We start from the raw sequence: 461373 nt of genomic DNA on the forward strand, positions 1-461373 counted from the left end.
GCGACGCTGCGGGCCAGGATCGACTCCCTGGGCCTGTCCGGGCACGTCGCGCTGCTGGGACAGATGGACAACCCGTTCCCGGTCCTGGGCGGAGCCGACCTTTTCGTCCTGCCCTCCCTGCACGAGGGGCAGCCGGTCACCCTGCTGGAGGCGATGACACTGGGAACCGGGGTCGTGGCCTCAGACCTTCCGGGCAACCGGGAGCTGGTCGACCTCGGATACGGGGTTCTGAGCGGCACCTCTCCCCAGGACATCGCCCAGGCGATCCGCTCGGCACTGGCCGAGCCCCGCCTCGCCCACGGAGACTTCGACGTCACCGAGCACAACGCGCGCTCACTGCGGGACACCCTGGCGGCAGTGCTCGGCCCCGAGGCACTCCACCAGCAGCCCCAGGGGAAGACGGCTTCCAAGAGGCGGCGGCGCAAGCGGGCGGCCTCGCGAGGGAAGCTCGCATGACGCACCGACCCGCCCCCGAGCTGCGGCGAGCCCTGTGGCACCTGCGCCACTCGGGGCTGACGGGGCTGCGTGAGCACCTGCGCCGTCGTCGGGCCACCGCCTGGGCCCGCCCCCGCCAGTGGGCCTCCAGGCGGCGGGACCGGACGCTCCTACCGGACTGGCCGCTGCCCTCACCGCAGGAGACCGGGCCCCGTCACGACGTGACCGTCGGGGTGATCGCCGACGAGTTCACGGCGCTCGCCCTGGGCTACGAGTGGCGCTCGGTGCCCCTGACCCCCACCGGCTGGCGCGAGCAGGTCGAGCAGACCCCCATCGACCTGCTCTTCGTGGAGTCCGCCTGGCACGGCAACGACGACGCCTGGCGCTTCCAGGTCATCGGCTCCCAGGGACCCTCGGGCCACCTGAGGGACATGGTCACCGCACTGCGGGACCGAGGAGTGCCGACGGTCTTCTGGAACAAGGAGGATCCCGCCCACTACGACGAGGCCATCGAGACCGCCCGCCTCTTCGACTGGGTCTTCACCACCGATGAGGCGATGGTGGAGCACTACCGGCGTGACCTGGGACATGACCGCATCGGGATCCTGCCCTTCGCCGCCCAGCCCGCGATCCACAACCCGATCCGCCTGCTGGACGAGGAGGGTCGCCCCGCGCCCCTGAGGGATGTCGCCTTCGCCGGCACCTACTTCGCTCACAAGTACCCCGAGCGGCGCGAGCAGATGGAGATCGTTCTGGGCGGCGCCCACGACGTCTCGGCACGCCTGCCCCGCGGGCTGGACATCTTCTCCCGGTACCTCGGCGGCGACGACACCTACCAGTTCCCGCCTCCGTGGGACTCGCACGTGCGTGGCAGCCTCACCTACACCCAGATGCTCAGCGCCTACCGCGCCTACGCCGTCTTCCTCAACGTCAGCTCCGTGGTGGACAGCCCCTCCATGCTTCCGCGTCGCATCATCGAGGTCCTGGCCTGCGGCACTCCCGTAGTGAGCACCCCGACGCCGGCCACCGACCGCCTGCTGCCCGCAGGCGCCCTGGCCAAGGTCACCGACCGCGCTCAGGCCGGGCACACCGTGCGCGCGCTCGTGACCAACCCGGCCCTCGGGGAGTACATGACGCATCTGGCACAACGGGAGATCTGGAGCCGGCACACCTACAGCCACCGCGTGGAGACCGTGCTGCGAGTCGTCGGCTTGGGGGAGCGGGCCACGCGCCGCCCCACCATCGCACCGCTGGTGTCCACCATCCGGCCAGAGCAGATCGACCACGTCCTTGAGACCCTGGCCGGTCAGAAGCAGGTGACGATGACGCCGGTCATCCTCACCCACGGCTTCACCGCCCCGGCCCGCAGCAGGGCCCGGGCCCGCGATCTGGACCTTGAGATCGACTGGGTCAGCGCCGAGACCAGCACTCCCTTGGGTGGCTGCTACAACCTCATGCTCTCGCGGGTCGAGGCCGACTACATCGCCAAGATGGACGACGACGACCTCTACGGCGATCACTACCTCTTCGAGTCGCTCGCGGCGGCCGACTACGCCCGTGCCGAGGTCGTGGGCAAGCACGCCCACTACCTGCACCTGACGGGCCCGGACCTGACGGTGCTGCGCTTCGCCGACTGGGAGCACCGCTATACGACTTTCGTCTCCGGGCCGACCCTGGTGGCTCGGGCGGACCTGGCGCGCGAGGTCACTTTTCCCGAGACGACCACCGGCGAGGACACCGGTTTCCTCAATGACTGCACACGTGCCGGGGCCCGTATCTATTCGGCCTCCCGATTCGGGTTCGTCCAACGGCGAGGGACGACTTTCGGACACACCTGGGACATCTCCAACGCGGAGGTGCTGGCTACGTCCACCATTAGTCATTGGGGACCGCCCCACGAAACGGAGATGCCCACCTCATGAATGCCCGCAGCACCGAGACCTTGCACGTCATCATCATCGGTTCCGCAGATGGGCAGGCCACACTCGACTCTCTTGGCCAGGACTCGCCCGAAGGCGGGATCGTCCCCATCGGCTGCCCCGATCCGGCGGGACTGGGCCAGGTCCTGCGCCCCCTGGCCGCAGGGACCCGGGTCCTGCTCCTCCAGGCGGGAGACCGGGTCGAGCCGGGCTATCTCACCTCAGTGGCCCAGCACGGCACCGGCGAGGCGGTCGTCCTCACCCCAACCGTGACCATCCGCCCCGACGGCGCCCGCGACGAGCGGCTGCAGTGGCGCTTCAAGCACGGCAGCCGCACCGCTGACCTGACCGTCGAGCCCCACATCTTCCCCGATACCGTCAGCGGAGCGGTGCTCACCATCCCCCGTCACGGCCTGCAGGACTGGGGCGGACCAGGGGCCCTCCACACCGGGGACGGCGCCGTCGGCGCTCAGACCGCGGCCGATGACGACAACACCGCCCTGAGCGGGCTCATTGCTCACATCATGGCCACCGGCAACCGGGTGGGCCTCCACGACGGCCCGGCCGTCATCCGCCACGCCCCCCAGCCCCCCGGCCGCTGGGGAAGGATCGACCACTACCGCCACCTGCTGGGCACGGTGCTGCCGGCGTGGCTGCAGGCCGGAAGCCCCCCACCGGCCTGGGTCCAGCAGCTCATCATCCACCGCCTCATCCAGGTCACCGACGCCGACCGTGGACTGCGCTTCCCCTCGGCCGGGCTCACAGCCGCCGAGCGCGCCGAGGTGGCCCAGCTTCTGCGCGCCGTCACCCGGCGCGTCCCCGCCTCCCAGATCGAGGCGTACTGCTCCACTCCGCTGGCTGTGGGCCGTCGCACCGCACTGGTCGCCATGGCCGCCGGGCCCATGCCCGCCCCGATCCTGCCCTCGGCGCGCAGGTTCCGCAACGACCAGAAGGCCACCTACTTCTACGTCGGCGACATGCCTCAGGAGCAGTGGAAGGTGGATGGTGCCTGGGCCCGACCGACCAGCGCCAAGACGGTCGATCACCGCTACTTCGACGACGTGGTGCTCCACGAGCGCATCGTCTGGCTGCCCAAGGGGCAGATCACCGCCGTCATCGACGGCCAAGAGCTCCCGGTGGCCCCCTACCGGGGCAACCCCAGGCCACCTGAGACGCCTCCGGGGCGAGGCCGCCCGGGAGGGGCCTCATCCGGGCTGCGCCGGCGCCTGGCCCGGCTCCTGAGTCCCACCGGCACGCAGGAGACCCAACAGTCCGGCGGCACGTCACCGGCCGAGGAGGCCTCCTCCGCGGCGTCCTCCACGACTTCCGTGGCCTCCTCCTCAGCGCCCACGCCGTACACCGCCTCATCCCCCTCCGACTGGCCCCGCACCTGGCTCTACATGGACCGCCACGACAGCGCCGGCGACAACGCCGAGCCGCTGTACCGCTACGCCCGCACCCACGCACCCAGCGTCCGGCACATCTTCGTCATCGAGCGCAGCAGCCCGGACTGGGAGCGCCTCGCGCAGGACGGCTTCGTCCTGCTGGACCCGACCGGCCCCGGATTCGACGCCGCCTGGAGCGGCGCCGAGACCATCCTCCTGTCCGACATCGGCGACCCGCTCATCGCGGGCCGCCTCACCGGCACGGGAGTCGGCCCCGACCAGCGCCTCGTCTTCCTCCAGCACGGCGTGACCATGCGCGACATGTGGCGCTGGTTCAACGGCGCCCGCATGGACGTCGTCGTGTGCGCCACCGCCGCCGAGCAGGCCGGGCTGACCGCCGACCACACCTCCTACACCCTCACCGACCGAGAGGTCTGGCGCACCGGCTTCCCCCGCCACGACCACCTCCACAGCCTCCTGGGACGCGAGCGCGACAGCATCCTGCTGGCCCCCACCTGGGACCCCGAGGTCTCACGCGCCCTGGAGAGCGACCCCGACGCCGTCGGACTCCTCAGCGCGCTCTACCGGCCCTGGCTCGAGCTGGCCGCCGGCCTGACCCAGGCCGGCCACCGCACCGTCCTGTTCGCCCACCCCAAGCTGGTACTGCACGCACCCGAGTGGTTCCGGGCTCTGGGCGTGCCCGCCGTCACCGGCCGCGAGCTGCCCGAGACCCTGGCCCGCTCCTGGGCGGTGGTCTCGGACCGCTCATCCGTCCTCGACGAGGGCATGATCGCCGGCTGCGTCGGCATCGTCTGGGACCCCCGCGCACGGCCGGACACGGACCGCTACCGCGCCCGTCACGAGGCCATCGGAGCCATCGGCGCCGACACCAGCGCGCAGGTGCATCAGGCGGTCGAGGACGTCGTCGCCGGACGAGTCACCGCCCCCGAGGACCTCCTCCTGCTCGACGCCGGAGCCTGCGCCCGCCTGACCGCCCTGCTCCGACGCGACGTGATCTGATGCTGGCCCCGCTGGCGGGGGCCCCGCGGATGCGCCGCCGCCCGCCACTGGTCAGCCTCGTCATCCCCGTCTACGGGGTGGCCCCATACCTGCCCCGCTTCCTGAGCTCGCTCGACGCCCAGGACCACCCCCACGACCGTCTCCAGGTCGTGCTCGTCCTGGACGGGGCCTGCGACGACTCACCGCGGGCCTGTCGGAGCTGGGCACGGCGAACCGACCTCGACGTCGAGATCATCGAGACGGACAACGGCGGACAGGGCCGCGCCCGCAACCTCGGGATGGAGCGGGCCCGGGGCCAGTGGATCGGCTTCCCCGATCCCGATGACTGGCTCGCCCCCGACTTCCTCACCCGACTCCTGGCAGCCAGGCGCCGCGGCGATGTCCTCCTGGCCGGCCGCACCCTCATCCACCAGGACGGCGAGCAGATCCCCCACCCCCTCGACTTCCGCTTCCAGGGCGGGACGGCCCGGGTCGACGCCGCCCGGCAGCCGCAGGCCATCCAGCTCTCCGTCCACGAGTGTCTCATCCGGGCCGACCGGGCGCTCGCGGCCCGGTTCCCCGAGGACCGTGAGGCCCCCACCTTCGAGGACGCCCTCTACCTGGGGCGCATCCGCAGCCGCTGGGGCCGGATCGTCTACGTGCCCGAGGCCGTCTACCACTATGACAAGCGGGTCTCAGGAGACTCCGCGGTGCAGACCGCCTGGTCGCGGCCGGGCCGCTACGTCGCTCAGATGCGCACGCGCTACCACGCCCTTCTCGATGCCGCAGGTGGGGCGCCCTGGGCCCAGCAGACGATCCTGTACGACCTGGGCTGGTACTTCGGGGTCGTCGACGCCGGCCGGATGCCCACCGAGCCACCCGGATTGGGCCAGGCGCACGCGGCCGAGATGCGTGTGTTGGCGCAGCGTCTCGACACCGAGCAGGTCCTCCGCAGCCCCTGGGGCAACCTCGGTGCCCGGGACCGGGCCCGCCTCCTGCTGTGGAAAGGCCGGCCCGAGGTGGCGGTGGTGCGTGACGGCGAGGTTATCGAGCTGTGCACCGTCGAGCCTTCCCGCCGGCAGGCGGAGCCCCTGGGCTACGCCGGGATCGACGTCGGCTGGGTCCTCACCGGGGCCGAGGCGGCGCAGCGCCACTCCGGTGCAGGCATCCCCCGCATCCCCCTGTGGCCCCGCCGGCCACGGCTGGTTGAGCCGCGCCCGACTGGGACAGGGCGCCTTCGCAGACTGCTGCGGCGTCGTCGCTGAAGCGGGTCGATCCCTCCCGGTCCGACGCCGTCCTGCCTCACGGGGCTGGGCTCACAGCGCCGGGGCGAGGCGGCGCGGTGCCAGGGCGACCTCCAGCTCGTCGGCGACCCACGAGTACAGGGAGGGGGCGTAGTGGAAGGGAGCGGCCCCCCAGCGGTGCGCGTCGTCGGCCACCACGAGCTCGTCGGGCACCTGCAGAATCCGCAGGTCGGTCTCCTGGTAGACGAGCTCGGTGTAGCGGGTCATGACCCAGTTGGCCTCCATGGCGGTCTGTCCCCAGCTCGGGACGGTGGACATCCCCGAGGTGGTCCGCGTCGCCCAGGGAACGTTGATGAGGATCGTTCGCCTCGCCAGGTCGAGCCGCTCCAGGAGGGCGTGGAAACGCAGCAGTGCGGGTCGCCACAGGTGCAGGTGCTCGGCGGTCCCCAGCTCGAGGAACCTGGCGGGAAGCCCCTCGTAGAGGCCGGCCGTCAACGCCTCGGTCGAACGCGTCAGGAAGGTCCCGGGGGAGGTCTCCAGGACGCCGAGGCGCTCGTCGGTCAGATCCCACAGCAGGAGGTCGGTGTAGGAGGCGACGGCCGTGAGCTGTGCCTCCAGGTTGCCCACCATGTCGGACAGGAAGGACCGACGGGCGAAGGACGAGCTGAGCAGGGACAGATCGACGTCGCCGACGTCGGCCGGGCACCCCGCACTGATGAGGGACTGGCGGGCGATGTAACGCTCCACGCTCCAGCCCCGCCGCTCCATCTCGCCGGCCACGTCCCTGGCCACGCAAGAGCCGTAGACCGTGATTCGTCCTGCTGTCATCGTGCTTTCCTCACTGCGCATGGTCATACTCCTCGAGCGTGTCGGTAGGGCAGGGTGCGGCTCTCCGAGCGTTGGATCCGCACCCCCGCCGGTTTCCACTTCTCCCGGCACTCGGCCAGGATCGTGGCGGCCTTGTCCGGCTTGTTCTTGGCGATGTTCCAGGACCACCACCGGTAGTCGTGGGCGATCTGGGGGCCCGGGCCGTCACCGATGAGCTCGCCATCCATGAGCCACAGCGCCCGGGTGCACATCTCCTCGATGACCTGTGCGGCATGGTTGACGATGAACACCGTCCCGGCGGCGCGCCGCAGCTCGGTCATCTTGATCTCGCTGCGCTCCTTGAACGCGGCGTCACCGGTGGACAGGGCCTCGTCGATCAGGAGGATGTCCGGGTTCGCCGCGGCGGCGATCGCGAACCGCAGACGTGAGGCCATCCCCGAGGAGTAGGTCTTCATCGGGCGGTAGATGGCCTTCCCGATCCCGGCCAGCTCGATGATCTCCGGAATGATCGCCTCGATCTGCTGGGGAGTCAGCCCCATGGCCAGGCAGCCCAGGCGCACATTGCGCTCGCCGGACAGGTCCGGGACGAGGGCCGCGTTGACGCCCAGGAGCACCGGGGTGGAACGGGCGCTCACCGTTCCCGAGGTCGGCGTCTCCAAGCCGCCCATGACGCGCAGCAGCGTGGACTTCCCCGCGCCGTTGCGCCCCAGGATCCCGATCGACTCCCCGGCGCGCGCCACGAAGGAGATGTTCTTGAGGGCCTCGACCCTCACTTTCGGCCTGTGCCCAGTCAGCCCCATGACGATCTTCTGCGCCACGGAAGCGGCGCGCAGATCCTCAGCATCCGTGGAGGGCGCCCGGTAGCTCACCCCGATCTCGTCGACGACGACGGTGGCCGTGCCGATGCCGGCCTCGTGACCGTCGGCCGCGGTCATGACGGCGGAAGAGGAGTCACCGTCCGATGTCATCGTGACGATGGGGGAGGGGGATGCCGCCTCCCCCGGCCCGTCCGCCTGGAGGGATGCAGACTCGTTCTTCGGCCCGGTCTCAGCGCTCGACACCGTAGGCCTCCTCCTTCTCCCAGAAGAACACGAAGGACACGGCGGTCAGACCCAGCGACCAGGCACTGAGGATGAGCCACATGCGCGGCTGCGGAACGCGCTGGTACAGGATCACGTCCCGGTACATCGTGATGATGAGGTAACCGGGATTGAGGTCCATGGCCCGCAGCATCACCGGGTGATGGATGAACCGTTCGTAGGAGAAGAAGACTCCCGAGGCGTAGAACCAGAACTGAGTCAGGAAGGGCCAGATGTTGCGCATGTCCGGGATCGTCGTCGTGATGCGGGAGGCCGCCAGCGTCAGCCCCAGGCTAAGGAGCACCTGAAGAGCCAGGACCGGGACGATGAGGACCCAGTGCCAGCTCGGCCAGGCGTGAGGGGGAAGGACCACCACGAGGACGAGGAGCGCGATCATCGGCGGGACCAGGTCGATCGCGCTGCGAATCGTGTACGACGCGGGCAGGGCGGCCCGAGGGAAGGAGAAGCCTCGAATGAGGTTCCTGCCGGTGACGATCACCTGGCTGCCACCGGTGACCGCCCGCTGCAGCGGCGGGAAGAACGTGACGCCGATGATGAGGTAGCCGATGAAGTTGTCGATACCGCGGCTCGTCTGCAGAAGCAGACCGAAGACCAGGAAATAGACGATCGCGTCGAGCATCGGCTTGGCGATGAGCCAGGCGTTGCCCAGGAAGGTGCCCCGTTGAGAGCCCAGGGCCTTGGCCCGGGCATCGGCCCAGATGAAGTGCCGGCGCTGCCAGAGCTGGCGGATGTAGGCCACCAGCGGCGGGCGCCGGCCCACCGGGTAGAGCTCGCTGAGCTCGACGACGCTGACACTGACCTCCGAGCTGCCGCCCCAGAACGGCTGCCCATCGGGCCACGGGGCCCAGGACGCCCTACTCATACCAGCTCCTTGTAGATCTCGGCCTGACGGACTGCGTTGCCGCTCCAGGTGGGCAGCATCTGATGCGTTGAGGGCGTCGAGGGCAGGGGCTCTCCAGCCGCCATATCAGTCAGCACTCGGCTGAGCGCCTCGACGTCGCCGGCCGGGAAGGACCGATTCGTCGCTGCGGCGGTGAGCTCGCTGAGCGCGGGGAGGTCGGAGACCACCACCGGCCGACCCAGCGCCATCGCCGTCATCGGCTTGAGCGGCGTCACCAGCCGGCACACCGGCGTATCCAGCCTCGGCACACAGAAGACGTCCAGGGCCTGGTACCAGTCCAGGGCCCTTGTGCGCTCCACCCGTCCGGGAAGGACGCACACCGAGGCCTCCAGCCCCAGCTCTCCAGCCAGGGCCACCAGCCCGGGACGGCTGACCCCGTCACCCACGACGGCGCACCGCACGTCGTCCCCCCGGGCGCGGCAGAGTGCCACGGCCCGAAAGAGCACGTCGAAGCCCTCATAGCCCACCAGGGAGGAGACGCTGCCCACCCACAGGCCCTCGGGGGGCAGTCCCAGCCGTTGGCGGGCATCCACTGGCGAGTACCTGGTGGCCTCCAGGACATCCTGCTCCACGGCGTTGGGGACGACCGTGATCCGGCCGGGCTCGACACCCCGGGCCGCGAGGTCCTCGGCCTGGACCTGAGAGAGGACGACGACGGCGTCGGCCCGCCGGGCCATCTCGGCCTCCTTGGCCCGCAGCAGCGCGAAGCGCTCGGAGCCCAGCGCCTCGGCCTGCTGACTCACCGGCCTGGAGGCCACCCAGGTGCACTCCAGCACCCCTCGCATCTCGTAGACCCAGGGCAGGCTGAAGGAGCGCGCCACCGCCTGGGCGACCAGGGCGTTGACGTAGTTGGTGGTCGTGTGCAGCAGGTGGGGGCGGAACGCCTCCACCTCCCGCGCCAGCAGGCGGCTCATCTGAGCCAGCCGGGCTATCGGGGCGGCCTGCGTGCGCGCGGGCAGAAGCCTCCGGTAGGTGACTGCGTCGACGACGTCGGTGGCCTGAGCCGAGGCCCTGCCGATGATGACGGGGTAGCCGATGCGGGTCACCGCCCGCACGTCGATGCCGGCGTCGGACTGCGCCTGCAGGAGCGCGTGCGAGCGCACGGTGTAGCCGGACTGGGTGTGGGGCAGTGAGCTGGTCAGTAGGTGAAGGACTCGCAGCGGCTCGCCGGGGTCAGGAGTGGTCCAACCCGGTGAGGGGGACAAGCGGGGCAGGTGGAAGCCCGGGCTCATCATGGCGAGCTGGGAACGCAGGCGGGCCCGCAGCGCCCCGGAGCCGGGCAGTGCCTCCAGCGTGCTGAGCGCGGCGCTCAGGTGTCCCCGGGACCACAGGTCCCGCGCGCGCACCGTGGGGCTCAGGCCATCGGCGTCAAGATGCCTGTGCTCGGCGGAACCGAGGTGGATCGCCATCTCGGCGGCGAGCCTGCGGCCGAGGGCCGATCGCGGCACCGCCCGGCTCAGCGCCTCACTAGCCGAGTCCGGTCGGTCGGCGATGAACGCCGACAGTGCCCGGCGCAGCTCGTGCTCGCCTGCGCCGATGCCGAGAGCCCGAGCGCTGCGGCTGCGCCAGGGCTCAGACAGCCGACGTGCCCCCTGCAGGGCCAGGAGCACCGGGTCCTCGACCATCTGCCGGGCGGCGGAGGTGCTCAGCAGCGCGAGGTTGTTCAGGATCTGGAGGTCAGCCACCGGCCACCTGCCTCAGGAGGGACTCGTAGCGGTCGGTCATGGCCTCGGCGTCGGCGTGGTCCGCCAGCCAGCGCCGTCCGCCCGTCACGTCCAGACGGCTGCGGTCGGCAGCCAGGGCGCTCCACAGGGAGGCCAGGGCCTGCGAGTCCTGCGGGGCGGTGACGTCACCGCAGCCGGCGTCCTCCACGATGCGCCGGGCCTCTCCGTCCACCGAGGCGCACACGTGAACTCCGGCGGACATGATCTCGTAGAGCTTGGAGGGGACCGTCACGGACATGGCCGGCCAGTCCTGGAGGCTCACCAGCGCCGTATCGGCCCAGGCGTAGTGCTCAGCCACCTCGCTCCAGGGCACAGGGGGGAGGATCTCCACAGGGGCGGCGAGCCTGTGGGCCAGGGCCGCCACCTCCTGGAGCTGTGCGCCGTCGCCGACGATCCGCAGTACCACCGGGGTGCCGTTGCGCTGAGCGATGTGCGCGGCCCTCACCGCAAAACTCAGGCCCTGAGCGCGCCCCACGGTTCCCAGGTACAGCACGTGCAGGATGTCGTCCGATCGGCGTCGGTCGGCATCCGTGCGGCCTGTCTGCACCGCGGCGCCGGTGTTGCGCACCGTCACCACGCGGCGTACCCCGCGCGAGCGCAGGACCTGGGCGAAGGAGTCCGTCGTCGTCACCACGGCCGCGGCCTCCCGCTCCAGGCGGGTGATGAGGGGTGGCAGGAGGCTGCGCGTGCCGTGGTCGACGATGTGGAGCCGGCGGGCCCGGTGGGCCCATGCCAGTGCCGATGGGCAGGCGGCCGGCTCGGACCACTGCGCGGCTGACAGGAGCAGATCCGGCCAGGCGTCGCGCAGCTCCACCACGACCGGACGGTGCAGGACCCTGCCGACGGCGAGCGCCGCCGGGAGGGTGGGGAGCCCGGGAACTGAGCCGAGGATGACGTCTGGACGGTTACCTCCCCGAAAGCGCGCCACCCCCAGGCGCACGGAGTCGGCCGCCGCGACCATCTGATCGGTCCCTCGTCCGCACACTCCGCTGCTGTAGGGGCGGAAGATCGTGCGGTGCACCATCGCTCCGGTGACGTCCCGCCTGATCGAACCGGCCACGTGGGCCGCGCCGCCTGGCAGGAGACGACCCCCCGGGTAGTGGGGGGCCGGAGCCAGCACCGCCAGCTCGTGGCCCCGTGAGATCAGCGCTTCGGCCAGCCGGTTCCAGCGGCGTTGGGGGGCGCCGACCTCCGGTGCCCAGTAGTGGGTGAGCAGAAGGATGCGCATGTCCTCACCTCGCCCTTCGAAGGGTGGGGAAGGGGTTGGGGGCTCCGATGATGGAGGGCATCTTCAGGTAGAGGATCAGGACTGCTGCCATGGCGAGCTGGGGCATCCAGAGCCGGTTGCTGGTCAGGAGGCTGCCGGCCGCCAGGGCGGAGCACGACGCTGCCGCCAGGGTCACCAGGAGGGCCGAGGCCCAGTGCGGCCATCCGGCGCAGACCAGGCGCTGGTAGACGTGCAGCCGGTGCGGCTCGTACCAGCACTGGCCCGCTCTCAGCCGCATCCACAGGGTGTAGCCGGTATCGGCCAGGAGCACGAGGACGGGGGCGAGAGCCGCCTCCACGGCCACGCCCCGGGACAGGCAGGCCGTCACGGCGAAGGCCCAGGCGCCGCCCAGGGCGTAGGAGCCGGAGTCACCCAGGAACACCTTGGCGCGAGGGGTGTTGAATGGCAGGAAGCCGAGGCAGGCTCCGGCCACCGAGACCATGACGAGCCCCAGCCCGGCGACCGGGGCGACGGCCGCCACCTGGACATACCACAGGGAGGTCAGCAGGGCGTGGCCGCAGGCCAGACCATTGGCGCCGTCCATGAAGTTCGTGGCGTTGACCAGCGCGGCGGTGCCCACGCAGATCGCCGGGGTCCACCACAGTGAGACCTCGAAGGCGCTGTGCGCCATCAGACCGAGCCCTGCGCCCAGGACGAGCTGGAGAACCAGACGGGTCCTGACGGACACCGAGAACAGGTCCTCGATCAGTCCGAGCAGCGCGAAGGCGAGTACGGTCGCCAGCCCCATGAGCGCGACGTCGACCCCGGTCATCGCGTGAACAGCACCTTGCAGGTGCACCGCAGCGAGGACCGCTGTCCAGGTGGCCAGTGAGGCGGCCAGGACGATGGCGAGTCCACCACCGCGGGGGACAGGCATCCGGTGCAGGGATCTGTCCCCGGGGACGTCAACGACGCGGGCTCTCCTCAGAAGCGGGATCACGGCCGCGGTCAAGGAGGCGCAGACGGCTGCCGTCAGGGCGAGCCCGCTCAGGAGCAGGGTGGTCATGAGGCTGTCTCCAGGGTCCGCCGGGCGTGAGCCCGCCATCTCAGGCGGCGCCGCCACTGATCCGCCACCGCGATGGCGGACCCTGCCAGGCCTGCGGTCCACGGAAGGAGATGGACCTGCGTGGCGAGGTCGAGGAAGCAGGAACCGACTGCGAACCCGGCCCCGGCCACGATGATGAAGGGCATGACCCGCGTCGAGGCCCACGGCCAGTAATGCCATGTCACGCACCAGGCGGTCACCTGAATGAGAACCGCGGCCGCGACCCCTATCAGGAGCAGACGCGGATAAAGAATTCGATGCGTTGATAAGAGCGTCCTGATAAGGGTCGCCAGGAAGAGCCATAGCGCCCAGGAGGCGATGTCTCGGCTCACTGCCGAGAAATCGGACGGGAGGCCGGGCACTGAAGCGGCCACAGAGGGGACAGTGGAGGAGGTGCGGGAGGGGGCGGCAAGGGGTCGGGCAGGAACTACTGCGACCACTGGTGACCTCCGGTCTTCTGGGACGGGAAAGGCCTGGGTTGCGGCCTTCTTTACTCGCTTTCTTATAACGGTAGTTGGGTCGACCAGTAGGAAAAGCGGTAGTCGTCATGATTGGCTCGTCTGCAATCAGACTGTGATGTTCAGGGCTTATCGTGACGGCGCCGAAACCGCTCGTAATCGTTGCTATATCGCGGAATACTGGGGTTCTGTCACATGATGGCCTCAGCTTGTGGCGCCCCGAGCCGAGGGGTGGTGCGGCGGTTTCGCGCATTCATTGGGTTACGCGATAGTGGGTGACGGCCGACATAGTTGAAAGCCTGCTTCAGAGGGGTAACAAAGGATTCTTGGGGGGTGTCTCGTGCCTAGACTTAGTGGCGAGCGCGTTCAACCGCCATACGCGCAACCAACGACAACACCATCGATTCTTGTGTGATTCATACAAAGATCGATGGGTTCAACCCGCGAGGACAATCCCTATGAAACGCATCATCACCTACGGCTCCTTCGACCTGCTCCACTACGGGCACATCGAGCTGCTGCGCCGGGCCAAGGCCATGGGTGACTATCTCATTGTTGCGCTGTCGACCGATGAGTTCAGCGCCTCCAAGGGGAAGCGCGCCTACTTCACCTATGAGCAGCGCAAGGCGATGCTTGAGGCCGTCCGCTATGTCGACATGGTCGTTCCCGAGCAGACCTGGGGGCAGAAGAGTCGGGACGTCGACGAGTACGGAATCGATGTCTTCGTCATCGGCGATGACTGGATCGGCACCTTCGACGAGCAGCTCGAAGGCCGCTGCGAGATCGCCTACCTCCCGCGGACCCCGGAGATCGGCTCCTTCGATCGGGCGCGACCGTGCGGCGAGGGGCAGGAGGAGGCCCGGGAGACTCTCGCGCGGTGAGCGCCCTCAGGCGTGGCGATTATGACCGGGGCCGAAGTAGACGTCGTCGAGCGTGGCCGTCTGTAGAGAGCGCTGACGCAGAATGTCGATGATCTGACCGTAGACGGAAGTGACGGTGGGGAAGTTCGCGTGACCGATGACGATGTGCTGGGCGAGCAGCCACTTCTGCGCCTCACCGAGAAGGACCTCCGGCGTGAGCTGTCCTGAGTCTCCGAAGGAGCCGTACCACATGGTCGTGGTCGTGTAGCCGATCTTGGCGCAGACCGAGTCGGTGTAGGAGCTGCGGCCGCCGTAGGGGGGTCGGATGAAGGGCGCGCCTGTGACACCGTAGGTGTTGCGCAGCAGGTTCTCGCACTGGGTGAGCTCGTCAATGATCCCGCCCTCCGACAGCGTTGTCAGGTCAGGGTGAGTCCAGGTGTGGTTCGCCAGCTGAATCTGCCCGGATTCCACCAGGGGCCTCATCTTGTCCCGGTTGTCGGTCCAGCTCGGATAGCAGCCGGTGACGAAGAAGGTCAGGCGGACTCCGGAGTCCTTGGCGAAGTCCAGGTAGGCGTCCACGACAGAGGAGTCGACGCCGTCGTCGATGGTGATGGCCACGACGTTGCCGACGTTCTCCGGCAGGCCGGTGATGAGCGAGTCCGCAGGCGTGGGTGCGGGAAGTGGCGGTGGGCCGTCCTGAAGGTGGAGCGGGCTGAGGGAGGGGGTCGGTGAGGGCGTGGGGGAGGGGGATGTGGAGGCCCGGGGTGAGCCCTGCGTCGGAGGTGAGGCCGGTGAGGCTGAATGTGCCGCCGGCCGTGCGGTGTTGCAAGCACTGAGGCAGCCTGCGGTTCCGGCGGCCAGGGCGAGTAGGAAGTCGCGGCGTTGCATGGGAGGGACTTTCTCGAAGGGTGGTTGTCGAGGCATCGAGCACCTGCTCCGCCGGCAGGGGCGTCGCAGTGAGCGCGCTGCTTACTTGTCGGGGCGCAGGGGAGAGGCTGAAGCCATCACTGTCCGCAGCAAGCCTGCGCCGCTAGGGTGGCAGCGTCGTTTGCTGCCTTGGGAGGGGGGATGGGGCGGATGATCCGCCATCAGTGGGGTGGCTGACGGGGTTTGAACCCGCGACCTCCTGGACCACAACCAGGCGCTCTGCCGACTGAGCTACAGCCACCATGTACGGTATCACCGCAACGAATCGGTACTGTATCCGCTCCTATCCCCGCACACCAAACTGGAGTCGGTGCACTACGTCACGTTCGAGGGGTGCGCCGAGGACACCGTCGTCCCGCTCACCTGGTAGGCGTGTTGAGGATCCGCTCAGCCGCGTCCTTGCACTCCTGAGAGCTCGGGCCCTCCCCGGCGGGGAACAGGACCTCGCGGTAGTAGCGCAGCTCGTCGATGGACTCCAGGATGTCCGCCAGCGCGCGGTGGCCGCCGGCCTTCTTCGGTGCGTGGAAGAAGGTCCTGGGGTACCAGCGCTTGGCCAGCTCCTTGAGGGAGGAGACGTCCACGATCCGGTAGTGGAGGTGCTCGATGAGCTCGGGCATGTCGCGGGCCAGGAACGCCTTGTCCGTGCCCACGGAGTTGCCCGCGAGCTGGGCGGTGCGGGGCTCGGGAACCAGGGAGGTCACGTAGTCCAGGACCTTGGTGCGGGCGGTCTCCATGGTCACCCCGTCCTCCAGGGCGGCCAGGAGGCCCGAGGAGGTGTGCATGGTGCGCACGTAGTCGTCCATCTGCTCCAGCGCGGCGGCGGGGGGCTTGATGAGCACATCGATTCCCTCCGCCAGGGGCTTGAGCTCATAGTCGGTGACGACGACGGCGACCTCGATGAGCGCGTCGGCGCTCTGGTCCAGCCCCGTCATCTCACAGTCGATCCACACCAGCGGGTCAGAGGTAGTCATCTGTTTGCTCACGGGAACCACTGTAGTCACCTCGGCGAGCTTCAGAACCGAGGACCCTCCCATGGGGTGGTGAGATTCGAGGCGTGATGGGTGACCGTGTCCTGGCGTAGCGGTCCGGCGGCGTAAAGATCGCGATAAGGTCTCTATGAAGTCTGACCGCCCTTGAGCAACACGGAGCACTCATGTCCCAAAGCCCCGCCCCCCGTCACCTCGGAAGCTCCTACATCATGGAGACCCGGATCGGTGCGGGTGCCCAGGGAGAGGTCTGGCGCGGTCGGCGCACGGACGCCCGGGAGACCTTGGCCTTCAAGGTTCTGCGTGCGGAGCTGGTGGAGAACCCCGACGTCGTGGAGCGCTTCATCAAGGAGCGCTCCACTCTGCTGCGGGTGCGCAGCCCCTATGTCGTCGCCATTCGTGACGTCGTCATCGAGGGCTCCACCTTCGCGATCGTCATGGACTACGTCAACGGCGGCGACCTGCGAGATCTTCTGAGGTCTCACGGCAGTCTGCCACCTGCGCAGGTGGCGTCCCTGGGGACACGTATCGCTCAGGGACTGTTCGCGGTTCATCGCGCCGGCGTGATCCACCGGGACATCAAACCCGCCAATGTCCTGCTCAGCTCCCGTCCCAGCCGGGGCGGCGACCCGGCTGAGACGGTCGTCGTTGGTGTCGCCCCGGGAGGGGAGGTGCCCGAGACCGTTGTGCCCCGACTGGCGGACTTCGGGGTGGCGCGCATCTGCGACACCTTCTCCGCCTCCCACCTCACCGGGGCCATCGGTACACCGCTGTACATGGCGCCGGAGATCCTGTCGCTACAGGCCCCGACCTCCGCCGCCGACATCTACTCACTGGGCATCATGCTCTACGAGATGGCGTGCGGGACGACGCCGTTCGTGGGGGAGCCCGCCCAGCTGCTGAGCCAGCACGCCCGACGTGATGCGGGCCGGCCCCTGGGAGTGCCCGACCCGCTGTGGGAGCTCATCGCCGCGATGATCTCCAAGCAGCCCGACATGCGTCCTTCCATTGAGGAGGTCGCCCAGCGCCTGGACGTCATGCAGTCCGCTCTGGCCGGTCTGCCCGCAGCGCCGCGACTGGCCTCGCCCCCGCAGTCGACGGCCTCGCTCGTTCCCTACGACTGGGACGCCGTTCCTGCTGCCGAGCCCGCGGCGCCGCCGGCGACGCTGCCGAGTCCCTCGGCGACCTCGGCCACGATGGCCTTCGCCCCGGATGCGCCGACCCTGGTGGGCGGGCAGCAGTACGTCCCCGGCCCCGGACAGGTTCCGCTCAGCCCGGGAACGGCAGGGACCGCGGGCTTCGCCGGTCCTGCGATGCCGGCCAGCCCCGGTATCTCCAGTCCCTCCGCCCCCGCTTTCTACAGTCAGCCGGGCTCGCAGCACCCGCAGGCTGCAACGGGGGGACCGCAGGCCGGCGCGCGTCGGCGGTGGTGGCGCCGTCGATGGGTGGCTGTGGCCGCCGTGGTCACCGTCCTGGCAGTGGTGGGGGCGAGCGCGACCTGGTGGTACTTCTTCTCCGGAGCGCAGATCGACAACCGGTGGGCGGCGGCGCTGCCCGCCGGCAACAGTGTCCGGGAGGAGCTGCGCTACGCGGAGACCTCCGAGCCCGTCCCGTCCGCAGACGGAACCACGATCGCCTTCCAACGCGATGGCAAGAAGCACCTCGTGGATCTCACGAAGAGCACGACGACGCCGGTGTGGAGCGGTGAGTGCTTCAAGGTCCGCCCCTGGGTCGGTGGCTCGATGCTCTGCACCCAGGCCAGTGACGAGTCCACGGTGATCGGGGCCGCGGGCAAGACCTCCAAGGTGCCTTTCTCCAAGGGGTCCTTCTATATCGGCGCGACATCTGACCTCGGCATCGTGTCCGACAAGGGGGAGTCCTCCGACGGCGGCTCCATGAAGGCCTACGACGCATCCGGCAAGGAGAAGTGGACCGCTTCGGGTCAGTACGAGGCAGGCCGGGTCGACAACGGTTTCATCCTCACCTACGAGAACAAGTCGCGACAGTTCCAGGTGCTGTCCGCCAAGAACGGCGAGGTGCTCGTCTCCGAGCCCGGCAAGCAGCAGGGCTCGGACTTCGATGAGGACACTCGATTTCCCGGTGGATTCAATATCGCGTCCGGGTCGGAGGCCTTCTCGAGAGTGACGTCCTCGGGCGCCACGATCTACAAGGCCAACGGCAGCGAGGCGGCAACCGTCTCAGGCAAGTTCTCGGAGAAGCACTGGTGGGCTGCGTCAGCGCCCCTGGATGCCTCGTCCCTGAAGGATGCGTACTCCTCCTTGGCCAAGGCATCGTCCTCGACCACCCCGGTCATCGGCCCCAGCGGCACGGTCGACGTCGTCATCGATACGAGCGCCTGCACGGCCAAGGTCGGCAGTAAGAAGCTCGCGCTGCCTGAGTTCTCGCAGCGCGAGGGCTGCCACATCAGGCCCATCGGGCTACTCAGTGACGGGCAGGTGCTGGTCGAGGTCGGAAGGCAGAGCATATGGGACAGTGAACCGGGCAACCTCGTCGTCGCCGTATCGCCCGATACGGGCAAGGTCGGTTGGAAGACCCCCGGCGCCTATGGCGGTACGGTCCCTCCCGCCAAGGGCCAGAGCGACGCCCGTCTTCTGGTCGCCCAAGGCGCCTCCTACTACTTCGATCTGGTGGTCTGCCGCATCACCAGCAAGTAGGAGCACCCGCGACACACGGCCGATACGTGACGCCGGGGTGCCGACCAGCTCTGTGGTCGGCACCCCGGCGCCCATGTCGGGAGAGCTTGAGAAGAGGATCAGCGACGCCCGCGGCGGGCCAGGGCAACGTAGCACACCACCATGCACGCCAGGCCGATGGCTGAGAGTATGCCGTAGTCCGTCAGCCACTGCCCGGTCTCGTGCTTCCACAGCGCGTCGTCACGGTTGGGCAGGATGGCGAGCATCTCCAACGTGGAGGAGGCCATGGCGTAACCCCATCGCGACGGCATGAACCAGGCGAGCTGCTCGAAGACCGCCCGTCCCGCGATCGGGATGATGCCGCCGGACAGGACCAGCTGGGCCATGATGGAGACCACCAGGACCGGCATGACCTGTTCGGAGGAGGAGACCATCGCGGAGACGGCCAGCCCCAGGAGCCCGGAGACGAAGGCGACGGCCCAGCAGCAGAAGGCCAGCTCCAGCCCCGGCCACCCCTCCAGGATGACGGCATCTGAGGGGCCCTTGTTGAGGGCCAGGGCGATGCCCAGCATCAGTGCGGTCTGAATGGTGGTGATGAGCGCCAGGATGGTCGCCTTGGAGAACAGGTAGGCGCCGGATCTCAGGCCGACGGCCTTCTCCCGCAGGAAGACGTCCCGCTCCCCAATGAGGTCACGGATGGTCGCTGACATCCCGGAGAAGGCTGCCCCGGTGATGAGAATGACCAACAGCTGCAGGGCCTGGCTGGAGTACTTGATGATCGGGGGAGTGGGGTTCTCCGGCGTCGGGGGAGTGGGCTCCGGGTAGTGGGGGACCGCGAAGCCGTCGCTGCCCTCAATCGCCTTGGTCAGCAGTCCCATGATGATGGGGAGCAGCAGCATGAAGGCGAGGTAGGACGGGTCGGCCGCCACGATCCGCAGCTGGCGCCGCACGAGGGTCGAGACCTGCCTGAGCACGGACTGCTGCTTGGGCGGCTTCTCCTGCGTCGCCGGTCCCGCGGCCGCTGCGGGAGCCCCTCCGCGCCGAGTCGAGGGCACCGTGGCCTCCATGTACTGACGCAGCTCTGCGGTGTGGTTGCGGATGAGGGCGTAGACATCGGCGTAGCCGTCCACGGCGGGCGGGTCGGGCAGGGTTCCCTTCGGCGTGTTGAGCAGCAGGCGGCCCTGAGAGGCGATCTCGTTGAGCCTCTGGCGGAAGTAGGGGAGTACCTCGCGGGGGGAGCCGTAGTAGACGGGCTTGCCTCCCGCAGCCAGGATGAGGACCTTGTCCGCGCGGTCGATGTGGTTCTCGTTGTGGGTGACGACGACGACCGTGCGGCCGCTGTCACCGGGACGTGTCCCGTGAGCCAGGGACGCCAGCAGGTCCATGACGTCACGGTCCAGCTGGGGGTCCAGGCCGGAGGTGGGCTCGTCGAGGAACAGGAGGCTGGGGCGTGTCAGCAGCTCGATGGCGGTGGAGACCCGCTTGCGCTGGCCTCCGGAGAGCTTCTTGACCCGCTTGTCCACGTGCGCGGTCAAGTCAAGATCCTCCAGGACCTCGGCGATGCGTTGGCGCCGCTCGGCCTTGGACACGTCCTTGGCGAAGCGCAGCTCAGCGGCGTACTCGAGGGTCTTGCGGACAGTGAGGGCCGAGTGGATGACGTCGCTCTGGGGGACCACACCGATCTTGTTGCGCATGACCGGGTAGTGCTCGTACACGTCCAGCCCGTTGAAGAGCACCTGGCCCTCCTGGGCCTTCTGCTCGCCGGTGAGGGCCTTGAGCAGCGTCGACTTCCCAGCTCCCGACGGGCCGACGACGGCCAGCAACTCGTTGCCCGGCAGGGAGAAGGAGATGCCGTCGAGCAGCGTCATGCTGCCGTTGTTGACCCGGAAGGTCAGGTCCTTACCCACCAGCTCGCCGCCGGCTCCGCCGGCAACCTGGACCTCGCACAGACCGTCCGGGCTCAGGGCGATGAAGGTCGATCCCAGACCTATCAGCACGGGCTGGGTGACTTGGACCTGTGACACGCGCTGCCCGGCGACGTAGAGGCCGTTGGTGGATCCCAGGTCGGTGACGACCATGCCGTTGGGGGAGACGTCGATACGGGCGTGGTGCTTGGAGATGAGCGGGTCATCCAGGACCAGGGTGTTGTCGGGCGCGCGCCCGATGGTGCCCGAGGAGGTGATGCGGAAGGACTTGAGCGTGTGGCGTGAGGTGGGGAAGGCTCCCGAACCCGCTGAGCTCGATGAGGGAGGCGCCTGGCGGCCCGGGGGTGCCACGTAGGTGGCCGCAGAGGATGCCGATGCCATGGCCTGGGGCATGGGCGCGGACTGCGCCGACAGGGCCGCGGCCGGGGGCGGACCCGCCGGGCGCTGGAGGGGGGCGGCTTGCGGTGCGGAGGCCGCGCTCGGCTGTGATGGGATGAAGGGGGCGCTTGGCGCGGATGGCGCGGGCCGGCCCATCTGCTGGGGCTGGTTGGGGGCACCGGCCTGAGGCAGGCTACCGGAGACGACCGGAGTGAGCCCCAGCGCCGGTCCGGAGGCGTCGCCCAGCTGGATTCGAGTGCCCTGAGTCACGAGCGCCTCGTGCGTCACGGCCCCGTTGACGAGCATGCCGTTACGGCCCTGGCACCTCACCGCCCACCCGGTCGGGGTGGGGGTCACCTGGAGGTGGGTGCGGGAGACGAGGGGGTGGACGATCTGAACGTCGCTGTCCGGTGAGCGTCCCACGGTGAAAGGAGTGGTGAAGGTGTGGGGCTCCAGTGATGACTGGGCGGAGAGGGAGCGCACGATGAGTGCGGGAGTGGGCAAGGCGCAGTCCTTCCGGAGGGGTGGGATGGGGCTGCGGCCACGATACTGTTGTTTCGTCGTCGTCGCTAAGAGTGAGGACTCCCCGGCGTGAGGTTGGATACACGCGGATGACGCCGTCGGGGCAGGTGCGGGCCCTCCCTGGTGTTGATCGAATCGGTCACAGGGTTGTTGCAGTGCAATCACGGTCGTATTGCGGCGAGGGTGCTCAGCAGCGTGAGATGTCAACGTCGCGGCTGCGCAGAACCGTTCGCTCGTTCAGATCGATGCGTTCTCGTCATGGCGACGTGATCTTCTCGAGATCGCCTTCTGGTGCTGACGACCGCCTCGGGGCGTCCCCCTCGTCGGGGCGGGGCCGCCGGGTTGATGGCGTAGGCTGGTGAGGCGCTTCGCGCACGCCTCCGTAGCTCAATGGATAGAGCATCGGCCTTCTAATCCGCAGGTTGCCGGTTCGAGTCCGGCCGGGGGCACTGGCGGTCGAGACCGAGAAGGTTGATATTCCGCGGACTATCGACCGTTCGGGTCGCCGACTCGCCGGGGCTGTGACGATGGTGTCGCCTCATCGCCCCGTTAACGCACCGCTGTGGAGGACGCGGTCGACGGCTGCGTTCCCGGCCCGTCTGAGAGTGTCATCCCCCTTCTCGAGGGGGACTCGGCGCGCGCTCGCGGTGGTCACAGCGGAGTGACAGGAGATTCTCACTGAGCTTGCGACACATGTGGTGTGAACTGTCGAGATCAATCGTCGACTCTGCTGCGCTGTGCTCATAGTGTTGGCACATGCCCGCTCCTGTCCCCTCGCGCCACTCCAAGGACGACACCCCCGTCTCCGCCCTGAGTCGCGCTCAGCTCCTCGATGTCCTGTCCGACCTGGTCCGGGACCTCGAGCGCCTCGACCTGGCCCTGAGTGCCGACGGCATCGAGGCTGCGCGCACGTTGCGCGACGGTCTCATCGGACAGGTCCGTGACCAGGTCATTCCCCGCCTCCAGGATGCTGATGTTCCCTCCATCGTGGTGGTTGGGGGATCCACGGGGGCCGGGAAGTCCACACTCGTCAACTCCGTGCTCGGCCAGGAGGTCTCAGTTGCCGGAGTACTCCGGCCCACCACTCGGACCCCTGTCCTGGTGGCCAATCCTGAGGATATGGACTCGCTGTCCGAGCACCCTCTGACCCAGGTCTGCCGCCAGGAGGTCTCCGCTGCCATTCCGGCCGGCCTGGCCCTGATCGATGCCTCGGACCTGGACTCCGTGCACGAGGCCAACCGGGCTCTGGCCGGCAGGCTGCTGGAGGCCGCCGACCTGTGGCTCTTCGTCACCACCGCGGCGCGTTACGGCGACCAGACGCCGTGGACGACGCTGGAGGAGGCCGCGCGCCGCGAGACCCCCATCGGCGTGGTTCTCAACCGGGTACCGGCGAAGATCCTGCCCGAGGTGCGTCGGGATCTCATCACCCGTTTGCAGGGGCTGGGGCTGTCGGAGGCGCCCTTCTTCGTCGTCCCGGACGCCGGGCCGCACGAGGGGCTCCTGTCGGGTGACGGCGTCAGCGAGCTGCGTGACTGGCTGCAGCTCCTCGCCGGGCGTCACCGTGCAGCCGGTCTCGTGCGGCGTACCGGCAGAGGGGTGTGGAGCACTCTGCGCGTCGACCTGGAGCGCCTGGCCGACGACGTCGACGCCCAGGACGCGGTGGCCCGGGAGCTGGAGAGGACGTGCCAGGAGCTGAGGGAGACCGCCATTGAGGCGTTGAGCGCCGACATCAGGGCCGGTTCAGCAGGCCAGGGCGCCACCGCCACCCGGTGGATCACCCTGGCCTCGTCCGGAGGCCCCCTGGCCTCGCTGGCCCAGGGGGGCAGGCTGCGCAGAGGATTCCTGGGGCGGGCGGACAAGGCCCGGGCCGAGGGGCTCTCCCAGCTGGCCAACGATGCCCGCGAGGCCCTGGCCAACCAGCTCCAGGCCGCCATGATCGCCTTGAGCGCCGAGGCTCGTAGGGCCTGGGCCGAGGCGGGGGCCGAGGAGCATGCCCGCAGGCTCCTGGGGCAGGGTGATGACGCAGCCGCGACCATTGAGGCCTGGGTCGGCTACCTGGAGGCCAATATCGAGAGCCCGCAGGACATCCGTAGACTGAGCCCCGGTAGTGTCATCGACCTCCTCATCTCCGCGGCAGCCGGTGTTGACGGGGCTGTTGCATCCGCCAGACGCCTGGGACTGGAGGAGCAGACCGCTCAGGCCAGTGCTCTTCTGGTGGAAGCGGTCACCGAGGCGCTGACTGCCACAGTCCCCAAGGGGGCGGCCACCTCGCTCGCCCCCGCCCCTGGGTTCGCCGCTGCGCTGCGTCTGCGCTCGGGCGAGCTAAAGCCCTTCACCCGTCCCGGAGCCATAGCATGAGCCATTCCGAATCCGTCCCCTCCACCTCCTCGGCGCACACAGGGTTCGAGGTGCTCGACGCCGAGCACCTCGATGCCCGTCTCAGCGCGGTTCGGGAGGCGCTGCGCCTGTGCCCCACGGAGGTCCCGGCCTCCCTGTCTATCCCTGCTCACAAGGCGCTCGATGCCGTGGCCCAGCGTCTGGCGCTGGGAGTGGATCACACCGTCGTAGCGCTTTTCGGGGGCACCGGTTCGGGCAAGTCGTCGCTGTTCAACGCCTTGACCCAGCTGAACTTCGCAGATGTCGGCGCGCGTCGCCCCACGACCTCGCGGGCCGCCGCCTGCTCCTGGGGTGACGACGCCGGCCCGCTCCTGGACTTCCTCGGGGTCTCCTCGGAACGGCGAATCCGGAGGGACTCGATCCTTGACGGCGAGGACCAGGGCTCCATGGCCGGCCTGGTCCTGCTCGACGTCCCCGACTACGACTCGGTGACGACGGAGCATTCCCTACAGGTGGATCGCCTCGTTCCGCTGGCAGACATCCTCGTGTGGGTGGTCGATCCTCAGAAGTACGCCGACGCGGCCCTGCACGACGGCTACCTGCGCGGACTGGGCGCCCGCCAGGAGGACATGCTCGTCCTGGTCAACCAGGTGGACACCCTCCCGGAGAGCGGCTTGGCGAGTCTGCTCGACGACGTCGGCTCTCTTCTCAAGGACGACGGGCTCAGTCAGGTTCAGGTGCTCCCGGTCTCGGCCGTGCGCGGCGATAACCTCGATGTCGTGCGCAGCATGCTGCGTCAGCGCGTCGCCCGGGAGTCCAACGCGGCACGCACGGCCTCGGCCGAGCTCGACGCGATCACCCGTCGCCTGCGTCCCACGGTGGCTCGCAACAAGGTGGAGCTTGATGCCGAGCTCACCGAGGAGACCACCAAGGTGCTGCTGCAGGCTTCCGGCGCCCAGGCGGTGGAGGACTCGGTGAGGGCAGGGCTGTCCAGGGTGCTTCCCAGGGCCCTGGCCCGTCCCGAACCACCCTCGCGCACCGCAGTGTCCTCGGCCCACTCCACCTGGGTCCACCGCACCTCGCAGGGGCTGCCGCCCACGTGGGCCCGGAGTCTGGAGGCCTCCGTCGTTACCCCGGAGACCTTGGCGGGGCAGACCGCCGAGGCGGTCGGGTCAGTGGCGCTGCCGGGGCACCGCCAGCCGCTGATCGACCTGCTGTGGTGGGGAGGCCTGCTCATGGTGCTCGGCGGGGTGTCATGGCTGACCGCCTCCGTGGTGCGAGAGGGGCTCGAGGTCCTGCACCGCAGCATCGAGATCGCCCCGGTCTGCCTCATCGCCGTCGGTCTCATGGCGCTGCTGGTCGCCACGGTGCGCCGGCGCAGCAGAGCGCGCCGTGAGGCGCAGCGCTATGGACAACGGGTGCGTGACCGCCTGGAGTCCGTGGTTGAGCGGGGACTGAGCCAGCCGGCCGGCAAGATCCTGGACAAGCACCGGGTGCTGCAATCGGCTCTGGGGCTCTAACCCCGTCTGTGCAAGGCCGCCGTGTGGCCACAGCCCTGAGCCTGCCCTTCGGTGAGACAGAGGTGGGGACTGAGCACGGGGCCGGCTGGGCACCTGAGGGACGGGCCGAGCACCGTTGTGGTGAAGAGGCGGCAGAGGGCCGCCCGCCCACAACCAAGGAGCCCCTCATGACTCGTCAGCTCGACCTCACCGTCCAGGGCGTCGTCGGAACCAATCCGGTCCTGTCCCGTGTCGGGGACAATGCCCGTCCCTACTGCCGTTTCCGCGTCGCCGTCACCCCCACCTACCGCACTGAGCAGGGCTGGAACAATGCCGAGACGATCTGGTTCACCGCCAAGGCGTGGGGCCAGCTCGCCGCCAATCTGAGCCATTCCCTGCGCAAAGGGGACGCAGTCCTGCTCACCGGACGGTTCTCCCAGGAGTCCTGGGAGAACAACGGCAGGAAGCACGAGACCAACGTCATCACGCTTCAGTCCGCCGGTCACGACCTGACCAGAGGGGAGTCCCGCTTTGCGCGCGTCAGAGCCGCGGAGTCGGCGCCGTCGGCCTCCTCGGGGGCGGGAACCGGTGATGCCGAGCTCGAGCCCGGTAGCGAGGAGCGCGTCCCGTCGGATCACTGGGAGGTTGAGGCGGCGGCCTCGGACGCATCGGCTTCACCGGCCCCGGGGTCCGCAGTTGCCCAGGAGTCCGCAGAGTCCACCGAGCTCACTGAGTCCACCGGGCTTGGTCAGTCCAGCCCGACGCACGCGCAGAGCCCTGAGTCCTTCGTCATCGATCCGGCCTGTGCGCACACTGAAGATCAGTCCGGGGAGTCGTGGCCCGTCTATGAGCTCGCCGATGATCTCGTCGAGCAGGCCCTCGGGGTCAGTTGATGTCGGAGTGCGCGCGCAGAAGGTAGTCCAGGTCTGCGGGATGGGCGACCTCGAGGACCTCGATGAGGATGCGGGTCACCAGGTCGGCGGTCTCGTCTGCGTCTGACAGCAGCCTGGCGAAGACGTGATGGCTCTCCTGCCAACCGATCGCACCCAGGATTCTGCGCTCGGTGGGGCCCAGCAGCACCCGTCCCTGCGCATCGAGCTCGGGTAGCGAGACCTCGATGCCGTCGGAGCGTCCGACGAGGACCACGCCCGGCAGGTCCGGGGAGGGGACCGGGGGAGTGATGAGGGACAGTCTCGCCAGCAGCTGCGACCAGCGCCCCTGGGGAACCAGCTCCTCGGGCTTGACCATGGGGAGCGGGGCAGTCAGCAGCAGGGTGCCGCCGGAGGGGTCAATGGCGGCCTCGACGGATTCTCCCCGCTGCGCGGGCGGCCTGCACACCTCGTCGAGGAATCGGGCCAGCGACGAGGTGAAGCCCGCCCAGGAACCCAGGTCGACGCGATCCTCGAAGGCGCGTGTCAGCGCGGGCGATAGGGAGGTCTCACTCATGCTGCCAAGCCTAGGGTGCGTTGCCGGTCAGTGGTTGGAGCTTGGGGTTGTCGAGGTCTGGGATCACAGGAGGATCACGCCGCGTCCCGGCCATCACAAGCCACATCGACGCTGGGCGTGTCACGGCGGAAAAATGGCGTGTCGGCGCATACGGTGGCCACAACGCCATGAACCCGAGTGCCGTGCTCGGGGCGCAGCAGGGGAGCAACGAGCAGATGATCCGCTTCAACCACGTCTCGAAGGTCTATGACCGGGGGATGCGTCCGGCGCTCGACGACGTCGACATCAAGATCAATCGTGACGAGTTCGTGTTCCTTGTCGGCGCCTCGGGATCGGGCAAGTCGACCTTCCTGAGGCTGGTCATCCGGGAGGAGCGCCCCACCAAGGGACGCATCCACGTCCTGGGACGTGACCTGTCGAAGATCTCCTCGTGGAAGGTGCCCCAGCTGCGGCAGGAGATCGGCTTCGTCTTCCAGGACTTCCGGCTCCTGGAGAACAAGACCGTCCTGGAGAACGTGGCGCTGGCCTCCCAGGTCATCGGTAAGCCGCGCCACTACATCCTCTCTGCTGTGCCCGAGGCCCTCGATCTGGTGGGGCTGGCCGGCAAGGAGAGGCGACTGCCGCACGAGCTCTCCGGGGGTGAGCAGCAGCGCGTGGCGATCGCCCGGGCCATGGTCAACCGGCCCAAGCTCCTCCTGGCCGATGAGCCCACCGGGAACCTGGACCCCTCGACGTCGGTCGGGATCATGCGTCTGCTCGACCGCATCAACCGGCAGGGGACCACGGTCGTCATGGCGACTCACGACGACGAGATCGTCGACCAGATGCGTAAACGCGTCATCGAGCTCAAGGGCGGCGAGGTCGTGCGCGACCAGGACCGCGGCGTCTACGGCTCGGACCGCTGAAGGAGAAGAACTGTGAGACTGCGTTTCGTCCTGTCGGAGACCGCCAAGGGCATGTACCGGAACCTGGCGATGACGGTGTCCGTGATTCTCGTTGCCTTCGTGTCGCTGCTCTTCGTCGGGGCCTCGTCGCTGCTACAGAGCCAGATCTCGACCATGAAGGGCGACTGGTACGACAAGGTCGAGGTCTCGGTCTACATGTGCCCCAAGTCCTCGGCCTCCTCCAGCTGCGCCAACGGCGAGGCCACCGCCGCTCAGATCAGCGAGGTCGAGAACCTCATCACCAGCGGCGCCCCCTCCGGCTACGTCAAGTCCTACCAGATGGAGACCAAGGCCCAGGCCTATCAGAACTTCATGAAGGCCTACGCCAAGTCCGCCGTCGGGAGGAACGCGACGGAGGACATGATGCCTGTGTCCTTCCGCATCAAGCTCAAGGACGCCGAGAACTACAAGCTGGTGGCTGAGCAGTTCGAGGGGCACAGCGGCGTGGAGCGGGTGGTCGACCAGCGTTCCACCCTCGAGCCGCTCTTCCTCGTGATGAACCGGGCCTCCTGGATCACGGGAGGGCTGGCGACCATCATGGCGGTGGCCGCGGTGCTGCTCATCTCGACGACCATCAGGCTGTCGGCCATGTCCCGCTCCCGACAGACCGGGATCATGCGTCTGGTGGGGGCCTCGAACCTCTTCATCCAGCTGCCCTTCATCCTCGAAGGGGTCATCGCCGCCCTCACCGGGGCGATTCTCGCCGTGGCCACGCTGTGGCTGGGAGTCCGCTACGTCGTGGAGGGGTGGCTCGCCTCATCCATCTCCTTCACGAGCGCCTTCATCAGCACCAGGGATGTCCTCTTCCTGTCGCCCTGGCTGATCCTGGCCGCCATCGCGCTGGCCGCGGTCTCCTCCGCCCTATCGCTGTCCAAGTACACGAGGATCTGATCTCACATGCTGTCTCGTCTGTTCCTGCGCCGCTCACGCCGGCGTGCCGCAGTCTGCGCCCTGGCGGCCGCCAGCCTCGTCTTCTTCTACTCCGGGGACATCTCCCTGGCTGATGAGCGAGACGACGCCGTTGCCAAGCAGAACGAGGCGCAGCGCAAGCAGCAGCAGGTGATGTCCTCGCTGGAGGGGGTTAGTGCCGATCTGGGGCAGGCATACATCTCGCTTCAGAACGCCCAGGCCTCCTTGAGCACCGCGGAGACCCAGCTGACCACCGCTGAGACGAATCTGGCCGCCAAGGAGAGGGAGCAGCAGATCGCCAGTGACCGCCTGACCACGGCGCAGAACAGCCTGGAGACGGTCAAGAAGGAGTCCGAGGCGTCCAAGAAGACGGCCGAGGAGACCTCCGACTCTGTGGCGGAGATCGTGGTGTCCACCTATCAGGGGGACAACTCGGTGACCTCATGGAGCTATGTCCTCGCCTCTCAGGACGTCGAGGAGCTCAGCCAGCGCGCCTCCGCGGTTGAGATCGGCTCGGGGGTCCAGGAAGCAGTACTGTCCGCCGCCGAGGTCGAGCGTGCTCAGAACGCCAACCGTGAGGCCAGGCAGAATGCTGCCACCACGCGAGTCAGCACGCTCAAGACCGAGGCCGATACCGCCGAGGCGAACGCCAAGGCCGCCCGGGACGCGGCCAAGACCAAGCGGGACGAGGTCGCCAAGCTGGCTGCCCAGAAGAAGTCGGCCGCCGAGGCGCTGGAGAGCCGTAAGAGCGATCTGCAGTCCCAGCTCAACCAGGCCAACGCCGATGCTGCGGCAGCGGCCGCACGAGTCGCCCAGATCGACGCCGCCAACCGGGCCGCGGCGAGCGCCGGAACGATGCCCTCTGTCCCCGCCAGCTCGATCGGCGCCGACTCCCTGGGAAGCGGGTACATCGGACACCCGATCACCGGCCCGCTCGAGGTGACCTCGCCCTTCGGGTACCGCGTCCACCCGGTCACCGGTGTTGCCACAGGGCACCAGGGGGTTGACTTCGCCGCGAGTGAGGGAACTCCCCAGTACGCGGCGGTCTCCGGGGTGGCCACCTACTGGGACTCCGAGTCCTGTGGCATCGGCATTGACATCAACGGCGGCATCATTGACGGGCACTCCTACGTCATCACCCTGTGCCACCTCTCCTCGCGCAGCATCGCCGACGGCCAGCAGGTCAAGCGCGGCGACGTCGTCGGCGCGACCGGCTCAACCGGCTATGCCACCGGGGCGCACGTCCACTTCCAGGTGGCCCAGGACGGGGCGTACATCGACCCGATGTCCCTGCCCGGCTTCTAGTCGGGTCGTTCTTGACGGGGCCCGTAGACTCCTGTCCCTGCGCGTCGTCGTGTCGCGCCACGATGCCCCGGTCGGGCTCGGCCCGCTCGGAGGGGACTCCGGGCCGTGCTGACATGGGAGCGCCAGCCATCCCGTACTCGTGAAAGGACAGGCCGATGACCCCTGCCTCCAAGTCCACTCGGGCGCCCAAGCCAACGGCCGGGCAGAAGGCGAAGGCCGCCTCCGACGCCCACAAGACGGTGGCCCGGAATCGCAAGGCGACCCACGACTACTTCATCGAGGACCGCTACGAGGCGGGGCTGGTCCTCACGGGTACCGAGGTCAAGGCGCTGCGCATGGGGCGGGCCTCGCTGACCGAGGCGTGGATCGAGATCGACCGCCATGGCGAGGCCTGGCTCCAGGGGGCGCATATCCCCGAGTACCTGCAGGGGACGTGGAACAACCACTCCCCGCGTCGCAAGCGCAAGCTGCTCCTGCACCGCAGCGAGCTGGAGCGCCTTGCGACCAGGGTTCAGGCCAAGGGCTACACGGTGGTCCCGCTGGAGCTGTACTTCATCGGGGGACGCGCCAAGCTGGAGATCGCCCTGGCTCGGGGTAAGCAGGACTGGGACAAGCGTCAGGCGCTGCGTGAGGCGCAGGACAAGCGGGAGGCGGCCCGGGCCATGGCAGCCGCCAACCGGCGTCGGGGCTGAGGCAGGAGGGAGCAGGGCTCCTTGAGCGTTTCTATCTGCTGACCGGCCGCGTGAGGAACGGAGCAGTAGCCCTCAGTGCTCTCGTCTCCTGGTTCTGCTAGAGTGGTCTGGCTCTGTTGAGAGCGCGTTCCTGGTCTCCTGCGGGAGCCCGGTGACACTTCCATAGGGGATGATCGGTTTCGACGACGGTCGTAGGTTCAGGAGAAGCGGGTCGAGGATGCGCAGTCATCTCGTCAACGCTCTGCGCGAACCAATAGGTGCCGATAACACTCGCACCGACTTCGCCCTCGCCGCCTGAGCGAGCCTCGAAGTCCGTCAGCCCGGGGAGCGCTTCCGCCCCGGTTCCTGGCGTCATCTAGGAAGCCACTGCTGAGAGCCCGTGTCGGTAGGGCTCTCGGGACTTTTCATCGACTGAGCCCGTCGGCGTCCTTGCTCGCGTGAGACGCCGGGGCTGAGAAAAACGCTAGCGAGCTGCACCCGGAGAAGTCCTGTTGTGCGGCCGTCGGACGGGGGTTCGATTCCCCCCATCTCCACTTGAGGGGGAAGTGTCGAACTCGTGCTTTCGGGCATACATTCGCACTTCCTCCGCTCTGTCACCGCTGAGAAGGGCCTCTTCCAGGTCCTCGAACTCGATGGGCTTCTCGCTGTCGTAGTAGTAGGACACGATGACGATCTGGTTCGGCCCGACGAAGACCTTGTCGACGAAGTAGTCGAACAGCTGATCGCGTGTGTCGACGGTGTCGATCGTAGCTTCGGCGAACCTCTTGTAGAACGATCCGATTGAGACCTCGTCCTCGAAGAGGGTTGCCTTGACACGCTCGGTCTGGATCGCGGCGTCGAGTTCTTGTTTCTGGGCCTCCAGGGCGTTCATGGCCTCAGCGGTCGACGCGTTGAAGATCCCCTGGGCGATCGCCTTGACGAAGTTGGCGAGCTTGGCCTCGATGTCCCTCCTGCGGGCCTCCAGCGCATTGAGGACCTCATCGCCGCGCTCGTGGGTCTTGCGGTAGTGGTCGGCTAGGTCGACAGCCAGCGAGGCCAGCATTTCAGGCTGATGGAGGAAGGACTCGATGATCTCTATGACGCGGGTCTCGATCTCGTCCTTGCGCAACGTCTTGGCTGAGCACTTCTTCTTGCGCTGATTGAGGCAGTAGTAGTAGCGGTAGGTTCGGCCTGTCTTGGATGTGCCGCTCACGCCCTCCATCGATTCGCCGCACGTCAGACAGTACATGCGCCCCGTGAGCCAGTAGACGGGCGCTTCCTCGCCCTGGGCGGCCAGTTCGGCCTTTGTCTTGGCCCCGCAACGCTTGTTGATTGCGAACCTGCGTTGGACCTGCTCGAAGACGTCGTCGGCGACGAGGCGGGGCATGCCGTCCTCGATGACGTGCTCCCCGAAGGAGTACTCGCCGATGTAGGCGCGGTTCTTCAGAAGCTTGTTCAGGTTCTTGGGTGTGAACTGGTATCCACGGATCGTGCGGATGCCCTGGGCGTTCAGACGATCCGCGATCTTCTGCATTGAGACGCCGTGGGCGTAGTCGTCGAAGATCTGGGTGACAATGGGCGCGGTCTCCGGGTCCGCTACGTACCGTTTGTCGGAGCCCACGGAGAAGCCGAAGATCTTGTGGCCGTTGCTCAGCGCCCGCTCGGCGTTATACCGCTGGCCTCGTCGGATGTTGGCTGAGAGCTGGAGCGAGTAGTACTCGGCGAAGGCGTCCGCTACTCCCTCCATGAGAACCGAGTCGGGTGAGTCGGTGGGGGAGATTCCCTCGATGTAGTGCACACGGGCACCGGCCTTGCGGATTGTCTGCTTGACCAGGATCAGCTCGGTGCGTTTGCGTGCCAGACGGTCGTTCTTCCACACCGCGACGTAGGCGGGCTTGATCTTCGGGAGCTCGCGCAGCATGAGCTGGTAGCCGGGCCGGTCGGCGTTGGTGCCGGTCTTGGCTGCGTCTTCGTACTCGTTCACGACGACGAGACTCTGTGACTTCGCCCACTTGTGGACCATCTCGCGCTGCTGCTCGATAGAGGCCTCGTTCTGGGAAGAGGAGGAGTACCGGTAGTACGCAACGACCATCTGATTGTCGTTGTACGGGGGCATAGGCCTCACGATTTTCCTCCTCGTCCAGTCTCATCAACAATCCTACGGCGTGATCGTCACACTGAAGGTCAGGCCGGCCATGGGGTGGGAGCAGGGGGCCGTCGCCGACGGCCCGAGGTTGGCAATAGAGGTGGTCGGGCTGTTCCCGTGAGTGTCCTTACCGAGACTGGAGTATCGCAGCCCGACCTCTCCTTACTTGGGAGGTTCCAATGTCAATGAAAACCGATGCTCAGCCCGCTGTGTGGCTCGGATGCTTGAGCTGCAACAACAGCGGCCACCTGGTCGGCCGCTGGTTCCCCTGCGACATGATCGAAGAGGTTACCCTCGCCGAGGTCCACGGAGGCCAGGAGTATGTATACCCAGGCTGCGAAGAGGTGCTCGCGCTCGACTCTGAGTACCTCCCACGTGGCGTCAGTAAGATCTCGCAGCCGCGGGCGGCTGCCTGGGGTGAGATCTTCGTCGACGTCGGAAGTGACCGCTGGGAGGAGCTTCTCGCCTGGTACGAGAACTGCTCACCTTCCCTGGACGTTAACGGCGTGCCGTCGGCCAGCGAGTTCGAGGAGGCCGATCAGGGCTGCTGGGACTCATTCCGTGAGTTCGTGGAGTCCTGGGCCGACGACTGCGGCGTGTTCTACCAGTGGCCGGAGGACGCTGTCCGGCACTTCGACTGGGACAAGTACGAGCGCGACTGCCGGCACGACTTCACCGTTGTCGATGCCCCTTGCGGCGGTGTCTTCGTCTTCCACAACCTGTAGAGGAGGGGTGTCGTTGTGAGTGTGGAGTCGAATGCGTGCGACCATGTCGCACGGTTCAGATGGCACGTGGGTGACCCCAGCATGTCGCTTGGGGAGGCGGAGCTGCGCGACTTGGCGGCACTGCGTGACGCTGTGGATGTGGCGATCGCTGTCCGCGTGCGTGAGCTTGTCCAGTTCGGGGCAATGAGCTGGAGCGCCGTGGCCTCATCACTGAGTCCGGGTCCAGCAGTCCTTCAGCGTCTCTACGGGCGCTGAGCCAGCCCTTCGGAGGGTGTGCTGGCCAGCAGGTCCAGGGCGTCGATCCCAAGTTCCTGGGCCAAGGCGTCAACAGAGTCGAGCGTCATGTTGCGCTCCGCCCGCTCGATGCCGCCCAGGTATCGGGCTGTCACCCCAAGCTGCTCAGCCAGGTCCTCCTGCGTGAGCCGACGGCGACGACGCTCGGCGCGCAGATTTGCACCAAGCCGTTGCCTCAACGATGTCGCCACGTCCCCATCGTGAGAGGCGGAATCCATCGATTCCAGGAACTCATCGCTTCCACTGGAAGCGATGAGTTCCGTATGATCGTGCTGAACCACCAACCGAATCGAGGTATCCCTGTGTCCTGCCCCTCCAGAACCGTCCTGGCGTTTGCCCTGCTTGCAGGCGCTGTGTCACTCACCGGGTGCTCAGCCGCCACCGCCCCGTCCGGCAGCGCCTCAGGCGGTGCGAGTAGTCCGTCAGCCCAGATTTACGAGTTCGCCTCGTTGAGCAACTTCGTCTCCAAGGGCGCAGCGACCGCCCAGGTGCCTCAGGGACTTATCGACGTCGTCACCAAGGACGGCAATCAGGTCCCAGTCACCGGCGTCACCTTCACCGCACACAAGCTCGACTCATCGAGTATGTGCGCTGTCGATGGCGCGGTTACCTACGCGAGCGGCGGTGAGGCCGTCGCATCAGCGCCCGAGCAGACCAAGGAGCAGCAGGCGACGAAGAGGGCCAAGAACGTCGATGAACAGCTGCGCGAGGAGTTCGGAGGCGCCACCGAGGACGAGATCCGCAAGGATGTCAAAAAGGAACTCGGCGATACTGCCAGTGAGGCAGATATCGAGCGAGAGACCAAGGACCGCGCCTCTGATCTCAGCACCCGTCGGGCCGAGCTCGAGCAGGAAGGCACTGGAAGCAGCGAGGAGAAGACGCCCGCCCAGAACGTGGCCGCCTTCCTGTTCCCAGGGAAGACAGACTCCTTTGACAACAAAGAGCTCAACGAATCCAATCCCGAGAAGGGCCTGTACATGACTTCCACGAGCAGCTTCACCATCGTGAAGTCCTGCGCTTCGAGCTTCGATGACACATCGGCCTCCACCGACATGACCTTCCAGATGTACGACGGCAAGCACCGCGACGGTATCGCCGAGGTCGGTATTACCGTGATGCAGGACGGCTCTATCGGATTCGTCAACAACAAGACCAAGAAGTACGAGCGAGACACCTCAGGAAACTGGCTCAAGAAGAAGTAGGCTCAACTGGCTCTCGAGGCGCCCGCGAGGAGAGACATAGATGAGAGGTGCACAATCCCGCTCATGGACGCTCGGCCGCGTGCTACGTAAGCGGTGGTGGGCTCTGTTGCTCGTGTGGATCGCACTGATCACCGTGGCGTTCAGGGCGATAGACGTGATCTCCACGAATATCGTCGCCACAGGCAAGCCCGTGATGGGGGTCGCCCCTGATCGCGACGTCATCTTCCCAGTCGCTTTCGCGGTGATAGTCATGTTGGCGGTGGCTTTCGTTCCCGTGTCGCTGGTCATCACCAAGGCTGCTTGCAACAGCCGGTTCTGGGGGTGGCTACGCTTTCAATGGGACAGCCCAACGGGACGACATGCTAGAGAACTCGCGCCCGGTCTAGTGGCTGTAGGTGCCTTCTGCCTGACCCTAGCCACAGTGGCCGACGTGCTTGGGCTCGACATGATGATCGAAGTTCTCAAGGGTGCCACTACCGAAGAAGTACTCGAGGACAACCCCCTGTACCTCGCGGGCTTCCTCTTCCCCTTCATCAACCCCACCCTGGTATGGGCCATTCCCGCTGTACTGCTTGGCTTCATCGCCACGAAGCTCGACCTGCCGCTACGAACCCTGGCGAAAAGAAGCGCCATCACAGCAGGCATCATGATCGTCATCTCGTTTACACCTCTAGGAGGATTCCTTCCCCTGATCTCCCTGGCCGCCGGCCAGACAATCCACCTGCTCACAACAATGTGACCTGGTTCCGCGGAGGTGCCAGTGGGGCCCTGAGGCCGTCGCAACGGTCTCAGGGCCCCACTGTTTCGGTACGTCGTGATTGCTACCAGCGCGCGTACTCATCGGCGAGCCGGTGCGAGATCCACCAGACGAGCCAGGCGAAGGCCGCAACGCAGCTGAGCGTCCCCAGTGCGATCAGTGCCTTGGCCCACCATGCCTGAGCCGCTGCGAACGATGCCCACGCCCACCCCAGAAGGGGGCCCATGCCGAGCGCGTGGAAGGCCCCCATGGTCAGGCCTCCAACCACCAGAAGCACTACAGCAAGTGGAAGTAGCGCAAGGCACATGCGTCCTGCGCTCACCCAAGTCACTCGGGCTGAGAGTCTGCCAATACGAAGCTCGGCGTCTCGCATCGCTTCCGTCAGTTCGTCGGTTTTGGTGGTTACCCGCTCAACCTCGCCGACGGCACGAGAGATCTCCTTGGCGCCCAGAGATGACACACGTCCCTCAAGGCCGTCCAATCTGTGCTCGACACTCTGTAAAGGGCCCTCGACGGCCACAGCTAGTCGTCTATCGAGGACGTCAAGGCAATGCTGGGTGAGTTTGTCGGTATTGATGCGAACAGTGCCGCGTTGACGGACTTCCTTAGCGAGATGGTCACAGCTCGAAACCATCGTCTTGAGCTGGTTGTTGATCCTCTGTGTCAAGTTGTAGGCCTGAAAGTCTGCTGATCGTACGGTCGTACCGTCGGGGAGTGTCACGTGTCGTGATGCGGTGAGCGTTTCGGCGACGGCGGCGATCGTCTTCTCGATCTCGCTCAGCCTGTTCCGCATCTCGACGAACTCGGTCGAGTGCTGCTCGCCTGGATGCGAGATCAACAGGCTCTCCAACTGTGCTGTCGTATTCTCGTCGATGCTCTTTATGTAGGCTGTCTGATCCGAGATGTGCTTTGTGAGCTTGGACAGATGCTGCTCTACGCTGTCGAGCCTCGAGATCAAGTCGGGCAAGATCTCCGTAGTTGCGTTCCGTTCGTCTTGCTCCTGTATCTGCTTGAGAATCCCCATCACTGTTTCCTTTCGTGTGAGGGTTGTGTTTCATCTTCTTGGCGTGGTACTCGAAGATCTCCTGAGCACCTTCAGAGGTGAATTCTGGGGTAAGGGAGGAGGCCTTGCGTCTGCCTAACTTTCCGCTGTCTTTTCTGCGCATCTTGTAGCTCCAGCCGTCTCGTTTGGTCACCGCAAGGCGGATGCCGTTATTTGCAAGAATGCTTTCGAAAGCTGCCTGGTCAACGCATCTAGGATCGGAGAGGGCGTCAGCGACGATGTCGCCTAGCACCTGCTCGAACCCGCCCGCCTCAAAGTCCTCGCGACGCTGGTCCCAGTCGGGCTTAGGCCTTCCTGGATCCGGCAACACCTGGAGGCCAAGCTCCTGCATGAGCTCATCGTTGAGTTGGCGCACCCCGTGTGCCCAGCTCGTGTTGCGATTTAGGCACTTTCCCGTCAGATTGTCGTGGTTAGCGACGACAATGTGAGCGTGAAGATGATGCCCCTTAGCGTCGCTATGCACCGCGATGAGATAGTCAGCACTGTGCATCCGGTTCGTGAGCATCTCAGCGATGTCGCAGACCCGCTGGGCGTCTTCGGAACTGCGCACATCGAACTCGTCAGGGCTGAAGGCAAGAATGTAGGTATAGGCCTCCACCTTTCGACTGCAAGCGTCGTTGTGAGCCTGAGTCATTCGTACGAACTCACTCGGGTCAGTACTCCCGTTTGCCACGGACACGGAAAGCGCCGCTGCTCGGTGCTGCTTGGCAGCAGCACGCTGCCTGCCCTGCTTGCCTGATCCGTAGAGCACGTAATGAACCGTGCTCGCGACACACCTCGAGCTCTTGACATTCACTATCGACATCTCACACCACCGTCCTGTCACCCAGTGACCCACGCAGGGTGCAGACCGCATCCCGCAACTCACACAACAGATCTGCATCAACAACATCCCCTCGACGGAGCACCTGATTGAGGTTCACACCTACTCGCCGTAACTGCTCAACAGCTTCGGATACCTCGGGAGCGGGCCGAGGCGCCACAGCGTGAGCCGCAAGATCCCTGGCCTCATGGCGTCGGGTATCCAGCGCATCACGCAGTACCGCCCGTGCCCATGCACTGGGCTTGACGCCCAGCCCACGAGCTCGACGCCTGACGGCGTCGAGCTCAGCGAGGGAGACACGCACAGCGATGCGAGCATCGAGCGTCTCCCTGCCCTCCACCACGCGCAGTGCTTCCCGATGCCGCCGCGTGGTGGAGACAGAACCGGCACGGTGATCTTCCTTCTGAGCCGGTTCTGAAGAGAGGCCAGCAGGGGATTTGTCGAACAATCGGGCTCCGCCCTCGTTCCCCAAACCCCGCTGGCCTCCGTCCTCACTCGCTACGCTCGCTGCGGGCGGAGGGGAAACGGGACTCGCGAGCGAGTCCCACTCAGCCACACATCGCTCAGCCATGGTGACCACCACCGGCAACGCCCTGGTGGCGCTCGCTCTCCGTGCCCTGCTTGGGGGCATCACTATTTCGTTCAAACCCGGACCTAATGCGAGCAATCAACTCAGCATGCCTCTCATCTCGAGAGCGCATAACCTCACCAACCAAACGCTCGCAGATTTCCGCATACTCCCGGCGCAACGACTCAAGGCACCCCAAATCAACTTCCTGGCAGTCCTTGACGGACTGAGTTCCTGACCTGCGTAAACGCCCACCACCGTTCTGCTCAGCAGGGACCAACTCATCAAAAGAGTTCGTCTCCGACATTTAAAGCTCCTTTCGATTGACATCAGATATCCGCATCTACTCAAGTATCTTGATAACATTGAACAAGCGTTCTAGTTTGAAGTCATGCCTCCCAAGGACTGGTCCACTGTAGGGTTCTCAAGGAAACGTCCTGATCCTGCGCGCCCATTTCCGTTAGAAATTGGAAGTAGATCTCGCTAGTTCGACTACTGATGAACTTCTCGTCAGGACCTGGAAACTCTCCCTTCATTGCGAGCGCAACGCGCCGCTCCTTGTCTTCCTCTTCCGCCTGTTTTCGAGCCTGGGTGCGGAAGTTTGCTTCACGCGAACGTCGCGCTTCCTCCTCAAGAGTTGCTGTCTCAAGGCCAGCGTCCTCAATCGATTCAGACGTCGCAGGCGTGGAAGGAGTTGATGAGATAGGTGTGAACGACTTCCCTGAATCCGCAAACTCCGCTAACACGTCCTCCATTGAAGCTGTGTCGGATGAGTTAACGAGTCGGTCAGCTTGTTCAACTATTGGAGCAACCGTTTGCCGCTCGATTTCCTCAATGGTACGAATACGGTCAGCCACATCCTGAATGCCTCGGCAACGTCGCCGCAGAGTCTCCAAGTCCTGACGCATATGCTCAAATTTTTCATATGCTTGGTATTCTCGGGTGCCATTAAGGACGCCAAGGTTAATATAAATAGAGAACTCGCGCTCATCAACTGGGATGATGATCGGGAACCGCCGAAATCCTTGAGACAAGTTCTCTGCTTCATGCCTAACGGCAATTCCGCCTCGCATCGACGTGTACTCACCCGCGAGTCCTCGCAGGAAAACATCGTATTCTTGTGGTCCCGTAACGATATTGATTCGATTAACGAGCTGAGTCTTAGACATCTTGATGTTGACAACCGGCGCTTCTTCCGCCTCGCGCCATGGACCAAGAATGCGAAATAAAGTGCCCCGCCCTCTGGTTGCTCGAATCATGTCAGCGACCCGGAAATCTTCCCAGACTACAACAGGCTGGCCATCATAGCCTTCAAAAGAAACATTCTCACCACCAATTTTAAAGTAAGGTAGCTTAGTTTCCGGCGCTAGTGAACGAGCGAGCGCCTTAGCAAGGAGATCCTTTCCGGTACCGCCAGGGCCGCAAATGTAGAAGTTAATTACCTGTTCTGGAGCGGGTAAGTGCGAAAGATAGTCTCCGCGCAGCTTCTCGAAGTGTGCTTTCGCACCTGGATTAGTCCAAAGTTCTGGAGCTTTCGTACGAACTTCCGAAAGAGTCATTCCGTCGAAAGTTACCGCAAGCTCCAGTATTTTCTTCAGCTTTTTCGACTTTCCGGAAGTGGAGCCGCTACCCCCAGGAAGGCCAGCATCAAGAAAATCGGAATAGTTAAAGTTAGACCTAACCTCCGCCCTAGGGTAAATGAACTTGTGTGTTTTTCCGCAATCGCGAGCTTTTAGGTTTTTAAAGTGTTCGTGCGTCAGGTAGGTGCACAGGTGCCAAAAAGCTTTCTGCGCTGCACTATTTTTACCTGCAATTGACTCGCCATGGATTGCAACCGCTGTGCCACCAAGTTCAATCCTAGACGCAGGAATGTGAAAGAGATCAGAAACTGAACGAATAGATTTACGTACATTCAGAATGAGGGCGAGGTGCAGATGAACTGGCTTAAGATCAACAGTTGATGAAGGATAGTCCTCTGGATACTCTGACCGCTCCTCCACTGGGCAGCGATCTTGCCAAATCATCGCATATCTATCAAGAACTCCCTGATTTTCTAGCTCCTTAATCGCGGCGTCGATACCCTCTTGCGTAAGAAGGATCTGACCTGTATCGGGATGGCGTCGGTACTGCATGATGCTGAAGACTGTGCTTTGCTGTCGAGCTCTTTTCTTTTGATCACTACTTTCCTTCTTTTTCCATCCGACAAAGAACGCAGTCGACGCATCCTGATCATCTTGGGTTGAATTTACGACTTTGAACCCCGGTTCGTAACAACTAGAGGTGATCTCCATGTTGCTAAAGCTGGCGACTGAATGTGTCTTTACCGATGGATCTACTGACGCAGTCCCCTCGTGCGCGGGCGAATCCAAGGGATCGCCCGCGCACGTGTAGGGATGCCCTTGAGATTCGAACTGGAGTTCGTCCGTGATGGGATCGACGGCGATCCTTGCTGGAGTGTCGTTGCAGCACTGCGTCAGTGCAGATACAGAGCCGTCGTCCAACAGCGCGGTTCCAAGATCCGCCTCCGCTATTTCTCCTACAGAGTTGCAGACAGTGTTTGACATGTGACGCTCGACCGCTTCAGCCTGTCCAGCATCACCAAACGAATCGACGCTATCGAGGTTCTCGGCACCACTTAATTGCCGTTCGATATGTATGTTCATCGTGCACCGCCAGCGGTAGCAACGCGATGGGCTTCCATGAAAGCAATAAGGTCATCATGCCGATAGGCGATGCGGCCTGCTCGGCCGTGCGAGTATCGTATATATGACGGGCCTACTCCTTGTGCTCGCCAGTTTGCGAGAGTTTTAGGTGATAGTCCAAGGAAATCGCCTGCCTGAACCGATGTCAGAGCGTGGACATCATCGTCTGCGACACCCTTGTGCTGCGTTTTAGCCACAGTTTCCTCCCAGAGACGAGCACACATGATGTGTGCTGCGATCTCTGGTCGACATTCCCGTAGCTGGCGTTGTCTTTCACGCCAATGTCACCAGATGGAGGCCCCTGGCTGACTCTTGGTCAGCTGGTACCTCGCCCGTTTACAGGTTGACTCTCGTCTTCCCCCATGCTGTCTGGAAACCATGGGCTTCGACGGTGAGGTGGACGTTCCTCGAGCAATCTCTTAAGGGGCTTACGAGACCCCACACGCTACCGGTCCAGTCCGGCTTTGGCCTACTTCAATTCCTAAGGGGCGCAGCCATCGTCCCCACCCGTACCCGCTCGAGCCTAACGGCTGCTCAGTGAGAGGAGCGGGTGCCCGATCCGTCGGGCGCGATTTGATTAAGTTGTCGCGACCTATCCTAGCACGTCCCGTCAAGTCCATCAACCCACCGCCGAGACTCATCAAGGATGCCCGCGAAGTCCGTGGACCGTGGCATGAGGTTGCCTGATGCAGGCTAGGGCAGGGGTCCGCAGGTATTCCTGACGGGCACCTTGGAGGTGTGGGCTGCCAGTGGCGGGCAGTGCGGCAAGATTCTCAAGGAGTCCATGCCGCTGCTGCCAGGCCTGCTGGAGGTGGGTCGTGAGCTCGACGACGAGCTCCGCTGCAAGCCCACAGCCAGAAGTGAGCCGAGTGGCCACGAGCGCAACAGGCCATCGGTCACTAACTTGCCCCGGTGCGAGCCACCGACCAGCTGCGGGGCAAGTCAACGACCATGGCCGGTCCGTTGCTGCGCGACTCCATTAAGATCCGTAAGGCCGGCTGGCGAGGCTCGTGGCCGAGCCTGGGTTCTTCGAAGCCTGTCACCGTCGCCCACTGCGGGCCGACCCTCAAAGGAGAAGTTCACCCGGACCGTGAATATGACTGACGTGCTCACGGGATGGACTTTCACCCGCTCGATCCGCAGGCGTCGCCGACAAGACTCATCATCTTCGCCCTGAAAGCTGCTGTGGACTTCCTGCCGTTGCCCGTCCTGGGCATGAACTTCGTAGGCTGCTCGGAGTTCATCAACCACGGCGTGGTGAATTGAGCCGGGAACCGGGGCATCTACTCCCGCCCGCTCGCGCCCCTACAGGAAGAACGACCAGGCCATCATCGAGCCCCGGGCAACCACCTGGTACGCCGCTACGCCGACTTACTAACCACTACGACACCAGCGAGGAGCGCGAGGTCCTGCCCTTCTGGGAGCAGGTCAACGTGAAGTTGTACTCCCCTAGACTCCCACTCGCAAGGCCCGTTGGGTGGGGCGCTGACAAGGCCGGCAGGCGCAAGCGCCTCTACGACGCTCCCCGCACTCCGCCAGGCCGGCTCCTGGATACCGACGCCCTGACCAAGGCTCAGAAGACTGACCTGATCTCCTACCGCAACCAGCTCAATCCCGCTGCCATCACCCGCCGCATCATCGAGTTCTAGGACGTCCTCATCCGCCTGGCCAAGGACAAGACCGACGAGCACCTGCCTCGCCCAGCTCCCCAGCATCCTGCCCGACGTCCACAAGGTGTACGACTCAGGAAAGCCTCCTGACCACCACCGGGCTACGCGGGCATTCCTACATGAGGTACCGAAGACACTTCGCGGCCATCATGACACGAGGCACCCAGCTGAGTGGTGCTCCAGTCTGTTTCTGCCGCATCGCCGCCTTACGCAGACAGCGCCACCAGCAGTAGGTGGTCTTGCGCCGGGATGAGTTCGACACGTGCTCCCTGAGCCCCACCAGCACATGAGTTTCCAGCGAAGAATGCCTGTCAGTGCCCGGTAGCGATACCAGGCGAATACAGCGTTCAGGAATGTAGCACGGAGCCCCCACGACCCATTGCGGGTGGTGGGGGCTCCGTTGTGTTGCGTCGGGAAAGCGCCGCCAGGGGTTCTTCGCTGGGTTGTCTTAGGTGAGGACGGCGAGGAGTGGGGCGTAGTGGTCGGTGATGGCTTTGCGGTAGGCGGGGGTGTCTCCGGCGTGGGCGGCTTGGAGCATGGCTCGGTGGGCTTTGGCGGTGCTGGTGAGGTCTTCGAGCTTGGGGGCGTCCAGGAGGGGGACGGTGAGGGTGTGGATGGCCCAGAAGGCTTCGGTGAGGTGGAGGTAGAGGTGGTTGTCGAGGGGTTGGAGTAGGCGGGTGTGGAAGCAGCGGTCCTGGTCGGTGAAGAGCTTGCCTTGTGAGGCGAGGTGCTCGATGTTGTCGACGAGGGTGTCGAGTTCGGGGTCGTGGCGGTTGTGCCAGGCGTGGGTGACGGGTTCGGCCAGGGCGTTGTCGAGGGTGATGCGTACTTCGACGATGTCGCGTAGTCCGCGGTGGTCGTCTCCGGGGTTGAGGAGGCCTTTGAAGATGAGGGACTCGACCATGGGTCGCATGGAGACCTGGCCGACGAACATTCCGTGTCCGTGGCGTACTTCGACGATGTCCAGGGCGACGAGGGTGCGGACGGCCTCGCGCACGGAGGAGCGGGATACTCCCAGGTCGGTGCACAGCTGGGACTCCGTGGGCAACGCGTCACCAGGATGCAGGCCCTTGGTGAGAATGTAGTTCTTGATCTCGGCCATCGCCGTGGATGACTGAGTCATCGGGGTGGTGGTGAGGCCGGACATGACACCGCGGGATATCTGCATGACCCCATTGTCCGACTTTTGGTTCATTTACGCTGGTGAATGTCGAATCGGCCTCACCCGTACGATCTCGAGGCTCCGGGCGGATGCCGCACTGAGGGCGGGCGTCATCGAGGGACCCATCGTTGGCCGGATGGCGGCGGGTACCGGTAACGTAGGCAAGTGACTGATTGTGAGTGAGTTGCCGCCACAGCGCTCACAGTGCAACAGTTACGGCATGTCCCGCACGCATGAGGAGCTCCCCGCCCGTCCTGCCTACGACAGTGCCACCGCCGCTCTGCTCGAGCGCATCGAGCCGCTCGGCGTCTTCGGGACCATGACGGTGCAGAAGATCCCGAGCTGGCGCCTACCGGCTGACGAGGTCCGGGCGAGTTTCCTGCTCAAGCACCCCGACATCGACCTGGAGGACGTTGACGTCCTTCGCCAGGACGGGACGACGCTTCCCGCCGCGGTTGCACGAAGCGCCCAGGGTGCCTGCGTGGGCCGCCCCGGCCCCCTGTTCCTCTCCCTGCACGGGGGAGGGCTGGTGATGGGGTGCCGTTTCAACGGTCTGTCGACCGTTGTCCCGTGGCTGCGGCGGTACGGGGGCGTTATCGTCAGCCCCGAGTACCGTCTGGCACCCGAGGATCCGGCACCGGCCGGCGTCGAGGACTGCTACACCACGCTGTGCTGGGCGGTCGAGCACGCTGAGGAGCTCGGTGCCGATCCGGAGCGCGTCATCGTCGTCGGGCCGAGTGCCGGGGGCGGGCTGAGCGCCGGCACGCTTCTCATGGCGCGAGACAGGCGAGGGCCGGCCGTTCTCGGCGGGCTGCTGGACTACCCCATGCTGGATGACCGTACTGGCATGCCGCACTGGCAGGGCTCGGTCTCGGCGCGTCAGTACCCGGACGACGGCACCTGGCCGACGGCGTACAACAACGTCGCCTGGGACGCGGCGCTGGGGGAGCGGCGTGGCACGGACTCGGTCACCCCCTACGAGGCCCCCGCCCGTGCCGCGTGGTTGGGCGGGCTGCCGCCGCTGTTCATCTCGGTGGCCTCCGCCGAGGTCTTCCGGGACGAGGACGTCGCCTTCGCCTCCAGGGTGTGGCGCGATGGCGGAGACGCCGAGCTGCACGTCTACCCCGGGGGCACTCACGCCATGGAGTTCGTCAACGCGCGATGGCTCGCGCAGGGGCTGACGGCGGCACGCGACCTGTGGATGGACAGGCTGCTTCGTCCGGAGGACCCGCGCCTCAATGTCGTGGCCGTGGCACAGGCCGGCACCTATCCGGCTCTGACGGAGGGGTTCTTCGCTGGTTTGTCTTAGGTGAGGACGGCGAGGAGTGGGGCGTAGTGGTCGGTGATGGCTTTGCGGTAGGCGGGGGTGTCTCCGGCGTGGGCGGCTTGGAGCATGGCTCGGTGGGCTTTGGCGGTGCTGGTGAGGTCTTCGAGCTTGGGGGCGTCCAGGAGGGGGACGGTGAGGGTGTGGATGGCCCAGAAGGCTTCGGTGAGGTGGAGGTAGAGGTGGTTGTCGAGGGGTTGGAGTAGGCGGGTGTGGAAGCAGCGGTCCTGGTCGGTGAAGAGCTTGCCTTGTGAGGCGAGGTGCTCGATGTTGTCGACGAGGGTGTCGAGTTCGGGGTCGTGGCGGTTGTGCCAGGCGTGGGTGACGGGTTCGGCCAGGGCGTTGTCGAGGGTGATGCGTACTTCGACGATGTCGCGTAGTCCGCGGTGGTCGTCTCCGGGGTTGAGGAGGCCTTTGAAGATGAGGGACTCGACCATGGGTCGCATGGAGACCTGGCCGACGAACATTCCGTGTCCGTGGCGTACTTCGACGATGTCCAGGGCGACGAGGGTGCGGACGGCCTCGCGCACGGAGGAGCGGGATACTCCCAGGTCGGTGCACAGCTGGGACTCCGTGGGCAACGCGTCACCCATCTGCAGACCGGAGCGCAGGATGTAGTTCTTGATCTCCGCCATCGTGGCCTCCGCCTGGGTGGTGGGCGACGCCATCAGCGTGGAGTAGGGGCCGTGAGGGATGATCGGCTCATCAACTGCGGACGTGAGGTTCATCTCTTTTCCTGCGGTGGTGCTTGCTTGCGGTGCGGAGGCTCTGTTCATGGTGCTGCTCTTCTTGGTGTCGGCCACGGTTCTTGCTCTGTCAATCATTGTTGGTCACTACGATGTGATTCCGCTCGTCGAACGACTCGCCCCAGCGGTGGGACGGCAGTTCGCGAACGCCTTGCCTGCGAGGTCGCGAGTGGTCTGGACGCCCTGACTTCTGCTACAGTCATCCTACCAACGTCAGACATAAGACGTCAGACATCAGGAGAGAATCAATGGCGATCACGACTCCGGCCGGCTCCAGCCGCCGGGACTTCATCAGGCTGACCGGCACCCTCGGAATGGCTGCTGGCCTGGCTGTCAGCCTTGCGGCCTGCGGCGGTAAGGGCAAGACCGCGGGTGGCGCAAAGGCCAGTGGTATGGCGACCGATCAGGAAGTCACTCACAAGGACGGTGTCATCACCGCCGGTATTTCCTACGAGCTGGGCACCAACGGCTACGACCCGATGACGACGTCGTCGGCTCTGACGGTCGCTGCCAACTGGCACACCCTGGAGGGGCTCACCGAGCTCCACCCGGCCACCCGCGAGGTGTACGCGGCTCTGGCTGCGGAGATGCCCAAGAAGGTGGACGACACCACCTATGAGGTCGCGCTGCGTAAGGACGCGAAGTTCTCCGACGGCTCGGCCGTGACTGCCGACGACGTCGTCTTCTCCTTCACGCGCGTGCTCGACCCGGCCAACAAGTCGCTGTACTCGCAGTTCCTTCCCTTCATCGACAAGGTGGAGGCCAAGGATGCGGGCACGGTGACCATCAAACTCAAGTACGCCTTCTCCCTGGTGGCCGAGCGTCTGAGCGTCGTCAAGATCGTCCCCAAGGCGGTTGTTGAGGCGGACGCCAAGAAGTTCGACATGAACCCCGTCGGAAGCGGTCCGTACAAGATGACCGACAACGGTGCCGCCAGCCAGAAGCTCGTCTTCGAGCGCAACGACAAGTACAACGGTCCTCGCCCGGCGCTGGCCAAGTCCATGACCTGGCAGGTCCTGCCTGACGACACCACTCGCACCAACGCGATGACCTCTGGCTCCGTGCAGGCCATCGACGCCGTCCCGGCGGCCAACCTCAAGACGCTCAAGGACCCGGTCAAGGTGGCGGCGCAGCAGGGCTTCGGACTGGTCTTCGCCATGTTCAACAACACCACCTTCTCCAACGTCAAGGCGCGTCAGGCGGTGCTCTACGCGCTGGACTACGCCAAGATCTGCGACACCGGCATGGCCGGCCTGGCAACGCCGGCTACCTGCTTCGTCCAGGACGGGCACCCGGCGTACAAGAAGGCCAAGACGGTCTACTCCAAGGACGCGGCCAAGGCCAAGTCGCTCCTGTCGGAGGCCGGCATCACGACCATCAACCTGCTGTGCACGGACCACGGCTGGTTCTCCGCCGTCAGGCCCATCATCCGCGAGAACCTCGAGGCCCTGGGGGTGACGGTCAAGTACGACGAGAAGAAGTCCGCGGACACCTACTCCTTCATCGACTCCGGGCAGGGGGCGTGGGACGTGCTCATCGCTCCTGGAGACCCCTCGGTCTTCGGCAATGACGCGGACCTGCTCATGCGCTGGTGGTACAGCGGTGACGTGTGGACCGAGAGTCGTATGCACTGGAAGGGTTCGGAGAGCCAGGTCGCGGTCCAGAAGCTGCTCGATGAGGCGGTCAAGCTGGAGGGTGACAAGCAGGTCGCCAAGTGGCAGGAGATCTTCGACAAGCTCTCTGAGGACGTTCCGCTCTACCCGATCTTCCACCGCAAGGCTCCAACGGCCTACGACTCGACGACGTTGGAGAACTTCAAGCCGATCGCACTGACCGGCCTGTCCTTCGTGGGGACGGGTTCGACCAAGTCCTGAGACTCACGTGCGGGCGGTGCGGCAGTCGCTGGAGGTTGCTGCACCGCCCGTGTCGTGCTCGGGGTGTCAGTGTGTCCAAGGCGAAAGCAACGGACTTGCAATCTGACATCAGACGTCAGACAATCGGAGTGGCGGCTGGCTCTGCGGCTGCCACGTGACCCGGCCGCCCTCAAAAGGCGGCAGGACGCTAACGCAAAGGAGCATTTCAGTGTCCAACCTCATCCGCCTGATCGGACGGCGCCTGGTCGCGCTGCCGGTCATGGTGCTGGGCGTGACGCTGCTCGTCTTCATCGTCATGTCGTTCTCCTCGGCAGACCCGGCGCGTCTTGCGCTGGGTGAGTCGGCCACGCCAGACGCCCTCGAGCAGTACCGAGCCGCCCACCATCTCAACGACCCTCTTCTCAAGCGGTTCTGGGAGTACCTCCTGGGCCTCATCCACGGTGACCTCGGCACCTCCTTCACCGGAGCCAAGATCTCCGACATGGTGGCTGCGGCCTTCCCGATCACGCTCCAGCTGACCTTCATTGGAATCTTTGTGGCCGTCATCCTGGCCACGATCCTGGGAATCATCGCGGCCCTCTACCGCGACAAGTGGCAGGACCAGGTCATCCGCGTCATCTCCATCGCCTGCCTGGCAACCCCGTCCTTCTGGCTCGCCCTGCTGCTCATCCAGTGGTTCTCCGACATTCCGGGCGGAACGGGGGCCTTCCCCGCGCTGGTGTCCGAGTGGGTTCCCTTCAGCGAGGATCCCGGAACGTACCTCAACCAGATCTTCCTGCCGGCACTGGCCATCGCGGTTCCCAACACCGGCTCGCTCACCCGCGTGGTGCGTACTGCCATGGTCGAGGAGCTCGACCGCGACTACGTGCGCACCGCCATCGGCGGCGGTGTTCCCAAGAACGTCGTCGTGGCCCGCAACGTGCTGCGCAACGCGCTCATCACTCCGCTGACCGTGCTGGGCCTGCGTATTGGCTACGCCATGGGAGGCGCCGTCGTCATCGAGATGATCTTCAACATCAAGGGGATGGGACAGCTCATCTTCCAGGGCATCACCCGTAACGACGTGAACATCGTCCAGGGCGTCTCCATCACGGTGGCACTGGCCTTCATCATCATCAACATCGTCGTTGACATGCTCTACGTCCTCGTCAACCCACGAATCAGGAGCATCTGATGCTGCACCGCTCCACACTGGATAAGGCCTCGCGGCCCGGGCTGCGCTTCCAGGGCTGGAAGGCGCTGCCTGTCGGCTCCAAGATCGCCATCATCGTGCTGGGCCTCATCGCCCTGATCGCCATCCTGGCTCCCGTCGTCGCCCCCTACTCTCCCGGTGCCACCGGGCTGGCGGAGACCAAGACGACCTCCTACATCGAGGGCGTCGGTGAGGTGACCTCCTCCGATCCGGTCGTCGCCCCCTCCGCGTCCCACCTGTTCGGGACGGACGGCACCGGTCGTGACATCTTCTCCCGTGCCGTCTACGGCGCCAGGGTCTCACTGGTCGTGGGCCTGACGGCCACCGGCCTGGCCCTCGTGGTGGCCTCGGTCCTCGGGGCCGTCGCCGCCACCTCGCGCAAGTGGATCGCTGAGACGCTTATGCGAGTGCTCGACGTCGTCATGTCCTTCCCGGGCATCGCTCTGGCGGCCGTTCTCGTCTCGGCGATGTCGACCCGCCTGCCGATGCTGCCGGTCATCATCGTCTCCATCGGCATCCTCTACATCCCCCAGCTCACCCGCGTGGTGCGCGCCAACATCATCTCCCAGTTCGGGGAGGACTATGTGGCCGCCTCCAAGGTGATGGGGGCGCCGGTGCCGTGGATCCTGCTCAAGCACGTGGCCCGCAACTGCATCGCCCCGATCATGGTCTTCGCAACCGTCCTGGTGGCCGACGCGATCGTCTTCGAGGCTTCGCTGTCCTTCATCGGTGCGGGCATCAAGTCCGTCAACACTCCGACCTGGGGCAACATGCTCTCCGAGGGCAAGGAGCTGCTCCTGTCGGGCCACTGGTGGCCGACCTTCTTCCCCGGCCTGCTCATCCTCATCACCACCCTGTGCCTCAACGTCCTGTCCGAGGGGCTGACCGATGCGATGGCCTCGCCGCGCATCAAGGCCAAGCCCGATGTTCAGGCCGATGAGGAGGCCATGGAGGCTCAGGAGACCCTGAACGCCTGGGACGACGCCGCTGAGGCGGTGGTCGCCAACGCCTCCGTCGCCGACGGGGATGACGCCACGAATGGGCTCAGCTCCCTGACCGGCGTCGCCGCCCCGGCAACCGAGGATGTTCCTCTGTCCGAGCGGCTCAGCTCCCTGCGGGTGGCCGAGCTCGCCCGGCGAGACCGCCTGGTCTACGAGGACACCGGCGAGGACCCGGTTCTGGAGGTCAAGAACCTCTCGATCGCCTTCCCCGAGCAGCACGGTGAGGTCAATATCGTCGATGGCGTGTCCTTCTCCGTGCGTCCGGGCGAGACCATGGGCCTGGTGGGGGAGTCCGGCTGCGGTAAGTCCATCAGCTCGATGGCCGTCATGGGGCTGCTGCCTCCCTCGGCCCGGATCTCCGGAGAGATCCTCTTCAAGGGACGCAACATCCTTGAGATGACGCCGGCCGAGCACAACGCGCTGCGTGGTCATGAGATGAGCATGGTCTACCAGGACGCTCTGTCCTCACTGAACCCCTCCATGCTCATCCGCACCCAGATGGCACAGCTCAGCGCGCGCGGAGGCACCCGCAGTGCCGAGGAGCTGCTCGAGCTGGTGGGACTCGACCCCAAGCGCACGCTGCGCAGCTACCCGCACGAGCTCTCCGGCGGCCAGCGTCAGCGCGTCCTCATCGCCATGGCGCTGACCCGAGACCCCTCCCTGGTCCTGGCCGACGAGCCGACGACCGCGCTGGACGTGACCGTTCAGAAGCAGGTCATCGACCTGCTCAACGAGCTGCGTGAGAAGCTCGGCTTCGCGATGGTCTTCGTCTCGCACGACCTGGCCCTCGTGGCCAAGCTGGCACATCGGATCACCGTGATGTACGCGGGCCAGGTGGTTGAGCAGGCGCCCACCAGCGAGCTGCTGGCCAACCCGGTTCACGAGTACACCCGGGGCCTCCTCGGCGCGGTGCTCTCCATCGAGTCCGGCTCCAAGCGACTCCACCAGGTGCGAGGGGTCGTCCCCTCACCCAGCGAGTTCGTCAAGGGCGACCGGTTCGCTCCGCGATCGTCCCACCCGACGGTTGGACTTGAGACCCGTCCGGTGCTCAAGCCCGTGCCGGGCACGACGGAGCACAGCTACGCCATCACCCCCGAGCTCGAGGCTCTGCTCGCGAAGGAGAAGCACTGATGTCCCCCAACACGTCTGCATCGTCCTCATGGAGCGAGGACCAGCCGGTCGTCGAGCTCAGGAACGTCAATGTCATCCACAAGTCCCGCACCGGTGGCCTGTTCCACCCGGACACGGTTCACGCGGTCAACGACGTCTCGCTGAGCGTCAAGCGCGGAGAGACGCTGGGACTCGTGGGGGAGTCGGGTTGCGGCAAGTCCACCACGGCCCGAGTCATGGTGGGGCTGCAGCCGGTCACCTCCGGTGAGGTCATCTTCAAGGGTCGTCCCTTGGGGCGCTCGGCCTCGGACCGTCGCGACCTGGGCCGCAGCATCTCGGTGGTCTTCCAGGACCCGGCCACGGCCCTCAACCCACGCATGATCGTGCACGACGCGCTCATCGACCCGCTCAACGTCCACGGAATCGGATCCCCCAAGGAGCGTGAGGCCAAGGTGCGCGATCTGCTCCACCTGGTCGGGCTGCCCCCCAGCGCACTCAACGTGCTGCCTCGGCAGATCTCCGGTGGTCAGCGCCAGCGCGTTGCCATCGCCCGAGCGCTCGCCCTGGACCCCGACATCATCGTGGCCGACGAGCCCACCTCCGCCCTGGACGTCTCGGTGCGCGCCCAGGTGCTCAACCTCCTCCAGGACCTCAAGGCCTCCTTGGGACTGGGGCTGGTGTTCATCAGTCACGACATCAACACGGTGCGCTACGTCTCGGACCGGATCGCCGTCATGTACTTCGGCAAGATCCTCGAGCTCAACACCACTGAGGAGATCTTCAACAACCCTCAGGAGGACTACACGCGCACTCTGCTGTCGGCAGTGCCCTCGCTGCTCGATGTCTGAGTAGCCGGCTCCGGCCGCTGCCGGCGTCAGCACCTCCAGGTGAGGGGCGGACCCACTCGGGTCCGCCCCTCACCTGTCTATCGGTTCCGTTTAAGAGGGGGATTGTTATCTATACCGATGCTGCTAGAGGTGGGGAGCTGGTGTGGTGATTGCGAGAGATTGCTCTTCCGATCTCGTATGAAATCTGAGTGTGTGAGCATTGACTTCCGGGTCACATGTCGTGTAGATTACTTTTATCAGTTCAGAGAGGAGCTGATAGCGGCACGCACAGCCGTCAACAAAGGTGTTGAATGTAAAGGGGGGTCTCCTATGTATGTCACAGCGCCATGGCGTGTGACCACGACGGCACGTCGCCAGTCCGTCGTGCGTGAGGGTCGGGGCCCGTCCTTGATTCGCCTCTGACCAGCTGGTGAGAAGCCAGGGGTCGCGTCAGGGGTGAGTGAGGCGCAGTAAGCGCTCCTCCGGTGCCGCCTTATCGCTGCAAAGCATGAGGTGATGAGAAAGTCGAGACGCGCGTGAGTCGCTGAAGCCGAGCGCGTCCGCGATCAGACGCATTCTTGATGAGGCCGGCCCATGATGTTGGGTGCGGAATTCCAGGGATTGCGATCCATATAGTGACTGATGGGTAGTTCTATGCCCATTTTACGAAACAGGTGACAAGTGACTGAGTCAGTCCGTGCCGCATTGCGGCTTGATGAAGAAATCCTCGACTCTGAGACAGGAAGCATCTCCTGTGAGTTCCGGTCGAGGTCCGACGGTAACCTCTTCGCGCTGCGAGGTGCCGACGGGGCCGGTCTTGAACTGCGCATTGTCGGATCGTCACTCGTGTACGAGGCGACAGTTCCAGGCAGGTGGAGCAAGCTGGAGGCCGAGGACGTGCGCTCGCTCGACGACGGGCGCTGGCACAGCGCCGTCGTCACCGTCAGCGCTGCCGGTACCCGCCTCTACCTCGACGGATATCAGGTCTTCTGCGGTACCACCACGGCCTTCCTCAAGGACCTGACCGGTCTGAGTCAGGCCGTCGTGGGGCAGGGGGACAGTCCTGAGGTCACAGCCTTCACGGTGCACCCCCGGGTCCTGACAGCCAGAGAGGTCCTCGCCCTGTCCAAGCGAGCCGAGCCCCTGGTCGAGGTCGCCGCCAACCGTCTGAGCCCTCACGACGTCGCCCGCTTCGCCGACGTGCAGCACGGCTCCTTCTGGCTGCGCTTCCGGGTGCGGGGACGGATGCAGCAAGGAGCCCTCCTCGCCGCCGGCGGACACGGGCGCGAGCAGCTCACCGTGTCCGTGGGGCCCGAGGGGATCAGCTACACGGCCGTGAGCACCACGGGGGAGTCCAGGGAGGTCAAGGCCACAGGCGCCTGGAGCGATGGTGGCTGGCACGAGGTCGTGGTCGCTGTGGGGCACGGCGCGGTCGACCTCTACGTCGACGGCTTCCGTGAGACGCACGCTCCTGGCGAGTTCTTCCTCGCAGGTGTCGAGGGGCTCGATGAGATCGTCGTCGGCCAGGACTGCGAGGGGGTGCGTCTGTCCGGAGAGGTCCAGCGAGCGGGGCTCTACGACTACGCGCTCAGCGACGCGCAGATCAAGCGCTTGTCCGAGGTGGAGCCGATCGAGACCGACGCCCTGTTCGACCGCGGCTACTGCGGCTCGGCCTCCTACCGGATCCCCTCCCTGCTGACACTGTCCTCCGGCACCATCCTGGCCGGGGCCGACCAGCGGGTCTCCAACGCCAACGACTCTCCCAACGACATCAACTTCGTCGTGCGCCGCTCCCTGGATGAGGGACGGAGCTGGGAACCGGCAAGCACCGTCATCGACTGCCCGGGAAGCGGGGAGGACGCCTCGTCAGTCATCGACTCCTGCATGGTCCAGGATCCGGGTACCGGGCGGGTCTACGTCCTCATCGACCACTTCCCGGGAGGGATCGGACAGCCCAACTGCTGGGCCTCCACCGGATTCGACGAGCACGGCAGGCGGCTGCTCAGAGACCTCGACGACGGACGCTACGTCGTCGAGCCCGATGGCGCGGTCACAACGATCGAGGGCCAGGCCACCGAGTTCCGAGTGTTGGATGACGGCACGGTGCTGTGTGACGGCAACCCGGCGGGCAACATCGAGCTGGCGCCCGGAGCGGACCCGGCCGAGACCCTCCTGGCCATCCCCACCAGCTACCTGCAGATCGCCTACTCCGACGACGACGGCCTCACCTGGAGCCGGCCTCGGGACCTCAACCCTGAGCTGAAGCAGCCGTGGATGAGGTTCCTGGGAACCTGCCCGGGTAACGGCATCGCCCTGAGGAACGGCCCTCACGCCGGACGCCTCATCGTTCCCCTCTACTTCAACAACGACCAGAACTGGCTGGCGATGTGCGCGACGGTCGCCTACTCCGACGACCACGGCGAGACCTGGCAGCTCGGTCACGGCCCCAACGAAGGGCGGCAGACCCCCCAGGGGGAGCTCGACCCGCAGACCTTCGTTGACGAGACCTGGTCACTGCACGAGGCCGCTGTGGTTGAACGGCAAGACGGCGTGCTCGTGCTGTTCATGCGCAACCAGCACCCCCGTGGGCGTGTCGCCGTCAGCGAGTCCCACGACGCGGGGCAGACCTGGGGGCCGATCCGCTTCGATGAGGCGCTTCCCGAGATCTGGTGCCAGCCCAATGCGATCACTCTGCCCTCGCCCGAGGGGGAGGACCGCATCGTCTTCGCCAACGCCTCGCTCATGCTCCCGTTTCGAGGCTGCGGAGTCATTCGGCTCAGCCTCGACGGCGGACACAGCTGGAAGCACTCGCGGACCTTCAACCCCGGGCACTACGTCTACCAGTGCATGTGCGTCCTGCCCGACGGCAGGATCGGGATCCTCTGGGAGAACGAGTGCCAGGGCCTGTACTTCTCACGCCTGCCCCTGAGCTGGTTCTCCGACGGCCTTGAGACCGTCGATCCTCGTCAGGCCGAGTCGCAGGACGTGCGGTCATGACGATGAATCACCCGTCATCCACACCTCACTTCACCACCCATCCGTCATCCCCCGTTCAAAGGAGAACTGTCATGACTCCCTCCACCCCCGTCTCGTCCCACCCGGCCTCCGCACTCAGCCGTCGCGGCTTCATGGTCCTGGGCGGCATCGGCATGTGCGGCGCGCTGGCCGCATGCGGCGGCAAGGACTCCGCCGAGGACGAGGGGACCGGGCCCCTGCGCGGCACGGTCACCATGTGGTCCTCCTTCACCCAGGGGCCCCGTGCGGACTGGATGAAGAAGATGGCCGAGGAGTTCCACACGAAGAACCCCGACGTCACCGTCAAGATCGAGCAGTTCTCCTGGTCCGAGTTCAAGACGAAGTGGACCACTGGACTGACAGCGGGCCAGGTGCCGGATATCTCCACCGCACTGCCCAACGACGTCGTGGAGATGATTAACTCCGAGGCCCTGGTGCCGCTGGACAAGGTCATCGACTCCATTGGCCGGGACCGCTTCCCCAAGCAGGCGCTGGCCGAGGGGCAGTCGGACGGAAAGTCCTACTCGGTGCCCATCTACTCCCATGCCCAGGTGATGTGGTACCGCAAGGACGTGCTGAGCTCCAAGGGGCTGTCCGTTCCCACGACCTGGGAGGAGCTGGCCAAGGCCGCCAAGGCCATCGGAAAGTCCGACAGCCTCTACGGACTCTCCGTGCCTCTGGGAACGGGGGACATGCTGGGGGCCCGCTACCTCAACTTCTATGTGCGTTCCGCCGGCCAGAGGCTGCTCAAGGACGACGGGACGGCCAACCTCACCTCCGAGGCCGCCTTGGGCGGCATCAAGTACTGGACCGACCTGTACAAGTCAGTCTCCCCGGAGGGATCGCTGGACTATGCGGTCCTCGACCAGGCAACGCTCTTCTACCAGGGCAAGACCGCCTTCGACTTCAACTCCGGCTTCCACATCTCCGGAGTGGCCAAGGACAGCCCCAACCTGGTCGACTCCATTGCTGCGGCGCCGCTTCCCCGTATGAAGGCCTCCGACCCGGCGAACTACCCGGCCGAGGTGTCCAACGTGCCCCTGGTGGTGTGGGAGGCCTCCAAGGTCAAGCGGGAGGCTAAGGCCTTCCTGGAGTTCCTGTTCACCAAGGACAAGTACATCGAGTTCCTGCACTCGGTCCCCGGCGGCATGCTGCCGGTCCTCAACGACATCGCCAAGGACCCGAGCTACACGAACAACGAGACGATCACGAAGTACTCCGACTCCATCAAGGTGATTCAGGACCAGGTGGGTGTCGGTACCGCTATCGGCATGGAGAAGGGCCCGCTCGTCCAGGCAGGAGTCCTCACCAGCCAGGGGCTGATCGAGAAGATGTACCACTCGATCATCATCGACAAGACCGATGTCGAGGCCGCCGCCAAGGACTGCGAGAAGAAGCTCAACGAGGCCTTCAAGGCCGCCGGAGCCAGCATCAGGTGACTCGGCGACGCGGTGGGGAGAGGAATCTCCCCACCGCCCAGTCCGAAAGGTGAGCTCATGACTCGAATGAAGCGAATGAACTGGACGGGCGTCGTCTTCGTGGCGCCATCCATACTCATTGTTCTTGCCCTGCTGATCTACCCGGTGTTCTCAAGCATCTGGTACTCCTTCACCGACAAGCACCTCTTGCGCCACAGCTATCACGTGGTGGGTCTGTCCAACTACACCGACCTCCTGGCATCCTCCAGCTTCTGGAACGCGTTCGGGGTGTCGATCAAGTGGACCGCGGCGTCGATTATCGGCCAGCTCGCTGTGGGCCTGGTTCTGGCCCTGGCGCTGGACCGGGTGCCCCGGGGCTCTGGGGTGTTCCGGACACTCCTCATCGTGCCCTGGGCCTTCCCGGCGATCATCACCGCGTTCGCCTGGAAGTGGATCCTCAATGACGTCTACGGGTTCCTGCCCAATCTTGCGACCACTCTCGGTCTCACTGATAAGAACATGGCGTTGCTGGGCAATCCCTCGACGACCTTCTGGGTGGCGTTGCTCATCAACATCTGGTTCGGCGCCCCGATGTTCATGGTGAATATCCTCTCCGCCCTCAAGACCATCCCTCAGGAGCAGTACGAGGCGGCCATGGTGGATGGTGCCTCTGGGCTGCAGAGGTTCAGGTTCATCACGCTGACCCATATTCGAGAGGTCATCGGCCTGCTGGTCATCCTGCGCACCATCTGGGTCTTCAACAACTTCGACATGCTCTTCCTCCTGACGGGCGGAGGTCCGGGGGAGAGGACGACGACGCTACCGATCTTCGCCTACCAGGAGGGCTGGAATCTGCGGCAGCTCGGGGTCGCCTCCACCGTGACGATCCTGCTGCTTCTCTTCCTGCTGGCGCTGGCCTTCGGCGCCTTCAAGATGCTCAACCGCTGGGAAAAGGAAAGGGGCTGAATCATGCGACGTGCTGGTCGTGGTCCGTGGGGTACCGTGTGCGTGTATCTCATTCTCATTGTGGCTGCTTTCGTTGCGGTCTTCCCGCTCGTATGGGTGGTCTCCTCATCGTTCAAGACCTCTCACGAGCTGGCGCAGAATCCGTTGCAGCTGTTCTCGAGCTCGCCGACCCTCGAGCACTACCGCAAGGTGGTCGAGGAGATCGGGTTCCTGACGAACCTGAAGAACTCACTGCTGATCGCGGGCTGCTCGACGGTTATCGCGGTCCTGGTCTCGTTGCTGGGCGCCTACGGGATCGTGAGATTCTTCCCCCGTGTCGGCAAGCAGCTGACCAAGCTCCTCATCGGCACCTACATGTTCCCGCCGATTCTGCTCGCCATCCCGTACACCATCACGATGGTGAAGCTCGGTCTCATGAACAGCTATTTCGGGCTCATCATCGCCTACCTGTCGTTCTCGATCCCCTACGCGATCTGGATGCTCATCGGTTTCTTCCAGACGGTCCCCATCGGGGTGGAGGAGGCGGCAGCCGTGGATGGGGCCAGTCGGTTCCGGGTGTTCTGGCAGATCTCGGTCCCGATCATCCTTCCGGGGATCGTGGCCACCGCCGTCTACACCTTCATCAACACCTTCAACGAGTTCCTCTACGCGCTCCTGTTCATCACCGAGTCGGACAGGATGCCCGTCGCAGTCGGCCTCTACTCTCTCCAGGGGTCGGAGGTTCTTGACTGGGGAGCCATGATGGCTGCTTCCGTGATCGTGATCGTCCCGTCGGTCGTCTTCTTCATGGTCATTCAGAAGCACATCTCCGGAGGGCTCTCGGAGGGCTCCGTCAAGTAGTGCCTCCGGGGCGGTCCCCGGTCCGCCTCCTGCCGCTCCGGTGCCTGTGACGTGAGTGATCGCATGCTCACAGGCACCGGGGTGGCGCCAACCGGGAGCATCTGCAACAATACCTCGTGACGTCAGATGTCAGACGTCCGATATCCTTTCAATGAAGAGAGTCACCACAATGGACAACCGTTTCACCGGCGTCATCCCGCCGGTCGTCACCCCTTTCACCGCTGCGGGCGAGGTTGACTTCGACAGCCTGGACAAGGTCGTCGAGCACCTCATCGCCGGTGGTGTCAACGGCCTGTTCGCCCTGGGGTCTTCCGGAGAGGTCGCTTACCTCACTGACGCCCAGCGCGACGCCGTCATCGAGCGGGTCGTCAAGGCTGCGGCAGGACGCGTCCCGGTGCTCGCCGGTGCCATCGACACCACCGCCCACCGGGTCATCGACCAGGCTCGTCGGGCAGCCGCCCTGGGCGCCGAGGCGATCGTGGCCACCTGCCCGTTCTACGCGCTCAACGACGCCGAGGAGATCAAGGCTCACTTCCGCGCCATCGCCGCGGCCATCGACGTCCCCGTCTTCGCCTACGACGTCCCCGTGCGCCTCGGCGGCGCGAAGCTCGGTTGCGACTTGCTCGTCGAGCTGGGCAAGGAGGGCGTCCTGGTCGGTGTCAAGGACTCCTCCGGCAACGACGTCGCCTTCCGCAGGCTGGTGGCCGCCAACGAGGCCGCGGGCCATCCCCTGGCCCTTCTGACCGGCCACGAGTGCGTCGTCGACGGCATGCTGCTGCTGGGTGCCGACGGCCTCGTCCCCGGGTACGGCAACGTGGACCCGGTCCGCTACGCCGAGATGTGGAAGGCCTCCCGCGAGGGGGCGTGGGACGAGGTGCGCCGCCTCCAGGACGAGGTCTGCGCCGGCTTCGAGATCGTCTTCGTACCCCAGGGCCGCTCGGCCGACGCGACCGGCATCGGCGCCTTCAAGACCGCCATGGAGGCGATCGGGATCATCGCCACCAACGAGATGGCCTTCCCCGTCAAGGCGCTCGAGGGCGAGACCAAGGAGCGGGTCCTGGAGATCGTCAAGGCCCAGGGCCTCATCTGACGTCCCGGCGGCTGCATGGCCGGTGGTCGCGGCACCGACCGATCCGGACATGCAGCCGCCGTGGCAGCAGCGAGGCCTAGAGCCTCGCATCAGGCGGCCTCCTGCGGCCGCCCCTCATTCATTCTTCACCCCGGTGCGCCAGCGCCCAGTATCCCGTCGGAGAGCGTCATGAGTCAGGATGTCCTCCCATCCACCCCCCTTGCCCCATCATCATCGTCGTCCGGTCAGGCCCCGCTCGTCGTCGGACTCGACCTGGGCGGCACCAAGATGGCCGCCGCACTGGTCGACTCCGGCGGGACCCTGCAAGGACCGGTGAGCTCCTGCCCGACCCCGGCTCACGAGGGTCCCTCCGCCATGCTCAATGCCATCAGCGGCCTGATCGCGACGGTCGTCGAGACCGGAACGCACCAGGAACCCGGCAAGGCCGCGGCGATCACGGCGGTTGGAATCGGTACCGCCGGCGTCGTCGACGTCGAGCGGGGGACCATCCTGTCGGCCACTGACGCCATCACCGGATGGGCCGGCACGCAGGTAGCGGCCGGCGTTCGCGAGCGGCTCGCCGCCCAGGGGCTGGGTGAGCTGCCGATCCACGTCGAGAACGACGTCGACGCCTACGCCGCCGGAGAGGCCTGGCTCGGTGCCGGTACCGGGGCCGAGGTCGTCCTCATGGTGGCGGTGGGCACAGGGGTCGGCGGCGCCCTCGTCCTCGATGGGCGAACCCGCAGGGGCGCCCATCACGTGGCCGGCGAGATCGCCCACGTCCCCGTCCCCGGGGCCCAGGGCGAACCCTGTACCTGCGGCAGGACGGGGCACCTGGAGGGCGTCACCGCCGGACCTCAGATCCACCGCCGCTACCTGGCCAAGGGCGGAGACCCCGACGTTCCCGACGCCCGCGGGGTCGAGGAGCGTGCCGCTGCTGGGGACGACATCGCTACGGAGGTCTACCGTGACTCGGCCACCTGCCTGGGCAGGGCACTGGCAGGACTGGTCACCGTGATCGACCCCGACGTCGTCGTCGTCTCCGGTGGCCTGGCCCGCGCCGGTGACTTGTGGTGGGAGCCCCTGCGGCAGACCTTCGCCGCAGAGATCATCGACCCCCTGGCTCCCATCAAGATCCTTCCCGCCACCCTGGGGACCACTGCGCCGATCGTCGGCGCGGCTCGCGGTGCCCTCGCCCTGGCTTCCAGCAACGACAACCACCGCCCCTAGCCGCCGGGCTTGGGCGCCATCAGACAGGACACACCTATGACCGAGCAGTCGTCTTCACAGCCGTCAACGCAGGCGCAGAGCGCCACGGCGGGGGGCCACCCCGTCCTGGAACGCCTCAGGGGAGGGCTCATCGCCTCCGCCCAGGCCTACCCGGGCGAGCCCATGCGCGACCCCCGCACCATGGACCAGGTGGCCCAGGCCTGCGTCGCCGGCGGCGCCGTCGGCATCCGTGCACAAGGACTGGCGGACCTGGCCCTCATCTGCCAGCACGTCGACGTCCCCGTCATCGGCCTGTGGAAGGACGGGCACGACGGCGTCTTCATCACCCCGACCCTCACCCACGCCATCGCCGTGGCCGCCACCGGAAGCCAGATCGTGGCACTGGACGGCACCCGGCGCCCCCGCCCCGACGGGCTGAGCCTGGCCCAGACCGTCGAGGGGCTGCGAGCGGCCCGCCCCGAGGTCCTCATCATGGCCGACTGCGGCTCCCTGGATGACGCCAAGGCCGCACAGGACGCGGGAGTGGACATCCTGGGGACCACCCTGGCCGGCTACACCGGGGAGCGTCCCAAGACCGACGGGCCCGACCTCGAGCTCGTCGACCAGATCGCCGGCATCGCGGAGGTCCCGCTGGTGGTGGAGGGCAGGGTCCACACGCCCGCGCAGGCGGCCGCCGCCATGGAGCACGGCGCCTTCGCCGTCGTCGTCGGAACCGCCATCACCCACCCGACGACCATCACCTCGTGGTTCGCCAACGCGCTGCCCGGCGCCCTGTGGAAGGAATGAACGGAAGGGCGCAAGGAAACGGCGCCGTTCCGCGACTCGCTCCGCGTGTGACGGATGTGACTGCTGTGGTGTAAATGTGCGAATTGTTACTCGCTACCCAGCGCGACACTCCGGTCTGACCTGACAAACCCAAGGTTTTATGCGTAGCGTTGCCAGAAGTGGCACCACACAAGGGTGTCCGTCCACGATCGAGAGGGAAGACATGTCCGTCAACCGCACCGAGCTCATCGCCGCCATCGCCGAGAAGGCCGGCCTGACCAAGACCGACGCCGACGCCTTCCTGGGAGCCTTCCAGGATGTCCTCGTTGAGAACGTCGCCAAGGGTGAGGCCGTGAAGATCACCGGCCTCATGGGTATCGAGCGCGTCGAGCGTGCCGCACGCACTGGCCGCAACCCCCGCACCGGTGAGGAGATTCAGATCCCCGCCGGCTACGGTGTCAAGGTCACCGTCGGCTCCTCGCTGAAGAAGGCTGTCACCGAGTGATACGTGGGGCCGCGCCCCTGATGTCCTGATTCCGGCCCGTTGCCGCCCAGCCGAGGCGTGGCAACGGGCCGAATCGTGTTCTCCTGCGGTGCCCTCCTCATCGGGCTGATGATGCTCAGGGCGGTTCTCCGGGAGGATGTCGGGATCAGTGATCTCCTCCCTGCGGCCGAGGGCTGAATAGGATAAGGCTTTTACAGTGGAAACATGTCTGCTTCCACATTCGCGGTGAGCTCGCCCGACGGCACAGACGCGGTTGGCGCACTGGCCGGGGCCTCGCCCGCTCCTGCCTCCGTTCCAGCACTTCAGATGAGGGGGCTGGTCAAGGCCTTCGATCGCAAAGTCGCGGTGGATCGGTTGAGCCTCGACATTCCCGTATCGAGCTTCTACGGCATCGTCGGCCCCAACGGAGCGGGCAAGACGACCAGCCTGTCGATGGCCACCGGCCTGCTACGACCCGACGCCGGTCAGGTACTCGTTCATGGCGTCGACGTGTGGACGCAGCCTCAGCGGGCCAAGACCCTCCTGGGGGTCCTGCCCGACGGGCTGCGCACCTTCGACCGACTCAACGGTCTTGAGCTCGTCACCTACTCCGGACTCCTGCGCGGGCTCGAGCGCGACGTCGTCGTGCCCCGGGCGACCGAGCTGGTCAAGGTACTGGGGCTGTGGGATGCCGGAACCACCCTGGTCGCCGACTACTCGGCGGGTATGCGCAAGAAGATCCACCTGGCCTGCGCCATGGTTCACTCGCCCTCCATCCTGGTCCTGGATGAGCCCTTCGAGGCCGTCGACCCGATCTCCGCCCAGACGATCCAGGCGATCTTGCGGGACTACGCCGCCGCCGGCGGCACCGTGGTCATCTCCAGCCACGTCATGGCCACGGTGCAGCGCCTGTGCGACCACGTGGCCATCATCAATGCCGGCCGGGTTGTCGCCGCAGGCACGACGGAGCAGGTCGCCGCCGGTGCGGACCTCGAGCAGCGCTTCACCGAGCTGGTGGGGGGCCATGTGCGAACGGAGGGGCTGTCATGGTTGCGACCCTCGTCAAGCTGAAGTGGCGCCTGACCCTCAACGCGCTGACCAAGAACGTCTGGGCCGTCATCGGGACCGTGTTCGGGGCCCTCTACGGTATCGGGGCGCTCGTCATGGTACTGGCCGGCGCCGTCGGACTGGGGCTCAAGGCCGCCCCTGACGTCATCGGGCTGGTTCTCGGGGCTCTCGGGGCGCTACTGGTGGCCGGTTGGGCCGTGGTGCCACTACTCGTCACCGGGGTCGACTCCACCCTGGATCCCCGCGCCATGGCGGCCTGGGCCGCTCCGTCCAGAGGGCTGGCGCTCGGCCTGGTGGCTGCCGGCGCCCTGGGGATCCCCGGTTGCATCACGGCTGCCGTCTGCCTCATCCCGGTTCTCACCTGGCTGCTGGCGGGCCAGCTCGCGGCGGCGCTCCTGGCGCTGCTGTGCGCTCCGGCCGCCCTGGCCGCCTGTGTCCTGCTGTCCCGGATCCTCGTGACGGCCGCAGGCATCTCCTCCTCGCGCCGGGGGCGTGAGACGACGGCGATCATCGCCTTTGTCGTCTTCTTGGTGGTGACGCAGGCACCGAATCTCATCGCCCGGATCCTCGGGGACGATCTCACCGGTTTTCTTCAGCAGCTCCGGACCCTGGCCAAGGTCATGGGGCTGAGCCCCTTCGGGTGGGCCTTCGCGGCTCCTGGCTTCATGTCCGCCGGTTCCGTGCCGGCGGCCCTGGCGCTGGCGGTCGGAGCGTGGATCCTCCCCGTGATCCTGCTGCCCCTGTGGCAGCGCGTGGTGGGCAAGGTGATGACCTCTCCGGGGGCGTCGCACACCCGGACGCGGGCCTACGCCGCCGATAGCGCGGGCTCCGACGCACGGAATCAGGGCCTGCCCGACGTGCTGCCGTGGGCCCGCAGGCTCAGCGCCGCTCTGCCTGCGCCCGCCGCCGTGGCGGCCCGCAGCCTGCGCTACTGGCGCACCGATCCCAGGTACCTGGTTCAGTTCCTGTCCGCCCTGCTCCTTCCCGTTGTGTTCGTTCTGGGTCCTTCTCTCAACTCCAGTCGGTTCTCCGCCAGCGCCAACGGCCAGCCGGTGGACACCAGCTTCGCCCTCGGGCACGCGCCGGCCCCGCTGCTGTTCATGGCACCCGGCCTGGCCGTCTTCATGGGATGGGTGATCCACGATGACCTCGGCCTGGACTCCACCGCCCTGTGGAGTCATATCAGCGCCGGGATCCGCGGGGCCCACGACCGTCTGGGGCGGGTGGTCGGGGCCGCCGTGTGGCAGGTTCCCGCGCTGGTCGTCATCGACCTGCTCATGGTCGCGTGGACGGGACGATGGGAGGCGCTGCCCGCCGTCACCGGCGCCTGCCTGGCTCTCTACGGCTGTGCGCTGGCCTGGTCCTGCCTTGCCAGCGTCCTGCTGCCCTACGAGACACTCGCCCCCGGGGACAGCCCCATGCGCTCGCGGACCTCGGGGACGGCCTTCCTGGCCGCGCTCATTCAGATGGCGGCGATCCTGCTTCTCCTGGCTGTGTGCTCCCCGGTCCTGGGGGTGGCGGTCTACGGCGTCGTCCAGGGGGCGCCGGTGTGGGGCTGGGTGGCGCTCGTCGCGGGGGGCGTGTGGTGCGGTCTGCTGCTGTGGGGCGGAGTCGTCTTCGGAGGGCGGGTGCTGGATCGGCGAGGACCTCAGGTTCTCGCCACGATCCGCACCTGGCCGGGACACTCCCAGCCGGTGTGATCGCCCTGGTCACACCGCAACGGAGTGATTGATTCTGATGACTCGGGGTAGGATTGCTTTAAAGTCGCTCACTCAGTGAGCGGCTCTCAGAGATCCGTACACCCCAAACCACCAGTTGTTATGTCAGAGAGGACATCACCGTGCAGCTTGTCATTCTGGATTCCGCGCAGGCGATCGCGCAGCGAGCGGCCGACGAGATCGAGGCATTGCTCAAGGACAAACCGGCCGCCGTGCTGGGGACCGCCACAGGCTCCTCACCCCTGCCCCTGTACGACGAGCTCACTGCTCGCTGCGCCGCCGGACGCCTCAGCTTCGCCGAGGTCACTGGATTCATGCTTGACGAGTACGTCGGCCTGCCCGCAGGCCACCCGGAGCGTTACGCCACCTTCATGGAGACCAACCTGCGCTCCCGCGTCGACATGCGTCCCGGCGCCCTCCACGGCCCGGACGCGCTGAGCGAGGACCTCGAGGCCGCCTGCCGGGACTACGAGGCGCAGATGGCTGCGGCCGGATACTGCGACCTGCAGATCCTCGGCATCGGCTCCGACGGGCACATCGGGTTCAACGAGCCCGGCGGCGCCCTCGACTCGCGCACGCACCTGGGCGAGCTCCACGAGCAGACCCGCCGGGACAACGCCCGCTTCTTCGGCGGCGACGTCGAGGCCGTGCCCACCCAGTGCATCACCCAGGGGCTGGCCACCATCATGGAGGCCCGCAAACTGGTCCTCATCGCCACCGGCGAGGGCAAGGCCGAGGCCATCGCCCAGCTCGTCGAAGGGGAGGTCAGCGCCCAGTGGCCGGCGACCGTCATGCAGCGTCACGACGACGCCCTCGTGCTGGTCGATCCCGCCGCCGCCAGCCGGCTCACCTCGACGCACTGACGACGGCGCAGGCTCTCCTCAAGGGAGAGCCTGCCCACAGGGGCGGGGCGGGCGACTGCCGGTGCGCGCTGTCCGACCTACACTGGGCGGCATGACAGACGTCCTCGCCAGTGCCGATCCCGGATCGCCCGGAGCCCCGACAGACCCGGCCGCCGAGCCCACCCAGGGCGTCGGTACGGCTGTCCTGGAGCGCGAGGAGCTCCAGTCGACCGATGACGGCGACGCCGACCGCTTCGCCCACTACGTCCGCAAGGACAAGATTGCCGCGGCCGCTGTCACCGGGCGTCCCGTTGTCGCCCTGTGCGGCAAGGTGTGGACGCCCGGGCGCGACCCGTCGAAGTACCCGGTGTGCCCCACCTGCAAGTCCATCTACGAGGAGATGCGCAACGGGGAGGGCTCCGGCGACGGCAAGGGGCCTCGCTTCCCCCGCTTCCCGTTCGGGCGAGGCGGTCGGTGAACGCCGCCCGCGGCGGCCAGGCGACCCATCCCACCCCGACACGAGCCTCGACGTCGGCGGCCCAGAACCTCTCCCCGGCCTACCCGCGCCGCGCCGCCTGGGGGACAGCAGGTTCACTGCGCGCCTGGCAGGCCGCTGCGCTCGGGCAGTACCTGGAGACGATGCCCCAGGACTTCCTGGCGGTGGCCACCCCCGGGGCGGGTAAGACGACCTTCGCGCTGCGAGTGGCCACCGAGCTGCTCAGCTCCGGAGACGTCCACAAGGTGACGATCGTCTGCCCCACTGAGCACCTCAAGTACCAGTGGGCCGAGGCCGCCGCCCGTGTCGGCATCCATATCGACCCCTCCTACTCCAACTCCCAAGGGGCACTCGGCTCGCGCTTCGACGGCGTCGCCCTGACCTACGCCCAGGTGGCAGCCAACGCCAACCTGCACCGCGCCCGCACCGACCAGGCCCGCACCCTGGTCATCCTCGACGAGATCCACCACGGGGGAGACGCCCTGAGCTGGGGAGACGCGATCCGGGAGGCCTTCACCCCGGCACGGAGGCGACTGGCCCTGACCGGGACCCCCTTCCGCTCCGACACCTCCCCGATCCCCTTCGTGCGCTACAAGGAGGACGCCTCCGGGGCGAAGCGCTCCCAGGCGGACTACTCCTACGGCTACTCCGACGCCCTGCGCGACGGAGTCGTGCGCCCGGTGATGTTCATGTCCTACTCGGGGCAGATGCGGTGGCGCACCAAGGCCGGCGACGAGGTTGCGGCGCGCCTGGGCGAGCCCCTCACCAAGGACCTGGAGTCCCAGGCCTGGCGCACCGCGCTCGACCCGGCGGGGGAGTGGATCCCCGCGGTCCTGGCCGCCGCCGACCAGCGCCTGACCGAGGTGCGCCGCCAGGTCCCCGACGCCGGAGCCCTCGTCATCGCCTCCGACCAGGCCAAGGCCCGCGCCTACGCCAAGCAGCTGCGCGCTATCACCGGTGAGGCCCCCACCGTGGTCCTCTCCGACGACAACGGCGCCTCCAGCCGCATCGAGGCCTTCTCCGCCTCGACCGACCGCTGGCTGGTGGCCGTGCGCATGGTCTCCGAGGGAGTGGACGTGCCCCGCCTGGCCGTGGGCGTCTACGCCACCTCCACCTCCACGCCGCTCTTCTTCGCCCAGGCCGTGGGGCGCTTCGTGCGCTCGCGGGCTAGGGGGGAGACCGCCTCGGTGTTCCTCCCCTCGGTCACGCCGCTGCTGGCCCTGGCCGGGGAGATGGAGGTGGCCCGTGACCACGTCCTGAGCCGCCCCGACTCGGCGGCGCAGGAGGACGCCCTGTTCAGTCCCGAGGACCGGCTCCTCGCCGAGGCCAACAAGACTGAGAACGCCTCGGCCGAGCTGCTGCCGGGCTTCGAGGCCATGGACAGCCAGGCCGAGTTCGATCGGGTGCTCTTCGACGGCGGCGAGTTCGGCACCGGCGCCATGGTGGGCAGCATCGAGGAGCAGGAGTACCTGGGGCTGCCCGGTCTGCTGGAGCCCGAGCAGGTGACCGCCCTGCTGCGCCAGCGCCAGGACAAGCAGATCGCCTCTCAGAAGAAGCAGGCCGCCGCTGAGGCGCAGAGGCGCAAGAACTCAGGCGTCGACGACGCCCGGCGCCGAGCAGCGGCCCGTAAGGAGCTCTCCCAGCTGGTGGCCGCCTGGGCCCGCCGCTCGAGCCAGCCCCACGGCGTCGTCCACAACGAGCTCAGGCGCGTGTGCGGGGGGCCGGAGGTCGCGGCCGCCTCCACCGAGGAGATCGAGAAGCGCATCCAGACCCTGCGGCGCTGGTTCGTCGGCAAGCGCTGACAGCGCTGATAAGGCTGACGACACAACGCCGACAACTCTGACAACGCTGACAAGGAGCGCCGGCCAGGGGCGGGATGCGCCCCTGGCCGCCGGTCAGCGTCGGGTGGCGCCTCGCCCGTCGAGGTCGATGTGACGGGTCGGCAGCGCCGACTCGCCGTCGCTCAGACGCCAGGCGTCGTAGGGGAGCTCGGCGCGCGACGCCCGGTGCCGCTCCGCTGCGGCGCTCAAGGCCTCCTTGCCGCGGTGCTCCTCGATGATCCGGCCCTCATCGACCAGGAGCACCTGAAGCGGCCGGGCACCGGCCTGGCTCAACGCCGACATCCCCTCGTCCTGCGAGCTGGAGGCGACCACCAGCTCCTCGGCGGCCGTGCCCTCGGAGCTGAGGATGCGGCCGGCCCACTTGCGGCCGCCCACGGTGGACTTGCCGCCCGAGGAGAACTTGGCGACCTCCTCCATGGTGCCGTCGGCGCCCTCGCGCTCCACCAGCTTGTAGACGAGCGCCGCAGTCGGGCGCCCTGAGCCCGTGACGAGCTTGGTGCCCACACCGTAGGAGTCCACGGGGGCCGCCCCCAGTGCTGCGATGGCGTGCTCGTCGAGGTCGTTGGTGACGGTGATCCTCGTCGAGGTCGCCCCCAGGGCGTCGAGCTGGGCACGCACCTTGAAGGCCTCGGCCACCAGGTCGCCGGAGTCCAGGCGCACCGCCCCGAGCTCACCGCCGGCGGCGCGGGCCGCCTTGACCGCCCGCTCCACGCCGGTGGCGATGTCATAGGTGTCCACCAGGATCGTGGTGCTCGGTCCGAGGCTGGCCACCTGCGCCGCGAAGGCCTCCTCCTCGGTGTCGTGCAGGAGGGTGAAGGAGTGAGCTGAGGTCCCCACGGTGGAAATGCCGTAGAGGAGCCCCGCCTCCAGGTTGCTCGTCCCCACGAAACCGCCGACGACCGAGGCCCTGGCCGCGGCGACGGCCGCCTGCTCGTGAGCCCGGCGCGCCCCGAAGTCCACGCAGGGACGCCCGTGGGCGGCGATGGTCATGCGGGAGGCGGCTGCGGCGACGGCGCAGTCGTAGTTGTAGATCGACAGGGCCAGGGTCTCCAGGATGCAGGCCTCGGCGAAGGTGCCCTCCACGGTCAGCAGCGGAGAACCGGCGAAGTAGCACTCGCCCTCGGCGTAGCCGCGGATCGTCCCGGAGAAGCGGTAGTCGCGCAGGAAGTCCAGGGTCTCGTCGTTGACGACCCCGGTGCGGTGCAGGAAGTCGATCTGCGCGGGGGTGAACGTGAAGGCCTCGATGGCGTCCAGCAGCCGACCGGTGCCCGCCACCACACCGAAGCGGCGTGACCCGGGGAGTCTGCGGCCGAAGAGCTCGAAGACGCTGCGCCGTGAGGCGGCCCCCGATGCCAGTGCACCTTGCAGCATCGTGAGCTCGTACATGTCGGTCAGCAAGGAGGTTGAGGCCGTGGACACGTCCACGGAGGCGGCGGTGGAATCGGCAGAGGGCGCGTAGCTGTTCACGGGAACAACCTATCGCGGCTCACCGCTACCCTGGTGGTATGAGCACCTCGTTGCCCGTTGCGGAACCGGAGATCCTGGAGGAGTCGCGCGTCCGTGCCCAGCACCTGTGGTGCACCGTGGTTCACGATGACCCGGTCAACACGATGAGCTATGTGACCTGGGTGTTCCACTCCTACTTCGGTTTCTCGCTGCCTGTGGCCGAGGCGCGGATGATGCAGGTGCACACCACCGGCCGTGCCGTGGTCTCCCGGGGAGCCCGCGAGCGCATGGAGGTCGATGTCACGGCGATGCACGGATACGGCCTGCACGCCACCATCGAGCCCATGGGTGACGACGCTGGTGCGGACGACTCTCCAGGAGGTCGCTGATGCGAGCCTTTCGCCGCGTCCCCGAGGGGCTGGCCTGCGGCCTTGAAGACTGGGAGCGCGAGCTTCTGGCCAGGCTGGCCCTGGAGGTGAGGGCCCTTCTCCAAGCGGATGCTCCCGAGGGGGCCGGCCAGTCCGAGACCTCCTTGCCGTCGCGCCCCGACCCGGTGCGCCCGGGGGAGAGCGAGCGGGATCGTGAGGTCCTGGAGGCCCTGGACTTCGATCTCGATCCGCCGACCAACCACGTTCACCCCGGCCGCCCGAGCACGGACCCCGTTATCGCCGTCCTGCTCCCGCAGGCCTCGGAGGATCCCATCACCTCGATGGAGGTCAGCAGTCTGACTCGTGCGCGCCTGCGGGGTGACAAGGTCGACCGCCTGGCGCACATGGCCGCCGAGCTGCGTGCGCCGTCGGGCCCTGAGGGAACGGTGCTCGTGGCCCCGGGCCAGGAGTCCGACTGGCTGGGGGCGAGCAATGACATCCGGCTCGTGCTGGCCCAGCGCCTGGGCATCGAGTCGGCTCAGGACGCCGAGTCCGTTCACGCAGCCGCCTTCCAGGAGGCCCCTGAGGAGGAGACGTCTCGCGAGCAGTGGTACCGGGGGACGGCGCTCGTCTACGACATGATCACCTGGTGGCAGGAATCACTGATATGCGCGCTGTTCGGGGGCACAGGGCCCGCATAGTCTCGCGGTGTGAATGATGCTCCGATCGGGATGTTCGACTCTGGGGTCGGTGGCCTCACCGTCGCCCGTTCTGTCCTCGACCAGCTGCCCCAAGAGCAGGTGCTGTACATCGGGGACACCGCCAACAGTCCCTACGGTCCCAGGGACATCGCCGAGGTCCGGTCCCTGGCTCTGGGCATCATGGACGAGCTCGTGGACCGCGGGGTCAAGCTGCTCGTCATCGCCTGCAACACCGCCTCGGCGGCCGTCCTGCACGATGCGCGCGAGCGCTACACCCTGGGGCGGGGAGTCCCGGTCATCGAGGTCATCCACCCGGCGGCACGTACCGCGGCCCGAGTGACCCGCAACGGCAAGGTGGGGCTGATCGCCACCCGCGGGACGGTCGACTCGCGCGCCTACGACGACGCCCTCCAGGCCGTTCCCGGCGTCGAGCTCGTCTCACAGGCGTGCCCGCGTTTCGTCGAGCTGGCCGAGCGGGGGGTGACCACCGGCCCTGAGGTGCTCGACGTCGCCGAGGAGTACCTGGCCCCCATCAAGGCCGCCGGCGTGGACACCCTCATCCTCGGCTGCACCCACTACCCGTTGCTGGTGGGGCCGATCTCCTACGTCATGGGGCGGGACGTGACCCTGGTGACCTCCTCGGACGAGACCGCCAAGGACGTCTACCGGGCACTGGCCGGCAAGAACCTTCTGCGCGGACCGGAGGCCCCCGAACCGCGCCACGACTTCGCCTCCACCGGCGACCCGGAGGCCTTTTCTGTCCTGGCCCGGCGCTTCCTGGGCCCCGAGGTCACCGCCGTTGAGCATGTCGCCTTCGCCCCTGGGGCAGCCGGCGCCCCTGCCGGGCCGCCCCACCCTCCCTCACCTCCCACCTCCCACCAAGGATCCGCATGAGACTCACGATTATCGGCTGCTCCGGCTCCATGTCGGGCCCCCAATCCTCGGCCTCCTCCTACCTGGTGCAGGCCGAAGGAGTCGACGCTGACGGCGCGGTGCGCACCTACTCGATCGTGCTGGACCTCGGGCCCGGGTCGATGGGGCAGCTGCTGCGCCACCTCGATCCCGCCGAGCTCGACGCCATTGCGATCTCTCACTGCCACGCAGATCACATGGTGGACCTGGTGGGCATGCACGTCTACCGGCGCTGGCTACCCACCGGGGCGCTCGGGCCGGTGGCCTGCCTGGGGCCCTCGGAGCTGCTGGAGCGCCTCCAGGGGGTCGACGGCGTCCCGCCCAGTGAGCGCTACGCCACGGAGTTCGGCTTCGTCACCGCCGTGCCCGGCAGGTCCTACAGCGTGGGCCCCTTGGTGATCTCCCCCTTCGAGGCGCTCCACCCTGTGGAGGCCTACGGCTACCGGATCGAGGGCCCCAGCGAGGAGGATCCCTCCCGTCGGGTCAGCCTGGCCTTCACCGGGGACACGGACACCTGCCAGACGATGAGCGACATGGCTCAGGGAGTAGACCTCCTCCTGGCCGAGGCGGCCTTCGTCGAGGGCCGCGACACCGTGGGCGGCATGCACATGACGGGGCGTCGCGCCGGCGAGCTCGCCGCCCAGGCCGGCGCGGGGCACCTGGTCCTCACCCACATCCAGCCCTGGACGGATCCGGCCGTGCCCCTCAAGGAGGCCGCAACCGTCTACTCCGGCCCATTGGAGGCGGCGACGGCGGACGCCGTCTGGGAGCTGTGAGCGCTGACGGGCACGATCGCCCCGCCCCGCGCAGAACCGTCTCCTTCACCCCGGCTCTTCCCGACGGGGAGGACTGCCCCTGGACCCGGGGAAGACGGACTCGCTGGTGGCTGGTGGTTCCCGCCGACCTGGCGGCGGTGGCCCTCGTGGCCCTGTTCGGTGCCGCCTCCACCCGCAGCCTCGGGCAGGTTCCCGCCTCCCTGTGGCAGGCGGGTGCGGCCCTCCTCGTCGCCTGGGGCGTGACCTGGCTCGTGCGACGCTCCCGCCCCGATCACCTGGAGATGGCGCTGCCCGAGGGGCTCATCGTCGTGGGGGTCAGCTGGGTGGTCTGGACCGCGTTGCGCCAGGCGGCATCCGCATTCGACAACGTGTCCGCCATGGCCTCCTGGGCGGTGATGACCGGGGCCTTCCTCCTGGTGTTCCTGGGCGGATGGAGATGGCTCTACGGCTATGTGCGGGCCCACGACTCCCTGACCCCCAAGCCCGTGGCGCGGCGCCTCGCCGAGCAGGAGAGGGAGGGCACCTAGCCCCGCCGGAGGCGGCCCGACTCGTTCCGGTAACAGGGCGCTGTCTTTAGCTGTCTTTATGGCGTGACAACCTGGTCATTCGTACTTTGGCGCCATGCAGCACTGCGCCAACCGACGTCGACCGCATCGGTGGGTCGGCGTCCTGATCGCCGTCTGCCTCATCCTGGGAGGAACGGTGGGCGGATCGGTCGTCTACCTCCACAGGCGCGAGGGGCGGGCTCCGCGCGGAACCATCCTCATGGGCCAGGACGTGACCGGTATCGACCGGTCGACCCTGACCGCGCTCGTGCTTCAGCGGGCCGCGTCGGCGTCACTGACGCTGACAGTCGACGGAACCCCCACCACGGTTCCGCTGGCCCAGATCGCCCAGGTCGATGCCCGGGCCACCGTGGAGGCCGCCGTGTCCGGGGCGGGGTCACTGGTGACCCACCTGCACGGCGTCATGGGGACACGGCAGGTGGCGGTGCGGTACGTGGTCGACAAGGAGGCCCGCGCCGCACTGGTGTCGCAGCTCAGCAGCACGCTGCGCAACCACGTCGTCGAGCCGGCAGTGACCTGGAACGAGGGCAGCGGCGGCTTCACCGCCTCAGCGGGACGAGCCGGCAACGCCATCGACCCCGTTGATCTCGACTCGGCGCTCGACGTCGCCGCACGCGAGCTGGCGAAGAACCACACCGCGCCGGTGTCGATCCGCCGGACCGATCCCACGGTGAGCGCCCAGGAGGCGAGCTCGGTCGCACAATCGGCAACCGCGCTGCTGGACGCCGAGCTCCAGCTGACGGTTGACGGCGTAGCGCACGCCGCCTCCAAGGCTCAGAAGGCCTCATGGATCGACTTCCCCGTCAAGGAGGGCCGCATCGTGCCGACGGTCTCCCAGGAGAGGATCAGGACCTGGGTGACCTCACTGAGCACGCCGGAGGAGCGCACACCGGTCAACGCCATCAACGACGTCGACTCAGCCGGCACGGTGCTCCAGCTCGCCCGCCCGGGCAAGGCCGGAAGGAAGGCCGGCAACATCGAGCCGGTGACGGCGGCGCTGGTCAAGGGACTCGGCCAGGGCAGGAGCGTCAGCCAGCAGATCAGCTGGGACGAGGTGCCCCACTCCACCGAGAACCGAGTGGTGCCCAACGGGCCGGAGCGCTTCGCCTACCAGGCCAAGGCGGGGGAGAAGTGGGTCGATGTCAACCTCACCGACTCAACACTGACCGCCTACGAGGGGCAGAAGGTCGTCTACGGGCCGATCCTCATCAACCACGGCGGTGTCGGGCACGAGACCGTCACCGGCACCTACAAGATCTACCTGCGCTACCAGGCGCAGGACATGGGCTGCACCCCCGAGTGGCCCTACTGCGAACGAGGGGTCCCGTGGGTGAGCTACTGGCACGACAGCTACGCCCTCCACGGCGCCCCCTGGGTCAAGGAGTTCGGTATCGGGACGGATGAGTCCTCGCACGGCTGCATCAACATCCCGGTGCCGGACGCTCAGGCGATCTGGCAGTGGTCCGAGATCGGTACCACCGTGGTGACACACTACTGACGGCACTTCACTGATGGCGCCCTCGCGGGCTCAGCCGGCCAGGACCTCGGCCAAGACCGGCGCCAGGGCGCGGAAGGCCTGTCCCCGGTGGGAGATGGCGTGCTTCTCCTCAGGCGTCATCTGGGCGGTGGTGCGGCCCCGACCGCCCGGCTCATCCTCCTGGACGGGCACGAAGATCGGGTCGTAGCCGAAGCCCCCCTCACCCTGAGGAGCGTGGACCAGGCGCCCCTCCATGGAGCGCTCGATGGTCGTGACCTGCTCCGCCTGCCCGCCGGAGGCCGGCTGGACCAGGACCGCCGCGCAGGTGAAGCGGGCGCCGCGGTGCGGGTCGGCGACGTCGCCCAGCTGGTCCAGGAGCAGCTGAAGGTTCGCGGTGTCGTCCCCGTGCCGGCCGCTCCAGCGCGCCGAGAAGATCCCCGGAGCCCCGCCCAGGACGTCGACGCACAGGCCCGAGTCATCGGCGACCGCGGGCAGGCCCGTGGCCCGGGCCAGGGCACGGGCCTTGAGCAGGGCGTTGTCGGCGAAGGACAGACCGTCCTCCACCGGCTCAGGCGCCTGGAGGGAGGCAGCCGAGATGACGGATTCGGGCACCAGTCCGGGCACGAGCGGCGTCAGGATCTGCCGCAGCTCGGCCAGCTTGCCGGCGTTGTGGGTGGCCAGGACGAGGCGGGCTCCGGCGGGCACCTGGACCCGGTTCGTGAGCGGGGCGCCGTCGGCGCCTGATGAGGCACTCACGGCTCAGGCCTGCGTGGACTGGGGCGAGGAGTCCGCCGAGGACACGGTGAAGGGCTCACCGCTGGGGCCGGCCAGGGCCTGGCGCTGGAGCGCCGCCAGGCGGCTGTTGCCGGTGGCGGCCAGGTCGAGCAGCTCTCCGAGCTCGGAGCGGTCGAAGGGGGCGTGCTCGGCGGTGCCCTGAACCTCGATGAAGCGTCCGTCCCCGGTCTGGACGACGTTCATGTCGGTCTGGGCGCGCACGTCCTCCTCATAGGGCAGGTCGAGGCAGGGGACGCCGTCGATGATCCCCACCGAGATGGCCGACAGGGAGTCGGAGAGTACCGGCTTGCCGGGGCGGGCCTTGATGAGGCCGCGCTGCGTGCCCCAGGCGACGGCGTCGGCCAGGGCCACGTAGGCGCCGGTGATCGCCGCGGTGCGGGTGCCGCCGTCGGCCTGCAGCACGTCGCAGTCCAGGGCGATCGTGTTCTCACCCAGTGCGGCGACGTCGATGATGCCGCGCAGGCTACGGCCGATGAGGCGGGAGATCTCGTGGGTGCGGCCACCGACCTTGCCCCGTACGGACTCCCGGCTGGAGCGCTCCGAGCCGGCCCGGGGGAGCATGGCGTACTCGGCGGTCACCCAGCCCTCGCCACTGCCCTTGCGCCAGCGCGGGACGCCCTCGGTGAAGGAGGCGGCGCACAGGACCCGGGTGCGCCCGAAGGTCACCAGGACTGATCCCTCGGCGTGGTCGAGCCAGTGGCGGGTCATGGTCACGGGGCGCAGCTCGTCGACGGCGCGGCCGTCCTTGCGGGTGAAGGGGGCAGTTGTCATGGGCTCAGGCTACCCGGCGGCCATCCGGTATCGGGGCGGCTCAGCACCGCGGGATGCTTCATGTCTGTAGTCCGCACCGGTGGTCAGGCGGTAGCGTTCGTTGAGATATCTGCTTGCGGCCGTGAGCCGACGGAGACAACAGAGGAGAACACCTATGACCTATGTCAACATCACCGCACTGACCTTCCCCGAGGGCGCCCAGGCCGAGATCGAGAAGCGCTTCGCCGCCCGGAAGCGAGGCGTTGACACCTCGCAGGGCTTTCAGGGCTTCGAGCTGCTGCGCCCGCTGGTCGGAGAGGACCGCTACTTCGTGGTGACCCGGTGGGACAGGCGCGAGGACTACGAGCGCTGGAGCGCGGCGCGGCCCGCCGGCGGGCACGAGGACGACAAGCGCCGGGGCATGAGCGTGGAGGTCCTCGGCTTCGAGGTCGTCCAGCACGAGGAGTGACTCAGGACGTCGCCGGGCGTAAGTGCGGTGATGGGGAGGGAAGCGACACTGCGTCATAGCCCGGCGCCTCCGCCTCCCGGGACTGGAGGCGGGAATCAACTCTTCGGGCGAATTCCTGGTCGGATATGGCCCCTCACCATCTTGAGGTCACTAGGGTGGGGGTGCGTATCCGTCGTACCGATGAGGAGTAAGGAGACGAGTCACGTGGGAGTCGATACCGGACGAGTTCGCCAGATGAGCGAGCAGCTGCGCAGCACCGGGATGCTCGTTATTCCGGAGTCCCCGACGCGTCTCTGGGGAAGCCTTCTGGGCTGCATCGGCTTCACCGCGCTGGGGGTTGGGATCATTCTGATCGCGAATCAGTCGAGCTCCCCGCTCCTCTACATGCTGGCTGGTATCGCCTGTATCGGTTTCTTCGGCATCATCGGTATCCCCGGCATGATGAGGAAGATTATCCTTCGCAGTCGACTGGTGGTGACGCCTGAAGGGCTGCGCCTGGAACGGCGCAACATCGTCAATGAGTCCGCACGTTGGACAGATATCGCTGAGTTCTTCGGGCAGGAAGTCACTCCCGACAGTGGCACACAAGCACAGCTGGTGATCGGCTACATCCTGACGCCGTTGGGACAGCAGATGCGCCGCCAGGACGCGACCACAGCCCAGCTGAGCCAGCAGATCAATGAGGCTGCCGACCGTGGGATGGGCAAGGAGGAGCGCGTCTACCTTCCTAGCACCTTGGAGGGAAGTAAGGAGGACCTGCTGGCCCTGCTTCAACAGACGCACCAGTTCTATCGCGCACCGGGTCGCGTCTAGTTCCCTCGGCTGCTGGGAGACCGCTCCCGTCTTCGTCCACTACGCACTGCGCCTGCGGCCCGGCGGGTGAAGGGCGGCTCAGGGAACCGGGGAGGGGGCCGTGACGAAGACCGACGCCGGCACCCCGCACCGGGAGTAGACGAGCTGGCAGGAGTGGCAGGGGCCGAAGGCCTTGGTCGGGGTCTGGATCTTTACCCGGGTGACGGTCTCGGGCAGGCGCTCGACGCCGAACTCGGTGGCGCTCTGCTCAAGCATCTTGTAGGCGGCATCGACCTGGTAGGACCACCGCCCGAAGGAGCCGCCGCCGCGGATGGCGTGGTCGAGCCAGGCCTCGTACCAGGAGATGAAATTCGGGGCCACGCGGGTGAAGCCGTCGTCGCAGGCCCGTGAGTCCAGCCAGACGCTGCCGTCGTAGGGACTCATGCGCCACTCGGCGCCGCAACCGGCGTCGGCCAGGTGGATGCCTCCGTCATCGGCCGGGTAGACGTCCAGCCCGTAGCCGGGGCCGGCGCCCGAGCCCGCGATGGTGCTGAGGAACCAGCACAGGTCCTCCGGCAGGGAGAGTCCCGCAGGAAGGCTCGGTGGCCCCAGCCTCATGCCGTGGTGGCGGCTGCCGAGCCAGCCGGCTTCGCTGCCGGGATCGTAGGAGGTCGCGGCGATGAGGTTCAGGGTGTGCTGGAGCCCGTCCCTGGTCAGGGGTGGTGCGGGCTCCAAGGGCATGAGTATCGACCACTCCCGGAGCATGCGATGGCCACCGGGCTCGGGCGGGATCGCGTCCAGGACGCTGCGTCCCGCGGGCCAGTCGGCGCCGGCGAGCTTGAGCTCGGTGATCGAGTGGGGGCCAATGCCCGCATAGCAGCCCAGTGCCACCGGCTCATTGGAGCGAGTGGCGGGAATCAAGGGACTGGCGAGTACCCGGTCGGTCAGGGCGCGGGGGCCACCCAGCCGCCGGCGGTAGGCCTCCACCTCCTCGATCGGCATGTTCATGCTGCGGTCGAGATGCCCGGTGGTCACCCGGTAGCGTCTGCCTCCCACCGTAGCTTCGAATAGCTCGACGTCGGGATTGTCAGAATCAATGAGGTCCGGGCGGCCGACTCCGGTCAGCAGGACAGGGCCGAAGGCACAGGCCCAGTTGCAGCCGGCAGTGACCACCGACGCCAGCTGGCTGGAGCCGTAGCCGCTGGCCGTGACCAGGACCGGTCTGCCCCCGAAGGCGCCTCCACTGATCTGAAGGAAGAGGAACGCGCCGTATGGCTCGTGGTCCTGAATCTCGTCAATGAAGCACTCGATGGTGGGCAGGCCCTCGCCCAACCGGACCGTCTGGGCATCGTCGATGGTCTCGGTCGTGGCGCCGCGGAAGTGTCTGGCGATCGTCTGCGCCAGCACGACGTCGAATGCGGGGGTGCCCGAATCGAAGGAGTTCTCTTTCATCGATGCCTCGGAACAAGTCAGTGGAAGCGGCAGGTGTCGGAGCATGCGAAGAAAACGATCCCGCTCGTCAGAGCACGCAGGCTCTGGCGTCCTCGGAATCTGAAATCTGTACACCTGGGCAGCATTAAACCAAAGAGCGGCTGCTTCCGCTCGCCTTCCGCAAGCGTCTCATCGTGGGCGAGGTGGCTCCGGAGTCGAGCACGCCTAGCGTAGCGTCTACTGCGGGGGTGTGCGAGACCTCGACGGCCCGCGGCATTCGAAACGCGGTCTGTCGTCCGACCGGTGCGACGAACAAGCAACAGATTCTCGACCTGGTCTGCGCGGGCCTAACTGTCAGCCAGATCTCTGCGCAGATCGACGTCGTAGCGACCACCGTCCATACTAACTGTGCCGCAGCGACGACAGGTTCGGATGCAGCGGTCGTCTGCTCCAAGCGGCGATACCTCAAGCTACATGGAGGCGGTTTTCAGGGCGTGCCTGATGGCAAGTGATGCTGTTGCAGGCAGAAGGAAAAGTGAGATGTAGCATCATCGGCCTGATGAGGGCTCACATGATCTGCTAATGAGGGTGTGGTCGAATAGATATCGACATTTGTCTATTGTGGTCGGTTTTTGGTGAGAGGCTGGGAATTATCGGTGCATTCCTTGGCGCGTGCATGCCGTCTTGTCAATCGAATAGGTTTATCCTCCATTTCCTCTAGCCTAGATCTCGGGTAGCCGAAATCTATGGTTTATTGTGTCGTCTTACCAAAGTAGTTAAAATGACGTGAAAAACATCTTTGATGTACTGTAGGTTCAATGACATGTTTTGCGGGCATAATCTATGTTGTGGCCCCAATCTTTCGTTTAATTGTGCCCTGAACATTACGTCGTGCTTTAGATAGTATCTTGCTCGCGTCACCACCAAGAATTTCTTCTATCTCCCAGGTTCTAACCGTTGCCTGTCGTGGTAACCAGATGCCGACGCGCTGGGCTTGGTAGTCGTTGTCGAGATCGAGGATGAGGTAGCCCAGGAGCTGCATGAGGACTTTCCGCACCCATGGTGCGCTGATCTTGTCCACGACCTTGAAGTCGAAGAGGGTGTCGTCGATGAACCAGTCGCCGTCGGCGCCGCCGACTAAGAAATCGCCGGAGAAGGATGGGTTCGAGATGAAGAAGGCCCCATGCTTCATGCGCAGGCGCCAGTGCTTGATCTGGCGCTGGTTGACGATGCGCAGACGGGCGATGTCTTCGAGCATGAGTGGTGGGATTGAGTCGTACACCTCGTCAACGTTCCGTGCCGCTGACAGGCGTTCGCCCAGCGAGCTGCGTATCGCCCGCCCGCCGGCGCGGTAGATCGACTCGCACCAGGCAAAGACGATGCTGGCATAGTCCTGGTCAACGTCGTCGCCGTCCCTGGTGAGTCGCTCGGCTTCGAGGAAGGCATCGCCAAGCACGTCCGATATATGCTGGCCGTTCGGCAACAGCGGAGCGAGGAGATGGTTGAACACGTCCATCCCCATCGCCGAGGCGCTCCGGCGTGGTTCGAACTCGCCCAGCATCATCCTGGTGCGGATGTCGAAGGCCATGCCGACAGTTGGTGAGTGCCGCCGTGCGTCAGTCACTCCATCCGGCAGTGGTGCCAGGGAGCGTGCCTTGACGAGATCATAGAAACCAAGCCGTTCAGCGATCCTTTTGCCTTCCGGGGACCTGCCACCCGCTATGGCTAGAGCAGGGGCGCACCCTTCCACCAGCTGCCGAAACGGAGACTGTTTCTTATTCAGTTCGCGCGTCAGGCTCATGGGAGGCTCCACCGCAGGATTGAGAGGGATATACGGCAGTGCAGAGCCGAGCGACGCCGGTGTCGCCACAGGGGACAGGGTGCTAGGAAAACTCCAACAGGGACGGGGCTGCGTTGCCACAATCGATAGTAGATCGCCGCACGACCAGCCTGCAGCGGTCTCCCGCCCCAACGGGGTGTTTTGCGGCCGAATCGTGATCTGATGTGGGTGAGAGCGGGGCAGTTAGCTATGAGGGCCCGCATCCTGCTATCAGGGATGACCAGAGCGTCTTTGTGAATCACCCGCGCCTGTGTCTGAGTGTGGGGGAGGACTCTTCGCGTTGGCGCTCGAGGGCGTCATTTCCGCAGTACGGAAGAGCGGCGGACGCTGGTGAGCAGGCGTCCAACGGAGCGATCGAGGTGCCTGCGCCGGTACGCCTCCTACGACTTGCTCGCGTATCCCGCCGACCAACCTCTCTGCCCGCATGTCCAGCGTGTCGCTAGGGCGATGTGGGCGCACACGATGAGCAGGATAGCGCTGGAGAAGAAGAAGGAACTGGCGATGCCAGTGGGGGAGAAGGTGCCAATGCTGACACGTCAACCCTGACGCCTCACTCCATCCATCTCGCCGATACCGGCTTCGGCACTCGCCTCAGCGCCCTGCTCACCCCTCCCTTCAACCAGCTAACCAGCCCCAGCCTGCACGCCGCCGCCCATGCGCACCACCTGCAGCATGCAGCTCAGCCTGACAAGCCAACCACACCGCCCGCCGCCGACGACACGCCGATGAGCCCCGCAACACGAACAACGCCCACCCTGGTGGGTGAGCGTTGTTCATCATCTGGAACCGCATCCCAGCCTGTTTCGACTGGGGTGGGTTCGGGTAAGAGCTTGTTGGTACGCGAGAAGGGACTCGAACCCTCACGCCCGAAGGCACCAGGACCTAAACCTGGGGCGTCTACCAATTCCGCCACTCGCGCTGTGCGGTGCCCACTCTACCGACCTGAGTCCCGGATAGCAGAATGCGGCGACCGCTGCCGTGCTCGTATCAGTCCACGCCCAGTGCGGCGCGCAGCCGCTTGACGTGACCGGTGGCTCGCACGTTGTACTGGGCCAGCGCCACGGTTCCGTCCGGGGCCACCACCACGGTCGAGCGGATGACGCCGGTATAGACCTTGCCGTAGTTCTTCTTCTCGCCCCACACTCCCCAGGCCTTCATGACGGCGTGGTCGGCGTCCGACAACAGGGGGAAGGGCAGGTCGTGACGGTCGGAGAACTTGGCCTGCGCGCTCTGCGGGTCGGGGGAGATGCCGACGACGGCATAGCCGGCCGCCTCGAGTGCTTCCAAGGAGTCCCTGAAGTCGCACGCCTCCTTGGTGCATCCCGGAGTGCAGGCCTTGGGGTAGAAGTAGACGATGACGCCCTTGTCCGTGCTGGCGCAAAGGTCGCCAAGGGTCACGGTACGGCCATTCTGATCGGGCAGGGCGAACTCCGGGGCTCGGTCACCGGCGGCGAGCTGGGTCATGGGTCCTCCTCGGGCTCCTGGGCGGATGCGTTTATCCTCGCATCGCCTCCGGTGCCTGCGGCAGTGAATTCGAGGACTTACTTTCGTGATCTGGCAGACGTTCAGGACGTCAGCCGCACGGGACCTCTGACCCGGCTCCGTGTGGGACCTTGGAGTCAGGCGGCCTGGGCGAGCACTCGCCGTGAGGCCTGCTGCGCCGCCTCCAGGCGCTCCAGCGCCCGCTCGAGGCGGGAGGGGGAGGCGGTTGCCCCCAGAGAGGCGAGCTCGGCGCGGGCGGCGAAGAGCTCCCTGATGGCGGCCTCGTCGGCCAGAGTGTCGGTGGCTGCCGGCCCGGTGGCCGGAGTCGTCATGGTGGTCATGGTGTGAATGTTGCGTGTCATACGTATCTCCTCATCTTCCTTCAACATCGTCGGTCCGAAAGGGCCTGGGGTAGCAGCGCATGCTGGGGTAGATGCCTACCTGCTAACTGCTAAACCGGCGCGCTTGCGGAGCAAGACTCCTGGCACGGCGGCTGGTTGCGCCGCTGCAGACAGTGGTCACGAGGGCGTGGGAACCGATGAGACGGTGGCGTCCTGAGAGCTTCTCAGTGCGGAGGAGGTTGTCTTCAACCTCCGTGACGCGCCTGCTGATGTGCCTTCGGGATTATCCCGGGCGAAGCGCGTGCCCTTCGTGGTACACCGCCAGGGACTTGAACCCTGAACCCGCTGATTAAGAGTCAGCTGCTCTGCCAATTGAGCTAGCGGTGCTCGGTCAGTTGTGACCGGCTCTTCCGGCCTCGAGGGCTGGAAGATTCGTACACCGCCAGGGACTTGAACCCTGAACCCGCTGATTAAGAGTCAGCTGCTCTGCCAATTGAGCTAGCGGTGCCTTCACCACAGCGATGTCATTTGACGTGCCTCGCTGGGCGACGGAGGAATACTTTACGGATGGAGGAGGGCTTCGTCCAGTCAGGATTCGTGAAACCAGGCGATTGTGCGGCAAGTCTCAAGGGTGCGGTGAGGGTGGGTGGGTAGACGAAGTTGCCACTGCGTGCTGCCCGGTGTCCCCATTCAGTGCGACGAACGGCCCTCGCGGCCTTGCCTGCGACGGCGCACGTCGGCGGCACGGGCGCGGTCACGCTTCGACATCGCTCCGGTCGAGGAGGACCCCCTCGACGGCGCTGCCTTCGACGTGCCAGCGCCGGTCCGCCCGCTGCGGTGATGGCCGCTCCGTCCGGCGGAGGTGTGCTTGGCGTCGTCGTCCTGCTCGATGCGGCCGGTGCGAGACCACTGGTGGTACTGCTTCAGCGTGGCCGCCTGCTCCTCGGTGAGGCGGTGCCACAGGGGAAGGTCGAGCTTCTTGCGGTCGCGCACCCGGGTGCCGAGGGTCCAGCCCGCCAGCATGACCAGCGCGACCACCATGCCGCCCCACATGCTGCTGCGGCCCGCGCGGGCGCCGGTGAGTATCGAGACGGTTCCTCCGAGCAGGCCGGCGGCGAGAATGGTCACGACGACGATGGCGGCCATGGATGCCCAGTAGCTCTGCGCGGCGGTGATGCGCGGCCTGCGGGTTTGAGAAGTCACCTCGGCATTGTGGCACCCTCGCACGCGCGGGCTGGGCAGCGTGTGGGTGTCGAAAGGTTGCGGAACGGAGACCCGCTGGTCGCCCCAACCGGTAGGTAGTCATGTTCGCTGGTGTGGGCGCGGTTCAGCGTCACATGTCGGTGGCTCTCGCCGCGGTGCTGCGCGCGGTAGCGTGGGCCGCATGAGCGACCCGATCGTGACGCTGGCGACCTGCGCCGACTTCCCTGACCTTGATGACGATGACCGTGGCCTGCCCGATGCCCTACGTGCGCGCGGCATTGAGCCGCGGGTTGCCGTATGGGACGACCCCGACGTCGACTGGAGCCAGTCCGGCACGGTCGTGCTGCGCAGCGTGCGCGACTACGCCACCAAGGGCAACTACTCCCGGTTCCTTCAGTGGGCCAGGTCGGTGCCCAGGCTCGCCAACCACCCCGACGTCGTCACCTGGAACTCGGACAAGCACTACCTCACCCGGCTCAGCGAGTGGGGAGTCCCCATGATCCCGACGATGTGGCTGGAGCCCGAGGCCGGATACTCCAAGCACCAGGTTCACACCCGCTTCCCGGCCCATGGCGACTTCGTCGTCAAGCCGGCCGTCTCCTCGGGCGGGCGCGGCACCGGGCGATACACCGCCACCGACGCAGCCTCCCGGTCCGCGGCGATCAATGACGCCATGCACCACCTGCGCCGCGGGCGCACCGTCATGGTCCAGCGCTACCTCGAGGAGGTCGACCGCAAGGGTGAGGTCTCCCTGGTCTACTTCAACGGCGTGCTGTCCCACGCGGTGGAGAAGGCCCCGATGCTCCACCCCTCCTTCAAGTCCACCGACGAGATCCACGAGGAGATCGTCACGGCGCGCGAACCCAGCGAGCAGGAGTGGCTCTGGGGTGAGCGGGTGCGCAAGGCCATCCACACGCTGATTAAGGAGGTCTCCGGCCGGGACATGCAGCTCCTGTTCAACCGTGTCGACGTCGTCGGGGACGGTCAGGGAGGTTTCTACCTCATGGAGGTCTCGCTGATCGATGCGGGCCTCTACCTCGGGGCGGCACCGGAGGCGCTGGACAACTTCGCCGACGCCATCGCTCAGCGCATCTTCTGGTGACCGTGCGGGAACGGGGCTCTCGAGGTGCCCGGGTGTGGTAGATAGGTGCCATGCGCACGCTGCTCAACATCATCTGGGTCGTCTTCGGCGGGTTCTGGCTCTTTCTCAGCTACCTCTTCTTCGGACTGATCGCCTGCCTGCTCATCGTCACGATTCCCGCGGGCGTTGCCTCCTTCCGTATCGCCGCCTACGTCCTGTGGCCCTTCGGACGTGAGGTGGTTCCGGCCCCCGGGGCCGGTGCCATGAGCGGGATCAGCAACATCATCTGGTTCCTCGTCGCCGGGCTCTGGCTGGCCATCGGCCACCTCACCACCGCCGTAGCGCAGGCCATCACCATCATCGGGATCCCGCTGGCCGTGGCCAACATCAAGCTCATCCCCGTCACCTGCTTCCCCTTCGGCAAGCAGATCATCGAGACCCGCTAAGGCCCCTCGGGCGCCGGACCGCCAGCGGGACTCACAGGCTGACGCGGCGGTTGACTCCCCAGTAGCCCACGTAGCAGACCACGAGGAAGACGGCGGTGATCGCCAGGCCGGCGCGCTGCTCGGGATCGAAGACGATGAGCAGGCACGAGGCCATAGACAGCCCCAGCGCCGCGATCGAGACCCACGGATACCCGGGAGCCCGGTAGGCCAGGTCCCCAAGGCTGCGGCCCTCAGCGAGCCAGCGCCGTCGGAAGGACAGGTGGCACGCGGCGATCACCACCCACACCAGGACGACGGCGAGACCGGAGACTGACACAAGGACCAGGTAGACCGTGGAGGCCGCATAGGTCGAGGTCAGCAGCGAGGCCAGCCCGCCGACCATGGACAGGCCCATCGCCAGGGCAGGCACCCCGAAGCGATTAGTGCGCGCCAGGACCTTGGGCAGCGTGCCCTCGTTGGCCAGCGACCACAGCATGCGGGTCGAGGCGTAGAGCCCCGAGTTCGCCGCCGACAGGATCGCGGCCAGAATGACGATGTTCATGAGGGTCCCGGCGTAGGGCACACCGATTCTGGACAGGACCGTCACGAAGGGGCTCTCCTCGACTCCGGCCTTCTCCCACGGGATCAGCGCTGCGATGACGACGATCGAGCCGATGAAGAAGATGACCAGGCGGGCCAGGGTCGCCCGGATCGCGCGCGGAACAGTGGTGCCCGGGTCCTCGACCTCCCCAGCGGTGATGCCGATGAGCTCAGTGCCGGAGAAAGCGAAGTTGACGGCCAGGATCGTGGTGAACACTGCGCCGAAGCCGTTGGGGAAGAGGCCGTCCCGGTACAGGTTCGTCAGCCCCAGGAACGAGCGGTGCCCCTCGTAGGGCAACAGCCCGACGATTGCGGCCGTGCCCAGAGCGATGAACACGATGATGGCCACCACCTTGATCCCTGACAGCACGGTCTCCGCCTCGGCGAAGACCCGGACCGAAACCATGTTGAGCACGAGAACCAGGATGATGAAGGCGGCCGCCCACACCCATACCGGAACGCCCGGGAACCACCCGTACATGATGATCGCCGCGCCGGTGAACTCACTTCCCAGAGCGACCGTCCACGTGAGCCAGTACAGGATGGCAGTAACGAAACCCGTGGCGGGCCCCAGGTACTGGCGGGCGTAGACATGGAAGGCGCCGGTGAAGGGCATCGCAACGCTCAGCTCTCCCAGGCACAGCATGACCAGGTAGACGATGACTGCGCCGATGGAGTAGGCCAGCACGGTTCCCAAGGGGCCGGCCTGGTGGATCGTGTTGCCGGTCGAGAGGAACAGCCCCGTGCCGATGACCCCGCCGAAGCTAATCATCATGAGGTGACGTCGGTTCATGCGGCGTTCCAGCGCGGTGACACGCCCCTGGTTGTCGGGGCGTCCCGGATCCTCGGGACCATCGTTCCGGGGCTGAGGGGGAGCGGTGGGTGAGGTATCCGATGCGGCGGCGGGCTCGCGGTGATGTGCAACCGGGTCCATGCCTGAGACGCTACCGGTGCCGTCTCGAGCCATTCGATACCGTGTTGCAATGCGAACGCTCTCGGTATCCGCCACGTTCTTCGGGCGAGAGTCGGTCCGGTTGTCTGATCTACTGGCCCGAGGTCCGGTCGTCCTCGACGGGGCGATGGGGACCGAGCTTGACGCCCGCGGGGTCGACACCCGCAACGCGCTGTGGTCGGCGCGTGCGCTCGCCATGGCGCCTGACGTCGTGCGCGAGGTGCACTCCGACTACCTGGATGCGGGGGCTCGTGTCATCACCACCAACACCTACCAGGCCACGCTCCCGGCGCTGATCCGCTCCGGGGAGGATGCTGTCGGCGCGAGGCGGGTCATCGCAGCCGGTGCCCGCCTGGCCAAGGAGGCGGCCCAACAGTTCGGCAAGGAGCACCCCGAGGAGCCGGTGCTCGTCGCCGGAGGGCTCGGACCTTATGGAGCCTATCTGGCTGATGGCAGCGAGTACACCGGCGCCTACGGCATCGACATCTCCGAGGCCCCCGGTTTCCAGGAGGTTCACCTGCCTCGCATCGAGGTGCTGGTGGGGGAAGGGATCGACCTGTTCGCCCTGGAGACGCTTCCGCGACTGGATGAGGCGCAGGTGCTCGCCTCCATGGTCAAGGACCTCGCCCCTCAGGCCCAGTGCTGGGCCTCCTTCCAGGTGCGCCCCGACGGAGTCACTCTTGCTGACGGCACGCCCCTGGCTGAGGCGGCAGCCTGGGTAGCGCAGGAGGAGACGGTCGTCGCGGTCGGCGTCAACTGTGTGGCCCCGGGCGTCGTTGCCCGCGCGCTCCCGGTACTGCGTGCGGCGACCAACAAGCCGCTGGTGGCCTACCCCAATGCGGGCGATCTCTACGACCCGGCGACCAAGACCTGGCAGTCCACAGGTGATGGGGCTGGAATCCCGGAGCTGGCGCCGTCGTGGATCGACGCCGGGGTCCGGCTCGTCGGCGGCTGCTGCCGTACCCGGCCGGCCCAGATCCGCCAGCTCGCTTGCGCGGTCTGCCTGTAGCCACGCAGCCTCCGACGTCGCAGGCCCGGTGAAGCAGCTCATGGCTGCTTTGCCCATCATTACTCTAGTGCTAGAGTAATGGTATGTCCTCCGACGCCGACATCGTTGTCCTCTCACTCCTTGCCGAACAGCCGCGCCATGGTTACGACCTTGATCGGGTCATCGAGCAGCGTGGCTACCGCCAGTGGACCTCCTTGGCCTTCTCCTCCGTCTACTACCTCCTCAAGCGCCTGTGGGAGCGAGGGCTCCTCGAGCCCGACGAGGGATCTCAGGGACGGCGCACCGTCTTTCGCGTCACCGAGGCTGGGCGCCGTGAGCTGAGACAGGCCGCCGGTGAACGTGTCCTCGCCCCGGCTCCGCCTTCCGCCGGAGTGCTTCCGGCGCTCAACGCCTATAGCCGGCTCGATGATCCTGAGCTCGTGACCCTCCTCGTGCGTCGTGCCGAGGCCCTCCTCGGCAGGCTCGATGAGCTGCGCGCCCTGCGTGCCCAGGTCGATGAGGAGCACGCCCTGGCCATCTTCGACTACGAGATCCTGCGCCAGGAAGCGGATCTCGCCTGGACCCGATCCCTTCTGAAGAAAGCAGGCAGTGATGAGGACTGACATCAAGAAGGACCGCAAGGACCTGTACCTGCCGGGGCGAGCCGACTTCACCGAGGTGGACGTACCGGCCATGACCTACCTGGCCATTGACGGCCACGGCGACCCCAACACCTCACCGGCCTACGCCACCGCGATCCATGCGCTCTACGCGGGCGCGTACGCGATCCGCGCCGTGCTAAAGAAACGAACCGGCGACGACTTCGTCGTCGGCCCCCTGGAGGGTCTGTGGACGAGCGCCGACAACGCGGCCTTCGTCGCCGGTGACAAGGGGGAGTGGGACTGGACCATGATGATCCCCCTGCCCGAGGCGGTCTCCTCGCAGGACATCGCCGAGGGGCTGGCGCAGGCGGCGCGTAAGAAGCCGGAGCTGCCCGTCTCCGCTCTCAAGGAGCTCTCCCTGAGCGAGGGCAGGTCGCTGCAGATCCTCCACGTGGGTACCTACGACGACGAGGCCCCCACCCTGGCGCGCCTGCACGACGAGATCATGCCGGGCCTCGGCCTCACCTGGAACGGACCCCACCACGAGATCTACCTCAGCGACCCCAGGAGCGTGGCACCCGAGAGGATGAAAACCGTCCTGCGCCAGCCGGTCAGACCCGTCGCGGACGCCAGCGAAGCGGGCTAACCCTGCTGCGGGCCCACGGACAGCAGGTGGACGACAGCGCGTCCCTCCCGGTCGCACTCAGCCAGATCCACCAGGGCCGTCAGCCGCCAGTCGTGATCGCCGTCGGGGTCCTCCAGGACCTGCGTGGCCAGCCACACCTGCCTGCCAGACGCCTCCAGGGCCTCGCGCAGGCGCTCACTGACCCCGGCGGCCGCCAGGGCCGTCTCATCGGGGGCCTCGTCGAGCGGCGCCAGCGAGATCGCCCGAGCCGAGGTGTCGGTGCCGATCCAGTCGTACTCGTCCCAGTAGCGGCCCAGCACCTCATCCCAGCGGTCCTCACCCCAGCCGGAGGAGGCGTCCAGGCGCCCCAGGGCCTCGACGTCGTCGCGTGCCATGAGCTCCACGCGCCGGAACATCTCCCGGCGCACCGCCACCCGGAAGGCGTGACGGTTGCGAGTGAAGGCCACCGTCCCATCCTCGTCCGCGCCGAAGGCCCGCTCCACCCCGGATGAGTCGTCCGCGCCGGGACGGTCGCCCTCCAGCAGGCCGGCGGCCTCGCCGGCCTTGCCCGCCTGCGCCTGACCGAGCGCCTCCCACTCATCGAGCAGGGAGGAGTCGACGGCGCGCACGAGCGCCCCCAGCCAGTCGATGAGCTCGACCACCTCAGGAGTGCGGTGCTCCTCGGGCACGACCTGGCGCAGCGCCCGGTAGGCGTCGGTCAGGTAGCGCAGCACCACGCCCTCGCTGCGGCCCAGCTCGTAGCGGGAGATGAGGTCGGAGAAGGTCATCGCGTTCTCCACCATCTCGCGCACCACCGACTTGGGCGCCAGCTCGTGCTCGGCGATCCACGGGTTGGCCTGCTTGTACATCTCCAGGGCGGGGGAGAGCATTTCGGCCTGCGGCTGGGGCCAGGTGACCTCCTCTAGGGCGGCCATGCGCTCCTCGTAGTCCATGCCCTCGGCCTTCATCGCGGCGATCGCCTCACCGCGGGCGGCGCGCTGCTGGGCATAGAGCAGCGGACGCGGATCGTCCAGGGTGGCCTCGACGACGCTGACGACATCGACCGTGTGCTCCGGGGCCTCCACGTTGAGCAGGTCCATGGCCGCCAGGGCGAAGGGCGCCAGGGGCTGGTTGAGGGCGAAATCGGCAGGCAGGTCCACCGCCAGGCGGAGCCGTGGGCGCCCATCGGCGGCTGCCTGGGCGCTGGAGACATGCGTGAGGACCCCCGCCGTGCGCAGGGACAGGTAGATCTCCAGGGCGCGGCGAACGTGCCGGCGCCGCTGGGCCTCGGGCTCGTGGGCGCGCTCCAGCAGTTCCGCCATCGCCGCCACCGGGTCGCCGGCACGCTCCATGAGGTTGAGCACCATGGTGGTGGTGACCTGGAACTGGCTGGTCAGTGTCTCCGGGGCCGCGTCGCGCAGCCGCTCGAAGGTCTTGTCCGTCCAGTTGACGCGCCCCTCAGGGGCCTTCTTGCGCACGATCTTGCGGCGCTTGCGCTCGTCGTCGCCGGCCTTGGCCAGCGCCTTGGCATTCTCGATGACGTGCTCGGGGGCCTGGACGGAGACGTAGCCGCGGGTATCGAAGCCTGCGCGCCCCGCCCGTCCGGCGATCTGGTGGAACTCGCGAGCGGTGAGGTGACGCTCCTTGGAGCCGTCGAACTTCACCAGGGAGGTCATGACCACCGAGCGGATCGGCACGTTGATCCCCACCCCGAGCGTGTCCGTTCCGCAGATGACGGACAGCAGGCCCTCGCGGGCCAGGCGCTCCACCAGCCGCCGGTAGCGCGGCAGCATGCCCGCATGGTGCACGCCGATCCCGGCGCGCAGCAGCCGCGAGAGCGTCGCCCCGAAACCGCCCCCGAAGCGGAAATCGCCGAGCGCCTTCACGATCTCGGCCTTACGCGACTTGGACGCCAGATCCACGCTCAGCAGGGAGGTCGCCCGCTCCACCGCCTCCTTCTGGGAGAAGTGGACGACATAGACCGGCGCCTTGTCCTGCCCCACGAGGCGCTGAAGCAGCTCACCGATCGGCTCGACGACGTACTCCATCTCCAACGGAACCGGCCGCACGGCGTCGTCGACGACGGCGACCTCGCGGCCCGTGCGCTCGCGCAGGTCCCGCACGAAGAAGGAGACGTCGCCCAGCGTGGCCGACAGCAGCACCATCTGCGCCTGGGGCAGCTCCAGGAGGGGCACCTGCCAGGCCCAGCCGCGCTGCGGGTCGGCGTAGTAGTGGAACTCGTCCATGATGACGCAGTCCACGTCCATGTCCTCGCCCTCGCGCAGGGACTGGTTGGCCAGGATCTCCGCGGTGCAGCAGATGATCGGGGCGGCGGCGTTGATGGAGGTGTCCCCGGTGACCATGCCGACGTTGTCCGCCCCGAACAGGCGCACCAGCTCGAAGAACTTCTCACTGACCAGGGCCTTGAGGGGGGCCGTGTAGTAGGAGCGGCCCCCGCGGGCCAGGGAGGCGGTGTGGGCTGCCAGCGCGATCATCGACTTGCCCGAACCCGTCGGGGTGGCGGCGATGACGTGGCGGCCCTCAAGGATCTCCGACAGCGCCTCATCCTGGTGCGGGTAGAGAGGCCGGCCGGTCGTCTCCGCCCAGCTCGAGAAGGCCAGGTAGATCTCCTCAGGCTCGGGGACGCGCTCGGGATCGTCAGCCGGAATGAGGGCGTCGAGCATCGCGTTGAGGGCCGGAGCAGTCTGGGAGGTCACGGCGTTATCGTCTCATGGGGCTGGATTACGAACGATCCGGGGAGGAGGGCGGGAATCCGATGCTGGGGAGCCGCGCCCGCATCCTGAGGAACGACCGCACTATGTTCCGGGCGGCGATTCATGAGAGCATGCGGGCCGTCCCCACCTGTCGCGACACCGTGAAAGGCTGAATCTCCCATGGATGCCCTCGCCGCTCAGCTCGAGGCCGTCTCGGACTGGATCACGCTCCACATCACCATGTGGGTGCTCGTCGGTACCGGGATCCTGCTGACCGTCCGCACCGGCTTCGTGCAGCTCCGCCGCCTGCCGGACATGTTCCGCCAGGTGGCCGGGTCGCGTTCCGGGGCTCAAGGAGGCATCTCCTCCTTCCAGGCCTTCACGATCTCCCTGGCCGCCCGCGTGGGCATCGGCAATGTCTTCGGCGTGGCCGCCGCCCTCATTCTGGGCGGCCCCGGTGCGATCTTCTGGATGTGGGTGGTCGCCCTGGTCGGGATGGCCACCGCCTTCTTCGAGGCGACCCTGGCCCAGATGTTCAAGGTCCGCCACACCGACGGCTCCTTCCGCGGCGGGCCCGCCTACTACATGGCGCGCGGGATGCGCAGCCGCCCCCTGGGTGTCGCCTTCGCGGGACTGACGATCTTCACCTGCGGCTTCTCCATCATCATGGTCCAGTCCAACGCCGTCGCCGGGGTCATCGGCCCTGACTCCCCGCTGCACCTGCCCCCGAGCGCCGCCGCCGCGGTGCTGGTGGGACTCTCCGCCCTGGTCATCCTGGGCGGAGTGCGCCGGGTCGCCCGCGTCACCGAGTGGATGGCGCCCATCATGGCCCTGGTCTACGTCGTCATGGCCGTTGTCATCGTCGCCCTCCACATCACCCAGCTCCCGGGACTTGTGGTCACGATCATCTCCTCGGCCTTCGGTCCGGTGCCCTTCGCCGGAGGGGTGACCGGCGGCATCATCGCCGCCCTGACCAACGGGACCCGCCGCGGCCTGTTCTCCAATGAGGCCGGACAGGGCACCGCCCCCTTCGCCGCCGCTACCGCCACCGTGGCCCACCCCGTCCAGCAGGGGCTCATTCAGTCCCTCGGCGTGTTCGTCGACACCATCATCGTGTGCACCGCGACCGCGTTCATCATCCTGGTCTCCGGCGTCTACAGCCCCGCCCTCGTCCAGAACGGCACGCTGACCCCCAAGGCCGCGGGCACTTTGACCTCCGACGCCGTCGCCGCCGCCCTCGGCAGCTGGACGGCCGTCCCCATGGCCATCGTCATCTTCGTCCTGGCCTTCTCCTCCATCATCGCCGCGGCCACCTACTCCGAGGTCTCCATGACCTTCATCTCCGAGCGGCCCGAGTGGCGCTGGCTGCCCCGGCTCGTCTCGGTGGTCTCCACCGGGCTGGGGGCGCTCGCCTCTCTGACCGTCGTGTGGAACACCGTCGACATCACCATGGCCATCATGACCCTGACCAACCTGGTCGCCCTCATCTGGCTCGCCCGCTGGGGAGTGGGGGCACTCAGGGACTGGGACGCCCAGCGCTCGGCGGGACGAGTCACGCCCCTGTTCAGCGGTGTGGGTAACCCTTACCTGCCCGGCGACCTCCCCGGTGACGTCTGGACCGGCGAGAGGACCCACCTGGACGAGGCGGGCGGCACCGCCGACGACGGCGTTCCCGCAGCCACCCCGGCCAGCAGCCAGCCCGCCGCCTCGACAGGAGCCGACGCATGAACCTCACCAGTATCGAGAACCTGCTCAACTCCGTCGACGACTTCTTCTACACCTATCTTCTTACCGCCCTGCTCATCCTGGCCGGCATCTACCTGACAGCACGTAGCCGTCTGGTCCAGCTGCGCCACTTCGGCACCATGGTCAACTCGCTGTCCGGGTCCCGATCCGGTGCGCAGGGCGGCATCTCCTCCTTCCAGGCCTTCGCCGTGGGGCTGGCCGCGCGCGTCGGCATCGGCAACATCGCCGGAGTCGCTCTGGCCATCGTGGCAGGCGGCCCCGGTGCCTTGCTCTGGATGTGGGTCGTCGCCCTCATCGGCATGGCCACCAGCTTCGTGGAGTCCACGCTCGCCCAGATCTTCAAGGAGCGCGGCCGGGACTTCACCTTCCGCGGGGGCCCGGCCTACTACATCAAGAACGGGCTGGGATCGGCCCTGTGGGGCAAGATCTTCGCCGCCATCTGCATCGTCTCAGTCGGCGTGACGGTGGTCATGGTGCAGACGAACTCACTGGCCCAGGTCATTACCGCCACCGTCCCCAGCGTCTCGGCCTGGATGGTGGGGGTCTTTCTCGTCCTGCTCACCGCTCCCGTGGTCCTGGGAGGGGTCCGGCTCGTGGCCCGAGTCGCGGAGTGGCTGGCCCCCATCATGGCGCTCGCCTACGTGCTCATGGCCGTGGTGGTCATCATCCTCAATATCGGCAGGCTCCCGGAGGTCCTGGGGAGTGTCCTCGAAGGGGCATTCGGTCTCAACCAGGCCCTGTTCGGCACCGCCGGAGGCATCCTCGCGGCGCTGCTCAACGGCGTGCGCCGCGGGCTGTTCTCCAACGAGGCCGGTCTCGGAACCGTCCCCAATGCCGCCGGCACCGCGACCGTCGCCCACCCCGTGCGCCAGGGCCTCATCCAGTCCTTCGGCGTCTTCGTCGACACCATCCTCGTGTGCACGGCCACCGGCCTGCTCATCCTGCTGACCACCAAGACCTACCACCCCGGCGACGACTCCCTGGTCGGAGCGATCCTCACCCAGCAGGCCGTTGCCGAGCACCTGGGTGCCTGGACCACCTGGCCCATGGTGGTGCTCATCTTCGTCCTGGTCTTCTCCACGGTGCTGGGCTGCTACTCCTACGCGCAGGTCAACGTCAACTTCCTGGGCGGAGAGCGCCGGTCCGAGCAGATCTTCGGGATCGTCCTGACCGCTGCGGCCTTCGGCGGCACCGTCCTGACCCTGCCCGTCGTCTGGGCCCTGTCCGACATCGCCCTGGGGCTCCTGGGCGTGCTCAACCTCGTCGTCATCATCCGGCTGGCCCCCTGGGTCATCGGAGCCCTGCGGGACTTCGAGTCCCAGCGCGCCCGGGGCATCACCGAGCCCGCTTTCGTGGGCCACGGCAACTCCCTCCTGCCCGGTGATGTGGTCCCCGGCATCTGGGAGCCCGACGACGTGGCGAAGCGGGGCTGATTCTCATGGCACCTCTGGGGCGCATCTCATGGATGGGCCAGGTCGACGCCGTCCTGGCCTCCGTCTCCGACATGCTCTACTCCTGGGGCCTCATGTGGCTCCTCATCGGGGCGGGCATCTTCTTCACCGTCAGGACCCGGGGCGTCCAGGTGCGGCACACCGACGCGATCGCCGCCTCAGTGATCGGCTCCCGCGACGGCAGCCACGGCGGCATCACCTCCTTCCAGGCCTTCGCCGTCGGACTGGCCTGCCGGGTGGGGACCGGCAATATCGTCGGGGTCGCACTGGCACTCATCCTGGGCGGGCCCGGAGCCGTGCTGTGGATGTGGCTCGTGGCGATCCTGGGTACCGCCACCGCATTCAGCGAGGCCACGCTCGCCCAGTTGTTCAAGGTGCGTCGCCCCGACGGCACCTTCCGCGGCGGTCCTGCCTACTACATCTCGCGAGGACTGGGGCTGCCGATCCTGGGCGGGGTGTTCGCCGTCGTCTTCCTCATCGCCAACGGCCTGGTCATGCCCATGGTGCAGGCCAACGCCATCACCGCCTCCCTGCAGGGGGCCGGAGGGCTCTCACCGAGCCTGGGAGCCGTCCTCGTCGTGGCCCTGACCGCGCCGGTCCTCCTGGGGGGCCTGCGCGCCATGGCCCGCGTGGCGGAGTACCTGGCCCCGCTCATGGCGCTGGCCTACCTGGTGCTGGTTCTCGCCATCCTCCTGACCCACCCCGTCCAGGCCTTCGAGGCGGTGCGCTCCATCATCGAGGGCGCCTTCGGCCTGCGCCAGGGGCTGGGCGGCCTGGCCGGCGGAGTGACCGCCGCGCTGCTCAACGGTGTGCGCCGCGGCCTGTTCTCCAATGAGGCGGGACTCGGAGGGGCAGCCTGCGCCGCGGGCTCGGCCACCGTGAGCCACCCCGTCCAGCAGGGATTCATCCAGGCCTTCGGGGTCGTGGTGGACACCCTGTTCGTCTGCACGGCGACGGCGCTGGCGATCCTGGTCGCCGGTGCGGACGTCCTCCAGCCCGGGGCGAGCGCCAAGGAGAGTGCGGGAACCCTGACCCAGGACGCCATCGCCCACCTCGTGGGGGAGTGGAGCCGCTGGCCCATGGCGCTGCTCGTCGTCGTCCTGGCCTACACCACCATCATCGGGGCCTTCTCCTACGCCCAGGTCTGCCTCGACTACCTCACCGACCGTCCCTGGGTCGCGCGTGCGCTGCAGATCGGCGCCGTCATCTGCACCGGCATCGGCAGCGTGCAGCAGCTGACCACCGTGTGGACCCTGGCGGACGTGCTCCTGGGGCTGGGCGCCATCATCAACCTTGTGGCGCTGGTGCTCCTGAGCCGATGGGTCGTCGGCGCACTCAGGGACTGGGAGGCCAGGCGGGGCAGGTCGACGGCGGAGGGCGACCAGTCGGTCTTCCGCAGGGACTCCGAGTACCTTCCGGCGCCTCTGCCGGAAGGCGCCTGGGAAGGGGCAGGCGACCGGTAGATGGGCGGTGTCGCGCACAACGCACCACGTCGCCTCGCACACGTGCGGCAGCGACGCCGCAGGGCCGTCACCGAATCGAAACACTGTATCCGTAGCCTTCGCGAATACGGTGCCCTCCCTCCCGAAGGAGGGTGACGTGGGCAGGACATGTATCCCGGTACGGACCGCTCCCGTGCTGGGTCGCGCGCCCGACGCCCACCGCGCCCGCGCCGTCGTCCCACCCCTACGGAGGATCTCACGTGCAACCGGTTCTGGCTTCTCTGACCAGTGCGGCATCCAGCGCAGACAACAGCTGGACCGCATCCTTGGAGCGCTTCTTCAACGATGGCGCCAAGATCCTCGATGATGCCGCCGGGTACCTGTTCCTCTACCTGCTCGCCTGGCTGCTCGTGCTGGGGGGCCTGTACTTCACAGTGCGGACCGGATTCGTGCAGCTGCGGCTCTTCCCCTACATGGTCCGGGCCATCACCTCCTCCCGTGACAGCAAGGAGGGCGGGATCTCCTCCTTCCAGGCCTTCGCCGTCGGGCTGGCCTCCCGCGTGGGCACCGGCAACATCGTGGGTGTGGCCATCGCCATCACCATGGGCGGCCCCGGCGCCGTGTTCTGGATGTGGATCGTGGCGCTGGTGGGCATGGCCACCGGATTCATCGAGGCCACCCTCGCCCAGCTCTACAAGGTCACCCACCCCGACGGCACCTTCCGCGGCGGCCCGGCCTACTACATCCAGCGCGGCCTGGGGTCCAAGCCCGCCGCCAAGCTCTTCGCCGTCGTCATCACCTTCGTCTTCGGCTTCGCCTACGAGGCCACCCAGGCCAACACGATCGCCGCCACGTTGGAGAGCACTTTCCACGTCGAGCCGTGGATGACCGCCGTTGCTCTGGTCGTCATCACCACGCCGATCATCTTCAAGGGCATCAAGTCGGTCGCCGCCGTCTCGGAGTGGCTCGTGCCGATCATGACGGTGGTCTACGCCCTCATCGCCGTGGCCATCCTGGTGCTGCACGCCAGCGCGATCCCGGGAGCGATCCTCTCCATCTTCGAGGGCGCCTTCGGAGTCGACCAGGCCTTCGCCGGGACCGCCGGGGGATTCACCGCCGCACTTCTCAACGGCACCCGCCGAGGCCTGTTCTCCAACGAGGCCGGTGAGGGATCGGTCCCCAACATCGCGGCCACCGCCACCGTCCCCCACCCTGTCCAGCAGGGATTCGTGCAGTCCCTGGGCGTCTTCGTCGACACGATCGTGGTCTGCACCGTCACCGCCCTCATCGTCCTGCTCTCCGGGGTCTACGACCCGGTGGCCGCCCAATCCGCCCCAGAGGTTGCCAATGGCGCCGCCAACACCCTGACCTCGGCATCGGTCACCAACGTCCTCGGTGGCTGGGCGCAGTACCTCATGGCCGTCATCATCTTCGTCTTCGCCTACTCCTCGCTCCTGGGCAACTACACCTACGCCCAGGTCAACATGGACTACCTCCAGGGCAAGCAGCACAAGCACTACGCCCTGCGGGCCATGATTATCGTGGCCACCGCCGTCGGCTCCCTGTCCACCCTCACCTTCGTGTGGAGCCTGTCCGACCTTGTCATGGGGGCCATGACCGTCATCAACATGGTCTCCATCCTCGCCCTGGGAGGCTGGGCCTTCGGGGCCCTGCGCGACTGGGAGGCCCAGCGTCGCGCCGTCGAGGCCGGTGAGAAGGAGGAGATCCGCTTCATCGCTACCGACAACCCCTACCTGCCCGGCAAGCTCCCCGGAGACATCTGGGCCGTTGACGGCGCCGCCCACGCCGCCATCACGGAGCGTCGCGCCGCGCTCGAGGAGGCTTCGGGCAGCTGATCCCAACAGCGCTAGGCTGAGGCCCATGAAGATCGCGCGCTTCTCCACCGGCGACGAGCCCCGCTACGGCATCGTCCAGGGCCTGCCCGAGCACGAGACCGTCTCGGGCGAGTCCGAGGGGCACCTCCTGGTCCTCAAGGGAGACCCCCTCTACTCCCTGCCCGAGGCCACCGGGGAGGTCGTCGAGCTGCGTGAGGCCCGGCTCCTGTCACCGGTCATCCCGCGCTCCAAGGTCGTGGGGATCGGGAAGAACTACGGGGGCCACATCGCCGAGATGGGGGAGGACGAGCCGCCGCGTGATCCGGTGGTCTTCCTCAAGCCCAACACCTCCGTCATCGGACCGGACGCTCCCATCGTCCTGCCCGCCTGGAGCGAGGAGGTCCACTACGAGGCTGAGCTCGCCGTCGTCATCAAGACCCTCGCCAAGGACGTCCCCGTGGAGCACGCCGACGACGTCATCCTGGGGTACACGGTCGCCAACGACGTCTCGGCCCGCGACCGCCAGCGCGCCGAGCCGCAGTGGGTGCGGGCCAAGGCCTTCGACACCTCCTGCCCCCTGGGGCCGTGGATCGAGGTTCCCGAGCCCGGCCGCGAGCCGCTCTTCTCACCCGGAGACGCGGTGGTGCGCGCCCGGGTCGACGGCCGCCTCGTCCAGGAGGGGCGCACCGCTGACATGATCCGCTCGATTCCCGAGCTGGTCGCCTACGTATCGACGATCTTCACTCTTCTTCCCGGCGACGTCATTCTCACCGGCACACCGGCGGGAGTCGGCGAGATCCGAGCCGGTCAGCGCGTCGAGGTCGAGGTCGAGGGCATCGGCTCCTTCTCCAACCCGGTGGTTCGTCGCTGAGGCGACGCGGCCAGCCCCGCGGAGCTTAACTCCTCGTCCCGACGACGATGGGCGGGGACTCCCGGGGCGTGCCCTGAGAATCCCGCCCATTGGCGAGTGCTGGTGTTGCCCCTCGGCTGTTGCTTCTCGGCCATGGGGCGCCGAGGCAGGCGATCAGGTGTCCTTGGGTGAGCTGCCTGAGCTCTTCTGGTCACTCTTCTTGTCGTCGCTCTTGGAGTCCTTGCCCGTGCCATCGCCGGATGCGCCCTCATCCATGTCGGCCGGGCCCGGGTCGGTGACGGTCGTGTCCTTCATGAGATCGTCAAGAACGGCGGTGGAGTACTTGTCCTTGGGGCAGATGAGAGTTGCGGTGAGCATAGTCGGCCTCTTGATGGTCGAGAATGCTCTGATGAACTCAGTGGCTTGGTATTCCTTGCCGTCCTTGCCGGTGTAGGTCCAGTCCAGCCTCTTGGTCTCAATGGCGTTTCCAGAGGCGTCTTTGACGGAGGTCGAATCATCCTGTGCGGGTTTGAAGCTCACATGGGTGACACCCTGAGAGAACTTCTGCTGCTCGCTCGCCGCGTGGGTTTCTGTGTCCTCGCGGTCAGTGGAGAGCTGTCCGTTGAGGAGGTTCTGCATCGTCACGAACTGGCAGCCGTCGTCGCTGACCAGTTCATTGACTCCTCCGGTATCGCGCTTCGTGTTGGTCCAGCCCGGTGCTGACACGATGATGTGCCAGCCGGCTGCTCCTCCATTGACCTCCGTGCCCTCTGTGCTGGAGGAGTCGGAGGGCTTGTCCGAGGACTGCGACGAGCTCTTGCCTGATGAGGTGCTGGAGCGCGCTGGGCCGGACTCGTCCTGACACGCAGCGAGAACCGGGACCGCCAGGGCGAGGCTGAGGCCGGCGACAAGGGGGAACCTGAGAGCCGATCGGCGGCGGCTGGTGGAATGTGCCGCGGGATGTGGGGACGGGGACATGAGGCCTCCAAGGAACGATGAGTCGGGAGCCTTCCCGAACGGACTGGGGATGTCATCACCTCTGCTGGGAGCCGCGAGAACTTCCTGGCGGCGACATCATGATCTCACGGGTGCCACGTTAATTCGTCTGAGTGCGCAGAGCGATGGGGTAAGTTCCCCATCCCTCAGAGTCGAGGTCGAGTACTCCAGATGAGGGACTTCCTCATAGCGTCCCCGTGTCCGATGATGAATTCGGGCAACACATGATCCTCAGACCATGTTGACGCACGAAAAGGAAGTCGTGGCTATGAGGACAGTGCCTGCTCGGCATATTGCCGCAGGGGCCTCAGTGCTGGTCATGGCCGCTGGAGCGTTCACGGTGCCGGCCACGGTGGCCGGTGTGGCCGGGCCCCGCCCGAGGGGGTTCCCGACCTGTTCCCTAGGTGTACTGATCGGGGAGGTTGGTTAGGCGGGTGATGGGTGGGTGGCCTTGGGTGGCGGTGTGGGGTCGGTGGTGATTGTAGAGGTGCAGCCATGCGGGTAGGGCCTGGCGGCGTTGGGTCTCGGAGGTGTAGTGGCGGGCGTAGGCCCAGCCGTCGGCCAGGGTGCGGTGGAAGCGTTCGATCTTGCCGTTGGTCTGGGGGCGGTAGGGGCGGGTGTGCTTGGCCTTGATGCTCAGCTGCTGACAGGCGGCTTGCCAGGCGTGGGAACGGTAGGCAGAACCGTTGTCGGACAGGACTCGCTCCACCTTGACTCCTCGGGCGCTGAACCATGACACCGCGCGCTGGAGCACTCCGACGGCGGTATCGGCCTTCTCATCGTCGTGGATCTCGCTGTAGACCACGCGGGAGTAGTCATCAATCACCGAGTGCACGCAGGCGTAGCCCATCACCGGTCTGCGGCTGGCCTGGCTACGGGCCTTGCCGGGGGTGGAGGCGCGGTTGCGCGCGCCCTGGCGCGCACCGACGTAGCGCCATCCACCACCGTCGGGGATGTTGCCGATCTTCTTGACGTCGACGTGGACAAGAGATCCGGGGTAGGGGTGCTCGTAGCGGCGCACGACCTGACCGGTGGCCCGGTCGGTGTACGACAGGCGGTTGAGGTGGGCGGCTCGCAGGATGCGGTGGACGGTCGAGGCCGCGACCCCGGTGCGGGCAGCGAGCTGGACGGGGCCCTCACGCAGGCGCATGCGCAGCGAGACGATCCGTTTGACCACTGCCTTGGGTGTGCGGTGAGGGCACGAGCGTGGGCGGCTGGAGCGGTCGGTCATGGGCTGGCCGGCCCTGTACCTGTCGGCCCAGCGCTTGACGGTGGGCCATGAGCACTGGAACCGGGCAGCAACCTCGCTGACGGGCCAGCCCTCCTCAACCACCAGACGGGCGACCCTCAAACGAGCACGCGGGGTCAGGGCTGCGTTAGCGTGGGACATGAGGAGAGCACCTTTCGTGTCTGGCTGATGGGGAACTGCAACACCTCCACTCAACCAGCCCAAGGCGCTCTCCTCACCTCAAAGACTCAGATCACACCCCCTCAACCAACCCTCCCGATCAGTACACCTAGGTGGCGTCAGAGGGGACTATCCTGGCCCCATCATGCCTGAACTCAGTGATCACTCATCCGCTGTCCGTCCTGAGCCCCCCACCGTCTCCGGTATCCCGGAGCAGGGCTCATCGTCCGTGCGCGTACGTTTCTGCCCCTCACCCACGGGAACCCCTCACGTGGGCATGGTGCGCACCTGCCTGTTCAACTGGGCTTACGCCCGCCACACCGGCGGCACCTTCGTCTTCAGGATCGAGGACACCGACGCTGCCCGTGACTCCGAGGAGTCCTTCGACGCCATCCTGGACTCCCTGACCTGGTTGGGCCTGGACTGGGATGAGGGAGTGGGTAAGGGGGGCCCTCATGAGCCCTACCGTCAGTCCCAGCGTATGGACCTGTACAAGGAGGTGGCCGCCGAGCTGCTGGCGGCGGGCTACCTGTACGAGTCCTTCTCCACCCCTGAGGAGATCGAGGCGCGTCACCGTGAGCGTGGTAAGGACCCCAAGCTCGGTTACGACGGCTTCGACCGCGATCTGACCCAGGATCAGAAGGACGCCTTCCGCGCTGAGGGGCGCCTGCCCGTCTTGCGGATGCGGATGCCGGATGAGGACATCACCTTCACCGACCTGGTCCGCGGCCCCATCACCTTCAAGGCCGGCAGCGTGCCGGACTACGTCGTCGTGCGCGCGGGCGGTGAGCCCCTCTACACGCTGGTCAATCCTGTTGACGACGCCGCGATGGGCATCACCCACGTTCTGCGCGGTGAGGACCTGCTGTCCTCCACCCCGCGGCAGGTGGTCCTCTACCGGGCCCTCATGGACATCGGTCGGGCTCAGGTCATTCCCAAGTTCGGGCACCTGCCCTACGTCATGGGGGAGGGCAACCGGAAGCTGTCCAAGCGGGACCCCCAGTCCAATCTCCTCATCCATCGCTACCGCGGCATGATCCCCGAGGGCCTCCTCAACTACCTGGCCCTCCTGGGGTGGTCACTGAGCGCGGACCGCGACGTCTTCTCGGCCGCAGAGATGATTGAGGCCTTCGACGTCCATGACGTCAACCCCAACCCGGCCCGCTTCGACCCCAAGAAGTGCGAGGCCATCAACGCCGAGCAGGTGCGTGCACTGGCAGAGACCGACTTCCGGGACCGGCTGGTGCCCTACCTCGCCGACGCCTACCCCGACCCGACCGGTGAGGCCGCTCAGGTGCCACTGGTCTCAGCGGAGGTTTTTGACAAGCTCACGGCGCGCGAGCAGGAGATCCTCAACGCGGCGGCCCCCCTCATTCAGACGCGGATCCAGCTGCTGCGCGAGAGCCGCGACATGCTCGGCTTCCTCTTCGTGTCCGACGACGATCTCGTCGTCGACGACAAGGCCCTGGCCAAGCTCAAGGCGTCGGCCGGAGACGTGCTGGATGCGGGCATCAGCGCCCTGGAGGGGCTCAGCCCTGAGCAGTGGGACAAGGACCATCTGGAGGAGGCCCTCAAGACCGCCATCGTCGAGGGGCGGGGCATGCCCGACGGCGAGGGGATCAAACCGCGTCTGGCCTACGGCCCGTTGCGTGTCGCGGTGACCGGACGACAGGTCTCTCCGCCCCTGTTCGAGTCCATGGAGATCCTTGGAAGCAGCTCCACTCTGGCCAGGCTGAAGGCTCTTCGGGCCCGGCTCGGGTGAGGTGACTGCACGATGAACTGAGCCGGTGGGGCCGGGACGCGGCGTTGAGTGCGCGCGTCCCGGCCCCACCGTCCAGTGAGTGCAGAGCTGAGTACAGGACCGCACCAGCCGTCCCGCTCTTCTGCGGGCCGTGCTGGCCGATTACATGGCTCCGGCGTCGATGCCCTGGAGCCGGATGCCTCCCAGAATCGTGTGCCACTGATCCAGCCCGATGAGGGAGCCCTGGGGGCACAGCAGCATGACCTCGAGCGCAAACCCCTTCTCTCCCACTCGCCTGTCGAAGCGATATCCATCCATGGGCGTATTGGGTGCGTCCGAGAAGTTGACGGTCACGGAGAAGGTCTCCTCATAGCCCGGCAAGGTCCCGCTGTCGTCCCGGACGGCGTCCACCTGGTTTGGACCCTGTGTCGTCTGATATCCGGAAAAGATCGTCTGCTGACTCTTGAGAGCCGCCTTGGACTGAATGTCGTCCCCGACTCCTCGGAGGCTGTAGTACCTCTCCTCGGCGGTTGTAGAAATATAGCCGAAGCAGGCGGGGTTGGCGTTAACCGTGTATCCGTCAATAGTTCCGTTAGGGCCGGCCGAGTCCTTCTTGATGCGTTCGTCGTCATGCGTCCAGACCGACGAGTCCTCACTGGAGACCGTGACACTCGGTGCCGTCCATGTCGTTGCTGAAGGGGAGGGCGTCGACGCTGAGGCGGTCGGGCTCGGTGACTTGGACGGTGCGGGCGAGCTGGATTCGCTGGCCTCGGCACTGGCCTCGGCGGAGGCGTCGGCTGGCTCGACCTTCAGCTGTCCCTTGTGGGCGGGGCCGCAGGCGCTCAGCGCCAGACTGGCTGCGAGGCACATCCCCAGGGCGAGGCGACGAGCTCTGGTGGGGGTGCGGGCGAGGAACATCTGGCGATGGTGCGGTGCTGGATGAGGCAATGCGGCTCTCCTGGTGGTGAGGAAGGAGGAAGGGAGGTGCTGTGGATCGGTGCTGGAACTCATCTAATCCATGGCCCCAGCATCGAGTCCCGCCACTCGTGTCGAGGACAGGAACTGATGCCATGCATCGGTGGAGGCGAGCGCGTCCGGTATGGCTTCGACGGGAGTCGACCCTGAGGTCACCACGAAAGAAGTGTGGTTGGGCATCGTCTGCCGTACCTTGACGGAGGAGATTGTGTTGTCTCCACCCCTTTTTCTTTTGCTGTTGATCGACTGATCTGTGTTGGAGAAAATGATGGCTGGATATCCTCCTGTGTGGAAGTTGTAGGCCTGGCTGATTTTTGTCGACGTCGCGACCGGTTCTTTGAGTATGTCGTACTGCCGGTGCCACGTGCCGGTCTTGTTGTTGGAGATCGTGACGTTCAGGACCGTCCGGGTTGTCGCGGAAGGTGTTGCCGACGGTATCGGGGGCGGTGTTGTGGACAGCGCTGGTGAGCCTGAGGGATCGGTCCTGGTGGAGACGCCGGTGGGCTCGGCGCCCAGCTGTCCTTCGTGTGCGGGGTCGCAGGCGCCCAGTGGGAGGGCTGCGATCGGGGTCAGTCCAAGGGTGAGGAGGTGAGTGCTGCAGGGGCCGTTACCTAGGCGGTGACGGTGCCGCAGGCGGGTGGGCATATTGCCTCCCAGGAGGGTGGGGTGAGCAGGAACTAGACGGGAGTGTAGGGGATGCCTCTGGAGCTCCGCTTGGTTGTGAGCGCTCAGGAGGGGCTGCGGTGCCGGTTGCAAAAGTCCTGTGAGGCCGCGAGTGCGAGGATGGAGAGGGAAGACCTCGAGACGTCCGTTGTGTGTCGGTCTTCACCCCCTGGCGATTTGATGGGGTGGGGGTGGGCGTGTAGATTACTGCCCGCTGCCTCGGACGTGATCCGTTCCGAGGTCAAGCCCTTTGGGGTATGGTGTAATTGGCAACACGACTGATTCTGGTTCAGTTATTCTAGGTTCGAGTCCTGGTACCCCAGCGGATCTGATGATCTGTGGCCCCCATCGTTTAGTGGCCTAGGACACCGCCCTCTCACGGCGGCGGCGCCGGTTCGAATCCGGCTGGGGGTACGAGGGTCCGGTTGCCGATTTCGGTGCTCGGACTGTCATATGCCCCCATCGTTTAGTGGCCTAGGACACCGCCCTCTCACGGCGGCGGCGCCGGTTCGAATCCGGCTGGGGGTACGGATCAAGCAGTCTGATGAGGTCTGCTGGTTCACAACTCCATAGCATGCCCCCATCGTTTAGTGGCCTAGGACACCGCCCTCTCACGGCGGCGGCGCCGGTTCGAATCCGGCTGGGGGTACGAGGAACAGGCGCCCGCTCCACCACATGGTGAAGCGGGTGCCTCGTGTATTCCCCATCTGTTCGCCCCATGCTGCCGCGGTGAACCGCGCTCATGCGGGTGAGGGTTCCTCAGTCGTCCATTAGGCGGAGGCCAGCAGGTCGCTGCCCGTCGTGACGGTGAGCCCTCGCTCCAGCAGCGAGTGCAGGCCTCCTTCCAGGGCGGAAAACAGGTCCTCGGAGGGCTGCGTGCGCCCGTCGTGGCACAGCACCACCGATCCGGCGCCGGCAACGTCCTTGACAGCGGCGGCCGCCGCCGCCGTTGGCGTGTGAACGCTCCACAGCAGCAGGTCCATCCTCTTGAGCGAAGCAACCATCATGGCAGGTGCGTCAACCCGGCCGTAGGGAGGCCGCCACAGGTGCGGAGACGGGGCGCCTGCCGCCACGATCGCCTCGCACGTGCGGTCCACCGAGTCGCTCAGCTCGGAGAAGCTCACGCCGTAGACATCCGTGTGCACCCAGTTATGGACCCCGACCTCGTGTCCTTCGGCGACCTGTCGTGCGATCAGCTCAGGGTGGGCCTGCACCGCGGAGCCCAGCACGAAGAAGGTGGCCCGCACGCGCAACCTCGCCAGCATGTCGAGCACCCGTGGAGTCCAACGGGGATCCGGCCCGTCGTCGAAGGTCAACGCCAGCTTTCCGGACTTCCCGTCGGTCTGGAAGACCACTCGCGTACCGAGCGCGCTGCCGGGGCCCGCCGGGCGAGGGGCGGTTCTGGCCGTGGGGGAGAGGTGGGTCTCCCGCCAGTGAGTGGCTCCTGCGCCGCCGCCCGCGCCGAGCACGCCCGCCGTCGTCGCCAGGGCGGCTCTTCCCAGGAGGCCTCGCCGGCTCTCACGAGGAGCGGGACTTAGCTGTGACTCGGTTGACGAAGAGGGCTCGGTGTCCTTGGCTCCGTCATCCGGCAGGCTCGTGGTCGTCACCGGCATATCGTAGAGCGAACCCGGCAAGCCCCTGAACTCGCCGTCGGAACGTTGCAGAACCACGACGGCGTCGAACTGGCTCGCGCCGTATCAATCGATATCCGAGACATCCTCGGTAGGATGCCCGCGTGACGAACTTTCCCGCGCTGAAGACCCCCGGCCCCCTCGCTGATGGCGCCATGCGCATCACTCCCCTGGGAGGCCTGGGCGAGGTCGGCCGCAACATGACCGTCTTCGAGCTGGACGGCAAGCTGCTCATCGTTGACTGCGGTGTGCTCTTCCCCGAGGAGGACCAGCCGGGCGTCGACCTCATCCTTCCTGACTTCTCCTCCATCGAGCACCGCATCGACGACGTCGTCGCCCTGGTCCTGACTCACGGGCACGAGGACCACATCGGGGGCGTGCCCTACCTGCTGCGCCTGCGTGACGACATCCCCCTGGTAGGAAGCGAGCTCACGCTGGCCTTCGTGGAGGCCAAGCTCAAGGAGCACCGTATCCGCCCGGTGCTGCGCCAGGTCATCGAGCACGAGGAAGTCTCCTACGGCCCCTTCGACCTGGAGTTCGTGGCCGTCAACCACTCCATCCCCGACGCCATGGCCGTCATGATCCGTACCGATGCCGGCAACGTGCTGGCCACCGGCGACTTCAAGATGGACTCCCTGCCCATCGACGGGCGCATCACGGACCTGCGTTCCTTCGCCCGTTTCGGTGAGGAGGGCGTGGACCTGTTCTGCGTGGACTCCACCAACGCCGAGGTCCCGGGCATGGTGGGCCATGAGGGCGAGATCGGCCAGGTCCTGGACAACGTCTTCGCCGACTCCGACGGGCAGATCGTCGTGGCCTCCTTCGCCAGCCACGTTCACCGCGTCCAGCAGGTCCTCGACGCCGCCGCCCTGCACGACAGACGGGTCGCCCTCGTGGGGCGCTCCATGGTGCGCAACATGGGGATCGCCGCCGAGCGCGGCTACCTCAAGGTCCCCGCCGGCGTCCTCATCGATGCCCGGGACATCACCTCGCTGCCCCCGCACGAGAGAGTCCTCATGGTCACCGGCTCTCAGGGAGAGCCCATGGCGGCCCTGTCCCGGATGGCCCACTCCGAGCACCGCAGCGTCACCATCGAGCCCGGCGACACCGTCATCTTCGCCTCCTCCCTCATCCCCGGCAACGAGAACTCCGTCTTCCGGGTCATCAACCAGCTCATGAGGCTGGGGGCACGCGTGGTCCACCAGGGCAACGCCAAGGTCCACGTCTCCGGGCACGCCTCCTCCGAGGAGCTGCTCCACGTCTACAACATTGTCCAGCCCCGCAACGTCATGCCCATTCACGGTGAGATTCGTCACCTGGTGGCCAATGGTGGGCTCGCCGTCAAGACGGGAATCGCCCCGGAACGGGTCATGCTGTGCGAGGACGGTGTGGCCGTCGACCTGGAGGGGGGAGTGGCCCGTATCGCCGGCCAGGTGCCCTGCGGCTACATCTACGTCGACGGCTCCTCGGTGGGGGAGATCGACGAGGCCGAGCTCAAGGACCGACGCATCCTTGCGGAGGAGGGCTTCGTCTCGGTCTACGCCGTGGTGGAGACCACGACCGGCACGATCCTGGCCGGCCCCCACATCCAGGCGCGGGGCGTGGCGGAGGACGACTCGGTCTTCGAGGAGATCCTTCCCGATGTGACTGAGGCCCTGTCGGCTGCGCTGGAGACCGGGAAGGCGGACGCCTACTCCCTCCAGCAGGTCATGCGCCGCACCCTGGGGCGCTGGATCGGGCGCCGCCTCAGGCGCCGTCCCATGATCGTCCCGGTCGTCATCGAGGCATAGCGGGAGGGCGCTTACTGCATGACTCTCTTCCGGCCCGCGTGCTTCATATCTACCGGATCCATCCTCATTGACATCCCCCTCCACGTCAGCAGCGTGCCGACGCCGGGAGGGGCGATCACCGGGGCGTCGTCGGGTCCGGTCGTCGGTGGCGGGTACACCGTGGTCTCGGCCGCAGCCCGGCAGGGCGTTCCCACGGCCCTGGCCGCCACCCTGGGAACCGGCCCCAACTCCGCGCGGGTGCGTGAGTCGATGCGGCTGGACCGGGTGGAGCTACTCGTCGAGGAGCTCGTCGGGGACATTGGCACCTGCACCACGCTCATCGAGCCCTCCGGCCGACGCACCTTCATCACCACCGCGGGCGTTGAGGGCGAGCCTCAGCGTGAGGATCTCGAAAGCATCGACCTGAGGGCCGGGGACTGGGTCTACGCCACGGGTTACGACCTGGCCCACTACACGAGCCGCGGCATCCTGACCGACTGGCTCCTGTCGATCCCCGACGGCGTCGGGCTGGTGATCGACCTCGGCCCGGTCCAGCCCGACATCCCCGACCAGGTGCTCCTTCCGCTGCTGAGAAGGGCAACGATACTGACCGGGAACGACCTGGAGATGGGGCGCCTCGAGGAGCGACTGGGCGGCACCGGTGCCATCCGGCAGGCCTGCCCTGAAGCACTGATCGTCCACCGTACCGGCGTGAACGGCTGTGTTCTCCACCCGGTGGGCGGCGAGCCGATCGAGGTACCCGGTTTCGTGCGTGAGGTCGTGGACACGACGGGAGCGGGAGACACGCATACCGGCGTCCTGGTCGCCGGCCTCCTGGGCGGGCTCGACGTCGTCGAGGCGGCCAGGCGAGCCAACGCGGCCGCCGCCCACGCCGTCGCCCGCAGTGGCCCGGCCCAGGCACCGCTGTGCGAGGAGATCGATGAGTTCCTCCGCGCCGACGACGAGAGGCCCTGACGGGGGTCCGGGGCGCGCCTGCCTCTGCCCTCAGGGGGACGAGCCCCCGCACCGGGCCGCGGCACCGAGAAGGTGACGTGTCTCCGGCCGGGGCGGGCGGCGTGGCAAGGTCAATGACACCGAGAATCCGATAGTTTCTAGGGCATCATGGCCAATCGTCGCACCACGAGAACAGCTGCGCCTTCACCGGGAACCGGCAGAGGACGTAATCGAGGCGGTTCCGCCCCAGGAACCGCTCCCTTCTCCGCGCCCGGAACCGGGCCCTCGGGCGGACGCTACCGCCGTACCGGCTGGGCCTTCCTCATCCTGGCCCTCGCAGCGGTGCTGGCACTGCGCGAGTGGTTCGGGATCTCCGGTGCCGCAGGCGATCTCCTGCACCACATCGCCGCGGGCCCCGTCGGCGTCCTGGGTGTCTTCGTGCCCCCGCTCCTGGCGGCGCTGGGCATTGCCATGCTGCGGGTCCACAGCCTGGGGGCGGTGCACGCACGGGTCTCCGTGGGCTGCCTGGGGCTGCTGACCGCTCTGACCGGAATGATCCAGGTCGGCAGCGGCAACCCGGTCCTCAAGAACAACCTCGGCGGGCTGGAAGCAGCTGGGGGGCTGCTGGGATGGCTGGTGGGCTACCCGTTGGCGGCACTGTTCTCCTCCGTGGGGGCCTTCATCCTGTTCCTCCTCCTGACCGCGTTCTCCGCCCTGGTCATGTCCGGCAAGACCGTTGCCGAGATCCGCGAGCTTCTGGAGCAGTACCGGGCGGCGGACGGTGACGGCGCCGCCCAGGGCGCCGATGGATCGGGTGACTCCCTGGCCCGGCGCCTGCTGGGGCGGGTCCGCGGAGGCTCTGAGCGGGCCGGCGCCTCGGGCGCGGACCCGGATCAGACAGCGCTCCTGGACTCCTACGACGGCGACGAGCCCTTCCGCTCCGCCCTGGAGGTTGAGGAGTCGACCTCACGTAAACGGGGCAGTGGCCGGCGTAAGCGCTCGGCCGACCGGCAGGCCCAGCAGACGACGATCACCGAGCTCTTCGAGCCGGGCGGCGATCACGGCGCTCACTCCGGGAGCGAGGACTTCGTCATCCCGGACGTGGGCGAGGAAACCGACGTCATCGCCTCCCCGGCGTCCTCGGCCGCCTCCGCCACCAGAAGCAGGCCCGCTGGCCCGGCAGGTGGCTCCGTGGCCTCCGGGCCGGCCGCAGGGGGGCAGCGCAAGCCCTCATCGGCCAAGCGCAGCACACCGCAGCCGCCCCCGCAGTCGCCCTCCGGTTTCGACGCCGTCACCGAGGAGACCCCCGAGGTTCCGCTCGAGGAGCCCGACCTCGCCGACCAGATCGCCATGAGCGACATGGCTCTGCCCGACGGCTCGACCTACACCCTGCCCGATGACGCGCTGCTCGGTCCTGGGCCGGGTCACTCCACCCGCACCCCCGCCAACGACGCCATCGTGGAGTCCCTGCAGAACGTCTTCGCCGAGTTCAACGTGGACGCCACGGTCACCGGCTACACGCGCGGCCCCCAGGTCACCCGCTACGAGGTCCACCGGGGCCGGGGGGTCAACGTCTCCCGGATCACGGGGCTGGAGAAGAACATCGCCTACGCGGTGGCCTCCGACGAGCTCCGCCTGCTCACCCCCATTCCGGGTAAGAGCGCCATCGGCATCGAGATCCCCAACAGCGACCGGGAGATGGTCAAGCTCGGCGACGTCCTGCGCTCCCAGGCCGCGCGCAAGCAGGCGCACCCGCTGGTGGTCGGGCTGGGCAAGAACGTCGAGGGCGACTACGTCGTCACCAACCTGGCCAAGACCCCGCACCTGCTGGTGGCCGGGCAGACCGGTTCGGGTAAGTCCTCCTTCGTCAACTCGATGATTACCTCGATCATGATGCGCGCCACGCCTGAGGAGGTGCGCATGGTGCTGGTGGACCCCAAGCGGGTGGAGCTGACCATCTACGAGGGCATCCCCCACCTCATCACCCCGATCATCACCTCCCCGAAGAAGGCGGCCGAGGCCCTGGAGTGGGTGGTGCGCGAGATGGACGCCCGCTACGACGACCTGGCCTCCTTCGGCTTCAAGCACATTGACGACTTCAACAAGGCGGTGCGCGCAGGCGAGGTCCAGCCCCTGCCGGGATCCCAGCGAGAGCTGAGCCCCTACCCCTACCTCCTGGTCGTCGTCGACGAGCTCGCCGACCTCATGATGACCGCCCCCAAGGACGTGGAGGCCTCCATCCAGCGCATCACCCAGCTGGCCCGCGCTGCCGGGATCCACCTGGTGCTGGCCACCCAGCGTCCCGTCGCCCAGGTGGTCACCGGCCTCATCAAGTCCAACGTCCCCTCGCGCCTGGCCTTCGCCACGGCCTCCCAGCTGGACTCCCGGGTCATCCTCGACCAGAACGGGGCCGAGACGCTTACCGGCCAGGGTGACGCCCTCTACCTGGGCCCGGGCGCCTCCACGCCAGTGCGCATCCAGGGCTCGTGGGTCACCGAGTCCGAGATCCGCTCCGTCGTCGAGCACGTCAAGTCCCAGCTGACGCCCGAGTACCGCGAGGACGTCGTCGTCCCGGAGGTCAAGAAGCAGATCGACGAGGAGATCGGTGATGACATGGACCTGCTCCTGCAGGCCGCCGAGCTCATCATCTCCAGTCAGTTCGGCTCCACCTCCATGCTCCAGCGCAAGCTGCGCGTCGGCTTCGCCAAGGCCGGACGCCTCATGGACCTGCTCGAGTCCCGTGAGGTCGTCGGCCCCTCGGAGGGATCCAAGGCCCGCGACGTCCTCGTCCAGCCCGAGCAGCTCGAGGAGACCCTGGCCTGGATCAAGGGCGAGGGCGGTGCGCCGGGAAGCGCGGAGAGTCCCGAGGCCCCTGACGCGTCTCAAGGCGAGCCCGATTCCGAGGCCCCGTCGGCTCCGGCCGCGAATGAGCCCCGTACTGCGGTCATGCCGTCGAACCGCTACAGCACGGACCCCTTGGAGGTCGCCTCCAGCCTGCCGGAGTCGGAGTCCTGGGACGACACCTCCGCCGATGAGGACTCCGAGGACGCCTGGTCGCTCACAGGCCGCGGCTCATCGTGGTGAGGCGGAGGCCGACGCCGCGCCCTGCGGGGCCGGGTGTGCCCCTGCCCGTGTGATGACCTCTTCCCGACTGGGAATCGTCGGAGCCGGTCCGGTGGGCTTGGGCGGTGTGGTGGCCATGGTCGAGGCGTCCTTGACCTGAGAGGTGAGCAGGCTCCAGCGCCGGTCGATCTGCTCTTTGCTCAGCCCCAGGCCGGCAGGCTGCTCGCCGTTGTGAAGCGCCGCCAGGTCCCTGATTTTGTGGCCGCCGGCGAGATCCATGGTGAACGGGTGCCAGTTCAGCTTGTCCACGCTCACCGAGCCGTCGGCGTGGGAGGTGACGTCGGCCCAGACGAGCTGACCGACGTCGGACAGCGGGGCGCAGCACTCCTCATCCTGGTTCGAGATGTAGTTGCCTGCCGAGTACGACACCCACATCCCCTTGCCCCCGACTCCTCCGGAGAGCTTCTCGGCGGGCTGAGGCACATGGGGATGAGCGCCGAAGAAGATGTCGACCTGCCCGGTGTCGGCCAGGGACTGGGCGTAGGAGACCTGCTTGTCGTTGGGCGTGGTCTCGTACTCCTCACCGAGCTGGGAATGGACGACGACGAGATCGGCACCCGCCGCACGGGCCGACTTCGCCGCCTTCGTGATGGCGCCGATGTCGTTGAGCGACACGGAGTATCCGGTGGGATCCTCCAGGCCGTTGAGGTCCATGGTCGTGGAGATCTGGGCGACGGTCACGGTGCGCCCGCCCCGCTCCAGCTCGTAGAGCGCGAAGGGCACCGAGGCGTCCTGCTGGCTCCGGTAGGTGCCCGCGTGGCCCAACCCGTGAGCGTCCAGGGCGTCCAAGGTGGCCACGACGCCGGCCTCCCCCCGGTCCGCGGCGTGGTTGGAGGCGGTCGCGCAGCCGTCCCAGCCGGATCTCGCCAAGGCGGCCACGACCTCGGTAGAGGTGCCGAAGGCGGGGTAGCCCGAGTAGACCCCGTCCGGAGCGACAGGCACCTCCATCCCGCACAGGGCCAGATCCAGGCCCTCGACCCAGGGGGTCTCAGCGGCGATGTTGGCGGTGATATCCCCTGAGCCTGCCGGAGTGGACTCCATCACCGGCATATGCATGAGGACGTCGCCGGCGTAACCCACGGTGAAGTGGACGTCCTGCGAGCCGCCGACGCTGGCGGAGGCGGACGGAGTCGGCGATTGAGCCGGCACAGCCTGATCGGAACTCGTCGAGCAACCGTTCATGGCGACGGATGCGGTGAGAACGACGGCGGTCAGCAGGCCAGGACCCCGTGACCTGCGGCTGAGGCCGGCGGAGTCCGGTGACGATGATGGTGGAGGAGTGGAGGGGTACATGATGATGAACGTATGAAGTGAACCTTAAGAGTGTGTGCGCGGTTCGTGCTCGTTCCAGTGGTGCGGGGGAGGCTCCCGGATGTCGGTGTGAACCGCGGGCGAGAACGGATCTTATGCCGCGTGTCGTCTGCGATGGAGCATGACGCGTACGGTGCAGCCGCTCGGATGCGAGGCCGTTGAGAAGATGGATCGAGGTTTCTGTGTCGGTGGGAGGTCGTCCGCGACTAGGCTGGACCTGATGAACGCCCCGACCGCCCCGGATGGCGCCGCGCCGTCAGAGCAGGCGCCGCTGCTCAACATCGCCAATGTTCTGACGGTGCTGCGCCTGCTGCTCGTGCCCGTCTTCATCTGGCTCGCCCTGCTGCCCGGGGACCGGGCCAGGCTCGCCGCAGTCGTGGTCTTCGTCGTCGCGGCCTTCACGGACCGCCTGGACGGCCAGCTGGCGCGCTCATGGGGTCTGGTGACCTCCTTCGGCAAGATCGCCGACCCGATCGCGGACAAGGCTCTGACCCTGTCCGCCTTCGTCCTGCTGAGCGTCAACCAACGACTGTGGTGGTGGGTCACCATCCTCATCGTCGTGCGCGAGCTCGGCATCACGGTCATGCGCTTCTTCATGCTGCGCCGCGCCGTCATGGCGGCCTCACGCGGCGGCAAGATCAAGACGACGCTGCAGATGGTGGGACTGGTCGGGCTGCTCACGCCGTGGTCCATGCTCATGCTGCCCGCGGGGCCGGCCGTGTTCCTGACCAAGGCGGCCTATGTCATTGTGGCTGCGGCGCTTGTTGTCACGGTGGTGACCGGCCTGGACTACGTCCGCCAGGCGATGCTGCTGAGCCGTGAGAACGGAGGGAACGGCCAGTGACCGCCCCGGGGTGGAAGCCGTGGTGATCGAGGATGCGGCCGGCACTGAGGACCGCATCCGCGCGGCGAGGGCTCTCCTGCGGGCCGCCGCGCATCGCGGAGTGACCCTGGCGATCGCCGAGTCCTTGACGGGTGGGCAGGTCGCCTCCAGCCTGGTGGAGGTTCCCGGCGCCTCCCGTGTGCTCGTGGGGGCGGTCGTGGCCTACGCCACCCGGATCAAGGCGCAGGTCCTCGGGGTCGATGCTGCGCACCTAAAGCTAACCGGGCCGGTGGACCGCGATGTCGCCCTGCAGATGGCGCACGGAGTGCGCCGGCTCCTCGGGGCCGATCTGGGACTGGCGACCACCGGGGTGGCCGGGCCGGGGCCGGCTGACGGCCATCCGGCCGGAACGGTCCATGTCGCCGTCGCCGCTCCATGGGGGCAGAGGCACCGCGAACTGCACCTGAGCGGTGATCGCCCGCAGATCCGGCACGCCACCGTGATGGAGGTGTGTGAGCTGGCCATCGGTTTCCTGCGGAAAGACGAGTGTGGGCTGCAGCCCTGATTGCCTCACATCGACGACTGACCAACTACAGACCGCAGACTAAGACGTATTTCAGATTTCTCTCAGGAATGCCGGTAGAGTGGTTGTCAACGTCACCGGAGCCGGAGAACTGGCCCCAGGTGGCGGGAATGAATCCACGACGTGAATGGTTGTGCTAGACGATGAACAACACGACTCACCCCCGCACCACTCGCCCGATCAACAACCGGATGCCGATGCGCCAGGGACCCGGGGCAGGGTACGGTGTGTCCGTGGACACCCCGAAGCACGAGAATGTCGTCCTGCGCCGCGAGATCGGAGAAGTCCTGCGCGGCGTCCGACAGCACCAGGGACGCACGCTGCGCGAGGTCTCCTCGCAGGCCCGTGTCTCCCTGGGGTACCTCTCCGAGGTCGAGCGTGGCCAGAAGGAGGCCTCCTCCGAGCTGCTCGCCTCCATCTGCCAGGCGCTTGACGCCCCTCTGTCCATGGTGCTGCGTGAGGTCTCCGACCGCATCGCCCTGACCGAAGGTGTCATGATTCCGGACACGGTTCCCGATGAGCTCGTACGTCAGCAGGGAGTCGCCCTGCGGTGACCATCCGCTGACGCTCTGCGTGCGCTGTTCCTGCGGCGCGCAGGTCGTTACCAGTGAGCCGACCTTCCCGGCGGTGGGGCCACCATGAGTGGACTCGCCGCCGGGTTGCCTGTTGACAAAGGGGGAGTGGTGAAGCACTCGGAGTTCTGGAGCGCCGTCGAAGCGGTCTTCGGTCCGGCCTACGGTCGCTCCCTGGCCCAGGATCTGGTTCTTCCGGGGCTGGGGGTGACCTGCGTGCAGGCGCTCGACGACGGGGTGGCGCCGGAGCGGGTCTGGGGTCTTCTGTGCGAGGAGACCGAGCGCTCGGATGCCGAGCGGTGGATCTTCCGCTCGGATCCGCGTCGCTGAGCCCAGATGACGAGAGCGGGTGCTGGGGGCAGGTTTGGAGCCGCCGACACGCGCATGACGATGATGTCATGATCGAACAGGTGTTCGGGTACTGTTCTCCACGAACGACGACGATGCCCCCTGAGTCCACAGGGCTGATGTGGGGCGGAGATAGATGTCAGTGGTCAGGCATACCGTCGTTGGTGAGCCCCGGAGAGGGGACCTCGCCGAAGTTGACCAGCCATGCCCGCCGCGGCTGCGCGCCGCCCTGAGAACCGAGGTAGAACAATGCCTGCTGCCAGCCAGACCCAGGACCGCTCCAAGGCCCTGGCCACAGCCCTCGCCCAGATCGACAAGAGCTTCGGTAAGGGATCCGTCATGCGCCTGGGGGACGAGTCCCGTCCTCCGGTCTCCGTCATCCCGACGGGGTCGGTCGCCCTTGACGTGGCTCTGGGAGTCGGAGGGCTCCCGAGGGGACGCATCGTCGAGGTCTACGGGCCGGAGTCCTCCGGAAAGACCACCGTCGCCCTGCACGCCGTGGCCAGCGCGCAGAGGGCCGGCGGGAACGCGGCCTTCATCGACGCCGAGCACGCCCTCGACCCGGTCTATGCCAAGGCCCTGGGCGTCGACATCGACAACCTCCTGGTCTCACAGCCGGACACCGGGGAGCAGGCCCTGGAGATCACCGACATGCTGGTGCGCTCAGGCGGCCTGGACATCATCGTCATCGACTCCGTGGCGGCCCTGGTCCCCAAGGCCGAGATCGAGGGGGAGATGGGGGACTCCCACGTCGGCCTCCAGGCCCGCCTCATGAGCCAGGCGCTGCGCAAGATCACCGGTGCGCTGTCCTCCACCGGCACTACAGCCATCTTCATCAACCAGCTGCGTGAGAAGATCGGTGTGTTCTTCGGCAACCCGGAGACCACCACCGGTGGGAAGGCCCTGAAGTTCTACGCCTCCGTGCGCCTGGACGTGCGCCGCATCGGCGGCCTCAAGGACGGGGACCAGCCCGTGGGTAACCGTACCCGGGTCAAGGTCGTCAAGAACAAGATGGCGCCGCCCTTCAAGCAGGCCGAGTTCGACATCCTCTACGGCCAGGGCATCTCCCGCGAGGGCAGCCTGCTGGACCTGGGCGTGGACAACGGCGTGGTGCGCAAGTCCGGGGCCTGGTTCACCTACGGGGAGGACCAGCTCGGTCAGGGCAAGGAGAATGCCCGCAACTTCCTTAAGGACAACCCGCAGCTGGCCGCCGAGATCGAGGAGAAGATCCTCGCCGCCCTGGGCATCGGTGAGCCCGGCCGCAAGGCCCGGGAGGCTGAGGAGCTCGCTGCTGCCGAGGCCGCCGTGGCTGCGGCCGCCGTCCCGGCGGAGAGCGCTGACACCGCCGCCACGAGCGCGGTCAAGAGTGCCCGAGGGCGTGGGAAGAAGACCGCCGCCACTGCTAAGACCTCCAAGAGCGTGAAGGCTCCCAAGGAGGCGTCGGCGGATGAGGCGGACACCATCTTCGGTGAGGAGGCCGGCGGGTTCTGATGCCCTGGCTCATCCCTGACGCCCATACGCAGGCGGTCGAGGCAGCGCGGGAGATCGTCCTGCGCCGCCTGGACCGCAGCGCGGCTCCTCGCGCCGCCCTGGCCGAGCTCCTCGAGCGCAAGGAGGTGGACCCCCGTGTAGCCTCCGAGGTCCTCGACCGCCTGGAGGCCGCCGGAGTCATTGACGACACCGCCTACGCAGCCCGCCTGGCGCGCACCCGCTTCGCTGAGAAGGGGGCGGCCAGGAGAGCCATCGCTGAGGAGCTGCGACGCAAGGGGCTGGGTGAGTCGGACGTCACCGAGGCCCTCGAGCAGATCAGCTCCGAGGACGAGGACTCAGCGGCGCTGGCGCTGGCCCGCAAGAAGCTCTCCGCCACCGGTCACCTGCCCTGGGAGGTGCGCCGGCGTCGCACCGCAGCCGTGCTGGGGCGCAAGGGCTACAGCCGGGACGTGACCATGCGGGCCATCGCCAAGGCCCTCGCCGAGGAGTAGTCCCGAGGGGAGCCCATGGCTCAGGAGCCCGACGGCTTGAGGTCCTTCTCGCTGAAAGCGGTCACGGTTGAGATGCCGTCGGCAGAGGTGGAGTACACGAGGTGGTTGTCGTGGGCGCTGGGGACCGGCTTCTTCGGCAGATCGACTTTCGTGGAGCCGTCGGCGCTGATGTAGCGGAAGGAGAAGGTCTTTCCCTCATCGGCGGTGGAACGAACGATGATGCTGCCATCGCTCAGGGTGGTGCTGATGGTGTCGGCGGGGTTTCCAATGGTCTTGGAGAGGCACTCAGTGGTCCCGTTCTGAGCGATCCGCAGCTGCCCGAGGTGGTCATAGGTGTCGCCGCTGCCGACCGTGAGGTTGCTCTTGGGCGGAATGGGGCATCCCTTGAGATCCAGGACCTGCGCCCCACTGTCGGTGACAGACTGCAAACGGCTGTCCGACTGGTCCAGAACCAGGATTCTGCTGGGCGTGGTCCAGATTCGGGCGTCGGCGCTGAGGTCGGGGATGGGTTTGGAGGTGTTGAGGCGGAGGAGATCTCCGGGGTCGGCGGGCTCAGTGCCTCTGAAACGCACCTGCCCCTTCCATGAGTAGAACTCGCCCCGACTGCCGCCGCTTAGTCCCAGCTCTTGCGCGGAGTGACTCACAAGGGCCTGTGAGGAGTCCACGATCTTCACCGCGCTCATTCCGCCGTCGTTGCTCAGCTGAAGCCCTCCGACCAGCTGGCTGTGCGACGAGTAGGTGTTGCCGTCCTCGGCGAAGGGGTCAGAGCCCTGTTGTCCAGTGCTGGTGTTGAACCAGTGAAGCTTGCCGACGACCGGGTGGAGGCGGAGGGTGGAGTCCTTCGGGTCGACCTGGTCGGTGGTGAACCAGTAGGAGACGACGCCGAGCGCATCATCGAAGCTCATCACAGGACTCAGCGAGGCGGGATCGGCGCCGCTGGGGACCGGCACGCTCGCCTTCCAGGTCTCCTTACCGTCCCAGGTCACGTGATGGACCGAGAGATTGGCCGCCGGATCCGTGATCGGGTCGACGTAGGTGAGGCCCTTCTCGTCGAAGTTGCTCAGTCCGGGAGCGGTCTTGATACTCATTGTGGCCTTCGACAGGCCGAGCTTGTCGAGGCCCTCGATCTCCGACGGCGGATCGACGGTGCCGACAGGGCCCGCGGGCGTCGCATTCGCAGAACCGCTGGCACCGGCCTGCGATGTCCCCGATGTGCCGGAGCACCCCGTCACGGCAAGGCACAGTGAGGCCGATGCGGCGAGGGCGGAGACGACGATCCGACGGTTCACAGCAACCTCCATGGTCGACCGATGGGTAACCGACACACTAGTCGAATAAGACTCAGTGTGCTGAAGATACGACTTTTTGCCAGGAGGAACCCTTGCTCCACTGACTGGCGGCTCCGTGGCGAAAGACAGAAGCCAGGAGCCGGTTCCGACTAGGCTTCATCCATGACCCAGGTGATTGCGGCCACTGGCGGCTCCGACGCTCCGATCGATCTCCACGCGCTGGCGGCGTCAGCGGGAATAGCTGCCGAGCACGTCATTCCCTATGGCCGTGATGTGGCCAAGATCGACCTGCGGGCACTGGAATCCAGCCAGCACGTGAGCGGCGGTGGTGCGAGTAGCCCTCACTACGTCGTCGTCACTGCGATCACACCGACGCCTTTCGGGGAGGGCAAGACCACCACGGCCATCGGACTGGCCCAGGGGCTCACCCGCCTGGGCCAGCAGGCCGTCCTGACTCTGCGCCAGTCGGCCATGGGCCCCACCTTCGGCATCAAGGGCGGAGCCGGAGGCTCCGGAGGCGCCCGCATCCTGCCTGCCGACCGGATGAACCTGCACCTGACCGGCGACTTCCACGCCATCACCGCCGCCCACAACCTCCTGTCGGCGATGATCGACAACCACCTGCACCACGGCAATGAGCTCGACATTGACGAGCGCACCATCACCTGGCCCCGGGTGCTGGACGTCAACGACCGCGCCCTGCGCCATATCGTCACCGGCCTGGGGGCCAAGATCGACGGCGTCACCCGGCAGGCATCCTTCGACATCACCCCGGCCAGCGAGCTCATGGTCATCATGTCGCTGGCCATGGACCTGGCCGACCTGCGCAGGCGCCTGGGGCGCATCGTCATCGGCCGAAGCCGCAACGGGGAGTGGATCAGTGCCGAGGACCTCAAGGCAGCCGGGGCCATGTGCGCCGTCCTGCGCGACGCGCTCGAGCCCAATCTCCTGCGCACCGGCGAGGGCACCCCCGTCCTGGTCCACACCGGGCCCTTCGGCAACATCGCCACCGGATGCTCCTCGGTCATCGCCGACCGCGTCGCCGCGGCAGGAGCCCGCGACGGCGGCTACATCCTCACCGAGGCCGGCTTCGGATCCGACATGGGCCTGGAACGCTTCGTGGACCTCAAGTGCGCCGTCTCCGGGATGCGTCCGAGCGTCGCCGTCGTCGTGGTCACCATCAGGGCGCTCAAGGCCCACAGCGGACGCCACCGCCTCGTCAGCGGCAAGGACCTGCCCGAGGACATGCTCCAGGAGAACATCGATGACGTGCGCGACGGCGCCGCCAACCTGCTCAAGCACCTGCAGATCGTGCGGGGCTTCGGCATCACCCCGGTCGTGGCCATCAACGTCTTCCCCACCGACCACGACGCCGAGATCGAGGAGGTGACGCGTATCGCCGGCGACGCCGGAGCCCGAGTCGCGGTCTGCCACCCCGTCACCAGGGGAGGCGAGGGCTGCCTCGACCTGGCCGGAGCCGTCGTCGAGGCCTGCCAGGAGGCAGGAGAGCCGGCCTGCAGCCGACCCGCCTACGAGCCGCAGGACGACCTGCGCACCAAGATCTCCAAGCTCGCCGACCTCTACGGCGCCGACGGCGTGGACTACACCCCCGCCGCGAGCAGACTGCTGGAGTCCTACGAGCAGGCAGGCTTCGGCCACCTGCCCGTCATCGTCGCCAAGACCCCGCTGTCCCTGTCGGCCGAGCCTGGCCGCAAGGGCGTACCCACCGGGTGGCGCCTGCCGGTGCGCGAGGTGCGCCTGGCCGCGGGGGCCGGCTACGTCTACGCGATCTGCGGCAGCCTGTCGACCATGCCGGGGCTGCCGAGCCGGCCCGCAGCCGAGCGCATCGACGTCGACCTCGACACCGGGCAGATCGTGGGGCTGCGCTGACAACCACGGGCCGGGTCCGGCGCACGGCCGGACCCGGCCCGTGGCTGGTCACGAGCAACCAGTCCGTCAGCTCTTCTGGTGCTTGGACGTCTTGAACAGGAGGTTGACCTGCTCGTTGTATGTCGTCAGCGTTGAGGCCGGCACCCGGTTGGCCCACAGGTCGTCCGTCGCCGGCTTCATGATGGCGCCCACGTCCGCCCCGAAGTAGGTCAGTGGGAAGAAGAACGTGGACTTGTCCTCCAGGTGCTGGGTGAAGGGCTTGGTGGGAAGCCCCGTTGCCTCGAAGACCTTGACGGCCTTCTTCGTGGAGGAGGCGATCGCCGGGAAGACGATTCCGTGAGAGGCCACGATGTCCTGCGCCTCGGCGGTTCCCAGGAAGGCCACCCACTTGGAGGCGTTGTCGATATTGGCCGACTGCTTGGAGATCGAGTCGCCCAGCCCGTTGAACAGGGAGACCGACTTGCCGTTGGGGCCCACGGGGTTCGCCGCGATCCCGACCTTGACGTCGAGCTTGGCGTAGGTGCCGAACATCCACGAGCCGTTGAAGCACATGGCGATCTTGCCGCTGCCCAGCTGGACATCGGTGCTGGTCGTGGAGGAGAAGGCGCCGCGCGGAGGCATGTATCCCTTGTCCACCAGGCCGAAGTACCAGTCCATCGTGTCCTGGAAGACCTTCTCGTCGTAGCGGTAGTGGTCGCCCCAGGTCTCCTTATTCGTGTAGAACCAGTCGCCGGCCGAGCCGGTGAAGGGGCTCCACTGAGTCTGGCCATCCCCGGTACCGGCGTCCTGGATACCCAGGCCGTAGACGGCCACGCGGTTCTTATCGAAACCGGGCTCGTCTCCGCGCACGCCGTTCTTGTCCACGGTCAGGTGGGCGATGACCTTCTCGAAGGTTCCGCCGTCTTCGGGATTCCAGGACCAGTCGGCCAGGTCTGCCTCGGACAGGCCGGCCTGGGCGAGCATGTCCCGATTGTAGAAGACCGCCACGGTGTCCCAGTCCTTGGGGCAGCCGTACTGATGGCCGTCCTCACCCTTCCACAGGTCGATGAGGCCCTCCTGGAAGGCGGACTCATCGACGCCCGCCCAGGCGGCCTGCTTCTCCAGTGGAACCAGGACCTCCAGGTCCACGAACTGGGCGAACTTGGAGATGTGGTCGGTGAAGGCGTCCGGACCTGTCCCGGCGATGAAGCCGGCCGTCAGCTTGGTCCAGTAGTCGCCCCAGGCGATCTGGGTGATGTTGACCTTGATGCCGGTCTTGGCCTCGAAGGCCTTGGCGCATGCCTCATAGGCGGGCAGCTGGCTGGCGTCCCACATCCAGTACTCGACGGCGCCGGGTCCCGACTTCCTGGAACCGCCGGAGCAGGCGGCCAGGGTCAGTGCGGCCGCTCCCGAGGCCAAGCCGCACAGGAGGCCTCGGCGCGACAGTGAGGAGCGAAGAGGGCTGATCGGTTGAGTCGTCATCTGGTGCCTCACTTGATTCCGGTAAAGCCGATGGAGTTGACGATGCGCCGGGCGAAGGCCATGAACAGCAGGAGCATCGGGAGGGCGGCCACGAGCGTGGCGGCCATGAGCCCGGCCCAGTCGGGACCGGTCTGAGGGGCCTGTGAGCGGAAGACGGCCAGAGCCACCGTGAGTACCCGCGAGGAGTCCGTGTAGGAGACCAGCAGGGGCCAGAAGTAGTCGTTCCAGGCCGTGATGTAGGTCAGGATCGCCAGCGTCGAGATCGGGGCCTTGGCCATGGGCAGGATGAGGGTGAAGAACACCCGGACCTTGGAGGCTCCGTCGAGCAGTGCGGCCTCCTCCAGCTCACGTGGGATGTTCATGAAGAACTGCTTGAGGAAGAACACCGCGAAGGGCGTCATGAACATGGTCGGCAGCGCCACCCCGAGGAAGGTGTCGATGAGGTGGAGCTGCTTGACCAGCACGAAGTTGGGCAGGAGCGTGAAGATCGAGGGGACCATGAGGGCGCCCAGGAACACGGCGAAGACCGTGTCGCGTCCCCTCCAGCGCAGGCGGGAGAAGGAGTAGGCGGCCATCGCGGAGAAGAACACCTGCCCCACGGTGACCAGTGTGGAGATGATGACCGAGTTGCGCAGGTAGAGCCAGAAGTTGATGGCTGCGCCGCTGCCGCCGTCGGCCAGCGCCTCCTCGGTGGACTGCATGCCGAAGACGCGGGCGAAGCCGCGCAGGTTGATGTCCACCGGCAGCAGGCTGGTGGGGTGGGCGGTGATGCCTGCGTTGGAGGACAGCGCCGTGCGCAGGACCCAGTAGAAGGGCAGAAGCGTGAACAGCATGATGAGGATCATCGCCGCCCAGGCCAGTGCCTTGCCGACGGTGAGCCGGCGACCCGGGGCCTTGGAGGACGCCGCAGCGGCCGCCTTGGGGGACTGCGCGGAGGAAACGGATGCGGGTGTCGTGGTCATGGTTGGTCCTCCTTCAGTCCAGGTCCGTCTCGCCGGCACGGGTCATGCGGTACTGCAGGATCGTGATCGCCGCCAGGACGAGCAACAGCCCCACCGCCATGGCGGAGGCGTATCCGAACTGGAAGCGTCCGAAGGCCATGTCGTAGATGTAGTACTGCAGCACGCGGGTTGCGTTGACCGGGCCGCCCTGGGTGGCCACCGAGACGGTGTCGAAGACCTGGAAGGAACCGATCATCGTCATGATGAGCACCAGTGCCAGGATGGGACGCAACAGCGGGACGGTGATCCGCCAGAACATCCGCCACTCGCTGGCGCCGTCCATCTTGCCCGCCTCATAGACCGTGTTCGGGATCGACTGCAGACCCGCGAAGATGAGCAGGGCCGTGTAGCCCACGTGCCGCCACACGTTGATGATGGCGATGGTGGGGATGGCCATCGACGAGGAGAAGAAGTCGACGGCTGAGCCCGTCAGGGACTCCAGGAGCTGGTTGGTGATGCCCAGCGTGTTGTCCAGGATCCACAGCCACAGCATGGCGGCGACCACGTTGGAGACGAGGTAGGGCGTCAGCACGATGGATCGCACGAAGGTGGACTGGGTCAGGCGCTGCATGAGGACGGCGATGAGGAGTGCCAGGATCGTCTGCAGACCGATGTTGATGACAACGTACTCCACGGTGACGACGACGGCGTTCCAGAAGGTGTCGTCCTGGACCATGCGCTTGTAGTTGTCCAGGCCGGTGAACTCCTCGGGGGTCAGGAGGTTGTACTCGGTGAAGGACAGCCAGATGCCTCGGATGAGGGGCCAGATGTAGAAGGCGACGAGGCCGATCGTCGCCGGGAGGATGAAGGCGAGGCCGAGCTTGAGGTCGGAGCGTGGCTTGCGTTGCCGACGCGATGGTCGTGCGACCGGGGTCGAGGTTGACATCGGGTCTCCAAATCGACGGTGATGAGGGAAAACGGGTCGAAGACGGATGGGTGGGGTAGGGACGGGTGGAGGAAGACAGGACGGACCGGCGACTCGGAGGGGCGCCGAGTCCTCAGTCGACGGCGCTCACGTGCAGCAGGACGAGGTGGTCGGGGTGCAGCACCGGCAGCGCCAGCCCCGTGGTGGTCAGGTAGGAGCCCGGCAGGGTGACGCCCTGGGCCATCCAGCCCGCCGCCAGACGCAGCTCGGGGTAGACCGGCGCCGCCAGGCGCACGTGGTAGCGGCGTGAGGGGTCCAGGCCGGGCAGAGGGCGCGGCGCCGTGGGCCAGGCCAGGAGCTGGCCCAGCGAGGCGATCTCGAACAGGGCGTCGGAGCCATCGGGGGCGACGACCCCCTCAATGCGCAGCACGTCGTCGTCGGGCAGGTCCGCATGGACCGTCACCCCCGAGTGCAGCAGGCCGCGCAGCTCCTTGTGCAGCGCGATGATGGAGGCCAGGCGCTCGCGGGTGGCGTCGTCGGCCTCGGTGAGGTCCCACTCCACACCCATATGGCCCCACAGGGCGGTACCGGCCCTGAAGTCGAGATCGAGGTCGCGCAAGGTGGTGTGGGCCCGTCCCGAGCCGACGTGGGTGCCCACCATCTCGGGAGGAAGCAGCAGCGTGGTGCCGCGCTGGATGTTCTGGCGGTCATGGGCATCGATGCAGTCCGAGGCCCACACCCGCTGAGTGCGCTCCATGATCCCCAGATCGATGCGGCCGCCGCCGCCGGCGCAGGACTCGATCTCCAGGGAGGGGAAGCGCTCATGGAGCGCGTCCAGGAGGCGGTAGACGGCCAGGGTCTGGTCGTGGACGGCGGCCGCCCCCTGGCGCCCCGCGGTGGGGTCGGAGACCTCATGCCCCGTGGCCAGCAGAGGGGAGTTGTGGTCCCACTTGAGGTAGGCGATGCCAAGGCGCTCCACGAGGGTGGAGATGGCGTCGAACAGGTAGTCCCAGGCGCCGGGGGCGGACAGGTCCAGGACCCGCTGGTGGCGGTGCTCGGGCGCTCCACCGGCGCCGTCGGACAGGATCCACTCAGGGTGGGTGCGGGCCAGCTCGGAGTCGACGTTGACCATCTCCGGCTCGAACCACAGGCCGAACTCCATGCCCAGGGCGTGGACGTGCTCCACGAGTGGCTCCAGGCCGTTCGGCCAGGCCTCGGGGGAGACCTGCCAGTCGCCCAGTCCTGAGGTGTCGTCGCGGCGGGATCCGAACCAGCCGTCGTCCAGGACGTAGCGTTCGATACCGACCTGGGCGGCGGCGTCGGCCAGGGCCTTGAGCTTGTCCAGGTCGTGGTCGAAGTAGACAGCCTCCCAGGTGTTGAGCAGCACCGGGCGGGGGCGGGTGGGGTGGGACGGGCGTGAGCGCAGCCAGGCGTGGCTGCGGTGGGCCAGGGCGTCCAGGCCCTCGCCCCAGGAGAAGACCGTCCACGGAGAGGTGTAGGTCTGCCCCGGGGCCAGCGAGACCTCGCCCGGCAGGAGCAGCTCTCCGGCTCCCAGGAGCTTGCGGCCCGAGGCCGGGTTCATCGCCAGGTGGCGGACGTTGCCGGACCATGCCGCGTGAACGCCGTGGACGCGCCCGCTGCGCCATCCGAAGCCGGTGGGGCCGGCTGCCAGCCAGGTGACGGCGTCGTGCCCCGGGCGTCCCTCCCAGGACTCGCGAAGGCGAGTACCCGGGGTGAAGGGGGTGCGCACGAGCCGACGCTCCTGGACATGGTGTCCGGTGGTGTCCAGCAGCTCGTCGGCGCTGTCGGGCAGCGGCAGTACCGGCGTGAGCTCGCCGACGACGAGGTCGGCTCCCTGCTCACCGTCGGACTCGGGGCGGTCATTGCGTACCCAGGCGCGTAGACGTACCAGGCCGCAGGCCTCCAGGCGCAGCTCAGTGCCCAGGGTCAGCGCGTGGACGGTGTCGGTTCCGCTGGAGCGCACAACGAGGGCGGTCCCGGCCGGGGTGTCCTCGGAGCTCTCCTCGTGGGTGAAGGCGGTGGGGTGGGGCGAGAAGGCCGAGCCGTCGGTGCGTGAGAGCGCCACAGCGGGACGTGAGTTCCAGCCCAGGTGGGCCAGGGGCAGGATCGGCAGGTCGTTGGTGATCCAGGCGGTGTTGGTGCCCAAGGACGTTTGCGCGGCCAGGGCCACGTCGGACAGGTCGTCACCGCTGACGTCACCCAGGTCAGGGCCCCAGTGGCGCACCACTGGGAAACGGTCGTCGGGCAGGTCGAGGACCACGGAGGTGTCGGCGCATCGCAGATGGAGGGTCATCATCGTCCTTCCAGGGGAGGGGGGAGGAACCGGGAGCGATTCCTTGTAAGGTGAAAATAATTGACGATGCTAGATTTTGCAAGGGTTTGCTCTACAGTGTCGGTACGACGTGGATGGCGGTGAACGTCGTCCCAGGTCACAGGCCGTGCGGCCCCAGTGGTAGCTGACGACGATGGGAGTGGGAGTCGACGATGGGTGGTGGACGCAGCCTCGGCGCCAGGGCGCTGCTCGCCCTGATCTCCGCCGGCCCCATGAGTCGCGGCGACCTCGCCGAGCGCCTAGGGCTGTCCGCGGCGACGACGACACGCACGGTGCGTCCCCTCATCGAGGCGGGGCTCATCGAGGAGCAGCCGCCGGTGGAGGTGGCCGGGCCGGGACGACCCACCCGCCTGCTGGCCGTCGTCCCGAGCAGTGTCACCGTTGCGGGCATCAAGCTCACAGATGACCGCCTCTACGCCGTCCTGACCGACCCGCTGGGCGAGGTCCTCATCAGTGACGCACGGCCGTTGACCGACACCGATGCCGGCTCCGTGACCGCCCTCATCGCCTCGGTGGTGGCGCAGCTGGCCGAGCGCGGCGGGCGACGGCCCGACGCCATCGGAATCTCCCTGGGGGCGGCCGTCGTCGAGAGACGGACTGTGGTGGTGGCCAGCTTCCTGGGATGGCGCAACGTACCTCTGGCCGCCATGGTCACCGAGGCCACCGGGCTGCCCTGCGTCGCGGCCAATGACGTGCGCGCCTTCGCCTATGCCGAGGCATGGTTCGGGGCCGGCCGCGGGAAGGACCCCTTCGCCATGGTCACTCTCGGCGCCGGGATCGGCTGCGGGGTCGTGGTGGACGGTGAGGTCGTCTCCGGTGCGCAGGGGGCGGCCGGCAGCGTCGGGCACCTGCCGGTGGATCCCTCGGGGCCCAGCTGCGAGATCGGGCACCCCGGGTGCGCTCGGGCCCTCGCCGCGACCCCCGGGATCCTGCGGGCGGCCGCCGAGCGCCTGGGGTGTGAGGTCGGCGAACTGAGCCTCGATCTGCTCCTGAGTCCCGACATGCGTCGCCGCAACAACGGCGTTGACGACGTGCTACGGCGCGCGGTGCTGGCGATCGGAAGGGTCGTGGGGACTCTCATCGCCTACGTCGACCCCGAGCTCGTCGTCGTCTCCGGGGAGGGGGTCGCCGTGGTGGAGACCTACCGCGAGATCTTTGATGAGGAGGTGGGCGGCCTGCGGCACTGGGCGGCGGCGCCCGTGCCCGTCCTGCTGCGTCCCTTCGAGTTCGACGAGTGGGCGCGAGGGGCGGCTGCTCTGGCCCTGGATCAGTGGACGGTGGTCGCAGGTGGCCGGTGAAAGGCGGCTCTTGGCCGGGCGTGCGCACTGTGACAGGAACCATGTCAAGGAACAAGGTCCCAACGTGGTGTCGAACTAAGGGCCCCCTTAGATTGTGCGCATGATCCGCCGCACCACCATCGCGCTGTCCACCGCAGGTCTTCTCGCCGCCGGGGCCGCGCTCGCCCTGGCCGCCCGTCCGACCCGCCCCAGCGTCTCCGCCGCCTCCGCCTCCGAGGGTAGGACCCGTCCGCCCCGCGTCGTCATTGCCGGCGGAGGGTACGTCGGCTTCTGCACCGCCCGTGCCCTGCGGGCCCGCCTGGGCACCGACCAGGTCGAGATCGCCATCATCGACCCGCGCCCCTACATGACCTACCAGCCCTTCCTGCCCGAGGTCGCCGCCGGATCCATTCAGCCGCGCCACGTTATCGCCTCCCACCGGCGCTCACTGGCCGGGTGCACCATCCTCACCGGCTCCGTCGCCGGCATCGACCACGCCTCGCGCACCGTGACCATCGCGCCGCCGGTCCCGGGCTCCACCCACGAGGAGGGCACCCCCTACCAGATCGGCTATGACCATCTGGTCCTGGCCCTGGGGGCCGAGGCCCGCACCCTGCCGATCCCGGGCCTGGCCGAGCAGGCCCTCGGCTTCAAGCAGGTCGAGGAGGCTCTGGCCCTGCGCAACCGCGTCCTGTCGCGCATTGAGGACGCCGCCTCCACCTGGGACGCCGAGCGTCGACGCCGGCTGCTCACCTTCGTCTTCGTCGGCGGGGGCTTCGCCGGGGTCGAGGCCATCGCCGAGCTGGAGGACATGGCCCGAGCCCTGGTGTCCACCGTCGACTCCGTGGAGCAGGAGGACGTGCGCTTCATCCTCGTGGAGGGATCGCGCCGCATCCTGCCCGAGCTGACCGAGGAGCTCTCCGGCTACGGCCTGGAGCAGCTGCGCGAGCGCGGCATCGACGTGCGCCTCAACACCTTCCTGAGCTCCTGCGTCGACGGGCACGTCGTCCTGTCCGATGGCACCGAGTTCGACGCCGACACCATCGTGTGGACCGCCGGCGTCAAGGCCGCTCCCGTCCTGGGTGAGTCCGACCTGCCCGTCGAGGCGCGCGGCCGCGTCACCACGCTGCCCACGCTCCAGGTGGCGCGTGACGGCGTCGTCGTCCCCGGTGCCTGGGCGGCCGGCGACTGCGCCGCGGTTCCCGACCTCACCAGTGAGGACCCGCAGGCCACCTGCGCCCCCACCGCGCAGCACGCCGTGCGTCAGGCCGCGATCCTGGCTGACAACCTCGTGGCGACCCTGACCGGTCAGGGGGAGCAGTCGCTGGCGGTCTACGCCCACGAGAACCTCGGCACCGTGGCCTCCCTGGGGATCGGCAAGGGCGTGGCCCGCATCATGGGTCAGAACCTGCGCGGCTTCACCGCCTGGACCGCTCACCGCGGCTACCACGTCTACGCCATGCCGACCTTCAACCGGAAGGTGCGCATCATGATGGACTGGCTGGCCGCCGTCGTCTTCCGCCGAGACCTGGCCTCCTTCGGCTCCGTGGCGGCTCCCGGGGCGGCCTTCGCCCAGGCCGCACGCAACGACGCCAAGATGGCTTCGCGCAAGAAGTCCTGAGACTGGTTCTGCCCGTCACTGGGAGAGCCGAGGGCCCGCCCCGGCGTGCATCTGGTCACGACGCCGCGCCAGGGCTGGGGCGGGGCCCCGCCGCCACCTACACTGCTCGGCGATGACCACGCTGACCACCTCCGCCCCCGTTCTCGACGCCCGAGGCGGCCTGCCGCGCACCTACCATGTGCGCACGCTCGGCTGCCAGATGAACGTCCACGACTCCGAGCACATGGCGGGACTGCTGGAGAGAGCCGGCTACCTGCGCGTCGAGGACGTGCCCGAGGCCGCCGCCCGCGCCACCGACGCCGGTGACGGCGGGGCCGATGTCGTCATCATCAACACCTGCTCGGTGCGTGAGAACGCCGCCACCCGGCTCTTCGGCAACCTGGGCCAGCTCGCCGCCGTCAAGCGCGAGCGCCCCGGCATGCAGATCGCCGTGGCCGGCTGCCTGGCCCAGCAGATGGGGGAGGGGATCGTCGAGCGGGCCCCCTGGGTCGACGTCGTCTTCGGCACCCACAACCTCGACGTCCTGCCCGCCCTGCTCGAGCGCGCCCGGCACAACTCCGCGGCCGCCGTCGAGCTCGAGGAGTCCCTCAAGGTCTTCCCCTCCACCCTGCCCACCCGCCGCGAGTCCTCCTATGCCGCCTGGGTCTCCATCGCCGTGGGCTGCAACAACACCTGCACCTTCTGCATCGTGCCCTCCCTGCGCGGCAAGCAGCGCGACCGCCGCCCCGGCGACGTCCTGGCCGAGGTCGAGGCCGTCGCCGCGCAGGGCGCCATCGAGGTGACCCTCCTGGGGCAGAACGTCAACTCCTACGGGGTCGGCTTCGGGGACCGCGGCGCCTTCGCCAAGCTGCTGCGAGCGACCGGCGCAGTCGAGGGCATCGAGCGCGTGCGCTTCACCAGCCCCCACCCCGCCGCCTTCACCGACGACGTTATCGAGGCCATGGCCACCACCGAGGCCATCATGCCCAGCCTGCACATGCCCCTGCAGTCCGGATCGGACCGGGTGCTGCGCGCCATGCGCCGCTCCTACCGCACCCAGCGCTTCCTGGGCATCCTGGATAAGGTCCGCGCCGTCATGCCCCAGGCCGCCATCACCACCGACATCATCGTCGGCTTCCCCGGCGAGACCGAGGAGGACTTCCAGGCCACCCTCGACGTCGTCGAGCAGGCCCGCTTCGCCTCGGCCTACACCTTCGAGTACTCCCCACGCCCGGGAACCCCCGCCGCCGACCGCGACGACCAGGTTCCCACCGAGGTCGTCAAGGACCGCTACCGGCGGCTCGACGCGCTCGTGCGCCGCATCGCCCACGAGGAGAACGAGCGCCAGGAGGGACGCGTCGTGGAGGTGCTTGTCGCCGAGGGCGAGGGGCGCCGCGACTCGGTCACCGCCCGCATCTCCGGGCGCGCCGCCGACAACCGCCTCGTCCACGTCGCCCTGCCCGAGGGCCTGGCCGAAGACGACTACGCCGGCGGGGCTCCGCGCCCCGGCGACATGGTTACCGTGCGCGTTACCCACGGCGCCCCCCACAACCTCATCGCCGACTCTGCCCGCTGCGGACGCGAGCTGGACCCGCTCGCCTCGGCCGCCAACGAGGCCCTCAAGCCCGGCGACCGCCTCTGGCTCGACGGCGGCCCCGCCCTGTTCCAGGTGCGACGCACCCGCGCCGGAGACGCCTGGGAGCGCCGCCAGGCCGAGGCCTGCGCCACTCCCGAGCCCGACACCGCCCCGGTGAGCCTGGGTCTGCCCACCCTGCGCGTGGGCGCGCCGGTCTGACTGAATCCCACGTGAGGCTCTCTTCAGTGAATGAGTGCCCTTGTGTTCTGTACCTAGAGGTATGTACAGTTCTGGTGTCAGTTTCAGGAGGGAGCAGACTCGGGCGGCCGCCGTGCCTCCCGGGGGTATGTCATGGTGAGGTATGTACAGTTCTGGCGTGGACTCGAGAGAGAAGCTGGTTGAGGCGATGGCAGAGCTGATGTGGGAGCGTGGTTACAGCGCCACGAGCCCGCGAGCGGTTCGCGAGCTCTCCGGCGTCGGTCAGGGGAGCATGTATCACTACTTCCCGACCAAGCGGGATCTCGGGCTGGCAGCCCTGAATCACAACTGCCAGGTCCAGCTGGATTCCTGGAAGGCCGTGCTCCAGGACCTTGAGGACCCGCTCGAGATCCTCACCGCCTACCTCACCCTCCCGCGTGATCCACTCAAAGGCTGCCGAGTCGGTCGGATGGCCCAGGACAAGGCGGTAGTGGCTGATGACGGTCTTCGTCAGCCGGTCGCCGAGGCCTTCGCCCGGCTTCGCGAGATGCTGGCCGCTGTCATTGGCATGGCCAGGTCGCAGGGGCATCTGCCGGCAGACCTTGAGCCGGACCACCTGGCTCGCACGATGGTTGCCGTTGTTCAGGGCGGTTACGTCCTGGCCATGGCCGAGCAGGACAGGGCCCCGTATGACGCGGCCTGTCAAGGTGCTCTCGAGCTGCTCCGCGTAGCGGCCGGGACCGCCGGCGCGGCCCCTGGCGGCGACGGGTCCGCCTCCTCCTGATCCTGACAAGTCGGCGTCGGTGTCCGCCGGCGCCACCATTCACCGAAGGAGAAGGATCATGACTATTCGTATCGGTATCAACGGCTTCGGACGTATCGGACGCACCTACCTGCGTGCTGCGCTGGCCGGCGCAGCGGACGTCGAGGTCGTTGCCGTCAACGACCTGACCGACGCAGGCACGCTGGCCACGCTCTTGGAGTGGGACTCAGTGGCCGGGCACCTCGACGGCGTTGCCACCGACGGCGAGGATCTTGAAGTCGCAGGGCGGACCATCAAGGTCTTCTCCGAGCCGGACCCGGCCAAGATCCCCTGGGGTGAGGTCGGGGTCGACGTCGTCATCGAGTCCACCGGATTCTTCGTTGACCGGGATAAGGCCGCCCAGCACCTCAAGGGAGGCGCCAAGAAGGTCATCGTCTCCGCACCCGCCAAGGGCGACGTCCCCACCTTCGTCCTGGGGGTCAACGACGGCCAGCTGGATGTTTCCGCCGCCGACGTGTTCTCCAACGGATCGTGCACCACCAACTCCCTGGCCCCGCTTGCCAGGGTCCTCCACGACGCCTTCGGGATCGAGAGCGGTCTCATGACGACGATCCACGCCTACACCGGGGACCAGCGGCTTCACGACGCGCCTCACAAGGACCTGCGTCGGGCGCGCGCTGCCGCCGCCTCCATCGTTCCCACCTCCTCAGGGGCCGCCCGGGCCATCGGTCTGGTCATCCCCGAGCTCGACGGGCGTCTGACCGGTGCTTCCTTGAGGGTTCCGGTCCCGGTCGGCTCGATCACCGACCTCACCGTGGTCACCTCCCGCCCGGTAACGGTCGAGGACGTCAACGCGGCCTTCCGTGAGGCTGCCGATCACGGACCGCTGGCCGGATACCTGCAGTACTCCCAGGCGCCGATCGTCTCCCACGACATCGTTGGCAACCCGCACTCCTCGATCTTCGATGCGCCTCTTACCGAGGTGATCGACGGTCAGGTCAAGGTCTTCGGGTGGTACGACAACGAGTGGGGCTTCTCCAACCGCCTCGTGGAGTTCTCCCAGAGGATTGGTGAACAGCTCTGACTCGTGCTGCGCCTTGGATGCGGTGCGGTGCGGGCTCAGTGCCGATTCCGGTCGCACAGCCCGCATCCTCCGCATCCGACGGCGAACGATGGGAAAAGGGACGGGGGCCGTCTGAGAATCCTGTCTGTTTTGCGCTGACGGTGGAGCGGGCCGGGCTGCGCTGGGGAGCAGCCCGCAGGCCCCGCTAGGCTGGGAAGCATGCCCAGCTTCGACGCCAGCTCTGCTGCCGCCGCCACGGTCCCCAGGCCCGTGGACGTCGACCGTATCCACGAGTGCGTCAAACGACTGGGACTGCGCTACTTCATCGACGACGAGGGCGACATCGGCATCCCCTGGCGCTATGTCACCGTCCACGCCATCTTTCAGGACACCAGGGCCGTCCAGATGCGCGGGATCTGGCACCGCATCGCCGACACCGAGCACCTGACCCAGCTGCGCGCCCTGGTCGAGGACTGGAACACCACCCGCATCGGCCCCAAGGCCTACCTCACCGTCGCCGACGGCGGAGTCGTGCGTCTTCACGGCGAGTACACCTACCCCCTCGAGGCGGGAATGACGGACCGACAGCTCGAGGACTTCGTCTTCGGCGGCTGCCGGCTCATCGTCGCCCTCATGCACGAGGCCGAGGAGCAGTTCCCCGACGAGCTGCGCGGAAGCCTGGAGCCGTGATGCCCAGACTGCAACGCCTCACCGACTTCATCGCACGCCTCCTGGGCAAGGAGTGGGATGTGCGGGCGCTGGACCGCCGGCGCAGCAGCGGGCCGGTCGAGCCCCAGAGCCGACCCGACGAGCCCCCGACCATGTCGCCGTACGTCACAGGTCACGTGGAACCTTCAGCCTCAGGGGAATCAGCCGACTCAACCACTCCGGCCGACTCCAGCGGTCCATCGGAGCCGGCCAGGACAACCGCCTCGGCGCAGACCCTTGACGCCTCACGCAGCTGGTCGAGTACATCAGGCCGGTCGGAGGAGGAACCTGCAGCGGAAGGACCGGGCGCCGACCGCTCCTCGGACCTGGAGCCGGCCGACGAGGAGCCCCAGGCACTGACCCTGGCCCGGATCGAGTCCATGCTCACCGGCCCCATGGAGTACAACGTCCAGCTGACCGAGGACCGCGAGCACCCCTGCCTCCTGGGCACCTGGGACTCCTTCCCCTTCGTCATCGAGATTCCCGAGGGGCACGAGGGCTGGCTCCTGGTCTCCGGGGACTGGGAGGAGGCCGCCCCCGCCTCCCAGAGGGACGAGATCGCCGCCAGCGTCAACGACTGGAACCGGGACAAGTTCTTCCCCACCGTCGGCGTCATCGACACCCCCATCGGTCCGCTGGTGCGCGCCACCTATCTCACCGACCTGTCCGCCGGGGCCACCGACGCCCAGCTGCGCCTCCACCTGGACACGGCGCTGTCCGCATGCACCCAGGCCCTCAGCCTCGTGGGCCCCCTCCTGCCGGAGATCTGAGCCCTATGAGCCCAGCGTCCCCGAGCGCCCCCCGTCTGCCCAGACTCGTCATCGTAGGCCCCACGGCCACCGGCAAGTCGGCCCTGGCCCTCGACCTCGCCGAGAAGATACAGACCGACGAGCCGGAAACCCGCGCCGAGATCATCAACGCCGACGCCTCCCTGCTCTACCGCGGCATGGACATCGGCACCGCCAAACCCAGCCCCGCCGAGCGGGCCCGCGTCCCCCACCACCAGATCGACATCCTCACCGTCAGGGACCGGGCGTCCGTCGCGGCCTTCCAGCGCAATGCCCGCGGAGACATCGACGCCGTCGAGTCACGGGGCCACCTGCCGATCATCGCCGGAGGCTCCGGCCTGTACGTGCGGGCCCTGACCGACGACCTCGACTTCCCCGGCACCGACCCGGCCGTGCGCACCCGCCTGAGCGAGCGCGCCGAGCAGGAGGGAACCGCCGCCCTCCACGCCGAGCTGGCCCGCCTCGACCCGGCCGCCGCCGAGCGCGTCGAGACCTCCAACACCCGCAGGATCGTGCGAGCCCTGGAGGTCATCGAGATCACAGGCCGTCCCTTCTCCGCTTCCCTGCCCCGCTACGAGGACATCGCCCCCACCGTCCACATCGCCCTGCGCTGCGAGCGCCGGCTCCTGGATAAGCGCATCAACGAGCGGGCCCGCGCCATGTTCGACGGCGGCCTGGTCGAGGAAGTGGAAGCCCTCATCGACCAGGGCATCCGGGAGGGGGAGACCGCCCCGCGCGCCATCGGCTACGCCCAGGCGCTCGCGGTCATCGACGGGACCATGAGCGTGCCCGAGGCGGTCGACTCCACCGCCCTGGCCACCCGCCAGCTCGCCTCCCGCCAGATCAAGTGGTTCCGGCGTGACCCACGGCTGCACTGGATCGACGTTGCCCTCACCGAGGCCGGGCAGTGCACTGACTCCGAGCGCTCCCGGCTTACCCGGCAGGCATGGGAGCTCGTCTGCGCGCGTCGCGGCGTCGCTTAGGCTAGGGGCCATGCCGCACTCGACAGGTCTTCGCGGTCGTGAGCTCATCAAGGGCCACGCGACCCTCAACGACTTCCTCATGCTGGTCGACCCCGGCTGCGAGGTCGCCATCAGCGGCGCCGACATCGCCGCGGTCTGCGACCGCCACAGCGGCATCGGCGCCGATGGCTTCGTACGCGTCGTGCGGACCACCGCCTTGCCCGGAGCCGGGGCCTTCGCCGCCTCCGTGCCCGAGGCCGAGTGGTTCATGGACTACTACCGCGCCGACGGATCCGTGGCCGAGATGTGCGGCAACGCCGCACGCCTGTTCGCCCACGTCCTGGACCGTGAGGGGCTGTGCCCCATCGCCGACGGCGAGTCGGTCACCATCGGCACGCGCGGCGGGGCCCGCACCATCACCCGCCTGGGCGAGCTGTGGACCGTGGACATGGGGCCGGCCCGCCTGGCCAGCCCCGAGGAGGCCGACGACGAGGGCTGGGACACGGCCGTCGACGTCCCCGGCCTGGCCGGACAGCGGGCCGCCCTGAGCGTGGAGATCTCCGGCCCCCACACCGTCGTCGCCCTGGGGGAGGAGGGCGAGCTCGAGGCGGCCGCCTTCGCTGGGCTCACCGACTCCGCGGCCCCGGTCGCCTACGACCCCGCCCCCGAGGTCGGTACCAATCTCGAACTCGTGGTGCCGCTGGGGGAGGAGACCGACCCCGACACCCAGTCATCGGTGGGTATTGCCCGCGTGCGCGTCCTGGAGCGCGGCGTGGGGGAGTCCCTCTCCTACGGAGCGGGGTGCTGCGCCGTCGCCGTCGCCCTGCACGCCTGGACCGGTCCGGACGCTCCCGAGGACTACCGGCTGCTCGTCCCCGGCGGAGAGATCGGGGTCCACGTGGGCGCCGACCCCCTGGGCGAGGACGGCAGCGTGCTGCTGACCGGCCCGGCCACGATCACCGGGCGGGTCACCGTCGTCTGAGGTGCCTCAGACCCACCGCCACCCGCACTGCTCCCGGACGTCGCACCGACGCCACATCCGAGAAGAGAAACCGACCACCACTATGAGCCAGCCATCCACACGCTCTGCCGTCAGCACCATCCTGCCGACCGGCCTGATGCTCTTCGCCCTGTTCTTCGGGGCGGGCAACCTCATCTTCCCGCCCCTGCTGGGCGCCGCCTCGGGCAGATCCTTCATTCCGGTCATGGTGGGTTTCCTCGCCACCGGGGTGCTCATGCCACTCATCACCGTGGTCGCCGTCTCCACCTCCGGTGAGGGAATCCTGGGCCTGGCCCGCAGAGTAGGACCCCGATTCGGTGCCGTCATGCCTCTGGCGGTCTATCTGGCGATCGGCCCGCTCTACGCCATCGCCCGGGTCACCACGGTCGCCTACGAGCTGGCGACCCGCCCGGTGCTCGAGCTGCTGGGGATTCAGGACTCCCGTCTGGCCCTGCTGGTGCACGTGACGGTGTTCATGGGGGTGTCCTTCAGCATCGCCCGCAGCCCGAGCCGCCTGGCCGACCGCGTCGGGCGCTGGCTCACTCCTGCCCTGCTGGCCCTGCTGGCCCTGCTGTGCGGGGTCACCATCGTGATGTCGCCCAGGGTGGAGCGCGAGGCCATCGAGCCCTACGCGAGCGCTCCCCTGACCAACGGGCTGACTCAGGGCTACCTCACCATGGACGTCCTGGCGGCCACCGTCTTCGGCATCGTCGTCATCACCTCCCTGCGCGAACGCGGCCTGACCTCCCCTCGCGCCCTGGTGCGCGGCACGGTCCTGTCCGGTGGTATCGCCGCCGTGCTCCTGGGGCTGGTGTACGTCGGCCTGGCCGTCCTGGGGACGCGTACCCGCGGGCAGATCACCGTCGACACCAAGGACGGCACCGCGCTGCTGCGCAACGCGGCCTCCTCCACGCTGGGGACCTCGGGCGTCGTCATCTTCGCCGCCATCGTCATCCTGGCCTGCCTGACCACCGCCGTGGGCCTGATGGCCTCCTGGGCCGGCTACGCCTACACCGCCTGGCCGGCCGTCTCCTTCAACCGACAGCTCGCCGCCTGCGCGATCGTCTCCTTCACCCTGGCCAACCTGGGCCTGAGCGCCATCCTCAAGATCGCGGGACCGTTGCTGTTTCTGCTCTACCCCCTGGCCATCGCCCTGGTCGCCGTGACCCTGGTCGACGCCGTGGCACCCGGACGGCTCAAGGCCGCCTACCGGTGGTGCGTGACCACAGCCGGGATCCTCGGATCCGTGCCCGCCATCACCGCCGCCGGCTGGGATGGCCCCAGCAGGCTGCTGGCGAGAACCGGGCTGTGGAGCGACTCCACCGGATGGATCCCTCCGGCACTCCTCGCCCTGGGGATCGGCATCGTCCTGGACATCCGTTCCGGAGCCTGGTTCACGCCCGCCCCCGGGGAGCCTCCCAGCCGTGCTCAGCAGGACGTCGAGCACGCCGCGGCCTCGCAGCTGTGAGCGGTCCGGCACGCGGTAGCCTCTCGACGTGCCCACGCCTCACCCCCGCGACCCAGCCCAGACGCCGCGTACGAACCATGAGCGGCTTCTGCCGACGCTTCTCATCCCCGCCTTCGTCACGCTGCTGGCCGTCTCCTCGGTCAATGTCATCCTGCCGGCGGTCTCCCACAGCCTGAGCGCCGGCACCGCCGGGCTCCAGCTCGTCGTCTCCGGTTACGCCCTCGTCTTCGGGGTCGTCCTCGTCCCGGCCGGCCGCGCCGGTGACGTCATGGGACGAGGGCGGCTCTTCGTCATCGGCATGCTCCTGTTCGGCGCCGGTTCGCTCGCCTCGGGGCTGGCTCCCGACGTCGTCACCCTCAACCTGGCCCGTGTCGTCATGGGAGTCGGCTCAGGGCTGCTCAACCCGCAGGTGACCGGCATGATCCAGCAGTACTACTCCGGTGAGGCCCGAGGACGCGCCTTCGGGCTCTTCGGCGCCGTCATCGGGGTCTCGGTGGCGCTGGGGCCCGTACTCAGCGGCGGGTTCATCGGCTGGCTCGGGGACGACTGGGGCTGGCGCGCCTCCTTCCTCGTCAACGTCCCTCTCACTCTGGCCGGCGTGTGGGCCGCGCGCCGCTACCTGCCGGCCTCCGCCTGGTGCAGGGGAAGCGACACAGGCCAGACGGAACAGGCGGACAGCCCCGACGGTGATGCTGCCGGGGCCGCCCACCGCGGCGGAGTCGATCTCGACCCGGTGGGGATGGGGCTGCTCGCCGTCGGCACGCTGCTCATCATGATCCCCTTCATGGAGGCCTCGGCCGGCACCTGGATCTGGGGCCTGGAGGCCGCCGGCATCGGCGTCATCGGCGCCTGGGTGGCCTGGGAGAAGCGCTACCGGTCTAGGGGCGGCGCCCCCATGGTCGACCTCAGCCTGCTGGCCATCCCCTCCTTCGCCTACGGCAGCCTGGCCATCGCCGTGTACTTCCTGGGCTACACCAGCGTGTGGATCATCGTGGCCCAGTACGTCCAGGCCGGCCTGGGATCCACCGCGCTGGCCAGCGGCCTCATCGGAGTCCCGGCCGCCCTGGCGGGATCGGTCGCCGCCGCCGTCGCCGGCCGCCGGGTGATCCGGGTGGGGCGGGCCATGGTGCTCGGTGGCATGGTGCTGGGCATAGCGGGGCTGCTGGCGAGCATCGGCATCATGCACATGCACGCGCGCGCGGGGTGGAGCCCCTGGTGGCTGACCCTCACGCTGCTGGTGCTCGGAGTGGGGCAGGGCCTCGTGGTCTCCCCGAACCAGACCCTCTCCCTGGCCGACGTCCCCCTGGAGTACGCCGGGGCCGCGGGAGGCATCCTCCAGACCGGTGAGCGCATCGGCACATCCATCGGCATCGCCGTCATCACGGGCCTGACCTTCCGCGTCTCGCACTCCTCGGGCTGGGAGGCCGCCGCCCAAGCCGGCCTGCTGGCCGTCGTGGCCACCATCGCCGTCGCCGCCGGGGTCGCCGTCATCGACCTGCGCCTGGCGAGGCGACGACGCCGGTAGTCGGGCGGGCCCCGTCCGGACACGGCCCGGCGGTGTGTTAGTCGTGCCGGCGGCGCACTCGCAGGACCCTGAAGCCCTTCGAGGAGGCCATTCGATTCACGTCCCAGCCCTGGTTACTCAACCAGGTCGCCAGGGAGTCGGCTCCCAGGTTCTTGAGCACCACCAGCCAGGCCTCGCCGTCGTCGGACAGCAGCGCCAGCCAGTCCAGCAGCAGGGCGTGCAGGGCCTCCTTGCCGATGCGCACCGGAGGGTTGGACCAGATGAGATCCACCGGCGTCGAGCTCTGGCGCAGCTCGGCCAGCAGCGCGTCGGCCGGGGCGGTCCGCACGTTGTCCAGGCCTGCGGCAGCGGCGTTGCGTGCGGTCAGGGCCAGGGAGCGCTCGTTGACATCGGTGGCCAGGACCTGTGCCTGCGGAGCGGCCCCGGCCAGGGCCAGCGTGATCGGCCCCCATCCGCAGCCCAGGTCAAGGAATGTGCCGGTCTGGGCCGGATCGGGGACGTGATCGAGGAGGACCTGGGTGCCCTTGTCGAGGCGGTCGGCGCTGAAGACGCCTGAGGCCGTGACCACCGTGTGCTCGACGCCGCGGATCGAGAAGCGGTGGCTGCGCTCCTCGGCATCGACGGCGGGGGAGGTGGTGAAGTAGTGCTCGCTCACGCCCACCAGGCTACCCGGGCTCTGCTCGTCGACAGAGGGAGGAAAGCAAGGCGGTCATCAGTCCGCTGCCCCCTTGCCAGGCGAGGAGTGCCGAACTTGCGAGACGCGGCATTATGATAATACGGTCCATGTCTCCATGGGGTGCGGACGGTAGGAGAGGGATGTTGTCATGAGCCGATACATGGCTCTTGCAAAGGCGCTCAGCGGCTGGGCAATCTTGACGTTGGGGGTGACTCTTTCGATAGCGATCGCACAGGCTGTCGGATCCAGGACTGAGACCGGACCTGCATTCATTCGCGTGTCTCAGGCAGTTCTGGTCACATTGTTCGTTGTTCCCGCGATCGTGGCTTGTCGTCGTCTCCTTGACCGCAGGACTCTCGCCGGGATGGGCCTATCACGTCACTGGCCCGCCGCGGCCGCGACCGGGGTGGCCGTCGGTGTCGTGACCGGGGCTGTTGTGTGGACACCCGTGTTCTTGATCGGCTGGGCCCGGTTCGATCACCTCGAACCGGCGGCGCTCGCAATCTTCCTCGCAGTCAACGCGGTCGTCCTGCTACTGTACGAGGCATTGCCGGAGGAGATCGCGCTGCGCGGCTACGGGTGGTCGACTCTACGGGAAAGTTGGGGCCCGCTCGCGGCCACCATGACGATCACGGTTCTCTTCTGCCTCAGTACGGCGTTGAGCAATCTGATTCGAATGACGTCAACGCTCGTTCTAGGGGGCGGAACGACGGGCTTCTCTCTGGCGCCGAGCGGTAACGACCCCTTTTTCTACATAGTTTTGCTGTTCGTCTTCGGCCTCACACTGGTTGCGGCCCGACGGATCCCACTACCGGGTGCGCTCACCTCTGCGATCGCCTTCCATCACACGTTTCTCACCATCAACCGCGTGCTTCTGGGCGGTCTTGGCTGGATCGACTCCGGGGTCGGGATCGAGTTCGCCACGCCCGAGGTGGCCGGGATCAGCCTTGTGCACGCTGCGCTTGCCGGAGCTGTCTTCATGGTGGTGCGGCGGTGGCTGGAACGCCGCACAGCGGTTGTATCGAGGCGGGTAGCCTGATGTGATGACGATGTGCTACCGGACCTTCCGACACGGGGTCGGAAGGTCCGGTAGCACATCGGAGAAGCCAACGGGAGGTGCCTCCGGCGCCGTCGTCGGAGCCCTCACCCCGAACATCGAGGTCTACGTCCTCGGGGAGATTCTGCGGGGCCTGGCCGCCGGGGCCATGGCCACAGGTGTGGCGATCATCGGGGCGCTGCGCGTTTCCAGCCCCTGGTTCTGGCCCGGAGTCGCCGGCGGGACCGCACTGGTGCTCTGGTCCTGCTCCCGCGTCCTGCCTGCAGGGACCCTGTGCCTGGCGGTCGGCCGGCGCGCGGCATCGCCACCCTGATGTGGGTGTGCGCCTTTTTCCTGACCCTGGACTACCTGGTTGCTCCCAGCGCCCACGATGTCCTGGACATGACCCCGACCCAGGTCGGCTGGGCGCTCACCGCAGGCGGTATCGGCTGGTCGGTCGTCGCGCTTGTCTGCGGGGCCCATCCGGCGCGGGAACCGAAGGCCTACCGCCGCCGCACCACGCTGGCCGCGGCCTTCGTCGCCCCCACGGCATCCGGTGTCGAGACGGACCGGCTGTGGCCGACACTCATCTTGCTCGCCGTGGGGCTCCTCCTCACCCCGCTGCTGGCCCGACGCGCCGCCCGAGTCGGTGGGTGGCCCCACGCGCCCGCGGGCAGTACCATCGCCCCCATGTGGATCCTTCGTATGCGCTGAAACGGCGGCCGGCGCCGCTCCCCGCCAGAACATCGCGCCCCATCGGAGGGGCGCAGGCATACGACGAAGGACATTTTGTGACCCATCACCACTCCACTACCCCCACCACCCCCTCTACCGCTGAGGACACAGCAGACCTCCACGACACCCGTGACGACCATGAGGGCCGTGACGTTCATGACGTTGTGGCCCGGGTCCTCTCCCGGACCGGAACCGCCCTGGCCTCCACCGCCGCCCAGCACGAGCACGCCGATGGCTACGCGGACGGCCTCGACGACGGCGCCCTGGAGCGCGAGGCCCGCGCCGCCCGCCGCCGTGTGGCCGGACTGTCCACCGAGCTGGAGGACGTCAGCGAGGTCGAGTACCGCCAGATCCGCTTGGAGAAGGTCGTCCTGGTCGGCCTGGAGGTGCCGCGGCCCCACGGCCCGGCCACCGGCGCCCCGGGCGGCAGCGGCCAGGTGCGCGACACCCAGGACGCAGACACCTCCCTGCGCGAGCTGGCCGCCCTGGCCCAGACCGCCGGCAGCGAGGTCCTCGACGCCCTCATCCAGAAGCGCGACCACCCCGATCCCGCCACCTACCTGGGCAGCGGCAAGGCGCGCGAGCTGGCCGACGTCGTGGCCGCGGCCGGCGCCGACACGGTGATCGTCGACGGCGAGCTCGCCCCCTCCCAGCGCCGCGCCCTGGAGGACGTCGTCGGCGTCAAGGTCGTTGACCGCACCGCCCTCATCCTGGACATCTTCGCCCAGCACGCCACGTCCCGCGAGGGCAAGGCCCAGGTTGAGCTCGCCCAGCTCGAGTACCTCCTGCCGCGCCTGCGCGGATGGGGCGAGTCCATGTCCCGACAGGCCGGAGGCCGCGTGGCCGCCGGTCAAGGCATCGGCTCGCGCGGCCCCGGAGAGACCAAGATCGAGCTCGACCGGCGCCGCATCCGTCAGCGCATGGCCCGCCTGCGCCGCGAGATCCAGGCCATGGCGCCCTCGCGGGAGACCAAACGCGGCTCGCGCCGGCGCGGGGCCATTCCGTCGGTGGCCATCGCCGGCTACACCAACGCCGGCAAGTCCTCCCTCATGAACCGCCTCACCGAGGCCGGCATCATGGTTGAGGACGCCCTGTTCGCCACCCTCGACCCCACCGTCCGGCGGGCCGAGACCTCTGAAGGGCGCACCTACACCCTCACCGACACCGTCGGTTTCGTGCGCAACCTGCCTCACGAGCTCATCGAGGCCTTCCGCTCCACCCTGGAGGAGGTCGCCGGGGCCGACCTCGTGCTGCACGTCGTCGACGCCGCCCACCCCGACCCCCTCAGCCAGGTGGCCGCCGTACGCACCGTCCTGTCCGAGATCCCCGTAGCCCTGGACGTACCCGAGCTCATCGTCCTGAACAAGACCGACCTCGCCGACGCCGTCACCCTGGCCGCGCTGCGCACCGGCCTGCCCGGAGCAGTCGCGGTCTCGGCCCGCACCGGGGAGGGGATCGAGGAGCTGCGCGCCCGCATCGAGCAGATGCTGCCCCACCCGCAGGTGAGCATCGACGTCGTCGTGCCCTACTCCCGTGGGGACCTCGTCTCCCGGGTCCACGCTGAGGGGGAGATCGACACGGTCGACTACGTCGAGGCGGGCACTCACGTCGTCGCGCGCGTCGGCGCCGCCCTGGCGGCCGAGATCGAGGGCGCCGCCGCAGGCGTCACCGTCGACTGAGAGGCGCCGTGACCCCGAACGAGCCGAGCCGCACGGACCGGCCTGACACTGACGGTGCCGGCGACCGCAGGGTCCTGGACGTCCTGGACGCCGCGGTGCGCTCCATGGGCGGCAGCCCCCGCCAAGGGCAGACCACCATGGTCCGGGAGGTCGCACAGACCCTGGCCGACGGAACCCACCTCCTGGTGCAGGCCGGCACCGGGACGGGAAAGTCGCTGGGCTACCTGGTGCCCGCCATGGTCCACGCCGTGCAGGCCGGTGCCCGGGTCGTGGTCTCCACCGCCACCCTGGCCCTGCAACGGCAGATCCTCACCAAGGACGCGCCCCTGGCCGCCGACGCCGTCGAGCAGGTCACCGGAGCCCGCCCCGAGGTGGCCCTGCTCAAGGGCTGGCAGAACTACCTGTGCCGCCACCGCCTCGACGGCGGCTACCCGCAGGAGGAGGACGAGGCCGCCCTCTTCGGCGTCGGGGACGCCATCTCCCAGCCGGCTGCCGGGCACGGGAGCGACGCGAGCCTGGGCGAGCAGGTGGTCCGCCTGCGCGAGTGGGCGGCCAGAACGGACACCGGTGACCGCGACGATCTCGTCCCCGGCGTCTCCCAGCGCGCCTGGGCACAGGTCTCCGTCTCCCGGGCCGAGTGCCTGGGACAGTCCTGCCCCCTGAAGTCCGAGTGCTTCCCCGAGCTGGCGCGCGCCGCCGCCTCCCGAGCCGATCTCGTGGTGACCAACCACGCCATGCTCGGCGTGGTCGTGGCTGGCAACCCCGGGGTCCTGCCCGACCACCAGGTCCTCATCGTCGACGAGGCCCACGAGCTGGCCGACCGCATCCGCTCCCAGGGGACCATCGCCCTGTCGGCGGCCGCCGTGGCGCGCACCGCCGCCACCGCCCGTAAGCACGCCTCCGTGCTGGTCAGCGAGCTGGAGTCCGCGGGCCAGACCCTCCAGCTCGCGCTGGCCGAGCTGCCCGACGGCCGCCTGGAGGCGCCCCTGCCCACTGCTCTGCACGACGCGCTCGTGCTCCTGGACGGTGCCGCCCGCCAGGTCGCCTCCGACGTGCGCGACCAGGCCCGCGCCCTGGGCCGCGACCGCTCCAGCGAGGCCGCCGGGGGCCTGGCGGTCGCCCGCACCGCCGTCGCGGACCTGGTCGACGCCCTGGACCGCATGACCTCGGACTCGGTGGCCCAGGGGCGCGACGTGGCCTGGATCGAGCGTCCCCGCATGGGCGCCGAGCCCCCGCGCCTCCTCCTGGCCCCCATCGAGGTCGCCGGATCGGTGGCGAGCCATCTGCTGAACGGCCGCGCCAGCGTCATGACGTCGGCGACCCTCGCCCTGGGGGACAGCTTCGATCCCATGGCCCGCTCCCTGGGACTGACCCTGGCCGAGCAGCCCTGGAGAGGCCTCGACGTCGGTTCCCCCTTCGACTACCCCCGCCAGGGCATCCTCTACGTGGCCGCCCACCTGCCTCGCCCCGGCGCCGGCATCTCCGAGGCCGCCCTGGATGAGATGCTCGCCCTGGTCGAGGCCTCCGAGGGCGGCATGCTGGGCCTGTTCTCCTCCCGGCGCGCCGCCCAGGAGGCCGCCGAGGTGCTGCGTGGAGCCACCGGCCTACCCGTCTACGCCCAGGGCGACGACCAGCTGCCCACCCTGGTGCGGGCCTTCGCCGAGGACGAGGCGGCCTGCCTGGTGGGCACCCTCTCGCTGTGGCAGGGCGTGGACGTGCCCGGACGCACCTGCCGCCTCGTCGTCATCGACCGCATCCCCTTCCCACGCCCCGACGACCCGGTCGCCCAGGCCCGCACCGACGTCGTCGTGGCCGCCGGCGGCAACGGCTTCATGAGCGTATCGGCCACCCACGCGGCCCTGCTCCTGGCCCAGGGAGCGGGGCGCCTCATCCGTCGCAGCCAGGACCGCGGCGTCGTCGCCGTGCTGGACTCGCGCCTGCGCACGGCGCGCTACGGGGGATTTCTCACCCGCTCCATGCCCGCCCTGTGGCCGACGACGAAGCCCGACGTGGTCCGTGCCGCTCTGAGGCGCCTGGCTGTGCGGACCGATGCCCCGGGGGAGGAGTGAACCCGTCGGCTGGGCCTTTGGGTATGTGCCCCCCGGGAGGATATGCACGTAGGCTTGAGGCGAGCGGGTGCTCGCGCCCCTGCGGTCCTGCCCAGCAGATCCCATCGAGGAGAAGAACGTGTCAGACCACATCACCACTACCGCTGAAGGCTCCTACCCCACCAACCGTTCCGGCCGCCCCTCCAAAGTCGCTGTCATCGGTGCCGGGGCCGTCGGCTCCACCCTCGCCTACGCCTGCGTGACCAAGGGCGTTGCCCGCGAGGTTGTGCTGCAGGACATCGTCAAGGAGAAGGTCGAGGCTGAGGCCCTCGACATCGCTCAGGGAATCCAGTTCACCTCCGCCGGCTCCGTCTCGGGCTCCGACGACCCCGAGATTTGCCGCGACGCGGACGTCATCGCCATCACCGCCGGCGCCAAGCAGAAGCCCGGCCAGTCCCGCCTCGAGCTGGCCGGCGCCACCGTCGGCATCATGGAGAAGATCCTCCCCAAGTTGGTCGAGGTCGCTCCCAACGCCATCTTCGTCCTCGTGGCCAACCCGGTGGACGTGGTGACCTACTGCGCCAAGAAGATCACCGGTCTGCCCGAGAACCAGGTCTTCGGCTCCGGAACGGTGCTGGACACCGCCCGGATGCGGTACCTCATCTCCCTGGAGACCGGCACGGCCGTCCAGAACATCCACGGCTACATCGCCGGTGAGCACGGCGACTCCGAGGTGCCCCTGTGGTCCTCCACCGAGATCGGCGGTGTGCCGATCACCCAGTGGGGCACCACCCTTGACGGCGGCGTGTTCGACGAGACCAAGCGTGAGCGCATCGCCCACGATGTGGTTCGCTCCGCCTACCGCATCATCGAGGGCAAGGGCGCCACCAACTACGCCGTCGGCCTGGCCGTGCAGCGCATCATCGGCGCCGTCCTCAACGACGAGCAGCGGGTGCTGACCATCTCCCCGCTGCTGGACGACTGGCACGGCATCTCCGACGTGTGCATGGCCGTCCCCACGATCGTGGGACGTGAGGGCGCCGGGCGTCGCCTCGAGCTGCCCCTGACCTCCGAGGAGAAGGAGCGTCTGACCGCCTCGGCCGACCACCTGCGCGAGGTCGCACGTGGCCTGGGCTACTGAGCCACCGGTCTGAAACGCGGAAGGACCGCCCCGATCAATGGGGCGGTCCTTCTGTCATGCGGTCCTGGCGTGGCTATAGGGCGCGCAGCACCGTGACCACCTTGCCCATGATCGTGGCCTGGTCTCCGTCGATCGGGGCGTAGCTGGAGTTGCGGGGGAGCAGCCACTGGTGGCCGTCGCGCCGCGAGAGCACCTTGACCGTGGCCGAGGCGCCGTCGACGTCCTCGATCATGGCCGCCACGATCTCGCCGTTGGCCGCGTCGGGCTGGGAGCGCACCACCACCCAGTCGCCGTCACAGATGGCGGCCTCGATCATCGAGTCCCCGTGCACCTCCAGCATGAAGAGCTCGCCCTCGCCAGTCAGGCGGCGGGGCAGGGCCATGACATCGGCGACCTCCTGCTCCGCCAGGATCGGGGCCCCGGCAGCGATCCTCCCCACCAGCGGAACGGCGACCGCCTCCCCGTCCTCGACGCCGGGGACGCTGGGGGAGTCAAGAGAGCTGACGTGAGCGCCGCCGGGGGTGGCCGCGCGGCCGCTCGGGGCGCTGTCGGCGGAGACCACCTCCATCGCCCGAGGCCGATTGGGGTCTCGGCGCACCAGGCCCAGGCGCTCGAGCTTGTCCAGCTGGTGCTTGACGGAGGAGGGGCTGGTCAGGCCCACCTGCTCGCCGATCTCACGCAGTGAGGGCGGGTAGCCATGGGCGGCGATGGCCGCGCGGACGGCCTCATAGACCGCGCGGGCGCGCTTGTCGAGGTCGTTGACGGCCTCCATGGCCGCTTCTGCACTGATCTGCTCAGCACCGCCGGCTCCGGCGTGCGGCATCGGGGTCGATGAGTCGCCCTGGCGTGCTGTGGTGCTCATAGTCCTGGCCCTCCCTGCCGGACAACCCTCAGGCCCGGGGGCGTCAAGGGCGCGGAATAGATGTCGGTGGTCCGTGATCGTCTTGGACACGACCAGCCTACCGGCGACGCGACCACGATTCAAACACATGTTCGAAGACGTGCTGGACGTGTTGCTCCTCAGGCGCTAATGTATCGAACAAACGTTCGTCGAACACGTGTTCAGGAGGTTGCCGTGAGTGCCATCGCCATCCCGCTCCCGTCCCGTCAGGCTTCTCGGACTCGGAGTGTTGAGCCCGTCGCCGTGTCGGCCAGCGGCCGGGCTGGCGGGCAGCTCTCCCGTCGGCCCCGGCTGCGGCTGGTCACTGACGACTTTGTCCCCGAGGCTCCTGTGCGGCGTAGCGTCGAGGGCGCGCAGCGCCCCGTGTCCGCATCCGCTCGTGTCCCAGTGCTGCCGGCGGTGCCGCCAATGCGTCGCCCCGCGGCGCCCGCTGCCCTGCGAGGCCGTCGCTTAGAGCTGGAGAGGCTGGCCCCGCAGCATCCGGCGGTGCGGGCCGCCGGGCTGCGACGTAGCGCCCTGCAGGAGGAGGACCGGACAGGCGGCGCCGCTCGGCGTCCTAGCAAGAGCGAGTCCGTCCCATCCCGCCCGCGGGAGGTGGCGGAGACGGAGGTGCGCTCCCCAGTGGGGCTGCGGCTTCTTCGTGGCGGTCTTGCGGTCGTTGCCGCGGCCCTCGTGCTCGCCTGCTGCGGACTGGCCATCGGGGCCCTGGCGGGCATGGCCTGGGCGGGCCCCGCCACGGCGGTTGCGCAGGTGCCTGCGGATACCACAACGACGGTGGTTCGTCCCGGTCAGTCCCTGTGGGACATCGCCGAGGCGAGCGGGACCGCGGACGTCCCGGGGATGGTGGCCCGGATCGCCGAGCTCAATGACCTGAAGGGAACCACCATCCGTGCCGGGCAGACGCTTGAGATTCCTACGGCGTGAGAACCGGTGCGGGGGTCGCCCCTGGAGGTGGGCTTGCGGGGCGGCCCGCCGGGCGTTTACTCTCCGATGGACTGACACGTAGTCCAGTGAGTTCGGAGGTTGTAGGCGTGCATTGCCCCTTCTGTCGTCATGACGGCTCGCGCGTTGTCGACTCCCGGACCGCTGAGGACGGCACCTCCATCCGTCGTCGTCGTGAGTGTCAGCAGTGCGGGCGTCGATTCACCACATTGGAGACCGCCAGCCTGTCGGTCCGCAAGCGCTCCGGCGTCGTCGAGCCCTTCAGTCGGGACAAGGTCGTGGTCGGGGTCAGGCGAGCCTGCCAGGGACGCCCCGTCTCCGACGATCAGCTCGCGCTTCTGGCGCACCAGGTTGAGGAGGCCATCCGCGCCGGAGGCCAGGCGATCGTCGACTCCCACAACGTCGGGCTGGCGATCCTGGGCCCTCTGCGTGAGCTGGATCAGATCGCCTACCTGCGCTTCGCCTCGGTCTACTCCTCCTTCGACTCCCTGGAGGACTTCGAGAAGGCCATCGCCGCGCTGCGCAGTGCCGAGGCGACCAGCTGACGTCACCGGCCGACGAGGGCCCACGCGGTGTGAGGGTTCCGTCAGGGACATGCGCCCAAGCAGGACGTGGCAGACTGAGGCAATGCGCGTCCTCATCGTCTCCGACTGTTATGCGCCCAGGCTGGGCGGCATCGAGACTCAGGTGCGGGATCTCGCCCGCAACCTGAGGCTGGCCGGCCACGAGCCCGCCGTCGTCACCGCCACGCCAGTCGGTGACGGTCGTGGCCGCAGCGTCGAAAGGGTCGATGGTTTCCCCGTCTACCGCACCACCGCGCACCTGCCCAGTGAGCTGCCCGTTCATCCTCGAGCCGGCCGTGAGCTCGACGACCTCCTGTCCCGCCTGCGCCCCGACGTCGTTCACGCCCACGTCGGCGTCGTCTCGCCCTTCGCCTGGTCCGGAATCGCGGCGGCCCAGCGAGCGCGGCTCCCACTGGCCGTCACCTTCCACTGCGTCCTGGGGTCCTGGGCGCGCGTGGCCGGAGCGCTGGGATCTGTCAGCCCCGTGCGGCTGTGGCAGCGCAGTTGCGCCGACCTGACGGCCGTGTCCTCCATGCTCGCCGCCCAGGTTCGCCGCGCCGGCGCTCACGATCCCGTCACCGTTCTGCCCAACGGCATCACTGTCGAGGACTGGCGCCTGGAGCGCCCCGGTCCCCAGGAACGACGACCTCACCGGCCGGTCACGGTCGTGGCCTCCCTGCGGTGGGTGGAGCGCAAGCGCCCCCTGCAGGTCGTGCGCGCCTTCGCTCAGGCCGTCAGGAGCACCCCCGGCACCGATGCGATCCTCAAGATCTACGGGGACGGCCCGCTGCGTGAGCGACTCACCCATGAGGTCGCCGAGTCCGGCCTGGCCGACCGCATCGAGCTCGTGGGGCGCGTCGAGCGCACTGAGCTCGCCCAGGCCTTCACGCGCGCAGACATCTACCTGCAGACATCGCCCGCCGAGTCCTTCGGTATCTCCACCCTGGAGGCTCGCAGTGCGGGGCTGGCCGTCGTCGCTCGGCGCTCCAGCGGAGTGCGCGACTTCATCACCGACGGAGTCGATGGCCTCCTCGCTGACGACGACGCCGGTCTGGGCCGCGAGCTCGCCACTCTCCTGGGGGACGACGAGCTGCTCGAACGTATCAAGACCCACAACTACGAGGTCGCCCCCTTGGCCGAGTGGGGCGCTGTGGTGCAGATGCACGTCGATGCCTACCGGCGCGCCATCGCCCTGGCCGGCGCCTGAGGGGCAGCGGGTGCCGCAGTTGGCGCGGAGATGGGGATGAGGTGCGACTCCCGTCAGACGGCACTGGCGTCGGTGAGCACCTCGGAGAGCCTGCGCGCCGCGGCCATGACCACGTGTCCGTGAACCCTGCCGGGCTGACGCCCCATGCGCTCAATAGGGCCGGAGATCGAGATCGCGGCCACCACCTTGCCCCCGGGGCCGCGTACCGGCGCCGAGACGGAGGCGACCCCGGGCTCGCGCTCCCCAACTGACTGAGCCCACCCTCGACGTCGGACCGCCGAGAGCATGGTGGCGGTAAAGCGGGCCCCCACCAGGCCGCGGTGTAGGCGGTCGGGCTCCTCCCAGGCGAGAAGCACCTGGGCCGCCGAGCCGCCCTGCATGGACATGGTGGCGCCCACGGGAATGGAGTCGCGCAGCCCGATCGGGCGCTCGGCATTGGCCACGCAGATGCGTACGTCTCCCTGGCGGCGGTAGAGCTGCGCCGACTCGTGGGTCTTGTCGCGCAGGGCCGCCAGGACTGGTCCGGCGGCGGACAGGAGGTGGTCCTCTCCTGCGGCGCTGGCCAGCTCGGTGAGCCTGGGGCCCAGGATGAAGCGTCCCTGGGAGTCGCGAGTGACCAGGCGGTGGAACTCCAGGGCGACCGCGATGCGGTGAGCCGTGGGCCGGGCCAGGTGAGTGGTGGACACGAGCTGGGCCAGGGTCGCCGGCCCCGACTCCAGTGCACTCATCACCAGGGCCGCCTTGTCGATGACGCCGACGCCGCTGCTGTCGTTCTCCGGGGAGTTCTCTGAGGGGCTGTCCATAATCTGATACTGGCATTTCAAGGTATGAGATTTCAAGTTAGGGTCCGCCAGGGAAGCGGCGCAGTGTCAGCATCCTTCAGGCCAAGGCTATGGCCTTGGGTGCGGCGCGGCCGCCTCGTGCGGTCTGCGCGAGTCAGTGGCGTCGTCGGGCGCTGCTGAGTGCGGGCGGATCGGGAACACTGTTGCTGAGAGGATGAAGTCGATGGGAATGACTCTCGCCGAGAAGGTCTGGCGCGATCATGTGGTGTCCAAGGGTAGCGACGGCGCCCCCGACCTGCTGTACATCGACCTTCACCTGGTCCACGAGGTCACCAGCCCCCAGGCTTTCGAGGGGCTGCGTCTGGCCGGACGCCCGGTGCGTCGCCCCGACCTGACGATCGCCACCGAGGACCACAACACCCCCACTGTGGACATCGACCTGCCGATCGCCGATGTCACCAGCCGTGCTCAGATCGAGACCCTGCGCGCCAACTGCGCCGAGTTCGGGGTGCGGCTGCACTCCCTGGGGGACGCCGACCAGGGAATCGTCCACGCCGTCGGCCCGCAGCTGGGCCTGACCCAGCCCGGCATGACCGTGGTCTGCGGCGACTCCCACACCTCCACTCACGGCGCCTTCGGGGCCCTCGCCTTCGGCATCGGCACCTCCCAGGTCGAGCACGTCCTGGCCACCCAGACCCTGCCCATCGCCCCCTTCAAGACGATGAGCGTCACCATTGACGGGGACCTGCCCTCGGGCAGCGGGGCCAAGGACATCATCCTGGCCATCATCGCCAAGATCGGTACCAACGGGGCCCAGGGGCACGTCATCGAGTACCGCGGGCGGGCCATCGAGCAGCTCTCGATGGAGGCCCGGATGACGATCTGCAACATGAGCATCGAAGGCGGGGCCCGGGCCGGCATGATCGCCCCGGATCAGACCACCTTCGACTACCTCAAGGGCCGTCCTCACGCCCCCGTCGGCGAGGACTGGGACGCCGCCGTGGAGTACTGGTCCAGCCTGCGCACCGATCCCGACGCAGTCTTCGACACCGAGGTGGTGCTGCAGGCCGAGGACATCGAGCCCTTCGTCACCTGGGGGACCAATCCCGGACAGGGTCTGCCACTGTCCGCGCGGGTCCCCGACCCCGAGGACATCGCCGACGCCACCGAGCGGCTGGCCGCCGAACGGGCCCTGGAGTACATGGACCTCGTTCCGGGAACGCCTCTGCGCGACATCAAGGTTGACACCGTCTTCATCGGCTCGTGCACCAACGGCCGCATCGAGGACCTGCGGGCCGCCGCCGAGGTGGTGCGCGGGCGCAAGAAGGCCGAGGGGCTGCGCATGCTCGTGGTGCCGGCCTCGGCCCGGGTGCGTCTGCAGGCCGAGGCAGAGGGCCTGGACCAGATCTTCACGAGCTTCGGCGCCGAGTGGCGCAACGCCGGCTGCTCCATGTGCCTGGCTATGAACCCCGACAAGCTCTCCTCCGGGGAGCGTGCGGCCTCCACCTCCAACCGCAACTTCGAGGGGCGTCAAGGAAAGGGCGGACGGACCCACCTCGTCTCGCCCGTCGTCGCCGCGGCCACCGCCGTGCGCGGGGCGCTGTCGGCCCCGGGGGACCTGCCGCCGCGTCCCGAGGTCGCGCAGGACTCGGGTGATATCCCGACGGTCTCGGCGATTGCGCCGGTCTCCGCCGCGCCTGAGGCAACCGTCCAGTAGGGGCTGGCGCGCAGGAGATGAAGGCATACAGGCGAGGACAGGCCCGGTAGGGGCCGAGTAGAGGCAAGGAGCTCAAAGACCGTGGACAAGTTCATCCGACACACCGGCATCGGCGCCCCGTTGCGGCGCAGCGCCGTCGACACCGACCAGATCATCCCGGCGGTGTATCTCAAGCGCATCACCCGCACGGGCTTCGACGACGCCCTGTTCGCCTCCTGGCGGGCCGGTGAGCCCGACTTCATCCTCAACCAGGAGGCCTACAAGCGGGCCTCGGTGCTCGTCGCCGGTCCCGACTTCGGCACGGGCTCCTCGCGGGAGCATGCCGTGTGGGCGCTCAAGGACTACGGCTTCAAGGTCGTCCTGGCACCGCGCTTCGCCGACATCTTCCGCGGCAACGCCGGCAAGCAGGGACTGGTGGCCGGCGTGGTCTCCCAGGAGGACTGCGAGCAGCTGTGGAAGATCCTTGAGACCGAGCCGGGCACCGAGGTGACGGTGGACCTGGAGAACCGCACGGTCGAGGCCGGTTCCTTCCGCTGCGCCTTCTCCATCGACGACTACGTGCGCTGGATTCTCATGGAGGGGCTCGACGACATCTCCCTGACCCTCACCCAGGAGGACGCCATCCGCGCCTACGAGGAGGCCCGCCCGGCCTTCAAGCCGCGCACCCTGCCGGCCAGGCACCTGCCGGCCCAGGAGGTCGTCTCGGCCCGGGCCGCGGATATGCCCCGGTCCTGAGTGGGGCCGGGAGAGCTGGTAACGGGGGCGCGGACGAGCCCATCCTGCGAGTTTCATCGGTATTGGCACGGTGTCGAGTGGGATTAATCGGGACTTTCTGTGAGTCGAAGGCCACCTGATACGGCCCTGAAAAAGGTCCTGGGAGCCCCTTCGGTGCGCTTATGCTGGGACGGCCTCGCGCGCCTGCGCGGGGATGGGTGAGCGGCTCACGCGCGCGGCACGCCCAGATGACGCATGGAGGTGTGCATGGTCGACGGTCTGCTCCAGGTCGAGGGTGGTCGCCCGCTGACTGGTGAGATCACCGTCCGCGGAGCCAAGAACCTGGTTCCCAAGGCGATGGTGGCAGCGCTGCTGGGGTCGACTCCCTCAGTGCTGCGCAACGTCCCGCTCATTCGTGACGTCGACGTGGTCTCGGGGCTGCTGAGCCTGCACGGCGTGAGCATCGACTATGACCAGCGCGAGGGCATCCTCCAGCTGGACCCGTCCAAGGTCGAGTCGGCCCACATGGCCGACATTGACGCGCACGCCGGCTCCTCGCGTATTCCGATCCTCTTCTGCGGTCCGCTCCTGCACCGCCTGGGGGAGGCCTTCATCCCCGACCTGGGTGGGTGCCGTATCGGTGACCGCCCCATCGACTTCCACCTGGAGATCCTGCGCCAGTTCGGCGCCGCGGTCGACAAGCAGGCCCAGGGCATCCGGCTCACCGCGCCGAACGGTCTCAAGGGCACCGTCATCGAGCTTCCCTACCCCTCGGTCGGAGCCACCGAGCAGACCCTGCTCACCGCTGTGCGCGCGCACGGACTGACCGAGCTGCGCAACGCCGCCGTCGAGCCCGAGATCATGGACCTGGTCGACGTCCTGCAGAAGATGGGCGCCATCATCTCGGTGGACACCGACCGCACCATCCACGTCGAGGGCGTCGACGAGCTGTGCGGCTACACCCACTCGGCCCTGCCGGACCGCATCGAGGCCGCCTCCTGGGCCTCGGCCGCCCTGGCCACTCGCGGGGACGTGTTCGTGCGTGGAGCCCACCAGAGTCACATGACCACCTTCCTCAACACCTTCCGCAAGGTGGGGGGCGCCTTCGACGTCACCGATGAGGGCATCCGCTTCTACCACCCCGGCGGTGACCTGAAGTCGATCGTGGTGGAGACCAACGTCCACCCCGGCTTCATGACCGACTGGCAGCAGCCCCTCGTCGTGGCGCTCACCCAGGCCCAGGGCCTGTCCATCGTCCACGAGACCGTCTACGAGAACCGATTCGGCTTCACCGGCGCCCTGTGCAAGATGGGGGCCACCATCCAGGTCTACCGCGAGTGCCTGGGTGGCACCGAGTGCCGCTTCGGCCAGCGCAACTTCTACCACTCCGCGGTCATCTCCGGGCCCACGCCGCTGACCGGTGCCGACATCGTCGTGCCCGACCTGCGCGGCGGCTTCTCCCACCTCATCGCGGCCCTGACCGCCGAGGGCACCAGCCGGGTCGAGGGCGTCAACCTCATCGACCGCGGCTACGAGCACTTCATGTCCAAGCTGGAGTCCCTCAACGCCGCCGTCACCCGCCTGGCCTGAGGCGGGCCGGCCCCTGCCCGTGGATTCGCGAGGCGGGGGCCCGTGCGGGCGGCGGGCCCGGCTCGGACAGCCGCGTTCAGAGCGCTGAAGCGGATAGAGTTCACCCGTGCCTGCAACACGTCCCATGACCCCGTTCTACCGCTTCGCCGCGCGCGGGGCGATCATCCCGTTCCTCAAGATGGTCTCCCGGCAGTCGGTGAGCGGCCTGGAGAACATCCCCCGCGAGGGCGGCTTCATCGCCGTGGCCAACCACCTGACCGACCTCGACTCGCTCACGGCCATGCGAGCCCTGGTCGATGCCGATGTCCCCGTCTACTCGCTGGCCAAGTCCACCCTGTTCAAGGTACCGGTGCTCGGCTCCATCCTGCGGGCCGGCGGCCAGATCCCGGTCCAACGGGGCACCCAGAACGCGGCCACGGCCCTCAAGGCCGCCAGTGAGGTCCTGGCCGACGGCGGCGCCATCATGATCTTCCCCGAGGGCACGCTCTCCCGCGACCCCCTCAAGTGGCCGATGGTGGCCAAGACCGGGGCGGCCCGGCTGGCCATGACCAGTGGCGCCCCCGTCCTGCCCATGGGGCAGTGGGGGGCCCACGAGATCCTGGACACCTACGGGCGTTCCTTCCACCCCTTCCCCCGTAAGGACGTGCGCGTCACCATCGGTGAGCTCATGGACCTGTCCCGCTTCGGGCAGGACACCCAGGACCGCGAGGCCGTGCGCGCCTGCACCGCCGAGATCATGCGGGCCATCACTGCCCTGGTTGAGGAGCTCCGCGGGGAGAAGGCCCCCCGCCCCTTCGACATGCACTACGACGGCGACCCCGGCAAGGGGAAGATCGGTGTGCGCCGCCCCGACCCGCTGCCCGAGGCGGACACTCAGGAGGAGGGCCAGTGAACGGCGTCGACCCCGCAACGAGTGCGCCGCTGCGCCCGGCCGCTGCCGTCATCGGCTCAGGAGCCTGGGGCACCACCTTCGCCAGCCTCCTGGCCCAGACCGGCACCCCCACGACGATCTGGGCCCGGCGCCGGGAGGTGGCCGAGGAGATCAACGCCGGCACCAACGAGCGCTACGTCCCCGGTCACCGCCTGCCCCAGGGCCTGAAGGCGACCACCGACCTGGCCCAGGCCGTCACGGGGGCGAGCATCGTCGTCGTGGCCGTGCCCTCCCAGGAGGCCCGGAGGGTCCTGGAGCCCCTCAGGGGCGCCCTGGCCGACGACGCCGTGGCCGTCTCCCTCATGAAGGGCATCGAGCTGGGTACCGGGCTGCGCATGAGCGAGGTCCTGGCTGAGGCCCTGGGCATCGACTCCTCCCGCGTCGTGGTCGTCTCCGGCCCCAACCTCGCCGACGAGATCGCTGCGGGCCAGCCCACCGCCACCGTCGTGGCCGCCGACGACGAGCAGGTCGCCGCCCGGATCGCCTCCCTGTGCGCCACCGGCACCTTCCGTCCCTACACCAACACCGACGTCCTGGGCGTCGAGCTGTGCGGGGCGGTCAAGAACGTCATCGCCCTGGCCGTCGGCGCGGCCGCAGGCCGGGGCCTGGGGGACAACTCCAAGGCCACGATCATCACCCGGGGCCTGGTGGAGATCACCCGGCTGGGCCTCAAGCTCGGGGCTCGCCCGGAGACCTTCTCCGGGCTGGCCGGCATGGGGGACCTGGTGGCCACCTGCTCCTCGCCCCTGAGCCGCAACCAGACCTTCGGCCGCCACCTCGGCGAGGGGATGAGCGTGGCCGAGGCCGCTGCGGCCTCCCGGGGCGTGGCCGAGGGCGCCAAGTCGGCCCGCGCCGTCCTGGACCTGGCCCGGGCCCACGGCGTGGACATGCCCATCACCACCGGGGTCGTCACCGTCGTCGAGGGCGCCGCCAGCGTTGCACAGGTCACTGACGCGCTGCTGGCTCGTCCCCGCAAGGCCGAGGGCGTGCATGCGGCACCGTCGCAGGCCTAGCCTTCCAGGGGTGTGGAGGCCCGCTTTATCCCGGGTTCGTTGTGCATTATCAGCATGTGGGGCGCAGCGCGGTAGCGTGGGACCTATGACAGCCCTCCAGGAAACCGGCTCCTCCGTGCCCAGTTCTCACAAGTCCACCGTGCGTGTTGCCGTCGTCTTCGGCGGACGCAGCGGTGAGCACACGATCTCCTGCGCCACCGCCGCCGGTGTCCTGTCAGCCATCGACCGCGACCGCTACGAGGTCCTTCCGGTGGGCATCACCCCCGAGGGCCAGTGGCTGCTCGTCGAGGACGATCCCGCCGCCCTCGAGCTCAGCGACAACCGGCCGCCGGTGACCATCACCGCCGAGGGCCTGGGGCAGGGGAGACTCACCGCACCCCTGGGAGGCGGCGAGCTCACGGTCCTCGGCCCCACGGGGCCTGAGGCCCTGGGACATGTTGACGTCGTCCTGCCGCTGCTGCACGGGCCCTACGGCGAGGACGGAACCATCCAGGGCATGCTGGAGATGATGGGCATTCCCTACGTCGGCTGCGGGGTGCTGGCCAGTGCCGCGGGCATGGACAAGCAGGTCACCAAGGTGCTCCTGGGGGCCGCGGGCATCGCCACAGCGCCGCACGTCGTCGTCGGCCCCCATGCCTGGAAGCGCGACCCCGAGGCGATCCTGGAGGCCTGCCGGTCCCTGACCTACCCACTGTTCGTCAAACCCGCCCGCGCCGGCTCCTCCCTGGGCATCAGCAAGGTCGACCGCCCCGAGGACCTGGCCGGGGCCATCGAGGCGGCCCGCGCGGTCGACCCCAAGGTCCTCGTGGAGAGCGGCATCGTGGGACGCGAGGTCGAGGTCGCCGTCCTTCAGGGCCGCGGCGACGACGCCCCCCGGGTGGCCGAGCCCGGCGAGATCGCCATGGACGCCTCCCAGGGCGCCGGCGAGTTCTACGACTACGAGACCAAGTACCTGGCCCACGACGCCGTGGCCATGGTGTGCCCGGCGCGCATCAGCCCCGAGGCGCGCGATCTCCTCATGGACACCGCGGCTCGGGCCTTCGAGGCGCTTGGCTGCGAGGGACTGGCCCGCGTGGACTTCTTCCTCACCGATGCCGGTGAGGCGGTGGTCAACGAGATCAACACGATGCCCGGATTCACCCCCTTCTCCATGTACCCCTACATGTGGCAGGTCTCCGGCCTGGGCTACACCGAGCTGGTCTCCGAGCTCATTGAGCTGGCTGTGGCCCGCTCCACCGATGTCAACCGCTGAGCCGGCTCCGGCCGGCGCAGAGGCGGCGGAGCAGGGCGCGCGGGTCGGTGACCTCAGCGAGGAGGAGCTCCTCGCCGTCATCACCCCCCTTCTGCCGCGCGGCCCGCAGACCCCCGTCGGCACGGGGGACGACTGCGCGGTCCTGTCCTTCCCCGACTCGCGCACGGCCGTGAGCACCGACGTCCTGGTCGAGGGACGCCACTTCCGCACAGACTGGTCCACGGGCCGCGACGTCGGCGCCAGGGCCGCGGCCCAGAATCTGGCCGACGCCGCCGCCATGGGGGCCAGGCCCGTCGCGCTCGTCGTCGGCCTGGTCATGCCTGCGTCCACCCCGGTTGGCTGGGTACGGGACTTCGCCCAAGGACTGGCCCAGGGCTGCGAGCCCTGCGGGGCGGGCGTCGTGGGCGGTGACCTCAGCGCCGGCGACTCGCTGATCGTGTCCGTCACGGTCCTGGGCGACCTCGAGGGCAGGGCCCCGGTTCTGCGAAGCGGAGCCCGGCCCGGCGATGCCGTTGTGCACGTTGGAACCCTGGGGCGCAGCGCGGCGGGGCTCGCCCTGCTCAGCGCGGGCTCTGACTGCGCATCAGGTTGGGGAGCCGTTATTCCCTCGGGTCAGGAGCACCCGCAGGCGTGGGCCTGCATCGAGGCCTTCCGCGCCCCCGCCCCGCCCCTGGCCGCGGGCCGAGAGCTGGCGCTGGCCGGCGCCACCTCCATGCTGGACGTCTCCGACGGGCTGCTGCGGGATGCCGGTCGGATCGCCCGCGCCAGCGGCGTCGTCATCGACCTCGATGATCCCGGCGACCTGCCGGACGCGTCCTTCCTCGAGCCGGTGGCCGCGCTCGTGAGCGGCGGTGACGGATCGGCCGCTCACGCCCTGGCCCGCAGCTGGCTGCTCACCGGGGGAGAGGACCACGGACTGCTCGCCACCGTCCCGGCACACGCCCTTGATCGGCTGCCCACCGGCGCCCGTGTGATCGGCCGGGTCCTGAGCCTGCAGTCCTCACCGGGCCGGGTGCTGGGGCACCGACCGGGTGTCCTGCTGGCGGGAGAACCCGCGCAGGAGCACACCGGGTGGGACCACTTCTCCCACACATGACGGGTCGTCACCCGTTGAGGGACACGGGGTACGACAAAGGCCGCCGACTGCTTGCGCAGCGGCGGCCTCGTGCTCGAAGGACTCGAGATGATGCGCTCAGATGTTGCGCGTCACCTTCCCGGCCTTGAGGCAGGACGTGCACACGTTGAGGCGCTTGGGGGCGCCGCCCACGAGAGCACGCACACGCTGGATGTTGGGGTTCCACCGGCGGTTGGTCCGCACGTGGGAGTGCGAGACGCTCTTGCCGAAGATGGGGCCCTTGCCGCAAACGTCGCACACAGCAGCCACGGTCTCACTCCTGATCTTCAATGCTTCAACGCTCAGGCTGATGCCTGGCGCCAGGTCTTACCGCCCAGGCGCGGGGCGCCGGGCAACCCGAACACAATAGCGGACCCGTGTGCGGCGCCCCAAGCTGCCTTGGCGTGCGTTCGGGCACATGCTGCTCGGTGTGGTGCTTGGTGAGTAAGGGCGGACTAGGTCTGCAATGTGTTGTATTTCACTGCTTGTGGGTCGTGTGTCCCAGGTGGGTGCGGTGGTAGCGGCCTGACCAGCGCGCCGGTGGCCCGAGTACCCCTTCGGTTCCGTGTCGCCCAGAGCGTGGTCCTTGCGCCGGCACCTCGCTCCGGTGGGAGGAATGTGCCTGGGACGGTACTCTAAAACCACATATCAAACCGAAGGCTCGGCCCAGCCATGAACCAGGCTCGCTGAACGCCTGCACATATGCAGATCATGCAATGGAACAGAGGGTGTTCGCAGCGTGACACACATGGTGTGCTGGTCGTAGCCAGGACCCAGGGGAGGCGAAGATGGCGCAGTCTCAAGGACACCGCCCCGTTACCCCTGTCTCAGGGACCCATGTGCTGCAGGGGGCCGCAGTGCGGCGCTGGATCGCGCTGGCCGAGATCGTTGCCGATCAGACCCGGGATCTGGTCGATGTCCTCAATGTCTTCCCCGTACCGGACGCGGATACCGGAACCAACGTCCTGCTCACCCTGCGCTCGGCCTCCGACGCCCTCCATCGCCTGGGCCGGGCCGCGGATGCCGCCCAGGTGGCCCGGGCCGCAGCCGACGGCGCCGTCCGGGGAGCCCGAGGGAACTCGGGTCTTCTGATCTCCCAGGCCCTGGCCGCCTTCGCAGACGTCTGCGCCGAGGCCCCCGATCCCACCGGCCTGCGTCCCGTCGAGCTCGTCCACGTCTACGAGGCCATGGCAGACACCACCTGGGCCGCGGTCTCCCGCCCGGTCTCTGGGACCCTGCTGTCAGTCGCCCGGGACGCGGCCACGGCGGCCCGCTCCGCCCTGGAGGAGGCGACGGCGAGCTCGCCCGCGACCCTGAGCCTCATCGCCGCCGCGGCCGCCTTCGGCGCCCAGGAGTCCGTTGTGGAGACCTCCGGCCTCGGACACGGCCCGGTGGATGCGGGGGGAGCGGCCTTCATGCTGCTGTTGACCTGCCTGTCGGACACCATTGACGCGATGCAGGACGACGGCCGTGGGGCGACCGAGGCCCCAGAGCTGCGCCAGGGCCACGAGGACGCCGACGAGCACGCCCCCTACACCGCCGTCGCCCGCCAGATGCTCACCGACCTGGCCGCCGGCGGGGTGCCGCACAGCGTCGGTCCCGACCCCCTGGGCATGTCCACCGGCGAGTTCGAGGTGATGTACCTGCTGGAGGCGACCGCGGTCCAGGCCGGTCAGCTGCGTCGGGACCTGGAGCGCATCGGCGACTCGGTGGGCGTCGTCGGCACCCCGGACGCCCTGGGGGTAGGCCTCTACCAGGTCCACGTCCACACCGACACGCCGCGTGCCGCACTGCCGCATGCGGGCCGCGCCCGGCAGATCTGCATCCACCACCTCCATCCCACAGCCCTGGTGAACCCCACGGACGAGCCGCCCTCCCCGTGGGAGGCGTTCGACTCCGACCCCACGGGGCACGTGGTCTCCTTCGAGCGACTGGCCGCGCGCCGGGCCGAGCGCAAGGCGCAGTCGGTGCGCATGCACCCCTCTCAGGCGGCCGCCCCCCGTCCCGCACCGGCGCAGGCCCCGCATCTAGCTGTGCGCTCACGGCAGTCCGGCGTCGGTGTCATCGCCTGTACCCGGGCTCCCGGGCTCATCGAGCAGCTCGCCCGCTCCGGCGCCGCCGTCGTCCTCAACCCGGATCGGGAGGGGATCGCCCGCGCTGCCGCGGACCTGGGGTCCTCCCAGGTCATCGTGCTGCCCTGTGACGCCGCCTGCACCGAGGCGGCCCACGACGCCGCCCGCTTCCTGGCGGCCCGCTCCGCCGTCTCCACCGTCCGCCCTCCGGTGGGTGCCACCCGCAAGACGGACGCCGCTCGAGAGACCGCCCGCGCCGGGGTGTCCTCGGAGCGCTATGAGGCCGAGGGCATTCAGCTCCTCGTGTGCGACACCGACGACGAGGCCCGGGTCCTGGCCGCCGCGGTGGCCCTTGCCGGCAGGGGCGAGGAGGCAGAGCTGGCCGAGCTGGCCCGCCGCGCCTGGAGCGCCGCCGCGGGGCTGCGCACCATCGCCCTCAACGGGGCCCAGGCCGACGGTGAGGCCGTGGCTCGCGCCGTGGCCTCGGCGCTGCGGCCCTCCGATGAGCTGCTCACCGTCATCACCGGCCGCAATGCCGGCCGCGACGTCGGTGCCCTGGCCGCCAGCGCGGCGGTGGGGGCCCGGGGGCACGTGGTCGGTGAGGACGTGGAGGTCGCAGTCCATGCCGGCGGCCAGGAGCACCCAGACGTCCTCATCGCCATCGAGTAACCCTCCCTGCGTGCTGCCATGCTTCGAGGTCGCCCGTATATGCAAGCGCCTCGGGTCATGAAGGGCTCCCAGGCTCCTTCGTCATAGGGTGGGGCCGTGTCCGGATCGTCTGATCGCTCAACCCGCACGCCCCGTCCCGGCAGCGTCGGCCTGCTCGAGCGTCCCGTGACCCGGCTCGTGGGCAAGCGCACGGCCGCACAGCTCGCCAAGCAGGGGGTGGAGACTGGGGCGGATCTGCTGCGCCTGCTGCCCCGGCGCTACGACACCTGGGGAGAGCTGACCGACATGCGCACCCTCGTCGAGGGCGAGCAGGCCACCATCCAGGCCCAGGTCGTGCGCGCCTCCTCCCGGCGCACCCGCTCCGGACGGGTCCCGGCCCTCATGGAGGCCACCGTCACCGACGGCGCCTCCACCATGGACCTCGTCCAGTTCGGTGCGGCCGGCCAGATGCGCGCCCGAGCCGCCCAGCTGGCCCCCGGAACCACCGTCCTGCTCAGCGGCAAGGTGGGACTCCACCGCGGACGCAAGCAGCTGTCCAACCCACGCCTGTACGTCCTCGACGAGCTCGATGAGGACGAGCGCGAGGCCCTGCTGGCCCGCCCCATGCCCATCTACCCCGGCACGGAGGCCCTCCCCTCCTGGCTGGTGGCCAAGGCGGTGCGCAGCGTCCTGGACCAGCTGGAGCCGGGCGATGTCGCCGACCCCCTCCCTGAGGATTTGCTGCGCGAGGCGGAGCTGGTCGACGCCTACACCGCCTACCGTTGGGTGCACCGGCCCGAGGACTCCGGGCAGTGGAAGGCCGCCCGGAAACGGCTGCGCCACGAGGAGGCCCTCATCCTGCAGGTCGCCCTGGCCCAGCGCCGAGCCCATCACGAGGCGACCCGCACCGCGGTCGCCTGGCCCGTGCCGGAGGAGGAGGGCTCCCTGAGAGCGGACCTCGACGCCCGCCTGCCCTATGACCTGACCGCCGGGCAGGAGCGGGTCGGTGAGGAGATCAGCGCCGACCTGGCCCGCACCGTTCCCATGCAGCGCCTTCTTCAGGGCGACGTGGGGAGCGGCAAGACCCTCGTGGCCCTGCGCGCCATGCTCCAGGTGGTCGGAGGTGGCGGGCAGGCCGCCCTCCTGGCCCCCACCGAGGTCCTCGCCGCCCAGCATCACTCCTCACTGGAGGCGGTCCTGGGGCCCATGGCCCGCCTCGGGATGCTTGGCGGCGCCGAACGCGCCACCCGCGTCCACCTGCTGACCGGCTCCACCCCCGCCGCTCAGCGCCGTCGGATCCTCGCTGAGCTGGCCGCCGGTGAGCCGGCGATCGTCGTGGGGACCCACGCCCTGCTGTCCGACACGGTGCAGATCCCCTTCCTCGGCCTGGTCGTCGTCGACGAGCAGCACCGCTTCGGCGTTGCCCAGCGTGACGCCCTGCGCGAGCGCGGCGGTCTGACCGACCCGGCCACCGGACAGACCCACACGCCCCACCTCCTGGTCATGACCGCCACCCCGATCCCGCGCACCATCGCCATGACGGTCTTCGGAGACCTGGCCACCTCCGTCCTGGACGAGCTGCCCGCCGGGCGCAGCGCCGTACCCACCCACCTCGTCCCGTGGTCGCGCACCTCCTGGGTGGGGGGCATCTGGCGCCGCGCCGCCGAGGAGGTCGCCTCCGGGGGGCGGGTCTACGTCGTGTGCCCACGGATCGAGGTCGACGACGAGCCCCGGCAGACGCCGATTGACGGCGCAGCGGCTGTCGATACCGACGACGGGCCGGGGCGGGAGGCGCTCGTGGAGGAGGATCCCGACCGCCCGCTGGCCGCCGTCGAGGACTGGAAGCAGCGACTGGAGGGTGAACCCGCTCTGGGGGGCATCGGCGTCGGGAGCCTCACCGGACGCATGAGCGGTGAGGACAAGGCGGCCGCCATGGCCGACTTCGCCTCGGGCACCACCCCGGTCCTGGTGTCCACCACCGTCATCGAGGTGGGGGTGGACGTGCCCGAGGCCTCCATGATGGTCATCCTGGACGCCGAGCGCTTCGGACTGTCCCAGCTCCACCAGCTGCGCGGGCGGGTCGGACGTGGCAGCAGGACGTCCCTGTGCGTGGCGGTCACCGGTGCACAGGTCGGCTCCACCGCCTTCCACCGGCTCAAGGCCTTCGCCTCCACCACGGACGGATTCGCGCTGGCCGAGGCCGACCTCGAGCTGCGCAGCGAGGGTGACGTCCTGGGGGCCTCGCAGTCGGGGCGCACCTCCGGGCTGGACCTTCTGCGCGTGACCCGCGATGCCCGCCTCATCGCCACCGCGAGGCGTCAGGCCGAGCGGATCGTGGCCGCCGATCCTCAGCTGAGCGACCACCGGGCCCTGGCCGCAGCGATCGTCGAGCGCCTCGATGAGGAGTCTCAGGCCTTCCTCGAAAGAGCCTGAAGCACCGGGGCACGGGCCGAGGAGCGTCCCCGGCTCAGGCCGGCTCGGCGAACCAGATCGTGGTCTCGCCGTACCGCTTGTCCGCGAAGCGCTCCAGCCCCGCCGGCCAGGTGGGTTCCGGTGAGCGCGTCGAGCGCTCGACGACGACGATGGTGCGCGGCGCCAGCCACGGGTCCTCACTGCGGACCAAGGGGGTGAGGATCGCCGTGAGCTCCTCCTCACTCAGCTCGTAGGGAGGGTCGATCAGCACCAGGTCCGCCGGGGTACCTGCCGGGCCGGCCAGGAAGGTGGCCGCCTTCGCGGTCACCGCCGATACCCCACTCAGGCCCAGTGAGCGGATGTTGCGTTGGCAGGTCTGCGACGCACCGCGCGAGGAGTCCACGAGCGTGACCTCGCCGGCTCCCCGGCTCGCGGCCTCCAGGCCCAGGGCGCCGGAGCCTGCGCACAGGTCCAGCACCCGGGCGCCGTCGAGCACCCCGTAGTGGTCCAGGCGGGCGAAAAGAGCCTCGCGGACGCGCTCGGAGGTGGGGCGTGTCCCGGAGCGGGGCACCTCGATCCTGCGTCCGCCCACGGTTCCGGCCACGATCCTCGTCATGGGGAAGACCCTACCCGGCTGGCAGGCCGCGGTCCCCTGTGGCCGCGGCGCTCAGCCCTCCTCGGCCGGGGCGTGCTGACCGTAGCCGGTGTCCCGGATCTTGCACGCGACCGCCTCGATCTGCTCGTCGGTGAGGATCTTGGGGCTGCCGACGGCGAGCGTGCGCAGGTAGAGCTCGCAGACCCACTCCAGCTCCTGGGCCAGGACATAGGTGGAGGGTAGATCCGGGCCGGTGACCACGGAGCCGTGGTTGCTCATGAGGGCCGCGGTGCGTCCCTCAAGGGCCTTGGCGACATTGGCAGCCAGCTCGGGGGAGCCGTAGATGGCGTAGTCGGCCACCCGCACGTCGCTGCCACCGAACATGCAGATGTAGTAGTGCACGGCCGGGAGTGCGCTCACGCCCTCGAGGCTGGCCACGGTGGTGGCCGCATAGGAGTGGGTGTGCACGACCGACATCTGTCCGGTCGCCCGCAGCGCGGTCAGGTGCAGGTCCAGCTCGCTGGCGGGCTTGAGCGGCCCCTCGACCTGCTTGCCGGTGGCGTACTCGACCACGGCGACCAGGTCGGGGCGCATCTCCTGATAGGGCAGCCCCGAGGGGGTGATGGCGACCAGGTCCCCCTCCCTGACGGACAGGTTGCCCGCGGTGCCGACGACCAGGCCGTCGTCGGACAGGTGGGAGCAGGCGTCGGCGATCTGCTGTCGAGCGTCGTTGAGAAGCATGATGGGCTCTTTCCCCGGGGCGTACCGCTGCGCGCCCCGTTGCGTCAGAAGTGGTACCGAGGCATCGTCTCATGTTGGCGCTCTCATGTCCATGATTTCGCGATTTTGTTTTCATGCTTGACATGACCGCTCGGTCGGGGCCATCCTATGTTTGCGCTCACATTGATGTGGGTCCTGGTCATCGTCGCCCAGTGAAAGGAAACTTGCCATGTCCGCTGCGTCCTACCCCGCCATCGGAATCCGTCCCCTCATTGACGGACGTCGTCGTGGCGTGAGGGAGTCCCTTGAGGACAAGACCGCTCAGCTGGCCAAGGATGTCGGCGAGCTCATCTCCTCGCGCCTGACTTACCCCGACGGCAGCCCGGTGCGCTGCGTCGTCTCCGAGACCGCGATCGGGGGCGTGGCTGAGGCCAACCGCTGCAAGGAGCAGTTCCGCACCGAGAACGTGTGCGCCGACCTGACCGTCACCGCCTCCTGGAACTACATCACCGAGGTCCTCGACCTCGACCCCTCCATCCCGCATGCCATCTGGGGCTTCAATGGCACCGAGCGTCCCGGGGCCGTGACCCTGGCCGCCGCGGCCGCCGCCTACAACATGCTGGGCATCCCCTGCTTCGGCATCTACGGCCACGACGTGCAGGACGCCGACGACTCGGGCCTGACCGACGACGTCGTCGAGAACATTCTGCGCTACGTACGAGCCGCCCTGGGGGTCGGCCTCATGAAGGGGCGCAGCTATCTCTCGATCGGGACCGTCTCCATGGGGATCGCCGGCTGTCGCGTCCCGGAGCAGTTCTTCGTCGACTACCTGGGGATGCGGGCCGAGTACATCGACATGATTGAGATCGACCGCCGTATCGCGCACGGCATCTACGACCACCAGGAGTACGAGACCGCCCTGGCCTGGGCCCGGGAGCACCTCACCATCGGGGAGAACCGCAACCCCGAGGCCAACCGCTTCACCCAGGAGGAGTACGACGAGCAGTTCGACTACTGCATCAAGATGCTCCTCATCGGCCGCGACCTCATGGAGGGCAACCCCGCCCTGGCCGAGCTGGGCTTCGTCGAGGAGGCCGAGGGCCACGACGCCATCGCGGCGGGCTTCCAGGGGCAGCGTCAGTGGACCGACTACAAGCCCAACGGCGACATCCTCGAGACCTTCCTCAACACCACCTTCGACTGGAACGGCAAGCGGCCCGAGAAGGTCTTCGCCACGGAGGGCGACGCCGGCAACGCCGTGGCCATGCTCTTCAACTCCGTCCTGACTCACCGTCCCCAGCTCTTCAGCGACGTGCGCACCTACTGGAGCCCCGAGGCCGTTGAGCGGGTCACCGGTTACAAGCTCGAGGGGCGCGCCGAGAACGGCTTCATCGACCTGCGCAACTCCGGGGCCACCACCCTCAACGCCACCGGCGAGGAGAAGGATGCCGAGGGCAACCCCATCATCAAGCACTGGTGGGAGATCACCGAGGCGGACATCGAGGCGGATCTGAAGGCCTCTACCTTCCATGCCGCCACCCGCGAGTACTTCCCCGGAGGCGGCTTCTCCACGCACTTCACCACCGCCGGCGGCATGCCCGTCACCGCGACCCGCCTGAACTTTGTGGCCGGCCAGGGACCGGTCCTCCAGATCTCCGAGGGCTGGACCGTGGAGCTGCCCGACGACGTGCGCGACCAGATCGTCAACCGTACCGACCCGACCTGGCCGACGACCTTCTTCGTCCCGCGCCTGACCGGCCAGGGCGCCTTCACCTCCGTCTACGACTGGATGGCCAACTGGGGTGCCAACCACACGGCCACCGGCTACGGGCACTTCGGCGCCGACCTCATCACCCTGGCCTCGATGCTGCGCATTCCTGTCTACATGCACAATGTCGAGCCCGAGAGGATCCTGCGCCCCAAGGCGTGGGTGCCCTTCGGCACCGCCGAGCCCGAGAGCGCCGACTTCCGGGCCTGCGCCACCTTCGGTCCTCTCTACCGCTGAAGGATCGCCGTCATGACGAGCACCGACGAGCACCACGCCCTTGCCCTCGACCTCGGCTCCAGCTCCGTGCGAGCGGTCCTGGGGACCTACCGGCAGGGGACCATCAGCACCGAGGAGGTCTTCCGCCTCCACCACCAGGTGGTGGACGACCGCGGCACCCTCACCTGGGATCTCGAGCGCATCATGGATGGTGTTCGTCGGAGCATCGCCATGGCGACGCAGCGCCTGGGGCGGGTCCCCGACTCCATCGGCATCGACACCTGGGGAGTGGACTACGGCCTGCTCGACGGACGCGGAGAGCTGCTGCGTGCCCCGCGCGCCTACCGGGACCGGCGCATGGCCCGCTGGGCCGCGGATTTGGACCGCGCCCTGCCTGCGGAGACGGCTTGGAAAGAGACCGGCATCCTGCCCCAGCAGATCAACACGGTCTACCAGCTCTACGCGGACCTGAGGCAGGAGCCCGACCTCATCGGTCGCGTGGATCGCTTCCTGCCCCTGCCCGACCTCGTGGCCCACCTGCTCGGGGCCCCTGTGCAGGCGGGGCGGGCGATCGCCTCGACCACTGGGCTCGCCTCACCCGGGGCGCGCGAGTGGTCGGCTCGCGTGCTCCAGGCCGCCGGGATCCCCGAGGAGTGGATGCCCCCGCTCGTCGACGACGCCACGGTGGCCGGCGCGACCCCGGAGGGGATCACCATCGTGCGTCCTGGCGGGCATGACACCGCCTGTGCCGTTCACGCGCTCGGTCTGGCCGGCGACGAGGTGCGTCTGTTCATCTCCTCAGGATCCTGGAGCCTCATCGGGGCCGCCGTTCCCAGTCCCGTCCTGGATGAAGCGGCGCTGCGGGCCGGACTGACCAACGAGGTCCGCACCGACGGAGGTATCCGGCTGCTGCGCAACCTCACCGGCTTTTGGCTGCTCCAGGAGTGCCAGCGCTCCTGGAACGAGCCCGATACCGGTGCGCTGGTCGAGGCGGCAGGGGAGTGCCCCTCCCTCGGGGTCGTCATCGACCCCGATGACGAGCTCTTCGCCAGTCCCGGCGACATGCCGGACAAGATCGCCCAGTGGTGCCGCAGTCACTACAAGGTGGCTCCCGAGGGGCCGGCACAGATGGTCCGGCTCATCCTCGAGTCGCTCGCCTGCGCCCACGCCGCCTACGCCCAGGGGCTGCAGGACGTCGTCGGCGACCAGCTGGATCCGGCGGCACCGATCCACCTGGTGGGAGGCGGGGCTCGCAACAGCCTCCTGCCGGCCATGACGGCGGCGGCCTGCCACCGTCGGGTCATCGTGGGCACGCCGGAGGCCAGTGCCCTGGGCAATATTCTCGCCCAGCTCGAGGCCACCGAGGTCCTCGACCCCAGCGCGCGCGGTGAGGTGCTGCGCCGCAGCGTCGGCTCCGTGGAGGTCGAGGCCTCCGGGACCATCGCCGATCCCGGCGCCTTCGACGCCATGCGGGAACGGCTGGGCAACGCCACCGCCGACTGACCGCCTGGCACGTCGAGCGCAACCACACATTGAACTGAACACCCACCACACGAAAGGAGCAACGATGCTCCGCAACATTCCCGCCAACCTGTCACCCGAACTCGTCAAGATCCTGCTCGAGATGGGCCATGGAGATGAGATTCTCCTGGCCGATGCGAACTTCCCCGGGCACCACCTCCACCCCACTACGGTGCGGGCCGACGGCTTGGGGATCCCCGACCTGCTGAGGTCCATCCTCACGCTCATGCCCCTGGACCGCTACAGCAGCTACCAGGTGGCCCTCATGGAGACGGTGGGCGACGACCCTCGGCCTCCGGTGTGGGACGTCTATGAGCAGATCTGGAACGAGGCCGAGAAGGATGCCGGACCGGTGAGCGTCAGGACGATTGAGCGCATGGCCTTCTACGACTACACCCCCAGCGTCTACGCCGTCGTCCTCACCGGGGAGACCGCCCTGTACGGCAACCTCATTCTCAAGAAGGGCGTGCTGTGATGACTGCGATCCGTGAGTCCGTGGCTGAGGAGGCCCCCGTCCGGGAGGGGACGGCCAAGCGGGGGTTCCTGTATCCCGGCATGGTGCTGCCCTTCTGTCTGCTGGTCTCCTGCTTCGCGGCGTGGGGAATGGCTGGAGACATGACCGCACCGCTCGTCAAGGTCTTCCGTTCGGTCTTCTCCATGAACAATGCCCAGTCCTCCTTGGTGCAGTCGGCCTACTATGGGGCTTACTTCTGCCTGGCGATCCCGGCGGCCTTCATCAACAGTCGTCTGGGATACAAGGGAGGGGTCCTCATCGGACTCGGCCTGGCCGCTGCGGGGGGACTTTTGTTCATTCCTGCGTCCCACGTCATGACCTACTCGATGTTCCTGGCCGCGTTATTCACCCTGGCCTCAGGGCTGTCCATTCTGGAGACGAGTGCCAACCCCTTCGTGATGTCGATGGGGCCGGAGCACAATGCCACGCGGCGCCTCAACTTCGCGCAGGCCTTCAACCCTATTGGATCCAACCTTGGGGTGCTGATTGCGACGACACTCATCCTCCCCTACGTCAATCCCGCGACGGCGGAGCAGCGAGCGTCCATGAGTGAGGCCGAGCTGCTGTCCACCCGCTCCTCCGAGCTGCAGGCCGTCATGGGACCCTTCGTGGCACTCAGCCTGTTCTACATCGCTCTGGCGGTATCGATCGCCTTCGTCAAGGTGACCGAAGCGCCTGTGGCCACCTCGGGGCAAACGGCTTCATCGGGTGGGCGGCTCACGCGACTGCTGGGCAATAAGCGCTACAGCTTCGGGGTCGTTGCCCAGTTCTTCAACATTGCGGCTCAGACTTGCATCTGGACCTTCACCCTTCACTACGTCACAGATGCTCTGGGGGTGTCGGACAAGGTCGCCGGATACTGGTTGCAGGCGAGTCTCATTGTCTTCCTGGTCTTCCGTTTTCTCATGGTGGGGCTCATGGGACGATTCGATGCCCGCAAGCTCATGATCGTCATGTGCCTGTTCGGTGTCGGGCTGTCACTGTTCGCGATGGTGAGTGTTAATATTGCCGGAGCCGTCGCAGTGGCGATGATGTCAGCCAGCATCTCGCTGCTGTTCCCCACCATCTACGGTGAGGCCCTCAAGGGGTTGGGAGAGGACACTAAGTTCGGGGCCGCCGGCCTGGTCATGGCCATTATTGGTGGCGCTACGATGCCTCTGGTTCAAGGGTGGATCATGGACCGCACCTCAGCGTCATTCTCCTATGTGACGGTGGGTGTCTGCCTGAGTATCGTCGCCGCCTACGGGTTCTACACGCTGCGCGTGGACTGCGAGGACACCGCGACGGCCACCGTGTCTGGAACCTGAGCGTTCGGTCTCTGCAGGGTGGTGCCGAAGACAACCGCGCCGTAAGAACCTGCCCATGCGGATGGGGGCTGCCTGGAGCACAGGGAGCCCCCACCCGCACTTATGACGATGTCACCCGGACGACTGACCGGGCGAGGAGTCTCGAATCACCAGCTGTGGGGTCAGGGTGACCTTGCGAGGGGCGCCTCCCTCCATGAGCTCATCGGACAGGCTCAGTGCGGCCCTTCCCAGGGCGTCGAAGTCCTGCGTGACGCTGGACAGGGATGGGGTCGCCCAACGTGCCAGGGGGATGTCATCGAAGCCGACGACGGCGACGTCATCGGGAATCCTCACGCCGGCGGCGAGCAGCTCATGGCACAGCCCCAGGGCGATGTCATCGTTGGCGGCGAAGACGGCGTCGGGCAGACCGCTGTCGAGCAGGCGCTGAGCAACTCTGGCCCCGGCCTCTCCCGTCCAGGCGTCCGTACCCACCCAGCGGCCGGGAACCCTGGCCTGCGCGCACACCGACTGGTAGGCGGCCAGGCGCTCCGAGGCGTCCTGCCAGGACAGGTCCCCGGTGACGTGCAGCAGGCGGCTGCGACCCTGATCCAGAAGATGCTCCGTGGCCAGCCTGGCGCCCCGGGCCTGGTCGATGGAGACGGTGGCCAGCTCGGAGAACTCGTGCTGACCCGAGATGATGGCCACGACCGGACCGCGGTGGCGCTGGGACGAGAGGATGGTCAGGACGTCGGCGCGCTGGGCCAGGACCACGATGGTCGCCACGCGGTGACCGTGCAGGTGGGCCAGTGCCTGTCGCACGGACTCCGGGTCGCTTCCCTCGGCGGTGGCCAGGACGAAGGTGTCCCCCCGCTCGCGCACCGCCCTGGCGATCGCGGAGAAGGTGGAGGCCATCCCGTGTGCCAGCCCGGCCGTCAGCAGGATGCCCACGGCCCCGGAGGAGCCCGAGGCCAGTGACCGGGCGGCGAGGTTCGGCTCGTAACCCAGCGCTTGAACGGCCGCCAGAACCTTCTGACGTGTCTCGGGGCGGACCGACGGGTGGTTGTTGAGTACGCGGGAGACGGTCTGCGCTGAGACTCCGACGGCCTCGGCCACGTCACTGAGGGTCACGCGTGTGGACACAAGGGAAATATAGCAGCGCCGCCCCAGGATCCCGGGGTGGCGCGTTGGCGTGCTGGCGCGGGTGGTGCGGCGCGCGTCCCGCACCGCGGCGGGCCCAGCCAGTAGCGTGACCGTATGAGCCTGGCCGTCTACCCCGGAAGCTTCGATCCCCTCACCCTGGGGCACGTCGACATCGCCGCCCGCGCGACCACGCTCTTCGACGTCGTCGTCATCGGAATCGCCCACAACGCCGCCAAGGCCGGACGCCACCTGCTCGACGTCCACGAACGCCTCCGCCTGGCCAAGGAGGCCACCTCCCACCTGCCCGGCGTCGAGGTGGACATCATCCCCGGGCTCCTGGCCGACTACTGCAGCCGGCGCGGCGCCAGCGCCATCATCAAGGGCCTGCGCAGCGGCAGTGACCTGGACGCCGAGCTGCCCATGGCCCTGCTCAACCGCGACCTGGGGGCACCCGAGACGGTCTTCCTGCCCGCGTCCGCCGCCTACGCGCACATCTCCTCCTCCCTCGTCAAGGACGTCGCCGGCTATGGGCGGGACGTCTCCGCCCTCGTCCCGCCCGCTGTGGCCCACGCCCTGGCGGTCAGGCTGGCTCAGGCCTCCGGGGCCGCAGCCCACGACGGCGTCGAATCAGGACTCGTCCCGCCCGGGACCCCGCCAAGCCGCTTCGTCGGCGCCGACCACACTCGAGAGGACCTACCGTGACGACCAGCCGCGATGCCGGAGAAGACCTGCTGCGCATCCTCGATGAGCTCGACGAGCTCATCAGCAACGCCCGATCCATGCCGATGAGCGCCTCGGCGATCGTCAACCGGGAGAACGCCCTGCACCTCATCGACAGGGCTCGTGACGCGGTCCCGAGTGCCGTTCGTCGCGCCGAGAAGATCGTCGCCGATGCCGACGCCGTCCTGGCTGAGGGACGGGCCGAGTCCGAACGGCTCGTCCAGTACGCCCAGGAGGAGTCCGAGCGGCTCGTGGCCGGGGAGAACATCGTGCGCATGGCCAATGACCGGGCCGACAGCATCGTGGCCGCGGCGGAGGACAAGGCCGCCTCCCTGCGTCACGGGGCCGATGAGTACTCCGACCGCACCCTGGCCTCCCTGGAGGCCGAGGTCGCCAAGGTTGCCGAGCAGATCCGCGCCGGCCGCGAGGTCCTGGCCGGCCGCCTGGGGGACGGCGCGGGCCAGCCGGTGGAGATCCAGGAGCCCGTGCGCCGTCGCTCGGGCTGGTCCGTGGACCCCTCCGCCCACTGAACCAGAGGCGCCGCAGCCCCACCGGGTACGCTCGCACCAGAAACCTCGTCCATCACCCCGCCCACCAGCCGCCCAGCACCTGGTGCATCACCTGGGCATCACGCGGACATCATGCCGTTGGGCCCCTCGGTCATCGCTGGATGCGGCGCGGTCAACCCGCTGTGGAGGAACCCCATGTCAGGACTCGTCGTCGATATCGTCGATCTGCCCCGTGCCACCGGCTCGGTCAAGAACCTGCAGATCCGCACCCCCGCTCCCGCCGACCTGGGCACCGAGGTCATCGGCGTGCCCGAGGGCAGCGACCTCGCCCTCGACGTCACCCTGACCTCCATGGACGACGGCGTCCTGGCGCAGGCCGACGCCGACCTGCACGTCCACGGCGAGTGCGTGCGCTGCCTGCGCGACCTCGATGAGGACCGCAGCGTGAGGATCGACGAGCTCTACCTCTTCCCCCAGGTCATCGAGGCCCAGCGGGCCGAAGGAGATGAGGAGGCAGAGGACCTCCTGGCGGTGGGGGAGACCACCCTGGACCTCGAACCGGCACTGCGCGACGCCCTGGTGCCCACGCTGCCCTTCCAGCCCCTGTGCCGCCCCGACTGCCCCGGACTGTGCGCTGACTGCGGCAAGCGGCTCGAGGACCTGCCCGCCGACCACCACCACGAGGTCCTCGACCCGCGCTGGTCCGCCCTGGCCGGCCTGCTGGAGACCGAGACCGGTCAGGAGGGCGAGCAGGACGCGGCCACGAGCGGGGAGGAACAGGCCTGATGGCCAAGCGCCGCAGCGCCCCGCCCGCGCGCACCGACACCGAGGCCCTCGTCTACCGCTGGGGGCCGAGCATTGACACCCAGCTGCTCGACCTGGCCCTGACCCACCGCTCCTACGCCCACGAGAACGGCGGCCTGCCCACCAATGAGCGTCTGGAGTTCCTGGGCGACTCCGTCCTGGGCATCATCGTCACCGAGTACCTCTACCGCACCCACCCGGAGGTCCCCGAGGGCCAGCTCGCCAAGATGCGCGCAGCCACCGTCTCCGAGCCGGCCCTGGCCGCCGTCGCCCGCGACCTGGGACTGGGGGAGTTCATCAAGCTCGGCAAGGGCGAGGCGCTCTCGGGCGGGCGGGACAAAGACTCCATCCTGTCCGACACGGTCGAGGCCCTCATTGGCGCCACCTACCTCACCCACGGTCTGGAGGAGACCCGCACGGTCGTCACCCGGCTCGTCTCCCGCTTCCTGGACTCGGCCCGCACCCGCGGCGCGGGCCTGGACTGGAAGACGAGCCTCCAGGAGCTCACTGCTGTCCACCAGCTCGGCAACCCCGCCTACGAGGTCACCGGAACCGGTCCCGATCACCAGCGGGTCTTCACCGCCAGCGCCATCGTTGACGGCCGGGTTCTGGGACAGGGCACCGGCAGCTCGAAGAAGGTCGCCGAGCACGACGCCGCTGAGGCCGCCTACGCCGCCATCCTGGCCGCCCGGGGCGATGGCGGTCTCAACCTCCCCGGTGTCAACGAGGCCCTGCGCGCCGACCTGCTCACCGGGCAGACCCTCCAGACGAGCTGATGCCAGAGCTGCCCGAGGTCGAGGTGGTGCGTGCCGGTCTCGCCCGGCATGTGGCCGGACGCACCGTCACCCGCGTCGAGATCCTCGACCCGCGTCCGCTGCGCCGCCAGGACGGGGGAGCGCAGGCCTTCGTCGACCAGCTCACCGGGCGCACCCTGACCGCGGCCGTCCGCCGCGGGAAGTTCCTGTGGCTGACCCTGGACGACGGACGTGCCCTGTCGGCCCACCTGGGCATGAGCGGCCAGCTGCTCGTGCGCGGCACCACCGCCGCGACCGCTCCTGACGTTGCCCCGGAGTCCAACCGTGCCGCGGCCTTCCTGGCCGACCCGGACACCCTGCCCGGCGGGCGCCCCGTGGACCTGAGCGCCACTGAGCAGCCCCGCTACGTGCGGGACATCTCCACCTCCGCCCGTCACCTGCGAGTGCGCCTCCACCTCAGTACCGACCGCGATGACGACAGCGGCAACGGCGACGACGACAGGGCCGGCGGGGCGGTGCTCGACCTGGTCGACCAGCGCATGCTCGGTGGCCTGCACGTCGTCGACCTGACTCCCACGGTCGACGGCGCTCCCGGCGGGATGGGTGACCCGCGGCCGCTGCTGCCCGCCGACGCCACCCATATCGCCCGTGACCTGCTCGACCCCGCCCTGGAACTGACCGGCCCCACCGGCGTCGTCGCCCAGGTGCGCGCCTCGAGGCGCGCGATCAAGACCCAGCTGCTCGACCAGGGACTCGTCTCGGGCATCGGCAACATCTACGCCGACGAGGGCCTGTGGGAGGCCGGGGTGCACGGCCTGCGCCCGGGAACCGGTCTTGGCCCACGGGTGGTGGCCCGGATCCTTGAGTCCACCGCTGAGGTGATGCGCCGGGCCCTTGAGGTAGGCGGCACGAGCTTCGATGCCCTCTACGTCGATGTCGAGGGCGCCGCCGGGTTCTTCGCCCGTGAGCTGGGCGCCTACGGGCGCCAGGGACTGGAGTGCCGCCGCTGCAAGACCACCATGGTGCGCGAGGCCCTGGGAGGGCGTTCTCACACCTACTGTCCCCGTTGCCAGACCCGTCCGCGCCGGCACCGGTAGGCGCCGCCAGTGCTCGCAGGGAGCCTCCGCAACAGCATCGCCACAGCGCTGCCAGGGTTGTGACGTAGGTTTCCATACCCTGGTAATGTCACGAGTATGGCACACACCCCATCGTCGGAGATCGTCCGCGTCATGATCGTGGACGACCACGAGATCGTCCGTCGCGGCATCGCCGAGATCATTGACCGCGCCGATGGGCTCGACGTCGTCGCCGAGGCGGGATCTCGGGCCGAGGCGGTGCGTCGGGCCGAGCTGGTTCGCCCCGATGTCATCCTCGTGGACCTCCAGCTGCCCGACGGCACTGGCATCGAGCTCATGCAGGAGCTGAGGGACTCCGTGCCCCAGGCCCTGCCGATCGTGCTGACCTCCTTCGACGACGACGAGGCCCTGGCCGAGGCCCTGGCGGCAGGTGCCCGGGCCTACCTGCTCAAGACGGTCCACGGCGCTGAGATCAGCGACGTCGTGCGGGCCGTCGCCTCCGGGCGCGTCCTGCTCGACGAGCGCACCGTGACGCGCCGCCGGGCGGACCACGACGACCCCACCGCCGACCTGACCAACGCCGAGCGCAAGGTCCTCGACCTCATCGGTGACGGCCTGTCCAACCGGGAGATCGGTGAGCGGCTCGGAGTCGCCGAGAAGACGGTCAAGAACCACATCACCTCCCTACTGGCCAAGATGGGTCTGCAGCGACGCACCCAGGTCGCGGCCTGGGTCGCCGGCCAGCGGGCCTCGGGCTGGCGCAACAGCTGACGGTTCCTCCGACGCGCTGAGCCCGCCACCGAGGGACGCACGTGGACTCAGCGCACCCGGCCGCCCCCGTCCAGGGGCACTCGCCAGGTGAAGCAGGTGCCGCGCCGCTCGCCGTCGGAGCGGGCCCGCGGACCGATGACGAAGCTGCCGCCGTGGCGGCGGGCCCGCTCGGCCATGTTGGCCGTCCCCGAACGGCGCGTCACTGAGGGATTCACCCCGACGCCGTCGTCACGGCAGACGATCTCCACCACCGGGCTGCCCCGGAAGGGCTCGGCGTCTCCCGAGGCGTGACCCTCGTCGTCGCCGGGGCCGCAGCACTGCTCCGAGCCCGGCTGCACCCCTTCGATCTTGACGTCCACCGTCACCGAGGAGGCGTGGGCGTGACGGGCCACGTTGCTCAGTCCCTCGCGCACGACGGCGACCATGTCGTCGGCGATGTCCGGTGGCACGGCGGCGTCGACCGAGGCGATGAGCCGGTCCTCCTCGTCGCGGTCCACCTGGGCCAGACCCCGGCCGTCGACGCTCAGCAGCAGCGAGGGGGCGTAGCCCAGGGCGTTTCGGGCCAGGGATGCCTCGCGCCGCAGCCGCTCGATCACCCCGACCTCCTCATCGCGGTCGCGCAGGGAACGCACGATGGAGCGGATCTGGCCCACGGAGTCGTCCACCGCCTCCAGGGCGGTGCTCAGCACGGAGCACACAGCGTCCAGGTCCGCATGCTCGCTGGAGGCCAGCCGTTCCCGGGCCGCCGAGATTTGCATGCCGGTGGCGAAGAGCTGCTGGATGGCCAGGTCGTGCAGATCCCGGCCGATCCGGGCCCGCTCATCGAGCAGCGTGGCCATCTCCTCAGCGTGCTGGGCGTCGGCCAGCTCGAAGGCCATGGTGGCCTGCCCCGCCACGAGCTCGGCGATCTCCAGGTCCTGGGCGGTGAAGGGTGCCGCGCCGGGGGAGCGCAGCAGCAGCATTACCCCCACGCCCCGCCCCCGGTGGATCATGGGGGCGTAGAGGGCCGGCCCGAACTGGGCCAGCTGGGGGACCATCAGGTCGCCGTCGCCCCAGGCGTTCTCCAGGGAGTCCACGACCAGGCCGGTCTGATGGGCCAGGGTGGTCAGGGCCCGACCCTCGGGCGGGAAGAAGGTGCCGATCAGCTCCCGGGCGTGCTCGCCGTCGGCGATCTCGCAGATCCAGCGCTCCCCGATACTGGGCAGGATGAGGGCGGCCGTGTCGGCGTGAGCGACCTGGCGGACGCGGTGGGCGATGAGTGTCAGCGCGTCATCCTCCTCGGCGCCCGAGAGCAGTAGCGTCGTCAGCTCCTGGGAGACGACCATCCACTGCTCGCGGTCACGGGCCTCGCGGTACAGGCGGGCGTTGTCCACGGCGACGGCTGCGGCCTGGGCCAGGGTCAGGACGGCGTCGGCGTCCGAGCGGGTGAAGCCCCCCGGCTTGTCGCACAGGTAGAGGTGTCCGTAGACCTGGTCGTGAAGGCGCAGCGGGGCTGAGAGCAGGCTGCCGGTCTCCTCACCCTCGATGGCTCCGGTGAAGGCCGATGTCCTGCCCAGGTCGTTGTCGATGACCATCCCGGTGTTCTCGAGTCCGCTGAGCAGGGACTCAGAGGAGGTGCGCGAAGCGCCGGTGGTATCGGGGGCGCCGGCCATCTGGGCGAGCTCATCGAGGGTCGCCGTGGGCACCCCGCTGCACAGACCGGTGCCCGAGCTCGCGTCGGAGGGATCGGGCGAGAGTATGCCGGCCGGGTCAACATCCATGTCCGCGTGGTTGAGCACGGCGATGGTTCCCCACGAGGCACCCGTGATGGAGCAGGCCGACTCCACCAGACGGCGCAGCGCGTCGGGGACCCGCAGAGAGCTGGTCAGGCTCAGGGCCGCCTGAATGAGGGCGACAGTCGCCTCGTCCAGGCTCGGCTGAAGGGCCGACGCCCGGCGGCCACGGGTGGAGACCAGCTGGTCGGCGTGGACGGCGTAGGCCAGACGCCCCGCCGCGGCGTTGTCCTCCGAAGAGGTCGCCAGCGCCTCCTCACGTGGCGCCGGGGGGCCGTCGAGCTCCTCCGGGACGTCCTCAGGCACACCGGGGAAGCCAAGACCGTCGCCGAGAGTGTCTGCTGCGTGCTGCGGGTGGGGTGTCGTCATCGTGCTCAGCTCATTCAGCTCGTACCGAATACGTGGTCCTGCTGTCTGTCCTGATCCTCCTGGGAGAGCGACCACCGGTAGGTCTCGGAGACGTCCTGGAGCTCGCGGTGGCTGCCTCGGTGCAGGATAGTCGCTGGGGCCTGCTCGCCGGCGGCCTGCGGCCGGTGTCCCATGACGAGGACCTCGTCGGCGTGCTCCAGGGCGCTGAGGCGATGGGTGACCAGGAGAGTGCCGCGGCCCTGGTCGCCCGCTGTCAGCAGGTCGGTCACGAGCCGGTCCGCGGTGACGGCATCGAGATGCTCACCGGGCTCGTCCAGCAGCATCAGGGGAGCTGGAGCCGCCAGGGCCCGGGCCAGCAGGAGCCGACGCCGCTCCCCACCTGACAGCGTGGTGGCATCGGTGCCGATGATGGTCTCAACTCCCTCGGGAAGAGCCTCGAGCCACCTCCCCAGGCCGGCCCGCCTCAGTAGCTCGCCGGCCTCGGTGGGGGTGACGTCCCCGCGTGCCACGCGCAGGTTCTCCAGGACGCTGGTGTGGAAGACGTGTGCGTCCTCCGCGGTCAGGCACTCCCTGGCCGCCACCTCTGAGCGGGCCGCCTGCCACGGGGGGACGCCGTCGAGCGTCAGCGTGCCGCCCCGAGGCTCCAGCAGTCCCGCCAGCGTGGCCAGCAGTGTTGACTTGCCGATCCCCGACGGCCCCACGATGGCCACTCGGCGACCGACCCGCAGATCCAGGTCGATGCCCTCGGCCACCACCGGGCCGCCCGGCCAGCCCACCGCCAGGCCCCGTGCCTTGAGGTACGGGCCCTGGGCGGAGGGCTTGGGCAGCTGCAGAGGCGCGCAGGACGTCGCGCCGCCGCTGGCGGCACTGGCCTCAGCGGCCTCGATGAGCTCCACAATGCGGCAGGCGGCGCCGGCCGACCTCACCAGCTGCACGCTGGCCGGGCCGAGCGCGGAGGTGGCCTCGAAGGCCGCCAGCGGAACCAGGACGATCACTGCCAGCCAGACCGGGGCCAGCTGCCCGGCGGACACGGCGCTCACCCCCACCACCAGGTTGCCCAGGACCGCCAGGCCCATGGCGGCCATGTCCACGGCCGCAGCGATCGCGGCCGGTACCGCGGCCCGGTCCCGTAGACGGGTCAGGCTCTCCTCCCGGGAGGCGACCTGGCGCATCGCGCCGGCCAGACGCCCGGAGACGGACAGCTCGGGCGCCCCCTCCAGGACCGCCAACACCTCCGCGGACAACTCAGTGGCCTGCCTCTGACGGGCCTGCTCGGCGATTCTCGCCGAACGGATGGTGGCCAACGGGCCCACCAGTCCCGACAGCAGCAGACAGGCCAGCAGGATGAGGCCCGCCGGCCAGTAGACCGCGCCGACGCCGAGACATGTGGCCGCGCCCAGGACAGCGGCGACAGCCGCCGGCAGATAGGCGCGCACCACGAGATCCCCGACCGCGTCGATGTCGGCGCCCACTCGCGCCAGGACGTCGCCGCGGCGCAGGCCCGCCACCGTGTCCGTGCGGGCTGAGGCCAGGGACTCATAGAGGCGGGTGCGCAGCGCGCCCATGCCTCTCAGGGCGGTGTCATGGGAGACGAGGCGCTCGCAGTAGCGCAGCACGGAGCGTGAGATGCCGAAGAGCCGCACCGCTACCGGCGCCACCCCCAGCGCGACGACGTCGGGCATCTGGGAGGCCCGCGCAATGAGCCAGGCCGCCACCCCGGACAGGGCTACCGCCGAGGCCATACCCGATGTCCCGGCGACTACGGCCAGGATGAAGCGTGAGCGGTCCAGGTTCAGCAGGCCCATCGCCCGGCGCAGGGAGCGTCGCTCATCGGCGGACAGCGCGGGGGAGAGGGCGGAGGCAGTCGGATGTGCGGGGTTCACGGGGTTCTCTGGGGTCTCAGGGGGCTCAGGGGTCAATGTGCGTGCCGTGCTCACCGGGCCTCCTCCTGCGCCGTCGCCGCCTCATGGGCAGATGCCCGGTCAGGTGCGATGTCCTCTGGCGGTACTGGTTGGCTCGTCACGGCGATGGTCTGCTCGGCCAGGGCCATGAGCGCGGGACGGTGCGCAATGACCACCACCGTGCGCCCCGAGGCGTGCAGCGCACGGACTGCGTCCAGGACGTGGGCCTCACTGGCAGCGTCCAGGTGCGCGGTCGGCTCGTCCATGACCACCAGGGGCGCCGTCGAGCACAGGGCCCGGGTCAGGGCCAGACGCTGGCGCTGCCCCACGGACAGTCCCACACCTGCAGTGCCCACCGGGGTCCGCCACCCCTGCGGCAGGCCGTCCACGACCTCATCGAAGCCCGTGGCCCGGGCCGCCTCAATCAGTACCTCGGGGACCCGCTCCGCCGTGGAGGCTCCCGGCTCGGCATGATTCAGGACGTTGTCCAGCACCGTGCCCGGGGTGATGGTGGGGCGCTGGGGCACCCAGGCGATCTGCTCCCACCAGGTGGCCGGATCGATCTGGGAGAGGTCGACGGCGCTGCCGGGATCACCGCCGTCGGGCACGATCCTCACCCGCCCCCGGTCAGGGGGCAGCAGGCCAAGGAGGACCTGCGTCGTCGTCGTCTTACCCGCACCTGACGGGCCGGTCAGCGCCACCAGGCTGCCCGGTCGGATCGAGGCGCTGAGCCCGGCGGGGGCCCACGCGCCCCGGGAGGCGACGGACACCGCATCGATCTCAATCGTCGATGAGCGCAGGTCGGGGGCCGGCAGGTCGCCATGCTCGGGCACCGGGGTCTGAAGAACCTCGAAGACCGCGTTCGCCGCCGCCACCCCGTTGGCCGAGGCGTGGAACTGGAAGCCCACCTGCCGCAGCGGCTGATAGACCTCAGGGGCCACCATGAGGACGAGCAGGCCGGTGAACAGATCCATGCGTCCGGCCACGAGCCGGAACCCGATCTGGACGGCGATGATCGCCACCGACAGCGTCGTGATGAACTCCAGGACCGCCCCCGACAGGAAGGCGACCCGCAATGTGGACATGGTGGTGCGCCGGTAGGAGCGGCTCAAGGAGCGCACCTGCTCAACCGGTCCCTGTTCGCGCCCGAGGGCCTTGAGCGTGGGCAGGCCCGAGATGAGATCGAGCACCTGATCGCCCAGGACCTGCATGGTCTTGAGACGCTCCTGGGAGACGGACTGGGTCATCCTGCCGATGAGGATCATGAAGATCGGAATGAGGGGCAAGGTGCACACCACGGCCACCGCGGCCGACCAGTCCTGGGTGAGGAGCACCAGCACCGTGGCCGGTGTCACCGTCGAGGCCAGCACCAGCTGGGGAAGGTAGCGGGTGAAGTAGGGCTCGAGGTCGTCCAGCGCGCGAGTCAGAAGAGTGGTCGTCTGCGTCCCGTGAATCGCCTGCCAGCGGGGGCCCAGTTGGGCCGCGTGCTCCAGAACCAGCCGGCGCAGCTCAACGATGGTCTCCGTGGCGGACCGGTGGGCGTGAACCTCCTGGAGCAGGACCACCAGGGCCCTGGCCGCTAGGACCCCGCCCAGAGCCACCGCCAGTGCCCTGACGGCAGACGGTGCGGCCCCCTCGGAGATGACCGAGGAGACCGCACCGGAGATGAGGAAGGCCTGAACCACCACCAGCACGGCGGTCACCATTCCGGTGACGGCGGTGGCGGCGATGTATCGGCGGGCGGAGCGTGCGTAACGCATCAGCCGGGGATCGAGGGGCTTCACCTGCTCAAGGATAGGGGAGTAGGTCCAAGGGCCCGGAGACCCCCGGCCGATGCGTCGCGCTGTCCGTCAGTACCCGAAGTGCGCCTCGGGCTGGGTCGAGTCGCGCACCAGCGTGGGGTGCAGCCCGCCCTGGTCGGGGTTGATGCTCTCAACGCTGATGCGCGAGGCGAAGACCTTGTAGCTCCAGATCGTGTAGGCCAGGACCCCGGGGACGAACACCGCCGCGGCGACGCTCATGATGAGCAGTGTCGTGTCGGCGCTCGCGGCCTGCTGGATCGTCAGCGAGTAGGCCGGGTCCACCGAGGAGCGCATGACGTTGGGGGCCATCGCGGCGAAGATGAAGACGACGGCGAAGGCGATCCCCACGAAGTGCAGGGCGAAGGCCCGCCCCTCGTTCCCGGAGCGTCCCATGAGCAGGGAGCCGATGAGTCCGGCCGCGGCGATGACCAGCGGAATCCAGGACAGAGCGTTACCCGAGTAGGCCAGCTGCGCCCACAGCGCCCAGGCGGCGGTGACCGCGGTGGCCGCCGGGGCGAGCCGGCGTGACATCCGCAGCGCGCGCTGCGACAGGTCACCAGTGGTCTTGAGGGCCACGAAGAGGGCACCGTGGTTGAGGAAGAGCAGGCAGGTGACGGCCCCGCCCAGCAGGGTGAAGGGTGTCACCATGGTGAGCAGGCCCCCGGTGATCTGGTGGGCGGCACCGGGTACCAGGGAGTCGGCCGGCACCTGGGCGGCTGGGACGACGGCGCCGTTGGAGGTCTGGACGACCTCGATGTGCATGCCCTGAACCAGGTTGGCGAAGGCCACACCCCACAGGATGGAGGGTAGCCAGGCGCTGATCGTGTGGACCCAGTCCCAGCGGTCGCGCCAGGTCTGGGAGTTGACCTTGGGGCGCCACTCGATGGCGCACACGCGCACGATGAGGCACAGCAGAATGATGAACAGGACGATGTAGGCCCCGGAGAACAGGGTGGAGTACCACTCGGGGAAGGCGGCGAAGGTCGCCCCGCCGGCAGTCAGCAGCCACACCTCGTTGCCGTCCCAGTGGGGGCCGATGGTGGACAGCGTCGCGCGCCGTTCGCGCTCGTCGCGGCCCAGGATCTTCAGAATCATGCCGACGCCGAAGTCGAAGCCCTCCAAAGTGAGGTAGCCGATCCACAGGACGGCGATGAGGATGAACCAGAGGATGCTCAGTGTCATGGGTTTTCTACCTTCCTCGGCTCAGTAGGCGAAGGACAGGGCCGGGGCGGCCTCGGAGGAGTCATGGGAGTCATCGCTGGGGTCCGTGTCCTTGCCGTCCTGGTCGGTTTGCTCGGACGTGCCGGTCTTGTCCGGCACCGGGGTGCGCACCCCTTCACGGATGTAGCGGCGCAGCAGCACGAACCAGACCACTCCGAGAGCGGCGTACAGCAGGGTGAAGATGACCATGGAGGCCAGTACCGTGCCTGAGGAGACCACGGAGGAGACGCCGTCGGCGGTGAGCATGTAGACCTGGGAGACCGGGTCGGACAGGTTGGGGACGATGACCCAGGGCTGGCGGCCCATCTCACGGAAGATCCACCCGAAGGAGCAGGCGATGAAGGGCAGCCACATGGTCGCCAGCGCCGCCTTGCCCAGAACCGGACGGGAGATGAGCCTGTCGGAGCGGGTCAGCCACAGGGCCAGGGCCCCCAGGGCCATCGAGGCCATGCCCAGTCCGATCATGAGGCGGAAGGACCAGAAGTTGACCATGATGTTGGGGCTGTAGTCGACGGCGTTGCCGCGTGCATCGGTGGTGCCGTACTGCTTGGCGTAGGTGTCACCGGCCTCCTTGAGCCCGGTGATCTTGGCGTTGAAGTCGTTGGTGGCCATGAAGGAGTAGACACCGGGAACCGAGATGAACCGGACCATGCCGTCCTCGTTCTTGCAGTCCCCGAAGGCGGCCACGGTGAAGGGGGCTCCGGCCTCGGTGTGGCACAGGCCCTCGGCGGCGGCCATCTTGGCCGGCTGGTACTCGGCGACCAGCTGACCCTGCATATGGCCTGTGCCGACGGTGACCAGACCTGCGGCAACCATGGTGACGGCCCCGAAACGAGCGACCCGCCGCCACAGCTCACGCGCCTCGAAGTCCTGCTTGGCCTGGGCGGCCTTGACCATCCACCACACGGACACGCCCATGACGACGGCCGCGGCCACCAGCAGGGCCGAGGAGATGACGTGCAGCACGGTGGTCCACACGAGCTCGTTGGACAGGAGCTTGAGGAAGCCGCTCACCCCATCGAGCTCGGCGCGCCCCGTCCTGGGGTTGACGACGGCGCCCACCGGGTGCTGCATCCAGGAGTTGGCGGTGAGGATGAAGAAGGCGGAGAAGTTCGTTCCGGCGGCCACGGCCCACATGCACAGGTTGTGCAGCCTGGGGGACAGGCGGTCCCATCCGAAGATCCACAGGCCCAGGAAGACGGACTCCATGAAGAAGGCCAGCAGGGCCTCGAAGGCGAGGGGGGCGCCGAAGATGTTGCCGACGAACCTGGAGTACTCCGACCAGTTCATGCCGAACTGGAACTCCTGAACGATGCCGGTGGCCACGCCGAGCGCGAAGTTGATGAGCAGGATCTTGCCGAAGAACTTGGTGGCCACCAGCCACTGCTTGTTGCCGGTCCTGCGCCACAGCGTCTCCATGAGAGCCACCAGCGGGGACAGCCCGATGGTCAGCGGAACCAGGATGAAGTGGTAGACGGTGGTGATACCGAACTGCCAGCGCGCTAGATCCAGAGAGTCCAGCGCCATGGGAGAGATGGCCATCCTTGCCACCTTTCGGAGATGACGATGAGATCGATAGGTTGTCCTGTAGAGTTTCCTGCAGGTCAATAGGAGTATTGTACGGCAACTATGACGTCGTGTCGCGAAACGCAGGGCGGGTGAAGGTGCTGCGGGATGTGGTCCGACCGGTTCTTTTCCTGTCGATGCCTCGCTGACGAGGTGATGTTCGGGGTGCTTGTCAGGCAAGCGGTACGGTGTGGTTGTCGCAGAATGGGGATGAAAGTCCGTGGCACGTTGTGGGGCTTGCTGTGTGTCTGACCGAGGGGTGAGTGCCTGCTGGGGGCGTGATGAGGGCAACGTGAACGCAGATCGAGGACGCCATGAGTCGCACAAGCGCATCTCGGCGTTTGTGTGGGATACTTCGAGGCGGCATCGGGTGCCTCGTACCAGTACCTGACGCCGCGCCTTACGGCCGACCCTGTCCGAGGACCTTGCGCCGCCTGAGATGCGCCGCTGCGAGCCCGGTCTGAGTGGACGCCAGGTAAGGCGTGCGCCCTCGCGGCGCGCTCAAGACTTTTCGCTGCTCCCGCTAGGGAGCACAACCGCGCTGACGCGTCGAGGGTACGGCGACGGCGTCGGCCCCGGAGAGTGCAAGCCCCATGGCACGTCGCACCACATCAGAATCAACAGAATCATTCGAGCACGGCGACGGTGAGGCCGTGAGCTCCCCGACTCCGCGCCGCCGCCGCAGGGTCACCGCGGCCGCTGCCGCCCCCGCCCAGGCCCCCGTTGCCGAGCAGCCCGGCTCGGTGGAGGGCTCGGAGACCGTCACCACGTCCGGCTCCGAGGTGCCCGGCGTTCAGCAGGCCCCAGCGGCCCCGGCGGCTGAGCCGGTCCCGCCTCGTCGGCGCCGGAAGGTCGTCGCGGCCTCCGCCGCTCCCGAGAAGGCTCCCGCCGCCGAGTCCCACGTCGCCGTCGAGGCCGACGAGCCTGACGAGCCGGGCATGACCGAGGACGCATCGAGCAGCGAGGCCGCGCAGGAGGAACTCGAGGACCAGGTCGAGGAGTCGGCCGAGACCGACGAGACCGACGACGAGGAGGCCGAGCAGCCCCACGAGAACGACGAGCCCGTCGGCGCGGACATCGATGAGGAGGAGGACCTCCAGGTCCCCCGGCTGCCTGCCGCCTCGCTCCTGTTCCAGGCCCCCGACCCCAGTCGGGCCCGTCGGCGCCGTCGGGTCACCGCGGCGAGCGCCGCTCCCCAGGAGGCGCCGACCGCCTCGCGTCACCAGGGCGCCAAGGACGGGGCGGATGAGGAGGACACCGACGCGCGGACCGGTTCCCGGGGACATGACGAGGATGCTGAGGCCGAGTCCTCCCGAGCCGACCGCAGTGGCGGTCGCGGCCGTCGGCGTCGGCGGGCCGCCGCCGGTACCGGGGCCCCGCAGGAGCGCCGCGAGGACTCCTCCCGCGACGAGGCCGACGCCGAGTCCGCCCAGGTCTCGGAGGCTGATGGCTCTGACGGTGCCGATGGGGCCGATGAGGCCCGGGCTGATTCTTCGGAGGACGTCCGCGAGGGCGGGGCCCGCCGCAAGCGGCGCCGTGGCGGGCGCGGTCGGCGCTCGCGCTCGCGTGGCGAGGACCCGGCACGCACCGACGCCGATGATGAGTCGCAGGCGGCGGAGGATGACAGCGCCGATGAGGCTCCCTCGCGCGAGACCTCCTCCGATGCCGCCGCGGAGACCACCACGAGCACCGTGTCCGGATCGCGCCGCCGGCGACGTCGCTCCCGTACCCGCTCGGAGGGTGGCGACCCGCGTGACGAGGTGACCGCCCTCAAGGGGTCCACCCGTCTGGAGGCCAAGCGCCAGCGCCGTCGCGAGGGCAGGGCGGCCGGGCGCCGTCGTCCCATCGTCACCGAGGCGGAGTTCCTGGCCCGTCGTGAGTCCGTGGACCGGCAGATGATCGTGCGCGAGTCCGACGGCCTCAACCAGATCGCCGTCCTGGAGGACGGGCTCCTCGTGGAGCACTACGTCTCCCGGCACACCCAGACCTCCATGGTCGGCAACGTCTATGTCGGCCGGGTTCAGAACGTCCTTCCCTCCATGGAGGCTGCCTTCGTGGACCTGGGCAAGGGGCGCAACGCTGTCCTCTATGCCGGCGAGGTCAACTGGGACGCCGCCGGCCTGGAGGGCAGGCCCCGCCGCATCGAGGACGCCCTCTCCAGCGGCGACACCGTCCTGGTCCAGGTCACCAAGGACCCCATCGGCCACAAGGGCGCCCGCCTCACCAGCCAGATCACCCTGGCGGGCCGATACCTGGTCCTGGTCCCCGGCGGCACCATGACGGGCATCTCGCGCAAGCTGCCGGATACCGAGCGCAGCCGCCTGAAGAAGATCCTCAAGCGGATCGTGCCCGACTCGGCCGGAGTCATCGTGCGCACCGCCGCAGAGGGGGCCACCCAGGAGCAGCTGACCGCCGACGTCGAGCGCCTCGTGGCCCAGTGGGAGGCCATTGACAAGAAGGCGTCCTCCGTCATGAAGGGCAGCGGCAAGGCCCCCGTCCTGCTCAAGGGCGAGCCCGAGCTCGCCGTGAGGGTCATCCGCGACGTCTTCAACGAGGACTTCCGCAAGCTCATCGTCTCCGGGGACAACACCTGGTCCACGATCTCGCAGTACATCGACGAGGTCAGCCCGGATCTGTCCGAGCGCCTCGAGCACTGGGTCGGGCCCGAGGACGTCTTCGCCGCCCACCGCGTCGACGAGCAGCTCGCCAAGGGCTTCGACCGCAAGGTCTGGCTTCCCAGCGGCGGCACCCTGGTCATCGACCGCACCGAGGCGATGACCGTCATCGACGTCAACACCGGGCGCTTCACCGGCGCGGGGGGCACGCTGGAGGAGACCGTCACCCGCAACAACCTGGAGGCCGCCGAGGAGATCGTCCGCCAGCTGCGCCTGCGCGATATCGGCGGCATGGTTGTCATCGACTTCGTCGACATGGTCCTGGAGTCCAACCGGGACCTCGTGCTGCGCCGGCTCGTGGAGTGCCTGGGTCGCGACCGTACACGCCACCAGGTCACCGAGGTCACCTCACTGGGTCTGGTCCAGATGACCCGCAAGCGGGTGGGCCAGGGCCTGGTCGAGGCCTTCTCCACCACCTGCGAGCACTGCAAGGGACGGGGGTTCATCGTCCACGACGAGCCCGTGGAGAACCAGCAGGTCGACATGTCGGCCTCCGCCTCACGCGGTGGCGGGCGTTCGCGCGGACGCAAGAATCGTGAGGAGCAGGCCGCCGGCGGGGGTAAGAAGGAGGCCAAGCAGGACTCTCAGGAGACCAAGGGCTCCAAGAGTTCCAAGGGCTCCGGTCGTGGCAAGGCATCGGCAGGGCGCGACGTCGCCGCATCGCCGGAGCCCGGAGTCGACGACGAGGCCCGGGCGGCAGTGCGCGGGGCCCTGGCCCAGATCGCGGCCGCCGCCGAGCAGGCTCACAAGGACAGCCAGCAGGAGGGGCTGGAGTCTCATGAGGATCAGGGGGCCGTCGAGGCCCCGGAGGCCGGCGTGAGCGACAGTGCCCATGGTGCGGTGCAGCCCGCCGACGGCCAGGACGCTTCGGACTCCCCGGTCGAGGACAAGCCGGTCAAGAGCCGGTCGAGGAAGGCGGCTGACAAGAAGTCGGCGAAGAAGTCCAGTGAGAAGAAGGGCGACAAGGCGGACAAGAAGTCGGGGAAAAAGACCGGCAAGAAGGCCGAGAAGAAGGTCGCCGCGACGTCCGAGGACCCCGCTGAGCCGCAGTCCGGCGAGGCGCCGTCTGAGTCGGCCGAGGACAAGCCGGCGAGGAGAACGCGACGGCGGGTCACGGCCAAGAGCGCCGCGCCCTCGCCGGAGAATTCTTCAGACACCCCGGAGGTGTCGGCCTGACGACGCCTCCGTGCCCAAGAACACAGGGAGTGGGGCGGATCGGAGGTTGGTGCTGGCGACATGATCGCCTAGAGTTATCTGCCGGTGCTTCTTGCGCCATTGCCCAGACAGGGCCCTCCCGGTGAGGCCGATCCCGGTCTTGCAGCGAGTGAGAGCCTTTCGAAGAATCTACAGAGATGAGCATTCAAGTGGTCTACGCGATCGTCAAGGCCGGCGGCCGTCAGGAGAAGGTCTCCGTCGGCGACGTCGTGGTTGTCGACAAGCTTGCTGGTGAGATCGGCGATGAGGTCACCCTCGCCCCCGTCATGCTGGTGGACGGCGACAAGGTGACCACCTCTGCCGCCGATCTGGCCAAGTCCTCCGTCACCGCCGAGATCATCGGCGACGAGAAGGGCCCCAAGATCAACATCCTCAAGTTCAAGAACAAGACCGGCTTCCGCAAGCGCCAGGGCCACCGCGCTCAGCTGACGGCCGTCAAGGTCACCGCCATCAAGTGACCGCCCTGGCGTCAGCCAGTACGCGGGCATCCTGAACGCACACGCTCGAGAAGAAAGAAGCCTTCAACCATGGCACACAAGAAGGGTCTTGGTTCCTCCCGTAACGGCCGCGACTCCAACGCGCAGCGCCTCGGCGTCAAGCGCTTCGGCGGCCAGTTCGTCAAGGCCGGCGAGATCATCGTCCGCCAGCGCGGCACCCACTTCCACCCGGGCCGTAACGTCGGCCGCGGCAACGACGACACCCTGTTCGCCACCGCCGCCGGTAACGTCGAGTTCGGCACCTTCCGCGGTCGCCGAGTCGTCAACGTCGTGCTCCCCGAGGCCTGAGCCCCGAGCACATCACCACGTCGCGAGAGGGCGGACGGCACCTGCCGTCCGCCCTCTCGCGCTATCCCGGACTCACAGGAGACCCCATGCCCAGCTTCATTGACCGAGTGGTCCTCCACGTGGCCGGCGGCGACGGCGGCAACGGCTGCACCTCCGTGCACCGTGAGAAGTTCAAGCCCCTGGCCGGGCCCGACGGCGGCGACGGTGGTCATGGCGGCGACGTCGTCCTGACTGTCGACCCTCGGGTGACGACCCTGCTGAGCTATCACCGATCCCCGCACCAGCGGGCCGGCAACGGCACCCCCGGCATGGGGGACTGGCGCCGCGGTACCGACGGCAAGAACCTCGTGCTGCCCGTTCCCGAGGGCACCGTCGTCAAGGACTCGCGAGGCCAGGTCATCGCCGACCTCGTGGGGGAGGGCGCCAGCGTCGTCGTCGCCCAGGGCGGTACCGGCGGACGCGGCAACTTCTCCTTGGCCTCCTCCAAGCGCAAGGCCCCCGGCTTCCACCTCCTGGGAGAGCCCGGTCAGGCCCAGGACATCACCTTGGAGCTCAAGACCATCGCCGACGTCGCCCTGGTGGGCTACCCCAGCGCCGGCAAGTCCTCCCTCATCGCCGCCATGAGCGCCGCCCGCCCCAAGATCGCCGACTACCCCTTCACGACCCTCGTACCCAACCTCGGGGTCGTCGAGGCCGGCGACGTGCGCTACACCATCGCCGACGTCCCCGGCCTCATCCCCGGAGCCTCCCAGGGCAAAGGTCTGGGACTGGACTTCCTGCGGCACATCGAGCGCTGCGCCGTCATCGTCCACGTCCTGGACTGTGCCACCCTCGAGCCGGGGCGTGACCCCCTGTCCGACCTGGACACCATTGAGGCCGAGCTCGCCGCCTACTCCGAGCGCCTCGGCGAGCAGGAGGACGACCCCTCCCTCACCGGCCGGGTCCCCCTCATGGAGCGCCCCCGCATCGTGGTGCTCAACAAGGTCGATGTCCCCGATGCGGCCGAGCTCGCCGAGTTCGTGCGCGCCGACATCGAGGCCCGGGGGCTACCCGTTCACATCGTCTCCGCAGTCGCGCACACGGGGCTGCGCCCCCTGTCCTTCGCCCTGGCCGGGGAGGTCGAGCAGGCCCGGAAGGCCGCTCCGGCCACCTCCCGGCGCGACGGAGAGGCCGGTGGGACTGACGGTTCGGGTGAGCCGCGCCCGATCATCCGGCCCGCGGCGGTCGGGCGCCGGGAGAAGGAGAGCGTCGCCCAGGTGCGTCTGCTGGCCCATCCCAGCGAGGGGCAGGTCTACCAGGTTCGCGGGCAGCGCCCCGAACGCTGGGTGCGTCAGACCGACTTCACCAATGACGAGGCCGTCGGCTACCTCGCCGACCGCCTGGCCGCGGCCGGGGTCGAGGACGAGCTCGTCAAGGCCGGCGCCCACGCCGGCGACACCGTCCTCATCGGCGAGGTCGACGGGGGAGTGCTCTTCACCTGGGAGCCCACGATGACCACCGGCCCCGAGCTGCTGGGCGCCCGAGGCACCGACCTGCGCCTGGAGACCAGTCGGCGGCGGACCAACGTGGAGCGGCGCAGCCAGTACCACGAGATGATGGATGCCAAGGAGGCCGCGCGCCAGCAGCTGCGCGACGAGGCCGCCGAGGGCCTGTGGACCGATGCCGCCTCCTGGCACGGGGACGACGAGGACTGAGGCGCGAACCCATGACTCCAGCAGCAACCGGTGCCGGCTCCGACCACGGACAGGAGCGCCCAGGACGGCTGCCTGCCGGCGCCCGCGTCGTGGTCAAGGTCGGCTCCTCCTCCCTGACGCGCGCCGATGGCGGGCTCGATCTCAACCGCATCGACATCCTCGCCGGCCTCATCGCCGGTATGCGCAGTCGCGGCCACGACGTCGTCCTGGTCTCCTCCGGGGCCGTCGCCTCAGGGCTGGTGCCCCTGGGGCTGAGCCGGCGCCCCGACGAACTCAGCCTCCTGCAGGCAGCCGCCTCCGTGGGACAGGGGCGGCTCGCCGCCCGCTGGGAGACCGCGATGAGCGCCTACGGACTGGTGACCGCCCAGGTCCTCCTGACCGCCCACGACGTCGCCATCCGCAGCCACTACCGCACGGTGCGCGCCACCTTCGACTCCCTGCTCTCGCTGGGAGCCGTCCCCATCATCAACGAGAACGACGCGGTGGCCACCAGCGAGTTCAGCCTCGGTGACAACGACCGCCTGGCCGCCCTCGTGGCCCACCTGGTGACCGCCGACGTCCTCGTGCTGCTCACCGACGTCGACGGCCTGTGGACCGCGCGCCCCGGAACCCCCGGCGCCACTCCCATCCGCCACGTGCGTTCCTCAGCGGATCTGGAGGGGGTCAGTGTCTCCGGGCGCGGCTCCTTCGTGGGAACCGGCGGCATGACCACCAAGCTCCAGGCCGCCACCATCGCCTGCGCTTCGGGAACCACCACCCTCATCGCCCGGGCCGATGACGCCGCAGCGCTCTTGGGCCAGGAACAGGTTCCCGCAGACCTGGGCACCTGGTTCGAGCCCACCGGGCCCCACCGCCCCAGCCGACGGCTGTGGATGGCCCACGCCTCCCAGCCCGAAGGGCGTGTTCTCATCGACGCTGGGGCGGCCCGGGCCCTGACCGTGGGGAAGAAGTCGCTCCTGCTGCCGGGCCTGACCGGCCTCGACGGTGACTTCGAGTCGGGCTCCGTTGTTGACGTCGTCGGCCCCGGGGGCGTCCTGGCCCGGGGGATATGCCGCTACGCCGCCGCCGAGCTGCGCGAGGTCCTGGCGGCCCAGGCCGAGGGCGCCCCGGCCCCCGATCACGTGGCCCCCGTGATCCACCGCGACGATCTGGCCGAGCTGCCCCGCATCGCCGGAGTCTGAGGACACCATCGGCCTCGTCTTCTAAAGTGTCCCCATGAACGACGTTGAGGCCCACGAGCTCGTCACCGCAACCGCCCGCTCCGCCCGCGTGGCGCAACGGAGCCTGGCCAGGGCCCCGCGCGCCGTCAAGGACGCCGCCCTGGAGGCCATGGCCCACAGCCTGACCGAGCACGGCGAATCGATCCTCGCGGCGAACGCCGCCGACCTGGAGCGCGGACGCCAAGGCGGGATGAAGGCCGGCCTTCTCGACCGTCTGGCCCTGGACCGTGGGCGGCTGTCGGCCATCGCCGACTCCCTGCGCGAGGTGGCCGCCCTGCCCGACCCCGTGGGCCAGGTCGTGGACGGCTCGGTCATGCCCAACGGGTTGCGTGTGCGTCGGGTTCGGGTGCCACTGGGAGTCGTCGGCATGATCTACGAGGCCCGCCCCAACGTCACCGTCGACACGGCCGCCCTGGCCGTCAAGTCCGGCAACGCCATCATCCTGCGCGGGGGCAGCGCCGCCCAGGACTCCAACGCCGCCATCGTCGCGGCCCTGCGCAGTGCCCTGGAGGTGCAGGGCCTGCCCGCAGACCTCGTCACCAGCGTCGATGCCGCCGGTCGGGACGGGGCACGCGCCCTCATGCGCGCCCACGGCCTGGTCGACGCCCTGGTGCCGCGGGGAGGGGCCGGGCTCATCCGCACCGTCGTCGAGCAGTCCACCGTCCCCGTCATCGAGACCGGATCGGGCAACTGCCACGTCTACGTCGACGCCAGCGCCGACCTGGAGACCGCGGTGGACATCATCGTCAACGCCAAGACCCAGCGCGTCGGCGTGTGCAACGCCGCCGAGACGCTCCTGGTCCACGTCGACGTCGCCGCCACCTACCTGCCGGCCGCCGCCTGCGCCCTGTGGGACAAGGACACCGTTCTGCACGCCGACCCCACCGCCCACCGGATCCTGACCGAGGCTGCGACGACCGCTGGACGTGACGACCTCCTGACCCAGGCCACTGAGGCCGACTGGGACACCGAGTACGGCTCGCTGGACCTGGCCGTGCGCGTCGTGAAGAGCCTGGAGGAGGCCATCGACCACATCCGCGCCCACACCACCGGGCACACCGAGGCGGTCCTCGCCCAGGACGTCAGCGTCATCAACGACTTCATCGCCGGCATGGACTCGGCGGCCGTCATGGTCAATGCCTCGACCCGCTTCACCGACGGCGGACAGCTGGGGCTGGGGGCCGAGCTGGGCATCTCCACCCAGAAGCTCCACGCCCGCGGCCCCATGGGATTGAGCGAGCTGACGACGACGACCTGGATCGTCGAGGGAGACGGCCACATCCGCCCCTGAGCTCGCACGTCTGCGAGTGATGCTGGGCGCCGCAGAGTTGTGCCGACTGCAAGAAGCCTGCGGATCAGTTCTGTCACTCCCCGGCGCCGTGCTCCGGTGCTTTGTCCTCTTATTCATGTTACGGTCGACAAAAGTCGGGCAGGTCCCGTCAAGCCAGAGCCGGGGAGAAGGGGGACGCTGGAATGGCGAGTCTGCTGCATCGTTTCGGACGTGGCCGCGTCGTGGCCGCCACCGTCGTCATCGTGACCGCGGGTCTCCTGCTCGCGGTCACCCGCATGGTCTTCTCCCACCCCGCCGAGTCCGCGAAGGAACCGGGAATCGTCCTGACAGCAACCCCACGGGTCACCTCGTCCCAGTCCTCTGTGACGGCCACGCCGAGCCGGAGTGCCGGCGGTGCCAGCTCCACCCAGCACGAGCCCAGCGGCTCCGAGGCGGACTCCTGGACCTCATCGGACTCCTCGACGCAGGGCCACGCGCCTCAGGCGGTGGAGCCCGACCCGCCTGTCGCCGTCGACCACGGCCATCGCCAGCCGGCCCCCGCCGAACCGGCTGCCCCGGCCGGGACCGCCGCACCGGCCGCCCCCGGACGCACCGAGGTGGACGATGATGACGACGACAAGAAGCCGGCCAGGAACGGTGTGAAGGAACCCGATGACGACGACCGCGACATCGATGACTGAGCGGACGGCTGACGAGACGGCCGGAGCCGCGGATCAGATGAGCCGGTAGCCCATGCCGCGCACGGTCTCCACCCGCTGCCTTCCCAGCTTGTTGCGCAGGTAGGAGACATAGACCTCCACCACGTTGGAGCCGGGGTCGAAGTCCAGCCCCCACACGGCGCTCAGCAGCTGCTCGCGGCTGAGAACCTGACCGGGGTGGCGCATGAAGGTCTCGGCCAGGGCGAACTCCCTGGCGGAGAGCTCCACGGTCCTCCCCTCCAGCGTCAGGGTGCGGGTGCGCAGGTCCAGAACCATGTCCCGGTGAGTCAGGCGCATCTGGTCGGGGCCGGTGGCATCCGGGCGCAGCCGTACCCGAATGCGGGCCAGGAGCTCTTCGAAGGAGAAGGGCTTGGGCATGTAGTCGTCCGCGCCGCCCTCCAGACCGGCGACGCGATCGGCCACCGAGGAGCGCGCCGTAAGCATGATGACCGGCGTTCCCACTCCTTGGCCGCGCAGCTGCTGGAGCACCTCGAAGCCGTCGATGTCGGGCAGGCCCACATCCAGGATGATGAGGTCGAAGTCCTCCTGGACCGCCAGGGCCACGGCCTGCTCGCCCTCGGCAGTGGTGTGCGTGGTGAACCCGGCCGCCTTGAGGCCCTTGGTGAGGAAGGCGACGATGCGGGGCTCGTCCTCAACGATGAGGATGCGGCTCATGGTGAGTGACTCCTTCGGGAGGCTGTCGGGGGCTGATCGGGGAGCGAGTCCCCGGCAGGTGCGAGGGCGTCACCTCGAGAGGAGGCCACGGCGACGGGGGGCCTGAGGGGGATCACCATGGTGAACACCGATCCTCTGCCCACCTCAGAGAGTATGTCCAGCCTCCCGCCGTGCGCTGCGACGATCGTCTCGACGATACTGAGCCCCAGTCCCGTTCCGGAGGCGAGCTTCTGAGCGCCGGCGGTGCGCTTGAACCGCTGGCGCACCAGGTCGATGTCCTCAGGGGCGATCCCGATGCCCTCGTCCCTGACCCACATCTGCAGGTGGCCGTCGCGAACGGCCGAGCCCAGGGACACGGTGGAGCAGTGCTCGGAGTACCTCACCGCGTTGGCCACCAGCTGGAGCCAGGCCTGGGTGATCCGGGTGGGGTCGACCATGGCCCGGGTGAAGGCCGCCGACTCCATCTTCCAGCGGCGCTCACCCAAGGCGAGGGACTTGTCGAAGACCAGCTCGGTCAGCTCGGCGACATCCGTGTCCACCGGGGTGACGAAGTCGCTCTGGACGCTCTTGGCCAGCAGGATCAGGTCGCCCACGAGCATTCCCATCCGGTCGAGCTCGTCAAGGGCCAACAGCTGGGTCTGGCGCACGTCCTCGGGGTCCGCAGGGTCGGTGAGCTCGAGGTGACCGCGGACCACGGCGATCGGGGTGCGCAGCTCGTGGCCGACGTCGTCGAGCAGGTTGCGCTGGGCCTCCACCGAGGTCTGGACCCGGTCGAGCATCCGGTTGACGGCCTCGGCCAGGGCCGTCAGGTCGTCCCGGCCCTTGACTGGTACCCGGGTGGTCAGATCCTCCTCGCCGATGGACTCGGTGGCTCGGCGCAGCTGCTCAATGGGGCGTAGGAGCCGCTCGACGGCGAACCAGGCCAGACCCGTTACCAGGGCGACGGTGAACACGGCTGCCGCCGCGTAGAAGGCCATGGTGCGCCGGAGCTGGGACTCGGCGACCTTGAGATCGATGACGTGCACGAGCGCGCCGCGCTGGGCGCCGCCCTGCAGCGGGACAACGAGGACCCGGTAGCTCGAGGTGGGGGTGCGCACCGTCTCGATGACGGACTCCGAGGCGGCGGCCTGGGAGGAGACCCGAGTGAGCAGCTCCTTGTCCTGCTCGGGGCGGAAGGAGACGTTGTCCGCGGAGACCCAGGTCAGCTTCGTACTGGCATCGGTGCCGACGAAGCCGAGCTCGGCCTCTCCGCGCCCCTCGGCAGTGCGCTGGATGTGGGTGCGCAGAACCGCGGAGACGTCCTCCAGGGGCTGACCGCTGGAGGGGTCCTGCCTGTCGGCGGCCAGCTGGCGGATCCGGTCGCGGCTGTGCTCGAGCCGGTTGGTGGCGTCGGCCGACACGCTGGAGAGCCCCAGCGCCCACACGATCGCCCCGCACATGACCAGCGCGATGCTCGACACCAGCACGATTGCCCACATGACGCGGGTTCCGATGGTGACGGTACGAGTGGGCAGCAGTGAGGTCACCTCGCCATTGTGCCCGGATCCACTGGGCTCCGCCCCATGGATCCGGGCACGGGTGGAGCCGGGAGCTGCCCGATTCAGCGTCCCACTCCCGCGTAGGTCCACCCGGCCTCACGCCAGGCCACCGGGTCCAGGGCGTTGCGTCCGTCGATGATGACACGCTCGGCGACGCCGGTGGCGGCCTCAGCGGGGTCGAGGGCCACGAACTGGTCCCACTCGGTCAGCAGCAGGACGAGCTCGGCTCCCTTGAGCGCGGCGCGGGGGTCGTCCTCCAGGGTGAGGTGGGGGTGGGAGCGAGCTACTACGGGCAGGGCCTGCGGGTCGCAGACCGTGACCTCGGCCCCGAGGTCGGCCAGACGGGAGGCGACGTCCAGGGCGGGGGAGTCGCGCACGTCGTCGCTCAAGGGCTTGAAGGCCGCCCCCAGGATGGTGATGGCCCGGCCGGACAGGTCGCCGCCCACGTGGGTGCGGGCCAGCTCGACGATCCGGTCGCGCTGCTCGCGGTTGATGGAGTCGACCCGGCCCAGCAGGTCCGCCAGGTGCACGGCGCCGTGAAGGTCGGCGCTGGCCCGCAGCGCCCGGATGTCCTTGGGCAGGCAGCCTCCGCCGAAGCCGACGCCGGCCTGGAGGAAGCGCCTGCCGATGCGCGGGTCGTGGCCGATGGCGTCGGCCAGGACGGTGACGTCGGCCCCGGCGGTGTCGCACAGATGGGCCATGGCGTTGATGAAGCTGATCTTGGTGGCCAGGAAGGAGTTCGCCGCCGTCTTGACCAGCTCGGCAGTGGGGTAGTCGGTGACGATCCGGGGGATGCCCTCCTCCAACAGGTCCTGGTAGACGGCGTCGAGCACGGCCTGGGCCTCCTGGGCGTCGGCGGGGTCGGTGGGGACCCCGTAGACGATGCGGTCGGGGTGGAGGGTGTCGGCCACGGCGAAGCCCTCGCGCAGGAACTCGGGGTTCCACAGCACCAGGGCGCGTCCGGCCAGGCGCTCGGCCACCTGCTGGGCGGTACCCACCGGGACAGTGGACTTGCCCACCACCAGGCTGCGCCCACCCTCGGGCAGGGCGTCGTGAAGCATGTCGACCACGGTCCACAGCTGGCTCAGGTCGGCCTCCCCGCCGGTGGCGGACTGCGGGGTCCCCACAGCGATGAAGTGGACGTCGGCCTCAGCCAGCTCGGCCGGCGTCGGTGTTGAGGTGAAGCGCAGGTCTCCCTGCCGAGCCCCGGTGACCAGCAGCTCGGGCAGTCCGGGCTCATAGAAGGGGGCGCGGCCCTGGGAGAGGGCCTCGACCTGCTCGGGTCGGGTATCGATTCCCAGGACGTGGTGTCCCAGGTGGGCCATGGCGGCGGCGTGGACGGCACCGAGGTATCCGCAGCCGATGACGGTGAGCTTAAGCGGGGTCATGAGTCGTTCCAATCGTTGGTGAGGTCCAGGGGCATGAAGGGGGAGGCGTCTGCCAGGCAGTGGCGCACCCAGATCGGCAGCCACTGGTGGGCGGCGGGCCGGAAGGCGTGGACGAAGACGAGCCGCAGCGCTGAGGAGCGGTAGTAGGTCTCCAGGCGCTGCTCCGTCACGGGAAGCGTGCGGGCCAGGTCGTCGAGCAGTCCGCGGACCCGGGCGTGGGCCTCGGGGCCGATCCGGCCGCGAACCGCCATGAGGTCCGCGTGGGCCCAGAGGTTGCCCAGGTCGAGAGCCGCCTCGGCCATGGCCGCGGTGTCCAGGTCGAGCAGAGACAGGTCGGTTCCGTCCCACAGGAGCTGGCCGTCGTGGAGGTCGCGGTGGGTGAGGACGCGCACCCCGCTCGCCTCTGTCAGGCTCAGGCAGGTGTCCACCACCTGCTCGTGCAGAAGATCCTGCTGGTCGATGAGGCCGTAGCGGCGGGCGGAGGCCAGCCAGCGCTGCAGCACCTGGGCCTCCTGACGCGGCCCGTGGACGGGCAGGTCCGCCTCACGATCGCCCAGGAGTGACCATGCCTCCGTGAACCGTTGCCACCCGGGCAGGCCGGCGTCACCGAGCTCGTCGAGACTGCGGCCCGGCAGCAGCTCGAGATCAACGACGTCGTCCCCGTTGCCGAGGATCCTGGGGGTGCGCAGACCGGTGACCTGCAGCACCGAGGCGGCGGTCGTGTGGGCCCGCACCAGGGAGGCGGCCTTGTGGGGCCGCACGATCTTGCGGACCCGGGAGGCCTCCATGACGACGGCGCGGCGACCGGCGCGGTGGACGACGAGTCTCCCGGTCAGCTGCCTGGACAGTGCCGGCAGGGCCGGGTCACTGGCGTAGGGCAGCAGGTCGGGGACGCCCCCCACGGTGACGTGCCCGGCGCGCAGGCGGCCCCGGCCGTCGACGCACTCGATGCTCGCGCTCACCGGCTCCGAGTCCCGGCCGGCGGGCCAGGCTCGCCGCAGTCCAGGAATGGCCCGCAGCGTGCTGAGCATTTCGGCCGCCTCCGTCGTCTGTGTCATCTCAGTCATTGGTGTTGTCCTCGTCGTGTCCGTCATGCCCAGCCGGCCTCCTTCTCCGGAGACCGGACGATGCGCTCGATGGCGGCTAGGTTCGCGCTGATGCGCTCACGCCAGGACGGGTGGGCCCGTCGCAGGGGGTCGGCCAGTCGCGCCAGCCGGGACAGTGCGATCGCCCACCCCAGCTCCGCGTCGCCCGGTACGGGCCGGTGCGCGGCGTAACCCTCCAGCAGCGCATGTCGCTGACAGGACGGTGCCTCCGCCAGGTAGGAGCCCAGGTCCATGGCCGCCGGTGCTAGGCGCACCCGGTCGAAGTCGGTCAGCCAGATCCGCCCGGTCGAGTACTCGTAGAGCACCTGGTCGGGGGAGGCATCACCGTGGGTGAGAACCGGTGTCCCGGACAAGTGGGAGGGCAGCATGTCGCCCACCGCCCGCACCCTGCGTGCCAGCTCAGGGGCCAGGACATCGAGCTGCCGAGCGTGGACCTCGGCCAGCTCCCGGGAGCCGGCAGGCTGATGCGGCAGGCGGCCGACGAGGTCCGCCGGCAGCTGCTCGGCGCAGGAGTGCAGCGCGGCCAGCAGAGCCCCCACGCGCCTGGTGGCCTCCTTCAGGCGCTGAGCGGAGGCCGCCCCGTCGGCATCGTCCGCGTAGAAGTCGGCCAGGTTCGTGTCTCCGCACCACTGCTGCACGCTGAGACGGCCCTCGCACTGGGTCACGGCCTGCGAGTCGAGCAGACCGGGGATCGGGAGGCGCCCGGACAGGGCGCGGTGGACCTCGTCAGCAGGTCCCCCGGCTCCAGCTCGCAACCGCAGGACCGTGGCGCCGTCACGCAGGACCAGGCGCCGTGAGGGGTTGTAGCGCAGCACGTCCCGGGCCTCCCAGGTACCCAGCACCCCCAGATCCGTCGCCTGTGCGAGAGGCTGGGCCAGCTTGGGGTCGGTGAGGACCTCACCGCTCTGCAGCAGCAGGCCCTCGTCCAGGGGCAGGGTGACGGGGGACTGCGCCAGGCCCAGGCGGGCGGCCAGACGCTCGGCCTGAGCGGCCTTGGAGTGCGAGACCGGCCAGAGCAGACGGGCCCAGCCAGTGGTGAGTCCGGTGCTCCGATCCTCCAGAGAGACCAGGACGGAGACCTCAGGCTTGATGCGCAGCCTGGCGGCCCGCACCGGGCGCCCGAGGAGCTCACTGAGCCGATCGGCGTCGAGGACCGCGGCGACGGCGTCGGCCGTGGTCATCGTTTTGATGAGCGAAGGAGTCATGATCCGCTCCCCACCAGGGCGAAGGACTCGGCCAGATGACTGTTCGCCCACCGACGGAACTCGGTCGAGGACTCCATGAGGTGCTGAGGGCTGCCCTCCAGGCGGATCCGCCCGTCCTGGATCCACACCACCCGGTCGGCGCGCATGGCGGCCTGCGGGTCGTGAGTGACGGTCAAGGTCGTGCGTCCGGCCACCAGCTCATCGATCGCCTCCAGCACCGCCGACGTCGAGGCCGGGTCCAGCCCGGTGGTCGCCTCATCCAGGATGACGATCGGCGAGTCACGCAGCAGCGCCCGAGCGATGGCGATGCGCTGGCGCTGGCCGCCGGAGAGGGTGCCTCCCCGCTCGCCCACGGTCGTATCGTAGCCGCCGGGCATCTGGGTGATGAACTCGTGGGCGTGGGCCGCGCGCGCGGCCGCCTCCACCTCCTCGTCGGAGGCATCGGGCCGGCCCAGACGGATGTTCTCCCGGATCGTGCCGGTCAGCAACACCGCCTCCTGGTGCAGGACCGAGGCCTGCGAGCGCAGGAACCGCAGATCGAGCTCATCCAGGCTGTGCCCGTCCAGGCTCACCGTGCCCGACGTCGGATCCAGGGCCCGCACCACCAGGGACACCAGGGTGGACTTGCCTGAGCCCGACGGCCCCACGAGGGCCACGTGCTCACCGGGAACCACCGTCAGGTTCACCCCGTGCAGCACCGGGCGACCCTCGTAGGCGGCGTGCACGTGGTCGAAGTGGATCATGCCGTGGACCCGGTCCAGCACGATGGCGTCAGCAGGGGAGACGATGTCGGGCTTGACCGCCATGAGGTCGGCCACCCGCTCACCCGAGGCCGTTGCCCGGGCGATGCGGCCGGTGTACTTGGCCATGTCCCGAAGCGGCTTCATGGTGGTGCGCAGGTAGGTCGTGAAGAGCACCAGATCCCCCGGGGACATGGCGCCGTTCAGGACCCGGATGCCTCCACCGACCATGACCACGGCGGTCGCCACGCCGACGATGACGTCCGTGGAGCGCTCCAGGCGCGCGGCGATACGGCGCGAGCGCACCCCCTCACTGAGGGACACCGTGTTGGCGCCCGTGAAACGCTCATGCAGCAGCGGCTCCAGGCCGTAGGCCTGGACCACCTTGATGGCGCCGAGCGCCTCCTGGGCGGTGTTGGCCAGGTTCCCCTCCGACTTGCGGCTGCGCAGGGAGGCCGCGGAGATCCGCCGCGAGTTGCCCGAGGAGGCGAGCATGAAAGCCACCACCGCCAGGAGCACGATCATGGCCAGCAGCGGGTCCAGGAACACCATGACCACGACCATGACCAGCAGGGTCAAGGTGTTGGCGGCCATCGGCAGGCCGGCGGTGACAGCCACCTCCTGCATGCGGTTGACGTCGGCGATGAGCCGCTGAACCGTGTCCGCGCTGCGGTTGCGGGCGTGGAACTGCTGGGACAGTCCCTGGACGTGGTGGAAGGCCCGGCTGCGCAGGGAGGCCGCTGTGCGCGAGCCCACCAGGGCGAAGGCCACGGTGGCCAGGTAGTTGCACACCGCTCGCCCGGCCACGATCACCAACAGGGCGATACCGAGCCCCACCAAGGAGGAGACCGTGGCGGGGGCGCTGCCCGTGTGGCGGCCCAGCGCCGCCACCAGGGAGTCGATGGTGACCTTCAGCGGCCAGGGCTCCAGCACCCGGAAGACCACCTCTGCCAGAAGCACCGCGGTGCCCCCGGCCATGAGGCGCCACTGGGGCGCGGCGTCAGGGCCCACCAGCCGCAGAGTCTGCCGCATGGGGGACTGACGCACACGGCTGCGCCCGTGACGACGAGGAAGCGGAGCCATTACCGCCCACCACCCTCAGCGACGCCGGCCAGCCCCAGGATCCGGGTGACGACCCGATTCCAGGAGTGGCGCTCCTCGGCCAGAAGACGACCGTCTCGCCCCATCCGGGCCCGCCGCTGGGGGGAGGCCGCCAGATCATCCAGGGCCGCGGCCAGCGCCGTGGGGTCCGAGGGCGCCACGAGCACGCCGTGGCGCTGCGATCCCTCCCCAAGCAGCTGGGGGATCTGACCGACGTCGGAGGCCACGACCGCCAGCCCGGCGGCCAGGTACTCCAGGACCTTCATGGGGGAGAAGTACTGCTGCTCCAGGCCCCCGAGATCCGGATAAGGGGCCACCCCGATCGCCGAACCCGCCATGTGAGTGGGGATCTCCTCCGGGGCGACCGCCCCACGGAAGTCCGCCTCCACCCCCAGGCGCTCGGCCTGCGCCCGGAGCGTCTCCATCTCAGGGCCGTCGCCAATGATCCGCAGGCTCCACCGCTGACGCGCCAGGGCCGCCGCCGTGATGAGGTCGGCCACCCCGTGCCAGGGCTTGAGCGTCCCCACGAAAGTGACGACCACCCGCTCGGGGTCCGCCGGCTGAGGCTGGATACGGCGCACGCTCACGCCGTTGGGAACCGTGTGGATCCGGTCCACGACGTCGTTCGCATCCGGCAGATCGGCGGTGCGACGACGCACCCAGTCGGCCACCGGGTCCGAGACGCACACCGTGACCCGGGCCGCCCCGACCTGACGGCGCAGCGCCTGCTCGGCGCCGGAGGCGTCCACCAGCGAGCGGTGACGACGCTGCTCGTCAATCAGCGGAGCGTTGACCTCCAGGATCCCCGGCACCCCAGTGGCCGCAGTGATGTCGGCCAGAGCCGTGGAGAACAGGGAGTAGCGCTCGTAAACCAGGTCAGCGCCGTCGGCGATCACCCGCGAGGCGATCCTCTGGGCGGCACGCACCTGCTCCTGCTCCCGCTCAGCGGGGGGGACGTCGGCGACCGTCTCCAGGTGCAGCTCGAGATCGGCCAGGTCGGCGGGCACGTGCTCGCCTGAGCGCAGGGCGTAAAGCACCACCTCGTGGCCGGCGGCCCGCAGCTCGCGAACGACCTCCTGAATGTGCACCGAGGCGCCCTTGGTCCCGAACACCGGAATGCCCGGGTCGCAGCAGATGTAGGCGATGCGCATCAGGCGGCTCCTTCCTGATCGGCCAGGTGCATGCCGGCAGCGGGGACGGGACCCGACTGCCAGGCGGCCAGCACCGCGGCCTGGGCCCGGGAGTCGAACTGCTCCTCAATCAGTGCCCGCGCACCGCGCGACAGCGCGATGGTGTCCACCTCACCCTGTGCGATCCCACGCAGGGCCGCGGCCAGCGAGGCCGGGTCACCCGGGGGAAGAAGAATCCCGGTGACGCCGTCATGAACCACCTCCGGAAGTCCCGACACCGCCGTGGCCACCACCGGCGTCCCGCAGGCCATCGCCTCCAGGACCACCGTGGGCAGACCATCGATATTGCCGTCGGCCGCCTCGATGCAGGGCGCCGCGAACACGTCCGAGCGCGCCAGCAGATCGCGCACCTCCGCCTGCGTGAGCGGACCCAGCAGATGGATCCTGTCGGCCAGTCCCAGGCGCTCAATCTGCTCGGTCAGGCGCTCACGCTCATCGCCGTCACCGGCCAGCTCCACCTCGATATCGATACCCGAGCTCACCAGGATCCTCACCGCCTCGACCAGGTCGGCGAAGCCCTTCTTGGGCACCAGGCGACCCACGGCGCACACCCGCAGCGGCTCTGCCCTCGTGGCGGACACCGGCTGTGGGGCACGGTAGGAGAAGCGATCCAGCTCCAGGGCGTTGTAGCGCAGCGACACCGTGGCCCCCGTGCCAGCCAGCACGGTTCCCAGGTAGTCCTCGTTGTAACGACTGATGGCGATGACCCGCTGGGCGTCGGAGCAGATCCGGCGCAGCCACACCGGGTTCACCGACTCGTGGAAGATGTCCTTGGCGTGGGTGGTCACGGTGTAGGGGATGCCGGTGAGGGCCGAGGCGATCCACGCCACTCGCCCCGCCAGGGACGCGAAGTGCGCGTGCAGGTGGGTGATGGAGTCCCGGCGCGCCTGGCGCGCCAGCTCCACACCCTGGGCCACCACGTCACCGGGCAGCTCGGCCAGGACCGGCATGATGGCGGCGAAGCGCTCGCGGTCCTCCTGGCGGGTCAGGCCCTCGGTGAGCTGGCTCCATAGGTCAATGGCCCGGTTCGGTCGGCCCACCCAGTTGACGCGAGCGGCGACCCGGGCGATCTCGGGGTGGAAGCGCGCGTCCGTTGTGGGACGCAGCGCATAGATGCTCAGGTCCTCGCCCTGGGCCTCGCGGGCCAGGATCTCGGTGACGATGAAGGTCTCCGAGAAGCGGGGGTAGACCTTGAGGACGTATCCGATACGGGGGGCGCCCTGGTGGGGCTGGTGGGTGTCGAGTGGGGGATTCATGCGGGGATCTCCATCCTGGTGAGGCTGGTGGCGTGGCTGGTGAGGTAGGTCGGGCTCGTGGTAGGAGCGTCATGTCGTTGGTCCATGAGCTCGGCGGCCAGCAGGGGGACCGTGGCCAGGCCGTCCAGACGCAGACGACGTCGCCCCATCAGCTGGCGATGGGCGGCCTCCTGGTCGCCCAGCAGCTCGGAGAGCCGGTCCTCCAGCGCTGCGGCACTCAGATCCGTGACTCTCAGGAGGTCGACGGCGCCCACCTTCTTCAGGCCGGAGGCCCGGATGAACTGCTCCAGACGAGGCGTCTCGCGCGGGACGAGGAGGGCCGGGGTCTCGGAGGCGAGGATCTCGGTGACCGTGTTGTAGCCGGCCATCGCGATGACCGCTGCGGCCTGCTGGATGTGGCGACTCATGCCGGGCCAGGACCGGCGCACCACGGTGCGGGGACCGGCCGCCTGAGCGACCTGGTGGAACAGGGCGGCGTCGAGCTGGGGGCCGGTGACCACGACATGCCGGTAGCCGTCAGGGACGCGTACCTGCGCGGCGGCACGCAGCAGGTTGATGCCGTCGGAGCCGCCACCGGCGGTCGTCAGGATGAAGGGCTCGGGGTCCAGGGCGTTACCGGCCAACGCGGATGAGGCCTCGGAGCCGTCCCTGGGCTCGGCGATGTCGCGACCGTGGGCGAGGTAACCGGTGTAGTGCATCCGCTCCTCCAGCGCAGGCGGGGCCTCGCCGGTGGCGCTCAGGTCGTGGACAGCGACGTCCCCGTAGACCCAGACCTCGTCGATGAGCCGGCGCAGCGTGTCGGCCTCGCCGAGCTCATCCCATTCGCGCCGCACGGTTGCGGGGGTGTCCAGGACCTCGCGCAGACCGAGCACCACGCGCGCGAAGGGGTGAGTGCGACGCAGGTGAGTCAGGGGCTCGCGCAGCTCCTGGTGCACCCCGTAGGCGTGTCGGTCGATGATGAGCAGATCCGGGGCGAAGGTGCTCAGGACGCCGTTCAGCAGGGCGCTACGGACCTCGCCCAGGTCCTCGTGGGTGATGCGCAGGCGCTGGGGCTGGTAGATGCCCTTAGACTTCTTGATCCCCGGCAGCACCAGCCAGTCGAAGCCGTCGGGGAGGCGGTACTCCTGGCCCGGGGCCAGACCGGTGATGACCAGGCCGGTGACGTCACGGCCGGTGAGCCCCGGCAGTGCCCGGGCCAGGTGGTGGGCCAGAGCGAGGTTGCGGCGAAGGTGTCCCAACCCCTTGGCATCGTGGCTGTAGAGGGCCACGCGTAGGGGAGCGCTCGTCATGATCGTCTCTCTTCTCCCGGTGTCGGTTCTGGATCGTTCTGAAACGATCCTGACCGGCCAGAAGAAGATGACGATTAGGGGTGGATGAGAAAGCTCTCAGGTTTGTCGGATGCTAGACCAGCTGCACCTGGACTCCGGCTTGCCGCAGGGCCTCGACCTGGTCGGCGCAGGCGCCGTCGTCGGTGATGACCGTGTCGATCCTGGAGGTGGGGCAGATGAGGGCGAAGGCCGTGCTGCCGAGCTTGGAGCTGTCACACACGATGACGACGTGCTCGGCGGCCTCAACCAGTGCGGCGTTGATGGCCGCCTCCCCGTCGTGCTGCGCGTAGGCGCCCCTCTCATCAAGTCCCTCGACTCCCAGGAAGAGCGTGCCCACACTGATCGAGGGAAGGATGAGAGAGGCCAGAGGGCCGGTGAGCTCGAAGGACCGGGCTCGCGCGATCCCCCCGGTGACGACGACGCGCACGCACTGGCGCACGGCCATCTCGTTGGCGATGTTGACGGCGTTGGTGACCAGGGTGACCGGCACCTCCGGATCGGTCAGCGCCGGCAGGAGCGCGATCTCGCGAGCCACCTCGGTGGTCGTGGTGCCGCCGTTGAGACCGACGGAGTCGCCAGGGTGCACCAGAGCGGCCGCCGCCTTGGCGATACGGGTCTTCTCGTCGGCCATCTTGGAGGTGCGGTAGCGCAGAGGCGGCTCGGTGGAGGTGGGGTTGGCGATGGCTCCGCCACGGGTGCGGCTGACCAGCTGCTGGTCCGCCAGATGGTCGAGGTCGCGTCGCGCGGTCGCCGCCGAGACCCCCAGCCGCGTGATGATGTCGTCGATATGGACGCTGCCCTCGTCCATGATGATGTCGAGGATGGCCGAATGGCGATCATGCCGAGACATCTCGATCCTCCTGGGGGTCAAGGGGGTGGTGCGGGACGGAGAGGGGATGGGGTGGGAGGGGATGTACGGTTGATTTGTGCATCAACCACTTGCCGTATTCTAGTGACCGTGCGGCAGGTAGTCGGTGTACCGACGTCAGCATAGTTCAGGGATGTCCCCGGTTGCCTCCTGAGAGCGACACATCGCGATATAAACCTTGCTACTGTCGTCGACATCAATCACGTCATTGTGTGGAGTGGTGGCCCCGTGGGCTCGCCATCCCGCCTCCGAGAACAGAGAAGATATGGGTTGTCCCGCTGACCTTGCCGCGCCCCTCCGCCGTGGGGAGGGCGCCGTCGCCATAGGGGTCGATGTCAGTGCCGACGCCGTCACCGCGGTTGTCACTGATGGCCGGGGGAGTGTCATCTCCTCCGTGGAGCGGCCGGTTCCCAGGCAGTGCCGCGCAGACGCCGACCGGCTGGCCCAGGAGATCGGGAGCGCGATCCAGTCCTTGTGCGCGGGCCTCGCCGGCGACCTCGGTACTGAGGCGTCCGAGGCGGCGGCTCTCGTCGTCGGGGTCAGTGTGCCCGGTGTCGTCGACGAGGACGAGGGGCGCGTGCGCCGCAGCGAGACTCTTGGGTTGCAGGACGCCCCGTTGGTGAGTCTGGTGAGACGGTCGCTGTCGTTTCAGGCCTCCGGGTCACCCGGACTCTCCGGAAGTCTTGAGGTGAGGCTCTATCAGGATGCCGGTTGCGGCGCCTGGGCCGAGAGCCAGTGGGGCGCGGCCGGGAGGAACTGCCTCTATCTGGCGGTCGGCGAGCGGATCTCCTCCGCCGTCCTGCTGGGCGGCGCCCCCGTGCTCGGTGAGGGCTGGGCCGGTCAGGTTGGTCGGATCCTGGTTCCCGATCCGGACTGGAGCGGGGAGCGGGCCCGCCTGGAGGACGTCGCCTCCGTGTGCGCAATGGTCAGGCGGCACACCGCCGGCATGCTCGATGACTCCGCCGCGCCGGAGCCGGGTGGCTGCGACGACGCTTCCGAAGAGTCAATCACCCAGTGCGCCTCGGGTCTGGAGTCCCTCCTGGGCGCGATCGCCTCGGGGGACCGGGAGGCGCGCCGCGTCTGGGACACCGGCCTGGACTGCCTGGCTGAGCTCATCGCTCAGGGTGTGGGTCTGCTCGGCCCCCTCGACGTCGTCGTCAACTCCGAGCTGATGCGGGCGGACGAGGCTGCATTCCTGGAGCCTCTGCGAGGCCGGGTGACGGATCTCGTGGGCGACCTGCCGGCGCCGCGGCTGGTGGCGGCCCGGCTCGGGGCGACCGCCCCGGCGCTGGGGGCGGCGGGGCGCGCCCTGGCCGACTGGAAGTAGCCTGACAGCAGCCCGAATGCCACCGCGCGTCTCTGCGCCCTTGGCTGATAACTCGCTTATGGCGTTGCGGAGACCCACAATGGGGGCAGGCCGTGGCAGTATGTTCGCCAACTGTAGTTGTCCAAGCCGGTTGAGGAGAACCAAACGTGTCCCCCAGGAGAGAAGCGAGGCGCAGCGCGTGACCCTGTCTGCTCGTCCGCTTCGCATCGGCATCATGGGTGGAACCTTTGATCCGATCCACCATGGGCACCTGGTCGCAGCCAGTGAGGTGCAGAACGTCTTCGCTCTCGACGAGGTCATCTTCGTGCCCACCTGGGCCCAGCCCTTCAAGAAGGAGCGCAAGGTCTCCCCGGCTGAGCACCGGTACCTCATGACGGTGATCGCCACCGCCTCCAACCCGCGGTTCACGGTCTCCCGGGTCGATATCGACCGGGGCGGGACGACCTACACGATCGACACCCTTCATGACATCGCGGCCGAGTACCCGGGCGCGGAGCTGTACTTCATCACTGGAGCCGACGCGCTGGCGCAGATCCTCACCTGGAAGGACAGTGAGGAGATCTTCGACCTGGCTCATCTGGTGGGGGTGACGCGTCCCGGGCACGTCCTCAGTGACTCCGGGGTTCCCCGTGACCGGATCTCGCTGGTCGAGGTGCCGGCCATGGCGATCTCGTCGACTGACTGCCGCCAGCGGGTCGGGGAGGGGGCTCCGGTGTGGTACCTGGTCCCTGACGGTGTCGTGCAGTACATACGCAAGTACGGGCTCTATCGTATGGCCTTGCGGCCGGCGTCGGCGACGTCGATGACGGCGAGAGTGGCCCGCGAGCAGTCCCTGAGGAAGGAGAACGACGGTGAGCACTGAGCAGACCGGCGTCAATGCCCCCACGTCCGAGGAGCCGACGCAGGATGAGCACGCTCCACGCGGTAGTCGTCGTGCGATCCGACAGGCGGAGCGCGCCGCGGAGCGCGAGGCGATCCTGACCGGTCAGCAGCCGCTCCTGACCCGGCGTGAGATGCGGCGTCTGCGCGAGGAGGCCAAGGCGCTCAGGGCTGCCGTCGAGGCGGGCGAGATCACCCCTGAGCAGGCTCAGGCGCTCCAGGACCCTCTTGCCGATCCTGCGTCGGTCACCTCCCGTTCCTCCGCCACCTCCGGTGACGAGGTCGAGTCCGGGCCGGGGGAGCCGGCCGAGCCCACCGCCCTGGACGGGGGTGACTATCTCGAGCAGGGCGGGCAGAACCCGCCCCTGAGCATGTCCGTCTCCGAGGGGCCGGCCGCCTCTGCTCCGAGCTGGCGCTCGCTGTCGGCGGCCGAGGCCGTGGCGATCTCCGAGATCGAGACGGGCCTGATGGAGGCCGTCGACCTGCCGGTGGCCACCCTTGACTACGACGCTCACTGGGCCGCGAACGCCAGCTCCGAGCCGGCGCCGGTCCCCACCCGCTTCTCACTCAAGGACCGTCTTGAAGGAGGCTCCGTCTCCGAGGCGGAGGAGCCGGAGAGCCCACAGGATAATGAGCCTCAGGGCGCCGTCGAGGTGAGTGGCGGCGCTGAGACCGAGGAGCCCGCCACCAGCCCCTACGACTACCGGGAGGGTCTCGAGCCGGTGGCTCAGGACGACGCGGACGCCTCCTCGCAGTCCTCCTCGGCGGTCGAGGCCGTGAGCGCCGCCTCCGCTGTTCCCGCCATCTCCGCAACCGCCCCCGGTGCTGCCGACGTCGCCGCCTACGGGCAGGCCGGGGCCATGCGGAGCGCCGAGACCTCCCGCAGTGGGGTCAGTGCCGGATCGGCGTCCTCCGCAGGCTCGGTGCGCCGACCCATCGTGCGGATTCCGGCCGCTGCGCAGGGGGTGCGCACCGTGAACGCCTCCACGGGAGAGCTCAGCTCGGTCCAGCCCGTTGACAGCTCGCCGTCGGCCCAGGAGGCCGCCGACGTGCAGGACGTCTACGGCACCCCCTCCATCGAGGAACCGATGGTGCAGGACGACGCCGAGGTCGAGGTCGACATCGAGGCGCAGACCATGGTGGTGTCGACGTCGGCGCCCTCGACTCAGGGGGCACAGGACTCCGAGTTCGGTGCGCCCGGGGCCCCGCAGTGGAGGTCGCTGCATCAGCCCCCGCAGGCGGGTAGCTTCCAGGAGGCGATCGTCGACGGAACGGCCGAGACCGCAGCCGTCTCCGGCGATGCCGTCGGCCCCTACGCCTTCTACAGCGACGAGGCCGAGAACGGCAACGGTCCGATGGGGGCCTCCGAGTGGGACTCCGTGGCGGCCCCGGCTGCCGAGGTCCCTGAGGAGCCCTACCTGGCTCCCGTCAACGAGGTGACCGGAAGGGTTCCCACCCCGGATCACGTCCTGCCGATGGAGCAGCCCGGCTCCTCGCGTACCGGCAAGATCCTCATGGCCGCACTCATCATCGTCCTGTTGCTGATTATCATCGCTGTTGTCTTGGCGCTGCTGATCTCCAACGGCAAGCTCGGTGGTGGCACGAGCGCCATGGCGGCCAGCATCGGTGCGGGGGAGTGGATCCGTCAGCTCGTCTGACGGAGGCGGGCACGGTACAGTCGCCGCTGCCGCATGATGTCCGACTGACCGTCCCGAAGGAGATCCGTGTCCGCCACTGAACACGCCACCTGCCTGGCGATCGCTGCCGCTCGCGCGGCGGCCGATAAGAAGGCTGAGCACCTTGCCGCCATCGACGTCTCCGAGCGACTGGGGCTCACCGACGTCTTCCTGCTGGCCTCCGGGGCGAACGACCGCCACGTCCACGCCATCGTCGATGCGGTCGATGAGGCCATGCACCGAGCCGGGGCCAAGCGCCGTACCCGGGAGGGCTTCGCCGACGCCCACTGGGTCCTGGTGGACTACGGCGACGTCGTCGTTCACGTCCTGCAGAATGAGGACCGGGAGTTCTACTCGCTCGAACGCCTGTGGAAGGACTGCCCCGCCATCGAGCTGCCGGCGGACCTGGCGCATGGGGGCAGCCGGGACGGTGATTCCCTCGGCGGTCGGGAGACCACTGCGTCATGACGGATCTCATTCTGTGGCGCCACGGCCAGACCGACTACAACAGTCAAGGGCGCATTCAGGGCCGGGTCGACGTCCCTCTCAATGAGACCGGTCGTGACCAGGCCCGGCGCGCCGCCGAGGACATCTCGGCCCTGGGGCCCACTCGCATCGTCTCCTCCCCGCTGACTCGGGCTCGGGACACGGCCGAGGCGCTGGCGTCGCTGACCGGACTGAGCGTCGAGATCGATGAGGGGCTGGCGGAGAAGTCCTTCGGGGACTGGGAGGGCCTCAAGGCCGCTGACATCAAAAAGCAGTGGCCGGAGCACTACGCCACCTGGCGGGCCGGGGGAGACCTCCCTCAGTTCCGGATCGAGGGGCGCCGTCATACCGCCGAGAGAGTGGGGGAGGCGCTCAAGGCCATCGTCGCAGGTTCTCAGAAGGACGACGTCATCGTGGCCGTCTCCCACGGAGCGGCCACCAACCTGGGGGCCACCTACCTGTTGGGGATGGACGCCCAGCACTGGTTCGGCCTGCGTGGCATGAGCAACTGCTGCTATGCACTTCTGCGGACCAACAAACGGCCTCCGGGCTGGGCGGTGGTGACGTGGAACGCCGGACCACCGGTGGACTCCAGTCCGCTGGGCAGGATCCTGGGCTGAGCAGGTGAGGTAGCGCACGTGGTGCGGATTTGCTCTGACGGGTCCGAACTTCATACAGTTATCCGCGTCGCCGCACGCGAGCGACGCCCGAACGGGGCTATGGCGCAGTTGGTAGCGCGCTTCCATGGCATGGAAGAGGTCGGGGGTTCGAATCCCCCTAGCTCCACGATCCCCTCGGAGTGAACGCCGAGTGGGACACCCTTCACGGGGCTATGGCGCAGTTGGTAGCGCGCTTCCATGGCATGGAAGAGGTCGGGGGTTCGAATCCCCCTAGCTCCACCACACCACCAATATGGAGGCCCCGCCATGAGGCGAGGGCCATTTTATTTTTCCGCCCGCCGTTGCCGCGTGCGGCACAATGTGGGGATGGCTACTGCTGTGCTCATCAAGGCGCTAGGCGCCTTCTTCGCGATCATGAACCCCTTTGTCAACCTGCCCCTGTTCCTGAGCCTCACCCAGGAACAGGATGCTGCGACCCAGCGGCGCACAGCGGTTCGTACCACGATCTCCTCCACCGTCATGTGCACCGTCGTCCTGCTCCTGGGTGCGACGATCCTGAGATTCTTCGGCATTGGCGTCGACGATTTCCGGATTGCAGGCGGAATCGTCCTGCTCATCATCTCCTTGTCCATGCTCAACGGCAGCGGCTCCAGCGCTCACGAGGGCAGTACGCAGGAGAAGACGCAGCACAACGTCGTTGCCGGTGGTGGAAGTGACGTCTCCTTCTACCCCATGACCTTCCCCATCCTCGTGGGGCCGGGAACGATCGCAACCATCATCGTCATCCAGTCCCAGGCCCAGGGACTGGGCGGGCATGCGGCGGTTGCAGCTGCCCTGGCGGCCGTCCTGACGGCGCTCGGGATCGTTCTCTACTTCTCAGCCAGTATTGGTGCTCGCCTGTCCATGACGATGCGCACCATCATGACCCGCCTCATGGGCATGATCCTGGCCTCGATCGCGGTGCAGATGATCGTCGTCGGGATCCAGCACCTCTTCCCCGGGCTGGCTCGCTGAGACACGCTCCACGTGCGGGTTTCAGCAAGGAACTGGCCCCTCGACCACTCTGAGGGTAGCCTCACCTTCAGATGTTGCCCGGAGCACCCGCCCCCACGTGCGGCAACACGGTAGGAAGGTAAGCGTGTGACGTCCGTTCAGGTTCCCGACATCATGCAGCGTGCCCGGCGCATGGCCCGGCGTCTTCTGGCCGGCAGCGGGAGCGCCGCGGTAACGGCCTACCGCATCGACCCCTCCGCGCCGGCCGCCTTCGTCGCTCATGCCCTGCGAGCCGATGGCCGGATCCTCGTTGCCGCATGTCCTCCCCAGGGCACCCCGTTGGCCATCGCGCCGGACGACGTCGCCGTCGACATCCGACTCGATATCACTCTCGACGCCGCCGAGCCCGGCGTGCGCATCACGGCTGCCACCGCTCACCTGCTGGGGAGCCTGACGTGGGTCGAGGGCGAGGACCGCGCCCTGCTCCTGGCCTCCTCTCGGGCTTCTGCCTGCCACTGCGCCATCGTCGGGGAGGATCCGCTCGAGCGGGTCCGGGAGATCGCCGCGGGTCCCGGCGGCCGGCTGGGCGTCATCACCTGTGAACGGGTCATGCTTCACTGCGTCTCCGGGGTCTCCAGCCACGACATTGAGGAGATCCTCGACATCGACACGGCAGATGCCGCTGCGGCGCCCTCAGCGTCCTGGAGCCCTCAGGCGATCATGGACGCCCACGAGGCGGTCAGCGCCGTCGGCCAGCTCGGTCTGCGGGCTGTGTGCGAGGCCGTGCGCGAGGGACAGATGCCCGGATGGATCTGCTCCTCCCGGCCCGCCGTCGGGGTGTGCCCGACGCTGTGGGACAGGACCCTGTGCGTCGACGTCGATGCTCACGGGGTGACCCTCATGTCCATCACCGGTGAGGAGGTCACCACACTGGTGGTCTCCTTCGGGCAGGCACTGGCCGACGCTTGCGAGGTGGGGCCGGCCCTGGAGCAGCTGGCCTCTCACGCTCTGCCGCAGCGCCTGACTCGGCCCTGAGGCCGTCAGCTCAGCCGCGGCTGCGACCAGCTGGCCGCGAAAGCCGAAACGGGGGATACCACCATGCGGTGGCATCCCCCGTTGGCCCCCAGCCGCTCGAGCTGGAGAGCCTTCCGGTCAGCGAACCTCGTAGGTCGTGCAGGCGGCGGTGTCGCCCCCGACGGTCACGGCCTCGGCCGTGCACATGAGGTCCTTGTTGTGGACGCACTCGAGGCGCTGGCAGGCACCCACGTGGCCCTCGGCCACCGGCAGGCCGCCGCGGGCGTCGAGGCTGATGAAGGTGTCGCAGGCCGGTGCGCCGTTGTCGCCACCGACGGTGATGGCGAAGGCGGTGCAGCCGCCGTTGTTGAAGGCGCAGGAGGTGGTGGCGCAGGTGGAGATCTTGGTGACGGACATGGTGCTTTTCCTTTCGAGCGGATGTGCGCTGCGGACATGAATAACGTAAATCCGCATCCGCTCCCCGGCAACGAAGGGCAGCCTGCCCTGCCTCGCAGCGCACCGAAGAACGTTGAAATGACGCCGTTTTAACGGCCAAGGAGGAGGTGTTCCGGTCTGTTTGCGGCCCTCGGGGAAAGTCTGGGTTGTGTGCCGTCGGTTTTCGTTATTCCTCCCAGGTAAGGCAGTCCTGCGCGAGTGCGGTCGAGGACTTTCCGCTGCGCGGAGGGCGTTGACGTCAAGGGCGGGGCGAGCTGTGCCCGCCCCGCCTTGGGAGAGTCGCTGTTGCCTGGGCCGCCCGGACAGACCGGTGAGCCCGAAGGTCATGCGCCGATCAGCTGTGCGCGGCGGCCACGGCCAGGCGCAGAGAGTCCGTGAAACGTGTCTCGCGCTCGGCGGCGCTCATGTCGCTGGAGTGGTCCAGCAGGTGGTCGGAGACGGTCAGGATCGCCAATGCCTGCTTGTCGTACTCGGCGGCGACTCCGTAGAGGGCGGCGGCCTCCATCTCCACTCCCAGGACCCCGTACCTCGCCAGTGCCTCCGTCTGCCCCTGGGGGGTGAAGTAGAAGTGGTCCCGCGATATGACGGTGCCCAGGTGGACTGCTCCGCCGGCCTGAGCCCCCTCGAGCTGCGAGGCCTGGTACGCGGCCGCTGCCAGCCGGAAGTCCGCCACGGCGCTGAAGTTGACGCCCGGGATGCGCAGCTGGTTCATGGAGGAGTCCGTGTGGGCTCCGGTGGCCACGATGACGTCGCCGACCTTGACCTTCGGGGACAGGGCGCCGGCAGTGCCCACCCGAATGATCCGCTCCACCCCGAACTGGCTGAACAGCTCGGTGGCATAGATCGTGAAGGAGGGCTGCCCCATTCCTGAGCCCATGACGCTCAGCGGCCTGCCGTTCACGGTCCCGGTGAAGCCCAGCATCCCGCGCACGTCAGTGACCAGGCGGGCATCGTCCATGAGGAGCTCAGCAATGCGCTGGGCCCGTTTGGGGTCGCCGGGCATAAGGACGGCGGGGGCGAAGTCTCCGGGCTCTGCAGCGATGTGAGGGGTGGCCATGGGGGTCCTCTCGGGGTGGTGGATCAGGTGTGAACAGTAGTGTTCAGTGTGGCATGGATCGCGTGAGAAAAGACAGGTGACCACCCTGACGACTGTCCGTATCGTGGACGTCAGACGACACATCGTGGTCGCTCGACTAGCGTCCAACGACAAAAGGGCCTGCGACCAGTCCGCAGGAAAAGGTGGCCCCTGGGCCGCCTCCATTCGTCATATCACGGAAGGTACTCATGTCCTCCAAGACAGGGGAGAGCGAGTCTCTTCAGGCTCCTCCGCGCGAGCAGTGGAGCGGGCAGCTCGGCTTCCTCATCGCCGCCATCGGCTCGGCGATCGGCCTGGGCAACATCTGGCGCTTCCCAGGCGTGGCCTACACCAACGGCGGCGGCGCCTTCATCGTCCCCTACGTCATCGCGCTGCTGGCGGCCGGGCTGCCGATCCTCTTCCTCGACTACGCCCTGGGGCACCGCTTCCGCGGCTCGCCACCGGCGGTCTTCCGGCGTCTGTCCACCGGGCTCGAGTGGCTGGGGTGGCTCCAGGTCTTCATCTGCTTCGTCATCATGACTTACTACGCGGTGGTCGTGGCCTGGTCCCTGCGCTACATGTTCTTTTCCGTCAACATCGCCTGGGGCGACGACGCGGCGGGCTTCTTCCAGCACTACATCGGGATGGACCGGCTCGGCTCCGATGTCGCCTACTCACCGGCAGTCGTCATGGGCGTGGCCCTGCCGCTGCTGTTCGTGTGGGGCTTCGGTCTGGTGGTGACCGCCCTGGGCGTGAGTGGAGGCGTGGAGAAGGCCAACAAGATCTTCCTGCCGCTGCTGGTCATCATGTTCGCCGGCCTCGTGGTGCGCGCCCTCCTGCTCCCGGGAGCAGGGGAGGGGCTCAATGCCCTGTTCACGCCCAAGTGGTCCGCCCTGCTGGACTACCAGGTGTGGATGGCGGCCTTCGGGCAGATCTTCTTCTCCCTGTCCGTGGGCTTCGGCATCATGCTCACCTACGCCTCCTACCTCCAGCGACGTCGCTCCAACCTGGTGGGAACCGGCCTCGTGGCGGGCTTCGCCAACTCCTCCTTCGAGCTGTTCGCAGGGATCGGCGTCTTCGCGACCCTCGGCTTCATGGCGCACACGCAGCACGTCGGGATCAGCGAGATGAAGATCACTGGGCCCTCCCTGTCCTTCATCACCTTCCCCACCGTCATCTCCCAGATGCCCGGAGGTGCGCTCTTCGGGGTGCTCTTCTTCGCCTCCTTCTCCATGGCGGGGCTGACCTCCTTCATCTCCATCATCCAGGTGGTCGCCGCCGGCGTGGGGGAGAAACTCGACCTGACGCCGAAGAAGGCCTCCCTCGTCGTCGGCGTCCCGGCCGCCGTCCTGTCCTTCATCCTGTTCGCCACCAGCTCGGGCCTGCCGGACCTCGACGTCGTGGACGCCTTCATCAACAACATCGGCGTGGTCGCCTCGGCCATCATCATGTGCGTGGTGGTCGCCTGGCTGCTGCGGCGCACCAAGCTGCTTCAGGACCACCTCAACGCCGTCTCCGAGTCCCGGATGATCGGCCTGTGGTGGAGGGTCCTCGTCGGTGCCGTCGTCCCCGTCCTGCTGGGGTACATGTTCATCCAGACCCTGTGGACGTACCTGTCCGAAGGATATGAGTCGGAGTCCTACTCCAGCGGCTTCGTCATGGTCTTCGGATGGGGGATGCTGCTGGTGGTCGCCCTGGGCACCGCCATCATGAGCCTCATCCCCTGGAGGACCCCGGTGGACGAGTTCGAGGCCCTCACGCTGGAGGCCGCTTCCCAGGAGGAGGACTGAGATGACCGGAATCGCCGTGCTCATCATGCTGCTCGCCATCGTCATCATCTGGGGCGGTCTGGCGGTATCCATCACCGCGCTCATCTCGCGCGGACGCCGCGAGGACCGCGACGCCCGGGCCGAGGCCTCGGCGCGGGCCCGCGAGCACATGCTCCATCCCGAGCAGGCCGACTGACCGGTGCGGTCCGCTGAGAGACGCTGACGCGACCGCCTGAGAAGAGAGACTGACTCCACCACCCGTCTGGGGCCCGGTTCGGCCGGTTTCCAGGCGGGTGGGACACAATACGCCTATGACTCAGACTGATGTGAGCCCCCGGGCACTGCCTCGCCTGGTGGCCTTCGACCTCGACGACACGCTGGCGCCCTCCAAGTCGGCCATGCCACCGGCCATGGCCACTGCGCTCAGGCGGCTGCTCGACGTCGTCCCCGTCTGCATCATCTCCGGTGGGCAGGTGGGGCAGTTCCGCGACCAGGTTCTGGCTCACCTCGACGCCGACGCCGATGAGCTCTCCCGGCTTCACCTCATGCCCACCTGCGGAACGCGCTACTACACCTACGACCCCTCCCGTGCCCAGAGCGATGAGGACGCCTGGACGCTGGTCTATGCCAACGACCTCACCCCTGAGCAGATCCGCGCCGGTTTTGAGATCGTCGAGGCCCAGGCTCGACGCCTCGGTCTGTGGGAGGATCAGACCTGGGGAGCGATCCTGGAGGACCGCGGCAGCCAGATCACCTTCTCCGCACTGGGGCAGGAGGCCCCTCTGGACGCCAAACGTGCCTGGGATCCCACGGGTGAGAAGAAGGCCGCCCTGCGTGACGCCGTCGCCCCGCTCCTTCCGGACCTGGAGGTCCGCTCAGGCGGCTCCACAAGCGTCGACATCACCCTCAAGGGGGTGGACAAGGCCTACGGCATGAAGCGCTTGGCGGAGATGACCGGTATCGCGTTGGAGGAGATGATCTTCGTCGGCGACCGCCTGGACCCGGAGGGCAACGACTATCCCGTCAAGGCCCTGGGCGTTCCCTGCCAGGCGGTGAGCGGCTGGCAGGACACCGTTGCCTACGTCACCTCCCTGGCGAGTCTGATCGCCTCTGACGTGCACGGCGGTGAGGACCCGGCAGCCCAGGTCTCGCTGGGCGCTCGGCTCTGAGGCGAGCGGTGGTACGGACATCTTCAGGCCCTGACACCGAAGCCGACGCCGATACCGGCACCACCGAGCGAGCAGGGGACCTGTGGGACGGTCTGCTGACGGCCGTGCGACGCTGCTGCGCCCTGGTCGCCACAGTGCTGCTGTCGCCGCGCCTGTGGTGGCGTCGTCGTCGCCCCGGCACCCGCACGGTGATCGGAACGGCGGCCATGATCCTGGCCTCCAGCCTCGTCTCCCTCCTGCTGGGGCTGTCCACGGCGACGGCCTCGTCACCGGTCGGCCCGCATGAGGCGACCTGGTCGACGACCCTGGACTCCACCGTCACCCTGGACCTCGGGCCGCTGGGAACGGCCTCGCTGGAGTCCCCGGCAGGGATGCTCGGCGTCAAGGTGGTCCTGGGAGAGATCCCGGGCGACCCGACACCCGATACGGCCAATGCCGCCAGCGTGGGCCAGTCCCTGTCCTCCGACGCGACCTCCTACCTCTCACTGGTCTCCCACCCCGACCTGACGATCCGGCAGGGCCTCTACGCACTGGCCGGCGACGCCCTGCGCCGGGCCGGGGTCGTTGAGGCGATCTTCCTGTGCTGTGTGGCCGCTTGGCGCCTGGCGCCGACCAAGCCCTGGCGCGAGACCGTCCGAGCCGGCGCCTCGCACCGCTGGGCCACCACCGTGGCGGCCTGTGCGACCGTGGCCACCGCGACCTCCCTCCTGGTACCGGCCATGCGCACGGCCACCTCGCCCGGCTCCACCCTGTCCGTCCTGGAGGGGACCCCGCTGGCCCAGGCCCGTTTCTCGGGACGTATCGCCGACGTCGTCACCGCCTACGGGCCCAAGGCGCGCACCTTCGTGGAGACGAACAAGGGCTTCTACGCCAAGGCGGACACCAACCTGCGGGCCGCCTGGAAGGCCGCCGAGCAGACTGAGGGTCTGGTGGACGTCACCGCCGTCGACGGCAAGGTGGACACCGAGAGCCTTCAGAGCCGGGTCAAGGCATCCTCCGCGAAGACCCTGGTGAATGCCGGTCCCGACCCGGAGCCCGGCACCGCCCCACAGCCCTCTGAGAGTCCGACGGCCACAGCGACGCCCTCGATCTCGGTGACCGGGGCCCGATCGGTGCCCGAGCGCGGACGCAAGACCGCCGTGTTCACCACGGACCTGCACTGCAACCTCGACGTCATCGCCTTCTCCGGGGTCCTCGACCAGCTCTCCGGTGCCGACATCCACATGGACGACGGCGACCTGACTATGACCGGCTCGGATCCGGAGCGGGTGTGCGTCGACGCGCTGACCCAGGCGGTCCCGAGCTCGACGAAGAAGGTCGCCACGATCGGCAACCACGACTCCGACGCCACGGCCGCCCGCCTGCGCGCCCAGGGGTGGACCGTCACCAACGGTTCGGTCCAGACAGTCGCCGGGATCACCTTCCTGGGGCACGACGACGCCGAGCGCACGACGGCCGCGGGCACCAAGCCCCGCAACGGGGAGACCACCGAGAAGATCGCCTCCCGCCTGGCCACGGCCAGCTGCGGGAGCACGCCGGTCGACGTCGTCCTCATTCATCAGCCCGCCACCTTCGACACGCTCACGAAGGAGGGCTGCGCGCCGCTGCTCTTGGCCGGGCACGTCCACGCCGAGCGGGGGATGACCACGACGATCAGCCCCCGAACCGGCCTGCCCGTCACCGGGATCATCTCGGGCGCAGGCAAGGGTGGCACGTCCCTGGGGTCGGTCACCGAGGACGCCTTCCTCCACGTCATGTCCTTCGACTCCGCCGGCGCGCTGGTGGCCTGGCGCGCCGTCATCCTCCACTCCGACGCCTCGGTGACGGTGGGGGCCTGGCGGTCCGTTCCCGGTATCGTCCCGGGACAGACCACGGCCACGATGGCCTCGACCCCCAGCCCGACGGCGTCGGCCACCCCGGTGCCGACACCGACCGGAGCCCCGCAGAGCACGAGGCCCGAGGATGCCTCTGCGCCACAGGAGGGGGCAGAGCCCCAGGCGGAGAGCGAATTCTCGGGCGGGTAGGGCACAGGCGACCGTATGTGGCATACGCTCTCGTCCTGATAACCCTACGAGGTCCAGAAGAACTGCTGACGCACCACCGGTGAGGAGACTGACGATGTCGCGCATGCCCACAGATGCCGAGATCGATGAGATGAGCGAGGAAGAGCTCGAGGCCTACCTGGGCTCCGGTCCCGCTCAAGAGCTCGACCGACGCGCCCGTCGTGATACCGGCGAGGGCTCCTCCGCGCGCCCGGCCTGGCTGCGGCGCTCCGGGGCCGAGCGGGGATTCGGCTGGCTGCTCACCGCGTGCGCACTCATCGGGATCCTCGCCTGCTGGGAGCTCATCACCGCCCAGCTCGACCTGCTGCGCAACCCGGACGCGGAGCTCGTCTGCGACGTCAGCCCCCTGGTGTCATGCGGGGACTCCCTCAATGTGTGGCAGGGAAACCTGCTGGGGGTGCCCAACTCCTTCGTCGGGGCCATCGCCTTCGGGGCGCTGGCCGCGATCGGCATGGTCCTGCTCAGCGGCGCGCGCCTGCCGCGCTGGATGTGGTGGGGGCTCAGCGCCGGCAGCCTTGGTGGGATCGCCTTCGTCATCTGGTTCCTGTCCGTCTCCATCATGACCTTCGGCAAGCTCTGCCCCTTCTGCATGGTCATCTGGTCCGTCACCATCCCGGTGGCCGCCCACTCCTGGGCCTGGGCCGCGGCCGGCGGGCACCTGGGGCTGCGTGACAACCTGGCGCTGGACGTGCTCAAGGCCCGTTGGTGGATCATGGCGGCGATGTACCTGGCGGTGGTTCTCACCATCGTCATCGCCTTCGGCGGCCAGCTGGCGAGGCTGTTCGGGTGACTGCGCCCAAGGAGCGGCGGGCTCCGAGCGGGGCCGGTGGGAGGTCCTCGGTGGAGGGAGACTCGACCGTCACGCAGGACTACCTCAAGGTCGTCTGGGCCGCCTGCGAGTGGGGCGGCGCGGGCGCCTCCGTCACCGGCCTGGCCAAACGCATGGAGGTGGCCCCCTCGACCGCCTCGGAGAACGTGGCCCGCCTCGTGGAGGAGGGACTGCTCGTCCACGAGCCCTACAAGGCCGTCACTCTCTCCGAGGAGGGGCGACGACGGGCCATGGGCATGATCCGCCGTCACCGCATCCTGGAGACCTACCTGGTCACCCGGCTCGGCTTCGGCTGGGATGAGGTGCACGCCGAGGCCGAGGAGCTCGAGCACGCCGTCTCCGAGCGGTTACTGGAGAGGCTCGACGCGGTCCTGGGGCACCCCACCCGTGATCCGCACGGGGACCCGATCCCCACGGCCGACGGCCGCCTCATCGTGCCCGACCTGGTGGGCCTGGAGACGCTGCCGGTGGGCTCTGACGGCGTGGTCGGACGGATCCAGGACGACACCGAGACACTGCGCCGCCTGGAACGGGCCGGCATCGGGCTGGACAGCCGGGTGCGGATCCGCGATCGGGGCACCGTGGCGCCGGCCGTGGAGGGCGGTGGCCGCCGGCGGGCGACCGTCATCGCCCTGCTGGATGACGACGCCTCACGCGGCGCAGCGCCCAAGGATGCTCCGGAGGCCATCATCCCCGACGGCTCCCTGTGGCTGCTGGCCTGACCTGAAGCTGTCACTACCCTATTCTGTGCAAGATTATGACTTAAGTCACGTTCCATTAAGTTGGATGTCGGGTATTTCGTCGATTATATTTCTAGCCATCACGACCGGTTCCGCTTCCGTCAAGGAAGTCCAGGGCCGGTCTTCGTTTATCTCGATGACGAGTCAAGGTGACAGTGGTGGTTGAGCAGCCCAAGAACTTTAAAACTTATGAGGAGCAGGTGGATCTCCTTATAGGGCGGGGAATGTGTGTTGCAGATCGTGAGCGAGCCATCGAGAAATTGCGTCGGGTCAACTACTATCGCCTATCGGGGTACTGGTATCCGTTCCGTATGCGTAAGCCGGATGGGGATGGTCGATCTGATCGTTTTCTTCCTGGGTCTGCTTTTGATGATGTGGTTGCTCTCTATGATTTTGATGCGCGACTTAGGGTAGCGGTCCTCGCTGCGCTGGCGCCAGTTGAACTGTCTATGCGCGCCTTGGTTGGGCATGCGTTGGGTGAGATAGACCCGTGCATTCATCTTAGTGCAGATTTGTTGGGCCCAGTCGCAAGAGGGGAGTGATCGTCAGAATACAAAGAGTGACTGAATAGGTATGAAGATAAGTTGAAGGGTTCACGTGAAGATTTTGTAGTTCACCACAAGGATAAGTATGGTGGGAATCTCCCTGTGTGGGCTGCGGTTGAAGTGCTGGACTGGGGGATGCTGACGCATCTTTATTCAATGTCGCCTCGCGTTGCCCAGGTGGAGGTTGCTGATGTTGTCAATCTCACTTCTCCGCAGTTGGAATCTTGGTTAAAAACCCTGAATATTGTGAGAAATATCGCGGCACATCATGGGCGTATGTATAATCGAGTTTATGGCAAAACGCCTAGGTTGCCGAGAAGGAAAACGCATCCCGAGGTGCTTTTCTGTGTCGACGCGATGAATCGAATTTTTGGTCAGGCTACTTTGATTCAATATCTACTGAGGGTTCTTAAGGTGGGTAATCTTAAGATACTACCTTCGGTGTTCAGGACGTTTCCAGAAAATGAGATTGTTCCTTTTGGGAGCACGGGTGCCCCTGATGGTTGGGTTCAGGGTGAACTATGGAAATTGTAGGTCATCTAGTGTGTCGTGAGGTATGGTTGGTGGTGTGGACTTGAATTGTCGGACTATTGCTATCGAAGGTACTCAAAGTCAGCCTGTTGCGTACTTGCCGGCTTGATAGGCTCCTGTGCGTTCATCGTGGCTCGAGCGAGAGAATGGCTCATGGGGCAGCAATAGGCAGTTCCTGGCGACACCGTTTCTTCCAAAGCGAGGCAGACACTTCCGCCTAGGCTTTCAGAGAGCAGGTTCTCATTCATGATGAGGAGTGGACAGTACGGATGGTGGCTCAGCGACTCCCGGCCTGCGCCTTGAGGTGGCGGGGTCTCGGCCCTGGTTCGCGGCCAGGAGGCCATCTTCTTCACGGCCATCGAGCACGTTGAACGGCTCGATCCCGTTCAGGTCCAGTTCGTTCCGGATCAGTTGGCGCGGTATCTGTGGCTCGACGTCGCGCCGACTCGTGCCCGTGAGCGACTGCTCGTCTGTTGCCAAACCTGGACGGTTTCGGGCCCGGCTGGGGGACAATGGGGCCATGAGCACGATTTTCACCAAGATCATTGCCGGCGAGATCCCCGGCCGGTTCGTGTGGGCGGACGAGGTCTGCGTCGCCTTCGCCACCATTGAGCCGCACACCGACGGGCACGTCCTCGTGGTCCCACGGCTCGAGGTCGACTCCTACGTGGACGCGCCCGATGACGTGGTGGCGCACCTGGCTGTGGTCGCCAAGCGCATTGGAGCTGCGCAGGTGCGCGTCTTCGAGGCGCCCCGCGCCGGGCTCGTCGTGGCCGGTTACGGCGTCGACCACCTGCACCTGCACGTGCTGCCGATCCGCTGCGAGGAGGACCTGTCCTTCTCCTCGGCCCGCCACCCCGAGGCCCCCGAGCTCGACGCCGCCATGGAGCGTCTGCGGGCCGGCCTCGTCGAGGACGGCTGGGGCGAGTTCGTGCCTGTGCAGATGGACAGCCCTGTGGTGTGATGACGCTCTGAATCGACGTCTTCTTTGAAAAGAGGACGTCGGTGTCGAGAGTCCGATGCGACTGCGTATCCCAGGACCTGTGTCGGTCAGTCAATCTCCGTTGATGAATCACGTGAGAGGAACTGGAGGTCGGGCTGCCCCGACATCGTGTGTCGGGGCAGCCCGACAGTGCTGCTGAGGTTATCTGGACAGATCTATTAAATCTGTACTGAAGGGCAGAAATTTGTTGCCTTCCACTGTTTCCGCGGCTAGTGTCGCAGGCGTTGGATATGCATCCCAGCTGGAAGGCGGAAAATGTGTGCTCGTGGCGTCCTGGAGAGGATGAGGCATCGTGGTGAGGGTGGAGACAGACCTGTCTCTCTGACGGTTCTTTGGATCGTTATCATGGCTCCGGCTTCTCGAGTGATGGCAGGGCTTCAGGAAGGTCACACAATATTCAGGCATATTCCGTATGAGGTGTTCCCTCTTGTGATGACTGGGCCGTTGATCGCGACGGTGGTGTGCAGGCTCATGGTTCCTGGGTGGTTTCCGGGGGATACTCCTCAAGTCTCTGTCAAGATGCTGCGCAGAGGGTGGATTGCGGTCGGGTTCACTGCCTCTGTGTACGGAGCTCTTATGGTCCTGCTCATCGAGCCCGGAGGGCTGTCATTCGTCCCGCCGGGCTGGGCGGGTCCTGGCGTGGTGCTGCTGGTCGTTGTTGGTTTGTTCGTTGGTAGTTGGTGTGAGGAGATCGGGTACAGAGGGGTGATGTACCGAGCAATGGCCGAGAGATGTCACCCCTGGCTGCGTGTCATCGTTAACGGCGCCTTCTTCGGTGCCTGTCATTTGCAGTATTTTGATCTTGGTCTCCTGTATGTCACTCTATTCATGGGGTGTGCCATTGGTTTGGATGTGATCATGGCGTCCGTCTGGGTGGGATCTTGGCGGAATCGTGTTCTCGCGGCCTCTGTGGTTCATGGTGTCGCTAATGTTGTGCTTCAGGCTGTGGGCGTGGAGTACACGGTGGGGACATGCTTGATGTGGTTCCTGGCGACGGCCCTGAGTGCAGTGATGGCGTACATTATTGGTGTGAAGATGGGTGTTGGAGATTTTGCTGCTGCGCGTCAAGCCAAGATGGGGGTGAGGAGCGAATAGGGGTGACTTCTGGTGTTGCTTGATTTCTGAGGGTCGTTCCGATCTGCGGAAGCGATGTGACGCCGTCGGAGGCCAGGAAATGGCCTGCACCCGGAACGGTGACGACGTCGGCGTCAAGCGCGGTGGCGACATCCAGCGAGGCCTCTTGGGGGACGAGTGGGTCGTTGTCGGAGTGGATGACCGTGGTGGCGCCCAGAAATGGACGCAGCTCACGGGGGTCCGCGCCCTTGAGGAAGTCGCTCAGTCCGGTGATGAGGAAATGGTCGAGCTCCGCCTCGCCCGTTGGAGGGAGATGCTGTGCGAAGGGGGCGACGGCGATGAAGGCCGCCAGGTGCTGTTCGTCACGGTGGTCCGGTGAGCTCGAGATGACCCGCTCGATCGCTCGAAGCGCGGCGATCCCACCAAGACTGTGCGTCACAATTGCCAGTCCTGCCAAGCTGTCCAGTGATGATCCGATTCTCTCGGCTATCATCGGAACCCAGATCGAGGCTCGAGGGGCCTGAGGGGAAGGTAGTTCCAGTGCCTCGAGGTGGGGCACACTCCGCGCGAGCCAGGGAAACCAGTGCTCGTCAGGCCCCGCTCCGAAGCCGTGGACGAGAATGACCCTGTCGAACCCGTCGAGTCCGTAAGAGGGGTGATGTTCTGTCACGTGATCCATGCCCCTGGACGGTAGACGTTGACGCCAGTGGCAAGGTCAAGCAGAAGCTGCTCAACGGAAAGGAGCGTTCCTCGTGCGTATCGGAGAGTTCGCCCGGCAGGCGGGCGTCAGTCCCCGTTCCCTGAGGCACTACGAGGAGGCCGGTCTGCTCGTGCCCACGAGGACCTCGGCCGGATATCGGAACTACAGCCTGAAGGACCTCGACACCGTCGCACGCATCCGGCCGATCCTGGCCACCGGTCTCGGCGTTGCCGCCGCCCGGCGCTACCTGGACTGCGTCAAGGTTGCCGGTGATGACCGAGTCGTCTCCATCACCATGTGCTCCAACCTGCGCCGCGAGCTCGAGGCGGTCGAGGAGCGGATCGCCCGGCACCGCAGTCGCCTGGCGCGTGAGCAGGATGCCCTCAACCGCTTCAGGGCCGAGGCTGGGGAAGAAGAGTGAGGACGGCCCTGCTCAGGCCCTCCCCGCTGACGTGACCGGTCTCGCCCGCCCGTGGGACGGACGCCGCCGGGCCCTACTGCTGGCGGGCGATAGGCTGTGCCCCAGCACCAGGAAGCACGAGTAGGAAAAGAGCGCTGCCGCGATGTCAGAGAGAACCGCACCGGTCGAGTCCGACACCCCCTTCCGCTACACGGCGGAGCTGGCGGACTCCATCGAGACCGCCTGGCAGGACCGCTGGGAGGTCGAGGGCACCTTCAACGCCGACAACCCCGTCGGCGCTCTGGCCGGCCCCAGGGCGGACAAGGAGAAGTTCTTCCTGCTGGACATGTTCCCCTACCCCTCCGGCAAGGGCCTGCACGTGGGCCACCCGCTGGGCTATATCGCCACCGACGTCGTCGCCCGCTTCACCCGGATGACCGGCAAGAACGTCCTGTACACGATGGGCTACGACGCCTTCGGCCTGCCCGCCGAGCAGTACGCCGTCACCACCGGTCAGCACCCGCGCATCTCCACCGAGGCCAACATCGCCAACATGCGCCGCCAGCTGCGCCGCCTGGGCCTGTCCCACGACCAGCGCCGCTCCCTGGCCACCATCGACGTCGACTACGTGCGCTGGACCCAGTGGATCTTCCTGCAGGTCTTCAGCTCCTGGTTCGATCCCGAGGCCCCTCGCCGCGACGGCCGCGGCAAGGGCGCGGCCCGGCCGGTGACCGAGCTGCGCGACAAGCTCGCCTCCGGCCAGGTCCCCGTTCCCGACGGCCGCGACTGGGACGTCCTGAGCGCCGCCGAGCAGGCCGAGGTCATTGACTCCTTCCGCCTGGCCTACGTCTCCAGCGCCCCCGTCAACTGGTGCCCCGGCCTGGGCACGGTGCTGGCCAACGAGGAGGTCACCTCCGAGGGCCGCTCCGAGCGGGGCAACTACCCGGTCTTCAAGCGCAACCTGCGCCAGTGGATGATGCGCATCACCGCCTACGGCGACCGCCTCGCCGAGGACCTGGACACCGTGGACTGGCCCGAGAAGGTCAAGCTCATGCAGCGCAACTGGATCGGCCGCTCCGAGGGCGCCGAGGTGACCTTCGCCGTGCCCGGGGCCGGCCAGGGCGACCAGCAGGACGCGTCGCTGAGCGTCTACACCACCCGCCCCGACACCCTCTTCGGCGCCACCTTCATGGTGGTGGCCCCCGAGCACCCCATGCTGGGTGGCCTGCAGGCCTCCGGCTCGGTGCGCACCGAGGCCCAGATCGCCGACGACGCCGCGGCCCTGACCGTCCCGGCCGCATGGCCCGAGGGCACCAAGGAGGCCTGGACCGGCGGCTACGCGACCCCCGCCGAGGCCGTGGCCGCCTACCGCGCCCAGGCCGCGGCGACGTCGGACGCCGACCGCACCGACGAGGGCCGGGTCAAGACCGGCGTCTTCACCGGCTTCTTCGGCATCAACCCCGTCAACGGGGCGAAGGTACCGGTCTTCGTGGCCGACTACGTCCTCATGGGTTACGGGACCGGCGCCATCATGGCCGTGCCCGCCCATGACGAGCGTGACTACGCCTTCGCCACCAAGTACGACATCGACATCATCCAGACCATCGGCCCGGCCGATGACCCGCACGGCGTCGACCTGAGCTCCCAGGCCTACACCGGTGACGGTGTGGTCGTGAACTCCGCCCAGGGCGACCTGGATATCAACGGCATGGGCAAGGACGAGGCCAAGGCCACCATGATCGGCTGGCTGGAGGCCAAGGGCGTCGGCCGCGGCGCGGTCACCTACCGCCTGCGCGACTGGCTCTTCTCCCGCCAGCGCTACTGGGGCGAGCCCTTCCCGATCGTGTGGGACGAGGACGGCGGCGTCCACGCCCTGCCCGAGTCGATGCTGCCGGTCGAGCTGCCCGAGGTCACCGACTACTCGCCGCGCTCCTACGACCCCGACGACGCCGACTCCTCCCCGGAGCCGCCGCTGGGCAAGGCCACCGAGTGGGTCGAGGTCGAACTCGACCTGGGCGATGGCCCCCGGACCTACTACCGCGAGACCAATACGATGCCGCAGTGGGCCGGCTCGTGCTGGTACGAGATGCGCTACATCGACCCCACCGACGACAAGGCGCTCGTCGACCCGGCCAACGAGGCCTACTGGATGGGGCCGCGCCCTCAGGCCGGCAACATCTCCGGGGGCACCGACCTGTACGTCGGCGGCGTCGAGCACGCCGTCCTGCACCTGCTTTACGCGCGCTTCTGGCACAAGGTCCTGTTCGACCTGGGCCACGTCTCCTCGTCCGAGCCCTACCACCGCCTCTTCAACCAGGGTTACGTCCAGGCCTACGCCTACACCGATGCTCGCGGCCAGTACGTGCCCGCCGACGAGGTCGAGGAGGTCACCGCCGAGGACGGCACCACCAGCTACCTGTGGCAGGGGCAGCCGGTGCGCCGCGAGTACGGCAAGATGGGCAAGTCCCTGAAGAACATCGTCACCCCCGACGACATGTACGAGGCCTACGGTGCCGATACCTTCCGCGTCTACGAGATGAGCATGGGCCCGCTGGACGCCGACCGCCCGTGGGACACCCGCGCCGTCGCCGGCAGCCAGCGCTTCCTGCAGCGCCTGTGGCGCAACGTCATCGACGAGACCACCGGCGAGCTGACGGTGACCGAGGAGAGCGCCGACGAGGAGACCCGCCGGCTCGTGGCCAAGACGATCGTGGGCGTGCGCGAGGACTACGAGGGCATGCGCCTGAACACGGCCATCGCCAAGCTCATCGTCCTCAACAACCACCTCACCGGGCTCGGGGCGGTCCCGCGCGAGGCCGTCGAGGCCCTCGTCCTCATGACGGCGCCCGTGGCCCCGCACATCGCCGAGGAGATCTGGAAGCGCCTGGGCCACGAGCAATCCCTGGCCCACGAGGACTTCCCGGTCGTGACCGATGAGGCGCTGCTGGCAGCCGAGAAGGTCACCTGCGTCATCCAGGTCAAGGGCAAGGTCCGCGACCGCCTCGAAGTCGACCCCGACATCTCCGAGGCCGAGCTCGAGAAGCTGGCCCTGGAGGCCCCCGGCGTCATCCGCACCCTGGACGGGCGCGGGGTGCGCAAGGTGATCGTGCGTGCCCCCAAGCTGGTGAGCATCGTCCCCGAGTGACCGCGGCGGGCTCCCCGACGGCGCCGCTCGCGGTCGCGCCGCGCTAGCCCTGGAACAGCATGAGGGGCTGCACCAACCGAGATTGTTGGTGCAGCCCCTTCGTCTTGCTTGAGCCGGTTCTCAGCGGCGCCTGAGGGTGCCGAAGATGGAGCGCGTGATCTCGCGGGTGATCTGGCGGCCCACCGAGCCGATGGTCTTCTCGACCTCCCGCTGGCGCCGCTCGGCGGCCTTCTCCGCCTCGCGCTGGCGACGCTGGGCCTCCTTGACGGCCTCGCGCTCCAGGCGCTCGGCCTCCTTCTGACGCTGAGCCGCCTGGCGGGCGGCCTCCTTCTCCAGGGCCTTCTGCGCGGCGGCGTCGGCCTTGGCCTGCTCCTTGGCGGCCTGCTCGGCGGCGCGAGCGGCCTCGGCGGCCTCGGCGTCGGCCTGGACCCGCTGGGCCAGCAGCTCGTAGGCGGACTCGTTGTCCACACTCGTGGCGTACTTGGGTTTCAGCGGTGAGGAGGACAGCTCCTGGTTGACGGTGCCATCCTGGGCCGGCCCCATGACGGCGGCGGGCACGTTGATGACCACCGGGGCCACCGGCGCCGGGCGCCCCTTCTCGTCCAGCACGCTGACGACGGCCTGGCCGGTGCCCAGCGACGTGAGCACCCGGCTGAGGTCCACCGGGCTGACCGGGAAGGTGGAGACCGCCTTCTTGAGGTTGGCGGCGTCGGCCGGGGTGTGGGCGCGCAGCGCGTGCTGCACCCGGCTGCCGAGCTGAGCCAGGACCTCGTCGGGGACGTCCGTGGGCGACTGGGTGATGAAGACGATGCCCACGCCCTTGGAGCGGATGAGCCGCACCGTGCGCACCACGGCCTCCAGGAAGGCCTTCGAGGCGCCGGAGAACAGCAGGTGCGCCTCATCGAAGAAGAACACCATGGTGGGCTTGTCCGGGTCGCCGACCTCCGGCAGGGTCTCGAAGAGCTCGGCGAGCAGCCACATAAGGAAGGTGGAGAACAGCGTGCCCTGGGACTGGATGTCGGCCAGCTCCAGGGCGGAGATGATGCCGCGCCCATCGGGGGAGACCCGCATGAGGTCACGCACGTCGAGCGCCGGCTCACCGAAGAAGGCCTCGCCGCCGGCCGCCTCCAGGGCGGCGATCTCCCGCAGGATGACTCCGGCCGTGGCCGCGGAGACCCCGCCGATGGTCTTGAGCTCCTCCTTACCGGCCTCCGTGTTTGTCAGGTAGTCAACGACGGCGCGCAGGTCCTTCAGGTCCAGCAGGGCCAGCCCCTGGCTGTCGGCCCAGTGGAACACCAGCTGGAGGGCGGAGGCCTGCGTGTCATTCAGGCCCAGGACCCGCGAGAGCAGGATCGGCCCGAACTCGGTGACCGTCGTGCGGATCGGGGTGCCGCTGATCCCGGCGCCGGAGTCCGACCCGCCGAGGTTGAACAGCTCGATGGGGAAGGACTGGCCCGTCCAGTCCTGGCCGGTGGAGGCGATGCGGGAGGCGATCTTGTCGTTGGAGGCTCCGGCCTCGGCCAGTCCGGTCAGGTCCCCCTTGACGTCGGCCAGGAACACCGGGACGCCGGCGGCGGACAGCCCCTCGGCCAGGAGCTGGAGCGTGCGGGTCTTACCGGTTCCGGTCGCCCCGGCCACCAGCGCGTGCCGGTTGAGCAGTCCCAGCGGGATGCCCACCGACAGGTCCTTGACCGCCGCGGGCTCGCCGCCCGAGAGCGTGTCGAGGTAGGTGCCCACCGGCAGGGTGGGGGAGGAGAAGCTGTAGCCGGAACGCACCTGGGCGGTGTAGCCGGTCTCCTCGGCCTCCTGACTGCCCGATGCCTGGTCGGCTGCAGCGGCGGTCTCGGCCTGCGCGGGTGCCGGCTCCTGAACTGGCTCCTGCACTGGTTGCTGGGGCTGCTCGGCGGCCGCAGCCGGTTCGTCGGAGGGGGCGGCGTGGGCCGCCTGAGCGGGGGGCTCGCCGGCCTGCTCCACGGCCGAGGCCGGGGTGGAGGCGATGGCGGCGTCAAGGGCCGCCTGGGCGGCGGCTGCCTTGGCTGCGGCGGCTTCGGCGGCGGCCTGGGCGGCCTCGGCCTTGAGGCGTGCGATCTCAGCGGAATCGGTCATGGAGCCATCGTAAACGCCGAACCTGCCAGTGCGCTGACCTAGGCGTGCCAGTGGAGCCGGCGCCGTTTCTGACCGCGAGAGAGGCAGGAGCCCGGCGAACAAGGTACCCTCGGGCCTCAACGGCGTTGAGATAGTACGTCTGATCCCGCACATGCCCGCCCCAGTGCCGCGAGGTTTACACGCCCCATGCTGCCCCCTGCGTCGTCGTTTCCGAAAGAACCGCCCCTGACGGGCCTGCTGCTGGTGCACCCGGACCACAGGAACAGGTGAACGCTGTGCGGATCGCCTTCTTCATTGACGACTACCTGCCCTCCGTCCACGGCGTGGCCACCTCCACAGCCACCTTCCGTGCCGCCCTGGAGCGCATGGGACACGAGGTCTACGTGGTGGCCCCCAAGGCCGAGGGCTATGAGGAGACCGACGACCACGTCATCCGCCTGTCCTCCTCGCGCTACTACGTCTTCGACAGCCGCGAGGTCGCCACCATCTATCCGGGCCTGGCCCGGCGCTTCGACGCCTACGACTTCGACATCGTCCACAGCCAGACCCAGTTCAGTCTGGGGGTCCTGGCGCACTGGGTGGCCAAGCGCCAGAACATCCCCCACGTCACCACCATCCACACCCTCTACACCGAGCTCATCGACGACTACCCGCTGGCCGTGGTCTCGGGCCTGCTGGCCCTGTCCGTCGCCTTCCCCGTGGCGCTCAAGTCGCAGCCTGTCCTGCCGCGCGTTCACCGGGAGACCATCAAGCACCTCAACAAGCGCGACATGAAGACGGCCCTGTCGCGTCAGGGGTGGCGCCTGACGGCGGCCTTCGCCAACAAGTGCGACGCCTGCCTGTCGCCCTCCCAGCACCTGGCCCGGATCCTCATTGACGACGGCGGACTGACCACCCCCTGCATGGTGCTGCCCAACGGGCTGGACTCCACCCGCTACCGCAGTGCCCGCGCCGCCGACTCACCGATCCCCAAGGCCCCCGGCGAGAAGATCATCATCTGTGTGGCCCGCCTCAGCCCGGAGAAGCGGCAGATGACGCTCGTTGAGGCCATGCCCCACCTGTCCGGCCTGCCGGTCAAGCTGGTGCTCGTGGGCCCGGGCCCATCCCAGGAGGAGCTGGGGCGGCGCGCCGAGGGGCTCGGGGTGGCGGACCGGGTGATCCTGACCGGCACGTGCTCGCCGGAGGAGGTCGCCGTCCTGCTCAAGCAGGCCGACGTCTTCTCCCTGGCCTCCTACCACTTCGACAACCAGCCCATGGTGTTCCTGGAGGCCGTCGCCTGCGGGCTGCCGATCGTCTACTGCGATGAGCGGATGACCGAGTGCCTCACCGAGCGCAACGCCATCCTCACCGACGGCATCGAGGGGGAGGACTTCGCCCGGGTCTTCGCCTCCCTGCTGTCCGACGACGCCCGGCTCGCCGAGCTGTCCGAGGGGGCCCTGGAGGTGGCTCAGCAGTTCGACTCCGAGACGATGACCAGACGGCTCATCAACCTCTACGAGGACCTCCTGGTCTCCTATCGCTGACGGCCGGGCCTACGGAGCAGTAGTGGCGTCTTGCCGGTCAGTGCGCGGCTTGCCGATAAGGTAGGCGGCATGTCGCTCGCCGTCGTCACCGACTCCGCCGCCTGCCTGACGGAGCCCCTGCTGCATGAGCGCGCGATCGAGGTGGTGCCGCTGCACGCCATCGCCGCTGACAACGGTGAGCCCGCCACCACCTCACGGCCCAGTGTCCAGGAGCTGGTGGACGCCTACCGGCGCGCGGCCGGCAGGGCCGAAGAGGTCCTGGCCATCCACATCTCCTCGGCCCTGTCCGGCACCATGGACAACGCCCGCATCGCCTCCGCCCAGCTCGAGGCCGAGTACCGGACCCAGCTCAACGGCCCGGGCCCGAATGTGGGGCGCCGACGCCCGCAGTGGCTGCGCGTCGTCGACTCCGGCACCAGCTCCGGCGCCCTGGGGCTCGCGGTGCTGGCAGCCTCCGGTGCCCACGACGCCCGTCGCGGTGCGGCCCTGGCTCAGGCCAGCACCGCCCGATCCTGCCAGCTCTTCGTCGTCGACGACCTGGGGCGCCTGGCCCGCTCGGGAAGGATCGACCGCACCACGGCCCGCCTGGACGGTGTCCTGGGAATCCGCCCGGTCCTGGCCCTGACCCGCGACGGAATCCGGACGCTGGAGACCGTGCGCGGGGCGGCCCGCGCCAGGCGCCACCTCATCGCGCAGGCCGTCCGCGTCGCCGGCGGCACCGCCCTGTCCGGCCCCAGGCACCCCGCCGACCCAGTACGCCTGGTCATTCAAGGTGACGACACCGACAAGCTGGCGCTGCTCGAGACCGATCTGCGCCAGGCGATGGAGGAGGCAGGAGCCAAGGTCTCCGAGGTCCTCACCCTCCCGGTCGACGAGGCGACGAGCACCCACGTGGGCCCTGGCGCCCTCGGCATCGCCGTCGCCCCGGACCTGAAGACCCACTGAGCCAGGCCTGACGACGCGGCCCGGTTGCCACAGGCCGCCAGATGCCAGTTCTCTCCACAGGGCAGACGGCCTCACCGTGCGCCCCATGGGCCCGGTCCCTACCGTCGAGGACATGGGAGCCAGACGGAGCGACGCGCACAGGTCCCTGGACGACCTTGTGCGTCTGGCCTGCTCAACCGACCCCGAGGAGCCGGTGCGCCGGCCACAGCGCCTCGCGATCGCGCCCCGGGCGGCTATCATCGCCGGCTCCGCCCTCCTCGTCCTGGCTCTCGCCCTGGCACTGAGAGCCGTGCTGGTCTCCACCGGCGCCGGCGGCCAAGCGGCTCCGGCCGCAGCGGCAGGGGCGTCGGCTCCAATGCGGCCCCCACCCACGGGGTCGGCCGCGAGTCCAGGCATGAAACCGGCCCCGGTGCCGACCACGGGACCGGCAGCGGGACCAGGTGGCTTGAGCACGACATCGGGCAGCGTCGTCGTCCACGTCACCGGGGCGGTGAGCAGGCCGGGGGTGGTGACCCTGCCCCCGGGAAGCCGCGTCACCGACGCCATCAACGCCGTCGGAGGAGCCAGCGCGGAGGCAGATACCCAGCAGCTCAACCTCGCCCGGGTCCTGACAGACGGCGAGCAGATCCGGGTCCCGCGCATCGGCGAGGTCCTGCCCGACCCCGCACCCCAACCCGGTGGGGACGCCGCCTCCGGTGCGCGAACCGCCCCGGGGAAGTCCGGGGGTGGCGGCGCATCCGGGACGATCAACATCAACACGGCCTCGGCCTCCGAGCTGGAGAAGCTGCCCGGCATCGGCCCGGCCCTGGCCGAACGGATCGTCGAGTACCGCGACTCCCACGGGCCATTCGCCAACGTTGACGCCCTCACCGACGTCCCCGGCATCGGCAAGGCCAAGCTCGAGGGGCTGCGAGAACAGGCCACCGTATGAATGAGGACCACGAAGGCAGTGGTGGGGGCAGTCCCAGTGCCCCGTGGGACGACCCCGCGCTGTATGCGCGCCTGCGCCAGGAGCAGAAGCGCAACCGATACCGAGACGGAGGTCAGCACGCCACCTCTTCCAAGGCCCCCGAGGCCCTCGACCTGCGCCTGCTCGCCCCGGCGCTGGCCTGCTGGGCCGGTGCCGGGTGGGCCGTCGGCCTCCAGGCAGCTGACGCCTGGAGGCATGCCCTGCTCCTGGCCTCCGGGTGCACCGCCCTGGCTGCGCCGCTCCTGGTGACTGTCCTGCGCTTCCGGCCACCGCGACACCGGTCCGACCCGCGTCCCGGCGCCCCCGAGCACGACCCCAGGGCCATGGGGACCCTCAGCGCCAGCCTGCTCGTGTGCGCCCTGTGCGCCGCGACGGTCCTGACCATCAGCGCCGCCCACCTGTGGGCCCGCCAGCGCGACCCGCTGACCGCGGCAGTGGCCTCCGGGCAGCCGGTCACCCTCATCGGCACCGTCTCCCAGCAGCCGCGAGTCTCAGCCACCAGCCGCTCCACCCTGGTCATCACCACTCTCGATGTCGAGCAGGTGGACACGCGGGCCTCCACCCTGAGCGCCACCGTCCTGGGCGACACGCAGTGGCTGAGCCTGCCCATGGGGACCCGTGTCCGCGTGCGCACGCGCCTGCGACCCACAGAAGCGGGACGTGCCGAGGCGGCCATCATCCCCAAGCGCGCCGGTCTGACCGTTCTTGGCCCACCGAGCGGGATACTCGGGGCCGTCACCTCCGTCCGCGCCGGTCTCGCCCAGGCCGTCAGCGCACCGGGTATCGGGGCACCGGGTACTGGGGCCCCGGGCGCCGCAGGAGTGGGGGAGGAGACAGGTCTGTGGCCGCCGGGAGCCCGCAGCCTCGTACCCGGGGTCGCCCTGGGCGACGACCACGCCCTGCCGGCCCCGCTGCGCGAGGACATGAGCACCGTCTCCATGACGCACCTGACCGCCGTCTCCGGGCAGCACGTCGCCATCATCCTGGGACTGGGCCTGGAAGCCCTCGGGGCGCTGCCTCGGCGGTGGCGGGCACTGCTCGGCGCAGTCATGCTCACCCTCCTCGTCATCCTGGTGCGCCCCTCAGGCTCTGTGCTGCGCGCCGCCACCATGGGGGCCGTCATGCTGCTGGGCGTTGTCGCCGGCAGACGTGCCGCCTCCGTGCCGGCCCTGTGCGCCGGAGCCATCGTCCTGCTGCTCATCGACCCCTGGCAGTCCCACGACTACGGCTTCGCACTGTCCGTGGTGGCCACCGCCGGGATCGTCATCGGCTCCAAGCCGGTCGCCGCCCACCTCTCACGCCGCCTGCCCAGGTGGCTGGCCGCCGCCGCGGCCCTGCCGCTGGTGGCCCAGGCCGCTTGCGGGCCGATCCTCATCCTCCTTCAACCCTCGGTGGGGGCCTGGTCGGTGCCCGCCAACCTGCTCAGCGAACCGGCCGCCGTCATCGCCACCATCAGCGGGCTCCTGGCGGCACTGGTTGCTCCGGCCTGGCCCGCAGCCGCCGCCGTCATCGCCTGGCCGGCGCTCGCGGCCTGCTCCTGGATGGTGCTCGTCGCCGGCTTCTTCGCCCACCTGCCCGGCGCCACCCTGCCCTGGCCGGAGGGACTGACAGGTGCCCTGGCACTGGGGGCCTGCGAGATCGGGGTCCTGCTCGTGGCGGCTCCTCGCGCCCGCCGCGCCCTACTGGAGGGAGCCGGGCGGTTGAGGCGGCCCGCTCGTGGCAGGCTTGCCCCATGGCAGCGACCCGCACCCCCCGCTCCCGGGGCCCGCGCAAGGCACCGGCTGGACTGCGCTGGGACCAGGCCCAGCTGGCGCCGATCGTCCTCATCCGCGCCGGCGAGGAGGTCCTCGCCGACCGGGCAGTGAGGAGCCTTCTCGCGCAGGCCAAGGCCAAGGACCCCACCACCGAGATCACGCGCCTGGAGGCCGCCACCTACGAGCCCCACCAGCTCGACACCCTGGTGTCCCCCTCCCTGTTCGGTGAGCCCCGACTCGTCTACGTTCCCGCCCTGGAGCAGATGACTGACGCCCTGCTGAGCGACCTCATCGCCTACGTGGGCGCCGCCGCCGACCCCGAGGTCAGCGTCATCCTGCGCCACAACGGGGGTCAGCGGGGCAAGCGCCTGCTGGACGCCATCAAGGCGTCGCCCTACCCGACCATCCAGTGCGAGGCCGTCAAGAGCGCCAAGGACAAGTCCTCCCTGGTCGTGGCCGACGTGCGCCGCGCCGGACGAAGCATCGCCCCCGAGGCCGTCGGCGCCCTCGTCGACGCCCTGGGCAGCGACCTGCGCGAGCTGTGCTCCGCCGTCGACCAGCTCCTCGCGGACACCCAGGGCACCATCAGCGTCGACCACGTGCGCACCTACTACGCCGGGCGCATCGAGGCCACCGGCTTCACCGTCGCCGACGCCGCCGCAGCCGGTAACACCCCGGCCGCCATCACGGCCCTGCGCCACGCTGTGGCCACCGGCACCGACCCGGTGGCCATCGTCGCGGCCCTGGCCATGAAGGTGCGCCAGCTCGCCCGGGTCGCGGCCGCCGGGGGCAGGCGCATGAGCCCCGCCGAGTTGGGCATGGCCCCCTGGCAGGTGGACCGGGCCCGCCGCGAGCTCCAGGGCTGGTCCGACGACGCCCTGGCCACCTCGATCCTGGCCGTGGCCCGGGCCGATGCCGAGGCCAAGGGGGCCAGCCGCGACCCCGTCTACGCCGTCGAGCGGGCGGTCTTGACGATCTGCAACGCCCGCCGAGCCGGCAGTCGCCGGCGCTGAGCAGTTCTCAGCCCCGCATTGCGGCCAGCGTGAGCGCCGTGGACATCGCCGCGCACGCCGCCTCGTAGCCCTTGTCCTCGTCCGATCCCGGTCCGCCGCAGCGGGCCAGCGCCTGGGCCTCGTCGTCGCAGGTGAGCACGCCGAAGCCCACCGGCACCCCGGTGTCGAGCGCCACCCGGCTCAGCCCGTCGGTCGCGGCCCGGCACACGTAGTCGAAGTGCGGGGTGCCGCCGCGGATGACGACGCCCAGCGCGACAACCGCCTCGGCACCGCCCCTCGCGGCGGCCGCGGCGAGGACCGGCAGCTCGAAGGAACCCACCGCCCGCACGACGCTCGCCTGGGCTCCGGCCTCCTCGACGGCGCGCAGCGCCCCGGCGACCAGGCCCCCCATGATGCGCTCGTGCCACTGGGCGGCTACGACTGTCACCCTCATGCCCCGTGCGTGAGGTGCGCTCTGCTCAGGTGCCCCGGATCCGCTCATCGTTCCTCTCCTTCGTTGTGGTCGCTCGTGTGCCAGGTCGAGTTATTGGCCGTCGCCTCACCGGGCGGTGAGCCCGTGTCGGACCCGATGGGTTCGAGCCCGGTGAGCAGATGGCCCATGCGGTCGCGCTTGGTGCGCAGGTAGTCGAGGTTCTCCCCGTTGGCGAAGGTCGGTGTCGGCGTCATGGAGCGGACACTGACGCCGTAGCGCTCCAGGCCGGCCACCTTGTCCGGGTTGTTCGTCATGAGCTCGACCGAGTGCACGCCCAGGTGGCGCAGCACCTGGGCGGCGGTGGCGTAGCTGCGGGCGTCGGCCGGCAGCCCCAGCGCGACGTTGGCGTCGAGGGTGTCCATACCCTTCTCCTGCAGTGCGTAGGCACGGAGCTTGTCGATGAGCCCGATGCCGCGCCCCTCATGGTCGGAGGCGTAGACGAGGACTCCGCGGCCGCGGGCGCTGATCGCCTCCATGGCGGCGCGCAGCTGCGGCCCGCAGTCGCAGCGCAGGGAGGACAGGACGTCGCCGGTCAGGCAGGCGGAGTGGACTCGGGTGAGGACCTCCTCACCGTCCGCGATGCGGCCGCACACGAGTGCGAGGTACTCGGTGCCGTCGACTCTGCTGCGCAGGGCGTGGGCGGTGAACTCCCCGTGCGCGGTGGGCAGGTGCGCCGAGACAACCTCCTCGACGAGCTCCTCGTGCAGCCACCGGTAGCGCTCCAGGTCACTGATCGAGATCATGGGCATGGCGTGGGCGTCGGCGAGCTCACGCAGCTGGTGCCGGCGCGCCATGGTGCCGTCGTCGTTGATGACCTCCACCAGGACCCCCACGGGCCGGTTGCCCGACAGGCGCATGAGGTCGACGGCGGCCTCCGTGTGACCGCGGCGCGTGAGGATCCCGCCTTCGCGCGCCCGCAGGGGGAAGACGTGGCCGGGGCGGGCGAGGTCGCTGGGAGCTGAGCCCGGGTCCGCCAGGACGTGGACGGTGCGTGCCCGGTCGGCGGCGCTCACACCCGTGGTGATGCCGGTGCGGGCGTCGGCGCTCAGCGTGAAGGCAGTCCTCTTGGGATCGGTGTTGTGCTCGGTCATCATGGGGATGCCCAGGCGGTCAAGCTCCTGGCCCGCCATGGGGGCGCAGATGATGCCGGTCGAGTGCCGGACCGCGAAGGCCAGCTGCTCGGTCGTGGCGCTCTGCGCGGGCAGGATGAGGTCCCCCTCGTTCTCCCGGCTCTCATCGTCGACGACGATGACCGTCCGGCCCTCGCGCAGGGCGGCGAGAGCAGCCTCGACGCTGTCCATGCGCGTGCCCGGGGATGCGCTCCTGGTGCTCAGCATGCCCGCTGCCCCTCCTGGCTCATCCGGGCGCCCAGAAGACGCTCGGCGTACTTGGCCAGGACGTCGACCTCGAGGTTGACCCGTTCTCCGGGCCGCCTCGTGCCCAGGGTCGTGCGTCGCAGCGTCTCGGGAATGAGCCCGACGCTGAGCGACGCCCCCGCCCCCGGCGCGGGGGAAGCGTTGGGGGCGTCGACGACGTCGACGACCGTCAGCGACACCCCGTCGAGGGCGACCGATCCCTTGACGGCGACGTAGCGGGCGATCTCCTGCGGCAGGCCGATGCGTAGGAGGTCCCAGTGCTCACCGCGGTGGTGGTCGAGGACCTCGGCGGTGGCATCGACGTGCCCCTGGACGATGTGCCCGCCGAGCCGGTCGCTGGCGCGCAGGGCGCGCTCGAGGTTGACCGGGTCTCCCGGCGCCTGGGAGCCCAGGGTGGTGCGCGTGAGAGTCTCGGCCATGAGGTCGGCGGTGAAGGTGCTCCCGTGCACGGCGGCGACCGTCAGACAGCACCCGTTGACGCTGACGGAGTCGCCCAGGCTCACGTCCTGGGTGACGGTGGGTGCCTCGACCGTCAGCCGGGCGCTGTCCTCGACGGTCTCGAGCCGGACGACGCGTCCGAGCTCCTCGACGATTCCGGTGAACATCAGTGACTCTCCTCGGTGTGGGTGTGGGCGGTGGGAACGTCGTCGGCCTCCAGATCGCCGCAGAGGCGGACGGCGAGCTCGTCACCCGCGCCGAGGACCTCGACGCGGGGGTGACTCAGCCTCAGGGCATCGGTGATCGTCGCGGCCCCGAAGTCGGCGAGAGCGGCCGCTCCCGCGCCCAGAAGGGCGGGGGCCGTGTAGGCGACGACCCGGTCGACGAGGCCGGCGCGCAGGAAGGCGGTCGCGAGGGTCGGGCCTCCTTCGAGCAGGACATGGCGGATCTCGCGCTCGGCGAGTGCGGCCAGGACGGCGCGCGGGTCGTGGTCGGGCAGGAGGAGGCAGTGGTCGTCGGCGAGCACCCTGGCGGTGGGAGGCAGGCTCCTGGCGCCGACGACGACGCGCAGCGGCTGGAGGTGGGCCGGTGCGGGCTGGCCTGCCTCGTCGCGGACGGTGAGGGCCGGGTCGTCGGCGAGGACGGTGCCGGTGCCCACCATGATGGCGTCGCACTGGCGGCGCAGGCGGTGGGCGTCGTGGCGGGCCGCCACCGGGGTGATCCACTGGCTGGTGCCGTCAGCGGCGGCGATACGGCCGTCGAGGGTGGTGGCGAGCTTCCACGTCACCATGGGGCGTCCGCGGGTCACGGCCAGGAGCCACGGGCGGTTGAGACGCGCGGCCTCCTGGGCGCACAGCCCGCGCCGTACCCGCACGCCGGCGGCCTCCAGCGCCGCCGCGCCGCCTCCGGCCTGATCAGTCGGGTCGTCCTGGGCGTAGATGACCTCGGCCACGCCGGCGTCGAGGAGCGCCTGGACGCATGGGCCGGTGCGGCCCTGGTGGTTGCACGGCTCGAGGGTGACCAGGACGCTCGCTCCTCGGGCGGAGGTGCCCGTGGCGGCGAGGTTCGCCAGTGCGTCGACCTCGGCGTGGGCGGTGCCGGCGCCACGGTGGTGGCCCTCGGCGAGGATGTCGCCGTCGGGGGAGAGGATGACGCAGCCGACCCGGGGGTTGGGGCCGGGCGGGGCGTCGGGGGAGGCCGCGGCCCGTAGGGCGCGCTGCATCGCGGCCGTCTGCACGGTGGTGAACGAGGTCATCCGGTCCTCTCCCTCGGGTGCGCTGGGGAGAGACACCGCCATGACGGAGTGCCGGGTGCACGGCACCGGGCGAGGCATGGTGTGTCCCGTGTGCGCTTCCCATCCGGACTCTCACCGTCGGTCCAGGAATTCCACCTGGTCAGCCGGTCGCTGGATGCGACCGGGTCGCGGACTGTCACCGCCGGTTCGGACTTTCACCGACCCCAGAGCACACGAGCTCATCTCGTTGGGGAGAATGTACCGCGCGCGAGTGCGTTCAGTCACCTCTGCGCGCCTATGTGACCATCCACACCTCGGCAGGGTGTCCGGGTGCGGGCGCACCGCAGGAGGGTGGCCCGCACCGGGCCTCACTTCTTGCGGTACAGGGACTTGGTGGCGTAGACGGGCTCGTTGGTGACCTGGACTCCCAGGGCGCGGAAGATGCCCTCGTCCACCGAGCCCAGGATCGTGGAGGTGTGGACCTCGCAGCCCCGCAGCGTCTCGAGCTGGTCGAGGGCCTTGCGGGCGTTGTCGTCCCCGTTGGCGGACACGGCCAGGGCGATGAGCACCTCGTCGGTGTGCAGGCGCGGGTTGCGGCTTCCCAGCCTCTGGGTCTTGAGCTTCTGGATGGGTTCGATGGAGGCCGGGGCCAGCAGGTTGACGTCATCATCGATCCCGGCCAGGAGCTTGAGGGCGTTGAGCAGCATCGCTGAGGAGCACCCCAGCAGGGCGGAGGTCTTGCCCGTCACGATGCGCCCGTCGGGCAGCTCGATCGCCGAGGCCGGCTCGCCGGTGGCCTCAGCCACCTCCAGCGTGGGCGGCACGACGGGGCGGTCCTCCTTGCTCACCCCCACCTTGGCCATGAGCAGCGCGATCCGCTGGGACTGGACGGGGGCGATCACCTCGCGCTTCTCGGTCACCAGGGCCCGGTAGTAGCGGCGGATGATCTCCTGGCAGGCGGCCTGCCGGCAGACCTCGTCGTCGCTGATGCAGTTGCCGGCCATGTTGACGCCCATGTCCGTGGGGGAGGCGTAGGGCGAGGAGCCCAGGATCTCCTCGAACAGGCGGCTCAGGACCGGGAAGACCTCGACGTCGCGGTTGTAGTTGACGGTCTGGACGCCGTGGGCGGCCAGGTGGAAGGGGTCGATCATGTTGACGTCGTCGAGGTCGGCGGTGGCGGCCTCGTAGGCGATGTTGACCGGGTGGTCCAGAGGCAGGTTCCAGATCGGGAAGGTCTCGAACTTCGCGTAGCCCGAGGAGATGCCCCGCTGGTGGTCGTGGTAGATCTGGGACAGGCAGGTGGCCATCTTGCCGCTGCCCGGGCCGGGGGCGGTGACGACCACCAGGTCCCGCCTGGTCTCGATGTACTCGTTGCGCCCGTAACCCTCCGCCGAGACGATGCGGGCGACGTCACCGGGGTAGCCGGGGATGGGGAAGTGACGGTAGACCGTGATGCCCAGCGCCTCGAGCTTGCGCTTGAAGTCCTGGGCCTGGCGGTTGTCATCAGTCCACTGGGTCACGACGACGCTGCCCACGTAGAGCCCGTAGCTGCGGAAGGCGTCGATGTGGCGCAGCAGGTCGTCCTCGTAGGGGATGCCCAGGTCCGCGCGGACCTTGTTGCGGGCGAGGTGCTTGGCGTTGACCGCCATGACGATCTCGACCTCGTCGGCCAGCTCGGCGAGCATGACGATCTTGTTGTCCGGGGTGAAGCCCGGCAGCACGCGCGAGGCGTGCATGTCGTCAATGAGCTTGCCGCCGAACTCCAGATAGAGCTTGCCGCCGAACTGGGCGCGGCGCTCCGCAATGTGGCTGGACTGCATCCGCAGGTACTTGTCGCGGTCGAATCCGATGCGCAATGGGCTCTCCTTGAAGCGGTCTGATGAACGGGTGACGGTGATGGGAAAAAAGGGGAGGGCGCCTCCCCGGTGGGAGGCGCCCTTCAGATGCTCACTGCTGCAATGGCCTCAGAGGGAGGCGACGCGCTTGGCGAGCTTGGACTTGCGGTTGGCGGCCTGGTTCTTGTGGATGACGCCCTTGGAGACGGCCTTGTCCAGCTTGCGGGAGGCTGCCTTGAGGTGCTCGAGCGCGGCGTCCTTGTCACCGGCCTCGACGGCCTCGCGCACGCGGCGCACGTAGGTCTTGAGCTCGGACTTGACGGACTTGTTGCGCAGGCGGGCCTTCTCGTTGGTCTTGATGCGCTTGATCTGGGACTTGATGTTCGCCACGGTGAAACTTTCTCGCGTCTGATTGGTCGATGGCCGGAGAGAGGGTTCGCGCCACGGGTTGACATGAGGTGGTGGGGCACCTGGCTGACCCGGTCGCCGGACCCCGCAGCCGGCCAGGCCAGAGGTCCAGTAGGCGACTGTATCATTCAGGATCCCCATGCCCCCAGGCGCGAAGCCGGGTCCAGGCGTGAGGTGCATCGCCCCATGAGCCTGCGCGTCCAGGCGGTGCTGCGGAGGCGATCAGGAGTGGTGGCGGCGCAGGGCGGCCACGACGCCGTCGAAGACCTCACGCTTCATCGTGGCCCCCTCGCGGCGCACCGAGGCCGCCTCCACCAGGAGCAGACGGTCCAGGCGCACCTCACTGGGGCGACCCTGACGGTCCCAGTCACCGGTGCCGACGTCGTGCCAGAAGCGACCCCAGCGCGCCTCCTGGGCGGCGTCGCGGTCATGATCCTTGCTCGTCATCTGGGCCACGACCAGACGGGTCTCATGGCGAGCCAGGACCAGGACGGGCCGGTCCTTGCCCTGGGCGGGATCCTCCTCGAAGGGAACCCAGGCCCACACCACCTCGCCGGGGTCGGCCTCGCCATCGGGGTCGGGGGAGTAGGCGAAGTCGGGCAGCCCCAGGGCGGAGACGTCGTAGACGCTGACGCCTCGCGCCGACGGGGCCGTCGCGCCCGCCGCGGCGCCGCTGTCGTGGGAGCGGGGCCGGGTCGGTGACGGCTTCGCCGCCGACGACTTGGGGGCGCGGGCCTGCGTGGTCTGAGCTGAACCGGATGGCCTGCGCTCCGACGTGCCCGACGGCGTCGAGGACTTCTGGGAAAGGGCGTCGCTGACGGCGTCGGAGGCAGCGCGTCCGAGCAGGGTGAGGATCCGGTTGAGAAGGCTGGACATGGGCGCCACCCTACCGCCGGGCGGGATAGGGGGCTGCTGCAGGCTCACGACGGCGACCAGCGCCACCGGTGGTCCTGCCTCGAAGCAGGGGGACCACCGGTGGTGCTGGCGAATGGGGTGACGGTGCGGCGCGCCCGCAGACTCGCGCCGGTAGGGTACTAGTTCCCGGTGCGCGTCACAGGGATGCAGATCGTCTGGGTCCCGGCCTCGGTGCCGCCTTCACTGCCGGCGACGTCGATCTGCATGGTCAGCCCCTTGGAGGGGTCCTTGGGGTCGCAGGTGCCCAGGGCCTTCCAGGTCTCCTGGGTGACCGCCTCGGCGTTGACCTGGTAGGTGCTGGTGAAGGTCATCGTGGTTGACGAGTGGGCGTCCAAGGAGTCACCGGTGCGCAAGTACAAGGAGCCGTCGTCCTGAAGGGCATAGCTGTCCGGGCCGACCCACCACGGGGTGCCGGTACCTGTCACGCTCTTGAGGGAGAAGCCGGCCGGAACCCCGGGCCGCAGGACGATATCGGAGCTGGATCCGTTGGCGTCGGTGGTGTTGGTGAAGGTGACGGTGTAGCCGACCTCGACCTCGTAGGTGCCGGTGGGCTCGGCCTCGACCAGGAAATCCGTGGGATGAGTCTCCACCTCAATCACCGGCCGGTGGTTGACGTAGTCGCTGGAGAAGGACTGGTTGCCGGTGGTCAGTGCGGCCTTGACCCGGTTGCGTCCCGTGACGCCGGTCAGGTCGACCTGGCAGGTGATGTCCTTGCCCTGGGGGACCTTGGCCGTTCCGCTGGAGACGCTGAGACTCTCGGCCGGTCCCGTGGCGGAGACGACCTTGCCTCCGAAGGAGGTCAGGTCGCAGGTCAGGGAGCCCACCTGGGCCTGCCCCTTGGTCCGGCCGGCGGAGATGGTGAAGCCGGACAGCGGGGTGGTGGAGTCGTTCCTCGCCGTCATGGTGAAGCGGGACGTGTCCTTGGCTGCGCCGTCGACCCTGACGTCCTGGGTGGACACGGTGGCGTGAGCCTCGCTGGCAGCGGGCTTGTTCGCCGTGACGGTGGGCTGAAGAATCGCGTTGCGCGTGGAGACCTCGACGGTGGGGGTGAAACGGTAGCTGCGCGCGTCCGCGCCGGGAGCCGCCACCGTGGTCCCCAGATCCAGGTCGAGGTAGCTGCTCTTGTCCCATTGGGTGTAGAAGTTGATCTCATAGGTCAGCTTCAGGTGCTCAGGAGTGCAGGATACGGCTTTGACCGAGCCGATGGGTTCACCCAGCAGGGGGTTGTACAGCTCAGAGATGGAGCTCAGCTCGGAGTCCACGATCAAGGCCGGGGGCTCGCCGCCGCCGTTGTCGATGTAGAAGGAGCTCGTCCCGGCCACCTCGTCACCGTTCTGGGAGGGGCAGGTCCAGGTCCATTGGCCCGGCACGGAGTCGGCCTCAATGGTGACGTCCGTGGCACTCTTCGGGGCAATGGCTGATGGGATGCGGACCTTCCAGCTCAGGCAGCCCTGGGCATTGCCGGAGCCATGGCAGCCGTCACCGGCCGTGTGATACAGCCCCTCCACGGTGATGTCGGTATCAGCGGAGGCCGGGGCTGCGACGGCTGCGGCGGCGAGCAGGGGAAGAGCCAGGGCTATGCGCAGGAGGCGCCGCCAGGGAAGAGCGGGTGGGGAGAATGGGAAGTGCATGAGCACGCCTTTCGGTGAGGTGAATGGAGTAAGGAACGAATTGCGTCTTCAACGGACTGCTTCTTACTGAAATGGGATTCCCGTTGTGGGAGACAGCCATATGAAGGTCGGATAGGTGAAGTACTCACCTATCCGACCTTCAACCAGCCGGATTGATCGACCTGAGCTCGTGCTCAGTTCTTCGTGCGCGTCACGACGGTGCAGGCCGAGTAGGTGCCGGGCTCAACCCCGTCGCTGCCGACGACGTCGATCTGGGTGGTCAGTCCCTTGGATGCGTCCTTGGGGTCGCAGGTGCCCAGGGACTTCCACGTGTCCTCGGTGACCGCCGCGGCATTGACCTCGTAGAAGGCGGTGAAGGTCATCATGGTCGAGGAGTGGGCGTACAGGGTGTCGTTCGTGGACAGGGGCATGGAGCCGTCGTTCTGGAGCGCGTAGTCGTCCATGCTGATCCACCACGGCGTGCCACTGCCCCACACGTACTTGAGGGTGAAGCCGGCCGGGACCGGGGGGTGCAGGACGATATTGGAGGTCTGTCCCATGGCGTCGGTGTTGTTGGTGAAGGTGACGGAGTAGCCCACCTTGACCTCGTAGGTGCCGGTGGGGGCGGCCTCAACTCCGCGATCAGTGGGCTGGACCTTCACCTCGCTGATGGGGCGGTCCTTGGTGTAGTCACTGGAGAAGGTCTGCTTGCCGGTGGTGAGTGCGGCCTTGACCCGGTTGCGTCCCGTGACGCCGGTCAGGTCGACCTGGCAGGTGATGTCCTTGCCCTGGGGGACCTTGGCCGTTCCGCTGGAGACGGTGAGGTTCTCGGCCGGTCCCGTGGCGGAGACGACCTTGCCTCCGAAGGAGGTCAGGTCGCAGGTCAGGGAGCCCACCTGGGCCTGTCCTCTGGTCCGGCCGGCGGAGATGGTGAAGTTGGACAGTGGGGTGGTGGAGTCGTTCCTGGCCGTCATGGTGAAGCGGGAAGTGTCCTTGACGGCGCCGTCGACCGCGACCTCCTGAGTGGACACGGTGGCGTGAGCCTCGCTGGCAGCGGGCTTGTGGGCCGTCGCGGTGGGCGTGAGAACCAGGCTGCCCGTGGAGGTCGTGATCTTCGGGTTGAAGGTGTAGTTGCGTGCATCCGCACCGGGAGCCGCCACCGTGGTCCCCAGGTCCAGGTCGACATAGGAGGTCTGGTCCCAGGCGGAGTCGAAGTTGACCTCATAGGTCAGGCTCAGGTGCTCAGGAGTGCAGGAAACGGCTGTGACCGAGCCGGCGCTGTCCCCGTGCTGGTTGTAGTACAGGTGGTCGAAGAAACCCAGGCCGGAGTCGGCCAGCTTCGATACGGGCTCGTCCTTGCCCCTGTCGATGTAGAAGGTACTGGTTCCCGCCACTCTGTCGCCGTCCGGGGAGGGGCAGGTCCAGGTCCACTGACCGGGCACGGAGTCGGCCTCAATGGTGACGGTGGTCGATGAGTTCGGGGCGACGGTCGAGGGGACTCGGACACCCCAGCTCAGGCAGCCCTCGGCACTGTCGGAGCCGTGGCAGCCGGCGCCGGCGGGATGGTAGCGCCCCTCCACGGTGATTCCTGTGTTCGGGGTGGCGGTTGGGGCGGCTGCGCTCACCGGAGCGGCGACGGCGCCGACGGTGAGCAGGGGAAGAGTGATGGCGACACCCAGGAGGCGCCGCCACGGATGAGCGGATGGGAGAGATGGGACGTGCATGAGCATGCCTTTCACTGAAATGATCGGAAGGGACGCCGACCGGTCCTTTAATATATCTCTGAATACAGTGTTATGGAAATGGCGAAGTGCTTCTTCTGCCGCGCTTTCCCTGCCTTCATGAAAGGAATAGACAAAGGTCGGTCGCGCCCAGTTTTCGGCGCAACCGACCTGTGTCGTTGTTCTTTGCAGCTCGTCTGCCAGACCTCGGCTATCAGTGCGGGCGCGTGGCCTCCTTCATCGTGGCGGTGAAGGTGACCAGGTCACTGCGCAACGCTCCGAGCGCGTAGTGACGACGCTCCTCGTTACCGCCTGCGCCGTTGTTGCCGCTGGCGGCCGCCACAATCTCGGGGGCGTAGCGCTCCACGATCTTGACCGTGGCCGATCCACTGATGGCGCCGTCAGCGCCGGCTGCGATGGCCTCGGCGACCTGCTCGGGCGTGGAGATCCCGAAGCCCAGCATCACCGGTGCGGCGGCGTCGGCGCGCAGGCGCTCCACCGACTCGGCGAGCCCCACGGTGGAGGAGGCCCGCTCGGTGCCGGTCACCCCCACCCGGGAGACGGCGTAGACGTAGCCGCGTGAGGCCGCCGCCACCGCGTCCAAGGTTTCGGCCGCGGCCGACGGCGGGGCGATGTAGACGGCGTCGACACCGGCCTCCTCGGCGGCCCGGCTGAAGGGGGCCGACTCGCGGATCGGGACGTCGGGAAGCAGCACCGAGTCGATGCCGGCCTGCGCGCACTCGGAGTAGAAGTGCTCCAGGCCCATGGCGAAGGGCACGTTGCCGTAGATGAGCATGCCGATGGGCAGCCACGGGTGGCGCCGGCGCACCCGCCGAACCACTTCGAGGCAGTCCTGGAAACCCACACCCGTGGCCAGGGCCCGCACATGCGCCTTCTGGATCGTGGGGCCGTCGGCGACCGGGTCGGTGAAGGGCACGCCGAGCTCGAGGGCGTCGGCCCCACCGGCGATGAGCGCCTCGATGACGGCCTCGCTGGTGTCCGGGTCGGGGTCACCGACCATGACGAAGGGGACGAAGGCGCCCTCACCGCGCTCCTTGAGGGCGGCGAACATCGCGGGATAACGACTCATCTCAGAACTCCTCATCCGGGCCGGCATCCGGGCTGGTGCCCCTGGCGGCGTTCAGACCCGCGTACTCGGTGCGTTTGCCCATCTGCTCCACCATGCGCGAGGCCCTGGCAACGGCGCCGTCAGTGGAGAAGGAGCCGCCCAGCCTCGCCTGCACCTGGTCGAGGTCCTTGTCCCCACGGCCGGACAGGCACACCAGCAGGATCGGGGGCTCGGCGCCGTCGGGCACCTGGCGGGCCATGGCCAGGGCCTGAGCCAGGGCGTGGGCCGACTCCACCGCGGGGATGATCCCCTCGTGGCGCGACAGCAGCCGGAAGGCCTCGATCGCCTCGTCGTCACTGATGCCCACGTAGCGGGCCCGGCCGGTGTCCGACAGCCAGGCGTGCTCGGGCCCCACGCCTGGGTAGTCCAGGCCTGCCGAGACTGAGAAGGACTCCTCGACCTGCCCCTCCGAGGTGCGCATGAGGTAGCTGCGCGCCCCGTGGAGGATCCCCACCAGCCCCTTGTTGATGGGGGCGCCGTGGCGGGAGGTGTCCAGGCCCTCACCGGCCGGCTCAACCCCGATGAGCTCGACCCCGGGGTCGTCGATGAACTCGGCGAACATGCCGATCGCGTTGGAGCCGCCGCCCACGCAGGCGATGACCGAGTCCGGCAGCCGCCCCGTCAGGCCCAGGACCTGGGCGCGGGCCTCCCGGGAGATGACCCGGTGGTACTCGCGCACGATCGTGGGGAAGGGGTGAGGGCCGGCCGCCGTGCCCAGCAGGTAGTGGGTGTCGGCGAAGGAGGCCGTCCAGTCGCGCAGCGCCTCGTTGACGGCGTCCTTGAGCGTGCCTGCACCACTGTCCACCGGTACCACCGTGGCGCCCATGAGCTCCATGCGCTCGACATTGGGTGCCTGACGCACGACGTCGGTGGCCCCCATGTAGATGGTGCAGTCCAGGCCCAGCAGGGCGCAGACCATGGCGGTGGCCGTTCCATGCTGGCCGGCGCCGGTCTCAGCGATGATGCGCCGCTTACCCATCCGCTTGGCCAGGAGGGCCTGCCCCAGAACCTGGTTGCCCTTGTGGGCGCCGCCATGGACCAGGTCCTCGCGCTTGAGCAGGATGCGGGCGTTGCCCTCCAGCGGCAGGTTGCGCAGCTCGGTGACCGCCGTGGGACGCCCCAGGTAGCGGGTCATGAGCGTCTCCAGCTCGGCGGCGAAAGACGGATCGGCCTGGGCGTCGATGAAGGCGTCCTCGAGCTGGTCCAGCGCCGGGATGAGCAGCTCGGGCACGAACTGGCCCCCGTAGGGACCGAAGAAGGCCGGCAGGCGCGGGTGGTGCCCCGTCTCCTGGCCGTCCCGGTCCAGGGCCGACGACGACGCCCCCTCACCCTGAGGCAGCGGTACCGCGGTGGCCAGCTCCCGAGCGGCCTCGGCCGGATCCGGGGCCCCGGACAGGGACGAGCCCACCAGGAGGGCGTCCACCAGGCCCGACAGGCGCCGCACGTCCTCGGCAGCGCCGACCCCCGACTCACCTACAAGCACCACCCCGGCCGGGGCCAGGGGAGCCATCTCCTCGGTGCGCGCCAGATCCGTCTCCAGGGTGCGCAGGTCGCGGTTGTTGATGCCGATGACCTCCGCCCCCAGGGCAGAGGCACGATGCATCTCCTGAGGCGTGGAGACCTCCGTGAGCACCTCCATGTCCAGGCTGTGGGCCAGCTCGGCCAGCTCGCGGTAGACGTCGTCGGGCACCACCGAGAGCATGAGCAGGACCGCGTCCGCCCCCAGGCTGCGAGCCGCCAGCACCTGGACCTCATCGACGATGAAGTCCTTGCACAGGACGGGCACGGCCACCACCTCGCGCACAGCCGCCAGGTCGTCGAAGGAGCCGTTGAAACGATCGGGCTCGGTGAGCACCGAGACCGCGGCCGCGTAGGGCGCGTACTGGGCGGCCAGCGAGGCCGGGTCGTAGTCGGAGCGTATGGTGCCGCGTGAGGGCGAGGCCGCCTTGCACTCCATGATGAGAGCAGGCTGCGGGCTGCGGCCCTGGCCGCTACGGGTGCGCAGGGCGGCCGCGAAGGAGCGCTGCGAGCGCTCCAGATCCTCGGCTCTCAGGTGCCCGAAACGGGCGCGCAGCTCATCGACGCGCTCGCGGCGCGCCTGGACGATCGAGTCCAGGACGGTGCCCGTGGCGATGAGACGCGCCTCGACCGGCTCACGGTGGGTGCGCTCGCCAGGACCTGCGCCATCGGGTGACGCGGCGGGGACGGGGGCGGTGTCGGGGGTGGTCACGGCTTCTCCTCAGGCCGTCTCAGTGGCGAGGTCACTGGCTTTGGTCATGGACTCCAGGTGGCGGGCCACGCCACCGGAAAGGATCTGCTCCAGGGCCGCCGCAGTGCCGTCGGCGAGGCTGTCGGCCCGGCCGGTGAGGTACAGCAGGGCACCGGCATTGACGGCGATCGCGTCGCGGTGGGTGGGCCGTCCCTCACCCGAGACGGCCTCGCGCAGCAGGCGGGCGTTGTCGGCCGGCTCCCCGCCCAGCAGGTCGGCCAGCTCGTAGACGGGCACCCCCAGATCCGCAGGCGTGACCTCATAGGCCCGCACCCCGTCGGGCGTCGCCTCACGCACAAGAGTGGGGCCGTGGACGGCGATCTCGTCCAGGCCCGAGCCGTGGACCACGAGCGCGCGCTCACGCCCCAGCTGGACCATGGCCTCAGCGATCATGTCCAGCATGCCCGGGTCCCACACGCCCATGAGCTGGAAGGTCAGGTGAGCCGGGTTCACCAGCGGCCCCAGGACATTGAAGATCGTGGGCGTGGCCAACGCCTTGCGCACCGGGGCCACGTGCCGCATCGCCGGGTGGTAGGCCTGGGCGAACAGGAAGGTGAAGTGGTCACGGGCCAACAGCTCGACCGCCGTGGCCGGCTCCACGTCCAGCGGCAGCCCCAGCTCGGCGATGACATCGGCCGCCCCCGTCTTGGAGGACACCGCCCGGTTGCCGTGTTTGGCCACCGCGACCCCCAACGAGGCGGCCACCAGGCCCGCCCCCGTGGAGATGTTGATCGTGCCCACGCCGTCGCCCCCGGTGCCCACGACGTCCACCAGCGGGAAGGACACCGACGGGAAGTCCCGGGCCACCTGACGGAAGGCGCTCGCGGCTCCGGCGACCTCCTGGGGCTCCTCACCGCGGGCGTGCAGCGCCGCCAGCAACGCCGCCGTCTCCACCTCGGACAGCTCGCCGGCGCCCAGGGCCGCGAAGACCGCGGAGGCCTGCTCGCGGCTCAGGCGCCGTCCCTGCACCACCTCTCGCAGCAGCTCGTGCGCCTCCTGCGCCGTGGCGGCAGGCGCGGCCTGCGCAGCGGCCGGGGCCGCGCTGTTGGTCTGACTCATCGGTCTGTAGCTCCTTCGCAGGTGGTTGAGGCTGGTCGAGCGCCCGGGGGTGATTCTGCCCGAACGGCGGCTCCGACGTCGGTATGTGCGGGCCGACGGGGCGCAGGTGTGGCTCAGGGGGTCCGGGCCAGGCCGGCGGTGACGGCCTTGAGCAGGGCCGGGCCCTGCGGGGTGAGGATCGACTCGGGGTGGAACTGCAGCCCGACCGCGGGCAGCGACCGGTGCCGGGCCGCCATGACGATGCCTCCGCTTGGGTCCACATCTGTCGGGGTAGTCCGGGCAAGGCTGACAAGTGCCTCAGGAAGTGTCCGCGTGCCCAGGGAATGGTAGCGGGCCACGTCCAGCGGACCGCCGTCGAGCACCGCGAAGGCCTCGTCCGCGCGTCCCGCCTCAGTGACCTCGACGCGGTCGGAACGGCCGTGGACCGGGCCGACCGGGGCGACCCGCCCGCCACAGGCCTCGACCAGGGCCTGGAACCCCAGGCAGATGCCCAGCGTGGGAATCGCCTCATCCAGGGCGGTGGTGACGAGCTCCATGAGGCAGCCCGACGTCGCCGGGTAGCCCGGCCCGGGGGACAGGCACAGGACCGGGCGCCGCCCTGCCTGGCGCTCGGCCTCGGTGGGCTCCAGGGCGGCGAGCACCCGGGAGGCCGGCACGTTGTTGCGGTAGACCTCGATCTGGGAGCCGAGGGTCGCGAACTGGTCGACGAGGTTGTAGACGAAGGAGTCGCGGTTGTCGAGCAGAACCACTCGAGCCGGTGCCGATGCCTCGGTACGACTCCTGGTGGCCTGCGCAGTGCTCTGGCTGCTGGTGAAGGGCATGGCTCAGGCCTCCTTCTCGGTGTGGCTGCCGGTCCGGCTGCCAGTCTGATCGATGACGAGGGCGGCGCCCTGCGCGGCGGCGACCGCCTCCAGGACGGCGCGGGCCTTGTGGACGGTCTCGGCGGCCTCGGCGGCCGGGGAGGAGGCCGCCACGACACCGGCCCCGGCCTGGACCAGGGCAGTGCCGGCAGAGACGAAGCCCGAGCGGATGACGATGCAGGTGTCCAGCTCGCCGTCACCGCGGATGTACCCCACCGAGCCGCCGTAGGAGCCGCGACGCACGCCCTCGGCCTGACGGATGAGCTCGGCGGCCCGCAGCTTGGGGGCCCCGGTGAGGGTACCCATCGTCATGGAGGCGCGGAAGGCATCCAGGGCGTCGAGGTCCTCAGCCAGCTCGCCGGAGACCTCGGAGACCAGGTGCATCACCCGGCTGTAGCGGTCCACGCGCAGCAGGTCCTGCACACTGCGGGTGCCCGGACGGCTGACCCGGGCGACGTCGTTACGGGCCAGGTCCACGAGCATGACGTGCTCGGCGACCTCCTTGGCATCGGTGCGCAGCTCCAGCTCCAGGCGGGTGTCACGCTCGTGGTCCACCGAGCCGTCGGGGTGCAGACCGCGCGGCCGGGTCCCAGCGATGGGGCGGATGGCGACCCGGCCGCTGCGCACCGAGTACAGCAGCGCCGACTCCGGGGAAGCGCCGAAGAGCTCGAAGTCCGGGGCGGCCAGGTAGAACATGTAGGGGCTGGGATTGGCGTGGCGCAGCACATGGTAGGCGGCCAGCGCATCGGGGCAGTCAATGGTGAAGCCGCGCGAGGGCACCACCTGGTAGACGTCGCCGTCGGAGATGTAGCCGCGCATCTCCTCCACGACCGCCTCGAAGTCGGCGTCGGAGACGGTGGGAACCGCGTGCAGGACGGGGGAGTCGGAGGAGACGACGCCACCGGCCGGTGCAGGTGCCTCAACGGCTGTGTCGGTGGCTGTTTCTGCGCTGTCGGCTGGGTCCTCGATCCCGTCGATGGCGGCGGCCAACGCCTCCATGCGCCGCTCCAGGTCGGTGGCGTCAACCGAGGCCCCCACCAGGGTCGCCTCCTGCGTGGGGTGGTCGACGACCAGGATGATGCGGGCGTCGTAGAAGAGGTAGTCGGGGCAGGTGTTGGCGCCCTGGGCCACCTCAGGCAGGGACTCGAAGGTGGACAGGTAGTCGAAGGCAAAGGCCCCCGCCTCCAGCGGCAGGTGGGGGTGGTCGACCTCGGCCCGGGCCAGGAGGCGCAGCGGCTCGATCGTGGACAGGGCGGTGAGCCGCTCGCGCTCCTCAATGGACGGGTCATCGTCGCAGATCGTGGGCAGGCTCAGAGTCAGCCGGCCGGGGCGGCGGTCGGTGACGTGCTCGGCCAGCCCCGCCTCAAGACGCGCCAGAGCCGCGAGCCCATCGGCTCCGGGGCCCGACCCGTCGACGGCATCCAGCGCCTCAGCCATCACGGTCCCGCCCCAGCACGTCAGCCTGGCCGAGGCCTCCAGGACGGCGACCGTGGTACGCGAGGCCTTGGTGGTGATGTCGGCGCTCTCCAGCAGGACGCAGTCCACCGGCCGTACGGAGCCGCCCTGCGCGGCCGGGCCCGCAGTGGTGCGCAGCAGACCGGAGTGCGTCAGCTGCTCCAGCAGTGCACCGCCGTCGGCGTGGTAGCGCACTGAGCGCGTCAGCACAGTGGGTGAGACAGTGGGCGAGGCGGCCGACGGTGCGGCCTTGGGGGCAGTGTCTGGCACGGAGTCTGGCACGGTGGGTGACATGGGGCCTCTTTCCTGAGATCGGGGTTCAGGCGGGCCTCTCACTCATGCGTCGGGCGGGCCCGCGGTGAGCGAGCCGGAAGGTCCTAACGCGTCAGGACGATGGCGGCTCGCCTCGAGGGGAGCCACCACCACTGGCAGTCACGGAACGCTGTCATGGCACCGAGGGTAGAACGAGGTCGTGACGTGACCAAATCGTCGGCCGGAGATGAGACGCCTGCCCGCACCTGTCGTGTGGTGTGCACAGGCATCGGTGCGGCTCAGGTGCTTGTCCGCGTCAGTTGCCCAGGTGGAGGGTTCTTCTGCCGGAGGTGGCACTGGGCTTGCTGCTGGGTTTGGCGCTCTTGCTGCTCGCCTCGGCGACGGCGGAGGCCGCGTTGACGATGCCGGCGCCGCAGGACTTTTGGTCGCACTTGGACAAGGGGGTAGCCGTGTTCTGCAGGATGGTGACGATCTCCGCAGTCTTCAGATCGGGGTTGGCGGCCAGCATCAGCGCGATGGTGCCGGAGACGTGGGGAGCCGCCTGACTGGTGCCCACCATGTCGGAGTAGCCGATGCTCCGAGGCGCTGTCTGCGACTCGTCGGTCGTGGACAGGATCTTGGGGCTGTTCTTGCCGCTGTCTCCACCGGGGGCGGAGATCTCAACGGTGTCACCGTAGTTCGAGAAGGACGAGCGGGTCCCGGTGCTCGTGGTGGCACCGACGGTGATGACGTTCTCGCAGCTGGCAGGGGCGGCGTTTCTGGCGTCCTCATTATTGTTGCCGGCGGCGGCCACGACGATGGAGCCGCGTTCGACGGCAGCATTGATGGCCTTCTGGTAGAAGCGGGGGCAGACGCGGGCGCCGCCCACGCTCAAGTTGAGGATCTGGGCGGGGTTCTTGTTGGCCGGTGCGCCGTTGACCTTGCCGCCTGAGGCCCAGGTGATGGCGTCGACGATGTTGGCGCTCTCGCCACCGCAACGGCCCAGGGCGCGGACGGGCACGATCTTGGCGTCCGGGGCGACACCCGCCACACCATCGCCGTTGTTCGTGTGCGCGGCAATGGTCCCGGCAACATGGGAGCCGTGCCATGATGACGGCCGGCCCCTATCGGCTCCGTTCGGGGCGGGGCACTCACCCGGTTCGTTCCAGTCGCCTTCGTCGTAGGGGGCGGCGTCGTAGCCGTCGTTGTCACGGGCTCTCTTGGCGTCGGAGATGAAGTCGTAGCCGGGCAGGAGCTGGCCCTCGAGGTCCGGGTGGTCGGTCAGGACGCCGTTATCGATGACGGCGACCGTGACTCCCTTGCCGGTGGACTGCGACCAGGCGTTGGTGGCGTTGATTCCGTAGGAGCTCGAGGTCATGTCCCACTGCTCGGAGAAGTAGGGGTCGTTGGGGACATTGCTGTCCTGGGTGGAGGTGTTGCCCAGGGCGGTGACGTGCAGATCGGGCTCGACGGCCTCGATGCCGTCGGCGGCCTCGAGTGTGGAGATGAACTCCTTGACTTGATCCACGGTGAGCTTGTCACTCAGCTTCACGGCAGCCGTGCTCATGGCGTGAGCGGTCACGCTCTCCAGCTTGACCGAGAACTTGCCCGCGGCGGCGGTCAGTGTCTCCTTGTCCTTGGCGGGCAGAGAGTTGAGGACGTTCTCGCCGTAGGCCTTCGCGGAGACGATGACCTTGCCCGCCGCCGAGTTCTCGGCGTAAGAGATGATGAAGCGGTCGCTGGGCTCGGTGACCTTCGCCGCGTTGCCGTGGGCGGAGGCCGATGCCGCGGCGGTGGCTTTGTGTCCGCCGAGGACTCCGGCGCGAACCAGGCCGACGGCGATGAGACCGACCGTCGCGATGGAGGCGACGACGATGAGCAGGACGCGTTTTCTGCTGAGGGTCATGGTGGGGAGGCTTTCGGTAGGGACGTCTCGGGACAGAGAGTGCACAGGACCCCGGAATGCGACGATTCTGGCATGAGACGGCGGAAAACTCCCACCGGTGAGTGTGGGGAGGCCTCTCCAGCGACGTTGGGGCCGGAGCGGCTCGGGTCAGACGCGCTCGCGGCGCCCGCCGCCCTGGCCACCGCGCATGACCCGACTGCGGCGAATGACCACGACGAGCACCAGGGCCGTGAGCATCAGGAGGCAGATGAGACGGCCTGTCGGCCCAGTGAGCCAGGCCGTCAGGATTGCCATGCCGATGGTCGTGTAGACGGCGGCCCAGGCGATCGCCCCGGCGGCCGTGGCCGCCACGTAGCGGCGCAGCGGCATGCGGGCCACTCCCGCGGAGAGCTGGATGACGCTCTGGATGCCGACGGTCAGGAAGGACACCGGCACTGCCAGCACGCCCCAGCGCGCCGACCACGCCTGGGCGCGGGCGTACACGGGGGACTCGAGCAGCGAGACCCACCGGGTGCGCGCGGTCCCCGCCGTGATGCCCCGGCCGATCCAGTACATGGTGTGCGAACGCATCATGGCCAGGCACCAGAAGAACAGGAAGACCCAGGGATAGGGCAGGGAGTGGATCCGTTCCAGCATGCGAGGAAGGCTAGCCTATGAGACAGAACTGTCACATCTCTTTTGTGTGACAGTACTAACACAATTTCTGATGCAACGATATTGTCTCAACGTGGTTATTTTGAGGATAACTGTAAGTAAATGGAGATGTGGTGGTGGAAGCTCGGGTGCCATTCGGGTATGCGCAGGAGGAGTTGGCTCGCCGCAGCGAAGTTATCGGGAGGTGGATAGGCGCAGTGGAATCCGGTAATCGCATCGGTGCGAAGTGTGAGAATATGTATGCTTCGCTTTGGGTGCTGGGGTGGGGCAAGCTACACTCCCTACAAGGGTGCTCAGAACCGAGGAGTAGTTGTGGATTCTGAGGACGCTAACAATCGACTGACGGCCATAATATTAGTGCTGGTTATGAGTCTTCGGGTAGGTGAGGGGGCGTTGTCTCAAGGTAGTTTCACTGTTCTGAGTTTAATGTATGTCCCCAGATTGTAGGCGACTCATCACTGTTCTGTATCGGGCGCTCGAGGGGATGCGTTTCAGTGCTCCATCTCCGGTTGGGGGTAACTATGGAGTTAGGTCGCAGCCGATGTTGGTTTTCCGACCAATATGCAGTGATCTGAGGTCTGGAGGCTAGTTTTGCTTAGCTTAGTTATTTGAGATTGCTTAGAGTGTTTAGTGAAGGAGTATTCTGTATGTTGTGGGTGGGTCAGGTTATTGAGCTAATTCGACGTATAATCCGGGCGACGTGGGGTAAGGTTAGGAAATTTGTAATTGTTATTTTCAAGCCTCGGCGATGGGGATTGTTTGGGGCCATCGTGTTTTGGGTGATTCTGGCTATTGCCGCTTTCACTGTGTTGGGCTGGATATGGGGGAATGGGTCATATTTTTCCTTGCATCGAATTCTTGTCAATTGGGTTGGCGATGAACTGCGAACTGAGCCTTTCGAGCGTGTCAAGGTTTCCTTGACCATGATTGGCGGTATCGGCGCCGTGGGGTACTTAGTGATAAAATATCGAGAACGCGCCGGCGTGGAACATAATGAGGCTGATGTCAAGTTTTTGTCTGCGGTTCAGCAACTCGGTAGTGACTCGCCTCAGGTTCGGATTGCGGGCGTCTATTCTCTGGCGGATTTGGCTGACACCTATGGCAGTTCTTACCATCAGCGTGTTGTCAACATTCTATGCGGCTACTTACGTGTCGAGCGAGGATGCTGGAATTCTCCTGATGGTGTCGAGGTGCGTAGTCATGAGGTCAAAGACACTTCCGGACTATACTATACAACGAATGATGGTCCAGTGGAGTCTACTATTTTAAATGTGCTAGCGCGCCATCTCCGTAAAGGAAGGGTCGATTCACATCCTCGCTTTCAGGTCAAGCAAGATGTCGCCGACGATCAGTTATGGTGCGACTGCGAAATTGATCTGCATGGTGTCCATTTCACCGAAAGAGTTCGCCTTTGGGGAATCACGTGTCGCTGGTTGAATGCTAGCGGGGCGCATTTTCATAATTATCTAGATTTGGGGATGTCGACATTCACTGAAAGTGCCTCATTTTATGGCGCAGTATTTTCTGGTGACGCTCGGTTTTCGCGCGCAAGATTTCGTGCGTTCGCGAACTTTAACATGGCAACATTTAGAGGTTGTGCGAATTTTTCGAAGGCATTCTTCCAGGGAGATACGCGTTTCCGTGATATCAAATATGAAGAGTGTGGGTGTGGTGATTTTGGAGGGGCGCGATTTAATGTCGCGTACTGGCATACCGATCCTCCAATTTTCCGAGTGGAGTCGCCGGGAAAATTTATCTCAGAACTGCCTTGTGGGGCTGTGTGGGCAGATTTTTCTGGTGAGTCCGCTTTGGAGGTTGATGAACCGGAAGTGTGGTGTCGCGAGAATAGGAGTCGGGATAAGCTGTGGGGTTGACGTGTGTTGGCAAAGTTTGGGTGCGTATGTATGAGGGCGATGTTTAGAAATTGTTTGACGTTATGGGTGCGTGAGCAAGGAAAGAAGATTCCTGTTTCCTGTTGTGCAGATAGAGTTTACGTGTGCAGTTCAATGTCGTTCCTCGATGCTGTCTTCGGTTGCTATCGGCAGGTCTCCGTGCAGTTCAGAGTGGCCGCACCTCACACTGCGGGTTGGCCCGGCGGGCTGGGGCGGTGGGCCGCCGTCGTGGGAGACTTGGGCCAGACCCATGCCGGATATGAGGAAGAGCCAGGAACCGATCTCCGTGTCACCGATCCCCACACCAAAGCAGATGACCAGCGTCCAGCCCGCCGCCACCGAGCAGGCCCGGCTGCGCAACTTCTGCATCATCGCGCACATCGACCACGGCAAGTCCACCCTGGCCGACCGCATGCTCCAGGCCACCGGCGTCGTCCAGCCCCGAGACATGCGCGCCCAGTACCTGGACCGCATGGACATCGAGCGCGAGCGCGGCATCACCATCAAGTCCCAGGCCGTGCGCATGCCCTGGTCCATCGAGGGCGACGACGGCGTCACGCGCGCCTACGCGCTCAACATGATCGACACCCCCGGGCACGTCGACTTCTCTTACGAGGTCAACCGCTCCCTGGCCGCCTGCGAGGGCGCGGTCCTCCTGGTCGACGCCGCCCAGGGCATCCAGGCCCAGACCCTGGCCAACCTCTACATGGCCATCGAAGGGGACCTGACCATCATCCCGGTCCTCAACAAGATCGACCTGCCCGCCGCCGAGCCGGAGAAGCACGCCGAGGAGATCGCCTCCCTCATCGGCTGCGACGTCGACGACGTCCTCAAGGTCTCGGGCAAGACCGGCCAGGGTGTGCCCGAGCTGCTCGACCGGATCGTCGAGACCGTCCCGCCCCCGCACGGCGACCCCGAGGCCCCGGCCCGCGCCATGATCTTCGACTCCGTCTACGACACCTACCGCGGCGTGGTCACCTACGTGCGCGTCGTCGACGGCGCCCTCAAGCCCCGCGAGCGCATCGAGATGCTCTCCACCAAGGCCGTCCACGACCTGCTGGAGATCGGCGTCATCAGCCCCGAGCCCACGCCGTCGGCCGGCCTGGGGGCAGGCGAGGTCGGCTACCTCATCACCGGGGTCAAGGACGTGCGCCAGTCCAAGGTCGGTGACACGGTCACTTCCGCAGCGGCCCCGGCCGACGAGCCCCTGTCGGGATACCAGGACCCCAAGCCCATGGTCTTCTCCGGCCTGTTCCCGGTGGACGGCTCGGACTTCCCGGCCCTGCGCGACGCCCTGGACAAGCTCAAGCTCAACGACGCCGCCCTGACCTACGAGCCGGAGACCTCCGTGGCCCTGGGCTTCGGCTTCCGCTGCGGCTACCTGGGCCTGCTGCACCTGGAGATCATCCGCGAGCGCCTGGAGCGCGAGTTCAACCTGGACATCATCTCCACCGCACCCTCCGTGGTCTACGAGGTGACGATGGAGGACCGCAGCACGCACACGGTGACCAACCCCAGTGAGTTCCCCGAGGGCAAGGTCTCCTCCGTCTCCGAGCCGGTGGTGCGGGCAACGATCCTGACCCCCAGCGAGTTCGTGGGCACGGTCATGGAGCTGTGCCAGTCGCGTCGCGGCACCATGCAGGGCATGGACTACCTTTCTGAGTCGCGCGTGGAGATGCACTACGTGCTGCCGCTGGCCGAGATCGTCTTCGACTTCTTCGACGCCCTGAAGTCGCGCACCCGCGGCTACGCCTCCCTGGACTATGAGGCGGACGGCTCCCAGGACGCCAACCTGGTCAAGGTCGACATCCTGCTCAACGGGGACAAGGTGGACGCCTTCAGCGCCATCGTCCACCGCGACTCGGCCTATTCCTACGGCGTCATGATGACCAAGCGCCTCAAGGACCTCATCCCGCGTCAGCAGTTCGAGGTCCCCGTGCAGGCGGCCATCGGCACCCGCGTCATCGCCCGCGAGACCATTCGGGCGCTGCGCAAGGACATGCTCGCCAAGTGCTACGGCGGTGACATCACCCGTAAGCGCAAGCTGCTGGAGAAGCAGAAGGAGGGCAAGAAGCGCATGAAGGCCATCGGACGGGTCGAGGTGCCCCAGGAGGCCTTCATCGCGGCCCTCGGTGCGGACACGCCCACCGGTGCCAAGCCGGGCAAGTAGCGCAGCTGGCGGGCACGAGCAGGACTGAGTAGGACCGAGTAGGACTAGGACGGCACCGGCGGACGACGGAAGGACGGCTGCGGACATGAGTGATACGAGCAGGCAGACCACGATTGACGCTGCCCTGAGCGACGACGGCTCCGGGCTGGTCCTGACCCGGGAGCTGGCCCGGGTCCTGGGCGAGCCCCACGCCGGCGCGGACGGGCGCCACCAGGACGAGCCCTCACCGTTCCACGACGGCGACCTGGTGGGGACCGTCGGCGCGGTGTGCACCGTCAAGGAGATGCGGCCCGACGCCGGTCCGGCAGGCGTCTCGGCGATCCACAAGGGCGCCGTTGACGGGCCGGTTGAGGTGAGCCGGACCGGGATCGTCACCGACAGGCACGGGGACCGCGCCCACCACGGGGGCAGTGACAAGGCCCTCTACGTCATGAGCGCCGCCGAGCAGCGGCACTGGTCCGAGGTCCTGGGAGGTATTGAGCCGGGGCGGCTGGGGGAGAACCTCCTCATCGAGGGCGATATCGACGATGTGGAGATCGGCGCGATCCTGTCCATCGGCGACCCGAGCAACGGGGGACTGCGGGTCAGGGTGACCGGCGTGCGCAACCCGTGCGCCACCTTCGCCCGCGGTGTGGGACGTGCGGACTGGGTGGAGGTCTTCTCGGCGCGCAACCGGGTGGGCGTCTACCTGTCGGTGCTCACCGAGGGGGCGGTGCAGACCGGCGACGAGGTGCGCGTGGTCTCCTCCCCGGGGCACCGGGTTACCTGCCGGCGCTGGTTCGCCCACCACGACCCGCGCGACGCCCAGGGGCTGCTCAACTCCGAGATCTTCGGCAACTGCGTCATCGCCGACTTCACCAAGAAGTACGTGCGGGCCGCCGCCCACGAGCGGGTCGGCTGACGGTGCCGCTCAGTGCCCGACGGCCCCGGGCAGACGGTTTCGAGACCTCACAAACGTAAAGGACGCAAGGCTCCGCATGGCTCAGCACCACCCGCCCCGCTCCCACGCCATCCACTCCAGGGTGCGTTCCTTCTCGCGTGCCGGCGGCAGGCTGCGTCCCGTCCAGGCCGAGGCCCTGGCCCAGCTCGGCCCCCGCTACGTGGTCGACGTGCCGCGGGCCGACGCCGTGCGTACCGTGTCCCCGAGCTTCCGCCTGGAACCGGAGAAGGTCTTCGGGCACGTGGGTCAGGTGCGGCCACTGATCGTCGAGGTCGGCTCGGGCAGCGGTGAGGCGCTCCTGGCTCATGCCGCCGCCCACCCGGGGGTGGACTACCTGGCGGTGGAGGTCTGGGAGACCGCGATCGCCCGCCTGGTGACTTCGATCCACCGTCAGGGCCTGCACAACGTGCGCGTCGTCCCCGCCGATGCCTCCCAGCTGCTGGCCACCGCCCTGCCGGTGTCCTGCGCCAGTGAGGTGTGGGTGTTCTTCCCCGACCCCTGGCGCAAGCCCCGCCACCGCAAGCGCCGTCTGGTGACCACGGCCTTCGCCGACTCGGTGGCGCGGGTACTGCGTCCCGGCGGGGTGTGGCGCCTGGCCACCGACTGGGCGGACTACGCCTGGCAGATGCGCGACGTCATCGAGGCCGTGGCGGCGCTGCCCACCGGCCTGCGTCCGGACATCACCCTGCCCTACTTCCGGCACGACGACGCCGGCGCCCGCCCCGACCTGGGGGCCGAGACCGCCGAGGAGGACAGCCTGGGCAACGGCCTGGATGCGGGATCCCCCGCGGGCGTGCGCGGCGGGTGGTCGCCCCGCTACGAGGGGCGGGTCATGACCCGCTTCGAGCAGCGGGGCCTGGATGCCGGGCGCACGATCCGCGACCTGACCGCAGTGCGCACCGAGGCGGCCTGGATCCCCGAGCGGGGCGCCTCCATGCTGGATCACCTCGAGGCCGAGGGACAGGTCTGGAACCACGTGGAGTCCCAGCCCTGGCGCCTGCGTGAGGGACGCGGCGACGGCCTGCTGCACCCGGCGGACCGGTCGTGAGCGCAGCTGCCAGGCTGCCCCGCCGGGCCTGGCTCATGGTCATCGTCGCCGGCTTCCTCGGGTTCTGCGCGGTCCTGCGGGCACCGGTCGGCGTCATCCCGCCCCTGCTGACGCGCCTGGGGCAGGACCTGGGGATGGGGGAGGTGGCGCGCGGCGCACTGACCTCCGTGCCGATCCTGTGCTTCGGGCTGCTCACCCCGCTGGCCTCGATGGTGGTGCGCCGTGTCGGCATCAACACCGCGGGTCTGCTCACCCTGGGGATGGCTCTGGCCGGGGCGCTGCTGCGCTCGGCCGGCACCACCTGGGCGGCCTTCGCCGGAACCGTCATCATCGGGGCGGGGCTGACGGTGGGCAACCTGGTGGCGCCCATGGTCATCGGCCGCGACTTCTGGCACCGCACCTCACTCATGACGGGTCTCTACTCCTCGACCTGCAACGTCATCGTCACCGCGGCCACCGCCCTGGCCGTACCGCTGGCCCTTGTCATCGGCTGGCAGGGCTCGGCCGCCGCCTGGACTGCGATCCCGGTGCTGCTGGCCGGCGCCATGTGGCTGTGGGTCTTCCCGCCCGGCAGCCAGGCGCCCCGGCGGAGCCTACGGGAACGGTCGGGGATGACCTCATGGGTGACGGAGCGCTCCTTGGCCCGTCCGACGTCGTCGACCGGTGCCGCCGTCTGGAGACGCCCCCTGACCTGGGTGATGGCGGTGGCCTTCGCGGCCCAGACCTTCTCCTACTACGCGATCTCGGGGTGGCTGCCGACGGCCCTGGTCGACGAGCTCTCCATGAGCGAGTCCGGTGCGGGAGTGGCCGCCTCCGTGTTCTCCCTGCTGGGAATCGTGGGACCCCTGCTGGTCCCGGTCATGTTCGAGGCACTGGGGTGGCCGGCCAGCAGGGTCCTGGGCATCATCTGCGCCTGCTGGCTCATGCTGCCGGTCTGCCTGACGGTGGCCCCCGCCTACTGGCTGGTGCCCTGCATGTTCTCCGGCATCGCGCACGGCGCCTTCTTCGCCGCCCTGTTCACCCTGGTCATCCGCCGCTCGGAGTCGGTTGACCAGAACCGCCGGACCACCGCCGTCATCCAGACGACCGGATACTGCCTGGCCGCCACGGGGCCGGTGGTGATGGGCTGGGTCCATGAGCACAGCGACGGCTGGGTGGCCCCTTTCGCCATGGTCGTGGGGGTACTGGTGCTCATGACCGTGTGCGCCCAGATCGTGGCCCGCGCCGGCGACTCCGGCAGGTCTGGGCCGGCCATTCCCGCCGGCGTCCTGTCCGGCGACGACGAGCAGGCCGAGCAAGGCGGCGACCAGTGAGCCCGGCCCAGCCAGTGGGGGAGCCCCTGCCGGGGATGGGGGAGCTGCCGGCGCAGGCGGCCGCCTCCGCACCGGACGGCAGTGAGCGCCCGTTCTCGGTGTACCTGCACGTGCCCTACTGCCGAGTGCGTTGCGGCTACTGCGACTTCAACACCTACACGAACCTGACCATGGGGCAGGGCGCCTCGGCCGAGGACTTCGTGGGAACCCTTGCCGGCGAGCTGCGCGCCGCCCGCCGCGCCATGGACTCTGCGGGCCTGCCGGTGCGCGCCGCGCAGACCGTTTTCGTGGGCGGAGGAACCCCCACCATGCTGCCCGCCGCCGACCTGGTGAGCATGCTGGAGCTGGTGCGCGAGTGCTTCGGGCTCGCAGCCGACGCGGAGGTGACCACGGAGGCCAACCCGGACTCCGTGGACGAGGCCGGCCTGGCAGCCCTGGCTGAAGGCGGCTTCACCCGCGTCTCCTTCGGCATGCAGTCGGCCATGCCCCACGTGCTGAAGGTCCTGGAGCGCACCCATGAGCCCGCCCGGGTGCCCCGCGTGGTGGACTGGGCGCGACGGGCGGGCCTGAGCACCTCCCTGGACCTCATCTATGGGGCGCCGGGGGAGTCCGCCGAGGACTGGCAGCGCTCACTGGACGAGGTGACCCGCATCGGCCCGGACCACGTGAGCGCCTACGCCCTGGTCATCGAGGAGGGCACTCGCATGTGGGGGCAGGTCCGCCGCGGGGAGCTGCCAATGCCCGAGGACGACGACGAGGCCACCAAGTACGAGATGGCTGACGCCGCCCTGGGGCAGGCCGGCTACGAGTGGTACGAGATCTCCAACTGGGCGCGGCCCGGCTCCGAGTGCCGCCACAACCAGGCCTACTGGCTGGACTGGGACTGGTGGGGCGCCGGGCCTGGAGCCCACTCCCACCTGGGGGACGTGCGCCTGTGGAACACCAAGCACCCGGTCGCCTGGGCCGGGCAGATCGCCACCGGACACCTGCCCGTGGCCGGACACGAGGTCATCGACGCCGACTCCCGCGAGCTGGAGCGGATCATGCTGGGTATCCGTTTGCGCGAGGGCATCGAGCTGGCGAGTCTCGGGAACCGGCCGGGCGGCCCTTCAGCGGAGTGCCCTGATGCGGGCCGAGCCACCCCACCGCACCTGGTGCCCGTCGTGGCCGGTCTCGTCGCCGATGGACTCCTCGACGGCGGAGCGGTTCTGAGGGGCCGTGCGGTCCTGACCCTGCGCGGCCGTCTCATGGCCGACACCGTCACCCGCGCCCTGACCCAGTGAGTCTGTAAAGCGGCGACTTCTGGCTGCACGTCATTGACGGCACCTGCGCTACTCGCCGTCCGACAGCATGTAGGCCTGAATCGCCCGGAACAGCTCAGGCGACAGCTCCACGTGGCCGAAGCGCAGCTTTGGCGCTACCTCGCTCCAGCCCGGCAAGGTGCGCAGGACATCAAGCGGGACCTCTCGTACCTGTGTCTGCCACTCGATGTCACGTCGGTACGGAACGAAACCGGGAAACATCTCGTACTGGTAGACCTCGTCCCCGATGACCACTCCACAGGCAGTGATCGCCTGACAAGGACGGCGTGACCTGAACTCCTGCTTCGGTGAGTAGTAGAGGATGTAGTCACCTCTCTCCATACGTCGAAGCGGTGCCTTCTTGCCATGGCACAACTGGCAGAACCCGCCAGCCACACCCAGAGCCACATGGTCCTTGGAAGCAATGCCAAGCCAGTATCTCAATGTGCTGTCCTTCGTTCTCGTCGTGTCGGGCTCAGCCTGCGTGCCGATGAGTGGCCGGCTGGCGGCTGGGGCTCAACCGGCCACTCACCGGCGTGATCGGTTCTGGTCACGACGCCTTCTCGTGAACGGTAATGGCGTAGCCGTCCGGATCGGCGAAGGTGAATGTCAGGCCGAAGGGGCTGGGAGCAGGATCGGCCAGGATTGCTGTTCCTGAGGCCTCGAGCGAGTCGTGCAGTTCCTGAACCGTGTCGCAGTGCAGCCAGAGTGCCACCCCGAGACCGGGACGGGGTGCCTCAGAGAGATCAACTCCGGGCAGGGGCTCGCGAACCGCGAAGGGGATCGGCGTTGTGGTGAAGAGGATGGCGCCAGGAGGTGAGGCCGGGGCGCGGCGCAGTCCCAGGGCGTTCTCGTAGAACTCCGCGGAACGTTCGAGGTCGCTCACCTGCAGGGCGATGAAGTCGGGGCCGGTGACGGTCATGGAGATCTCCTCTCAGACGATGTATGTCAGGTTTCTGACATGTCGAGAGTATGTCAGAATACTGTCATGAGTCAAGGCGACCCCCGGAACCTCCTCGGCTATCAGCTCAAGCATGTCCAGGCTGCGCTTCGCGCGCGTATGGACGAGGCCCTCCGACCTCTGGGGCTGAGTGCTCCCCAGTACCTCTGTCTCGAGCTGCTCAGTCGTGCCCCGGGGGCCTCGACCTCCGACCTTGCCAGGGAGGCCTTCGTGACCCGTCAGACCATGAGCACGCTTCTGCGGAGCCTGGTTGACCGCGGGCTGGCTCAGCGTGCCGCCCAAGCATCTTCCGGTCGCGCGCTGCCTGTGCGGCTCACCCCTGAAGGGTGGGACCTCCTCAGGGAGGCGTCGAGGGTGACGGTGGAGGTTGAGCGGGTCATGATTTCACCGCTTAGTGAGTCCCAGTTGCGCGCGGTGCAAGAGGCGCTCTCGGTCTGCATCGCTGCCCTTGAGGAGTGAATCCGTGAGTTGCAGGGAGATTCTCTCCGTCGCGCTGAGCCGGTGAGGCGGAGTGGTCTGACGGCAGGTCAATACCCGGGCGGAATCGAAAGGGGTAGTTATGTCGATGACACCTGGGCTGCTGGTCCTGCTCAGGGTGTCTGTGTGTCATCTCGACCGGCCGGCTTCTGCTTTTGAGTAGTTCATTTCGCTGCCCGCCATTCTCGCTGGCGCGCGGAGGGCATCTCCTGGGCGCCACCACGGAGGTCGTCTTCGAGCCCTACTCAAGTAGGAAGAAGGTCCCTGCCGCGAGCAGGCAGGCGCGGGCCGCTCACGATCTGCCGCTGCTGATGCAGTGATATTTCCAGTGTAGTGCCAGGGAACTGTGCCAGTCTGACTGGATGACTACTCCACAGTATCCAGGTTACCCAGACGACGGTTCCCAGACTGGTGGCGTCCCTCAGGGAGCAGGTACCCCCGGCTACGGGCCGCAACCAGGCTACGACCCCCAGGCCGGGAGCGTTCCGGGCTACGGGGCACAGCCCGGCTACGGGGCCGGCCCTGACCCTCAACAGCAACCCGGCTATGGCCCTCAGCCCGGGGCGACGCAGGGATATGGTCCTCAATCCGCTGCCGGTCCTGACTACGCCTCCCAGCCGGGGGCGGTCCCGGGCTACGGTCCCCAGCCCGGTATGGGTACCGGTGGAGGAATGCCTCCTTATCCTCCAGGTGCGATGGGAGGGGCGCCGCTGAGCGTCGGTGACGGCATGTCCTGGGCGTGGTCCAAGTTCAAGGAGAATGCGCTCATTCTCGTTGTGGGGATGGGCCTGTGGACTGTTCTTTCCAAATTCACTGTAGAGGCCTACTACAATGTCAACGGAGAGGAGCACGGCTTCAGCCTGGGAGTTCCCTACGGAAACTACATCGCCTTCGCTATTGGCCTCTTTGCTAGTATCGTGACCACTCACATGGCGATCAAGGTGGCTACTGGGAGGCCCTTGGCCTGGGGTGACCTGTTCACTTTCCCGAACTTCGGTGCGAGCCTTCTCGCGGCTTTTCTCACCTGGCTCGCCACGTCCGTGGGCGTCCTTCTGTGCGTTGTTCCGGGCATTATCGCGGCCTTCCTCTTCTACTATTCGGTGTACTTCACCGTGGACAAGGGGATGGACGGCATTGCCGGAATGAAGGCGTCCTGGGCCACCCTGTCCAGTCATGTCGGAGAGCTCATCCCCTTCGCCCTGACCGGAGCGGGCCTTTACCTTGTTGGCGTGCTGACAGTGTTCGGCTGGCTGGTGACGGTCCCGCTGGTGATGCTCCTGTCCGCCTACTCCTACGTGCGCATCCAGGGCTACGACGTCGTTCGCTGACCTCATTTCTTCAGGTCCCCTCCGCGCCCCGCCGGCTCCAGCCGGCGGGGCGCGGACTCGTTGCGAGCCGGAAGGCGCACCGGCTCGGCTAGAGTGAAGCCGACGTCGCTCAACGCCGTCGTCGAGAACGATCCTGCCCCTCCCAAGGACCTTTGTGCCCCTGAGCACCACCGCCTCCGACCCGCGTGGCGCGGACGAGCGTCCCGCCCTCATCCTGGCCAACCTCGGCACGCCGTCGGCCCCCACTGCCAGAGCCGTCCGGCCCTTCCTGCGGGAGTTCCTCTCCGACCGCCGGATCGTTGAGACGCATCCCCTCCTGTGGCGTCCCGTCCTGGAGGGCATCATCCTGCGGGTGCGCCCTCGCGCGTCGGCGGCGAAGTACGCCACCATCTGGCGCCCCGGGGAGGAGACCAGCCGCTCGGGCTCCCCGCTCATGCACTACAGCGAGCGACAGGGCGAGCTGCTCCAAGAAGAGCTCGGCGAATCCGTCCAGGTGCGTATCGCCATGCGCTACGGGCAGCCGGCCCTGCGCCGCGTCATGGGTGAGCTCATGGAGGCCGGCTGCCGCAGGATCGCCCTCATCCCGCTCTACCCGCAGTACGCCGCCTCCTCGGCCGGCACCGTCGTCGATGAGGCCGCCCGTTTCATCCTGGCCTCCCGCAACCAGCCCGAGCTGCGCACCATCCGCTCCTTTGAGACAGCGCCCGCATACATCGAGGCCCTCGCCACCGCACTGGAGCAGCACTGGCAGGTCCACGGCCGCCCCGACCCGGCCGCCGGCGAGCGCCTCCTGCTGTCCTTCCACTCCATCCCCCAGGCCATGCACGACGCCGGAGACCCCTACCGCTCCGAGTGCGAGCGCACCGCCCAGCTCCTCTCCCGGCGACTCGACCTGCCCGATGGCCTCGCCCAGCTCACCTTCCAGTCCGTCTTCGGGCCCGCCGCCTGGATCGGACCGGCCACCATTGACACGGTCAGCGATCTCGGCCGCGCCGGATGCCCCCGCCTCGACGTCATCTGCCCCGGCTTCATCTCCGACTGCCTGGAGACTCTCGAGGAGATCAACCAGCTCAACCGCGAGACCTTCACCACTGCCGGGGGCGGCAGCTTCCACTACGTCCCCTGGGGCAACGACTCCGACGGCGCCATCGCCGCCCTGGCTCAGCAGGCCAGAAAGGTGCTGGCCGGCTGGATCTGAGCCCGGCGCTGCCCGGTGGTCGCAGCAGGCCGGAAAGTCGGTCTCAGCACGAGAGACCACAGGCCCTCACCGAGGAAACTGATGCCCGGGACGGTATGGTGACGCGAACAGTCCCGATTCTGTGAGGAAAATGCCGTGCATCTTGAGTGGTGGTCCGTCCTGCCCTTCGCGGGCATGCTCGCCTGCATCGCCGTCCTACCGCTGATCCCGGCCACGGCCCATTGGTGGGAGAAGCACTCCAGCCAGCTGATCGTCGCCGTGGGGCTGGGGGTGCCGGTGGCCGCATGGATGTGGCTCGCCCTGGGCTGGACGTCCGTCTTCGCCGCCGTGGTGGAGTACGTCCAGTTCATCTGCCTGCTGCTGGCCCTGTTCGTCGTCTCCGGAGGCATCTTCCTCAAGGGCGACATCCGGGCCACGCCCCGCAACAACACGATCTTCCTGGCCATCGGCGGAGTCCTTGCCTCCTTCGTGGGCACCACCGGCGCCGCCATGCTCCTCATCCGGCCCCTGCTGGCCACCAACAAGGAACGCCACTACCGGGTGCACACGGTGCTGTACACGATCTTCATCGTGGCCAACTGCGGTGGCCTCCTCACGCCCCTGGGCGACCCGCCCCTGTTCCTGGGCTTCCTGCGCGGGGTGCCCTTCACCTGGACCTTCAACCTCCTGCGCGAGTACCTCTTCGTCAACGTCATGCTGCTGGTGAGCTACTACGCCCTGGACTCCTACTACTACTCCCAGGAGCCCGCCAAGGCCGTGCACGACGACGACACCGAGATCGAGCCCCTGGGCCTCAAGGGCTCACTCAACTTCGTCTTCTTCGCCGTCATCATCGCCGCCGTCGCCTTCGCCCCCTCCGTCGACGCTCACGCCATCGAGGAAGGGCACGCCGCCCTGGGCGACTGGATCCCCGTGCGCGAGTTCATCATGCTCGCCTCCGCAGCCGGCTCCTACTTCCTGGGCAGCCGGGAGGTCCGCTTCAAGGACAACCAGTTCACCTGGGGCCCCATCGCCGAGGTCGCCATCTTGTTCATCGGCATCTTCCTCACCATGATCCCGGCCCTGCACTACCTCGACGAGGTCGCCGGCTCGCTGCCGCTCAACGAGGTCACCTTCTTCATCTTCACCGGCGGGCTCTCCTCCGTCCTGGACAACGCCCCCACCTACGCGACCTTCTTCGAGATGGCCGGCAAGGTCTCCCACCCCGGCGGCGCCGACGTGGCCGGGATTCCCGAGCTCTACCTGGTGTCCATCTCGCTGGGCGCCGTCCTGTGCGGTGCCATCACCTACATCGGCAACGGCCCGAACTTCATGGTCAAGTCCGTCGCAGAGTCCGACGGCGTCGAGATGCCCAGCTTCGGCGGCTACGTGGGGCGCTCCATGAAGCACCTGGTGCCGATCATCGCCGCCATGGTCCTGCTCTTCATCGCCCCGGGCCTCCTGTGGAAGGCCCTGGGCGGAGTGCTCACCGTGGGGCTGCTGGCGCTCGACGCCCGCCTGCTGTCCCAGTCCCGCCGCCTAGCCCTGGCCGACCAGGCCGAGGCCGCTGAGGGCTGATCCGCCCTTCCCTCACCCGGCCCGTCTCCGGACTCGGCCGCGCTGAGCCCCTTTTTCGCCCCACGGGCGGGAGGGGCTCAGCGTGTGCCCGGGGCGGTGACGAAGTCGATGAGCTCCTCCATGCGGCCCAGCAGGCTCGGCTCGAGGTCCTTGTAGGAGCGCACCGTCGCCAGGATGCGCTGCCAGCCCCGGGCGATATCGGCCTGGTCGGCGTGCGGCCACCCCAGGGCCTCCAGGGTGCCGTGCTTGATGTCGGTGCCCCGCGGGATGTCCGGCCAGCGCTCCAGACCCACCCGGGCCGGCTTGACCGCCTGCCACACGTCCACATACGGGTGCCCCAGAACCAGCACGTTCTCCCCACCGGGCATCTCGGACACCCGCTGAGCGATCCGCGACTCCTTGGAACCGGCCACCAGGTGGTCCACGAGGACACCGGCCCGCCGCTCGGGGGCCGGGCCGAAGTCGGCCATGACCTCCTCGAGGTTGTCGACGCCGTCGAGTATGAGGACGACGACGCCTTCGTGGCGCAGGTCGTCACCCCAGACCTTCTCCACCAGCTCGGCGTCGTGCTTGCCCTCCACCCAGATGCGCGAGGCGCGCGCTACCTTGGCCCGTTCACCCTCGACCGCATAGGAGCCCGAGGCCGTCAGCCGTCTGCCGGCGGCGCTCACCGCGCCGGTGGGCTTGCGCCTGCGCGCCACGGGCGGGTCCAGGATCACCGAGCGGCCCTCGATCCAGAACCCCGGCCCCAGGGCGAAGCCGCGGCGCACACCGTGGCGGTCCTCCAGGACCACGACGTGCTGACCGCCCGACTTCTCCACCGCCACCGCGGCCCCGACGAAGCCGGTCTGGCGGTCCTCGACCACCAGTCCCGGTGTCACCGGCACGTGCACCGACTCCGGGCGTATGGCGCCGGGCCCGGTGCGGTGCGGGTTGACCGACAGCACGTCCCCGCCGTAGCGGTCGCTCGACGAGGGCCTGCGGGCAGCGGGTGTGCTCGCAGCCGCCCCACCGTGCGAGCGCGAACCGACCGGGGCGTTCTGCGCCTGCTGCTTCTGCTCCGCCTCGGCGCGAGCCCTCAGGGCGGCGCGGCGGGCGGCAGTCGATCCGGGAACGGGGGAGCGGTACGGGGCGGGCGTGTTCACCCTCGGCACGGTAGGGGAAACTCACGGTCCGCCGGCGGTGGACCCGCCGGAGCACAGCGTAGGATGGCACTCGCATGGGGTGAGTGCTAATCCGCTGGCCGCACCCCACCGGTGTGCGGGCGGCCTGTCGCCTGACGCCAGCACTGATCGCGTCTCGGCACTGATGAGGGGAGGAGGACCCGTGGCCAACGACCGACGCCTCAAGGTCCTGTCCGCCATCGTCACCGACTACGTGCGCACGCGCGAACCCGTGGGGTCCAAGGCCCTCGTGGAGCGCTACCGACTGGGCGTGTCCCCGGCGACCATCCGCAACGACATGGCGGCCCTGGAGGACGAGGGCTACATCCACCAGCCGCACACCTCCGCCGGGCGCGTGCCCACCCAGAAGGGCTACCGGCTCTTCGTCGACGAGGTCGCGCGCATCAAGCCCCTCTCGGCACCCGAGCGCGCCGCCATCACTGCGCTCCTGTCCGGAGCGGTCGACCTGGAGCAGGTCGTGGCCCGCACCGTGCGGGCCCTGGCCCAGCTCACCGGCCAGCTCGCCGTCGTCGAGTACCCGAGCCTGCGGTACGCGGCCCTCCAGCACCTCGAGCTCGTGGCCCTGGGACCCGAGCGCGTCCTGCTGGTCATCATCACCGACACCGGGCGCGTCGACCAGCGCACCGTGACCCTCAGGTCCAGGGGCTCCCTGAGCTCCCGCCATGACGGGGGCTTCGACATCGCCGACGTCGTCGACCCCCTCGTCCTGGAGCGCCTGCGCACCCGGCTCAACGGTGCCCTCGCGGGCCGCCGCGCAGCCGACGTCGCCCCGATCCTGGCGACCTTGGCCGAGCAGGCGCCCGCCGACGAACGCTTCCTGCTCGAGGCCGTCTCCGACGAGCTCATCGCCGCCCTGCGCCCCGACGCGGAGGAGCGGCTCGTCGTCGCTGGGACCGCGAACCTGGCCCGCGCCACCCCCGACTTCTCCTCCCTGGGTCCCCTCCTGGACGCCGTCGAGGAGCAGGTGGTGCTGCTTCGCCTGTTCACCGCCGATAACGGCGCCGCGATTGGCGAGAACCGAATGCGCGTGAGCATCGGATCGGAGAACAACGACGACGCCCTGGCCGAGGCCTCCGTCGTCACCACCACCTACGGGCCGGGAACCGGTGAGGCTGTCGCCCACCTCGGGGTCATCGGCCCCACCCGTATGGACTACCCGGCCACCATGACCGCCGTCCGGGCCGTGGCCCGCTACCTGTCCCGGTTCCTGTCCCCACCGGAGACCTGAGAACCGGCCTGCCCGACCCGCCCCCAAGCGGCCCGGCCGGGCACGCCCCCAGACCACCACCGCAGAAGTCGTAGCCGTAAAGGAAGAACGCAGTGAGCAACTACTACGAGGTCCTCGGCGTCAGCCGCGACGCCAGCCCCGAGGAGATCAAGAAGGCCTACCGAAAGAAGGCCCGCCAGCTGCACCCCGACGTAGCCGGCCCCGGCCACGAGGACGAGTTCAAGGAGGTCTCCTCCGCCTACGAGGTCCTCTCCGACCCCGACAAGCGCCAGATGTACGACCTGGGCGGGGAGGACGCCGTGCGGGGCGGAGGCGGATTCGGCGGCGGCTTCGCCGGAGCCGACTTCGGCGACCTGGGCGGCATCTTCCAGTCCTTCTTCGGCGGGGGAGCGGCCAGCCGTGGACCGGCCTCCCGGGCCCGCCGCGGCCAGGACGCCCTCGTGGCCGTGGACGTGGAGCTCTCCGACGTCGCCTTCGGGGCGACCCGGTCGGTCCCCATCGACACCTACGTCACCTGCACCGCCTGCGACGGCTCGTGCTGCGCGCCGGGCACCGAGCCGGTCACCTGCTCCCAGTGCAACGGGGTCGGCAACGTCCAGCGCATGACCCGCACCCTGCTGGGGCAGGTGATGACCTCCTCGCCCTGCCCGGGCTGCCAGGGCTACGGCACCGTCATCGTCACCCCCTGCAAGGACTGCTCCGGCGAGGGCCGCACCCGTGTGCGCCAGGACCTGGAGGTCTCCATCCCCGCCGGGGTGTCCACCGGGACCCGCATCCGCATGTCTGGGCGCGGCGAGGCCGGCCCGGCCGGCGGCCCCAACGGCGACCTCTACCTGGAGATCCACGAGAAGCCGCACGAGTTCCTCGAGCGCGACGGTGACGACCTCTACACCGAGCTGCGCGTTCCCATGACCGCGGCCGCCCTGGGTGCCGTCTTCCCGCTGCAGACCCTCGACGGCGAGCAGAACGTCACCGTCAAGGCCGGCAGCCAGCCCGGCGACGAGGTCGTCCTCGACGGCCTGGGCGTGGGGCGCCTGCGCCGCAAGGGCCGCGGGGACCTGCACGTGTCCATCGTCGTGGAGACCCCCACGCGCCTGGACGACCGTCAGCGCGAGCTGCTAACCGAGCTGGCCCGCCTGCGCGGGGAGGACGACGTCGAGCCCGTGCGCGACTCCGGCGTCATGGGCAAGCTCAAGGAGCGCTTCTCCGGGCGCTGAGCGTCACTGCGCGCCTGGGGCCGCGGTCCGTGGCGGCGTTCAGCTGTTGGTCGGCGGCTGGTCGGTCTGAGACTGGTTGGCTTCAGATGACTCGGGCCAGTAGTAGGAGTCGGGGGTGGCCCGGGCCCCGAAGATCGCCTGACCCACCCGCACGCAGGTGGAGCCGCCCTCGATGGCGGCCTCGAAGTCCCCGCTCATCCCCATCGACAGCAGCCCGTCGCCGACGGTGCCCGCTTCGAGGGCGGCGTCGCGCAGCCGGCGCATGACGCTGAAGCACTCGCGCACCCGTGCCTCGTCACTGGTGTTAGCGGCCAGGGTCATGAGCCCACGCACCCGCAGCGAGGAGTAGGTCGGCAGCGCCGCGAGGAAGTCGGCGACGTCGTCGGGCTCCAGCCCGAACTTGCTGGGCTCGCCCGAGGAGTTGACCTGCACGTAGACGTCCAGGCCCCGCCCGGCTGCCTGGAGGCGCCGGTCAAGGGCCCCGGCCAGGCGCAGGGAGTCCAGGGCCTGGAACTCGTCGGCGAAGGCGGCCACGTTCTTGGCCTTGTTCGTCTGCAAATGGCCGATGACCGACCAGGAGATGCCCAGGTCCGCTAGGTTCTCGCTCTTGCGCTGGGCCTCCTGGACCTTGTTCTCACCCATCTGGGTGATGCCCGCGGCGAAGGCGGTGCGCAGGCGCTCTTCGGGGACGGTCTTGGACACCGGCAGCAGGCGGATCTCGGCGGTGTCGCGGCCGGCGCGCTTCGCGGCGGCGTCGATGCGGGCGCGGACGGCGTCCAGGTTGCGGCGGAAGTCCTCCACCGTGACGGCGGTGGTGTACGAGGGGGACGGAGACGACTGAGGGGGCTGGGCGGCTGCTGAAGAGTCGGTCATGGTCACTGACGCTAGCACCGCCGGCGGACGCCTGTTGGGTACGGCCCGTAGGCTGGAGCCGTGACCGCACCCGTCTTCCTCTTCACGCCCGAGACCATCGAGCCCGCCGACGCCGCCGCTGCAGCGGGGACCGGAACCGTCCTCATGCTCACCGGGCCTGAGGCCCGCCACGCCGTAACCGTCAAGCGCCTGCGTGCCCAGGAGCGCGTGGACCTCGTTGACGGCGCTGGTCTGCGCCTGGTCTGCGAGGTGACCGGGGCCGGCGTCGGTGGAGCCAAGGACCGTCTGGCCGTGCGGGTCCTGGATCGGATCGAGGAACCGACGCCGCCGCTGCGGCTGACCCTTGTTCAGGCCCTGGCCAAGGGCGGGCGCGACGAGCAGGCCGTGGAGACCGCCACCGAGGTCGGTGTGGGGCTGGTGCTGCCCTGGCAGTCCGAGCGCTGCGTGTCCGTGTGGCAGGGCGCCAAGCAGGCCAAGGGACGCCAGCGCTGGCAGGCCACCGCCCTCCAGGCCGCCAAGCAGGCCCGGCGGGCCCGCGTGCCCGAGGTCGAGGAGGTGCGGGACACCCGCAGTCTGGCCGACTGGGTGGGGCAGACGGTTCGCGGCGGGGGAGTGGTGCTGGTCCTGCACGAGGAGGCCAGCACCCCGATCAGCACTGCGATGGAGTCAGTGCGCCTGCCCGCGCCCGGAGAGACGCCGCGGGCGCTGGCCGTAGTCGTGGGGCCCGAGGGTGGTATCAGCCCCGAGGAGACGGCGGCCCTGGAGGCCGCTGGGGCGACGACGGTGCGGCTGGGCCCCCACGTCATGCGCACCGCCTCAGCCGGCCCCGTCGCCCTGGCCGTCCTCGCCCACGCCAGCGGCCTGTGGGAGTGAGACGCGCAAGTGCGTTGCTCGAGTCCTGACCAAGAAATGGAGTGATTTGTCTTCACAAGAGTATGACTGTTGTACATACTGTGAGTATGAGCAGCATGACGACGATCAAGGTGGAGCGCAGCACAAGGGACGGCTTGCGGGCCCTGGCGTCAGAGCGCGGGGTGACCATGGATGCCGCGCTCAAGGAGCTGCTCGAGGATGCGGCACGTGAGCGGCGCTTCGCCGAGGTGCGGCGTGCGATGGAGGCTCACCCGCCGGACGAGACCTATCTCAAGGAGCTCCGTGAGTGGGAGTCGGAAGCATGGAGCTAGCAGCCCCGGTTGAGCCGGGCGAGGTGTGGTGGGCACTTCCCGATCCTGCTGTCGGGCGAGAGCAATCCGGGCGTCGTCCGGTCCTCATTGTGTCCAATGAACGATTCCATCGAACGGTGACGACGCTTGTCGTCGTGGTTCCCGTGACAACGAAGGATCGGCGCTGGCCGAATCACGTGGAGCTCAATGCGGGAACAGGGATGGAGCAGCGATCGTTTGCCATGACCGAACAGGTGCGCACGATCTCGCGTCAGCGTCTCACCAAGAAGATCGGAGTCGTGGAGAGGGCTGTCCTTCGGAACGTGCACGAATGGCTGGTCGACTACATCAGATAGCACGCGCTGAGAGGTCGCAGAAACAATGATGCTGGCGGCACCTGCCTGCGTGCGGAGGGTCGCGCGGCGGTTGGGAGCCGTAGCGCGGCTGCTTCCCAACTGAGCGGCTTGCGGGCATGCTCTGACCATGAGCGAGACGAGTGAGCGATGAGCCCGCGGGGGCGGCGGCCGGCGGGGAGCCCGGACACGCGCGAAGCCATCCTGGCGGCGGCCCGCACCGCCTTCGCCCGCGACGGCTACCAGACCTCTCTGCGCGGCATCGCGCGCGATGCCGGCGTCGACCCGGCTCTGGTCCACCACTACTTCCCGGACCGGGCCACGCTCTTCGCCAAGGCCGTCATCGAGTCGACCGCCGGGGTCGATGCCAATCTCATGCACCGGGCGGCCTCCATCACCGAGCTCGAGCCCGAACAGCTGGGGGAGGGGATCGTGCGCGCCGTCATCAGCCTGTGGGACGAGGCTGGGGCGGACCGCTTCACGGCGGTCATCCATGCCGCACTCGGCCAGGGCAGTGACGTCGAGCCCTTCCGCGACTTCATCGCCATCGGAATCCTCGCGCCGATTGTCACCCACTTCTGTCCCGACCGCCCCGAGCTGCGCGCCCAGCTCATCGCCAGCCAGATCATCGGACTCGGCCTGGCCCGCTGGGTCGCCCGCATGGACCACATCGCCGGCCTCGACGTCGAGACGCTAGTTGCGCTCGTCGGCCCCACCATCCAGCGCTACGCCTTCGACGACCTGCCCGGCCCCGCCGATCCCGACTGAGCTCACCCGAACCCGTCCCTGGACAGGGGGTCGCCGTCAACCTATATTCATCACATGATGAAAAGCGATGCAGGAGACGCGCCCCGGGAGTCGGGGGCCAGCAACCAATCGCACGACTCCAGTCGAGACATCACGTCCTCAGCCACCTCGGCGCCGGCGGCCGTCACCGCGACGGACCTGCGCGTGACCCGTGGGCGCAAGGAGATCCTCCACGGCCTGGACCTGAACCTGGCGCCCGGCACCATCACCGGCCTGCTCGGCCCCTCGGGCTGCGGCAAGACCACCCTCATACGCACCGTCGTCGGCGTCCAGCGCTACAGCGGACAGATCGAGGTCCTCGGGCACGCTCCCGGCGCTGCCGCCGTGCGTGGTCGGGTCGGCTACGTCACCCAGGGCCAGGCCGTCTATAGAGACCTGACCGCCCGCCAGAACCTGCGCTACTTCGCCTCCCTGGCTGGCAGCCGGGCCCGCGAGCTGGATGAGGTCCTCGACGTCGTCGGGCTCACCTCCCTGGCAGACCGGCCCGTGTCCACCTACTCCGGCGGCGAGGCCGGGCGCGTGAGCCTGGCCTGCGCGCTCGTGGCCGACCCCGACCTGCTCGTCATGGATGAACCGACCGTCGGCCTGGACCCGGTCACCCGTGAGGAGCTGTGGGCCCCCTTCCACGCCCTGGCCGAGCGCGGCGCCACCCTCCTGGTCTCCAGTCACGTCATGGACGAAGCCTTCCGCTGCGACCAGGTCCTCCTCATGCGCCAGGGACGCATCCTGGCCACCACCACGGCCAAGGACCTTCTGGCCAGCACCGGGGCGGACACCGTGGACGCTGCCTTCCTGGCCGTCATCGCCGACTCCGAGAGCCGACCCGAGCAGAAAGGAGGGCAGCACTGATGCGCCTGCGCACCTACCTGGCCACCACCCGCCGCATCCTCACCCAGCTGCGCGCCGATAGGCGCACGGTCGGCCTCATCGCGATTGTGCCGGCGGCGCTGCTGACCCTGCTGTATTTCGTCTACCGCGACTATCCTGGCGCGAACCTGCTGTTCAACCACATCGCCGTCTCCATGATGGCGATCCTGCCGACGACGGTCATGTTCCTGGTCACCAGCGTCGCCATGCTGCGCGAGCGCGTGAGCGGCACCCTGGAGCGGCTGTGGACCACCCCGATTTACCGAGCCGACCTCTTGTTCGGCTACGCCTCCGCCTTCGCGCTGACCGCCATCATCCAGTCCCTCATCCTGTGCTCCGTGGCCGCCTGGGGCCTGGATGTGGACATCTCCGCCTCCTGGGGGTGGGTGGTGCTCACCGCTCTGGTGAACGCCTTCGTCGGGGTGTCCCTGGGACTGCTGGTTTCGGCCTTTGCCCGCACCGAGTTCCAGGCCGTCCAGTTCATGCCGGTGGTCATCGCGCCCCAGCTGTTCCTGTGCGGGCTCCTGGTCAGCCGTGACCAGCTGCCGCGTGCCCTGGAGGTGGTCGGTGACGCCCTGCCCATGAGCTGGGCGGTCGACGCCGTCACCGAGCTCACGATGGCCAGCGAGCCTTCCGACGATTTCTTCCGATACCTGGCCTACCTGGTCTGCTTCGGCCTCGTGGTGCTGGGTGTGGCGGCCTCCACCGTGCCGCGCAAGACCCGCTGAACCGGGAGGGACCAGCAACGGCGGGCGTGAGGGCGAGGACTGTCGCGCCCGCCGTGCGGTGGTGCCTAGTGGGGTTAGGGTTGCCTTATGTGGATGGTCTTCGCCTGCGGATCAGCGCTTTTTGCCGGCATCACCGCCGTCCTGGCCAAGGAGGGGATCCGCACCACGGACTCGACCGTGGCGACGGCGCTGCGCACTATCGTGGTGCTGGCGGGTGCCTGGGGCATGGTGTTCGTCGTCGGCTCGCAGGCCGAGCTGGCCCACCTCGATGCTCGCAGCACTGGGCTGCTGGTGCTCTCGGGGTTGGCGACCGGGGCCTCCTGGCTGTGCTACTTCAAGGCGCTCCAGCTCGGCAGCGTCAGCAAGGTGGTGCCGATCGACAAACTGAGCACAGTGCTGACCGTGCTGCTGGCCCTCATCTTCCTGGGGGAGAGGGTGAGCCTCGTCGGTGCGCTCGGAGTGGCTCTGATCGCTGTCGGGACGTTGTTGATGCTCGACGCCGATGACCTGCGCGGCCTGCCCCGGGCCGTGCGCGACGGCGGGGGCTGGCTGCTCTATGCGCTCGGCTCAGCCTTCTTCGCCGCACTCACCGCGATCCTTGGTAAGGCCGGCATCACCGGGGTGGAGTCCAACCTCGGTACCGCGATCCGCACCGGGGTGGTGCTGGTGATGGCCTGGGTGATGGTGGCCGTCACCGGCAAGCTCCGGGAGGTTCGTACTGTTCCGCGTGGTGAGCTCGGTTTCGTCCTGGCCTCGGGGGCAGCTACCTGTGCCTCGTGGCTCTGTTACTACCGAGCGCTCCAGGACGGCCCGGCCAGCGTGGTCGTCCCCATCGACAAGCTGAGCGTCCTGGTCACCGTCCTGTTCTCCGCCCTCGTCCTGCGCGAGGCCGTCAGCAGGCTGTATCTCATCGGGCTGACTCTGCTCGTCGGAGGGACGCTGGCCATGCTGGTTGTCTGACTTTCCTCGTCTGATGTCTCGGTATCGGACTCTGCATGAACTTCTCAATAGGGGGACTTCACTTGGCGTCTTGACTTAGTGACTTAGTTCTTCATCTTGGTGCCCTGACTTAGTGACTTAGTGCTCCGGTTCGGCTTCCTAGTGCCTCGCTCGGCGCCTTGACAAGTCGACTTAGTGACTTAGTGATGTGGGTGCCGACTTAGTGAGTCGTCGTATCCTGCGATCTGGGTGACCCCTGTCTGAGCGTCTCCTCATGCGGAGGACGAATACGCCGAGGAACGGCGGTCATGCTGGCTAGCGTCGGTAGTGAGATGATGACAACGTCGACTGCTTTGCCTAATCGGTTCAGTCTCATTCGTCATGCTCACCGGGATCCTTGATAAGGCTGCCGTTACTAGGAGGAATCCATACTCGGTGCCGTAATCCACATCGGGGTGGTCCTGGTGACAGCATGGGTGATGGTAGCCGTCATCGGAAGACTCGACGAGCTCCGTGCTGTCCCTCGTGGTGAGTTCGACTTCGGCCCGGCTTCCGGGGTAGTCATCTGTGCCTCTTGGCTCTGCTACTACTGAACCTGCCGGCACGGCCTTGCCAGCGTAGTCATACCTGAGCCTGCTCGTCGACATCTTCTTCTCTGCTCTCGTCTTGCGCGAGATTCTCGGTAGGAAGTATCTCATCGGGATGACTCTGATTGTTGGCGAGATTCCCGTCTTACTGTTCAATTAACTTGGGTTCGTCATTGATAAACTCTGTCCATTTCGCTCCTTCCGGTAGGCCATCGCTAGTCAACGTGATTGTTGGAGGGAAAAGCATGTCAGACGTCTCTCTTAAATCTTCATTAAATAAGGCTCCTTGAAAATCAGTGAGCTCATCCATCTTAGCTTCATCAAAGTCGGCGCAGCCTATGAAGTAAGTCTTTGTGAAAATGGCCCGCACGAGCTTGGTTGGATAGTTGATTGGATTGCTATCCTGCGTCCGTAAGCTGGTGTTATATTCAGTGTAATCTGGCGAGAAGTCGGCCTCCTTTCGGAAAATCGCTTGATGGAAATTGGCTTCACTTTCGAAAACTGCCCCACGGAAGTTCGCTACTTTTACAAATACTGACCTATCCCCTTTTTCTGTTGAAGCAAAACTAACTACTCTTGCAAACTTGGTGCGCTGAAAAGTGGTTTTGCCTGAGAATTTTACGCCACGGAAGTCGGCGTCACTCACAAATGTAGTGACGCCATCTCCGGCTGGACCGAAGTTTACATCGTAATGAAATGCGCTAAGCTGGAATCTTGTATATGAATTAAAAATGCATCCACCAAAGTTGGTTGCATCCTGGAAGTGCGAACCGGTGAAATTGACTTCATTATAGAAGACTGTGCCCTTACAACTTAGTTTAGACGTGTGTGTGTATTGGAAGTCCAGTGGTTCCATGATGGTTGCTCCGTCGAGGTTGATGAGATAGCGGCTCCAAGGGCCTGGGCGTGAGTCTTCGGGGCTGCTGGAACCTGGTGGGTAGAATCTTAAGTGATCTCGCAATACGGAAAGAACTGCCGATTCTGTAGGGCCGTCTGAGTTGAGAGTGGGGTTCTGAGTGAGCTCCTTTTCTGCAGCCGTTGTTATTCCTTCTTTAAAGGAATTATCAAGTTCTTCCTTCGGGATTTCTGTTTTGTTGTTTATCGATGTAGAGTTGCTGGCGCCTGAACTATGTGTTGTCATGTCGGAGTCGGTGGTTTTCTTGATCTTGATGTGTCGCTCGGTCCTCAAGTAACCGCATAAAATTTCAACTACACGCTTATTGTAGTCGACTCTATATTTTTCGCTCCCGTAGGTGTCGGCGACATCAGCCAGGGCGTAGACTCCCGCAATACGAACTTGAGGTGACTTAGAGCCTAACTGCTTGATGGCGGCAGTTAATTGTTTGTCGGCCTCTCCTTCGTTCTGACGAACTTCTTCTCGTTCGGCACTGGCTTGTTCGCGATACTTGATAACGAGGTATCCGACTGCACCTATCCCGCCGACTGCGGTGAAGGTGCTTGAAAGCAGTTCCTTGAAACTTAAGGATTGTCCGCTCTTCCATCCGGCGAGAAAATTCCCTCCCCACAGCCAGCTTAATAATGTGTATGCAGCGACACTTAGAAGTACCCAGGTTGCTATCCAGCGAAATAATGGGTACTTTTCTTTAATGCAGTTAATGGTCGACAATCCGGTCAATAGTGCTAAGTAAATCATGATTACGGAAACGTTAAGCATGATTGTGCCGATATTGAAAGTGTTCATGTTGCTTAAATTTGTTGTGACCTTGTCGGCGAGTATTGCCATAAGTGACGAGATTAGTAAAATTAGCCCCATTTCGACAAATACAGGATTACCGGTAATGTTTCTAAGCCTATCTAGAATTGACTTCATTTTACCCTAATTTCTTGCTTGGATTTTGCGATTCTGGAAAAACTAGTTTTAGGCCTACGGGATAGATGCCCTTTAGTTGAGGTTTCTTGCTGCCTGCTTGGTGGGTAGTCGGTGTGGTGTTCCTGAGAGATGATACAGTGATCTGTCTTCTCATGTTGTTTGAGTTCTCAATATATCTTGATGCTGGCGTGCTGGTTGACGCAGTACGATCGGTGCACGATGACAGACGCTTACACCACGCCCACCGAGCCGACTGCCGGTCAGGATCCTGCCGTCTCCGGCGCGTCCTTGGCACCCTCCACGCCGCCGACCCTCCGGTCGCTCGGTGCTCCGGCCCAAACCACCTCCGCCGAACCTGCGGACGTCACGCGCACCCTCACCCTGCCTGAGGATGTCGCCCCGGTGACCCTCCTGGGCGCCCGGGACGAGGTCCTGCGCGCCATCGAGAAGGGCTTCACCGACGTCGACATCCACGTGCGCGGCACCGCCGTCACCGTCTCCGGCCCCGCCGCCCGCGTCGACACCGTCGTCGTCCTGCTCTCCGAGCTCATCGACGTCGCCCGCACCGGCACGCCCCTGACCGCGGACGCCGTCGAGCGCGCCGTCGGCCTGTTGGAGACCTCCACGCGCCCCACCGAGGTCCTCACCGACGACATCCTCACCTCCCACGGCCGCACCATCCGCCCCAAGTCCCTTGGCCAGAAGGCCTACACCGACGCCATCGAGGAATCCACCATCACCTTCGGCATCGGCCCCGCCGGCACCGGCAAGACCTACCTGGCCATGGCCAAGGCCGTCGACGCCCTGGCCCGCAAGCGCGTCTCGCGCATCATCCTCACCCGCCCCGCCGTCGAGGCCGGCGAGAACCTCGGCTTCCTGCCCGGCAGCCTCACCGACAAGATCGACCCCTACCTGCGCCCCCTCTACGACGCCCTCCACGACATGCTCGAGCCCGAGGCCCTGCCCCGCCTCATGGCCGCCGGCACCATCGAGGTCGCGCCCCTGGCCTACATGCGCGGCCGCACCCTCAATGACGCCTTCGTCATCCTCGATGAGGCCCAGAACACCAGCCCCGAGCAGATGAAGATGTTCCTCACCCGCCTCGGCTTCGGCTCACGCATGGTCGTCACCGGGGACATCTCCCAGGTCGACCTGCCCGGCGGACGCGAGTCCGGCCTCATCGTGGTGCGCAAGATCCTCGCCGGGGTCGACGGCATCAGCTTTTGCGAGCTCGGATCGGCTGACGTCGTGCGCCACCGCCTCGTGGGCCGCATCATCGAGGCCTACGCCCGCCACGACGCCGAGGTCGCCGCCCAGGACGCCGCCTCCCGACCCGCCGGACCGCCTGGCCGCAGCGGCCGCAACAGCCAGTACCGTCGGGGGAGCAGCAACCGCCCCGCCCGGCCTTACTCGGAGAGGAACCCGCATGACCACTGAGGTCATCAACGAGACCACCACCGTCATCGACGCCGCCGAGTTCGCGGCCCTCGCCGACCACGTCCTGACCGCCATGCACGTCAGCCCCGCCGCCGAGCTCAACATCATGTTCATCGACCCCGAGCCCATGGAAGAGCTCCACGTGCGCTGGCTCGACCTGCCCGGCCCCACCGACGTCATGAGCTTCCCCATGGACGAGCTGCGCCCCGGCTCAGCCGACTCGCCCACCCCCGCCGGGACCCTGGGCGACATCGTCCTGTGCCCGCAGGTCGCCGCCAAGCAGGCCCTAGCCGCCGGGCACTCCGCGGTCGAGGAGATGCTCCTGCTCACCGTCCACGGCATCCTCCACCTCCTGGGCTACGACCACGCCGAGCCCGAGGAGAAGAAGGAGATGTTCGACCTCCAGCGCCGCCTCCTGCTGACCTTCCTGGCCGAGCGCGGCAAGTGAGCCCCGCGTGACCGGCATCCCCACCGCCGCGCTCATCGCCTGCGCGGTGATCGTTCTGGCCCTGGGTGCCCTCCTGTCAGCCGGCGAGTCCGCCCTGCTGCGCTTCACCCGGGCCGCCGCCGACGACCTCGTCGAGGAGGGCCGCCGCGGAGCCGCCCGGGTCCGCCGCCTGGCCGAGCACCGCACCCGGGTCCTGGGCGCCCTCAGCGTCGCCCGTGTCGCCGTCGACATGCTCGCCGCCGTCCTCATCACCCTGGCCGCCTCCGGGCTCGTGCGCGCCTGGTGGCAGGTCCTGGCCCTGGCCCTGCTGGCCAACATCATCCTGTTGGGCGTCGTCGTCGGCTTCTCCCCACGCACCTACGGCCGACGCAACCCCGCCGCCACCCTGCTCGCCCTGGGTGGCCTGCTCACCTGGGTCGACGTCCTGGCCGCCCCGCAGCGCCGCCTCGTCTCCCGCACCCGCCGCCCCGAGTCCGCCCCCACCGACGCCGAGACCCGCGAGGCCGTCAACGAGGACCTGCGCGAGATGATCGACGAGATCGGCGAGACCGACACCATCGAGGACGAGGACCGCGAGATGATGCGCTCGGTCGTCGAGCTCGGCCAGACCCTCGTGCGCGAGGTCATGGTCCCACGCACCGACATGGTCACCATCGACGCCCACAAGCCCGCCTCCGCCGCCATGCGCCTGTTCATCCGCTCCGGCTACTCACGCGTCCCCGTCATCGGGGAGGACGCCGACGACGTGCGCGGCATCCTCTACCTCAAGGACGTCCTGCGCCGCCTGGCCGCCCACCCCGAGCACGAGGCCCTCGCCGTGGCCGGATTCGCCCGGGATGCCGAGTACGTCCCCGAGACGAAACCCGCCGACGACCTCCTGCGCGAGATGCAGACCGGCCGCTTCCACATGGCCCTGGCCGTCGACGAGTACGGCGGCACCGCCGGCCTGGTCACCATGGAGGACCTCCTGGAGGAGGTCGTCGGCGAGCTCACCGACGAGCACGACCCCGAGCTGCCCGAGGTCGTCGAAGTCGCCCCCGGCACCTACCGTGTTCCCGCCCGACTCGCTCTGGACGAGCTCGGCGAGCTCTTCGACCTCGAGATCGACGACGACGACGTCGACACCGTCGGCGGCCTGCTCACCAAGGCCATCGGCCGCGTCCCCCTGCCCGGCGCCGCCGGAGACACCCAGGGCGTCCACCTCCAGGCCGAGGAGGCCACCGGCCGCCGCCGCCAGGTCTCCACTATTCTCGCCTCGCGCACCCCCGTACCCGAAGAGGACACCGATGACTGACACCGCCGACCACACCGCCCCCGAAGCTCACGACGACCAGCCCCAGGCCCCCGAGGAGCTGCTTGCAGAGCCCCTCGAGATGCCCGCGCCCGGACCCGCCCCGGCCGGCTTCCGCTTCCCCACCGACGCCGAGCTCATGGACGGCCCCAACCCGCTCACCGACCCCGACGACGACTCCGACGGCGAGGACGAGCCCGGAGGCGAGGACGACGACTCCGACGGCGCTGACGGTTCCGATGACCCCGGCGCCACCCGGCTGGACGCGGACGGCTTCCCGATCCTGGACGGGGACGACGCGGACGAGAGCGCCGACTCTGCGGACTCGGCCCGCGTTGAGATCGTCGTCCCCGACTTCCCCGAGGACTTCCGCGCCGGCTTCGCCTGCATCGTGGGCCGCCCCAATGCCGGCAAGTCCACCCTCACCAACGCCATGGTTGGCGCCAAGATCGCCATCACCTCCGGGCGCCCCCAGACCACCCGCCACAACGTGCGCGGCGTCATCCACAAGGAGAACGCGCAGATCGTCCTGGTGGACACCCCCGGCCTCCACCGCCCCCGCACCCTGCTGGGCAAGCGTCTCAACGACCTGGTGCGCGAGACCCTCGCCGACGTCGACGTCGTCGTCTTCTGCATTCCCGCCAACGAGAAGATCGGCCCCGGCGACCGCTTCATCACCCGTGACCTCGCCGAGCTGCGCACCCCCGTGGTCGCCGTGGTCACCAAGGCTGACACCGTCACCCGAGAGGCCCTGGCCGTCCAGCTCCTGGCCGTCAGCGAGCTGGGGGAGTGGGCCGACATCGTCCCGGTATCAGCCCAGCGCAACGAGCAGATCGACGTCCTTGAGGAGGTCCTTCTCAAGTACATGCCCCTGTCCCCGCCGCTGTACCCCACCGGTGAGATCACCGACGAGCCCCAGCAGGTCATGATCGCCGAGCTCGTGCGCGAGGCCGCCCTGGAGGGCGTGCGCGACGAGCTGCCCCACTCCCTGGCCGTCGTCGTCGACGAGATCGCCGACCCCGACGACGAGCGCGAGGTCGGCCATATCAAGGGCGCCGGAGGCCGCCTCCAGGTGCGCGTGAGCCTCGTCGTCGAACGCGACTCCCAGAAGGCCATCATCATCGGCAAGGGCGGACGGCGCCTCAAGGAGGTGGGCGTCACCGCCCGTAAGGGCATTGAGCAGCTGCTGGGGCGCAAGGTCTACCTCGACCTGCACGTGCGCACCGCCAAGGACTGGCAGTCCGACCCCAAGGCCCTGGCCCGCCTCGGCTTCTGAGCCGCCCCACGCAGTCAACGCAGCGGTGCGGGCGGCATCTAGGACCAAGGGAACTTGCGACACCTTCAGACTCAGGGCTCGAATCAGTCGCGCACAAGGGGTGCCGTAGCGCACACTTGGATGGTCCGATGTCATATCGACCTGGAGGCCAAACGCATGACGAACAACGCCGTTCCCAGTCCGCCCCGCACCGACGCAGGCAACGCAGGACGTCGCTGCCCCGACGACCTGTGGGCGCTGGGCGAGAAAGCTGTCGCCCGAGCACGCCGGTGGGCTGACGAGTCGGCATCTGAGCCGGTACCGCGCTCAGCCAAGCTCCTTTCCCGCATCCTCTCCGACCCTGAGGGCCTGACCTTCACCACCCGCTTCGTCGACGACGTCGTGCGTCCCACCGACCTCGACGTCGCCAGCACCGCCCTCAAGCGCCTGTCGGCAGGGCGCACCGACTTCCTGCCTCCCTCCCTGGCCGGAGCCATGGGGCTGGGCTCGGCCGCCTCCCGCCTCGCCCCGCGCACCGTCACCGCGGTCGCCCGGCGAGTCTTCCGGGAGATCGTTGGCGACCTCGTCGTCGACGCCACCGACAAGGGACTCGGGCCCGCCCTCGCTCGCCTGCGCAAGGGCGGCAATCGCCTCAACGTCAACCTCCTGGGCGAGGCCGTCCTGGGGGAGAAGGAGGCCTCCCGCCGTCTGGCCGAGGTCTCCCGCCTGGTCACCCGCGAGGACGTCGACTACGTCTCGGTCAAGGTCTCCGCCGTCACCGGCCCCCACAACCCCTGGGGCTTCGAGGAAGTCGTCGCCCACGGCGTCCAGGCCCTCCTGCCGCTCTACCGCCTGGCCCGCGACCACGGCACCTTCCTCAACCTGGACATGGAGGACTACAAGGATCTCGACCTGACCATCGCGGTCTTCACCGCGATCCTCGACCAGGAGGACATGCGCGGCTACGAGGCCGGAATCGTCCTGCAGGCCTACCTGCCCGACTCCCTGGGCGCCATGCAGCGCCTCCAGGAGTGGGCCGCCCAGCGTGTCGCCTCCGGCGGCTCGCGCGTCAAGGTCCGCATCGTCAAGGGCGCCAACCTGTCCATGGAGAAGGTCGATGCCGAGATCCACGGCTGGGAGCTGACCACCTGGCCCTCCAAGCAGGCCACTGACACCAACTACAAGCGCATGCTCTCCTGGGCGATGACGCCCGAGCGCACCCGCAACATCCGCCTGGGCGTGGCGGGCCAGAACCTCTTCGACATCGCCTTCGCCTTCGAGTTGCGCGCTGCACGCGGCGTTGAGGACAGCGTCGAGTTCGAGATGCTCTCCGGCATGGCCACCGGCATCCAGGAGGTCGTGCGCCGCGACACCGGCCACCTCCTGCTGTACGTGCCCGTCGTCGACCCCCACGAGTTCGACGTCGCCATCTCCTACCTGGTGCGCCGCCTGGAGGAGAACGCGGCGCCGGAGAACTTCATGTCCGGCGTCTTCGACCTGGCCAGCAACGAGCAGATCTTCGACCGCGAGCGCGACCGCTTCCTGGCGGCCCTGTCCGACCTCGACCCGGACGCCCCGGTGCCGGTGCCCAACCGCACCCAGAACCGGCTCGCCGAGCGGGAGGCGGGCATCCCCGAGGAGACCGGCACGGTGGCCGAGCGCGCCAGGAGGCCCTTCGTCTCCGAGGCCGACTCCGACCCGGCCCTGGCCGCCAACCGCCAGTGGGCCCGGGACATCGCTGCCGCCATCCCGGGATCCACGCGGGGCGTGGCCGAGGTGGAGGCCGGCGCCGCCCGCCTGGCCACGAACGCCGACGTCGACTCCCTGGTGGCCTCAACGGCCGAGGCCGCAGGCGTCTGGCAGTCCCTGGACCCGGCCGAGCGTGCCGCCGCCCTGCACCGTGTCGGCGACGTCCTGGCCGCCCGGCGCGCCGAGCTCATCGAGGTCGCCGGCTCCGAGGCCGGCAAGACCATCGACCAGTCCGACCCCGAGGTCAGTGAGGCCATCGACTTCTGCCACCACTACGCGGAGTCCTCGCTGCTCCTGCACGACCCGGAGTACATGGTCGGGGCCCGCTTCGCCCCGGTGGACGTCACCGTGGTCGCCTCGCCCTGGAACTTCCCGGTGGCCATCCCCACCGGGGGAGTGGCCGCGGCCCTGGCGGCCGGCAGCGCCGTCATCCTCAAGCCCGCCCCGCCGGCCCGACGCTGCGCGGCCGAGCTCGTGCGCGCCTTCCACGACGCCGGGATCCCCGAGGACCTCGTAGTGCTCGCCCCGCTGGAGGACGGAGAGGTCTCACGCCACCTGGTGACCCACAAGGACGTCGACCGCGTGGTCCTCACCGGCTCCTACGACACGGCCCGCCTCTTCCGCTCCTGGAAGCCGGACATGCACCTGCTGGGGGAGACCAGCGGCAAGAACGCCATCATCGTCACCCCCTCGGCCGACCCCGACATCGCCGTGCGCGACGCCGTCTACTCGGCCTTCGCCCACGCCGGCCAGAAGTGCTCGGCCTCCTCCCTGCTGGTCCTGGTCTCCTCGGCCGGCAAGTCCGAGCGCATCGCCCGCCAGCTCGTGGACGCCACCGCCTCCCTGCGGGTGCGCCTGCCGCTGTCGCTGGACTCCCAGATGGGGCCCGTCGTCGTGCCCGACGACGAGAAGGCCGTGCGCGGCCTGACCACCCTGGGGGTCGGTGAGCACTGGGTCCTCAAGCCCCGCTACCTCGGTGACGGCCTGTGGACCCCGGGTATCCGTGCCGGGGTCGTGCCCGGCAGCGAGTTCCACCTCACCGAGTACTTCGCCCCCGTCATCGGCATCATGCGGGTCGACACGCTCGAGGAGGCCATCGAGGCGGTCAACGCCGTCGACTACGGGCTCACCTCCGGGCTCCAGACCCTCGACGCGGCCGAGCTGGCCGTCTGGCTCGACTCGATCCAGGCCGGCAACATCTACGTCAACCGCGGCATCACCGGGGCCATCGTGCGCCGCCAGCCCTTCGGCGGCTGGAAGCGCTCGGCCATCGGCTCAACGACGAAGGCCGGCGGCCCCTCCTACCTGCTGGGACTGGGGGATGTGGAGCCCGCAGACGGCCAGGACGTGAAGGGACTGGCGGACCAGGGCACTGCGGCGCTGGACCCGCGCGTGGCGAGCCTGTGCGACGCCGTCAGCGGCCAGCTGGACGAGTCCGACCTGGCCGGGCTGCGCCGCGCCCTGGTGGCCGAAGCCTCCGCCTGGAGGAGCGCCTACGGCGTCAACCGCGATGTCACGGCACTGGCCTGCGAGCGCAACGTCCTGCGCTACCGGCCCACTGACGTGCTCGTGCGCGCCGGGGCGGGAACCGAATTGGCCGACGTCGTGCGCGTCATGGCTGCCGGTGTGCGGGCCGGTGGCTTCGTCAGCCTGTCCGTGGCCGACCGTCTGCCCCAGCCGTTGCAGAACGCGCTGCAGGCCGCCGGCGTCCAGGTGGCGGTCGAGGACCAGGGGGCCTGGGACGCCCGCCTGGCCGAGCTCGCCGCCTCCGGCGGGCTGGGAACGCGCGTGCGCATCCTCGGTCCGCGTGAGGAGACCTCCGCGGCCCGCTGGAGCCACGCCAGCCGGGTGACCGGCGGAAGCCCCGACATCGCCCTGTACACGGGGGCCGTGACGGCCTGCCCGCACTCCGAGCTGCTGCCCTTCCTGCGCGAGCAGGCAGTGGCCATCACCAACCACCGCTTCGGCACCCCGCTGGACCTGGCCGAGGGCCTCCTGTAGGGCGGTCTGCGCCCAGGCGAAGACACGTAGCTGAACCGAGTAATCGGGTGGTGCCCTCCCTATCCGGGGAGGGCACCACCCGATTGCGAGCAACGCCTCCGAGCTCCTGATGAGCCTCGTCGCTCCCTTGCCCCTGATGATGCTACCCGAGTAGCATGCAGGTATGAAGTTAAGCGTGAGCTTGTCGGAGAGTGACCTCATTCTGCTGGACCGATGCGTGGAGCGCGACGGTTTGGCGTCGAGGTCTGCTGGTATTCAGAATGCCATCCGCCTGCTCGGAAATGCTGATCTTCAGGATGCTTATGCTGAGGCATGGTCCTCCTGGGATGCCTCTGATGATGCAGCCGTCTGGGATAGTGCGGTCGCTGACGGGATCGATAGAGGTGAGGATGCTTCGAGGTGAAATCCGCCTTGTCGATTTTGATCCTTCTGTCGGCAGTGAGGCGAACAAGCGTCGACCTGCGCTCATAGTGAGTAACGATCATGCCAATGCGGCGGCCGCGCGCCTTGGTCGTGGTGTGGTGACAGTGGTCCCATTGACGAGCTCAACCTCGCGAGTTCTTCCCTTTCAGGTCTTCCTCCCCTCGGAGGCGACCGGCTTGCCCAAGGACTCCAAGGCTCAGGCGGAGCAGGTTCGATCGATTGCTGTGGAGAGAGTCGGCGAGGTTGTCGGCTGGTTACCCAGTGGCCTGATGAAGATGGTCAATGAGGCTCTGATCCTGCATCTCTCCTTGTGATGGAGTCTCACGTCAGGCGGGGGAACTCCTCCAGGGAGAAGACCGACTCCACGGGCACGTCGAAGTAGCGGGCGATGCGCAGGGCCAGGTGCAGTGAGGGGGCGTACTCCCCGCGCTCGAGGTAGCCCACCGTCTGGTAGTGGACGCCGAGGGCCTCAGCGAGCTCTCGGCGACTCACTCGGCGGTCGGCGCGCAGGACCGCGATCCGGTTGTGGACGACGTCGTCGGACATGGTCACAGACCGGTCTGGGAGCGAATGGTGGACTGCACGCGCGCCAGACTACCGATCGTCTCCTTGCGGAAGCTGCGCCGCACGATGAACGAGGCTCCCGCGAAGCCGAGAACCGTCCAGGTCGCCAGGATCCCGATGGCGAGCACCGGAGAGAAGGCTCGGCCCACCTCCCACGAGGGGTCCCCCACCAGTGCCCAGCGGGTCAAGTGCCCCGACCAGTACGTCGGCAGCGCCAGCTGAACCGCCTGCAGCCTGGAGGGGAAACGGTCCATGGGCATGAAGAAACCGCTCGTTCCGATGAGGGCGAACATAGGCAGGTAGGAGGCCATGAAGCTGTAGACGCCGCGGACGAAGGCACCCACGAGGAAGCCCAGCGGGGCCGTCGCAACGGCTGACAGCACCATGAGCGGCAGACAGGCCAGCACCTGGGATGTACTCAGGGGCAGCGCCTCAACGAATAGGGCTCCCCCGAGAAGAATGGCGCCCTGGAACACGAGGGTCTGAGTGACTGAGGACATCGTCTTACCGATGGCCCACGTCAGCGGGCCGTGAGGCAGGACGCGCACTCGCAGCAGGGCACCACCGATACGGTCGACGTAGGTCTCGCTGGCGATCTGAAAGGTGATGAAGCAGCTGATCGTGCCAATGCTGCCGGCGAGGAACATCGGGCCGATACTCGCTTGGGTGTTCCTGCTGACGATCACGAGGGCGCTCACGGAGGACAGCAATGCGATGCCCGACCCGACAACGCCTGCTCGCAGGTCCAGGGCCGCCTGGCGACGGGCCGCACGTAGAACTGCCAGGAAGGTGCGAATGCTCATGACTGGGGCTCCTTGCTGCTGACGAGGGAGAGGTAGGTCTCCTCCAGGGTGGGGCGGGTGATGGTGAGCCCGGAGATGGCGTCGAGGTCGAGCTCCTTGACGAAGCGCTCGGGGCAGTGGGTGGAGTGGACGTGGTGCGTCCCGTCCTGGACCCAGGTGATCTCGGCGCCACGATCGAGGCGCTCGCGCAGCGCCGTGACCGTGCCGTCGGCGAGGATCCGTCCCTCGTTCATGATGAGCACACGGGAGGCAAGGTGCTCGGCCTCGGCCAGGTCGTGAGTGGTCATGACGATGGTGGCGTCGTCGTCGACCCTGGCCAGAATGAGATCGTGCAGTCGCGCCTTGGAGACCGGGTCCAGTCCGGTAGTCGGCTCGTCCAGGACGAGGAGCTCAGGCGCGGCCATGAGGGCGGCCGCGAAGTCAATGGTACGTCGCTGCCCGCCGGAGAGCCTCGACAGCCGGGAGTCGGCCTTCTCGCTGAGGCCGACGGCGTCGAGCACCTCGTCGACGCTGCTCACCCGCCTCGCCGCCGTCAGCTGGACCGAGCGGATCCACTCCAGCTGGTCCCTCACCCTCCACTTGGCGTGGTCGGTCCAGCTCTGCTGCACCAGCCCGACCCTCGCCCAGAAGTCGGCGCCCGCCCGACGCGGATCGGTGTCGAGCACGCGCACCCTGCCGCTGGTCGGGGTCAGAGAGCCCAGCAGGTTCTCCACGAGGGTCGTCTTGCCCACGCCGTTGGGGCCGAGCAGGCAGACAACCTCGCCGGCCTCGACCGACAGGTCGATGCCACGCAGCACCGGGGTGTCCCCGTAGGAGAACTCGAGGTTCTCCGTGGTGATGACTGGAGCCATCGCACAAACCCTCCTGAGTAGAAGCGCAACTGAATGTAGTAGAGATGCTACATCATGGTGTTGGTGTGCGTTAGGACGTGAGGTATGGATCGAGGTTGTAGGTCCTTCATCCTCTGTCTCACACTGCGGTCCCGTACGCCCCTTACCTGACGATGGGTCCTCATCGGGGTAGGGTCTACGTCGTGCGAGCGACCCCAGGCCACCAGGTGAGCCTCCTGCTTAGTCGCCGCGGCGGGGCCTGACAGGCCGGCACCCCGACCGCGGCTGACTCGTTCTGCTCGGCCACGTTCGCGGCCGCGTTCCTCAGGAGTCAGATGAGTCTTCCGGGAACCGCCGTCGAATCACGAAGCACCTCACCCAGGAGAGTCTTGATGCGTAACGCCCGCCCCGCCCCCCAGCAGCCCTCCGGTATGCCGTTTGCCAAGTACCGGCCCTTCCTCGACGTCGCCACCATCGACCTGCCCGACCGCACCTGGCCGGACAAGCGCATCACCACGGCCCCCCGCTGGCTGAGCACTGACCTGCGCGACGGCAACCAGTCCCTCATCGAGCCCATGGGGCGCCAGGCCAAGCGCGCCGTCTTCGACCTGCTCGTGAGCATGGGCTTCAAGGAGATCGAGATCGGCTTCCCGGCCGCCTCCCAGACCGACTTCGACTTCGTGCGCTCTCTGGTGGATGACGGCGCGATCCCCGAGGATGTCACCATCTCGGTGCTCACCCAGTCGCGTGGCGACCTCATCGACCGCACCCTGGACGCCTGTGTCGGCATCCCGCGGGCCACTGTTCACCTCTACAACGCCCTGTCGCCCATCTTCCGTGACGTCGTCTTCCGCATGGACCGCGACCAGGTTCGCGAGCTCGCCGTCGACGGCACCCGCCAGATCATGGCCCGCGCCGAGAAGGTCCTCGATGAGGACACGATCTTCGGCTACGAGTACTCCCCGGAGTTCTTCATCGACACCGAGCTCGACTACAGCCTCGAGGTCTGCGAGGCCGTCATGAACGTGTGGCAGCCCGAGGAGGACCGCGAGATCATCCTCAACCTGCCCTCCACCGTCGAGCGGGCCACCCCCAACGTCTACGCCGACCAGATCGAGTGGATGAGCCGCCACCTGTCTCATCGCGACTCGGTGTGCCTGTCCCTGCACAACCACAACGACCGCGGCTCGGGCGTGGCCACTGCCGAGCTCGGCCTCATGGCCGGCGCCGACCGCGTCGAGGGCTGCCTGTTCGGCCACGGCGAGCGCACCGGCAACGTGGACCTGGTGACCCTGGCCCTCAACCTCTTCAGCCAGGGCGTGGACCCCATGCTCGACCTGTCCGACATCGACGAGGTCCGCCGCACCGTCGAGCGGGCGACCGGCATGGACGTGCCCCCGCGTACCCCCTACGCCGGCGAGCTCGTCTACACCTCCTTCTCCGGCTCCCACCAGGACGCCATCAAGAAGGGCTTCGCCGCGCGCAACTCTCAGGTCAGCGCCAAGAAGGCCGAGGGACTGGCCGACGCCGAGGCCGAGATCGCCGTCCCCTGGGCCATGCCCTACCTGCCCATCGACCCTCATGACGTGGGCCGCTCCTACGAGGCCGTCGTGCGCGTCAACTCCCAGTCCGGCAAGGGCGGGGTCGCCTACCTGCTGGGCACCACCCGCAAGCTCGAGCTGCCGCGCCGCCTCCAGATCGAGTTCTCCCGCATCGTCCAGCGCCACACCGACACCTACGGCGGCGAGGTCGACGGTGACCGCCTGTGGTCGATCTTCGCTGACGAGTACCTGCCCGCCGCGGCCGCCCCTGAGGCCGAGCTCAGCCGCTGGGGCCGCTTCGAGCTGCGTGGGGCCACCCTGACCTCCACCGGCGATGACGAGGACTCCACCCTCACCGTCACCTTGGTCGACGACGGGGAGGAGAAGCACCTGACCGCCTCCGGCAACGGGCCCCTCGACGCCTTCGTCACCGCCCTGGAGAGCACAGGCCTGAGCGTGCGGATCCTCGACTACGTCGAGCACGCCCTGAGCGAGGGACGCGACGCGAAGGCCGCCAGCTACGTTGAGTGCGAGGTCGACGGCCAGGTCCTGTGGGGCGTGGGCATCGACCCCTCCATCACCACCTCCTCCTTCAAGGCCGTCATCTCCGCCATCAATCGCGCCCTGCGCTGAGAGGGCGTGAGAGACTGCGCCCGTGACGAGCAGGCTGTACCGGGATGAGGCGATCATCCTGCGCACCTACAAGCTGGGTGAGGCCGACCGCATCATCGTGATGCTCACCCGCCACCACGGACAGGTGCGCGCCGTGGCCAAGGGGGTGCGCCGCACCACCTCCCGCTTCGGCGCCCGCCTGGAGCCCTTCTCCATGACTGACGTCCAGCTCCACGCCGGACGCACCCTCGACGTCGTCACCCAGGCCGAGATCATCGACCCCTTCGGCCGGGCCGTCAGCGCCGACTACGCCATGTTCACCTGCGCCTCGACCATGGTGGAGACCGCTGAGCGCCTCAGCGCCGACGACGGTGACCTGGGCACCGAGGCCAGCCCCCAGCAGTACCTGCTGCTGGCCGGGGCCCTGGCCGCCATGTCCCACCGGCGCCATGCCCCCGGACTCATCCTGGACTCCTACCTGCTGCGGGCCCTGGCCCTGGGCGGCTGGGCGCCCTCGTGCTACGACTGCGCTCTGTGCGGCGTCCCCGGACCCCACCGGGCCTTTCACGTGCAGGCCGGTGGGGCGGTGTGCGAGTCCTGCCGCTCGGCAGGCGCCGTCGAGGTCGAGCCGTCCACGATGGCGCTCCTGGGGGCTCTGCTCTCCGGCGACTGGGGCGTGGCCGACGCCTCCGGTCAGCGCGAGCGCTCCCAGGCCTCGGGACTCGTCTCGGCCTACACGACCTGGTACCTGGAGCGGCGCCTGCGCTCCCTCGCACTGGTGGAAAGGGCATAACCATGACAGACGTCGCCAGAGACATGACGGTCGAGGCCGCCCCGCCCCTGCACCGGCCCGGCCTGACTCCGCCCGTGCTGCCGACCGCCTCCTTGCCCCAGCACGTCGCCGTCGTCATGGACGGCAACGGGCGCTGGGCCAACGCCCGCGGCCTGCCCCGCACCGAGGGACACCGGGTGGGGGAGGCCAATATGCTCGACGTCGCCGCCGGCGCTATCGAGATCGGTGTCAAGGAGCTGAGCGTCTACGCCTTCTCCACTGAGAACTGGCGGCGCTCACCCGGCGAGGTCCGCTTCATCATGGGCTTCGCCCGCAAGGTCCTGCGCGTCCAGCGCGACGTCCTCAACTCCTGGAACGTCAGGCTGCGCTGGATCGGACGCACCCCGCGCCTGTGGAAGTCCGTCCTGCACGAGCTGCGTGAGGCCGAGCGCGTCACCGCGCACAATACGGGCCTGGTCCTCAACCTGTGCATCAACTACGGCGGGCGGGCCGAGATCGCCGACGCCACCCGAGCCATCGCCGAGGATGTCGCCGCCGGCCGCCTCAAGGCCTCCTCCATCAACGAGAGGACCATCCAGCGTTACCTCTACTCGCCCACCATGCGGGACGTGGACCTGTTCATCCGCACCGGCGACGAGCAGCGCACCTCCAACTTCCTCATGTGGTCCTCCTCCTACGCCGAGCTCTACTTCTCACCCCTGGCCTGGCCCGACTTCAACCGCACCGAGCTGTGGAAGGCCTGCGAGGCCTACGCCGGACGCGAGCGCCGCTACGGCGGGGCCGTGGACAAGGTGCTGCACGAGGAGCCCACCGGCGCCGAGGACCCGGAGGACGACGAGGCTGACGAGTCATCGCACCACGACGCTCCGTAGGCAGCCGCCTGGCACAACCCGGCTCGGACACCGGGGCAGTCAGACCTGCTCAGTCCTGTGAGGCGTCCTGGGCCGAGCAGGTGGCGCACAGGCCGAAGAACTCGGCCGTGTGCTCCATCTGGGTGAAGCCCTGCCGCGCTGAGACCCGCTGAATCCACTCCTCCAGCTCGCCGCCGGAAACCTCCACGGTGTAGCCGCAGCGGCGGCACACGATGTGGTGATGGTGCTCCTGCTCCTCACAGGCCCGGTAGAGGACCTCGCCCTCAGCGCTGCGCACCTGGTCCACCGCACCGGACTCCGCCAGCGTCTGCAGGTTGCGGTAGACGGTGGCCAGTCCCACCTTGGTGCCCTCCGCCTCCAGGGCGGAATGGATCTGCTGGGCCGAGCGGAACTCGTCAGTGCGGGCGAGGATGTCGGCGACGGCGGCACGCTGGCGCGTGGCGCGGGGACGCTGCGCCGTGCTGCTTGCGCTCATGATCTGCCTCCTGAGGTGATGTGGTGCCGTCGCGAGCGGCTGACGAGCTGCAGCAGTCCGGACAGGAGGGCGACGACGGCGTAGCCCCCCACTAGGAGTACCACGATCATGGCGCCGGGAGAGGCCGCCACCAGGTAGGTGATCGTCAGACCCGATACGCAGGCCACCACGCCCAGCCCCATCGCCAGGTACATGGTGCGGGCGAAGGAGTGCGAGACGAGCTGGGCGATGGCCACCGGCACGATCATGACCGCCGAGACCAGCAGGGCCCCCACCACCCGCATGGACACCGAGACCGTCAGTGCCGCCACCACCGCCACCAGCACGTTGAGGGCACCGGTGGGCAGGCCGCAGGCGTGGGCGAACTCCTCGTCGTGGCACAGCGCGAACAGCGGGCCGCGCAGCCCCAGCCCCACCAGGAGCACCAGGGTGGCCAGGGCGATGGTGAACCAGGCGTCGGAGACCGAGACCGTGGAGATCGAGCCGAACAGGTAGGAGTTGAGGTTCGTCGTCGTCCCCCCGGCGACGCGAATGAGGATGACGCCCCCGGCGATGCCCCCGTAGAACAGGATCGCCAGGGCCACGTCTCCTCGGGTACGGCCGTTGGCGCGGATGACCTCGATCATCACGGCTCCCAGCACGCTGATGAGGATCGCCCCGGGCACGGCCCAGGCGTCGTGAGGAGTGACGTTGGCGGCGGCCCCGGCCAGCCAGCCCAGGGCGATCCCGGTCAAGGCGATGTGCCCGATTCCGTCGCCCAGCAGCGCCAGGCCCCGCTGAACCAGGTAGGTGCCCACCACCGGGGCGGCCAGCCCCACCAGGACCGCCACGATGAAGGCCCGCAGGATGAGGGGACTGGCGAGCATGTCGGAGACGAACTCGATCATGGGCGGTTGCTCCTACCGGAATGAGGGCGCGTGTCAGGCAGCCGATGGTCGAGGACGGGGGCGTGGTGGGCCGGAGGGCCGCCGGCGTCCGGGTGGTGGTCGCCGTCGGCGCCGTCGCCGCAGTGGGCGCGGTGCGGGTCGCTCTGGGGCGCACCGGCCCCGCTGTCGCGCAGATGAGCGACCTCGCCGGCCGGGCCGTCGGCGACGAGCCGGCCGTCCTGCAGGAGGATCGCCCGCTGGACGACGTCGGAGAGCTCACCCATCTCGTGCAGAACCGTCACCAGGGTCAGCCCCTGTGCGCGCAGCCCTTGAAGGATCTCGGCCAGGGACTCGCGGCTGGCGCGGTCGATGCCGGCCAGGGGCTCATCGAGGATGAGCAGCTCGGGGGAGCGGACCAGGGCACGGGCGATGAGGACCCGCTGGGCCTGCCCACCGGAGAAGACCTGGACGTGGTCCGCGGCCCGGTGGGCCAGCCCGACGGCGTCCAAGGCGGCCATGGCCTTGCGTTTGGCGGCCCGGCCCCGGTCGGCCCAGGGGCGGCGCGGCCCCAGGAGCCCGGAGCGCACCACCTCCAGGGCGGTGGCCGGGACGCCGGAGCCGGCGCCGATCCGCTGGGGGACGTAGCCGACCCGCTCCCAGGGGACCCTGTGGCGGCGCGAGGTGGGGGTGCCCAGGAGCTCGATGCTGCCGCCGGACAGGGGCACCAGCCCCAGAACGGCCTTGACGAGGGTGGACTTGCCCGAGCCGTTGGCGCCCAGGATCGCCACGGACTCGCCGCCGCCCACGGCCAGGCTCACGTCGTCCAGGATGAGGGAGGAGCCCAGGACGACGCTGAGCTCACGGACCTTGATGGCGAGCGCGGACGACGCCGCCCGGGGGGAACCGGACGGCGTCGTCACAGACGCTGGTGAAGGTGGAGATGATGAGGTCATACGGTTGCGATCATGCCAATCTGAGGGGGGCGTCATCTGTTCGGGAACCCGGGCTCGGCGGCCGGGCCCTGAGGCTACTTGCACACCATGGCGGACTTGAGCCGCTCCAGGTTGGTGGTCATGGCGTCGGTGTAGTCGCCCCGCTCGGGCTTGGACTCCAGGGGACTGAGGACGCTCGTCTCCGCCCCGGTCTCCGCGGCGATCGCCTTGGCGGGGGCGTCGGAGACCAGCTCCTCGGTGAAGATCGTCTTGACCCCCGTCTTCTCGACCACCGACTTGATGTTGGCCATCTCGGCGGGGCTGGGCTCGGTCTCCGGGTCGATGCCGGAGATGGAGGCCTGGGTCAGGCCGTAGCGCTCGGCCATGTAGCCGAAGGCGGCGTGGGAGGTGATGAAGGTCTTGTGCTGGCAGCTGGTCAGGCCCTGCTTGTACTGGTTGTCCACTCCGGTCAGCGCCGTCTTGAGCTTGTCCAGGCCCGCCTTGTAGTCGTTGGCGTTGGCCGGGTCGATCTTGGCGAAGGATGCCTCAAGGGCCTCGGCCACCTTGACCATGCGGTCCGGGTCGAGCCAGAAGTGCGGGTCGAGGTCGCCGTCGTGCCCCTCACCGCCCTCGGCGTGCTCGTCGTGCTCGGCCTCGCTGGCCTGCGCGGTGGCGGCGGCACTGGCCGAGGCGCCGTCGGTGGCCTCCTCGCCGTGCTCGTGCTCCTCCTCAACCCCCTCGTGGTGGACGAGGTTGGCCGGCTTGCTCAGGTCCACCACGGTGGGGCCGGAGCCGACCTCCTTGACGGCCTTGTCCAGGGAGGGCTGGAAGCCGGGGACGTAGGCGATGATGTCGGCCTTGCCCAGCTCGGCGGTCTCCTTGCCGGAGAGCTCGAAGTCGTGCGGCTCGACGTTGGAGGGGGTCACGGTGGAGACCTTGACGAGCTTGCCGCCAATGGACTCGGCCAGGTACTGGATCGGGTAGAAGGACGTGGAGACCGTCAGGGTCTTGCCCGGGGCGATCGTGTGCGGCGCCGATGCGTCTGACGAGCTCTCGCCCTTCAGGGCACTGCACGCGCTCATGCCGGCAGCCAGCATCAGGGTGGCTCCGAGCGCCACGACGCGGTGGAGACGACGGGAACGAGCCTGTGAAACATTCATGCGAATCATTCTCATACTCTGTCGGTCCTGCGTCAAACTCGGGGCGAGCCCGCGTGTGCGCTGCTGAGAGCCGGTTTGGGCGGCAGTCGGCAGGGCCTTCCCGGTGGGGTGTGCGCTCCCGCGGTGCGACGGGCCCCTCACCGACGCTCGGCCCCTGTCCGCCTAGACTGTCACCACTCGTCCCCACCAACCAGGCGGGACCACGACCACTCCTGAAGGAGCATCCGTTGGCATCCACCCCTTCACGCCTCGACGCCGTCATCAACCTCGCCAAGCGGCGCGGCTTCGTCTTCCCCTGCGGCGAGATCTACGGCGGAACCCGCTCGGCCTGGGACTACGGGCCGCTGGGCGTCGAGCTCAAGGAGAACATCAAGCGTCAGTGGTGGCAGTACATGGTCCGCTCGCGCGACGACGTCGTCGGGCTGGACTCCTCCGTCATCCTGCCGCGTGAGACCTGGGTCGCCTCCGGTCACGTCGGCGCCTTCACCGACCCGCTCGTGGAGTCCCTGCACACCCACAAGCGTTACCGCGCCGACCAGCTCATCGAGGACTACGCCGCCCGCAAGGGCCTCGACCCCGAGAACGTCACCCTCGACATGGTTCCCGACCCGGTCACCGGCCAGCCGGGCTCCTGGACCGAGCCGCGCGAGTTCTCCGGCCTGCTCAAGACCTACCTGGGTCCGGTCGACGACGAGTCCGGCCTGCACTACCTGCGCCCCGAGACCGCCCAGGGCATCTTCATCAACTTCGCCAACGTCATGAGCGCGGCCCGCAAGAAGCCGCCCTTCGGCATCGGCCAGGTGGGCAAGTCCTTCCGCAACGAGATCACGCCGGGCAACTTCATCTTCCGCACCCGCGAGTTCGAGCAGATGGAGCTGGAGTTCTTCTGCGAGCCGGGCACCGACGAGGAGTGGCACCAGTACTGGATCGACTACCGCAAGGCCTGGTACACCGACCTGGGCATCAGCGAGGACAACCTGCGCCTCTACGAGCACCCCGCCGAGAAGCTCTCCCACTACTCCAAGCGCACCGTGGACCTGGAGTACCGCTTCGGCTTCCCCGGCTCGGAGTGGGGCGAGCTCGAGGGCATCGCCAACCGCACCGACTTCGACCTGTCCACCCACGCCGAGCACTCCGGCAAGGACATGTCCTACTTCGACCAGACCCGCTCCGAGCGCTGGACCCCCTACGTCATCGAGCCCTCCGCCGGCCTGACCCGCTCACTGATGGCCTTCCTCGTGGAGGCCTACACCGAGGACGAGGCCCCCAACACCAAGGGCGGCGTGGACAAGCGCATCGTGCTCAAGCTCGATGCGCGCATCGCCCCGGTCAAGGCGGCCGTCCTGCCGCTGAGCCGCAAGGAGGAGCTGACCGGGCCGGCCAAGGAGCTGGCCGCCCGCCTGCGCCGCTCCTGGAACGTGGATTACGACGACGCCGGCGCGGTCGGCCGCCGCTACCGCCGCCAGGACGAGGTCGGCACGCCCTTCTGCCTGACCTACGACTTCGACTCGCCCGAGGACGGGGCCGTCACCGTGCGCGAGCGCGACACGATGACCCAGGAGCGCATCCCGCTCGAGGGCGTCGAGCGCTACCTGGCTGAGCGCCTCATCGGCTGCTGAGCAGCACCGAGCAGGCCGGCAGTCTCACTGAAGTCTCGCCGGCCCGGCCACCATCCGGGTCCCGCCCCGTGTCCCTGGCTCACCTCAGGGACACGGGGCGGGCATGATGGGATGGTGAGCACCAACTCGACCTCCCCGAGCAACGAGTCCGTCCCCGCCGAGAGCCTTCCCGAGCCGCCGGCCGAGGAGGGCCGGGACATCAGGGGTCACGGCCATCACAGCAGCAGCGGCCACAGTCACTCCCACTCCGGGCCCCTGGACCTGGATGCGGGGGAGGTCCGCCGGGTGCGGATCGTGCTCGGCGCCATCGTCGGCGCCCTGGTCCTGGCCACCGTCGTCGGGCTGTTCGTGCTCTGGCCCGGCAAGAGCTCACTGATCGGCTCGCGCTCCTTCACTGCAGAGGGCGGCTCGGTGGGCAAGGCCACCATCACCTCCACGGACCTGTCGGGCTGTCAGAGCTCGGTGAGCGCCCTGACGGAGGTCAACGGCGTCAAACCGGAGGAGTTCGCCAAGGGCCACGTGTGCGCCCGCATCACCGAGGGGGAGGGCAAGGGCCTGGTCATGCCGGTCCAGCTGGTGGGTGAGCCGCGCAAGCTCGCCCACGCCGGTGACCGGCTCGTCGTCCTCTACTCGCCTCAGGCCATCCTGTCCGGCTCCCCCTACTCCTTCATCGACTACCAGCGTCAGCTCCCGGTCGGCGCCCTGGCGGTCGTCTACCTCGTACTCGTCGTCGCCGTGGCCGGGCGCAAGGGCGTCCTGAGCGTCCTGGGCCTGCTGGTGGCCACCGGCGTGCTCGCCTTCTTCATGATCCCGGCGCTCCTGGCCGGCTCCCACCCGCTGGCGGTGACCCTGGTCGGATCGATGGCGATGATGCTAGCGGCCGTCTACGTGGCCCACGGCGTGTCCATCCGCACCACGACCGCCCTGCTGGGAACGGTGGCCGGCATCGTGCTGACCGTGCTGCTGGCCCTGTGGGGGACCGACGCCGCCCACCTGACCGGCGATGTTGACGAGACCGCTCGTCTGCTGGCCTCGCGCACGCATATCGATCTGCAGACGCTGCTGACCTGCGGCATGGTCATCGCCGGGCTCGGCGTCCTCAACGACGTCACCATCACCCAGGCCTCCTCGGTGTGGGAGCTGCACGCCGCCAACCCGCTGCTGTCGCGCACGCGCCTGTTCACCGGCGGGATGAGGATCGGCCGGGACCACATCGCCTCAACGGTCTACACCCTGGCCTTCGCCTACGCGGGCACGGCGCTGCCCCTCATCCTGGCCGCCGCCCTCATGGACCGGGCCGTGCTGGACACCATGCTCTCGGGTGAGATCGCCGAGGAGATCGTGCGCACCCTCATCTCCTCCATCGGTCTGGTCCTGGCGATCCCGGCGACCACGGCGATCGCGGCGGCCCTGTGCCGCGTCACCCCGGTCCTCGACGAGTAGACGCCCAGCCGATGACCGGCCTCAAGGACCCGGCGGGCCGCCGTCTCAGCCGCCGGAGACGTCGGACTCGGCCTGGCTGAGCATCTCGCGGTGGGCCGCGTCCAGGGTGGGGGAGTCCAGCCAGCCGTCGGGAAGACGGGGAGTCTTGGGGCTGCCGGCCCGCCCTCGGGGGCCCTCGACGATGTCGCCGGGGTAGTCCACGACCTCGGGCAGGCGCGAGCGCATCCGTGCCAGACCTGCGTCGAGCTCGTCCAGGCTCCGGATCCCCATGAGGTCGGCGCGCGCCGCGCCGCCGACCGGGTAGCCCTTGAGGTACCAGCCCACGTGCTTGCGCAGGTCGCGCACCCCTCGGTCCTCACCCATCTCCTCGGCCAGCATCCGCCCGTGGCGACGGATGACCTCGATGACGGCGTCCAGGTTCGGGCGGGTGCGCGTCGGCGAGCCGTGCATGGCCGCCACGATGTCGGCGAACAGCCAGGGCCGTCCCTGGCAGCCGCGACCCACGACGACGCCGTCGCAGCCGGTGGCCTCCATCATGCGCACCGCGTCGTCGCCCAGCCAGACGTCCCCGTTGCCGAGCACCGGCAGGTCAGTGGCCTCCTTGAGCCGGGCGATCTCCTCCCAGCGAGCCTGGCCCGAGTAGTGCTGGCGCGCGCTGCGGGCGTGCAGGGCCACGGCGGCGATCCCAGCGTTCTCGGCGGCGCGGGCGGCGTCGAGGAAGGTCTCGTGCTCCTCGTCGATGCCCAGGCGCATCTTCATGGTCACCGGCACCTGCTGCGCCCGCCCGACGGCGCGGACGGCGGCCTCACTGGCGCGCACCGCCTCGGTGAGGATCGCCGCCAGCAGGTCTCGCTTCCACGGCAGCGCCGCCCCGCCGCCCTTGCGGGTCACCTTGGGGACCGGGCAGCCGAAGTTCAAGTCGATGTGGTCGGCCAGATCCTCCTCCACCAGGATCCGTACCGCGGCCCCCACCGTGGCCGGATCGACCCCGTAGAGCTGGATGGAACGCACCCTCTCGGCCGGGTCGGTGCGTACCATCGCCAGGGTACGCTCGTTGCGCTCCACCAGGGCTCGGGTGGTGACCATCTCCGTGACGTACAGGCCCGCCGGGGCCAGCAGGCCGCCGTCGGGCGTGGGCAGCGGACCGGAACAGGAGGGCCTCAGCGACTCCGGCAGGGCGGCCTCGGCCATCTCCCGGCACAGGCGGCGGAAGGAGGCGTTGGTGACTCCGGCCATGGGGGCGAGCTCGACGGGGGTGGGAACCACCAGCGGCCCGATGCGCAGCGGCGCGGGCACTCGGCCCGAGGCGCAGGTGTCGGGGAGGCGGGGGGAGGTCTCACTCATCGTCACCCCGACATGCTGACACACTGCGGGTGCCAGGCCTGTGACCGGCCCCGCCCTGCGACCCGGAACAGACACAGGTATAGACCACTTGTGAAGGAAGTAACAGGGAAGGATCGGTATCAGCGTATGACGAACGACTGATGGCGAGTGCTGATGCGCGTTACCTTGTGTGCTTGTGCTGATGAACGAAGAGACCGAGCCGTCGATATCGCGTTCCGTCGTCGTGACCGGAGCCTCCCGAGGAATCGGGGAGGCGGTTACGAAGGCGTTCCTGGCACAGGGCGACCGGGTGGCGGGCATCTCCCGCTCCGGTGAGGCCCCCGACGGCGCCCTGGCCCTGGCCGCCGACGTCACCGACCCCGACGCCCTGGCCGCCGCCCTGTCCGCCGCCACCGAGGCTCACGGCCCCATCGAGGTCCTGGTGGCCTCGGCCGGCATCAACCGGGAGTCACTGGCCGCCCGTACCTCCTCCCAGATGTGGGACGAGGTCATCTCTGCTGACCTGACCGGCACCTTCAACACCGTGCGCGCCGTGACACCGGCCATGATGCGGGCCCGCAAGGGACGCATCGTCCTGGTCTCCTCGGCCATCGCCGCGCGCGGAGGCGTGGGCCTGTCGGCCTATGGCGCCGCCAAGGGCGGTGTGGAGGGGCTGACCCGCTCCCTGGCCCGCGAGCTCGCACCGCGCGGCATCACCGTCAACGCCGTCGCCCCCGGCTTCGTCACCACGGCGATGACCGCCTCCCTGCCCGACGACATCCGCACCGCCTACCTCGAGCAGATCCCCCTGGGACGCTTCGCCGATGTCACCGACATCGCCGGCCCCGTCCTCTTCCTGGCCTCACCCGCGGCCGCCTACGTCACCGGCGCGATCCTCGGCGTCGACGGCGGCCTGGGCATGGGGCGCTAGGCGCGCGGCGGGGCGCGAGACGTCGTCGGAGCCGTATCCGGGCGGTGCCGCGGTGCCGTAGGGTAGAGACGTGACAACGGATCCCATGCGCCGGCTCGTGCTCGTCCGACACTCCAAGGCCTCTCACGACGCCGTCACCGACCTGGAACGTCCTCTGACCCCCAAGGGCACGGCCCTGGCCGGCCTGCTGGCCAAGGAGCTGCGCAAGCGCCTGGAGACCACCGACCTGCTCCTGGTCTCCCCGGCGGCCCGGGCCCGCGAGACCGCCCGCCCCATCCGCGACCGCCTCGAGCCCACGGACACCCTCGTGCGCGAGGAGATCTACAACCTGGGCCCCAACGGCATCCTCAAGGTCCTGGCCGAGGATGGTGCTGACGCCAAGACGGTCGTCGTCGTCGGCCACGAGCCCACGATCTCCGTGCTCGCCCACATCCTCCACGACACCGACGACGACCTTGCCTCCCAGATCTCCTTCGGGGTGCCCACGGCCACCGCCGTCATCATTGATGTCCCCGGCACCTGGGCGGACCTGGAGCCCAAGGGCGCCCGCATCCGGGAGATCTTCACCGCCCGCAAGCGCGACTGAGGCCGGACCTCCCCGAAACCGCAGCCGGTCAACCCCCGATCAGCTGCAGGACGGCACGCAGGTCACGCACGTGGATGGCCGCGTCGGCCTGCTCAACGACCACCGGCTTGGCGCAGAACGCCACCCCCAGCCCCGCGGCCTCCAGCATGCCCAGGTCGTTGGCCCCGTCACCCACTGCAATGGTGCGCTCCATGGGCACACCGTCCTGCTGGGCCCAGGCGATCAGGCAGCGGACCTTCTCCTGACGGTCCACGATCCGCCCCATCACTCGGCCGGTGAGACGGCCCTCGACCACCTCCAGGCGGTTGGCCGCCACGTGGTCGATGCCCAGCCGCTCGGCCAGAGGCACCACGACCTCCTCGAAACCTCCCGAGACGACCCCCACCCGGCAGCCGCGTGCGTGCAGCGCCTCAATGAGCTCGGCCGCGCCCTGAGTGGGGCGAACCTCGGCCAGGACCTCCGCGAAGACCCCCTGGGGGACACCGGCCAGCGTCGCCACCCGCTCGCGCAGGGAGGCCGCGAAGTCCAGCTCGCCGCGCATCGCTCGGGCCGTGACCTCGGCGACCAGCGCGTGGGTTCCGGCGCGCTCGGCGATGAGCTCGATGACCTCCTGCTCGATGAGGGTGGAGTCCACGTCCATGACCAGCAGGCCGGGGCCCTCAGTCACTAAGGGGCCCTCGCTCAGCGCCCTGCTGAGCTCCGCGGAGTCGCCGGCACGGTGTCGAGAGGTGTCGCTCATGGCTCCATGCTAGTGGGCGAGCCGGCAGGCGAAGACTGCCCGCCGCCGCCCGGAGGCTCGGGCGACGGCGCGCAGCGCAAAGGCGGTGAGCCTGCGGTCAGCGGGTGACGATCTGCCCCTTGGCCACCACCGTGATGCCGGACTCGGTCACGGTGAAGCCCCGCTCGCGGTCGTGCTCGGGGTCGATCCCCACCATGGCGCCCTCCTCGACCTTGACGTACTTGTCCAGGATCGCGCGGTTGACGACGGTGTTACGGCCCACCTCGGCCCCGTCCATGATGACGGACTCGCGCACCGAGGACCAGGAGTTGACGCGCACACCGGGGGACAGGACCGAGGAGATCACCTCACCACCGGAGACGATGACGCCCGGCGAGACGATCGAGTCGACCGCGTGCCCCAGGCGCTCGTGGTGGCCGTAGACGAACTTGGCCGGAGGCATCGCGGCCTGGTAGCCGGCGAACAGCGGCCAGCGGTCGTTGTACAGGTTGAACACGGGGGTCACTGAGATGAGGTCCTGGTGGGCCTCGAAGAAGGCGTCCACCGTACCCACGTCGCGCCAGTAGTCGCGGTCGCGCTCGGAGGAGCCCGGCACGTCGTTGTCCTTGAAGTCGTAGACGCCGGCCGCCCCCTGGTTGACGAACCAGGGCACGATGCTGCCGCCCATGTCGTGCTTGGAGGTCTCATCGGCGGCGTCGACCGTCACGGCCTCCAGGAGCGCGTTGGCGTCCATGATGTAGTTGCCCATCGAGGCCAGGACCTCGTCGGGGGAGTCCGGCAGACCGGGGGTCTCCTTGGGCTTCTCCACGAAGGCCTTGATCCTGCCGCGGTCGGACGGGTCGGTCTCGATGACGCCGAACTGGTCCGCCAGGGACCGGGGCTGACGGATGCCCGCGACAGTGCAGGGCAGACCAGAGGCGATGTGGTGGTCCAGCATCTGGGAGAAGTCCATGCGGTAGATGTTGTCCGCACCGGTGATGACCACATAGTCCGGCCGCTCGTCGTCGAGCAGGTTGAGGGACTGGTAGATCGCGTCGGCGCTCCCCAGGAACCAGTGCTTGCCCACGCGCTGCTGGGCCGGCACCGGCGCGATGTAGTTGCCCAGCATGTCGGACATGCGCCACGTCTTGGAGATGTGACGGTCCAGCGAGTGGGACTTGTACTGGGTGAGCACCACGACCTTGAGGAAGCCGGAGTTAATCATGTTGGACAGGGAGAAGTCGATGAGGCGGTAGATGCCGCCGAAGGGCACGGCGGGCTTGGCGCGATCGACGGTCAGGGGCATGAGGCGCTTGCCCTCGCCACCGGCGAGGACGATTGCGAGAACACGAGGTTGAGCCATGTGGCCCACCTTACGTTGCTCGAGGGACCTGCGGGGCCAAATGGGTCACATTCCGGGTAGGTTCTCCGCCGAATCCTTGCCTGAGGCGTCGTTCAGGACGATCGAGCACCGGGCGACTCGTCCTGACCCGGTCCCCGACGCCTCACGCACGAGTATCCCCGCCTCCACTGGGGAGCGGATGCCACCGGCCCCTCGCAGGAGAGTCGGTGGAAACCACCGGCGCTGAACGGTCCCACCGGGCCCCGTGTGCGTATAACGTCGGGTGTGGCGCCCGCCCCACCGCAGGCGCCCGTCCTGCGCCGAGGAAGGCGCGGTCAGTCCATCCATCAGACAGAGGAGAGGCACACCCATGAGGGTCGACCTGCTGACCAAGGAGTACCCACCCTTCATCTACGGCGGCGCCGGAGTCCACGTCAACGAGCTCGCCAAGGTCCTGCGCCCCCTGGCCGACGTCCGCGTCCACGCCTTCGGCGGCCCCCGCGAGCCCGGCACCGAGGGCGCCGACGACGGCGTCACCGGCTACCCCGAGATCGCCGAGCTCGACGGCGCCAACGCCGCCCTGCGCACCTTCGGAGTCGACCTGGAGATGGCCCAGGGCACCGAGGGAACCGACCTCGTCCACTCCCACACCTGGTACGCCAACCTCGCCGGCCACCTGGCCGGCCTGCTCCACGGCGTCCCCCACGTCATCAGCGCCCACTCCCTAGAGCCCCTGCGCCCCTGGAAGGCCGAGCAGCTCGGCGGCGGCTACGCCCTGTCCTCCTGGGCGGAGAAGACCGCCTACGAGGCCGCCTCCGGGATCATCGCGGTCTCCAACGGCATGCGCGAAGACATCCTGCGCTGCTACCCCGCCGTCGACCCCGAGCGCGTCAAGGTCGTCCACAACGGCATCGACCTCGAGGCATGGAAGCACCCGCAGGGCCAGGAGGCCGACGCCGCAGCCGCCGCCACCCTCAAGCGCCTGGGCATCGACCCCGACCGCCCCACCATCGTCTTCGTCGGACGCATCACCCGCCAGAAGGGCCTGCCACACCTGCTGCGCGCCTGCGAGCAGCTGCCCGCGGACGTCCAGGTCATCCTGTGCGCCGGTGCCCCCGACACCCCCGAGATCAAGGCCGAGGTCGAGGGCCTCGTGGCCCACCTGCGCGACAAGCGCACCGGCGTGGTCTGGATCGAGGAGATGCTGCCGCGCCCCGAGCTCATCGCCGTGCTGGCCGCCTCCGACGTCTTCGTGTGCCCCTCCGTCTACGAGCCCCTGGGCATCGTCAACCTCGAGGCCATGGCAGTGGGCCTGCCGGTTGTCGGCTCAGCCACCGGCGGCATCCCCGACGTCATCGTCGACGGCGAGACCGGCCTGCTGGTACCCATCGATCAGGTCCAGGACGGCACCGGCACCCCCATCGACCCGGCCCGCTTCGAGGCCGACCTGGCCGAGCGCCTCACCACCCTGGTCACCGACACCGAGGCCGCCAAGGCCATGGGGCAGGCCGCCCGACGCCGCGTCGAGGAGCACTTCGCCTGGCAGGCCATCGCCCAGCGCACCATGGACGTCTACAACTGGGTCCTGGCCCAGGGCTGAGCGGGATCCGCTCCCGCTCGGCGACCCCACCGATACGCCACCGAGTGGCGCGCCCCCTCTACCGGGCCCACCACTCGGTGGCCGCAGCGGCACCGTGACGCGCCACCGCCAGCAGCGGGCGCAGGACGTCGGCCCGCCGCTGCGCCTGCAGAGCGGTCGTGGCCGCACCGTCGTCGTCCAGGGCCAGCTCGCACATCCCCGCCAGGCGCAAGGAGCGCTCCAACAGCTCCCGATCACGGCGCTCCAGCCACGTCGGGACGAGGCGCGGATCCACCACCGCGGTGAGCAGGTCATTGAGGGCATCGGCCATCTCCGGGCGCTCGCGGGCCAGGTCGAGCTCGATGAGCGCCTCGATGGCCTCCTCGGTGGCGGCGTGCACCTGCCGGCGGGCGTGCGCCGCATCCAGAGGGGGCAGCGGGGAGCTGAGAAGCTCAGCGTGCCAGGATACCGAGGTGCCGGAGTCCTCAGGAACCAGCAGCACCCGGCCGGCCGCCCCCTCCAGCACGACACCCTCATCGATGTCGGGCAGGAGCCCCCACGTGCCGGTGCCGCCGGCCGGTGAGGGCAGGACCGCGCTCACCCGACTCAACGGGCGGGCGGAGGCGAGCCACTGCTCCAGGCTGACGCGTCCTGGATCGTCGTCGGCGGCAGTCGGTGTGTCCGAGCCTACGGTGACGACGCTGCCGATGACGTCATGGGCGCCGTCGGGGCCTTCAACGAGCGACAGGCCGTGGGAGGAGGGCGATGGCGCCCACAGGGCCAGCACGATGCTGACCGGCGGGTTGAGGGGATCCATGGGGGCCAACCATAGTGAATGGCGGCCATGCGGGTCCCGAAGGGGAGCGGTCACCATATGGGGCGCGGCTCTCGTCGCGCATCTTCCCTGTGTGAACTCACCGTCACGATAGGATCACCTCATGACCAGTGTCCTCCACCTCGACGACGTCTCACTGCACCGCGGCAGCCACCAGATCCTCAGTCACGTCAACTGGACCGTGGACGAGGGGCAGCACTGGGTGCTGCTGGGATCCAACGGCGCGGGCAAGACCACGATCGCCAGGATCGCCTCGGCCAGGCTCTTCCCCTCCTCCGGCACGGTCGACATCCTCTCCGAGCGGCTCGGGCGCGTGGACGTCTCCGAGCTCCATCCCCGTATCGGCCTGTTGTCCTCGGCCCTGGCCGCCAACGTCCAGAACGGCGAGAAGGTGCTCGGCGTGGTCCTGTCGGCCTCTTACGGGCGCATTGGACGCTGGCGCGAGGAGTACGACGGCTTCGACCTCGAGCGCGCTCACGCCCTGCTGGGCGCCCTGGGGGCTGCTCACCTGGTCGACCGGTCGTGGGGAACGCTGTCATCGGGGGAGCGCAAGCGCGTCGAGCTGGCTCGCGCTCTGATGCCGGACCCGGAGATGCTCTTCCTCGACGAGCCCGCCTCGGGGCTGGACCTGGCCGGTCGCGAACAGCTCCTGGCTGCGCTCACCGAGATCATCTCCTCGCCCGACTCGCCCTCCATGGTCCTGGTGACCCACCACCTGGAGGAGATCCCGGAGGGCTTCACCCACGCGCTCACGCTGCGTGAGGGGAAGGTCGTGGGCTCCGGCCCGCTTCAGGAGGTCCTCACCGCGGACACGATCAGCACGACCTTCGGTATGCCGCTGGAGGTCACCTACGACCGAGGTCGCTACGCGGCCAGGGGGCTCCCGGCCGGCCATGGCAGACGCGTCGCCGAGGCCAGGGGCTGACCACCGGTTCCGGGAGGGAAGGCCGCTTTGGGCCGCATCGATCCCTGATCGTCCCTGCCCGGTACCCGACCACACACTCACCGACCGCGTTCATCAGGAGGTTCGCATGGAATGGCTGTTCTGGGTCGCAGGGGCGCTGCTCCTCGTCGTCATTGAGACGATGACAGCGGATCTCACCTTCCTCATGATCGCCGGCGGTGCACTGGGAGGAGGGCTGACATCCTTCCTCGGCGGGCCCGTGTGGGCGCAGGTCCTGGTCTTCGCCTGCGTCTCCACCCTGCTCCTCTTCGCGGTGCGTCCCTGGGCCAAGCGTCGCCTGGCGGCCGCCACCCCGCAGATGAAGACCAACGTCGACGCCCTCATCGGTCGGTCTGCCGTCACCATTACTCCTGTCGACAGTGAAGGCGGGCGGGTGCGCCTGGGCGGTGAGGAGTGGAGCGCCCGTCTGGCTCCCGCCGTCCAGGGAGGCGTCACCCGTCTGGAGGCCGGGGTGAATGTGACCGTGGCCCAGATCGACGGGGCCGTGGCCGTCGTCGCCCCGGTGACGACCTCCACCGCCGCTCCCGCGTCCTGACGCTGCCCGCGCTGGCCCCAACCGTTCTGACCACCCGTTCAACCCTGCAGGAGGAACCTCGTGCCCTTCGTCTCCATCATCTTGCTTCTCGTGGCCGTCCTGGTCATCGTCGCCATCTTCCGGGCGGTGCGGATCGTCAAGCAGAGCACTGCGATCATCGTTGAGCGCCTGGGGCGCTTCCAGGCGGCCTACGGCGCTGGAATGCACTTCCTGGTGCCCTTCATCGACCGGGTGCGCAACATCATGGACCTGCGTGAGCAGGTCGTCTCCTTCCCGCCTCAGCCCGTCATCACCTCCGACAACCTCGTCGTGAGCATCGACTCGGTGGTCTACTACCAGATCACCGACCCCATGCGCGCCACCTACGAGATCTCCAACTACCTGCAGGCCATTGAGCAGCTGACGGTCACCACGCTGCGTAACGTCGTCGGCTCCATGGACCTGGAGCAGACGCTGACCAGCCGCGACCAGATCAACGGCCAGCTGCGCGGCGTCCTGGACCAGGCCACCGGCCGTTGGGGAATCCGCGTCAACAGCGTGGAGCTGAAGTCCATCGACCCGCCGGCCTCCATCCAGGGCTCCATGGAGCAGCAGATGCGCGCCGAGCGTGACCGCCGCGCCGCGATCCTGACCGCCGAGGGTGTCAAGCAGTCCCAGATCCTCACGGCCGAGGGTGACAAGCAGTCCGCGATCCTGCGCGCCGAGGGTCAGGCGCAGTCCGCGATCCTCAAGGCGCAGGGTGAGTCGCGCGCCATCCTCCAGGTCTTCGACGCCATCCACCGCGGTAACGCCGACTCCAAGCTGCTGGCCTACCAGTACCTCCAGACCCTGCCCAAGATCGCCAACGGCTCCTCCTCCAAGATGTGGATCGTGCCCACGGAGTTCACGGCGGCGCTCGACGGCATCGCCGGCGCCCTGGGCAGCGGCAAGGACAGCGGCCCCGGCGGCTCGGACGACTCCGACGACGACGACGCCCGTCCCGGTGTCGACCTCTCCGGCAGCGAGCTCGACCTGGGCATCGCCTCGGACCTGGCCAGCACCAGTCTCCAGGCCCCCGAGGAGGCTCTCGCCCAGGCCCGCGGTGAGGTCGAGTCGGCCTCCCAGGAGGCCAGTGAGGAGCCCGCACCCAAGGCAGGGGTCTCCCCGAAGGCTCCTGCGGATGAGGCCGACGGCGAGGCCACGGTGAGCGTTCCGACCTCCGACGGCCTCGAGGGGGCTCACGCCGCGCACGGCAGCCACGTGGCCGACTCCGAGGAGGCCCAGCCCGGTTCCGTGCCCCCTCGCGGCGGTTACGGCATCCAGGCCCAGCCCGGCTACGGCACGCCTCCCGGCGCGCCCCAGGGCCCCTACGGAGCCTGAGCCGGCAGCCCTCACACCCCTGGGGGACCGGACGAGGCCCCGGGGACACTCGCTGCGGCGGGAGGAGTGGGCGATCCACGATGATCGCCTATTCTTCCCGCCGTACTGCTGTACTGGACCGGGAAAACCCCAGAAGGTGACGACGCGATGATTATTGAGTTGGCCGACGGCGCCGACGAGCGCCTGGCGGACTACACCAGGCTGACGGACGTGGCGCTGCGCCGTCGGCTGGAGACCCGGCGGGGCCTGTACATGGCCGAGTCCTCCAAGGTCATCACGCGCGCCGTGGCCGCCGGGCACGCCCCGCGCTCCTTCCTCATGGCCCCGCGCCACCTGGAGGAGATGCGACCGGTCATCGCCTCCGCGGCCGGCTGCGCAGGCAGCGACGACGGCGGCGAGGTCCCCGTGTTCGTCGCCCCCGAGGAGGTCCTGGAGTCCATCACGGGATTCCACCTGCACCGCGGGGCCCTAGCCGCCATGAACCGGCCCGAGCTCGCCGGTGTTCCCGAGCTGCTTGCGGCCGCCCGCGGGGGAGCGGGGGCCAGGCGGGTCGCGATCCTGGAGGACCTGGTGGACCACACGAATGTGGGGGCCGCCTTCCGCAGCGCGGCCGCCCTGGGGATCGACGCCGTCCTGGTCACTCCGCGCTGCGCGGACCCCCTCTACCGGCGCAGCGTGCGCGTATCCATGGGCACCGTCTTCCAGGTCCCCTGGACCCGGATCGAGCGCTGGCCCGCCATGGACGAGCTCCACGCACAGGGCTTCACCGTGGCCGCCCTGGCACTGTCGGACACCTCCGTGGCACTGGATGAGTTTGCGGCCTCACCGGCCTGTACAGCCGCGGACTCGCGGGTCGCCGTCGTCCTGGGCACGGAGGGGGATGGGCTGTCCCACCGGACCATCACCGCGGCCGACGAGGTGGTGCGCATCCCCATGGCCGGGGGAGTGGACTCCCTCAACGTGGCGGCCGCCGCGGCTGTGGCCTTCTGGGCGCTGCGTCTGCCCTGACCCGGACTGCAGCCCGGTGCCGCAGGTTCACGCCGGATGAGTAGAAGGCGAGAAACACCGTGGGGCCGGATCCGTCCATGGACGGATCCGGCCCCACCGTTGTGTTCGCAGCCGATCAGGTCGGCGGCGTCGTGTCAGGCTCAGGCCTCAGGCGCGGTGACCTTGATGAGGGCCTCGCCGGGCTCCACCGAGTCGCCGCCGACGACCTCGACCGAGGCGAAGGAGGCGGTGTTGGTGACGAGCACCGGAGTGGTCAGCGGGTAACCGGCCTGCTCGATGACGGAGCGGTCCACGCGGACGAGCTCCTGGCCCGCGCTGACGCGGTCGCCCTGGGAGACCTTGACGTCGAAGCCCTGGCCCTCCAGGTTGACGGTGTCCAGACCCACGTGGATGAGGATCTCCACGCCGCTGTCCAGGGTGATGCCGAAGGCGTGCCCCGAGGACGGGGCCACGACGACGGTGCCGTCCGCCGGAGCCGTGACGACGATGTCGCCCTGGGGCTCCAGACCCACGCCCTGACCGACGGCGCCCGAGGAGAACACCGGGTCGGGGACCTTGTCCAGGTCCATGGTCGTGGCCTTGAGCGGCGAGGCGATCTCAGTGACCGCACCGGGAACCAGGGCAGGCTTGGGCGTGGGGGCCTTCGCAGTCCGGTCGCCCTCCTCCACGGGAGCAGCAGCCGCAGCGGCGGCCTTGGGTGACTCAGCGGCCTGGGTCGGAGCGGAGGCAGCGGTGTTGCCGCCCTTGGTGACGCCGGCTGCGGCGAGCGCCTCGGCCCGCTCCTCCTTGGTGCGGTAGCCGAAGGTGACGATGAGGAAGAAGGAGGTGGCGAAGGCCGCGGCGACGGAGATGCCGTAGAGCCACATGGGGTTGAAGACCGGGATGGTCAGCAGCGAGGTGAAGACGAAGGTCGTGGTCGTAACGCCCTCGATGCCTCCCAGCATGCTGCCGATGCCCTGGACGAGGCCGCCCACGGCACAGCCGACGAGCATGAACGGGTAGATGCGCTTGAAGCGCAGGTGGATACCGTAGAGGCTCGGCTCGGAGATACCACCGAGCAGACCGGCGAAGAGGGCACCGGTGGCGGTCTGGCGCATCTCATCGTCCTTGTCGCGGAAGGACCACACGAGGACGGCCGCAGTGGCGCCGAAGCAGGCGAAGTTCCAGGCGCCCATGGGGCCTTGGATGAAGTCGGTGTGGTTCGTGGCCGCGGAGGCGATGTTGGCCAGCATGAGGGCGTTGAGCGGCCAGTGCAGGCCCAGCGGCACCAGGAAGGGGTAGACCATGGGGATGAGGATCGCGAAGATGATCGGGGCGTGAGAGTTCAGCCAGAACAGGGCCGTGCCCAGGCCGGTACCGATCCAGATACCCAGGGGACCGATGAGGAAGGCGGTCACCGGCATCATGATGACGAAGGACAGGAAGGGCACGAAGACCATCTGCACGTTGGTCGGAACGACCTTGACCAGCCCCTTGTAGACCAGTGCCAGGATGGCGACCATCATGAGGGGGACGAAGACCTGGCCGCCGTAGCCGTTGAGCTGCATGGGCAGCCCGGCAATGTGCGCCGTGCACAGCTTGGAGTTGATCGTGGCGTTGTCGATGCAGGTCGTGCTCGGGTGCTTCTCCAGGTCGACGAACTCCGGGGTGAGCAGCGCAGCCATGATCGCGGTGCCGACCCACGGGTCGATCTTGAGCTTCTTGGAGGCGTTGTAGGCCACCATGATCGGCAGGAAGTAGAAGACGGCACGGAACATGGCGTCGACGAACAACAGTGTGGCCGGCTTTTCCGCCGCATCCGCGTGGGTGTTGATGAGACCGAAGGCCTCACAGATGGCCTCACCCGCGATGATGAGGGAGGCGCCGAGCAGCGCCGGCAGCAGGGGGCGGAAGGAGTCCGAGAGGTACTCGAAGAAGGCGTCGACGTAGGCGTTCTTGCCGCGGGCCTTGGCTCGGGCGGCGGCCTTGACGTCGGCGTCGGACTGGCCCGAGCCGGAGGAGCCGCCCTGGTTCTTCATGGCCGGCAGGCTGTTGATCTCGTCGTACACGCTCTGCACGGCACCACCGATGACGATCTGGTAACGGTCCCCAGACTGGGGGACGGCGCCCATGACGCCCGGGATGGCCTCGACGGCCGCCTTGTCGATGCCGGAGGCGTCCTTGAGCTCGAAGCGCAGTCGGGTGGCGCAGTGGGTGAAATGGATGATGTTCTCGGCGCCGCCCACGGCGTCGAGGATTGCCTCAGGGGTTGAGGTCGTGGTTGCCATTCGGGCCCTTTCCTACTGAGCGAAGGTGACGAGGACGGAGGATGCACCCCAGTGCTCTCCGAGTCTCCGACTGGCTCGCTCTCGGTGGTGGGGATCTGACACCTCGTGCGCCGCGCGGGCGCAAAAAGGTGGTTGAGGAAGAGGGTACTGTCTCACGGCTCAGAACAAAAAGGGAACAGTCCATCTGGATGGCGCCCGCACCTGGCCCGAGACGAACAATGGCCGAGAAGCTGCGCGATCCCGGTATCCACTGGTCGGTGTTTGCGCAGTTGAGGCGGGTTGTGCGCACAGGTGCTCGGGCCAGTGGGTGCACCGCGGGAGCGGGTTTTGCACGCTTGAGGCACGCCGACCCCGTCTCACGCGAAGGAGCTCGATATGAGCGCGCAGACCTCCCTGGCCGCACAGCCGGCATCGCCGGTCCTACCGAACATCCCGGTTCGCCCGCCCACCACGACTCCGCCGCCCGTCCCGACTCCGACTGCCGCGCCCGACTTGCCGCGGCTCTACGGTCCACCGGGGTGGACGGTGCGCATCGGCCTGTGGCGCCTGCTGGAGCCCTGGCTCGACACCCCGCGCTGCCTGCCGGGCGAGAGCCCGCTGCGGCTGGATTCCCGGGGCGGCCCGGTGAGCGACTACGTGCCCTTCCGGGGCATGGACGCCGCCACCGCGGCCGACCTGCTGAGCCGGCTGCCGGCTGCAGCACTGAGAGACCGCCAGAACCTTGCCCCGAGCCTTAAGACGATGCTGACCGCCTGCGCCGGGGCGGACGGGCAGGTGCGTCTGTGCGGCTACGGCATTGGCCCCCAGCGGGAGGACGAGCGTCTGAGCGCTGAGGCCCTGTGGGTCGCCGACGCCGACCTGCAGGGCTACGAGGTCCTCGTCGAGCACAGCCGGGACTGCCAGTGCTCCGCGCTGTGGGAGCGGGTCAAGGACCGGTACGAGCTCGACGCCGGCGGCATTCCCGACGACATCGTGCGTACCCGGCCCGAGTGGGCCGGCGGCGGGGTCGGCTGGTGGATGTGGTGGGACTGATAGGTCCGTTGCGGCGGGCAGCGCCGGCGGGCCCGTAGCATGGCGCGCGTGATTAATGTCCAGGACCTCACCATGCGCATCGGTGCCCGCCAGCTCGTCGCTCACGCCGGCTTCCGGGTCGACAAGGGGATGCGCATCGGCCTCGTGGGGCGTAACGGCGCCGGCAAGACCACGATGACCAAGCTGCTCGCCGCCGCCTCTGTGGCCCAGGGCGCCGGCCGCGCCGTCAACGACGCCGACGAGCGCCACGGGCTGGAGGCCGTCGAGCACGAGGGCACGATCACCTGCACGAGCTCGGTGGGCTATCTGCCCCAGGACACCAAGGTCGGGGACCTCAGCGAGATCGCCCGGGACCGGATCCTCTCGGCCCGCGGCATCGACGCGCTCCTGGCCCGCATCCGCAAGGCCGAGGAGCGCATCGCCGTCACCGAGGGTGAGGCTCAGGCCAAGGCCCTGGACCGCTACACGCGCCTGGACCACGAGTTCACCATGGCCGGCGGCTATGCCGCCGCCTCCGAGGCCGCCCGCATCAGTGCCGCGCTGGGCCTGCCCGACCGCATCCTGGACCAGCCCATCGGCACGCTCGCAGGTGGCCAGCGCCGTCGGGTCGAACTCTCCCGGGTCCTGTTCCAGCAGCCCGACACGCTCCTGCTCGATGAGCCCACCAACCACCTCGACCACGACTCGATCCTGTGGCTGCGCGACCACCTGCGTACCTACGCCGGGGGCTTCATCGTCATCAGCCACGACGTTGAGCTCCTGCGCGACACCGTCAACCAGGTCATGTACCTCGACGCCGGCCGCGGGGTCCTCGACGTTTACCACCTGGGCTGGGACGCCTACCTCAAGCAGCGTGCCGACGACGAGCACCGGCGCCGTCGGGAGCGCGCCAACGCGGAGAAGAAGGCCGCCGCCCTGCGCGCCCAGGGGGAGAAGATGCGGGCCAAGGCCACCAAGGCCGTGGCCGCCCAGCAGATGCTCAAGCGGGCTGAGCGCCTCATGGCCGACCTGGAGGACGAGGCGGCTGTGGAGAAGGTCGCCCACCTGCGCTTCCCCGACCCCGCCCCCTGCGGCAAGACCCCGCTGCGCGCCTCCGGGCTGTCCAAGGCCTACGGCTCCCTGGAGGTCTTCGCCGGCGTCGACCTGGCCATCGACCGAGGCAGCCGGGTCGTGGTCCTCGGCCTCAACGGCGCCGGCAAGACCACGCTCCTGCGCCTGCTCGGCGGCGTGGAGGAGCCCGACTCCGGTGAAGTCATCCCCGGCCACGGCCTCAAGATCGGCTACTACGCCCAGGAGCACGAGACCATCGACACCGCGGCGAGCGTCGTGGAGAACCTGCGCCGCGCCGCCCCCGGCATGGACGACACCCAGGTGCGCAGCGTCCTGGGCTCCTTCCTCTTCTCGGGCGCGGACGCCGACAAGCCCGCCCGGGTCCTCTCCGGCGGGGAGAAGACCCGCCTGGCCCTGGCCATGCTGGTGGTCTCCAGCGCCAACGTCCTCCTGCTCGACGAGCCGACGAACAACCTCGACCCTGCCAGCCGCGAGGAGATCCTCGGGGCGCTGGGCACCTTCGCTGGCGCCGTCGTCCTGGTCACTCACGACGAGGGCGCCGTCGAGGCCCTCAACCCCGACCGGGTCCTCCTGCTGCCGGACGGCGACGAGGACCTGTGGGGGCCGGAGTACCTCGAGCTGGTGGCCCTGGCCTGAGGGGCGGACTGCACCCTCCCGACCCGGGCGCGACGCCGTCGGACACAGTGAGTCCCCTCACCACGGCTCTGCGGTGAGGACCGCGTAGGGTTGTCACCAGGAACAAGGCATCGAGCTGGAGCGTTGGCTCCAGTGGATCCTTCAGGCGCTCGTCACGAGAGCCACCGCAGGACCTTCAGCGGCTCCGCACGAGGCGCCGCAGACGAACGTAGGCACACCAGACCAGGAGATGACCATGGCAGAGACCACCCTGACCGAGACCGCTGACACCCAGACCCCCGAGCACGAGGTCATCCTCACTGAGACCGCCGCCGCGAAGGTCGCCAGCCTCCTTGCCCAGGAGGGGCGCGACGATCTGCGCCTGCGCGTGGCCGTCCAGCCCGGCGGCTGCTCCGGACTGGTCTACCAGCTCTACTTCGACGAGCGTCTCCTGGATGGCGACGCCGTGCGCGCCTTCCCCACGGGCAGCGACGAGATGGCTAGCGTTGAGGTGGTTGTCGACCGTATGAGCGTGCCCTACCTGTCGGGCGCCACCATCGACTTCGCCGACACCATCGAGAAGCAGGGCTTCACCATCGACAACCCCAACGCCGCCGGAAGCTGCGCCTGCGGCGAGTCCTTCCACTGATCCCTCCCGCGCAGGCCCCTCCCTCACTCAAGGAGCTCATGTGCGCCGCACATCCCTGACCCTGACGGCCCTGGCCGCGGCCGCCTGCCTCGCGCTGGCCGGTTGCTCGGGGTCGTCCAAGAACGCCTCTGCCACGCCCTCGGCCCAGGCGTCCCCGACCCTGACCCGCTCGATCATCGACTGCGCTCAGGAGGCCGGAAAGATCGAGACCGACTCCGAGGCTCTTCCGGCGATCGGAGGCAATGCGGGGTCCGAGCCGACCGTCACCTGGAGTGAGGGGAAGCAGGCGCCCGCCAACCTCGTCTCCAAGACACTCACCGCCGCGGACGGCCCGGCGGTGTCCTCGGGCGACGTCATCACCGTCAACTACGTGGGCTGGAAGTGGGGGTCAACGGAGGCTTTCGATTCCTCCTTCAAGAAGGGTGCCCCGGTCACCTTCGGCCTGACCGGGGTCATCCCCGGATGGACCTGCGGCCTGGCCGGGCACAAGGTCGGTGAGCGCGTCCAGCTGTCGATCCCGGGCAAGCTCGCATATGGCGAGACCGCCGATCCAGCTCGCCCGAACTCCCCGACCGGGCCGCTCGTCTTCGTCGTCGACATCACCGCTCGCATCACGGGCGATGAGCTGACTCCGGCCACCAAGGACGCCACGGTCGACTCCGCGGCGGTCAAGAAGCTCTCTGACCGCGGCGTGACGGTCTCCGGGGACCTGGGTGCCCCGGCGGCCGGCCTTGCCGGCCCTCAGGCCGAGGAGCCCCTGCAGTCGGAGGTCTTCGTCATCGCTCGCGGCAAGGGCCAGGCGATCAAGGAGACCGACACGGTGGCCGTGCAGATGTCGCGCACCTCGTGGGACGGCACGACGAGGAGCTCGACCTGGGAGGACCACGCCCCCAGCGCCATGCCGGCCGCGCAGATCAACGCGGCCGGACTGCCAGTGGGTTCCAGGATCGTGCTGCTGGCCCCCGGCAACTCCAATGGAGGGAAGCGTGAGTCGGCGTACATCTATGTGATGGACGTCGAGAAGGTCATCTGAGCACAGAGCCGCTCAGCCAACCACTCGTGATAAGGCTGTGGCCCGCACCCCGTGAAGGGGCGCGGGCCACAAGCCTGTGCGGCGCGTGTCCGCCGGCCGGCATCAGCGGACGATGAGGCCCTGGGCCTTGGCGACGGCGTCGGCCAGGCGCTCGGAGACGTCCTGCCAGTTGGCGATGTTCCAGACGGCCTTGACGTAGTCGGCCTTGACGTTGAGGTAGTCGAGGTAGAAGGCGTGCTCCCACATGTCCACCATGAACAGCGGGATGGTGCCCACGGGCACGTTGCCCTGCTGGTCGAAGAGCTGGAAGGTGACGAGCTTTCCGGAGAGGGAGTCGTAGGCGAGCACGGCCCAGCCCGAGCCCTGGATGCCCATGGCGGTGGCGGTGAACTGCGCCTGGAACTTCTCGAAGGAGCCGAAGGAGTCCTTGATGGCCTCGGCGAGCTCGCCCTCGGGCTGGCCGCCGCCGTTGGGGGAGAGGTTCTTCCAGAAGATGGAGTGGTTGGTGTGGCCGCCCAGGTTGAAGGCCAGGTTCTTCTCCCACAGGTTGATGGCGGCCAGGTCGCCGGCCTCGCGGGCGGCGGCCAGGGCCTCCAGGGCGGCGTTGGCGCCGGCGACGTAGGCGGCGTGGTGCTTGTCGTGGTGGAGCTCCATGATCTTGCCGGAGATGTGGGGCTCCAGGGCGGCGTAGTCGTAGGGGAGCTCGGGAAGGGTGTACACGGCCATCAAGGACTGCCTTTCGGTGGGTGAGATGGCTTCAGTCCCGCCTCAGCAGGGCTTGTTAGGACTGAAGTCCTGAACAAGGTTCATGCTAGACGTGGCTCCGGAAGAGGGATAGGGAGCCCGCGTGTGATTACACTGACCGCGGAAACACTGCCGTCCGTACCCGTCCACGAAGGATCCGCTATGACCGACCAGGCTGCTTCCGCCCGCCTCGAGCTTCTCGTCTTCTCCGACGACGCCACCGTGCGTCAGGAGGTCATCGACGGTGTCGGACGCCGACCGGCCAAGGGCCTGCCACTGGTGAGCTGGACCGAGGCGGCCACCGCCGAGGGTGTGCGCATGGCCATCAAGGACCGTGAGAAGGAGGGCCAGCCGCCCTTCGACGCGCTGGTCCTGGACGCCGAGGCCAAGAAGCTCGGCGGCATGGGACTGGCCCACGAGCTGTTCACCGAGCTCGACGAGCGCCCCGCCGTCGTCCTGCTGACCGCCCGCCCCCAGGACGACTGGCTGGCCGCCTGGGCCAAGGCGGAGGTCGTCGTGCCCCGCCCCCTGGACCCGCTGAGCCTCCAGGAGGGCGTTGCCAAGGCCCTCACCGCCCGCCGCGGCACCGTCACTCCCGCCGGCTGAGCCCGGCTCCACCTGCCCCGTCCGGCGTCGGTGAGGACCTGAGGCATCGGGCCATGGCCGCCTCGCCTTGGTCTCGCGTGCGCTGAAGCGGCCTTCTACACCGCGCGGCAGGAGATGCTGCCGTGGTCTCGCGCACCGGGGACCTGGCGGTGCTCCATGTCCAGGACGGTGAATCCGCTGCGCTCCAGAAGCGAGGCCAGCTCCCGCGGGGGCCAGTAGTAGGCCGGGGCGACCGCGTGGGGGAACTCCTCGGCCCGGTCCCCGGCGAAGAACCCGATGAGCAGGCTTCCTCGCGGCGTGAGACTGTCTCTCAGGGACGCCAGCGTTCCGGGAAGTTCCTGGGGCGGGATGTGAATGAGGGAGTACCAGGCCAGGACGGCCCCGTAGGACTGTGCCGGCAGGCAGGCACAGGAGCCCTGTCGATAGGTCACGTGCGGGTGCTGAGCGCGGGCGATCTCGATGAAGCCCTCGACCGGGTCCACCCCCTCGACCTCCAGGCCCAGGTCATGGAGGTATGCGGTCCAGTGTCCCGGCCCGCACCCCAGATCGACGATCCGCCCCTGGACCCCTCGCGCCCATCGGGCGATGAGCCGGCGGTCCTCCTGCGCCGTCGCCCCCATGTGGCCAAGTGCCGCTGCGTACTTCTTGGCGCGAGCGCTGTAGGCCGACCACACGTGACTGGAGCTCATCGCGCCGAGCCTACAAGGACCGACAAGGAGCTGAGCCCTCATTACTGCGAGGCTAGGACCTTGCGGTGGCGGGCAGCCGCACCGATCGGCCACGTGAGCACCGCGGGGTCGCCGTCGACCTCCACGATGCGGGCGCCCTCGTCCAGGATCCAGTCGGCCAGCAGGCTCGTCTCCTCAATGCTCGCCACCTCACCGACGCGGCCGGGCCGCTCAACAACCCGGGCGCTGGCGCGCAGCAGCTCGACGGCGGGGCGCGGGTCGGCGCCCGGTGCGGTCGTCATGGAGCCGGCCAGCACGCCCCAGCGCACCACCACCAGCTCCCAGCCGCCGACCTCGCGCCGGCGGGCCGCCATGAGATGCGGGCAGGCCAGCAGGGGCCGCACCCGCTCGGCCCGATCCACCGCGCGTAGCAGGCAGCGCAGGCGGCCCGTCCAGGTCCCGGCCTCCTCATAACGCTCGGCCCGGGACAGTTCCGCGATGCGCTCCAGCAGGGGAGAGGCCACCAGGTCGACCTCGCCCGACAGGCAGGCCAGCACCTCGGCCGGCTCAGCCGGGACGTCGTCGTGGCGCACCCGCCGCAGTTCGCGCCCGTCCCAGCGGCGCAGACGCAGCACCGACTCGGCGGCGCGCAGAGCCTCCTGGCCCCTGCCGCGTGAGGCGAAGGGGCCCACCGCATGGCCGACCTCCTCCGTGGGCAGCGCGGTGGTCAGCGCCAACCGCGGCTCGGCCCCCGGGCCCGAGCCCTGGGTCAGGTGAAGCCAGGGCCGGCGCCGCGGGGCCCGGGAGCGGCGGTTGACCGGCGGGTCGAGCTCGGCGATCATCCGCAGCTCGCGCACCCGCGCCTCAATGAGCGTGGGTGTGGCGATGTGCCGCACGCTCACGGTGGTGTCCAGCATCTGCGCCACCTGGCGGCGCTTCTCCGCGGCGGTGAAGTAGGAGCGCACCCGGCGCTTGAGGTCCACGGCGCTGCCCACGTAGAGCACCTGGTCGGCCGCCGAGCGGAACTGGTAGACGCCTGGGCCGCTGGGCAGGGCGTCGGCCAGGCGGCTCTTGGCCCGGCGCTTGGCCGGGACCGGGTCCGAGGCGGTGGCCAGGTCCTCCACATGCGTGACGCCGAGCGGCGCCATGATCTCCAGGGCGCCGTGCAGCACGTCCACGGTGGCGCGCGCGTCATCCAGGGCCCGGTGTGTGGGACGGGTCTGGGAGCCCACGAAGGCGGCCAACGTCCCCAGCTTGTGGTTGGGCACCTCGCTGCGGGTCCAGGCCTTGCGGGCCAGCGCCAGGGTGTCCAGCACGCGGGGCTCGGGCCACTCCAGGCCCAGGGCCGCTGCGGCGCCACGCAGGTGACCGACGTCGAAGCGGGCGTTGTGCGCGACGAGGACGACGTCGTCGGCCAGCAGGTCCGCCCAGTCCAGGAAGGCCTCCACGCAGGTGCGTACGCCGGGGGCGCCGGCCACCATGGCATTCGTGATGCCGGTGAGCATGGTGATCTGAGCGGGGATGGCGACGCCGGGGTTGACCAGGGTGGAGAACTCGGCCAGCACCTGCCCACCACGCACCTTGACGGCCCCGATCTCGGTCAGAGAGCGAGCGCCCGGCGCCCCGCCGGTGGTCTCCAGATCCACCACGACGAAGGTCGCCCGCTCCAGGGGCGTGCCCATGTCGGCGAAGGACACCTGGGTCCCGATGGTGCTCACGGTCGCAGGCTAGAGGATGGCAGTGACATGCATCCTCGCCGGCAGTCGGGAAGTCGGTGCGAGCAGGGTTGGAAGCACCCTAGAATCACCCCATACCCGAGCGGCACCGCCGGCTCCGGTGCCGTCCGTCTCCGATGGTGCAGGACCGTGTGGTGGCCGCCCAGCCAGCAGTTCACAGGAGGCCCCGCGTGGGATACGGACCCATCAAGGCAACAGTCGGCCCGGCCCTGGAGATGCTCTACCAGCCCTGGATCCGCGGCGAGGAGAACATTCCCGCAGAGGGCGCGGCGATCCTGGCCTCCAACCACCTGGCGGTCATCGACTCCTTCTTCCTTCCGCTGCTGGTGGACCGCGAGGTCGCCTTCATCGGCAAGGCCGACTACTTCACCGGCAAGGGCGTCAAGGGCTGGGCGGTGAAGAACTTCATGAAGACCGTGGGCACCATCCCTGTGGACCGCTCCGGCGGCAAGGCCTCCCAGGCGGCGCTCCAGGCCGGTATCGACCGCCTGCGCTCGGGGCAGCTCTTCGGCATCTACCCCGAGGGCACGCGTAGCCCCGACGGTCGCCTCTACCGCGGCAAGACCGGCGTGGCCCGCATCGCCCTGGCCACCGGAGCCCCCGTGGTGCCCGTGGCCATGATCGGCTCCAACCTGGCCCAGCCGATCGGCAAGTCCATCCCCTCCACCCGCCACCGCGTGGGCATCGTCATCGGCGAGCCGCTGGACTTCTCCCGCTACAAGGGCCTGGAGAACGACCGCTTCGTGCTGCGCTCCATCACCGACGAGATCATGTACGCCCTCATGGCCCTCTCCGGCCAGGAGTACGTGGACCTCTACGCCGCCGACGTCAAGAAGGCCATGGACTCGGAGAAGAAGACCGCCGACGAGGTCGTCACCGAGATGCTCGCCGCCCAGGCGCAGGCCCGCCCCTCGGCGGCCCCCGTGGCCGCGCCCGGTGGCCGCCCCGCCCCCGAGGTCTCCGTGCCCGAGCCGCCCGAGGACAAGAGCGGCAAGGACAAGAAGAAGGACAAGGCCTCCGACGACGAGCCCGAGCCCGGGGCCGAGTAGGGGCTTTGGGGACCGGGCGACTATCCCGGCGTTCTGATTCTGTCCGATTGGTCCCTGTCAGCGGCAACCGATGGCACGTAGACTGACGCCCGGTGCGGCCCGTGCCGCCCGATCCGGCCGGGGCGCTGACCCCGAGTACCCACAACCCGAAAGGTTCCCGATGTCGATTCGTCGCGTCGCCCTGCTCACCGCTGGCGGTTTCGCCCCCTGTCTGTCCGCTGCCGTCGGCGACCTCATCGAGCGCTACACGCAGGTCGCTCCCGAGGTCGAGATCATCGCCTACCAGTACGGCTACCACGGCCTGCTCACCGGCAACTACATCGTCATTGACGAAGAGGGCCGCAAGAACGCCGGCATCCTGCGCGACTTCGGCGGGTCCCCGATCGGCAACTCTCGCGTCAAGCTCACCAACGCCAAGAACCTCGTCGAGCGCGGCCTCGTCGAGGAGGGTGTCAACCCCCTGGAGTTCGCCGCCGAGCAGCTGCGCAAGGACGGCGTCGACGTCCTGCACACCATCGGTGGCGACGACACCAACACCACCGCCGCTGACTTGGCCGCCTACCTCCACGAGAACGACTACGAGCTCACCGTCGTCGGCCTGCCCAAGACCATCGACAACGACGTGGTTCCGATCCGCCAGTCCCTGGGCGCCTGGACCGCGGCCGACGAGGGCGCCGGCTTCGCCTTCAACGTCATCGGCGAGCACCGCTCCAACCCCCGCATGCTCATCGTCCACGAGTGCATGGGCCGCAACTGCGGCTACCTCACCGCCGAGACCGCCCGCCGCTACCACGACCTGCTCCAGACCAAGCAGTGGGCCCCCTCCCTCGGCCTGACCAAGGAGCGCTGGGACGTCCACGCCGTCTTCCTCCCCGAGATGAAGCTCGACATCGCCGCCGAGGCCGAGCGCCTCAAGGCCATCATGGACGAGCAGGGCAACGTCAACATCTTCCTGTCCGAGGGCGCCGGCGTCCCCGAGATCATCGCGGAGATGGAGGCCGCCGGCCAGGAGGTCCAGCGCGACCCCTTCGGCCACGTCAAGCTCGACACCATCAACCCCGGCCAGTGGTTCGCCAAGCAGTTCGCCGAGCTCATCGGCGCTGAGAAGGTCATGGTCCAGAAGTCCGGCTACTACTCGCGCGCCGCCCACGCCAACGCCGAGGACCTCGCCCTCATCAAGAAGATGTGCGACCTGGCTGTCGACTGCGCCCTGCGCGGCGAGTCCGGCGTCATCGGCCAGGACGAGGAGAACAACGACGAGCTCACCGCGATCGCCTTCCCGCGCATCGCCGGCGCCAAGCCCTTCGACATCACCCAGGCCTGGTTCACCGACCTCATGGCCGAGCTGGGCCAGAAGGTCGAGCCCGCCGAGGTCGCCCCCGAACACTGAGGCTGAGCCTGCACCCTTGCCGCGGCCGGTGCCGTCCTCGTGACGGCGCCGGCCGCTTCTCTGTGCCCGTCTGTGCCTTGGAGGGGGTGCCGGCGACCCTATGTGTCACGTTTGGCGGCTATTCAACCCGCCTGCTGCGCTCCTGGAACGGAGGCCTTCGCATCCGTGCAGGTCACAGCGTTGCAACCGGTCCGTGCGCGCTCTGTTGCAGCCCTAAAAGTCGCCCACAGTGACAGAATTCGTCTCCCAACCCCCGTGTTTCGCGATGCGGCGCCGAACCCGGGCAATCTCCCGACTGGCCTATGCTGACGGGCGTGATGAACGAGCTCTCCGCCGCCCGCACGGACGCCCAGGCCCCCGCATGGCGCCACCTGCCCGCCCTCCAGCAGCCCGCCTACCCTGATGAGGCCGCGCTTGCCGACGTGGTGGCGGACCTGCGCCGCCGGCCCCCGCTCGTCTTCGCCGGAGAGGTCGACTCCCTGCGCGAGCTCATCGCCCAGGCCAGCACCGGGGAGGCCTTCGTCCTCATGGGCGGGGACTGCGCCGAGTCCTTCACCCACAACACGGCCGACAACATCCGTCTCAAGGTCCAGACCATCCTCCAAATGGCCGCGGTCCTCACCTACGGCGCCTCCACGCCCGTGGTCAAGATCGGCCGCATGGCCGGCCAGTACGCCAAGCCCCGCAGCTCGGACACCGAGACCCGCGGCGAGGTCACCCTGCCCGCCTTCCGCGGCGACTCCGTCAACGGCCACGAGTTCACCCCCGAGGCCCGCATCCCCGACCCCACCCGCATGCTGGACGCCTACCTGCGCTCGGGCACCACCCTCAACCTCATCCGCGCCTTCACGATGGGCGGTTACGCGGACCTGCGCGAGGTCCACTCCTGGAACCGCGGCTTCACCGCCAACCCCGCCTACAAGCGCTTCGAGTCCTTTGCCGAGGAGCTTGACCGAGCCATGCGCTTCATGGAGGCCGCCGGCGTGGACTTCGAGGCCCTGCGCCAGGTCGACTTCTACGCCGCCCACGAGGCCCTCCTCCTGGAGTACGAGGACGCCATGATCCGCGAGGACTCCCGCTCCGGGCGCCTCTACGACACCTCCGCCCACATGCTCTGGGTGGGGGAGCGCACCCGCGAGGCCGACGGCGCCCACGTCGCCATCCTCGCCGGCGTCCACAACCCCGTGGGCGTCAAGGTCGGCCCCACCACGTCCCCCGACGACCTCTCCCGGCTCATGGACCGCCTCAACCCCGAGGGCCTGCCCGGACGCCTGTCCCTCATCACCCGCATGGGCGCCGACCGCATCCGCGAGGCCCTGCCGCCGCTGGTGGAGGCGGTGCGCGCCGACGGGCGCCCCGTCACCTGGATCGCCGACCCCATGCACGGCAACACCATCACCTCCGACAACGGCTACAAGACCCGCCGCTTCGAGACGATCCTCGACGAGATCCGCGGCTTCTTCGAGGTGCACCGCACCCTGGGCACCGCCCCGGGCGGCATCCACGTCGAGCTCACCGGCGACGACGTCACCGAGGTCCTCGGCGGCGGCGAGCACATTGACGAGGCCGGCCTGGCCGAGCACTACGAGACCCTCGTCGACCCGCGACTCAACCACCAGCAGTCCCTCGAGGTGGCCTTCGAGATCGCCGAGATGCTCAAGGGCTGAGAACACTCGCTGAGCGCCCGCCTGCAGAGCAGGCGAAACGTGGCCCGGTCCGCTGAAGCGGCACTGGGCCACATTCGTCAGAAGATGTTGATGGTGACCTTGGAGTCCGGCTTAACGCTGGAGCCCGGCGCAGGATCAGTGGAGCGCACCGTCCCGAAGGGACCACCCAGGCGCTTATTGACCTCCACCTTGAGCCCGGCGTCCTCCAGGACCTTCTTGGCCTCGTCCTGGCTCTTACCGGTCACATCCGGCACCGTCACCTTCTCCGGCCCCTTGGAGACCGTCAGGTCCACCGAGTCGCCCTTGTAGTAGCCCGAAGCCCCGGCGATGGGGGAGGAGGAGATGATGTTCCCCTTGGCCACGGAGTCGGAGTAGCCCTTGCTGACCTTGCCCTTCTTCAGCCCGGCGTCCTCCAGGACCTTCTTGGCCTCGTCCTCGCTCATACCGGTCACGTCGGGAATCGTTGCCGGCTCCTTGCCCTTGGAGACCACGAGCGAGACCTTCTCGGTGTGCTTGATGACCTTGCCGGCCTTGGGGTCGCAGGAGATGACCTTGCCCGACTCCACGCTGGCGGAGTACTCCTCCGTGACGTCCCCCAGGGTCAGGCCGGCCGCCGTGATCGCGGCCGTGGCCTGGTCCTTGGTCTTCCTGACGACGTCGGGAACGGTCTTGGTCTCCACGCCTCGGGAGACGGTGGCGGTCACGGCCTGGCCGAGCCCCACCTTTTGGCCCGCCTTCGGCTGGCAGGAGACGATGCTGCCCGCGGGGACCGTGTCGGAGTAGACGCGTTCGGGCGTGCCCCAGTCGAGTCCCTGCTTCTCCAGGGCGAGCTGCGCCTGGTCCTCAGACATGCCGACGATGTTGGGCACGGAAACTCGTCTGCCGGGACCGGCCGTCAGGTACCAGGTGGCGCTCGCACCGGTTCCGGCGACGGCCAGCAGCCCGATGACGAGTGCACGCCGGCGACTGAAGCCGCCATTGCTCTTCTTCGAGGTAGGGACGGCAGTGGTCTTCTGAGCATCGGCCGCCAGGGCCTTGCGGGAGAGCGCACGTGTTCTCCCCTTGGAGTCCGGGCCGATGGAACCAATGGGAAGGGAGACGGTGCGCATCCCGGCGTGCGGCGAGGCCTCCTCGGCGGAAGTATCGTCGGCGTCGTCCTGGGGCTCATTGTCGATGGCGGAGCGGGCGGCCTGAGCATTGGCCGTCATGACCTGCTGGGTCCGGATGGAGCCGGTCCCGCCCCCGCGGCGCACGGAGAGCTCGGAGTCGGTGAGCTCGTCGACGACGTTGCGCAGCAGCGCCAGCGCCTCGTCGGCGTCGGCCGGACGCTCCTGCGGCTCACGGCGAGTCATGGTGGCCACGAGCTCGTCGACGTCGGCCGGCATCTCGGGCACCAGCTTGGAGGGCAGGGGCACGTCCTCGTGGACGTTGCGGAAGGCGATCTGAATAGGGGAGTCCGCGGTGAAGGGCTGCTGGCCGGTGAGGAGCTCGTAGAGGACCACCCCGGCGGAGAAGACATCGGCGCGAGAGGTGGAGTCCCCGGAGGTGATGAGCTCAGGTGCCAGGTAGGCGACCGTGCCCAGCACGTTGCCCGTCGTCGTCTGCGTCACCTCCGTGACTGCCCGTGCCAGGCCGAAGTCGGCCACCTTGGCCACCGAGCCGTCCGAGGGCAGCAGCACGTTCTCCGGCTTGATATCGCGGTGGACCAGGCCGGCCCGGTGGGCCGCGCCGAGCGGACGCAACAGCTGGGCCACCAGCCCCAGGGCCTCCTTGACCGACAGCGGTCCCGCCGCAATGAGGTCTCGCAACGTGGGTCCCTCGACGTACTCCATGACGAGGTAGGCGACCCCGTCGAGGCTGCCCTGGTCGAAGACGGCCACCACGCCCGGGTTGGACAGGCGTGCCGCGGCCCGCGCCTCACGGCGGAAGCGCGAGACGAAGTCGGGGGAGTCGGCCAGGTGGGCGTGCATGAGCTTGAGCGCCACGGTCCGGTCCAGGCGACGGTCATGAGCGCGGTAGACGGTGGCCATCCCGCCACGCGCTAGGCGGTCGACGATCTCGTAGCGAGAGTCGACCAACCGACCAATGAGGGGATCTGTGACCACGTCGCGATTCTACGATGCCGGTGGGGTGGTCACAGCCGCCGGCCGGATCAGGCGGGTAGTACTGCCCACCTGGCGGGGCGCCCCGTTTCCCGCGCCGGATCAGGAGACTCGGTGCGTCAGCAGGTCCGCCAGCACTGCCAGGTCCTCCAGGGATGCGGTGCTCACCACGCCCTCGTCCCCGAGGCGCTCCAGCGCCCGGTTCCCGGCCTCGCGGTGCGCGGCGATGATCTCTTCGTGGGCGGCGCGCGCGCCGCAGTCCTCAATGAGAGCGGCGACCTCGCCGATCTGCTCCTCCGTGGCCTCAGGATTGGCCAGGACGCTGCCGAGCAGCTGTCGGCCAGCCTCGTCGCATCGCCCCCAGGTCAGGGCCAGCAGCACTGTGCGCTTGCCCTCGCGAAGATCGTCGCCGGCCGGCTTGCCGGTGGCCTGCGGCGAGCCGAAGACCCCCAGCTCGTCGTCGCGCAGCTGGAAGGCGATACCGACGTCCTCGCCGAAGGCGGCCAGATGCTCGGCGGTGGTCCCGCTCGGGTCCAGGCCGGCCAGGAGGGCGCCGATGAGCAGCGGGTGGCGCACCGAGTAGCGGGCCGACTTGTGCCGCACGACCGACAGGGCATCGCACTGCATGCGCCTGGCCGCGGCGCCCGGCTCCTGGTCCCAGGGCAGGGGCAGGTTCTCGCTGCGCACGTCGAGGAACTGGCCCAGGGCCACCTCGGTGGTCATGGCGTCGAAGGCGGACCGGGCGTACCGCACCGCACTGCCTCGGGTCTGGCTGGAGGCGCGCGACGACGCCAGCGCGCTCATCTCCTCAGCCGCCAGGGACAGCAGGAGGTCGCCGAGCAGGATGGCGCCATTGGCCCCGAAGGTCTGCGGGCGCCCCAGCCAGCCCCGGGCCTCGTGGTCCCGGGCGAAGACCCGGTGCGCCGCGGGCAGGCCCCGACGCGTGTCAGCACCGTCCATGAGGTCGTCGTGGACCAGGGCACTGGCCTGGTAGAGCTCCAGCGCCGCACCCAGGTGGACGGCGTCGAAACCGGTCAGGCACTCGGATCGATGCTCCGGGGCGCTCAGGATCGCGCAGCCGACGGCCCCCAGGACGGCACGCATGCGCTTGCCCCCACTCAGGACGCTCCCGGCGGCCTCGAGCAGTTCCGGGGCGGCCTGGCCCAGGTCCTCCCAGCGCCGGCGGCAGTCCTCCAGGACCTGGGTCAGACGGTGCTCGACGACGGGACGGACACGGCCCAGGGCCGCAGGCAGCGCACTCATGATCGCCAGAGTAGTCCCAGCTCAGATGTCAGGAGGGCCGGCGACCCCAGTGGTGGTGGGTTTGCCGCGGCGCGACGCCGAGTGCGAACGAGATGAGGGCGTACTAAGTCGTCTGTGCGGTGATCCTGGGGAATAAACGCTACAATTCGAGGGTTGTCTACTGTGCCGGAGCGGGTTCCCATACCCCGTCGCCGGCTGTCCGCCCGCCCACGCGAAAGGAACTCCGTGGCTTCTTCCACAGTGACGCGCTCCAGCACCGAGCTCACTGACGACGTCGACGAGACCCCGCTCGACGACGAGGACTTCGACCTCGACGACGAAGGAGACGACGACGCCGACTATGACGACGAGGACTACGACGACTCTGACGGCGACGAGGACTCCTCCGACGAGGACGAGGACCAGGACGACGACTCCGAGGCGCAGGCCGTCCAGGAGGATGACGGCCCGGCCCCCGAGCTGCGCGACTACTACCTGGACGTGAGCCTGGAGGACAACGGCGACGGCTCCAAGCGCAGCCCCTTCAACAACCCCGCCTCTCTCAAGGGGGTCCGCCTGGCCCCGGGGGCGACTCTCTTCGTGCGCTCGCGCACGGTCGTGGAGAACCTCGAGATCGCCGGCCACGGAACCCTGGAGGAGCCCATCACGCTGGCCCCCTACGGCCACGGACCGGTGCCCCGCTTCGTCATCGGCGACTCCGCCCCCATGGTGGCGCGCGACTACCTGGCTCAGAACGGCTACATCTTCCGCGGATGGGTCATCAAGGGCATCAAGATGCAGCCCTCCATCGCGGCCCTGACCGGTGAGCTCGAGCGCATGCGCCGGGAGGAGGCGGAGAAGGCCGCCTCCAAGAAGTCCGGCAAGCGCGGCAAGTCCCAGGACAAGGACGGCTCCTTCACCGTCTCCGACTCTGACGAGGGCGATGAGCCCGCCCAGCGGGTCGTCACCGCCGGCGCCACCGCGGACCCGGTCAAGGACTACCTCAAGCAGATCGGTAAGGTCGCGCTGCTGAACGCCGAGCAGGAGGTCGAGCTCGCCAAGCGCATCGAGGCCGGCCTTTACGCCGAGCACCGCCTGGCCGAGGAGGGCAACGACCTGCCGGCCAAGCTGCGTCGCGAGCTGCACTGGGTGGCCCAGGACGGCCAGAGGGCCAAGAACCACCTCCTGGAGGCCAACCTGCGACTGGTGGTCTCCCTGGCCAAGCGCTACACGGGCCGCGGCATGCTCTTCCTGGACCTCATCCAGGAGGGCAACCTGGGCCTCATCCGCGCCGTGGAGAAGTTCGACTACACCAAGGGCTTCAAGTTCTCCACCTACGCCACCTGGTGGATCCGCCAGGCCATCACCCGCGCGATGGCGGACCAGGCCCGCACCATCCGCATCCCGGTGCACATGGTCGAGGTCATCAACAAGCTCGCCCGCGTGCAGCGCCAGATGCTCCAGGACCTGGGACGTGAGCCCACCCCGGAGGAGCTGGCCGTCGAGCTGGACATGACCCCGGAGAAGGTCGTCGAGGTCCAGAAGTACGGCCGCGAGCCGATCTCCCTGCACACCCCCCTGGGTGAGGACGGGGACTCCGAGTTCGGCGACCTCATTGAGGACTCCGAGGCCGTGGTCCCGGCCGACGCGGTGAGCTTCACCCTCCTGCAGGAGCAGCTCCACGCCGTGCTGGACACCCTCTCGGAGCGTGAGGCCGGCGTGGTCTCCATGCGTTTCGGTCTGACCGATGGCCAGCCCAAGACCCTCGATGAGATCGGCAAGGTCTACGGGGTCACCCGGGAGCGCATCCGCCAGATCGAGTCCAAGACCATGTCCAAGCTGCGCCACCCCTCGCGCAGCCAGGTCCTGCGCGACTACCTGGACTGAGCGGACTGCCTCTGACGAAGGGCACTCCCGGCTCCTTCGTGTCAACGGCGTCGGCCCCGATACCCATGAGGTTCCGGGGCCGACGCCGTTATCGACGTGCCTGATGCTCGGTTCCTTCGGCAGACCGAACGGTAGTAATAGTGGTAGGTTTCTTCCGTTGGATGAAGGTAAATAACTACGTCACATCGGGAGCGAACCAATGAAGAGAACTGCTCGATTGTGCAGACCGATGACTGCTGCTGCAGTACTCATGCTGGCGGCGGCAGGAATGGTCCCACTGTCCCTGGTCTCCCCGTCGGCTCATGGCGCTGAGCCGGTGCTGGCAGGGGGAGCTGAGGCTGCTTCGATGGCGGTGACCGCGCCCACCAGCTTCGGTAGGAGCGCAGAGCCGATTCCCGATGAGCTGCCTGCGACCACAGTGAACCATGCACCGGACCAGAACGTTCTGAATTACTGGACACATGAGCGTATGGCTGCCTCCAAGTCCCTGGATTCTCCTGCGGCTGATGACTCGACTCAAGAACGGTCGGTGGCCGACGGCAACAATGGTGACAGCTCCAGCTCCACGGATCCGGCGGCAATGACTGAGCCCGTCGCCCCGGTTGCTGATGAGGGAGCGACACCGCCCGCCAGGGCCAAGGGGAAGCTGTTCTTCAACGGTTACGCCTCTGACAACACCTACTGCACCGCCTCGGTGCTCAGTACCCCGTCCAAGAGCGTCGTCATCACGGCGGCTCACTGCGTCTACAACGCCGAGGAAGGGTGGGTGAAGGATGCGGTCTTCGTGCCGGACTATGACCGCACCCAGGCCGACCCGGATCCGGTGGGAGTATGGACGGTTCGTTCAATACGCACTTTCAACAGCTGGCGAGCCGATCAGACTGACTACAGCAGCGACGTCGCCTACGTGACGCTCAACAACGGTGGGGACGCCAACAAGCCTGTTGCCGATGTCGTGGGTGGATACGGGCTGGCGTGGGGAGGCAGTTACGTTTTCCGAGCCACGATCTTCGGATACCCCACCAACAAGACGACCCCCGACGGCAGTAGCACTGTCCATTCCTGCGTCAGGACCACGGAGCAGTCGGAGGGCAAGCTGAAAGTCGAGGGCTGCGACTTCGGTATGGGGGCTTCAGGCGGGCCCTGGCTCTACCGCTACAACGAGTCCACCGGGCTCGGTTACGTGAGGTCGGTGACCTCCCTGTGGCGGCCGCTGGACGGTGTGAACCGAGGTCCCTACTTCACTGATACGGTCAAAACCATGTTGGACGCGACCGCCGGGGACTGAGCGGAGGGGCCTCAGTCGGTGACGACCTTGGCCCCGGTGGTCTTCTTGGCGGCGTCGAGGGTTCCCAGTTCGGTGACGCTGGAGAAGCCGGCGTTGCGCATGACGGCGCTGGCCATCTTGGGCTGGTCGGCGGAGCCGTAGAGCTGGTACTGGGAGCTGCGGTCCAGGCCCGAGATCTGGCTGGAGAAATCACCCGAGGAGAAGTCGTAGTTAACGGCCCCCTCCAGGTGCCCCTTCTTGAACTCCTCAGCCGAACGCAGATCGATGATGACCGGACCTGCAGCCTTCGCGCCCGCCGAGGCGGTGTTGGCTGAGGAGGAGGCGCTGGAGCCGGTGGAACCGGAGCATCCGGAAAGCGCGAGTGCGCCGCAGAGGACGAGCAGGGTAGAGGCGGTCATGACGCGGAGGGAGCGTTTCACAGACAGTTCCTTGAGGGGATGCGGCTTCGTCAAGCCTGGATGCGGGGCAGGATGCTTCGATCAGGGCGAGGCTCTGCGTCGGGAGACTCGGGGCGGGAGCAAGAGTAAGCCTCAGGAACGAGGATATGCGGCATCCGGTAGAAAACGGCTGTGATGCTCAGTGAATCGCAGTGCCGACCTCAGTGAAAAAGTCCACGTTGGCCGGGTTATCGGCCGAGCCGGCCGGCCGACGGCGTCAGCTGCCGGCGGTCAGGCTCGAGGTCTCGTCCTGGAACAGCAGGGCGACCTCCTTGAGCTTGTCTGCGTGCTTGCGGGCGTGGTGGCCGCAGAAGAAGAGTTCGCCGGTCAGCATGACGACTCGGACGTAGGCCTGTGCGTCGCAGACGTCGCAGCGGTCGGCTGTGGTCAGCGGGCGCTCGGCGGAGTCGGCGGCAGGAGTGGTCTGCTCATCCAGGGTGGTCACCGCCTGGGTGGCGGTTGAGGTTCCGGTTGTGCTCATGGACTGCATTGCATCATGACGCAGACGCCTTCACCCGTCAGAGGCGGCTGTTTCCGCCTGAGGCGCACGCGCTTTCGCCCACGGCGCACCGGCGTCATGGCGCACGTCACCACAGAGCCGACCGATCGGGTGAATGCTGAAGAGCAGCCGTGGCGAGCTGTCACAGCGCAGGACTCGGGAGGGAGCCGTCAGGATGTCAGTGGTGCAGGAGTTTCGCGACCGCGAGATCGCGCGCCTGGAGCGCTCGGGCTGGGCGACCAACGCGGCCCTTCGACAGAGGCTGGAGGCCGTAGGGCTGCGACCGCCCGCCGAGGTCGTCGCCGAGTGCCTGGACGAGGGCGCAGGAGACGGAGGCGGTGCCGGCGCTGGTGCCGGTGCCCGCTGGGCGCGGGCCGAGCGCACCGTGGCCCGCTTAAGGGAGCACTTCGCCCCTTTCCGCTTCTCCGACGACGTCGACTACGGGCTCCTGGCGATCCCGGCCAGCAACCGGCTCGACACCCGTGGGGCCATGGACCTTGGCATCCGCCGGGGTCAGCAGCCCGATCTGGCCGAGGACCTCGTCGACCCGGCTCTGGGGGAGGGGGCCGACCTCGCCGGCTCCACCGGTCCTGGCGGGACCACGCTGGCCAAGGACGGCTGGATGGTGGTCGCCGGCGTCGTCGGCCAGTACGGGATATCGGCGGGAAGCCATGAGGACGTCACCGCCGCCGCGGAGCTCTTCGAGGTCGACGGCGTCGACACCCGCACCCTCATGACTCGTCAGATCTGGGGAGCCCGCCTCCTGCAGTGCCCGCCCGGACTCGTCCCCGACTCCGACTACGCCGAGCGATGGACCTTCACGCTCTTGCCCGCCGAGGGGCTGGTGGACGGGCGGGCCGTCTCCGGCACCGTGCTCAAGATGCGGGTGCGCTTCCGGCTGGGCAAGGCCGACCGCGGGATCGGCAGCGCGCGGGTGAGCCCCGCCCTTCCGCTGACGTAGGGGTCCCAACGGCCTTGGGTGTGGCTGCATGACGCAAGACGCCACACGCGCACCGCGGCGGGGCACAAGGCGCCGGCGGCACTGATCGGCTAGATTCCCAGCGTGCCCTCATCTGAGAACAAGACCAGCCGGGGCGACTACTCCGCCCGCCACCTCTCCGTCCTGGAGGGGCTCGAGGCCGTACGCAAGCGCCCGGGAATGTACATCGGCTCCACCGACCAGCGCGGTCTCATGCACTGCGTGTGGGAGATTGTCGACAACGCCGTCGACGAGGCCCTTGAGGGGCACGGCGACGACATCTCAGTGACCGTCCACGATGACGGCTCCATCGAGGTGCGCGACAACGGGCGCGGCGTGCCCGTGGACATCGAGCCCTCTTCCGGCCTGACCGGCGTCGAGCTCGTCTACACCAAGCTGCACGCCGGCGGGAAGTTCGGCGGAGGCTCCTACGGTGCCGCCGGCGGCCTGCACGGTGTGGGGGCGTCCGTCGTCAACGCCCTGGCCGAGCGCATGGACGTCGAGGTCGACCGCGGCGGCAAGACCTACGCCATGAGCTTCCACCGCGGCGAGCCCGGCATATTCGACGACTCTGCCGGGCGCAGCCCCTCCTCACCCTTCACCGGGTTCACGAAGGCCTCCGAGCTGCGCGTCATCGGCAAGGTGCGCCGCGGCGTGACCGGAACCCGGGTCCGCTACTGGGCCGACCCCCAGATTTTCCCCAAGCCCACCGAGTACGACGCCGCCGCCCTGCGCGCCCGCCTGCGTCAGACCAGCTTTCTCGTTCCGGGCCTCACCCTGCGCCTGGAGGACAAGCGCCCCGAGGCCGAGGCCATCGCCGCCTCCACCACGCCGGCCGCCGACGCCGGCGAGACCGACGACGCCGTCCACGAGGTCACCCTGCGGGCGGCCGCCAAGAACGCCACCGAGAACCGCGGCGACCTGTTCGACACCGGCGATGACGACGGCATCGAGGTCTTCCAGGCCCTGGGCGGCACCGCCGACTTCGTCGACTTCCTGGCCTCCGACGGCTCAGTCACCGACACCTTCCGCCTCACCGGCGAGGGCACCTACACCGAGACCGTCCAACAGCTCGACCGCGCCAGCGGGCACCTGCGCCCCGTGGAGGTCGAGCGCACCTGCATGGTCGACGTCGCCCTGCGCTGGGGGATCGGCTACGACACCACGGAGCGCTCCTTCGTCAACATCATCGCCACCCCCATGGGCGGCACTCACCTGACCGGATTCGAGCAGGCCCTCACCAAGGTGCTGCGCAAACGCATCGAGGCCGACTCCCGGGCCCTGAAGCTCACCGCCAAGGACGGCCGCGTCGAGAAGGACGACATCATGGCGGGCCTGACCGCCGTCATCACCGTGCGCGTGCCCGAGCCCCAGTTTGAGGGCCAGACCAAGGAGGTCCTGGGCACAGGGCCCGTGCGCCAGATCGTCTCCAAGGTGGTCGAGCGCGAGCTCACCGCCCTGCTGACCTCCTCCAAACGGGACCTCAAGACCCAGGCGCGCGCCCTGGAGGAGAAGATCGTCGGTGAGATGCGCGCCCGCGTCTCAGCGCGCCTGCACAAGGAGATCACCCGCCGCAAGACCGCCCTGGAGACCTCCTCCCTGCCGGCCAAGCTCGCCGACTGCCGCAGCGACGACGTCGCCGCCTCCGAGCTGTTCATCGTCGAGGGAGACTCCGCCCTGGGAACCGCCAAGAACGCCCGCGACTCCGAGTTCCAGGCGCTCCTGCCGATCCGCGGTAAGATCCTCAACGTGCAGAAGGCCTCCCAGGCCGACATGCTGCGCAATGTCGAGTGCTCGGCCATTATCCAGGTGGTCGGTGCCGGCAGCGGACGCACCTTCGACCTGGAGGCCGCCCGCTACGGCAAGGTCATCCTCATGACCGACGCCGACGTCGACGGCGCCCACATCCGCACCCTCCTGCTGACCCTCTTCTTCCGCTACATGCGCCCCATGATCGAGGCGGGCCGGGTCTTCGCCGCCGTCCCGCCCCTGCACCGCATCGAGGTCTCTGGCTCAGGGCGGCGCAAGAAGGAGATCATCTACACCTACTCCGACGAGGAGCTCGTCACCACCCTGCGCCGCCTGGAGCGCGCGGGGCGCAGCTTCAAGGAGCCCCAGCGCTACAAGGGGCTGGGGGAGATGGACGCCCACCAGCTCGCCGAGACCACCATGGAGCCCCAGCACCGGACCCTGCGGCGCATCACCCTGGGGGACGAGGCCCAGATCATGGAGGCCGAGTCCGTCTTCGAGCTCCTTATGGGCTCATCGGTCGAGCCCCGCCGCGACTTCATCGTCGAAGGCGCCCGTGACGTGGATCGTGAGCGCATTGACGCCTGACCCCCCGCGTCAGATCTCGGCCGCTCCTTCAGGTAAGGTCGGTAACCTTCGTGTCACGGCCCGCCGAAGGTCGAGGCTCGTCGTTCACTGACTGATCGTCTTTCTTCGTCCTCATGAGGGAGGTGTGCTGATGACACCCGGTTACGGCATCCGCCGGGCGGGATCCTCACCGTGGCCCATCCTGCGCCCGGGGCCCCGCTCGGCCCTGTCACGGGAGCTGACTTGGCGGCCGCTGGGCCCGGAGGACAACCACGAGCTGGCCGCGCTCATCGCCCGGGCCGAGGACGTCGACAACCCGCCCTACCGCACCAGTGAGCAGGAGACGGCCGAGTACTTCCTCGACCCCACCTACTCCGGGGTCGCCGGGCGCGACACCGATGGCGTCATGCGCGCCTTCGGGCTGGTACGCCTGCGCCCGGCCGGGGAGATCTACGCCTCTATGACCGGCACCGTGGACCCGGCATTGCGCAACCGCGGCATCGGACGCGCCCTCCTGCACTGGCAGGCCGAGCGGGCCCGCCACCTCGTGGGCGCCGAGCGGGCCGGCTCCGTGCCGCGTAAGGGCGCGGTCCAGATCCCCGCCCACGTGGTCACCACCGTCATGGCGGACGACGAGCGCATGCAAGGGCACCTGGCGGACATGGGTTTCGAACCGATGCGCTGGTACCGGGAGGTGCGCCGATTCCTCGGCGACGAGATCCCCGAGGTGGACCTGGACGGCTTCATCACCATCGACCCGTGGACCCCCGAGATCGACGATGACGTCCGGCGCGCCTACAACCAGGCCATGGCCGAGACCTGGGAGACGGAGAACGTCACCCCCGAGGACTGGACCGCCGGCAGCGCCTACTTCGCCCCCCAGTGGAGCTTCGTGGCCATGGATCGCTCGGGGGACCGGGCCCGTGTCGCCGGGTACCTGCGTTCGGGTCGCTACGAGCAGGACTGGCAGGCCCTGGGCTGGCGTGAGGGCTACACCGACGTGCTCGGGGTCCTCAGCGACTACCGCCACCGCCAGATCGGGCCCGCGCTGCTGGTGGCCGCCATGCGCGCCTACGCCGCCGACGGCATGGAGTACGCCGCCGCCGGCGTCGACACCGACAACCCCAGCGGTGCCGTGGACCTGTATGAGTCCTTGGGCTACGTGCCCACCCGCGGCACCATCCTCTACGCCCTCGACGTCTGAGCGGGGCGTTCATCTCCCGGGAGGCTCACCCGTGCAGGTGGGCCACGGCTCCGGCCACCACGGTGGCCACTGGGCGAACGCCCGCCAGCTCCTCGGCCCCCAGGCGCAGGGGGTCCTCTGCCAGGAGCACCAGGTCGGCCTGAGAACCCACCGCCACCGAGCCGGCCCCGTTGACACTGGCCGCCAGCGCCTCCTCGGCCGTCAGCCGCTGATCCGGTGACCACACCGACCCGTCCGGCGTCCAGCGCCCCACGGCCGCCGACATGGCCAGCCACGGGTCCAGGGGCGCCACCGGCGCATCCGATCCCAGCTGGAGCAGCGCTCCGGCGGCCACCATGTCTGCGAAGGCGTAGGTGCGCCCCTCCAGTCCCGGCCATACCCGGCTCACGGCCGCCCAGTCGTCAATGAGGTGGGCCGGCTGAACCGACAGCTCGATGCCGCAGCCCACGAGGCGCCTGAGCGCCCCGTCAGGCTCGTCGAGGGCGTCGGCCGGCAGCAGCTGGGCGTGTTCCAGGCGCCCGGCGGCACCCGAGTGCGCGAAGGCCGCGGCGACGTCGTCGACCGCCGCGTCCCCGATGGCGTGGATAGCCATCTCATAACCCTGCCGGGAGGCACGGGCCATGAGGTCGGTGAGCTCGGCTCGGTCGATATTGACCACGCCGCAGGCGTGCTCCAGGCCCAGCTCGGCAGGGTAGGGCTGGCACATGTGGGCGCTGCCCGAGCCCATCGAGCCGTCTGCGATCACTTTGAGCGGCCCCTGCACCAGCACCGGGGAGCCGTCGGGCAGGCGGGGTGAGCCGGCCAGCGCGGTCCCGGTACGCAGGCCCCGGGCGATCCAGTGCTCCAGCTTGTCGCGGTAGACCCCGATGCGGATCCGGGGCAGCACCTGGGGAAGAACGCCCTGCTCCGCCATGGCCCGCAGGCGCCGCGGCCAGTCATCGGGATCCTCCGACCAGCTCATGTCCACCACACCGGTGATACCCCGGGAAATCATGTCAGCCAGGACCTGCCGGTAGCCGGACTCCCGCAGCTCGCGCGTTCCCGGGACCTCATCGAGGCGGTCCAGCAGGGCGAACCACGGATCCTCCTTCATCGGCGCCCCCGGGTCCTGGGCACTGGCCCCCGGTAGGCCGAAGACACGCAGCGCCGCCGAGTTCAGCCACCCGGAGTGCACGTCCCCGGAGATGAGCAGCGTGGGAATCTCCCCGGTGACGGCGTCGAGCTCGGCCACTGTGGGCACCCGGGGCCAGTTGGACAGACGGTGCCCGAAGCCCTGGATCGTGGCCGGCCGTGAACCGGCCGGATGATCCCGCAGCGCCCGGGCCACCAGCTCCAGGGCCTCCTCGGCGCTGCGGGTGGCCAGCGTGTCAATACGCGCCGAGCGCGCCGCCTCCATGTCCAGGTGGGCGTGAGCGTCCCACAGGCCGGGAACGAGGAAGGAGCCCTCGGCCTGAAAGACCCGTGCTCCGGGAGCACTCAGCCCCTGTCCCACCTCGACGACCCGGCCGGCCTCGATGCGTACATCCACGGGCTCACCCGGGGGCGGCGGGGCGGCCAGGGCGCCAGGGTGCGGGTCACCTCGGCGCAGCGCCCTCAGCTCGGTGCGGGACCGGAAAGGGACGATGCGCGCATCCCTGATGAACAGGTCTGCGGAGGGTTGATCGGCCATGCGCCACTGTAGGCACAGCGGCCCCGCTCGCGGGCGGATCCCCAGGACGCTGCTGCGACAGGCCCCGTCAGCCGATTCCGATGATGGGGGCCGGCAGCGGTGAGCCAGAGCCGTCGCGCCGCTCATCGGGCTCCGGCAGCGCGACCGGCTTGCCGCCCTCGCGCAGCGCCCTAGGCGGGGCCACCCCCACCCAGGCCACGACCAGCTCGTCCTCACCGCGCAGGAACCGGTGCGAACGGACCCCGCCCGTGGCCCGTCCCTTTGCCGGGTAGCGATCCAAGGGGGTGACCTTGACACTGCCTCCACCGGTACCCGGCAGCGAGCCCTCGGAGCCCGCCACCGTCACCACGACGGCCTCGGCCAGGAGCTCCTCAGGAACCGCCGCGCCGGCGATGACCCGGGCACCCTCATGCAGCGAGATCCCCGCCATGCCGCCGGCACCCCGTCCCTGCGGGCGCACCTTGGCGGCCTGGAACCGCAGCAGCTGGGCGTCGGAGGTCACCAGTGCCAGGAAGTCCGTATCCGCCGCGGTGCCGGCGAAGACCACCCGGTCACCCTCGGACAGGGAGATGACCTCCCAGCTCTCAGCGTTCCTGGGCTCATCGCCGGGCTTGACCCGCTTAATGACGCCCTCAGCCGTGGCCAGGACGATCGGCGGGTTGTCGGCCGACCCCACCGGGACCAGCCCCACCACCTTCTCCTCCGGCTCGATGTCCACCAGCTGGCGAATCTGAGTCGCACCTGCCAGCCCCGGGGCCCCCTCGGTGCGGGGTACCTCCGTGGTGGAGACGACGTCGAGCAGCACCAGCCGCCCGGTGTCGGTGACCGCGCCGATGCGTCCACGCGCCGTGGTGGCCACCTGGGAGGCCAGGGCGTCGTGGGGCTGGCGCCCACCGGTGCGGGCCACCGGCTCGGCGCCGGCCGTGCGCGCCACCAGTCCGGTGGCAGACAGCACCACCCGGCACGGGTCGTCGGGGACGGTCAGCGGCACCGGGGAGGCGCTGGGCATGAGCGTCATCGGCTGAGCGGAGGTACCGGCCCGCTTCGTCTCGCCGCCTGAGGCGGAGGCGTCGTCCGCAGTCGTAGCAGCAGCCGACGACGTCACGCGCTCGCCGGAGGCCTCCAGCAGCACCGTGCGCCGCGGAGTGCCGAACTGCTCGGCCACGGCCGCCAGCTCACGGGAGACCACGCGCCGCAGCAGCACGTCGTCGGCCAGGATCGCCTCGAGGGCCTCGATCTCGCGGGCCAGCTCGTCGCGCTCCTTCTCCAGCTCGATCACCGAGAACTTCGTGAGCCGGCGCAGTTGGAGCTCAAGGATGTAGCCGGCCTGCGGCTCGGTGAGGTCGAAGACCTGCATGAGCCGGGTGCGCGCCGTGGCGGCATCGTCGGAGGAGCGGATGACGGCGATGACCTCATCGATGTCGAGGATGGCGATGAGCAGGCCGTCCACCAGGTGGGCGCGCTCGCGACGCTTGCCCAGGCGGAACCGGGTGCGCCGGGTGACCACCGTGAGGCGGTGGCGCACGAACACCTCCAGCAGCTCGCGCAGCCCCAGGGTGTGAGGCTGACCGTCCACGAGGGAGACGTTGTTGATGCCGAAGGAGTCCTCCAGCGGCGTGTGCTTGTAGAGCTGGGCCAGGACGGCCTCGGGGTTGTAGCCGTTCTTGACGCTGATGACCAGGCGGGTGCCGTGCTTGCGGTCAGTGAGGTCGGCGACGTCGGTGATGCCCTGGAGCTTCTTGGAGCCCACCGCCTCCTTGATGCGGGCAATGACCTTCTCCGGCCCCACCATGTAGGGCAGCTCGGTGACCACGATGCCTTTGCGGCGCGGGGAGACGGACTCCACGTGAGCGGTGGCCCGCGTGAGGAACTTGCCGCGCCCCGTGCGGTAGGCCTCCCGGATTCCGTCCAGGCCCACGATCATGCCGCCGGCGGGCAGGTCCGGCCCCGGCACGAAGGCCATGAGCTCCTCCAGAGTCGCCTCCGGGTGAGTCAGCAGGTGCCGGGCGGCGGCCACCACCTCCACCAGGTTGTGCGGCGGCATGTTCGTGGCCATACCCACCGCGATACCCGCCGCGCCATTGACCAGCAGGTTCGGGAAGGCCGCCGGCAGCACCTCGGGCTCGGTGAGCGTGTAGTCGTAGTTGGGGGAGAAGTCGACCGTGTCCTCATCCAGGTCCGCCGTCAGCGCCAGGGCCGAGGCGGCCAGGCGCGCCTCGGTGTAGCGGGGGGCCGCCGGCCCGTCGTCCAGAGAGCCGAAGTTGCCGTGACCGTCAATGAGCGGCAGGCGCATCGTGAAGGGCTGGGCCAGGCGCACCAGCGCCTCATAGATCGCGGTGTCCCCATGAGGGTGGAGCCGCCCCATGACATCGCCCACGACCCGGGAGGACTTCACGTGCGGACGGTCCGGGCGCAGCCCCATCCGATCCATCTGGAACAGGATGCGGCGCTGAACCGGCTTGAGCCCGTCGCGGGCGTCAGGCAGGGCGCGCGCGTAGATGACGGAGTAGGCGTACTCCAGGAAGCTGGTGCGCATCTCCGTGGACAGGTCGAGATCGACGATCTCCCCGTCGGTCGGGGGAGGAGTCCGGGTGGTGGCAGACTTCGGCATAGGCGCATTCTCCGAGGAATCGGGCCGAAAACAAACCACGACACCCGGGCGTGACAGGTCAGACGCGCTAGCCGGCAGCGATCGGCCCGCCTCGAGCAAGGGCACATCGGTGCTCGACGGCGCAGGGGCGGACGATGGCACAATGGCGACCATGACGACCCACTCAGGCCGCAGCTCGGCCACCGGTCCCGCCTCGCACGAGGCGTCCCAGGAGGCCTTCGCAGACCTGGTGCAGCAGGTGGAGCTCGCCGGCTACTACCCCGAGCTGGTGCTCGACACCCTCCGCCTGGCCACGGGCGAGGAGGAGATCCTCTCCGGCATGGTCCAGTCCGAGACCACCTTCGCCGAGGCGGTCCACCGCCACCTGACCGTCCTGGCCCTGACCCCCAGCCGCCTCATCATCGTCCACGTTGACGACACCCCTCGCGACGACGGCAGCCCCGGCGCCCTGGCCACCAGCGAGGCCGTCCCACTCAGCCGTATCCGCTCCATGGCCCTGACCCGCGGCGTGGCGGACCCTGCCCGGGGCGGTGGAACCCTCACCGAGATGACGATCGCAGTCTCCTGGGGCTCGGTGCGCCGTATCGACATGGAGCCGGCCACCTGCGCAGACCCCGACTGCCAGGCCGACCACGGCATGACCGGCGTGTCCGTGCCCGACGACGTCGTCATCCGCGTGGCCGCGGGCGTGGAGGGCGCCGCCGCCCTGGCCCGCGCCGAGACCTTCGCCGGCCGGCTCTCGCAGATGGCGGCCCGCGCCGCCGCCCTGTGACGGGGCCGGGGATGGGAGGCCAGACCGCCGGCAGGCAGCCCGCATCGGCACCCGCCCCCGACTGTCCGCAGGATCCGGCGCTCCGCTACGTCCTGGCGGTGGGCGCCGTCAGTGCCGGACTGAGCCTGGCTGACACCGATCACGACGGCGATACCGGCCGTGATGCCGTCCTCAGCCCCACCGGAGGCCCCGCTGAACCAGTCGTCTCCGACGCCCGGGCACGCGCGGTCGCCCGCAGCTGGGGGATCGAGCCGGCCGGTGAGCCCGGGGAGGCGGGTGGCGGCCCGGGAACCGTTGTCGTCCTCGTGGACGGTCTGGGCCTGGAGATGCTTCGTCAGCGTCGCGGGCACACTCCCACCCTGCGCCAGTGGCTGGCGCAGCGCGAGGCCGCCATCGCCGCCGGCGCAGGAATCCTCACCTGCCGACCCTCGACGACGGCTGCGGCCCTGACCATGCTGGGCACCTCCGCCCTGCCCGGAACAACTGGCATGGTCGGCTACTCGGTGCTCAACCCCCGCCTGGGGCCCCCTCTTGACGCCTCCGCCCACCCCGGCCCCGATCAGGTCCTCAGCCTCATCACCTGGAAGGGGGACAACGTTCCCAGCCCCAGGTCCTGGCAGGACGTGCCCACGATCTTCGAACGTCTCCCGGTCGGGAGCGCGGTGAGCATCGGACCGAGCCGGTTTGCCGGCTCCGGCCTGACCGAGGCCGCTCTACGAGGCGCCTCGCACCTGGGGGCCGACCGGCTGGAGGACCGGCCCGGCCTGGCCGCCGGCGCCCTGCGCCGAGGCACCCCGCTGGTCTACCTCTACGTCGGCGAGCTGGACAAGACCGGGCACAAGCACGGGTGGCTCAGTGAGCAGTGGCTGACCCAGCTCGAGCGCCTCGACGCCGCCATGGCCGAGCTGGCCCGCCGTGTCCCCGCCGGAACCAGGATCCTCCTCAGTGCCGACCATGGCATGGTCGACACCGATCCCGACCACCGCATCGACCTGAGCGCTCATCGCGAGCTCGTTCGTGACGTCGTCGCCGTGGCCGGCGAGCCCAGGCTGACGCACTTGCACGTGGCCGACGGCGACGTGGACCTGGCCGCCGAGGTGGTTCAGCGCTACCGCCGCGTCCTGGGGGAGCGGGCGATGTGGATCGGGACCAGGGAGCAGGCCGGTGAGCACCTGGGTGTCCTTGGCGCGCGAGCACGGGGCGTCGTCGGGGACGTCGTCGTGGCTATGGCCGAGAACTGGGTCCTCGTGGACCCCCGGGTCCACTCCGAGGCCGCCATCGCCATGCCCGGCGTCCACGGATCCTTCACCCCGGCCGAGACCGAGGTGCCGCTGCTCATCACCGAGGCCTGAGGGCCCGGCTACTCGGGAGCTACTCAGGGGCTACTCAGGCCTGGCTCCGAAGACGATCTCGTCCCAAGAGGGTACGGAGCGCCGTGAGCGACGGCGGGACTTCTTCTTGGCCGGAGGCGTCCTGGGCATGTCGGGCAGGGGCTCCTGCGCACCCGCCGCAGAGGCGGCCGACGGGCCGGGGGAGGCCTTGGCTAGGACCTCGGAGCGCGAGGGCATGGGGATCTCCGGCACCGGCTCAGTGGGGCTGTCAGCCCCCAGCGGTGCTCGACGTCCCACGGGGATGCGCTCCACCGAGGGGCTCGGGGCGGACGGCGCCGCCGAGGGAGCGCTGGAGGCCGTCACCAGCCGGGTTCCGGCCGGGTGGTTGCCGGTGTGCAGACGCCTGCGCTCCGACATCGAGTAGACCTGCGCGCTCAGGCCCGCGGTCTGCTCCAAGGACTCATCGTCGGCCCTGGAACCGGCCTCGGCGTGGCGCTCCTCCATGCCCCGGGCCGGGGGTGAGGGGACCTCGGGGCTCTCAGGGCTGCTGGTGTAGTCGATGCCGTGAGGATCGGTGAAGGCGTCCTCATCCGCGTTCCCCTCCCCGGCGAAGCCGCTCAGGTCGTCGTCCTGGGGCATCTCCACCTCGACGCGCCGGCCCCGGCTGGAGGCCAGGTCGGCCAGCAGTGCGTCGGTGTCGTCGGCTGACATGGCGCCACTGGTGGGGCGACCGTACTCCCGAACCGGCAGCATCCCGGCGGGCATCTCGACGGCCAGCCCGGTGGACTCGCCGGAGGCCGCAGCCGGGGCGGAGGCCGCCGAGGCCGCGCTGCCGGCCGCTGAGCCCGCGGCCGCGGGGGAGTGCCCCGACTGGGCCGACGGCGCAGAGGCGGAGGCCCCGGGGGCCTTGGAGTCCTGGTCGAAGACGGCCGGGCGCTTAGTTCCCGCTCCGGCCTCGGTGAGCCAGCGCGCCTCGTCGTCCAGGGCGTGAACCGCGCGGGCGGTCAGGTCCAGTGACCAGCGCGCCTGCTTCTCCTCGGCGGACTGCACGAAGGTCACCATGATGAGCCAGGGGTCGCGGCCCTCGCGCAGCGCGTCCCACTCGAGGCTGGAGGGGGCGACGCCGCGCGTGGCCAGGCGATCCACCACCAGCTCGCCGAGCAGGGGGGAGTCCTTCTCCCAGCCGATCCGGCAGGACTGGGCCTGAGAGACGGCCCACTGGCGCTCGGCGAGCACCGGCCCCTCGAAACGGCGCACGTGCTCGACGTCCATGCCCGTGCTGATCGCCACCTCGGCGGCGGTCGCGCCGGCGCGCATGTAGGCCTGGAGCTGCCGGGGGCGCAGGGGCGCCGGCGCCTCGGCGACCGTCCCCGACGGGGGCAGGATCGCTCCGCGGTCACGGCGCACCGCGGCCCTGAGGGCGTCGTCGACGACGATGCTGTAACGCTCGCCGTCCTCGTCGGTCATGACAATCGTGTCACCGTTGGCACCCAGCAGCTCGAGTTCGACCATGGGCGGGGCCTCCTTCATCCCGTGTCAGCACGATATGCTCCACTGTGCCTCACAGCCTGCCATCCGCAGGCGCCCAGCCGTGGGAGGCGCAGCGGTGTGCCACATGTGAACCACGTGTGAATACCCTCGTGAAATCCCTCGGGTCGGGCGCACCGCAAACCAATCGTGCTCCTTCGTCGGGCGATTTGGCTTGACGGCCCACCTGGCGGTGCTATTGTGCGCGTGCCTTCCGGGACGGGGGCGCCGAATCGTCGGCACGACGCCGGCGCGCGTGCACGGCTCAGCTCCCGCCTTGTGAAGGTCACCCGAGAGCCGTCGACAGAAAGAGTGACGAGGCCATGGCGACCGACTACGACGCCCCGCGCAAGAATGATGACGAGCCCGAGGCCGATTCCATCGAAGAGCTGACCTCGCGGCAGAAGGACCAGTCATCCGCCGCGATCGAGGAGGACGAGAACGAGGCCGCCGAGGGCTTCGAGCTTCCCGGGGCGGACCTGTCCCGGGAGGAGCTGAGCGTTCACGTCGTGCCCCAGCTCGAGGACGAGTTCACCTGCTCGGAGTGCTTCCTCGTCCATCACCGCAGCCAGCTGGCCTTCGTCGACGAGGCGACCGGTCTTCCGGTGTGCGCCGACTGCGCCGGCTGACGCTCCCACCCAACTCAGGAGATCCCCATGGGACTGTTCTCGCGCCGTCGTGACGACGCAACCACCGATTCTGACGAGTCCGTCCTCGGGCGCGACCTCGGCGACGACGCCCTCGACGGGGCCGCCGCCTCCGGACCCTGGGACCTCAGTGAGCTGCCCGAGGACCAGGAGGAGGTGCCCCGCATCGACCTGGGCGCGCTGCAGGTCCCGGCCGTCGACGGGATGCAGCTGCGCCTGGAGCAGGCGCCCGACGGTACCGTCACCGCCGTCGTCCTGGCGCTGGGTGGCTCGGCGCTTGAGCTGCGGGCCTTCGCCGCGCCGCGCACCGCGGGCATCTGGGACGAGCTGCGCGGTGACATCGCCAACGAGCTTGCCGGGAACGGTGCCCGCTACGAGGAGAGCCACGGGGAGCACGGCACCGAGCTGGTCGCTCACCTGCCCATGCGCGGCCCCGACGGCACGATGGCGACCGGCACGATCCGGTTCCTGGGGATCGACGGCCCCCGTTGGTTCCTGCGCGGTGTGCTTCAGGGGCCCGCCGCCTCCTCCGAGCACTCCGCTCAGGCGCTGCGGGAGGTGCTGCGCGGAATCGTCGTCGTCCGCGATGGCCAGGCCCGTCCGCCCCGCGAGATCCTGCCCCTGCACGCGCCCGGGGCCGTCACCGGCCCTGAGGTCGAGGATCTGCCCGGCATCGACCCGCTGGCGCCCGGACCGACCGTCGCCGAAGTGCGTTAGATGGGGGCGCTGTCGGCGCGGGTCAAGCGGCTCTACGAGTCGCTGCGCACCAGCCGCGAGCACTTGGAGGCCGAGGATGAGGAGCGCTCCGCCAGCCGGCGGGGCACCGATCCGATCGGCTCACTGACCTCGCGCCAGCGGACCTGCGTCTCCGGTGTGCTGCAGGCGGTCACCTACCGCTCGAGCCAGGACAAGCCCATCCTCGTCGGGCAGCTCTACGACGGCACCGGCAGCATCGACCTGGTGTGGTGGGGCCGGCGACGCATCCCCGGTATCAAGCCGGGGGCCCATCTTCTCGCTGAGGGTCGGGTCGCCGACGGCACCCACCGCCAGCAGATCCACAACCCCGCCTATCGCCTGCTGGGGCCGGGGCAGTAGCAACCGGCAGCCACCTGCGGGAAGGACCTCGAATGAGCAGCCGTTCCACTGGAACCACCCGGACGGGCCTGGGGGCCATCGACTCCCAGCGCTTCGACGCCATCGCGGCCGTGGGCGGGTGGCGCGGCATCCTGGAGTCCGTCGTACCCACCCTCATGTTCGTCCTGGTCATGGCGGTGCGCCCCGCCGCCCTGGTGGCGGCCCTGCTCGCCTCCTTGGCCATCAGCGCCATCTGCCTCGTGGCCCGCCTGGTGCAGCGCCAGTCCCCGGCACAGGTCGTCGGTGGGGCCGTGCTGGTCCTCGTCTCGGCCCTGTGGGCCTGGCGCAGCGGCGACGCCTCCAACTTCTACGCCACCGGCCTCATGATTAACGCGGCCTGGCTGGTCGCCTGCCTGGTCTCCCTGCTCATCGGCTGGCCGATCGTGGGCGCCCTCATGACTCTGTGGCATCGCGTCACCGACGAGTCGGCTCACGGCGAGGGCGGTCAGACGAGCCGGGACTCGGGCCGCGCCGAGGCTCCGCAGGCCGACGACGACCCCGCCGCACGCCCCTCGGCCTGGCGCACCGAGCCGGCCCTGCGCCATGTTCGGCGCCGCTACCACGCGGGCACCTGGGTCCTGACGCTCATGTTCGCCCTGCGGCTCGTCGTCGAGGTGCCCCTCTACCTGGCCGGCGCCCAGGCGGTGTCCTACCTCGGGGCGGCCCGCCTCATCCTGGGCGTGCCGCTGTACGCCGTGACCCTGTGGTTCATCTGGCTGCTGGTGGCCCCCAGCCGGATCGCCCAGGCCCAGGCAACCGTCCAGCGGTAGCGCCGCCTCCCACCGTCACGTGAAGATGAGAGGCAGCTCCTTCAGGCTGAACTCTCCCTCCCGCGCCGTGAGGAAGATGAGCTCGTCGCCGCGCTCGAAGCGCTCGTCGCGGTCCGGTGTGATGGGGCGGTAGTCGCGCAGGATCGCCGCCAGCACCGTGTGGGGCGGCAGCTCGATGTCGGTGACGAGCTCGCCGATGACCGGTGAGTCCTCCGGCAGGGTCAGCTCGTGCATGGAGGCGCCCGACTGGTGGAAGTGGAAGATGCTCACCAGGCTGCCGACACTGACGGCCTCCTCCACCAGGGCCGTCATGAAGCGCGGGGTCGACACGGCCACGTCCACGCCCCAGGTCTCATCGAAGAGCCACTCGCTCTTGGGGTTGTTGACGCGCGCGACCGTGCGGGGCACCCCGTACTCGGTCTTGGCCAGCAGGGAGATGACCAGGTTGGCCTTGTCGTCCCCGGTGGCGGCCACGATGACGTCGCAGGTCTCGGCCCCGGCGCGCTCCAGGGCGTCGATGTCGCAGGCGTCGGCCAACTGCCAGTCGGCCTGCGGGACTGAGGCGATGCGCATGGCCTCGGTGGAACGGTCGACGAGGGTCACCTCGTGGCCGTGGCTGATGAGCTCGCGGGCGATGGAACGGCCCACGGAACCGGCTCCGGCGATGACGATCTGCATGGCTCAGGCCTCCTGGGTCGGGGCGTGTGACAGGGCGCGGCGGACCTGGCCGATACGGTCGGTGCTCACCGCCAGGTGCAGTCGGTCGTGCTCCTGGATGACGGTGGCGGTCTCGGGCAGCAGCGCCGTGGCATCGCGCGAGATCCAGGCCACCCGCACCCTGAGGCGGTCCTCCAGCACCCCGATCGTCGTACCGACCCACTGCGGGGAGGCATTGGGCTGGATGAGAGCGACCATGCCCGAGGGGTCCTCCAGCTCGCGGGCACTGGAGCCCGGCAGGATACGGCGCATCATCTGGTCGGCCGTCTGACGCACGGTGGCCACCGTGGGGATGCCCAGGCGTTCGTAGACGTCGGCCCGCCGAGAGTCATAGATCCGGGCGACGACGTTGTCCACACCGAAGCTCTCCCTGGCCACGCGCGCAGCCACGATGTTGGAGTTGTCCCCGTTGGACACGGCGACGAAGGCGTAGGCCTCGTCGATTCCCGCCTGCTCTAAGGCGTCGCGGTCGTAACCGACCCCCTTGACCTTGCGGCCGTTGAAGTCCGAGGGCAGGCGGCGGAAGGCGTCCGCGGAGCGGTCGATGACGGACACCGAGTGCCCCATACGGTCGAGCTGAACAGCCATGGACGCTCCGACGCGGCCACAGCCCATGATGACGAAGTGCACGAGGAGGACGGTACTCCGTTGTCGGGCCGCGGACGTAACATCTGGAGACGTGCGTGACTTCGCAGACCGCATCAAGCGGCTTCTCGTCGGCCGTCCTGTTCCCAGTGGAGCTCTGGGGGAGACCCTCCTGCCCAAGAGGATCGCCCTTCCGGTATTCGCCTCCGACGCCCTGTCCTCCGTGGGCTACGCCCCCGATGAGGTGCTCATCACCCTGGCCGTGGCCGGCGTTGCGGCGACCTCCCTGTCGCCGTGGGTGGCCCTGGCCGTCGTCGGGGTCCTGGCCGTCGTCGTGGCCTCCTACCGCCAGACCGTCCACGCCTATCCCTCGGGAGGCGGCGACTACGAGGTGGTCTCGGCCAACCTCGGCTCCCACGCCGGGCTCCTGGTGGCCTCGGCCCTGCTGAGCGACTATGTCCTGACCGTTGCGGTCTCGGTGTCCTCGGGCACCTCCTACCTCGCGGCCGCCCTGCCCGCCCTGGTCCCCTACAAGGTGGAGATCGCCGTCGCGGTCGTCACCGTCCTGGCCGTGCTCAACATGCGCGGCTCACGCGAGTCGGGCCGGGCCTTCGCCATTCCCACCTACCTGTACATGGGTGTCATCGGCATCATGGCCGTCGTCGGGCTCGTCCAGGAGCTGACCGGGACCCTCGGGCGGGCCGAGTCGGCCGGCTTCGACGTCGTCACCCACGCCGGCTGGGAGCAGGGCCTGACCGGCCTGGCCGGAGGCTTCCTGGTCCTGCGGGCCTTCTCCTCGGGATGCGCGGCCCTGACCGGCGTGGAGGCGATCTCCAACGGTGTGCCCAGCTTCCAGCGCCCCAAGTCCCGCAACGCCGCCACGACGCTGCTGCTCCTGGGAGTGATCGCCGCGCTGATGCTCATGAGCGTCATCCACCTGGCCGGCGCCGTCGGCGTACGCATGGTGGAGGACCCGGCCCACCAGCTCCTGCGCAACGGCGTCCCGATCGGGGACGGCTACCACCAGGACCCCGCGATCGGACAGATCGCCGCCACCGTCTTCTCCGGCTTCCGCCCGATGTTCTACCTGGTCGCCACCGTCACCGGTCTGATCCTGGTGCTGGCCGCCAACACCGCCTTCAACGGGTTCCCGGTGCTGGCCAGCGTCCTGGCCCGTGACGAGTTCCTGCCCCGCCAGCTCTCCCAGCGCGGTGACCGCCTGGCCTTCTCCAACGGCATCATCGTTCTGTGGCTGGGGGCCGTGGCCTTCCTCATCGGCTTCGAGGCCAATACGACCCGCCTCATCCAGCTCTACATCGTGGGCGTGTTCATCTCCTTCTCGCTGTCCCAGGTGGGCATGGTGCGTCACTGGACCCGCGAGCTGACCATCGCCACCGAGCCCAGGGACCGCTCGCGCATGTATCGCGCCCGCATCATCAACTCCATCGGCGTGCTGGGCACCGGGACGGTCCTGGTCATCGTCCTGCTCACCAAGCTCACCCGGGGAGCCTGGATCACCCTGACGATCATGGCGCTGCTCTACCTGGTGATGAACCGGATCCGCCGGCACTACCGCAGAGTCAGCGAGGAGGTGGCCATCTCCGACCTCCACGACGCCCGCGTCCTGCCGGCCCACGTCCACGCCATCGTCCTGGCCTCCCGCCTCCACCAGCCCACGCTGCGGGCCCTGACCTACGCCCAGTCGACCCACCCCACCGTCCTGGAGGCCCTGACGGTGGACACCGGCGACGGCGGCGCCGAGCGCCTCCTGGACGCCTGGGAGGAGGCCGACATCGCCGTGCCCCTGACAGTCCTGGACTCCCCCTACCGGGACATCACCCGCCCGGTCATCAACTATGTGCGCTCGGTGCGCCGCGAGTCCCCCCGCGACCTCATCGTCGTCTTCCTGCCCGAGTACATCGTGCGCCACTGGTGGGAGCAGATCCTCCACAACCAGACCGCTCTGCGCCTCAAGACCGTCCTACTGTTCACCCCCGGCGTCGTCGTGGCCTCCGTGCCCTGGCAGCTGGGGCTGCCCGGACAACGGCACATCCACCACGGCGTGCGCGCCCGCACTGCCGAGGGCATTATCGACGCCGACGTCGCCATGCGCCGTCACGTCGATAGCCATCTCAGTCACCTCAGCCACCTCGACCAGCACAGCCCCGCCGGTGCCGGCGGCGTCGGTGCCGACCCCCAGGAGAATCGATGACCCCCCAGCCCAGCTGGAGCGCAGACCAGCCCGCCCCCAACCGTGGTGAGCCGCGCGAGCTGACCCTGGCGGTGGGGGCTCCCGCGCACGGCGGGCACTGCGTGGCCCGCCCCGTGGGCGACCCGGGCGGTCGCGTCATCTTCGTGCGCCACGCCCTGCCCGGTGAGACGGTGCGGGCCCGCCTGACCGAGATGACCTCGCGGACCTGGCGTGCCGACGCCGTTGAGATCCTCCAGGCATCCCCGGACCGCGTTGAGTCCGTCTGGCCCGAGGCCGGCCCGGGGGGAGTGGGCGGGGGAGAGCTCGCCCACGTGGCCCTGGACGCCCAGCGCACCTGGAAGCGTTGGGTCCTGGCCGACTGCCTGCGCCGGATCGGCGGGCAGGAGGTGGCCGACGCCGTCGCCGCCCTGCCCGAGGCCTCCGGCGCAGCCGCCGTGCCGATCGAGCCCATGCCCACCGACGCCGCGGCCCAGGCCTCCAGCAGCGCCCGGCGGCGCGCCCTGGCCGGAACCGCCACCCGCACCCGCGTGAGCCTGACGGTCGGTGAGGACGGCAGGCCCGGCATGCACGCCTTCCGCTCCGGGACGGTCCTGCCCCTGCGCCGCCTGCCCCTGGCGGTTGACGCCATCACCGAGATCGGGCTGCTGGAGCGCTCCCGCTGGCGCGCCCACTACCACCCCGGCATGCGCATCGAGGCCATCGCCCCCAGCGGCGGCGAGCCCGTCGTCCTGCTCGACGAGCGGCTCCTGACCGCCCAGGCCCGCAGTACCGGACGGCGCCGGGTCCGGGAGGTCGTGGACGCCTCCGCCCTGGGGCTGGGGGAGCTGACCTACTCCGTCCACGCCGAGGGCTTCTGGCAGGTCCACGTCGACGCCCCCCGGGTGCTCGTCGAGCGCGTTGTACGCGGCGCCTTGGGGGCGGACCTCGATGGTGCCGCGGGCAGCCGCGTCCTGGAGCTCTATTCAGGGGCCGGCCTGTTCACCCTGCCGCTGGCCGCCCTGGCGGGGGACCGCGGTCAGGTCCTGTCCCTGGAGGGCAATGAGCAGGCCGTTCGCGACGCCCGCCGCACGCTTCACGACCAGCCCTCTGTGCGCCTGGTCTCGGGCCGCGTGAGCGCCCGCTCGGTACGTGAGCTGGCCGGCTCCCTCACCGGTGGTCGCCCCGACGTCGTCGTCCTCGACCCGCCGAGGCAAGGGGCCGGACGCGAGGTCATCGAGGCCGTCGGCGCCCTGGGGACCGAGCGGATCGTCCTGGTCGCCTGCGACCCGGCGGCCCTGGCCCGGGACCTGGGAACCCTCCTGCGCTCGGGCTACGCGCTGAGCTCCATGAGCGCGCTGGACATGTTCCCGCACACTCACCACTTCGAGACGATCGCGGTGCTCGAGAGCTCCTGAACGGGGAACGTCAGCGGGGTTGCGTGCGCCCGGCGTCACCAAATGCGGTTGACGGGCGCCGGGCCGCGTGCCGGGTTTGGCCAGCCTTCCCTACGTATTGACAACGGATGACACGCCGTGGGCTACGGTCCACACCGGAGCATCCGCGCAGCCCTCCGCCTGGCTGTCACCGCAGGTCCGCGTGACAGACCCGAGGCGGTGCGACGGGCCGGATCGGTACGACAACTGGAAGTGAGCCCCGGTGACCAGCCTCAACACCTTCGCCTCCCGCAGCACCCTCGACGTCGACGGCCGCGACTACGAGATCTACCGCCTCGACGCCGTCCCCGGCCTGGAGCGCCTGCCCTACAGCCTCAAGGTGCTGGCCGAGAACCTGCTGCGCACCGAGGACGGCGCCAACATCACCGCCGACCACGTGCGCGCCCTGGCCGCCTGGGACCCGGCCGCCGAGCCCGACACGGAGATCCAGTTCACCCCGGCCCGCGTCGTCATGCAGGACTTCACCGGCGTGCCCTGCATCGTCGACCTGGCCACCATGCGCGAGGCGGTCGCCGACCTCGGAGGCGACCCCGAGGTCATCAACCCCCTCAACCCCGCCGAGATGGTCATCGACCATTCCGTGCAGATCGACTCCTTCGGCCGACCCGGATCCCTGGAGCGCAACAAGGAGCGCGAGTACGAGCGCAACTCCGAGCGCTACCAGTTCCTGCGCTGGGGACAGGGAGCGCTGTCCAACTTCCGCGTGGTCCCCCCGGGCACCGGCATCGTCCACCAGGTCAACATCGAGTACCTGGCCCGCATCGTCTTCACCCACGAGGCCGACGGCGTCACCCAGGCCTATCCCGACACCTGCGTGGGCACCGACTCCCACACCACCATGGTCAACGGCCTGGGCGTCCTGGGCTGGGGCGTGGGCGGCATCGAGGCCGAGGCCGCCATGCTGGGCCAGCCCGTCTCCATGCTCATCCCCAAGGTGGTGGGCTTCAAGCTCTCCGGCGCCATCCCCGCCGGCGCCACCGCCACCGACGTGGTGCTGACCATCACCGAGATGCTGCGCGCCCACGGCGTGGTGGGCAAGTTCGTCGAGTTCTACGGAGAGGGCGTCGCCGAGGTGCCGCTGGCCAACCGCGCCACCATCGGCAACATGAGCCCGGAGTTCGGCTCCACCGCCGCGATCTTCCCGATCGACGAGGTCACCCTGGACTACCTGCGCCTGACCGGCCGCTCCGAGGAGCGCGTGCGCCTGGTGGAGGCCTACACCAAGGCCCAGGGCATGTGGCACGACCCGGCCCGCGAGCCCGTCTACTCCGAGTACCTCGAGCTGGACCTGTCCACCGTGGTGCCCTCCATCGCCGGCCCCAAGCGCCCCCAGGACCGCATCGTCCTGTCGCGGGCCAAGGAGTCCTTCCAGGAGGTCCTGCCCACCTACGCCTCCCAGTCCTCCAAGCCGACTCCGGTGACCATGGCCGACGGCACCGCCACTGAGCTGGACCACGGGCACGTCGCCATCGCGTCGATCACCTCGTGCACCAACACCTCCAACCCCTCGGTGATGATGGCCGCCGGGCTGCTGGCCCGCAACGCCGTCGCCCGGGGTCTGCGCTCCAAGCCCTGGGTGAAGACCTCCACCGCCCCGGGCAGCCAGGTCGTGACCGACTACTACGAGAAGGCCGGGTTGTGGCCCGCCCTCAACGAGCTGGGATTCAATGTCGTCGGCTACGGCTGCGCCACCTGCATCGGCAACTCCGGGCCCCTGCCGGCTGAGGTCTCCCAGGCGGTCAACGACGCCGACCTCGCCGTGGTCTCGGTGCTGTCGGGCAACCGCAACTTCGAGGGGCGCATCAACCCCGACGTCAAGATGAACTACCTGGCCTCCCCGCCCCTGGTCATCGCCTACGCCCTGGCCGGGACCATGGACATCGACTTCGCCACCGAGCCGCTGGGCCAGGACCCCGAGGGCCGCGACGTCTTCCTGTCCGACATCTGGCCCGACCCCACTGAGGTCCAGGCCGTCATCGACGCCACCATCGACCGCGAGATGTACACGCGCGACTACGCCGACGTCTTCGCCGGTGACGAGCGCTGGCAGGGCCTCGATACCCCCGAGGGGGACACCTTCGCCTGGGACGAGGACTCCACCTACGTGCGCAAGGCCCCCTTCTTCGAGGGCCTGTCCATGGAGCTCACCCCGGTCACCGACATCAAGGACGCCCGAGTGCTCGCCCTGCTGGGGGACTCCGTGACCACCGACCACATCTCCCCGGCCGGCGCCATCAAGGCCGACTCCCCGGCCGGGCGCTACCTGGCCGAGCACGGCGTGGCCCGCGCGGACTTCAACTCCTACGGCTCGCGCCGCGGGAACCACGAGGTCATGATCCGTGGCACCTTCGCCAACATCCGCCTGCGCAACCGGCTGCTCGACGGCGTCGAGGGCGGCTACACCCGCAACTTCCTCACCGGCGAGCAGGAGTCGATCTTCGACGCCTCCCAGGCCTACCAGGCCGCCGGCATCCCGCTGGTGGTCCTGGGCGGCAAGGAGTACGGCTCGGGCTCCTCACGCGACTGGGCGGCCAAGGGCACGGCCCTGCTGGGAGTCAAGGCCGTCATCGCCGAGTCCTTCGAGCGCATCCACCGCTCCAACCTCATCGGCATGGGCGTGGTTCCCCTCCAGTTCCCGGCCGGACAGAGCGCCGAGTCTCTCGGCCTGGACGGCACCGAGACCTTCACCATCACGGGCCTGACCGCGCTCAACGAGGGCACCACGCCGCGCACCGTCGCGGTCACGGCGCAGAAGGCTGATGGCTCGGCGGTCTCCTTCGACGCCGTCGTACGCATCGACACCCCCGGCGAGGCCGACTACTTCCGCCACGGCGGCATCCTGCAGTACGTGCTGCGCCAGCTCGCAAGCTCCTGAGACCTCACGCGTTGACAACGCGGGGCAATCGCAGATCAGCGATCGCCCCGCGTTGTTGTTGATGGGCACGATGGTGAGAGCCTCCTTGGCCTGAGATCAGGTCTGGAAGGGCTGCTTGCCCCCGGGGGTTATTGTCGGTAACTTAATGGCTATGAGTATTAGCCAACTTGGGGTGCCGGGCGGCACCATCGCTTATGAGGTGCACGAGCCCGTCGGTACAGGTGCCGGATCGGATGCAACGAGCCGTCCGCTTGTCGTCTGCTCGCCGGCCATGGGGGATGTGCGGGACGTCTACGTGCCGTTGGCGCAGTCCCTGAATGAGGCGGGGTTTCGTGTTGTCACTGCGGATCTGCGCGGTCACGGGGACAGCTCGGCGACCTTCACCGCCTATGGCGATGAGGTCACCGCAGCCGACCTCATTGCCCTGATCGAGGTTCTCGACGCCGGTCCCGCCATCCTTGTGGGTGCCTCCATGTCCGGGGCTGCTGCGGTGATTGCCGCCGGGCGTCGCCCTGACCTGGTGCGCGGGCTTGTCCTCATCTGCCCCTTCCTACGTAGGCCGCTGAACCGAGCCCAGACGCTCGTGCAGCGCACCATGCTTGGGGCTGCGTTGATGCGTCCTTGGGGGCCTGCTGTGTGGAACAGCTACTCCGCCAGATTGTGGCCCGGTCTGCCTGATTCCCGGCAGCGGGCCGCGCGTCTGACGGGCCTGCTGCGCCGTCCGGGGCGCTGGCGCGCCTTCTGGGCGACGACTCGTACTGATCACCGCGTTGTCTCCCCATGGCTGGACAAGGTGGACTGTCCCGCCCTCGTGGTCATGGGACAGGAGGATCCGGACTGGAAGGACCCCGTGGCCGAGGCCGCCTGGGTAGCAAGCGCTGTTGGTGGAGGTGGGGGAGAGGTTGTCATCGTTCCCGGTGCGGGGCACGCCCCGATGCTGGAACACCCAGGCCTCGTCGGGCCGCAGGTGGTCGATTTCGCCCGGCGTATGATCGCCGACAATGCTGAGGCAAGGCCGGCGGGGAAGAGGTGAGGAGCGCACGATGCCACGAGCAGGACTGAGCGCCGAACGCGTGGTGGAACGGGCTGCGCAGATCGTTGACGAGCACGGCCTTGAGGAACTGTCCCTGAGCCGTCTGGCTGCCGATCTGGGAGTCGCACCGCCGAGCCTGTACAAGCATGTCTCCGGTATGAGCGACCTGGTCCGAGGAGTCTCCCTACGGGCAATGGACAAGCTCGCCGACCATCTGGCGGCCTCCGTCATGGGGCTGGCCGGGCCTGACGCCCTGCGAGCCCTTGCCAACGCCTATCGAGGCTTCGCCCGCGCGCACCCCGGGCTCTATCCGATGACCCAGGTCCCGGTCGAGGCCTCGGACAGGAGCCTGAGTCCGCTACGGTCATCAGCCGCTCAACGTACGGTTGACATCGTCACCGCGGCACTGGCCGGCTACGGCATCCCCGAGGAGCGGATCATCGACGCTGTGCGAATGACCCGGGCGTCACTCCATGGCTTCGTGGATATCGAGGTCCACGGGGGCTTCGCCATGAATGCACCCATTGACGTGAGTTTCGCCACGCTTGTCGACTCGCTGGACGCCGCCCTGCTTGCTCTCGGCGAGTAGGAGAGCGGGCAGGTATCAGTGAGGACGAAAGGATAAGTCGCCTCAATGACCGGTTGGGAGGGGAGAGCTGCGTGGGGCTTCCCCGGCTGCTGTCGGTGAGTCGCTGAGACCTCGGGCTGTCGCCCTGGAATAGCGGCCCTTCGCTTCCCGTTGCCCTGGCGTTCAGATCATGCCGAGCGGCGACCGCCGAAGGAGATGCGCACTCATGTCCCAGCCCACCGTCAACAGCGACGCGACCAACCAGCCAGATGTCCCGGTCGAGGAGGTCGACCTTCTCGTCGTCGGAGGCGGCAAGGCCGGCAAGTCCCTGGCGATGCTGCGCGCCAAGGCCGGCGACAAGGTCGTCATGGTGGAGCGGGACAAGGTGGGCGGCACCTGCATCAACGTCGCCTGCATCCCCACCAAGACCCTCATCTCCGCCGCCCGCGTCCTCCGTGAGGTCCAGGGCTCGCAGGCCTATGGCGTCACCCTGCCCGAGCAGGACGGCGGGGCCGACGCCCTGGCTCAGGCCCGCATCGAGCTGGCCTCCTTCCGCGCCCGTAAGGAGGCCGTTGTGGGTGGCATGGTGGCCGCCCACGAGAAGATGTTCCCGGCCTCCGGCATGGACTTCGTCAAGGGCACCGCCCGCTTCGTGGGGGAGCGCACCGTCGAGATCGCCCTGAACGACGGCGGCCTGCGGCGCGTGCGCGGCGCGAAGGTCCTCATCAACACCGGCACCACGCCGTCGGTCCCCCCGATCGAGGGCCTGTCCGACGTGCGCTACTGGACCAGCGAGGACCTGCTTACCCTGCCCGAGCTGCCCAGTAGCCTCATCGTCCTGGGCGGCGGGGTCATCGGTGTCGAGATGGCCTCCCTCATGGGGCTCCTCGGTGTCCCGGTCACCATTGTCCACGCTGGGCCGCACATCCTGGACCGCGAGGACGAGGACGTCGCCGCCGAGGTGACCGCCGGCCTGGAGGCCCTGGGAGTCACGGTCCTGACCGGAGCGCGTGCCTCGAAGGTCGCCGCCGCGGCTGACGGGAACGGCATCGTCGTCACCACTGCCGACGGGCACGAGGTGAGCGGATCCCACCTGCTCGTCGCCCTGGGGCGTACCCCCGTCACCGCCGGTCTCGGTCTGGAGGCCGCCGGCGTGGAGCTGACCGAGCGCGGCTTCGTGCGCGTCGACGACCACCTGCGCACCACCGCTGAGAACGTCTACGCCGCCGGTGACGTGGCTGGAACGCCCCAGTTCACCCACGCCTCCTGGAACGACTTCCGCGTCCTGCGCGACCTCTTCGCCGGCAAGGAGGCCTCCACCACCGGGCGCCTCATCCCGTGGGCCGTCTTCACCACGCCCGAGCTCGGACACGTGGGCATGAGCGAGGCCGAGGCCCGCGAGGCCGGCTACGAGGTGCGCGTCGCCAAGACCCCGACGGCGGCCGTGCCGCGCGCCAAGACCCTGGGCCACACCGAGGGCTTCTTCAAGGTCGTCATCGACGCCCGCACCGACCTCATCCTGGGCGCCGCCATTATCGGCGCCGAGGCCAGCGAGGTCGTCACCAGCATTCAGATGGCGATGCTGGGTGACCTGACGTGGCAGCAGGTGCGCGACGCCGTCATCACCCACCCCACCATGAGCGAGGGACTCAACATCGTCCTGGACTCCCTGGGCTGAGAGCCTGAGGACTGGCCCCGCCTGAACGGTGAGACAGATCCGCTCAGGCGGGGCGTACCCCCAGGTTCTCGACGCGCTCGGCCCCCGGCAGCGCCACCAGCAGCGCCCCGGGCACCAGGAGCTTGGAGTGACGCACGCCCGAGCCGATGAGCACCGTGGCCCGCTCCGCCACGGCACCGTCGACGAAGAGCCGCCAGTCCTCGGGCAGGCCGACCGGCGTGATCCCGCCGTACTCCATGCCACTCATCTCCACAGCCCGTTCCACCGGCAGGAACGAGGCCTTGCGCACGTCAATGCGCTTCTTGACGACGTGGTTGACGTCGGCGAAGTCGGTGGCACGCACGACGCAGGCTGCGATGCGCTCCTCGCCGGTCCGCTTACCGGCCACGAGTACGCAGTTCCCGGTCGCCTCAGGGTCCAGGTCATAGTGCGCGTTGAGGGCGTCGGTGTCGGAGTGGGAAGGGTCAATGGGCACCACCTGAGCCTGACGAGCCAGGTCCGCGCCCTCGGGCGAGGCCGCCTCCAGCGCCCGCAGCGCGGCGGCCACGGGCTCCGCGAGCAGGTCAGTACGCTCCAGCGCCGGCTGCCAGCCGATCTCCGCGGCGAAGACCTCAGCCGGGTCGTGCAGCTCAGTCATTCCTTCTCATCCTTTCGACGACGTCGAGCGCCTCTCGATGCGCTCCACCAGACGGGTCCTGACCTCGGGCCACTGCTGTGGGGTGATGGCGAACATGGCCGTGTCGCGCGTGCGCCCCTCCTCACCGGGAGCCAGGGAGGGCTGCCAGGCGCGCAGGATCCCCTCGAAGGTCGCCCCCAGCGCTGCGATCGCGCCGCGAGCCACCTCATTGCGTGCATCGGTCTTGATGTCCACGCGGTCCACGCCCCAGTCCTCGAGGGCCTGCGTGAGCAGTAGGAGCTTGGCGGCCGGGTTGATGGCGGTACCGCGAACAGTGGGCGAGAGCCAGGAGGAGCCGACCTCGACGGCGAAGAGCCGCCCGTCCGGCATCCACCGGGGTGTCAGGTAGGCGGTGTGTCCGACGACGCGGCCGGTGGTGACCTCCACCTGGGCGAAGGGCGCGTAGGTGCCTGTGTCCCGACGGGCCAGGCTGCGGGACACGTAGTCCTCGACCGTCTCCGGTGTCGGCACCGTGGCGAAGGGGCTGGTCGCGGCCGCCTCGGCGGCCAGCTGCAGCCCCGGCACGTGCTCAGGCGTCAGCGGCTCCAGCCGCACGATGCCGCCTTCCAGCACGCCACAGGTCAGGACGGGAGAGGGGACATGTGACTCAGTGATGCTCATGGTGTCAATCATGGCAGCCGTGGCGCAGTCGCCGCCGGGACGCCTCAGCATGTGGTCTCATCGTCCCCGTGCTGTACGTCGGCCTCGAACCTTGACTACACGTCAAGTGTTGAGAACCGTATTTTTGATGCGTACAGTATCTCATGTTAGCTGGATAAATTGCTGTGCTACGATGCTTGTCATTAAAATCGACGTCACCACTTGGGTTGCATGTGCGTCTTCTTGATCCACCTCCGAGTGGTTTCGTTTGTGTGAGGGAAGGGGTGGCTTTACGTATGAGGATGACTGAAGAAATCGTCAACAAGGTCGAGGCAGACAGGGTGCGATTATTTGCTGCCATAGTGATGGGGGGATATGAGAATTTCAAACATTTACGATCACTTGAATGAGTCAAACTCTTGTTTGAGTGGCCGTTCCTTATCTCCGGTGTCATGAAGTCGGTTCGCGAAATTATAGTTGCACGTTATTCTAAGTTGGGGTCAAAGTATAAGGCTGAGAGAGTGGTTGAAGTTATTGATCGTGGTCCTTTGGGGGTGGAAGGGCTCTATGGTATTACTTGATGGGGATTTGCTGCTGCGTGCCTCCCACCTGGTTCGCTCCTTCGGGAAAAAGGACAGGGCCTTCGTCGCCGTGGAGGATGTGTCCCTGGATGTCGGGGCGGGGCAGGTCCATGGTCTGCTGGGGCCCAACGGCGCCGGTAAGACGACGACGGTGCGGATGTGCGCCACGCTGCTGGCTCCGACGTCGGGTGAGGTCTGGGTCGATGGCATCGACGCGGTGCGCCATCCGGAGCGGGCCAGGTCCCGGCTGGGCCTGGTCCTGGGTGGTGAGCTGGGGTTCTACCCGCGGGCTACGGCACGCGACAACCTGCTGTTCTTCGCCGATATTCAGGGCCTTGACGCCCGACGGCGACACAGTGCGGTCATGGACGCCCTGGAGCGTGTGGGGCTGGTCGAGGCGGCGTCCCGGAAGACGGGCGAGCTGTCTCGAGGGATGCGGCAGCGTCTGCACCTGGCCCGGGCGCTGCTCGGGTCGCCGGCTCTTCTGCTGCTGGATGAGCCCACCACCGGCTTGGACCCGGACGTGGCGCTGCAGGTACGCGATCTGGTGCGTGAGCTGGCGCAGCGGGGAACGGGGGTGCTATTGACCTCGCACTCGATGCCGGAGGTCGAGGAGCTGGCCGACATCATCTCGGTGATCGGGGCGGGCCGGATCGTCGTGCGCGGCGGCGTGGGGGACGTGTCTGCCTTGGCCGGAGTGAGTGCCAGCACGACTTTCACGTTACCGGCCCGCCACGGGGGTGTCGTCGAGGCGCTTCGCAGCGGTCTGGGTTCGCCGGCGACGGTGAAGCAGCGCGCCTCCTCGGCCCGGTGGGCCGTGACGGTCTACTGGGCTTCCGAGGCTGCCGGCACTACCGACGCTGACAAGCGGGTTCGCCAGGTCCTGGCCGAGGCCGGCCTGGGAGCGCCGTCGGACCTGCTGACGCGGCCGGTCTCCCTGGAGGAGGCCTACCTGGCCCTGGCCGACAGGCTCGCCCGATGAGGCGTCAGGTGAGGATGACGGTCTTTCACGTCCGTCAGTTCGTGTCGGTTCCCTACTTCATCCAGCTCATGGTCATGACCACGACATCCACCACGCTGGTGCAGTTCCTGGCGGCCTCGGCCTGGGGCGGGATCACCCCGACGCAGAGCTGGGTGCGCGGGGGTGTCGTGGGGATGTGGACGACGACGACCTGCGCGGCGGGGATCATCGGATTCGAGCGGTACAAGGGCACGCTGGTCCATCTGGTCATGGCTCCGGTGGGGGCGCTCAGGTCGTTGGCGGCCGTGGTGTGTGCGGCGGCGTCCTTCGGTCTGGTCGCCTTCCCGGTGGCGTGGTGCACGTGGGCGCTGCTGTCGACCTCAGTCTCCTTCACGGGGCCGGGGTGGGAGGTCTGGGCGCGCCTGGCCGCAGGGGCCCTCATGCTGCTGGTCGGCTGCCTTGCCCTGAGTCTGGTCATCGCGGCGCTGTTCGTGCTCACCCCCAACGCGATCCAGTACGAGGGGCTGCTGCTGGTGCCGGTGCTCGTGGTCTCAGGCATCGTGTTCACCTCGACGACGCCGCCTGCCTGGCTGGCTGTGGTGAGTCGGTTCCTGCCGCTGTCGGTGCCCTTCGAGCTGCTGCTGGGCCGGGCGACGTCGGCAGTGGCGCTGGGCGCTTGGCTGGTGTGCACGGCCGCGTGGCTGGGACTTGCTGCCTTCCTCGGCCGGCGGGCGCTGCGTCTGGCGACACGGACCGGCACCCTGGAGGTGGTCTGATGCGCGCCCGGGCTCTGGCCTTCGCCTACCGGTTCTCCTCAGGGGTGCGTGTCTCGTGGGCCTCGTCGACGGCCTTCGCGACCCTGGGCACGGCCGTGGTCACGCTGCTGGTGCTGCCGCTGCTGGACGTGCTCTTCGATGTCCTCATGGGCTCGGACCTCTCCGCGCCTGACCTGGTGCGCACCGGATACGCAGCGGCCCTGGTGGCACTGGCCGTCTCGGTGGCCTCCGGAGTGGTGGGGACCGTGGCCACGGACCGGATGCTGGGCGTCTTCCAGGAGGTCCATACCCGCAGGCGCCTCGACGTCGCCTACTGGCTGTCCGTCGCCGTCGTGCCGGCGCTCCTGGCCGCCTCGACCGCCACCGTCGCGATCGGCGTCGTCTTCGCGCTCTCACCGCTGCACGACGTTGGAGCGCTGGGGCGTGTCATCACACTGGCAGCGCCGACCATCGTGTGCGGGCTGCTCATGGGGATCATGGCCGCCGGTGTCGGAGTCAACCTGCCCGATCCCTACCTGGGTGCCACGATCATCGCCACGTTCCTGCCGCTGCTGACCGGCGTCATCGTGCCGCTCGAGCAGTGCCCTACCTGGTTGCAGGCCCTGGCCCACCTGGTTCCGGTCAGCGGCACCCTGACGGTCCTGGACGCACCGGCGGCCGCCGTCCCGGCCCTGCTAGGCCGCGACCTCGCGGTCGCCGCCGTATGGGCCGGGATCGGGCTGGCCGTCACCCGTCGCGCCGTCACCCGACTCCGTCAGGGCCAACGCACCGACACCATCTGAGTCTGAGGAGGAGGTCTGCCTCAGCATGTGGTCTCATTGTCCCCGTGCTGCACGTCATCTTCTTCGAGCCGCGCATCCCCGGCAACACCGGGGCCGCGATCCGCCTGAGCGCCAACACCGGCTCCATGCTCCACCTCGTGGACCCCCTGTTCGACATGGACGACGCCAAGCTGCGCCGTGCCGGCCTGGACTACCACGACCTGGCCAACACTCGCGTCCACGCCACCTGGCAGGAGTGCCTTGAGCAGATCCCCGGACGCATCTTCGCCTTCACCTCCCACACCGAGCGCCTCTACACCCAGGTCGACTGGCGCGGCGACGACGCCCTCCTGTTCGGCCCCGAGCCCACCGGTCTGCCCCAGGAGGTCCTCGACCACCCAAGGGTGAGCGCCCACCTGCGCATCCCCATGGTGGAGGGCAACCGCTCCCTCAACCTGGCCAACTCCGCCGCCATCGGCCTGTACGAGGCCTGGCGGTCCCTGGGCTTCGCCGGAGGAGCCTGAGCCCCTGCTTCAACCGCCTTCTCAGAGCATGCCGGCGGGGCGGATCGCCAGGTCCTCCACCACCGCGTCCATCGGGGTGTTGACGGCCAGGCGCACGGCCGCCGCCACCGACTGCGGTGCCATATGGTCCGCAGCCCGGTAGGCGGGGGTGGCCATGATCCCCTCGGTGCGCAGGCGCGCCGCATTGAAGGCGTGCAGACGCTCCTGCATGGGGGTGTCCACCCGGCCCGGGTAGATTGAGGTGACCCGCACCTTGCCTGCCTCTTCCTGGCGCAGCGTGTCAGCCAGGGACTTCAGCCCCGCCTTGGAGGCGGAGTAGAGGGCGTTGCCCGACCGAGGACTCACCCCGGCGCCGGAGTTGATGAACACCGTCAGTCCGCGGGCCTCCCGCAGTGCCGGTAGCAGCAGGCTCGTCAGGTAGGCCGTCGCCACCAGGTTGAGGTTGAGGACCGCTCGCCAACGCGTGGGCGTGATCTTGTCAACGGCGCCGGGCGCCTCCATGCCGGCGCTGTGTACCAGCACGTCGAGGCTCTCGATGTCGATCCGGCTGACCAGCCTGGCCAGGGCCGTGTCATCGGTCAGGTCGACCGGGCAGATCAGAACCGCCGTCTGGGACTCCTCCTCCAGCGCGAGTGCCAGCTCCTCCAGGTCATTGACGGAGCGGGCCAGCAGGATGAGGTTGTGGTCCCGGGCCAGGTCCCTGGCCACAGCCAGTCCGATCCCGGAGGTCGCCCCGGTGATGAGGGCGATGGGGCGACGCTGGTGGCGGCCGGAACCGGCGCGCGTGAAACCGTGAGCGGGGGTGAAGGGGACGGACTCCCCCTGACGACGACGCCGGCCCGCCTTGGAGGACGAGGCGTCGACCTGAGCGATCTGCGGGCTCACTGGCCGTCCTTGAGGAAAGCGGCGGCCCCGGGCTCCCCGGGCACGGAGTAGGTGGCGGTGAGCGTGGCCCGAGCGATGCAGTGCGGTGCCAGGGTGAAGGCCGCCATGGCGGGGCTGGCCTCGTCATTCAGGCCCAGCGTGTCCACGTCCAGGGCGGAGACGGTGAAGACGTAGCGGTGGTCGCCGTCGCCAGCCGGCGGGTAGGGACCGAACCAGGCGTGGTCGCCGGAGTCCCCGGCCAGGTGGAAGGCGGCGCCGTCGAGCTGAAGATCGCTGGCCCCCGCACCCCGCTCTAGCGAGGTGACCGAGGCGTCCAGGTCCACGATGGTCCAGTGCCACCAGCCCGACATGGTCGGAGCATCCGGGTCGAAGCAGGACACGACGAAGGACTGCGTCTGCTCGGGGAAGCCCGACCAGCTCAGGGCCGGGGAGACGTTGTCATGGATGCCGGTGAAGATGTCCGGGACCCGCCCCTGGTCGGTCAGGTCCGCAGAGGTCAGGGTGAAGGAGGGGACTGAGGGCAGAAAGCCGGTGGGGGCCGGCGGGCGGGGGCGGGTGAGGTCGGCTGTCATAGGTGTACCTCCAGGCAGGTGATGGGTAGGGAAGGTGGCCTTCCATGAGGGCACAGCCCCAACTGTAGACGCCCCTGTGCAGACCCGTCCCTGTGGATCTCCTGTGGGGGAGCTCCGTGGGCTCGTCGCGCTCTGAGACCCCCTTGTTGCCTGCGCCCCCGATTGATGTCGCAGCGCGGCGCTATCCTGAAACCCACTCATCGAACATACGTACAGAGAGAGGGGGTGTCATGAGAGTCTCGGCCACGCGCGCGCCAGCGGAGGCTCAGAACCGCCTCGACCGGGCTCGCCTCGCCCTGAGGCTGGCCGAGGAACGCACCGGACTGCGCGACTCGGCATCCCTGACGGTGCAGCGCGCCCTGTCCTCGGCATCAACCAGCGCCCTGCTGAGCACATCAGCCGACTCGCCTCAGGTCGGCTCCTCCGCATCCTCCGCACCCCCTGCGGCGCTCTCGGCCTGCCAGGACTCCGGCGTCCTCACCCTCCACGGATCCACCACCCTCCTCCTGGCCGCCCTCGCCCTGCGCCAGGGCGCCACCGGCTGGTGCGGTGTTATCGGGGGAGAGGAGCTGGGCTGGTGCGCAGCCACCGAGGTCGGCCTCGACCTCAACCGGGTCCTCACTATTCCAGCGCCCCTCCTCGACGACGCCTCGACCCTGACAGTCACCTCCACGCTGCTCGACGGCGTCGATACCCTCCTCATCGGCGCCACCATCGCCGAAGGCCTGCGCCCCCAGCACCGCAGACGCCTGCTGTCCCGAGCGCGCGAACGCGGCCACCTCATCCTGACCCCCGCCCGCTGGGAAGGCGCCCGCATCCTGCGAGCCGACGCCCTGGCCCCCGACACCGGAACCAGCAACACGCCTCCCGCCCAGGCTTCGGCGGAGACCCCCGCAGAGCCCTCCGCCGACGGCGTCGTCATCCCCATCGGGCTAGGAGCCTCACCCGCCCCAGTGCGAGCCATCGAGATGCCGGCCGGCTACCTGCGACGCCTCACCTGGACCCTGGCCGACCCGCAGCGCCCACGGCTCGCCCCCACCGAAGAGCTCACGCTCTCACTGTCCGCCGAAGGGCTGCGCACAGGCTCCCGCAACGCCGTCGACACCGCCGACCCGACCTCCCACCCGCAGGAGGTGGCCGGATGAACCCGCCACAACCACCCTCGCCGTCCGGCCCACCCGCCTCCAGATTCGTGGCCATCTGGGTCCCCGACTGGCCCGTCGTCGCCCTCACCATGGAGGCCCGCCAGCAGCATCGACACCCCCGAGCACGCCAAGGAGTCCCCCACCTGCCGGACCCGGCCACCGAACCCGTCGCCGTCGTCGGCGCTCGCGGAGTCCTCGCCGCCTCAGCTCCGGCCCGCCGCGCCGGCATCACCACCGGCATGCGACTGCGCACCGCCCGCTCCCTGTGTCCCGAGCTCACCGTCCTGCCTCCCCAGGAGGAACGCCAGGCCCGTGCCTTCGAAACCGTCATGGAGGCCCTCACCTCCCTCCTGGCGGACCCCATGGTGTCCCGCCCCGGACTGGCCCTGTCTCACGTCAGAGGGCCCGCAGCCTGGATCGGCGGGGAAGAACCCCTCGCCTCAGCCCTCGTGGAGACCGTCACCCAGGAGGCCGACGTCGAGTGCCAGGTCGGCATCGCCGACTCCCTGCCTGGAGCCGTCCTGGCCGCCCGCCAAGGAATCATCGTCGAACCGGGACGGACCCCGGAGTTCCTCGCCCCCTGGCCTTTGGACGCACTCCTGACCTGCCTGCCCCTCAGCCGCCTGCGGCGCGACGCCCGCCCCCTGCTGGAGAGCTTCTCCCGACTCGGCCTGCGCACCTTGGCGGACCTGGCGGCCCTGCCCCGAAAAGACGTCACCGCCCGCTTCGGCCCCCTGGGGAGCAGGCTCCACCACCTGGCCGCCGGCACCCACCACGAGGTTCCCACCATGCCCCGGCCGGCCCAGGACATCACTGTCACCTCCGACCTCGACCCTCCCGTCGAACGCGCCGACACCGCAGCCTTCGCCGCCCGACACCTCGCCGAGAACCTGGCGGCCCGCCTGCTGTCCGCAGGCCTCGCTGTCGGACGCCTCTGCGTTGCCGCCCGCTGCGAGGATGGCACCGATCTGTCCCGAAGCTGGATGCTGGAGGACACCCCCACTCCCTCCGAGCTCACCGACCGCGTGCGCTGGCAGCTCGAGGGGTGGCTCTCCGGACGCTCCGGGCGCCCGCCCTCCTCCGGCCTGACCCACCTGAGCCTGACAGCCCTCGAGCTGAGCCCCGCCACGACCTCCCAGACGGGACTGTGGCAAGCGCCGGGCCACCAGGCCCAGGTACGCGCCCGCCGCGCCGCCGAGCGCGTGGAGTCACTCCTGGGAGCCGGAAGCATCCAGGTTCCCAGGATCGTTCCCGGACGCGACCCGCGCTCGCGGGTTCGCCTCATCCCCTGGGGGGAGAGCGAAGGCGTAGGGGAGTCCACGGATGATGAGATGGCGCCCTGGAGCGGCGCTCTGCCCGAGCCCTCACCCTCCATCGTCCTGCCCCGACCGGTTCCCGCGCGCCTCACCGACATTGAGGGAAGAGAGCTCGGCGTCGACATCCACGGTCAGCTCGACGGTGTCCCCGGCTTCCTCAGTGTCGACGACGGCGTGGATGGCGTTGATGAGGGTGCGGTGGAGACTGCGCCCCAGATGGAGTTCGTGCTCCTGTGGGCCGGCCCTTGGCCGGTCGACGAGGGCTGGTGGACCGCTCGTGGGCCTTCGCGACGCGCTTACCTCCAGGTGGTCACCGACGTCGGGCCGCCCCGCCTGCTGGTGCGATCAGGTCGGTGGTGGCTCGATGCCCTCTACTCCTGAGGAGCTGTCCGATGGCGTGGCCGCAAGGGATGGGGGCTGGCGCCGTCGTCCCTTCAGCCACAGGAGCGCCAGCGTCACCAGGCACAGCCAGGCCAGCCCCAGGGACCAGCCGGCCAGCACGTCGGTCATCCAGTGATAGCCCAGGTAGACACGGGATGCCCCCACCAGCAGGGTCGACCCCGCCGCCGCCATGATCGCCAAGGTCCGGTACAGGGTCACCGCAGTGGATGTCAGAACCATTCCCGCCAGCATGCCGGCGAAGACGGCCGTGTTGAAGGAGTGCCCCGAGGGGAAGGAGGTGGTCGAGGCGGGCTCGCCTAGAAGGGTATCGGTTGAGGGACGTGCACGCCTGAAGATCTCTTTGAGCGCCACCGTCAGCAGGCTGGAGCCGATCATCGTGAGGCTCAGGACTAGTGCGCGCACGCTGTGGCCCCTCATGAAGAGGAGGACGGCACAGATTGCGGTCAGGATCGTCAGCCCCACGGTGGAGCCCAGGGCGGTGAACACCTGCATGATGACGGTCAAGGCAGGGTGACGCTCATCCACGGCCCAGGTGGTGACGCTCTGGTCATGAGGCGCCAGCCCCGTCCCGGAGCTCGTGGTCAGAGCCAGCCAGGAGAACAGCGACAGCGTGATGACGGCGGTCGCGGCCAATGTGCCGGCCTGCCTGGTGCGCCAGGTGTGAGGCAGGTGGTCGAGTGAGAGCATGAGGGGGAGGTTATCCGCGCTGGTCTGGATGAGGCTATGCGTGCGCCATGGAGCGGCTGAGCGGCGTCGTCACGTCTTGTCCGCGTCCGGGGCGCTCGGCGGGTAGCATCCGGCCTGAGTGACTCGATCCGGCTCAGGAGGACCCGCGTGGCCAAGCTCTACTTCCGCTACGGCGCCATGAACTCCGGTAAGTCCACGGGGCTGCTCCAGACCGCCTACAACTACGAGGAGCGCGGACAGCGCGTCCTACTCCTCAAGGCAGTGGTCGATACCAAGGGTGAGGACTCGGTCGTCTCCCGGCTCGGGGTGTCGCGCCGCGTCGACCTCCTCGTCGACACCGACGACGACCTGCGTGCCCTGGTGCACCGGCGGGTCCTGAGCGGTGAGCGGCCCGTCTGCGATGAGGGCGGCGTACCGCGAGAGGCGGCGACCTTGCATGAGGTTCTTGACTGCGTGCTCGTCGACGAGGCCCAGTTCCTCACGGCCCTCCAGGTGGACCAACTCATGGAGATCGCGCTGATCGACGACGTGCCCGTCCTGGCCTACGGGATCCGCACCGACTTCCGCACGGTCAGCTTTCCCGGGTCACGGAGGCTGCTGGAGATCGCCCACTCCTTGGAGGAACTCAAGACCATCTGCCGCTGCGGACGCAAGGCCATCTTCAACGCCCGCAAGGTGGGGGAGTCCTTCGTCTTCGACGGCGATCAGGTGGCCATCGACTCCGGGGATGTCACCTACGAGTCGCTGTGTGGCCAGTGCTACCTCGCCGCCGGTGGGAGGCTTCCCGACCGGTGAGCCTCGCTCCGGGACTGAGCTTGTGCTGGCGGGAGTACAAGGCTGACCGAGGGTGATGAGGAGTGAGGATCACCCCTCGCTCCGAGATATTCCTTGTATTCGGGGTATTACAAGCATTATCGTGAAGCTGTGACTGTCTCCCACGCACTCATCGCAGACATCATCCGCTCGCGTGAGCTCCCTGATCGCAGACGTGCTCAGCGCGTCATCCATGAGACTCTGGAGCGGGCCGCTGAAGGTCTGGCGCTGACGCAGCGCCCGTACGCCACGGTCGGTGACGAGCTGCAGGCGGTCTCGGCGACTCTTGCCGACGCTCTCGCTCTCACCTTGCGCACACACCTCCTTCTGCCTGAAGGGTTGGGCCTGCGCTTCGGTATCGGCGTCGGAGCGATCTCCGAGGTTGAGGGCGCGGTGGGAAGTGGCGCGGACGGTGCGCCGGTACGTCCGATCCAGGATGGCTCGGCATGGTGGGCCGCACGCGAAGCCATCGAGAAGGCTCATCATCTCCAGGATGCGGGGAGGTCCTTCATCCGTACCTGGCTGTGCATCCATCCGGATGTGGTCAGCGGCTCAGGAGGGGGGCAGAGCGAGCGAGAGGGGCTCGTCAACTCTGTCCTCATTCTGCGCGACCAGACGATATTCCGCTTTCAGCCCCGTCAGCGCCGCATCATGGCTGGACTCCTCATGGGAATGACCCAGATTGAGATCGCCCGCCAGGAGAAGGTGAGTCAGCAAGCCGTCTCTGAATTCGCTCGCAGTGCCGGTTCCTCTTTGCTGGAGGTCCAAAAGCTTCTCGACGGATTGGGTGGGGGAGGTGAAGGAGAATGACGGCCCTCCTCGTTCTTCTGTTCGCCGTCGCGTCCGTGGTTGGCGGCTCTGATCTGGTGAGTGGGGGATTGTCTCGGAGGTCCGCCGGGGTGAGACTCTTGGTGGGAATGTCTGCAGTCGTTGCTCTTGGTGTCCTGGTCGGGTGGCCCGTTTTCCATCTTGGGACAGGAGGTGTCGTCGTCAGCATCCTGGTAGTCACTGCATGGTTGTGCTGCGGCCAGGTTTCGCAGGCCTGGTGGGAGAAGTTGTTGAGGATCCGTCAGTGGGTGCGAGCGGGGCGGGGCGCCTCCGAGAACGGTACGGATCGGCTGGAACCGCTCATCCGCCTTGCCCGCGCGAGTCTGTTGCTCCTCGCTGTGGCACTCTGCGTCGTCGTGTCCCAGCCGCTTGGGTCTCGAGTTGCCAAGATGGGCGCCGTCGTCGGAGTTTTCGTCCTTCTGACTGTTCCCGCCAATCGAGTCGTCGCCGACATTCTTGCTGTTGCGCGCCACTCCACGCAGGGAAATGGGAAAGCTGTTGGTGCTGGTTGTGAGCCCTCGCAGGAGAGTGGGAAGCAGGATGAGTCGGGGAGCTCTATGCGCGGTGGTCGCTGGATCGGTCCGCTTGAGCGAATCCTCATTCTCCTGCTCGCCTCCGTTGAGGCGCCCGCTGCTATTGCCGCAATTGTTGCCGCCAAGGGTGTGATCCGATTCCCTGAGATCAGTGAGGACAAGGCGGGGCAGAAGGCTGAGGAGTTCCTCATCGGCTCCTTCGCCTCCTGGATTCTGGCGGTCCTGGGTGCTCTGGTCATTCATCTTGCCTGAGCCGCGTCACGTCGGGGAGGAGGTGGTGAGATTGGGACGGCCTGAATCGGTCCACTCGAACCGAACGTCCTGAACCGGATCGCCCGTGCCGAGCGCCTCGAACCTGCATCCTTGAACTGGCCTGCCCGCACCTGGTCTTTCCGAACCTGTGTCCCTGAGCTGGCTCACCCGGGCCGGCTTACCCAAACCGGTTAGCCGGCCCGGCTGGGCGGGTTTGGGGTGTGGGTGTGAGGCCTGACTGTGGGGACTGTCCTGTCTTCGTGCACCTGGGGCCAGGGAGGTCGGCGCCGTCGGGTTTTCGTTGTTGTGCCGGTGATTCTGGGGCCCGTTTCGGCGTGCAGAGGGGTGGAGGGTCGGGCTATACTGTACGTATGTTCGAAGGTGGTGTGCTTCCTCGTGTCCCGGCCGGTGGTGCGGCCGGGACGCTGAGCGCGCCCGCCGAGAACGCGTCGGAGGATGTGGTGGGTCTGCTGGGGTCCTTGGCCGCGGGCGGAGCGCTGGCCGGTGTGGTGGAGGGGCTGCTGGCCCGCCTGCTGGTCACCGCCCAGAACCCCAACGACGACGGCGACGGCGACGGTTGCACTGCTGATAGTGATGCGGCACCGACCCTGTTCGCTGGTGAGAGTGGGGACGATGCGGCGCTGGTGGCTGGCGCTGAGAGGCGTCGGGTCGTGTCCGTGGAGGAGGCCGGCGTCTCGGGGATCATGGGTCTGGGGGCTGTGGGTCTGGGGGAGCTGGTGGCGGCCTGTCACCGTCTGGCGGCGTGGGCGTCGTGGGGTCAGTCCCTGGCGGCGGCGTGCCTGACCGCCTGTGGTGAGCTGTCGAGTCATCCGGGTCAGTGGGGTCCGGATGGTCGGGTCTCGTCGGTGGTGGGGTTCGAGGAGCGCCGGTTCAACACCACCTGCCTGCTGTCGGCCCGCCTGGGGGTGTCCCGGAGCCGGGCCGGGCAGATCGTGGATCACGGCAGCGCCCTGATGGACATGGGCTTTACCCCCACTGAGGTCATGGAGCGGTGCGGGGTGCTGGACGCAGCCAAGGCGTCCTTGGTGACTCGCCGCCTGGAGGGCGTGCCGGCCCCAGTGGCGCTGGCCGTTCAGGAGCGGGTGCTTCCCCAGGCGCCCAGGCGCAGCGTGTCCCAGGTGGGACGCGACATCGAGCGGGCCCTGATGGAGACAGACCCCACCGGACACGCCGAGCGGGCCCGGGCCAACCAGGAGCGTCGGTGCGTGTCGCGTCCCAGGCCCGCCGGCGAGGGCATGTCCCAGGTCCGCCTGCTGCTGCCGACCATGGACGCCCTGCTGCTGGACGCCACCCTGGACGCGATCGCCGCCAGCGCCAGGGCAGCCGGTGAGCAGCGCACCCCGGCCCAGCTACGCGCCGACGCCATCACCGCCATGACCCTGTCCACACTACGCACCAGCCAGCAGACCGCCTGCTACAGACCCACGCAAGCTCCCGACGACGACACCCAGGACACCACCCCCACAAGCCCCCACGGAAATAACCACAGCAGGAGCCTCGATAGCAGCCTCAGTGACGGTGGCAGCCTCAGTGACGGCATCACTGACAGCCTCGGAAGCACTGGAGGCTTTGGTGATGTGAATGAGCCGGGCTCAGTGCCAGTCCCCTTGGCTCCTCCCAGACGCTCTGCCTCTCCGGAGCGACTGTTGCCTGACGGGGTGCCCCTGGAAGGCCTCCTGAGCAGTTTGAGCTCCCTGGTGGGGTCCGCCAGCCCGTGGTGGACCCCCTCAGGCACCGGCCACCTCCCCCTCCCAGCAAGCATCCACATCGACGTCCAGGTCACCGTCCCCCTGACCAGCCTGGTTGGTCTGGCACCACCGGAAGACCCCACCGGCAGTGGTGACCCCGGAGGCGGCGAGCGCCTCGAGGGGGCCCGCAACCTGAAGTCCAGCGGAGCCTCTCCAGGCCAGAACCCCACCGTAACGACCGATCCTCTCAACGGTGCAGCGTCCCAGGACGGCAGGAGAAGTCCGCCCACCACCACCAGCAGCAGGAGCCTGCCCACCGCTGACGGGAGAACTCTGCCCGGTTCCAGCCGGAGGAGTCTGCCCGAACCCGACCCGGCCGCTCCCGCCTCCCAGGCCACCGCCTCGTTCACTGCTGCTCCCATCCCCCAGGCCACCGCCTCGTTGTGTGCTGCGGGCGGGGTCGCTCAGGTGCGCATCGGGGCGCGCAGCGCGGTGGTGCCGGCCCTGACTGCCTGGGCCCTGGCAGCTGGCGGGACCTGGAGACGCCTGGTCACCGACCCGGCAAGCGGCACCGTCGTAGACGTCGGCCGCACCAGGTACCGTCCCCCGGCGGGCCTGGCCGACTTGGTGCGCGCCCGCGACCGGGCCTGCGTCTTCCCAACCTGCCAGACCCCAGCCGAACGCTGCGACATCGACCACCTCACCGCCTGGAGCCAGGGCGGAACCACCAGCCTGAACAACCTCACCACCCTGTGCCAGGCCCACCACCGCCTCAAGCACACCCCCGGCTGGGCCCTGACCCGCGACCAGGACAGCGGAACCCTGTCCTGGCACACCCCCGACAAGACCGTCTACCAACGCCACCCAGACGGCACCATCACCCGCCTACCCCACAAGACCGGACCCCACCAGCACCTTGTTCCTGGCGCCGTCGTACCAACGGACCTGGGCCAACAGATCAACCCCGACATCCTCAACCGCCTCAACCGAGCCCTCGACAACCAGGCCCACAACCATGCCGGCCCCGGCACCAACCCCAACAGCAGCACCAGCACCAGCCCCCGCCTCGCAACCCGCGGCCCCCAACCCGGCCACAAACCCGGAGCCTTTGAGACCACCCCCTACCCCAAAGCCGCCCACACCCTCCAACTCGCACCCCTCATCGACCAAGCCCCGCCCTTCTAACGCTCCAGGTGCTACCAATACATGACCGGACGTCACCGTTATGCCGAGCTCCACGCCCACTCCGCCTACTCCTTCCTCGACGGGGCCAACGAGCCCGATGACCTGGCCTCGGCAGCCGTCGAGCTCGGGTTGGAGGCCCTCGCCCTGACCGATCACGACGGCGTCCCCGGCATCGTCAAGCACGCCCAAGCAGGCCGCGCTCATGGCCTACCCACCATTCACGGCACCGAGCTCACCCTGGCCGACGGCTCCCACCTGCCCGTTCTGGCTCGCAACCCCACCGGCTACCGCCGCCTAGTGTCCGCCATCTCCCGGCACAACCTGGACGCAGGGCAACGTCAAGAACCGGCCCACGACCTGCCCACACTCGCCTCGGCTCTCCGCTCCGAGTCCACCGGCCAGACCGAGGCAGCGGCGGGGACCTGCCTCGTCCTCACCGGTACCGCCAACGGCCCTTTGCGTCGGGCCCTGGGGGATCCACGTCGACCCGACACCTGGGACCTGAAGGCGGCAGACACCTGCTTGGGACACCTGACCGAGCTCTTCGCCGCGCCTGACCGAGGCCGTCCTTCCGGTGCCGGCCCCACAACCGCCGCTCACCGGCAGGTTGAAGGAGATGCCGCAATCGGCCTGGCCGTTGAGCTTACTCTGGACGGAGGTCCCACTGACGCCGCCCTCACCGACGCCCTGACCCGGCTGGCCCACGCCCACCGACTGCCCCTTGTGGCCACCGGTGCAGTGCGCTGCGCCCGCCCGGCCGACGCCCGCCTCGCCGACGTGCTCACCTCCACCCGCCTGGTCACCGACCTGGAAGGCGCCCGCGGTCACCTGCCCGCCATCGGCCGCTGGCTGCGAGGGGCCCAGGACATGGCGCAGCTCCACCGACGCCGCCCCGACGCCGTCGACGTGGCCGCCGAGCTCGCTGCAGACCTCGCCTTCGACCTGGCCCTCATCGCCCCGGAGCTCCCCGACGCCGATGTCCCGGAGGGCCACACACCTGCCAGCTGGTTGCGTGAGCTCACCCGTCAGGGCGCCACCCGTCGCTACGGCACCCCGCAGGAGCACCCCCGGGCCTGGGAGGTGCTCAACCACGAGCTCGAGGTCATCGAGTCCCTAGGATTCCCCGGCTACTTCCTCATCGTGCACGCCATCGTCGAGTTCTGCGCACAGTCGGGAATCCTGTGCCAGGGGAGAGGCTCGGCGGCCAACTCCGCAGTCTGCTACGCCCTGGGCATCACAGCCGTCGACGCCGTCAGGCACCAGATGCTCTTCGAGCGCTTCCTGTCCCCGGGGCGAGCCGGCTACCCCGACATCGACCTCGACATCGAGGCCTGCCGCCGCGAAGAGGTCATCCAACACGTCTACTCCCGCTACGGCAGAGAACGTGCCGCCCAGGTCGCCAACGTCATCTCCTACCGCCCCCGATCCGCAGTCCGTGACGCCGCCCGGGCCCTCGGCCACCCCGCCGGAGTACAGGACACCTGGGCCAAGCAGATGGAGCGGTGGACCTCAGTGCGCCCCGGAGGACTGACCGGGCAGAACGATGAGGTCCCCGAGCCGGTCCTCGACATCGCGGAGAAGCTGCTGAGACTGCCCCGCCACCTGGGGGTCCACCCCGGAGGCATGGTCCTGTGCGGCCGCCCCGTCACTGAGGTCTGCCCGGTGCGTTGGGCCGCCATGGACAACCGCTCGGTCCTCCAGTGGGACAAGGACGACTGCGCCGAGGCCGGGCTGGTCAAGTTCGACCTCCTGGGCCTAGGGGCGCTCACCGCCCTGCGTCTGGCCTTCACCACACTGGCGCAGCGGGGACAGACCGTTCCCGAGACCGTGACGGAAGGGGAGCTGCGCACCTCCCAGTCCGGCCGTCCCTGGGGGCTGCACACACTGCCCGAGGAGGACCCGGCCGTCTACCGGCTGCTCACGGCCGCGGACACAGTCGGGGTCTTCCAGGTCGAGTCGCGTGCCCAGATGGCCACCCTGCCCCGACTCCGCCCCCAGACCTTCTACGACATCGTCGTCGAGGTCGCCCTCATCCGCCCCGGCCCCATCCAGGGCGACGCCGTCAACCCCTACATCCGCCGCAGGCTGGGTCGCGAGGAGGTCACCTACCTGCATGACTCCCTCAAACCCGCTCTGACCAAGACCCTGGGAGTTCCGCTCTTCCAGGAGCAGCTCATGCAGATCGCTGTCGACGCCGCGGGGTTCAGTCCCGCCGAGGCTGACAGCCTGCGTCAGGCCATGGGGGCCAAGCGATCCATCGAGCGCATGGACGCCCTCCGCGACAAGCTCATAGCCGGCATGAGGTCCCGGGGCATTGACGCGCCCACAGCGGAGACGATCTACAGCAAGCTGAGGTCGTTCGCCGAGTTCGGTTTCCCCGAGTCCCACGCCTTCTCCTTCGCCTATCTGGTCTACGCCTCGGCCTGGCTCAAGGCGCGCAAGCCCGAGGACTTCTATGCCGGGGTCCTGGCCGCCCAGCCCATGGGTTTCTGGTCCCCGCAGTCCCTGGTCGCCGACGCCCGCCGCCACGGTGTGCGCGTCCTGCCCGCGGACATCAACCGCTCACTGGCGCAGGCCACCGTCGAGCAGCGGGAGGACCACCAGGACGCCGGCCGATCAGACCAGTGGGAGCCGCTGAGGCCCCATCCTGCTGCCCCGTCCTCCCTGGACGTCCACGAGGATCTCGCGGTGCGCCTGGGCCTGGCCCCGATCAAGGGGCTGGGGGAGCGGGCCGCGCAGGCCATCGTCACCGAGCGCTGTGCTCACGGCCCCTACCGGGACCTGGCCGATCTTGCGCGACGCGTGAGTCTGAGCCGCTCCCGCCTTGAGTCGCTGGCCGTCTCAGGAGCCCTGGACAGTCTGGGGGTGGAGCGCCGTCAGGCTTTGTGGGCTGCCGGAGTCCTCGCCGATGAGCACGGCCGACGTCGTGGCGCCTCCCGTCAGGGGCCGGAAGTGTGGTGCCAGCCCACGCTTCCGGGAACCGCCGTCGGCGCCCAGGCCCCGACCTTGCCGACCATGACCAACCTCGAGCGCCAGGCCGCCGACCTGAGCCTGACCGGAGTGTCCACGCAGGGCTCTCCCCTGAGGCTGCTGCGCCCCTCACTGGCCGCCGACGGCGTTCTCAGCGCAGCCGACCTGGTGGATCAGGAGCATGGGAGCCGAGTGCGCGTCGCCGGCGTCGTCACCCACCGGCAGCGGCCCCACACGGCTTCCGGCATGATCTTCCTCAACCTGGAGGACGAGACCGGTCTGCTCAACGTCACCTGCCGAGCTGGCATGTGGCGCCGCTACCGCAACATCGGCAGACGCGCCGTCGCTCTCATCGTGCGCGGCACCGTGGAGAAGGGCGACGGAGTCGTCGCGCTCATGGCCGATCGTCTCCAGGTCCTTCCCGGTGTCCCGGGCACCGGTAGCCGGGACTGGTGCTGACAGCGGCGCCCCTCACTCCTTGCGGGAGGAGTAGGCGGGCAGCTCGCCAGTGACCGGGGCGTCCTTGGTGTGCAGCTCGGAGTAGACGGACCAGAGCACGCTGATGAGCGGGACTGCGACGATCGCACCGAGCAGGCCGGCGGCGTAGGTCCCCAGGGCGACACCGATGATGACCACCACAGGGTGCAGAGAGACCTGGCGACCCATGATGAGGGGCTGGAGGATGTGCCCCTCGATCTGGCCGATCCCGGCCACTCCCACGCCGACAACGATCATGGTGACGAAGCCGCCGGAGGCCAGGGCCACCACCATGGCCACGAGCATCGCCAGAGGTGCGCCGATGATCGGGATGAAGGCGCCAATGAACACGAGCACCGCCAGGGGTGCTGCCAACGGGATCCCCACCAGCTGGAGGAAGATCCCGGCCATGATGGCGTCGGTGAGCGCCACCAGCACAGTGCCGCGGGCGTACCCGGCGAAGGTGTACCAGCCGGCACCAGCAGCCCGGTGGGTCGACTCCCGCATCGTGGCAGGCAGCTCGTTGAGGAACCAGCGCCACATCCGGCCCCCGGAGGCCAGGAAGAAGATCGTGACGAACAGTGCCAGGGCCAGGACCGTGAGCACATCAACGACCGCACTGGCGTTGGACAGCAGCTCCGAGGCCAGGGACGGGGCATTGGACTGCAGATAGTGCTGCCCCTGGCGTAGCCAGAGCTGAAGCTGGTGATAGATCTGCTGCTGTGTCAAGTGCAGCGGCCCGTTCTCCAGGAAGTCCATGATGGTATTGAGGCCATCGCCGAACTGGGATGCCAGGGAGCCCCACTGGCTGGTGACCGAGGTGACGACGTATGTGACTAGTCCGGCGATCGCACCGATGGTGGTGAGCAGTGCCAGGAAGGTCGCCGGGTAGCGGGGCATGATCCTGGCGAAGAGGTTGACCATCGGCTGGAGGATCGAGGTGAACACCAGCGCCATGAACAGGCCGATGAAGACCGGGATCACCTGCGAGGTGGCGTAGAAGAGCAGGCCGATGACAATGATGATGCCCAGTCCCAGCCAGGCCCCCATGCCGCCCCGCACCAGCCAGGCGGGCAGGGAGTCCATGACCGAGGAACGGGTCGTGACCGTCTCGGGGAAGGAGACCGAGGGGGCCACGCGCACATGGGTGGTGGACACCGGGGGAGCGGCTGGTCTGCTCTCAGCCTCCTCCGGGGCTGATTCCCAGTGCAGCTGGTAGTCGCGGTCCGCCTGCCGGCGCCTCTCCGCCCAGTCGATCCCCCGGTCCAGCGCCGTACGGGCGCTCTTGAGCCGGCTCAGCAGGCCACTGCTGCTGAGCGTCTCTCGGGCGGACTTCTTCCCCGAGTCGGGTTCCTGAACCGGCTGGTGGGAGTCGGAGCTCTGGGAGGACTCGGGAACCTCGGGCGGCGCGTCCTGCGTCGGCTCCTGTGACGGAGAGCTGTTGGTTGCCATGGGGTGAACGATCAGTCCTTCGCTGGATAACGGGCTGACGAAACACGCCCAGCCTACTAGCGTGGCCCCATGACCGCCCCGAATGTCGGCAATCCGACGCACCCCGCCATGACGAACCAGCTGCGTCTGCCCCGCACCGCCGCGTTAGGGCCAGGGCGGGGAGGGCAGCAGAGGCTCCTCATCGACGCCCCGGCCGGGGCCGCAGAGATCTATCTCCACGGTGCCACCGTGACCTCCTGGGTGCCGCGCGGCGGCTCAGAGGTCATCTTCACCTCCCGGCAGGCGGTCTTCGACGGCGCTACCGCCATCCTTGGAGGAATCCCCCTTTGCCTGCCGGAATTCGGTGTCGGCATCAACGGTGACGCCGTACCGAAGCACGGGTGGGCACGCATCGCCCCCTGGCGGCTGCTGACGGTCACCAGCACTGACGGCGGCGGTGTCCGCGCTCTTCTTAGCGTCAGTCGCGACCACCTGACAGCACTCTACGAGGTCGAGGTCGGCGAGACGCTGCGCCTGGGACTCAGCCTGCGCAACGAGGGGAGTGAGCCCCGCACGGTGGAGGCGGCCGCGCACACCTATCTCTCAGTCCACGACGTCACCGCCAGCCGAATCAGCGGGCTCGCAGGCGCCGTTTACAGCGACAACCTGGCTCGCAACCCCCAGGAGGCCCACCACCTCCAGGAGGGCGATGTGACGATCCACGGCCCCGTGGACCGCATCTATGACTCCGCCGAGCCGATTACCGTCACTGATCCCGGGCATCAGCGCACCATCGGCATCGACAAGCGCAACGCACCCTCGACGATCGTGTGGAACCCCTGGTCCACGCACAGCGCGCCACTGCCGGACATGGCCGACGACGAGTTCCCCACCATGGTGTGCGTCGAGAGCGGGGCGGTACGAGAGCACGCGCCCACCATCGAGCCCGGGGCGAGCTGGTCCATGCAGGTGACCGTGAGTGTCGAGAGCACCGCAGTGTGATGGGAAGCACTTGAACGTGGCTTGGTAGCCTCGGTGGCCGTCATGCTAAGTTTCTCTGCGTCGCCGGGGCGAGGTCCCGGCCAAGCCGCTGAAAAGCGGAGGAGACAACACAAGTCCGAGTGGCGGAATAGGTAGACGCGCTAGCTTGAGGTGCTAGTGCCTTATTAAACGGGCGTGGGGGTTCAAGTCCCCCCTCGGACACCACCAGCACATGATCCCCGGAACCAAAAGATTCCGGGGATCATGCATTGTCCTTCATGAGGCTTTGCTCAGCCCCACTCGGGGCGGTAGAGGTCAGGGCGGGAACGCATGCAGCACATGATGAGCGGAACGATCCCCAGTCCAATGAAGTAGAAAAGCAGGAACAGCTCTGACTTTCCGGTGTCATGAAGACGGCGGGCCGTCACTGCGAGCGCCGGGGTAATGAGTACGATCTCGTAGAAAAATAATAAACCTAAGATCGCGTACACTGCTGCAGGTGTGTCAGGAACGGGCGTCAGTGCTGACGGAATACTGATGATTGCTATCAGCATGTAGAGACCAGAGGGGATGACTATCTGGAGCAGTAGAAATGGCCACCAGAACTCCGACTGGGAAGCGTATCCGCGGAACTGTGTGTAGCGTTGGAAGAAGCGCTTGACGGCCTCTCCCAAGCGCACGTGAGGAAGGGGAGCGACGTCGGGGGCCAATGACATGGGCCCGAACTGGTTGGGGTCACCATATGGCGCCTGGTCGCCGTCGGGTACGGGACCGGTTCCGTAGGACATGAATCCTCCATGCAAGACGGGGCGGGGAGCGGTGGGTGCCGTCATGGCTGAGAATACCCGTGCTGATGGGCTTTCTGGTGCCAGGTCGGCACACGAGTCGTATCCTAGGGGTAGAGGGGATCCCTTCCTATGCCGAGTCGCGGGGCCGCGGAATGCGGAAGAAATACCGGCCTCAAATAGTTGAGTCCGCTAAGTTGTCATAAGTCAGGTGGGGTTCACGTTCTCCCCGGCACCTCCAATGCAATGGTCCCCGGAACCAGGAGGTTCCGGGGACCAATTATTGTCCTTCAGGAGACTTTGCTCAGCTCCACTCAGGACGGTAGAGATCGGGGCGGGACTCCGATGCCATCAGGATCAGGAACCAGACGGTGCCGATGCCGAACGGAATGAGCTGAATAAACCACCATGCTCCAGGCTTTCCCACATCGTGCAGGCGCCGCACCGTGAGGGCCAAGCCCGGGATAAACGTAGCTATCGCATAGGCGAAAAAGAGAAGCCAGACGACGATCATCCCGATACCGACACCGGCCCCGACATCGTCTGAGGAACCATCCGCCGCCGCACCAAGACCAACGACCATGAACAACAGGATGTAGAAGACAAGTCCGACGAGACCGTTGAAGAGCGCAACCCACCAGAACTCGGAGCGGGACGCATAGCCTCGGAACTGGGCGTAGCGCTGGAAGAAGCGCTTGACGGCCTCGCCGAAGCTTGCTCCGGGCAGCGGGGCGACGTCGGGTGTCAGAGGTGGCGGGCCGAACTGTCCGAACTGGCTGGGGGCGCCGTAGGGAGTGGGGCCACCGGGATAGGGTGCGGGACCGCCGTATGGTGCCTGGTCGCCATAGGGTGCGGGGCCGGTTCCGTAGGACATGAATCCTCCATGTAAGACGGGGCAGGGAGCGTGGGTGCCGTCATGGTTGAGAGCACCAGGGCTGATGCGCTTTCTGGTGTCAGATCAGCGTACGAGTCACAGCCTAAGGGTAGAGGGCAGGGCTCGTCACCTCGATTCCCTCCCGCTGCGGTGGGGAGTACTCCCTATGCCGGGCCACGGAACACCCATGTCGGTAGAGTGAGCCCTCATGCACTCCGCAACTTCGCTGAGCAGCCCTCCAGGGACACGGCACAGTCCCGTGCTCATACGTGCACGTGCCGGGGTCAGCCTGGTGTTCCTGGCTAATGGCCTGGGATTCGCCAACCTGGTGCCGCGTTTCCCGGAGATCGTGGAGGAGCTGGGACTGAGCAAGAGCGCCTTCGGGCAGGCGGTGGCCGCAGCCAGCGTCGGCGCTCTCGTGGCGGGGTTGGCCGCGTCATGGCTCATCTCCCGGCTGACCTCGGCCAAGGTCGCCAGCCTGGGCATGCTCGTGGTGGCCCTGGCCCTCCTTGGAGCGGGGCTGGCCCGCTCGTGGCTCGTCCTGGCGTTCTGCCTGCTGGTTGTGGGTGGGACGGACTCCATTGTCGATGTCGCGCAGAACGCACACGGACTGCGGGTCCAGCGCCGTTGGGGCGCCTCCATCGTGACGAGCTTCCACGCCTCGTGGTCGCTGGGGGCGGTCCTGGGCGCAGCCATGGGGCAGGCCATGGCCGGAGCCGGAGTGGGGCTGGGAACCCACATGGTGCTGACGGCGGTGGTGTTGCTCGTCCTCTCGGTAGGCCCCCTGCTCGCAGGCTGGTTCCTCCCCGGCCATGATCGTGATGATCGCGACCCTGATCAGATCAAGGAGCCCGACGACGCCCCCGAGGTGAGGCCGGCGACACCGCCTCGTCGAGTCCGACCGGTCACGGCCCTCGTGCTCATTGTCGTCGGACTGCTATGCGCGGCCTCGATGTTCCCCGAGGACGTCGCCATGAACTGGTCCTCCCTGCTCCTGTCCGAACAGGGCGCCGGTGCCGGTCACGTCGGGCTGGGGCTGGTGGCCCTTCAAGGAACGATGATCGTGGGGCGCCTGGTGGGCGACCGCATCATCGACGCTGTCGGCCAGCGGGCCGTGATCGCCTGGGGCGGAGCACTAGTCACCCTCGGAATGAGTATCGCACTCCTGGTCTCCTCCGTACCCGGGACGCTGCTGGGGATGGCGATCTCCGGGGCGGGATGCGCCGTCGCCGTCCCCGTGACCTACTCCGCTGCCGACGACGTCGAAGGGCTTCCTCCCGGGCTGGGACTGACCATCGTGTCCTGGCTGGCCCGCCTGGCGGGCCTCCTGGCGCCACCGATCGTCGGCCGGCTCGCTGACGATCACGGACTGTGGGTGGCTCTGGCCTACGGCCTACTGGGTGGCCTCATCATGGTCTCCTGCTGGCCGGTCCTGCGCCGCAGGCATGCGGGGAGTCAGCGGCGGGGCTGAGACGAGGACTCAGACCAGTCCTGCCTGATGGCGTAGCTCGCTGTCCTTCTTCTGAGTCCAGAGCCTGCCGATCGCAACGGTGGTGAGTGCCGCGGCGATGACGACCAGCGCAAGGATCGAGTTCCATATCAGAGCGTGGGCGTGAGCCTCCTGCGAGGAGGAGCTGGCCGAGAATGCAGTCTGATTCAGCATCACAGAGGCAAATATGGCGAGAACAGCCACAACGAACTCAACCAGGAACACGATCGCAGCAAGGTTCCAGTAGCGCTCGCGCCGGCGCGCATCGCACCACGCGGGCAAGGAGGCGGTGTCGACATCCTCCCAGCTGAGTTCCCGCGGCTCTTCTCCTCCGGGCATCATGCGGGGATAAGAGACGAGGAGACGGTCGCATTGCTTGGAGGCGTGGGAGAGGAGCGCGCCGAAAATGCTGACGCCGAAGAGCAGAGGAATGAGCGTGGGCTGTCCAGCGGCGATGAACAGCAGGAAGATCACGATCCCCACGAGCAGGAAGACTGAGGCGAAGACGGTCATGCCGACCAGGGCGCGCCGCCCGTGCCTGACGCGCTTGGCGACGTCGTAAGTATCCGGCCACGGGGGACCCATGCGCCCGTCACGAGTGACGCCACGCGCGAGGGACCCTCCGTTCGGGTGAGTGATGAGATCCCGGCGCAGGCCCGCCTCAATGTCCAGGGGACGCGACGAACCGGGTTCCTGCCCCGCCAACTGGGTCAGGGTCTGACGCAACAGTCCCCACTGCTCCTCGGCCACGAACCTCGGAGTACGCAGGACCCAAGCGGCGCACACGCAGGCGACTGTAATGGCCAGTGCCACGAGGGTGAAAACGCCGGAAAGAACCGTGAAGACCTTATGGGCACTGGCGAAGAGATCGCCCGGGGATGCGATGGAGGGGTGTCGAAGGAAGGAGACGGTGAGAACCAGGCCCGCTACCGCCAGCGCTAACGAGGAGAAGGCCTGCAGCAGCCGCAGCAACCCGCCCCCACCGAGCAGAATGGACGGCGCCGCCGTGCCTGGATCATAGGCGGCGATGGCCTGGTCCACGGCTTGACGCACCTGCTGCTCACTCGCCGCACTGGCCGGAACAGTCAGACGCTCCTTGACGAGTGCAAGGCCGGTCGGAGACCCCATACCGGACTCGAAGCTCGGAATGTCATGGTGCTCCACGTAGCCGCGGTGAGCTGAGTCGTAACTGCTTCTTGTCTGAATGCTCTCCACACGGGCTGGGACCCGTTGCTCGACCGTGATGACATCGCCGCGTCTGCGTACTCTCACTGAGGGCAGCATCCAGCGGGGGATGTCGGGACCATGGCGTTGGCTCTCAGGTGTGGATGCGGAAGTCACTCAGGCTCTTCTCGTCGGGAACGTCGCCCTCGAGCATAGGCCCATGAAATGACCTGAGGGAGGATTATGGGGATCTCATCAAGAGTCTGGTGGGGCAGAGGCGTTAGCATCGGCCTTCATGGACTCCTTTGAGATGACCGTTGCTGCTGACGGCGACCTGCCCGCACTGGTCCTGTCGGTCCCCACCGGAGACGACCTCGACCGCATCACCGAGATTTGCCAGGATACGGACATTCAGGAGTGGACCTTCGTCCCCCGCAACTATCAGCGTAGCGACGCCGAGTTCTTCGTCGAGCAGGTCGTGGCCAAGGGCTGGAGCGAGGGGCGTGAGCTCACCTGGGCGATCCGCGAGGCAGATGCCGGTGCCTGTCCGCACCTGGTGGGCATGCTCGGCATCACCCTGAGCGGCCCTGAGGGCGCTCGGACCGGCGAGGTCGGCTACTGGCTCGCTGCTGCGGCGCGCGGACGCGGCACCATGACCCGCGCCGTCGCCGCCCTCATCGATATGGCCTTCGATCCGAAGGGCCCCCTGGGCCTGTCCGCTCTGCGGTGGCGCTGCGACATCCATGAGACGGGCCACGGGCCGGTGCCCAACTGGGCCTCCTGGAAGGTCGCCTGGTCCCTCGGCTTCCAGCGGGAAGGGCGAGTGCGCCGCTTCCTGCCCAATGACGGTCAGCTCCATGACGGCTGGATCGCCACCCTGCTGCCCGAGGACCCGCGTGAGCCGCGCGCTCCCTGGGATGGCCCTGTCGAGACGGACGGCCTGCTGCCCCTGGTGGCTCACGACGGTGTCGGAGAGAGGGAGGGCGACGACCCCGAGGCCCTGGTGCGGCGCTTCCACCACGTCTACGGACTTCCCGTCCAGACCGACGGCGCCAGCCTCGAGCGCGAGAGCCTCGACATGCGCATGAGTCTCATCGCCGAGGAATTCTCCGAGCTCGTCGGCGCCGTCTACGGGCAGGCGGCGCGCGCCGAGATCGAGTCGAGCTACCGCCGCGCCGTGGCCGCCGACGACAGTGCTCGCGACACCGTCGAGACCGCCGACGCCCTGGCGGACCTCATCTACGTCATCTACGGCATGGCCCTGGAGACCGGGATCGACCTGGCATCCGTGCTCGCCGAGGTGCAGCGCTCCAACATGTCCAAGCTGGGTGCCGACGGCAAACCGGTCTACCGCGAGGACGGCAAGGTCCTCAAGGGGCCGGACTACTTCCCTCCGAACGTGGAGGCTGTGCTGCGCAGTCGCCGCCTGCGCTGAGAAGAGACCATCGACACAGCCATAACTATACTGTGCGTATAGTACAGTTCTGGCCGTGACTCGTACTCCTGGACTTCGCGCCTGGGCGGCCCTGGCCGTCCTGACCCTGGCCGTGACCCTGCTGGCCATCGACTCCACGGTGCTGGCTCTGGCCATCCCCTCGCTGAGTGCGGACCTGAGCCCGACGGCCAGCCAGCTGCTGTGGATCGGTGACATCTACTCCTTCACCCTGGCGGGTCTTCTGGTCACCATGGGCAATGTCGCCGACCGCATCGGTCGGCGACGCCTCTTGCTCATCGGGACACTCGGCTTCGGAACGGCCAGCATCATGGCGGCCTTCGCACCCAGTGCGGGAGCCCTTATCGCCGCCCGAGCCCTACTGGGCGTCGGAGGCGCCACGATCATGCCCTCCACGCTCTCCCTCATCCGCAATGTCTTCCCCGACGCCCGCCACCGCACCACCGCCATCGCGATCTGGTCGGCAGGCAGCTCGGGCGGCACCGCCCTGGGGCCGCTGGTCGGTGGAATCCTGCTCGAGCACTTCTGGTGGGGCAGCGTCTTCCTCATCAATGTTCCGGTCATGGCGGCCGTCATCGTCACGGGCCTGTGGCTCCTGCCGGAGTCCAAGAACGATCAGGGAGCCCCGGTGGACCTGGCCTCCGCGGTCCTGTCGGTCCTGGCCATCGTGCCAATCACCTACGCCGTCAAGTCCTTCGCGCACGACGGCCTCACCGTCGTTGCGACCGCAGCACTGGTGGGCGGCCTGGCCTTCGGATGGCTGTTCATCAGGCGTCAGCGCACGCTGGCCACGCCGCTGATCGACGTCGAGCTCTTCCGGCGCCCCGCATTCACCTGGGCCATCGCGGCCACCGTCCTGGCGATCTTCGCATTGGCCGGCCTGTTGTACTTCTTCTCCCAGTACCTCCAGCTCGTGCGGGGCTACTCCACACTCCGGGCGGGTCTGACTGAGCTGCCCGCGTCGCTGGCCTCCATCGTTGTTGTCGCGGTCGTCGCCGCGGTGGTGCGCCGGCTCGGCAACGGCTGGGCGCTCGGAAGCGGCCTGCTGGTGGCGGCCGTGGGGCTGGTCGTGGTCGCGCTCGGAGAGTCCTACGGTGGAATCGTGGTCATCGGTGTCGGTCTACTCGTCATCGGCGCAGGCATCGGCCTGGCCTTCACGGTCTCCACCGGAGCTGTCCTGGGCGCGGTGCCCGCGGACCGGTCCGGAGCGGCCTCGGCCATCTCCGAGACCGGCCTCGAGTTGGGCGTCGCGCTGGGGATCGCGGTGCTCGGCACGATCCAGGACGTCGGCTACCGGCTGCTGCTCGGGCCCGCCCCCTCCAGTCTTCCGCAGCGAGTGGCCGAGGCCGCCGAGCAGTCCCTGGCCACCCTGGCGGGCGCCATCGACCCGAGCGACCCCGTGCAGGCCGAGCTGATGGTCCAAGCCCGAGAGGCGTTCACCCGGGCCATGCAGGCCACGGCCGTCATCGCCGCCGTCATCCTCCTGGGCGCGGGCATCATGGCCGCACGCCGTATTCCAGCCACGAGTGAGATGAGTGAGGAGACCGCATGAGAACCTCGAAACGGGACCGCATCATCACCGGGGCGCTCGAGCTTGCCCACCGTGACGGCTTCGATACGCTCACCTTCGATGCCCTGGCCGAGCACGTTGGACTGACCCGAGGCGGAGTCATCTACCACTTCCGCACCAAGACCGATCTCCTGGAGGGCATCGCCGCGGCCTTCCTGGAACGATGGCGGGCCGCGGCGCTGGAAGCACTGGGCAAGCCGCCGGAGGAGGCGAGCCGGACCGAGCGCATCGAAGCACTGGCCCGCTCAGTACTCGACGGTGACATCCTTCCCGGAGAGACCAGCTTCATGGTCTCGGCCACTCCGGAGGCGGAGATGCTCGAGGAGGCCTGGAACACGCTGCGCCGGGAGTGGGTGGGGGAGATCCGTGAGCTCACTGCCATGCAGCGAGTGGCGCTGCTGGCCGTGGATGGATGGTGGGCCAACCGCGCTTTCGACACTGACGGGCTGGGCCCCGATGAGCCCGCCATCGCTGACCTCATCGTGTCCCTGGCTCGCGGTGAGGCCGGCGATGGCGGACGGCAGTGACAGGCTCCCCTAGAAGCGGGGAATGTTACGCATGTTCGATGTCGCCATGCTCACGGCCTCACCCGCACCTCGATTAAGGACGATCTTGCTCATTGCTGTGGCGAAGCCGATCAGCTGCTCACCCGTGATCTCTGGAGGAAGCGACAGAGCGTTGGGGTCGGTGATGACCTCGACCAGTGCTGGGCCATTGAAGTCGAAGGCCTTCTGAAAAGCTCTGCGCAAGTCTCGTGGATCGTCAACGCGTTCGGCATGGAAACCGATCGACTGTGCTACTCCGGCGTAGTTGACGTCATGGACATCAGTGCCGAAGTCGGGCAGACCATTGACCAGCATCTCGAGCTTCACCATACCCAGGGTCGAATTGTTGAAGACCACGACCTTGATCGGCAGGTTGTGCATACGGGCGGTCACGAGTTCTCCCATGAGCATGGACAGGCCGCCGTCGCCGGACACGGAGATCACCTGGCGATGGGGGTGGGAGACCTGCGCGCCGATGGCATGGGGGAGGGCGTTTGCCATGGATCCGTGCAGGAAGGATCCGATGAGGCGGCGCGTCCCCAGAGGGTCGATGTAGCGTGCGGTCCACACGTTGCACATTCCGGTGTCCGCAGTGAAGATCGCGTCCTTGGCGGCGACCTCGTTGAGCACGTGGGCGGCATACTCGGGATGAATGGGTTTGATCCTGTCCACCTTGCGCGTATAGGCGCCAATGGGCGCCTTCATGATCTTGGCATGCTTCTTGAGCTGAGCCTTGAGAAAAGCGTCGGAGCGGCGCTTTTTAATATGTGGAATGAGCGCCTCGATGAACGGGATGACGTCTGAGTGAATCGGGTGAGAGACGTCGGTGCGTCGCCCCAGCTTCTCAGCGTGATTGTCCACCTGGACCGTCACGGTGTCCGGTAGGAACTGATCGTAAGGGAAATCGGTTCCCAGTAGGAGCAGTACGTCGGCGTCCTTCATGCCCTCGGCGGCGGCCCCGTATCCCAGGAGGCCCGTCATACCGACGTCGTAGGGATTGTCATACTGGATGAAGTCCTTGCCGCGCAACGAGTGACCGATCGGTGCTTTGAGCAGGTCGGCCAGTGCGATGACTTCGTCGTGAGCGCCCTTCACACCGGCGCCGGCGAAGATCGCCACCTTCCGAGATTTGTTGAGTAAGGCGGACACCTCGGCCACGTCAGCAGGGTTGGGCGACAGGGTGGCCGGTCTGGCCTTGGAGTACTCGGGAATGGCGGCAGTGGCCTTCTCGTCGGAGACATCTCCCGGCAATGAGATCACGCTCACGCCGCTCAGGCTGACAGCGTGGCGGATTGCGGCGTTGACGACACGAGGGGCCTGCTTGGGGGTGGAGATGAGCTCTGAGTAGACCGAGCACTCGTTGAACAGACGATCCGGGTGGGTCTCCTGAAAGTAGGACTGGCCAATCTGAACGCTGGGGATGTGCGAGGCGATCGCCAGCACCGGGGCACCCGAGCGCTGTGCGTCGTACAGGCCGTTAATCAGGTGAAGGTTGCCCGGACCGCAGGAGCCGGCGCACACGGAGAGCTCGCCGGTCAGTTGCGCTTCAGCAGCAGCAGCGAAGGCAGCGGCCTCCTCATGGCGTACATGGACCCAGTCGATCCCACCCTTGGCGGAACCGCCAGTCTTACGGACGGCGTCGACGATCGGATTGAGGGAGTCCCCTACGATGCCGTATATCCTGTGGACACCGGCATCGACGAGCTGGGCCACGAGCTGTTCTGCGACATTCATGCGTCTCTCCCTGGAGATCCTGGATTCGAGTGACCCCATCAGGCTACGCCCGGTGCGACCATAGTCCTAGAATTAATGGCCTGTTGTGAACGAGAAGACCATCAGCGCATGGCACGATGGGCCCATGAGCGAGACCACCGACGGCACCGACCTCCCGGAGTCGAACGTCTTCGCCAAGCCATGGCCGCTCGACCTTGGCCTACCCGGCTTCACGGCCGTGGATCACGCCGACATCGAACCGGCCATCCGCGCCGGGATGGCTGCCGAGCGCCAGGAGTGGGAGGCGATCGCCACCAACGATGACGCACCCACGATCGCCAACACCGTCGACGCGTTGGAGCGATCCGGTGAGCTGCTGGAGCGGGCGCTGACGGTGCTGGACGCCCTGACCTCCGCCACTGACTGCCCGGATCTCGACGAGCTCGAGGAGGCCCTGGCCCCTGAATTGGCGGCCCACTCCGACGCCTACCACCTCGACTCCCGTCTCTACCGACGTTTCAAGGTTCTCGACGAGCTCGTGGCCCAAGCCCCTGAGGGGCAGTGCGCGCGCGACGCCGACGGCACCGTCATCGATGCTGAGACCTCCCGCCTCATCCGGCTGACCGTCGAGGAGTTCGAACGCAACGGCGTCGACCTGGACGAAGCGGATACGCAGGTGCTCAAGGAGATCAACGCCCGCGTCAACGCGCTCAAGATGCGCTTCTCCGTCCTGGTCACCGAGGCCATGCACGCCGCGGGGGTCACGAATGTCACGGTGCCGCCGGCACTGGCCACTACTCGGCCCCACGGCGCCAGGCTCACCCTGCTGGAGACGTCCATGAGTCGAGGGCTGGGGGAGCAGGGCGCCTTCGGCGACACCCGTGGCATCGTTCTGGAGCTCGCCCGGCTGCGCGCCGAACGGGCCGTCCTCCTGGGCTTCCCGCATCACGCCGCCCTCGTGGCCGCGGAGTCGGCCGCCCGCACCACCGAGGCGGTCTCAGAGCTGCTCGGCCGGCTCACTGCGCCGGCCATGGACAACGCCCGCGCAGACGCTCAGGTCTACGCCGCCCGCATGGACCTGGACCCGCAGACCCAGGCCGGTGAGACCTTCGGGCCCGCCGACTGGCCCCTCTACGAGGCCGCTGAGCGCAAGGAGCGCTTCGGCGTCGACGACGAGGTCCTGGCCCCCTACCTGGAGCTGTGGAGCGTGGTCACCAAAGGCGTCTTCTACGCCGCCAACCGCCTCTACGGCATCACCTTCCACGAGCGCGAGGACCTGGCCGAGCACATGTACGCTCCGGGCGTGAAGGTCTGGGAGGTGCGCGACGGCGAGGACGCCCAGGCGCCGGTCCTGGGCCTGTTCGTCGGCGACTACTACGCCCGGGCGGGCAAGTCCGGCGGCGCCTGGATGGACAGTCTCGTCACCGGCTCAACGCTCACCGGCCGCAAGCCGGTCGTCATCAACTGCTGCAACATCGAGCAGCCCACTTCCGGCCCGGTCCTGCTGACGTGGGACGAGGTCGTCACGTGCTTCCACGAGTTCGGGCACGCTCTGCACGCCCTGTTCTCCCAGGCCCGCTACCCTTCGGCCTCCGGAACGGCCGTGCCCCGCGACGTCGTCGAGTTCCCCAGCCAGGTCAACGAGAAGTGGGCGCTTCACCCCGAGGTGCTGTCCTCCTACGCGCGCCACGTGGACACCGGCGAGCCCATGCCCTCCGACCTCGCCGAGCAGCTGCGCGGCCAGGGCACCTTCGGCCAGGGCTACGCCACCACCGAGTACTTGGGGGCGGCTCTGCTCGACCAGGCCTGGCACACCCTGGCCCCCGACGAGGTCCCCGGAGACGTTGCCGAGGTGGAGGACTTCGAGCACCGGGCCCTGGCCCAGGCCGGAGTCGATGACGCGCTCGTGCCTCCCCGCTACCGCTCCACCTACTTCTCCCACGTCTTCGCCGGGGGCTACAGCGCCGCCTACTACGCCTACATCTGGAGCGAGGTCATGGACGCCGATGCCATCGAGTGGTTCACCACTGACGGCGCGATCGACGGCGATCTCGGCCTGAATCGTCGGGCCGGAGAGATCTTCCGTCGCGAGTTCCTCTCCCGCGGCGACTGTCGAGACCCCCTGGTCTCCTATCGGGCCTTCACTGGGCGTGAACCCGGCATCCTGCCTCTTCTTCAACGTCGCGGACTTGCCTGACGGGCGCAGTTCGCTTCTTCACCCTCTCATCACCGGAAGGAACACAATATGGCTCGCGTCACCATCGTCGGCGGTGGATACGGTGGCATCACCGCCGCCAAGGCCCTCGACGACGTCGCCGAGGTCACCCTCGTGGAGCAGAAGGACACCTTCGTCAGCCACGCCGCGGCGCTGCGCGCTGCGGTCGACCGTGACTGGGCGGAGAAGATCTTCCTGCCCTACGACAAGCTCCTCACCAACGGGCGCGTCGTTCACGGAACGGCGCTGACCGTGCGAGGCACCACCGTCGAGGTCTCCGGTCACGGGCAGATCGAGGCCGACTACCTGGTGCTGGCCACCGGGACCGCCTACCCCTTCCCCGCCAAGCACATGGAGTCCTCCTCCGTGATCGCCAAGGCCCGTATCGAGCGCGTCCACTCCAACCTCGAGCAGTCCTCGCGAGTGCTCATCTTGGGCGCCGGCGCCGTCGGCATCGAGCTGGCCGGTGAGATCACCTCGGCCTTCCCGCAGGTCAAGGTGACCATGCTGGAGGCCGCCGACAGGATTCTGCCCGCCGGTGACTACAAGCCGGAGATTCGTGAGGCCATCGCCGACCAGCTCACCCAGCGCGGAGTGGAGATCCTCACCGGTGACTCCCTCAGCTTCCTGCCCCCGGTCGACGTCGGCGTGCTCTCGCCCTTCCGGGTCACCACCCAGGGCGGGCGCCAGCTCGAGGCCGACATGTGGTTCCGTGCCTACGGCTCGGCGGCCGCCACCGGATTCCTCAGCGAGGACTATGACGAGGTGCGCCACTACGACGGCACGATCCGCGTCGACGAGTACCTGCGCGTGGTGGACCACCCCGGTGTCTGGGCCATCGGAGACATCACCGACGTGCGCGAGTCCAAGCGCGCCGACGCCGCCCGCGCCCATGCCCGAGTGGTCGCCAGCAACATCGCCGACATGATCGCGGGCCGCGAGCCCTCCGCGACCTACACGCCCGGGACCGAGCGGATCATCCTGCCCCTGGGGCCCGACGGCGGTGCCTCCCAGATCCTGCGCGACGGTGTGCGCGTGGTCGTCGGCCCCGAGGAGACCAGCAAGATCAAGGGAGAGGACCTCTTCCTGGGCTTCATCCGTCAGGAGCTGGGAGTCGAGTCGGAGGCCTGATCGGGTCGACGTGGCCGGGCAACGCCGTTCGCCTGTGCGCTGCGCGGGGGATAGCCGGTAGTGTGTCCCACATGACGAACGATCCGCGGTCCGCACTCAACCGACTCATTGCCGCCTTCGAGGCGCACCTGGATGCTGCCGCGACCGGTGACGAGCTCTCCCCGGCCGTGGTCGCGGCCGAGAACGCCCTCCAGGACGCCTTCTTCACCTACGACGACTCGCTGTTCACCGCATACGGCATCGAGCTCCCCTTCGAGGCCTTCGACTCCGATGGCGACGATGAGGACGACGATGACGATGATGAGGACTACGACGACGGCGAGTACGACGAGGATGACGACGACTACGACGACAGCGATGATGACGATGATGAGGACTACGACGACGAGGACTGACTGAGGTCCCTGACTGGACGGACGACGTTCCTCAGCCCATCTCTCGGCGGTGGGGCCCACGCGAACTGCGTGGGCCCCACCGCTTTGTCCTGGGTATGATACGGTTAAATATGGTAGGTAAGCCTTCCCTCAGTAGTTGTGTGCCTGTGACCCGTACTCGGTTGTCGCCCACGAAGATAGGAATCCTGATGCCCATGTCTCCGTCCCGCCGTCAGCTGCTCTCCACGACCGCGGCCACAGCCGGTCTGCTGGCTCTGTCCGCCTGTGGTTCGAAGTCCTCGAGCTCGTCAGGCACCGGGGCCGGCGCCGCCTCTGCTGGATCGAGCGCAGAGGCGGTGACGTACCCGGTCACCGTGAAGCATGCCCAAGGGGAGACCACGATCAAGGCGGCGCCCCAGCGCGTCGTCGTTCTCGACTACGGTGTCCTGGACTCCATGGCCGCACTGGGCCTGGCCGACCTCGTCGTCGGCATCCCCAAGACCGGTGGCAACCTGCCCAAGTCCCTGTCCCAGTTCCAGGACGATAAGTACAAGGATATGGGCGGCCTCAAGGAGCCCAAGCAGGAGGCCATCGCCGAGGTCGGGCCGGACCTGGTGATCGTGGCGAACCGGACCGCCAAGTCCTATGAGGACTTCTCAAGCAAGTTCACCACCATTGACATGACTGTCAAGCCGCAGGGTGCGAGTGCGACGGCGGCCGCGAGCCCCGATCAGGGTGGCCAGGGCGGTAACGGGGACAAGGGCAAGAAGAACGAGCCCTCTGCGTCGATGACGGAGATCCTCACCAGCCACTCCACGATCCTCGGCTCGATCTTCGGAAAGAAGAGCGCGGCGCAGGCCAAGGTCAAGGAGTTCACCGATGCTGCCGCTCAGGTGGCCACGGTGGCCAAGAACGCCGGCAAGGGCCTGTGCCTTCTCACCACCGGTGGCAAAGTGAGTGCCTTCGGCAAGGGCTCCCGCTTTGACGTCATCTTTGACGAGTTCGGTGTCACCCCCGCTGTTGAGAACATCGAGGCGGCGACCCACGGCGAGGCCGTCTCCTTCGAGTTCATCGGGCAGGCCAACCCTGATGTCCTCTTCGTCCTGGACCGCGACGCCACCATCGGGCAAGAGGGCTCCTCGGCCAAGGAGATTCTCGACAACGAGCTGGTCACCGCCACCAATGCCTGGAAGAACAACAAGGTCTACTACCTTGACGGCCCCGACTGGTACCTCCTGGGCGCCGGATTCGGAGTCAGTCTGCGCATGGCCAAGGAGATCAAGGGCGATTTGTCCGCATGAGCCCCAGGAACCCCGTTGCGGCCTGGGGACACAGGCCACGACGGTCGGGCCTGTCGCTCCTGGTCGGTGGTCTTCTGCTTCTGCTCGTCCTGGGACTCGTGTCGGTGTGTATCGGAGTGGCAGACTTCGATCCGGTGGATCTGGTTCGCACCGGTTCGCAGGGCCGCTCCATGCGCCTCTTCATGGTCTCGAGAGTGCCGCGCACCCTGGCGGCCGTGCTCGCCGGTTCGGGCATCGCTGTGGCGGGCGCCGTCATGCAGATGAGTGTGCGCAACCGTTTCGTGTCCCCGACCACGGCAGGCACGACTCAGTTCGCCGTCGTCGGGCTGCTGCTTGTGGCTCTCTTCGCACCGGGCACCAGTGTTCTGGCGAAGATGCTGGTGGCCTCGGCATGCGCGGTAGCGGGCTCGGCAGTCTTCCTGTGGCTCCTGCGACTGCTGCCCCACCGGCGCACGTCCGATGACGTCACGGTCCCCCTGATCGGCCTCATGCTCGGTGGCGTGGTCGGAGCGGGTACCACCTTCGTGGCCTGGCGCTACGACCTGCTGCAGTCACTAGGTTCCTGGACGGCCGGCGACCTGTCCCGGGTGCTGGCCGGCCGCTATGAGCTGCTCTGGCTGGTGGCGCTCATCGTCCTGCTGCTCTATCTCGCCGCCGACCGCCTCACTGTGGCGAGCCTTGGGGCGGAGACGGCCACCGGGCTCGGGCTGAGCTATCACCGCACCATCAACCTCACGATCATGGCCGCAGCCGTCATGACGGCGGTCAGCGTCGTCGTGGTCGGGAGCCTGCCGTTCCTCGGGCTCGTGGTACCCAACATCGTCTCCCGGCTCATGGGGGACAATCTGCGCCGGAGTCTTCCGATCATTGCCGTCGGTGGTGCTGTTCTGACGCTGGGGTGCGACGTCGTCGGACGTGTGGTCCGCTACCCCTACGAGGTTCCGCTGTCCGTCATCATGGGGGTCGTCGGCGCCGGCGTCTTCACCGTGCTCATCCTGCGAGGTGTGGAACGTGGCTGACGTGCTGTCCGGACGTCGTCGCCGGGAGAACCGGCGTTCCATCCTCCGCCTGGTGGTCGTCCTGCTCCTGGTGCTGGTGGCCAGCGGCGTCTTCCTGGTCATCAACGCCTTCGACCCGCTTCTGGTCCTGCCCTACCGGCTGCCCTCCCTCGGGGCGATGCTGTGTGTGGGATGGGCCAGTGGCGTGTCCACCGTCATGTTCCAGACGGTCACCGGCAACCGGATCCTCACGCCCTCCGTGCTCGGTCTGGATGCGCTCTACGCCCTGCTGCAGGTGGTTCTTCTTCTCGTGCTGGGGGCGGCGGGACTCTCCTCGCTGCCGGACCTGGGTGCTTTCGTCCTGACGCTTCTGGTGATGATCGGTGTGTCCGTGGCACTCATGGGGGCCGTGCTCGGTGCCAGGCGCTCGGTGACCACGTTGGTGCTACTGGGCATCGTGCTGGGAACCTTCCTGCGCTCAGGGACCACTTTCATCCAGCGGCTCCTGGATCCCAATGACTTCCTCATCCTTCAGGACCGGCTCTTCGCCTCCTTCGGCTCGATCAACTCGGATCTGCTGGTGCTCTCGCTGGTCCTGACCGCCGCCGTGTCGATTCTGGCGATCCGAGAGCTGCGGGCGCTCGATGTCGTGGCTCTCGGGCCCGGTGTCGCCACCGCACTCGGAGTCGATCACCGTCGTATCAGCCGGCGCGTGATGGTCATGGTGGCCGTGCTGGTATCCGTGTCCACGGCCCTGGTCGGGCCGATCATGTTCCTGGGCCTCCTCGTTGCCCACCTGGCCTACTGGGCCGCCGGTACCAACCGCCACGTGGTCACCGTGCCCATGGCGGCACTCGTCGCCATGCTCGTCCTCGTGACCGGACAGACAGTGCTGGCTCATGTCCTGGATGCCGACAACGTCCTGTCCGTCATCATCGAGTTCCTCGGCGGGCTCACCCTCATCGCCCTCCTCATCAGCTCCAGGAGACGTTCATGATCGCAGTTCGTAGCCTTGCCAAGTCCTACGGTGAGCGTCAGGTGCTCTCCGACGTCAACCTTGACCTGCCGGCCGGCGGAGTTATCGGGCTGGTTGGTGCCAACGGGGCCGGTAAGTCCACGCTGTTGTCCGTGATCGCCAGACTCCTGGGAGCCGACGCCGGCACGGTGGAAGTCGGTGGTCTGAACGTCGCCACCGCCCCGGGGCGCCAGCTCGCCACCGTTCTGTCCGTCCTCAAGCAGGACAACCATCTCGCCGTGCGACTGACTGTGCGTGACCTCGTGGGATTTGGCCGCTATCCGCACAATCGGGGACGCCCCACCGAGCACGATGAGACGATCGTCGACCAGGCCCTGGAGTGGATGGACCTGACAGAGTTGGCCGACCGCTACCTCGATGAGATGTCCGGTGGGCAGCGCCAGCGGGCCTTCGTCGCCATGGTGCTGGCCCAGGAGACTCCCTACATGCTCCTGGACGAGCCCCTCAACAACCTGGACATGGTCCACTCGGTGGCCATGATGCGTCGTCTACGCGCTGCCGCCCACGAGCTCGAGCGCACGGTCGTGGTTGTCATGCATGACATCAATATGGCCGCCGCATGGTCGGACCGGATCGTCGCCATGCGTGAGGGCAGGGTCGTCCTTCAAGGAACCCCCGAGGAGACCATGACCCGAGAGTGCCTGAGTGAGGTCTTCGGTATGGATGTACCGGTCCATGAGATCGACGGCAGGCGCATCGCCCTCGTCTGGGGCTGATACTCGCCAGGGGCCGCTTCACAGCAGTGCCGGGAGCTTTAGAAGCGCTCGGGGTAGCCGAGCTGGACGGAGGTGACCTCGTCCAAGGCGTGTCGGATCTGGACCGGAAGCTCCAGGTCGTCTGCCGACAGCACGCCCTGGAGCTGAGCCGGAGTGCGGGCACCCACAATGGTTGAGGCGATCCCCGGGGCATCGCGGGCCCAAGCGAGTGCGACCTCGGCCGGCTTACGGTCAAGGCCTGAGGCGGCAGTGGCCACGGCCTCAACCACACCCCGGTGCGCCTCGCCCAGGTAGGGGGACACGTAGGAGCGCAGGTGCGGGGAGGCGGCCCGCGAGTCCGGTGGAATCGTCGCCCGGTACTTGCCGGTGAGCACGCCCCGACCCAGGGGGGCGTAGCCGAGGATGCCGAAGCCCAGGGCCTGCGAGGCGGGCCGCAGCTCGCGCTCGATACCTCGGGAGAGCAGCGAGTGCTCCACCTCGACGGCCGCCAGCCCCGGACCCCGGCCGCACTCGCTGAGCAGATCATGCATGCGCACCGAAGCCCACGCGGGGTGGTTGGCGATGCCCACGTACCGGGTGCGCCCGGAGGAGACGGCCAGGCTCAGTGCGTGGGCCGTCTCCTCCAGGGAGGTGCTGGAATCGGGCACCTGGACCAGCAGGAGGTCCAGGTGATCGGTGCCCAAGCGGGCCAGGCTGGTGTCGAGCGTGTCCAGCAGCGAGCCGCGGGAGGCGTCAGCCACCGAGGACCGCTCCCCGGTTCGCCAGGTGCGCACCCCGGCCTTGGAGACCAGGACGAGGTCCTGGCGATCCACGTGCTCGCGCAGGAGCGCCCCAATCACCTCCTCGCTGACGCCCTCGCCGTAGGAGGCGGCGGTGTCCACAAGCGTGCCCCCGGCATCGAGGAAGATGTCGAGCTGTTCCTTGGCCTCGAGCTCATCGGTGTCCCGGCCCCAGGTCATCGTGCCCAGGCCCACGGAGGACACACGCAGGCCGGTCCGGCCGAGTCTCCTGTGCTCCATAGGCCTAACCGTAGCGGCTCGACCTACTTGCGTACGGTGATGGTCCAGGCCGCGTCGCCGGTGCGCTCGAACTCGGTGACGGTGTAGCCGTTGTCGGCGGCCCAAGCCGGCAGTGTCTGAGTCCCCTGGGTGCAGTCGAAGCCGATGACGAGCTCGTCGCCGACGCTGAGCTCCTCCATGGCCTCTTCGGCCTCGATGACGGGGAAGGGGCAGACCTGACCGGTGGTCTCCAGAACAGTGCGCATGAGTGACTCCTTGAAGCGATGTGATGAGGTTGCGGGGGCGGTTGGGAAAGCGGGATGGTTGCGGGGGTTCTGGCGAGGCCTCAGACGGTGGCGGGCACGCGTGAGGCCGCCCGCTCGGCGCGACGACGCTGCCGGGGACGGATGAGGAGGAACCAGGCGGCCACCCCGACCCCCAGCACCTGGAAGACCAGTGCGATCCAGCCCTGCCATGACAGGAGCGAGGTCTGCACCAGGGCGTTGCCGATGGAGCAGCCACCGGCCCAGGCGGCGCCGATCCCCATGAGGACACCGCCGGCGATGGAGCGCTGGATGACCTGGGCGCTGGGCACACGGACACGGAACTCGCCGGAGGCCTTGGCTGCGATGTAGGAGCCGAGCAGGATGCCCAGGACCAGCAGCACGCCCCAGTCGAGTCGCTTGACATCCCCGGTGACGATGAGGTTCACCAGGTTCGACGACGGCGTCGTGATCCCCAGCCCGTCCGGGCGCCCCGAGGCCCAGGATGTGGGCCAGGCGATGACGGCGACGACGCCCACGAGGAATCCGGTGGCCAGAGGGTTCCACTGCTTCTCCAGCAGCAGGTGAGCCGGGCCCGTGCGCTGGGCGGGCAGCTGGATCTGAGCGGGACGGCTGCGCTCCAGAACGATGAAGCGGTGCACAACGAGCCCGGTGACGGCGGCCAGCATGACGACGCCGCCCCAGCTCGGCAGACCGATGGTGGCTGGGATGGTGGTCAGGTCGGTGACCCACAGTCCTTTGACCCAGCTCGTCACCCCCGACAGGAGTCCCGTCTTTGAGGCGGCCGCCGTGGTGGCATAGGCCACGAGCGCGAACCAGGAACCGACCAGGCCCTCGCCGGCGCGGTAGTAGGTCCCGGTGGCGCAGCCGCCGGCCAGGACGATCCCGACTCCGAACAGGAAGGAACCGACAACGGTGGCAACCACCGACAGCTTGGGGATCTCGGGGGTGATGGAGCCTGCTGAGGTCAGGACGGCGACTCCGACCGCCTGAACGGCGATGGCCAGTAGGAAGGCTGTGAACCAGCGCCAGGAGCGGGAGACCCACAGGTCCCGGAAGGCGCCGGTGATGCAGAAACGGCCCCGTTGGAGGATGAAACCGAGGACGGCTCCAACGATGAGCCCAGTGAGGATGGTGGGTGACGGCACGGTGTGGTCCTTGTCCGGCTGCTGCTGTCAGGTGCAAGCAGCCTGCGTGGGGACCGGTGACGCAGCACAGGTGGAAAGACAGAGACAGGCCACGTCATCCGGTGGGGGAGTGAGGTGGAGGCCTGGCTGGACGTGGCTGATGGGGCGCCGTCTCAGGGGCGCCGGGAGCCGGGGAGAACGATCTGTCTGAGACCGCCTCAGAACGCCCGAACCAGGCAGCGCATACACATGCCGGCTCCGCGCGAGGCGGTACGGGCTGCGTTGGCCTGGACGACGTTCATGTGCTTCTCCATGGGGATCTGGGAAGTGCGTGGCGACGGTTGTCAGCCGTCATGGACTGTAATCGACGGCCTCTGGCCGTGGCAATTCCTGAACAATGGCCGAGATCAGGCAGCGGTGCGGCGTGCGGTCAGGAGGCGGGCGATCCCGTCATCGGGTACCTGCGGTGTGGTGCCGCCGAAGAGCGGGCACTGGGCCTGGAAGGCGCACCAGTCGCACAGCCGGGAGCGGCGGGGGTGGAAGGAGCCGTTGCGAGCGCAGTCCTCGACCTCGTCCCACAGGTGCGCCAGGCGCGTCTCGGTGCGTTCCAGCTCGGCCAGGCGAGGATCGTGAGTCAGGACCCGTCCGTCCTTGAGATAGACCAGCTGGAGACGGGCCGGCGCCCGCCCGCGCAGGCGCCACAGCACCAGCGCGTAGAAGCGCATCTGGAACAGCGCCTCCTCCATGAAACGCGTGCCGGGGCTGCGCCCGGTCTTGTAGTCGACCACTCTCATGGCGCCGTCGGGTGCCACGTCCAGACGGTCCACGAAGCCTCGCAGGAGCAGGCCGTCACCGGTCTCAGTCTGGACGAAGAGCTCGCGCTCGGCCGGCTCCAGGCGCTGGGGGTTCTCCAGGGTGAAGTAGGTGCGAATGAGCCCGCGGGCCTCCTCCAGCCAGGTCTCCACCTGGTCGGCGTCCTCGAACAGGTCCATGACCTCCGGGTTCTTCTCACGGTGGGATGCCCACTGGCCGGGCAGGAGCTCGAGGGCCGCCTGTGGGAGGCGTTCCGAGGCCGGAAGATCGTAGAGACGCTCCAGCACGCCGTGGACCACGGTGCCCTTGTGCGTCGCCAGCGAACCGGGCTCGGGAAGGCGGTCGACCGTGCGCAGACGGAACATGAGCGGGCACTGCATGAAGTCCTTGGCCCGAGAGGGGGACAGGGCCGCGCGGCGTCCGCCGCCCGCGCCCGCTCCCGGACGGCCACTGGCACCCGGACCGGTGGGCCTGACGTCGGTCTGAGGCGATGAGCTGGATGCGGTGAGCGGCTCGTGGGACATGGGGACGACGCTACCGCGAGGAGGTGACGCGGTGTCGGATCTGGCCGGAGGGCGCGGTCTTCCTCCACAGGCCGCGTCCGTGGGGAGAGACATCCGCGGCTGTGGCCGCCGAGTGGATCGAGTGGATGCGGCACCCGGCTGCCGACGGCGTTAGGCTCGCGCCCATGCCTGCCTCCACATCGACCGGCGAGTGGGTGATCGCCCGCGTCGGCGGCGCCCCCGTCGTCATCTCACCGACCTCTCTTCTGCTCGGTCTGCTCATCGCGGGCAGCTGGTACCCGCTGGTCTCCTCGGCCCTGGGCACCTTCGGGACCACGACGGTGCTGCTGGTGGTGGTCTCCACGGTTCTGGGCGTTGCGCTCTCGGTGCTGCTGCACGAGCTGGCCCACGGGCTGTCTGGAACTCTCATGGGCAGGCGACCCACCCGTTACGAGCTCTACCTGTGGGGCGGGCGCACCTCCTTCGGGCCGGCACGCGAGTGGACCGCGTGGAAGGACCTGGTCACCTCCCTGTCAGGACCGGTCACCAACCTGCTCATCTGGGGCATCGGAACGTGGGTGCAGGACTTCGTCAGTCTGCCGGTTCCCGTCGCCTTCACCATATGGGCCGTGACCCTGGTCAACCTGGCCCTGGCCATTTTCAACGCCCTGCCGGGTCTTCCCCTCGACGGCGGCTACGCCCTGGCCGCGCTCGTGGTCCAGGTGACCGGCAACCGCAGACTCGGTCTCAAAGTGGCCGGTTGGGGCGGGCTGGCGGTGGTCGGCGGTGTCGTGTGGTGGTGGATCCTGCGCCCCCTCGTGCTTGACGGTCGCCAGCCCGACGCCTTCAACCTCATCCTGGTCGTCATGGTGGGCTGGTCGATCGTGGCCTCCAGCTGGCAGGTTCTCGAGCTCGGGGGAGGAGCCAGGGCCGCCTCGAAGCTGGACCTGCGCGAGCTGGCCAGGCCCCTGCGCGTCGTCGGACCCGAGACACCTGTGTCCCAGGTGCGTGAAGCGCTGGCCCAAGGAGCCGCACTCGTCCTCGTCACTGACGGACCCGAGCTGGTGGGCACGATCGACGCGGCCGCCCTCCAGGAGCTCGGGCTGTCGGACGCAGCAGGCTCAACCCCCACGCTCGGGGTGAGCGCCAGGCAGATCTGCACGGTGCTGCCGGCCGCTGCAGTGACCACCGACCTGACCGGCCAGGAGGCCGCCGATGCCATGAAACGAGCCCGGGAGGTCTCACGCTGGCTGGTGCTCGTGGAGGCTGGGAGCCTGGCCGGCGCGGTCCCCACCGGCGCGCGCTGAGAGGCGGCGGTGACTGAGGCGACCGCGACGACCAAACCGCCCGACCAGGTCACCGAATCATCATGCCCACCGGCTCCGACACCGCTGAGGATGCTAACCTGCACCTAGGAAGAAATGCCTCCGGGCATCGGTATCAGCGTCATCTTTGAAGGTGAAACCATGAGCGACGTCAGCCCCCAGGACCTCTCTCAAGAGATTCTGGCTTCGCCGGCCAAGGCATCGATCTTCCTCACGGTGACTGTACGGAGCGGGGGCGAGTCCGCGGTCATCGATCTGCTGACCGCTGTGTCCGGGCTGACCCGGGCGGTGGGTTTCCGTTACCCCGAGACGATGCTCAGCTGCGTCGTCGGTATTGGGGCAGGCATGTGGGACCGCCTCTTCGACGTGCCTCGTCCTGAGTACCTGCACGACTTCGAGGCACTTCAGGGAGGAAAGCACAGTGCCCCCTCGACTCCGGGAGACCTGTTCTTCCACCTGCGCGCCTCAACTCTCGACATGTGCTTCGAGCTGGCGCGCCAGATCATGCGCCGACTGGGCTCTGCGGTCAGTACCTACGATGAGGTTCACGCCTTCCGCTACCTCGATAATCGGGACCCTCTGGGCTTCGTCGACGGTACTGAGAGTCCGCGGGGGCAGGCGGCCGTTGCCGCAGCGCTCATCAACGAGGGCGCTTGGGTGGGCGGCAGCTACATCATTGAGCAGAAGTACGTCCACAACCTCACCGCTTGGGACTCATTGAGCGTCGAGGAACAGGAACGCGTCATCGGGCGCACCAAGCTCGATGACACCCAGCTCCCTGACGACGAGCAGCCCACCAACAGCCACGTCACCATGAACACCATTGAGGATGCCGACGGCAACGAGCTCCAGATCGTGCGTGACAATCTGGCCTTCGGTGAGGCCTCCGGGGAGCAGGGCACGTTCTTCATGAGCTACGCCGCGGACCCACGCGTCACCGAGCTCATGCTCCGGCGTATGTTCCTGGGGGAGCCCGAGGGCAACTACGACCGCATCCTCGATTTCTCCACGCCTCTGACGGGATGTCTGTTCTTCGCTCCGCCGGCCGCCTTCCTTGACGACGCCGACCAGTACGCGAAGCCTTCTGTCCGACCTGAGGCGGGACCGCAGGACCCAACCCAGCCTGCCACTGAGCTGAGCGCCGCCAAGGACCTAGGGTTCAACGCGTCTTCTGAGGCGCCGCGTGACCAGACACCAGATGACCACAGCAATGGTGCGGGTTCCACTGCCGCACCGTCCGACGGATCCCTCGGGATCGGAAACCTGAAAGGCCGAGTATGAACAATCTGCATCGACAGCTGGCCCCCATCTCCGAAGCTGCCTGGGGTGAGATCGACCAAGAGGCGCGGCGCACCTTCATCCGCTGGATCGCTGGACGACGCGTCGTCGACGTGGTTGGACCCGACGGAGAGGAACTCGCGGCAGTACGCACCGGTCACCAGGTACGCGTGGACACCCCCTTCGAAGGCGTCCAGGCCCACCAGCGTCAGGTCCGCCAGGTCGTCGAGCTGAAGGTTCCCTTCCGGGTCAGCCGCGAGGCTGTCGACGCCGTTGACCGGGGAGCCCAGGACTCCGACTGGCAACCCGTGAAGGACGCCGTTGCTCAGATCGCCAGGGCCGAGGACGGCATTGTCTTCGACGGGCTGGCGAGCGCGGGCATTGAGGGACTGGTTCCCTCAAGCTCCAACCGTGCCGTATCGCTCCCGCAGCCGAAGGATCTTCCCGACGCCGTTGCCGCTGCCCTCAAGGAGCTCCGCCTCGCCGGAGTCGAAGGCCCCTACGCCCTCCTGCTCTCCGCCGAGCTGTGGACCGCCGTCGCGGAGACCACCGATGACGGTTACCCCATCCGCAAGCACATCGATCGTCTCCTGGACGGCGAGGTCCTGTGGGCCCCCGCCATCCAGGGTGCTGTTCTGCTGAGCACGCGGGGCGGCGACTACGAGCTGCACCTCGGCCAGGACCTCTCCATCGGATATCTCTCACACGATGCCGAGTCGATTGAGCTCTATCTCCAAGAGACGCTCACTTTCCTCCCGTACACCTCTGAGGCGAGTGTCGTGATGACGCACTGAGGTCGCGCACCGGTCCTACACTCGCCCTGATGAGCGAGCAGACTGAGCACACGGTGAACTCACCCACGGAGTCCTCCCAGCGTCCCGCCCCCCAGGAGAACCTGGGACAGGCCGGTCGCCGTGGCCCCTTCCGTTACGGCGAACGCATCCAGGTCACCGACACCAAGGGCCGCAAGAACACCTTCCTGCTCGACCCCCACGGCTACTTCCAGTCCGTGCGCGGCTCCTTCCACCACAGGGATGTTGTCGGCATGGACGAGGGCAGCGTCATCGAGACCGACACCGGTCACGAGCTGCTCCTGCTGCGCCCGCTTCTGGCCGACTACGTCCTGTCCATGCCCCGCGGCGCACAGGTGGTCTACCCCAAGGACTCCGGTCAGGTCGTCGCCATGGGGGACATCTTCCCCGGCGCCCGCGTCCTGGAGGCCGGCGTCGGCTCCGGTGCACTGACTATGAACCTGCTCTCCGCCATCGGGGAGGGCGGGCAGCTGCTGTCCATCGAGCGCCGCGAGGACTTCGCCCAGATCGCCGCCTCCAACGTCGACGCCTGGTTCGGCCGCCACCATCCCGCCTGGGAGCTGCGCACCGGGGACTTCGCCGACGTCGTCGCCGCCCGGGTGGAACCCGGCAGCATCGACCGGGTGGTCCTGGACATGCTCGCCCCCTGGGAGAACGTCGAGGCCGCCTCCTCGGCCCTGGCCCCGGGCGGGCTCTTCCTGGCCTACGTGGCCACCGTCACCCAGCTCTCCCGCACCGTGGAGGCCCTGCGTCACAGCGGCCTGTTCACCGAGCCCGAGTCCTGGGAGTCCATGGTGCGCACCTGGAACGTCGACGGGCTCGCCGTGCGCCCCGACCACCGCATGGTGGCGCACACCGGCTTCCTTCTGACCGCTCGTCGCCTGGCCGCAGGCTCCCGGCCCTTGACCCGCAAGCGCCCGCCCGCCCGCGGCGCCTACGACGAGGGCGGTTACTGGCTGCCCGATGACGTCAAGGAGCGCACCAGCACTGACAAGAAGGTCCGCCGCGTTCTGCGAGACTGCCGGGCCAAGCAGCCCTCCGACGCCACCCCCGTTCTCAGCGGGAGCGCAGGCGACAGCCAGGATGGCGGCGACCATGTCTGAGACGTCTGCGGCCGACGCCGGCACGCCCCAGCCACTGGGGATGCCGGCCACGGACTTCACCAGCCACCAGCTGCGTGAGGCCCGCGCCCGGGCCGTCAGCCTGGCGGCCAAGAACGAGCGCCTGGTGACCGCTCTGGGCACCGCCCGTGAGCGCATCGCCGAGCTCGGCCAACAGCTCGATGCCGTCACTCACCCCCCGGTCACCCTGGGACTGCTCACCGGCCTTCCCGGCACGAGGGGTGCAGTAGGCGACACTGGCGGGGCTGCCGATGCCGCCGGTACCGCTCAGCCCCGCGAGGTCGCCGTGAGCCTGTCGGGCCGCCAGATGCTCCTGCACGTCCACCCCGGCGTTGATGACACCGAGCTGCAGGTCGGGCGGCGCGTGGCCGTCAACGACCAGATGCTCGTCGTCGCCACCCTCCCCGAGCCGGGCACCGGTGAGGCCGTCACCCTCGAGGAAAGGCTCGATGACGCCCGGGTCCTCGTGACCACCGGCGCAGGAGGGACCCGGATCCTCACCCTGTCCTCAGCTCTTGGCCGCATCGCCGGGACCGGTGAGGGGCTCAAACCCGGTGACACCCTGGCCGCGGACCTGCGCGCTGACGTCGCCACGGCTCTCATCGAGCGCACCAGTGTCGAGCAGCTGGTCGTGGCCGAGACACCCGACGTCTCCTGGGCGGATATCGGCGGCCTGGGACCCCAGATCGAGCAGATCCGCGATGCCCTCGAGTTGCCCTTCACCCACCCCGAGCTGTTCCATGCCTACGGCCTGCGCGCCCCCAAGGGGCTGCTGCTCTACGGCCCGCCAGGCTGCGGCAAGACCCTCATCGCCAAGGCCGTGGCCACCTCGCTGGCCGATTCGCCCAGCGCCTCCGGCATCAAGGGACGTCCGCCCGCGTTCCTCAACATCAAGGGTCCTGAGCTGCTGAGCAAGTTCGTCGGCGAGACCGAGCGTCAGATCCGCGCCATCTTCGACCAGGCCCGCAAGGCCGCCGCCGAGGACCGGCCGGTGGTCATCTTCTTCGACGAGATGGAGGCCCTCTTCCGCACCCGTGGCACCGGCGTCTCCTCCGACGTCGAGACCATGATCGTGCCCCAGGTCCTGGCAGAGATCGACGGCGTGGAGTCCCTGCGCAACGTCGTCATCATCGGGGCGTCCAACCGCGAGGACATGATCGACCCCGCCATCCTGCGTCCCGGGCGCCTGGACGTGAAGATCCGCGTCAACCGGCCCGATGCGGCCGCTGCCGAGGAAATCCTCGCCCGGCACCTCACTGCGGACCTCCCCCTGGAACCGGCTGAGCTCACCGCCCACGGGGGAGACCGCGAGGCGACTGCCGCCTCCTTGCGCCGAATCGTCATTGAGGCCCTCTACGCCCGCAACGACGCCACCGCCGTCCTGGAGATCACCGAGGCCCACGCGGTCAGTGGCACCTCCACCCGTATCCTTCACCTGGCCGACCTCACCAGTGGTGCCATGCTGGCCGCCATCGTCTCGCGCGCCAAGACCGCCTCCATCAAGGACGAGCTCGCCGGGGGAGCAGGCGGACTGAACGCAGCCAGGCTCCGTTCGGCCGTCAAGACCGAGGCGCGGCAGAACGAGGAGATCACCGGTGCGACCACCCCCGAGGGATGGGCCCGGCTCATTGGCACCTGCACCTCGCAGATCCGCAACGTGCGCAGACTCGGCAAGGAGAGCACATGAACGACGTCGGTTTTCAGCCCGGTCCGGTGACGCGACCCGTCGGCCTGGAGACCGAGTTCGGGGTCCTGCGCCCGGGCGACGCCTACGCCAACCCCGTGGTCCTGTCCTCCCGCGTGGTGGAGGCCTACTGCGCCGGCGCCGGCGTGCCCACCGTGCGGTGGGACTACGAAGGCGAGGATCCCCTGGCCGACCTGCGCGGCGGCAGGCTCCGGCGCTCCGCCGCCCACCCCAGCCAGCTCACCGATGACCCCGCTCGCCCGGCGCCCTCGGGCGACGCACCACCGGCCGATGCGGGGGAGACGGCAGACCCTCCGCCGGCCCCTTGGGGGTCGCGCGCCCGCCCCAGTGCAGCCGAGGCGGCGCTGCCCCGGGCCACGACTGCGGTCCTGGTCAACGGCGCCCGCTTCTATGTCGACCACGCCCACCCCGAGTACTCCTCACCCGAGGTCCTCACCCCCCGCGACGCCCTGATCTGGGACCGCGCCGGTGAGGTGGTCGCCCGGCGCGCCATGACGGCCCTGGGTGACGAGGGCGATGGGGATGGGACGCCGGCGGAGATCGTCCTGTACAAGAACAACGTGGATGGCAAGGGTGCGGCCTACGGCTCCCACGAGAACTACCTCGTGCGGCGTGATGTGCCCTTCGAGGAGCTGGCCGCGGTCCTGGTCCCCTTCCTCGTCACCCGGCCCGTCCTCGTCGGCGCCGGCCGGGTCGGGATCGGGCAGCGCAGTGAGCGCCCCGGATTCCAGATCAGCCAGCGCGCCGACTACGTCGAGTCCGAGATCGGCCTGCAGACCACGTTCAACCGCCCCATCATCAACACCCGCGACGAACCGCACGCCGACAACGTCCGCTGGCGCAGGCTTCACGTCATCAACGGTGACGCCAACCGCTTCGACGTTCCCATCTACCTCAAGGTCGCCACCGCCGACCTGCTTCTGTGGTTCCTGGAGCAGGCGTACACCGAAGGCTCCGGATGGTTCAAGGAGGCTCTGGCCCGCCTCAAGGACCTGGCCATCATCGGCGACCCAGTGGAGGAGCACTGGGCGCTCTCCCACGACCCCACCCTGTCCCACGAGCTGCGCACCCAGGCCGGAGCCATGACCGCCCTGGAGGTTCAGCGCGCCATCCTCGACGCCGTCAGCCCTGCCGTCACCCGTGTCGAGGACGTTCAGGCCCATCGCGCCCTGGCCCTGTGGAGGCAGGTCCTCGACGCCCTCGAGCAGTGGCGCCACGATGGAACCGGGCCGGCCGCCCAGATGGTGGAATGGGTCGCCAAGTACGAGCTCTGTGAGGGACTGCGCCGCAGGTCGGGAACCGGCTGGGACGATCCCCGCCTGGCCGCTCTCGACATCCAGTGGGCCGACCTACGACCGGGACGATCCGTCGTCGACAAGCTCGACGCCGCCGACAGGATCCACCGGCTGGTCACCGACGCAGAGATCCAGCGTGCAGCCGACACGCCTCCCGAGGGCACTCGCGCCGCTGTCCGGGGAACCGCCATCCGTCGTCACCGGCAGATCGTGGGGGCCTCCTGGACCTGCCTCCTCCTCGACGTGCCGGGCACCCCCGCCCTGGCGCGTCTGCGCCTGCCCGACGACGTGGTCGTCGGCCCCGATGAGACGGCGACCATCCTGGAGGAAATTGGTCGCCGAGCGGAACCTGATAGACACTGAGCCTCACAGTGCGCTCACCAGCGGTGTACCGCTGGGCAGGACGAGTGAAGGAGCAACGCATGATGCCGCAGCACGCCAGTCAGTCCCATGGACAGGTCCGTCGCGACGGCGTCGAGACCACTGCAGCGGACACTGAGCAGCAGATCAGTGCCGGGACGTCGTCGGCCGAGCAGGCCAGTGATGTCGACAGCATCCTCGATGAGATCGACTCGGTCATCGAGACCAACGCGGCGGCCTTCGTCCAGGGCTTCGTCCAGAAGGGCGGCCAGTGAGCATGAGCGGCTCACGGCCCTTGGCGCGGCGCATTATCGGGGTGGAGACCGAGTACGGCATCACCTGCGCCCCCACCGCCGACGGCCCTCCTCCCATGGACGCCGACCACGCCGCTCGTGAGCTCTTCGATCCCGTGGTCCAGCGCTCGCGCTCCTCGAACGTCTTCACTCGTGGGGGTGCTCGCCTCTACCTGGACGTGGGCTCCCACCCTGAGTTCGCCACCGCCGAGTGCGATCGCCTGGAAGATGTGCTTGCTCAAGACCGCGCCGGTGAGCTCGTCATGGCCGATTTGGCCGAGCAGGCCAATGCGCGCCTGGCCGCAACGGGTGTTCCCGGGCGGATCCACCTGCTGAAGAACAACCGTGATGCTGAGGGCAATGGCTTCGGGTGCCACGAGAACTACCTCGTGCGCCGTCGTGGTGACTTCTGGAACGACGCCCGCACTCTCATACCCCACCTGGTGACCCGGCAGATCCTCGTCGGCGCCGGCCACATCGCCGCAGCCGGGGACACTCGGCGCGCCGCCGACGGGCTCAGCGCCTACGTCTTCTCCCAACGGGCCGACCAGATGTGGGACGCCGTCTCCTCAGCCACGACCCGCGCCAGGCCGCTTATCAACACCCGGGACGAACCGCATGCCGATGCCGAGCGCTACCGACGCATGCACGTCATCGTCGGTGACTCCAACATCGCTCAGGGTTCCACCCTGCTCAAGGTAGCGGCCATGGACCTGCTCCTGGACTACCTGGAGCACGGGGGAGAGCTCGGCGACCTGGCCCTGGCCGATCCCATGAGAGCCATCCGCGACACCTGCCATGACATGAGTGGAGGCGTGCTCCTGGAACGGTCCGACGGGCGGACCATCACGCCGTTGGAGGTGCAGGCAGAGCACCTCGGGCGTCTGCGCGACCACGTCGCGCAGGGCGTCGAGGTCACTGCTCTCCACGAAGCCGCGCTGGACCTGTGGGAACGAGGACTCCAGGCCCTGCGCCTGCAGCAGCCCGAGCTCGTGGACAAGGAGCTCGACTGGGCGGTCAAGCACCGGTTGCTGACCCGCTACTGCCAGCGGCACGACACAGATCTGACCGATCCCCGGGTGAGCCGCTTGGCCCTGGCCTACCACGACGTCTCTCCCGGTGAGGGACTGCGGCAGCGCCTGGAGGGCGCTGGGCTCCTGCGTCGATTCGTTGACGAAGCGACCTGCCGCCGGGCGGTCGACACCCCGCCAGCGACCACGCGCGCGCGTCTGCGGGGCGCGGTCGTCGCCCGGGCCGAGGACCTGCGCCGCGATGTGAGCGTCGACTGGGTGGGGGTTCGACTCGATGACGGCGTCTGCTCACCTGTTACCCTGAGTGATCCCTTCTGTGCCGTGGACGAGCGCATCGATGCACTCCTGGAGAGCATGGGGCGTTCGACAACCGATCCTCCCATCGGGGTGTGAACGGTGAGGCTTACGGCATTGATAAGGTGGCAGACGGAAGACGCAACATGAGTACTACCCCCTCCCCGGATCCCGAAGCGGGCATGCCCCTGACGCGGCGTCAGCGCCGTGCGCTCGAACGTGCTCAGCAGGCCCAGCGGGAGGCTGCGACCGGGGACCTGCCGGCCCCCTCCCAGCCTGCTGTCCAGGCACGCCCGGCTGATACTTCCTCCCCCAGCGACCGACCCGCAACTGGCACACCGGCGCCTCGCGCTGTGCCGCAACCACAGCCGCAGCCCCAGCTCCGGCTTCAGCCGCAGCCTCACGTGCCGGGCAGCAGCCACGATCCGCGCAGCGAGTACATGCCGGCCGCACGAGCCGATCGACGCGATCTCCCACATGAGTCCGGACACCGGCAGGACGAGGTGGTCTCCGAGGCCCGGGAGCCGGAGCCGACGCGGCGTCCTCGTACCCTGGGCGGCCCGCTGGGGCGTATGCCGCGCGGGCCCCTGGCGGTCGGCCTGATCGGTGTCGTCGTCCTCGCCATGATCCTGGTGCCGCTGGCTGTTAACAAGTTCGTCTCCGGACGGAACGGAGCGGGCACCAGCACCGCGGCTCAGTCGACCGTGTTGGATGGCAACGCCCCTCTCAGCCAGCTGCTGAAGGTCAGCGGACGGGTCGGATCGGGGGTGGCCCCCTCCGTCGAGCTGAACGGCGACGCCTCCTTGTCAGCCCCCGGCTCGGTACTGACCGACGTCGTCCAGACCGGGCAGGGGCGCGCTGTCTCCGCGGGGACGCCTGTGATCCTGCAGGTCTCACAGTTCTCCGGTCTCGACGGGCGCAACACGACGGGTAACGAAGCGGGGTACAAGCTCTGGCAGGGCCTGCTCGGTCCTGAGGTGGGTGACTACATCAACGCGGCGGTCTCCGGACAGCGCGAAGGCGCACGCGTCGTTCTTCGCGAGCCGGCTGAGGAGGAGGACGGCTCCAGGACGACGAAAATCACCGTCGTCGACCTCCTGCCCACCACGGCAACGGGGGAGGCGAAGCCGCCGGCGGAAGGCACCCCCACCGTGACTGAAGGACCGGACGGCTCCATCACCGTCAGCAGCGCCGGACTTCCCGCACCGACTCGAGCCTCCACGGAGATCCTCATCAAGGGCACCGGCCCACAGATCGGTTCCCAGGACCGTCTTATTGCTCGTACCACGATGGTCAGCTGGGCCTCGGGACAACCCCTCGAGAAATCGACCTTCGGGCACCAGCAGCCGCCCAAACAGCTCGACATGAGCAACGCGCTGGTGGGAGTCTCCCAGAACCTGGTCGACATCACTGTCGGCTCTCGGGTGGTCCTCTCGCTGCCCGCTGAGCAGGCGCAGGGGAAGGAACCAGTCGTCGTGGTGATCGACGTCCTGGCCAAGGAACCTGCTCAGACTTCCGGAGCGTCCGGGGGGCGTGCGGGCGGTGAGTCGAGCGCCATCCCCAGCTCCTCCGCCGGCCCAACATCCAAGGAGCATTCATGAGCGTTGCCATCCGCATCATTCCCTGCCTGGACGTCAAGGACGGTCGGGTCGTCAAAGGAGTCAACTTCCAGGGCCTCAAGGACGCCGGAGACCCCGTGGAGCTGGCCTCCCGCTACTGCGCTCAGGGGGCCGATGAGATCACCTTCCTCGATATCTCGGCCTCCCATGAGGGGCGTTCCACCATGTTGGACGTGGTCTGCCGTACTGCCGAGCAGATCTTCGTGCCTCTGACGGTCGGTGGGGGAGTGCGTTCACTCGATGACGTGGACCTGCTGCTGAAGGCGGGGGCGGACAAAGTCAGTATCAACACCGCGGCCATCGAAGCCCCCTCGCTGTTGACGGAGGTGGCGCGGCGCTTCGGTAACCAGGTACTCGTCCTGTCCGTGGATGCGCGCCGGTGCCCCTCCGGCGTCTCGACAGACTCCGGCTTCGAGGTCACCACGCACGGAGGACGGACCTCCACCGGTATCGATGCCGTCGCCTGGGCGATGAGAGGAGTCAAGCTCGGCGCCGGGGAGATTCTCCTGAACTCCATGGATGCTGACGGGGTCACTCAAGGATTCGACACCGAGATGATCGACGCCGTTCGTCGACAGGTCCGGGTGCCACTCATCGCCTCCGGCGGCGCCGGACGCCCACAGGACTTCGTCACGGCAGCCAACCACGGTGCCGACGGCGTTCTGGCAGCCTCAGTGTTCCACTACGGAGTGACGACCATCCCTGAGGCCAAGAATGCTCTGCGAGACGCGGGCCACCCGGTGCGTTGACGAGTAATTTCTGCTTCTGAAGCATTCTCTCTGGGGTTGCTGGAATTCTCACGAAGTTTATCGGATTAAGTGCAGCTCTCATTTATCTGTTCGGTAGAATGAGGGACTGACGGGGTGGAGTTGTGGGGCTGCTTGATTTGCGTATCGAGTGATGCTTGTTATGCTTCAGTAACATGCTGTCAGCGTGAACATCGCCGATCCCTATTTACACGGAGAGATGCCATGAGCAACATGAGCCCGTACCCCGACGGCCAGTATTATCAGCAGCCCGGAGGATATGTCCCCGGCGGATTCGGTCCTCGTCCTGATGAGAAGAACTCACTGGGGATCTGGTCCCTCAGTCTTGGACTTGTCAGTTTCTTCTGCTGTGGTTTCATCACTGGTATCCCCGCGATTATTGTAGGGTATCTGGGTATTCAGGCGGCGAATGAGGGGCGTGCCACCAATAAGGGAATGTCCATTGCCGGCATTGTGTTGTCGCTGGCTGGTACTGTGCTGAATATCGTGCTCTATATGACTGGTGTGACTGCGCAACTCACGAGCGGATTCCAGTCCTAGGTCCTCGTCCGTCGTTTTCACTCCGCTGTGCAGGGGGTTCGTCAGCTGCCTGCGTCGCGGAGTGAAGACTGTGGGGCATGAACATTGAGACTGATGGGGCCTTCTCCCCATCGGCGTGTGTGTTCGTCCCGGGGTGTGATTGGAGTGCTCGTGTAGACTCAGTGCTGCGCTTCGCACCAGGGAGGGAATAGTGAGCGATTTGAATCCTTATTCGGCGGATCCTTATCGTCAAGGATCTGCTGGTTCCCCTTATCCGACCGACTTCGATCGTGCCTCTCAGTCTGCGTCGGACGTGTCGTCGACCCAGAACGGTTACTACAGCGCGGACGACCTTGACGATCAGTCGCCCCACTTCCCGGCAGCGCAGGGAGGTCAGATGGTCCCTTATCCGGGGGGTGGTCAGCAGTCGTACGGCCAGGCCTACGGGCAGCCCTACAGTCAGCAGTACCCCTATCCGTCTCCTTCTTGTGGGCCGTATCCGCCATATGGTCAGGGCGTGTACTGGGGGGTGCCTTACGATCCACGTCGACATGAGGCCAATGCTCTCGGTGGGTGGGCACTCGGGCTCGGTATTACGAGTATCTTTGCGAACTGTTTGTCTCTCGGCCTGATCTTGGGTATATCGGCGATTGTCGTCGGAGTCCTCGGAATGCGCGCCGCCAATGAGGGGCGTGCCTCGAACAAGGGGCTGTCAATAGCTGGAGTGGTGACAGGCGGCATTGGCGCTTTCATCGGCGCTGCCTATCTTATTCTATTTATAGTGGTATTGTCTCAATGAACCGTATGCCTGAAAACTGCTGCACGACGGCGTCGACGAAGCACGAGCGCTCCGGTGAGCGTGCGGGACACGGGAGGCGGATCGGACTGGGCCTTCTGATGGTTCTGCCCTCCCTTCCCGGTGACCTCATCGTGCTGCGCGCACTGACTCTGCCTCGTAGTTCTCCGGGGCTTCCCGACCTCTGCCCGCTTCACCGCACCACAGGGCTGTGGTGCCCGCTGTGCGGAGGCACTCGGGCGACTCGCGAGCTCATGCACGGCGACCTGGGGGCAGCCATGGGTTACAACCCCTTTGCGCTCGTCCTGGAGGTGGTGGTCATTGTGCTGGTGGCGCGCTGGTTGCTCGCATCGGCCCGAGGCCTGCGACGGCCGCTCGTCACCGGTGGGGAGGGCATCCTTCTCGGAGTGGCGCTGGCCGTATTCGCGGTCGTGCGCAACCTGCCAGGCATGTGGGTCTATCTCGGCCCTCTGCTCGGTCCTCCGGGCTGAGCTGTACCCGGCGTGCATAATGCGGTTGTGACTCTCGATTCCCAGATCTCTGCGCGTCTGAAGCGCAACGCGGACGGCCTGGTCTGCGCCGTCGTCCAGCAGCACGACTCACGTGAGGTCCTCATGGTGGGGTGGATGGACGATGAGGCGCTTCGGCGCACCCTGGAAGAGGGGCGAGTGACCTTCTGGTCGCGGTCCCGGCGTGAGTACTGGCGCAAGGGTGATACGTCCGGACACGCGCAGTACGTCAAGTCCGTTCATCTGGACTGCGACGGCGACGCCCTCCTGATCGAGGTCGATCAGGTCGGAGCCGCCTGCCACACCGGTGAGCGCACCTGCTTCCTAGCCGGCGGTGATCTGGGAGCGCACGTGGGAGAGCGCCCCAGCTGACCGCTCCTCGGGCAGTGCGGTTTGGCGATTTGCAACAGACGGCCTTGGGCCGTCACGATGGATACGAATAGGCGCCCCTCCGGAGCGCCGGCAGGTGAGATCGGGGAGGTGTGCGATGACCTCGTTCGAGGCGATGGTGGCTGAGGCCAAGGCGGCCGCCGACCGTCGCGCTTCGCTGGTTCCCCTGGCCCGCCTCAAAGAGGCCTCCCGCCTGGTTCCCGGTGCCATCAGCGCTCTGTCCAGCCTGCGCACCGATGACCGGGCCGTCACGGTGATCGCCGAGGTGAAGCGCTCCACAGCCACGTTCGCGGACCTCAGCGGCGTCGGGGATCCGGGGATGCTGGCCTGCTTCTACGCCGCCGGTGGCGCCGCCTGCGTCTCAGTGGTCACCGGGCCGAGCGCTACGCGAGGCTCCCTCAAGGACCTGGACGCCGTCAGGGCCTCAGTGGATCTTCCTGTCCTCGCCAATGACTTGGTGGTCACGCCCTACCAGGTGCACGAGGCCCGCGCTCACGGCGCTGATCTGCTCATGCTCGACGCTCGCCTCGAGACCCTGGTGCTCGAGGGACTCATCGAGAGGGTCCACTCCCTGGGGATGGGCGCCGTCGTCGAGGTCCGTACCCGCCGTGAGGCGCTGACCGCGGTCGATGCGGGGGCCTGCATCGTGGCCATCGACACGCGCGATCCCGACACCCTGGCCGTCGACTGCAACCTGTTCGATCAGGTCACTGACGTTCTGCCGACGCAGGTCGTACGGATCGCGGCCGGAGGAGTCAGAGGTCCGCACGATGTCATGAGCTTCGCGCGCTGCGGGGCCGATGTCGTCCTCGTCGGTGAGGCCATCATCCGCTCCACCGACCCCCAGCAGTTCGTTGCCGAGCTGGTCGCCGCCGGCGCCCACCCGGCACTGATCCCCTCCGCCCACCGAGAGGTTCTCTGAGTGCCTGTCGCCACCCTTTCCGCCATGATGCCAACGATGCCAACGCCGTCGGCGATGCCGCTCACGGCCGCGCTGAGAGCGGGCATACCGAGCCCGTCCTCGGCTGTGTGGTACCTCGGCCCCATCCCGGTGCGGGCCTACGCGTTGTGCATCCTCACCGGGGTCTTCGTGGCCGTGTGGTGGTCGGACCGGCGCTACCGGGCCCGGGGAGGCCGGCCGGAGCTGGTCCTCGACGTCGCCATCGTGGCCGTACCGGCTGGAATCGTGGGGGCTCGTCTCTACCACGTGGTCACCTCGCCCGACGACTACTTCGGCCCCAACGGCGACCTGGCCCGTATCCCGCAGACATGGCAAGGGGGCCTGGGAATCTGGGGAGGTATTGCTGGCGGGGTCCTGGCCGGGGTGCTTCTTCTGCGCCATCGTGGCCTGCGGGTGGCTCCGCTGGCCGACGCCGTCGCCCCGACGCTGCTGGTGGCTCAGGCGATCGGTCGACTGGGGAACTGGTTCAACCAGGAGCTCTACGGCTCCCCGACGACGCTGCCCTGGGGGCTGCGGATCGACGACGCCCACCTTCCGGCGGGCTCCACCTACCCGCCCGGCACCCTGTTTCACCCGACCTTTCTCTATGAGGCCCTGTGGAACCTGGCCGGAGCGGTCCTCCTGGTGTGGATCGGCAGAAGGATGGTCGCCCGTAGCGGGGCCACGGGCGGCAGGCTGCTGTGGATCTACCTCATGGTCTACACCGCTGGCCGGGTGTGGATCGAGATGCTGCGCATCGACGAGGCCGAGACGATCCTGGGCCTGCGACTGAACGTGTGGACCTCCATCGTCATCTTCCTCGTCGGCGCCATTGGACTGGTCCTCTCCTCGCGACGCCCCCTGAGCGACGCCATCGACAGGCCGGGGCACAGGGCGAGGAAGGGCGGCTCAGCGGCCGATGAGGACGACTCCGCCGAGGACGGCTCTGCCGAGCCTGACTCGCCTGAGGAGGCCGTACCCGCAGAACCCGCCGCTGCGGAGTCGGCCCGCCCGGACCAGGAGGATTCGTAGTGACCGAATCGGGGAACGGCCTGGCACTCCGGTGGGAGCCAAGTGGGTGAGGATGGTCGCAACCTGACGACTGACGAGATTCCTCCTCGTGCGCAGGGCCCGGTGTCCCGTATTCTGAACCCATGCGTAGAGCCAAGATCGTATGTACCCTCGGACCCGCTACCGACTCTCCCGAGCAGGTGCAAGCGCTCGTGGACGCCGGCATGAACGTCGCGCGCATCAACCGCTCCCACGGTCGCGCCGAGGACCAGGAGGAGGTCATCGGCCGCATCCGTGAGGCCGCAGCCGCTTCCGGACGCGCCGTCGCCATCCTCGTCGACCTCCAGGGCCCCAAGATCCGCCTGGGGCGGTTCGTGGACGACCAGAAGGTCATGCTCAACAAGGGCGACGAGTTCACCATCACCATCGACGACGTCCTGGGTACCGTCAAGCGCGCCTCCACCACCTTCAAGGGACTTCCCGGCGACTGCCGCCCCGGCGACCGGCTCCTCATTGACGACGGCAACGTCGCGGTGCGCGTCGTGGCTGTCACCGACACCGACGTCGTCACCAAGGTCGAGGTTCCCGGCTACGTCTCCAACAACAAGGGCATCAACCTGCCCGGCGTCGCCGTCTCCGTGCCGGCCCTCAGCGAGAAGGACCGCGAGGACCTGCGCTGGGCCCTCAAGATCGGTGCCGACCTCATCGCCCTGTCCTTCGTGCGTGACGCCGATGACATCAAGGACGTCCACGAGATCATGGACGAGGTCGGCGTGCGCATCCCGGTCATCGCCAAGATCGAGAAGCCCCAGGCGGTGGAGAACCTCTTCGACATCGTCTCCACCTTCGACGGCATCATGGTGGCCCGTGGCGACCTCGGTGTGGAGATGCCCCTGGAGGCCGTCCCGCTGGTGCAGAAGCGCGCCATCGAGCTGGCCCGCCGCCAGGCCAAGCCGGTCATCGTGGCCACCCAGGTCCTGGAGTCCATGATCCAGAACCCGCGGCCCACGCGGGCTGAGGCCTCCGACTGCGCCAACGCCATTCTCGACGGCGCCGACGCCGTCATGCTCTCCGGTGAGACCTCCGTGGGCGCCTACCCCATCGAGGCCGTGCGCACCATGGCCAGCATCATCGAGAACGTCGAGGAGCACGGAGGGGAGCGCATCCCCGGCCTGGGCTCCTACCCGCAGACACGCGGTGGGGCCCTGACCCGCGCCGCTGCGGAGATGGGCGAGCACCTCGACGTCACCTACCTGGTGACCTTCACCCAGTCCGGTGACACCGCCCGGCGCCTGTCGCGTCTGCGCTCCCCGCTTCCGCTGCTGGCCTTCACCCCGCTGCACGAGACTCGCAACCAGCTCGCCGTCTCCTGGGGCGTGCAGTGCTACGAGGTGCCCGAGGTCCAGCACACCGACGAGATGGTGGCCCAGGTCGATGAGATCCTTCAGGACAAGCATCTGGCCCAGCCCGGTGACACCGTCGTCATCGTGGCCGGAATGCCTCCGGGCACGCCCGGCTCGACCAACTCGATCCGTGTCCACACCGTCGGCGAGACGGGCGACTACAAAATCTGAGCGCCGGTTCTGATCCGTCGAGGGGTCTCCCACCTATCACTGGGAGACCCCTCGCTGCGGTTCAGAGCGACGTGTTCCCGCATCTGCTTCCCGCAGAGGAAGCGGTGGGGTACAAGGAACCGCAGACCGTACTCTGCGGTCACAGCCTCATCGCCGTAGCCACCACTGGGGAGTCAGATCGGCAAGGGTCATCGTCTTCCCGGCAGCGAAGTCGATCATCACCTCGATGTCCCCGAACCGACCCGGCATCAGCTGCGTCATCATTTCTCGACATGCTCCACAAGGCGGACCGGTACGGCCGTCGCGCATGATCGTCAGAACCCGCCGAATCGCATCCTCACCGTTGGTCATCATGTTGAGGATCGCATTACGCTCGGCACAGATTCCCAGCGTGCAGGCCGTATCCACGCAGACGCCCGTATAGATTCTTCCCAAGGACGACTCCACCGCAGCTGCGACACCGCCCGCCTCGATGTATGAGGACACGTGACGAGGACGCTGAACAGCTTTGGCCGCTTCGTACAATGAGACCCACGTCGTGCTCAAGGTGCTCTCCATCTGACCGGTCTGTCCTGAGGCGGGGCTGGGTATGGACTTGCTGGTACCTCCGGTGGGACTCGAACCCACAACACTCCGATTTTGAGTCGGATGCCTCTGCCAATTGGGCTACGGAGGCACGCCGTCCGCTCTGCGGGGGCGCTAACAGCGAGATCATACTAGGATCACAGCCGTGAGCAATGAGTCCAGCACCACCAAGTCCCGCCGGGTGCTCGTCGCTGAGGACGAGACCCTCATCCGCCTAGACATCGTCGAGACTCTCACCGACGCCGGCTACGAGATCGTCGCGGAGGCCGCAGACGGTGAGGAGGCCGTCCGCCTGGCTGATGAGCATGACCCCGACCTGTGCGTTCTTGACGTCAAGATGCCGGTGACCGACGGCATCACCGCGGCGGAGAGAATTCTCGAGAAGCACAACTGCGCCGTCGTCATGCTGACCGCCTTCTCCCAGACCGAGCTCGTCGAACGAGCCAGCGCCGCCGGTGCTATGGCCTACGTCGTCAAGCCCTTCACCCCGGCGGACCTCATCCCGGCCCTTGAGATCGCTATGTCCCGGCACGAGGAGATCCTCTCCCTGGAGAGTGAGATCTCCGACCTCACCGAGCGCTTCGAGACCCGCAAGCGCGTCGACCGGGCCAAGGGGCTGCTCATGGAGCGCATGGGGCTGAGCGAGCCGGAGGCCTTCCGCTGGCTGCAGAAGACCTCCATGAACCGGCGTCTGACCATGCGCGAGGTGGCCGACGCCGTCATCGAGCAGGTCGGTTCGACCAAGAAGGACTAAGCGCCCACTGATCGCCCCGTGCGTTGCCCAGCGCGGCGCGGCGCCTCAGGTGAACAGGCTGCGCAGCGTCCCGACGGCGATGGTGCGCTCATCGTCGTCAGTGACCGTCACCTGGTAGACCACGGTACGACGGCCGCGGTGCAGGGGAGTGGCGGTGGCCTTCACCCAGCCCTGGGACACGGAGCGCAGGTGGCTGACCGTCAGCTCCGCCCCGACCGGGACGGCGTCGTCGGGCGCGCCTGCACGGGCGGCCACGGAAGCAGCCGTCTCGATGAGCGCGGCGGTGGCACCGCCATGCAGGATCCCGACGACCTGCCGGGCCCCGTCGACCGGCATCCGGACCTCGGTCCGATGAGCGTCGCGAGTCACCACCTCCATCCCGAGGGTCTCCATGAGCGTGCCCTCCTCACTGTCCTCCAGCACCGCGTGCAGCGCCGAGGAGGCGGAGACGGCAGAGCCCGCGGGACGCGGATCCGGGTACGGGCGCCTGGCGGGGTCCGGGAAGGCCACGGCTGAGGCGCTCGCTCCGGAGTAGGAGGCCGCAGTGACGCGGCCCACGGGGCCCAGCGGCCCGACGACCGCCGGCGAGCTCGGGGAGTCGGCGGAGGCAGGAGAGGGTTGAGAGTCACTGGAGTCCCCTACGCTGATGGGGGAGACGGGCGAGTCGGACTGTGGATGGCTCATGGGCCTAGGCTGGCACGGTGAGCACCACCGCGACCAGCCCTGCGACGAGTCCAACACCTCAGTCCCCCTCGGACCCGGTTCCCGAGCGGCTTCTTCTCATCGACGGACACTCAATGGCCTTCCGTGCCTTCTACGCCCTGCCCGTCGACAACTTCACCACGTCGACCGGTCAGTCCACCAACGCCGTCCACGGCTTCGTCTCCATGTTCCTGTCGCTGCTGGACAGTGAGCGGCCCACCCACGTGGCCGTCGCCTTCGACCTGCCGGGAGGCACCTTCCGCACCGAGGAGTACGCCGAGTACAAGGGAACCCGCGATGAGACACCGCAGCCCTTCCTCGGGCAGGTCGAGCTCATCCAGGAGGTCCTGGAGGCCATGGGCGTCACAGCGCTTACCGCTCCGGGCTACGAGGCCGACGACATCCTGGCCACTCTGGCGACATCAGCCCAGGCCGAGGGTATGGAGGTTCTCATCTGCTCGGGGGACCGCGACTCCTTCCAGACGGTCACCGAGCGGTGCACCGTGCTCTACCCGGTCAAGGGCGTCTCAACACTGCGGCGCATGACGCCTCAGGAGGTGGAGGAGCGCTACGGGGTGACGCCCGAGCGCTACCCGCACCTGGCCGCCTTGGTCGGCGAGACCAGCGACAACCTGCCCGGGGTTCCGGGCGTGGGCCCCAAGACCGCCGCCAAGTGGCTCAACCTCTATGACGGGCTCGACGGCGTCATCGCTCACGCGGACCAGATCAAGGGCAAGGCCGGACAGTCGCTGCGCGATCACCTCGACGACGTCGTGCGCAACCGCCGCCTCAACCGCCTGCTCACCGACCTGGACCTCGGGATCGAGCCCCGCGCCGACCTGCGCCTCACGGGGGCCGACCGCGCCGGCCTGGCGCGCGTGTTCGAGACCCTGGAGTTCCGCACCCTGCACCAGCGGGCGCTGCGCATCCTGAGCTTCACTGACACCTCCGACCACGCCGAGCCGAGTGATGCAGACGAGGCCAGTGCCCTGAACGCGTTGAGCGATCTGGAGATCGTCTCGCTGGGACACGATCTTGCCGCGGGGCGGCTGGCTGAGTGGCTGGAGGCCGGACCGCCGGCGGCTGAGGGCGATTGCCCCCGCCCCCTGGGTGTGGATGTCGTCGGCGTCCTCAGGCCCGTGGAGGGCGATGCCGCGCTCGTGTCACTGTCCGACGGCTCTCGGGCGGTCGCCATCGACCTGACCGAGATCCTGCCAGAGGACGAAACCGTCCTGGCTCGGCTCCTGGCCGACGTGGAGCGTCCCAAGCTCGTCGCCGACGCCAAGGGCAGCTGGCACGCGCTGAGCGCCCGGGGACTCACGCTCGACGGCGTCATCGCAGATCCCTCGCTGGCCGGATACCTGTGCCGTCCTGAGCAGCGCAGCTATGACGTTGAGACTCTCACCCAGCGTTGGCTCGGCATCGACCTGGCGGCAGTCAACGAGGGCAGTGCCGGGGGTGACGGCGGCTCCGGTGAGTCTCAGAGCGCATTCGACCTCGAGGCCCTCACCTCTCAGGAGGCCGTTCCCCCCTCCCACCTGGCCAGTGCGCGCCGGGCCGCCGCCCTGCTCCCGCTCCAGGCCGTGCTCGATGAGCAGATGGCGGCTCGTGACGCCGCCGGACTGTTCACCGACCTGGAGATGCCCGTGGCAGCGACCCTGACCGTCATGGAGAACGCCGGCATCGCCGTCGACGACGCCGTGCTCCATGCCCGCCAGACCGAGCTCGACGCCCGCGTGACCCACGCTGCCGAGGGCGCCTACGCCGCCGCCGGGCGAGAGCTCAACCTCTCCAGCCCCAAGCAGCTCCAGGCCGTCCTGTTCGACGAGCTGAAGATGCCCAAGACCCGCAAGACCAAGACCGGCTACACCACGGACGCCGACGCCCTGGCCGGGCTGTACGCCAAGACCTCGCACCCCTTCCTGGAGCACCTTCTTGAGCACCGCGACGCCATCAAGCTGCGGCAGACGGTTGAGGGACTGCGCAAGGCCATCCAGGCCGACGGGCGCATCCACACCACCTTCCAGCAGACCATCGCCGCCACGGGACGCCTGTCCTCCACCGACCCCAACCTGCAGAACATCCCGGCCCGTCACGAGGAGGGGATGCGCATCCGAGAGGCCTTCACCGTCGGCGAGGGCTACGAGTGCCTCATGACCGCCGACTACTCCCAGATCGAGATGCGCATCATGGCGCACCTGTCCGCGGACCAGGCGCTGATCGAGGCCTTCCGCAGCGGGGAAGACCTGCACCGCTACGTCGCCGCCCTGGTCCACGGCATCGAGGTCGAGGACGTGACCGCCCAGCAACGCAGCCACGTCAAGGCCATGAGCTATGGACTGGCCTACGGCCTGTCGACCTTCGGGCTGGCCCGTCAGCTCGGAATCGACAACGCTGAGGCAGCGGATCTGAGGAACGCCTACTTCGCCAGGTTCGGAAAGGTCCACGACTACCTGGAGTCCGTGGTGGAGCAGGCGCGCCGAGACGGATACACCGAGACGATGTTCGGGCGGCGCCGCTACCTGCCCGACCTGACCAGCGACAACCGGCAGCGCCGTGAGATGGCTGAGCGGGCCGCCCTCAACGCCCCCATCCAGGGCAGCGCCGCCGATATCGTCAAGAAGGCCATGATCGACGTCGACAGTGCGCTGCGCGAGCAGGCCCTGACAAGCCGCATTCTTCTGCAAATCCACGACGAGCTCCTCATCGAGGTCGCGCCCGGAGAGGCCGAGGCGGTCGAGAACCTCCTCAAGGAGCAGATGGGCGGGGCCGCAGAGCTCTCGGTCCCCCTGGACGTCGCTGTCGGACGAGGGCGGACCTGGCGTGAGGCCGCCCACTAGAGACCCCTCCACGTCCCGAGCTCATTGCCTGAAGAAGCCGGTGATATATGAATGAGATCGTCATGTCATCCTTTTGACATCAAGTCATCAGATGACGTGAGCGATTGCACGCATGTGCGGGATAATGGTTGAGCATCGTCTAGTTACGGATTCGTCACGTACTGCTAAGGTTCACTCGTGCGCTCCTGGGCGTCTCCTATGAGACTGATCCAACCAGGTCGATGAATTGGTCCGGGCCGATTCGCGTCGCTGGGGAGCACGCGGTCCCTATCAACCCGATCCAACTATCCGCATTCGGAGCATCCACTCAATGACAACCACTACGCCCAGCCCCGCCCCGGTCGCCGTCAACGACATCGGTTCGACCGAGGAGATCCTCGCCGCCGTTGACGAGACCATCAAGTACTTCGATGACGGCGATATCGTCGAGGGCACTGTCGTCAAGGTCGACCGTGATGAGGTCCTCCTCGACATCGGCTACAAGACCGAAGGCGTCATCCTCGCTCGCGAGCTGTCCATCAAGCACGACGTCGACCCTGACGAGATCGTCTCCGTCGGCGACGAGATCGAAGCCCTCGTCCTGCAGAAGGAGGACAAGGAAGGGCGTCTGCTCCTGAGCAAGAAGCGCGCGCAGTACGAGCGCGCCTGGGGCACCATCGAGCGCATCAAGGAGGAGGACGGCGTCGTCACCGGCTCCGTCATCGAGGTCGTCAAGGGCGGTCTCATCCTGGACATCGGCCTGCGCGGCTTCCTGCCCGCCTCCCTGGTGGAGATGCGTCGCGTTCGCGACCTCCAGCCCTACGTGGGCCGCGAGCTCGAGGCGAAGATCATTGAGCTGGACAAGAACCGCAACAACGTGGTCCTCTCCCGTCGCGCCTGGCTCGAGCAGACCCAGTCCGAGGTCCGCACCAACTTCCTGCAGACCCTGCAGAAGGGGCAGGTCCGCTCCGGTGTCGTGTCCTCCATCGTCAACTTCGGTGCCTTCGTGGACCTGGGTGGCGTCGACGGTCTGGTCCACGTCTCCGAGCTGTCCTGGAAGCACATCGACCACCCCTCCGAGGTCGTCGAGGTCGGTAACGAGGTCACGGTCGAGGTCCTGGACGTCGACTTCGACCGCGAGCGCGTCTCCCTGTCGCTCAAGGCGACCCAGGAGGACCCGTGGCAGGCCTTCGCCCGGACCCACGCCATCGGCCAGGTCGTTCCCGGTAAGGTCACCAAGCTCGTCCCCTTCGGCGCCTTCGTGCGTGTCGAGGACGGCATCGAGGGCCTGGTCCACATCTCCGAGCTGGCGCAGCGTCACGTCGAGGTCCCCGAGCAGGTGGCCAAGGTCGGCGACGAGGTCTTCGTCAAGGTCATCGACATCGACCTGGAGCGCCGTCGCATCTCCCTGTCGCTGAAGCAGGCCAACGAGGGTGTCGACCCCGCCTCCGAGGACTTCGACCCCAGCCTCTACGGCATGGCGGCCGAGTACGACGAGCAGGGCAACTACAAGTACCCCGAGGGCTTCGACCCGGAGACCAACGAGTGGCTCGAGGGCTACGACGCTCAGCGCGAGGCTTGGGAGGCCGAGTACGCGGCTGCTCACGCCCGCTGGGAGGCCCACAAGGCCCAGGTCGCCAAGGCCCTGGAGGAGGAGCAGGAGTCCGGTGCTCCGGCAGCCCCCGCGGGCGGCACCTCGTACTCCTCGGCGCCGTCGGAGGCCTCCGGCACCCTGGCCTCCGATGAGGCCCTGGCCGCTCTGCGCGAGAAGCTCACCGGTAACTGAGCATCCGCACCTTTTCAGTGGTCAGGACTGATCTCTGACATCATCTGAGGGTCTCTGCCTGTTTCGCAGGCAGAGACCCTCAGCCGTTCGGTGCCTTCTCCCCATCGCTCAGGTGACGTGCCTGTGCGAGGCTGTGGCCGGGGCCCGTGCTCCCTGCTTCCTAGAAGCCGGAACCAGAACGTGACGACCGTTGGAGACGATATGAGCTATTGGGGCGACATTGCCCGTGCTCTGGAGGATGTCGACCCCGTCTGCCCCAGCCGCGTCGCTGCAGCGGCCCTGTGGAAGGCAGTCGCCGCCGACGACGTCGAGAGGGCGGATGCGGGGAGCGCGCCCGACCAGGTGGTGGAGGCGGTCTGCACCGTCGACCGGGCGTGGCTGGTTCAGCTGGGCCAGGCCCCGGACACGAGCAGGAAGAGCCTTGAGCAGGCGATCGCCTTCTGCCAGGGGATTCGGGCGGCTCACGGCCGTTCGACGCTCCCGCTGCGCTACGCCCAGGTGGAGCTCTCCGCCGTCCTCGGCCTCAGGGACGAGGCCCTCGAGCAGCTCCGTGAGGCCAGACTCTTCTCCTTCGGCAAGACCGATACCGGAGCCGTACTGGCCACCGCCCGTATGCACGATGACTACTCCGGCGTCATCAGCACAACCACGGCCACACCCACGCGCGCCGAGGCCGACCCCGTGGAGAGCGCGCGGGGGCTGGGCGCGGTGCTGGTTCCCTACCTGGCCCACCAAAGCATCGTCGAGGCCGAGGACGCCTTCGCCTCCTTGAGCCTGCTCCACCTTCCGGATGCCGTGTCACTCCAGAGCCTGGCGGACAGGCTCGAGTACCTGGGACTGTCCTCCCAGTGGCAACGGGCCATCGCACTCATCCGTCACAGCCCCATGAAGGCCGTCTCTGAGGCCTCGGCCTGGCAGCTGATGAACACCGCCGTCGGACTGGCCCTCGTCATGAGGGCGGCCAACCGGGCGGACTACGGAAAGCACGCCCTGGGCGCCTCGCTGAGCTGGACAACGCCGTGGGGGAACCTGGAGCTCACGGCGTGGGACACCGTCGGCCACGCCTATGACGTCATGACCGGCTTCGTGCGCGGCGTCGCTCACCGCTTCGACGTCCGTAACGGCAACAACGGCGTGTCGTACCGGGTCGAGATGCGGATGGCTGCTGAGGCCGCAGGTCTGGCCAGCCGGTCCTACGGGACGGTGACGAGCGCCATACCGGCAGATCGTGCCCGGTTGCGTAACCAGGGAGCGCTTCTCAAGGAGGTCCGTGAGCTGCTTACGCTGTCTCGCGGTTATGGCATGGAGTCAGTGCGACAGCGCGCCATGTCGACCGCGGAGACGGTCAGCGCCTCACTGTCGGAGGTGGTGGATGACTCGGCCTTGGAGCTGGTCGTCGACCTCCGCCTGGCCTTCGGCCGGCTGCTGGCGGCACTTGGCGCCAATGAGCGCGCGGAGAAGGAGCATCTCGACACCGCGGAGCTGAGTCTGAGCCAGGGGTGGACGGAGTCAGCCTGCGCCGCCCTGGCTCTGGCCTCGCACGCCGCTCAGGCTCGCGGGGACCGCGCTTCCAGCGGCCGGGCATGGCGCCAGTGCCGTGACGCGATGGAGTCCTGGCCGATGAACCGGCCCGGAGAGCGCTGCGGCATACTCGTCGACGCCGTCGGTGACCCTCTGGTCGCCGTGCAGGTCCTCTCAGCTCTGGCGGAGATCCTGGTTGACGGGGTGGAGGAGGACCACTCTCGCGCACCGATCATCCGCGAGATCATCTCCCGGGCCTCGGAGCAGGCCTCCCGGTGCGTGAGCCCCCCGCAGGGCGCGGTGGAGTCGCTGGCCCGGGTCGAGGAGCGCGTCGCGCCCTACGGGCGGGGCCGGGGAGGACGAAGACGACCCGGTTCGACCACGACGATCACGACTGACGGCCAGGCGGCCGCAGGGGGGCGAGTGACCAGGCGCTGACAGGGCGATGCCGCGCCCGGTAGCCACCGGTCTCGCCTGTATCACCGCACGCTGGCCCGGCCCGGGCAGGTCACGGCATGATGGGGGCATGCGCCACACACCTGCACCCCGTTCCACTCGTCGTCCGAAGGACCGAGCCCTGCGCGTGGGGCTCACCGGTGGCATCGGCTCAGGCAAGTCGACGGTTGCCTGCCTGCTCGAAGAGCGCGGCGCGGCCGTGACCAGCGCCGACGAGGTCGCTCGCGACGTCGTCAGCCCGGGCAGTGACGGTCTTGCGGCAGTGGTGGCCGAGTTCGGGGAAGGGATCCTGGCTCCGGACGGCTCCCTGGACCGCGGTGCCCTGGGGCGCCTGGTCTTCTCCGACGACCTACGCCGTGCCCGCCTGGAGGAGCTCCTCCTGCCCCTGATCGCAGCAGAGGCGTGGGCTCGGATGGATACGGTTCCGGCCGGGCGGGTGGCGGTCTACGACGTTCCTCTCCTCGTCGAGGGACAGATGCAGGACCTGTTCGATCTCGTCATCGTCATCGAGGCCGAGCTCGAGGTGCGTCTGGAGCGGCTCGCTGCGCGGGGGATGACCCGTGACGAGGCGCTGGCCCGGATTGCTGTTCAGGCCACCGACGAGGAACGCCGAGCCGTTGCGGACGTCGTCGTGTCCAACTCCGGGGCGCTGGAGGACCTGAGCGCCGAGGTCGACAGGCTCTGGAGCGCCCGGATCCTGGAGCCGGGAGCCACCGCCTGAGGGCAGGGGAGACCTTCACATCGGCGGACACCGCGCCCACTCCTACATTGGGGCGGAACCGAGAGGTAGAGCCGGAAGGCAGGTTCAGCCCGAGCAGCTGTTGCGTCGAGAGGTGGTGCGGGCAGGGCCGAGGGCTCCGACGATGGTGGCGGAGACGGCGACGATGAAAGCCATGAAGGATCCTTGGAGTCAGGGGATGAAGACAGGGCGCAGGGGCGGGCCCCATGAGCATCCACATAAACGTGGAATGGGACGACCCGGCGTCCTGCGAGAACCACCGTAATAGGTGAACTCGATTGAAAGGTTCCTTCCCGGATACAAAGACGTATCTGTGTGGTGACAGCGGGATCGCAGGATGATGAACGAGGCGACCGCGCGGTCAGAGGTGTCCATGGTGTCGGTCGGACCGCGTAGCCTGAAGGTATGCGTCCCGTTACCGAGCTCCAGCGCGCAGCCAAGCCCTTTGAGGTCATCAGTCCTTACTCGCCCAGCGGGGACCAGCCCACGGCGATCGCCGAGCTGACCGAGCGTCTGCGGGCGGGGGAGAAGGACATCGTCCTGCTCGGCGCCACGGGAACCGGCAAGTCCGCGACGACCGCCTGGCTCGTCGAGCGGGTCCAGCGCCCCACCCTCATCCTGGAGCCGAACAAGACCCTGGCCGCCCAGATGGCCGCCGAGTTCCGTGAGCTGCTGCCGAACAACGCGGTGGAGTACTTCGTCTCCTACTACGACTACTACCAGCCCGAGGCCTACGTCCCGCAGACGGACACCTTCATCGAGAAGGACTCCTCCATCAATGACGAGGTCGAGCGCCTGCGCCACAGCGCCACCAACTCCCTGCTCACCCGCCGGGACGTCGTCGTGGTCTCCTCGGTCTCCTGCATCTACGGCCTGGGCACCCCCCAGGAGTACGTGGACCGGATGACGCCGCTGGAGGTGGGCCAGCAGATCGACCGGGACGATCTTCTGCGGCGCTTCGTGCAGATGCAGTACACCCGCAACGACATCGACTTCACCCGGGGCACCTTCCGCGTGCGCGGCGACACGGTGGAGATCATCCCGATGTACGAGGAGCTCGCCATCCGCATTGAGTTCTTCGGAGACGAGATCGAGGCCCTGGCCACGCTGCACCCCGTGACCGGGGACGTCATCGACACCGTCGAGCAGGTCTTCGTCTTCCCCGCCTCCCACTACGTGGCCGGCCCCGAACGCATGCAGAAGGCCATCGAGGGCATTGAGGCCGAGCTCGCCGAGCGCCTGGCCCAGCTCGAGCACGACGGCCGTCTCCTGGAGGCCCAGCGCCTGCGCATGCGCACCACCTACGACCTGGAGATGCTTCAGCAGATCGGCATGTGCTCCGGGATCGAGAACTACTCGCTGCACATCGACGGGCGCGAGACCGGCACCCCGCCCAACACTCTCCTGGACTACTTCCCCGAGGACTTCCTCCTCGTCATCGATGAGTCCCACGTGACCGTCCCTCAGATCGGCGCCATGCACGAGGGGGATGCCTCCCGTAAGCGCACCCTGGTCGAGCACGGGTTCCGTCTGCCCTCCGCACTGGACAACCGCCCTCTGACCTTCGCTGAGTTCGAGGACCGCGTCGGTCAGACCGTCTACCTGTCGGCCACCCCGGGTGACTACGAGACCCAGCGTTCCGACGGCGTCGTCGAGCAGATCATCCGGCCCACGGGACTGGTGGACCCCAAGGTCGTCGTCAAGCCCACGCAGGGACAGATCGACGACCTGCTCGAGCAGGTGCGCGCCCGCGTCGAGCGCCAGGAGCGGATCCTGGTGACCACCCTGACCAAGCGCATGGCCGAGGACCTGACCACCTACCTCGCCGAGAGGGGCGTGCGCGTGGAGTACCTCCACTCCGACGTCGACACGCTGCGACGCGTCGAGCTCCTGCGCGAGCTGCGGCTGGGGCGCTTCGACGTCCTGGTGGGCATCAACCTGCTGCGTGAGGGCCTGGACCTGCCGGAGGTCTCGCTCGTGTCCATCCTGGACGCGGACAAGGAGGGCTTCCTGCGCTCGACCCGCTCCCTGGTGCAGACCATCGGACGTGCCGCCCGTAACGTCTCCGGCGAGGTCCACATGTACGCCGACACCATCACCCCGGCCATGGCTGAGGCCATCGAGGAGACTGAGCGCCGCCGCACCAAGCAGCTGGCCTACAACGCCGAGCACGGCATCGACCCGCAACCGCTGCGCAAGAAGATCGCCGACGTCACCGACATGCTCGCCCGCGAGGACGTCGATACCGCCGACCTCCTGGCCGGCGGCTACCGGGGCCATGAGGACTCCTCGGTGCGGGCCCGACGCAAGCACGCCGCCGAGGCCACCGTGCGCGAGAAGCTCGCCGGGGCGGCGCAGGGCGACCTCGCCGAGCTCATCAACGAGCTCACCCAGCAGATGCACGCCGCCGCCGAGGACCTCCACTTCGAGCTCGCCGCCCGGCTGCGCGACGAGATCCAGGACCTCAAGAAGGAGCTGCGCGCCATGCGGGCCGCCGACTGATCTCACAGTCATGAGTGACTCGACGTGGCTACGTCGAGAGGAAGCGTCCCGTTAGACTCTCAGGCGTTATACACGGAGGGGAGTACTCCCAACCAACGGCGACGTCGTCATCACGGCGGTGCGGGCACCACATCAGTCCTGCGTTCCCGGCGTCGCGGCCAGAGTGAAGCGCGCCTTGAGCGCCTGTCCACGTGGCGGGAGGAGACCTCCGGTACTAGTTCCGTACCGGAGGAGAACACGTGGACGTCCACATCCTGGGGTGGATCGGCCTGGCGGCCATCATCCTGACCCTCATCGTGATCGACATCGTCGGTCACGTGCGCACCCCCCACGAGCCCACCATGAAGGAGGCCGCCGTCTGGTCGGTGGCCTATATCGGCATGGCCCTGGCCTTCGGCGGCATCGTCTGGTTCGTGTGGGGCGGAGGCTTCGCCCAGGAGTACCTGGCCGGCTACATCACCGAGAAGGCGCTGAGCATCGACAACCTCTTCGTCTTCGTCATCATGATGTCCTCCTTCAAGGTGCCCCGGAAGTACCAGCAGGAGGTGCTGCTCGCCGGCATCGTCATCGCCCTTATTCTCCGGCTCATCTTCATCCTCGCCGGTGCCGCACTCATCGAGAACTTCTCCTGGGTGTTCTACTTCTTCGGGGCCTGGCTCCTGTGGACGGCCTTCTCCCAGGCCCGGGAGGGCGTCCAGGAGCCCGACGACGATGACGAGGAGTACAGGCCCAGCGGCTTCGTCAAGCTCATCGCCCGCGTCATCCCGATGACCGACGGCTTCGTGGGCGGCAAGGTCATTCATCGCCACGCCGGGCGCACCATGATCACCCCCATGATGCTGTGCATCATCGCCATCGGCACCGCCGATGTCATGTTCGCCGTCGACTCCATCCCCGCGATCTACTCCCTGACCAGCGAGCCCTTCCTGGTCTTCTCCGCCAACGCCTTCTCCCTGCTGGGCCTGCGCCAGCTCTACTTCCTCATTGACGGGCTGCTCGACCGACTCGTCTACCTCCACTACGGCCTGGCGGTCATCCTCGGCTTCATCGGCTTCAAGCTCATCGTTCACGCCCTGCACACCAACGAGGTCCCCTTCATCAACGGGGGCCGGGAGTGGCACGCCATCCCCGAGGCATCGATCGGAGTGTCCCTGAGCGTCATCATCACCACCGTCCTGGTCACGGTCATCGCCTCGGTCCTCAAGTCGCGGGCAGATGCCCGGCGCGTTGAGGCGGCATCCTGAGCTCTCGGCCGCCAGGAGGAGGGGCGCCCTCCGACTGATTCACTACTGTGTGACGTGTGAGCACCACGCATCCCTTTGAGTCCTCGGTCAACGGGCTCAGCGCCGCCCAGGTCGCCGAGCGCGTCAGCGCCGGACAGACCAACGAGTACCGCGAGCGGACCTCCCGCAGCGCCGCGCAGATTCTGCGAGCCAACGTCTTCACGATCTTCAACGGCATCCTCGGCGCCGCACTGGTCCTCGTCCTGGCACTGGGGCACTGGGCAGATGCGCTGTTCGGTTTCGTCCTTGTGCTCAACACCGCCACCGGAACCCTGGCGGAGATCCGCGCCAAGCGTGCCCTGGACCGTCTGTCCGTGCTGGAGACCCCCCGCGCCGTCGTCGTCAGGGACGGGGCTGAGACCGAGGTGGCCGTCGGCCAGGTCGTTCTCGACGACGTCGTACGGCTCGCAGCCGGCCAGCAGGTGCCGGCAGACGGGGAGGTTCTGACCAGCGACGGCCTGGAGATCGATGAGTCGATCCTCACGGGCGAGTCCCGGCCCGTGCGTCCCGTGAGCGGAGCGAAGGTCATGTCCGGGACCACGGTGACGGCCGGGACCGGACTGTTCCGCACCACCGCGGTCGGCGGGGACGCCTACGCCCACCGGCTGGCCCGCGAGGCCCGCAGGTACTCGCTCGTCGTCAGTGAGCTGCAGGCCGGAACCAACCGAGTGCTGCACTGGATCAGCTGGGTCATCGTGCCCGTGGCCCTGGTGCTGGTGTGGTCCCAGCTGCGGCTGAGCGGAAGCGTCGCCGAGGCCTGGAGCAGCGGTGCCTGGCGCCACGCGGCCGTCGCCGGCATCGCCGGCGTGGTCAGCATGGTGCCCCAGGGCCTGGTGCTCTTGACCTCTGTCAACTTCGCCACCGCCTCCCTGGCCCTGGCCAGGCGCAACGTCCTGGTTCAGGAGCTGCCCGCCGTCGAGGTCCTGGCCCGGGTCGACACCCTGTGCCTGGACAAGACCGGCACCATCACCACCGGCCGTATCCGTCTCGGTGAGATCCAGGGGCCCGACGGCGGCGAGGCTCCCCCCGAGGTGCTCTCGGCGCTCGCGCTTCTCAGTACGGTGGGGGAGGCCAACGCCACCGCCGACGCCATCAGGGAGGGGCTCGCTGATTCCGAGTGGCTCGGTGCACAAGGACTTCAAGAGGCGCTGTCGTCGGCCGGTGCCGGCAGCAGGGACGGTGTGGAGTCAGTGCCCTTCTCCTCGCGCCGCAAGTGGTCCGCGGTTCGCGATCGCTCCGGCACCACCTGGGTGCTCGGCGCCCCCGAGATCGTTCTGGTTGGGCACAGCGCGTCAGTGCTGGATCGTACCCGTCAGATCGCCGCGCGGGGGATGCGCGTCGTGGCCCTGGCCCGCTCGCGCTCGCCCTGGAGGCTGGCCCCGGGGGAGGAGGAGCCGCGGCTTCCCGACGACCTTGAGGCCGCAGGGATCGTGATCCTCACCGAGGAGATTCGCCCCGACGCCGCGGAGACCCTGGCCTACTTCCGCCGGCAGGGCGTCGACGCCAAGGTCATCTCCGGGGACAGCCCCGAGACCGTGGCCGCGGTCGCCCGCCAGGCCGGAGTCACCGCGCCCGACGGCGGCGAGCTCGTCGTTCTGGACGCACGTACCCTGCCTGCCGGAGCGGGCAGCGGGCAGGAGACGGAGGAGGACCTGGAGCGCCTGGCCGACGCGGTTGAGGGTGCCAGTGTCCTGGGCCGGGTCACTCCCGAGCAGAAACGGGCACTGGTGCGGGCGCTGAAGTCCCGGGGGCACGTCGTCGCGATGACCGGGGACGGCGTCAACGACGCCCTGGCGCTCAAGGACGCCGACCTCGGCATCGCCATGGGCAACGGAGCGCCGGCCACCAAGGCGGTGGCGCGCCTGGTGCTGCTCAAGGGAGAGTTCTCGGCCCTTCCCGGGGTCGTGGCTCAAGGGCGGCGTGTCATGGCCAACACCGAGCGCATCGCCTCCCTGTTCCTGGCCAAGACCATCTACGCCTCGCTCATCGCCGTCGTCGTGTCGGCCATGGCGGTCGCCTACCCGTTCCTGCCCCGCCAGTTCACGGTCGTCTCGTCCCTGACGATCGGGATCCCCGCCTTCGTCCTGGCCCTGGCCCCCAGCAACCAGCGCTACCGGGAGGGCTTCCTCGGACGGGTGCTCAGCCTGTGCGTGCCGGCCGGACTCATGGCGGGCACCGTCACGCTGTCCACCTACCTCTGGTTGACGCTCACCCACGCCCCGCGCGCCCAGGTGACCACGGCGACGACCCTGGTCCTCATCACCTGCGGACTGTGGCTGCTCACGCTCACTGCCAGACCATTGACGAGCTGGCGGCTGGGACTAGTCGCCCTCATGGGGACGATCGCGGTCCTCGGCGTTGTCGCCCCACCGGTGCGCGCCTTCTTCCTGCTGGCCTGGCCCACCCCCGGGGTGTGGTGGGTCATCGCACTCATGGCGGGCCTGGCCGTCGGCGGCATCGAGCTGGTCCACCTGGTGCGGCGCCGGATCGTGCGCGGTCGGGGATGAGTGCGCCTCTACTTCGCAGCGATGAGGCGCAGCCAGCCGTTGTGGGGATGGACGCTGACATCCACCATCAGGAAACCGGCCTCGTAGGCTGCGCCGGCTAGGGCTTCGCTGTCAGGGACGTGCATGTTCAGGCGATCCGCCCAGGCCCCCGCTGACGCCCGATCAGCGAACTCGTTTGCGATCACGAGCTTGCCACCGCGGTTGAGAACCCGGTGGATCTCAGTAAGACCGGCCTGCAGTTCCAGCCAGAAATAAGTGGTTTCGAAAGCCGTCACCACGTCGAAGAACCCATCACGGAAGGGGAGGCTCTCCACTGAGCTCTCCACGATTCGCAGGCGTCCGGAGGAGACGGCGGCGCGGTTGACGCTCCGTGCGGTCTTGACCGCCTCAGGGGAGTGGTCAACGCCGGCCACCTCACGGCGCGTCTCCTCCAGGATCCGGGAGATGGCCTTGCCACCTCCGCAGCCGACGTCGAGCACCCTGTCAGTCAGCTGGATACCCGCTGCCTTCAGACCCCACTGATGCAGGCGGCTGTGCCCGATGTTCATGCTGCGCAGCAGGAGGCGGCCCATGAGCGAGGAAGGGCGGGAGAACTGGGACTCGGTGGGCGCGGAAGAAATCATGGTCCCATGCTCCCGGCCGGGTGGTGCGGGAGCAAGAGCCGTCAGCACATGAGACGGTGGGGAAGTAGCTCAGGCCAGGACCCCGATGACGGGGTTCCACTCGCGCGGGATGCGCTCAGCGATGTAGCCGGCCTGCTGGAAGGGGTCGTCCTCGAGCAGGGCCAGCGCACCGGCCTCGTCCTCGGCCCGCACGACGATGAGGGCGTCATGGGTGCCCACGTAGGGGCCGGCGGCCAGCAGCCGGCCCTCATCGGCCAGGCGGCCGTTGAAAGCGCGGTGCGAGGGACGGACAGCGGCCATCTCCTCGTCCTTGTCAGTGACGTAGCGGTACTCGACGGCGTAGATCTTGCTCATGGCCTCAGCATAGGGGCGCCGCCCCCGACCGTGGTGAGAACTCGGGAGCGCGGTCATTCTTCCGGTGTCCCGACCATGAGACGCGTCGAACACATGTGCGACGCACGGGAAGTGCGCTCACCCCTTAGACTCGAATCCCGTGAACGACTCTCTCATCATCCGTGGGGCCCGCGAGCACAATCTCAAGGGCGTCGACCTGGACCTGCCGCGCGACACGATGATCGTCTTCACCGGGCTGTCGGGCTCGGGCAAGTCCTCCTTGGCCTTCGACACGATCTTCGCCGAGGGGCAGCGCCGCTACGTGGAGTCCCTGTCCTCCTACGCTCGTCAGTTCCTCGGGCAGATGGACAAGCCTGACGTCGAGCTCATCGAGGGCCTGAGCCCGGCGGTGTCCATCGACCAGAAGTCCACCTCACGCAATCCCCGGTCCACGGTGGGCACCGTGACGGAGATCTACGACTACCTGCGTCTGCTCTACGCACGCGCCGGCATCCAGCACTGCCCGGTCTGTGACGCCGTCATCTCCTCCCAGACCCCGCAGCAGATCGTCGACCAGGTCCGCTCCCTGCCCGAGGGCACTCGCTTCCAGGTCCTCGCCCCCGTGGTACGCGGCCGCAAGGGCGAGTACTCCGAGCTCTTCGGTGAGCTGCGCGGACGCGGCTTCAACCGGGTGCGCGTCGACGGCGCCGCCGAGCGCCTCGACAACCCCCCGACCCTCAACAAGCGCCTCAAGCACGACATCGAGGTCATCGTCGACCGGCTCGTCGTCCGCGAGGGCATTCGCCAGCGCCTCACCGACTCGGTGGAGACGGCGCTGGGGCTGGCGGAGGGGCTGGTCATCATCGAGCAGGTCGACCTGCCCGAGGACGACCCCGACCGGGAGCGGCGCTACTCCGAGAAGCGCGCCTGCCCCAACGAGCACCCCCTGGCCCTGGACGAGATGGAGCCGCGCACCTTCTCCTTCAACGCCCCCTACGGCGCCTGCCCCGCCTGCACCGGAATCGGCACCCGGCTCGAAGTGGACCCCGAGCTCGTCGTCCCCGACGAGGAGCTCACCCTGGCCGAGGGGGCCGTCGCCCCCTGGTCGAGCCACCAGAAGTACTTCACCCGCCAGCTCGAGGCCCTGGGCAAGGAGCTCTCCTTCGACGTCGACACCCCCTGGCGCGCCCTGCCTGCGCGGGCTCGGGAGGCGATCCTGCGCGGTAAGGACTACGAGGTCAAGGTCACCTACCGCAACCGTTGGGGACGTGAACGCATCTATGCCAGCGGCTTCGAAGGGGTGCTCGACTACGTCATGCGCAAGCACGACGAGACCGAGTCCGACTGGTCCCGGGAGCGCTATCAGGCCTACATGCGTGAGATCCCCTGTCCCGTCTGCGACGGAGCCCGGCTCAAGCCCGAGGTGCTGGCCGTGCGCGTGGGCGAGCTGTCCATCGCTCAGCTGTGCGAGCTGCCGATCAACGAGGCCCGAGACTTCCTGGCCGATCTCAACCTCACCGGCCAGGCCGCTCAGATCGCCGGCAGCGTCCTGACCGAGATCAACGCACGCCTCGGCTTCCTCGTGGACGTGGGCCTGGACTACCTCAGCCTGGCTCGCGGCGCGGCCACGCTCTCCGGGGGCGAGGCCCAGCGCATCCGTTTGGCCACCCAGATCGGCTCAGGCCTGGTGGGCGTCCTCTACGTCCTGGACGAGCCCAGTATCGGCCTGCACCAGCGCGACAACACCCGACTCATCGAGACCCTCCAGCGACTGCGGGACCTGGGCAACACGCTCATCGTCGTCGAGCATGACGAGGACACCATCCGCTCAGCCGACTGGATCGTCGATGTCGGGCCCGGAGCCGGCGAGCTGGGCGGTGAGGTCGTCTACTCCGGCGACGTTGCGGGCCTGGCCGGGACTGAGGGCTCCATCACCGGCGACTACCTGGCCAGGCGGCGTCAGATCGAGATCCCCGCCACTCGGCGCAAGCGGGACAAGGGCCGTGAGGTCACCGTCGTCGGGGCCCGGGAGAACAACCTCAAGGACGTCACCGTCTCCTTCCCGCTCGGTGTACTCACCGCCGTCACGGGGGTATCCGGCTCGGGGAAGTCCTCCCTGGTCAACTCCATCCTCTACCAGGTGCTCGCCAACCGGCTCAACCGCGCCCGTGGCGTGCCCGGCAGGCACAAGACGGTGCGAGGTGTGGAGCACCTGGACAAGGTGGTCCACGTCGACCAGTCACCGATCGGGCGCACGCCCCGGTCCAATCCCGCCACCTACACCGGTGTGTGGGACCACATCCGCAAGATCTTCGCGGCCGTGCCCGAGTCGAAGGTGAGGGGATATGGGCCCGGGCGCTTCTCCTTCAACGTCAAGGGCGGGCGCTGCGAGTCCTGCAAGGGCGACGGCACGCTCAAGATCGAGATGAACTTCCTGCCTGACGTCTACGTCCCCTGCGAGGTCTGCCACGGCGCCCGCTACAACCGGGAGACCCTGGAGATCCGTTACAAGGACAAGACGGTTGCCGATGTCCTGGACATGACCATCCATCAAGCGGCCGAGTTCTTCTCCGCCTCCTCCGTCATCTCCCGCCATCTCAACACCCTGGTCGAGGTGGGGCTGGGGTACGTGCGCCTGGGGCAGTCGGCCACCACGCTCTCCGGCGGTGAGGCCCAGCGCGTCAAGCTCGCCACCGAGCTGCAGCGTCGCTCCACCGGCCGGACCATCTACGTCCTGGATGAACCGACCACCGGGTTGCACTTCGAGGACATCCGCAAGCTGCTCGGGGTGCTTCAGGGACTGGTCGACAAGGGCAACTCCGTGGTCGTCATCGAGCACAACCTCGACGTCATCGCCAACGCCGACTGGGTCATCGACATGGGACCCGAGGGCGGCAAGGGCGGGGGAACCGTCGTCGTGGCCGGGACCCCGGAGAAGGTCGCGGCCACGGAGTCCTCCTACACCGGTCAGTTCCTGGTTCCAGTGCTGGAGGCCGCCCGCGGCTGACGCCCTCGCCCGCTCCGGTCCGGCTCAGCCCGACGGCTCGATGTCGGGCCGACGCCCTCAGATACTTCCGGGCCCCATGGGGGCCTGGTTGCTCTCGCGACGCTGCTCCTGCGCGAAGCGGTTGTAGAGCAGGGAGAGGACGAAGCAGACGACGCCCGCGGCCGCCAGGGAGATGACTCGAATGATCGAGTTCTGCGAGGCCACGTCCACAACAGCGAGCTTGAGCACGGACAGGAGCACCAGGGTCAGTCCGTAGTGGCGCAGGATCGTCAGGCGTGCCCTGAAGCCGAAGACGATGCAGGCACCGCCCGTCAGCAGGACCAGCACCGACATGAGGACGGAGCCCGGACCGACCTCGGTGGCCACCATCACGGAGATCCACATGAGCAACGAGTTTCCGATCGCAAGGCTCAGGCACACCTCCGCCCGCCGCTGCCAGGGAAGCAGAAGCCACGTGGCGCTGGCTCCCAGCCCCAGGGCGACGGCGACCAATAGCAGCATCCAGGCCGTCGAGGACGCAGCATCAGCCCACGACAACGTCACCAATGCCAGCGCGGCCACCGTCACCGAGACGATCCAGGACGGTGCTGGTGCTCCCGTCTGCCTCCCTGTCGGGTCGGGCAGGGTCTCGCCGTGGGGCCCCACCCGGTAACGGGCTCCGCGGCACTGGCCACTGAGCACTCGCAGAGGCGTGGCTCCGGGTGAGACTGCCCCCAGCGCGATGAGCGCGATAGCCACCAGGCCCGGAACCATGCGCAGCGCCTCCCAGGCGCCCCGGTTGTTCTCCACAAGACCGGATCCCAGGAATGGAACGAGGACGGTCATGTTAAAGGCGACTGCCGCCAGAGCCACCCGCAGGGCCTGCACCCGTGGCTGAACGCGTGAAGGCACGGCATACGGAGCCGGGACCGCAGAGCTGCGGGCGACTCGGTCACCGATTCCTTCGGCCACGCACACCATGAGCGCAGAGATCACCACGGAGATGATGAGCGACCAGGAGTCGCTGCGGGAGTAGACAGTTCCCGGAGGCACCAGGATTGGTGCCGTTCCGAGCAGAGCCAGGATCGGGGCCGGCTCCACTCGTGCGTTCAGGATGGCCGGAAGGAGGCACAGCATCGCAGCTACGACGACGAAGAGATGGACCCGAGGATCGCCTACAACCGCCATTGCGGCCAGCGCGAGGGGGAAGAACGCGGCCTCGTGCCCGATCGCCATGGCACGGCGCCAACCAGTGGGGCAGTAGCCCGGGAGCGTCGCGAGCGCCGCCGCGGCCAGCAGGAGAAGCTCGAGGAGATAGGTGATGACGACGACGGCGTGCGCCAGGTGCAGAGTCATCTGCCCCATCAGCAGGTTGATGAACCCCACCATGAGCACTGCCGCAGTCAAGCCCCAGTCCCAGCCCGAGGTCTTGATACCGATGCTCCACAGTCGTGTGCTCGCGTGCATCGTCTGAGACACCAGCAGCACGCACAGGATGAGACTGATGCTGGTGCCGCCGACGGTGGAGACGCGCAGCATCGGCTGGATCGGTGCGGCGATGAGGGCTGTCGCCGTCGCCACCATCGATGTCACCGGATACCAGGCGGCCGACCTCATCCGTCCTGTGTTGCGCGACAGGGCGGTACAGGTCAGCGCCAGCACCGTGACGTGAATGCCGATCATCAACCATGTGACGAGCGCGGCCTGTGGCTGGCGTGACACGTGACTGACTGCGAACCCGATGGTCACCAGAGCGCCGAGAGTGGAGACGACCGCGGTGAACAGCACCCGTGTCATGTGCGACACGGCCAGAAGCACGAGGCCCCAGCAGGCCATGAGGATCAGCGCGGGCTCTGGGCGGAGCATCCCGCCGAGAAGGACGGCTCCCACGACGGCGACGAAACCTAGCCCCCCGCCAGTTCCCGTGATCGTCGCTGCGGCCACACGGTGATGGGGATGACGGAGCCCCAATCGAGCTCCGGAGGCCGTCATCGTGACCGCGATGAGTGCCAGTCCCAGGATCTTGACGGGGTTGGGAATGTAGTCCCAGACGAGAGCCAGCAGACTGACCCCGGCTGACAGGACGAGCACTGCTGCGGCCCCGGAAAGCAGATAGCGTCCGAGGTTGCCCTCCCGCATCGCCCGCTGGGCCCAGCCCGGGACCGCCTGGGCCTCAGCGCCGAGTGCCTGACCGGCGCCGGCCGGACCCACCTGATTGGTCGCCTGCATATGAGGGGCGTTGCCCGCTACGGGGGCGTACTGCATCGGAGTCGGGCTCGCCTGGGCTGCGAAGGATCGTGCGGGCTCCACGGGGGCGGGAGGCTGGAAGCGTTGGTCCTGCGGTACCTCAGTCTGAGTGGCTCGGGGAGCGTCTGCGGACGGGGCCTTCGCAGAGTGGGCGTTCCTGTCCTCCGGGAGAGGGCCGTTGACCGGGGTCTGAACGGGGGACTCGTTGAGACGCTGCCAGGAGTGCTCCGAGACAGACCTCGTCTGCGGGGCGATCGAGGGTGGAGTCGTCTCCGGATGGGAGGGGCTGTCGCTCCTAGCCGTGGAAGGGGAGTCGCTGCTCTCCTGCGTCGAGGTGGCGGAAGAGTATGTCAGCCAGGTGACGCGTTCGGCGAGCCAGTCGATCTTCCTCTCGATGAGGTCCAGCCGCTGCAGGACCAGGGCGACATTAGGGCCGACAGTTGGTGGCATGGACATGACGGTTCTCCTCGTCACTCGGTGCTCGGCGGTGAGCACGTGTCACTCAACCGATTCATCTGAGAGTAAGGGGAGTCGTCGATGTCGTGAAGGGGGTACAAGTGCCCTGTGGATAACTCGAGAGGACGGAGAGAACCGATCCTTCAAGAACGAACAGAGTCGAACAAAGTTCCACAAGAACGGTCAGGCTGGGATAGGCTTGTGTCATGAGCGAGAACGGACTCACTTCAGCCCAGCACAAGATGCGCAACGCCGGTGTCGCAGAGCAGGCCATCACGGTTTTCACCCACTACTACCAGTCCCTGGAGGCGGGGGCCACCGGACTCATCCCCGAGGAGACCATCGAGCCCCTCACGCAGATCGACTCTCTGGCTGACGTCGAGGTCAGCGAGGAGCAGGCTCGCGAGGCGCTGAGCAAGACGGTCCTCATTCGGCTCAACGGGGGACTGGGCACCTCGATGGGTCTGGATCGCGCCAAGTCGCTCCTGCCGGTTCGTGATGGCAAGACCTTCCTGGACCTGCTGGTCGATCAGGTCCTGGCGGCACGTCGTCGTTACGGAGTGAGCCTGCCGCTGATCCTCATGAACTCCTTCCGCACCCGGGAGGATTCCCTTGAGGTACTGGCCGGGCACCCCGAGATCCAGGTCGACGGCCTGCCCCTGGACTTCCTGCAGAACCGCGAGCCCAAGTTGCGCGCCGACGATCTGACTCCCGTGGAGTGGGAGGCCGACCCCGAGCTCGAGTGGTGCCCGCCGGGCCACGGCGACATCTACACAGCCCTGCTCGCCTCCGGGCTGCTGGACGCCCTGCTGGACAAGGGCTACCGGTACGCCATGACTGCCAACTCCGACAACCTCGGTGCGGCGCCCTCGGCCAGGATTGCCGGCTGGTTCGCCGCCTCCGGAGCCCCTTACGCCCCGGAGATGTGCCGGCGCACGCCGGCCGATGTCAAGGGCGGCCACCTGGCGGTGCGCAAGAGCGACGGGCGCATCATCCTGCGCGACACGGCGCAGACCCCTGAGGACCAGATGCACTATTTCACCGACCAGTTCCGCCACCCGTTCTTCCACACGAACAACCTCTGGTTCGACCTCGAGGTGCTGCGCGACACCCTGGCCGATCGGGGCGGGATCCTCGGGCTTCCGCTCATCAGGAACAGCAAGACGGTGGACCCTGCCGACTCCTCCTCGACGCCGGTCATCCAGCTCGAGACGGCCATGGGTGCTGCCGTCGAGGCCTTCGAGGGTGCCACCGCCATCGAGGTGCCGCGCTCCCGCTTCCTGCCGGTCAAGACCACTAACGATCTGCTGCTGGTGCGCTCGGACGTCTATGAGGTCGACGACGACGGACTGCTGCAGATGGTCCCGGACCAGGCCTGCACCGTGAGTCTCGACCCGCGCTTCTACAAGAAGATCCAGGACTTCGAGGCTCGGTTCCCAGACGGCGTCCCCTCCATCAAGGACGCGCAGTCGCTGACGGTGGACGGCGCCTGGACCTTCGGTGCCGACGTCGTCGCCACCGGTGAGGCGCATGTGGAGGCGGACGGCTCGCCCGGACGGATCGCCGACGGCGTCCGGATCTGAACGAACCGATGGTCGCGGCCCTGCTCGTCGCGGCCGGTCGCTGCGAGGTGGCGCCGGACACTCAGTCATGAGGTCCGGCGCCACCGCGCGGAGCGGGAACGAAAAAACGCTTGCCCTCGCAGAGGAGGGCAACCGTGAGGAAACTACTATCCGGTGGGCGATACTGGAATCGAACCAGTGACCTCCTCGGTGTGAACGAGGCGCTCTAACCCCTGAGCCAATCGCCCGGTGCGGCGCTAACCATAGCCAGCCCGGTGCCTCCGGAGCAAACGGCTGCCCGGTGAGGTGAATCACCGCGATGCCATTTGCCTGCCACTGCGATCGTGGTGCTATGGTTTTCCAGCACCGAGCGGTTCGGACGGACCGTGAGGATTCATGCGGATGTGGCTCAGTTGGTAGAGCATCACCTTGCCAAGGTGAGGGTCGCGGGTTCGAGTCCCGTCATCCGCTCCGAGGAGCCGGGAGCGCCCAGCCCCAGCATCTCATGGTGGGTTGGCCGAGAGGTTAGGCACCGGCCTGCAAAGCCGTTTACACCGGTTCGAATCCGGTACCCACCTCGGGCGATTGGCGCAGCGGGAGCGCGCTTCCCTGACACGGAAGAGGTCACTGGTTCGATCCCAGTATCGCCCACCACCATGACGACGGACCCGAGCCCAACCGGCTCGGGTCCGTCGTCGTTCCCGGGCTCGGGGCTCTGGCGGCCGGCTGCTGGGCCACGGGTCGTGGACGACGATGATGGGCGTCTACGCTTGCGGGCATGGCCGACCCCTCGACGTACCGTCCTGCCCCGGGCGAGATCCCCACGTCCCCAGGGGTCTACCGGTTCCTGGACGGGCAGGGACGGGTCATCTACGTCGGTAAGGCCAAGAACCTGCGCCAGCGCCTGTCCAACTACTTCCAGGACCTCGCCGCCCTGCACCCGCGCACCCAGAAGATGGTCACCACCGCATGCGCGGTGGAGTGGACGGTGGTGTCCACCGAGGTGGAGTCCCTGGCCCTGGAGTACTCCTGGATCAAGGAGTTCAACCCCCGTTTCAACGTCATGTACAAGGACGACAAGTCCTACCCCTACCTGGCGGTGACGATGGGGGAGACCTACCCCCGCGTGCAGGTAGTCCGCGGGGCCCGCAAACCGGGAACCCGCTACTTCGGCCCCTTCGTCCAGGCCTGGTCCATCCGCGAGACCGTCGAGCAGCTGCTGCGGGTCTTCCCAGTGCGTTCCTGCTCAGCCGGCGTCTTCCGCCGCGCCCAGGCTTCGGGGCGTCCCTGCCTGTTGGGGTACATCGACAAGTGCTCGGCCCCCTGTGTGGGCCGCATCAGCCCGCAGGACCATCGGGCGCTGGCCGAGGACTTCTGCGCCTTCATGGCCGGTCGCACCGGCCCCTACCTGCGCCAGGTCGAGGCTGAGATGAAGGCGGCTGCCGCCTCCCTCGACTTCGAAAAGGCCGCCCGCCTGCGTGATGACGCCGCCGCGCTGCGCAAGGTCATCGAGGGCAACGCCGTCGTCCTTCCCGACGCGACCGACGCCGACGTCTTCGCCCTGGTCCGCGACGAGCTCGAGGCCGCCGTCCAGGTCTTCCACGTCCGCGGCGGCCGGGTGCGAGGGCAGCGCGGCTGGGTCGTGGACCTCATCGACGACGCCGGGGACGCCGAGCTCATCGAGCGCCTCCTCGAACAGGTCTACGCCTCCCTCATTGATCCGGCCGACGCCGGCGCCGTCCACCACGGCGGCGCCCCCACCTCCTCGGGCACCACCACCTCCGTCGGGGTGGGGGACCGTGCCCCCTCCAGCCCCCAGCCCCGCAGCGGCCCCAACGGTTCCAACGGTGATGCCTCCCGGCGCAAGGGCGAGTCGGCGGCCACGAGCGTCGACGACGTCGCCCACACGGCCACCACGGCGGTGCCCAAGGAGATCCTGGTTCCCGAGCTGCCCAGCAACGTCGCCACCGTGCGCACCTGGTTGTCCGGCCTGCGCGGGGCAAAGGTCGACCTGCGCGTCCCGCAGCGCGGCGACAAGGCCGCCCTCATGGACACGGTGCGCAAGAACGCGCAGGAGGCTCTGAGGCTGCACAAGACCCGAAGGGCGGGAGATCTCACCCAGCGCGCCCTTGCCCTCGATGAGCTCGCCGAGGCCCTCGATCTGCCCGAGGCGCCCCTGCGTGTCGAGTGCTACGACATCTCCCACACCCAGGGCACCTACCAGGTCGGCTCCATGGTCGTCTTCGAGGACGGTGCGCCCCGGAAGTCCGACTACCGACGCTTCACCGTGCGCGGCCAGGACGGCAGCGGCGCGGCTGACGATACCGCCGCCATGCATGAGGTCCTCACTCGCCGGTTCAAACGCCTCATCGCCGAGCAGGGACGCGGGGAGGCCGCAGCCCGGGCGGCGCAGGAGATCGAGGACGTCGAGGGCATCGCCGTCGCGTCCGGTCCTATCGATCCCGAGACCGGCAAGGCCCGGCGCTTCTCGTACGCGCCCGGGCTGGTCGTCGTCGACGGCGGGCTGCCGCAGGTCAATGCGGCACGCACCGTGCTCGACGAGCTCGGCATCGACGTGCCGCTCATCGGACTGGCCAAGCGTCTGGAGGAGGTGTGGGTGCCGGGGGAGGAGTTCCCCGTCATCCTGCCGCGCACGTCGCCCGCCCTCTACCTGCTCCAGCACCTGCGCGACGAGTCCCACCGCTTCGCCATCACCCACCACCGCAAGAAGCGCTCGGCCGGCATGACCCGCTCCGTCCTGGACGGCATCCCCGGCCTTGGACCGGCTCGTCAGGCGGCCCTCCTGCGGGAGTTCGGCTCGGTCACACGCATCCGGCAAGCCGATCTGGACGACATCACTCGTGTCAAGGGCATCGGACCGGCTTTGGCGGGTACTATCTTGGCTCACCTCCACAGTCCAGCTACTGAACAGTAGTGTGATTTCACGAAGCGCTGGACTGACGTCAACTCGAAAGGAAACCCCGTATGAGGATCTCCGCCCGCAACCAGCTGCCCGGCACCGTCGTCTCCATCGAGAAGGGCGCCGTCAACGGCGTCGTCAAGATCGAGGTCGCCCCCGGCGTCATCATCACCTCCTCCATCACCAACGCGGCCATCGAGGAGCTTGAGCTGGCAGAGGGTAAGAAGGCGGTCGCAGTCGTCAAGGCCTCCTCCGTCATGGTGGGCCTCCAGGACTGAGGCCGGACGCCGCCATGAGGCGCAGGTCGGCCGCCGTCAGCGCGATCTGATCGTGGCGGTCACTGGCCCGGAACCTTCTGAAGCTGACACCGGACAGAAGACACGGAGGATGAAGAGCCATGACCGCACCATCGCCCGACCCCGACCTGCGCTTCCCCAGCGGCTTCCTGTGGGGCGGAGCCACCGCCGCCAACCAGATCGAGGGCGCCTACAACGAGGACGGCAAGGGCTTGTCCGTCCAGGACGTCATGCCCCGGGGCATCCTGACCCCGCCCACCCAGGTCCCCACCCCCGACAATCTCAAGCTCGAGGCCATCGACTTCTACCACCGCTACGCCGAGGACATCGCACTGCTGGCGGAGATGGGATTCAAGGTCTTCCGCTTCTCCATCGCCTGGAGCCGCATCTTCCCGCTCGGTGACGAGACCGAGCCCAACGAAGAGGGGCTGGCCTTCTACGACCGGGTCCTCGACGAGCTCGAGAAGCACGGCATCGAGCCCCTGGTCACCATCAGCCACTACGAGACCCCGCTCCATCTGGCCCGTACCTATGACGGCTGGACTGACCGCCGCCTCATCGGCTTCTTCGAGCGCTACGCCCGCACCCTGTTTGAGCGCTACGGCGAGCGGGTGAGGTACTGGCTCACCTTCAATGAGATCAACTCCGTCTTCCACGAGCCCTTCCTGTCCGGTGGCATCGCCACCCCCAAGGACAGGCTCAGCGAGCAGGACCTCTACCAGGCCATTCACCACGAGCTCGTCGCCTCGGCGGCCTCCACGAGGATCGCCCACGAGATCAACCCCGATATCCGGATCGGCTGCATGATCCTGGCCGTGCCCACCTACCCGCTGGCCCCCGACCCGCGAGACGTCTGGGCCGCCAAGCAGGCCGAGCGCGCCAACTACGCCTTCGGGGACCTCCACGTGCGCGGCGAGTACCCCGGCTACCTGCTGCGGACCCTGCGGGACAAGGGCATCGAGCTGGAGATCACCGAGGCGGACCGCGCGCTGCTGCGGGAGCACACCGTCGACTTCGTCTCCTTGTCCTACTACATGTCCGTGTGCGAGACCGCCACCCAGGAGGCCCCGGCCGGCCGGGGCAACCTTATGGGCGGGGTAGCCAACCCGACCCTCGAGGCCTCCGACTGGGGGTGGCAGATCGACCCGGCGGGCCTGCGCACGATCCTCAACGACTACTGGGACCGCTGGGGTAAGCCTCTGTTCATTGTCGAGAACGGCCTGGGAGCCAGGGATGTTCTCGTTGACGGCCCCGACGGCCCCACGGTTGAGGACGACTACCGCATCGCCTACATGAACGACCACCTGGTCCAGGTCGCCCAGGCCATCGCCGATGGCGTCGAGGTCCTGGGCTACACCTCCTGGGGCTGCATCGACCTGGTCTCGGCCTCCACCGCCCAGATGTCCAAGCGCTACGGCTTCATCTACGTGGACCGCGACGACGACGGCAACGGCACCCTGGCCCGCTACCGCAAGAAGTCCTTCGGCTGGTACCGCGATGTCATCGCCTCCAACGGCGCCTGCCTCATTCCTTCGCCACAGGATGCGGCACAGGGGTAACCGCTGAGACGGTGCGGCCCGCCCGGGCGATTTGACTCAGACGCTGAGACGGATCGCCTGAGCGGCGGCCCGGGCCCGGTCCGTGGCGGTGGAGGCGTCGTCGGCATAGGCCACGACAACGCCCAGGCGCCGCCCCGGGTGGGCCTCAGGCTTACCGAAGAGCCGCAGATCCACGCCCTCCTGAGCGAGCGCCTCATCAAGACCCGCGAAGCGCACGCCCTCGCCCGGCGCGGACTCTCCCGTCGCCTTGACGGTCACCGAGGCGCCGGGGGAGCGCAGAGAGGTATCCACGGGCAGGCCCAACAGGGCGCGGGCGTGCAGCTCGAACTCGCTCAGGCGCTGACTCGCCAGCGTCACCAGGCCGGTGTCATGCGGACGCGGCGAGACCTCGGAGAAGAGAACCTCCTCCCCGCAGATGAACAGCTCCACTCCGAACAGGCCCCAGCCGCCCAGCGCCGCGGTCACGCGCTCAGCCACCTGCTGGGCCCGTTCCAGGGCCACCGGGGACAGTTGCTGCGGCTGCCAGGACTCCACATAGTCCCCATCAACCTGCCGATGCCCGATCGGCTCGCAGAAGCTCGTCACCGTCTCCCCAGTGCCCGGATGACGCCAGCGCACCGTGAGCAGCGTGATCTCGGTGTCGAAACGCACGAATCCCTCCACGATGACCCGGCCCCGGTCCACCCGGCCGTCGGCCGCCGCGTAGCGCCAGGCCGCCTCCAGGTCCTGCGGCCCGTGCACCACGGACTGGCCGTGCCCCGATGAGGACATGACCGGTTTGACCACGCACGGAAAGCCCACCTGCTGAGCACCCGCCCGCAGCTCATCCAAGGACGAGGCGAAGGCGTAGGGACTGGTCGCCAGCCCCAGCTCCTCAGCTGCCAGGCGGCGAATGCCCTCACGATTCATCGTCAGCTGCACCGCGCGAGCGGTCGGTACCACCCGTACCTCGCCTGCCTCCTCCAGGGCCGCCAGGGCGTCGGTGGCCAGCGCCTCGATCTCCGGGATCACGACGGCGGCACCGCTGGCGCGGATGGCGGCCGTCAGCGCCTCGGAGTCGCTCATGTCCACCGTCACGGCGTTGTGCGCCACCTGTTGGGCTGGAGCCCCCTCATAGCGGTCGATTGCCGTGACCTCCACCCCCAGCCGGGTCAGAGCGATCGCCACCTCCTTGCCGATCTCACCGGCGCCCAGCAGCGCCACCTTCGTCGCGCTGCTGGTCCAGGGCGTACCCAGCACCGGCGCCTCTGGGCGCCGTATCGCAGTCTCCTGGGACGCGCTCTGGTGCGGGAGCACCTGGTCGGACATGGGGGAGGAGCTCATGTGGCCTCCTGACGTCTGGCGCCGGGAACCGGCGGCAGTGAGTACTGGCAACGGTGAAACGCTACCGGCAAACCGGCGTCGGCGACGGGCGGAGCGAGCTGGACATGCGATGCTTGGAGCATGCATGACGAGCGCCGCCCTCAGTCCTCCTCCGGCAAGCGCCAGCGGCTTCAGGACACGGTTCCCATTGAGATCCCCGCCCTCGATGAGGCGACCCCTCCGGTTCCCCCGGCGGAACGCCCCGAGATGATTATTGTCACGGGTATGTCCGGGGCGGGGCGCTCACGCGCGGCCAACGCGCTGGAGGATCTCGACTGGTACGTCGTGGACAACCTGCCGCCCCAACTGCTGCCGGCCCTGTCGGGAATGATGACAACGGTCGGCGCCGGGGTGCACCGGCTGGCCGCGGTGGTCGATGTGCGCAGCCGCGAGTTCTTCTCCCACTTCATGGACTATCTGCGCAAGGTCCGCAACAACGGCACCGACGTGAGGCTCATCTTCCTGGATGCCTCTGACGCCGTGCTGGTCAGACGCTTCGAGTCCTCTCGCCGCCCCCACCCGTTGCAGGGCAGCGGCTCCGTTCTGGACGGGATCGAGCACGAGCGCACCCTCCTGGGGGGCTTGCGGGGCGTGGCAGACAGCGTCATCGACACCTCCAACTACTCCGTCCACGACCTCGCCCGGCGGGTGCGCGAGCTCGTGGCGCACGAGTCCGACCTGGCCCTGCGTATCAACGTCATGTCCTTCGGGTTCAAGTACGGCATTCCCCTGGACGCCGACCACGTCCTGGACGTGCGCTTCATCCCCAACCCCTACTGGGTCTCCGAGCTGCGCCACCTCACCGGACGTGACGTACCGGTGGCCGACTACGTCTTCGCCCAGAAGGGGGCGGCGGCCTTCGTCGACGGGTACGCCGACCTGCTCATCCCCGCGCTCCCGCAGTACGTCGATGAGCTCAAGCCCCACGTCACGCTGGCTGTGGGCTGCACCGGCGGCAAGCACCGCTCCGTGGCCTCGGCGGAGCGGCTCGGGGCCAGGCTGAGGCGCGGGGGCTTCGAGGTCGTTGTCCAGCATCGCGATCTGGGACGGGAGTAGGCGGTGGGAACCACGATCGATGCGGCGGGCTGGCCCCGCCGCGGTGAGGAGGGACCCGCCGTCGTCGCCCTGGGAGGCGGGCACGGACTGTCCGCCACGCTGCGGGCGCTGCGCCACGTCACCCACCGGCTCACCGCCGTCGTCACCGTCGCCGACGACGGCGGCTCCTCGGGACGCCTGCGCCGGGAGTTCGACTGTCTGCCGCCAGGAGACCTGAGAATGGCTCTTGCGTCGCTCTGTGAGGACTCCGAGTGGGGCCTGACCTGGCGGGACGTGCTCCAGCACCGCTTCGAGGGGCAGGGCGAGCTCGACAACCACGCCCTGGGGAACCTGCTCATCCTGGCCCTGTGGCAGCTGCTGGGGGACGATGTCTCCGGGCTCGACTGGGTGGGGCGCCTGCTGACGATCCACGGCCGTGTCGTGCCCATGTCCTCCTCGCCCCTGGTCATTGAGGCCGACATCGTCTCCGGGGGGAGCCGACGCCGGGTCAGTGGTCAGGTGGCAGTGGCCTCGGCCCGCGGACGTCTGGAGAACGTGGGAATGGTTCCCCAGGACGCCGAGGCCCACCCCGAGGCGCTGCGCGCCATCGATGAGGCCGAATGGGTGGTCCTGGGGCCCGGCTCCTGGTACACCTCGGTACTCCCGCACCTCATCCTGCCGTCCATGCGCCGTGCGCTGGTGAACACCTCGGCCCGCAAGGTCGTGGTCCTCAACCTCTCCGCTCAGCAGGGCGAGACCGACGGGATGACCAGTGCCGATCATCTTCGGGTCCTGAGCCAGTACGCGCCCGACCTGCGCCTGGACGTGGTGCTGGCCGACCCCTCCACCGTTGAGGACGTCGAGGATCTTGCAGCGGTGGCCGCCGACATGGGGGCCACCGTCGTCCTGCGCCAGGTGCGTACCGGCGAGGCCCTGTGCCACCACGATCCGCTGCGCCTGGCAGCCGCCTTCCGGGACGCCTTCGAGGGGGCCCTGGGGGACGTCACCGATCTCAGTGGACGCGATGACATGTGATGCTGGACTCATTGAAGAGTCCCACTGCGCATGATCGTTCATAATTCTCGGCGGCCGCTTCCAGCCGGCTGCCGGGTGCCGCGGCTAAAAATTCTCCATTGATACGCCTCGGGCGCCGTATGACATCGCCCTGACGTCTTGAGCCGCTTCGCCCGCGCCTGTTCGAGCTGCGCCTCGCCAGCACCCGGGACGCCCTGGTAACGGCCGCAGCGTCAACCATGTTGGCCAGTCCCGAATCACGAACCCCGACCACGAGGAGCCCGCCCATGTCGCTGACGGTCACCGTCAAGGATGAGCTCGCGCTCGTCGCCACCGAGAACGCCGCCCAACGACGGGCGGAGGTCTCCGCGATGCTGCGCTTCGCCGGAGGGCTCCATATCGTCTCCGGGCGCATCGTCGTCGAGGCCGAGCTCGATCACGGGGGAGCCGTGCGGCGGCTGCATCAGCACCTCAAGGAGCTCTACGGGATGGAGCCCGAGGTCATGGTGGTTCAGGGCGGATCCCTGCACCGAGGATCCCGCTACGTGCTGCGAGTGACCAAGCGCGGCAAGGACCTCGCCCGGCTGTCCGGGCTGGTCGACGACCGGGGCCGGCCGGTGCGGGGCATGCCGGTGTCCGTCATTCAAGGAGGGCGCAACGCCGCCGCTGCCGCCTGGCGAGGGGCCTTCCTGGCCCGCGGATCCCTGACCGAGCCCGGCCGGTCCTCCTCCTTGGAGGTCACCTGTCCCGGCTCCGAGGCAGCACTGGCGCTGGTCGGGGCCGCGCGGCGCTTCGACATCTCCGCCAAGGCCCGAGAGGTGCGTGGGGCCGACCGCGTCGTCGTTCGCGACGGCGAGGCCATCGGTGTTCTCCTGGAGCGGATGGGGGCGCCGGAGGCCTTCAAGGTGTGGGCCGAGCGCCGATCCCGGCGCGAGTCGCGGGGCACTGCCAACCGCCTGGCCAACTTCGATGACGCCAACCTGCGCCGTTCTGCCCGCGCCGCCGTCGCCTCGGGCGCCCGCGTCGAGCGCGCCTTCGAGATCCTGGGGGACGATGTCCCCGCCCACCTGCTGCAGGCCGGTCGCCTGCGCATCGCGCACAAGCAGGCATCCCTGGAGGAGCTCGGGCAGCTCTCCGACCCGCAGCTGACCAAGGACGCCGTGGCCGGGCGTATCCGTCGGCTCCTGGCCATGGCGGACAAGCAGGCCCACGAGCTGGGCATCCCTGACACAGAGTCGGTTCTCACCCAGGAGATGCTCGAGCCCTGAGGTGAGATGGGACCTCGGTCCTTGCCTTTGGGGTGCCTGATGGTCTTTGGTCCCCCTCGGTTTGGCTTGTGCATCACAGTGTTCGCCCGTGGCGTGGTCGGCGACTCCCAGCGCCTGCCCAGTGTGACTAGACTCGGCCGTACCGGAGCTGAATCGGATGAGAGCTGAAGAGGAAGTTCTGGAGCACACGCCATGTGTGAAAAGAGCCCCAGCAACCGTGCGCCGCCAACCGGCGCACTAGGAGGACACAAAGTGACCACCCGCGTTGGTATTAACGGCTTCGGCCGGATCGGCCGCAACTTCTTCCGTGCCGCCCTCGAGCAGGGCGCCGACATCGAGGTTGTCGCCGTCAACGACCTGACGGACAACAAGACCCTGGCCCACCTGCTCAAGTACGACTCGATCCTCGGTCGTTTCGACGGCGAGGTCTCCTACGACGAGGATGGCATCACCGTCAACGGCAAGCACATCAAGGTGCTCGCTCAGCGCAACCCCGCCGACCTGCCCTGGGGCGACCTGGGCGTCGAGGTCGTCGTGGAGTCCACCGGCTTCTTCACCGACGGCGAGAAGGCCAAGGCCCACCTCGACGGTGGCGCCAAGAAGGTCGTCATCTCCGCTCCCGCCAAGAACGTCGACGGCACCTTCGTCATGGGTGTCAACGAGGGCGACTACGACAACGCCACGATGAACATCGTGTCCAACGCCTCGTGCACCACCAACTGCCTCGCCCCCCTGGCCAAGGTTCTCCACGAGAACTTCGGCATCGAGCGCGGCATCATGACCACCATCCACTCCTACACGGGTGACCAGCGCGTCCTCGACGCCCCGCACAGCGACCTGCGCCGTGCTCGCGCCGCCGCGCTGAACATGATCCCCACCAAGACCGGTGCCGCCCAGGCCGTGGCTCTCGTTCTGCCCGCCCTCAAGGGCAAGTTCGACGGTCTGGCCGTGCGTGTCCCCACCCCGACCGGCTCGCTGACCGACCTGACCTTCATCGCCGAGAAGGAGGTCTCCGTCGAGGCCGTCAAGGCCGCCGTCAAGGCCGCCGCCGAGGGTGAGCTCAAGGGCGTTCTCGAGTACACCGAGGACCCGATCGTCTCCACCGACATCGTGGGCAACCCGCACACCTCGATCTTCGACGCCACCGAGACCAAGGTCATCGGCAACCTCGTCAAGGTCCTCTCCTGGTACGACAACGAGTGGGGCTACTCCAACGCCCTGGTCCGCCTGACCTCCCTGGTCGGCTCCAAGCTCGCCTGAGACCAGACCGAGAGCATGACTCTCTAGAAGACGGCGCCCGCGCCACGCTATGCGTGCGCGGGCGCCGTCCGTCCCACACCCACACCTTCACCCACAACCGATGAGAGGCTTCATGAAGACCATCGAGTCCCTGGGCGACCTCAAGGGCAAGCGAGTCCTGGTCCGCTCCGACTTCAACGTGCCGCTGGACGCCGACAAGAACATCACCGACGACGGCCGCATCCAGGCCGCTCTGCCCACCCTGCGCACCCTGCTCGACGCCGGCGCCAAGGTAATCATCACCGCGCACCTGGGGCGCCCCAAGGGGCAGGTCAACCCCGACTACTCCCTGGCCCCTGTGGCCAAGCGCCTCGCCGAGGTCACCGGAGTCAAGGTGACCCTCGCCGAGGACACTGTGGGCGAGTCCGCCAAGGCAGCCGTCGCCGCAGCAGGCGACGGTGAGATCGTCCTGCTCGAGAACGTGCGCTTCAACGCCGCCGAGACCTCCAAGGACGATGCCGAGCGCGAGGCCTTCGCCGCTGAGCTCGCCGCCCTGGCCGACGTCTTCGTCTCCGACGGCTTCGGCGTTGTGCACCGCAAGCAGGCCTCCGTCTACGACGTCGCCAAGCTGCTGCCCTCCGCCGCCGGCCTGCTCGTCGTCAAGGAGATCGAGTCCCTGGGGCGCGCCGTCAATGACCCCGAGCGCCCCTACACCGTCGTGCTCGGCGGCTCCAAGGTCTCCGACAAGCTCGGCGTCATCTCCAACCTGTTGGGCAAGGCCGACCGTCTCCTCATTGGTGGTGGCATGGCCTACACCTTCCTGGCCGCCCAGGGCTACGAGGTGGGTACCTCCCTGCTGGAGAAGGACCAGATCGACACCGTCAAGGGCTACCTGGAGACCGCCAAGGCCAACGGCGTCGAGCTGCTGCTGCCCGTCGACACCGTCGTTGCCCCGACCTTCGCCGCGGACGCCCCCGCCACCGTGGTGCCCGCTGACGCACTGCCCGCCGACCAGATGGGCCTGGACATCGGCCCCAAGACGCGAAAGCTCTTCGCCGACGCCATCGCCACCTCCAAGACCGTGGTGTGGAACGGCCCTATGGGCGTTTTCGAGTTCCCGGCCTTCGCCGAGGGCACCAAGGCCGTGGCCAAGGCGATCTCCGAGTCCGACGCCTTCTCCGTCATCGGCGGTGGCGACTCCGCCGCGGCCGTGCGCACGCTCGGCTTCGACGAGGCCACGTTCTCCCACATCTCCACCGGCGGCGGCGCCTCCCTCGAGCTCCTTGAGGGCAAGACACTGCCCGGTATCGCCGTGCTCAACGACTGAAGGAAGGCAACCCAGATGAGTAACCGCACCCCGCTCATGGCGGGCAACTGGAAGATGAACCTCGACCACCTCGAGGCCAACCACCTCGTCCAGGGCCTGGCCATGGAGCTCAAGGACCGCGACCACGACTACACCAAGTGCGAGGTCCTCGTGATCCCGCCCTTCACGGACATCCGTACCGTGCAGACCATCGTCGAGGCCGACTCACTGAACATCAAGTACGGCGCCCAGGACGTCTCCATCCACGACAACGGCGCCTACACCGGTGAGATCTCCACCGAGATGCTCGCCAAGCTCGGCGTCAGCTACGTCGTCATGGGCCACTCCGAGCGCCGCGAGTACCACAACGAGTCCGACGCCCTCGTGGGCGCCAAGGCCCGCAAGGTGCTCGACGCTGGCATGACCCCCATCCTGTGCTGCGGTGAGGCCCTGGAGATCCGCAAGGCCGGCACCCACGTCGACTTCGTCCTGGGGCAGATCCGCGCCGCCCTGGAGGGATGGAGCGGCGAGGACGTGGCCAAGATCGTCATTGCTTACGAGCCCATCTGGGCCATCGGTACCGGTGAGACCGCCACCGCCGAGGACGCACAGGAGGTGTGTGGAGCGATCCGCGAGGCCCTGCGCGCCGACTACGGCGACGCCACCGCCGACGCCACCCGCATCCTCTACGGCGGTTCCGCCAAGCCCGGCAACATCAAGGAGCTCATGGCCCAGCCCGACGTCGACGGCGCACTCGTCGGCGGAGCCTCCCTCAAGGCGGACTCCTTCGCCGCCATGGCGGGCTTCTACGCCTGAGCAGCCCGAGCCCCGCAGCGGAGGAGCTGAGCGATCACTTCTCCGCCGCGTCTCACTGCTCACCTGCGGGGTCCCGGACACCTCACACCGCGAGGTGTCCGGGACTCCGTGCGTTACAGGTAGACTGCCACGCGGACAGGTGGGGGCGCGGACCCTGTTGAGAGTCGCGCCGGACCCATGCCGGAGCGTGATGCCCCCGCAGCAAGACGGAACCAACAACGAAGGGAACGTGACGTGAACGTAGTGCGTATCGTCCTTCAGGTGCTGCTCGTCCTCTCGAGCTTCTTCCTCATCATGTCGATCCTCCTGCACAAGGGCAAGGGCGGCGGTCTGTCGGACATGTTCGGCGGCGGTATCTCCTCCTCGGCCGGCTCCTCCGGCGTGGCCGAGCGCAACCTCGACCGCATCACGGTGGCGGTGGCCATCATCTGGACGATCACGATCGTCGGGCTCGGCCTGGTCGCCAAGCTCGGCTGAGCCTCGGCGGACTCCGACGAGCACAGCGCACACGACGGATTCGACCGTCGATACCACCCCTGATCCGCGTGAAGACGTCCTGGACCGGGGGCTGCGCGGCTACCTCGCCCACCTACGTGTCGAGCGTGGGCTGAGCCCTCATACCCTGAGCGCCTATGAGCGTGACCTCGGCCGTTACCTGCGCTATCTGAGGAGCGCGGGCATCTCAGCACCGCAGGAGGTCAGCCGCAACGACGTGGCCGGCTTCCTCGAGGTCCTGCGCACCGGCTCCGACGGCGCCCGCCCGCTGGCGTCGTCCTCGGCATCCAGAACCGTCACGGCCGTGCGCGGCTGGCACAAGTTCCTTCTGGCCGAGGGCACCACCTCTGAGGATCCCTCGGCCACCGTGCGCCCGCCCCAGCCCGGAAGGCGCCTGCCCAAGGCCTTAGGGATCGATGAGGTCCGCGTCCTCCTGGAGGCCGCCGGCGTCGACGACTCCCCGGTGAGCCTGCGCGACCGAGCGCTGCTGGAGGTTCTCTACGCCACCGGCGCCCGCATCTCCGAGGCGGTGGGGCTCGTCGTCGACGACCTCGACACCGACTCCCGGCTGCTGAGGCTGTTCGGCAAGGGACGCAAGGAGCGCGTGG

Annotated in this window: 387 protein-coding genes, 17 tRNA genes, 1 other RNA gene, 3 pseudogenes and 1 riboswitch (2 of these 409 running past the window's edge); of the genes and pseudogenes, 269 read left to right on the forward strand and 139 right to left on the reverse strand. The window is 68.3% G+C overall.

Annotated features, from left to right (window positions below; genetic code table 11):
- The 4 genes in view from HW274_RS04190 to HW274_RS04205 are tightly spaced (each overlapping or abutting the next) and all read left to right on the forward strand, a layout consistent with a single transcriptional unit that may run on beyond the window.
- Positions 1-456, forward strand: the 3' end of a protein-coding gene (locus HW274_RS04190; protein ID WP_075255205.1) for a CDP-glycerol glycerophosphotransferase family protein. 3534 nt of this gene lie to the left of the window's left edge; the window shows 456 of its 3990 coding nt (coding positions 3535-3990); its start codon lies beyond the left edge, outside the window; it ends in the stop codon at positions 454-456.
- Positions 453-2357: a glycosyltransferase gene (locus HW274_RS04195; protein WP_075255206.1), complete on the forward strand. Its 1905-nt coding sequence runs from the start codon at positions 453-455 to the stop codon at positions 2355-2357. The genes HW274_RS04190 and HW274_RS04195 overlap by 4 nt, the downstream gene beginning before the upstream one ends.
- The gene (locus HW274_RS04200) at positions 2354-4759 is read left to right on the forward strand and encodes a hypothetical protein (RefSeq protein ID WP_075255207.1); all 2406 of its coding nucleotides are present in this window, start codon (positions 2354-2356) and stop codon (positions 4757-4759) included. Before HW274_RS04195 ends, HW274_RS04200 begins: the two co-directional genes overlap by 4 nt.
- Positions 4759-6003, forward strand: a complete 1245-nt coding sequence (locus HW274_RS04205) for a glycosyltransferase family 2 protein (protein ID WP_185989276.1) — start codon at positions 4759-4761, stop codon at positions 6001-6003. The genes HW274_RS04200 and HW274_RS04205 overlap by 1 nt, the downstream gene beginning before the upstream one ends.
- Before the next feature lie 51 nt (positions 6004-6054).
- Here the strand turns inward: HW274_RS04205 and HW274_RS04210 are convergent, their stop codons facing one another.
- The 7 genes from HW274_RS04210 to HW274_RS12770 are packed head-to-tail and all read right to left on the reverse strand — an operon-like array spanning position 6055 to position 13032.
- Entirely contained in the window at positions 6055-6831 is a 777-nt protein-coding gene (locus HW274_RS04210) for a DUF6270 domain-containing protein (protein WP_185989277.1), read from the reverse strand.
- 2 nt (positions 6832-6833) lie between these two features.
- Entirely contained in the window at positions 6834-7871 is a 1038-nt protein-coding gene (locus HW274_RS04215) for an ABC transporter ATP-binding protein (protein ID WP_185989278.1), read from the reverse strand.
- Positions 7858-8772, reverse strand: coding sequence for an ABC transporter permease (locus HW274_RS04220; RefSeq protein WP_185989279.1), 915 nt, complete (start codon positions 8770-8772; stop codon positions 7858-7860). Before HW274_RS04220 ends, HW274_RS04215 begins: the two co-directional genes overlap by 14 nt.
- Positions 8769-10496: a glycosyltransferase gene (locus tag HW274_RS04225; protein ID WP_185989280.1), complete on the reverse strand. Its 1728-nt coding sequence runs from the start codon at positions 10494-10496 to the stop codon at positions 8769-8771. The genes HW274_RS04220 and HW274_RS04225 overlap by 4 nt, the downstream gene beginning before the upstream one ends.
- Complete coding sequence (locus tag HW274_RS04230; protein WP_185989281.1) at positions 10489-11763, reverse strand: glycosyltransferase family 4 protein; 1275 nt, start codon at positions 11761-11763, stop codon at positions 10489-10491. Before HW274_RS04230 ends, HW274_RS04225 begins: the two co-directional genes overlap by 8 nt.
- 4 nt (positions 11764-11767) lie before the next feature.
- Complete coding sequence (locus HW274_RS04235) at positions 11768-12808, reverse strand: glycosyltransferase family 4 protein (RefSeq protein ID WP_185989282.1); 1041 nt, start codon at positions 12806-12808, stop codon at positions 11768-11770.
- Positions 12805-13032, reverse strand: coding sequence for a hypothetical protein (locus HW274_RS12770; RefSeq protein WP_260679183.1), 228 nt, complete (start codon positions 13030-13032; stop codon positions 12805-12807). Before HW274_RS12770 ends, HW274_RS04235 begins: the two co-directional genes overlap by 4 nt.
- A gap of 731 nt (positions 13033-13763) precedes the next feature.
- Here HW274_RS12770 and tagD point away from each other — a divergent pair.
- Complete coding sequence (gene tagD / locus HW274_RS04245) at positions 13764-14186, forward strand: glycerol-3-phosphate cytidylyltransferase (protein WP_075255216.1); 423 nt, start codon at positions 13764-13766, stop codon at positions 14184-14186.
- Positions 14187-14192: 6 nt separating this feature from the next.
- Here tagD and HW274_RS04250 read toward each other — a convergent pair whose 3' ends face one another.
- The 3 genes from HW274_RS04250 to orn all read right to left on the reverse strand — a co-directional run bounded on the left by HW274_RS04250 (position 14193) and on the right by orn (position 16063).
- Complete coding sequence (locus tag HW274_RS04250) at positions 14193-15053, reverse strand: polysaccharide deacetylase family protein (protein ID WP_075255217.1); 861 nt, start codon at positions 15051-15053, stop codon at positions 14193-14195.
- Between the two features lie 204 nt (positions 15054-15257).
- A tRNA-His gene (locus HW274_RS04255) sits at positions 15258-15333 on the reverse strand.
- A gap of 118 nt (positions 15334-15451) precedes the next feature.
- Positions 15452-16063, reverse strand: a complete 612-nt coding sequence (orn, locus tag HW274_RS04260; RefSeq protein ID WP_075405510.1) for an oligoribonuclease — start codon at positions 16061-16063, stop codon at positions 15452-15454.
- Between the two features lie 182 nt (positions 16064-16245).
- Here orn and HW274_RS04265 point away from each other — a divergent pair, with 182 nt between their 5' ends.
- On the forward strand, positions 16246-18753 hold the full coding sequence (locus HW274_RS04265) for a serine/threonine-protein kinase (protein WP_185989284.1): 2508 nt from the start codon (positions 16246-16248) through the stop codon (positions 18751-18753).
- A gap of 98 nt (positions 18754-18851) precedes the next feature.
- Here the strand turns inward: HW274_RS04265 and HW274_RS04270 are convergent, their stop codons facing one another.
- Entirely contained in the window at positions 18852-21539 is a 2688-nt protein-coding gene (locus HW274_RS04270) for an ATP-binding cassette domain-containing protein (protein ID WP_185989285.1), read from the reverse strand.
- A gap of 394 nt (positions 21540-21933) precedes the next feature.
- On the opposite strand from HW274_RS04270, the gene HW274_RS04275 reads away from it, so the two are divergent.
- The 4 genes from HW274_RS04275 to HW274_RS04290 all read left to right on the forward strand — a co-directional run bounded on the left by HW274_RS04275 (position 21934) and on the right by HW274_RS04290 (position 26286).
- Positions 21934-22006 (forward strand) — tRNA-Arg (locus HW274_RS04275).
- A 307-nt stretch (positions 22007-22313) separates the two neighbouring features.
- Complete coding sequence (locus HW274_RS04280) at positions 22314-23915, forward strand: ABC transporter (RefSeq protein WP_185989286.1); 1602 nt, start codon at positions 22314-22316, stop codon at positions 23913-23915.
- Complete coding sequence (locus HW274_RS04285) at positions 23912-25414, forward strand: GTPase (RefSeq protein WP_185989287.1); 1503 nt, start codon at positions 23912-23914, stop codon at positions 25412-25414. Before HW274_RS04280 ends, HW274_RS04285 begins: the two co-directional genes overlap by 4 nt.
- Before the next feature lie 167 nt (positions 25415-25581).
- On the forward strand, positions 25582-26286 hold the full coding sequence (locus tag HW274_RS04290) for a single-stranded DNA-binding protein (protein WP_075255223.1): 705 nt from the start codon (positions 25582-25584) through the stop codon (positions 26284-26286).
- Here HW274_RS04290 and HW274_RS04295 read toward each other — a convergent pair.
- Positions 26279-26839: a TY-Chap domain-containing protein gene (locus HW274_RS04295; protein ID WP_075255224.1), complete on the reverse strand. Its 561-nt coding sequence runs from the start codon at positions 26837-26839 to the stop codon at positions 26279-26281. The two genes, HW274_RS04290 and HW274_RS04295, sit on opposite strands and share 8 nt — an antisense overlap.
- A gap of 215 nt (positions 26840-27054) precedes the next feature.
- Between HW274_RS04295 and ftsE the strand changes: the two genes are divergently transcribed.
- The 5 genes from ftsE to ssrA all read left to right on the forward strand — a co-directional run bounded on the left by ftsE (position 27055) and on the right by ssrA (position 31225).
- A complete protein-coding gene (ftsE, locus tag HW274_RS04300) occupies positions 27055-27744 on the forward strand; it encodes a cell division ATP-binding protein FtsE (protein ID WP_004565300.1) in 690 nt (229 codons plus the stop codon).
- Positions 27745-27756: 12 nt separating this feature from the next.
- Positions 27757-28674, forward strand: coding sequence for a permease-like cell division protein FtsX (gene ftsX, locus HW274_RS04305; protein ID WP_075255225.1), 918 nt, complete (start codon positions 27757-27759; stop codon positions 28672-28674).
- A 6-nt stretch (positions 28675-28680) separates the two neighbouring features.
- Positions 28681-29997, forward strand: a complete 1317-nt coding sequence (locus HW274_RS04310; protein ID WP_004565298.1) for a peptidoglycan DD-metalloendopeptidase family protein — start codon at positions 28681-28683, stop codon at positions 29995-29997.
- A 155-nt stretch (positions 29998-30152) separates the two neighbouring features.
- Positions 30153-30689: an SsrA-binding protein SmpB gene (gene smpB, locus HW274_RS04315; protein ID WP_185989288.1), complete on the forward strand. Its 537-nt coding sequence runs from the start codon at positions 30153-30155 to the stop codon at positions 30687-30689.
- Between the two features lie 165 nt (positions 30690-30854).
- Positions 30855-31225: a transfer-messenger RNA gene (gene ssrA / locus HW274_RS04320) on the forward strand.
- 548 nt (positions 31226-31773) lie between these two features.
- Here the strand turns inward: ssrA and HW274_RS12985 are convergent.
- A pseudogene (locus HW274_RS12985) lies at positions 31774-32784 on the reverse strand (recombinase family protein); the annotation flags it as partial.
- A 209-nt stretch (positions 32785-32993) separates the two neighbouring features.
- Here HW274_RS12985 and HW274_RS04330 point away from each other — a divergent pair.
- Complete coding sequence (locus tag HW274_RS04330) at positions 32994-33539, forward strand: antirestriction protein ArdA (RefSeq protein WP_070661689.1); 546 nt, start codon at positions 32994-32996, stop codon at positions 33537-33539.
- Positions 33540-33781: 242 nt separating this feature from the next.
- Here HW274_RS04330 and HW274_RS04335 read toward each other — a convergent pair whose 3' ends face one another.
- Positions 33782-34024, reverse strand: coding sequence for a helix-turn-helix domain-containing protein (locus HW274_RS04335; RefSeq protein ID WP_234415187.1), 243 nt, complete (start codon positions 34022-34024; stop codon positions 33782-33784).
- A 162-nt stretch (positions 34025-34186) separates the two neighbouring features.
- On the opposite strand from HW274_RS04335, the gene HW274_RS04340 reads away from it, so the two are divergent.
- Both HW274_RS04340 and HW274_RS04345 read left to right on the forward strand, forming a co-directional pair.
- The gene (locus HW274_RS04340; RefSeq protein ID WP_185989289.1) at positions 34187-35035 is read left to right on the forward strand and encodes a hypothetical protein; all 849 of its coding nucleotides are present in this window, start codon (positions 34187-34189) and stop codon (positions 35033-35035) included.
- 112 nt (positions 35036-35147) lie between these two features.
- The gene (locus HW274_RS04345; RefSeq protein ID WP_185989290.1) at positions 35148-35774 is read left to right on the forward strand and encodes a hypothetical protein; all 627 of its coding nucleotides are present in this window, start codon (positions 35148-35150) and stop codon (positions 35772-35774) included.
- A gap of 82 nt (positions 35775-35856) precedes the next feature.
- Here the strand turns inward: HW274_RS04345 and HW274_RS12780 are convergent, their stop codons facing one another.
- The 6 genes and pseudogenes from HW274_RS12780 to HW274_RS13000 all read right to left on the reverse strand — a co-directional run bounded on the left by HW274_RS12780 (position 35857) and on the right by HW274_RS13000 (position 41172).
- Positions 35857-36816, reverse strand: coding sequence for a hypothetical protein (locus HW274_RS12780; RefSeq protein WP_185989291.1), 960 nt, complete (start codon positions 36814-36816; stop codon positions 35857-35859).
- A gap of 412 nt (positions 36817-37228) precedes the next feature.
- Positions 37229-37747: pseudogene (locus tag HW274_RS12990) on the reverse strand (relaxase/mobilization nuclease domain-containing protein); the annotation flags it as partial.
- Positions 37662-38309, reverse strand: a complete 648-nt coding sequence (locus HW274_RS12995) for a plasmid mobilization protein (protein WP_396027388.1) — start codon at positions 38307-38309, stop codon at positions 37662-37664. The gene HW274_RS12995 and the pseudogene HW274_RS12990, both read right to left, overlap by 86 nt.
- Positions 38242-38553, reverse strand: a complete 312-nt coding sequence (locus HW274_RS04360; protein ID WP_141759098.1) for a hypothetical protein — start codon at positions 38551-38553, stop codon at positions 38242-38244. Before HW274_RS04360 ends, HW274_RS12995 begins: the two co-directional genes overlap by 68 nt.
- Positions 38554-38635: 82 nt before the next feature.
- Entirely contained in the window at positions 38636-40909 is a 2274-nt protein-coding gene (locus HW274_RS04365; protein ID WP_185989292.1) for an RNA helicase, read from the reverse strand.
- Positions 40906-41172, reverse strand: a complete 267-nt coding sequence (locus HW274_RS13000; RefSeq protein WP_141759096.1) for a helix-turn-helix domain-containing protein — start codon at positions 41170-41172, stop codon at positions 40906-40908. Before HW274_RS13000 ends, HW274_RS04365 begins: the two co-directional genes overlap by 4 nt.
- 892 nt (positions 41173-42064) lie before the next feature.
- Between HW274_RS13000 and HW274_RS04375 the strand changes: the two genes are divergently transcribed.
- The gene (locus HW274_RS04375; RefSeq protein WP_185989293.1) at positions 42065-42214 is read left to right on the forward strand and encodes a hypothetical protein; all 150 of its coding nucleotides are present in this window, start codon (positions 42065-42067) and stop codon (positions 42212-42214) included.
- A gap of 167 nt (positions 42215-42381) precedes the next feature.
- Positions 42382-42597: a hypothetical protein gene (locus tag HW274_RS04380; protein WP_185989294.1), complete on the forward strand. Its 216-nt coding sequence runs from the start codon at positions 42382-42384 to the stop codon at positions 42595-42597.
- A 469-nt stretch (positions 42598-43066) separates the two neighbouring features.
- Here HW274_RS04380 and HW274_RS04385 read toward each other — a convergent pair whose 3' ends face one another.
- Positions 43067-43786 (reverse strand): FadR/GntR family transcriptional regulator, encoded by a 720-nt coding sequence (locus HW274_RS04385; protein WP_185989295.1) that lies wholly within the window; start codon positions 43784-43786, stop codon positions 43067-43069.
- A gap of 214 nt (positions 43787-44000) precedes the next feature.
- Here HW274_RS04385 and HW274_RS04390 point away from each other — a divergent pair, with 214 nt between their 5' ends.
- A complete protein-coding gene (locus HW274_RS04390; RefSeq protein WP_185989296.1) occupies positions 44001-45089 on the forward strand; it encodes an alpha/beta hydrolase in 1089 nt (362 codons plus the stop codon).
- Here the strand turns inward: HW274_RS04390 and HW274_RS04395 are convergent.
- Positions 45086-45832, reverse strand: coding sequence for a FadR/GntR family transcriptional regulator (locus HW274_RS04395; RefSeq protein WP_396027389.1), 747 nt, complete (start codon positions 45830-45832; stop codon positions 45086-45088). The two genes, HW274_RS04390 and HW274_RS04395, sit on opposite strands and share 4 nt — an antisense overlap.
- Positions 45833-46098: 266 nt before the next feature.
- Between HW274_RS04395 and HW274_RS04400 the strand changes: the two genes are divergently transcribed.
- From HW274_RS04400 to HW274_RS04480, 17 genes are all read left to right on the forward strand, one after another.
- On the forward strand, positions 46099-47724 hold the full coding sequence (locus tag HW274_RS04400; RefSeq protein WP_185989297.1) for an ABC transporter substrate-binding protein: 1626 nt from the start codon (positions 46099-46101) through the stop codon (positions 47722-47724).
- A gap of 208 nt (positions 47725-47932) precedes the next feature.
- Entirely contained in the window at positions 47933-48898 is a 966-nt protein-coding gene (locus tag HW274_RS04405) for an ABC transporter permease (RefSeq protein WP_004565289.1), read from the forward strand.
- Positions 48898-51048, forward strand: coding sequence for a dipeptide/oligopeptide/nickel ABC transporter permease/ATP-binding protein (locus HW274_RS04410; protein WP_075254552.1), 2151 nt, complete (start codon positions 48898-48900; stop codon positions 51046-51048). Before HW274_RS04405 ends, HW274_RS04410 begins: the two co-directional genes overlap by 1 nt.
- Positions 51048-51875 carry an ATP-binding cassette domain-containing protein gene (locus HW274_RS04415; protein WP_075254551.1) on the forward strand — a complete coding sequence of 276 codons (828 nt, stop codon included), beginning with the start codon at positions 51048-51050 and terminating at the stop codon, positions 51873-51875. The genes HW274_RS04410 and HW274_RS04415 overlap by 1 nt, the downstream gene beginning before the upstream one ends.
- 660 nt (positions 51876-52535) lie before the next feature.
- Entirely contained in the window at positions 52536-54851 is a 2316-nt protein-coding gene (locus tag HW274_RS04420) for a sialidase family protein (protein WP_185989298.1), read from the forward strand.
- Between the two features lie 71 nt (positions 54852-54922).
- A complete protein-coding gene (locus HW274_RS04425; protein ID WP_185989299.1) occupies positions 54923-56308 on the forward strand; it encodes an ABC transporter substrate-binding protein in 1386 nt (461 codons plus the stop codon).
- 57 nt (positions 56309-56365) lie between these two features.
- Positions 56366-57253: a carbohydrate ABC transporter permease gene (locus HW274_RS04430; RefSeq protein WP_178385021.1), complete on the forward strand. Its 888-nt coding sequence runs from the start codon at positions 56366-56368 to the stop codon at positions 57251-57253.
- A gap of 60 nt (positions 57254-57313) precedes the next feature.
- Entirely contained in the window at positions 57314-58093 is a 780-nt protein-coding gene (locus HW274_RS04435; protein ID WP_225792465.1) for a carbohydrate ABC transporter permease, read from the forward strand.
- A gap of 169 nt (positions 58094-58262) precedes the next feature.
- Entirely contained in the window at positions 58263-59183 is a 921-nt protein-coding gene (locus tag HW274_RS04440) for a dihydrodipicolinate synthase family protein (RefSeq protein ID WP_185989300.1), read from the forward strand.
- Between the two features lie 168 nt (positions 59184-59351).
- A complete protein-coding gene (locus tag HW274_RS04445) occupies positions 59352-60392 on the forward strand; it encodes an ROK family protein (protein ID WP_185989301.1) in 1041 nt (346 codons plus the stop codon).
- Positions 60393-60428: 36 nt separating this feature from the next.
- A complete protein-coding gene (locus HW274_RS04450; RefSeq protein WP_185989302.1) occupies positions 60429-61178 on the forward strand; it encodes an N-acetylmannosamine-6-phosphate 2-epimerase in 750 nt (249 codons plus the stop codon).
- A 202-nt stretch (positions 61179-61380) separates the two neighbouring features.
- A complete protein-coding gene (locus tag HW274_RS04455) occupies positions 61381-61662 on the forward strand; it encodes an HU family DNA-binding protein (protein ID WP_185989303.1) in 282 nt (93 codons plus the stop codon).
- 204 nt (positions 61663-61866) lie between these two features.
- On the forward strand, positions 61867-62712 hold the full coding sequence (locus HW274_RS04460; RefSeq protein WP_029316630.1) for an ABC transporter ATP-binding protein: 846 nt from the start codon (positions 61867-61869) through the stop codon (positions 62710-62712).
- Entirely contained in the window at positions 62688-64409 is a 1722-nt protein-coding gene (locus HW274_RS04465; protein ID WP_185989304.1) for a transporter, read from the forward strand. Before HW274_RS04460 ends, HW274_RS04465 begins: the two co-directional genes overlap by 25 nt.
- Positions 64410-64549: 140 nt before the next feature.
- On the forward strand, positions 64550-65290 hold the full coding sequence (gene nagB / locus HW274_RS04470) for a glucosamine-6-phosphate deaminase (protein WP_065361579.1): 741 nt from the start codon (positions 64550-64552) through the stop codon (positions 65288-65290).
- Between the two features lie 91 nt (positions 65291-65381).
- Entirely contained in the window at positions 65382-65747 is a 366-nt protein-coding gene (locus tag HW274_RS04475) for a DUF3039 domain-containing protein (protein WP_004565276.1), read from the forward strand.
- The gene (locus HW274_RS04480; RefSeq protein ID WP_075379566.1) at positions 65744-67567 is read left to right on the forward strand and encodes a DEAD/DEAH box helicase; all 1824 of its coding nucleotides are present in this window, start codon (positions 65744-65746) and stop codon (positions 67565-67567) included. The genes HW274_RS04475 and HW274_RS04480 overlap by 4 nt, the downstream gene beginning before the upstream one ends.
- Before the next feature lie 93 nt (positions 67568-67660).
- Here the strand turns inward: HW274_RS04480 and HW274_RS04485 are convergent, their stop codons facing one another.
- Positions 67661-69073, reverse strand: coding sequence for a nicotinate phosphoribosyltransferase (locus tag HW274_RS04485; RefSeq protein ID WP_185989305.1), 1413 nt, complete (start codon positions 69071-69073; stop codon positions 67661-67663).
- Positions 69074-69111: 38 nt separating this feature from the next.
- On the opposite strand from HW274_RS04485, the gene clpS reads away from it, so the two are divergent.
- The 6 genes from clpS (at position 69112) to HW274_RS04515 (ending at position 73873) form a co-directional block, all read left to right on the forward strand.
- The gene (clpS, locus tag HW274_RS04490; RefSeq protein ID WP_075254540.1) at positions 69112-69441 is read left to right on the forward strand and encodes an ATP-dependent Clp protease adapter ClpS; all 330 of its coding nucleotides are present in this window, start codon (positions 69112-69114) and stop codon (positions 69439-69441) included.
- Positions 69441-70121, forward strand: coding sequence for a DUF2017 family protein (locus tag HW274_RS04495; RefSeq protein WP_185989306.1), 681 nt, complete (start codon positions 69441-69443; stop codon positions 70119-70121). Before clpS ends, HW274_RS04495 begins: the two co-directional genes overlap by 1 nt.
- 30 nt (positions 70122-70151) lie before the next feature.
- Positions 70152-71015 carry a glutamate racemase gene (gene murI / locus HW274_RS04500; protein WP_218638310.1) on the forward strand — a complete coding sequence of 288 codons (864 nt, stop codon included), beginning with the start codon at positions 70152-70154 and terminating at the stop codon, positions 71013-71015.
- Positions 71012-71809 (forward strand): MBL fold metallo-hydrolase, encoded by a 798-nt coding sequence (locus HW274_RS04505; protein ID WP_185989307.1) that lies wholly within the window; start codon positions 71012-71014, stop codon positions 71807-71809. The genes murI and HW274_RS04505 overlap by 4 nt, the downstream gene beginning before the upstream one ends.
- Positions 71806-72336: a DUF3054 domain-containing protein gene (locus HW274_RS04510; protein WP_260679185.1), complete on the forward strand. Its 531-nt coding sequence runs from the start codon at positions 71806-71808 to the stop codon at positions 72334-72336. The genes HW274_RS04505 and HW274_RS04510 overlap by 4 nt, the downstream gene beginning before the upstream one ends.
- A gap of 94 nt (positions 72337-72430) precedes the next feature.
- Positions 72431-73873, forward strand: a complete 1443-nt coding sequence (locus HW274_RS04515; protein ID WP_185989308.1) for a L,D-transpeptidase — start codon at positions 72431-72433, stop codon at positions 73871-73873.
- A 30-nt stretch (positions 73874-73903) separates the two neighbouring features.
- Here HW274_RS04515 and rdgB read toward each other — a convergent pair whose 3' ends face one another.
- Both rdgB and rph read right to left on the reverse strand, forming a co-directional pair.
- Positions 73904-74608 (reverse strand): RdgB/HAM1 family non-canonical purine NTP pyrophosphatase, encoded by a 705-nt coding sequence (gene rdgB / locus HW274_RS04520; protein WP_075254534.1) that lies wholly within the window; start codon positions 74606-74608, stop codon positions 73904-73906.
- Positions 74609-74611: 3 nt separating this feature from the next.
- Entirely contained in the window at positions 74612-75418 is an 807-nt protein-coding gene (rph, locus tag HW274_RS04525; protein WP_075254533.1) for a ribonuclease PH, read from the reverse strand.
- Positions 75419-75572: 154 nt separating this feature from the next.
- On the opposite strand from rph, the gene HW274_RS04530 reads away from it, so the two are divergent.
- Complete coding sequence (locus HW274_RS04530; RefSeq protein ID WP_004565265.1) at positions 75573-75866, forward strand: antibiotic biosynthesis monooxygenase; 294 nt, start codon at positions 75573-75575, stop codon at positions 75864-75866.
- Between the two features lie 234 nt (positions 75867-76100).
- Positions 76101-76679, forward strand: coding sequence for an STM3941 family protein (locus HW274_RS04535; RefSeq protein WP_256692505.1), 579 nt, complete (start codon positions 76101-76103; stop codon positions 76677-76679).
- A gap of 78 nt (positions 76680-76757) precedes the next feature.
- On the opposite strand, the gene HW274_RS04540 is transcribed toward HW274_RS04535, so the two are convergent.
- The 8 genes from HW274_RS04540 to HW274_RS04575 form a co-directional block, all read right to left on the reverse strand.
- Positions 76758-78110: an SMI1/KNR4 family protein gene (locus tag HW274_RS04540; RefSeq protein WP_185989309.1), complete on the reverse strand. Its 1353-nt coding sequence runs from the start codon at positions 78108-78110 to the stop codon at positions 76758-76760.
- A gap of 820 nt (positions 78111-78930) precedes the next feature.
- Positions 78931-79890, reverse strand: a complete 960-nt coding sequence (locus HW274_RS04545; RefSeq protein ID WP_185989310.1) for a hypothetical protein — start codon at positions 79888-79890, stop codon at positions 78931-78933.
- Positions 79891-80763: 873 nt separating this feature from the next.
- Positions 80764-80848: transfer RNA gene (locus HW274_RS04550), tRNA-Leu, on the reverse strand.
- 68 nt (positions 80849-80916) lie between these two features.
- Positions 80917-81393: a thioredoxin-dependent thiol peroxidase gene (bcp, locus tag HW274_RS04555; protein ID WP_185989311.1), complete on the reverse strand. Its 477-nt coding sequence runs from the start codon at positions 81391-81393 to the stop codon at positions 80917-80919.
- A 155-nt stretch (positions 81394-81548) separates the two neighbouring features.
- Positions 81549-81773: a hypothetical protein gene (locus HW274_RS04560; RefSeq protein WP_185989312.1), complete on the reverse strand. Its 225-nt coding sequence runs from the start codon at positions 81771-81773 to the stop codon at positions 81549-81551.
- A 290-nt stretch (positions 81774-82063) separates the two neighbouring features.
- Positions 82064-82139: transfer RNA gene (locus HW274_RS04565), tRNA-Lys, on the reverse strand.
- A 48-nt stretch (positions 82140-82187) separates the two neighbouring features.
- Positions 82188-82260 (reverse strand) — tRNA-Lys (locus HW274_RS04570).
- A gap of 182 nt (positions 82261-82442) precedes the next feature.
- Positions 82443-82955, reverse strand: a complete 513-nt coding sequence (locus HW274_RS04575; RefSeq protein ID WP_185989313.1) for a hypothetical protein — start codon at positions 82953-82955, stop codon at positions 82443-82445.
- Positions 82956-83136: 181 nt separating this feature from the next.
- Here HW274_RS04575 and HW274_RS04580 point away from each other — a divergent pair, with 181 nt between their 5' ends.
- Both HW274_RS04580 and HW274_RS04585 read left to right on the forward strand, forming a co-directional pair.
- Positions 83137-84057, forward strand: a complete 921-nt coding sequence (locus HW274_RS04580) for a RimK family alpha-L-glutamate ligase (protein WP_075405550.1) — start codon at positions 83137-83139, stop codon at positions 84055-84057.
- A 50-nt stretch (positions 84058-84107) separates the two neighbouring features.
- On the forward strand, positions 84108-84482 hold the full coding sequence (locus HW274_RS04585) for a YccF domain-containing protein (RefSeq protein WP_004565258.1): 375 nt from the start codon (positions 84108-84110) through the stop codon (positions 84480-84482).
- 31 nt (positions 84483-84513) lie between these two features.
- On the opposite strand, the gene HW274_RS04590 is transcribed toward HW274_RS04585, so the two are convergent.
- Positions 84514-85854, reverse strand: coding sequence for an amino acid permease (locus HW274_RS04590; protein WP_185989563.1), 1341 nt, complete (start codon positions 85852-85854; stop codon positions 84514-84516).
- Between the two features lie 190 nt (positions 85855-86044).
- Here HW274_RS04590 and mmuM point away from each other — a divergent pair, with 190 nt between their 5' ends.
- The 3 genes from mmuM (at position 86045) to HW274_RS04605 (ending at position 88249) form a co-directional block, all read left to right on the forward strand.
- Positions 86045-87022 carry a homocysteine S-methyltransferase gene (gene mmuM / locus HW274_RS04595; RefSeq protein WP_185989314.1) on the forward strand — a complete coding sequence of 326 codons (978 nt, stop codon included), beginning with the start codon at positions 86045-86047 and terminating at the stop codon, positions 87020-87022.
- Positions 87023-87105: 83 nt separating this feature from the next.
- Complete coding sequence (locus HW274_RS04600; RefSeq protein ID WP_185989315.1) at positions 87106-87624, forward strand: PadR family transcriptional regulator; 519 nt, start codon at positions 87106-87108, stop codon at positions 87622-87624.
- Positions 87614-88249 (forward strand): GyrI-like domain-containing protein, encoded by a 636-nt coding sequence (locus HW274_RS04605; RefSeq protein WP_185989316.1) that lies wholly within the window; start codon positions 87614-87616, stop codon positions 88247-88249. Before HW274_RS04600 ends, HW274_RS04605 begins: the two co-directional genes overlap by 11 nt.
- On the opposite strand, the gene HW274_RS04610 is transcribed toward HW274_RS04605, so the two are convergent.
- Entirely contained in the window at positions 88246-90912 is a 2667-nt protein-coding gene (locus HW274_RS04610; RefSeq protein ID WP_185989564.1) for an RNA helicase, read from the reverse strand. The two genes, HW274_RS04605 and HW274_RS04610, sit on opposite strands and share 4 nt — an antisense overlap.
- Positions 90913-91122: 210 nt before the next feature.
- Between HW274_RS04610 and HW274_RS04615 the strand changes: the two genes are divergently transcribed.
- The 5 genes from HW274_RS04615 to HW274_RS04635 all read left to right on the forward strand — a co-directional run bounded on the left by HW274_RS04615 (position 91123) and on the right by HW274_RS04635 (position 98287).
- On the forward strand, positions 91123-92670 hold the full coding sequence (locus HW274_RS04615) for a sodium:alanine symporter family protein (protein WP_075255258.1): 1548 nt from the start codon (positions 91123-91125) through the stop codon (positions 92668-92670).
- Positions 92667-94121, forward strand: a complete 1455-nt coding sequence (locus tag HW274_RS04620) for a sodium:alanine symporter family protein (protein ID WP_185989317.1) — start codon at positions 92667-92669, stop codon at positions 94119-94121. Before HW274_RS04615 ends, HW274_RS04620 begins: the two co-directional genes overlap by 4 nt.
- 5 nt (positions 94122-94126) lie before the next feature.
- Positions 94127-95602: a sodium:alanine symporter family protein gene (locus tag HW274_RS04625; protein ID WP_185989318.1), complete on the forward strand. Its 1476-nt coding sequence runs from the start codon at positions 94127-94129 to the stop codon at positions 95600-95602.
- Positions 95603-95841: 239 nt separating this feature from the next.
- The gene (locus HW274_RS04630; protein ID WP_075255134.1) at positions 95842-97437 is read left to right on the forward strand and encodes a sodium:alanine symporter family protein; all 1596 of its coding nucleotides are present in this window, start codon (positions 95842-95844) and stop codon (positions 97435-97437) included.
- A 25-nt stretch (positions 97438-97462) separates the two neighbouring features.
- A complete protein-coding gene (locus tag HW274_RS04635; protein ID WP_185989319.1) occupies positions 97463-98287 on the forward strand; it encodes a fumarylacetoacetate hydrolase family protein in 825 nt (274 codons plus the stop codon).
- 153 nt (positions 98288-98440) lie between these two features.
- Here the strand turns inward: HW274_RS04635 and HW274_RS04640 are convergent, their stop codons facing one another.
- Positions 98441-98992, reverse strand: a complete 552-nt coding sequence (locus HW274_RS04640) for a hypothetical protein (RefSeq protein WP_260679186.1) — start codon at positions 98990-98992, stop codon at positions 98441-98443.
- A 670-nt stretch (positions 98993-99662) separates the two neighbouring features.
- Positions 99663-100652 carry an IS481 family transposase gene (locus tag HW274_RS04645; protein WP_185989010.1) on the reverse strand — a complete coding sequence of 330 codons (990 nt, stop codon included), beginning with the start codon at positions 100650-100652 and terminating at the stop codon, positions 99663-99665.
- 163 nt (positions 100653-100815) lie between these two features.
- Here HW274_RS04645 and gltX point away from each other — a divergent pair, with 163 nt between their 5' ends.
- Complete coding sequence (gene gltX / locus HW274_RS04650) at positions 100816-102432, forward strand: glutamate--tRNA ligase (protein WP_185989320.1); 1617 nt, start codon at positions 100816-100818, stop codon at positions 102430-102432.
- A 141-nt stretch (positions 102433-102573) separates the two neighbouring features.
- On the opposite strand, the gene HW274_RS04655 is transcribed toward gltX, so the two are convergent.
- Positions 102574-103329 (reverse strand): serine/arginine repetitive matrix protein 1, encoded by a 756-nt coding sequence (locus HW274_RS04655; RefSeq protein ID WP_075255130.1) that lies wholly within the window; start codon positions 103327-103329, stop codon positions 102574-102576.
- Between the two features lie 93 nt (positions 103330-103422).
- Positions 103423-104031: a hypothetical protein gene (locus tag HW274_RS04660; protein ID WP_185989321.1), complete on the reverse strand. Its 609-nt coding sequence runs from the start codon at positions 104029-104031 to the stop codon at positions 103423-103425.
- A gap of 269 nt (positions 104032-104300) precedes the next feature.
- Between HW274_RS04660 and HW274_RS04665 the strand changes: the two genes are divergently transcribed.
- From HW274_RS04665 to HW274_RS04680, 4 genes are all read left to right on the forward strand, one after another.
- Positions 104301-104372, forward strand: a tRNA-Gln gene (locus HW274_RS04665).
- Between the two features lie 18 nt (positions 104373-104390).
- Positions 104391-104463: transfer RNA gene (locus HW274_RS04670), tRNA-Glu, on the forward strand.
- 41 nt (positions 104464-104504) lie between these two features.
- Positions 104505-104577: transfer RNA gene (locus tag HW274_RS04675), tRNA-Glu, on the forward strand.
- A 48-nt stretch (positions 104578-104625) separates the two neighbouring features.
- Positions 104626-104698, forward strand: a tRNA-Glu gene (locus HW274_RS04680).
- Between the two features lie 121 nt (positions 104699-104819).
- Here the strand turns inward: HW274_RS04680 and HW274_RS04685 are convergent.
- Positions 104820-105662: a polysaccharide deacetylase family protein gene (locus HW274_RS04685; RefSeq protein ID WP_396027390.1), complete on the reverse strand. Its 843-nt coding sequence runs from the start codon at positions 105660-105662 to the stop codon at positions 104820-104822.
- Between the two features lie 173 nt (positions 105663-105835).
- Here HW274_RS04685 and HW274_RS04690 point away from each other — a divergent pair, with 173 nt between their 5' ends.
- The 3 genes from HW274_RS04690 (at position 105836) to HW274_RS04700 (ending at position 111487) form a co-directional block, all read left to right on the forward strand.
- Positions 105836-107470, forward strand: coding sequence for a ribonuclease J (locus tag HW274_RS04690; RefSeq protein WP_043537763.1), 1635 nt, complete (start codon positions 105836-105838; stop codon positions 107468-107470).
- Positions 107471-107488: 18 nt separating this feature from the next.
- Positions 107489-108424: a PfkB family carbohydrate kinase gene (locus HW274_RS04695; RefSeq protein WP_075403974.1), complete on the forward strand. Its 936-nt coding sequence runs from the start codon at positions 107489-107491 to the stop codon at positions 108422-108424.
- A gap of 147 nt (positions 108425-108571) precedes the next feature.
- The gene (locus HW274_RS04700; protein WP_185989323.1) at positions 108572-111487 is read left to right on the forward strand and encodes a DNA translocase FtsK; all 2916 of its coding nucleotides are present in this window, start codon (positions 108572-108574) and stop codon (positions 111485-111487) included.
- Here the strand turns inward: HW274_RS04700 and HW274_RS04705 are convergent.
- Positions 111476-112819 (reverse strand): CapA family protein, encoded by a 1344-nt coding sequence (locus HW274_RS04705; RefSeq protein ID WP_185989324.1) that lies wholly within the window; start codon positions 112817-112819, stop codon positions 111476-111478. The two genes, HW274_RS04700 and HW274_RS04705, sit on opposite strands and share 12 nt — an antisense overlap.
- Before the next feature lie 238 nt (positions 112820-113057).
- Between HW274_RS04705 and pgsA the strand changes: the two genes are divergently transcribed.
- The 6 genes from pgsA (at position 113058) to HW274_RS04735 (ending at position 117145) form a co-directional block, all read left to right on the forward strand.
- Positions 113058-113681: a CDP-diacylglycerol--glycerol-3-phosphate 3-phosphatidyltransferase gene (gene pgsA, locus HW274_RS04710; RefSeq protein WP_185989325.1), complete on the forward strand. Its 624-nt coding sequence runs from the start codon at positions 113058-113060 to the stop codon at positions 113679-113681.
- A gap of 22 nt (positions 113682-113703) precedes the next feature.
- Complete coding sequence (locus HW274_RS04715; protein WP_185989326.1) at positions 113704-114225, forward strand: CinA family protein; 522 nt, start codon at positions 113704-113706, stop codon at positions 114223-114225.
- Positions 114226-114386: 161 nt separating this feature from the next.
- Positions 114387-114797, forward strand: coding sequence for a helix-turn-helix domain-containing protein (locus HW274_RS04720; protein ID WP_004565236.1), 411 nt, complete (start codon positions 114387-114389; stop codon positions 114795-114797).
- A 126-nt stretch (positions 114798-114923) separates the two neighbouring features.
- Positions 114924-115145, forward strand: a complete 222-nt coding sequence (locus HW274_RS04725; RefSeq protein WP_080553343.1) for a DUF3046 domain-containing protein — start codon at positions 114924-114926, stop codon at positions 115143-115145.
- A 267-nt stretch (positions 115146-115412) separates the two neighbouring features.
- Positions 115413-116654 carry a recombinase RecA gene (recA, locus tag HW274_RS04730; protein WP_075255124.1) on the forward strand — a complete coding sequence of 414 codons (1242 nt, stop codon included), beginning with the start codon at positions 115413-115415 and terminating at the stop codon, positions 116652-116654.
- Entirely contained in the window at positions 116654-117145 is a 492-nt protein-coding gene (locus HW274_RS04735) for a regulatory protein RecX (protein ID WP_075255123.1), read from the forward strand. Before recA ends, HW274_RS04735 begins: the two co-directional genes overlap by 1 nt.
- 20 nt (positions 117146-117165) lie before the next feature.
- Here the strand turns inward: HW274_RS04735 and HW274_RS04740 are convergent, their stop codons facing one another.
- On the reverse strand, positions 117166-118434 hold the full coding sequence (locus HW274_RS04740; RefSeq protein ID WP_260679188.1) for a hypothetical protein: 1269 nt from the start codon (positions 118432-118434) through the stop codon (positions 117166-117168).
- A gap of 162 nt (positions 118435-118596) precedes the next feature.
- Here HW274_RS04740 and HW274_RS04745 point away from each other — a divergent pair, with 162 nt between their 5' ends.
- Positions 118597-120324: a formate--tetrahydrofolate ligase gene (locus HW274_RS04745; RefSeq protein ID WP_185989328.1), complete on the forward strand. Its 1728-nt coding sequence runs from the start codon at positions 118597-118599 to the stop codon at positions 120322-120324.
- A gap of 66 nt (positions 120325-120390) precedes the next feature.
- Here HW274_RS04745 and HW274_RS04750 read toward each other — a convergent pair whose 3' ends face one another.
- The 4 genes from HW274_RS04750 to HW274_RS04765 all read right to left on the reverse strand — a co-directional run bounded on the left by HW274_RS04750 (position 120391) and on the right by HW274_RS04765 (position 125965).
- Positions 120391-121785 (reverse strand): ABC transporter substrate-binding protein, encoded by a 1395-nt coding sequence (locus HW274_RS04750; protein WP_081376300.1) that lies wholly within the window; start codon positions 121783-121785, stop codon positions 120391-120393.
- 8 nt (positions 121786-121793) lie between these two features.
- Positions 121794-122747: a carbohydrate ABC transporter permease gene (locus tag HW274_RS04755; RefSeq protein WP_075255120.1), complete on the reverse strand. Its 954-nt coding sequence runs from the start codon at positions 122745-122747 to the stop codon at positions 121794-121796.
- A gap of 13 nt (positions 122748-122760) precedes the next feature.
- On the reverse strand, positions 122761-123672 hold the full coding sequence (locus HW274_RS04760; protein ID WP_075255119.1) for a carbohydrate ABC transporter permease: 912 nt from the start codon (positions 123670-123672) through the stop codon (positions 122761-122763).
- 112 nt (positions 123673-123784) lie between these two features.
- The gene (locus HW274_RS04765; RefSeq protein ID WP_185989329.1) at positions 123785-125965 is read right to left on the reverse strand and encodes an alpha-galactosidase; all 2181 of its coding nucleotides are present in this window, start codon (positions 125963-125965) and stop codon (positions 123785-123787) included.
- Between the two features lie 191 nt (positions 125966-126156).
- On the opposite strand from HW274_RS04765, the gene HW274_RS04770 reads away from it, so the two are divergent.
- From HW274_RS04770 to HW274_RS04820, 11 genes are all read left to right on the forward strand, one after another.
- A complete protein-coding gene (locus HW274_RS04770; RefSeq protein ID WP_185989330.1) occupies positions 126157-127302 on the forward strand; it encodes an ROK family transcriptional regulator in 1146 nt (381 codons plus the stop codon).
- Between the two features lie 100 nt (positions 127303-127402).
- On the forward strand, positions 127403-128902 hold the full coding sequence (locus tag HW274_RS04775) for an NAD(P)/FAD-dependent oxidoreductase (RefSeq protein WP_185989331.1): 1500 nt from the start codon (positions 127403-127405) through the stop codon (positions 128900-128902).
- 112 nt (positions 128903-129014) lie between these two features.
- Positions 129015-130676 carry a tRNA (N6-isopentenyl adenosine(37)-C2)-methylthiotransferase MiaB gene (gene miaB / locus HW274_RS04780; protein ID WP_185989332.1) on the forward strand — a complete coding sequence of 554 codons (1662 nt, stop codon included), beginning with the start codon at positions 129015-129017 and terminating at the stop codon, positions 130674-130676.
- A gap of 142 nt (positions 130677-130818) precedes the next feature.
- Positions 130819-131439, forward strand: coding sequence for a TetR/AcrR family transcriptional regulator (locus HW274_RS04785; RefSeq protein WP_185989333.1), 621 nt, complete (start codon positions 130819-130821; stop codon positions 131437-131439).
- Between the two features lie 58 nt (positions 131440-131497).
- Positions 131498-132502 carry a type I glyceraldehyde-3-phosphate dehydrogenase gene (gap, locus tag HW274_RS04790; protein ID WP_185989334.1) on the forward strand — a complete coding sequence of 335 codons (1005 nt, stop codon included), beginning with the start codon at positions 131498-131500 and terminating at the stop codon, positions 132500-132502.
- Between the two features lie 198 nt (positions 132503-132700).
- Positions 132701-133171, forward strand: coding sequence for a YbjN domain-containing protein (locus tag HW274_RS04795; RefSeq protein WP_004565218.1), 471 nt, complete (start codon positions 132701-132703; stop codon positions 133169-133171).
- Positions 133171-133959, forward strand: coding sequence for a YbjN domain-containing protein (locus tag HW274_RS04800; protein ID WP_185989335.1), 789 nt, complete (start codon positions 133171-133173; stop codon positions 133957-133959). Before HW274_RS04795 ends, HW274_RS04800 begins: the two co-directional genes overlap by 1 nt.
- A gap of 5 nt (positions 133960-133964) precedes the next feature.
- A complete protein-coding gene (gene miaA, locus HW274_RS04805; protein ID WP_185989336.1) occupies positions 133965-134960 on the forward strand; it encodes a tRNA (adenosine(37)-N6)-dimethylallyltransferase MiaA in 996 nt (331 codons plus the stop codon).
- Between the two features lie 10 nt (positions 134961-134970).
- The gene (locus HW274_RS04810) at positions 134971-135921 is read left to right on the forward strand and encodes a diaminopimelate epimerase (protein WP_185989337.1); all 951 of its coding nucleotides are present in this window, start codon (positions 134971-134973) and stop codon (positions 135919-135921) included.
- An 82-nt stretch (positions 135922-136003) separates the two neighbouring features.
- Positions 136004-137407 (forward strand): branched-chain amino acid transport system II carrier protein, encoded by a 1404-nt coding sequence (gene brnQ / locus HW274_RS04815; RefSeq protein ID WP_075255111.1) that lies wholly within the window; start codon positions 136004-136006, stop codon positions 137405-137407.
- A 28-nt stretch (positions 137408-137435) separates the two neighbouring features.
- The gene (locus HW274_RS04820; RefSeq protein WP_185989338.1) at positions 137436-138932 is read left to right on the forward strand and encodes an MFS transporter; all 1497 of its coding nucleotides are present in this window, start codon (positions 137436-137438) and stop codon (positions 138930-138932) included.
- A 37-nt stretch (positions 138933-138969) separates the two neighbouring features.
- On the opposite strand, the gene HW274_RS04825 is transcribed toward HW274_RS04820, so the two are convergent.
- The gene (locus tag HW274_RS04825) at positions 138970-139587 is read right to left on the reverse strand and encodes a class I SAM-dependent methyltransferase (RefSeq protein WP_075255138.1); all 618 of its coding nucleotides are present in this window, start codon (positions 139585-139587) and stop codon (positions 138970-138972) included.
- A 169-nt stretch (positions 139588-139756) separates the two neighbouring features.
- Between HW274_RS04825 and HW274_RS04830 the strand changes: the two genes are divergently transcribed.
- The 6 genes from HW274_RS04830 (at position 139757) to HW274_RS04850 (ending at position 146247) form a co-directional block, all read left to right on the forward strand.
- Entirely contained in the window at positions 139757-140647 is an 891-nt protein-coding gene (locus tag HW274_RS04830; protein WP_185989339.1) for a hypothetical protein, read from the forward strand.
- Positions 140648-140651: 4 nt separating this feature from the next.
- Positions 140652-140978 carry a hypothetical protein gene (locus HW274_RS12790; RefSeq protein WP_260679190.1) on the forward strand — a complete coding sequence of 109 codons (327 nt, stop codon included), beginning with the start codon at positions 140652-140654 and terminating at the stop codon, positions 140976-140978.
- Positions 140979-140983: 5 nt separating this feature from the next.
- Positions 140984-141358 carry a hypothetical protein gene (locus tag HW274_RS04835; protein ID WP_260679191.1) on the forward strand — a complete coding sequence of 125 codons (375 nt, stop codon included), beginning with the start codon at positions 140984-140986 and terminating at the stop codon, positions 141356-141358.
- A gap of 77 nt (positions 141359-141435) precedes the next feature.
- Positions 141436-143058 (forward strand): GTPase HflX, encoded by a 1623-nt coding sequence (hflX, locus tag HW274_RS04840; protein ID WP_185989340.1) that lies wholly within the window; start codon positions 141436-141438, stop codon positions 143056-143058.
- 8 nt (positions 143059-143066) lie between these two features.
- On the forward strand, positions 143067-145127 hold the full coding sequence (locus HW274_RS04845; RefSeq protein WP_075255107.1) for an ATP-dependent DNA helicase: 2061 nt from the start codon (positions 143067-143069) through the stop codon (positions 145125-145127).
- 118 nt (positions 145128-145245) lie between these two features.
- The gene (locus tag HW274_RS04850; RefSeq protein ID WP_075255106.1) at positions 145246-146247 is read left to right on the forward strand and encodes an L-lactate dehydrogenase; all 1002 of its coding nucleotides are present in this window, start codon (positions 145246-145248) and stop codon (positions 146245-146247) included.
- A 73-nt stretch (positions 146248-146320) separates the two neighbouring features.
- Here the strand turns inward: HW274_RS04850 and lexA are convergent, their stop codons facing one another.
- On the reverse strand, positions 146321-147109 hold the full coding sequence (gene lexA, locus HW274_RS04855; RefSeq protein WP_075255105.1) for a transcriptional repressor LexA: 789 nt from the start codon (positions 147107-147109) through the stop codon (positions 146321-146323).
- Between the two features lie 213 nt (positions 147110-147322).
- On the opposite strand from lexA, the gene HW274_RS12795 reads away from it, so the two are divergent.
- The 3 genes from HW274_RS12795 to HW274_RS04870 all read left to right on the forward strand — a co-directional run bounded on the left by HW274_RS12795 (position 147323) and on the right by HW274_RS04870 (position 149860).
- Entirely contained in the window at positions 147323-148072 is a 750-nt protein-coding gene (locus HW274_RS12795; RefSeq protein ID WP_260679192.1) for a LysM peptidoglycan-binding domain-containing protein, read from the forward strand.
- A 107-nt stretch (positions 148073-148179) separates the two neighbouring features.
- A complete protein-coding gene (gene nrdR, locus HW274_RS04865; RefSeq protein WP_075255104.1) occupies positions 148180-148635 on the forward strand; it encodes a transcriptional regulator NrdR in 456 nt (151 codons plus the stop codon).
- Between the two features lie 82 nt (positions 148636-148717).
- The gene (locus tag HW274_RS04870) at positions 148718-149860 is read left to right on the forward strand and encodes a glycosyltransferase family 4 protein (RefSeq protein ID WP_185989341.1); all 1143 of its coding nucleotides are present in this window, start codon (positions 148718-148720) and stop codon (positions 149858-149860) included.
- Positions 149861-149913: 53 nt separating this feature from the next.
- Here the strand turns inward: HW274_RS04870 and HW274_RS04875 are convergent, their stop codons facing one another.
- Positions 149914-150663 carry an IclR family transcriptional regulator gene (locus HW274_RS04875; RefSeq protein ID WP_185989342.1) on the reverse strand — a complete coding sequence of 250 codons (750 nt, stop codon included), beginning with the start codon at positions 150661-150663 and terminating at the stop codon, positions 149914-149916.
- 202 nt (positions 150664-150865) lie between these two features.
- On the opposite strand from HW274_RS04875, the gene leuC reads away from it, so the two are divergent.
- From leuC to HW274_RS04910, 7 genes are all read left to right on the forward strand, one after another.
- Complete coding sequence (leuC, locus tag HW274_RS04880) at positions 150866-152359, forward strand: 3-isopropylmalate dehydratase large subunit (protein WP_185989343.1); 1494 nt, start codon at positions 150866-150868, stop codon at positions 152357-152359.
- Positions 152360-152440: 81 nt separating this feature from the next.
- Positions 152441-153094: a 3-isopropylmalate dehydratase small subunit gene (leuD, locus tag HW274_RS04885; RefSeq protein ID WP_075255101.1), complete on the forward strand. Its 654-nt coding sequence runs from the start codon at positions 152441-152443 to the stop codon at positions 153092-153094.
- 246 nt (positions 153095-153340) lie between these two features.
- The gene (murA, locus tag HW274_RS04890; protein ID WP_075255100.1) at positions 153341-154663 is read left to right on the forward strand and encodes a UDP-N-acetylglucosamine 1-carboxyvinyltransferase; all 1323 of its coding nucleotides are present in this window, start codon (positions 153341-153343) and stop codon (positions 154661-154663) included.
- A 124-nt stretch (positions 154664-154787) separates the two neighbouring features.
- Positions 154788-155555 carry a 1-acyl-sn-glycerol-3-phosphate acyltransferase gene (locus tag HW274_RS04895; protein WP_101586906.1) on the forward strand — a complete coding sequence of 256 codons (768 nt, stop codon included), beginning with the start codon at positions 154788-154790 and terminating at the stop codon, positions 155553-155555.
- Positions 155552-156607 carry an NAD(P)H-dependent glycerol-3-phosphate dehydrogenase gene (locus tag HW274_RS04900; RefSeq protein ID WP_185989344.1) on the forward strand — a complete coding sequence of 352 codons (1056 nt, stop codon included), beginning with the start codon at positions 155552-155554 and terminating at the stop codon, positions 156605-156607. The genes HW274_RS04895 and HW274_RS04900 overlap by 4 nt, the downstream gene beginning before the upstream one ends.
- An 85-nt stretch (positions 156608-156692) precedes the next feature.
- A complete protein-coding gene (locus HW274_RS04905; RefSeq protein WP_075255097.1) occupies positions 156693-157859 on the forward strand; it encodes a D-alanine--D-alanine ligase family protein in 1167 nt (388 codons plus the stop codon).
- A complete protein-coding gene (locus HW274_RS04910; RefSeq protein WP_185989345.1) occupies positions 157846-158955 on the forward strand; it encodes a thiamine-phosphate kinase in 1110 nt (369 codons plus the stop codon). Before HW274_RS04905 ends, HW274_RS04910 begins: the two co-directional genes overlap by 14 nt.
- 96 nt (positions 158956-159051) lie before the next feature.
- Here HW274_RS04910 and rpmB read toward each other — a convergent pair whose 3' ends face one another.
- Complete coding sequence (gene rpmB / locus HW274_RS04915) at positions 159052-159243, reverse strand: 50S ribosomal protein L28 (RefSeq protein WP_004565195.1); 192 nt, start codon at positions 159241-159243, stop codon at positions 159052-159054.
- Positions 159244-159761: 518 nt separating this feature from the next.
- Here rpmB and HW274_RS04920 point away from each other — a divergent pair.
- Together HW274_RS04920 and HW274_RS04925 are read left to right on the forward strand one after the other, a co-directional pair.
- Positions 159762-161714, forward strand: coding sequence for a DAK2 domain-containing protein (locus tag HW274_RS04920; protein WP_185989346.1), 1953 nt, complete (start codon positions 159762-159764; stop codon positions 161712-161714).
- A gap of 165 nt (positions 161715-161879) precedes the next feature.
- Positions 161880-164126, forward strand: coding sequence for an ATP-dependent DNA helicase RecG (locus tag HW274_RS04925; RefSeq protein ID WP_185989566.1), 2247 nt, complete (start codon positions 161880-161882; stop codon positions 164124-164126).
- A gap of 34 nt (positions 164127-164160) precedes the next feature.
- On the opposite strand, the gene rsmD is transcribed toward HW274_RS04925, so the two are convergent.
- Both rsmD and HW274_RS04935 read right to left on the reverse strand, forming a co-directional pair.
- Complete coding sequence (gene rsmD, locus HW274_RS04930) at positions 164161-164721, reverse strand: 16S rRNA (guanine(966)-N(2))-methyltransferase RsmD (RefSeq protein WP_185989347.1); 561 nt, start codon at positions 164719-164721, stop codon at positions 164161-164163.
- 51 nt (positions 164722-164772) lie between these two features.
- Positions 164773-165441 carry a class II aldolase/adducin family protein gene (locus HW274_RS04935; protein ID WP_185989348.1) on the reverse strand — a complete coding sequence of 223 codons (669 nt, stop codon included), beginning with the start codon at positions 165439-165441 and terminating at the stop codon, positions 164773-164775.
- 208 nt (positions 165442-165649) lie between these two features.
- Between HW274_RS04935 and HW274_RS04940 the strand changes: the two genes are divergently transcribed.
- From HW274_RS04940 to fucP, 4 genes are all read left to right on the forward strand, one after another.
- Positions 165650-167425: an L-fucose isomerase gene (locus tag HW274_RS04940; protein ID WP_185989349.1), complete on the forward strand. Its 1776-nt coding sequence runs from the start codon at positions 165650-165652 to the stop codon at positions 167423-167425.
- A gap of 12 nt (positions 167426-167437) precedes the next feature.
- Positions 167438-168907: a rhamnulokinase family protein gene (locus HW274_RS04945; protein WP_185989350.1), complete on the forward strand. Its 1470-nt coding sequence runs from the start codon at positions 167438-167440 to the stop codon at positions 168905-168907.
- 64 nt (positions 168908-168971) lie between these two features.
- A complete protein-coding gene (locus tag HW274_RS04950; RefSeq protein ID WP_075404016.1) occupies positions 168972-169400 on the forward strand; it encodes an RbsD/FucU family protein in 429 nt (142 codons plus the stop codon).
- Positions 169400-170746: an L-fucose:H+ symporter permease gene (gene fucP, locus HW274_RS04955; protein WP_185989351.1), complete on the forward strand. Its 1347-nt coding sequence runs from the start codon at positions 169400-169402 to the stop codon at positions 170744-170746. Before HW274_RS04950 ends, fucP begins: the two co-directional genes overlap by 1 nt.
- 111 nt (positions 170747-170857) lie before the next feature.
- Here the strand turns inward: fucP and HW274_RS04960 are convergent, their stop codons facing one another.
- On the reverse strand, positions 170858-171865 hold the full coding sequence (locus HW274_RS04960; RefSeq protein WP_185989352.1) for a LacI family DNA-binding transcriptional regulator: 1008 nt from the start codon (positions 171863-171865) through the stop codon (positions 170858-170860).
- Positions 171866-171979: 114 nt separating this feature from the next.
- Between HW274_RS04960 and coaD the strand changes: the two genes are divergently transcribed.
- The 6 genes from coaD to HW274_RS04990 all read left to right on the forward strand — a co-directional run bounded on the left by coaD (position 171980) and on the right by HW274_RS04990 (position 176500).
- Positions 171980-172567, forward strand: a complete 588-nt coding sequence (gene coaD, locus HW274_RS04965) for a pantetheine-phosphate adenylyltransferase (protein WP_185989353.1) — start codon at positions 171980-171982, stop codon at positions 172565-172567.
- Positions 172564-173115: a hypothetical protein gene (locus HW274_RS04970; RefSeq protein WP_004565185.1), complete on the forward strand. Its 552-nt coding sequence runs from the start codon at positions 172564-172566 to the stop codon at positions 173113-173115. Before coaD ends, HW274_RS04970 begins: the two co-directional genes overlap by 4 nt.
- 174 nt (positions 173116-173289) lie before the next feature.
- Positions 173290-173880, forward strand: coding sequence for a DUF177 domain-containing protein (locus HW274_RS04975; protein WP_185989354.1), 591 nt, complete (start codon positions 173290-173292; stop codon positions 173878-173880).
- Positions 173880-174674: a ribonuclease III gene (gene rnc, locus HW274_RS04980; protein WP_075255085.1), complete on the forward strand. Its 795-nt coding sequence runs from the start codon at positions 173880-173882 to the stop codon at positions 174672-174674. Before HW274_RS04975 ends, rnc begins: the two co-directional genes overlap by 1 nt.
- Positions 174674-175750, forward strand: a complete 1077-nt coding sequence (mutM, locus tag HW274_RS04985) for a bifunctional DNA-formamidopyrimidine glycosylase/DNA-(apurinic or apyrimidinic site) lyase (protein ID WP_185989355.1) — start codon at positions 174674-174676, stop codon at positions 175748-175750. The genes rnc and mutM overlap by 1 nt, the downstream gene beginning before the upstream one ends.
- A 96-nt stretch (positions 175751-175846) precedes the next feature.
- Positions 175847-176500, forward strand: coding sequence for a response regulator transcription factor (locus tag HW274_RS04990; RefSeq protein ID WP_004565181.1), 654 nt, complete (start codon positions 175847-175849; stop codon positions 176498-176500).
- Positions 176501-176547: 47 nt separating this feature from the next.
- Here the strand turns inward: HW274_RS04990 and HW274_RS04995 are convergent, their stop codons facing one another.
- The 5 genes from HW274_RS04995 to HW274_RS05015 all read right to left on the reverse strand — a co-directional run bounded on the left by HW274_RS04995 (position 176548) and on the right by HW274_RS05015 (position 185107).
- Positions 176548-178641 (reverse strand): GAF domain-containing protein, encoded by a 2094-nt coding sequence (locus tag HW274_RS04995; RefSeq protein WP_075255082.1) that lies wholly within the window; start codon positions 178639-178641, stop codon positions 176548-176550.
- Positions 178642-178655: 14 nt separating this feature from the next.
- Positions 178656-180578, reverse strand: a complete 1923-nt coding sequence (cydC, locus tag HW274_RS05000) for a thiol reductant ABC exporter subunit CydC (RefSeq protein ID WP_075255081.1) — start codon at positions 180576-180578, stop codon at positions 178656-178658.
- Complete coding sequence (gene cydD / locus HW274_RS05005) at positions 180575-182326, reverse strand: thiol reductant ABC exporter subunit CydD (RefSeq protein ID WP_185989356.1); 1752 nt, start codon at positions 182324-182326, stop codon at positions 180575-180577. Before cydD ends, cydC begins: the two co-directional genes overlap by 4 nt.
- Positions 182327-182392: 66 nt before the next feature.
- Complete coding sequence (cydB, locus tag HW274_RS05010) at positions 182393-183526, reverse strand: cytochrome d ubiquinol oxidase subunit II (protein ID WP_075255080.1); 1134 nt, start codon at positions 183524-183526, stop codon at positions 182393-182395.
- 21 nt (positions 183527-183547) lie between these two features.
- Positions 183548-185107, reverse strand: a complete 1560-nt coding sequence (locus HW274_RS05015) for a cytochrome ubiquinol oxidase subunit I (protein ID WP_075255079.1) — start codon at positions 185105-185107, stop codon at positions 183548-183550.
- 617 nt (positions 185108-185724) lie between these two features.
- Here HW274_RS05015 and HW274_RS05020 point away from each other — a divergent pair.
- The 7 genes from HW274_RS05020 (at position 185725) to HW274_RS05050 (ending at position 194691) form a co-directional block, all read left to right on the forward strand.
- Positions 185725-188982: an Rne/Rng family ribonuclease gene (locus HW274_RS05020; RefSeq protein ID WP_185989357.1), complete on the forward strand. Its 3258-nt coding sequence runs from the start codon at positions 185725-185727 to the stop codon at positions 188980-188982.
- Between the two features lie 176 nt (positions 188983-189158).
- A complete protein-coding gene (rplU, locus tag HW274_RS05025; RefSeq protein WP_004565174.1) occupies positions 189159-189479 on the forward strand; it encodes a 50S ribosomal protein L21 in 321 nt (106 codons plus the stop codon).
- A 69-nt stretch (positions 189480-189548) separates the two neighbouring features.
- Positions 189549-189806, forward strand: coding sequence for a 50S ribosomal protein L27 (gene rpmA, locus HW274_RS05030; protein ID WP_003785909.1), 258 nt, complete (start codon positions 189549-189551; stop codon positions 189804-189806).
- 86 nt (positions 189807-189892) lie between these two features.
- The gene (gene obgE / locus HW274_RS05035; protein WP_075255077.1) at positions 189893-191500 is read left to right on the forward strand and encodes a GTPase ObgE; all 1608 of its coding nucleotides are present in this window, start codon (positions 189893-189895) and stop codon (positions 191498-191500) included.
- Between the two features lie 11 nt (positions 191501-191511).
- Complete coding sequence (proB, locus tag HW274_RS05040; RefSeq protein WP_075255076.1) at positions 191512-192681, forward strand: glutamate 5-kinase; 1170 nt, start codon at positions 191512-191514, stop codon at positions 192679-192681.
- Between the two features lie 34 nt (positions 192682-192715).
- The gene (locus HW274_RS05045; RefSeq protein WP_075255075.1) at positions 192716-194011 is read left to right on the forward strand and encodes a glutamate-5-semialdehyde dehydrogenase; all 1296 of its coding nucleotides are present in this window, start codon (positions 192716-192718) and stop codon (positions 194009-194011) included.
- 182 nt (positions 194012-194193) lie between these two features.
- Positions 194194-194691, forward strand: a complete 498-nt coding sequence (locus tag HW274_RS05050) for a ubiquitin carboxyl-hydrolase (protein ID WP_075255074.1) — start codon at positions 194194-194196, stop codon at positions 194689-194691.
- Between the two features lie 33 nt (positions 194692-194724).
- Here the strand turns inward: HW274_RS05050 and HW274_RS05055 are convergent, their stop codons facing one another.
- From HW274_RS05055 to HW274_RS05100, 10 genes are all read right to left on the reverse strand, one after another.
- Positions 194725-195384 (reverse strand): response regulator transcription factor, encoded by a 660-nt coding sequence (locus HW274_RS05055; protein WP_075255073.1) that lies wholly within the window; start codon positions 195382-195384, stop codon positions 194725-194727.
- On the reverse strand, positions 195381-196910 hold the full coding sequence (locus HW274_RS05060; RefSeq protein WP_075255072.1) for a cell wall metabolism sensor histidine kinase WalK: 1530 nt from the start codon (positions 196908-196910) through the stop codon (positions 195381-195383). Before HW274_RS05060 ends, HW274_RS05055 begins: the two co-directional genes overlap by 4 nt.
- A 74-nt stretch (positions 196911-196984) precedes the next feature.
- On the reverse strand, positions 196985-198310 hold the full coding sequence (locus HW274_RS05065; protein ID WP_185989358.1) for a UDP-glucose/GDP-mannose dehydrogenase family protein: 1326 nt from the start codon (positions 198308-198310) through the stop codon (positions 196985-196987).
- Entirely contained in the window at positions 198307-199377 is a 1071-nt protein-coding gene (locus HW274_RS05070) for a phosphotransferase family protein (protein ID WP_260679193.1), read from the reverse strand. Before HW274_RS05070 ends, HW274_RS05065 begins: the two co-directional genes overlap by 4 nt.
- 23 nt (positions 199378-199400) lie before the next feature.
- Positions 199401-200621: a phosphotransferase family protein gene (locus HW274_RS05075; RefSeq protein ID WP_185989359.1), complete on the reverse strand. Its 1221-nt coding sequence runs from the start codon at positions 200619-200621 to the stop codon at positions 199401-199403.
- Complete coding sequence (locus tag HW274_RS05080) at positions 200618-202393, reverse strand: ABC transporter ATP-binding protein (protein WP_185989568.1); 1776 nt, start codon at positions 202391-202393, stop codon at positions 200618-200620. The genes HW274_RS05075 and HW274_RS05080 overlap by 4 nt, the downstream gene beginning before the upstream one ends.
- A 50-nt stretch (positions 202394-202443) precedes the next feature.
- Positions 202444-203613 (reverse strand): glycosyltransferase family 4 protein, encoded by a 1170-nt coding sequence (locus HW274_RS05085; protein WP_185989360.1) that lies wholly within the window; start codon positions 203611-203613, stop codon positions 202444-202446.
- Positions 203613-204908, reverse strand: coding sequence for a glycosyltransferase (locus HW274_RS05090; RefSeq protein WP_185989361.1), 1296 nt, complete (start codon positions 204906-204908; stop codon positions 203613-203615). The genes HW274_RS05085 and HW274_RS05090 overlap by 1 nt, the downstream gene beginning before the upstream one ends.
- Positions 204905-206197, reverse strand: a complete 1293-nt coding sequence (locus HW274_RS05095; protein WP_075253931.1) for a glycosyltransferase family protein — start codon at positions 206195-206197, stop codon at positions 204905-204907. Before HW274_RS05095 ends, HW274_RS05090 begins: the two co-directional genes overlap by 4 nt.
- 112 nt (positions 206198-206309) lie before the next feature.
- A complete protein-coding gene (locus tag HW274_RS05100) occupies positions 206310-207086 on the reverse strand; it encodes a DeoR/GlpR family DNA-binding transcription regulator (RefSeq protein WP_075253932.1) in 777 nt (258 codons plus the stop codon).
- A 283-nt stretch (positions 207087-207369) separates the two neighbouring features.
- Between HW274_RS05100 and HW274_RS05105 the strand changes: the two genes are divergently transcribed.
- From HW274_RS05105 to HW274_RS05145, 9 genes are all read left to right on the forward strand, one after another.
- Positions 207370-208431, forward strand: coding sequence for an ROK family protein (locus HW274_RS05105; RefSeq protein ID WP_185989362.1), 1062 nt, complete (start codon positions 207370-207372; stop codon positions 208429-208431).
- Positions 208432-208609: 178 nt separating this feature from the next.
- On the forward strand, positions 208610-209293 hold the full coding sequence (nadD, locus tag HW274_RS05110) for a nicotinate-nucleotide adenylyltransferase (protein WP_034491657.1): 684 nt from the start codon (positions 208610-208612) through the stop codon (positions 209291-209293).
- The gene (locus HW274_RS05115) at positions 209283-210968 is read left to right on the forward strand and encodes a hypothetical protein (protein WP_075253934.1); all 1686 of its coding nucleotides are present in this window, start codon (positions 209283-209285) and stop codon (positions 210966-210968) included. The genes nadD and HW274_RS05115 overlap by 11 nt, the downstream gene beginning before the upstream one ends.
- 66 nt (positions 210969-211034) lie before the next feature.
- A complete protein-coding gene (gene rsfS / locus HW274_RS05120; protein ID WP_075253935.1) occupies positions 211035-211454 on the forward strand; it encodes a ribosome silencing factor in 420 nt (139 codons plus the stop codon).
- A complete protein-coding gene (locus HW274_RS05125; protein WP_075253936.1) occupies positions 211451-212092 on the forward strand; it encodes a histidine phosphatase family protein in 642 nt (213 codons plus the stop codon). The genes rsfS and HW274_RS05125 overlap by 4 nt, the downstream gene beginning before the upstream one ends.
- A 93-nt stretch (positions 212093-212185) precedes the next feature.
- Positions 212186-212258: transfer RNA gene (locus tag HW274_RS05130), tRNA-Ala, on the forward strand.
- Between the two features lie 40 nt (positions 212259-212298).
- Positions 212299-212374: transfer RNA gene (locus tag HW274_RS05135), tRNA-Ala, on the forward strand.
- Positions 212375-212458: 84 nt separating this feature from the next.
- Positions 212459-213106, forward strand: a complete 648-nt coding sequence (locus tag HW274_RS05140) for a MarC family protein (RefSeq protein ID WP_004565154.1) — start codon at positions 212459-212461, stop codon at positions 213104-213106.
- Between the two features lie 126 nt (positions 213107-213232).
- Positions 213233-214120, forward strand: coding sequence for a hypothetical protein (locus HW274_RS05145; protein WP_075253937.1), 888 nt, complete (start codon positions 213233-213235; stop codon positions 214118-214120).
- Positions 214121-214237: 117 nt separating this feature from the next.
- Here HW274_RS05145 and HW274_RS05150 read toward each other — a convergent pair whose 3' ends face one another.
- Both HW274_RS05150 and deoD read right to left on the reverse strand, forming a co-directional pair.
- Entirely contained in the window at positions 214238-214516 is a 279-nt protein-coding gene (locus HW274_RS05150) for a DUF1540 domain-containing protein (RefSeq protein WP_075253938.1), read from the reverse strand.
- Between the two features lie 373 nt (positions 214517-214889).
- Positions 214890-215612 (reverse strand): purine-nucleoside phosphorylase, encoded by a 723-nt coding sequence (deoD, locus tag HW274_RS05155; protein ID WP_075253939.1) that lies wholly within the window; start codon positions 215610-215612, stop codon positions 214890-214892.
- 227 nt (positions 215613-215839) lie between these two features.
- Here deoD and HW274_RS05160 point away from each other — a divergent pair, with 227 nt between their 5' ends.
- The 9 genes and pseudogenes from HW274_RS05160 (at position 215840) to HW274_RS05200 (ending at position 225374) form a co-directional block, all read left to right on the forward strand.
- Positions 215840-217420 carry a sodium-dependent transporter gene (locus HW274_RS05160; protein WP_075253940.1) on the forward strand — a complete coding sequence of 527 codons (1581 nt, stop codon included), beginning with the start codon at positions 215840-215842 and terminating at the stop codon, positions 217418-217420.
- A gap of 1 nt (position 217421) precedes the next feature.
- On the forward strand, positions 217422-217595 hold the full coding sequence (locus tag HW274_RS05165; protein ID WP_009394879.1) for a methionine/alanine import family NSS transporter small subunit: 174 nt from the start codon (positions 217422-217424) through the stop codon (positions 217593-217595).
- 115 nt (positions 217596-217710) lie between these two features.
- On the forward strand, positions 217711-218568 hold the full coding sequence (locus HW274_RS05170; protein WP_075253941.1) for an HAD hydrolase family protein: 858 nt from the start codon (positions 217711-217713) through the stop codon (positions 218566-218568).
- An 8-nt stretch (positions 218569-218576) separates the two neighbouring features.
- Complete coding sequence (locus HW274_RS05175; RefSeq protein ID WP_075253942.1) at positions 218577-220592, forward strand: serine/threonine protein phosphatase; 2016 nt, start codon at positions 218577-218579, stop codon at positions 220590-220592.
- 94 nt (positions 220593-220686) lie between these two features.
- Positions 220687-221421: a vitamin K epoxide reductase family protein gene (locus tag HW274_RS05180; RefSeq protein WP_075253943.1), complete on the forward strand. Its 735-nt coding sequence runs from the start codon at positions 220687-220689 to the stop codon at positions 221419-221421.
- A complete protein-coding gene (locus HW274_RS05185) occupies positions 221418-222182 on the forward strand; it encodes a metal-dependent transcriptional regulator (protein WP_081376205.1) in 765 nt (254 codons plus the stop codon). Before HW274_RS05180 ends, HW274_RS05185 begins: the two co-directional genes overlap by 4 nt.
- 329 nt (positions 222183-222511) lie before the next feature.
- Positions 222512-223279 (forward strand): annotated as a pseudogene (locus HW274_RS05190) (Abi family protein).
- Between the two features lie 517 nt (positions 223280-223796).
- On the forward strand, positions 223797-224240 hold the full coding sequence (locus tag HW274_RS05195; RefSeq protein WP_075253945.1) for an HIT family protein: 444 nt from the start codon (positions 223797-223799) through the stop codon (positions 224238-224240).
- Between the two features lie 615 nt (positions 224241-224855).
- Positions 224856-225374, forward strand: a complete 519-nt coding sequence (locus HW274_RS05200) for a CPBP family intramembrane glutamic endopeptidase (protein ID WP_178384993.1) — start codon at positions 224856-224858, stop codon at positions 225372-225374.
- Here the strand turns inward: HW274_RS05200 and HW274_RS05205 are convergent.
- Positions 225301-226032 (reverse strand): alpha/beta hydrolase, encoded by a 732-nt coding sequence (locus tag HW274_RS05205; RefSeq protein WP_081376207.1) that lies wholly within the window; start codon positions 226030-226032, stop codon positions 225301-225303. The two genes, HW274_RS05200 and HW274_RS05205, sit on opposite strands and share 74 nt — an antisense overlap.
- A 73-nt stretch (positions 226033-226105) precedes the next feature.
- On the opposite strand from HW274_RS05205, the gene HW274_RS05210 reads away from it, so the two are divergent.
- Together HW274_RS05210 and HW274_RS05215 are read left to right on the forward strand one after the other, a co-directional pair.
- On the forward strand, positions 226106-226474 hold the full coding sequence (locus HW274_RS05210; protein ID WP_075253947.1) for a MerR family transcriptional regulator: 369 nt from the start codon (positions 226106-226108) through the stop codon (positions 226472-226474).
- Between the two features lie 142 nt (positions 226475-226616).
- Positions 226617-229598 carry a leucine--tRNA ligase gene (locus HW274_RS05215; protein WP_185989363.1) on the forward strand — a complete coding sequence of 994 codons (2982 nt, stop codon included), beginning with the start codon at positions 226617-226619 and terminating at the stop codon, positions 229596-229598.
- A gap of 120 nt (positions 229599-229718) precedes the next feature.
- On the opposite strand, the gene HW274_RS05220 is transcribed toward HW274_RS05215, so the two are convergent.
- A complete protein-coding gene (locus HW274_RS05220) occupies positions 229719-231704 on the reverse strand; it encodes a helicase HerA-like domain-containing protein (RefSeq protein WP_185989364.1) in 1986 nt (661 codons plus the stop codon).
- A 266-nt stretch (positions 231705-231970) separates the two neighbouring features.
- Here HW274_RS05220 and HW274_RS05225 point away from each other — a divergent pair, with 266 nt between their 5' ends.
- The 5 genes from HW274_RS05225 (at position 231971) to holA (ending at position 237909) form a co-directional block, all read left to right on the forward strand.
- Positions 231971-233227 (forward strand): glycosyltransferase, encoded by a 1257-nt coding sequence (locus HW274_RS05225; protein WP_185989365.1) that lies wholly within the window; start codon positions 231971-231973, stop codon positions 233225-233227.
- Positions 233228-233296: 69 nt separating this feature from the next.
- Entirely contained in the window at positions 233297-234172 is an 876-nt protein-coding gene (locus tag HW274_RS05230) for a DegV family protein (protein ID WP_185989366.1), read from the forward strand.
- A gap of 157 nt (positions 234173-234329) precedes the next feature.
- Complete coding sequence (locus tag HW274_RS05235) at positions 234330-235103, forward strand: ComEA family DNA-binding protein (RefSeq protein WP_185989569.1); 774 nt, start codon at positions 234330-234332, stop codon at positions 235101-235103.
- A complete protein-coding gene (locus HW274_RS05240; protein ID WP_185989367.1) occupies positions 235100-237007 on the forward strand; it encodes a ComEC/Rec2 family competence protein in 1908 nt (635 codons plus the stop codon). Before HW274_RS05235 ends, HW274_RS05240 begins: the two co-directional genes overlap by 4 nt.
- Positions 237004-237909: a DNA polymerase III subunit delta gene (gene holA, locus HW274_RS05245; protein WP_260679224.1), complete on the forward strand. Its 906-nt coding sequence runs from the start codon at positions 237004-237006 to the stop codon at positions 237907-237909. The genes HW274_RS05240 and holA overlap by 4 nt, the downstream gene beginning before the upstream one ends.
- A 7-nt stretch (positions 237910-237916) precedes the next feature.
- Here holA and ribH read toward each other — a convergent pair whose 3' ends face one another.
- From ribH to HW274_RS05325, 16 genes are all read right to left on the reverse strand, one after another.
- Entirely contained in the window at positions 237917-238390 is a 474-nt protein-coding gene (ribH, locus tag HW274_RS05250) for a 6,7-dimethyl-8-ribityllumazine synthase (protein ID WP_075253954.1), read from the reverse strand.
- Entirely contained in the window at positions 238387-239718 is a 1332-nt protein-coding gene (locus tag HW274_RS05255; RefSeq protein WP_185989368.1) for a bifunctional 3,4-dihydroxy-2-butanone-4-phosphate synthase/GTP cyclohydrolase II, read from the reverse strand. The genes ribH and HW274_RS05255 overlap by 4 nt, the downstream gene beginning before the upstream one ends.
- The gene (locus HW274_RS05260) at positions 239712-240362 is read right to left on the reverse strand and encodes a riboflavin synthase (protein WP_185989369.1); all 651 of its coding nucleotides are present in this window, start codon (positions 240360-240362) and stop codon (positions 239712-239714) included. Before HW274_RS05260 ends, HW274_RS05255 begins: the two co-directional genes overlap by 7 nt.
- Positions 240362-241450, reverse strand: a complete 1089-nt coding sequence (ribD, locus tag HW274_RS05265) for a bifunctional diaminohydroxyphosphoribosylaminopyrimidine deaminase/5-amino-6-(5-phosphoribosylamino)uracil reductase RibD (protein WP_185989370.1) — start codon at positions 241448-241450, stop codon at positions 240362-240364. Before ribD ends, HW274_RS05260 begins: the two co-directional genes overlap by 1 nt.
- An 86-nt stretch (positions 241451-241536) precedes the next feature.
- Positions 241537-241666: riboswitch (FMN riboswitch) on the reverse strand.
- A gap of 131 nt (positions 241667-241797) precedes the next feature.
- On the reverse strand, positions 241798-243285 hold the full coding sequence (locus HW274_RS05270; protein ID WP_185989371.1) for a DUF1846 domain-containing protein: 1488 nt from the start codon (positions 243283-243285) through the stop codon (positions 241798-241800).
- A gap of 108 nt (positions 243286-243393) precedes the next feature.
- Complete coding sequence (rpsT, locus tag HW274_RS05275) at positions 243394-243654, reverse strand: 30S ribosomal protein S20 (RefSeq protein ID WP_009396927.1); 261 nt, start codon at positions 243652-243654, stop codon at positions 243394-243396.
- Positions 243655-243894: 240 nt separating this feature from the next.
- The gene (locus HW274_RS05280; RefSeq protein WP_185989372.1) at positions 243895-244548 is read right to left on the reverse strand and encodes a type II toxin-antitoxin system PemK/MazF family toxin; all 654 of its coding nucleotides are present in this window, start codon (positions 244546-244548) and stop codon (positions 243895-243897) included.
- Positions 244549-244706: 158 nt separating this feature from the next.
- On the reverse strand, positions 244707-246218 hold the full coding sequence (locus HW274_RS05285) for a hypothetical protein (RefSeq protein WP_185989373.1): 1512 nt from the start codon (positions 246216-246218) through the stop codon (positions 244707-244709).
- 173 nt (positions 246219-246391) lie between these two features.
- The gene (locus tag HW274_RS05290) at positions 246392-247921 is read right to left on the reverse strand and encodes a hypothetical protein (RefSeq protein WP_260679195.1); all 1530 of its coding nucleotides are present in this window, start codon (positions 247919-247921) and stop codon (positions 246392-246394) included.
- Positions 247922-248132: 211 nt separating this feature from the next.
- Entirely contained in the window at positions 248133-249008 is an 876-nt protein-coding gene (gene trpA, locus HW274_RS05295; protein ID WP_185989375.1) for a tryptophan synthase subunit alpha, read from the reverse strand.
- 1 nt (position 249009) lies between these two features.
- Positions 249010-251277 carry a tryptophan synthase subunit beta gene (gene trpB, locus HW274_RS05300; RefSeq protein ID WP_185989376.1) on the reverse strand — a complete coding sequence of 756 codons (2268 nt, stop codon included), beginning with the start codon at positions 251275-251277 and terminating at the stop codon, positions 249010-249012.
- 9 nt (positions 251278-251286) lie between these two features.
- Positions 251287-252375 carry an anthranilate phosphoribosyltransferase gene (gene trpD / locus HW274_RS05305; RefSeq protein WP_185989377.1) on the reverse strand — a complete coding sequence of 363 codons (1089 nt, stop codon included), beginning with the start codon at positions 252373-252375 and terminating at the stop codon, positions 251287-251289.
- A 113-nt stretch (positions 252376-252488) separates the two neighbouring features.
- Positions 252489-253196, reverse strand: coding sequence for an aminodeoxychorismate/anthranilate synthase component II (locus tag HW274_RS05310; RefSeq protein WP_185989378.1), 708 nt, complete (start codon positions 253194-253196; stop codon positions 252489-252491).
- Positions 253197-253199: 3 nt separating this feature from the next.
- Positions 253200-254984 carry an anthranilate synthase component 1 gene (locus HW274_RS05315; protein ID WP_185989379.1) on the reverse strand — a complete coding sequence of 595 codons (1785 nt, stop codon included), beginning with the start codon at positions 254982-254984 and terminating at the stop codon, positions 253200-253202.
- Positions 254985-255258: 274 nt separating this feature from the next.
- Positions 255259-256848 carry a S8 family peptidase gene (locus HW274_RS05320; protein WP_185989380.1) on the reverse strand — a complete coding sequence of 530 codons (1590 nt, stop codon included), beginning with the start codon at positions 256846-256848 and terminating at the stop codon, positions 255259-255261.
- A gap of 147 nt (positions 256849-256995) precedes the next feature.
- Positions 256996-257484, reverse strand: coding sequence for a DedA family protein (locus tag HW274_RS05325; protein ID WP_185989381.1), 489 nt, complete (start codon positions 257482-257484; stop codon positions 256996-256998).
- A gap of 797 nt (positions 257485-258281) precedes the next feature.
- On the opposite strand from HW274_RS05325, the gene HW274_RS05330 reads away from it, so the two are divergent.
- The 6 genes from HW274_RS05330 (at position 258282) to hemW (ending at position 266148) form a co-directional block, all read left to right on the forward strand.
- Positions 258282-259376, forward strand: a complete 1095-nt coding sequence (locus HW274_RS05330) for a pentapeptide repeat-containing protein (protein ID WP_185989382.1) — start codon at positions 258282-258284, stop codon at positions 259374-259376.
- Between the two features lie 304 nt (positions 259377-259680).
- On the forward strand, positions 259681-261564 hold the full coding sequence (lepA, locus tag HW274_RS05335; RefSeq protein WP_313902167.1) for a translation elongation factor 4: 1884 nt from the start codon (positions 259681-259683) through the stop codon (positions 261562-261564).
- An 85-nt stretch (positions 261565-261649) separates the two neighbouring features.
- Positions 261650-262465 (forward strand): MOSC domain-containing protein, encoded by an 816-nt coding sequence (locus HW274_RS05340; protein ID WP_075253966.1) that lies wholly within the window; start codon positions 261650-261652, stop codon positions 262463-262465.
- A gap of 76 nt (positions 262466-262541) precedes the next feature.
- Complete coding sequence (gene trmB, locus HW274_RS05345; protein WP_185989383.1) at positions 262542-263552, forward strand: tRNA (guanosine(46)-N7)-methyltransferase TrmB; 1011 nt, start codon at positions 262542-262544, stop codon at positions 263550-263552.
- A complete protein-coding gene (locus HW274_RS05350; RefSeq protein WP_185989384.1) occupies positions 263549-264865 on the forward strand; it encodes a CynX/NimT family MFS transporter in 1317 nt (438 codons plus the stop codon). The genes trmB and HW274_RS05350 overlap by 4 nt, the downstream gene beginning before the upstream one ends.
- Positions 264866-264900: 35 nt before the next feature.
- On the forward strand, positions 264901-266148 hold the full coding sequence (gene hemW / locus HW274_RS05355) for a radical SAM family heme chaperone HemW (protein ID WP_218638305.1): 1248 nt from the start codon (positions 264901-264903) through the stop codon (positions 266146-266148).
- Positions 266149-266196: 48 nt separating this feature from the next.
- On the opposite strand, the gene HW274_RS05360 is transcribed toward hemW, so the two are convergent.
- On the reverse strand, positions 266197-266610 hold the full coding sequence (locus HW274_RS05360; protein WP_075253989.1) for an EVE domain-containing protein: 414 nt from the start codon (positions 266608-266610) through the stop codon (positions 266197-266199).
- Between the two features lie 106 nt (positions 266611-266716).
- Positions 266717-267088, reverse strand: coding sequence for a VOC family protein (locus HW274_RS05365; protein WP_070660505.1), 372 nt, complete (start codon positions 267086-267088; stop codon positions 266717-266719).
- A 66-nt stretch (positions 267089-267154) separates the two neighbouring features.
- Here HW274_RS05365 and HW274_RS05370 point away from each other — a divergent pair, with 66 nt between their 5' ends.
- The 4 genes from HW274_RS05370 (at position 267155) to HW274_RS05385 (ending at position 271687) form a co-directional block, all read left to right on the forward strand.
- The gene (locus HW274_RS05370; protein WP_075253971.1) at positions 267155-267586 is read left to right on the forward strand and encodes a MarR family winged helix-turn-helix transcriptional regulator; all 432 of its coding nucleotides are present in this window, start codon (positions 267155-267157) and stop codon (positions 267584-267586) included.
- Positions 267587-268299: 713 nt separating this feature from the next.
- A complete protein-coding gene (locus HW274_RS05375; protein WP_185989385.1) occupies positions 268300-268932 on the forward strand; it encodes a hypothetical protein in 633 nt (210 codons plus the stop codon).
- A 154-nt stretch (positions 268933-269086) separates the two neighbouring features.
- Complete coding sequence (gene hemH / locus HW274_RS05380) at positions 269087-270130, forward strand: ferrochelatase (RefSeq protein WP_185989386.1); 1044 nt, start codon at positions 269087-269089, stop codon at positions 270128-270130.
- 135 nt (positions 270131-270265) lie between these two features.
- The gene (locus tag HW274_RS05385) at positions 270266-271687 is read left to right on the forward strand and encodes a sodium:proton antiporter (RefSeq protein WP_185989387.1); all 1422 of its coding nucleotides are present in this window, start codon (positions 270266-270268) and stop codon (positions 271685-271687) included.
- Between the two features lie 77 nt (positions 271688-271764).
- Here HW274_RS05385 and HW274_RS05390 read toward each other — a convergent pair whose 3' ends face one another.
- A complete protein-coding gene (locus HW274_RS05390) occupies positions 271765-272841 on the reverse strand; it encodes a DUF3097 domain-containing protein (RefSeq protein WP_185989388.1) in 1077 nt (358 codons plus the stop codon).
- A gap of 172 nt (positions 272842-273013) precedes the next feature.
- Between HW274_RS05390 and hrcA the strand changes: the two genes are divergently transcribed.
- Both hrcA and dnaJ read left to right on the forward strand, forming a co-directional pair.
- On the forward strand, positions 273014-274099 hold the full coding sequence (gene hrcA / locus HW274_RS05395) for a heat-inducible transcriptional repressor HrcA (RefSeq protein ID WP_075404073.1): 1086 nt from the start codon (positions 273014-273016) through the stop codon (positions 274097-274099).
- A 92-nt stretch (positions 274100-274191) separates the two neighbouring features.
- Positions 274192-275316 carry a molecular chaperone DnaJ gene (gene dnaJ, locus HW274_RS05400; RefSeq protein WP_185989389.1) on the forward strand — a complete coding sequence of 375 codons (1125 nt, stop codon included), beginning with the start codon at positions 274192-274194 and terminating at the stop codon, positions 275314-275316.
- Positions 275317-275355: 39 nt separating this feature from the next.
- Here dnaJ and HW274_RS05405 read toward each other — a convergent pair whose 3' ends face one another.
- On the reverse strand, positions 275356-276189 hold the full coding sequence (locus HW274_RS05405) for a YggS family pyridoxal phosphate-dependent enzyme (protein WP_185989390.1): 834 nt from the start codon (positions 276187-276189) through the stop codon (positions 275356-275358).
- Between the two features lie 60 nt (positions 276190-276249).
- Here HW274_RS05405 and HW274_RS05410 point away from each other — a divergent pair, with 60 nt between their 5' ends.
- The 7 genes from HW274_RS05410 (at position 276250) to HW274_RS05440 (ending at position 281067) form a co-directional block, all read left to right on the forward strand.
- The gene (locus tag HW274_RS05410; RefSeq protein ID WP_185989391.1) at positions 276250-277062 is read left to right on the forward strand and encodes a 16S rRNA (uracil(1498)-N(3))-methyltransferase; all 813 of its coding nucleotides are present in this window, start codon (positions 276250-276252) and stop codon (positions 277060-277062) included.
- 86 nt (positions 277063-277148) lie between these two features.
- The gene (locus HW274_RS05415; RefSeq protein ID WP_260679199.1) at positions 277149-277373 is read left to right on the forward strand and encodes a hypothetical protein; all 225 of its coding nucleotides are present in this window, start codon (positions 277149-277151) and stop codon (positions 277371-277373) included.
- Positions 277364-277708, forward strand: coding sequence for a type II toxin-antitoxin system PemK/MazF family toxin (locus HW274_RS05420; RefSeq protein ID WP_260679201.1), 345 nt, complete (start codon positions 277364-277366; stop codon positions 277706-277708). Before HW274_RS05415 ends, HW274_RS05420 begins: the two co-directional genes overlap by 10 nt.
- Positions 277709-277855: 147 nt before the next feature.
- Entirely contained in the window at positions 277856-278473 is a 618-nt protein-coding gene (locus tag HW274_RS05425; protein WP_185989394.1) for a TetR/AcrR family transcriptional regulator, read from the forward strand.
- A gap of 54 nt (positions 278474-278527) precedes the next feature.
- Positions 278528-279361 (forward strand): ABC transporter ATP-binding protein, encoded by an 834-nt coding sequence (locus HW274_RS05430; RefSeq protein WP_185989395.1) that lies wholly within the window; start codon positions 278528-278530, stop codon positions 279359-279361.
- Positions 279361-280107, forward strand: a complete 747-nt coding sequence (locus HW274_RS05435; protein ID WP_185989396.1) for an ABC transporter permease — start codon at positions 279361-279363, stop codon at positions 280105-280107. Before HW274_RS05430 ends, HW274_RS05435 begins: the two co-directional genes overlap by 1 nt.
- 87 nt (positions 280108-280194) lie before the next feature.
- Positions 280195-281067 (forward strand): EamA family transporter, encoded by an 873-nt coding sequence (locus tag HW274_RS05440; protein ID WP_185989397.1) that lies wholly within the window; start codon positions 280195-280197, stop codon positions 281065-281067.
- Positions 281068-281778: 711 nt separating this feature from the next.
- Here HW274_RS05440 and HW274_RS05445 read toward each other — a convergent pair.
- Positions 281779-283377 carry a pentapeptide repeat-containing protein gene (locus tag HW274_RS05445; RefSeq protein WP_185989398.1) on the reverse strand — a complete coding sequence of 533 codons (1599 nt, stop codon included), beginning with the start codon at positions 283375-283377 and terminating at the stop codon, positions 281779-281781.
- A 306-nt stretch (positions 283378-283683) separates the two neighbouring features.
- Between HW274_RS05445 and HW274_RS05450 the strand changes: the two genes are divergently transcribed.
- The 6 genes from HW274_RS05450 to HW274_RS05475 all read left to right on the forward strand — a co-directional run bounded on the left by HW274_RS05450 (position 283684) and on the right by HW274_RS05475 (position 292382).
- Complete coding sequence (locus HW274_RS05450; protein WP_185989399.1) at positions 283684-284901, forward strand: PhoH family protein; 1218 nt, start codon at positions 283684-283686, stop codon at positions 284899-284901.
- Positions 284891-285349: an rRNA maturation RNase YbeY gene (gene ybeY, locus HW274_RS05455; RefSeq protein WP_004565094.1), complete on the forward strand. Its 459-nt coding sequence runs from the start codon at positions 284891-284893 to the stop codon at positions 285347-285349. The genes HW274_RS05450 and ybeY overlap by 11 nt, the downstream gene beginning before the upstream one ends.
- A gap of 7 nt (positions 285350-285356) precedes the next feature.
- Entirely contained in the window at positions 285357-286643 is a 1287-nt protein-coding gene (locus HW274_RS05460; RefSeq protein WP_185989400.1) for a hemolysin family protein, read from the forward strand.
- On the forward strand, positions 286636-287916 hold the full coding sequence (gene era, locus HW274_RS05465) for a GTPase Era (RefSeq protein ID WP_185989401.1): 1281 nt from the start codon (positions 286636-286638) through the stop codon (positions 287914-287916). Before HW274_RS05460 ends, era begins: the two co-directional genes overlap by 8 nt.
- 156 nt (positions 287917-288072) lie before the next feature.
- Positions 288073-291645: a bifunctional proline dehydrogenase/L-glutamate gamma-semialdehyde dehydrogenase gene (locus tag HW274_RS05470; protein WP_185989402.1), complete on the forward strand. Its 3573-nt coding sequence runs from the start codon at positions 288073-288075 to the stop codon at positions 291643-291645.
- Positions 291646-291980: 335 nt separating this feature from the next.
- Positions 291981-292382: a type II toxin-antitoxin system PemK/MazF family toxin gene (locus HW274_RS05475; RefSeq protein WP_269502717.1), complete on the forward strand. Its 402-nt coding sequence runs from the start codon at positions 291981-291983 to the stop codon at positions 292380-292382.
- Positions 292383-292389: 7 nt separating this feature from the next.
- Here HW274_RS05475 and HW274_RS05480 read toward each other — a convergent pair whose 3' ends face one another.
- The 3 genes from HW274_RS05480 to HW274_RS05490 are packed head-to-tail and all read right to left on the reverse strand — an operon-like array spanning position 292390 to position 294286.
- Complete coding sequence (locus HW274_RS05480; RefSeq protein WP_020991564.1) at positions 292390-292614, reverse strand: helix-turn-helix transcriptional regulator; 225 nt, start codon at positions 292612-292614, stop codon at positions 292390-292392.
- Positions 292615-292616: 2 nt separating this feature from the next.
- Entirely contained in the window at positions 292617-293435 is an 819-nt protein-coding gene (locus tag HW274_RS05485; protein ID WP_185989403.1) for an ABC transporter permease, read from the reverse strand.
- Entirely contained in the window at positions 293432-294286 is an 855-nt protein-coding gene (locus tag HW274_RS05490; protein ID WP_185989404.1) for an ABC transporter ATP-binding protein, read from the reverse strand. Before HW274_RS05490 ends, HW274_RS05485 begins: the two co-directional genes overlap by 4 nt.
- A gap of 371 nt (positions 294287-294657) precedes the next feature.
- Here HW274_RS05490 and leuA point away from each other — a divergent pair, with 371 nt between their 5' ends.
- Genes leuA through uppS form a run of 3 tightly spaced genes read left to right on the forward strand, consistent with a single transcriptional unit; the run spans position 294658 to position 298083 of the window.
- Positions 294658-296439, forward strand: a complete 1782-nt coding sequence (gene leuA, locus HW274_RS05495) for a 2-isopropylmalate synthase (protein WP_185989405.1) — start codon at positions 294658-294660, stop codon at positions 296437-296439.
- 22 nt (positions 296440-296461) lie between these two features.
- The gene (recO, locus tag HW274_RS05500; RefSeq protein ID WP_185989406.1) at positions 296462-297211 is read left to right on the forward strand and encodes a DNA repair protein RecO; all 750 of its coding nucleotides are present in this window, start codon (positions 296462-296464) and stop codon (positions 297209-297211) included.
- Between the two features lie 2 nt (positions 297212-297213).
- A complete protein-coding gene (gene uppS / locus HW274_RS05505; protein WP_185989407.1) occupies positions 297214-298083 on the forward strand; it encodes a polyprenyl diphosphate synthase in 870 nt (289 codons plus the stop codon).
- Positions 298084-298132: 49 nt separating this feature from the next.
- Here the strand turns inward: uppS and HW274_RS05510 are convergent, their stop codons facing one another.
- The 4 genes from HW274_RS05510 to HW274_RS05525 all read right to left on the reverse strand — a co-directional run bounded on the left by HW274_RS05510 (position 298133) and on the right by HW274_RS05525 (position 301516).
- Positions 298133-298558, reverse strand: coding sequence for a Fur family transcriptional regulator (locus HW274_RS05510; RefSeq protein ID WP_185989408.1), 426 nt, complete (start codon positions 298556-298558; stop codon positions 298133-298135).
- On the reverse strand, positions 298555-299445 hold the full coding sequence (locus HW274_RS05515; RefSeq protein WP_185989409.1) for a metal ABC transporter permease: 891 nt from the start codon (positions 299443-299445) through the stop codon (positions 298555-298557). Before HW274_RS05515 ends, HW274_RS05510 begins: the two co-directional genes overlap by 4 nt.
- Positions 299442-300377: a metal ABC transporter ATP-binding protein gene (locus HW274_RS05520; protein WP_185989410.1), complete on the reverse strand. Its 936-nt coding sequence runs from the start codon at positions 300375-300377 to the stop codon at positions 299442-299444. The genes HW274_RS05515 and HW274_RS05520 overlap by 4 nt, the downstream gene beginning before the upstream one ends.
- A 74-nt stretch (positions 300378-300451) precedes the next feature.
- A complete protein-coding gene (locus tag HW274_RS05525; protein WP_185989411.1) occupies positions 300452-301516 on the reverse strand; it encodes a metal ABC transporter substrate-binding protein in 1065 nt (354 codons plus the stop codon).
- Between the two features lie 227 nt (positions 301517-301743).
- Between HW274_RS05525 and HW274_RS05530 the strand changes: the two genes are divergently transcribed.
- Together HW274_RS05530 and HW274_RS05535 are read left to right on the forward strand one after the other, a co-directional pair.
- Positions 301744-303135: a glycine--tRNA ligase gene (locus HW274_RS05530; RefSeq protein ID WP_075404094.1), complete on the forward strand. Its 1392-nt coding sequence runs from the start codon at positions 301744-301746 to the stop codon at positions 303133-303135.
- A 111-nt stretch (positions 303136-303246) separates the two neighbouring features.
- Positions 303247-304578, forward strand: a complete 1332-nt coding sequence (locus tag HW274_RS05535) for a YibE/F family protein (protein WP_185989412.1) — start codon at positions 303247-303249, stop codon at positions 304576-304578.
- Positions 304579-304623: 45 nt separating this feature from the next.
- On the opposite strand, the gene dusB is transcribed toward HW274_RS05535, so the two are convergent.
- A complete protein-coding gene (gene dusB, locus HW274_RS05540) occupies positions 304624-305922 on the reverse strand; it encodes a tRNA dihydrouridine synthase DusB (RefSeq protein WP_185989413.1) in 1299 nt (432 codons plus the stop codon).
- A gap of 181 nt (positions 305923-306103) precedes the next feature.
- On the opposite strand from dusB, the gene HW274_RS05545 reads away from it, so the two are divergent.
- Complete coding sequence (locus tag HW274_RS05545; RefSeq protein WP_185989414.1) at positions 306104-306832, forward strand: SDR family oxidoreductase; 729 nt, start codon at positions 306104-306106, stop codon at positions 306830-306832.
- Between the two features lie 85 nt (positions 306833-306917).
- Positions 306918-307418 carry a histidine phosphatase family protein gene (locus HW274_RS05550; RefSeq protein WP_185989572.1) on the forward strand — a complete coding sequence of 167 codons (501 nt, stop codon included), beginning with the start codon at positions 306918-306920 and terminating at the stop codon, positions 307416-307418.
- A gap of 28 nt (positions 307419-307446) precedes the next feature.
- Here HW274_RS05550 and serB read toward each other — a convergent pair whose 3' ends face one another.
- Both serB and glgC read right to left on the reverse strand, forming a co-directional pair.
- Complete coding sequence (gene serB, locus HW274_RS05555) at positions 307447-308157, reverse strand: phosphoserine phosphatase SerB (RefSeq protein WP_185989415.1); 711 nt, start codon at positions 308155-308157, stop codon at positions 307447-307449.
- A gap of 97 nt (positions 308158-308254) precedes the next feature.
- On the reverse strand, positions 308255-309499 hold the full coding sequence (gene glgC, locus HW274_RS05560; protein ID WP_004565073.1) for a glucose-1-phosphate adenylyltransferase: 1245 nt from the start codon (positions 309497-309499) through the stop codon (positions 308255-308257).
- A gap of 349 nt (positions 309500-309848) precedes the next feature.
- On the opposite strand from glgC, the gene glgA reads away from it, so the two are divergent.
- On the forward strand, positions 309849-311078 hold the full coding sequence (gene glgA / locus HW274_RS05565; protein ID WP_185989416.1) for a glycogen synthase: 1230 nt from the start codon (positions 309849-309851) through the stop codon (positions 311076-311078).
- 58 nt (positions 311079-311136) lie between these two features.
- Here glgA and HW274_RS05570 read toward each other — a convergent pair whose 3' ends face one another.
- Positions 311137-311874 (reverse strand): hypothetical protein, encoded by a 738-nt coding sequence (locus HW274_RS05570; RefSeq protein ID WP_185989417.1) that lies wholly within the window; start codon positions 311872-311874, stop codon positions 311137-311139.
- Positions 311875-311995: 121 nt separating this feature from the next.
- Between HW274_RS05570 and HW274_RS05575 the strand changes: the two genes are divergently transcribed.
- The 4 genes from HW274_RS05575 (at position 311996) to HW274_RS05590 (ending at position 315758) form a co-directional block, all read left to right on the forward strand.
- Entirely contained in the window at positions 311996-312817 is an 822-nt protein-coding gene (locus tag HW274_RS05575; RefSeq protein WP_185989418.1) for an ABC transporter ATP-binding protein, read from the forward strand.
- Positions 312818-312923: 106 nt separating this feature from the next.
- Entirely contained in the window at positions 312924-313391 is a 468-nt protein-coding gene (locus tag HW274_RS05580; RefSeq protein ID WP_185989419.1) for an NfeD family protein, read from the forward strand.
- Between the two features lie 60 nt (positions 313392-313451).
- Entirely contained in the window at positions 313452-314750 is a 1299-nt protein-coding gene (locus tag HW274_RS05585; RefSeq protein ID WP_185989420.1) for an SPFH domain-containing protein, read from the forward strand.
- A gap of 147 nt (positions 314751-314897) precedes the next feature.
- A complete protein-coding gene (locus HW274_RS05590; protein WP_185989421.1) occupies positions 314898-315758 on the forward strand; it encodes an RNA methyltransferase in 861 nt (286 codons plus the stop codon).
- A gap of 140 nt (positions 315759-315898) precedes the next feature.
- Here the strand turns inward: HW274_RS05590 and HW274_RS05595 are convergent, their stop codons facing one another.
- Positions 315899-318025, reverse strand: coding sequence for a glucose PTS transporter subunit IIA (locus HW274_RS05595; RefSeq protein ID WP_185989422.1), 2127 nt, complete (start codon positions 318023-318025; stop codon positions 315899-315901).
- A gap of 375 nt (positions 318026-318400) precedes the next feature.
- On the opposite strand from HW274_RS05595, the gene HW274_RS05600 reads away from it, so the two are divergent.
- From HW274_RS05600 to HW274_RS05615, 4 genes are all read left to right on the forward strand, one after another.
- The gene (locus HW274_RS05600; RefSeq protein ID WP_185989423.1) at positions 318401-319057 is read left to right on the forward strand and encodes a hypothetical protein; all 657 of its coding nucleotides are present in this window, start codon (positions 318401-318403) and stop codon (positions 319055-319057) included.
- A gap of 48 nt (positions 319058-319105) precedes the next feature.
- Positions 319106-320764: an ABC-F family ATP-binding cassette domain-containing protein gene (locus tag HW274_RS05605; protein WP_185989424.1), complete on the forward strand. Its 1659-nt coding sequence runs from the start codon at positions 319106-319108 to the stop codon at positions 320762-320764.
- Between the two features lie 235 nt (positions 320765-320999).
- Positions 321000-321392 carry an iron-sulfur cluster assembly accessory protein gene (locus HW274_RS05610; protein WP_185989425.1) on the forward strand — a complete coding sequence of 131 codons (393 nt, stop codon included), beginning with the start codon at positions 321000-321002 and terminating at the stop codon, positions 321390-321392.
- 40 nt (positions 321393-321432) lie between these two features.
- On the forward strand, positions 321433-322425 hold the full coding sequence (locus tag HW274_RS05615) for an FKBP-type peptidyl-prolyl cis-trans isomerase (protein ID WP_185989426.1): 993 nt from the start codon (positions 321433-321435) through the stop codon (positions 322423-322425).
- 102 nt (positions 322426-322527) lie between these two features.
- Here HW274_RS05615 and HW274_RS05620 read toward each other — a convergent pair whose 3' ends face one another.
- Complete coding sequence (locus tag HW274_RS05620) at positions 322528-323151, reverse strand: superoxide dismutase (protein WP_004565061.1); 624 nt, start codon at positions 323149-323151, stop codon at positions 322528-322530.
- A 180-nt stretch (positions 323152-323331) separates the two neighbouring features.
- Between HW274_RS05620 and HW274_RS05625 the strand changes: the two genes are divergently transcribed.
- The gene (locus tag HW274_RS05625) at positions 323332-323775 is read left to right on the forward strand and encodes a hypothetical protein (RefSeq protein ID WP_185989427.1); all 444 of its coding nucleotides are present in this window, start codon (positions 323332-323334) and stop codon (positions 323773-323775) included.
- A gap of 95 nt (positions 323776-323870) precedes the next feature.
- On the opposite strand, the gene HW274_RS05630 is transcribed toward HW274_RS05625, so the two are convergent.
- Both HW274_RS05630 and HW274_RS05635 read right to left on the reverse strand, forming a co-directional pair.
- Positions 323871-324464, reverse strand: coding sequence for a trans-aconitate 2-methyltransferase (locus HW274_RS05630; protein ID WP_185989428.1), 594 nt, complete (start codon positions 324462-324464; stop codon positions 323871-323873).
- Positions 324465-324505: 41 nt separating this feature from the next.
- Positions 324506-326161, reverse strand: coding sequence for a DEDD exonuclease domain-containing protein (locus HW274_RS05635; protein WP_396027391.1), 1656 nt, complete (start codon positions 326159-326161; stop codon positions 324506-324508).
- A gap of 188 nt (positions 326162-326349) precedes the next feature.
- On the opposite strand from HW274_RS05635, the gene HW274_RS05640 reads away from it, so the two are divergent.
- From HW274_RS05640 to HW274_RS05650, 3 genes are all read left to right on the forward strand, one after another.
- Complete coding sequence (locus HW274_RS05640) at positions 326350-327228, forward strand: 1-acyl-sn-glycerol-3-phosphate acyltransferase (RefSeq protein ID WP_185989429.1); 879 nt, start codon at positions 326350-326352, stop codon at positions 327226-327228.
- A gap of 160 nt (positions 327229-327388) precedes the next feature.
- Positions 327389-328618: a pyrophosphate--fructose-6-phosphate 1-phosphotransferase gene (locus HW274_RS05645; protein WP_185989430.1), complete on the forward strand. Its 1230-nt coding sequence runs from the start codon at positions 327389-327391 to the stop codon at positions 328616-328618.
- Between the two features lie 317 nt (positions 328619-328935).
- A complete protein-coding gene (locus HW274_RS05650; RefSeq protein ID WP_260679227.1) occupies positions 328936-330285 on the forward strand; it encodes a class II 3-deoxy-7-phosphoheptulonate synthase in 1350 nt (449 codons plus the stop codon).
- 77 nt (positions 330286-330362) lie between these two features.
- Here the strand turns inward: HW274_RS05650 and pknB are convergent, their stop codons facing one another.
- Positions 330363-332390, reverse strand: a complete 2028-nt coding sequence (gene pknB, locus HW274_RS05655; protein WP_185989432.1) for a Stk1 family PASTA domain-containing Ser/Thr kinase — start codon at positions 332388-332390, stop codon at positions 330363-330365.
- 99 nt (positions 332391-332489) lie between these two features.
- Positions 332490-333650 carry a polyprenyl synthetase family protein gene (locus tag HW274_RS05660; protein WP_185989433.1) on the reverse strand — a complete coding sequence of 387 codons (1161 nt, stop codon included), beginning with the start codon at positions 333648-333650 and terminating at the stop codon, positions 332490-332492.
- A gap of 225 nt (positions 333651-333875) precedes the next feature.
- On the opposite strand from HW274_RS05660, the gene HW274_RS05665 reads away from it, so the two are divergent.
- Positions 333876-335516 (forward strand): RNA polymerase sigma factor, encoded by a 1641-nt coding sequence (locus tag HW274_RS05665; protein ID WP_185989434.1) that lies wholly within the window; start codon positions 333876-333878, stop codon positions 335514-335516.
- A gap of 469 nt (positions 335517-335985) precedes the next feature.
- A complete protein-coding gene (locus tag HW274_RS05670; RefSeq protein ID WP_260679204.1) occupies positions 335986-336804 on the forward strand; it encodes a serine protease in 819 nt (272 codons plus the stop codon).
- Between the two features lie 11 nt (positions 336805-336815).
- Here the strand turns inward: HW274_RS05670 and HW274_RS05675 are convergent, their stop codons facing one another.
- A complete protein-coding gene (locus HW274_RS05675; protein WP_075253743.1) occupies positions 336816-337223 on the reverse strand; it encodes a rhodanese-like domain-containing protein in 408 nt (135 codons plus the stop codon).
- 235 nt (positions 337224-337458) lie between these two features.
- Complete coding sequence (locus HW274_RS05680; RefSeq protein WP_004565039.1) at positions 337459-337731, reverse strand: hypothetical protein; 273 nt, start codon at positions 337729-337731, stop codon at positions 337459-337461.
- A 184-nt stretch (positions 337732-337915) separates the two neighbouring features.
- Here HW274_RS05680 and HW274_RS05685 point away from each other — a divergent pair, with 184 nt between their 5' ends.
- From HW274_RS05685 to HW274_RS05695, 3 genes are all read left to right on the forward strand, one after another.
- A complete protein-coding gene (locus tag HW274_RS05685; RefSeq protein ID WP_185989436.1) occupies positions 337916-338701 on the forward strand; it encodes a hypothetical protein in 786 nt (261 codons plus the stop codon).
- 102 nt (positions 338702-338803) lie between these two features.
- The gene (locus tag HW274_RS05690; protein WP_075253745.1) at positions 338804-341056 is read left to right on the forward strand and encodes a type IIA DNA topoisomerase subunit B; all 2253 of its coding nucleotides are present in this window, start codon (positions 338804-338806) and stop codon (positions 341054-341056) included.
- Positions 341057-341186: 130 nt separating this feature from the next.
- On the forward strand, positions 341187-342239 hold the full coding sequence (locus HW274_RS05695) for a GNAT family N-acetyltransferase (RefSeq protein WP_185989437.1): 1053 nt from the start codon (positions 341187-341189) through the stop codon (positions 342237-342239).
- A gap of 25 nt (positions 342240-342264) precedes the next feature.
- On the opposite strand, the gene HW274_RS05700 is transcribed toward HW274_RS05695, so the two are convergent.
- A complete protein-coding gene (locus HW274_RS05700; protein ID WP_185989438.1) occupies positions 342265-343908 on the reverse strand; it encodes an amidohydrolase in 1644 nt (547 codons plus the stop codon).
- Positions 343909-343975: 67 nt separating this feature from the next.
- Positions 343976-346519, reverse strand: coding sequence for a DNA topoisomerase (ATP-hydrolyzing) subunit A (locus HW274_RS05705; protein ID WP_185989439.1), 2544 nt, complete (start codon positions 346517-346519; stop codon positions 343976-343978).
- A 151-nt stretch (positions 346520-346670) separates the two neighbouring features.
- On the opposite strand from HW274_RS05705, the gene HW274_RS05710 reads away from it, so the two are divergent.
- Positions 346671-347291: a DUF5998 family protein gene (locus HW274_RS05710; protein ID WP_185989440.1), complete on the forward strand. Its 621-nt coding sequence runs from the start codon at positions 346671-346673 to the stop codon at positions 347289-347291.
- An 11-nt stretch (positions 347292-347302) separates the two neighbouring features.
- Positions 347303-348643: an alkaline phosphatase family protein gene (locus tag HW274_RS05715; RefSeq protein ID WP_185989441.1), complete on the forward strand. Its 1341-nt coding sequence runs from the start codon at positions 347303-347305 to the stop codon at positions 348641-348643.
- A 30-nt stretch (positions 348644-348673) separates the two neighbouring features.
- Here HW274_RS05715 and sepH read toward each other — a convergent pair whose 3' ends face one another.
- Positions 348674-350152 (reverse strand): septation protein SepH, encoded by a 1479-nt coding sequence (sepH, locus tag HW274_RS05720; RefSeq protein ID WP_185989442.1) that lies wholly within the window; start codon positions 350150-350152, stop codon positions 348674-348676.
- Between the two features lie 320 nt (positions 350153-350472).
- Between sepH and HW274_RS05725 the strand changes: the two genes are divergently transcribed.
- The 4 genes from HW274_RS05725 to HW274_RS05740 are packed head-to-tail and all read left to right on the forward strand — an operon-like array spanning position 350473 to position 352700.
- On the forward strand, positions 350473-350778 hold the full coding sequence (locus tag HW274_RS05725) for a DUF4193 domain-containing protein (protein ID WP_004565030.1): 306 nt from the start codon (positions 350473-350475) through the stop codon (positions 350776-350778).
- 27 nt (positions 350779-350805) lie between these two features.
- Positions 350806-351513, forward strand: coding sequence for a DUF3710 domain-containing protein (locus tag HW274_RS05730; protein WP_185989443.1), 708 nt, complete (start codon positions 350806-350808; stop codon positions 351511-351513).
- Positions 351514-351891 carry an OB-fold nucleic acid binding domain-containing protein gene (locus tag HW274_RS05735; RefSeq protein ID WP_004565028.1) on the forward strand — a complete coding sequence of 126 codons (378 nt, stop codon included), beginning with the start codon at positions 351514-351516 and terminating at the stop codon, positions 351889-351891.
- Between the two features lie 32 nt (positions 351892-351923).
- Positions 351924-352700 carry a DUF3159 domain-containing protein gene (locus tag HW274_RS05740; RefSeq protein ID WP_185989444.1) on the forward strand — a complete coding sequence of 259 codons (777 nt, stop codon included), beginning with the start codon at positions 351924-351926 and terminating at the stop codon, positions 352698-352700.
- A 15-nt stretch (positions 352701-352715) separates the two neighbouring features.
- Here HW274_RS05740 and HW274_RS05745 read toward each other — a convergent pair whose 3' ends face one another.
- Together HW274_RS05745 and HW274_RS05750 are read right to left on the reverse strand one after the other, a co-directional pair.
- Positions 352716-353378, reverse strand: a complete 663-nt coding sequence (locus HW274_RS05745) for a TrkA family potassium uptake protein (RefSeq protein ID WP_185989445.1) — start codon at positions 353376-353378, stop codon at positions 352716-352718.
- Positions 353379-353381: 3 nt separating this feature from the next.
- Complete coding sequence (locus tag HW274_RS05750; RefSeq protein WP_260679205.1) at positions 353382-354005, reverse strand: TrkA family potassium uptake protein; 624 nt, start codon at positions 354003-354005, stop codon at positions 353382-353384.
- Between the two features lie 91 nt (positions 354006-354096).
- Between HW274_RS05750 and HW274_RS05755 the strand changes: the two genes are divergently transcribed.
- The 6 genes from HW274_RS05755 (at position 354097) to HW274_RS05780 (ending at position 363801) form a co-directional block, all read left to right on the forward strand.
- Complete coding sequence (locus HW274_RS05755; RefSeq protein ID WP_185989446.1) at positions 354097-356214, forward strand: APC family permease; 2118 nt, start codon at positions 354097-354099, stop codon at positions 356212-356214.
- Positions 356211-357608 (forward strand): class I SAM-dependent RNA methyltransferase, encoded by a 1398-nt coding sequence (locus tag HW274_RS05760; protein ID WP_185989447.1) that lies wholly within the window; start codon positions 356211-356213, stop codon positions 357606-357608. Before HW274_RS05755 ends, HW274_RS05760 begins: the two co-directional genes overlap by 4 nt.
- A gap of 241 nt (positions 357609-357849) precedes the next feature.
- Positions 357850-360522, forward strand: coding sequence for an aconitate hydratase AcnA (gene acnA / locus HW274_RS05765; protein WP_185989448.1), 2673 nt, complete (start codon positions 357850-357852; stop codon positions 360520-360522).
- A gap of 151 nt (positions 360523-360673) precedes the next feature.
- Entirely contained in the window at positions 360674-361555 is an 882-nt protein-coding gene (locus HW274_RS05770) for an alpha/beta fold hydrolase (protein ID WP_185989449.1), read from the forward strand.
- Positions 361556-361565: 10 nt separating this feature from the next.
- Entirely contained in the window at positions 361566-362144 is a 579-nt protein-coding gene (locus HW274_RS05775) for a TetR/AcrR family transcriptional regulator (protein WP_185989450.1), read from the forward strand.
- 205 nt (positions 362145-362349) lie between these two features.
- On the forward strand, positions 362350-363801 hold the full coding sequence (locus HW274_RS05780) for an NAD(P)/FAD-dependent oxidoreductase (protein ID WP_185989451.1): 1452 nt from the start codon (positions 362350-362352) through the stop codon (positions 363799-363801).
- Positions 363802-363844: 43 nt separating this feature from the next.
- Here HW274_RS05780 and HW274_RS05785 read toward each other — a convergent pair whose 3' ends face one another.
- Both HW274_RS05785 and HW274_RS05790 read right to left on the reverse strand, forming a co-directional pair.
- Positions 363845-364438, reverse strand: coding sequence for a YbaK/EbsC family protein (locus tag HW274_RS05785; protein ID WP_185989452.1), 594 nt, complete (start codon positions 364436-364438; stop codon positions 363845-363847).
- Positions 364439-364444: 6 nt separating this feature from the next.
- Entirely contained in the window at positions 364445-365098 is a 654-nt protein-coding gene (locus HW274_RS05790) for a GNAT family N-acetyltransferase (RefSeq protein ID WP_185989453.1), read from the reverse strand.
- A gap of 546 nt (positions 365099-365644) precedes the next feature.
- On the opposite strand from HW274_RS05790, the gene HW274_RS05795 reads away from it, so the two are divergent.
- The 4 genes from HW274_RS05795 to HW274_RS05810 are packed head-to-tail and all read left to right on the forward strand — an operon-like array spanning position 365645 to position 368680.
- Positions 365645-366640: an ABC transporter ATP-binding protein gene (locus HW274_RS05795; RefSeq protein ID WP_185989454.1), complete on the forward strand. Its 996-nt coding sequence runs from the start codon at positions 365645-365647 to the stop codon at positions 366638-366640.
- Between the two features lie 14 nt (positions 366641-366654).
- A complete protein-coding gene (locus tag HW274_RS05800) occupies positions 366655-367395 on the forward strand; it encodes an ABC transporter permease (protein ID WP_260679206.1) in 741 nt (246 codons plus the stop codon).
- Complete coding sequence (locus HW274_RS05805; protein ID WP_185989456.1) at positions 367395-368177, forward strand: ABC transporter permease; 783 nt, start codon at positions 367395-367397, stop codon at positions 368175-368177. Before HW274_RS05800 ends, HW274_RS05805 begins: the two co-directional genes overlap by 1 nt.
- Before the next feature lie 44 nt (positions 368178-368221).
- Positions 368222-368680 (forward strand): tRNA (cytidine(34)-2'-O)-methyltransferase, encoded by a 459-nt coding sequence (locus HW274_RS05810; protein ID WP_185989457.1) that lies wholly within the window; start codon positions 368222-368224, stop codon positions 368678-368680.
- A gap of 21 nt (positions 368681-368701) precedes the next feature.
- Here HW274_RS05810 and HW274_RS05815 read toward each other — a convergent pair whose 3' ends face one another.
- Both HW274_RS05815 and HW274_RS05820 read right to left on the reverse strand, forming a co-directional pair.
- Complete coding sequence (locus HW274_RS05815) at positions 368702-369565, reverse strand: SDR family oxidoreductase (protein ID WP_075375020.1); 864 nt, start codon at positions 369563-369565, stop codon at positions 368702-368704.
- Positions 369562-370137, reverse strand: a complete 576-nt coding sequence (locus HW274_RS05820; protein ID WP_075253762.1) for a YbhB/YbcL family Raf kinase inhibitor-like protein — start codon at positions 370135-370137, stop codon at positions 369562-369564. The genes HW274_RS05815 and HW274_RS05820 overlap by 4 nt, the downstream gene beginning before the upstream one ends.
- Before the next feature lie 230 nt (positions 370138-370367).
- Between HW274_RS05820 and HW274_RS05825 the strand changes: the two genes are divergently transcribed.
- Positions 370368-371282 (forward strand): hypothetical protein, encoded by a 915-nt coding sequence (locus HW274_RS05825; protein ID WP_185989458.1) that lies wholly within the window; start codon positions 370368-370370, stop codon positions 371280-371282.
- Positions 371279-372979: a DNA polymerase Y family protein gene (locus HW274_RS05830; protein WP_185989459.1), complete on the forward strand. Its 1701-nt coding sequence runs from the start codon at positions 371279-371281 to the stop codon at positions 372977-372979. The genes HW274_RS05825 and HW274_RS05830 overlap by 4 nt, the downstream gene beginning before the upstream one ends.
- On the opposite strand, the gene HW274_RS05835 is transcribed toward HW274_RS05830, so the two are convergent.
- Positions 372944-373687 (reverse strand): phosphatase PAP2 family protein, encoded by a 744-nt coding sequence (locus HW274_RS05835; protein ID WP_075253765.1) that lies wholly within the window; start codon positions 373685-373687, stop codon positions 372944-372946. The two genes, HW274_RS05830 and HW274_RS05835, sit on opposite strands and share 36 nt — an antisense overlap.
- 147 nt (positions 373688-373834) lie before the next feature.
- On the opposite strand from HW274_RS05835, the gene HW274_RS05840 reads away from it, so the two are divergent.
- The 5 genes from HW274_RS05840 (at position 373835) to HW274_RS05860 (ending at position 382436) form a co-directional block, all read left to right on the forward strand.
- Positions 373835-374482, forward strand: coding sequence for a thymidine kinase (locus tag HW274_RS05840; protein ID WP_075253766.1), 648 nt, complete (start codon positions 373835-373837; stop codon positions 374480-374482).
- A 129-nt stretch (positions 374483-374611) separates the two neighbouring features.
- Positions 374612-375310: a SatD family protein gene (locus HW274_RS05845; RefSeq protein ID WP_185989575.1), complete on the forward strand. Its 699-nt coding sequence runs from the start codon at positions 374612-374614 to the stop codon at positions 375308-375310.
- A gap of 407 nt (positions 375311-375717) precedes the next feature.
- The gene (locus HW274_RS13005) at positions 375718-376113 is read left to right on the forward strand and encodes a hypothetical protein (protein ID WP_396027392.1); all 396 of its coding nucleotides are present in this window, start codon (positions 375718-375720) and stop codon (positions 376111-376113) included.
- A 371-nt stretch (positions 376114-376484) separates the two neighbouring features.
- Positions 376485-379007, forward strand: a complete 2523-nt coding sequence (locus HW274_RS05855) for an HNH endonuclease signature motif containing protein (protein WP_185989460.1) — start codon at positions 376485-376487, stop codon at positions 379005-379007.
- Positions 379008-379028: 21 nt separating this feature from the next.
- Positions 379029-382436: an error-prone DNA polymerase gene (locus HW274_RS05860; protein ID WP_185989461.1), complete on the forward strand. Its 3408-nt coding sequence runs from the start codon at positions 379029-379031 to the stop codon at positions 382434-382436.
- Positions 382437-382448: 12 nt separating this feature from the next.
- On the opposite strand, the gene HW274_RS05865 is transcribed toward HW274_RS05860, so the two are convergent.
- Positions 382449-383906, reverse strand: a complete 1458-nt coding sequence (locus HW274_RS05865) for an AI-2E family transporter (RefSeq protein ID WP_075253771.1) — start codon at positions 383904-383906, stop codon at positions 382449-382451.
- Between the two features lie 69 nt (positions 383907-383975).
- On the opposite strand from HW274_RS05865, the gene HW274_RS05870 reads away from it, so the two are divergent.
- Together HW274_RS05870 and HW274_RS05875 are read left to right on the forward strand one after the other, a co-directional pair.
- Positions 383976-384887 carry a D-hexose-6-phosphate mutarotase gene (locus HW274_RS05870; protein WP_185989462.1) on the forward strand — a complete coding sequence of 304 codons (912 nt, stop codon included), beginning with the start codon at positions 383976-383978 and terminating at the stop codon, positions 384885-384887.
- A gap of 113 nt (positions 384888-385000) precedes the next feature.
- Positions 385001-385091 (forward strand) — tRNA-Leu (locus HW274_RS05875).
- A gap of 65 nt (positions 385092-385156) precedes the next feature.
- On the opposite strand, the gene HW274_RS05880 is transcribed toward HW274_RS05875, so the two are convergent.
- Both HW274_RS05880 and HW274_RS05885 read right to left on the reverse strand, forming a co-directional pair.
- Entirely contained in the window at positions 385157-385654 is a 498-nt protein-coding gene (locus HW274_RS05880) for a DUF805 domain-containing protein (RefSeq protein WP_185989463.1), read from the reverse strand.
- 301 nt (positions 385655-385955) lie between these two features.
- Positions 385956-386525: a DUF805 domain-containing protein gene (locus HW274_RS05885; RefSeq protein WP_185989464.1), complete on the reverse strand. Its 570-nt coding sequence runs from the start codon at positions 386523-386525 to the stop codon at positions 385956-385958.
- Positions 386526-386733: 208 nt separating this feature from the next.
- Between HW274_RS05885 and HW274_RS05890 the strand changes: the two genes are divergently transcribed.
- Entirely contained in the window at positions 386734-387996 is a 1263-nt protein-coding gene (locus tag HW274_RS05890) for an MFS transporter (RefSeq protein WP_185989465.1), read from the forward strand.
- Positions 387997-388005: 9 nt separating this feature from the next.
- On the opposite strand, the gene HW274_RS05895 is transcribed toward HW274_RS05890, so the two are convergent.
- A complete protein-coding gene (locus HW274_RS05895) occupies positions 388006-389355 on the reverse strand; it encodes a hypothetical protein (RefSeq protein ID WP_185989466.1) in 1350 nt (449 codons plus the stop codon).
- Positions 389356-389473: 118 nt separating this feature from the next.
- Between HW274_RS05895 and HW274_RS05900 the strand changes: the two genes are divergently transcribed.
- The 3 genes from HW274_RS05900 to HW274_RS05910 are packed head-to-tail and all read left to right on the forward strand — an operon-like array spanning position 389474 to position 392728.
- Positions 389474-390613 carry a bifunctional GNAT family N-acetyltransferase/nucleoside triphosphate pyrophosphohydrolase family protein gene (locus HW274_RS05900; RefSeq protein ID WP_185989467.1) on the forward strand — a complete coding sequence of 380 codons (1140 nt, stop codon included), beginning with the start codon at positions 389474-389476 and terminating at the stop codon, positions 390611-390613.
- A gap of 55 nt (positions 390614-390668) precedes the next feature.
- The gene (locus HW274_RS05905; RefSeq protein WP_185989468.1) at positions 390669-392183 is read left to right on the forward strand and encodes an MFS transporter; all 1515 of its coding nucleotides are present in this window, start codon (positions 390669-390671) and stop codon (positions 392181-392183) included.
- Positions 392180-392728, forward strand: a complete 549-nt coding sequence (locus HW274_RS05910) for a TetR/AcrR family transcriptional regulator (protein ID WP_185989469.1) — start codon at positions 392180-392182, stop codon at positions 392726-392728. The genes HW274_RS05905 and HW274_RS05910 overlap by 4 nt, the downstream gene beginning before the upstream one ends.
- 9 nt (positions 392729-392737) lie before the next feature.
- Here HW274_RS05910 and HW274_RS05915 read toward each other — a convergent pair whose 3' ends face one another.
- Positions 392738-394480 carry a pyruvate dehydrogenase gene (locus HW274_RS05915; protein WP_185989470.1) on the reverse strand — a complete coding sequence of 581 codons (1743 nt, stop codon included), beginning with the start codon at positions 394478-394480 and terminating at the stop codon, positions 392738-392740.
- A gap of 124 nt (positions 394481-394604) precedes the next feature.
- On the opposite strand from HW274_RS05915, the gene HW274_RS05920 reads away from it, so the two are divergent.
- The 7 genes from HW274_RS05920 to HW274_RS05950 all read left to right on the forward strand — a co-directional run bounded on the left by HW274_RS05920 (position 394605) and on the right by HW274_RS05950 (position 402230).
- Positions 394605-396656 carry a M3 family metallopeptidase gene (locus HW274_RS05920; protein ID WP_185989471.1) on the forward strand — a complete coding sequence of 684 codons (2052 nt, stop codon included), beginning with the start codon at positions 394605-394607 and terminating at the stop codon, positions 396654-396656.
- A 48-nt stretch (positions 396657-396704) separates the two neighbouring features.
- Positions 396705-397805: an NAD(P)/FAD-dependent oxidoreductase gene (locus tag HW274_RS05925; RefSeq protein ID WP_185989472.1), complete on the forward strand. Its 1101-nt coding sequence runs from the start codon at positions 396705-396707 to the stop codon at positions 397803-397805.
- 71 nt (positions 397806-397876) lie between these two features.
- Complete coding sequence (locus tag HW274_RS05930; RefSeq protein ID WP_010615133.1) at positions 397877-398200, forward strand: hypothetical protein; 324 nt, start codon at positions 397877-397879, stop codon at positions 398198-398200.
- Between the two features lie 188 nt (positions 398201-398388).
- On the forward strand, positions 398389-399480 hold the full coding sequence (locus tag HW274_RS05935) for a siderophore ABC transporter substrate-binding protein (protein WP_185989473.1): 1092 nt from the start codon (positions 398389-398391) through the stop codon (positions 399478-399480).
- Complete coding sequence (locus tag HW274_RS05940; RefSeq protein WP_081386042.1) at positions 399477-400499, forward strand: ABC transporter permease; 1023 nt, start codon at positions 399477-399479, stop codon at positions 400497-400499. Before HW274_RS05935 ends, HW274_RS05940 begins: the two co-directional genes overlap by 4 nt.
- Positions 400492-401475 carry an iron chelate uptake ABC transporter family permease subunit gene (locus tag HW274_RS05945; protein WP_185989474.1) on the forward strand — a complete coding sequence of 328 codons (984 nt, stop codon included), beginning with the start codon at positions 400492-400494 and terminating at the stop codon, positions 401473-401475. The genes HW274_RS05940 and HW274_RS05945 overlap by 8 nt, the downstream gene beginning before the upstream one ends.
- Entirely contained in the window at positions 401472-402230 is a 759-nt protein-coding gene (locus HW274_RS05950) for an ABC transporter ATP-binding protein (RefSeq protein ID WP_075253782.1), read from the forward strand. Before HW274_RS05945 ends, HW274_RS05950 begins: the two co-directional genes overlap by 4 nt.
- A 38-nt stretch (positions 402231-402268) precedes the next feature.
- On the opposite strand, the gene HW274_RS05955 is transcribed toward HW274_RS05950, so the two are convergent.
- The 4 genes from HW274_RS05955 to HW274_RS05970 form a co-directional block, all read right to left on the reverse strand.
- Entirely contained in the window at positions 402269-403249 is a 981-nt protein-coding gene (locus HW274_RS05955; RefSeq protein ID WP_185989475.1) for an aldo/keto reductase, read from the reverse strand.
- A gap of 23 nt (positions 403250-403272) precedes the next feature.
- The gene (locus tag HW274_RS05960) at positions 403273-403494 is read right to left on the reverse strand and encodes a sulfurtransferase TusA family protein (RefSeq protein ID WP_010615135.1); all 222 of its coding nucleotides are present in this window, start codon (positions 403492-403494) and stop codon (positions 403273-403275) included.
- Between the two features lie 80 nt (positions 403495-403574).
- On the reverse strand, positions 403575-404660 hold the full coding sequence (locus HW274_RS05965) for a YeeE/YedE family protein (RefSeq protein ID WP_185989476.1): 1086 nt from the start codon (positions 404658-404660) through the stop codon (positions 403575-403577).
- A gap of 386 nt (positions 404661-405046) precedes the next feature.
- Entirely contained in the window at positions 405047-405976 is a 930-nt protein-coding gene (locus HW274_RS05970; protein ID WP_260679210.1) for a PD-(D/E)XK nuclease family protein, read from the reverse strand.
- A gap of 164 nt (positions 405977-406140) precedes the next feature.
- On the opposite strand from HW274_RS05970, the gene HW274_RS05975 reads away from it, so the two are divergent.
- From HW274_RS05975 to pyk, 17 genes are all read left to right on the forward strand, one after another.
- On the forward strand, positions 406141-407262 hold the full coding sequence (locus HW274_RS05975) for a peptidase M50 (protein WP_185989477.1): 1122 nt from the start codon (positions 406141-406143) through the stop codon (positions 407260-407262).
- Positions 407263-407421: 159 nt separating this feature from the next.
- Positions 407422-408561, forward strand: coding sequence for a Dyp-type peroxidase (locus HW274_RS05980; protein ID WP_185989478.1), 1140 nt, complete (start codon positions 407422-407424; stop codon positions 408559-408561).
- Positions 408558-409352, forward strand: a complete 795-nt coding sequence (locus HW274_RS05985) for a family 1 encapsulin nanocompartment shell protein (protein ID WP_185989479.1) — start codon at positions 408558-408560, stop codon at positions 409350-409352. The genes HW274_RS05980 and HW274_RS05985 overlap by 4 nt, the downstream gene beginning before the upstream one ends.
- A gap of 29 nt (positions 409353-409381) precedes the next feature.
- Entirely contained in the window at positions 409382-410473 is a 1092-nt protein-coding gene (locus tag HW274_RS05990; RefSeq protein WP_260679211.1) for a tRNA (adenine-N1)-methyltransferase, read from the forward strand.
- The gene (gene arc / locus HW274_RS05995; protein WP_185989480.1) at positions 410466-412178 is read left to right on the forward strand and encodes a proteasome ATPase; all 1713 of its coding nucleotides are present in this window, start codon (positions 410466-410468) and stop codon (positions 412176-412178) included. Before HW274_RS05990 ends, arc begins: the two co-directional genes overlap by 8 nt.
- Positions 412175-413854, forward strand: coding sequence for a proteasome accessory factor PafA2 family protein (locus HW274_RS06000; RefSeq protein ID WP_185989481.1), 1680 nt, complete (start codon positions 412175-412177; stop codon positions 413852-413854). The genes arc and HW274_RS06000 overlap by 4 nt, the downstream gene beginning before the upstream one ends.
- 59 nt (positions 413855-413913) lie before the next feature.
- Positions 413914-414126, forward strand: a complete 213-nt coding sequence (locus tag HW274_RS06005) for a ubiquitin-like protein Pup (RefSeq protein ID WP_075253789.1) — start codon at positions 413914-413916, stop codon at positions 414124-414126.
- A 2-nt stretch (positions 414127-414128) separates the two neighbouring features.
- Positions 414129-415568: a Pup--protein ligase gene (pafA, locus tag HW274_RS06010; RefSeq protein WP_185989482.1), complete on the forward strand. Its 1440-nt coding sequence runs from the start codon at positions 414129-414131 to the stop codon at positions 415566-415568.
- Positions 415569-415615: 47 nt separating this feature from the next.
- Positions 415616-417070, forward strand: coding sequence for a hypothetical protein (locus HW274_RS06015; protein WP_260679212.1), 1455 nt, complete (start codon positions 415616-415618; stop codon positions 417068-417070).
- A complete protein-coding gene (gene hisF / locus HW274_RS06020) occupies positions 417067-417837 on the forward strand; it encodes an imidazole glycerol phosphate synthase subunit HisF (RefSeq protein WP_075253791.1) in 771 nt (256 codons plus the stop codon). The genes HW274_RS06015 and hisF overlap by 4 nt, the downstream gene beginning before the upstream one ends.
- 222 nt (positions 417838-418059) lie before the next feature.
- Positions 418060-418395, forward strand: coding sequence for a DUF4190 domain-containing protein (locus tag HW274_RS06025; RefSeq protein WP_075253792.1), 336 nt, complete (start codon positions 418060-418062; stop codon positions 418393-418395).
- 190 nt (positions 418396-418585) lie between these two features.
- The gene (locus HW274_RS06030; RefSeq protein WP_260679213.1) at positions 418586-419173 is read left to right on the forward strand and encodes a DUF4190 domain-containing protein; all 588 of its coding nucleotides are present in this window, start codon (positions 418586-418588) and stop codon (positions 419171-419173) included.
- A 98-nt stretch (positions 419174-419271) separates the two neighbouring features.
- Positions 419272-419661: a DUF2752 domain-containing protein gene (locus tag HW274_RS06035; protein WP_075253918.1), complete on the forward strand. Its 390-nt coding sequence runs from the start codon at positions 419272-419274 to the stop codon at positions 419659-419661.
- A 27-nt stretch (positions 419662-419688) separates the two neighbouring features.
- Positions 419689-420051, forward strand: a complete 363-nt coding sequence (gene hisI, locus HW274_RS06040) for a phosphoribosyl-AMP cyclohydrolase (RefSeq protein ID WP_040321136.1) — start codon at positions 419689-419691, stop codon at positions 420049-420051.
- A gap of 115 nt (positions 420052-420166) precedes the next feature.
- On the forward strand, positions 420167-420991 hold the full coding sequence (locus tag HW274_RS06045) for an indole-3-glycerol-phosphate synthase (protein ID WP_075253794.1): 825 nt from the start codon (positions 420167-420169) through the stop codon (positions 420989-420991).
- 36 nt (positions 420992-421027) lie between these two features.
- Positions 421028-422041, forward strand: a complete 1014-nt coding sequence (lgt, locus tag HW274_RS06050; RefSeq protein WP_081376194.1) for a prolipoprotein diacylglyceryl transferase — start codon at positions 421028-421030, stop codon at positions 422039-422041.
- A gap of 122 nt (positions 422042-422163) precedes the next feature.
- Positions 422164-423594, forward strand: a complete 1431-nt coding sequence (pyk, locus tag HW274_RS06055) for a pyruvate kinase (RefSeq protein ID WP_004564966.1) — start codon at positions 422164-422166, stop codon at positions 423592-423594.
- A 147-nt stretch (positions 423595-423741) separates the two neighbouring features.
- Here pyk and HW274_RS06060 read toward each other — a convergent pair whose 3' ends face one another.
- Together HW274_RS06060 and HW274_RS06065 are read right to left on the reverse strand one after the other, a co-directional pair.
- On the reverse strand, positions 423742-424140 hold the full coding sequence (locus tag HW274_RS06060) for a cytidine deaminase (RefSeq protein ID WP_178384986.1): 399 nt from the start codon (positions 424138-424140) through the stop codon (positions 423742-423744).
- A gap of 53 nt (positions 424141-424193) precedes the next feature.
- A tRNA-Leu gene (locus HW274_RS06065) sits at positions 424194-424270 on the reverse strand.
- A 54-nt stretch (positions 424271-424324) separates the two neighbouring features.
- On the opposite strand from HW274_RS06065, the gene HW274_RS06070 reads away from it, so the two are divergent.
- A complete protein-coding gene (locus HW274_RS06070; RefSeq protein ID WP_004564964.1) occupies positions 424325-424933 on the forward strand; it encodes an ANTAR domain-containing response regulator in 609 nt (202 codons plus the stop codon).
- A 45-nt stretch (positions 424934-424978) separates the two neighbouring features.
- Here the strand turns inward: HW274_RS06070 and HW274_RS06075 are convergent, their stop codons facing one another.
- Positions 424979-425617 (reverse strand): PaaI family thioesterase, encoded by a 639-nt coding sequence (locus tag HW274_RS06075; protein WP_256692438.1) that lies wholly within the window; start codon positions 425615-425617, stop codon positions 424979-424981.
- A gap of 17 nt (positions 425618-425634) precedes the next feature.
- Here HW274_RS06075 and polA point away from each other — a divergent pair, with 17 nt between their 5' ends.
- The 7 genes from polA to HW274_RS06110 all read left to right on the forward strand — a co-directional run bounded on the left by polA (position 425635) and on the right by HW274_RS06110 (position 439248).
- Positions 425635-428475 (forward strand): DNA polymerase I, encoded by a 2841-nt coding sequence (gene polA, locus HW274_RS06080; RefSeq protein ID WP_075253797.1) that lies wholly within the window; start codon positions 425635-425637, stop codon positions 428473-428475.
- Positions 428476-428785: 310 nt separating this feature from the next.
- Entirely contained in the window at positions 428786-430240 is a 1455-nt protein-coding gene (rpsA, locus tag HW274_RS06085; RefSeq protein ID WP_004564961.1) for a 30S ribosomal protein S1, read from the forward strand.
- Positions 430241-430441: 201 nt separating this feature from the next.
- Positions 430442-432199, forward strand: a complete 1758-nt coding sequence (locus HW274_RS06090; protein WP_075253798.1) for a hypothetical protein — start codon at positions 430442-430444, stop codon at positions 432197-432199.
- Positions 432200-432287: 88 nt separating this feature from the next.
- Positions 432288-432938, forward strand: coding sequence for a dephospho-CoA kinase (coaE, locus tag HW274_RS06095; protein WP_256692439.1), 651 nt, complete (start codon positions 432288-432290; stop codon positions 432936-432938).
- 423 nt (positions 432939-433361) lie between these two features.
- The gene (uvrB, locus tag HW274_RS06100; protein WP_075253800.1) at positions 433362-435458 is read left to right on the forward strand and encodes an excinuclease ABC subunit UvrB; all 2097 of its coding nucleotides are present in this window, start codon (positions 433362-433364) and stop codon (positions 435456-435458) included.
- Positions 435459-435697: 239 nt separating this feature from the next.
- Positions 435698-436702 carry a TerC family protein gene (locus HW274_RS06105; protein WP_075253801.1) on the forward strand — a complete coding sequence of 335 codons (1005 nt, stop codon included), beginning with the start codon at positions 435698-435700 and terminating at the stop codon, positions 436700-436702.
- 56 nt (positions 436703-436758) lie between these two features.
- The gene (locus HW274_RS06110; RefSeq protein WP_075253802.1) at positions 436759-439248 is read left to right on the forward strand and encodes an HAD-IC family P-type ATPase; all 2490 of its coding nucleotides are present in this window, start codon (positions 436759-436761) and stop codon (positions 439246-439248) included.
- 8 nt (positions 439249-439256) lie between these two features.
- On the opposite strand, the gene HW274_RS06115 is transcribed toward HW274_RS06110, so the two are convergent.
- Together HW274_RS06115 and HW274_RS06120 are read right to left on the reverse strand one after the other, a co-directional pair.
- Positions 439257-439820 carry a class I SAM-dependent methyltransferase gene (locus tag HW274_RS06115; RefSeq protein ID WP_081376202.1) on the reverse strand — a complete coding sequence of 188 codons (564 nt, stop codon included), beginning with the start codon at positions 439818-439820 and terminating at the stop codon, positions 439257-439259.
- Positions 439821-439940: 120 nt separating this feature from the next.
- Positions 439941-440225: a YciI family protein gene (locus HW274_RS06120; protein ID WP_020991526.1), complete on the reverse strand. Its 285-nt coding sequence runs from the start codon at positions 440223-440225 to the stop codon at positions 439941-439943.
- 139 nt (positions 440226-440364) lie between these two features.
- On the opposite strand from HW274_RS06120, the gene uvrA reads away from it, so the two are divergent.
- The gene (uvrA, locus tag HW274_RS06125; RefSeq protein WP_185989484.1) at positions 440365-443211 is read left to right on the forward strand and encodes an excinuclease ABC subunit UvrA; all 2847 of its coding nucleotides are present in this window, start codon (positions 440365-440367) and stop codon (positions 443209-443211) included.
- A 57-nt stretch (positions 443212-443268) separates the two neighbouring features.
- On the opposite strand, the gene HW274_RS06130 is transcribed toward uvrA, so the two are convergent.
- Positions 443269-445893: a DUF2339 domain-containing protein gene (locus tag HW274_RS06130; protein ID WP_185989485.1), complete on the reverse strand. Its 2625-nt coding sequence runs from the start codon at positions 445891-445893 to the stop codon at positions 443269-443271.
- Positions 445894-446099: 206 nt separating this feature from the next.
- Here HW274_RS06130 and HW274_RS06135 point away from each other — a divergent pair, with 206 nt between their 5' ends.
- Positions 446100-447476, forward strand: a complete 1377-nt coding sequence (locus HW274_RS06135) for a UTP--glucose-1-phosphate uridylyltransferase (RefSeq protein ID WP_185989486.1) — start codon at positions 446100-446102, stop codon at positions 447474-447476.
- A gap of 154 nt (positions 447477-447630) precedes the next feature.
- On the opposite strand, the gene HW274_RS06140 is transcribed toward HW274_RS06135, so the two are convergent.
- Positions 447631-447703, reverse strand: a tRNA-Val gene (locus HW274_RS06140).
- Between the two features lie 150 nt (positions 447704-447853).
- Between HW274_RS06140 and HW274_RS06145 the strand changes: the two genes are divergently transcribed.
- The 6 genes from HW274_RS06145 to HW274_RS06170 all read left to right on the forward strand — a co-directional run bounded on the left by HW274_RS06145 (position 447854) and on the right by HW274_RS06170 (position 452230).
- A tRNA-Gly gene (locus HW274_RS06145) sits at positions 447854-447926 on the forward strand.
- Positions 447927-447962: 36 nt separating this feature from the next.
- Positions 447963-448033, forward strand: a tRNA-Cys gene (locus tag HW274_RS06150).
- Position 448034: 1 nt separating this feature from the next.
- Positions 448035-448109, forward strand: a tRNA-Val gene (locus HW274_RS06155).
- 124 nt (positions 448110-448233) lie between these two features.
- Positions 448234-450390 (forward strand): excinuclease ABC subunit UvrC, encoded by a 2157-nt coding sequence (gene uvrC, locus HW274_RS06160; RefSeq protein ID WP_185989487.1) that lies wholly within the window; start codon positions 448234-448236, stop codon positions 450388-450390.
- Between the two features lie 50 nt (positions 450391-450440).
- Positions 450441-450653, forward strand: a complete 213-nt coding sequence (locus tag HW274_RS06165; RefSeq protein WP_003780741.1) for a molybdopterin-binding protein — start codon at positions 450441-450443, stop codon at positions 450651-450653.
- 119 nt (positions 450654-450772) lie between these two features.
- The gene (locus HW274_RS06170; protein ID WP_185989488.1) at positions 450773-452230 is read left to right on the forward strand and encodes a glycoside hydrolase family 1 protein; all 1458 of its coding nucleotides are present in this window, start codon (positions 450773-450775) and stop codon (positions 452228-452230) included.
- 36 nt (positions 452231-452266) lie between these two features.
- Here HW274_RS06170 and purT read toward each other — a convergent pair whose 3' ends face one another.
- A complete protein-coding gene (gene purT, locus HW274_RS06175; protein WP_075253809.1) occupies positions 452267-453553 on the reverse strand; it encodes a formate-dependent phosphoribosylglycinamide formyltransferase in 1287 nt (428 codons plus the stop codon).
- 120 nt (positions 453554-453673) lie between these two features.
- Between purT and rapZ the strand changes: the two genes are divergently transcribed.
- From rapZ to HW274_RS06215, 8 genes are all read left to right on the forward strand, one after another.
- The gene (rapZ, locus tag HW274_RS06180; RefSeq protein WP_185989489.1) at positions 453674-454648 is read left to right on the forward strand and encodes an RNase adapter RapZ; all 975 of its coding nucleotides are present in this window, start codon (positions 453674-453676) and stop codon (positions 454646-454648) included.
- 3 nt (positions 454649-454651) lie between these two features.
- The gene (yvcK, locus tag HW274_RS06185) at positions 454652-455662 is read left to right on the forward strand and encodes a uridine diphosphate-N-acetylglucosamine-binding protein YvcK (protein WP_185989490.1); all 1011 of its coding nucleotides are present in this window, start codon (positions 454652-454654) and stop codon (positions 455660-455662) included.
- Between the two features lie 266 nt (positions 455663-455928).
- A complete protein-coding gene (whiA, locus tag HW274_RS06190) occupies positions 455929-456909 on the forward strand; it encodes a DNA-binding protein WhiA (protein WP_004564945.1) in 981 nt (326 codons plus the stop codon).
- Between the two features lie 252 nt (positions 456910-457161).
- On the forward strand, positions 457162-458169 hold the full coding sequence (gene gap / locus HW274_RS06195; RefSeq protein WP_004564944.1) for a type I glyceraldehyde-3-phosphate dehydrogenase: 1008 nt from the start codon (positions 457162-457164) through the stop codon (positions 458167-458169).
- Positions 458170-458281: 112 nt separating this feature from the next.
- Positions 458282-459475, forward strand: a complete 1194-nt coding sequence (locus HW274_RS06200) for a phosphoglycerate kinase (protein WP_185989491.1) — start codon at positions 458282-458284, stop codon at positions 459473-459475.
- A gap of 15 nt (positions 459476-459490) precedes the next feature.
- On the forward strand, positions 459491-460270 hold the full coding sequence (gene tpiA, locus HW274_RS06205) for a triose-phosphate isomerase (RefSeq protein WP_075253812.1): 780 nt from the start codon (positions 459491-459493) through the stop codon (positions 460268-460270).
- A 234-nt stretch (positions 460271-460504) separates the two neighbouring features.
- Complete coding sequence (gene secG, locus HW274_RS06210; RefSeq protein WP_009406441.1) at positions 460505-460747, forward strand: preprotein translocase subunit SecG; 243 nt, start codon at positions 460505-460507, stop codon at positions 460745-460747.
- Between the two features lie 91 nt (positions 460748-460838).
- Positions 460839-461373 carry the 5' portion of a site-specific tyrosine recombinase XerD gene (locus HW274_RS06215; RefSeq protein ID WP_075404475.1) on the forward strand. It continues 389 nt past the right edge of the window, so the window shows 535 of its 924 coding nt (coding positions 1-535); it begins with the start codon at positions 460839-460841; its stop codon lies beyond the right edge, outside the window.

The sequence above is a fragment of the Actinomyces sp. oral taxon 169 genome, from assembly GCF_013394715.1.
Taxonomy (GTDB): Bacteria; Actinomycetota; Actinomycetes; order Actinomycetales; family Actinomycetaceae; genus Actinomyces.

Coding starts and splice junctions, on each gene's coding strand:
- HW274_RS04195 (WP_075255206.1), top strand. CDS start 453: ATGACGCACCGACCCGCCCCCGAGCTGCGGCGAGCCCTGTGGCACCTG.
- HW274_RS04200 (WP_075255207.1), top strand. CDS start 2,354: ATGAATGCCCGCAGCACCGAGACCTTGCACGTCATCATCATCGGTTCC.
- HW274_RS04205 (WP_185989276.1), top strand. CDS start 4,759: ATGCTGGCCCCGCTGGCGGGGGCCCCGCGGATGCGCCGCCGCCCGCCA.
- HW274_RS04210 (WP_185989277.1), bottom strand. CDS start 6,831: ATGCGCAGTGAGGAAAGCACGATGACAGCAGGACGAATCACGGTCTAC.
- HW274_RS04220 (WP_185989279.1), bottom strand. CDS start 8,772: ATGAGTAGGGCGTCCTGGGCCCCGTGGCCCGATGGGCAGCCGTTCTGG.
- HW274_RS04230 (WP_185989281.1), bottom strand. CDS start 11,763: ATGCGCATCCTTCTGCTCACCCACTACTGGGCACCGGAGGTCGGCGCC.
- HW274_RS04235 (WP_185989282.1), bottom strand. CDS start 12,808: ATGACCACCCTGCTCCTGAGCGGGCTCGCCCTGACGGCAGCCGTCTGC.
- tagD (WP_075255216.1), top strand. CDS start 13,764: ATGAAACGCATCATCACCTACGGCTCCTTCGACCTGCTCCACTACGGG.
- HW274_RS04250 (WP_075255217.1), bottom strand. CDS start 15,053: ATGCAACGCCGCGACTTCCTACTCGCCCTGGCCGCCGGAACCGCAGGC.
- orn (WP_075405510.1), bottom strand. CDS start 16,063: ATGACTACCTCTGACCCGCTGGTGTGGATCGACTGTGAGATGACGGGG.
- HW274_RS04265 (WP_185989284.1), top strand. CDS start 16,246: ATGTCCCAAAGCCCCGCCCCCCGTCACCTCGGAAGCTCCTACATCATG.
- HW274_RS04280 (WP_185989286.1), top strand. CDS start 22,314: ATGCCCGCTCCTGTCCCCTCGCGCCACTCCAAGGACGACACCCCCGTC.
- HW274_RS04285 (WP_185989287.1), top strand. CDS start 23,912: ATGAGCCATTCCGAATCCGTCCCCTCCACCTCCTCGGCGCACACAGGG.
- HW274_RS04290 (WP_075255223.1), top strand. CDS start 25,582: ATGACTCGTCAGCTCGACCTCACCGTCCAGGGCGTCGTCGGAACCAAT.
- HW274_RS04295 (WP_075255224.1), bottom strand. CDS start 26,839: ATGAGTGAGACCTCCCTATCGCCCGCGCTGACACGCGCCTTCGAGGAT.
- ftsE (WP_004565300.1), top strand. CDS start 27,055: ATGATCCGCTTCAACCACGTCTCGAAGGTCTATGACCGGGGGATGCGT.
- HW274_RS04310 (WP_004565298.1), top strand. CDS start 28,681: ATGCTGTCTCGTCTGTTCCTGCGCCGCTCACGCCGGCGTGCCGCAGTC.
- smpB (WP_185989288.1), top strand. CDS start 30,153: ATGACCCCTGCCTCCAAGTCCACTCGGGCGCCCAAGCCAACGGCCGGG.
- HW274_RS04330 (WP_070661689.1), top strand. CDS start 32,994: ATGTCAATGAAAACCGATGCTCAGCCCGCTGTGTGGCTCGGATGCTTG.
- HW274_RS12780 (WP_185989291.1), bottom strand. CDS start 36,816: ATGGGGATTCTCAAGCAGATACAGGAGCAAGACGAACGGAACGCAACT.
- HW274_RS12995 (WP_396027388.1), bottom strand. CDS start 38,309: ATGCCCCCAAGCAGGGCACGGAGAGCGAGCGCCACCAGGGCGTTGCCG.
- HW274_RS04360 (WP_141759098.1), bottom strand. CDS start 38,553: ATGTCGGAGACGAACTCTTTTGATGAGTTGGTCCCTGCTGAGCAGAAC.
- HW274_RS04365 (WP_185989292.1), bottom strand. CDS start 40,909: ATGAACATACATATCGAACGGCAATTAAGTGGTGCCGAGAACCTCGAT.
- HW274_RS13000 (WP_141759096.1), bottom strand. CDS start 41,172: ATGTGTGCTCGTCTCTGGGAGGAAACTGTGGCTAAAACGCAGCACAAG.
- HW274_RS04375 (WP_185989293.1), top strand. CDS start 42,065: ATGGACTTTCACCCGCTCGATCCGCAGGCGTCGCCGACAAGACTCATC.
- HW274_RS04385 (WP_185989295.1), bottom strand. CDS start 43,786: ATGCAGATATCCCGCGGTGTCATGTCCGGCCTCACCACCACCCCGATG.
- HW274_RS04390 (WP_185989296.1), top strand. CDS start 44,001: ATGTCCCGCACGCATGAGGAGCTCCCCGCCCGTCCTGCCTACGACAGT.
- HW274_RS04395 (WP_396027389.1), bottom strand. CDS start 45,832: ATGAACCTCACGTCCGCAGTTGATGAGCCGATCATCCCTCACGGCCCC.
- HW274_RS04400 (WP_185989297.1), top strand. CDS start 46,099: ATGGCGATCACGACTCCGGCCGGCTCCAGCCGCCGGGACTTCATCAGG.
- HW274_RS04410 (WP_075254552.1), top strand. CDS start 48,898: ATGCTGCACCGCTCCACACTGGATAAGGCCTCGCGGCCCGGGCTGCGC.
- HW274_RS04415 (WP_075254551.1), top strand. CDS start 51,048: ATGTCCCCCAACACGTCTGCATCGTCCTCATGGAGCGAGGACCAGCCG.
- HW274_RS04425 (WP_185989299.1), top strand. CDS start 54,923: ATGACTCCCTCCACCCCCGTCTCGTCCCACCCGGCCTCCGCACTCAGC.
- HW274_RS04430 (WP_178385021.1), top strand. CDS start 56,366: ATGACTCGAATGAAGCGAATGAACTGGACGGGCGTCGTCTTCGTGGCG.
- HW274_RS04440 (WP_185989300.1), top strand. CDS start 58,263: ATGGACAACCGTTTCACCGGCGTCATCCCGCCGGTCGTCACCCCTTTC.
- HW274_RS04445 (WP_185989301.1), top strand. CDS start 59,352: ATGAGTCAGGATGTCCTCCCATCCACCCCCCTTGCCCCATCATCATCG.
- HW274_RS04450 (WP_185989302.1), top strand. CDS start 60,429: ATGACCGAGCAGTCGTCTTCACAGCCGTCAACGCAGGCGCAGAGCGCC.
- HW274_RS04455 (WP_185989303.1), top strand. CDS start 61,381: ATGTCCGTCAACCGCACCGAGCTCATCGCCGCCATCGCCGAGAAGGCC.
- HW274_RS04460 (WP_029316630.1), top strand. CDS start 61,867: ATGTCTGCTTCCACATTCGCGGTGAGCTCGCCCGACGGCACAGACGCG.
- HW274_RS04465 (WP_185989304.1), top strand. CDS start 62,688: ATGGTTGCGACCCTCGTCAAGCTGAAGTGGCGCCTGACCCTCAACGCG.
- HW274_RS04475 (WP_004565276.1), top strand. CDS start 65,382: ATGACAGACGTCCTCGCCAGTGCCGATCCCGGATCGCCCGGAGCCCCG.
- clpS (WP_075254540.1), top strand. CDS start 69,112: ATGAGCACCTCGTTGCCCGTTGCGGAACCGGAGATCCTGGAGGAGTCG.
- HW274_RS04495 (WP_185989306.1), top strand. CDS start 69,441: ATGCGAGCCTTTCGCCGCGTCCCCGAGGGGCTGGCCTGCGGCCTTGAA.
- murI (WP_218638310.1), top strand. CDS start 70,152: ATGTTCGACTCTGGGGTCGGTGGCCTCACCGTCGCCCGTTCTGTCCTC.
- HW274_RS04505 (WP_185989307.1), top strand. CDS start 71,012: ATGAGACTCACGATTATCGGCTGCTCCGGCTCCATGTCGGGCCCCCAA.
- HW274_RS04515 (WP_185989308.1), top strand. CDS start 72,431: ATGCAGCACTGCGCCAACCGACGTCGACCGCATCGGTGGGTCGGCGTC.
- rph (WP_075254533.1), bottom strand. CDS start 75,418: ATGACAACTGCCCCCTTCACCCGCAAGGACGGCCGCGCCGTCGACGAG.
- HW274_RS04530 (WP_004565265.1), top strand. CDS start 75,573: ATGACCTATGTCAACATCACCGCACTGACCTTCCCCGAGGGCGCCCAG.
- HW274_RS04535 (WP_256692505.1), top strand. CDS start 76,101: ATGAGCGAGCAGCTGCGCAGCACCGGGATGCTCGTTATTCCGGAGTCC.
- HW274_RS04540 (WP_185989309.1), bottom strand. CDS start 78,110: ATGAAAGAGAACTCCTTCGATTCGGGCACCCCCGCATTCGACGTCGTG.
- HW274_RS04545 (WP_185989310.1), bottom strand. CDS start 79,890: ATGAGCCTGACGCGCGAACTGAATAAGAAACAGTCTCCGTTTCGGCAG.
- bcp (WP_185989311.1), bottom strand. CDS start 81,393: ATGACCCAGCTCGCCGCCGGTGACCGAGCCCCGGAGTTCGCCCTGCCC.
- HW274_RS04560 (WP_185989312.1), bottom strand. CDS start 81,773: ATGACACGCAACATTCACACCATGACCACCATGACGACTCCGGCCACC.
- HW274_RS04580 (WP_075405550.1), top strand. CDS start 83,137: ATGAGCGACCCGATCGTGACGCTGGCGACCTGCGCCGACTTCCCTGAC.
- HW274_RS04585 (WP_004565258.1), top strand. CDS start 84,108: ATGCGCACGCTGCTCAACATCATCTGGGTCGTCTTCGGCGGGTTCTGG.
- HW274_RS04590 (WP_185989563.1), bottom strand. CDS start 85,854: ATGAACCGACGTCACCTCATGATGATTAGCTTCGGCGGGGTCATCGGC.
- mmuM (WP_185989314.1), top strand. CDS start 86,045: ATGCGAACGCTCTCGGTATCCGCCACGTTCTTCGGGCGAGAGTCGGTC.
- HW274_RS04600 (WP_185989315.1), top strand. CDS start 87,106: ATGTCCTCCGACGCCGACATCGTTGTCCTCTCACTCCTTGCCGAACAG.
- HW274_RS04605 (WP_185989316.1), top strand. CDS start 87,614: ATGAGGACTGACATCAAGAAGGACCGCAAGGACCTGTACCTGCCGGGG.
- HW274_RS04610 (WP_185989564.1), bottom strand. CDS start 90,912: ATGCTCGACGCCCTCATTCCGGCTGACGATCCCGAGCGCGTCCCCGAG.
- HW274_RS04615 (WP_075255258.1), top strand. CDS start 91,123: ATGGATGCCCTCGCCGCTCAGCTCGAGGCCGTCTCGGACTGGATCACG.
- HW274_RS04620 (WP_185989317.1), top strand. CDS start 92,667: ATGAACCTCACCAGTATCGAGAACCTGCTCAACTCCGTCGACGACTTC.
- HW274_RS04625 (WP_185989318.1), top strand. CDS start 94,127: ATGGCACCTCTGGGGCGCATCTCATGGATGGGCCAGGTCGACGCCGTC.
- HW274_RS04635 (WP_185989319.1), top strand. CDS start 97,463: ATGAAGATCGCGCGCTTCTCCACCGGCGACGAGCCCCGCTACGGCATC.
- HW274_RS04645 (WP_185989010.1), bottom strand. CDS start 100,652: ATGTCCCACGCTAACGCAGCCCTGACCCCGCGTGCTCGTTTGAGGGTC.
- gltX (WP_185989320.1), top strand. CDS start 100,816: ATGCCTGAACTCAGTGATCACTCATCCGCTGTCCGTCCTGAGCCCCCC.
- HW274_RS04655 (WP_075255130.1), bottom strand. CDS start 103,329: ATGTTCCTCGCCCGCACCCCCACCAGAGCTCGTCGCCTCGCCCTGGGG.
- HW274_RS04660 (WP_185989321.1), bottom strand. CDS start 104,031: ATGCCCACCCGCCTGCGGCACCGTCACCGCCTAGGTAACGGCCCCTGC.
- HW274_RS04685 (WP_396027390.1), bottom strand. CDS start 105,662: ATGCCGGTGACGACCACGAGCCTGCCGGATGACGGAGCCAAGGACACC.
- HW274_RS04690 (WP_043537763.1), top strand. CDS start 105,836: ATGCGCATCACTCCCCTGGGAGGCCTGGGCGAGGTCGGCCGCAACATG.
- HW274_RS04695 (WP_075403974.1), top strand. CDS start 107,489: ATGACTCTCTTCCGGCCCGCGTGCTTCATATCTACCGGATCCATCCTC.
- HW274_RS04700 (WP_185989323.1), top strand. CDS start 108,572: ATGGCCAATCGTCGCACCACGAGAACAGCTGCGCCTTCACCGGGAACC.
- HW274_RS04705 (WP_185989324.1), bottom strand. CDS start 112,819: ATGTACCCCTCCACTCCTCCACCATCATCGTCACCGGACTCCGCCGGC.
- pgsA (WP_185989325.1), top strand. CDS start 113,058: ATGAACGCCCCGACCGCCCCGGATGGCGCCGCGCCGTCAGAGCAGGCG.
- HW274_RS04720 (WP_004565236.1), top strand. CDS start 114,387: ATGAACAACACGACTCACCCCCGCACCACTCGCCCGATCAACAACCGG.
- recA (WP_075255124.1), top strand. CDS start 115,413: ATGCCTGCTGCCAGCCAGACCCAGGACCGCTCCAAGGCCCTGGCCACA.
- HW274_RS04735 (WP_075255123.1), top strand. CDS start 116,654: ATGCCCTGGCTCATCCCTGACGCCCATACGCAGGCGGTCGAGGCAGCG.
- HW274_RS04745 (WP_185989328.1), top strand. CDS start 118,597: ATGACCCAGGTGATTGCGGCCACTGGCGGCTCCGACGCTCCGATCGAT.
- HW274_RS04750 (WP_081376300.1), bottom strand. CDS start 121,785: ATGACGACTCAACCGATCAGCCCTCTTCGCTCCTCACTGTCGCGCCGA.
- HW274_RS04755 (WP_075255120.1), bottom strand. CDS start 122,747: ATGACCACGACACCCGCATCCGTTTCCTCCGCGCAGTCCCCCAAGGCG.
- HW274_RS04760 (WP_075255119.1), bottom strand. CDS start 123,672: ATGTCAACCTCGACCCCGGTCGCACGACCATCGCGTCGGCAACGCAAG.
- HW274_RS04765 (WP_185989329.1), bottom strand. CDS start 125,965: ATGACCCTCCATCTGCGATGCGCCGACACCTCCGTGGTCCTCGACCTG.
- HW274_RS04770 (WP_185989330.1), top strand. CDS start 126,157: ATGGGTGGTGGACGCAGCCTCGGCGCCAGGGCGCTGCTCGCCCTGATC.
- HW274_RS04775 (WP_185989331.1), top strand. CDS start 127,403: ATGATCCGCCGCACCACCATCGCGCTGTCCACCGCAGGTCTTCTCGCC.
- miaB (WP_185989332.1), top strand. CDS start 129,015: ATGACCACGCTGACCACCTCCGCCCCCGTTCTCGACGCCCGAGGCGGC.
- HW274_RS04785 (WP_185989333.1), top strand. CDS start 130,819: ATGTACAGTTCTGGCGTGGACTCGAGAGAGAAGCTGGTTGAGGCGATG.
- gap (WP_185989334.1), top strand. CDS start 131,498: ATGACTATTCGTATCGGTATCAACGGCTTCGGACGTATCGGACGCACC.
- HW274_RS04795 (WP_004565218.1), top strand. CDS start 132,701: ATGCCCAGCTTCGACGCCAGCTCTGCTGCCGCCGCCACGGTCCCCAGG.
- HW274_RS04800 (WP_185989335.1), top strand. CDS start 133,171: ATGCCCAGACTGCAACGCCTCACCGACTTCATCGCACGCCTCCTGGGC.
- miaA (WP_185989336.1), top strand. CDS start 133,965: ATGAGCCCAGCGTCCCCGAGCGCCCCCCGTCTGCCCAGACTCGTCATC.
- HW274_RS04810 (WP_185989337.1), top strand. CDS start 134,971: ATGCCGCACTCGACAGGTCTTCGCGGTCGTGAGCTCATCAAGGGCCAC.
- brnQ (WP_075255111.1), top strand. CDS start 136,004: ATGAGCCAGCCATCCACACGCTCTGCCGTCAGCACCATCCTGCCGACC.
- HW274_RS04830 (WP_185989339.1), top strand. CDS start 139,757: ATGAGCCGATACATGGCTCTTGCAAAGGCGCTCAGCGGCTGGGCAATC.
- HW274_RS12790 (WP_260679190.1), top strand. CDS start 140,652: ATGACGATGTGCTACCGGACCTTCCGACACGGGGTCGGAAGGTCCGGT.
- lexA (WP_075255105.1), bottom strand. CDS start 147,109: ATGAGCACCACAGCACGCCAGGGCGACTCATCGACCCCGATGCCGCAC.
- HW274_RS04870 (WP_185989341.1), top strand. CDS start 148,718: ATGCGCGTCCTCATCGTCTCCGACTGTTATGCGCCCAGGCTGGGCGGC.
- HW274_RS04875 (WP_185989342.1), bottom strand. CDS start 150,663: ATGGACAGCCCCTCAGAGAACTCCCCGGAGAACGACAGCAGCGGCGTC.
- leuC (WP_185989343.1), top strand. CDS start 150,866: ATGGGAATGACTCTCGCCGAGAAGGTCTGGCGCGATCATGTGGTGTCC.
- murA (WP_075255100.1), top strand. CDS start 153,341: ATGGTCGACGGTCTGCTCCAGGTCGAGGGTGGTCGCCCGCTGACTGGT.
- HW274_RS04895 (WP_101586906.1), top strand. CDS start 154,788: ATGACCCCGTTCTACCGCTTCGCCGCGCGCGGGGCGATCATCCCGTTC.
- HW274_RS04905 (WP_075255097.1), top strand. CDS start 156,693: ATGACAGCCCTCCAGGAAACCGGCTCCTCCGTGCCCAGTTCTCACAAG.
- HW274_RS04910 (WP_185989345.1), top strand. CDS start 157,846: ATGTCAACCGCTGAGCCGGCTCCGGCCGGCGCAGAGGCGGCGGAGCAG.
- HW274_RS04920 (WP_185989346.1), top strand. CDS start 159,762: ATGGCGCAGTCTCAAGGACACCGCCCCGTTACCCCTGTCTCAGGGACC.
- rsmD (WP_185989347.1), bottom strand. CDS start 164,721: ATGACGAGGATCGTGGCCGGAACCGTGGGCGGACGCAGGATCGAGGTG.
- HW274_RS04935 (WP_185989348.1), bottom strand. CDS start 165,441: ATGCTTCTCAACGACGCTCGACAGCAGATCGCCGACGCCTGCTCCCAC.
- HW274_RS04940 (WP_185989349.1), top strand. CDS start 165,650: ATGTCCGCTGCGTCCTACCCCGCCATCGGAATCCGTCCCCTCATTGAC.
- HW274_RS04945 (WP_185989350.1), top strand. CDS start 167,438: ATGACGAGCACCGACGAGCACCACGCCCTTGCCCTCGACCTCGGCTCC.
- HW274_RS04950 (WP_075404016.1), top strand. CDS start 168,972: ATGCTCCGCAACATTCCCGCCAACCTGTCACCCGAACTCGTCAAGATC.
- fucP (WP_185989351.1), top strand. CDS start 169,400: ATGACTGCGATCCGTGAGTCCGTGGCTGAGGAGGCCCCCGTCCGGGAG.
- coaD (WP_185989353.1), top strand. CDS start 171,980: ATGAGCCTGGCCGTCTACCCCGGAAGCTTCGATCCCCTCACCCTGGGG.
- HW274_RS04975 (WP_185989354.1), top strand. CDS start 173,290: ATGTCAGGACTCGTCGTCGATATCGTCGATCTGCCCCGTGCCACCGGC.
- rnc (WP_075255085.1), top strand. CDS start 173,880: ATGGCCAAGCGCCGCAGCGCCCCGCCCGCGCGCACCGACACCGAGGCC.
- mutM (WP_185989355.1), top strand. CDS start 174,674: ATGCCAGAGCTGCCCGAGGTCGAGGTGGTGCGTGCCGGTCTCGCCCGG.
- HW274_RS04990 (WP_004565181.1), top strand. CDS start 175,847: ATGGCACACACCCCATCGTCGGAGATCGTCCGCGTCATGATCGTGGAC.
- HW274_RS04995 (WP_075255082.1), bottom strand. CDS start 178,641: ATGACGACACCCCACCCGCAGCACGCAGCAGACACTCTCGGCGACGGT.
- cydB (WP_075255080.1), bottom strand. CDS start 183,526: ATGACACTGAGCATCCTCTGGTTCATCCTCATCGCCGTCCTGTGGATC.
- HW274_RS05015 (WP_075255079.1), bottom strand. CDS start 185,107: ATGGCCATCTCTCCCATGGCGCTGGACTCTCTGGATCTAGCGCGCTGG.
- HW274_RS05020 (WP_185989357.1), top strand. CDS start 185,725: ATGGCACGTCGCACCACATCAGAATCAACAGAATCATTCGAGCACGGC.
- rplU (WP_004565174.1), top strand. CDS start 189,159: ATGAGCATTCAAGTGGTCTACGCGATCGTCAAGGCCGGCGGCCGTCAG.
- rpmA (WP_003785909.1), top strand. CDS start 189,549: ATGGCACACAAGAAGGGTCTTGGTTCCTCCCGTAACGGCCGCGACTCC.
- obgE (WP_075255077.1), top strand. CDS start 189,893: ATGCCCAGCTTCATTGACCGAGTGGTCCTCCACGTGGCCGGCGGCGAC.
- proB (WP_075255076.1), top strand. CDS start 191,512: ATGACTCCAGCAGCAACCGGTGCCGGCTCCGACCACGGACAGGAGCGC.
- HW274_RS05045 (WP_075255075.1), top strand. CDS start 192,716: ATGAACGACGTTGAGGCCCACGAGCTCGTCACCGCAACCGCCCGCTCC.
- HW274_RS05050 (WP_075255074.1), top strand. CDS start 194,194: ATGGCGAGTCTGCTGCATCGTTTCGGACGTGGCCGCGTCGTGGCCGCC.
- HW274_RS05055 (WP_075255073.1), bottom strand. CDS start 195,384: ATGAGCCGCATCCTCATCGTTGAGGACGAGCCCCGCATCGTCGCCTTC.
- HW274_RS05065 (WP_185989358.1), bottom strand. CDS start 198,310: ATGACCCCGCTTAAGCTCACCGTCATCGGCTGCGGATACCTCGGTGCC.
- HW274_RS05070 (WP_260679193.1), bottom strand. CDS start 199,377: ATGACTGAGATGACACAGACGACGGAGGCGGCCGAAATGCTCAGCACG.
- HW274_RS05075 (WP_185989359.1), bottom strand. CDS start 200,621: ATGACTCCTTCGCTCATCAAAACGATGACCACGGCCGACGCCGTCGCC.
- HW274_RS05080 (WP_185989568.1), bottom strand. CDS start 202,393: ATGCGGCAGACTCTGCGGCTGGTGGGCCCTGACGCCGCGCCCCAGTGG.
- HW274_RS05085 (WP_185989360.1), bottom strand. CDS start 203,613: ATGCGCATCGCCTACATCTGCTGCGACCCGGGCATTCCGGTGTTCGGG.
- HW274_RS05090 (WP_185989361.1), bottom strand. CDS start 204,908: ATGAATCCCCCACTCGACACCCACCAGCCCCACCAGGGCGCCCCCCGT.
- HW274_RS05095 (WP_075253931.1), bottom strand. CDS start 206,197: ATGACGAGCGCTCCCCTACGCGTGGCCCTCTACAGCCACGATGCCAAG.
- HW274_RS05100 (WP_075253932.1), bottom strand. CDS start 207,086: ATGTCTCGGCATGATCGCCATTCGGCCATCCTCGACATCATCATGGAC.
- HW274_RS05105 (WP_185989362.1), top strand. CDS start 207,370: ATGGGTTGTCCCGCTGACCTTGCCGCGCCCCTCCGCCGTGGGGAGGGC.
- HW274_RS05125 (WP_075253936.1), top strand. CDS start 211,451: ATGACGGATCTCATTCTGTGGCGCCACGGCCAGACCGACTACAACAGT.
- HW274_RS05140 (WP_004565154.1), top strand. CDS start 212,459: ATGGCTACTGCTGTGCTCATCAAGGCGCTAGGCGCCTTCTTCGCGATC.
- HW274_RS05150 (WP_075253938.1), bottom strand. CDS start 214,516: ATGTCCGTCACCAAGATCTCCACCTGCGCCACCACCTCCTGCGCCTTC.
- deoD (WP_075253939.1), bottom strand. CDS start 215,612: ATGGCCACCCCTCACATCGCTGCAGAGCCCGGAGACTTCGCCCCCGCC.
- HW274_RS05160 (WP_075253940.1), top strand. CDS start 215,840: ATGTCCTCCAAGACAGGGGAGAGCGAGTCTCTTCAGGCTCCTCCGCGC.
- HW274_RS05165 (WP_009394879.1), top strand. CDS start 217,422: ATGACCGGAATCGCCGTGCTCATCATGCTGCTCGCCATCGTCATCATC.
- HW274_RS05170 (WP_075253941.1), top strand. CDS start 217,711: ATGACTCAGACTGATGTGAGCCCCCGGGCACTGCCTCGCCTGGTGGCC.
- HW274_RS05180 (WP_075253943.1), top strand. CDS start 220,687: ATGTCGCGCATGCCCACAGATGCCGAGATCGATGAGATGAGCGAGGAA.
- HW274_RS05195 (WP_075253945.1), top strand. CDS start 223,797: ATGAGCACGATTTTCACCAAGATCATTGCCGGCGAGATCCCCGGCCGG.
- HW274_RS05200 (WP_178384993.1), top strand. CDS start 224,856: ATGGTCCTGCTCATCGAGCCCGGAGGGCTGTCATTCGTCCCGCCGGGC.
- HW274_RS05205 (WP_081376207.1), bottom strand. CDS start 226,032: ATGGATCACGTGACAGAACATCACCCCTCTTACGGACTCGACGGGTTC.
- HW274_RS05215 (WP_185989363.1), top strand. CDS start 226,617: ATGTCAGAGAGAACCGCACCGGTCGAGTCCGACACCCCCTTCCGCTAC.
- HW274_RS05220 (WP_185989364.1), bottom strand. CDS start 231,704: ATGACCGATTCCGCTGAGATCGCACGCCTCAAGGCCGAGGCCGCCCAG.
- HW274_RS05230 (WP_185989366.1), top strand. CDS start 233,297: ATGTCGCTCGCCGTCGTCACCGACTCCGCCGCCTGCCTGACGGAGCCC.
- HW274_RS05240 (WP_185989367.1), top strand. CDS start 235,100: ATGAATGAGGACCACGAAGGCAGTGGTGGGGGCAGTCCCAGTGCCCCG.
- ribH (WP_075253954.1), bottom strand. CDS start 238,390: ATGAGCGGATCCGGGGCACCTGAGCAGAGCGCACCTCACGCACGGGGC.
- HW274_RS05255 (WP_185989368.1), bottom strand. CDS start 239,718: ATGCTGAGCACCAGGAGCGCATCCCCGGGCACGCGCATGGACAGCGTC.
- HW274_RS05260 (WP_185989369.1), bottom strand. CDS start 240,362: ATGTTCACCGGAATCGTCGAGGAGCTCGGACGCGTCGTCCGGCTCGAG.
- ribD (WP_185989370.1), bottom strand. CDS start 241,450: ATGACCTCGTTCACCACCGTGCAGACGGCCGCGATGCAGCGCGCCCTA.
- HW274_RS05280 (WP_185989372.1), bottom strand. CDS start 244,548: ATGTCCAGCCTTCTCAACCGGATCCTCACCCTGCTCGGACGCGCTGCC.
- HW274_RS05285 (WP_185989373.1), bottom strand. CDS start 246,218: ATGCACTTCCCATTCTCCCCACCCGCTCTTCCCTGGCGGCGCCTCCTG.
- HW274_RS05290 (WP_260679195.1), bottom strand. CDS start 247,921: ATGCACGTCCCATCTCTCCCATCCGCTCATCCGTGGCGGCGCCTCCTG.
- trpA (WP_185989375.1), bottom strand. CDS start 249,008: ATGAGTCGTTATCCCGCGATGTTCGCCGCCCTCAAGGAGCGCGGTGAG.
- trpD (WP_185989377.1), bottom strand. CDS start 252,375: ATGAGTCAGACCAACAGCGCGGCCCCGGCCGCTGCGCAGGCCGCGCCT.
- HW274_RS05310 (WP_185989378.1), bottom strand. CDS start 253,196: ATGCCCTTCACCAGCAGCCAGAGCACTGCGCAGGCCACCAGGAGTCGT.
- HW274_RS05315 (WP_185989379.1), bottom strand. CDS start 254,984: ATGTCACCCACCGTGCCAGACTCCGTGCCAGACACTGCCCCCAAGGCC.
- HW274_RS05320 (WP_185989380.1), bottom strand. CDS start 256,848: ATGACCCTCAGCAGAAAACGCGTCCTGCTCATCGTCGTCGCCTCCATC.
- HW274_RS05325 (WP_185989381.1), bottom strand. CDS start 257,484: ATGCTGGAACGGATCCACTCCCTGCCCTATCCCTGGGTCTTCCTGTTC.
- HW274_RS05340 (WP_075253966.1), top strand. CDS start 261,650: ATGAGTGATACGAGCAGGCAGACCACGATTGACGCTGCCCTGAGCGAC.
- trmB (WP_185989383.1), top strand. CDS start 262,542: ATGGCTCAGCACCACCCGCCCCGCTCCCACGCCATCCACTCCAGGGTG.
- hemW (WP_218638305.1), top strand. CDS start 264,901: ATGGGGGAGCTGCCGGCGCAGGCGGCCGCCTCCGCACCGGACGGCAGT.
- HW274_RS05365 (WP_070660505.1), bottom strand. CDS start 267,088: ATGACCGTCACCGGCCCCGACTTCATCGCCCTGCAGGTGAGCGACCTC.
- HW274_RS05370 (WP_075253971.1), top strand. CDS start 267,155: ATGAGTCAAGGCGACCCCCGGAACCTCCTCGGCTATCAGCTCAAGCAT.
- HW274_RS05375 (WP_185989385.1), top strand. CDS start 268,300: ATGGGAGGGGCGCCGCTGAGCGTCGGTGACGGCATGTCCTGGGCGTGG.
- HW274_RS05405 (WP_185989390.1), bottom strand. CDS start 276,189: ATGACCGACTCTTCAGCAGCCGCCCAGCCCCCTCAGTCGTCTCCGTCC.
- HW274_RS05415 (WP_260679199.1), top strand. CDS start 277,149: ATGAGCAGCATGACGACGATCAAGGTGGAGCGCAGCACAAGGGACGGC.
- HW274_RS05420 (WP_260679201.1), top strand. CDS start 277,364: ATGGAGCTAGCAGCCCCGGTTGAGCCGGGCGAGGTGTGGTGGGCACTT.
- HW274_RS05425 (WP_185989394.1), top strand. CDS start 277,856: ATGAGCCCGCGGGGGCGGCGGCCGGCGGGGAGCCCGGACACGCGCGAA.
- HW274_RS05430 (WP_185989395.1), top strand. CDS start 278,528: ATGATGAAAAGCGATGCAGGAGACGCGCCCCGGGAGTCGGGGGCCAGC.
- HW274_RS05435 (WP_185989396.1), top strand. CDS start 279,361: ATGCGCCTGCGCACCTACCTGGCCACCACCCGCCGCATCCTCACCCAG.
- HW274_RS05440 (WP_185989397.1), top strand. CDS start 280,195: ATGTGGATGGTCTTCGCCTGCGGATCAGCGCTTTTTGCCGGCATCACC.
- HW274_RS05445 (WP_185989398.1), bottom strand. CDS start 283,377: ATGGCAATACTCGCCGACAAGGTCACAACAAATTTAAGCAACATGAAC.
- HW274_RS05450 (WP_185989399.1), top strand. CDS start 283,684: ATGACAGACGCTTACACCACGCCCACCGAGCCGACTGCCGGTCAGGAT.
- ybeY (WP_004565094.1), top strand. CDS start 284,891: ATGACCACTGAGGTCATCAACGAGACCACCACCGTCATCGACGCCGCC.
- era (WP_185989401.1), top strand. CDS start 286,636: ATGACTGACACCGCCGACCACACCGCCCCCGAAGCTCACGACGACCAG.
- HW274_RS05470 (WP_185989402.1), top strand. CDS start 288,073: ATGACGAACAACGCCGTTCCCAGTCCGCCCCGCACCGACGCAGGCAAC.
- HW274_RS05475 (WP_269502717.1), top strand. CDS start 291,981: ATGATGCAGCCGTCTGGGATAGTGCGGTCGCTGACGGGATCGATAGAG.
- HW274_RS05480 (WP_020991564.1), bottom strand. CDS start 292,614: ATGTCCGACGACGTCGTCCACAACCGGATCGCGGTCCTGCGCGCCGAC.
- HW274_RS05485 (WP_185989403.1), bottom strand. CDS start 293,435: ATGAGCATTCGCACCTTCCTGGCAGTTCTACGTGCGGCCCGTCGCCAG.
- HW274_RS05490 (WP_185989404.1), bottom strand. CDS start 294,286: ATGGCTCCAGTCATCACCACGGAGAACCTCGAGTTCTCCTACGGGGAC.
- leuA (WP_185989405.1), top strand. CDS start 294,658: ATGCGTAACGCCCGCCCCGCCCCCCAGCAGCCCTCCGGTATGCCGTTT.
- uppS (WP_185989407.1), top strand. CDS start 297,214: ATGACAGACGTCGCCAGAGACATGACGGTCGAGGCCGCCCCGCCCCTG.
- HW274_RS05510 (WP_185989408.1), bottom strand. CDS start 298,558: ATGAGCGCAAGCAGCACGGCGCAGCGTCCCCGCGCCACGCGCCAGCGT.
- HW274_RS05515 (WP_185989409.1), bottom strand. CDS start 299,445: ATGATCGAGTTCGTCTCCGACATGCTCGCCAGTCCCCTCATCCTGCGG.
- HW274_RS05520 (WP_185989410.1), bottom strand. CDS start 300,377: ATGACCTCATCATCTCCACCTTCACCAGCGTCTGTGACGACGCCGTCC.
- HW274_RS05525 (WP_185989411.1), bottom strand. CDS start 301,516: ATGAATGTTTCACAGGCTCGTTCCCGTCGTCTCCACCGCGTCGTGGCG.
- HW274_RS05535 (WP_185989412.1), top strand. CDS start 303,247: ATGGTGAGCACCAACTCGACCTCCCCGAGCAACGAGTCCGTCCCCGCC.
- dusB (WP_185989413.1), bottom strand. CDS start 305,922: ATGAGTGAGACCTCCCCCCGCCTCCCCGACACCTGCGCCTCGGGCCGA.
- HW274_RS05545 (WP_185989414.1), top strand. CDS start 306,104: ATGAACGAAGAGACCGAGCCGTCGATATCGCGTTCCGTCGTCGTGACC.
- HW274_RS05550 (WP_185989572.1), top strand. CDS start 306,918: ATGCGCCGGCTCGTGCTCGTCCGACACTCCAAGGCCTCTCACGACGCC.
- serB (WP_185989415.1), bottom strand. CDS start 308,157: ATGAGCGACACCTCTCGACACCGTGCCGGCGACTCCGCGGAGCTCAGC.
- glgC (WP_004565073.1), bottom strand. CDS start 309,499: ATGGCTCAACCTCGTGTTCTCGCAATCGTCCTCGCCGGTGGCGAGGGC.
- glgA (WP_185989416.1), top strand. CDS start 309,849: ATGAGGGTCGACCTGCTGACCAAGGAGTACCCACCCTTCATCTACGGC.
- HW274_RS05570 (WP_185989417.1), bottom strand. CDS start 311,874: ATGGATCCCCTCAACCCGCCGGTCAGCATCGTGCTGGCCCTGTGGGCG.
- HW274_RS05575 (WP_185989418.1), top strand. CDS start 311,996: ATGACCAGTGTCCTCCACCTCGACGACGTCTCACTGCACCGCGGCAGC.
- HW274_RS05580 (WP_185989419.1), top strand. CDS start 312,924: ATGGAATGGCTGTTCTGGGTCGCAGGGGCGCTGCTCCTCGTCGTCATT.
- HW274_RS05590 (WP_185989421.1), top strand. CDS start 314,898: ATGATTATTGAGTTGGCCGACGGCGCCGACGAGCGCCTGGCGGACTAC.
- HW274_RS05595 (WP_185989422.1), bottom strand. CDS start 318,025: ATGGCAACCACGACCTCAACCCCTGAGGCAATCCTCGACGCCGTGGGC.
- HW274_RS05600 (WP_185989423.1), top strand. CDS start 318,401: ATGAGCGCGCAGACCTCCCTGGCCGCACAGCCGGCATCGCCGGTCCTA.
- HW274_RS05610 (WP_185989425.1), top strand. CDS start 321,000: ATGGCAGAGACCACCCTGACCGAGACCGCTGACACCCAGACCCCCGAG.
- HW274_RS05620 (WP_004565061.1), bottom strand. CDS start 323,151: ATGGCCGTGTACACCCTTCCCGAGCTCCCCTACGACTACGCCGCCCTG.
- HW274_RS05625 (WP_185989427.1), top strand. CDS start 323,332: ATGACCGACCAGGCTGCTTCCGCCCGCCTCGAGCTTCTCGTCTTCTCC.
- HW274_RS05630 (WP_185989428.1), bottom strand. CDS start 324,464: ATGAGCTCCAGTCACGTGTGGTCGGCCTACAGCGCTCGCGCCAAGAAG.
- HW274_RS05645 (WP_185989430.1), top strand. CDS start 327,389: ATGTCGATTCGTCGCGTCGCCCTGCTCACCGCTGGCGGTTTCGCCCCC.
- HW274_RS05650 (WP_260679227.1), top strand. CDS start 328,936: ATGAACGAGCTCTCCGCCGCCCGCACGGACGCCCAGGCCCCCGCATGG.
- HW274_RS05660 (WP_185989433.1), bottom strand. CDS start 333,650: ATGAGTGCGCTGCCTGCGGCCCTGGGCCGTGTCCGTCCCGTCGTCGAG.
- HW274_RS05670 (WP_260679204.1), top strand. CDS start 335,986: ATGGCTGCCTCCAAGTCCCTGGATTCTCCTGCGGCTGATGACTCGACT.
- HW274_RS05680 (WP_004565039.1), bottom strand. CDS start 337,731: ATGCAGTCCATGAGCACAACCGGAACCTCAACCGCCACCCAGGCGGTG.
- HW274_RS05685 (WP_185989436.1), top strand. CDS start 337,916: ATGTCAGTGGTGCAGGAGTTTCGCGACCGCGAGATCGCGCGCCTGGAG.
- HW274_RS05695 (WP_185989437.1), top strand. CDS start 341,187: ATGACACCCGGTTACGGCATCCGCCGGGCGGGATCCTCACCGTGGCCC.
- HW274_RS05700 (WP_185989438.1), bottom strand. CDS start 343,908: ATGGCCGATCAACCCTCCGCAGACCTGTTCATCAGGGATGCGCGCATC.
- HW274_RS05705 (WP_185989439.1), bottom strand. CDS start 346,519: ATGCCGAAGTCTGCCACCACCCGGACTCCTCCCCCGACCGACGGGGAG.
- HW274_RS05710 (WP_185989440.1), top strand. CDS start 346,671: ATGACGACCCACTCAGGCCGCAGCTCGGCCACCGGTCCCGCCTCGCAC.
- HW274_RS05715 (WP_185989441.1), top strand. CDS start 347,303: ATGGGAGGCCAGACCGCCGGCAGGCAGCCCGCATCGGCACCCGCCCCC.
- sepH (WP_185989442.1), bottom strand. CDS start 350,152: ATGAAGGAGGCCCCGCCCATGGTCGAACTCGAGCTGCTGGGTGCCAAC.
- HW274_RS05725 (WP_004565030.1), top strand. CDS start 350,473: ATGGCGACCGACTACGACGCCCCGCGCAAGAATGATGACGAGCCCGAG.
- HW274_RS05730 (WP_185989443.1), top strand. CDS start 350,806: ATGGGACTGTTCTCGCGCCGTCGTGACGACGCAACCACCGATTCTGAC.
- HW274_RS05735 (WP_004565028.1), top strand. CDS start 351,514: ATGGGGGCGCTGTCGGCGCGGGTCAAGCGGCTCTACGAGTCGCTGCGC.
- HW274_RS05740 (WP_185989444.1), top strand. CDS start 351,924: ATGAGCAGCCGTTCCACTGGAACCACCCGGACGGGCCTGGGGGCCATC.
- HW274_RS05745 (WP_185989445.1), bottom strand. CDS start 353,378: ATGCAGATCGTCATCGCCGGAGCCGGTTCCGTGGGCCGTTCCATCGCC.
- HW274_RS05750 (WP_260679205.1), bottom strand. CDS start 354,005: ATGGCTGTTCAGCTCGACCGTATGGGGCACTCGGTGTCCGTCATCGAC.
- HW274_RS05760 (WP_185989447.1), top strand. CDS start 356,211: ATGACCCCCCAGCCCAGCTGGAGCGCAGACCAGCCCGCCCCCAACCGT.
- HW274_RS05770 (WP_185989449.1), top strand. CDS start 360,674: ATGAGTATTAGCCAACTTGGGGTGCCGGGCGGCACCATCGCTTATGAG.
- HW274_RS05775 (WP_185989450.1), top strand. CDS start 361,566: ATGCCACGAGCAGGACTGAGCGCCGAACGCGTGGTGGAACGGGCTGCG.
- HW274_RS05780 (WP_185989451.1), top strand. CDS start 362,350: ATGTCCCAGCCCACCGTCAACAGCGACGCGACCAACCAGCCAGATGTC.
- HW274_RS05785 (WP_185989452.1), bottom strand. CDS start 364,438: ATGACTGAGCTGCACGACCCGGCTGAGGTCTTCGCCGCGGAGATCGGC.
- HW274_RS05790 (WP_185989453.1), bottom strand. CDS start 365,098: ATGAGCATCACTGAGTCACATGTCCCCTCTCCCGTCCTGACCTGTGGC.
- HW274_RS05795 (WP_185989454.1), top strand. CDS start 365,645: ATGGTATTACTTGATGGGGATTTGCTGCTGCGTGCCTCCCACCTGGTT.
- HW274_RS05800 (WP_260679206.1), top strand. CDS start 366,655: ATGACGGTCTTTCACGTCCGTCAGTTCGTGTCGGTTCCCTACTTCATC.
- HW274_RS05805 (WP_185989456.1), top strand. CDS start 367,395: ATGCGCGCCCGGGCTCTGGCCTTCGCCTACCGGTTCTCCTCAGGGGTG.
- HW274_RS05820 (WP_075253762.1), bottom strand. CDS start 370,137: ATGACAGCCGACCTCACCCGCCCCCGCCCGCCGGCCCCCACCGGCTTT.
- HW274_RS05825 (WP_185989458.1), top strand. CDS start 370,368: ATGAGAGTCTCGGCCACGCGCGCGCCAGCGGAGGCTCAGAACCGCCTC.
- HW274_RS05830 (WP_185989459.1), top strand. CDS start 371,279: ATGAACCCGCCACAACCACCCTCGCCGTCCGGCCCACCCGCCTCCAGA.
- HW274_RS05835 (WP_075253765.1), bottom strand. CDS start 373,687: ATGCTCTCACTCGACCACCTGCCTCACACCTGGCGCACCAGGCAGGCC.
- HW274_RS13005 (WP_396027392.1), top strand. CDS start 375,718: ATGGGCGCCGTCGTCGGAGTTTTCGTCCTTCTGACTGTTCCCGCCAAT.
- HW274_RS05855 (WP_185989460.1), top strand. CDS start 376,485: ATGTTCGAAGGTGGTGTGCTTCCTCGTGTCCCGGCCGGTGGTGCGGCC.
- HW274_RS05860 (WP_185989461.1), top strand. CDS start 379,029: ATGACCGGACGTCACCGTTATGCCGAGCTCCACGCCCACTCCGCCTAC.
- HW274_RS05865 (WP_075253771.1), bottom strand. CDS start 383,906: ATGGCAACCAACAGCTCTCCGTCACAGGAGCCGACGCAGGACGCGCCG.
- HW274_RS05870 (WP_185989462.1), top strand. CDS start 383,976: ATGACCGCCCCGAATGTCGGCAATCCGACGCACCCCGCCATGACGAAC.
- HW274_RS05880 (WP_185989463.1), bottom strand. CDS start 385,654: ATGTCCTACGGAACCGGTCCCGTACCCGACGGCGACCAGGCGCCATAT.
- HW274_RS05885 (WP_185989464.1), bottom strand. CDS start 386,525: ATGTCCTACGGAACCGGCCCCGCACCCTATGGCGACCAGGCACCATAC.
- HW274_RS05890 (WP_185989465.1), top strand. CDS start 386,734: ATGCACTCCGCAACTTCGCTGAGCAGCCCTCCAGGGACACGGCACAGT.
- HW274_RS05900 (WP_185989467.1), top strand. CDS start 389,474: ATGGACTCCTTTGAGATGACCGTTGCTGCTGACGGCGACCTGCCCGCA.
- HW274_RS05910 (WP_185989469.1), top strand. CDS start 392,180: ATGAGAACCTCGAAACGGGACCGCATCATCACCGGGGCGCTCGAGCTT.
- HW274_RS05915 (WP_185989470.1), bottom strand. CDS start 394,480: ATGAATGTCGCAGAACAGCTCGTGGCCCAGCTCGTCGATGCCGGTGTC.
- HW274_RS05920 (WP_185989471.1), top strand. CDS start 394,605: ATGAGCGAGACCACCGACGGCACCGACCTCCCGGAGTCGAACGTCTTC.
- HW274_RS05925 (WP_185989472.1), top strand. CDS start 396,705: ATGGCTCGCGTCACCATCGTCGGCGGTGGATACGGTGGCATCACCGCC.
- HW274_RS05930 (WP_010615133.1), top strand. CDS start 397,877: ATGACGAACGATCCGCGGTCCGCACTCAACCGACTCATTGCCGCCTTC.
- HW274_RS05935 (WP_185989473.1), top strand. CDS start 398,389: ATGCCCATGTCTCCGTCCCGCCGTCAGCTGCTCTCCACGACCGCGGCC.
- HW274_RS05940 (WP_081386042.1), top strand. CDS start 399,477: ATGAGCCCCAGGAACCCCGTTGCGGCCTGGGGACACAGGCCACGACGG.
- HW274_RS05950 (WP_075253782.1), top strand. CDS start 401,472: ATGATCGCAGTTCGTAGCCTTGCCAAGTCCTACGGTGAGCGTCAGGTG.
- HW274_RS05955 (WP_185989475.1), bottom strand. CDS start 403,249: ATGGAGCACAGGAGACTCGGCCGGACCGGCCTGCGTGTGTCCTCCGTG.
- HW274_RS05960 (WP_010615135.1), bottom strand. CDS start 403,494: ATGCGCACTGTTCTGGAGACCACCGGTCAGGTCTGCCCCTTCCCCGTC.
- HW274_RS05970 (WP_260679210.1), bottom strand. CDS start 405,976: ATGTCCCACGAGCCGCTCACCGCATCCAGCTCATCGCCTCAGACCGAC.
- HW274_RS05975 (WP_185989477.1), top strand. CDS start 406,141: ATGCCTGCCTCCACATCGACCGGCGAGTGGGTGATCGCCCGCGTCGGC.
- HW274_RS05980 (WP_185989478.1), top strand. CDS start 407,422: ATGAGCGACGTCAGCCCCCAGGACCTCTCTCAAGAGATTCTGGCTTCG.
- HW274_RS05985 (WP_185989479.1), top strand. CDS start 408,558: ATGAACAATCTGCATCGACAGCTGGCCCCCATCTCCGAAGCTGCCTGG.
- HW274_RS05990 (WP_260679211.1), top strand. CDS start 409,382: ATGAGCGAGCAGACTGAGCACACGGTGAACTCACCCACGGAGTCCTCC.
- arc (WP_185989480.1), top strand. CDS start 410,466: ATGTCTGAGACGTCTGCGGCCGACGCCGGCACGCCCCAGCCACTGGGG.
- HW274_RS06000 (WP_185989481.1), top strand. CDS start 412,175: ATGAACGACGTCGGTTTTCAGCCCGGTCCGGTGACGCGACCCGTCGGC.
- HW274_RS06005 (WP_075253789.1), top strand. CDS start 413,914: ATGATGCCGCAGCACGCCAGTCAGTCCCATGGACAGGTCCGTCGCGAC.
- pafA (WP_185989482.1), top strand. CDS start 414,129: ATGAGCGGCTCACGGCCCTTGGCGCGGCGCATTATCGGGGTGGAGACC.
- HW274_RS06015 (WP_260679212.1), top strand. CDS start 415,616: ATGAGTACTACCCCCTCCCCGGATCCCGAAGCGGGCATGCCCCTGACG.
- hisF (WP_075253791.1), top strand. CDS start 417,067: ATGAGCGTTGCCATCCGCATCATTCCCTGCCTGGACGTCAAGGACGGT.
- HW274_RS06025 (WP_075253792.1), top strand. CDS start 418,060: ATGAGCAACATGAGCCCGTACCCCGACGGCCAGTATTATCAGCAGCCC.
- HW274_RS06035 (WP_075253918.1), top strand. CDS start 419,272: ATGGTTCTGCCCTCCCTTCCCGGTGACCTCATCGTGCTGCGCGCACTG.
- HW274_RS06045 (WP_075253794.1), top strand. CDS start 420,167: ATGACCTCGTTCGAGGCGATGGTGGCTGAGGCCAAGGCGGCCGCCGAC.
- lgt (WP_081376194.1), top strand. CDS start 421,028: ATGCCAACGCCGTCGGCGATGCCGCTCACGGCCGCGCTGAGAGCGGGC.
- pyk (WP_004564966.1), top strand. CDS start 422,164: ATGCGTAGAGCCAAGATCGTATGTACCCTCGGACCCGCTACCGACTCT.
- HW274_RS06075 (WP_256692438.1), bottom strand. CDS start 425,617: ATGAGCCATCCACAGTCCGACTCGCCCGTCTCCCCCATCAGCGTAGGG.
- rpsA (WP_004564961.1), top strand. CDS start 428,786: ATGACAACCACTACGCCCAGCCCCGCCCCGGTCGCCGTCAACGACATC.
- HW274_RS06090 (WP_075253798.1), top strand. CDS start 430,442: ATGAGCTATTGGGGCGACATTGCCCGTGCTCTGGAGGATGTCGACCCC.
- coaE (WP_256692439.1), top strand. CDS start 432,288: ATGCGCCACACACCTGCACCCCGTTCCACTCGTCGTCCGAAGGACCGA.
- uvrB (WP_075253800.1), top strand. CDS start 433,362: ATGCGTCCCGTTACCGAGCTCCAGCGCGCAGCCAAGCCCTTTGAGGTC.
- HW274_RS06115 (WP_081376202.1), bottom strand. CDS start 439,820: ATGGGCCGCCTCCTGCTGCGCAGCATGAACATCGGGCACAGCCGCCTG.
- HW274_RS06120 (WP_020991526.1), bottom strand. CDS start 440,225: ATGAGCAAGATCTACGCCGTCGAGTACCGCTACGTCACTGACAAGGAC.
- HW274_RS06130 (WP_185989485.1), bottom strand. CDS start 445,893: ATGTCCATGCCACCAACTGTCGGCCCTAATGTCGCCCTGGTCCTGCAG.
- HW274_RS06135 (WP_185989486.1), top strand. CDS start 446,100: ATGAGCGAGAACGGACTCACTTCAGCCCAGCACAAGATGCGCAACGCC.
- uvrC (WP_185989487.1), top strand. CDS start 448,234: ATGGCCGACCCCTCGACGTACCGTCCTGCCCCGGGCGAGATCCCCACG.
- HW274_RS06165 (WP_003780741.1), top strand. CDS start 450,441: ATGAGGATCTCCGCCCGCAACCAGCTGCCCGGCACCGTCGTCTCCATC.
- HW274_RS06170 (WP_185989488.1), top strand. CDS start 450,773: ATGACCGCACCATCGCCCGACCCCGACCTGCGCTTCCCCAGCGGCTTC.
- purT (WP_075253809.1), bottom strand. CDS start 453,553: ATGAGCTCCTCCCCCATGTCCGACCAGGTGCTCCCGCACCAGAGCGCG.
- rapZ (WP_185989489.1), top strand. CDS start 453,674: ATGCATGACGAGCGCCGCCCTCAGTCCTCCTCCGGCAAGCGCCAGCGG.
- whiA (WP_004564945.1), top strand. CDS start 455,929: ATGTCGCTGACGGTCACCGTCAAGGATGAGCTCGCGCTCGTCGCCACC.
- HW274_RS06200 (WP_185989491.1), top strand. CDS start 458,282: ATGAAGACCATCGAGTCCCTGGGCGACCTCAAGGGCAAGCGAGTCCTG.
- tpiA (WP_075253812.1), top strand. CDS start 459,491: ATGAGTAACCGCACCCCGCTCATGGCGGGCAACTGGAAGATGAACCTC.